Origin of the sequence: Lentibacillus sp. Marseille-P4043 (assembly GCF_900258515.1) — a bacterium.
In the GTDB taxonomy this organism is placed as follows: domain Bacteria; phylum Bacillota; class Bacilli; order Bacillales; family Amphibacillaceae; genus Lentibacillus_C.
The window spans coordinates 3408499-3806579 of sequence record NZ_LT984884.1 but is presented as its reverse complement, the minus strand read 5'-3'; the positions used below and the strand labels follow the sequence as shown (position 1 = coordinate 3806579).

Sequence of the window (398081 nt, the reverse complement as noted above, 5' to 3'; positions counted from 1 at the left end):
AAACCGTCTGTAAACCCAAGCCGTTCCAACATTCGCCCAATAATAACACTGACAATGACAGCAATCCCCACTTCACTCGTTAAGAAAGTATCGACAACAACTGGCTTTACCTCTTTGATAATGGTATCGAATAGTTGTGAAAGTGAGTCTGGAGCAAAGAATAGCAGGGCAAGTGAAATGACAACGATCGAAACACCAATCACTTCAAAAAGAGTCCACTTCGACCTGTTTTTTGGGACTTTTTGTTCATTCTCCATATGCTTACCTCCAGGCGTTTTTACTATAGGCTATGGCGGAGAGGGGGGATGTGTGTATGGGGGGATGGAAATGGTAATTTAGAAGGATAGGGGCAATATTCGAAATTGTGCTACCATGGAAATTGGGAAAACTTTATATGAGGGGGCTATGCAATGTCCACAGAAATTAAGATCGTGCAAAATCCAATAAAACAGGCTGTTACTAATTTGCAAAGCGCTACACAAGATTTTGAATCATCATTTACTGATAAGATAGAAGGGGAAAATCATCTGGATCTCCTGGAGCAGCTAAATCAATTAAATCGTACGTATTCATCCCTGATCAAGTTTTATCAGTCCTTATTGCTTGAACATATAAATGCAACCGAAAATTCTGTTGAAACGTTAATAGAAACCGATCAATCGATAGGGGAGTATCTAACCTTTTACAAGTAGGATTCAGGGAGGCGCGGAATGAAAAGTTTAGAGGTATCCAGTTTAAACAAAGGAATTGATGAAACATTACACGAAATTGAAAATGTACGAAGTCATGTAACGGAAGTTCAAAAAGGTGTCCGCGGGATTATTGATCTGGACAGTTATTTAAAAGGGAAAACAGGGGAATCCATTCGCTCATTTTTTGAAACGATTCATGGTCCTTTTTTGATATACTTATACCAATCTTTGATTCATTACACCCAAGCGTTGGAAAAACTTCAACAAGCTGTATATTCCTATGAACCGAATGAAAATGGCTTGGTACGTGAGGATTTTATGGATAATGATGTTCAGAATGGCTTGGATAAAGCGGAGAAGGTAACTGCAGCATTAGTTGAAGAAGCAAATGGGATAATTGCCAGCGTTTCGGATCTTGTATCTATACCCAATGTTGATATGGAAGAGTTTGGATCAGCTGTACAAAAGGGAAAAAGTAAGGTGAAAAATCATATCGAACAGCTGTATGACCTGGATAGCCAACAGACTAAATCGTTAAGCAAAGTGGGAGAAGATCTTGAGTTAATGAATCAATACATAAGCGAGATGGCACGCACTTTTTCCCAAGATTATTCGATCATATCGTTTAATGAATTAACAGCATTGAAGTTAACAACTCTCCCAACTATTTTAAAAGATGTATATGGTGAACCTGTTCCAGAAGAAAAAGAAGCGGATAGTTTATGGGACAATATAATAGAGGGTACTGCCACGTTTGCCAAAGGAGCAGGCAACACGATTAAAGGGACAGCTATTGGTGTTTATGATGTAGGGGCAGACACGTTAGGTGGTCTTTATGATACGGTAACAAATCCAATAAATACGTTAGAGTCAATGGGGCATATGGTGGCACATCCCATAAAAACTTCTAAATACATAGGAAATGCCATAGAAGAATCCTATGAGCGGGATATGGTCAATGGTAATGCAGAAAGTCGCGCACACTGGGTAACGTATTCATTGGGAACGATTGTAACATCAGTGGTTGGGACAAAAGGCGCTGGAATGGTTACAAAAGGTGCCGGAACTGCTACAAAGGCCGGAGTGGCGGGTGTGAAAAAAACTGGCGGGAAGATAAAGAATATAGACCTGTCAGACTTATTGCCTTATACGCCGCAATATCAGGTAGTGGCCGGTGGAGCCAAGGTACCTTATAATGTGGTGGATGGGAATTATTTGAAAGATCAATTGATATGGAAAATGAAGGTCTTTGTAGGTAACCCCCGAATAAGATTACCTAGAACCAATGGTAAATGGCAGGGAGAGCCAGGAAACGGAAAATGGTTTACCGAAAATGCCGATGCTCTAAAAGTTACAAAAGGTGAACCAGTAGAATTTAAAAATAATAGACCTGATTTTTCTCCATGGTCAAAAGGGCAACTTAAATTTAAAGAAGGTCAACTTAACGGTTCGGCTAGTGATTTTAAATTGGTCTATAAAAAAATTATGAAGGCAAAAGGTTTTAGCAGTTTAAGCCAAGCCAAAAACTGGCTGAGGGAAAAAGGTTTAACTCCTCACCATGTAGATTCTAATAATATACAATTGATACCTACAAAGTTACATAGGAATGTACCACATATAGGATCAGCGTCGGACTTAAGAGGAGGTTACTAATTTGGGTAAGAATTGTAGTTCAATAATAATAAATGTTTTAACAAAATTAGGTGTCAATCAACCTGCTATTTCTTTTAAAAACTTAAGAAGGGAGCATTTAAAAGCTCTAGAAAAAAAGTATAACATCGTAATTCCGAAAGAGTATAAGGAGTTTCTGGAGAGTTATGATGAAACTTTTTTTGAAAAGGAAATAATATATAAACCGATAGAGCCGTCACCAGTAATGACAAAGGAAGGCAAACAATATTTTGATGGTTTTTATGGACTAATGAGTGAAAATAATATTAATCAACAAATAGAGAGTTATGAAAATCGTATCCCGGGTAATTTAGTCCCTATTGGCGAGTGCCCAGCTGGGAATTTAATCTGCATTGGTGTTAATGAACCGGTCTTCGGTAAAATTTATTTTTGGAATCATGAAAATGAACTTGAAGCTAAATTAATGATTGGAGAGAAAGCAGATATAGAAAATATTGATTCATACTGGGACAATGTATATCTTATTTCTGAATCATTTGTGGACTTTCTTAATAATTTGGAAATAGAGGATGAATTTGAAAACGAGGATGTTGATGTGGAGGAAGTAGATTTATGGTTAGATGATGACCTAATGGACGATTAACGTTCTGGGGAAAATCTGTTTGCGGAAATAAAGATGGGAATTGAAAGGGTCAGTCCCCCACTGTGCTAAAGTGTTAGCGTGGTTGGGGACTGATCCTTTATCTTAATTAGCCCCAGTACGAATGTTGCAAAAGACTGTGGTGATTGGATCATCGTTGCTACAGCAATTTTTTGTTCTGATTTTGTTGCCTTTGCTTTCACAAGAATAGGCCCGGCAATTTTTCCAGCAGCATTGATGTCACCAAGGATATTATAGGCACTTGGAATAATGACGGACGGATTGATCTTAAACAAGCGCATAACGGGTACAAAGATCCGGATCAAACCGTCTGTAAACCCAAGCCGTTCCAACATTCGCCCAATAATAACACTGACAATGACAGCAATCCCCACTTCACTCGTTAAGAAAGTATCGACAACAACTGGCTTTACCTCTTTGATAATGGTATCGAATAATTGTGAAAGTGAGTCTGGAGCAAAGAATAGCAGGGCAAGTGAAATGACAATGATCGAAACCCCAATCACTTCAAAAAGATTCCACCTCGACCTGTTTTTTGGGACTTTTTGTTCATTCTTCATAAGCTTACCTCCAGGCGTTTTTACTATAGGCTATGGCGGAGAGGGGGGATGTGTGTGTGATGACGTTAACTATTTGTATAAGGGAGCAGTTGGTGAAGTAATTATTACAATAATCTGTTGGCGGTAAATATTATAAAAAAATTCCACTATTAACAATAGTGTATATACATAAGGGTTTATATGGTAGAATAGACTCATTATAATAGGTTGATTTGTTTTCTAAGATAATGTTGCCAAATCATATGCATGAATTAATAAAGGGGGAAATTATATGTCAACATATAGGGATAAATGGTGGTATTCTACTATTATAATTTGCATACTCTCGTTATTTAGTATATTAATTATTCCTGCAATACTCGCAAGTATATTATTAACTATTCAAATGAAAAATAGGAAGAATTTTTATGGAAGTTTAAAAGAGGATGAACTTTTAAATATGCCAATTAAAGACAAAGAGGAAAAAGTTGTTGAACTTAATAACAAAATAGATGTAGCCAATAAAGAGATTGAAGATAAGACTATACTGTTAAACGATAAAGAGAAATTTATTCAAGGTATAAAAGATGAAACGGAAGCATCAATGAAATCAGAACGTAATACAATCATCGAAAAGGCAAAAAAAGAAGCAGAACAAGTTATTAAAGAAGCAAATGAAAATTTACAATCTGTTGTTGAAAAAACGACGGAGTATAAGAATAGCATTGATGATTTATCTGAGGAATATGATCGATTATTAAAAGAGGTAAACAGATATAAAAATCAGGCTAGGAAATTCAAATCTGAAGTTATAGGGTTAAAAAAATTCAATGAGCGTTTTCCACATACTGTTAATTTTACTGATGTTGAAAATCAAATTGATAAATTGAATGATGAACTTTCTGAGGATGCTCTTCTTGGTACAGTGATTCGACTGCATTTACATTCAGATAACTCGAAGGAATTACGAAAACTTTCTAAAGCAACAAATAAAGAAATACAAAATGTACTTGGAAGATATGAAGACAGATATACTACGAAAGCAAACAAAACGATATATAATTTAATGATTATTGGTTTGCAGGCAGAAATGCAACTATTACTATTTCAACTGAAATACAATAAACTGGATGAATCCATTCAGTCTGTTAAAGATATCATAACAAAATATTTGGCAATCTGTGGTAACGGAAATCAATCTATTTTACCAACTATAACTAAATTTTTAACGGAGATTGAACCATTGTACGTGGAATTAATTAATATTGAATATAAATATTATGTGTACAGGGAACGTGAAAAGGAAGAGCAAAAATTAATTAAGGAGCAAATGAGACAAGAGGCACAAGAGAAAAAACAACTTGCCGCAGAAGAAAAAAAGTTAGAAAAAGAAGAGCAAAAATTCCAAGTAGAAATGACTAGAAACAGGCAGTTATTGGCTGAAGAAACAGATGAAGAAAAGATTAATCAACTAGAGAAGAGACTGAAAGAACTTGAAGGCCAAATGAAAAATATAAATGAAAAGAAGGAAGAAATTGCGAGTCTTACGCTAGGTAAAGCTGGATATGTTTATGTAATTTCAAATTTGGGTTCTTTCGGAGAAAATATGTTTAAAATCGGAATGACTAGAAGAATGGTTCCACAGGATAGGGTAGATGAATTAGGAAGTGCATCTGTGCCTTTTAAGTTTGATGTACATGCGATGATATTTAGTGATGATGCTGTAGGATTAGAACAAAGACTTCATAATGAGTTAAATGATCAGAGAGTTAACAAAGTGAATTATCGTAAAGAATTTTTCAAAACTGATATTAGTAGTTTACGTGAGATAGTAGAAGAAATAGATCCTACAGTTGAATTTGTAAAGACAATGTTAGCGGAAGAGTTTAATCAAACCATGGCGATTGAAGATTCCGTTGTTGCCTAAATAAATCTTGAAATAATGCTGTTAATAACAGTTTAATGTTCCTTAGGTACAAAAAGGAATACCGTTTTATAGTAACACAAGATCAACTAGATACTTATGAATGAGGGGGAATTGAAAATGACTATATTAGATGACCTTATTAAAGAAAATGAGTTTCCTATAGCATTTATTGGATCTGGAATATCTAAAAGGTTTTTACACAATTTTCCTAACTGGCATAATTTGTTAGCGGAATTCTGGGGCGAAACAGGGTTAACTAATTTCTATGGGTATTACAATAATTTAAAAGATAAATTAAAGACTGAAAACCCAAAGTACGATGAACGGGAGTTGGCTCACTATGCTAATGTGAGAATTGGAAAGGTACTTGAAACTGAATTTAACCAGGCATTTAATTCAGAAAGTATAAAAATTAATCGGTTTAGTCCAAAAGATGCTTATGAGACAAAGATGTCCCCATTTAAGGTAGCGATTGCAAGGCGATTTGGTAATTACAAGTTTAAGGAACATATGAAAAATGAGTATAATTCATTTAAAAAAATGTTAGTAAAAACCCAAATTATACTAACTACCAACTACGACGACTTCATAGAAAATTCCTATAATGAGGAAAGTGAATATAACATCAAAAAATACATTGGTCAAAACGGCTTTTTCGGGGAGACTATTGGTTATGCTGAGTTGTACAAACTTCATGGCTGTATAAAAAGTCCTAATGATATTATTATAACAGAAAGAGATTACGAGTATTTTGAAGAGAATTCTGTATTAATAAGTGCAAAAATTATTTCCATGATGATGCATTCACCGATTATTTTCCTTGGTTATTCACTAACGGATGTCAATGTGAGAAAAATAATTAAAGATGTAACAAGATCATTATCATCCGAGGAAATGAATATTTTAGAAAGGAAATTAATACTAGTTGAATGGGAAGAAGGTCAACAGAGATTAGTAGAAGAAGTTGTTAATGACAAGGATTTGGGTTGTAAACTAAGGGTTATAAAAACTGATAATTTCAAAGCGGTATTTGAAAAAATTAAAAGTATTAATCAAGGGATAGCACCGACCGAAGTGAGAAAGTATCAACATGTCATTAAGAAGCTTATAATTGACAGTGGAAAGAAAGGGACATTAAATTCTGTTTTAATATCACCAGAAGAAATAGAAAAACTAGAAGCTAACATGCAAGATAGAAATATTGCGGTGGCAGTGGGAGACCAAAAGTATATTTTTCAAATGCCGAATATTATTCAATACTCATTAGATTATATTTCAGATAAAGATGAGGTTAGTACTGAAGTAAGACTTAAGTTTGCTGCAAATCAGGGTGGAAACGACAGATTTCCCGTGCACAAGATTTTAGATGAAAAAGTGATAAGCAAAAGTTCATTACACCCTACAGAAAAGGAAAAGCTGATAAGGCGAGCGGATAAATATTCCGATTTTAGCTTTCATTATAGTAAAATAAATAAAAGCTCTATATTTTCACCGATCTAAGTAGATGTTGAATCCATAAGTAATACAGATGAGAAAAAGCAAAAGATGTTTGAGACATTGTCTTTTCACATTAAGGAATTAAATTTAAATGAATTAAAAAATTTATTGGTTAAAGAACTGGAGGAATTAGAAGCAAGAGGGGAAATTAGAATAATGACTGAGTTAAGAAGGTTGTTATTACTATACGATATCATAAAAAACAAAGGAAGCAATCCCTAACCACGGTGTGTGATTGCGATTACTTCCCTGCTTTATCTAAGTAGAATTCTACATTATATTCTTATGTAAGTCAAATATCTTTATGCTATTAATGAGATTATAATTTAACAATAAAGGGATTTAACAACCACGATATGGGAAATTTCTAAAGAGGGAGCAGAGAAAAGAATGTTTTTAATAATGCAAATGGGGAAGAACCATGATCGATCCAAGAACTGAAAGGCCGCCATGTTGGTACATGAAGCGGTCACAATAGACCAAACCCCGTCAAGAGGGTAGGGCAGCTAGAGAAATAATCCCTCACATACCGGCTAAAGTGCATGAGGGGATTATTTTTTTATGACGACCAAAGTTTGGACCTGTTAAGTTTGCAAAAAATCGTTAAGTTGAATGGCGTATTAATAATGTTACGATTAGACGCAATACTTCTGGTAAATACTTCATTCTACTGGAACAAGCAACGAATATTATTAGATAATTGTTTTATGTAATAGTGGGATGGTGAGGAAAGTGCGAAGAGTGGATGTAGTATATGGGCTTATTTGTGAGCAAAAAAACGTTCTAATGGTTAATAATCATGGTGGTAGCTGGTCTCTTCCTGGTGGAGCAGTTGAAAAAGGGGAAACGTTAGAACAGGCAGTTATTCGTGAGGTTAAAGAAGAGACAGGTTTAAAAGTAGAAGTTGAAAACATTGTTTCGGTTAACGAAGCCTTTTTTAAGGAAAGGGGCCATCACGCTTTGTTTATAACATTCAAAGCGAAAATAATTAATGGAACTCCCTCAATTTAAGATGAAAATGAAATATCAGAAATAAAATGGGTGGATTATCAAACAGCGAATAAATTAATGCCTTATAACCCCAGTGGTGTAGAAGGTTTGCTTGAGTCTTCCTCTCCTTACACTTTTCAGGGTTAAAAATAACTTCCCTAATGTTCGCTATCGGGGGTGCCATTCTTGAATGAGAATGGCACCCGTGTTATATAAGGGCCAAACTGCTGAATAAAACTTTTTGGACTAATCCAGTAGGTGTAGTCAAAGGATGCTTTCAGCTTTTAAAAGAGAGGGCACGGTCTTATTTTTTATCCTGCTTCTTATCCAAGATGGATCTTAGTTCTTTAATTTCTTCTTCAGAGAGGTCTTCATCCTGAATGAATTGAACGAGCATCGATTTTAAGGTGCCATCATAAAATCGTTTTACAAAGGAGTCTGTTTTGGCACGTTGGCATTCGTCTTGGGAATAAAGCGGATAGAATGTATAAACTCTCTGATTCTTATGGACGCCGACGACTTCTTTTTTAGTGAGCCGGTCCAATAGGGTACGCACGGTTTTCGGCTTCCAATTCGTTTGTGCCTGCAAGGATGAAATGATATCGCTTGCTGTTTGCGGTGCTTTTTCCCAGAGCACCTTTAAAACTTCCCATTCCGATTCCGAAATAGCGGGTATTTTATTCGTCACGTGAATCCCTGCCTTTATTTTTAATAGATGCCTTTATTGTGTAAAATGGATTTCGTAATTTCGGCAGCTTTACTGCCACTGGTATGATGGTTGTTTTCGATATTGGTTGCGAAGAAATACGTGTTGTTTTCCGTTTCTACATATCCAATGAACCAGCCATTCACATTTTTCCCGTTGACCGTTCCAGTGCCGGTTTTGCCATAGAGTGTTGCACTGTCTTTCGTCTCCAGTTTGATGGCATCTTTTACGAATTGAATGTTCTTCCCATTGAATCCAAATTGGTTTGTATAAAAGTCTTTGAGTGTCTGCACTTGTTCAATCGGTGAAATTTTCAAGGAAGATTCGAGCCAATAGTCTTCGATTCCACCCGATAGATTCTGATTACCATACTGTATTTTATCAAGGTAAGATTCAATGTTTTTCATCTGTACCTTTTTGTCCAGCTGCTGGAAGTACCAGGTTACGGAATTTTCCATTGCAGTAAATAAATTTTGATTCTGGTTCCAACTTTGATAAGGATATGAGTTCCCATTCCACTTCAAGGAATTGTCATTTCGTGTGATGATATCGGACTCCAATGCAAATAATGCACTGTAAATTTTGTACGTGGAATTCGGTGAAACCCGTAATGTGCTCTTGTCTTTATTATAGATATTGTATTGCTTCTCCTGTAAATCGTACAGCACAAAGCTGCCTTCATATTCATTGAAAAATGCGCTTAAATCCTCATACACTGTCTGCTTATTGTCAAAATCAATCCGGTCATCACCATAAGGCATTGCAGAAACAACTGGTATCTGACTTATAACAACTCCAGCAAGAAGTATAAAAATCAGGATACTTTTCAGTTTTACCAGCTTTGTTTCAAATGTAAAAGCTGCAATATGTTCAATCCGTTTTTTTAATTGCTTTTTTGAACTAGCGAGCTGGTTAGTCATTGTGAAATTCCTTGGAAGATAGGATTTATCTGCAAACATAATAATCGTGTGTCCGTATGCTGCATGCTGGTTTTGATCCAATGTATTTAGGACAGCACTGTCACACGCAATTTCCCGGTCCAATCGCATTTTCTTGAACGCCATCCAGATCAATGGATTGAACCAGTATAAAGTCTGGAATAGGACTATCAGATAATTTGTGGCAATGTCTTTATATTTATAGTGATGTAATTCATGCAGCAAAATGTATTTTATTTCATCCATAGACAGCCACGTTTCAGCATGACGTGGCAGGATTACATAGGTTTTAAATATCCCGAACGTTAATGGGGATTTGATTAGTTGTGATTCCGCCAACACCAGTGGATCCGATACATTCAGTCGTTGTTTGCACTGTTCGAATAATGATAGAATCTTGTTATTCGTTACCAGGCTTGTGGACTTCTTTATTTGTCGCAGTTTTATCCAGGCGTGAATGACCAAAGCAATCATCACGAGCATGCCTGCAATCCATATGCTGATTAAAACATGATTTAAAAACGTCAAATCAATCCGGTTAACAGATGTTGAAAAATCGTGCAGCCAATTTCCATTTTCTGTTAGGTTTTCGGTTATGGTGCTGGATGGTGACTGCTGATTACTGTTTTGGCTCCCATTCCACGTGAACTTACCCCTGAAGTTTAATAATTGCGTTGGGAGATAGGGTAGTAGTAAAGCAATTAGTAACAGGAACCAGAGATTATATTTCCATTTGGATGACAACTGGTTCTTAAAAATCTTTCGGATTAGCATGATAACGATGACCATAATAGAAGATATGAACAAGCTAAGAGCCAGATGGAGGGCAGACATTTTTTCATCTCCTTAACAGCGAAGTTATTTACTTAAAATACCTTAATTTTACGACTGCGTCAATTATGCATTTTTATATGAACATGGTGTATGAGGAAGATAATTCCCATAGCATGGAAAAAAATAAAGAATAACATAATTTTGAAATGAGTCTATGTATATAGGTGAAAACATAGTGATTTTATCAACGATATGGTAGGGAAAATTGGGATCACAATTTACATTTACTCGGAAAAGGAATGCCGTTACAAAGGGCCAAATAAAATTTGTGAGAATAAATGGGGGTGTGAAGGATCACACGTGAGTTCTGACCGACATGTGTGATCCCAGATTTTTTTATTTTAAAGTGTTCAGTGTGATTTTGGCAGCCTTCGCAACCAGCGCATCGTCATATTCGGCATTCTTTGTATCGCGCCGGGACATAACTACAATGACGATTGGTTCTCTGTTTGGCGGCCAAACAACGGCAATGTCATTTCTTGTTCCGTAGCTTCCCGCTCCGCTTTTGTCTCCAACTATCCATCCCTCTGGTACGCCTGCACGTATCAGTCGATCTCCTGTTGCATTTCCTTTCATCCAGTCGATAAGCACTTCACGCTTATCATCTGGAAGAAAGTCATCAAGGGCAACTTTCTTCAGACTGGTTGCCATAGCTCTTGGTGTGCTGGTATCACGCTTATTCCCCGGCATGAATTCATTCAATTCGACTTCATATCGTTCGGGTTGGGTAACGTCATCATCAATGTCACGTAAGGCTTGCTTAAATTTATCAGGCCCCCCGATTGCCTCAAGTAGGAGGTTCCCCGCGGTGTTGTCACTTTTCTGTATGGCCGCTTCACTTATTTCCAACAGTGTCATACCGGTATTCACATGTTTCTCGGTAACCGGAGAATAGGTAACTAAATCATCCTTGGTGTATGTAACGACTTTTTCAAGATTTTTTATGTCGTTTTGCTTCAGCAGGATTGCTGCAGCCAAAACTTTGAAGGTGGATGAATAGGCAAAACGTTCATCCGATTGATATTCGACGGTTTGATTCGATCCTGTATCAATTGCATAGACACCGACTCGAGTATCAAACTCATTTTCAAGCTGTGCAAATTTTTCGTCCTTATTAATCGTTTGCCCTGACTCGTTCTCCTTGTCGGATGATTCATCGGTCTTACTACTGCCCGTATTTACGCATGCGGTAAGTGTTGTAAGTAGCAGCAATGTTATGGACAGTGTAAACAAACCTATGCTGATTTTGTATGGATTTGCTTTTTTCACAATGATACCTTCTTTCTATTAGATTGAAATGCCTATACTTGGTTTACTTCGTTTTCCAACCGTTATTTGTAAGCATTTTATACCTTCTAATTTACTCATTGGACTACAAGTGTAATACAATATTACGTTTGTAGTCAAATGAAGTCAAGCGGAAATTAAAATGAGTCTGAGACAACGAGATATGAAGCTGAAATGTAAGAGCAGAGTTTTATTGGTTACACTGCTAGATTGATGATTTCCCTAACTCCAGAAATGGTTGACATACATTGATTACAAATGTAGTATAATATTACACTTGTAATCTAGGTAATTGCCTTTCTGGAAGAGGTAAGATCTGATGTATTGTTTGTAAAGGAGTTGAAAAGCTTGAAACGAATTTGGATAGGCATAATCATGGCTATATTTCTTGCTGTTATGGCAGGTTGTTCAGATAAGATAAAACCAGAGGATACTTTTAAAGCATATCTTTCTAGTTGGGAGGACATGGATTTTGAAAAAATGTTTCAGCATCTATCACAGCAATCTAAAAAGGAAATCACTAAAAAGGAATTTGTGGAGCGATATAAGGATATCTACAAAGGAATTGAAATCAAGAACTTACAGGTGGATGGAATATTCAATAATAAAGACGAAGAGAATTTGAAAGACGATTCTGTTGCCTTCAAATACCATGTAAAAATGGAAACGATGGCGGGACCTATTGAATTTACTCATCAGGCAACTTTAGTTAAGGAAAAAAATGAATCTAACAAGGAATGGTTCGTGGAATGGGAACCAGCGCTTATTTTTCCTTCTCTAGAAAAAGGGGAAACAATCGGGGCAGAAACATTAGAAGCGTCGCGAGGGGAAATCAGTGATAGAAACGGAAGCGGGCTTGCGATTAACGCCAAAGCCAACGTTATTGGAGTCGTACCAGGTAAATTTGACAATGAAACTGAAGAATCTAAGGAAAAGTTATCTGATTTATTGGGAATAACGATTGATGAAATAAACAAGAAGTTAAATGCCTCATGGGTGAACCCAGATTCATTTGTTCCGCTTGCCACATTGCCGCTGGGTGAAAAAAACCTTAAGCCTTTTTTTGAAATTCCAGGTGTGGCAGCTCAGGAAAAAATTGTTCGTACATATCCTTTTGGGGTTTCGGCAGCTCACTTAACCGGATATGTACGTGAAATCACCGCAGAACAACTTGTGGAGTTGGAAGAAAAAGGATATTCTTCAGGAGATATCGTTGGCAAAACTGGATTGGAGAAGATTTTTGAGAAAAGGCTAAGAGGGGAAAATGGTGGTCATATTTATATTAAGAAAACAAATGGAAGTTTTAAGGAGACGTTGGCAAAAACGGAGCCTATTCCAGGAGAAGACGTGCAGCTAACAATTGATGCCAATCTTCAGCAAGAAATATATGATCAGTTGAAAGGAGATGCTGGGACTGCTGCAGCTGTAGATCCAAAAACGGGAGCGGTTTTATCTTTAGTCAGTTCACCTTCATATGATCCAAATGCTTTCATAAGAGGGCTTTCTGATGAACAATGGAAGGAATGGAGCGATAATCCCGAAGAACCTTTTTTAAATCGCTTTATCAATCGCTACGCACCAGGTTCAGTATTTAAGACGATCACAGCAGTTGTAGGATTAAAATCAGGTGTAACGGATCCGGGTGAAACCAGACATATCGAGGGGCTTCGCTGGTCAAAAGATAAGTCATGGGGCGACTACTATGTTACACGCGTTCATGATAAAACTTCCGTGAATTTGCGAGATGCATTTGTTTATTCTGACAACATTTATTTTGCGCAAGAAGCACTCGAAATGGGAAAAGACACCTTTTTAACAGAAGCAAAGGCATTCGGATTTGAAGAAGAACTTCCTATTCCATTTTCTATTGAACCCTCCATACTTTCAAATAATGGGATAGGTAGTGAAGCACAGCTGGCTGACTCTGCCTATGGTCAGGGAGAGGTTATGATGAGTGCCCTTCATCTTGCATTAGCTTACACACCGTTTGTGAATGAAGGTGATTTGTTATCCCCTTACCTATTGAAGGAAGAAGGAGAACGAACCGTATGGAAGGAAAATTTAATGGAATCGAAAAACTCAGAATTAATTCAGGAAGATTTAATCCAGGTTGTTGAGGATCCTAATGGTACGGCCCACAGTGCTTATATCTCTGGCATGACCATTGCAGGCAAGTCTGGTACAGCCGAAATAAAAAAAGATAAAGACGACAAAAACGGGACAGAAAATGGCTGGTTTGTTGGATTTGATACAGAAGATAATGAATTGCTGCTAGCAATGATGATTGAAGATGTGAAACAGCGTGGCGGCAGCGGCTATGTCGTTCCGAAAGCAAGAAACGTTTTTGCATCGTTGCAGTAGGAGACTGTTAACGAAAAGGTATTGGGATGCTTCGGCACACATATTTGAAAACCAATGGTACTTATTTGCATAACTGGCTTGAATTTATGAGAGAAATTTTTAGAAAGAAAGATTTTAATGAATTCTTGGAACACGATTTTCAGAACGTTTAGATTTAAAAAAAATGCATTTGTATTCATTCTCTCATGTGTCACACTTGTAACTTGTTCAGAGGATAATGCTCATTCTGCTCAACCTGAACAAAAAGACCAAGAAACCGCAAATACAAATGCCTTTGCCAAACCCGAGAATAAGCTTGATGCTAGACTTGGTGTCTTTACAATGGACACTGGTACAAACCAATCCGTAACGTATCAGATGAGCGTTTTGCATATTCCGGAAATTTGATCAGCAAAATGCTTTTTAAGTGTAGGCGTTATATAATCCCTGCTGTAATTAGACGGGGATTATATGACGCTTACTTTTTAAAGAGTTTATGCCTGAATTTTTCCCTATTCTTATTATTTATGGTATATTCATGAATAATAGGGAATGAACAAGCAATCGGTCAATTGAACCACGAAAAGCTGATAAGGTGTAAATATCCCTTATCAGGCCTTTTGTTTATATTCGTATTCAAGCCAACTCAAACCGTTCCATAATATCAAATTCCGTTCCTTGGTACTCACTAATTCCCATGTTCCATATCCATCTATTTCTACCTTTCCGCCCCTTTGTTCTGATTGTATCAAATGATAAGATTTTCCGTAATCCAGTTGTGACCAGTAGTTCACGCTACTTAGGAACTTCCTGATACTAGATCCATTAAAATCCATACTATAACTTCATTTTAATCCATATTATCAATAGCCTCTTGAAAGGAGTCTTTCAAATATTCATCAAAAGTTAAATATCTTTTTAATTCTTGTTTGCTTATATCATCCCACCGTACTACAGAGTCGTCCATTGTGTTTAGAACGAAGAGATTCGCCGCTTATCATTTGGTGACTTTTTAAACAACTTCTTAAATGGATTATATTTTGTTTGTTTTATTTATATTGATCGGTTTGCTACTTGGAACGACGAAACAAGAAAAGAGATGGATTGGTTGGGGCGGGGCACTATTGGTAGTTGTTTTTAAAATTGTTAGCGAGATCATTAAGTTCCAGTCTGGTTTTTTTTGAAACTCGTAGTGTGGCAGCCAGTGAGGCAGTTGGAACATGGGTTTCTCCTTGTTTTTTTTAGGCCTTTATCTACTTGGAATGATTAATTATCGCCTCCTTAAAACAGCCTTAAAAAGAAAAACATGGAAAAGATGGGTGCTCATTCTGGTGGTATGTATCTATAAACAAGACTTTGGTATATGTTCGTATCTCCTAGATAAACTAACATAAGGAAAAGCTTATTAGTTTTTTTAGTGAAAGGGGGACATCGTGTTTTCTTTTCGTGGTGATGCACATAAAACATATTTGACATTAAAGCGACAAAAAGACATCCATACTAACAAAATACTTAAAGAAACTGCTGAAATTAAATCCTTTTATAAATCCCTTGATAGCGAAATTCTCAAATTAGTCTATTATCGAATGGTTAAAGAACAAAGCGGAACCGGTATAATTCCCATATTTGTCACTGCAATTCCTTGGCTATTGTTTTTGTTTTCAAATACTATTCAAGACTTTTTGTTTCGTAACAACAATCTAATTTGGATAGGTTTTGTTTCGCTATATCTTATAATCCTAACTGGAAGTGCCATCCTACATTTTAAAGAAAAGGCATGGTCCGCACTTCACATTGAAATTATCACGGACGTTTTAAATGAAAGGGACTAAAGCAAGTAACTCAACTTTCGCACCGATAAAATAAGATCAAACAGTTAGCTGAGGAAACTTTGAACGTCTCTAATAAGTGCCTTGACAACTCTGTTAAACCTAAAGACTGTTAAGATTGAGACTGCGATTACTCGCTTTATTGAAAACATTTGNTTTCGCACAGATAAAATAAGATCAAACAGTTAGCTGAGGAAACTTTGAACGTCTCTAATAAGTGCCTTGACAACTCTGTTAAACCTAAAGACTGTTAAGATTGAGACTGCGATTACTCGCTTTATTGAAAACATTTGTTGATTTATATACAAAATACGAGAGCAACGGGGTCAGACCCTCCTTTACGCAGAGTATATGTTGACCTCCAAGTGCGTGCTTTGAAAATTTAGTATTATCATTAAATAGATGGGCAATTCATGTTAAAGAAACTGACTTGTGAATTGGTTTTGATATTTATTACTGGTAAGGGGGTGAAAATGTTATGATTAAGAATGATTATTTCGGAAGGGCTTCCTAAAATATTGTGTAATAAATCTAATTATATTTTCACCTTTTATGAAAAAAGAACACTTGTTTGTTAGTCTGGGTTTTGATATAATATAAATAGAAATACTCCTCGGTAAGTCCTCATATAATTTAAAGGAAGTGTTGATATGACACTGGTAGAACTGCCGATTTAAAAAACCACTAATTACACTACAGTTACTCAAGTAATGGAAGATCGAAATGAATACACCAAGCGAAAACAGGAAATTAATAGATCAAAATTACTTAAACGCATTCCACTAGAACAACTAATGGATTTAAAAGTTGATTACGCCTTCAAACAACTATTTGGAAATGAAAAGAATAAGGATATTACTGTTGTATTTTTGAATGCAATTTTGCAGAAAACAGGTAGGAATCAAATCAAGGATATCTCATTTATGAATACGGAATTCAGCGGGGAATATGTTGATGATAAACAGTCAAGACTGGATCTGCTAGTTGTTACAACTGCCGATGAAAAGATCAATGTAGAAATCCAATTTACAAATAAATATGATATGATTAAACGTTCCATCTATTACTGGTCCAAGGCATATTTAAGCTCACAGAAAAAGGGAATGGGTTATACAGAATTGCGACCGGTAATTTCAATCAATATTCTTAACTTTGATCTTTTTAGTCAAACAGAACGTTTCCATACTTCCTATCATTTATATGAAGATGAAGACCAGTTCAAACTGACGAATGTGATGGAATTTCATTTTATTGAGATGAGCAAGTTAATAAAGGATTGGAAAGATGATAAACTTGATCCATGGAATGATGCGTTGGTAAGATGGCTTTTGCTGCTTGGCATGGTCGATTCTAGAAACGGTAAAATCTATGATGATATTTATAAGGAATTGGAGGAGATGGCCTTGAAAGATGAGTCACTAAGGGAAGCCTTTCATAACTGGGAAGGGCTGAGCATGGAACAGGAACAAAGGCTTGTTTATGAATCCCGATTGAAACAAATTATGGATGAGGAAGCAGCCCAACGAGAAGCTGAATTGCGAGTACAACACGCCGAACAAAAGGCTGAGCAAAAGGCAAAGGAAGCTGAGCAAAAGGCTGAGCAAAAGGCTGAGCAAAAGGCAAAAGAAGCTGAGCAAAAGACAAAGGAAACCATTGCCCATCGACTTTTAGAAAAAGGACTGGAAATTGAATTAGTTTCTGATTCTACCGGCTTGCTCAAGAATAAAGTTATTGACATCCAGCGTGGTATGCAAAAATAAGTTGGTTTACTCTCGCTAAATTTGAATATTGGAAGAATAATTTTAAAGTGCGTGTTCAAAAAGTTGCCAAATTAGAAGCAGGAAGGTCGAGGTGGCGTAGTCTTGAGGACCGGGTTTGCACACGAGGTGCTGACTTCTATGTTGGCTATTGACGTGGGGCGGGCTCAATAGAAGTTCCTTTATAGCCAACGAAGAGATTCGCCGCTTATCATTTGGTGACTTTTTAAACAGCTTCTTAAATGGACTATATTCTGTTTGTTTTATTTGCATTGGTCGGTTGGTGTATGTTGATTGGAACGACGAAACAAGAAAAGAAATGGATTGGCGGAATCAGAGCGCTACTTGCTGTTGTTTTTATAATGGTTAGCCAGATTATTAAGTTCCAGTCTGGTTTTTTTGAAACTCGTAGTGTGGCAGTCAGTGAGATAGTTGGAACATGGGTTGCTCCTTATTTTATTATTTTAGGCCTTTATCTACTTGGAATGATTAATTATCGCCTCATTAAGACCGCCTTAGGAAGAAAAATATGGGAAAGGTGGGGGCTCATTCTATTTGATATTCTGCTCAGCCTTGTTTACCTCTGGTTCGGCTCGACTGCTTTATTTGTTGTGGCTTTCACCTATTTTCCGTTCGCACCATATCAGTAGGGTGGGGGGATTATTAGTCAAAAAAAGCTTTTGATTGGGTGTATATCTATTGTTAACCTAAACATATTTTTGGTATATGTTTGTATTCCCTAGATAAACTAACGCATAGTGAGTAAAGAAGACTTTATTAGGTTTTTCAGTGAAAGGGGGACATCATGTTTTCTTTTCGTGGGGATGCACATAAAACATATCTAACATTAAAGCGACAAAAAGATATCCATACTAACAAAATACTTAAAGAAACTGCTGAAATTAAATCCTTCTATAAATCCCTTGATAGCGAAGTTCTCAAATTAGTCTATTATCGAATGATTAAGGAACAAAGCGGGACCGGTATAATTCCTATATTTGTCACCGCAATTCCCTGGCTATTGTTTTTGTTTTCAAATAGTATTCAGGACTTTTTGTTTCGAAACAACAATCTAATTTGGATAGGTTTTGTTTCGCTATATCTTATAATCCTAACTGGCAGTGCCATCTTACATTTTAAAGAAAAGGCATGGTCCGCACTTCACATTGAAATTATCACGGACGTTTTAAATGAAAGGGACTAAAGCAAGTAACTCAACTTTCGCACAGATAAAATAAGATCAAACAGTTAGCTGAGGAAACTTTGAACGTCTCTAATAAGTGCCTTGACAACTCTGTTAAACCTAAAGACTGTTAAGATTGAGACTGCGATTACTCGCTTTATTGAAAACATTTGTTGATTTATATACAAAATGCGAGAGCAACGGGGTCAGACCCTCCTTTACGAAACAAAAAAGGGTAATCGAAATAACGTTTTCCGCGCTATTTCCCGATTACCCATCTTTTTTGCATTGACAACAAGCAGCTGGTGGTTCACTGTAATTTGTTCTTCATGCCAAATACCGGCACACAGAGACTTCACCAGGCACTTATTATTTATTTCTCTACTCCATTAAGTCTTCAATGGAATCAATATCCATGTAAGCAGGAACAACAAGACCATTCCGTGTACCAGTCAGGTTAACTCCTAAATCTTCAAAATCTCCTTTATACTTTTCATAGTAAGCGGTATGTGTGGATGGCAACCACGCACCTACCATAGCATCTGCACTTCCATCAGCAACACTGGCAAACATTGGACCTGGTTCTACTTGAATTAATTCCACGTTATAATCTAATTTATTATCCAATACGTATTTTACAACATTTGAACTGGCAATTACATCAGCCCAGGCAACATACGGCACCTTCACTTTTGCTCCATTGCCAGGCTCTGCTCCTTCAATCCAAGAATTAACCAATTCCTCGTTATTTTCAACCCATTCTTTTGCTGCTTCTTGTTCTTCCATACCATTTTCAATTTTCAGCATTACCTCTTGCAGGTGATCCGGATCCCAATTGAATTGGTCAAAGAACGTATATGCGCCAGGCAAATCCTCCTTTAAACCTTTCCGTACGAGTGTGTTTATATCCTCTTTCCCGCCAAAAGCACCTTTTGGATCGTCCAGCATCTTTAAATCATACTTAAAAAACTTCCAGTGTGGAATCCAACCAGTTACGATGATTGGCTCTTCATTTTCAATTGCACTTCCTAATTCCGCTGTCATTGCGGCACCAGAGCTTTCTTGAACTTCCCATTTGTCATCGAGACCATATTCTGGTAGTACTGTATTGATTGTCATCTCCATAAGCCCAGCTCCTGGATCAATTCCTACAATCGTATAATCAAGCTTTTCACCAATAGACGCACTAGCATCATCTGTGTCCGTATTTCCTCCACATGCTGTTAAGCCTATTAATAAAATTAAAGCTGTTGTAATTCCTAAAAGTTTTTTTAACATTTAGTATCCCCCTTGATGATTTCTTGTACAATTTCCCCAAATTGAATATTTTGATTACATAGTAAAGTTTTTCATATTATAACGACAATCTCAAAGTCCAAAATCAATCACATTCTATATTAAATTTGTATAATGATAATATCTTACCAATATAATATGGTATATTCTTAGAATCACACTGTTTTACTTTATTTTACTTTCAATAAACTTTTCGCTTTTGTTGTTATAATACTCAAAAAGCTTGGGTTATTAGGTGGTTCAATTTTAGGTTGTTATCTGGTTCAAATTTCGATTACCATATACACAGGTATTTGAAATAATAGCCATTAAGTTTATCAGAGTTAATGAAGTGGAAGGAGAATTTTAATTGAATAAGAAAAAAGCTGCTTGGGGAGTAGGAGAATTTATTGTACTCATTTTACTTTTTGTTTCTATAATGACGTGGTTTTATCCTTTTTCCCACTTCAGTGCCCATAAAAGTTATACCTACAAGCCAGGTAAAGTTTTATATAATGATGATCAAACTTATAAAGACATCCTGAATGAATTTAAAGAATCCTATGAAAAAGAGTTGGATAACGAATTTGAAAATACAAATAATGGCATCGATTTAACCATAGATCGAACTCGATACATTCTTCCTATTTTTGAGCAGGATTGGTTAATCGGTACAGACCCAGTATCGATGGATAAAAATAAATTGGATAAAATGCTTGTTGATGTGAAACAGACTACAGATAGCTTGTTGGATCTTGTAGCAAATGAAGATTATACGAGTCAGGAAAAAGGTTACTTAATTAACAGTATAAAGAATTTTCTAAGATTGGAAGAAAGCATTACGCGGTTAAAAGAAGAAAAGTATTTTTCAAGAAATGAATTAAGCAATTTATTTGGTAATCTTCGTAACCATTTTAGAAGCAACTTTGATTTATTTGTTACTTTTTATGAAAGATCACACTAATGTGATATCGTTCAACAAAGGAGCGCACATCTTGAATAAGAATCATTCCTGGATCGGGCCAGATTGTTTAACAGGGTGTTGATTTTAGTGAGGTAACAGTTTTTAGAATGATTATTCGAGGAGGGACAACCATGATCAAACGTAAGCGTATCACAATTATAACCATCATTGCTATCGTCGCTCTTGGAGCATCTTTCTTTTTCATCAGTTTGTTGGGCGACGATACAAATGATAAACAGGCAGACCAGCAATCAAAGAAACCATTACCAGATAATGAAAATAAAGATGACGTGGAGTTAGAACCATCTCTAGACAACATATTCGATTCAGCCAAGCAAGGAAAAGTCATGGACAGTCATATCGTTGTTGGTGATACGACTGCCGATGATGTGCAGGAAGCTTGGGGGGAACCGGATGAGAAGAGTGAAACAGATGTTGGTCTTTTTTTGAACTATCCATCACGTGACATCGATGTCGGTATTACAGATGATATTGTGTCCGATATGCGTTCATCGCAGGAAATATTTACGTCGGTCGATTTAGATACGCTTAAATCATATGAAAAACCCGATGATACGCGTTACTACCAAGACGAAGATTATGATCAAATCATCCTTGTCTATGAACTTTCTGGCGGCTATGACTTGAAATGGGTTTTTCCGAAACCTGCCAGTGATTCAGATAACCCTAAGGTCGATCATATATCGCTATCGAAGGAAATAAGCAAAGGTGTTGAAAATGAAGAGGAAAGCAATGATTCTGGTGATAAAGAAGTCGACGGGATGAGCCTTGATGAAAAAATCGGGCAAATGATTTTCAGCGGGGTTAATGGTACGGAAATGACTGCCGAAACTAGAAAAGTCATCGAAAGGTATCATGTTGGAGGTATTATTTTATTTGGTAATAACATCGAAAGTATAACCCAAACGGTGAACTTTTTAAATGATATGAAAGCTGTGAATGCTGACAACAACCCTACCCCGTTATTGCTGGGGGTTGATGAAGAAGGCGGCAGTGTGACACGAATGCCTGATGGGGTGAAAAGCTTGCCCACGAGCCGTTCGATAGGGGAACTGAACGATCCTGAGGTGGCTTTCAATGTTGGTAGCATTCTCGGTGAGCAGATGCAAGCACTCGGTTTCAATTTGGACTTCGCACCTGTCCTTGATATTAACAGCAATGCAGATAATCCTGTTATCGGCGATCGTTCGTTTGGTGACAACCCGGATATTGTCACTGGGCTGGGTATTCAGACGATGAAAGGGATCCAAAATGAAGGAATTATTTCTGTCATGAAACATTTTCCTGGGCACGGGGATACCGGGGTAGATTCCCACTTGGAGCTTCCAAAGGTCGATAAAAGTTATGCGAAGCTGTCCAAACTGGAGCTTATACCATTCAAGAAGGCCATTTCAAATGGTGCCGATGTCAGTATGATTGCACATATTCTGTTGCCAAAAATAGATAAAAATTATCCTGCATCTATGTCCAAAGGGGTGATCACAGGTATTTTGCGAGAGAAATATGATTTTGATGGTGTCGTCATTACCGATGACTTGACGATGGGGGCGATCACGGATCATTATAATGTTGCCGATGCGGCGATCCAGACAGTAAAAGCGGGCGGAGATCTATTGCTCGTTGCACATGATCCCGATTTGATTGCTACTGTATTTGATGAATTGAAAGCGGCTGTTGAGAGTGGAGAAATAAGCGAAGACAGGATTGATAAGAGTGTGGAACGCATCACGGATTTAAAAGCAAAATACCAACTGTCAGATGAAAAGACGCCAGTACCTAATTTCCAATCGATCAATGAGAGAGTGGAAGCAATTATACAGAAAGTGTCTTGATCATCGCTATATAAAGAGAAGGAGTATTTAAGCATTTACAATGAATCGTGAAAGCCTTCAATACTACTAACTAGTCGAGATTGCTCATTTAAGAAAAGGGTAGCTAATGTGGAATAACGATAAACAACTTTGTTACCACTAAACTTAGTGTGATCCTACTTGTGGTTGTGAAAAGTGAAGAACTATTTTTTGATGAAGCCGCATTTTTTATCGGAAGAATGCGGCTTCACTTCGTTAAAAGTAAACAATTTTATTTTATGTGGAAATCCAAAATGAAAGCAAAAAATATACAGAACAAGGTCATACTAAATATAAATAAACTGAAAGGGGATAACGAGGATGGCGAAGGATAAAAACTGACATTCACGAGTAATCAGTTAGCAAGAGATGCCTAATTACGGATCTATTGTAAAGATAGTACAGAATGTCATTCCCCATTCTCCCCCCCTAGACCTGTCCAGGGCAAACGTCAATTCTGTACATAATGAGACGATTTCGCTACAATGAAACCAAAATGATAGATGAATAAGCGAGTGGTTCCATGTTCAAGATTATGTTAATTGAAGATGATACAAGCCTGTTTCAAGAAATAAAAGAGCGGCTTGCCAGTTGGGATTATGATGTGTTTGGTGTGAGAGATTTTAACGATATCATGCAAGATTTTACAAGTTTAAAACCAGATTTGGTCATTATTGATATTCAATTGCCGAAATACGATGGATTCCATTGGTGCCGGATGATTCGGATGAATTCCAATGTTCCTATTGTCTTCTTATCGTCACGCGATCACCCGACCGATATGGTTATGTCTATGCAGCTTGGTGCGGATGATTATGTACAGAAGCCGTTTCACTTTGATGTCTTGATTGCGAAAATACAAGCGATCCTCCGGCGTGTCTATGATTACAACACGGAGCAAGTCGAATTGCGCACATGGAATAGCGCAACGGTTGATTATGCCAAAAATACGATTGCCAATGAAAAAGGAACCATTGAGCTTACGAAAAATGAAATGTACATCCTGAAAGTTTTAATCGAACGTAAAAACGAGATCGTCAGCCGTGAAGAAATCATCCAGAGTCTTTGGGATGATGAGCGGTTCATTGGTGATAACACCCTAACCGTTAATGTGAACCGGTTGCGTAAACGATTGGGAGAACTGGGATTAGGCCGTTTTATCGCGACGAAAGTTGGGCAAGGCTATCAGGCGAAGGAGGTGGCCCATCCCAATGATTAAAAAGTACTTAATGGAGCGATGCAGCTGGATAATCTTGTTTATCGGATTACAACTGCTTACACTTTTTATCGCTGTAATCGACCCATCCATCACCATCCGTCCTGTCTTATATATTGTCTTTTTATCGACTATTATTCTAATTATATTTGCCGTCGTCCGCTATCAAAAGGAAACAGCATTTTACAAAAGCCTGCAAGCATGGGATAGCGATTACGATTTAACGGATATCAATAGGGCGAGGAGTCCGTTCGAAAAAATGGTTAAAGAACGACTCGAGAAGCAAACGACTAAGTATAAAAATGAGCTTTCACAACACAATATAAATTTGGAACAAGAAAGAGATGAACTTTTATCGTGGGTACATGAAGTGAAAACACCACTAACTGCGATGCAACTCATGATTGATCGCGTAGAAGATAATAAGATCAAACAGCAATTAAAGTACGAATGGCTGCGAACGTACTTGCTTCTCGACCAGCAGCTGCATCAAAAGCGCATTCCTTTTATGGAAAACGACTTATACATCGAACATACCAGCTTGGAAGCCCTGATTTTTCAAGAAATAAAAGCATTGCAGTACTGGTGTATACGCAAAGGAATAGGATTTGACGTTTCTTTACAAGAGGAGGAGGTGTTAACGGATGCCAAATGGCTCGCCTTCATCATTCGGCAACTGTTAACCAACGCTATTAAATATACGGAAAGTGCCGATATTTCGGTCACCAGCTACCAGGATCAGCAGCATACAAAGCTCATCATCGAGGATCACGGGAGGGGCATTAACGCCAAAGACTTGCCACGCATTTTTGATCGCGGCTTTACCTCTACTACTGCCCACCAGGACACAGCCTCCTCTGGTATGGGACTCTATTTGGTTAAGAATGCGATAAAGCCATTACATATCAAGATCGATGTCCAATCCATCGTTGGAGAAGGTACAACATTTACGTTAACATTCCCTAACAAAAATAAATTTGTTGCGATTACTGGCATGTGACAAGATTGTCACATGCCAGTATCATTTGTTCGGTGAATCGAAGGAAAAATGGATGGGGTACGCTTATGATGGAGAGAGTTCAAAGGAGTGAAGAAACATGATGTTACAAGCAACGAAAATTCATAAAAGCTTTGGAAACAAATTTAATAAACAGGAAGTCTTAAAAGGGATCGATGTTAACGTCGAAAAAGGCGAGTTCGTCAGTATCATGGGGGCATCCGGTTCAGGAAAAACAACTCTGCTTAATGTGCTTTCTTCCATTGACCGGGTAAGCCAGGGAACGATCGTCATCCAAGGACAGGAATTAACATCGATGAAAGATAAACAACTTGCTACATTCCGCAAACATCATTTAGGGTTTATCTTTCAAGAATATAACTTGCTTGATACACTGACTGTCAAAGAAAATATATTGCTGCCACTATCGGTTAATCACGTGTCAAAAAAAGAGGCAAACCGGGCGTTTCAAGCAGTTGCGGATGAACTCGGTATTAGTGATATGCAAAATAAGTACCCAAATGAGCTTTCAGGCGGGCAAAAACAGCGGACATCAGCAGCTCGTGCATTCATCCATCAGCCAAGCATTATTTTTGCGGATGAACCGACCGGTGCCCTTGACTCGAAGTCCGCATCCGATTTATTAAATAAACTGAACAACTTAAATCAAACACGAGATGCAACGATTGTCATGGTCACCCACGATCCAGTTGCTGCCAGCTATTCGGGACGCGTTATTTTTATCAAAGATGGGCAAATGTATACTCAACTAAATAAAGGCGAAGAAACGAGACAAGCATTTTTAAAAGACATTATGAAAACACAAGGTGTCCTGGGCGGTGTGCATGATGAGCATTAATCACCTGATCTTGCAGAGTCTGAAGAAAAATATCCGGAATTACTATCTGTATGTGTTCGCCCTAGTCTTTAGTGTGGCGCTTTACTTTGCATTTGTCACGCTGCAGTTTGATCCGGCAATGGACGCTAGGGCGAATACCGTAAAAGGATCAGCAGGAATTCGTGCCGGGGCGGTATTACTAATCGCCATTGTTGCTGTGTTTCTATTATATGCCAACACGTTGTTTATTAAAAGAAGAAGCAAGGAGATTGGCCTATTCCAGCTTATTGGCATGACCAAGGGCAAGATTTTCCGTATTTTGAGTATTGAAAACTTCGCGCTTTATGTTGGCTCCTTAGCTATAGGGATTTTTCTTGGCTTTGCCGCATCCAAGCTGATTAAAATGATTTTTTTCAAAATAACAGATATCGATCAGGTTGCGGCGCTGAACTTCTCTGCTAAAGCCATGTGGCAAACAATCGTAGTCTTTCTGATTATTTATTTGTTTATTATGATCATGAACTTTCTATTTATTCGCAGACAGAGCGTTCTTTCTCTGTTTCAAGCACGGTCCAAGACGGAGAATCGTGTCCAAAAACTGTCGGTTATACAGATACTGGTCGGAATATTTGGCATTGGGCTCATTGCTGCCGGATATTATTTATCCACGAAATTATTCAGTGGAGATATCAGTGGGGATATGCTGCTTTTTGTAATGCTGGCCATCTTGGGTTCCGTTATTATTGGTACCTACTTGTTTTTTAAAGGATCGGTCAGTTTTATCCTGCAGCTTATTCGTCAAACGAAAGCCGGTTACTTATCCATTAATAACGTGCTATCCCTGTCGTCCATCATGTTCCGCATGAGGTCTAACGCTGTATTGTTGACAGTCATTACAACCGTTTCTGCTTTGGCGATTGGGTTATTATCTCTAACCTATATCTCCTATTATTCAACGGAAAAGTTGGCACAGCAGATAGTCCCAAATGACTTTTTCATTACAAATGCAAGTGATGCAGAGGACTTTATGAAAAAACTGGATGAGGAACAAATTGATTATGAGCAGAGTCAAATTGATTTAATAACCATTCGTGCTGACATAACTAAAGCTTTGAAATCCATTCCAAGTAATTTCAATGGTAAGCTCACGGATAGCAGGATGGTGGTCATCAGTGATCAATCAACAGAGGATATTAGCGTTTCGCCCGATGAGGCTGTCCTCACCGGGGTTAGAGGTATCCTAACACAGTCCATTTCCTTTAAAGATAAAGGCGATATTGCCCTATCCAATCAGGAAAATACCGTTAATGTGCAGTATTCGGAGCTTCAAGATAGATTCATTGTGTCAAGTATTTTATCATTCGGGTTTCCGGTTGCAATCGTGAATGATAACGACTATCAACAGTTGGCAAAAAATTTGGATCCGGACATTCAAGGAGGTTTAGGCTCCGAGTATATCGGGATTGACATTGTCGATAACGATCAGCTAAATCAGGCAAATAACATTTTTCAGGACTGGTATGACGAGGAGGGAAATCCAGCATACAGTTACTTGGAGAGCGTCAGCCAACAGAAACAAGCAAAGGGTCTTACTATGTTCATTGTTGGCTTTCTGGGGTTAACCTTCTTAATCACGTCGGGGTGTATTCTTTATTTTAAACAAATGGATGAGAGTGAAGAAGAAAAATCCACCTACACGATTTTACGCAAGCTTGGCTTTACACAAGGAGATTTATTACGTGGTATTCAAATCAAGCAGCTCTTTAACTTTGGAATCCCATTAGTACTTGGGCTGTTGCACAGTTACTTTGCTGTTAAATCCGGATGGTTTATGTTTGGTACAGAAATGTTGACGCCGATGGTTATCGTTATGCTGTTGTATACCTTCTTGTACTCGATCTTCGGTATTCTGTCGGTGCTTTATTATAAACGGATTATTAGGGATGCATTGTAGGAAGCAAAACAAGGTCAGCCTCCACAAATTTCGTGCGGAGGCTGACCTTGTTCATGTTCGAGTTTCATTTATCCTATTTTCAACCGGTTAGTTCTGAGCAAAAGAAGTCTTTCACATAATCAATCCATCTTTCATTGTAACAATATGATCAGCATAAGGAAGCATTTCTTCATCATGGGTTACCATCAATGTTGTAATGTTCAACGTCTTTGTTAGCTTTTGAATCAGTGTCATAACATCCCTTGATTTTGTTGAGTCTAGGCTAGCTGTTGGTTCATCCGCAAACAGCATTTTCGGCTTGTGAATAATAGCGCGAGAGATAGCTACTCGCTGTTTTTCTCCTCCTGATAATGAAGCAGGATACGCATCTTTTCGGTGATCCATGCCTACTAATTTAAGAACTTTTTCAATTTCCGCTTTTTGTTGCCGCTTTTTCATTTTAGTGCCTGAAACATCGAGCATCAGCATCAGTTGCTCTTCCACTGTAAGAAAAGGGACAAGGTGAGAAGATTGAAAGATGAAACCGAACTGTGTTGCGCGGATTTTTCGAATTTCCTCTTGCCCCATACTTGTCATATTTTGATCTTCAAAAAGGATTTGCCCATTTGATGCACGTTGAAGGCCTGCAGCTATTGTAAGGAGTGTGCTTTTACCTGATCCGGATGCACCTACCAATGCTGTTATTTCACCTTCATGAAGGGAAAGATTAATCCCATTTAATACTGATTCTTTTATTTCCCCATTTGTAAATGTTTTTTTGACTTCATCAATCGTAAAAGCTGTCATTTAAACCTCTCCTTGCTGGATCGCCTGTAGTGGTTCGACCTTTTTAATTTGGATACCGGATAGTGTAGCTCCAATAAAACCAATAATCACGAAAATAATCGCCAGTTGCGTTGTTGTCTCTATTGTTAAATTAAATGGCATTCCATCTGGTGCGAACATGGTGAAGCCTTGACTTAGTGCAACAGACAGTGCGAGTGCCATAGCGGTAATGAATAACATTTGTGACCACATCATCCTAAATAGGGAGCCTGTTTTGACACCAATTGCTTTCAAAATTCCATATAAGCCGATTTTTTGCACGTTCATCATATAAAAGAATACCGCAAACAACATTCCGCTAATGACGACTAGGAACCAAACAATCATATTGAGTGACATCTGTTCTGCGCTGTAACTCGGAATCGTGTTAAGAAAGTCCTTGTTTGAAAATGATTGTAATCCTGAAATGTCTTGTGCTTTTTCCATTCCAGGGATGAATACCATTTGCATCTCATGTACGTGAAACATTTCTTGATAGTTTTTCATATTGATATATGCAACAGGTGCATGGCCGAATTTCTTTTGATCGACAAATCCCTGCACTTTAAAATCACCGTTTAATTGCTTGCTTGTGACTGTATCACCGACTTTTATACCTTTATCTTTCAATGAACCATCGAGTACGATTTCACCTTCTTCAACATTTTCGAATAACTTTGAATCAGTCGAGGTGGCAAAAGCAACACTATGTTGTTTGTCATCTGCATCGTTCACGAACCCCATTTGGATGGAAAATGCTACAGCATCATTTTCCTCATCTATAATTCTATTTTGTGTGCTCTCATCTATTTTAGAAAGGTTGTATGTTTCATCAGCATCCTCGTTCATATAAAATTGACCATCTGGCAAATCTTTAATTAACGCTGCATTATCGTGGGACAAGCCATTCGCCAATCCAGATATGATAAATGTTAATAAACTAACCAAAAAAACGATTGATCCTAAAATCATAAATCGTGCTTTGTTCTTCTTCATTTCTTTCCATGCAAGCTTCATCGTTCATGCCTCCATCTTTATGTTATAACTGGATTATATTCCTGTTTCATGAATGGAGTATGAACGAATCATTACAAATTTGAACACAAAATATACCACTGCAGTTAGCCTCGAAAAACTCCGTAATTACCCAGGCCATTTATAGAAATTTCCTATTTAAAATAGGGGATAAGAATTCGAAAAAATAATGTAGCATTCTACCACAAATAATAACAAGTCGTGTTAATATAGAGTAGACATACCTTTTTACTAAACATTTGAATTATAAAGAAAGGATGGGATCGAATGAAACACGCAGGCATTATCGGAGGTTTAGGGCCAGAATCTACGGTTGATTACTATCAATCATTTATAAAAAAATATCAGGAAAAAGTGAACAGTAAGCAGGAGCTGCCGGAGTTGTTCATTAATAGCATTAATATGTATAACATTTTCCGTTTCATTTCGGAGGGGAATTTGGATGGTCTCGTTGATTATGTTGGAGAAGCTGCGCAAAAATTGGAATCCATTGGCGCTGATTTCGTTATTATTTCTGCCAATACCCCACATATCGTATTTGATCAGGTGCGGAAAAAGGTAGCTGTTCCTATGATCAGTATTGTGGAGGCAACATATGACAAGGCGAATGAACTAGGACTGAAGCGATTGGGTCTTTTAGGGACGAAATTTACGATGGAACATGATTTTTTCAAAAAGCCTTTTCTGACAGGAGAAAAGGAAATTGTCGTGCCGGAAGAAGATGTACAGCAATATTTGCATCAAAAAATTGTGGATGAATTAGAAAATGGCATTGTTGATCCGCAAACCAAAAAAGAGTTTCTTAAGATAGTTCAGGACACGGCCGAGAAGGAAAATTTGGATGGCCTCATTTTGGGATGTACGGAACTGCCGATGATTATAAAAGAAGATGATACAGATCTAGCATTGTTGAACACGACTGAAATCCATGTTGACAAGATGATTGAGGAGCTTTTTAAGGAATAGCCTTCACGCCCATGAAGTGAGGGGTTTCCTTGCGAGGTGCAAAATCCTAATTCACATAGGAAAACATAGGGCATTCCATTTTCACAATACCATTCGTACTATAAATACCATTTAACAAGGCTTAGAGAAATTTTTATCTCTAAGCTTTGTTTTCCTGGTTCAACTAAAGCACCCTATTCTGGAATAATAAATTTGCCTTGTTAAATTAATTAAATTTCTAGATTTAATTTAATTGAAACTAATCACTAAGTGCTAATTCAGCCATTTAGCCAACTCTTCTAATAAAAGGTTAGTTATTTATTCTATTGCTTTGTCGTCACCAAAGATATGAATTTGTTTTAAGATCCTATCATTTTGTCTCGAATCATAATCGATAGTGTAGACTTTTCCTTTTTCAATTAAATTCCATACCATAGGCTCTTTTACTAATATTTTAATTTCATAAATTTCATCAGATGAATTGGGAGGAGCTGTTATAATAAAAGCCTCTTGAGTGTCTTTAGAGTATCCCTTTTCCAAAACTGTAATAACTGCTGTTGTTGTTGAAGCTGATGAAAGTATGTAAATTAAAATAACTGCTATTACAATTATCACAAAAGCTGACAAGGAAAATAATGCCTTTTTATTTCGTATAATACTGTTTATATCTAATTTTTCCACCATGACCTCCCATATAAATATGTGCATCTTCAATTTGCTAATCCCGCGGAGTTCTTTTCCACTCTTTTCCACTCACCTTGCACTTAACGAACTAAGAGCTTATTCAAGGTAAGCTATCTGTTTATTATCTAACAAATCTAAGTTTTATGGACCAAAAATCAAAGTTCCCCGAAAGTGATAAATGAAAGGGAAGAACAAAATAACAATTACTAAATTACCATAAAAACCAATCTTTCCTATAATTTTTTGGGTTCTTCGCCAAAATCCATGGATGAAATTGGTGATAAATCCAAATAAATAAAAAACATCCGTAACCTTAAAATTTCACGTCAAAAGGAAACCGTAAACATTAAGAATGATAAATATAATCGTCCACAGCACTGCCAGTACCAAATATGTCCTTTCATGTTTCGATTTTGCATTTTTTTCTTTATCAAAAACCTTATTTACTTCTCCATATATATAAATTATAAAAACAGTGGGTATATATATTAATAATCTAGTAAGATGTGTTTGTTGTTGCATATTAAAGTATTCATAGTTCACTGTACTGGCATAGATTAGTATTAAATATAAAATAAAAATAATAATCCAATTAATCAGCCTTAATATAAATTTTTTACGTTTATAAAATTCAGTAACCTCCCCAGTTCTTGAAAACAACCTTGATATGACAATAAATCATTTAGTATGTTATTTTTTATTGTTTACACCCTGAAGTAGCTGTTAACGTTGAATTGAGTACTTTTCACACATCCAGCAATGCACCTACTGCTCCGACATACGCACCTTTGTCTAAAAAAATCGGGTTAAAATCCATTATATCTCGGAAACTGTTTATCAGTTCTTTTAGCGGTTGATTACCATTCAACATGCTTCCGGTGAATACAACGGTTTCCAGTTGGTGTGCAGTTGTAGCTTGTGTGGCAAGTAGCACCAACGTCTCGCCGATCATTCTAACTAGACTTGCTATATGATCTGCTGTCGATGCGTTTTCATTTGAATTGGCCTTGCCGAAGTTACTTGCCGTTAGATCACCTAAAAGCGGGGAGGGGCTTGGCGCATAAATGTCCTTAATTAATAAGTCACTATGCTGACTGTATCCTTGTGCAGCCAATTCAATTAATTGGTTAAAGGTGTCTTTTCCGGAAATAAGTTTTCCCAACCCCATGAACGTACCACCACCAATTCCAGTCCCTAGCAGGCGTTCAAAAGAGTCCGGGGTGACATGGAAAATCGAAGTTCCTGTTCCGATATGTACCTGGATAAATTGATCAGGAGCTTTCTGTTGTTCTTCCTTCGCTAACAGATAGCGGGTTCCCTTAATAGTCGCTTGAAATTCATCGATCACCTGGATGCTCTGTTTGGCGATTGATTGTAAATAAGCGCTTTTCCCGCCAGTCAGTTTGAGGGTGGCTTCTGGGAATAACATCTGCAGCCAATTCAAGCACGCGGTAATTTCCTCGATTGGATACGTTTTTGTATGCAATTTTCCTTTTTCCTCGTAACTAATTTTCACAAGTGATCCACCCGCATCGACTCCAATTGTATTCAATGATAAACACCGACCTTTCGAGAGGTAAAGTTGTGGATTATTATTTCATATTAGCCCATTGCCTTTGATTAAAAAGGTTTCATAGATAATCATTTTATAAAAATATTTTAACAATTAACACCGAGGGTTTCAACGGGAAGAATTCATTTACGGGTGAGGAATTAACTCCCTGCGAATGGCCAGAAGCAATTGGTTGGGTACCAGACTGTGGTGGTGGCAGTTGCGGAAGCGAAAGTGCGTAAAGAGGCAACATTATAAAATCTCGGCTAGTTGTATGTTAAACGTAATGGTGTTAAAATTTTGTGATATGGAAACATTTTTGAAGGGGACATTTTAATGGCTACAGTTATTTTTCGTGATGCTGATAACGCTATGAAAGAAATTAATATAAAAAAGGGCCACACAATTTTACGCGCTGCTATGCAAGGCAGGTTTCCATTAAGGCATAAGTGCGGTGGTCAAGCGTCATGTACAACATGTAAAGTGTACATAAAAAATCAAGAAGGTGTTAATCAGGTACGAGATATTGAGGAAAAACGTCTCGGATTTGACAAGATTCAGGAAGGCATGCGGCTTAGTTGCCAAACAAAGGTATATGGAATAGCAACTGTGGAAGTCCCGGAAGATCCGTATAAGGCCCGGATTCGACAATTATTAAATCAGTCAAAAAATGAATTTGGTTTTTAAAATTCCGCTTAGAAAGTTAATCATACGATCATCGTGAATGGATACTGTGTTCAATATAGAGCATGTATCCTTTTTTAATTGACTGAAAGTAGCTTACGCAGATGTTTGCAAAAGTTATTGTAGATGACCATGATAACAATGTTCACTTTGCTTATTGTTAAAAAGCATTTCCTTATAAAGGGGAATGCTTTTTATCTTGTCTAAAATTTAAAAGATAATCCTGTAACAATAATAACATAAATAAAATCAATAATTATTTATTGTAAAACAATAAATATCGTGTTAAAATCAAATCATAATATATTGGTGAGGTGCTTTTTATGAAACGAGGATCAACACTTTTCTTAAAAATAGCTGTTATTCTTATTGGAATACCGATTCTTGCTTTGTGCATATTTGTAGTACCTGAGATAGCGAATTATGCCCAAGAATTGTATCCAGATATTGCTTCTATAAACTATCTTGTTTTAATCGTTATGTATGGGGCGGCAATACCGTTTTATATTGCCCTGTATCAAGCTTTTAAACTTTTAAGCTATATTGATAAGAACAAAGCTTTCTCAGATTTATCTGTAGGAGCGTTAAAGAAGATAAAATACTGTGCAATCACAATTAGTATTTTATATGTGGTAGGCATGCCGCTTTTTTATCTTTTGGCAGAGAGAGACGACGCGCCAGGCATCATCGTAATCGGAATGGTTATTATTTTTGCTTCCATGGTGATTGCGGTCTTTGCTGCAGTTCTTCAAAGGCTTTTAAAAGAGGCAATAGATATCAAATCAGAAAATGATTTAACGGTCTGAGGTGAAAAGAATGGCGATTATAATCAATATTGATGTGATGCTGGCTAAAAGGAAAATGAGCGTTACCGAACTTTCGGAGCGGGTTGGAATAACAATGGCTAACCTTTCTGTATTGAAAAATGGCAAGGCAAAGGCGATTCGATTATCAACTTTAGAGGCGATTTGTAAAGCGTTGGAATGTCAGCCTGGAGATCTTTTAGAATACCGAAGTGATGAAGATACCTAAAATTAATAGAGTGGAAATACCCTTTACGAAAAAAACTGCACAGGAGAGGAGATACCTCATGAATTTAACCATTCAAAATAATTATCAGAAAAAAACTTTGAAGGCACAAATCATGAGAGCAGTAAAACAGCTTGTTCGCTTTGGGTGGGAGCAGGCTTTATCATGTTTGTTTCCTGTCGTTATTTTTGTCTCTTTGGCCTTAACAAAGTTCATATCACTTCCTCTTCTGCCACGGTATGACTGGCTGCTCATCATTTTCCTTCTAATGCAGGTCTGGATGGTGCGATCTGGGCTTGAAACACGGGATGAACTAAAGGTGATCACATTGTTCCACCTTATCGGACTTGCGCTTGAACTTTTCAAGGTACATATGGGCTCATGGTCTTATCCGGGGGAGGGATATACCAAAGTTTTCGGCGTACCTTTGTATAGCGGCTTCATGTATGCAAGTGTAGCAAGTTATCTGTGCCAGGCATGGAGGCGATTAAAGGTTGAACTGGTAAAATGGCCACCGTTTTTGGCAGTTGTCCCTCTTGCAGCTGCGATTTATTTGAATTTTTTTACCCACCATTATTGGATTGACGTCCGTTGGTGGTTGTTCGGGCTTGTTATTATCGTTTTTTGGCAATCATGGGTAACTTATGAGGTAAATGGAAAGCGTTACCGTATGCCACTCGCATTTTCTTTTGTGCTTATCGGATTTTTTATCTGGATAGCTGAAAATATCGCAACGTTCTTTGGGGCTTGGGAGTATCCATACCAAACCAAGGCATGGAGTCTCGTTCATCTAGGAAAGGTGAGTTCATGGCTCTTATTAGTGATTGTTAGCTTTCTTATTGTAGCAACGTTAAAGCAGGTTAAGGGAAAAGATCCCACAGATTCTCCTAGCGAATAACATTCAATTCCAAATAGGAAAAATAGCAAAACGGCATGTCCATTATAACGTTAAGAGGTGACTGCTGTATTCGGAAAGTTCGGGGAGTGAAGGTATTATCCAAAAAGATAATACCTTCTAAATGATCGTTTTCTCATGCATGTTTACGTTTCTGTACAACGTTGGCAGTGTTTTTTTGTCGGCAGCATCTCGCTTGTTTTTTTCAAAAAAATCCATGACTTCTTCCGGGCTCAAGCCGGAATTCCTTGCTTCTCGTATTAATTCCACCCACTCCGGGTCAAAACTTTGATTGTTTAGATAACCCATTTTCCCCCTCCATGTACAATTTGTAATTTAGGCATATCGGCCGTCATTACGTGATTGTGCTGCTCTACGTCTCCTTTTCATAAAGAGTACTTTCTATCTGAATATTCTATAACGCATTATAACACGCTGACCGTTACACCATCATTACACATCATTACACACAGCAGTAGCTATAGCTAAAATAAAAGCGCTGTTCCCTTTACGGAAACAGCGCTGTCGAAAGTTAAAATATCTGGTTGTCTCAAGTTCAAAGCACACCACTTCTCAAGCCATCCGACCTTCTAAACGATCCAGACGTTCCTGCAGTGTATATGCATCATTATGGTATTTTAGAGCAATTTTTAGGTAATGGACCGCATTTTGTACATCGTTTTGTTTTTCATACAGATCAACGAGAAAAAGCGCCATGTCAGCCCATTCATTTTCTATCCCTGTACGTTGGTCAAGAAACCAGTCTTCAAAAAATCCCGGAATGATATTTTCCTTTTCCTCGCGCAATAATCGTTTATACTCGTCTGTTTTCTCTGTGATCGATTCCAGGCGATGGGCCATTTTGACAGCTTTCCGATAATGAAGCAGATCTGATTGTACTTTTGCTTGCAGAAAAACATGCTCTCGTTCCGTCACCAGTAAGTGCGTCTTTTTTTCGGTAGTGTTTACTGTCAATAATTGTTTTAAATGATGCAATGACACTCTCAACCTGTTCTTCGCCGTTTCCAAATCCACTTCAGGCCAGAATACATCGCAAAGCTCCTCGCGTGTCGTGGATGGTTGCAAAACGAGATACGCGAGAAGTTGTTTTGCTTTTCGTTGTCCCCATCCTTTAAGAATTCTTTCTCCATTAATATGGGCATTGAATCCGTTCATCATATTGACCTGTAGATTATTTACAGGTGAGGCAGAATTCTGCGTTTTTTGAAGGATGCCTCTAATTTCTGTATACATCTCTGCTGTCAAACTTTCCTGGTAGTTATCGTCGTATGTATTCGTCCACTTGTCCTGATCGTTTTTTTGAATAAAGTTGTGGATCCATTGTGTCATGACCTGTGGTTGATCCATCTGAATCATGAACGAGGCATCTGGAACGGTATAGTGTCGGGCATTGGTGTTGAAATTCAAACTGGCACTGCTCAATTCGGGTGGGAACATTGCATCTTCCGCACCGGACAACAGTAGAATGGGTACTGTAATTTGACGCAACCGCTCGATTCCAGATTTAAGGTTGTCGATATGAAATATGTCAAAGTAAACAGCGGGTGATACTTTCTTAAAGGCATTCATCAAGATGTATTTCTTTTCTTCTGTGGGGAGGTGGAATGCATTATTTTTTAATTGTTCACCGAGATTTATCATTGTTTGTTGCCCTATTACAGCTTTTTTGCGTTCGTCTGTCACTTTATTGCCGAGATTTTTTGGGTAATGCAATGGGACACTCATCAATACAAGTGATTTTAAGCCCGGTGCTTTTTCCGATGCCAAATAGACACCCGAAAATCCGCCCAATCCGTGACCGATAATGTGATACGACTTAATGTCTAGTTCGGTAAGGAGCAGTAACAGATCATCACGCAGCAAATTCATTGTTCCCACACCACTTCCTGCATCACTTGCTCCGTGGCCACGGAGATCATACCGCATGATGTGATAGTTCTTGCGCAAGTATGGTACCGCATAATCCCACGAGTAAATATCCAGTCCCAGCCCGTGGATCAAAATGACTGTATCTTCTGCATCGGGTTTGTCTGATTCCATCCACTCATAATGAATGGTTAATAAGTCATGTTTTATGCTAGCCAAAATAATCACCCTCATTATTTTTATTCTTTTTTTATATCTGGGTTGTTCTATGTTTATGCGCTATAAATGTAGGATTTCTAATTGATGTGGAATCGGTTCAGTGGAACGAACGTTGTGACATTATGTGGGAAAATTCTATCGCTTATGAACCATGATCTATTATCTATATTTTTTCACAAATAAATCTGAGTTGTCAAATAATAGATTGATAGGAAGTATTGCATCAATGCCAATATTTCCACATGAAGGGAAACCGCGCATAATTCAATAACATGGGTAAACACCGTAGATAGATATGAAAAATTTTAATGACTACCTTATTGATCTTTCTAGGAGGCGATAAATTAGGAAAATACTTAGTGATTTAGCAAACTATCTATTATGCGATTTCGGTAATAATTAAAATAAAATAACTACCCCAGCGTTGGAGTAGTTATTTTATTAATTAAACAGCCACCAGCACGAGCGAGGGTAGAAAGTATAACTATCAGTGATGGAATCGTTTAAAATTCTTCATAAGTAGCTGGATCCTGATCGTTTGTCCGGCCATCCGGATGCGTTAATTCTGAAATAGCGCCCATTTCGGTTTCATTTAAAGCAAAATCAAAAATGGATATATTTTCAAGCTGGCGTTTAGGGGAAGCAGATTTCGGGATTGAAATTGCTCCAAGCTGATAATGCCAACGTAAAATAATTTGGGAAATCGTCTTATGATGATGATTGGCTATCTTGTTAATTGTTTCATTTTGGAAAACTGTATTTGCTTTGGCTAATGGACTCCAGGATTCTGTTTTAACGTTATGTTCATGGTGCCATTTTCTTTGTTGCTCTTGGTTGAAAAATGGATGTAGTTCTATTTGATTGATGCTTGGAATAACACCGGTTTCCTTTTCTAATCGCTCCATATGTTCAGGGAGAAAATTACAGACACCAATAGAGCGAATTAATCCCCATTTTTTAGCATCGATCAATGCTTGCCAGGCATCGACATAGTTATCCTGCTTCGGGTTAGGCCAATGAATAAGGTACAAGTCATAATAATGAAGGCCAGCGCGAAATAAGGACTCTTGAATGGCAGTAATCGCTTTATCATAGGATTGATATCGCCCTGGTAATTTGGATGTAATTTTTAAATTTTCCCTTGGAACAGAACTGCGCCGAACCGCTTCCCCTACAGTTCCCTCATTTTCATAATTGTAGGCAGTATCAATTAGCCGGTAACCTAAGTCAATTGCACTATTAATAGCATTAGCTCCTGCATTTCCATTAAGTCGGTATGTACCTAAACCTATAACAGGTAACGTAACACCATCATTTAGTGTGATTTCTGGAATTTCTGTATGCATAAATGATCGCTCCTCTCTTGATTATCACTAGCGTTGCATAAATTTTTTGAAAAGTCAAAGCAGAATCAAAGGTGGCTCTGTCCATTTGGTGAAATGATACAATTGATTGATTCTGCTGTAACTGAAAAGGAACATACTTTACAAATGATAGCGTTTTCGGGGTGAAAATGAGTGGGAGATGGGACGTAGGGACGGCTTGAGCCGAACTATTGTCCCATCTTATGCTTCTCTCCGTAGCAAGAGAGCTGCAATTATTCATTTTCTTGGGAATCCTTGTTAAACTGTTTTCGGAAACTTAGTGCAATGATAATCATTAACAGGGACATAACAGCGACAAATAAATAGATTGGCTGGTATGCTGCATGCGCAGCCTCGCTAAATGCGTCATGTAAGGCTTCTCTGACTTCTGGTACTGGTATTTGGTTGATTTTTGATTCGATGTTGCTATATCCGCCAGATTGGATTTGCTTCATAGCTTCATCCGGAATGTTGCTTGCATCAATATGGTGTTCACTTAAATTTTTTGGAATCAAGGTCCCAAGTTTGCTAAATCCTTGCTGAATAAAGCTTGCGAATATAGTAGGTGCAATGGTGAGCCCTATTTGCCGTGCTACAGACAATGTACCAATGGCTGTTCCTTTTTGGGCACCTGCCGCATTAGACGTCAAGACGGTTAGTGGCGCACCTAGTACGAACCCAAATCCAATTCCGGCGATGACGGTGAATAAAATAAATGTCAGTTTTGTATCTGTGAAAAATGCCAGCCCGCCGAATCCGATAAACGAAACGATTCCGGCAAAGATAATGGTATTGACTGGGCCTCTTTTATCGACAAAATAACCACCTCCGCTAGCCCCGATTCCGGAAGCGAGTGCCAATGGTGTCATCCAATAACCTGATTTAGCAGCGGAAATGTTGAGTATTTGCTCTGCAAAAGACGGGATAAAAATGACCGAGCCAATGAATGTACCTGACATCAGTGCCATAATCATGGTCATTGAATAAGTTGGCTTGCGCAGCATGGAGTATGGCAAAATAGGATCCACATTTCCTTGCTCCCGCTTTTTTTCCAGTAGCAACAGGATGGAAAAGATGGCCACACCAAGGAGCAAAAGGCCAAGTACACCCCAACCGAGAAAACTGTCCAGCAGGTTTCCGGTTCCCAAATTATTCACAGCAAACATAACACTCAGAATGGATAAGGATAAAAGGGTAATCCCAAGAAAGTCAATTTTGGACATAACCGTTTCTTTGGTTTCTTGCAATGAGGTCCATCCAAATACTAGTAGGATAATCCCAATTGGCACGTTAATAAGAAACAGCCAATGCCAGCTTCCGGTCCAGTCGATCAGGAAACTGCCGATATTTGGCCCAATGACCGAAGCAATTCCATTCATTGCCCCCAATAACCCTAGCATGCTTCCTTGGCGATTTTTGACAAAAGTGCTGATAACATGTGAACTGGCAATGATAAAAATCCCGCCACCACCAAATGATTGGAATAACCGTGAAGCTAGAAAGAAAGTATAGTTCGGACTTAGTGCCACTCCTAGTGAACCAATAGTGAAGATTGCGATCTCAATAAGAAATAATTTTTTTCGGCCGAATCGGTCAGCAAGTTTTCCTACAATTGGAGTAGTAACAGCTAAACCAAGTGTATACAAGGTTATCCCCCATGAACCAATTGTTGCCGATACATGAAAGGATGAATTAATGGTAGTCAAAGCAGCACTGATGATGCCGTTGTCGAGTGCTGCCATGAAAACACCAATTAGCAGGATAATAAAGGATAAATTTATTTTGGTTTGATCATTATTCATTTTGGTTATCTCCCCTTGTAAAAAACTCACAGTAGGTTTAAGTATAACAAAACTGGTTGAAAAAATAATGTAGCATGTCATAAATGTTTTAGCTGAGATCCAGGGTTCATGCAGATTTGAACGGTTCATCTTGTTTAGCAACGTTCAAATTTCATTCCATGCATATAATCGGTAGTTCTTCAAAACATAATGACAATAAGACGATGCAGGAGGACGACCGATGCGTTTTATCGAATTGATAAAAAAAGGAAATGTTTCTTCAGGACTCGCGGCAATTGGTAATGCAGTTATTGCCGCAGCAAAATTAATCGTTGCAGTTATCAGTGGTAATGGAACGATGTTTGCGACAGGTATGCATTCATTGGCGGATACGGTTAACCAGGCATTTGTCTTTTTTGGCAGTGTACTGGCAGAGATGAAGCCATCAAAACGATTTCCAACTGGTTTTGGGCGAGTTATTAATATCTTTTGCATGGTTGCAGTTATCGTTGTAACGGTAATGGCATATGAAACGATCAAATCTGGCTGGGAATCATTCCGTCATCCGGAAGCGACTGGTGATTTTTGGCTTAATTTAATTGTTCTTATTGGCGCTATTATTATTGATGGTCTCGTTTTTATTAAGTCGATGAAAGAAATATCCCGTGAATCAGGTAGCGATCAAAGTGGTAATTTGTTTATTTCAGCTTTTAAAAGTGCTTCCAAGGCGGCACCGGCCACAAGACTTGTATTTTATGAAGATTTGGTTGCGACAACTGGTTCAGCGCTTGCTATCATCGGGATTGTACTTGGACAGTATTTCGATATTTTGAAAGCGGATGGAATCATTTCGATGTTAATTGGCGTGCTGATGCTTTTCGTTGCTTATCGAGTTGGTTATGACAATATGGTTGGCTTGATTGGGGTATCTGCCCCTGCTGAAGTCGAAAAGAAAATTGCAGAAGTATTATTAGAAAATGAATCAGTCGTTGACATTTATAAAATGCGGGTACTACAAGAAGGGCGATCCTATCATGTTGAAACAACGGTTGAGTTAAAGAAAGGACTCTCGCTTGCGGAAGCAGACGATATCAAGTTCGATTTAACAGACAAGTTGCTCCGATCGCCGGAAGTTGCCGACGTTGTATTAGGGATTATTGAAGATAATGAACAGAAGTCCTGGCAGCAGTAGACCCTAAGCGTGCACCCGGTCCAAGGATACGTGAACTCGGGCGGAAAAGTCGCCGGAAGAAAGCGGAAAGTCGCCGGACGAAAGCGAACCACAATAAGAATAAAATCTGAGGTACCAACGCAGGCTAATAATAACGAATGAAAGGGAGCCAAAATTTATGGATCTAGATGTAATATGGAAAGCTGTTCTTATTGTAATTGTTGGGACATTTCTGTTGCGCATTGGTGGCAGAAAGTCCATTTCACAAATGACATTGCCACAAACGGTGATTATGATTGCGATTGGATCATTGCTTATTCAACCTGTGTCAGGTAAAAATATTTGGGTTACGTTCGCTGTTGGTGGCATACTCGTGTTGACATTGATTGGCTTTGAGTATGCTCAATTAAAATTTGATGGTGCTGAAAAACTTGTTACCGGTAATGCAAAAGTTGTGATTAATAATGGAACGTTAAACGAAAATAATTTACGTAAATTGCGATTAACGGTTGATCAATTAGAAATAAAATTACGGCAAAAAAATGTGACGAAAATCAGTGATGTGAAATGGGCGACATTGGAACCAAATGGCCAAATAGGTTTCACACTAAAACAGGAAGCACAGCCAGTTACGAAAAAGGAATTCCAAAAATTAACGACAGACATGCAAACATTGCAGCAAACGATAAATCAACTTGTTGCGAATCCTCCTTTGTATAGTCCGCCATCAAGTAATTCAAATAAGGAAGGCTTATTTACCGAAGTGGAAACCAATCAACACGAAAATCCACCACCAAAACATTTACAATAGCATTATTAAATCCTCTGAACGACCCGAGATTAACGAGACTCGGGTTTTTTGCTGTCCTAAAAATACCAGTTAAAAAACACTGTAATTCTACACCTAGTCAAAATTGTACAAAAATCAAAGGAAATAAAAGCATTCATAAATAGACCGCGCTTACATCGGGTTTTGTGATCATTTCCACGTGTGGTATGATTCAATGGTTATTAACGGTACAAGCTTTTTGGAAAGCTTAATATAATAAAGGAAGAGGTAGAGAATTGAAGGTAGAAACATTAAAAAAAGAATGGTTTGGTAATATCAAAGGGGATATCCTTGCTGGAATGGTTGTGGCACTTGCGCTAATTCCTGAGGCAATTGCTTTTTCTATTATCGCTGGAGTGGATCCGATGGTTGGGCTCTATGCGTCATTCTGTATCGCTGTAGTAATCTCCATTACAGGTGGACGACAGGGAATGATTTCAGCGGCAACAGGGTCGACGGCATTATTAATGGTAACGCTTATTGCGGAACACGGCTTGCAATATTTGTTAGCGGCGACGATCTTAACAGGAATTATTCAAATTTTATTTGGCGTATTTAAGCTTGCTCGTGTCATGAAATTTGTACCGCGCTCCGTAATGGTTGGATTTGTTAATGCATTGGCGATCATGATTTTTATGGCGCAATTGGAGCATTTTGTTGGAGAAACATGGATCATGTATGCACTTGTTGGATTAACTTTAGCTATTATCTATTTATTTCCTAAGATAACAAAGGCAGTTCCATCCACACTTGTAGCTATTGTTATTGTCACTACGATCGCTATTTTTGGCAATATCGATACAAAAACGGTAGGGGATTTAGGGAATCTCACACAGCAATTGCCTGTTTTTTTACTTCCATCGATCCCATTAACATTTGAAACATTCATGATTATCTTTCCGTACTCATTAGCAATTGCTATTGTTGGTTTGCTGGAAACATTATTAACTGCCAACATTGTTGATGATATGACGGACACAGAAAGTAATAAAGATAAAGAAAGCCGTGGACAAGGTATTGCAAATATCGTTTCCGGATTTTTTGGCGGGATGGCTGGTTGTGCAATGATTGGACAATCTGTTATCAATATTAAATCAGGTGGACGGGGCAGATTATCCACATTTGTTGCCGGTGTGTTTTTGATGTTTTTGATCATTGTATTGGGTAGTTTGGTTGTACAGATTCCGATGGCAGCTTTAGTAGGCGTCATGTTCATGGTGTCGATTGGAACTTTTGATTGGACGTCATTGAAAAGCCTGCATAAAATTCCTAAAACGGATGCTGGTGTTATGGTTACAACGGTTGTTATCGTTTTGGTTACAGACAATTTATCAATCGGTGTTCTTGCTGGTGTGTTATTAAGTGCAATCTTTTTTGCAGCCAAAATTTCCAAAGTAAAGGTTACGGATGAGCTTAATGGAACGAAACGTGTTTATCATGTACAAGGACAGCTATTCTTTGCATCGGTAAATGATTTACCAAAAAAATTCAACTACACAGACACCGTCCAGGAAGTAGAAATTGATCTAGCCCATGCCCATCTATGGGATGACTCAGCAATTGAGGCACTAGATAAAATCGAGATGAAATTTGAACAACATCATATCCGAGTTGAATATACCGGATTAAATGAAGAAAGCAAACAATTGAAAAACCGAATCGGCGGACTATCGAAAGCATCCGGACACTAAAATAGGTGGGACATGGGGACAGGTTAGTTGTCCCAGGCGCCATCCCCGTCAAATGGGATTTTCGGGGTGGGACAACTAACCTGTCCCCATGTCCCGGAAAGTAAATGAGGTGAGCATTTGTTTAAACGGATTGTGTTGGCAACGGATGGATCGGAACATTCTATTCGTTCAACCAAATATGCGATTGAGCTTGCGGAAAAATTTAGTGGCTCGATTGAGGTTGTCTATGTTATTGATGGGCAAACGGCCAAGGCTGATGTATTGCATAGTGGTGATAAATTTAAAATCGAACAAAAAAGGCGGGAGAAAATGAAACCCGTTGTTGACTTGCTGGAAGATGCGAAAATAACGTATAAGGTTCATCTGTTACATGGAGAGCCTGGACCGGAAATTGTGAACTTCGCCAATGGAAACGATTCTGACTGTGTTATCATTGGCAGCCGTGGATTAAATAATTTGCAAACGTTCATTTTGGGAAGTGTTAGTCATAAGGTAGCGAAACGGGTAGATTGTCCAGTGTTGATCGTTAAATAGAATGAAAAACTCGCATATTTATTGAAAATTTTAGAGGTGCAAACAATAAAATAGTATACCAATAAACACGTTATTTCACACTGAAATAGCGTGTTTATTTTTACCGTTATTTCAAGGTTTGTACTGATTTTAAATGTTGATTGAAAAACGAATTGATAAGCAATTTTACAGAATTAAAGTGATTACTGTTACATTTTGAAAATTGCCCGAATTAAGGTGCGATTAATTGCTAATTTTAATAATTATATAAAATTCACCACTAGCGTTGCATTAATTAAATTTAATAACAAAAAATATTGGCAATGTTCAATTTTTGGCTGTATAGACAACAAAAAATCCTTTATAATGAATAGGTCAGGTGGTTTTCCTGTCCAAATCCAATATAAAGGACCAACAATATGGACAAGAATACACCAAAATCAGCATTTGGTAAATGGTTTGCACCTATAAATACTAAAAATCTTTTTAATCAAGTTAAAAACTTAAAACAAGATAGCTATACTAAAAAACTAACGACTGAAGCCTACATTAAACTGATGCTTTATGCACAAGTACATGAAACGGAAGGGCTCCAAGCATTAAGTGACGCTTTATTGGATGCAGACTTTCAGGAAGCTGTTGGTTTTGAATCGATTAGCGCATCACAGCTTTCTCGCAAGAATAAAGAAATTGATCCATCCATACTAGCGACCCTGTTTTCCGATCTTGTGCAGCAGATACGTGGATATCACAATAAGGCCTACAAGAATTTGCCATAATTATCGATTCTAGCACCTTGCCTCTTAACCTAACCAATTATAAGTGGGCCAAGTTCCGTAAAACAAAGGCTGGTGTGAAACTACATTTACGACTCGTTTTCATGGATAAAGATACAGTCTATCCTGAGAAAGCTGAGATCACAGTGGCGAAAGAACATGATCGTAATCAGCTTGAAGTTCTCGTTGATGACAAGGAAGCCATGTACGTCTTTGATCGCGGCTATGTGGATTACGAACGATTTGACAGGATGACAGACGAAGGATACTTCTTTGCATCCAGAATAAAGAAAAATGCCGTCATTCGTGAAGTATGTTCCTTTTCCGTTCCAGCTGAATCATCGGTTCTATCTGACAGAATGGTTTACATAGGATCCACACAAAATCGGTGCGAAAACGTATTTCGTCTTCTTGAAGTGATGGATACGAAGGGAAACATCCTTCGATTAATCACGAATCGATTTGACTTGGAACCACAAGAAATTATTGATATTTATCGATCACGCTGGGCAATCGAATTATTTTTCAAATGGTTAAAGCAGCACGTGGAAATCAAACATTTTTACGGAATGAGTGAAACAGCGTTACAAAATCAAATCTATATTGCGCTCATCACCTATTGTTTGCATGTGCTCATCCAACTGGAAACGAAAAGTAAAAAATCACTGCTTCGAATTACTCGTTGGTTAAAGGCCGCGTTATGGAAACCAGCTTACATTTGGCTACATCGTTTTGAAAACAAGACAGTACCGTAATAAATGATATTGTCGTAGGTTGTATTAATTTGTATTAATTTGTATTAATTGTATAATTTTACCAGATGGACAGAGCCACCTTTAATTGGACTTTAACTTTTTGGCAAAAATTACAGAAATAATGTTTACAGAACATTCCGACTAGTTTTATGCAACGCTAGTGAAAATTCATATGATAATTGTGTTAAACTAAATATAGAGAATGTGTATTCGAAAATTTTCAAAACAATTTAGGTTGTATACTTTTTTGGGGCGGGTAGTTATCTACTGCTTTCTTGGAACGGTAGAAGCCTCCTTCACAGTCAATCCCTAAACATAAAAATAAAAAACCACTAAAAGTGGTTTTTTAGTCTCGCATTGCTCCTGCCTCGCGGGAAGTCATTGCACCTTGTCCTTCCCTTATATCTTTCTGAATTTCTCGTTTTACTTTTTCAGCATCAGTTTTGGCAAATCCTGGTTTCGTATTAGAATTCAAATTCCGTTTAGCTTGTTGATCCTTTACCATACAAGTCCTCCTTCATTTTCGTTTAGCAATCAACCCTATTATTTGCAAAAAAATATGCGATATACCCCGTGGATTTGAGCGAATTTCACTTAAGGAGGAGGATTTTCTAAATAAGGCAGTGCACCTTGTTCCGCTATTGTTTAATTTTTAGGAGGTGTTAACATGGGCATAGACAAAGAAACACCTGAAGAAAGAAGAGAGAGACTAAGGCAACAAGAGTTGAAAAACAACCCAACTGGCAATTCGAATGATTCGCTAAATAGGGATGTTAATGGAAGCCTTGTTGACTTGGTAGGTGGTTTAGGTTGGAAAGGTACAGGAATACTTATTCTTGTACTCATATTCGGGTTTATCATTTATGCCGTTTTCTTTCGATAATGAGTATTAGTGTGAAGCAAGGAAATAATTTACAGAGAACAACAATTAGGAGTAGCTAACAAGGGCAAGTGCTTTTCTAATTTGCGATGATGCCATATAATTGGTATAAAGAATAAGGATATAAATTTTCAATGTGATAGGAGAGTTACCATGGAAAGCACACTTATATTTGGACACAAAAACCCAGATACAGACACAATTACTGCAGCACTTGCTTATGCCCATTTGAAAAATGAATTAGGATTTCAAGCAGAGCCTGTTCGCTTAGGTGCGGTTAATAAAGAGACACAATATGCATTGGATTATTTTCATGTAAAAGAACCACGTTTAATTGAAACGGTTCCGGAAAATAGTGATGTGATTTTGGTTGATCATAATGAATTTCAGCAGAGTGTTGATAATATTAAAGATGCACGAATCACTGAAGTTATCGACCATCACCGTGTGGCAAATTTTGAAACAAAAGAACCATTATATTTCCGCGTAGAACCTGTTGGCTGTACAGCGACAATTTTAAAAAAAATGTACGAAGAAAATAACGTTTCGATTACCAAAGAAATTGCTGGATTACTTGTATCAGCAATTATTTCCGATTCATTACTATTGAAATCACCAACATGCACACAACAAGACGTTGACGCGGCTCGCGAATTAGCTGAAGTTGCTGGTGTTGATCTTGATAAATATGGGTTGGATATGTTGCAGGCTGGAGCTGATCTAGGCGACAAAACAATGGCCGAACTTATTTCCATGGATGCGAAGGAATTTGACATGAATGGATCAAAAGTAGAAATTGCACAAGTGAATGCGGTGGATACAAGCACAATTCTTTCCCACCAAGCAGAATTGGAAGAGGAAATTAACAAAACGATTGAAAGCAAGAACTTGGATTTATTCTTGTTCGTTGTAACTGACATTATTAACAACGATTCAGATGCATTAGCACTTGGTAAAGCCAAGGAAAATGTTGAAAAAGCATTTGACGTGAAATTGGAAAATAATCGCGCCCTATTAAAAGGTGTCGTATCACGGAAGAAGCAGATTGTTACGAATTTGACGGAAACATTTTAATGAACAATAGTTTCCTCTCGGCTAAAGGCTGGGAGGAATTTTTTTGACCTTTTTCAATCCCTATTGCACATAAAATTCCGCTCAAAACGAACGTTACACATAACGGGAAAATATGCTTGGATTGTACACTTAAACAAAAACTTTCGTAAATTGCCGAATCATGATGTAGAGCGCCAATCAATGGACTGGACAGTTATTCTGGGCCTGGTGAATCGACTAGACGTTTGTGGGATCTTTATTGCCCGTGGAAAGTAGTAGTTGTAGCTATTATTATCATAGGTTTGTTAAAATATAAATGATTATGATGAAAAGGGTGATCGTGATGATTAATAAGGTCGGAAAAATTACTGTATATGTAGAAGACCAAGAACAAGCAAAAGAGTTCTGGTTAAATAAACTAGGTTTTGTTTTAAAACTTGAACAACCGATGGGTCCCAATGCATCTTGGATAGAAGTAGGACCTAGTGATGACGAATTTACTACTCTAGTTCTTTATTCTAAGTCAGCAATGGAACAGCATGAACCCTCTAAGGTTGCGCATCCTACCATGCTTTTCAGCACAACTGATATTGAATCGGCTTATGAGAAAATGAAGCAAAATGAAGTAAAAGTAGATGAAATGTCAAAAATGCCGTTTGGTACCATGTTCAAATTTTATGATCAAGATGGAAATGAATATTTATTAAGGGAAGATAAATAAATTTGACGGAGACATTTTAATGAATCAAAAATCCCTCTTGGCTTATAGCGGAGAGGGATTTTTTTGGCTCATTTTAAACAACCCTCTTGCGCATAGAATTCTTCGTTATAGAAAAACTAACGTTACACTAATTTCTACTAACGGGAAATATGGGAAGGGGTATAACATGAAACAAGTAACTGCTGTTTTTTGGATTACATTTGCTCTTACATTGATCCTATCCTTTTGGGGCATCATTGCTCCGGTCAATTTTGAAGATATATCAAGCTCGATTATGAATTATATATCCGTTCACTTTGGCTGGTATTATTTATTGATTGTATCATTGTTCGTCGTATTTTGTTTGTACTTAATATTTAGTCCTTATGGTAAAATCAGACTTGGAAAGCAGGACGATCGACCGGAATTTAGCTATCCAACATGGTTCTCTATGTTATTTAGCGCTGGAATGGGGATTGGGCTTGTCTTTTACGGGGTTGCTTCACCTGTCTCCCACTATATAGAAACTCCTCCAACAGCAGAACCTGGTACTAGGGAGGCACTGGAGGATTCGTTGCGGATTACGTTTTTTCACTACGGTATTCATGCCTGGGCGATATATGCCGTGACTGCCTTAGTATTAGCCTATTTTATCTTCCGCCATGGCAAGCCTGGATTAATTAGTGCTGCACTTGGGCCGATTTTTGGTGAAAAGATGGATGGACCATGGGGGAAGTTAGTCGATGTTATCGCAGTATTTGCGACGATTGTTGGTGTCGCAACAACCCTTGGATTTGGTGCGACACAAATCAATGGCGGTTTTACCTATTTATTTGGGGTAGATGATGACTTTTGGGTTCAGCTCGTAATTATTTTGGTTGTGACAGTATTATTTATGCTGTCAGCCTACACAGGTCTAAGCAAGGGGATCAAATATTTAAGTAACGCTAATATGATATTAGCTGGTATTTTGTTCATTGCTGCACTAGTTCTTGGGCCTACCATGTATATTCTAAACTCATTTACCGATACGATCGGGTCGTACATTCAAAAAATACCTTCCGAAAGCTTTCGTATATCACCAAATAGTGTTGAAGAACGGCAGTGGGTAATGGACTGGACGGTTTTCTTCTGGGCCTGGTGGATCGCTTGGGCTCCGTTTGTTGGAATTTTTATTGCTCGCGTATCAAAAGGTCGGACCATTCGTGAATTTTTGTCAGGTGTTCTAATCGTTCCATCTGTAATTGGTTTCTTATGGTTTTCAGCATTTGGGATATCAGGGATTGAGGAGCAAAATAATGGAGCAGATATTGCCGGTTTGCCAGATGAACAGGCGCTTTTCGGTTTATTTGATCAATTTCCAATAAGTATGATCTTATCCATTTTAGGTATCCTGCTTATTAGCACGTTTTTTATTACTTCAGCAGATTCCGCGACTTTTGTTTTGGGGATGCAGACCACAAATGGCTCGTTATCTCCATCGACACCTGTTAAATTCGTATGGGGAATTGCACAATCGACAATAGCCGCAGTGCTTTTATATACCGGTGGCTTGCAGGCCTTGCAAAATGCGTTGATTTCAGCAGCATTGCCATTTTCATTTATCATGTTGCTGATGGTTTTCTCTTTTTATAAAGCGTTGAAAAATGAAAAACAAGGGAAGAAGTTGTAGTAAGACAGATTAATGAAAGAAAAATACACTAGACAAAAAGTGCGCTCATTTTTTCAGGGTTTATTTTTGAAAAGCAAAATCATTAACACAGGTGAAACGCAGAAGAAATCGTATCGTTTTTGTAATCAAATTAACCAAATAACTCGTAGATTAAAAAGGATTAGAGATAAAATTCTCTAGTCCTTTTGATTTAACTTCTTATTGAATGAACGCACTCGTCAGCATTTACGAGTAAGTGCCAACGGGAGTTTTGTTCCCTATCTAATATGGGAAGAATCTTCACATTGACAAGAAAACCGTCTAGACGGTACAATAAATAGTAATTAACACCAATTAATCGAATAAGGAGTGATATCTAATGGAATCAAAAGCCGATGTTAAGCGTCGTCTTATTTTAGATACGACAAAGCAAATTATACTTGAAAATGGTTTTAATTCATTGACATTGGATGCCGTAGCTAAAAAAGCTAACATTAGCAAAGGAGGATTATTGTATCACTTTTCAAATAAAGAATCGTTAATAAAAGGATTGGCACAATATATTTTTGAACAATTTTGTTTAAATTTTTACAAATATGCTGAAAACGATTCTGATGATTCTGATGAGAAAGGTAAATGGTCTCGTGCATTAATTGAAGCCTCAAAATTTGATTTAGAACATTATAAAGAGTTAAATGTCGGCATTTTTGCAACTTCTTATTTAGAACCTGAAATAGCTAAAACTATATCTGATGGTTATAAAACTACTTTAAAAAAGTTAGAAGATGATGGGATAAATCCAATAACGGCGACTATCATCAGATTAGCGTTAGATGGACTCTATTACTCACAAACATTGAATGTAGCTCCGTTAGAAGAAAAAAGGGTAAATGAAGTAATTCAACAATTATTGGAAATGTCAAAAAGTGAAGAGCGATTATGAATGCTTATATACTATTAGCAATATCGATTGTGAGTGAAGTGTTTGGCAGTTCAATGCTTAAAGCGACAAATGGTTTTAAAAAAATCATACCTTCTCTTGGAGTAATCGTTGGGTACGGAATAGCTTTCTATGGCTTATCTTTATCATTAAAAATGCTGCACCTTGGAGTGGCTTATGCTATTTGGGCAGGATTAGGAACGGCACTAACAGCATTAGTTGGAGTTACAATATATAAAGAGAATTTTAATGGCAAAAAGCTGTTTGGGTTAGTTTTAATTATAGGTGGAGTAATTTTTCTTAATATTGATGGAGTACATTAATTCCAAAGAAGGAGGGAGGAAAATGAGGGGTTATCTTTATTTAATAATTTCAATTATTGGAGAGGTTTTTGCTACTGCAATGCTCAAAAAGTCAGAGGGATTTACCGTATTATTTCCAGCTGTTGGTGTAGTTGCTGGTTATGCACTTGCGTTTTATTGTTTATCATTGTGTCTTAATACAATTCCGTTAAGTTTAGCTTATGCCATTTGGGCTGGGTTAGGAACAGCGCTAACTGCTTTAATAAGTGTAGTTGTATGGGGAGAAGTTTTTAGTACCTTCAAGATATTGGGAGTCATATTAATTATAGGTGGAGTTGTATTATTGAACGCCTCTAAAAATAGAGAAACAGTGAAAGAACCTTTAGGCTAAGGTTCTTTCATTATTCGTCCTTAATAATAAAATATTTCAATCATGAGCTTTTGTTCTTCGCTTTTTCCATCTTATGCAACGTGTGCTTTGTTCCCCATTCATGCATGGCCTCCAAAATAGGTTCTAGGCCCTTTCCATATTCTGTAATGGAGTATTCTACTTTGGGGGGAACCTGTGGATAAACAACGCGTTCGATAATATCTTCTTCTTCTAATTCTCGTAATTGCTTTGTTAACATCTTCTGCGTGATTCCGGGCATGCTACGCTTAAGTTCACTAAAACGTTTGGTGCCTTCTTGCAATAAGTGTAATAAAATAATCGGTTTCCATTTACCAACTAAAATACTTAATGCATCTTCTACGCGGCATTCTTCTGGTATTTTTTCCATTATATCCCCATCTCCACCTAAGTATCTTTTTGTATACTATACCACTTTTAAGTGCGTACTATTACTTTTAATTAATATAAACTATAATAACATTGTATGGTGTAAATGAGAAGGTGGAGTAAACATAGAAGCTTTTAAATGAAATAAATAAGAGTTAATAATTATAATAACAAAGAAAGGCGAGATATAAATGGAAAACTATCGTATTGATCCAAGCAAAGGTCTTGAGTTTGGCCTTTATACCCTAGGAGATCACTTACCAAACCCGTTAACAGGAGAGCGGATTTCTGCAGAGCAGCGCATTCATGAAATCATTGAATTAGCAAAACTAGCGGAGCAGGCAGGGATTGACTTTTTTAGTGTAGGTGAAAGTCATCAAGAGTATTTTGCTACGCAGGCACATGCTGTTGTGCTTGCGGCAATTGCTCAGGCGACAGAGAAAATAAAAATAGCAAGTTCTTCCACAATTATTAGTACATCTGATCCAGTGCGTGTGTATGAAAATTTTGCCACGCTTGATTTAATTTCAGGAGGGCGCGCGGAGATTATTGCGGGCCGAGCTTCGAGAATTGGATTATTTGATTTATTAGGATATAATATTCGTGATTATGAAGCGTTGTATGAAGAAAAATTTGATCTATTACGGCAGATTAATGAAGAGGAAGTTGTCAATTGGAGTGGACAATTCCGAGCGCCATTAAACAATGCAAGGGTTCTTCCACGTCCAAAAAATGGCTCATTGCCGATATGGCGTGCTGTTGGTGGAACGCCTGCAAGTGCTATTAAAGCGGGCTATGCTGGTGTTGGAATGTTTATGGCTCATTTAGGTGGACCAGCTACTGTTTTCAAGCGAACGATTGATGCTTATCGAGATGCTGCGCGAAGCCGGGGGTTTGATCCGGCTGAACTACCGGTCGCAACAGCAGGATTTTTCTACGCAGCAGAAACGTCACAACAGGCTTTACAAGACTTATATCCCCACATTAATGAAGGGATGAAGCGAACAAACGGACAAGGCTTTTCAAAACAACTCTTTGCCCAGGGTGTGGACCCACATAGTATCATGAATATCGGTAGTCCACAGGAAATCATTGAAAAAATTCTCTATCAGCATGAATTATTTGGCCATCAACGCTATATCGCACAAATGGACTTCGGTGGCATGCCATTTGACAAACTAAGAAAAAATATCGAATTTATCGGCACAGAAATCTTACCAGCAATCAAAAAATATACCGCAAAATAGGGACATGGGGACAGGTTAGTTGTCCCGCTGAGTCCCACAGCAAAACTAGGGGGAAGCGAAAAATGAAGGTTGTCGGATTATCCGGTTCAATAGTTGGCTCAAAAACAAGAACGGCAATGAACTACACCGTTAAAGTTCTCAACGAAAAATATCCAGAGACACAAGTTACCTTAATTGATTTAGCTGAATATGATATTCAGTTTAGTGATGGGCGCAATTATCTGGAATATGAAGGTGACACAAAGTATGTCGCGCAAACGATTATGGAGGCAGATGCAATCATTATTGGGACCCCAATCTTTCAGGCTTCCATACCAGCTACATTGAAAAACATATTTGATTTACTTCCGGAAAATGCATTTCGTGATAAAGTAGTCAGTATGCTTGTGACAGCAGGCTCATCGAAACATTATTTAATTGCCGAGCAACAATTAAAACCGATTATATCCTATATGAAGGCACAAATGGTTCAAACGTATGTTTTTATTGAAGAAAAGGATTTTTATCAAAAAGAAATTACCAATGATGATGTATTATTCCGGGTCAATCGGTTGGTTGAAGATACAGTTGTATTAGCGGAGACATTTACGAAAATACGTGAGGCGAAAGAAGCGGAATATGGTTTTTAAAAATAGTAGTTAAAAAGAAGAGCAAATCATCCAGTGATTTGCTCTTCTTTTTGTGTCCAACAAAAAAAGCTCTCCCCAATGGGAAGAGCTTTTTTGAAAAAAGTTACTTACGCTTTAACAACGTTAGCAGCTTGTGGTCCACGGTTACCTTCTTCGATATCGAATGTAACTGATTGACCTTCTTCTAGTGTTTTGAATCCTTCACCTTGAATTGCAGAGAAGTGTACGAATACGTCGTCTCCACCTTCAACTTCGATGAAACCGAAACCTTTGTCTGCGTTAAACCATTTTACTGTACCGTTATTCATTCTTTTTTCCTCCAAGTGCGTAATAGCACGTTATTACTATTCTTGCTCTTTCATATTCAAGGTGATATAGCCTTAATCATATTCCGAACATCAATAGTTGACTATAGTATACCACGTTTGCATAGAAAGATACAAGTAAGTTTCAAATTAAATTGTAAAATGTTTTCAAAAGCTGTTTTATATATTGTTGCTACTGCCCCGCAGCCCGTATACACTACGCTTTCCGGGGGCGGCTGGAGAGCCTCCTCGTGCTAACGCACTGCGGGGTCTCACCTATGCCTCTCTTCCCCCAGGAGTCTACGTGTATACGGGCTGCTTGTGAAGAATATAAATTAATTTAACTTTATTTCTTCAAAAACAATATCATTTAAAAACAGTCTTTTCAATGGACCATTCACTTTAAATACCGTGATTGGATTAGGCGTAATGAGTTTAAAATGACGATCAGAGTCGCGCCCATATCTGCTACAATTGCAATCCATAATGTTAACCAGCCTGGAATGGTTAATAGTAAAGCTACTAATTTCAAACCAAATGCAAGGCCGATATTTTGCTTGATGATGCGTAATGTTTTTCTGCTTAAGTCAATGGTGTATGGTAATTTGTCTAAATCGTCACCCATTAATGCGATATCAGCGGTTTCAAGGGCTGTATCTGTACCCGCTCCACCCATTGCGATACCAATAGATGCGGTAGTTAGGGCAGGGGCATCATTCACACCATCCCCAATCATCGCAACACTCTTATAACGTTGCTTAAGGTCGCGGATAACAGTTAATTTGTCCTCAGGCATTAGATTTGTATTGATATCCGTAATGCCGATCGACCTGCCAATCGCTTCACCTGTTGCTTGATTATCACCTGTAAGCATGACCGATTGCTTCACGCCAATACGATGTAGCTGTTCGACAACTTGCTGACTCTCTACCCGAATTTGATCGGCAATCCCTATATACCCTACTATTTCTTCATTGTTAGCAAGTAACACGACAGTATTTCCGTCTGTTTGGAGTTGTTTGATTTGCTCGGAAAGATCAACAGTCAAAGCGGGATGATCTTCGAAAAGAGACGGACTACCAATCTTAAATTCAATTCCGTCAATCGTGGCAGTGGCCCCTTTGCCGGTGATTGACTTAAAATTTTCAGCAGTTATTTTTTTGCTTGCTCGTTTTTTATATGCCTTCGTAATTGCTGAAGCCAATGGATGTTGTGAAAATTGTTCGATAGCCGCGGCGTATGAAATTAATTTTTCTTCCGTGTTTCCAGCTAACGGCATGATCGTTGTGACCTCTGGCGTTCCTTTTGTTAGTGTTCCGGTTTTATCAAAGGCCATAACTTGCAGATGGGCAGCTTCTTCTAAATGAACACCACCTTTTATTAACACACCATTCCGTGCTGCATTTCCAATTGCTGTTACAATAGCGACTGGTGTTGATATTACCAGTGCACACGGACAGCCAACTACAAGTACAGCCAAGCCTTGATAGACCCATGTCGACCAAGCGGCTCCGAAAAAAATTGGAGGCGCAACTGCTACGAGCAAAGCGATAAGCATGATAGCGGGTGTATAATATTTGGCGAAGCGGTCAACAAACTTTTGCGAAGGTGCTTTTTCCGCCTGCGCATCTTCCACTAAATGGATGATTTTAGCAATGGTCGTATCCTCTGCGCGTTTTGTTACACGAACCTCCAACGAGCCTTCCATATTTAGGGTGCCGGCAAACACTTCGTCACCACGTGTTTTGTATAGAGGAATCGACTCACCAGTAATCGATGATTGGTTAATGGAAGATGCGCCACTAATAACTTTACCGTCCATCGCAATTTTATTCCCTGGTTTGACAAGCATGATATCACCAATGACAATATCTTCTATCGGAATGCTGATAAACGCGTTATCTCGTTTGATGAATGCTTCGGATGGTGCAAGCGTCATTAAAGATGAAATCGATTGGCGTGCTTTATCCATCGAATAATCTTCAAGTGCCTCACTTAGTGCAAATAGAAAAACGACAACAGCACCTTCTGCCCATTCTCCAATCAGAACAGCACCAATAATGGCAATGGTCATGAGGGTTTTCATATCAAATTCCAGATGGAGCAAATTTCGAACGCCTTCTTTGAAAAGAACCGTTCCGCCAACAATAATCGCAATTACGAAACTGGCAATCGTTACGTAATGTGTTTCACCAAACTGAAAATGAAGGGTGGATCCGATTATAATGAAAAGCAGCGATAAAAAGATCGGAATGTTTTCGCGCTTTTTCCAGAAGGGGGTGTGTTCATTCGGTGGTCGTTCCGATTCTTGATATACTTTAATCCCATCAAATGCCCCTGCTTCTTCAAGCTGCTCAACTGTTGCCTGCCCTGTAACCTTAAGCTTGGATGCTCCGAAATTTAAATCCACACCTTCAACCGTCGAAATCTGCTGCACATTTTTTTCAAATTTCGCCGCACAATTCGTACAGGATAATCCCTGTAAACGATACGTACTTTCTTCGCTCATGTCATGACCCCTCCTCTGCGTGCGTTAGAGCGATGTTCACAAGCTGATGAATGTGTTCATCTGCCAAAGCATAAAAAATGCGTTTTCCTTCACGTCTAATTGTGGCTATGTTCATCTTCTTAAGTGTTCGCAGATGATGGGATGCAGTAGCATTGCTCGATCCAATGATATTTGCCACATCACAAACACACAGTTCCTTCTCAAGTGTTAGTGCATAGGCAATTTTAAGTCTTGTCGGATCTGATAAAGCTTTGAAAATAAATGCCACACCATTCACCCGCTGGATTTGGGGTTGTATTTTTTGAACAACTTCTTCGTTATAGCATTCAACGTCACACATATCTGACTGGACTCGATTTACTTGCTCATTCATTTTTTCACCTCATTCAAATGATTGTTTGAATGTTTCTTTATATGTAGCTTAGCGAGTTTTTGTGTGGGTGTCAATGGATTTTGATTATCATATCGTCTATTGAAAAAGGATTGGAAAGTTGTTTGGGAGTTTGGCATACAAAAAATGGCTATTGTGTTGGTTTGCTTATTATTTAGCGGGATGGTCGTTATGATGACTGCGATTGATTCACTTGAAGCTGCATTCGCCAAAGAAGTATTGTACTTATCAGATAGTGTCTATGGCTTTTTGGTCAGCATAGCTGGTGCTGGAATTATAGTTGGTGCTATTTGTACGATGATTTTTGCAAAAAATTAGCAATACTTTTCCTATTTGCATAGGCTCTGTTTTTGTATCGATTGGGTATATGGTTTATGCCTTTTCCACCAACTTTATGATGGCGGCAGTTGGATCTTTTATCCTTTCCTTTTCGCTCGCACTTGCAAATACAGGCTTTTTTACATTTTACCAACATAACATTCCAACCGATGTAATGAGGAGGATTGGAAGTATGATCGGATTAATCGAAGCGATGTTTATTATCGTGGCAACCACTATTTTTGGAATCGGTGCTCAGCTGGCATCGATTCGAATAATGGTGGAACTTGGGGCGTTTGTCATGTTAATCGTTTCGGGCGTGTTATTGTTTTAAGTCAAAAAAGGCGCTCGTTAGTAATCATGTTTCATGTTGAAGGTGAATTGGTGTTTTGTGTCGAAGTATAGAGGTAAGCATATAGAGCAGGTAGGAGGCGGAAGATGATTGATTATAGGATAAGACCTAAAAAGAATTTCACAGATAAAATTGGTGAACTTGTTTCGATGCGAAAACATCGACCGGAAACGCGGAAACATCAACCCGAAATCGAAAACATCGACCCGAGCGCGGGAATATCAGCCCGAAATCGAAAACATCGACCGGAAACGCGGGAACATCGCCCCGAGTGCGGGAACATCAGCCCGAAATCGAGAACATCGACCGGAAACGCGGAAACATCAACTCGAAATCGATAACATGAACACAAGAGTAGGGTATAAAATCTAGAAAAATATAAAACTTGCAGTAGGGAAGAGGTATAACATGGAATTTATTATCAAACCCATGAGCGAAAAGCGTGCGAAAGAAATTTTAAAATGGAAATATGTAAAGCCTTATGATTTCTATAATAATGACTTAAATGATGAATCATTACAGGAGTTTCTTGAAAACCCATATTTTGCGGTAGTGGACCAGGACGATGAGCTATTTGGATTCTTCTGTGTCGGCGAGTCGGCACAGGTACCCATTGGGAATCAAGTTGGTGCATACAACGAGGATATGATAGACATTGGTTTTGGGATGAAACCCAATTTAACTGGGCAGGGAAATGGGTTTGAGTTTTGTTCGTTAATTTTTCGATGCGTACAGGAGAACTATGATAAGAAGGATTTACGCTTAACTGTAGCAACTTTTAATAAGCGAGCAATCCATCTTTATGGGAAACTAGGATTTGTTAAAAAGATGGCTTTCGATACGGATTCAGCTGAGTTTATAACGATGGTTAAGTAAGGGAAAGAATGAAAGATAAGTATGTAAAATGATTTTGTGGAACGAACATAAGAAAATGAAAAATCAAAATAACTTTTGAATGATATAATTGGAAAACAATTAATCGAAAATACATGAAAGGGAAGATATATCATGACCAAACATAAGATCTATACAATGAGTTTCGCAAGCGTCTATCCCCATTATGTTAAAAAAGCGGAGAAAAAAGGGCGTACGAAAACAGAAGTCGATGAAATCATCCGCTGGTTGACAGGATATAGCCAGGAAGAGTTAGAAGCGCAACTAGAAAAACAGACAGACTTTGAGACTTTCTTTGCGGAGGCTCCCCAGCTGAATTCTTCACGGACATTGATAAAAGGTGTGGTCTGCGGTGTCCGAGTGGAAGACATTGAAGAACCAACGATGCAGGAAATTCGCTATTTGGATAAGCTGATCGATGAGTTGGCAAAGGGAAAAGCAATGGAGAAGATTTTGCGTAAATAATAATTAAAAAATTCAAGTGTTGTTCAATCTTCCGTAATCGGGCACAACTTCAGAGTTACTAAATTTATTTTCTGCAAAGGATTTTGAATAGTGGGTACTGAAAATATAATTTGGCTCCCAGTTGTAAGAGAAAAGCTTCTACAGTTTAGAAGCCATTATCTACCTACCATAGTAAACATAGAAAAAGAGAATCGAACAAAACAAGCTTGAAATACATCTAAAATACGTGATAATATTATAAAATCAGTGTGTGGAGATATTGGTCTTGCTTATTGACCAAAAATATATGTCGCATGATACGTCTACCATCTGAAATACTTTAAATGGAGATGATGGGCATGTATGAGGAAACAAGACTACCTCGAAACGGTAAAGAATTTGTACTGTTCTTAGCTATTGTTTCAATACTTTCGGTGAATATTATCGCACCTATTATTATGGGATTTGAATTTGGATTTCGCAAAGAAGTTTATTTTGAGACATTGCAAGTCATTCCGTTTGTATGGATTAGTGTGATTCTATTGGTAACGCTCGTTGCTAATCCGATTGTTAATAAATTGGTACCAAAGTTCGTTAAATCTACGGACGGATTTAATGCACGGGTATTATTCACAATATTGTTTAGTGTAACGATTTTGTCCATTTTACTAACGGTTATCGGGTCTTGGATTGGCATGGGAGAGATTAGTTTAGAGCCGATTCAAACGTTCTTTTATGCTTGGCCTCGTAATTTTTTTATCGCATTCTGGGTTGAAACTCTGATTGCACAGCCAGTAGCAAGATTTGCAATGAAAAAATTACATGCGAGTCAAGCAAGTAAAGCAGTAAATGCGTAATACTCAGTCCGACTGATATCCACAAAATAATATGGCAAATAAAAAAGCAGATTGAGAATTTTAGTTCTTAATCTGCTTTTTTGCGTGTGATTTATTTTCCTACATCAAGCCTTTTTACGAAACAGGCTAATCAATGCCAATAATAGGGCCAATACGGAAATCACGATTGGAATCCAGTTCGTATTGGAGTCTGATGCACTTTCATTATCATTATCTGTTTGGGAATCCTCTGTAGCTGCTGAATCATTTTCCTCATGAGGAGCCGCTTCATCACCACTTGTAATGGTTGTGACCGAAGCAGGTTCATCGGCATCTGGTGGGCCTGTCCATTCGACAACGGAGCCATCCTCATATGTTTGGAATGCCTTCCAGCTGACTTCACCGGGTTCACTTGGATTTGCTCCAATAAATGAAAACTCGATAAATTCGTTTGGTTTGACCCCACCTGCAGTTGCTGTCCATGTAACGGATGTGATGCGCTCGTCGTCATCTTTTTTCAATTGATAGTTCCAATTGTTTACAGGCATAACGGAAACCAAATTCACACCATCTGGAACCTGCAATTCGACTTTCGTTGTGTTAATGTCTTTTTCAACTGGGATCCGAACCGAATATTTTTCGTAAGCATTTGTCGTACTCTCGGATGGATTTACTGTCACGTGAGCCTCGGCAATTGGGGCCATCACAAACATTCCGATGGCAAAAAGTGCGAGGAACGTGCCTAATCTTTTTTTCATAAAAATACTCTCCATTTCTTAAAAAAGTTAATCATTACCTCCACCACTAATAAATAGGCTGTCTTCCCATTCACTTTTCACACCATTAGGATAAGTAGCATGAATCACTAACTTCCAGCTTCCGATCATGGTGAATGGCAATGTCACCTGGTAACTCTCCTGCTTAACTTGTTTTGCTTCGAATGGGCCTGAGCTCATTCCGTGGTCTGGCATGGCCATGTCAACAGCTATATGCTCTGGTTCTTTTCCATCGATTAAAGGAAGTTGAATATTCATCTCTTGTTCACCGCGGCGTAAATTCGCAATGTTAATCTCCGTTTCTCCCTGTTCCGATGATAATGTTGCGGTATATGACTTAATTGGGATTGGGTATGCTGATTGACTCATCCACACACCAAAAACGATAATAATTAGCCCAATTATCCATTCTACCCGGATAAGTCGTGGGGTAGAAAATGATTTCCGCTTCCGCCACTTTAACGTTTGGAAAAGGGCAATACCCAACATTAGGACGGTTAAAAGAATTTTTACGAGCAATAACGTACTCCAGCTATCCCACTGGTTGACAACCGCTGTCCAACTTGATTGTAAAAAGACCATGATTACACCAGTTGCAACAACAAGTCCTGATGCAATCATCACCTTTGGAACAAAAAATGAACGAAAAGGTGGCAGTGAATCATCATTTGCCTGTTTTTTCCTAAATAAAAGAAACAGAATGAAATATCCCAGCGCTCCCAGCCATAATGCAATCGCAAACTGATGCAAGATGCGTGGAATCAACGCGATAAATGGATGCTGCATTCCCCATACATGTCCACCAAACGATGGGATGGCGGCTAGTATGAGCCACATGATCAAGTACCATGCTCGTACCATTCCCGGTATAAAAAGGAGGATTAGGAAAAGCAGCTGTGCAAACAACATCAACACAAATGGAAAATGAAGCAGCAAGTCCCATCTGCCGTTTAGGATGGTTGGAAGCAATCCAGGCGGGAGGGTAGATGCATATGCAATGAACTCCCCGATCGTTCCAACAATTAAAATGCTTCCCGTAATGAAACGTCCTCGTGCAAGCAGTGTCCCTAGACTTGGAAAATTCCGCTTTTCGGCTGACCAGGCAAACCAATATAGACCAGCAATCAAAAGGATGAAACCTTCAACAATCGCACGGGCTATGATTAAGATGGTAGTCGCGTTGTCATTGGTGCCGACCGATGCGGTTCCTCCCTCTGTAGCCTTGCCAACCGCAAAATGGTAGGATCCATCAACAGGGTGACCATCCAGGGAAACAACATTCCATTGTACGGTATATGTACCTTGATCCAGTTCAGGCAGTGGGATCTGTAAAGCTTTTGACCTTTCCTTTTGCCCTTCTGGATTTTTCGTAAGTATCGGTCGACCATCCCAATCATAAATCGTTACCGTTGCTAGATCATGATCAATTGGTTCATTGAATTGCAACTTTAGGGACGATGGGGATGTATCGACTAATTGGCCTTTTCCTGGAACACTCTCCAACAAACTAGAATGCGCCTCAACAACTGGTATAAAGGAAAATAGAAAGATGAAACTAATTATTGCTAAAGAGAGATTTCTCCAGCGGATTGGATTTTTACCATACTGTTTCTTACACACATGATCCATCATCGATCCTTCATTACCTTTCTTATTGTACGTATTGGATAGCTTTATTATGATACAAAATCACAAATCATAACACAATCTAACTTGGATTATAGCATATGATGATCAACAATCAACGAATAAAATGTGATGATTTTGTGATTTTTTGTTATTCTGAGTAATGATTAACATCCCTTAATGATTGCAGCTATGTTCTTCGTGTCCATTCATTTTTCGAAACAAATTATCCATTGCTTCTTTAAACGAATAAACATTTCCACCAAATCCCTTGACGAATTTGTCTGCGTGATCTTTACTTTCGAATGTAAGAACTTGCGGTTGGCAGCACCCAACTTGGATGGAAGTGTCCATGACATACCATGCTAACGGCGCGCTTAAGGTCGTTTGTCTGAAAAAATCGTACGTAATGGCTTGCATCACCTTGTCACCTAACTGACGATGACGAAGCAGTCCACAATGGGAGCAGCAAGCTATCTCAATTTTATTGTTTGGTAAAATAAGTCGGTATGCTAATCGCTCATGGATAGCTCGACTGCAGAATACACATTCATCTAATGTACCTTGTTTATCGGAATGGTCGTGGGCGAGGGTAACACCACCAAACGTTTTAATAACACTTCCTTCTTCAATTAGTGGTTTGAGATCCCGATGAATGGTCATCTCGGAAACGCCAATGTCCTTGCTTAAATCGACTATTTTGATACTATGTTTTTCTTGAACTAGCTGTCTTATTCGGTTTTGTCGTTCTATTGGTAGCATATGTTTCGCTCCTTCTATGATCATCATTGATTACTTTCAACAAATTTAAACACCCTCTAACATTAGTGTATCTGTTTCGGAACAAGTTCTCAATGGGTGTACAAGCTGATAGGGGAAGTGTAGCTTGATCATTGCCTTTCATTTTGATGTTAAAAGTGAAATGTTTTAACATCAACAGTGAATTTATTTAGTATCGCTTCATCCACTTCATACCCAATTCCTGGTGCATGAGGAACCTTGATAATACCATTTTCAACCGTCACTTCTGGTTGAATGATATCTTGTTCCCAATAGTTAGAGGAGCCTGCTGTATCGCCGGGTAATGTGAAGCCTGCGAGCGTTGTCAAGGCTATGTTATGGGCACGTCCAACACCAGCTTCAAGCATACCGCCACACCAGACTGCGACTTCATGATTCAAACAGTAATCGTGAATTAGTTTAGCCTCCGTAAGTCCACCAACGCGGCCAATTTTTAGATTAATAACTTTACAGCTGCTCAACTGGACCGCCTTTCTCGCATCAGCAAACGAGTTGATGCTCTCATCTAAACAAATGGGCGTTTTCAACTCTGCCTGAAGTTTGGCATGATCGACAATATCATCGTGTCCTAATGGCTGTTCAATCATCATTAAATCTAGCTCATCCAATTGTTTAAGATGCTCAACGTCTTCTAGCGTATAAGCGGAATTTGCGTCTGCCATAATCGGTAAATTTGGAAAGTGGGCACGGACTTCGCGTAGCACATCAATATCATGGCCTGGTTTTATTTTTAACTTTATCCGTTTATAGCCTTCTTTGAGTCGACGATCAATCGTCCGTAATAGATCCTTTGTCGTGGGTTGAATGCCAATGCTGATCCCCACATCAATTTCCGATTTTGTTCCACCTAATGCTTGAGCCAGTGGAATATTTTTGCGTTTTGCATACAAATCCCAGATGGCACCCTCAACAGTCGATTTCGCCATGTTATTTTTTCGGATGGATGAAAAAAGTTCGGACACTTCATCAGGGTGATAGATCGCATTTTTCTGTAGAATCGGGATTAAAAAATCTTCTATCATATGTTGATTCGTTTTTACCGTTTCTTCTGTATACCAAGGGCTGGTAAATGCGACAGACTCACCAAACCCGCGATTGCCATCATCGTCCATAACTTCAATAATGAAAAATTCTTTGTCCTGAAGTGTCCCAAAGCTTGTTCGAAAGGGATTTTTCAGCCGCATGTTTAACTTATGTAACGTTATTTGCTTAATTGGAATTGTCATTTTTTTACCTCCATTCGTCACGCTAGAAAGGTAGGGAGTAGTTAGAGAATCCCCTGAATATCACTAGCGTTGCATTAATTAAATTTAATAATAAAAAATATTGGCAATGTTCAATTTTTTGGCTGTATAGACAACAAAAAATCCTTTATAATGAATAGGTCAGGTGGTTTTCCTGTCCAAATCCAATATAAAGGACCAACAATATGGACAAGAATACACCAAAATCAGCATTTGGTAAATGGATTGCACCTATAAATACTAAAAATCTTTTTAATCAAGTTAAAAACTTAAATCAAGATAGCTATACCAAAAAACTTACGACTGAAGCCTACATTAAACTGATGCTCTATGCACAAGTACATGAAACGGAAGGGCTCCAAGCATTAAGTGACGCTTTATTGGATGCAGATTTTCAGAAAGCTGTTGGTTTTGAATCAATTAGCGCATCACAGCTTTCCCGAAAGAATAAAGAAATCGACCCATCCATACTAGCGACCCTGTTTTCCGATCTTGTGCAGCAGATACGTGGATATCACAATAAGGCCTACAAGAATTTGCCATTAAAAATTATCGATTCTAGCACCTTGCCTCTTAACCTAACCAATTATAAGTGGGCAAAGTTCCGTAAAACAAAGGCTGGTGTGAAACTACATTTACGACTCGTTTTCATGGATAAAGATACAGTCTATCCTGAGAAAGCTGAGATCACAGTGGCGAAAGAACATGATCGTAATCAGCTTGAAGTTCTCGTTGATGACAAGGAAGCCATGTACGTCTTTGATCGCGGCTATGTGGATTACGAACGATTTGACAGGATGACAGACGAAGGATACTTCTTTGCATCCAGAATTAAGAAAAATGCCGTCATTCGTGAAGTATGTTCCTTTTCCGTTCCAGCTGAATCATCGGTTCTATCTGACAGAATGGTTTTCATAGGATCCACACAAAATCGGTGCGAAAACGTATTTCGTCTTCTTGAAGTGATGGATACGAAGGGAAACATCCTTCGATTAATCACGAATCGATTTGACTTGGAACCACAAGAAATTAGTGATATTTATCGATCACGCTGGGCAATCGAATTATTTTTCAAATGGTTAAAGCAGCACGTGGAAATCAAACATTTTTACGGAATGAGTGAAACAGCATTACAAAATCAAATCTATATTGCGCTCATCACTTATTGTTTGCATGTGCTCATCCAACTGGAAACGAAAAGCAAAAAGTCACTGCTTCGAATTACTCGTTGGTTAAAGGCCGCGTTATGGAAACCAGCTTACATTTGGCTACATCGATTTGAAAATAAGACAGTACCGTAATAAATGATATTGTCGTAGGTTGTATTAATTTGTATTAATTGTATAATTTTACCAGATGGACAGAGCCACCTTTAATTGGACTTTGACTTTTTGGCAAAAATTACAGAAATAATGTTTACAGAACATTCCGACTAGTTTTATGCAACGCTAGTGCCTGAATATATACTTTATCATAGATGTGTTTATAGTTTCCGATATATATTTCTTTTTGGATTTCAGTGTTTCCTGGTGTTAACTGGCGGGGGGATTCAACGTTTAAGGGATTCTCATGCTTAATGGTTGGATTAGATGGAAAGAGGAACCATCGAATTGACGATTCCCTGTTGTTTAGGTAATGGACCAATAGTTTACGTGAAATTAATTCACGTAAACTATACTCATATTCGTAGAGCATCCAATAATTAAAGTTAAGCTTTTCACCAGGTGATCCGTTCTCAAATTAACGTTTTAGCTGTCTGTGCATAATTTAGACTCTTAACGAACCACGGAACCCTCTGGCACCATAGTAAGATTCCGCACCATTGTGATACACGAAGACGTGCCCGAAGCGATAATCGCAAAAAAGAGCGCCGCCGAGTTCTCTAATATCAGAAGGTGTTTGCACCCAGCTCGACGTTTTCCTATCGAAATTTTCAAGTTCCTGCAACGATCGATATTGTTCTTCCGTTAAAAGTTCAATACCCATGGCAGTTGCCATATCAATCGCGTTATTTTCTGGTTTATGTTTTTTCCTTGATTCCAGCGCTTTACGGTCATAACAAACACTTCTGCGACCTTTGGGACTTTCCGCTGAACAATCATAAAAAATGTATTCGTCCTCACTTTTATCATGTTTGACAACATCTGGTTCACCGCCAGTTCTTTCCATTTCATGGAGCGACCACAGTTTTTCAGCATTAGCATCTAGCTTTGCTTGGACTTTAGCCCATTCAAGATCTTTATGACGGTTCATGTTTTTCTCAAAACGGTCTTTCAATGCTTTGAGTAATTCTTCACGTTCTTCTAGTGACAACTCCTTTTTGTTGCTAACTGCATTTTTCTTTGTCATGTTTGTTTCCTCCTTTTGTTTTTACTCATAACTCAACTTTCGCAGCGTGAAATGGACAAATAAGCCTTGATAGAATGAGGAAGGATGGAGATTAACTGCTCAAGTTGACTTGGATTAATCACATTTAATCAATCTGTGACTGCTAGACTCTTTTCTATAAGTACGCGCATTTGCCGCCGTCCGGGATCGATCCGGGTGGATGCTTTCCGCGGGCACGGCCTCAGCCTCCTTGCCCCGGCGAGGGGTATGTCGACGTTGTCCGCAAAGGACGGTTTTAGTCGACCCTCCTTTTCCTGCGGGGTCTTCGGACACGTGCTGGGGCTGCGCTAACTCGCCCCACCGAAAACCATTGTTCCCGCAGGAGTCACCACCCTCCACTCACCCGGACTAGTGAAGCGGTAGAATGTGGCTTGGTAGAACACATACTACTACAGTTAATGGTAGTAAATGCAAAACCAGTGGAGGAAATACGCGGAGACTAGGTGAGACCCCGCAGTGCGACGAGCAAAACTTCCACCGAGTCAGCTTCGAGTTGCGAGGAGTGATACTTCACCGAATTACTTGCAACTCAGGCGAGCACCCAGCACGAGGAGGCTCAGCAGCCGCCCACGGAAAGCGTAGTGTATTTCCGGAACGGCGAGGGAGCAATTTCTTAGTTACTTCGCATTTTATTTCTTTTATATACAAAACCACAAACGCTTTCGATGGGACGAGTAATCGCAGTCCTAATCTTTTAGAAAACAATCTTTATGTTTACCAAGGTTGTAAGGCAATTATTAGAAACGTTTCAAGTTTGCCTCAGCTAACTGTTGATCTTATTTTATTGGTGCGAAAGTTGAGTCATAAGTATATTTTATAGTAAATCGTTTTCTGAAACTAATTAGAAGAAATCATGATCGTAAGCATTCCTGTAGTAAGCTAATTCCAATTTTGAAAAAATAGAGCTTTTCGGTAAGATTACTTTAAGTTAATTGACTTTTTAGCTGTCTTTTCTTCTTTTTCCTATTTTATTGCTTATCAGTACAAAAAAAAGCATGATTAACCCCCCCGATATCCCCCCCGCCATGAATACTAACCACTGTTCCCAATCAAATTCATCACCCCAAAGCCCTTTTAAAACAGTCACTATTGAAGCACCTAGTAAAATTCCAAGCAGCGTTAAAAATACCGTTTTGTAGCTTAGTTTCACTAAATTCACATCCTATTTAAAGAAATATACTTCACACCACTATCTGTTCGGATTGCTGAATAAAGATGAATCTGGGTTCTTCACTAAAATTGCCGGTTAGCTAAAGTTTCCATAGGCATGTAATTCTCTATTAAAATAAAGAGGGACAATTACTATAAAGTGCGTGTTTTATCCCCATCAATTATCTTAATATGAACATTAGATGATGTCCCTCCATTAATATGGTTAGGAACTTCTGATAAATCAAGTAATTTCTTTAAATGAATAGATTTTTTATGATTTGATTCGATCGTAATACGATATGGACCAGCTAAGTTCATAAGTGCCCCCATTCGTACATCATCTTCCATGAAGGAATCCAAAAATTCTAATTCAAATGACACAGCTTCATTGCTCCGATTATGTAATATAAGATTGCATTCACCATTCAATAAGTCTTCGCCCGCGTCCTCAAAATCGCACTCGCCATTGCTATCATATGAAATAGCTGTTATGCCACTTGCTAACGTTTCTTGATACATTGTAATTAAAAAGTTCGGTAATAATGAATATACGATTATAACTATTACTATAGTTCGAACGTGGTATTTCTTCATGCCAATGACAAGTAAAATCATAGCAATGATAAACAAAATGGACCCAATTATACCAAGAAGAATATATCCATCTTGATTGCGAATTGGAAATGACATGAATATAGTGTTTGCTTCTAACATTACATTACTTGGAAACGGGAAAAACAAACACATACATATACTTAAAATAACTACTGAACTAATAAGTGCTACTTTACTTCTTATCATTTTATCCCCCCTCTCTTTGTATATTTAACTGCCCATTTTCACTAAGGAAGGAGTATTTTGGTACTTTTCTTCACCATTTTTCTTCAAAAATACTGGCATTTTTAGCACTATGCTTCCCCATAGTTACGGTACATCTTTTCACAATCTCAATACTAATTTTAACAAATATTCAATAATGTTAATATAAGATTACTGAGTATATTTAGCTTAAATAGGAAATTCGCATTAAATTCACATCCACTACAATAAATAATTCAGTGCTGCGAATTTACTTAAGAATCTGCGTTAGCTTAGTCAATAGTCAAAGACCCCAAGTCAAAAAGTAAAGACAAATAAAAGGTTTTTTGGATTTCACATCGAATAGTTATTAATATCCACAGGTGATTGGAGGTCCTTTTTTGTTACTTTACTTTTGATCATATATCATCCTTCTAATCATTTAAACCAAATGAGGAGTTGCTATTTGATGATGTACAAGATTTCGATCGAGGGTATTTCTGCTGATATGGTAGAGGGTTTTTTTGTAGACTGGCCAAATCCGCCAAACCAGCAAACCCATTTAAAATTATTAAAGAAAAGCAGTAAGGTTGTTATTGCAATTGATGATAGATCGAATCAAGTGGTTGGATTTATTAGCGCAGTAAGTGATGGTGTTCTGTCTGCTTACATTCCATTCCTCGAAGTTTTACCAAAATACAAGAATAGGGGAATTGGTAAGGAATTAGTAAACCGGATACTACAAGAACTTGATGACATATACATGGTTGATTTGTGCTGTGATGACGATTTAGTTCCCTATTATGAAAATTTCGGAATGCAAAGGTCAAATGGCATGATTTTTAGGAACTATAAAAAGCAATCGGGACGCTAAAACAAAAACGCCTGGAATTGTCTGGGCGTTTTTGTGAACTAGGAGGGACTCAAAGTGGGAAAAGTTGTTGGATTTGAATTAAGCAGTCAGGAACCAGAAAATTCAAAAGAGATAATCTACAGATGTTGAAATTAAACGAGCAACATGTTAATGCGGGAAAAGTGTACGATAAGGGAGGTTTCCACATGAAAGTTCGGCTCACCGACTTTGACGAAAACTGGGCGCGAATGTTTCAGCATGAGGCTCAATTTCTGAAATCAATATTTGGCGATGAAATAATCAAATTTGAACATTTTGGAAGCACGTCTGGCATGAAGGCAAAACCTGTCATCGATATGATGTGTGTTGTAAAAAACATCAAGAAGATTGATTCGTTCAACAACAGAATGGATGCTCTCAGATATGATATTGCTGGAGAATGGGGAATTGAAGGTAGAAGGTTATTTCGAAAGGGCGGGGACAATAGAACACATCACATTCATTTTTATCAGTTCGATAACCCACAAATTGAACGGCATTTAGTATTTCGAGATTATCTGCGTTCCCATCCAGAAGAGGTAGCTAAGTATAGTCATTTTAAAGAAGGGCTGGCGCAGCGGTTTGAAAATACAAGTGAGTATAGCCTGGCAAAAAAAGAGTTTGTGAGGGAAATGGAGCAGCGGGCACTGCGTTGGTTTGCAGTTTGAATAATCAAGAACTTTCCCAATCCCCATTCATAACCATTTCATACATATAGGCATATGATCTACTATACCTTCAAGAAAGGTGGAATGAGATTGTATTATTCATATGTACCTTCATTTAGAGAACAGCAACCTCGAGTGATGACGGTTACTGGGACTGCAGCTATTTCAGTCGAGCCGGATATTGTGATGATCGAGTTGGAAGTTGTCACCCAAAACGAGTCGCTTACCATGGCACAACAGGAAAATGCACAAAAGATAAATCAAGTCATGCAAGCATTATTACAGTTCGGGATTCCGCGAGAAAACATTCAAACAGCTACGTACAATATTTATCCAAGGTACGATTACGTGGATGGAAAACAAGTTTTTCGAGGGTATGAAGTTACTCATGCGCTTACGGTTAAAATGGATGAGGGTGGACAGGTGGGGAAAATTATCGATGCAGCTGTACAAAATGGGGTGAATCGCGTATCAGCAATCGAGTTTACGGTAGCTGATAAACAACACTATTACCAACAAGCGTTGAGTGCTGCGTTGAGGGATGCAACTGCTAAAGCTCAAACAATCGCAGAAACGATGGAGCTGAACCTTGATGCTAAGCCACTTAAAATTGTAGAAGAAATGAACGAATCACCAGCCACACATAAGGCATTTGCTACAATGGAAGAAAATACATCTACTACAATCGAGCCAGGACAAATAAAAATCATGGCTAATGTACGAACGAAATTTCAATTTTTTGCGTAAAAGCTTGTGGGATAGTGGGGTATGACTTCCATACAACTGTCTAAATTGACTTATTTTTCATCCTATTTTAAGATGGGTCTTATATCTTGCTAGAGTGAAAGAAGGTCAATTATGATTCAAGCTATTCGCTGGCCCTTTTTTGTCGTAGGGGTTATTTTTTTTAGTTTGGGAATTTCCACCACAATCAATGTGCAGCATTTGGGCATCCACCCTTGGGATGTGCTAAATGTGGGGTTGTTTGAAATGTTTGGTTTCTCCATTGGAACATGGAATATCATTTGTGGAATGACATTAATTGTTGTGTCGTGGATACTCGATAAGAGCTATATCAAGATCGGCACATTTTTAAATGCCTTTTTAGTAGGGTCATGTGTGGATTTCTTTTTGTGGTTAGATATACTGCCACATGCAACACATACGTGGCTGGATATTCTGATTATTATTGTTGGAATTATAATCATGGGTGTCGGCGGTGGGATCTATAATGCAGCTGGGGTCGGTTCTGGTCCGCGTGACGGATTTATGCTGTCGATTTCCGATAAGCTTGGAGCACCAATTAGAAGGGTGCGAATAATTACGGAGACCGGTGTGCTCGTAATTGGGTTGCTTCTAGGCGGCCCTGTGTTTATTTTTACATTTATCTTCACCTTCGTCCAAAGTCCAATTTTTCAGTATTCCTTTTTAAAATGTAAAAAGTTTATTGAGCGGATAGAAGCAAGCAAACTGGAAAAACGGGTGAGAGATTCGTCTATTGCGAAATGATATGATTTAAGGTACCCATAAATTTGAATATTCAATATCGAAACCGAATACAATGATAAAGATTAAATCCGGTAATGTAAGAACCTTTGAAGGAATGGAGGACTTACGATTGAAGGATATAACCGCCATACTTGTTCATTATTCCGATAAGACTGTATTGCAAAAGGCGTTAACCTCTCTGAAAAATGTGAATGCCAGACTGGAATCCGTAATTGTTTTCCAGGAACAAGGAAGATTATTAGAGGGCCAGTACGATTTTGCTGGCCAGCTTCAATTTATTACGGTTAAGAATAATTATCTAGGAAATACATTGAATGCCACTATCTCTCGTCTAGCTAGTCTTTACGTGTTACTGCTGCAAGAAGCAGATTACCTTTCTCCCTCGATAAGCGCTGAATCCCTTCAGTTGCCCGATGAAAAAACGATGTTAGGAACGTTTTATCGTAATCGTAACATAACCCTCCAACGTCCATTATTCCTACGTACATCATTTCTCAAGCAGGAGCAGTTTTTATCCAGCCACCAACTGCCATTTAAAGAGGCGCTGTTTCCCGCTAGATTTGCGAATGTGGAGAATTCCGTTTTCAAGGACGGTCTTCTGAAACAAGCAAGAAAAAATAGTTCGACTAACACAGTGGAAAGGCAAGCATTTATACAAAAATACCAACTGGAAAAAATTAAACCGGATCATCCATCGATTTCGATTATAATAGCCAATTACAATATGGGTGAATATGTAGAAAATGCTATTGCCTCATGTTTATTGCAAAACGAACAGCCTGATCAAATTTTAATTATGGATGATGGCTCAACTGATGGTTCCCATGACCAATTAAAACGATGGAGTGATGGGGAACAAGTGACTGTATTTAGTAAAGCAAATGAGGGAAAAGCAAAGGCACTAAATGATTTATTACCACATGTGACATCCGACTTTATCTTAGAATTAGACGCGGATGATTGGCTTGATCCAGATGCCATTTCTCTGATCAAGCAGTATTTATCAGATCTTCCTAAGGATATTTCGGTACTATACGGCAACCTAAGAAGATGGAAACAGCTTTCGGCAGAGGCAGACGTTCTTTTTAAAGGCGTTTCCCAAGGAGTGGCTGTCAACGGTTTGGAAGACTTGCTAACGTATCGTTTTCCACTCGGACCAAGAATATATCGAACATCTATTTTAAAAAAAGAAGGCGGATTTCCGGTAGTTTCCTTTGAAAATGGAAGACTATATGAGGATGTAAGCGTGTTAAGCCAATTAATAAAGCGCTCCTCATTTTGTTATCGTGATTTTACGGTATATAATATCCGAGAACACCGTGAAAGCATTACAAAAATGAACCAATCGAAATGGCAGGAATTTTTAAAAATGCTGCGTTCGGATTAACCTTGGAAGCCGCGCAGAATTAGGCCGGAGTCGCGCACTCAGGCCAAAAAGTCGCGCACTCGGGCCGGAAAGTCGCGCACTCAGGCCGGAAAGTCGCGCACCCGGGCCGGAAAGTCGCGCACCCGGGCCGGAAAGTCGCGCACTCGGGCCGGAAAGTCGCGCACCCGGGCCGGAAAGTCACGCACTCTGGCCGTAAAGTCGCGCACCCGGGCCAGAAAGTCGCGCACTCGGGTCGGAAAGTCGCGCACTCGGGCCAGGAAGTCACGCACTCTGGCCGGAAAGTCACGCACTCGGGCCGGAAAGTCGCGCACTCTGGCCGGAAAGTCGCGCACTCGGGCCAGAAAGTCGCGCACCCGGGCCAAAAAGTCGCGCACCCGGGCCAAAAAGTCGCGCACCCGGGCCGGAAAGTCGCGCACTCTGGCCGTAAAGTCGCGCACCCGGGCCAGGAAGTCGCGCACTCAGGTCGGAAAGTCGCGCACCCGGGCCAGGAAGTCGCGCACTCAGGTCGGAAAGTCGCGCACCCGGGCCAAAAAGTCGCGCACCCGGGTCGTAAAGTCGCGCACCCGGGCCGTAAAGTCGCGCACCCGGGCCAAAAAGTCGCGCACCCGGGCCAAAAAGTCGCGCACCCGGGCCGTAAAGTCGCGCACTCGGGCCGTAAAGTCGCGCACCCGGGCCAAAAAGTCGCGCACCCGGGCCAAAAAGTCGCGCACCCGGGCCAGAAAGTCGCGCACTCGGGTCGGAAAGTCGCCGGACGAAAGCGGGAAGTCGCCGGACGAAAGCGGAAAGTCGCCGGACAACAACCCAAAGCGGCTGCTACCCTTGGCCGATGCGCACCCCGGCCAAAGTCACGCGCCCTGAACCGCCTCCCCACGGAGCATTAATCATTCCCCTCTACAAAACGATTCACTGTTGAAATGATATAGTCTTGGTCATGAAGAGATAGCATAGGGGAGATGGGGAGTGCCATGATGCGTTTGGCTGTTCGCTCGGCAATTGGAAAGTCGCCTTCTTGATAGTGAAGATATTGCAAGGCTTTCTGCAGATGCAAGGGGACAGGATAATAAATGGCTGAGGCGATTCCGTTATTTTTTAACTTCGCTGTGAGTTTGTCCCTTTCTTCCAGTTCTATACAATATTGGTGAAACGTGTGCTCCCGGTTTTCTGAGACTGGGGGCAATTTGATGTGATCATTGTTGTTCAGATTCTCCGTATATCTTTTAGCAATCTCTTTTCGTTTGTGCAAAAAGATGTCTAAATAATACAGTTTAACTAGTAAAATAGCTGCTTGAAATTCATCTAGTCTACTATTCATACCGATTGTTGCATGCTGATAGGTTGCGCTACTTCCATGGTTGTGGAGTGAATGGATTTTTTCATACAATTCTCGTTCATTTGTCACGATTAGCCCGGCGTCCCCGAATGCGCCGAGGTTTTTGGATGGAAAGAAAGAGAAACAGCCAATGTCGCCAATTGCTCCGACTCTTTTTCCATCATATTCAGATCCAATTGCTTGGCAGGCATCTTCTATGACACGTAATTTATGTGCCTTTGCGATAGCCATGATTTCTTTCATGTTGGCAACTTGCCCGAATAAGTGTACAACAATGATTGCTTTCGTATTTTTCGTTATAGCTGCCTCAATTTTGGATGGATCGATATTGTACGTTTCTTCGTCAATATCAACAAAAACTGGTTTGGCGCCAACTTGTGCAATTACTTCGGCGGTTGCAAAAAAAGTAAATGGTGTTGTGATTACTTCATCTCCAGGCCCAATGTTCAATGCCATTAGTGATAATTGCAACGCATCTGTCCCATTAGCAGTCCCAAGGCCATAAGTGGCATCCACGTATTGGGCAACTAACTTTTCAAGCTGCTTTCCTTTTTCCCCTAAAATGTATTCCCCACTATCTAAAACTTCGGTCACCATCTCAACAACGGGTTTTCTGATTAACGCTAATTCTGCTGTTAAATCGACCATTGGTATTTGTTTCTTGTTATTTGTCATGTTCGTCTAACGGCCTCCTTTTGTTGGTTTGATTTCCGATACTTTGATAGTTTATGCCTAATTTGGTTATCGTGTTTTGATCTAATTTATTCCTTCCATCCAACACAAGCTCACATGTGCGAAAATGGCTGAAATCAATCGTACGATATTCCTGGTGGAAAGCCTGAAGAATAACGATATCTAATTCAGCAACAAACGGATCATCCAGTGACAATGGGATAACGCCATATCCAGCGATTTCCTGATTGGTAAACAATGGATCATTGACATATAGATTTGCCTGTTTCTTCTTAAGTTGGTCAATGAGTAATAAGGTTGTTGATTTTGTTGGCTCCTTGACGTTTTCTCGATAGGATAATCCTAAAATAAGAACGTTTTTACCTTCTAAAGATCCGATTTCTTTTTCAATTCTTGTAAGTGAATGGTTTGCCATGTTGTCATTGATTTTTCGTGATAATGGGGTAATACCCTGGTCCAATCCCTTATTAATGAAAAAATAAGGATAAATGGGGATACAATGGCCCCCTACGCCAATACCAGGTGAATGGATATGCGAGTATGGTTGACTATTACTTGCTGGGATTATTTCAGACATGTTAACACCTTGCTCATCTGCAAATTGAGCAAGTTCATTTGCGAGTGCGATATTCACATCACGATACACACACTCGGCGACCTTAGCGAATTCAGCAGTTTCCAATGAGCTTACTTCGATTAGCTGGCAGTCCAAAGCCTTTTTATAAAAATTTGATGCCAGCTCAAGGCTTTTTTCATTGAGTCCGCCAACAACCTTTGGATAAGTTTGTAAATCCTGGATAATCCGGTTTGAATAAACGCGTTCAGGGCTATAGGCAAGATAAAAGTCTGTTCCCAATTGCAAACCAGAGATTTCCGCTATTTTCTTTCCAAACCTATTTTTCGTATCTCCTGGAGGGAGCGTCGTTTCAAAAATGACCAATGAATTTTTTTTAATTCCCTTTGCTATTTCCTGAACAGCCAAATCAATAAATTGGTAATCGATGTTGTTTTGTTCATCGACCAATACTGGAACAATCACAACGATTACATTTGCCTGGGCAACAGCTTTTGTCGTATTGGTTGTCGCCGATAATGTATGATTCTGTTGGGCATTTGCAACCAGTTCTTCTAATCCCGGCTCATTGTCTATATGGGAGCTGCCTTGGTTTACGGAATCTACAACATCATTACTAATATCTGCTCCAAATACGTTATAGTCATTGTTAGCAAATACTGCAGCTAGTGTCAGTCCTATTTTCCCAAGACCAACAACAGCTACATTCGACGATGATTGGTTTTGGTCTATTGTCATATTTCAACCTCATTTCTGTCAGAGTAACAAATTTATTAACAGTTTATGTGGTTGAAAATGAATTGATTGGACTGTTTTGTTAGGTTCACGATCTTTACATCAACAACATGATTATCAATTTAATCGATTGTAAACAGCGAACAATTTTTTCTCCATTTGTTCCCAGCTGAAATGCGTTTCCATGATGTTACGTGCGTTCTTACTCATTTCAAAAATTTGCTTGCGGTTGGAGTGGAGCTGAATGAGTGCTTGAACATAATCTGTTGCTTGGGCCTGTCGTCTTTTTACGATATACCCGCATTGATAGGCCTCAATAAAACGTTCCATATCGTTGCATTGATTGACTAATATGGGGATGCCATTATTTAAATAGCTAAAAAACTTGTTTGGCATCGCATACCGATTATTCAGGGAATGTTCCGCATCTAAATCGATCCAGCCGATATCAACGTCCTGCATTGCTTTGGGGATGGCATCATAACTTTGCCAACCGGTAAATTCCACTTTATCTACTAGTTGGGAAGGGATAGGGAGGCTTTGCTGTTTGCTAGATTTTTTTACACCGCCAATAATTCGGACTTTCAGGTCAAAGGTGTTGTTGCACAGCTTCACGATATCCATCAATTTTCTAAAACTTCCTCGCTTCGAATCAATGACACCTTCGAATGCAATAGTTAGATCACGTTTCCTGCCTTGACCTGGTTTATAGTTAGGTGCTAATGGTGGGGAATTATAGATAACATCGATTGGCAACCTAGGATTTATCGTGTGGTGCCGTGATTTAATCGATTCGGATACCGTGATCACACTATCTGTTTCATCTAGCATCGAGGCAAGCATTTCATTTTTTAGCTTTTTTGTATTTCGCGATTCTCTTATAAGTGGGTCTGGCTCTAGTTCGTGGCTGTCATAAATTAATTTACACGCTTTTCCTTTTGTCGTTAAAGCACGCTTAACTCCGATTCCAGAATAAAGGGAGAAAAACTCGTGCGCGTGGTAAATATCTGCCTGTTGTTCAATTCCTAATTTGGCTAAAGGATCGGTAAAACGAGTATGATCACCAGAATGAAGGTTATAATGAAGATTTTTAATTTGATTTTCAGGGTACATCTGTTCATATGTAACAATTTTGATACCCTCATGAAAAAATGCCGGAGCTCGAAATTGGTCACGAAAAATACTGCCGTCCACATCAAACAAGTACCCATTTTTTCTCGGAACAATCATCGTTACTTGATAACCCTGCGTGCTGAGACTTTTTGCTTCCTTTCTAAAAATACGTGCATCTAAAAAGGGATGTTCGGTTATGAGAAAACAAACATTTTTGCTCATCACTATTCCTCCAACATAGGCTTGTGAAAGTTGTTATTCTTCTGTGTTCCTGCTCATTCTATCCTATTTGTATTTTTGTGTAATATGTTTAGAACCTGATTATAGGTGTGGTCATTTGGTATAAGACACAAATAACCAGTGACGAATACAATGGATTATACGATCCTTGGAAGGGGAGAACGATGAAAATTTTAACAGTTATTGGAGCACGGCCACAGTTTATCAAGGCGTGTATGCTGTCTGACCATTTAAAGTCGGATTCAACATTGGAAGAAATTATGGTCCACACCGGGCAGCACTATGATGAAAATATGTCCGAGGTCTTCTTTAAACAATTGAAACTGCCGAAACCAGATTATTATTTAGGGGTAGGGTCTGGTTCACATGGACAACAGACAGGTAAAATGCTGATAGAGTTAGAGAAAGTTATGATCGACGTCAAACCGAACTTGGTATTGGTGTACGGCGATACGAACTCAACGCTTGCTGGGGGATTGGCCGCTTCTAAGCTTCATATTCCAGTGGCCCATGTGGAGTCCGGATTGCGCAGTTTTAATAAGAATATGCCAGAAGAAATCAATCGGGTGATAACAGATCATCTTGCGGATTGGTTATTTTGTCCTTCACATACTGCTGTTGAAAATTTGAAAAGGGAAGGGATCAAAAAGGGTGTCTATCGAACGGGGGATATTATGTATGATGCCGTTCTGCGCTTTAAACATCATGCACTGCAACAATCGACCATAATAGAAGCATTATCACTTACCGAAGTGGATTATTATCTTGCAACGATTCATCGGGCCGAAAATACGGATAGTCCCGAACGGTTAAAATCGATTTTGAACGCTTTTCAGCAATTAGATATGGAGGTTATTCTTCCACTACACCCTAGAACCGAACGGAAAATAAACCAATTCGGGTTAACCGAATTCATTTCGTCTTCGCCTATAAAAATTGTGGAGCCATTACACTATTTTGATATGTTAGCTGTTGCATCACAGGCAAAAGCTATCTTAACAGATTCAGGTGGGGTGCAGAAAGAGGCCTACATGTTGCAGGTTCCTTGTATGACATTACGGGATGAAACAGAATGGGTGGAAACGATACGATCTGGCTGGAATCACTTGGTGGGTGCTGATTCGCAGTTGATCGTTGATACGGTGAAGTCGTTCCAAGTCCCTAAACAATATCCACAGCTTTTTGGAGATGGAAATACATCGAAAACAATAATAGACATCCTCAAGAAAAGTAAATAACGAAAGGATGAGAACTACTCACCTCTTTCGCTAGAGCTTTCTATAAATATCAACATACTGATTGATCACCTTTTGGGTACGGTGATAATTATAGACATATGTCCTTCCACGTACCCCGAGATTCTTCCATTGATTTGGGTGGTTGATTAAATCTCGCAAAACCGTTGTAATTGTATCCGGATTCGCATGAACAATAGGTAGTTCTTTCGGATATTTAGCTTTTAGATCCTCTCTGATATAGCAGATAACCGGCTTCCCCAAAGCCATTGCCTCTGAGCTCAAATAACCGTATGAACCAATTTGTAGCTGATCAATCACGATATCTGCAGCAGCTAAAAGGTTCATTGTTTCTTGGTGATTCATCCCTTCAATTAACTTGAAATCAAACGAAAGACCAGAATCTTTTAGCTGGTTAACGGCTTCGATAATGGATTCTGTCCCTTTTAGATTTCGCTTTGTCGGAGCGTGAACAACAAGGGGAGCAGTGTTGTTCATTGGTGGATATTGTGGCTTAAATTGATTGAGATCAATTGCGTGTGGTATAACATGGACATATTTATAGGAATCCGAAATATACCCTGCTAATTCATAATCCTGTACGATCGCATGATCAATATACTTCGATAAAATAGATAAATTATTGGTTATCTTTTCCTCTGTCCATTCCGGTTTTACCCGCACATAAGGATTGTTTTTTTGGGCAACCGAAAGAAGTCGAACATCAGAACCGTGATGGTGGACAACCATTTTCTTTCCAGCTCGTTTTAAAATTTCCAAGTCCTTCTTATCGGGAAAAAATGTTTCACCAAAATGAAAATGAAAGATGTCATACGCTTGGATTGATTTTTGCAGGAACTGATTTATTTTAGCACGTCTGGTTGTTTGTGGTAGCAAATTTAAGTTTAAACATAAATCTGGTTTGAAGTTAAACGGGTGCTCATCAAAGTGACAAGATGTAGATTGGATCCCTTTTAATTGTAATCCCTTTGACAATTCAATCATGGGAGAACCATAAGAAATATGCAATACTCTCAAATGTATCTGTCCTTTCATTACGTTATTTGTGGATCGTCGTATAAGTGCGTGTTCGAAAGGGAGGAATAACCCGGATAGAAACGTTTCGCCTACGATAGTATCTAGGCTAAGAAACTATCGTAAAAGAAAGATAGGCATAAAATAGGTTTGAATCACAATCACTATCTCCACCCTTTATTATTTTCTTCATAATCACTCAACTTTCGCACCAATAAAATATGATCAAACAGTTAGCTGAGGCAAACTTTGAACGTCTCTAATAATTGCCTTGACAACTCTGGTAAACCTAAAGACTGTTAAGATTGAGGCTACGATTACTCGCCCTATTGAAAACATTTGTTGATTTATATACAAAATGTGTAATAACTAAAAAATTGCTCCTTCGCCGTTCCGGAAATACACTACGCTTTCCGGGGGCGGCTGCTGAGCCTCCTCGTGCTAACGCACTGCGGGGTCTCACCTAGGCCTTTCCTCCCCCAGGAGTCTCCGCGTATTTCCTCCACTGGTTTTGCATTTACTACCATTAACTGTAGTAGTATGTGTTCTACCAAGTCGCATTCTACCGCTTCACTAGTCCGGGTGAGTGGAGGGTGGTGACTCCTGCGGGAACAATGGTTTTCGGTGGGGCGAGTTAGCGCAGCCCCAGCACGTGTCCGAAGACCCCGCAGAGTGGTTGGAAAAGGAGGGTCGACTAAAACCGTCCTTTGCGGACAACGTCGACATACCCCTCGCCGGGGCAAGGAGGCTGAGGCCGTGCCCGCGGAAAGCATCCACCCGGAACGATCCCGGACGGTGGGAAATGCGTGTACTTATAGAAAAGAGTCCAGCAGTCAAAACTTGTTTAAATGTGATTAATCCAAAGTCAACTTGAGTAGTGAATATCCATCCTTCCACATTTTATCAAGGCTTATTTGTCTATTTCACGCTGCGAAAGTTGAGATAATTAGTATTAACGTATTAACAACATTGCTCGATTGTTCATACAAATATAAATAAATGTGTGTTGATAGAAACGGGGGAGGTGTTCTGTCAGAGAAATGTAGATTATCAACTAGTTAGCCGAATTTATCTCTAGTTGGCAATTTTTTGTACAGGAAGCGGGGATGCAAGATTTTAGGAGGAGTAAAGAATGGATTTAAATTTAAAAGGGAAAAAGGTATTAATTACTGGGGGCTCAAGGGGGATTGGTAAAGGGATCGCCAAAGCTTTTCTTGATGAAGGGGCACATGTTGGAATTGCAGCTAGAAATAATAAAGAACTATTACGTGCAAAAAAAGAGCTAGACGTACAAATCTATCAAAGTGATCTTTCAAAATATGAAAATAGAGAGCAGTTAATAAGTGAATTTATCTATGATTTTAATAGGATTGATGTACTCGTGAATAATATGGGTGCTAGTCATGGAAATAGAGTTCTAGATACAACTCCAAATGTATTTACAGAAGCGATGGAATTAAATTACATTGCTGCGGTTCATTTATGTCAGTTATCGAGTAAGCACATGATAGATAATGAGAAAGGGGTTATTATTAATATTTCCTCCATCTATGGAAAAGAGGCTGGAGGGCTACCTTCCTATAATGCATCAAAAGCAGCTTTAATCAGTTTTACAAAAGCGTTCAGTTCTGAAGTAATCCAACACAATATTCGTGTAGTTGGAATTGCACCAGGAGCTATTTATCATCCGAATGAAGTATGGAAACACAGGCTGGAACAGGACTCCAATTTCCTTAAAAATTATGCCCGCGATAAAATACCAGCAGGAAGACTTGGGAAAACGGAGGAGATTGGGAATGTTGCCGTATTTTTGGCTTCCGATAAAGCCTCCTGGATTGTTGGCTCAACGATAACTGTAGACGGCGGACAATCTCGATTGAATTTTTAGGCTTGTTTCTAAAAGCTTGGGACTGCGATTCCTCGCCCAATCGAAGACATTTGTTGCTTTTTACACAATAGATATATAATGCGACACAGTGAAATTTCCTTTTGTAACAATGATGATACAATGTCTGAATTCCGCTCCGGCAGAATACTTCGCTTTCCGCGGGCACGGCTTCAGCCTCCTCACGGAAAACCGCCGCTGCGGGGTCTTCAGACTCGTGCTGTTCCCGCAGGAGTCTACGTATTCTGCCTCCGCTGGTAGTAGTGCTCTGATTATCGACAAGGGAAAAGCCATGGATTCTAACGTTACACAAGACTTTTTCACCCTTGAACAGAAATTCACTCAAGCNCAATGTCTGAATTCCGCTCCGGCAGAATACTTCGCTTTCCGCGGGCACGGCTTCAGCCTCCTCACGGAAAACCGCCGCTGCGGGGTCTTCAGACTCGTGCTGTTCCCGCAGGAGTCTACGTATTCTGCCTCCGCTGGTAGAGAACTTTTGATTATAGCGTGGTTATTGCCCATTTGAATCGACGTTTAGAAAAGTTTTTATCATTTGAACAGAAAACTATTCTAAGCTGCGGAAAAATGCGAGACTCCAATGGGAAAAGGAACAGTCTGAAGACCCCGCAGCGAGCGTTCTTTGCGAGCGAGGAGGCTGAAGCGTTCCCCATGGAAAGCGAGTATTTTTCCGCAGCGCTGGATTAGCACTCTCTTTTATAGGATGAGTGGAAGTCACGTAAAAAGTTATGTCGCATTTTATATCAACTACGAAATGAAAAAGCAACAATCATACGAAAAGGGCCTTAAATAAACATTTAGAAAGGAATGGACAAAGATTGAAACGACAATCAATTAAGAATAGCACCATTTTAGTTGTTGGAGGTGCCGGTTTTATTGGTAGTCATTTGGTAGATCAGCTAATAACAGAGGGTGCAAACCAAGTTATCATTATGGATAATCTATTTATCGGAACAAAAGATAACTTAAATCATGCATTAAATAAGGGAGCAATCCTCCATGTAGATAATGCTGAGAATCAAGAGGCACTTACCTACATCATCGAAAAATATGAGATTGACATTGTCTTTAACTGCGCAACCAAACCGCTAAACTATTCCTTCATGAACCCTGCCAATGCTTTTTTGACAAATGTACTTGTCTTAAAAAATTTATTGGAACTTCAACGAAAAAATGCTTTTCAAACATTATGTCATTTTTCATCATCAGAGGCCTATGGTTCAGCTCAATACCAACCTATGGATGAAGGACATCCCCTTATCCCATTGACAACATATGCAGCAGGGAAAGCCTCGGCAGATTTGATGCTGCAGTCTTATGTAAGAATGTTTGATTTAGATGCTTTTATTGTTCGGCCTTTTAATAACTATGGACCGAGGCAAAATTTTGAAGGAGAGATGGCAGGGGTCATTCCACTTACCATTAAAAAAATCTTAGAAGGAACTGCCCCAGAGATCCATGGGGATGGTCAACAAACAAGAGATTATATTTATGTACAGGATACGGCTAATATCGTATTAAAAGTATTTTCCGTTATCCCTCCTGGTGAATGTGTAAACGTTACGACAGACCAGCAGACATCCATTAAAACAGTAGTGGAAACGGTCGTTGATAGTATGAAATATAAGGGAACTATTCTTAAAAAGCCTGCTCGAAAGGCAGATGTTCAAAGTCATCGAGGATCAGTGGGAAAACTTGTTGATATGGTTGGTCAGATGCAAAAGACACCTTTTAAGGATGGGATAATGCGTACGGTGAATTGGGTGAAAGAGACAAAACAGAACGATGGCCATTAATTACGAAAAAATGTAAACACACGTAAAAATGAGGTGAGTTAAATCTCACCTCATTTTTACGTGTGTTTTTACTTAAATAAAATTAAATGACCTTATTTGACGTTCCCTTTTAAATATCCTTTCCATCGTAGTAAAGCTTCGTCCAGTTTCGGGTCTTTCTCGATTGAATTCAACGCAGCCAGCAAATGAATATGCCCGATATGATATCCCCACGTTGCTACATTCGGAAATCCACCATCTGTTGTATAATGGGTTAGGTCATATGCTGTACGGTTTCCTAAATCATATAGCGGGAGCATTCGTTTTAGTGAAATGATTCCCTCATCATATAACCATTTTATTTCTTTATCATTTGTAGCTTTATATAAATCATATAGTCCAATTAAGGCAAACATAAAGCCGTTTAAAATATAGCTGGGGGGATCTGTAGGGCATTCCTCGTAAAATAAAAATCTATTTTCAAATTTAGCCTGCACCCCGTTATTAGCTGATGGTGTTTTAAAAAGTGTTTTGGCTCTCAGGGCACAACTGTTATATTTCGTATTCTTTGTTAAAAAGTATGCTCGTGATAAAACTGACATCGCATTCCCTAAACCTATAGCCGAATACCATGGAGCTTTTAGTTTATCTAACCTATTTGGATAAAAGTCATGATCAAAGCTATATGCCCAGCCACCACGGTAATCTTGGTTATTTACAAACCAATTGGCTACCTTTAAAAATTTACCTTTACTAACGGTATCATTATTTTTTAGATATAGACTATAATGTTGCAAGCCATATTGAGCAATAGTAGACGGGTTAAAATATTGACCATGGGGATAAATTGTTTTTGGTATTCCATCAGGCGTGAATGTTACATTCCAGTTTTCAACTCTATTTTTGTCATAATGTAAATAATTCCCTTTATGATCATAGTTTTTAATCTCGGATACTCTTGCATTAGTCACATTAATTTTTAACGTTTCCTCTTTTTCATTCCATTGTTTACTAATGTTGTATCCTTTTTCTATTAGAGAAAGCGGGACAAGCCATTCGTCTCCAATCTTTTTTCCTGCAGCTTCAAATTGATCGTGCATTACTACTTTAATAGTATTCATTGATTTTGATTCCAAAAAACTCACCTCTTTAATATTGCTGTTTACTAAAATTGCTGTTTTTTTCACGATAGATATAAACTGCGACACAATGAAATTTCCTTTCGTAACAATGATGATGCAATGTCTGAATTCCGCTCCGGCAGAATACTTCGCTTTCCGCGGGCACGGCTTCAGCCTCCTCACGGAAAACCGCCGCTGCGGGGTCTTCAGACTCGTGCTGTTCCCGCAGGAGTCTACGTATTCTGCCTCCGCTGGTAGTAGTGCTCTGATTATCGACAAGGGAAAAGCCATGGATTCTAACGTTACACAAGACTTTTTCACCCTTGAACAGAAATTCACTCAAGCAATAGCTGAATGTAATGAGTTTTAAATCACAATACTAGTGGAGGAAATACAAGTAGACTCCTGCGGGAAAAGCAACAGCTGAAGACCCCGCAGGACAAGGAAAGCTTCGGCAGCATTACATCGCACGCATAAAATCGAACTGTATTTTCAAGGAGTCTACGTATTCTGACTCCACTAGTAGAAGTTCCCTAATTTTTGTGTAGATATAGCATGTATATCAAGTAATAGCACCTACTAGCGAAGGGAAAACTCGGAGACTGCGGGAACAATGGTTTTCGGTGGGGCGAGTTAGCGCAGCCCCAGCACGTGTCTGAAGACTTCGAAGCGGCGGTTTTCCGCTTCGGAGGCTGAAGCCGTGCCCGCGGAAAGCGTAGTGTTTTCCCGTAGCGGTTGTCAAAACTCCGAACTTGATTTCTAGTTATTGCACATAATATAGCAACTACGAAATTTAAAAGTAACAAGCATTATGAATAGGGCCTTATATGAAAAGGTTAAAAATCTGTCTCTAATTGATTTCATGTGAGAAGTTGATCATAAACATGGAATAATCGATTCTCCATCTTTTCCCATGAGTACAAGCTTTCCATTATACTACGGCCATTCTGACTCATTTGTTTTAATTTGCCTTTATCTTCCTGAAGATGTAGCAATGCTTCTGCATAATCTTGAGCCGTTGCATTCGTCTTTTCGACAACAAAGCCACATTGATGTTTACGAATAAAGCTTTCCATTTCATGACATTTGTTTACTAATACTGGTATACCGTTGTTCAGATAGCTAAAGAATTTATTTGGTAAGGCATATTTTCGATTAAGGGAGTGTTCAACATTTTCAAGATCAATCCAGCCAATATCAACATCATTTAAATAGTCTGGAAGATGTTGATAATCAACCCATCCGGTTAGTTGTATATTATCCTGTAGATGATTTGGTATTGAAAATGAACTACCAAATCGACTTCCGCCAATAACTTTGAATTGAAAATCAGTTTTTTTGGCGCATATTTCTGTAATGCCGATAATCTTTTCTTTCATTCCTTTTTTATCATCAAAATTTCCTTCATAACCAATCGTTACATTATTTGAATGATATTCTTTAGGTAGATAATTTTTAGCAAGCGGGGGTGAATTATAAATCACTTCGATAGGCAAATTCGGTTTATGTGCTAAATACCATGATTTAATGGAATCGGAAACAGTGATGACATAGTCTACTTCGTCAAGCATGTAAAGAAGCTTTTGTTGCAGACTCTTTCTCGTTTCTTCAGGATATTTTGTGTCTAAAGGATCAGGGGTCAATTCATGGCTATCGTAAATTAATTTAACATGTTTTCCTTTTCGCTTCTTCATTAACCTTTTTATACCAATTCCAGCGAAAAGAGAGAGGTACTCATGTGTGTGGTAGATATCGGCGTCTTGCTGGATGGCGAGTTGGGTTAAATGGTTGTTAAAACCTTGAGTCTCCCATATTTCTTCATTGCTTAAGACTTTATTTAAGTGGTTTTTGCAGCTTTCCCAGTTGTACGTGACAATTTTTATTCCATCATAGGTGAAAACTTTATTTCTAAAACTCTTTGTAAAAGGGGTACCATCAATATCGAACAAATGTCCATTCCTTCTTGGAACAATCATCGTAACGTTGTACCCCTTTTTTTGCAGGCTTTTTGCTTCTTTCTTGAAAATTCTCGCGTCCATAAATGGATGATATGCTACAACCATGCAAACTTTTTTTGGCACAGTAATCCTACCTTTCTCTGATAATATTCCTGTCAAGTCAGTTTCTTCGCTGGAACCCCAGCTGCAACAATATCATCATCCATATTTTTGGTGACAACAGCACCTGCACCGATAACGGTATTGGACCCGATTACAATTCCTGGCAATAATGATGCGTTATTACCAACTTTAACTCCTGTTTTAAGGTAAGGGCCTTTTAACGAATATTGTTTTGCTCCCATGTATTTATCGTTAGACATGGATACACAAGGACCGATAAAAACATCGTCTTCCAGTGTCGTGTCTCCTGTTACATAGGCCTGCGTTTGAATGGTACAAGATTTTCCTATTATCGTATTTAATTCGACAATAGCTGCTCTTCCAACCACTGACTCCTTACCGATCGAAACATTTTCTCTAATACTTGCGTGATCCCCAATAAATACATTATTTTCGATATTCGTACCGGCGTAGATGGATACTAAATGACCGATCTTAACCTCGGAGTCAATGATGAGTTGTGTATTTATCTTGGACGACTTGCGCATTCGCTTGTTGACGGCTGGTTTGACTCCTAAAACACAACTACAGCCAATTGTGACGTTATCACCAATGCGGGTGCCTGCCAAAATTGTTGTATGATGCCCAATCACAACATTTTCTCCTATGGTTACATTTTCTTCAATCACGACATGATTACCCAGTTGTACGCTTTCTGGAATGTCAGACAAGTAAAAACCTCCTTTCCTCTCATTGTTGGAGTATGCTTTCGATTCTTTTAACGAGTTGCTCGGTTCGGATTTTTGCGGAATGCGTTTGCCGGATAAATTGGTATCCCTGCTCGGCAATTTGTTTACGTTCTGTTTCATTCGCTACGTAATAGGCTGCTTTTTCCATGAAATCATCTTCATCAATCGGTACAAAATGATAGCCAGGTATAAATCCGAGATCCTCTAATTCAGGAAACGTTGGAGCGAGTAGTAGGGATTTACAAGCAAGTATCTCAAAATATTTTATGACTGGATAATAAAATACGGATGGACAGGTGAACACGATTTTCGCCCGATTTAACTCTATTGCATATTTTTGACCAATAAAATGTTGATCCTTATCTATTCTGCTAACATTCTGGTAACCTGGATGCCTATGATAAGTGAAATTCGGATTTCCTTCATATGCTTCTACTATTTTTTGCCGTAATGGATAAATATCATTAACCGCTCCCATCATTAATAAGTCGATATCTTTTTTCATACCATAGTCGCGATAAATTTCCGTCTGAACAAAGTGTGGAAACCATTCCATCTTGTTAATGAATTCTGGATATAGTTCGATAAATTTATCCCGTGTAACCGTGAACAAATGAGCAATGTTATGTTTGGTTACATAGTTCCTTCTAAGCTTTACAAGGCGATGAACATCATTCACAAAGAGACCAGTGGGAATACCAGTGCGGGATAGGCCGTTCATCAATGGTTTCATTTGCCTGCCAATATCATTTAACAGTAAGATAAAATCCGGTCTAACGGGGAGTTGATTTAATATATAATCCATATGACCCGGATTCCTCCACATCGTCAAGTTCACTGTCTTGGCAAGTTCCTGTTCCAAGTAATGGTACATCTTATGTAATTGTTCTGACGTGTCTTCGGCTATAAATAATACATTTAACATACTTCCATCACCTTCCTTTATATAGTCTAGTATTTTAGCCCTGGAGAAGGTATAAAATTTTGGATCAAATATGTTTCTCAGACGGGACGGGCCACATCTAGCTTCAGCGCCCAGCGAGACTTCCCTCACCTCCGTATGATAAGTCAACATCGGTTCGCTTATGCTCACCGTGTTTCCTTTATTTCCTACGGCTCAGTCCAGTCCGTACGTCGCTAACGGGCGCTTCCGCTTTTGATATCCCCCGTAACAAAAGCCAATTTTATTTTTTTCGTTATGGTAGTCTATCTCATCTAACTGCTTGTGCATAGGATATCAATGAGCAGTTATATAGAGTGAGGAGATATTTTATGAAAGTAGGCGTAATTGGAACAGGTAATATGGGAGAAAATCATGTGCGAACATATTTATCGTTACATGATCATTGCCAGCTTGTCGGTATATACGATAATGACGAAAAGAAAGGGCACCAAGTTGCTGAAAGGTATAAGGTGAAGCAATTTCAATCGATCCGTGATTTGCTGCAATCCGTCGATGCCGTCAGTGTTGCTGTACCGACAGAATTTCATTATGATATCGGTTTAACTTGCATTAAACACAACGTCCACATGTTAATGGAAAAACCAATTACGAGTACAGTTGCTCAGGCTAAAGATTTAGACCAAAAAGCCACTGAAGCAGGCGTTAAACTCCAAGTGGGGCATATTGAACTTTTCAATCCTTTCATTCAAGTTCTTGCAAAAGAGTTGGAAGGCGAGTCTATTATAGGAATTGATTTTCAACGATTGAACCCATATGACGAGAGAATGGAAAAGGTTGATGTTGTGAAGGATTTAATGATTCATGATCTTTATATTTTACATGAGCTTCTTCATGATAAAATTGTGACATTCTACGCACTTGGAAATGTATTGGAGAATACCCCAAAACATGCTGTTGTCATCACCAAACTTTCACAGGGCGTTACAGCACAGTTGACGGCAAGTTTTAAAGCAAAGAAAAAAATGAGAACGATAAAAATTTTAACGGAAAATGCTTTTATGGAAGCGAATATTCTTGATGGAGAAATGAAACTGACACGTGCGATGAAAGAGAATGCTAACAATTATCCGGTAACGGTAACGCAAACGATTCGAGTTGATAATTCCATACAGCCATTAACCATCCAGCTGTTGGACTTTATAAATTGTATTCAGCTAGATACAAATCCTTTCGTTTCAGCTAAAGATGGAATGAAAACTTTAATGATTACCAATGAAATTAGTGAGGTTATTAATAAGTTGTAACCTTTTTGCAATAGTAAGTAGCCTAGTAGTAAATGTATGTCAAATCACTAAATTTTATTTCAGAAATTCCATTGTCTATTCACTTGCTAAAAAATCCTTATGCTGCCTGAGATATCCTCGGGCAGCATTTTTGTGTGCTTTAGCAAGGAATCGTAAAAGATAGTTATTGTTTTAGACAAAAAATAAAGACCATTCCAAATTGGAGATGGTCTTGTCAAGTTTTGTTTTTTATACTATTTAGCAACGCTCATTTTCAATTTGTCTTCTAATCGAAGTGATGGGCAATGAGACTTCATCATGTTTTATACCGTTTATATGATCCCAGGAAGGAAATGGGGTTGTGTGTGGTAACCTATCATTACAAGATGTCTAGTCTTACAACTAATGCAATCAATACTTGTAATAGTAGTTGGGCATTTACTGCGATGTCTGTATCTCTTGTTGTTACGTTTACACCGCGGGAATTTTCAATATACGTGTGTTGTTTATTCACCTGGCTAGATTTTAATTTAGCATATAGATCCTGTGTGATAGCATCTCCGGTACTACTATCTGCTATTGATATACTAATAACTAAGGCAATTGCAGCTTGAAGTGCAACCTGAATGTTCAATGCGGCTTGGGTGTCGGTTGATGATACGTCCACATCACATGAATCTTTTATAACAATGGATTCAATAGAGCTTTGAAGGTTATTTACCTGTGATGATTGATCCTGTGTAACATCCGTATCAGCATTCGTGTTCTCGCACATAGGGTGATCCATCGTTGGGTCTAGTGCATTCCATTTGTGATGATGCTCTGGTCTATGACAGGACTCATGATGGTGGTGGCTTGCTTCTGACTGTTGACAGTGATTACATGAATGATTATCACAGTGATTATCGCAGTGACTATCACAATGACTATGACAGTTATTATCACATAGATCTACTTTACCTCTACGAGCATGAGCTCTTTCTCTTGCTAGTAAAAAATTTTTTTGGTGATTATACATTACCATTATCTCTCCTCCTTCTTGCCGTTTACTTTATGTTATGTATTAGGTTTCAAAGAGTAAGGGTGATTGTCTTATCATAGAAACCTATTTTTATAAGAAGGGGAGATAGGCATAGGTTAGCCCGGATTATCTGTTTAATCCGGGCTAGTGTTACTATATTTATAGATATAGGCTTAGTGTTGTGGCAAATCTGGTACCATGCAATAGACTATTGATCGATATTTACGCATTATCTTCTTTTTCTTCTTTCTTTTCACGCGATAAATCCTCAACACTTTTCCTTAAGTTATCAACCATTTTTTTAATTTGTTCTTTTTCCTTAGGGTCAATTTTACTTGGTTCTAATGTCGCCCCGTGTTTTTTTAATGTCGATTCTATAAGCATATCAATAATCGGTTTCGATGCTTTATTTTCATTACTCATTTATTCCACCTCCAGAGCTTATTTTTATATAGTATATTCGTATGAAAAACGATCGTGTTAGCTAATAGTCTAGTTTTGCCGATACTGGTTGTATGTGTTAATGGCAAGACATTCAAAAGGTGTGTCGCTTTTTTCGAATTGGCTGCTTTTGTGGCAACGGCTTCGTGACCAACGTCGTGTTGGCCTGAGGAGGCTCTCCAGCCGACCTAAGGATGCCTGAAGTGTATACAACTGCGGGCAGAATACAACATTAGGGCAAACCTAGTTATCTATCTATATGTATAGGATATTGGTGGAATTAGCTAGGATTGGATGGTAAATGCCCTTACAGAAGGATGGAATAAGAATAAGGTAAATAGAGATAGATATTATATTAACAGAAAGGATGGATACAGTTGGCACTCACAGATCGTCAGACAAATCTATTGAGGTATCTTAACCAATTGTCACAAAATATTGCTTCAAGTAGTGGGGTAAGTAATGATTTTTCACTTGATTTACCAGGATTAGATGTCGACTTCAATATCGGCGTAGGAAATGGCGATACAGATGGTGGAACAGAAACACCTCCGCCAACCACGCCAGGTACACCTAATACACTTCGTGACGTATTATTAGATTTGGTTAATGAAACAGTACAAGTGACGACCCCGTTTGGTATGGTAACTGGAACATTAATTGCTGTAAGAGATGACTATATCGCAATTATTGAAACCACTGGAGATCAAGTATTGGTCCGTATGGAAAAAGTCGAATTTGTTAGTGAAATATAAGAGGAGGGATTTAGATGTTTGCAGATACTTTTGCTGCAGAACTAGCGACAAGAATTGGTTCACGTGTTGAGGTAGCTACAGATAATAATTTAATAGAAGGCATTCTCTCAACGGTTACAGATGAATTGGTGTTAGTCCTTGATGTTAGCAGTGGTTATGGAGAAAATACGAAACTATATACGTCAGTAGATGCGATTGATTTTATCCGTTTTACTGCAGCAGCGTAGAATAATTCGTTGAATCTATAGCAAATCAAAACAGCACTTCCGTTTTGGAAGTGCTGTTCTTTTATGATTCCTCAGTTTTTGTCCGGTATTTTCTTTTCGAAATTAATGTTTGAAAAACTAAGAATAGCCCACTTACGGCCCAATACAATGGCAAAGCGGCAGGGAAATTAAATGAGACAATAAAAATCATAATTGGCGAAATAAAACTAAATAGCGCCATTTGCTTTTTCTGGTTTGGATCCATTCCGATTCGTGAAACCAGCGCCTGTAATAAATAGATAGCTGCAGCGATAAATGGCAGAATCATATCGGTTTGCCCTAAGTTAAACCAGAGAAAGTTGTGTGTTGCGATTTCCGGAGTTCGCCGGATTGCATAGTAAAGTCCGATAAAAATTGGAACTTGAATGATCATTGGTAGACAGCCTAGAGAGGCCATTGGATTCATCTGATGTTTTTGATAAAGTTCCATCGTTTCCTGCTGCATTTTCATTTGTGATTCTTTATCTTTTTTGTCCTTATACTTTTCTTTAATTGCATCCATTTCCGGCTTCATGACGTTCATTTTCTCACGCATTTGATTGCTGCTTTTCATTTGCTTCAGCATGAAAGGCATCAATATAAGCCGAACAAGCAACGTAATAACAATAATTGATACGCCAAAATTGTCATTTAACAACGAAGCGAGCCCTTTAATTAACAGGGAAAAAGGATAAACGAAATAATGATCGAAAAAGCCAGGTGAATCGGCACTGATTGGATCACCATTTGCACCTTGGCATCCGGTTAAAGCGATTAATAAGATGAAACCGATAAAGCTATATTTTGTAAGGATTGTGAATACAGATTTTCTTTCCATTGTTGTCCTCCTCGTAGTATCTTAATTGTCGTTGATAACGAGAAGGAATGGCTGTCTGTATCATCATCCGGGGCTTCTATCCGTTTTGTTTTTGTGGTAATCCAGTTTTGAATTTCCATGTTTATTCCAAGTTCTTCTTGCATTGGAAGTAAACGAAATTCAATCGCATGCCATTGTCTGGTAAACATTTCATTGTTCTGATGGATGTGATGTAAGTTTATCGAAATGCCACGATATGCACATATCATGGATAAAGCTATGCTTAGATACAAGTAAAGCGGCGAAACATCCCCTGTCAATTGACCTAGCAATTCCAGCATCTGTATTCACCTCCTTTTATTCGATGAATTTAGTGATAACACTTATACGAATCAAAGCCGTATTTGGTTTCAAGTTTTTGTTTAGTTGTCCACTATAATTATAAAATATTTTTGGCTTAATTAACACACTTTCCATATATCGTCATTTATTTCGTCTACAATAAGAAAAGGTCTTCATGTTGTGGGGCACAGCTTGCTGGAGCTGGAAAGTTGTTTTTAACATCGACCCGAATCCGAGAACATCAACCCGAACGAGGAAACATCGACCCGAATCCGAGAACATCGACCCGAACGAGGGAACATCAACCCGAATCCGAGAACATCAACCCGAATTCGAGAACATCAACCCGAATCCGAAAACATCGACCCGAACGAGGGAACATCAACCCGAACGAGGGAACATCAACCCGAATCCGAGAAACATCAACCCGAACGAGGAAACATCGACCCGAACGAGGGAACATCAACCCGAATCCGAGAACATCGACCCGAACGAGGAAACATCGACCCGAACGAGGGAACATCAACCCGAATCCGAGAAACATCAACCCGAATCGAGAATATCAACCCGAACGAGGTAGCATCGACCCGATCAAGATTCTGGTGGGAGAGCAACTTCTTACTTGCATCGCATTATATATCAACTACCAAATCACATAGCAACAAACATTACGAAAAACCGACTAGATTTCGCGCTAAATGTACGGTTGTCTTGAGGAAATCACCAATACGAATGAGGCTGCATGCACATAGAATAAAGTATAAATCGAAACAAGGCTTGTGGAAGATTTATTACAACCCATGAAACCTCCTGGGGAAAGCCAGCTGACCACTGGCTTTCTTTCTTTTAGGGTTGAGTGATATAGTGTAGATAATTAGTAGAAGAAGGAGCCAGTAGATATGAAAATAGCTTTATCATTCAGTGGTGGGAAAGATAGCAGTCTAGCATTATATCGATTGCAACAACAAGGTCATGATGTTTCCTGTCTGATTACAACGATATGGCAGGAAAAACATGAAACAGTCGCGCATGGGGAGAAGCTTGATCGAATTGAAAAGCAGGCTGAACGGATCGGGATTCCCGTTCATTTTATCAAAACAGACTTTACGGAATATACACAGGATTTTGTTCATACGCTACAAGATTTAAAAATGACCTATGAGATTGATAGCGTGGCATTTGGTGACATATACTTAGAAGGGCATCGTGAGTGGGGAGAGCAGGTTGCAGAAAAAGCTGGCGTAGCGCCGATTTACCCGTTGTGGACGGATCAACATAAGGTATTGGATTTATTAAGAGAATTTGTCGCTTCAAAGTTTCAGGCACGGGTTATCAAGGTAGATAATACAAAACTTCCGGAAAGCTGGATAGGCCGACTTGTAGATGAGTCGTTTATTACGGATATTAGCAAGAAGGATGTTTGTCCGCTGGGGGAATCGGGAGAATATCATACAACAGTGTTTGGCGGGCCAATATTTAACGATCCGGTTTGAAAATTATAATTCTTCTTGAAAACGGTATCGTAATGTAGTACCTTATACATGTAAGATCAAAACTAAATAGATTTTGTGGGGGGACCAGTTGAGCTGGTTGAGATTGTATCCGTTAGATACTGACCCTTGGAACCTGATCTGGCTGAAACCAGCGTAGGGAACATCATGTTAAAAGAAAAGGCGAATTTATCTAAAAGAAAAGGTAAATCTTTCTTTTTTTGCATGCACCCCAGGTTTAAAAATGGTGGTGTTTTTTTATTGTCATTTTTACTCTTTTATGCCGGTCATTTTCCTAAACAAAAATTACATACACGATGGAGGTTAGGAAATGAAGAAGCTTTTAATGTTACTTATGCTCACTACCGTTCTTGTGGCATGTAACGGCAACAACGAGTCCAAAAGTGCGGATCAAGATGAGGACACTAAGCAGAAAATAAAGTTCGTCTTGGACTGGACACCAAACACGAATCATACTGGCATTTATGTTGCACAGAAAAAGGGATACTTTAATGACGAGGGACTGGATGTGGAAATTATGATGCCGGGAGAAGTTGGAGCTGATCAGCTTGTCGCGTCAGGTAAGGCCGATTTTGGTGTGGGTGCGCAGGAAAGTATTACGGAAGCACGTGTACAAGGTGTTCCGATCGTTTCCATTGCAGCAGTGATTCAGCATAATACATCTGGTTTTGCCTCACCTAAAGAAAAAGATATCACATCACCGAAAGATTTTGCCGGGAAGACGTATGGTGGTTGGGGTGCGCCAGTTGAGAAGGCTGTTCTTACATCCCTTATGAACCAAGAGAATGCTTCTGCCGATGATGTGGATATTGTCAATATGGGAAACACTGACTTCTTTACGGCAGTGAAACGCGATATTGACTTTGCTTGGATTTATTATGGCTGGACTGGTGTAGAAGCTGAACTGCGCGGTGAGGAGTTAAACATGTTGTACCTAACTGACTACTCGAAAAAACTTGATTATTATACACCTGTTCTTACGACGAATGAACAAACAATTGAGGAAAATCCGGAAACGGTTAAGAAGTTTTTAGCGGCTGTTTCGAAAGGATATAGATTTGCTATCGATAACCCTGACGAAGCGGCTGCTATATTGATAGACGCAGTTCCCGATCTTGATGTGGAACTGGTACAGGCGAGTCAAGAGTGGCTCTCACCAAAATACCAGGATGATGCCGATCGTTGGGGCGAACAGAAACTAGAAGTCTGGGAGAATTATGCAAATTGGATGTACGATAACAATCTATTAGACACACGACTAGATAGCGAAAAAGCTTTTACGAATGAATTTCTACCAAAATAGGAGGTTATTTAAATGGCAAATGCGTTAGTGAGTGTACAAATTATACCAAAGACAAAAAATGGGGAGGATACGATTCCATATGTAGATGCTGCAATAGAAGTTATTGCTCAATCAGGCGTGAAATATGAGGTGAACCCGCTCGAGACAACAATGGAAGGCGATTTGCCGGTGCTTCTATCAATTATCGAAAAAATGAATACAAGGATGACTGAACGCGGGTGTGAAAGTATTATTTCGCAGGTAAAAGTGTTTCATAAACCAGATGGGGCTTCAATGTATGAACTGACGGAGAAATATCGCTAATGAAAGGGATCATTGAAAAAGGATGGAAACCGCTTGTGGTTATCCTCCTTTTGTTCAGTGCATGGGAGCTTTCCAGTATACTATTTGATATACCGGATTGGCTCCTTCCCGCACCATCACAAATTGTTCAAACAGGAATAGAAGGCTGGCCGATGTATCAACATCATTTAGTCTCAACCATTACATTATCGGTTGTTGGTCTTTTGATCGGTGTAAGCGTTGGGATTCTTGTTGCTATTTGTCTGCACCTTGTTTCATTTATACGCGAAGCATTTTTTCCATTGATGATCCTATCACAAAACATCCCGATTATTGTGCTTGCACCGCTCCTCGTTATTTGGTTTGGATTTGGGGTGTTGCCTAAGATAATCGTGATCACATTGGTTTGTTTCTTTCCAGTTGCTGTTGCAGCATTGGATGGGTTTCGGCAAACGGATCGTGATTTGCTTCATTATGCACAAATGGCCGGAGCAAATAAGAGACAGATTTTCACCAAATTGGAAATCCCCAGTGCGTTACCGTCCTTATTTTCCGGGTTAAAAATTTCGGCAACTTATAGTGTAATGGGAGCGGTTATTTCCGAATGGCTTGGTGCGAATGAGGGAATCGGCGTCTATATGACATTGGCCTCATCATCATTTCGGACCGATCGCGTTTTTGTTGCGATATTTTTTGTTATGATTTTGAGTCTCTTGTTCTTTTCGCTGATCGCTTTTCTAGAAAAAAGAATTCTTAGTTGGAAATCAGAGGGGAATTGAGATGGGAAAACTGAAAATCGACAACTTAACAAAATCGTATAACCAAAATGTGATACTAAACGATATATCATTTACCGTACATGAGGGGGAATTTGTTTCCATTTTAGGGCCATCTGGTAGCGGAAAGAGTACATTATTCCATGTTATAGGTGGGATACGTTTTCCTGATTCGGGTACGATTTATTTAGATGATAAGCAGATAAATGGGACAAAAGGGGCTATTAGTTATACACCCCAATCACCGTCATTGCTCCCTTGGCGAAGCATATTGAAAAATGTATTGCTTGGTGCTGAACTAGCTGGGGGAGGAAGTGAAGTGGATGCAATGCGAATGATCGAACGTGCTGGACTAAAGGGGTACGAGCATGCATATCCACACGAACTTTCCGGGGGAATGCAGCAGCGTGCAGCTTTTATCCGCAGCTTGCTAAGTCCACAATCGATTATTTGTTTAGATGAACCATTTTCGGCATTAGACGAGTTCACCCGATTGGAAATGCAAAAGTGGCTATTATCGATTTGGGAGGAAGACAAACGCTCTATTTTGTTTGTAACACATAGTATTGAGGAAGCCATTTATCTTTCTGATCGAGTAATTGTGTTAACTGATAAACCTGCAACAGTGAAAAAAGAAATTTCTATCCCTTTTTCACGTCCTAGGAAAGAAGACATCCTTTTGTCAGAGGAATTTTTGCATTGGAAAAAATTAATCTATCGGGAACTAGGTGAATAATGTGGAGAGTCAGGTTATCGATGCACACATACATTTGGATATGTACGGTGTACCAGATCGAAATAGGTTGTTAAAGGAACTGAAGCACCATCATGTTGCTGCATTAATTGCTGTATCATGTCACTTACAATCCGCCGAAATGAATCTAGAATTTTCCCGGATTGATAAAAGGATTAAACCGGCATTTGGCTACCATCCGGAACAAGAATTACCATCTGATTTAATGTTGGATGAAATCATAGCATTCATGCAGAGAAATCAGGAGGAGATGGTTGCTGTTGGCGAAGTTGGATTGCCATATTATTCACGGCAGAAAAACCCCAATCTTCAAGTAGACCTTTATCTGGAGATCCTGGAATTGTTTATTCAGCAAGCTGTGACGTTAGATAAGCCAATTGTTTTGCATGCTGTGTATGATGATGCGCCACTTGTCTGTGATTTATTGGAAAAGCATTCAGTGAAAAAGGCTCATTTTCACTGGTTTAAAGGTGATTATAAAACAATTGAGCGTATGCAGCAAAATGGTTATTACATTTCCATTACGCCAGATGTATTGTATGAACGGGAAATCCAGCAGCTTGTTAAACACTACCCTTTATCAAACATGATGGTAGAGACGGATGGGCCTTGGCGGTTTAAGGGGCCTTTCATGGGTGAAAAAACACATCCAAAAATGATTCATCAATCCGTCGCTAAAATTGCGGAGTTGAAGGGATTGAATGTAGAGGAAGTTTATTGTCGTTTATATGAAAATACGAGTCAGTTTTATTGTGTGTGAATAGCTGGAAAAATCCTCTGTCAAACAAGAAGTGGCTGTAACAGTGGATCAGCAATTTATTACTGCTAAAGGACCGGCCTATGTGGAGTTTGCCGTTCAGGTGATTAATGCTTTAGGGCTTTTTGAATCTGGCGAAGAGGAAGAAACGCTCGCCTATTTTAAAAATCAGGCTTGACCTGAAAAAGAGTTGTATGATTAATAGGCTCATACAACTCTTTTCACATTACTTTTCCAAAAACGTACTTGGCATCACAACTGCGACAACTTCTCCTTTGGCACAAACTTTTCCCTCAGCAAAAACTTCCGTATGTACCTTCCATTTCTTTGGATGGACTTCTTCAATTGTTCCAACTGCTTTTAACGGTGTGCCGTGTGGTGTTGGTTTGATGAAGTCGACGTGTAGTGAGCCTGTTACGAATCGTGGTGGCTCCACACCGTCACCTGGTTCATGTCCGTTTTTCCGGTGCAGTGCAAGGGAAGCTGAACCGGTTCCATGGCAGTCAATTAGGGAGGCGATTAAGCCGCCGTAGACAAAGCCGGGTAATGCTGTATGTTCTGGACGTGGTGTATAAATTGTGACGGTATTTTCCCCATCCCACCCGGTTCGGAAGTGGTAGCCATCTTCATTCAATCTTCCACAGCCATAACACCATGAGAAGTCTTCTGGATATTCATCTTGGACTGCTTTTTCTACTGTATCTGTCATTATTACTCCCCCTTTTCAGAATATTATATCATAAAATATTCCGGTGAAATAGGTTGCTGTCTTATACAACTGAAAGGCATCTATCATAGGTTAGTAGTGTACCTATCAAGGAAAGGGGCTTTTTATATGAGACATCAACATGGACCACACTGCGGGTGCCCTAAACAAATTGTGCATCCGGTAAAGCATAATTGTGTTCATCATTGCACAGAGAGTGTGGTAGAACACGTTCATCCTTCTCATACGACTGTTATGAATCATCATTTAGTAAAGAATAAGCATGTATTTCCACATTCTACGTCAGTGCAAAATACAGAGGATTGTGTAGATGAATATGGTGGGTCATTTAATTATCCACCACAAGCTTCGATGGGATTTGGACCAGGAAACCAAGTTGCAGGCGCGATGTCCCCGGGTAATTTCGGAATGGAGCAAGGAAATAACCAAGTTGCAGGTGCAATGAACCACGGCAATCCTGGCATGGGACACTGTGGTCAACCACCAATGGGAATGAATAACTGGAAACAACCGAATAAATGGTGTTAATCTTAAAAGGAGTTGGCATTCGATATTGCCAACTCCTTTTTACAATTCGAGGCTGAACGACGTAGCCATGTTCGGCCACAGGTGGATTTGTTTGGAAAGAGAGGCAATATTAATGAAAGTTTTAACTGTAACAGGGTATAAACCAATGGAATTAAATATATTTAAAGAAGATGATCATCGGATATCGTTTATAAAAGCGGCAATTAAAAAACGGTTAATATCATTTATTGAAGAAGGGCTGGAATGGGTTCTGCTCTCGGGTCAAATGGGTGTTGAAATGTGGACAGGGCAGGTTGTTCTAGATTTAAAAGAAACGTATGATATTAAACTAGCCCTCATTCCTCCATTTGAAAATCAAGAAACCCGTTGGCCAGAGCCAATACAACAGGCATACCAAGAACTTACTTTGACCGCAGATTTTTATAAACCTCTTTACGTTGGTGATTATAAAGGAGCTTTTCAATTCAAGGCAAAAAATAAATGGCTTATTGATAAAAGTGATGGATGTCTCATTTTAATGGATGAGGAGTTTCCTGGGAGCGGACGTTTTTTTCATCAAGAAACAGCGGGTATGGAACACTATCCTGTCTACTTGATCACCCCAGCTGATTTGGACGATGTCGTTGAAGAACTAAGAATGGCGGATCCAGATTATTGGACGTAACATGTTAATTGAAACCTTGTTGTTAGGCTCCTGGCGTGTAGATGCTGAAGTTTACAATTGGCACGGACTGAATCCGACTGGGTCGAATTATTAGCACTCAGGTCAGTTGAACAAAACAATGATATAGAAAAAGGCCGTTACATTTCGTTAACAGCCTTTTCGTGCTTTTTACCATAAATAATCCAGCATTTCATTTTTAAATAAATTGGTATCGATCTTACATTTGTCTGACTCAATTGCATATTGCCAACCGTAAAGCAATGCATCCTCTGGTCCTTGGGGATTATATTCTGGAGCGTTTTCTTTTGTGGTGATTTTTTCTTGTGGATATGCGGTCCAAATAACTGTATTTTCCCGCATTTTCGACTCTGTAGCATTATAAGCCTTCACAATGGCACTTCCTTCATCAAAAACCCCATATAATCCAGGTTCATAGGCGGATTCGGTAAGTGTATCAGACCAACCTTGCATAAATGCGGAATCGACGGGGAATTTCGGTTCGATATCACCGAAAATAGCCACACCATCCGGAATTTCGAGTTTTTGAGCTAATTCGATTGCGTGCTTTGCTTCATCAACGCCGTGATCATAGCCAGTAGCATCTGTAAAATGGTTGTATATAACGAGGATCCGTACATCTTTTTCATGTAAAAATTCAGCCTCATCTGCACTTAAACCTGTTGAAACATCTTCCTTATCGCCTATATATCTACCCCAAACTCCAGGCTGACCAAAGTTATCTTTCACACATTGATAAACGTCTTTACCAGCGCTGCTTGCGGAATCGATGCCCCAATAAATTTTTTTCCCATCGTCTGAATCAGAATTGGAATCGGTTGGCTCGGTATCAAAAATAAACACATTTAAAATGATTGGAATGGCTATAACGAAAGCTAATCCAAGGATCAAATAAATTAGTTGTTTGTTTAGCAACGTATTAAAAACCCTCCTTTCGTACCTATTGCAGTATATTGAAAGAAGGTTTGGCCTGTGTAGGCGAGATGGTGCGATAGAACATGACATCTGAAAATCAACATTAATAACGTTGCATTCGCTACTTAGCTAAAGCAAGTGTATAATGAGTGGAAGAATGTTAAAAAATACAACAAAATTCGTGTTTATTCGTGGTTGAATTTGGTATGATAAGGAAAGCTTTTGTTATTTTGTGCAAAAGAAGTATAATGGGTTAGGGCTTTTTTACAAAATGGAGGGTTAAACGTGTTTAATAAAAAACCAGACAAGTTTTCACTTTACCTAGTCGACTTTGCCAAGCATTTAAACGAAGCGGTGGACTATTTTGTTCATTATAAGGTAAAAGATACAGAAACACTAAAGGAATTTGCTAGTAACATCAAGCGGCGTGAATCAGAGGCAGATGATAAGGTACATGAGATCATTAAAGATTTAAATCAGGCTTTTATTACGCCAATTGAGCGGGAGGATATCCTCCAGTTAACCATGAATCTAGATGATATTATGGATGGCATGGAAGAATTCTCCGCTACAATGGACATTTATCATATTTTATCTTCAGATGATTATATGGACCAATTTACCGACTACATATTGAAATGCTCGCAAGAAATTTTAATTTCCACAGAATTAATTGCCAACAATCAATTGAAAGAAGTGGAACCACACGCAATAAAAATTAAAGACTACGAAAGTAACTGTGACGATCTCTATCGTGAATCCCTAAGAAGTCTATTTCAATTAGAAAAAGATCCAATTAAAGTAATCCAATACAAAGAGATTTATGAAATATTGGAAGAAATTGCTGACTATTGTCAAAACGTAGCAAGTACACTGCAAAGTATCATAATGAAAAATGCTTAAAGAGGGATTTAAATGGACTTTCTATTTGTAATTGTAATTCTAATTGTCGTTTTTGCACTTATTTTTGATTTTATCAATGGATTTCATGATACGGCCAATGCGATAGCCACATCTGTATCCACAAAAGCGTTGACACCTAGAAGGGCAATCATTTTAGCGGCAGTGATGAACTTTTTGGGGGCGTTGACTTTTACTGGGGTTGCTCAAACGATCACAAGTGAAATCACAAACCCGTTTGATTTGGAAAATGGGACAACGGTCATTTTAGCGGCATTGATTGCGGCGATTGTCTGGAATTTGGTTACTTGGTATGCAGGAATTCCAAGTAGTTCCTCACATGCTATCATTGGTGCAATAACTGGTGCAGTAATTGTATCAGCAGGGTATTCCGCTATTCGCTTTCACGGATTCATATCGATTCTTGAAGGGCTGTTCTTTTCTCCGGTTCTAGCTTTTGTTATCGGTTTTATTTTGTATAGTATTATTAAAGTGATTTTTAAGAATAGCAACTTAGCAAAAACGAACCGGCGCTTTCGCATGGTGCAAGTTCTTACAGCAGCCGTACAGTCTTATGCTCATGGTACCAATGATGCGCAAAAGTCAATGGGGATCATAACTATGGCGCTAATAGTTGGCGGAATGCATACAACTACCGATATTCCATTTTGGGTACAAGTATCCTGTGCCACCGCAATGGCACTTGGAACCTCGGTTGGCGGATGGCGGATCATTAAAACGGTCGGCGGGAAGATTATGAAGATCCGTCCGGTTAATGGTGTTTCTGCTGATTTAACTGGCGCGGCTGTTATTTTTGGAGCCACGTTAATTCATTTACCGGTTAGCACGACCCACGTTATTTCTTCTAGTATTTTGGGTGTTGGGGCATCCCATCGTGTAAAAGGAGTGAACTGGGGCGTTGCAAAGCGAATGATTGTCACGTGGGTTATCACACTACCAATAACCGCAGCGCTTGGCGGGGTTATTTATTATATTTTGGAGCTGTTTTTATAACATACAAAAACGTTTGGTTATAGCATCATAACCAAACGTTTTTGTTTAAGTATAAGAAAAACTTCAGCACTTGCTATGAAGGACGAGGGCGAATGCCAGTGCCTTTCTAACAAATTTACCGGAAAACATGAAGTTAATCATCTTTCAATGCTTGATTGGCAAGCATTTGAATTACCATGTCATCCATTGGTGGATTATGAAGTCCTGCTCTGACATCGCGGTAATATTGCTCAAACCGATTACTTTTAGCGAGGCCTTTTCCACCGGCGATCCGCATTGCCAAGTCTACCACTTCACTGGCAATATTTGTTGTAACTGTCTTGACAGCAGCTAGTTCGGTACCAAGTGAATCTCGTTCTTCTGGATTTTCATCCCACTTTTCAGCAATATGATACATGAAATGGCGTGCTTGCATTAGTTTCAAATCCATTTCGCCGATTTTTTGTTTCACATGTGGCACTTCTGAAATCGTTGTGTCTAAGCTGTTCGGCTGATAACTTTTGGCAAAAGCGATCGCCTCATTACGTGCTGCAATCGCAATTCCTGAATAACAAGCAGGAATATGCAATAACCAGCCTTTTGGTGAAGGTTTTTTAGGGCCGCTAGTCAGTTCTACTAATAAATCATCGGTTACCTTAACATCTGTAAAGATAACATCATCACTACCTGTTCCCCGCATTCCAAGTGTATCCCATGTATGTTCAACACGTACTCCAGAGGTTTCTTTACTAATTAAAAACCAGCCAACCGCTTCTTGATCTTCAACGTAAGTGGAGACAATATAATAATCCAAAACATCAGCCATGGTAGCAAAAGACTTTCTGCCATTGACAATGTAATGATTACCATCACGAACAGCACGGGTCTCCGGAACACCGCCACGAGTTGGACTACCGGTTGCAGGTTCAGTCGCAACCCGATTCAGTACTTTTTTATTTTCGCCGATTTCTTTTGCGATCATCGCAAATTTGTCTTGAGACCATACATTCTGTTCGCTTAACTCCATGACAATTCCCATATGCCAGCCAATAGATAAAGCCGTTGAACCGTCGCCAGCTGCAAGTCTTTCTTGTAGGAGAATCAATTCGTAAAGTGATATTTCCTGCCCACCATATTCTTTTGGAAGCGGTAGCGATACGTAATTTTCCCGTTTTAAATCGTTTAGGTTTTCTAATGGAAATGTAGCATTTTTTTCCGCCTCAGGGACTCGCTGCTTTACTTGCTTTGCAATTTTATCTGCTTTGGCAAATAAATCCTGTTGCCGCTTGTTTTTTAGAAAAGGTTTAAATAAATCTGACACAATTTTTCACCTCTTATTAAAATTAGTTACATTATAAAGCATAGTGAATTTATCGGAATTAGTCCAATTAAACAATATTGCGTTGGTGGTTTTCCGTTGGCTCATTTGTTAATATCTATAGTGGAGAGGAGCAATGTGTATGCGGCTGATTCGTGCTGGAATTCATTTTTATTGTGTTGGTATTATAATTTTAACGCTTGGTATTGCGTTAACGATCCAATCTACATTAGGTGCTTCCCCGTTTGACTCGTTACTTGTCGGCTTACACCATACGTTCGGTTTAACGGTTGGCAGTTGGGAAATTGTTGTAGGATTAACCATGGTTATTGGTAATGCATTAGCAGAAAAAAGAAGGCCAGAATACCTCGCCTTAGTAACATCATTAGTTACCGGAGTAGGTATCGACTCTTGGTTGTTTGGTCTAGGAGAGTTGGTTGATCCTAGCACATGGGTTGGTCAGTCGATTTGTTTAGTGTTAGGTATTATTTTTATTGGAATGGGTGTCGCAGCTTATTTGCAATCAAATTTTGCTCCGAATCCAATGGACCGTTCCATGCTTGTTGTATCAAGAATGACGGGCTGGAATGTTACATACTCACGCGCATTAATTAGTATTGTTCTAGTAATTTTAGCTTATTTTTTCGATGGAGCTATTGGCATCGGAACATTAATTAATGCATTGTTTTCGGGAGTGATTATTAGCTTCTTTTTACCATATGTCAAGACAATCAAAAAGGCGATTCATAAGCAAGGAGAACATCTTGCTTCTTAACAGGTTTCACGAATAGATCTTACATATCTCCAAAAACTAATCCTATCGATGAAAAGGAGGAGAATGTAATGAGTGGAAAACCAAAAGGACCGAAACAGCAGGAACAACCGAATTTGCCGAAAAGCCCGAAACAACCATATGGCGAACCGCTTGATGGTTCCCACAAAGTAAAAAACCGTAACCACTCACGGCAAAAAAACGACGCAAACCACGACATGTAAGGGACAAGGGGACAGCACCTTGTCCCTGTTGTTTTGGGATATGGGGGTCCCATGACACAGTTTGAGCAACATATTTCTATTTAAGTTGGTGTGGTATATGTTGTATTATTAGAATATAATGAATAGTTGTGGTGTAACCGTTATAATAAAAGAAATGGAGGTGTTCCTTTGTTTGCAATGGGAGCATTTATAAATTTACTACTATACATAATTGGTTTATTTGTTCTCTATCTCATTATTCAAGCTGCTGTTAGAAATGGGATTGATAATTCTAAGGTTGGGAAGATCATTAGGGAAAAATATCGTAATTACGATGGTGATGATAATAATGATGACATAAAACCGTTCATGGGTGATGATTTAGACAAGGATTATTGATGGGGGGAGAATTACGTGAACTTCAACGAATTCGGCGTCATCTTATTTGTTGAACGATACGAAGCAAGTGTGGAATTTTATCGTGATGTATTGATGTTGGAAGTTAGAAGTCAAAAGGATATCCTGACTACCTTTAACATTCCAAACGGCTATTTAATGGTTGAGAAGGGCGGAGTTGGTTCTGAAAAAGAGAAGGAACGAAACGAAAATCCAGTCGTGCTAAGATTCAATGTTGACTCACTGGAAACTGAAGTTGCTACACTTGAAAAAAATGGTGTAAATTTTGTACATAAACAGCTTGCATTTGATTGGGGAACCATTGCAGTAATTTTAGATCCTGATGGAAATCGGATTGAATTGGGAGAGATAAACTAAAATAGCGGATCATACTTAAATAGATTGGAGAGGGATCATGGACGTAATAACAAGTGATGGTGTTAGTTTATATGTTGAAAAAGGCGGCCAAGGAAAAAGTTTGCACAATTGAATCTGGTCATCATCCTTATACAGAAAATCCAGTTGAATTTAAAAGAGCTGTTGAAGAGTTTGTTGAATGATAACCAAAAAGATCATGATTGACGTAACAGGAACAGATTGAAGATACAAAACCGATTACGATACCATACCATTACATTCCCTGGTAATGATAATAAAGAGGCGTTACTTGCCAATGCCTTAATAAAATACCTGTAAGTAGGTGATAGGTTGCATAAAGATGATGGTTTCCAGAAGAATACAAACAAACAGGAAAACGAAATAGATGAACGATTAGCATATACGGATCACTTATCGTCCATCATTCGACAGGCTGAAAAAGATGGACAGTTTGATGATTTGCCCGGTAAAGGGAAACCGCTAAAACTGGATAATAATTATTTCAGCAGTACATACAAACAATTCAACAAGACATTAAAGGATAATCATGTGCTTCCAAAGTGGGTTGAATTAAGTAAGGAAATTGATGCACTTAAAGAAAAACTAAATAAAGAGGAAGGTAAACAATCACGTAAATTAGTGAAGGAAATCAACAAAAAAATTAAAGCGTATAATTATGCTTGTCCACCATCATTACAGAAAAACAAGATGAAATGGCCAGACGATTAAGGGGGAACGTAAATGGAAATTTTCACATTCTCCAAAGAATCTGGTAATAGGATTACAAAATTTAATTCAGATTTTATTATGAATCAGATTTTACAAACGGAGGCCCCGGTAATGATAGAATGCATGCACCTAGATGAAAATGGTGTGATCGGCTATCATCAAGCTGTTGTAGCACAATTATTACTCGTGTTAGATGGGGAAGGTGAGGTTTGTGGTGAAAGCGGGGAGTTTGTTAAAGTACATAAGGGTCACGCCATCTTTTGGTCAGAAGGGGAATGGCATGAAACAGTGGCAGGACAAGGGTTAACAGCGATTGTTATTCAGGGAAAAGAATTAAAGCCTGGTTTATTAATGAAAAAGAATTGAGCGGAATGAGAAGAATTCATGATCGCCTTTTTGGTCAGTGTTACTATGCTTATCTGTATTACTCTTAGGATATGACTATACTTTTGGTAAATATAGTCATAAGTTTTAATTCCCATTCTGTTCATAATAAAAATGAAGCTGTTTAACGAATGGAGGAATCTTTCATGCCGAAAAAGCGAAACAAGGTTGATCCTAAAGACAGTAGCAAAATCGCCGAGAAAAATTATGACCCATCCTATTATCAGGGAAAAACACAATTTGAAAAAGGAATTGCTGAAACACATGAACAAGCCTCTGATGATTATGTGGAAGGAACAATTGACCAGAAGTTAGATTAATGATGAGGGGGGGATCTGTTTAGGTTCTCCCTCTTTTTAATGTCATAAATTTTTTAAAGAATAGCACTCTCTGGGGGATTGACCATAGACTATATTGTGTATTCAAAGCTTTGACTTAATGAAGGGTCTGGAACTAATTATTTTTTAAAAATTCAGTAATAAATTAGCTAATAACATTTAAATCCATAAAAAGGAATTAATCATCATAACGTAATTGTACAGATCGTCAACAACTGGAGGGGAAAATATGGCCGTTGTAAAGGCTACAGAAAAGGATATCGACCTTTTAGCACGATTGCTTAGGGCAGAAGCTGAGGGGGAAGGAAAGCTCGGAATGTTGCTCGTTGGCAATGTTGGAATAAACCGAGTAAGAGTAAATTGTTCTGATTTTACACAGGTACGAACCATCCCGGAAATGGTTTATCAACCACATGCATTTGAAGCTGTCACGCATGGGTATTTCTACCAACGACCACGAGAAAGCGAAAGACGTTTAGCTCGCAAAGTGATCAATGGAAAAAGGTATTGGCCTGCTAAATACAGCTTATGGTACTTTAGGCCACCAGGCGATTGCCCAACTACTTGGTATGGTCAGCCCCTAGTGGATAGGTATAAGCTTCACTGTTTTTATGAACCAACAGGAGAAGAATGTGAAGGCGTTTATAGCACATTTTAAGCTGGGACATGGGGATAAGTTATTTGTCCCAAGTTATACAAGAGGATTTACAACAATGTTAATAAAGAAGTGACTGTTAGTAAGATAAAACAGTCACTTCTTTATTATGATTAAAAATCCTGAATTCGCACCCTATGCTAGACAAGCTGTAAAGTATTGATGATGTATTCAGCAACTTCCTCTTCATCAAAATCATCAGTCATTACCCTTGAGTGATGATCAGCATATGTATTTTTACGTTCATAAAATAAGGATTTAATTTCTTCCATAGTCTTACCTTGCAAAACCGGGCGGCTATCCACTAACATACCTAGTCGGGTTTTCCACGAATCCCAAGTAATGTCCAAGTGGAAGACGATGCAGTTTGCAAGACATGTATCTCTTATTTCCTTTTGCATGAACGCACCGCCACCTAACGAGATAACTTTATTTTTTTGCGTTGAATAAGAAATAACGGTTTCTTTTTCCTTTTCCCGAAATGCTTTTTCACCGATTGTATTAAAAATCTCTGTTGTTGGTATTTGGTAATCCTTTTCAATTTCTTCATCGATATCGACAAAAGTACGGGTTAGTTTTCTGGCGAGCAATTTGCCGACAGTTGTTTTTCCTACTCCCATAAAACCTACCAAAGCGATACTTTTTTCCATGAGCGGGATTTTATTATTTTTCATTTAGAAGCACCCTTTGAAAATATAATAGTTTTGTTGATTATAATACATGGTGATGATTCTGTCCAAAGTTGTTTAAAAGGTTGGATAGGGTGTAAATTATCTTGCATTATTTAATTGAAAGAACTTTGACAATGCCACATCCCAATTAACACCTTTTCCATTATGAACTGCATGCAATAATTCATGAAACCCAGGCTGTAATCCATAAAAATTTTTAACCCTATCATATAACGATTCTACAGATTCTGAGCCATTATAATAGGACAAAACATTTCTCGTGAAAGTTGGACCAATATCCCAATAGAATCCCGCAAAATCAAAGGCTGGATCACCAATTTGTGCATCGGTAAAGTCAATAATTCCGTTAATTATTCCTTTTTGGTTGTCATAGATAATGTTTGATGAACTAAGATCCCCATGTATAATAGATTTTTGAAATGATTGTTTCGAATATATATTCAGAAATTCCGAAAAAGTTTCACGGATGTCTTGCCGCTGTATTTTGTTTAAAAAGGGGAAGACGTCCTTTTTTACAGATGTATAAAGATCTTTCCAGTAATCATAGCTATGAACTGACAGGAAATTATCCCCCTGTGTTTTAACAAGATGTAACTCACTTAAAAATTCTCCCAATATTTTAGCGTTTTTAGCCCTGTTTTGCAGGTTACTCGGTCCGTAGTCTTTCAAGGAAGTACCACGTATATACTTATAATATACACATTTCAATTGGTTGCTATCATCATATAGAATTTTATAATTGGGAACTGCAACAACTGGGTTACCCTTATTTAATTCGTTCAATAGCTTTGCCTCGCCTTGAACACTCCTAGCAATGTTGTTGTTCCTCGGAAAACGAAAAACAATATTCTGATTAATAATGATAATGTCGTTGTCCCATCCGGTTTGATTGAGCTGTATATGATTTATTTTTAATTCCGGCAGCGCACATTTTATGAAGTTAATCATTTCTTTTTCGGTCATTACGATAATCCCCCCCGCACAGATTTATTTCAGATTCTACCATATTAGAGGATAATTAACTTGTTAAATAGAATGTTATTAAATGGAGGTGCATCATGGAAATTCGTAAACTAAGATCAAATGAAACACCACCAATGGACTTATTACTTTTGGCTGATCCATCACGGAAAATGATAGAGGAATATCTAACGAGTGGGCATTGTTATGTAGCTATTATGGAAAAGGTAATGATGGGAGTTTATGTAACGACCGAAACAAATCCTGAGACAGTTGAAATAGCTAATATAGCAGTTATGTATGGAAAGCAAGGTAGGGGTATTGGGAAAAAGCTGGTCAAACACGCGATAAACAATGCAAGAACACGCGGTTTTACAAAAATAGAAATAGGAACCGGAAATTCAAGCATTGGCCAGCTTGCACTTTACCAAAAATGCGGCTTTAGGATTGTAGGAATTTTAAAGGACTTTTTCACAAAAAACTATCCGGAGAAAATAATTGAAAATGGTATTGTTTGCAGGGACATGATTCGGCTAGAAATGGATTTGCGGGCGGTAAAGTAAGGGGGAATAGAATGGGAATGGAAAAGTGGTTTGGTTCTGCTGGTGTTTGTGTAAATGATAAAGGTCAAATACTTATGGTGAAACAGGGGAGTCCCAGTAAAAAAAAGCTTTGGTCAATCCCATCTGGTGGTAAAAAATCAAATGAATCATTTGAAGCGTGTTGCATCAGAGAAATAAAATAAGAAGAAACAGGTTATGATGTAAGTGTAGTTAGACCATTGTTCGTCAAAGAAAGCACTGCGTTTGGTTCTTTGGTCGAAGTACATTATTTCTAGGTTAAACATGAAGGTGGTGAAGCGATTATTCAAGATCCGGACAACCAAATCCATGCCATTGAATGGAAATCATTTGATGAAGTAAACGAATTGGAACTTTCTTTTCCCGAGGATAAAAATTTTCTGCTTGATTTTATAAAGTTAAATACTTTTAGCAAAAAATAGTAGATTTACTAGGAAATAAAGTCAGTTAAGCTAGAAACGGAGTGCTAAGTATGAGAGTTTTACTAGAGTTATTACGCATCATTTTCATCTTCGCTTTACTCGGTGGAGTGGCGTGGTTGATTGTAGGTAAAGTCTATGCAATAAATCCCGAAACACAAAAATACCAGTGGATTGGTGCCATTGGAATTTATACATTATTATTTGTTTTATACCGACATAGATTACAATTTTCTGGCTGGTATAAGGGGAAGGGAAGACAAAAGTTATCTAAAAAAGCTTCTCTAACGTTAATTTGTTTGTCTGTATTGTTGCTAGCTATGCCGATTATGATAGGCTTTTTTCAGGCGTAAAAAAAGTAAGTTGATCGAGAAATACTAGAAAAGGTATTATTCGTATGTGAAGCGGGGATGTTACATTTAGTAATTTTCCCGCAACTTTATTAACACATTAAATTATTTGATAATTCTAAATCACTTATGTATTATTATAAGTAAAAAGTCGGAGGTTTGATCAAATTATGGCAACAATTAAGGATTTTATGGAGTTGGATATTCGAATCGGTACCGTGATCAAAGCAGAACCATTTCCGGAGGCACGGAAACCTGCGATAAAATTAGAAATCGACTTTGGTGAACTTGGGATGAAACAATCATCTGCCCAAATTACAGAAAGGTATGAACCTAGTCAATTGATTGGTCGCCAGGTGGTTGGAGTAGTTAATTTTCCACCAATGCGAATTGCGGGTTTTAAATCAGAAGTGCTGGTTATTGGTGGCGTACCAGGTGAAGGCGATGTTGTACTTTTGCGACCGGATGAGCATGTTGAAAACGGTACGCATGTGTCGTAAATAGATAATTTAATTACAAATAAACATAAAACAGTTGGAGAGGGGAACAAACCATTATGTCTAATTTTGGTAATGATGTGCAATTTAGTGTGTATCAAACAATGCAAAATCCTAATCCGAATAGACTTCCAGTAGTTTATGAGGAATGGGAGAAGAGCGCCCGTGAAGCATTGGATGATGGCCCGTTTTATTATGTAGCTGGTGGTGCTGGTGGAGAGAGAACAATGAAGGCGAATCTCCAGGCGTTTGATCGCTGGAAGATTGTTCCGAGAATGTTGCGGAATGTAGAAGATCGTGATTTGACTGTAGAATTATTCGGTAAAACATATAATTTCCCTGTTTTACATGCACCAATCGGAGTCCAGTCGATCATTCATGAGGAAGGGGATTTAGGTTCAGCACGAGCATGTGCCAAAATGGGCGTTCCGTTCATTGCAAGTTCTGCATCTACAGCACCAATGGAGAAAATTGCTGAAGTGATGGGAGATGCGCCACGCTGGTTTCAGTTGTATTGGAGTAAGGATCCGGATGTTACAGCAAGTTTCCTAAAGCGAGCAGAAGCTTCGGGATATTCGGCAATTGTAGTGACATTGGATACGCCAATGATGGCATGGCGTGAATATGATTTGAAAAACGTATATTTACCTTTTTTAATCGGAGAAGGCGTTGGAAATTATCTGACCGATCCAGCCTTTTGTGCCAAACTTGAGAAATCACCAAAAGAAGATCCAACTGCTGCTATTATGCACTGGACACAAGTATTTGGAAATGCGAGTTTAACATGGGACGACATAGCCTTTTTACGAAAACATACGAAACTGCCGATTTTGGTAAAAGGAATTCTGCATCCTGATGATGCCAAACTAGCGATTAATCATGGTGTTGATGGCATTATCGTGTCCAATCATGGTGGTCGTCAAGTGGATGGGGCTCTTGGCGCTTTGGAGGCACTTCCACTTGTAAAAGAAGTTGTTCAAGATCAAATTCCCGTACTAATGGACAGCGGTATTCGTCGTGGATCAGATATCATCAAAGCACTGGCACTTGGGGCTAAAGCCGTACTTGTTGGACGTCCGTGTATGTATGGATTGGCAACTGCGGGCGAAAAGGGTGTTAAAGAAGTTTTGCAAAATATGGTCGCTGATCTAGACATAACGATGGCATTAGCTGGAGAACGGTCTGTACGCAACCTTAGCAAATCAATGCTTACAGATACGAAATAACATAACTTGGTACTATATAAGGAGAGGTTTGCTGTGGAATATGATGTCATTGTAGTAGGAGCTGGACTTGCTGGATTAGTCGCAACCGCGGAAATAGCGGATGGCGGTAAAAAAGTATTGCTACTGGATCAAGAGCCCGAAAGTTCACTAGGCGGACAGGCATGGTGGTCATTTGGTGGATTATTTCTTGTTGATTCACCTGAACAGCGCCGGATGGGGATAAAGGATTCAAAAGATTTGGCATGGCAGGATTGGCTTGGAACAGCCGGTTTCGATCGAGAAGCTGACGAAGATTATTGGGGACGAAAATGGGCGGAAGCGTATGTGGATTTTGCTGCCGGAGAAAAACGCGCCTGGTTACATGAAATGGGAGTGCGTATTTTTCCAGTAGTTGGCTGGGCTGAACGAGGTGGTTATCTTGCTGAAGGACACGGAAATTCTGTGCCCCGGTTTCACATTGTTTGGGGAACAGGTCCCGGAATTGTAGCCCCATTTGAACGGCGTGTCCGAAAACACATAGATAACGGGCTTGTTACATATAAACCAAGGCATCGTGTCGATCATTTGCTTAAGCATAATGGTGTCATTGTTGGTGTGAGTGGCTCTGTTCTCGAACCAAGTACAGTTGCTCGTGGAGAAAAAAGCTCCAGAAAAGTGGTAGATGATTTCGAACATCAAGCACAAGCGGTTGTTGTTACCAGTGGTGGCATTGGGGCAGACCTAGACTTAGTCCGACAAAATTGGCCAAAGCGACTTGGGGAACCACCAAAACAGATGATTTCTGGCGTACCTGCACATGTTGACGGGCGCATGCTATCGATAACAGAAGCTGCTGGTGGACGAATTGTTAACCGTGATCGCATGTGGCACTATACAGAGGGCATAAAAAATTGGAATCCTGTTTGGCCTAACCACGGCATTCGTATACTTCCTGGACCATCATCCATTTGGCTTGATGCAGAAGGGAATCGTTTTCCTGCACCTAATTTTCCGGGTTTTGATACATTAGGAACACTCGAAGCTATTCAAAAGACCGGGTACGATTATTCATGGTTCATTTTGACACAAAAAATAATTGAGCGTGAATTTGCTCTTTCCGGATCTGAGCAAAATCCTGATTTAACTGGGAAAAGTATTAAACAAGTACTTGGTAGAGCATTGCCAGGTGCATCATCCCCTGTACAGGCGTTTATGGATAAGGGTGAAGATTTTGTTGTAGCCGACAATATCGACAACCTTGTTATCGGGATGAATAAATTAATTGGAAAGAAACGATTGAAGGCTGAGCATGTCGAGCGGCAAATCCAGGCGCGTGATAGGGAGATTGATAATGCCTTTACAAAAGATCTACAAGTAACAGCAATGCGTGGTGCGCGGAACTACCTTGGTGATAAATTAATCCGCGTTGCAGCTCCGCACAAAATTTTAGATCGGAAAAACGGTCCGCTTATTGCTGTTCGCCTAAATATTTTAAGCCGTAAAACATTAGGAGGATTACAAACAGATTTATCTGGTAGAGTATTGAATAATGCAGGTGTAGCGATACCCGGGCTCTATGCGGCTGGAGAGGTTTCTGGATTCGGCGGTGGCGGTGTTCACGGATACCGTTCGTTAGAGGGGACGTTTGTTGGTGGTTGCCTATTTACTGGGCGAGAAACAGGTAGGGCTATAGTGAAAGAATTGGATTAATTTGCGTCTCACTACCCCTTACCAATATACGTTTATTTTTTCCATTTTGAGGGACGATAACTACAATGAAGTTTTCACCCGAAATGGAGGAGATTAGCAATCGGACGCTTAATCAGAAGACTAATTAAATATGGACCAATCGTCTATCCTATTGTTCGAAAATTTATTGGTAGACGGAGAAGTAAGAAAAATTACGATCAATCGAAATAACATTAATGAAACTGGTTTGATTGTTAAATCAGTTTCATTTTTTGAGGCACTTTCAAATCAATTTTGTTTATAAATGCTAGTGTTGTCAAAGGAGATAACATTCCACCAAATAGCACCTGATTAACTTTTCGCAATCTTACTTCTTTTATATTTTTTGCAAGCGTATACATTTCTGTGATAGTAGTGTATAGGCTTGTTTTGCTGTTTTTTCTATTTTATGGGTTCGCTTGAATGTCGCTCTGATGAATGTTAACTTGTATAACCGTTGACGGTTTTTTTGCTTTTGCTTATTCGTATGTAGCTTGAGATTGATAGATTAGAAGCTGTATAACCTTCAAAAAAGCAAACAAAAAACTAGAAGGAGCGATTTGGTGGAGTTTGGAGTTTTTATTTCGCTAGGTATTTATATGCTTGGCATGCTATTAATTGGATACTGGTCCTACCGAAAAACATCTAATTTATCGGATTATATGTTAGGCGGACGTGGATTAGGACCAGCAGTAACAGCTTTATCAGCAGGTGCATCTGACATGAGTGGTTGGATGGTTATGGCACTTCCTGGTGCAATGTATGCAACGGGGTTTGCCAGTGCATGGCTTGCGATTGGGCTGACAGTAGGTGCGTATGTGAATTATCTTGTGTTGGCACCTAGATTAAGAACGTATACAGAAGTTGCGAATGATTCGATTACGATCCCTGATTTTTTAGAGAATAGATTTCATGACAAATCTAATATGCTAAGACTTGTCTCCGGTATTGTTATTTTGATCTTTTTTGCTTTATATGCATCAGCCGGAATGGTCTCAGGTGGTAAACTATTTGAAAGTGCATTTGGTTTGGATTATAAAATTGGCCTATTTTTAACTGTTGCTGTTATTGTGGCCTATACGTTATTCGGCGGCTTCCTAGCAGTTAGTATGACAGATTTTGTGCAAGGTATTATTATGTTTCTTGCGTTAATTTTGGTTCCAATTGTTGCACTGACAGACGTTGGTGGAACACAGGAAGCATGGGATCATATTCAACGCATTGATCCTTCGCTACTTGATTTCTTCAAGGGCACTTCTGTTCTTGGTATTCTATCATTTTTAGCTTGGGGTCTTGGTTATTTTGGACAACCCCATATTATTGTACGGTTTATGGCAATCAGTTCGGTTAAAGAATTGAAGACAGCGCGCCGTATCGGAATTGGTTGGATGGCTATCTCGATCATTGGTGCAATGGCAGTTGGTCTAATAGGTGTGGCATACTTTGCTGATCATCCTGGACAACTCGGCGACCCTGAAACAGTTCTGATTGTATTTGCAAATGTATTATTCAATCCGTATATAACTGGATTTATTTTAGCAGCAGTCCTCGCTGCGATTATGAGTACCGTATCCTCACAACTACTTGTTACTTCAAGTGCGGTTACGGAGGATTTCTACCGGACATTTTTCCGGAAAAAAGCATCTGACAAAGAGCTAGTTTTAATCGGTCGGTTGGCTGTATTAGTTGTTGCGGTTATCAGTTTGATTCTCGCTTATACGCCGAATGATACAATTCTAGGTCTTGTCGGTAACGCTTGGGCAGGATTTGGTGCAGCGTTTGGACCTGTTGTACTATTAAGCCTTTATTGGAAACGCATGACCAAATGGGGTGCACTTGCCGGAATGATTGCTGGTGGTTTGACAGTTATCATTTGGCTATCTATTCCAGGTTTATCTGATTTCCTTTATGAAATTATACCTGGATTCATTATCAGTTTAATTGCTGTCCTCGTAGTTAGTAAAATGACAACTAATCCGGAAAAAGAAGTACAACAACAATTTGAACAAATGGAACAAAAATTGACCGAAGAAGAATAAACGTTTTGAACGCGTCACTATCTATAAAAATAGATGGTGACGTTTTTTTCGCAGTTGATAGAAACTGCGCAGTAATGAAGTTCTCTTTGGTGACGCATTCAAATTCATGCGCAACCTAATTACGAGGGTTAAAAATGATGGGTGGGTAAATGCAATACATTGGTTAAGGTTCAATATTTTTTTCGCAAAATATCAAAGAAAAAATAGAAATTAATTCTATTTTTGTTCGTTCTAGTTTATCATTATATAATAGTAGAAATTATTTTAACGTTGATAGCCATAAAAGGAAGGTAATATATGTCGGAAGAAAACATTACGAGACTCAAATTAGATGACAAAGAATTTATACTTATTGGAACTGCCCATGTTTCCAAAAACAGTGCGGAACAGGTGAAAGAAGTTGTCGATTCCGAAAACCCGGACGCTATTTGTATTGAGTTGGATGAGCAACGGTATCAATCAATTGTGGAAGAAAATAAATGGCGAGATACAGATATTTTTAAAGTCATTAAAGAGAAGAAAGCCACTTTACTGTTAATGAACCTTGCCATATCCTCTTTTCAAAATCGCATGGCAAAACAATTTGATATTAATCCCGGACAGGAAATGATTCAGGGGATTAAGTCAGCAGAAGAAACAGGTGCAGATCTTGTCTTGGCTGATCGAAATATCCAAACAACATTTTCCAGAATATGGGGTGGGATTGGGCTTAAAGGGAAAGCTACCCTGCTCATGCAAATCATCGGTAGTATTTTCAGCAAAGAAAGTATTACAGAAGAAGAACTGGAAAAGATGAAAAATCAGGATACAATTAATACGATTCTGAATGAGTTTACGGAGAGCTTTCCTAAATTAAAAACACCTTTGATTGATGAACGTGATCAATATTTAGCGCAAAAAATCAAGGATGCCCCTGGTAAAAAGATAGTCGCGGTGCTTGGTGCTGCTCACGTTCCTGGGATAACAAAAGAGATAAAAAAGGATCATGACCTGAAACGCCTAACTGAAATTCCGCCAAAATCCAAGGTTCCTAAAATAATTGGCTGGTCGATCCCTATCCTAATTATTGCACTAATTGCCTATACGTTTATCTCCAATCCATCTGCTGGATATCAACAGACACTCAGTTGGATATTATGGAATGGTTCGTTTTCAGCACTTGGCGTATTAATTGCTTTAGGACATCCATTAACCATCCTTACTGCCTTTGTTGCGGCACCAATCTCATCGTTAAATCCGCTCATCGCTGCTGGCTGGTTTGCGGGCATCGTCCAGGCCTATATTCGCCGGCCAAGTGTGCGCGACTTCGAGAAACTTTCGGAGGATGTTTTTAGTATAAAAGGATTTTGGCACAATAACGTCACACGTATTCTTCTGATTGTTGTCCTGGCCAATTTAGGCAGCTCACTGGGGACCTTTATTGGTGGAGCAGACGTTATCCGGTTATTTTTTGAAAATATTTAGTCAATGTTTGGATGATATTGGACAATTTATGAGAAAAGAAGAGGAAAAGATGCTCTGTTAACACATAACAGAGCATCTTTTCTTAATTTCCTAATCATTGGATCGTTACATGCAGTTTCATATACCAGAATCAGGAACCTCAAAACTATAAGCATTAACCTTTCATTTTTTATAGAAAAATTTTATAATAATTTTAAACAGTTTTTATATTAGGTGTTTATCTTAATGGATTGAGGTAGATGTCGATATGTAGGAAAGTTTCCCTAGTTGCCGGGATACTTAAATATAAATAGCTTGAAAGTGAAAATTTGATAAGGAGTGTTTTCTAGTGGAAGATCTTTATCCTTCAAGAAAAAATAGCCAACCGGAGATTTTGGAAAGGAAGGATCCTGTGATACACACAGATCGATCCAAAGATAATCAAGCTCCAATTTCAAACGAACAGCTTGATTCCTATCAAAAAAATGGGTTTTTGCAGATTAAGAATTTCTTCTCTGAGAAGGAAGTATCGGACATGCAGAAGGCCATTTTTGAGTTACAGGATTCAAACAAGGATGTAACTTCGAACAAGGTTATCCGTGAGCCGGAAAGTGATGACATCCGTTCTATTTTTCATGTACATCAAGATGACAACTACTTTAAAAAGGTTGCAAATGATAGACGAATACTTGACATAGTAAATCATCTTCTGGGAAGCGACGTGTATATACATCAATCACGTATTAATTATAAACCTGGATTCAAAGGAAAAGAATTTGATTGGCATTCCGATTTTGAGACGTGGCATGTGGAGGACGGCATGCCACGGATGAGGGCTGTCAGTTTATCAATAGCTTTATCGGATAATTATACATTCAACGGCCCATTAATGCTTATTCCGGGGTCCCAAAACTACTATGTCAGTTGTGTAGGGGAAACACCAGAGAATAATTATAAGGAATCGTTGAAAAAACAAAAGCTTGGGGTACCAGATCAAGCTAGCTTGCGCTGGCTTGCTGAGCAAGGTGGCGGAATAGCAGTACCAACTGGACAAGCCGGTTCAATTACGTTATTTGAGAGTAATACGATGCACGGTTCAACCAGTAATATGACACCATATCCACGTAACAATTTGTTCATGGTGTACAACAGTGTTGAAAATCGTTTAGTAGAACCGTTCTCAGGCGGCAAAAAACGTCCTGAGTACATCGCAGTACGCGAAGGTTCTCGAATGTTAAGCGGCGTTAGATAAATAAAAAAAGGTGGGGAACTTTCCTAAATACTATAAAATTCCTGGCCTAGATTTAGCTGTCTCAAAAGGGAAATGATTTTGGGACGGCTTTTTGTATAATAGATCGATTTATTTGACTTCTTAAGGATTAGCAAAAAATTCTATTGCTTAAGGGAAATATTAATTCTGTTATAGTCTGCAACAACTAACAAAAAAACAGACATCCTCAAAAGATGTCTGTTTGTACTAATGTGTTACCGCTGATTTGAAATTCGCCGACTTTTTAACATAAAAACTTGTTCCTAAAATAACAAGCAATAATAATACTTGTGGTAAGAGCGTTTCAATTGTTGGATACAGACCGATAAATTCAATGAATGGTAAATGCTGTATATAATGTACTGGTGCGATATTTGCGACCTGTAGCGCGTGAACACTGACCCCGAGCATTTTGAAGGCCAGAAAGTATATTAACCATGTTGCTACAAAGAAGAATGGACGTAATGGAATTTTTGCACTGTAACGGATAATCGCAAATCCAAGTACTAGCAGAAGGACAAAAGCGATTCCAATTCCTAATACTAATTGGCTTATGTCCATAGATGGTGCCATTCCAGCGTAAAAGATAATCGTTTCAGCGCCTTCACGGAAGATAGACAAGAAACTAAGGACTGCCATGGAAAATAGACTTCCTTTAGCGGCGGCATTACTCATAGTCTGTTTAATATAGTGATTCCAATGACTAACATTCGTCTTTTTATGAAGCCATGCGCCGACCGTGAGCATCATGACAACTGCGACAAGGCCGATGATTCCCTCAAGATATTCCCGACTCGCTGCAGCTGTCATATTTGAAAAGAAGATGTTAATGCATACAGCAAGTCCGGCACTTGCAAGGAGTCCGACAAACGCGCCGCTCCATATCCATCCTTGTTTCTTTTCATTATTTGTTTTCTTTAGGAATGCAATCAGACCTGCAATAATTAAGATTGCTTCTAGTCCTTCTCGTAACAAAATAAGCATGGCATCAACAAAGGAATATTCCGTTTCCCCGGCGATCAGTTTTAAGCGATCACCTAGGTCGGTAATGATTGCATTTGCTTTTGTGGTGTCTTTCTTCTCCGATTGCAACAGACTGATTGCTTTAGGGACATTATTTTCTATTTCACTGTATAATTTTGGATCTCTAGTTCGTACTGAGCCTTCAACAACTGGCCAGATAAGTAACATTTTATTAAGATGCTCTGAAGCTTTTTCTGGATTATTCGCTTCTATAGATTGTGCTGCATTATTCAGTAGCTGAACAGCATCGTCTAGCGAGTGATTGTCCTCCGTAGCCTTTTTCGTCACTTTTCCATCTACAAAATTTTGGATAGCAGTCCGTAAATCTTGGATGCTAGTTAGTGCCTTTTGTTTATCTGGTGGAGTTTGTGACAAGGAAATTCGTAAAAAGGCCAGTTGTGTTTCGATTTCACCATATGCTGTAACACTTTGGTTACGAACAATAATTTCCTTTGACGTCCAATTTGTGAAAAATTGTTGATATGATGTGCTTGCCTGATCAAAATTTCCTGCATTAACTTTTTCTGCGACATCATCAATAAGCGGTAAGAGCTGACTAACTTTTTTTCTTTCTTGGGCTTGATCAACTGGATTTAATTCTTTATCGTATTTTGCCAAGGATTTTGATAAGCTTGATAATAGTTTCTTGATTTGTGTGGAATTTTTATCAGGTGTGTTTATAGCATCCATTACTTTGTCAAGATTAGTAGTTACTTGGTTAGCTGATTCACTGTCCGTTTCATTCATTTGGTTCCATAAGTTTTGGAAAGCTGTAATATTATCTTTTACCGACATCCATTCTTCATCACGCGCATGCATCATGCCATCGCCAATTTCAATATATAATTCGTCAAAATTCACTTTATCGTTTGCGGCGAATACAGTAACATTCGAAAACATGCTAAAAAGGATTGCCATACTGATTAAAAACGCACCCTTTTTGGCTTTATGCATAAACTTTCAACTCCTAGTTAGGAAGGTGGAGAGCCATTAACCGAACAATGTATCTCCAATAAATCCTCCTTTTTTAACCCCTGGTAAACAAGCAAAAACAGCACTTCCCCGGTGGACAATGTATTCGTTTAATTCGTCAATTTGTGCTAGACGCTGCTGAATCGGTACAAATTGTTTACTTGGATTTCGTTGATAACACATAAATAGCAATCCGGCATCAAACGATCCAGTTTGAATGTCCATGCCGTCTGAGTATGAGTAAGACCTGCGGAAAAGTTCTTCTTTACCTTTGCCATGTGCACGACGGATATGGGCCGTATCGGGAATATAATATTGTCCATTTTCATCTTTCTTGTCGAAATCAACTGGCTCAAATTCCTGACTTTGGCCAAGTGGTGCACCGGTTTTTCGATCGCGTCCAAATGTTTCTTCCTGTCCTTTTAATGTAGTTCGGTCCCAAACCTCAATAAACATTTGAATTCTTCTTACTACAAGGTATGATCCATTCGTCAGCCAATTTGGCCCGTCATCTTGCTGAACCCATACATTCTTATTAAGCTCTTGTTTATTTTTGACATCAGGGTTTACTGTTCCATCTTTAAATCCAAATAAATTTCGTGGTGTTTCTTGTTTTTTATTTGCTTTTTTCGTACGTTGAAAGCCTTCCTGTGCCCAGCGAAGGACTGCCTTTCCACGGGCGATTCGTACCAGGTTTCGTACGGCATGGAAAGCAACTTGTGCATCATCACTGCAGGCTTGAATGCATAAATCGCCGCCAGACCACTTTTTTTCAAGAGCATCAAGCGAAAACTTTGGTAAGGCCTTTAATTCAGCAGGCTTTTTATGTTGTATTCCAAAACGTCCTTTTCCATTCTTGGTAAAAAGTGTTGGACCGACCCCAAATGTTATCGTTAAGTTAGACATGGATAGCCCAACGGTTTCACCTGTATCAACGGGCGGTAATAAGTCATTTGTAGCTGCATCGTCAACGGGATCCCCTTTTGTCATTGCTGCACTTGCTTTAGTCCAGTCCTTTAATAGAGTAATAAGTTCAGCCCGATCAGATGTCTTAACATCAAGTGATGCAAAATATACATTATCTTGCATTTCAGTTGTTATGCCAGCCTGGTGTTCTCCATAAAAGGGGATCCCATTCTCGTGACTATTATTTTTCTCAGCTGATGCCGGCAGTACATCGCTAAGTGTTAAGATACCTCCTAATCCGGATGCACCGATAAATGCACCGACACTACCAATACCTGCTGTTTTTAATAATTTTCTTCTGGTAAATCGCTTTTCCATTAAATCTGGAATTTCATTATCTTTTTTTTCGTTGGTCATTGTTATCCCTCCAAAACGACTCCTAACTGTGAGAGTGGTTCAGCCAGTTCGTTAATAGATTGGCTTAATTCTTTGACTTGTTCCTCAGTCAATTCTGTATAAAGGATATAACCATCGCCTTTTTTGTATTGATCAAGCAACTCATAAAGGCCAGCAAATTGAGTGCTGATTTTGTCAGCTAGTTCCTGATTGGTATCTTCAAGGGCAGGCTGAAACAGGTTGAATATCTTTTCAGCACCTTGGACATTTGCTACGAAATCGTACAAGTCTGTATGCGAATAACGATCCTCTTCACCTGTTACTTTTGATGTAGATACTTCGTTTAAAAGATCAACTGAACCAGTAATTAGCAATTCCGGTGTAACATCAACTGTTTCAACCTTTGCGCGTAAAAGATGTACATCTTTAATAAGTTGTTCCGCATATTGTTCATAGCCTTTTGTTGTGTTTTCTTCCCAAAGGCCTTTTTCAATCCGGTGATAGCCACCCCATTCTTCTATTGGGACGTCACCTTCACGTGCATCAATTTTCGGATCTAAATCAGCAAAAACCTCAGCAATTGGTTCTGAACTTTCATAATACATACGAGCTGGGGCATAGAGTTTTTTGGCCTTCTCCATATCTCCATCAATAACAGCATTAGCAAAGGCTTCGGTTTTTTCGACAAATGTATCTATTTGATTAATTGCATATGTACGATAGTCGGCTGAAACATCAGCCAATTTAGGATTGACAGCAATGGATGCCTCTGTCTGATCTGTTGTTTCTTTCTTCTCTGCAGAACTGTCTTCATCCGCCTGCCCACAGCCAAATAGTAAACTAGTAGATAAAAGAAATACTGCAGGTAGTTTAAAATAATTCATTTATTAAACACTCCTTATTTTGAGGGATTTTATTGATAACAATTATCATTCTCATTTATTATATAGTAATTGAGAACAATTATCAATTATTTTTTGAGAATATTTTCAGCTATTTTACAAATGTATAGGCAATGTTTAGAACTAAAAAATTATCAAGGGGGCAAGTCGCAAAAAAGGCCATCCAATAATGGATGACCTTCTGCGCCTAATTATTTTCACATTTTTGGATACGATCATGACATGAATCGAGTTTTGGGGTAATTTCTCATCAACCTTTAAGTCCGGTTATTTTTGGATCATTTACATTACTTCCAGTTTTACGGATTTCCTATATATACACCATTTTCGGCGCCATTTTTCCAAAACGGAAATAATTAGACTTACCCTATTACTCTTTCATGTTTTTGGGTTAGACTGTTCAACGATCCTCATGTTTCCATACTGTCTCTTCACCACTAATTGGACAGACTGGAAAATCCTCATTTTCGTTAAACGTTACTCTTTTACCAGACTGGCAAATGTATTCTCCTTTTACAGGAACACCTTGACCAGTACGATATTCTCGATGTTGTTCGTCCATTTGTCTGCCTCCGTTTTTATCTTATGAAGCAAAATAACATGCTTTTTTAGTCTGCTAAAATAATGAAAGAATATACATTAAAAAACGCGGTTAGAAATCGAAGTCGCGCACTCGGGCCAAAAAGTCGCGCACTCGGGCCAGGAAGTCGCGCACTCGGGCCAAAAAGTCGCGCACTCGGGCCAGGAAGTCGCGCACTCGGGCCAAAAAGTCGCGCACTCGGGCCAGGAAGTCGCGCACTCGGGCCAAAAAGTCGCGCACTCGGGTCAAAAAGTCGCGCACTCGGGCCAAGAAGTCGCGCACTCGGGCCAAAAAGTCGCGCACTCGGGCCAGGAAGTCGCGCACTCGGGCCAGGAAGTCGCGCACTCGGGCCAGGAAGTCGCGCACTCGGACCAAGAAGCCGCGCACTCGGGCCCACCCAAAACACCGCACTAAAACACATGCCATATTCAGCCATACAGCTGAATTATAATCGATACGACTTGATTTATTAATGCTTATAATCAAATGGTACCGTTTTCTCTTACTAAATGAACCATATACGCATTATTTTGGCTTACCCCCTTGAAACATTGTGCACAGATGTTATCCTACATAGTGTTGCAAACGAACGGGAGAAATTACATCTGGAGGAGATTCACATGTTAAAACAGAAAACAATTGCATTTTTGGGTGCAGGTTCGATGGCAGAAGCAATGATTTCTGGGATGATCCAAACGGAAAAAGCACCAGCTGATCAAATTATCGTAACAAATAAATGCAATCATGAACGTTTAAATACAATTGAAAATAAATATGGAGTCCGGACAGTTCCGCTTGCTGAATTGCCCCATGCGGAAATTGACTACTTTATTTTGGCAATGAAGCCTAAAGGTGCCGAGGAAACACTAGCTGCAATTAAGGACATCATTAGTGTCGATCAAGTGGTTATTTCCGTGTTAGCTGGAATTTCAACTTCTTATATGGAAGAGAGACTAAACGTTGGGCAAGAAGTAATCCGCGTTATGCCGAATACGTCAAGTATGATTCAAGAATCCGCTACAGCAATGTCACCAGGAAATCATACAAACGAAAATAATGTAAACAACGTGAAAAAACTACTTGAATGTATGGGAAAAGTGTACATTATCGATGAGGATCAAATGGATATTTTTACTGGTTTAGCGGGAAGCGGACCAGCATATTTCTATTACCTAATGGAGCAAATGGAGAACATCGGAAAGGTAAGTGGAATGGATGGGGAGCAGGCACGAAATATTGCTGCTCAAACGCTTTATGGTGCTGCAAAAATGATCATAGAGCGTCAAGAATCCCCAGCGGACCTACGGAAAAAAGTTACATCACCAAATGGTACGACTGCAGCCGGATTGGAAGCCCTTGAGAAATACCACGGAGGAGAAGCTATTTCACAGGCAGTCAGTCATGCTGCGAATCGATCAAAGGAAATTAGCAAAGAACTTGATCGAGTATTGGTTACTTCTTAAGTATAACTTAACTGTATAACCAGAATACGATCACTTATTTTGCCTTGTTACACGTTTTAGCGTGTGACAAGGCAATTTTTAATTGGGGAAAATTTATTGAGGAAACGTCTTCTAGGCTTTTTTAATGTTTTTTTAAAAAATGAAACATAAATATGGTTTCATGGGTCTTATAAGTACTTGGCAAGGAGGATTTAGATGAAGGATTATCGCGATTATCCAACTCAATTAAATAAAGATCAACTTTATGCAGCTGATAAAGAAATAATAATCAGCGATCTAATGGCAGCTCATTCAAAAAAGGTATATTTACTTGCCTACTCTTATGTAAAAGACCACGGAATAGCTGAAGATGTCGCTCAGGAAGTTTTTATCAAATGCTATCGACACCTAGATAAGTACCGGGGTGAGGCATCCATTACTTCTTGGATTTATCGAATAACGGTGAACACATCAAAAGACTTTTTAAGGAAAAACAAGTTTATGAATTTTATCGACCTACGTCACTTTTTTGATGGTTTTATGAGCAGTGAAAGCTCCGAGGAAACGTATTTAAAACAAAATAGAAAAGAAGAAATGTTACAGACCATTTTCAAGCTGCCCATAAAATATCGGGAAATTTTGGTTTTATATTATTTCCATGAGCAAAAGATTGATGAAATTGCAAACTCCCTTAAAATCAACGCCAACACAGTGAGAACCAGGTTGGTCAGGGGCAGGGACAAACTAAAACAAAAGTTCTACTTTGTTGAAAGGAAGTGATTATTCATGGATGAAAAATTTAAGAAAATGAAGGATTATTATAACAATAACTATTTTAAACAGGAAACTGCTGAACGAATAAAAAAGGGTGTTTTTAACGAAATACGAAATAAAAAAGCAAATTCCCCTGTTGGTAAAAAGTTGATGTACTTCAGTTCAGCTATTGTACTGCTATTTGGAGTATTAATTGGCGCAGCATTTGTTTCGCCTTCTGTTGCCAAAGTCTTAGCACAAATTCCGGTTTTAAACAGTCTTTTTGAGAAAGATTCTTCATCTTCTTTGGGCAGTTCCATAATAGATACACTAGAAGAATTGGATTATAATATTGGCGGTTCATTTCTAGATGTTCGGGAAAAAACAATTGGCGTAAGTATAAAAGGCTCTGAAAGTTATTTTAATGAAGTGAAAGGAGATGTCGAGCAAGAAATAGAAGGCATATTACATGAAAAAGGATTGGATGCCTATCATGTAGAAGTAGGGCGTGAAAAAGAAAATGTTTCTGTTGAAAATGAGATTTCCGATGAACAAAGGAAAAAAATTGAAGGGTATATGAAAAAAAGCAAAAATCTCGAAAACGCTATTTTGAATGAATTGGATAAACAAAATTATGATATTATTTCTGCACATGTAAGAATCAATAAGATAGAGAAGTTTATCCCGCTGGAAATCCCAGTATCTGAAACTAGGGTTGAGGAAATCAAACAGATTGTGAACAATATCGTGGAAAAGAAGAATTTAGGCGATTTCAAAATTAAAATATATAAAATTGATCCAGAGAAAGAAGAAGCTGATAGGAGATGGACCCCGGTTATTACTACGATTACGGAGGGGCTAATTGGAATGGAAGGGTTAAAAGTGGAAGGCGTAGGATATTCCTTCTATCCATCTCCGCTAACCCTTTCAATACGGACATCGATTGATTCATCAGATTCAAATGCAAAGGAACTTGGAAATGAAATTGAGCGCACAGTTCGTCAATTTATTGAGTCTAATGAAGTAGCAGAAATCGTGAAAGATGATCCATATAAAATTAACGTTTATAACAAAGATAAAGAAAAAATAAACTAGGATACTGCAAATAAGCCACTATAAAAAGGCTAAACCAAATCAGGGTTAGCCTTTTTATAGTGGAAAAATCTTTTAGAAATCGAACGAATATTGTCTTCAGCATTCCCTAACCCATTTCTGATAAAGCTCAATTGCAGAAAGGTTCGCATTCGTATCTTCCACAATTAACTTAGTAAGCGGAATCGTCACTTCTTCATCGACTCGTTTACAAACCAGCTTAATTCCATCTATTTCATCCACATTCATTTCCTGATCTAATCCCATGCATGTAACCTCAGCTTTTCCGTGAAATGCTGTAAATGGGAACGTTAATTCATCACGTAAATAATCATAAAATGTTAATAACCGTTCTTCATTTACCTCAAGGGAGTTAGATTGTCCATAATAATTTTTCAAAATCGTTGTAGTAGGTTCCCCTAATATTCGGGCCACCTGTATTTTCCAATCGCTCATACCATTTGCCTCCAGCGTGCTTTTGTTCAGTAACAGTATAAAAGGTATCTGAAAACGTGTCTATCCATTAGCACTGAAAATAACAAAGCTAAGTTGTTTTCAGAATAGCGTATAAAGTGCTAAAATAGCTTTAAATGTGAGAAGTGGTGGCGTGCTTAAAAGCTACATTTAAAAATTTTATTTACGAGGTGGCTAATATGAAACTAGTAAGCTATAAATTTAAAAATCAACCTGGTACATATCGAATTGGATGTGTAATTGACGGGAAAGTAGCTGATTTGCAGGAAGGTTTTCGTGCTTTGTTGGCTTCCAAGCAAGATAAGGATTCCATTCACTCAATTGAGCATCTTCTTCCTGCCGATCCAGGCGTATTTTTCTCGATGGGGGAACGTGCAATAGAATGGGCAAAGGAAGCCTACGATTATATTGTTTATCATACCAATGAGACCTTTATGTTTGAAATGGCGGAAGTAAGTTTACGTACACCAATGTCAACACCTTCCAAGATAATTTGCGTTGGCAAAAACTATGCAGAGCATGCTGCGGAGATGAAAAGTGATATCCCTGATTATCCTGTGCTATTTGCCAAGTTCAGTAATGCCTTAATTGGGCCAGAAGATAATATTGAAAAATCGCCATCTACCAATAAGTTGGATTATGAAGTAGAATTAGCGGTGATTATCGGAAAAGAAGCATCACACGTGAATAAAGCGAACGCACTTAACTATATTGCTGGATATTCAATTGGCAATGATATTTCCGCTCGTGATTTGCAGAAAAGAACACCTCAATGGCTTCAGGGAAAAACATTGGATCGCAGTACACCTGTTGGACCGTGGGTAGTTACAAAAGATGAAATTGGAGATCCGAACAATTTATCTATTTGTTCTTATGTGAATGGGGAAAAACGCCAAGATTCAAATACGAGTCATTTTATTTTTGATGTCCCTTACTTGATCGAATTTATTTCCGGTTTAATTACCTTAAAACCAGGGGATATTATCTTAACTGGTACCCCGAATGGAGTAGGCTTTGCGATGGATCCACCACAATTTTTACGTGACGGAGATAGGGTTAAGCTGGAAATAGAGGAAATCGGGGAACTTGAAAATAAGGTAGTTGAACCCCCGCTAGGCAGTGATTTTTAACTGAGACCAACCGATTGAAATGATGTAAATACATGAATCCCTGAAAAAATGAGTCTTTTTCAGGGATTCAATAGGTCGTGAAACCTTCACTTAACGAACCACAATTGTTTTATTGTCTTGCACAATAATGCGGTCTTCAAGATGCCATTTTACAGCGCGTGTGAGAACACGTCGCTCGATTTTATGACCGGTTTTCTTTAGTTACTGCCATTTTTCCTAAACATCCTCTACAGATATACTAAATAGCTATTATATCCGATTTTGCTGCAACATGTCATGTATATAAAATGAAAAATCGTGCGACTTCATTGTATTATGCTCGGGAAAAGATACGACTGTGGTTGCTGGAAAGAAAAGACAGCCTATGAATGGACTCTTTTTAACGGACTGCTGTTTGTAATGCTTGGTCTAGATCTTTGATTAAATCATCTACCTGTTCAACCCCAACGGAGAATCGCAATAATCGATCACAGATTCCACGACGGGTGCGTTCTTCGACTGGAATGTCTGCGTGAGTTTGGGTGGCAGGGTAGGTAATAAAGCTCTCTACTCCGCCAAGACTTTCCGCAAACGTAATCAACTGAAGGCTTTTCAAGAATGGGTCGATCCAGTTACTTTCTTTTAGGCGAAAAGAAAGCATGCCACCTTGTCCAGGGTATAATACATCCGTAACAGTTGGTTCAGTTGATAAATGGTTCGCTATTCGTTTTGCGTTTTCTTCATGTCTATCCATTCGTAAAGCAAGTGTTTTCAATCCCCTAATCAATAACCATGAATCAAAAGGGGAAAGAACGGCACCGGAACTGTTATGATAGTTGGATAGTTTGTCACAGATCATATCGTCGTCTTCTGCAACAACCAATCCTGCTAGCACATCATTGTGTCCGCCAATGTATTTTGTAGCGCTATGAATAACGATATCTGCCCCGAGCTCCAGGGGGCGCTGACGATAAGGAGTTAAAAAGGTATTGTCCACAATAAGTATTAAGTTATATGTATGAGCAAGTGTCGCGTATTGTTTGATATCGATCTCCTGCATCAATGGATTTGTTGGTGTTTCAATGAATAATGCTTTCGTTTTATTTGTAATCAATTTCTTTGTTTCATTGACATCTTTAAACTCCGAATAAATTGTTTGTATATCATAAACATCCGAATAATGTGCAAGTAAGCGGTATGTCCCACCGTATATATCCTCTGTAACGATTAATTCATCACCTGTTTGAAACAGGGAAAGGACTAATTGAATGGCAGCCATTCCCGAACTACAGGCATATCCACGGCTGCCCGCCTCCAAGTTTGCAATCCCTTCTTCTAAAATAGTTCTAGTTGGATTTTTTGTACGTGTGTAATCATAACCAGTAGACCTGCCAAGTCCTTGATGTTGGTATGCCGTTGATAAATAGATTGGTGGATTTACCGCCCCAGTAGCTTGATCACTATTATTTCCCAATTGTACGAGTTGGGTATCTAAGCTTCGACCTGTCATGTTATTGGCTCCTTTCTTATGAGGCCGTCATAAAATGAAGGCCCCTCTAACATGAGGAATAGAGAGGCCAACTAAAACTTTTATTTGTATTTATTCCCAGATTTCTTTCGCCACATCAACGATAAATTTTAACTTAATCCACTGTTCTTCTTCCGTTAGTTTATTCCCGTGATGTGTCGATGCAAAGCCACATTGTGTGCTTAAACCTAGTTGTTCAAGTGGCACATACTGTGATGCTTCTTGAACACGTGCCTTAATCGCTTCTTTATCTTCCAATTCTCCGTTTTTTGATGTTACAACGCCCAAGATGACGTGCGCTCCACCAGTTGGAATATATTCTAATGGTTTGAAGTCACCTGATCGTTCATCATCATATTCCAGGAAAAATCCATCTACCTTTTCCTTTGCTAATAATGTTGGTGCGATCAAATCGTAGCTTCCTTCAAACGCCCAGGTAGATTGGTAGTTTCCTCGACATAAGTGTGTGGTTACAACTAAATCTTCTGGCTTGTTTTCCAGAACACCATTCGCAACACGTAATGCTAGGTCAATTAGATAGTCTCTTGAATATTTTCCATTATTGAATGGTATTTCAGGTGAAGAAAGTCCAGCAATGTAAACATCATCTAATTGTATATAGCGTGCACCTGCATCATAAAATACTTTTAATGCGTCTTGATATGTTTGAATAATATCGTTTGCGTATTCTTCAATGTCCGGATAAATTGCCGGATTATGGATGCCACTGTTAAATAATTGGTTCGGACTTGGGATGGCTATCTTTGTAACAGCACGACCATCGACAATTTCATTCAATTCAATGAAGTCTTGGATAAATGGATGGTCTGGGTTGAAGGAAACCTTTCCTATGTTTCGTACATCATATTTTTCTGTTTCCAACCCTTCAAATTTGTATCCGTGATCAGGTACATAACCTTCAATTCCATTTAAATGTTCTAAAAAGTCCAAGTGGAACCATGTACGTCTAAACTCACCATCGGTTACTGCTTCTAGGCCAATTTCGATTTGCTTGTCAACAATTCGTTTGATTTCTTGCGTTTCGACCTCGCGTAATTGTTCTGCTGTTATGTTCCCTTCCTTGAATTCCTTTCTGGCTTTGTGTAAGTTCTCTGGACGTAATAGGCTTCCGACTTGATCTGCTCTGAACGGAGCTTTTGTTAATGTAATAGACATATAAATTCCTCTTTTCATTTAATTTTGGTATTGTCGCAATTTGGTTATCTAACACAATAGCTATGGAAGTATTGCAAATGATCGTATTGGAAATCCGGATGCTTTTTTTGCCTTTGGTACAATATTAAAAATGACAGCTCCTTTTGCAGGCAGTTTATCTAAATTCGTTAATAGTTCAACTTGGAATGTGTCTTGATCTAGAACATAATATTCTGCTATAAGAGCACCATTTTTTTGGAAGTCAATAGCTGCATCCGTATCAAATGTTTCATGACCAATCGCTTTTATTTTTCGTTCTTCATATAGGAATTTCAAAGCTTCCAGGGACCATCCGGGCGCATGGTTATTACCGTCAACATCTTTATTGTCAAATGCCTCTTGATCAGGCCAGCGCTTGCTCCAATCTGTACGCAAGGCGATAAAAGTATGGGGATCTATTTTTCCATGCTCTTCTTCAAATGTTAAAATATCATTAACTGTTAATGTAAAATCATTGTTTTCAGCAGCTTCCCTGGATTTATCAATGACAACGAGTGGTAAAACAAATTCCTTTAAATCTAATTCATCTAAGTACCTTGTATTGCGGACAAAGTGAATCGGTGCATCCAGGTGTGTACCATACTGTCCAGGAAATGTGAAGCTTTGTGCGAAAAAACCATCATCATGATCAAATAGTGTTTCGAATTTTGCTGCTTCAAATGCTGAAAAGTGTGGTGAATTTGGACCAAAAGCATGTGTCAAATCTACCCACTCTTTTTCTTTTACTAATTGTATTGCTTTTACTAATTCATTTGCCAAAAGATCACCTCATTTTTGTTGCTTTAGAAATTCAGCCATATTTTCCGATCAGGCTTTTAAACGATAGCTCAAATTATGCTGCTTTAATGTCTCGTCTTTTCCAAACAAGAAATGTTTCTCCATATTGGGTGAGTATGTTGAATTAATCGTTTCTACACCTACTGCTTCAGCCACTGCTCGCAACATTGCTGGTGATGCACCACAACACAAGCCAATATAATTTATACCAATATCTTTCGCCTCTTTAGCCCATTCCGCCAATTCATAACGGTTATGATATAGTGGATCTAATGCGGTTGGAAAAGTGGTCTCCAAAGGCAAATGACAGCTGCATCCTCCATCAGGCAAGTTAAAGAAAGTTGGGTTTTCTTCTGTTGTACGGTATGGGATCGGCAAGCCGCCAACATAACCACCTACATTTTTTCTTATTTCCGCAAGATATGGTTGCATCGTATTGGGACCACGGAAACAATTCATGCCAACGACCAGGGCACCTTTCTCAGAGAGAACTTTACATGACTCATCGACAGTGTAGCCATCTCTTAAAATATTTTCTCCCATTAGTCCTAGGGTGATGACTGCTGGAAGTTCTTGTTTAAGGATCTCCTCTAATGCGATGAGTGCTTCTTCATGGTAATAAAAAGTCTCCCCGTTAATGAAATCGACTCCTTCTTCCTTGCACCACTTAACCATTTCAGCAAATATATCTCTTACCTTTGCCTTCGATTCAGGGTCTTTTGGATCAAAGATATTCGTATTTGAAATATTTCCAGCTACTAGTGCTTCTTCTTTCGGATGCTCACTTGCAACCTCTTTAGCTATGCGGATAGCATTTCTATTTAAAGGCTCTAATAAATCCTCTTTACCAATAATGCGCATTTTTTCTCTGTGTGCATTATATGTAAAAGCCAACACAACATCTGAGCCGGCATTCATATAATCCTTGTATGCTTGTTTAAGTGCCTGAGGATTATCTAAAGCCACCTCAGGGACAAAGGATCCGGCTTGCAAATATCCTCTTCGTTCCAATTCAAATAAATATCCCTCACCAGCAATTACTGTTCCTTCTTTGAGTCGTTCTTCTAAACTACGCTTCATTCATGTTCCTCCTCTTTTTGGTTTGTGGTAGGCTTTTACTACGTGTTCAAAAATAAAAACCCTCTTCTTTAGAAAAGAAGAGGGTCTCACGCGATAGTGGTTGCTCTTCTTATCTTCAAGCTTTACGCTTCTGGAATTAGCACAGTACAATTGTCTGTTGCTGAGGTTTCAACGGGCCAGTCCCTCCACCTCTCTGGATAAGAAAAATTACTATTTAATTAAGTTATTGATAAATACTTTACCGCCTTTGTTTTGAAATGTCAACAAAATAATATAACTTTTTTGAAAAATAAAATACCGCAATGAAATTATTAACATGTGAAATAATAATTCCGTTGATATACGAGCGCGTTTTTTTGCACAGTGTTAGAAATGAATTATAATGGGAGATAAATACTTATTATTTGAGGCTCGATTTCATTTAAAATTAACTCGGGTAATGGGGTCATAAATAGAAAGGTGTTTTAGCTTGGAACAGGAACAGTACAAACCAGCAGGATTTTGGATAAGATTTTTGGCGAATATGGTGGATGGGGTATTTACACTCGTAATCGCACTAATTATTGCCATGTTAGTGAATGATCACGTCTTTTTCAATTATAGTTTAGAAAATACTTCTCGATCAGAAGATGCAGCAAACCTCATTTATTTTGTTATATTTGTCATTATTTTTACTGGAAGTAAGTTTCGCGGCTCGCCAGGGAAAATGGTGTGCAAAATTCAAGTGTTAAACAAAGATATGACGCAAATTAGCTTGTTGAAATCGCTAGGAAGAGGATTCGCGTATGTTATTTCCGCAATTCCTTTAATGATCGGTTATATGATGGCCGGATGGAACGAGGAAAAGAAGGCATTGCATGATATTATATGTGGTACGAGAGTTGTTTATCGAAAAAATTAGTGCATGAAAGAGGTTATTCAAAAGGCACCAAATGATAAGCGGCGAATTTCTTCCTTGGCGAAAGAGGATATATTGTTTGAACACGCACTTAGAAAGGGGGAGCAAAGTTATGCAATTCACTTCCATTGATTTTGAAACGGCAAATGCGAAACGTCATAGTCCATGTGCAATTGGTATCGTTGTGGCAAATGAACACGAAATTGTGGATGAATTTTACAGTTTAATTAATCCGCTCGTTGAATTTAGTTCATTTAACATTGCCGTTCATGGGATCACACCCAGCGATATTGCAGATGCACCAACATTTTCAGAAGTTTGGCCGACGTTACATAGCTACCTAGCTGGTAATCTAGTTATTGCGCATAATGCCAGTTTTGATATGAGTGTAATCAGGAATACACTTGATTACTTTCAGATAGCTTATCCAGAAATGGACTATCTTTGTACAGCGAATATTTCCAAAAAAGTTTGGCCAGATTTAATGAACCACAAACTAAACACAGTGGCTACACATCATGGAATAGCATTTGAACACCATCATGCATTGGAGGATGCACGTGTAGCAGCATATGTTTTTCAACATGCGATGAGACACTATGATGGAGGTGTTGATACGTTGCTTAACAATTGCAATATGAGAAAAGGTAGGATATTTGATCATGGGTATACAACACCAAAAATGAAAAAGGCCACCAGAAGGCAACGAATTTATTTATGAAAAAAAAGTACTAGACGTGTGACTTGTATCACATCTAAATGAAAAAATTCCCACTACACTTAAAGTAGGAGGGGATTTTTTATGCTATTCACGACGAAGTTAAAACAGAACGATCACATAACCCCATTAAAAGACAGTGATATTTCAATTAATGATGTTGAATCTACAAGGGAGCTATTAAAGTTATGTCAGCTTTCAGAAAAAGATTTAAATGCCTTGGCGAAAATTGATGACATAATGGAGGAACATGCATCAACCATTGCCGAGCGGCATTACAACATGATTATGATGATTCCGGAGATCAAGGAAATTTTTAATGATAATACAACTTTTAAAGCATACACAACGTTAATCACAAAGTATTTCCAACAGTTGACAAAGCCAAAACTTGATGCTGATTATATTGAATATCGTAAAAAAATTGGCCGAATACATAGCCGTATCCATTTGACAGATGAATGGTATATCGGGTCGTATGTTCGTGTGTATGAATATTTGTTTCCATTAATTGTTGCCAGATTTCATTCCAAACCAAATGAGCTTGCAGATGTTTTGGTTGCATTAAATAGAATTATAACGTTTGATTCGTTGATCGTTTTAAATGCATATCAAGAAGCGAATGATTTTTACATGGTGGAAAACATCAATAAAGTGATGGAAAGTGTGATCGGGGCGGATAAAGTTAGTGGTTTGCTTCATGATGTTGACGCAACTGTAACGGAAACGTCAAGTATCAGTGATGCCGCCAGCGAACTTAGTGATTCTGTCCAACAAGTTGCCGATAATGCGACAACCGTATCGGGTAATACTGTGAAAATGATCGAAGAGTCACAAAAGGGTCATGACATTATTCAACAGACACTAACTGGTTTTACAAAAATGGCGGATGATTTTACTCAAATGCAGAATAAGATCAGTCATTTGATAAATGATGTGAAAGAGATTACCAATATTGTAGAGTTGATTCAAAATATTGCCGATGAAACGAATTTGTTGGCACTTAACGCCTCGATTGAAGCAGCCCGCGCTGGTGATAGTGGACGTGGCTTTTCTGTTGTAGCCAATGAGGTTCGCGGATTAGCCGAACAGACGAAACAATCGGTTAACCAAATAAGTAAGACGATTCAAGGCATTCAATTTGATTCTGGTGATGTTGGCAATACTGTGGAAGAAATGTCTGCCTCTTTATCCAAGCAAGTAGAACAAGCTAATAATGCGATTGCAATGATGGAAAAAATGATGGAAAAAATCGAGGAAGTGGGTGATTCAACGAGCAGTATTGCAGCCATTGCCCAAGAACAATCGGCGGCAACACAGGATATTACCGATCGGATTTTTGTCATTCACGATCATACCGAAAAGATAAAAGACAAAACAAACACAACCGGAAATTCCATTTATCAAGCAAGTCGGGAAGTCGATGAGCTTAGGAAAGAAGTTATCAGTGTCATTCCAGAATTAACCTCTGGACAGCTTTTGCGTGTCGTCCAAACGGAGCATCGTTTATGGAATTGGTGGTTATACAACAGGTTGCTTGGATACCATACGGAGCAACGTGAGAAAACCAGTTTAGCTGATTGTCGTTTAGGAAAATGGATGGAACAAATGAAACAAGAAAATCAGCCGATCACAACATTGGCAGCGTTCAAGGCACTGGAAAAACCACACCATGATGTGCATCGTAAAATGGAGGAAATTTACCGGTTAATAGAACACGGACAGATTGATGAGGCTGATCAGGAAATGGCCGAATTTAAATTATTGTCCAACCAGGTTATCGAAGCGGTAAAAGCATTACAGGGAGAAGTTAGTGTATAAAACAATAGGAACGGTCCAGTCATGATTGGGCCGTTCTTATTGTCCCCGTATTCTTTTTTTGTTTGTCTTTGAATGTAATTTCCAGCTCCACCTATAGAAATGAGCAGTTAAATAGCACACGTTTTATTTGTAGTGCATTTCTAAAGCCATATGTGCATTTTTTAGGTCATTTTTCAGTAGCTTTTCCAGATTATACGCTGGATAGAGTCCTTTATCATACATATAAGAAAAGATTTTTGCATGCGCTTGGATTGCCTTTTGTAAATGTTTTGTTAATGTTTCTCGTAACACCGGTGTAGCAGTCTCAGTTATTGCTGCTGCATACGCTTTTACAGCAGTTTTAGATAAAATTAACAAATCCCCAGCGTAGAAACCCTTGCCTAAATTTCGAGCTTCTGATTCTTCCTCATCATCCCGAGGTGCCAATGAATAAAATTGTATTAACTCCTTGATGTTATTTTCATAATCTTTAATGCATTGGACATAAAGGTTGTGGAGCATATCATCCTTCACGTCCCCTACAGAATTTTTTAATTTCATTAAACCAATCGATTGAAAAGCTACAAGTTCATGTATTTCCAATGTTTCATGCCAGGCAAGGTGCTTAGGTTCGTTCTTACGTGATGATTCCATAATAAAAATGTCCTCCTTTATACTAGTCAATTTCACTATATTCAAGGCACTTTAAATAGGAACCGGAAAAGAATTTTTTGGGCGAATGTCATATGGATGAACAAAAATTTTAGGAAGGAATACAAATGTATGGATCTTAACTGTTAGGGGGATGGAGATGCCATATGATTATGGGGTACCGGAAATTTACGAATTTGATGCAAAGGGTAATCTGAATCATCTGTACCATGATATTCAGTTTGTTTTAAAAGTTCCAGTTGTTAATTTTATTTTTAGAACGTTGGCCCTTTATGAAACGTTTTTAAGTATTGCTTGGGGCCAAGTACGTCCCAATATGCTGACAAACGAGATGGAAGCAGCAGCGAGACAGCTTAGGTACCCAAATTTAACTGTTGATGTGCCAAAAATAAATTGGAATTATGTATATGATTTATCAACAATTGAACGGATCAAGCGGGTTATTTTTACATTCAATTATGTCAATCCAAAACTGTTATTGATAGCTTGTTCCTGGGCGGAGAGTTTGAGTAATCGACCGATACGGGGCAGTCAGAATTATAGTGAATTGAATAAACCTGGAGTAATAGAAGGGTTACCGAAAATTCATCTCGTAAATCTGAACGATACAGATTTTTATGTGCAACGTCTACTCGCAGATATTATGAAAACACATCATGCATATGATGCGGCAAGTGATTATCGTGCGCTAGCAAATTATCCGGAATTTTTGTCGGAAAGCTGGAAAGGTCTGAAGCCATATGTTGGGTCAAACGAATACAACTTGCAAAAAGCGAATCTGAAAACAGAGGCGATTGAACTTGTCCATGATCGAATGGCATTTCCGGTTACAGTAAATCCGGATTCATTACATCGAATATATAATTCCGAGGACATAGCTGGGATTATGGCGATTGTTTCCATGTTTCAAAACCTCCTTCCTTCTCTAATTATTGAAGGGGAATATTTTAGGCGAATGATAGATTAAGCATCATCATTCATTTGTATCTTATGTTACGATAAGAATAGGATTTTTGACTATTCGCTAAAATGAAGGGGATGTAACTTTTGAAACTATTCGAAGAACTGCAGCAATTATTAGCGCCTGATCGGGTGACAAACAATGAAACGATTTTAGAACAGCATAGCAAGGATGAATCCTATCATACACCACATTTACCGGAAATCGTTGTGTTCCCGGAAAACGCAGATGAAGTCAGTCAAGTTATCAAACTAGCAAACAAGCATGATACAGCTGTTGTACCGTTTGGGTTTGGTTCAAGTTTGGAAGGCAATGCGATCCCGTATGATGCAGGAATCGTACTAGATTTTTCGATGATGAACAAAGTGCTTGAGATAAGAGAGGATGATTTTCTTGTCAAGGTACAGCCTGGTGTTACTCGCTCACAACTAGACAAAGAACTTAAAAAGTATGGCTTATTTTTCTCGGTCGATCCTGGAGCTGATGCTACACTTGGTGGGATGGCCGCAACGAATGCAAGTGGAACGACTGCGGTCAGATATGGTATCATGCGGGATCAAGTTCGTGACTTGGAAGTTGTTCTTGCTGATGGTTCCATTATTCATACAGGTAATTTAGCTGCAAAGTCATCCTCAGGTTATCATTTGAACGGTCTTTTCGTCGGTTCGGAAGGGACGTTAGGCTGTTTTACCGAATTAACGTTAAAGGTTTATGGAATTCCTGAACATGTCATGGCTGCAAGGGCTTCTTTTGCCAGTGTTGATAATGCAGTTGAAGCGGTGATTGCCATTTTACAAGCTGGTATTCCGGTAGCAAGAGTCGAACTTGCCGATGAGCAATCAATCAAGCAAATGAATCTTTTTAGTGACACGAATTATAAAGAAGTACCTACATTATTTTTAGAGTTTCATGGGAATGAAGCGGGACTTAACCAAGATGTGGAATTCACCAAAGAGATTGTATATGATCGTAACTGTCAGGATATAGAATTTGAAACGGATACTGCGGGCAGAAATCGTCTCTGGGAAGCTCGCCATAATGTAGCATATGCTTATATTCATGGTCATCCAGGAAAGAAACAGATGGTAACGGACGTCTGTCTACCAATCTCTGAGTTAGCGGGTGCGATAAAAGACGCTAGAATTGCAGTTGAACAATCAGGGCTTGAAGGTGGAATCGTCGGTCATGTTGGTGACGGTAACTATCATATCCTTTTGATGGTTGATGTGAATGATCCAAAAGATATTGAAAAAGCAACTGCTGTAAATGAACACATCGTTGATTATGCCCTTGCTAGAGGTGGCACATGTACTGGTGAACATGGCGTTGGTGTCGGTAAGCAAAAATATCAGCAAAAGGAACATGGCCAATCACTTGATGTCATGCGGAAAATTAAACAAGCGTTAGATCCAGCCGGTGTGTTCAATCCGAATAAAGTTATCGGGACTCGTCCTCCTGTCCGCTAACTGTGGGTTTGTAATAAAATTGTATCGTTTATAAAAAAGATGTATCGTTTTCCCCTTTGGATATGCTTGTCCAAAGGGGCTTTCATGGTAAAAATACATAAGGTATTATTTCTTTAAAGGGTCAGATGATTGAAAACACTTGGTAGTTGATAATAAGAGATTGTGAACGAATGTACTTAAAGTAAAGTGGCAGATTTCTTCAAGAAAGGATTGAGATAAGTATTATATGAAAAAAGGTATAGTTTATTTTTTAATAGTGTTTATTATGTTAACAGGATGTTCAATCACAAGTGAAAAAGATAAGGAACAAAGAATAACAGTTAGTGCAGTTTCAATTGGAGCTGTTGAACCTGAACAATCAAATTTTGACAAACAAAAATTGACATATGAAATTACAGTTGCAAATGAAGATGATATAAGTATTGTTCATACTGTTAATGTAATCCCATCAATGGATATAAAAGAAAGACTTATTGAAATTAAAAAACAAGGTATAAAATATAATGAAGATACTATTGAAATTAACGGAGAAATTATCATTGATTCAAAGGGACTTACAAAGGAAGAAATTGCAAACCTTGCACACATAAAAGGATTACAATTTATTGGAGATAACAATAAAGAGTACCTATTAGTTAATAATTTGGCTGAATAAAATATCATTAAATCTTATTGTCACAACTGGTGCTTTTCTTAAAGAAGGAGTATCCTTTTTGTTGAATTTTATAGAAAGAAGGGGTGCTAAAATGAAGAAAAAGATTAATATTTGGTCATTTGTTTGTTCAATAATTTGTGTTTTCTTTTTTTGTAATTTCTTTTTCTGGTCCAATTGATTATTCCAGGTGCACACCCCATAAATTTGGTCTTATATATTACGTAAATAACTTTCTTTTTAGGAGTATTAGGTTTTTCGGGGATTGAAGGTTGGAAAGGAATAGCAAGGAGTATAGCCACTATAATACTGACTTTGACATTATCAGCTTTTTTGACTTTCATTATTTTCTTTGGGAATTTAATAAGCTAACTGGTGCAATAGTGGAAAAGGTACTGCATTCCTGCTGCCACTACAGGTGTAGGTTGGTCAAACATTGAAACGTTTCTCTAGATAAGGCAGACAGTTTAACATTTTGGTGGAAATAGAAAAATAGAATAGTCCATAGATGTTCAGCAAGTTAGTGGATAGAAAAGGGGGACATTAAATGAAAATACGATATACAGAGGAACTTTTAAAAGATGTTATTCAACAGCAGATATTCCCTGATGCACCAGAAGAAATTTCAGCGTTTTCTCTGGATCATCTAGTAATAGGTTACTTAAAAAAAGCAAACGGTGAGAAATCTCATGTGAGTTGCGTCCTTGATGTAGATAAGCATGGAATATTAGCTATATTAATGGACGGTTTTCGTGCAGATAAAGCCAAAGGATATCAGCATTTTAAATTTGCCGATATGCAGGGAATCAAAATCAAGAAGGGGATGCTTAACTACTTCATTACTTTACAGTTTACGGATGGGGCAAATTATGTTTTTCAGGTAACGAAACGAAGTATGAAGCACCTCCCAAATCAAAATCGAAACATGGAATATATTACTTCCGTCCTTAACGAACAAAATTTACATGAAATGAAAAGTACCATTTATAAGAAAAAAGTCATGGAGAATAAAATAATTTCTTCAATATACATAGTAACACTAATCCTTTTTGAGATAATAGCGGTGAATCTTTCCCTGGATTACGCTCCCAATAATATTTTTTTGATGATAATCATCGTTATTTCAGCTGCGATTATTCATTTTATCCTGTGCATGATAGCTGCACTGTTTCTTGATATGCAAAAAGATAAACATTTTGCCAAAGAATATAACCAAATCATCAAGGCATATCAGGAAACGAATAATGCAGAAGTATTTTTAAATGAGCTGACGAGTATGAAAAATCCGCCTAAAGAGATACAGTCAGCAAATGCATATTATTTTAGTATGTCAACTGCATTGTATAAAAATAATAGAATAGAAGAAGCCTTATCCTATTTAGATGAAATTCAAACAACAGACAGAGATCTTCAAAAGACTGTTGAAGAGCAAAGAAAATGGATGAAAGATGAAGAGATTAGTAATATTCACAAATAATATAAAGCAAGAGTCCCCACAAAATATAGTTCATGTCTAAAGTGACGGGGAAACAGATCACAAATACGCATAAAGTATTTTCGCTTATCCATACTATACGTAAATACGAAATGAATAGGTGAAGATATGGATTTATTAAGAGAATTGACGCAAGCACAAAGCGCATCAGGTTACGAAAATGAAGTCCGCCAGATTATGCAACAAGAATTGGAGCAAATAAGCAATGACATCTTGTATGATCATACAGGAAGCATCTATGGGAAAAGGGAAGGAAATCCATCTGGACCGAGTATCATGCTTGCCGGTCACATGGATGAAGTTGCTTTTATGGTAAAAGGAATTAATCAGAACGGATACCTTCGTTTCACCCCGCTTGGAGGCTGGTGGGATCAGGTAATGCTGGCACAACGTGTATCGGTAATTACGAAAAAGAAGAAGTTTACCGGCGTAATAGGTTCAAAGCCACCACATTTACTGCAGCCCGAAGAAAGAAAAAAGGTATTTCCAATGAGAGAAATGTACATTGATATTGGCGCACACAGTAAAGAGCAGGTTGAAAAGTGGGGCATCCGAGTTGGGGATCCCATTGTACCAATTTGTCCGTATGAAATGATGCATGATAATGATACGGTTTTATCAAAGGCACTTGATAACCGAATTGGCTGCTATATGGCTGTTGAAGCCGCGAAACAACTAAGTAGAACAGACCATCCGAATACCGTTTATGCGGGTGCGAATGTACAGGAAGAAGTTGGATTACGCGGGGCTGAAACCTCACCATATGCTGTGGAACCGGACGTTGCAATTGTACTTGATGTCGGTGTTGCGCAAGATACTCCTGGCACAAGCAGTGATGATGTTGATCACCCAGAATTACGCAAGGGACCACTTGTGACTTTTCTGGATGCCTCAATGATACCGAATATTCGTTTCCGCGATTTAGTGGTTAATACGGCAGAAAAAAATAACATCCCTTATCAAATTGAGGTAATGACTGGTGGCGGAACAGATGCCGGGAAAATACATATGTACAAACAAGGCGTTCCCACCATTGTTATCGGAGTTCCAATACGCTATATGCATAGTCATGTATCACTCGCTAGCAAACAAGATATTGAAAACGGCGTAAAGCTGCTCGTTGAGGTTATTAAACAGTTAAATTCAGACACGTATGCATCACTAATAAATTATAAATGAATCAACAAAAACCTGGTTCTGATGAGGAGCCAGGTTTTTTGTATAACATTTTCGGAATCAACAGCATGAACGCCGGAGCGAGCGCATGAAACATCAGCGGGAGAGTAGAAACATCAGCCCGAGGGCAGGAACATCGGCCCGAAAGCAGAAACATCGGCGCGAAAGCAGGAACATCGGCGCGAAAACATGGAACATCAGCCCGAAAGCAGCAACATCGGCGCGAAAACATGAAACATCGGCCCGAGAGTGGAAACATCAACGATTAAGTCTATATAATTGTGTAAAAAGGATAAACAAAAAAGGTCATATTAATTCCTTATGATACAATGTTTTCAACCACGATAAACAAGGTAGGAGGAATTAATAATGACCCAGTTACAGTTTAACCTAGACNCAACGATTAAGTCTATATAATTGTGTAAAAAGGATAAACAAAAAAGGTCATATTAATTCCTTATGATACAATGTTTTCAACCACGATAAACAAGGTAGGAGGAATTAATAATGACCCAGTTACAGTTTAACCTAGACTTTGAAAAAATAAAACAGGAAGTCTTTCAATCTGATTTAAATGATGTTGTAAAATCATCTATCGTTCTATTATTTAATGAGTACATGGAGATGGAAAGAAACCAATATATGAAGAGCGCCCCATATAAACGGGAGGAGGATCGAAAGGATTACAGAAACGGTTACTATGAAAGGGATTTGGTTCTTAATATAGGAAAGGTAAAATTAAAAGTTCCACGTACTCGCAGCGGGGAATTTTCAACGTAGCTATTTGAAAAATATAAGCGTTGTGATAAAGCCTTTTGCTTTCCATGTTGGAAATGGTAATCAACGGTGTCTCTACCCGTAAAGTTACGAAAGTCGTCGAGCAGCTTTGCGGAGAAAAGGTATCTAAATCGATGGTATCCGGGCTAACCAAGAAGCTGGATCCTATTGTTAAGGAATGGGCTCAAAGACCTCTAAATCAACAATATTATAACTATATTTATGTCGACGCGATGTGCATTAAAGTTCGTGAATATCACAGGGTGGTTTCCAAGGCCGTTTATATTGCTTTAGGAGTTAATAGCCAGGACAAAAGAGAAATTTTAGGATTTAAGGTAGCTAACACTGAATCTAAAGAAACCTGGAGTGTGTTTTTTAAATATTTGAAATCACGAGGACTCCAAGCACCAAAATTAGTTATATCTGATGCTCACGAAGGCTTAAAGGCAGCAATTACGGAAAGTTTCCTAAATACAAGCTGGCAACGTTGCACAGTACACTTTTTACGGAACATCATTAAAGAAATGCCTAAGAAAGGATCAAAAGAGGCACGTGATCATCTAAAGGAAATTTTCAAAGCACCTACAGCTAAAATCTCAAGAATGTTAAAAAATGAATTCATCGAGAAATACGAAGACGATAACAAGTATGAAAAGGCCATTAAAACGTTAGATGAGGGCTATGAAGATGCCGCTCAATTTTATACAGAGGATAAAGACACCCACGTCCATATACGAACTACAAATGTTCTGGAAAGACTAAATTCTGAAGTGAGAAGAAGAGAAAGTGTCATCCGAATATTCCCTAATATAGACTCTGCATTCCGTTTAATTGATGCAGTACTCATGGATTGCGATGAAGCAATGGATCCCGGTGAAAAAAGATTCTTTTATCGTGATGAAGATTAAGGCTGCTGTGTGGCAAAACGATAAGAAGTGTAAATCGGGAAAAATTCGTAAGGTTGGCAGATGAAAAAGTGGGGGATTTTGGCGCGAAAATTTTATTTGGTTGGGAAGGGGTACCCCTTCCCAACCAAATAAAATTAAACTATAAACCATAAATAGTTGAAATATTGTATCAAGGGATTTACACAATATTTAGGACTTGACTACATCAACCCGAAAGCAGCAACATCGGCGCGAAAACATGAAACATCAGCCCGAGAGCAGGAACATCAGCCCGAAAGCAGCAACATCGGCGCGAAAACATGAAACATCGGCCCGAGAGCAGGAACATCAGCCCGAAAGCAGCAACATCGGCGCGAAAACATGAAACATCGGCGCGAAAACATGAAACATCGGCTCGAGAGCAGGAACATCAGCCCGAAAGCAGCAACATCGGCGCGAAAACATGAAACATCTGCCCGAGAGCGGAAACATCAACCCGAATCGCAGGAACATCAGCCGGAGAACGGAAACATCAACCCGAAAACAGCAACATCAACCCGCGCACGATCCTCAAAAAATATTCCCAACTTTTAAAAGACAATTTATTCATTAGGTAAGAACACTTGCCAAGTACAGTTATCTGAAATAAAATAAAAGATGGAAAATTCAGTTCAAACAGTCAGCAAAATCATTTAAGGGGTGGGGACATGAATTCAAAAGTAAATGATGAGCTCACAAGTCTGTTGCAACGTGCGAGAAGGAACACATTGGGAGATCTGTTGGCAAGAACGCGGGATCGGACACCGGAAAAGCTTGCGATTAAATATGAGGATGAGCATTTGACGTATGCGGAATTGGATGATCTGGTAAATCAAACAGCACGGGCCTTTTTACAAAAAGGGATGCAAAAAGGGGAAATGATTACGGTTATGTCCAAAAACAGTTTGGACTTCGTTGTCGTCAATTTTGCTTTAGCGCGTATTGGAGCAGTCATGATTCCGATTAATTACATGCTGACGGAAGAGGACATTCAATATATTGTTGAACATGCCGAAGTAACTGGATTCATTGCATCGGCGGAATATGCCCCTGTACTAGACAAGGCATCGGGTAGGGCAAACATTGCTCATCGCTATTTAATGGATTTACCAGCTGCGTATGTGCCGATAAATGAACTTTCTTCTTGGCAGCTATTGTCAGCCATCCGGGATGGAATGCCAACGGATTTTGTTGATGCCGATATTACAGATGATACACTGGCTCACGTGCTATACACAAGTGGAACAGAATCCCGACCAAAAGGGGTGATGTTGTCACATAAATCGTTAGTGAGTGAATATGTCAGCTGTATTGTTGATGGAAAAATGGAAGCACGAGATATTGCCATCCATGCCCTGCCACTCTATCATAGTGCACAACTCCATGTGTTTTTAGGACCGAGTGTGTATGTAGGTTCTAGTGGAATTGTTCTTGGTGCAGCTAGCCCAGAACTTATTTTGCAAACGATTGAAGAAGAAGGAGCAACACAGCTGTTTGCACCGCCGACTGTCTGGATTGCACTTTTGCGGCATCCTGATTTTGAAAAACGTGATCTGTCGACGTTGGAGAAATGTTATTATGGTGCGGCAATTATGCCCCGGGAAATTTTAAAAGAATTGGCTGAACGCTTGCCAAATGCCCGTTTCTGGAATTTTTACGGTCAAACAGAAGTAGCGCCGCTTGCGACAGCTCTGCAGCCGGAAGATCAACTCCGCAAATTGGGTTCAGCCGGAACTGCTTCGTTAAATGTGCAAACGAAAATTGTTGACGAGAACGATAAGGAAGTAGCTCGTGGCGAGATCGGTGAAATTGTCCATCGCACCCCACACGCGATGAAAGGCTATTTACATGACCCTGAGAAAACTACTGAAGCCTTTCGTGGTGGATGGTTCCATAGTGGTGATCTCGGTGTGATGGATGAAGATGGTTATGTAACGATAATTGACCGAAAAAAAGATATGATTAATACTGGCGGCGTGAATGTTTCCAGTCGAGAAGTGGAAGAAATGATTTATCAATTGGAAGGAGTATCCGAGGTCGCTGTAGTAGGTATACCTGATGCTTACTGGATTGAGGCTGTTACAGCAATAATTGTGCCAAAAGCAGGGGCAAACCTGACAAAAGAAACAGTCCTGGAATTTTGTAAAGCCAATCTATCTACATTTAAAGCACCAAAGTATGTAGATTTTGCAGAAACCTTACCAAAAAATCCAAGTGGTAAAGTGTTGAAACGGTCATTGAGAGATCAGTATGACGGTCTTGGATCAAAATAATTAAAAAGATGGTTTAAAACAAGATGCTTAACGGTTTTATTTCAGGAGAATTAAATTACCTATTTAAATACACGTTATTTCACATTCGAAATAGCGTGTGTTTAATTTTCAGTAAGCCTATATAAAATAAATTGAATATTTGTGTTAAAATTAATATACAGATTTTTAAGATATGCTTAAGAAGGGAATGGAATAGCTTTTTTAGGAATTCATGAAACGAACAGAACAAAAGGGTGAATAATCGTGAGGAAGAAAATTGATGAATATCAAATTCATGAAAAACACTACGAAGAAATTTACAAACAAGTAAAAAACGATCCGTATGCACAAGCTTTAGGAATTGAGTTAACAAAATTTGCGGCCGGGTTTGCAGAAGCAATGCTAGAAGTGAAGAGTCATATGGTGAATGCATATGGAACTGTTCATGGAGCAGTTATATATGCTTTAGCAGATCATGCTTTTTCAGCAGCCTGTAATGCTTATGGAAAAACTTCAGTAGGACTCTCGACAACAATCCAGTTTATCGAAGCAGCTAAACCAGGCGATAAAATAGTTGCCTGTGCAACAGAAATAAGACGAAATTTCCGTACTGGCTTTTATAGAATTGACATACTTCATAAGGATAATCTTATAGCAACCATGGACGCAGTATCTTACCGAAAGGATCGTTATTTTGTTGAAATTGATAGAGAAGATTAAGTAGTGCAACAACTATTAATGAAGGATATCCTTATTCAATTAACGGAGGTTCAATATGGAATACCGGGCAATCCCATAAGAAAGCTCCGTCCTGTGATATAATAAGTAAATAAGTATACAAATGGAGGAGATTTGCATGAGTCTTCCCGAGGAAAAGAAAGTAAGTGTCGAAACCTTTTATAAAATGCGAGAAGAGACAGATCACTTATTGGAATTTGCTGATGGAATTGTTTTTATGTCACCATCTCCTTCAACGCGTCATCAACAGGTTTCCACCAGGCTACTGGCAAAATTGTTTAATTTTCTTGACGGCGGAAAATGCCAAGTTTTCGGTGCCCCTTATGATATTCATCTGTATAGGGATGACCTAGACGATACGAAAATATTCATACCGGATTTATCCGTTATTTGTGATGTTGAAGGACTGGAAGAAAATAGGTTTGTCGGCGTGCCTAAAATGATTGCTGAAATTCTTAGTCCATCTAACCAAAGTCATGATCTTGTAACAAAAATGGAAGCTTATATGAAATACGGTGTGAAAGAATATTGGGTAGTCAACCCGATGCTAAATGCGATTCAAGTATATGCTTTAACGGATGAACAAGTTTATCAACAAGTAGACATATTGAAGGGTAAAGGTGTAATTCAATCTACTGTATTGAAAGGGTTTCAGGTTGATTTGGAAGAAATTTTTCAATAATTTTCAGGATAACTAAAAGACATCAAAAGGCAAATCTTATCAAGGGGAGATAGGCACTTATGGAAGGTAATCCCTCAAATGCTTGGCAAAAGCTGATGAGGGATTAATATTGCTTTTTATGAGTAGTTTAATCATCAATATGTAAATAAGGTTTTAATTTTTGTAGTTCATGTTCCGGTAATGCCGCTTCTATCATGGGAAAGAGAACACGCTCTTCTTTTCTAATGTGTGTATCTAAAAGCTCGCCAAGGTTATTCATTAAGGAAACGAGATTATCTTCATATGTAAGGATTTGATGTACATGTGATCGAATGGTTACATGTTCCAATAACATTTCGGTTATTTCAGGCTGCTCAATAGATGTATATTGTACATAGACAGGTAGCAGAATCTCCTCTTCATCCCGAAAATGCTGGTTACCATCCTTTTCCCAAAAACGCTCAAGCTCACTTTTCAATTCATTCTCAGTCAACTCACTTTTTTCTGTTCCGATTCGTTTTAATTTTAATGCTAAAACTAATGCATGATGATGGTGGTGTGAAAGTGGGTATAACGATTCGTGCCGCTTAATCCCTTTATTGCGTTTAGCCATAATCTTACCTCTCCTAAAAAAGTTATTACTGATTCTAGTATACATTTTCCACCAATATAAAACACCTCCATGAACTTTGAATGGCGCATGGATTTGTAATTAATAATAAACGCTAAGTGCTGCAAGGTGTACAAACGGGTATAGCGGAATAAAGGTAACCGCTTTATGACACATGTTTAGTGCAAAGTAAAAGTCGAGAGTATTGCAAGGGGATTAAGCCGTTGCGACTTTATACGGAGAAGTGAGTATGATACCATGATCAACTTAGCCAAGCCTTATTACAGCTGGCTTCTTGGCTAATCACTCATGCTCACAGAGGCTCCGTGTCAAGTTGCAACATTCTCGATTTGTGATTGCAATTTTCTAAGAACTCGCATTGCAAAATACAACACATAAGCTATATAATGCGTAATAGTGAATATTACAAGGACTTCAATTGTTCTAATTAACAGAGGTGCTTGAATACGCTCCACCAGAATACTTCGCTGATAAGAATTTTCTGGATTGTGAGTAGTTGTTAATGATTTTAATATTAAGTGGTTTTCTTCTCCCACGGACAGAAAATCGGACTTAGGCTTGGGGGAAATGCGAGACTCCTGGAGCGACCGAGCATAGGTCGTAATATATAGCGGGTGGGATTCCCGTCGAGAAAGAATTAGCCATTCACTCGTAGCGAGTCTTGGAGGGCAGGTGGTAACGCACTGCCTTTAAGCGTAGACAGCAAGGTGGAGCAGCCGTCAAGGCTAAGAATCTAATGGAGTGAAAGTCTCCTGTCATCAATTAACCGGTTCGGATGACTAGCATATCCAATGCGTGGGGAGGTAACAAACTACGTTCTGCTTGGAAGTAAAAGTCACGGCAGCCTATTCTACACAGAGAGGATAAGGTTGGGATAGTCAGCGTGACAAGCAAACACAGAGGCTGGAAGGCTTTAACGAATACTGCAGTCCCGAAATCTACGCCCCTCAATGAAGCTATCCGAGGGATATTTGCTTAGCGTCGACCTTTGCCTAGTGGGGGAAGACCGATGTCTTACAGGAAGTAACGGTTAAAAGCACTGTAAGAGCAGCCGGGGCATGGGTTCCTGCATCTGTGGAAAGATTCTTAGAGATAACGACGGGAAGGTCCTACTTCTAATTGATATGGTACTAATCAATGAAGACTTGTCATATAAGAGGCACAATAGAAATTGACAAGATGATTTAGGACTGGCGCATGAGGACGTAGTAGCTATGAGGAAAGGGTAATTCCTTTCTAAGAGTAAGTAAATTACACTTCTATCAGGGTAACACCTATGATAGAGCGAAGGACCTCTGGGCACTTGGATTGCAAGGACAACAAGACTCGGAGCTTGTAATGAACTCCAGGCTAGTATAAAAGTAAACCATTAATTGATGGGGGAATATGTGTACCTACATTTAATCCTGCGGTTAATTGGGAAGGCTTGTATATGATTTATCCAAGGTCAGAACCGGACTCGGGAAAACCGACCGTCCGGGATCGCAGGGGGGCTACTGGAAACGTAATTCTAATGAATGTGCGCGCCAGTTTTCTACCCGACAATGGGCCGTAAGCCAAGCGGTTGAAGGGATTGAGCTTCGAAATTCGTGTTAAATGGGAAGGCTGATGTGTTCAGGAGCCCAGAAGGCAATATTGTTATTCTCGTTAACGGCAAGAGAATAATGACTTCCCCGGAGTCGATGACCTTGGCACGTTACACATTGATATATTACGGCAACTCGGGAGATCCTTTAGGTCCCTCTAGTAAAATGAGAAGGGTAATGACGAACAAGCGATAATAAAGTGAGGGCTGTCAAATGCTTAAAGGAAGTCGGATAGCAGCATAGTACCAATGAAGTCGGGTAACGCTGATGGAGGGAAGGCTCGCTACCTGTCACCGCCCTTGAAAGGGAAACATTAACTGCACACAGAGGTGGATATGTAATGGAAACGAAACTAACAAGGATAGCAGAATTAGCGAAAGCAGATCATGATATGGTTTTCACTTCTCTGGCACATCTACTTAACAAGGATTATCTCAAACAATGCCATCGTGAACTTCCAAGTGGTAAAGCAACAGGTATAAACGGTATCACCAAGGAGGACTATGGTAAAGACCTTAACGAAAACATTGAAGGTTTAGTGGAACGTCTCAAAAAGAAGGCTTATCGACCAGTCCCGGTCAAACGGACTTATATCAATAAGCCAGGAACAAAGAAGAAAAGACCATTAGGCATTCCCGACCACGAGGATAAAGTTGTACAACGGGGGTTAGCGAAAATTCTTAACGCTATCTATGAGAATGATTTTCTCGACTCCTCTTTTGGCTTTCGACCATCTAGAAGCTGTCATGATGCACTGAAGATACTTAATATGTATATCGAGAAGCGTAAAACAAATTACGTTGTCGATGCCGATATTAAGGGTTTCTTTGATAATGTTGACCATGAATGGATGATGAAATTCCTCAAGCATCGTATCAACGACCCAAGCCTTCTAAGAATTATCGCGAGATTTCTAAAAGGCGGATACATGGAGGAAGGTAAATACTTTGATATAGACAAAGGAACACCTCAAGGGGGTGTCATTTCACCTATTCTAGCTAATGTGTATCTGCACTATGTCTTAGACTTATGGTTTGAGAAGGCGGTTAGAAAGAAATGTAAAGGTCAAGCTTATATGGTTCGATATGCAGACGACTTTGTGTGTTGCTTTCAATACAAAAGTGATGCCGAAGCCTTCTATTCAGCTCTTATCAAACGACTGCAAAAGTTTAATCTTGAAGTTGCAAAGGATAAAACGAAAATCATTACCTTTGGACGGTTCGTTGAAAAAGATGGGCAAGGCAAACCACCAACATTCGACTTCTTGGGCTTTACTCACTACTGTAGCAAAAGCCAGAAAGGGAAGTTTCGTGTTAAACGAAAAAGCAATCGAAAGAAAGTAAATAACAAGCTAAAGAACCATAAGGAATGGCTCAAAACTCATCGAAACATGGATATTAAAGTCATCATGGATAGATTAAAACGGTCACTCAATGGTTATTACAATTACTATTGTATCACGGACAATTTACTAGCTGTGGAAAACTTTCTTGATCGTGTTAAGCAGATATTGTTTAAGTGGATGAACCGAAGAAGTCAACGGAAATCTTTTAGCTGGGATAAATTTATCTTATTTCTTAGAAGATATCCGTTACCTAGACCAAAGATTAAAGTGAACATATATGAACTAAAGAAAGACATTAACTATATTCTGTGAAAGATGGTAGGAAGAGCCGTGTGCAATAATACTGCACGCACGGTTCTGTGAGGAGTTGAGGAGCACGCCCGCCAAGTGGGCGTCGCTCCCGCTTACTCGACTGGGAAAGGAACTGTCTGAAGACCCCGCAGTGAGCGGTTTTTGCTCGCGAGGAGGCTGAAGCGTTCCCCACGGAAAGCGTGTATTTCCCCCAAGCCGCGATTTCCACTCATCTTGTAAAGAATGAGAGGAAGTCACATAAAAGTTACTGCGCATTTTATATCAACTGCGAAATAAAAAGCAACAAACATTACGAAAATATCCTTAGAATATAAACCTAACAAATTTGCAACACTAATCACAGGAGGTGTTTTCAATGAGTGAAAAAGAAAATAATTGGAAGAAGCGTAGACCGGATTCTAGTGTTAATCCACAGGGTCTAACGGAGGATGAAGCAAATCAAAGGCCAAAATCGCAACTGGAACAACGGGCTAAAAAGCGAAACACAAAAATTTAATACTGCAATTTTCGCTAAGAAGGTGATTCAAATCGATCATACATTAGATTACTTACGTGAATCGTTATCAAACTATATTGAAAATGATCTATGTCAACAAATTTATGAAAAAGTGGAATCAAGGAATTATAGTAGCGAAGAAGAGTTTGTGCGTGATTTGGATGATGATGAAATGTCCTATTTAAATGCGATGTTGGAAAGGGAAATAAATTACGCAAAAAATGTCCAAAATGATAGCAGGGTAAAGGAACTGAATGAGGTCTATGAATTGTTAGTACTTTAATACATCAATGACCCAAACGTGTTTTTTAATAAAATGGGTAAAAATACCATTGAAATATCCTGCATGAAGATGTACTATATAAATACAAGCTACGATGTTCGTAATCATAATAAGTTTTAACCTCTAATGTGATAATAGGGAGTTTTAGATCGGAGCTCTAATGTCGGGCCGCCCTGAGCGGAAGACAGGAAGGTTTCTGCAAACACCCACTTTGTGAAGTGGTGGTTTAAAACTTTTTATATAACAATTACGGCACTTGTGGCTGTTAACTACAACTATGACAGACCAGTTTCTTATTAGGAACTGGTCTTTTTACATACAAAACATCCATGAACATAATCTTTTAAACATGAAAGGAAAAACTTCTCAAAAAAGAAGAGATCAAGCCATTACTAGGCGTGATCTCCTTTTCAATTAAGCTGTTTTCAATGTGATTCCAATACTCTCTAGTTTTCTTTTTGACTCTTCACTTGCAGGTCGATAGCCTTTTTCAATAAGTTCTTTTATGTAGATTTTGTTATAAATGAATGAAAAAATGATGGAAATAATCCATGTACCCATACCTGCTGTTATAATTGCGACGGCTACTGCAGCAACGAACATAATGGCAGCCCATTTTAAATCTCCTCTAAATAATGCAGGGAAAAAACCAAAAAAGAATGTAGTCCAACTAAAACCAACTTTAACCTCTTTAAATAATCCAATTTCATTTTCCAGACTTGCCTTCATTAATTTCACCTCCTAAAAATCAACTTTAACCTGTAACATCAATTGAGCATATTACATGTATAGTTCAATTATACTATATTTTTTATATTTAGTTAACACATACCGCCAATATATTTACCGAACTATAGGAAAAGTCGTATAAGTAAAACTTTACATAGTTGATCGTAAAAGAGTATTATACATTCCTTCTTCATAACGATAAGATAAAACATAGAAGAGGAGGAAGTTATATGTCGTTTCAAATTGATAAAATTGACCATGTACAGCTTGCAGCACCAATTGGCGGGGAAGACCATGCGAGAACGTTTTTCCAAGGATTGTTGGGCTTTCAGGAAGTAGCCAAACCGAAGTCATTACAAAAACGTGGAGGAGTTTGGTTCCAACTAGGTTCCATCCACTTACACATTGGCGTTGAAAAAGATTTTCGACCTGCTGAGAAAGCACATCCAGCATTTCAGGTTGAGGATATTGAGGCGTTGAAAACGTATTTGCGTATGTGTAATGTGACATTTACGGAGGATGAAAACCTTCCAAAAGCGAATCGGTTCTACCTTTATGATCCATTTGGGAATCGGTTGGAATTTTTGGAATGGCTGGATTAATAACCTCCTAGAAACGAAAAGACGAACATTACGTTAGTCCTTTCGTTTCCATCTAGAGGCCTATTTTAATTATTTCCTGATACTTTCACGTGACTAAGTTCCTTTTTTCGTTGTCCTATTGCAGATACAACACTATGTAAAATCATTCCTACAACCACTAGTGCCATCCCGGTAAATGAGATTGGGCTTGGCAGTGGTGCATTCAAGATGAGTAACTCTCCAAATAAGGCAAAAACAACTTCACCAGATTGTGTCGCTTCAACAGCAGCTAGTTTTTGATTATCATGGTTGACCAGTTCCGTTGCATAGAAAAATAGTACCGTAGCGATGATTCCAGAAGACACTGCCACAATAAACGTTTGTAAAATTTGGCTTGAGCTCGGTAGTCCTTGGGTAGCCAACCCATAGATCGATAACACAATCCAAAATGGCATGCTTGCAATTGTCATACCAAAAATCCGTTGAAATGTATTTAAATCACCGTTTACGACCTGCATCATTTTCCGATTGCCAAGTGGATAACTAAACGCAGAAACGATTAAAGGGATGACACACAGTATAACGCTTGTTATCGAGACAGAAGATGCGTGTTCCATCTGCATAATAAAGACTCCTGCTAGTATAACCAGTGAAATGAAGACACTCTGAATTGGAATGCGCTGTTTTTTCTTTTTACTTAAAAATGGTACAAGCAAAGACCCGGCGATGATTGTGATTTGAAATGTTGCCGCAACAAGCCAACCTGGGCCATAAATGGTTGCAAATGTAAGTGGTGCATAAAACAGTCCAAACCCAACCGTGCTCCAAATGGTCCATGCGACAGGCTGCTTTTTTATGTGCGCGATAACAGGTTTTATATTTTTTTGATATCCAACGATGATGAACAGCATTGGCAACATAAATAGAAAGCGAAGTGATGCACTCCATGCCCAGCTTCCGCCCTCCAATTCCATTGATCGATTTAGGATAAATGTTACGGAAAAAAATAAGGCCGCCAAGATACCAATTCCTGTTGCTTTCATTGTCTCCCTCCAAATCCTTGTAAGTATGTTTATCAATAATCATATCAGAAAGGGAATTAAAATAGTTTAAATTTTACATAAAAATTACGATGACAATCATATATTTATATTCAATTATTAAATTTGAAAGGGGGGTGGAACATGGGTGTCAAATTAATAAAGGCTGTTTTCTAAAGGATAGTTGTTTATGACACATAAGCTATATAATGCGCAATAACTTTTATGTGACTTTCTTCCATTCTTTATAAGACGAGTGCTAAACCGGCGCTGCGGAAAAATACTCGCTTTCCATGGGGAACGCTTCAGCCTCCTCACTCNGTTGTTTATGACACATAAGCTATATAATGCGCAATAACTTTTATGTGACTTTCTTCCATTCTTTATAAGACGAGTGCTAAACCGGCGCTGCGGAAAAATACTCGCTTTCCATGGGGAACGCTTCAGCCTCCTCACTCGCAAAGAACACTCGTTGCGGGGTCTTCAGACTGTTCCTTTTCCCATTGGAGTCTCGCATTTTTCCGCAGCTTAGAATAGCTTTCTGTTCAAGGGGTAAAAAATCGTGTAATGCAAATTCCATGGCTTTCCTCTTTTGATAATTAAAACACTACTACCAGCGGAGGCAGAATACTCCGCTAGTAGTAGTTCCCTGATTTTTGTGTAGATATAGCATGTGTATCAAGTAATAGCACCTACTAGCGAAGGGAAAACACGGAGACTCCTGCGGGAACAGCACGTGTCTGAAGACTTCGAAGCGGCGGTTTTCCGCTTCGGAGGCTGAAGCCGTGCCCGCGGAAAGCGTAGTGTTTTTCCCGTAGCGGTTGTCAAAGCTCCGTACTTGATTTCTAGTTATTGCACATAATCCTTCATATACGAAGTTAAAAGCAACAAAGTTTATGAAAACAGCCTTAATAAAAATTTCGGTTGTGTATTTTATGATTGGGATTTCTTTTTGGTTATATATGTCCGCTATGCATGTGTTTTCCATGACAATCGTACATGTTTTACTTGGTTGGATGTCACTTGGTATTGCTGAGACTTTTTATGTAATTTTTCCTCAACTTGCCGAAACAACTGCAGCAAAGGGCCATTTTTGGCTGCATAATATTGGTCTGCCGGTTATGATGATTAGTATTGCTTTGGCAATTTTAGGCGCAGGGTCAGTATTTTTCCCAATTGCTACGATTGGAGGGGCGCTTACGGTTATTGGAATCTTTTGTACTTTGTACTGCGGAATTTAGGTAGTGTAGCTGGTAGATAGGGACGATAATGAGTAATGGAATAGTGTGTAATGGAGGGGTTTTTGCTGTGGCAGAAATCCTTTTCATGTTTTTGGGGGTCATTAATATCTGCTATAATTGGGTTCGGAACTGAATGAAGAAAGGGTGGAAGCTTGCGGAAATTTTTATTGATCGTTGGTGTCTTTTGCTTATTAGTGGGATGTAGTCCGGAAAAAGAGTATTACATGTCTATGACTGGTGATAGTGACAACTGGCGAATCGAGAATTACCAAATTGAAATAACGTCAGATTCGTTTAAAGCTGGGAACGGAAAATTATTCATGAAGGGGACCGACGAATATAAGACTGATTCTTTTTCAATCGAAGCCCATGCTATCATGAATAATGAGGATAAAGTAATTAGTCAGTTTAGCTCATCGGCTTATACGGGTGATGGGATGAATATCGCGGGAAAGCAGGATACTGGAGCGATCGATAGTGGTGCTTACTTAAATGAAGATGGGGATCCGATCACACTGGATGACATTAATAATGTATATGTCATGGTTGAATGGTGGGATCAGGACAAAGAGAAGGATATGGAGGAACGTATTGATTTGTATGATGCAGCAGATCGTATTGGTGAGTAACGATCAAAAGAGGAAAGATTAGCAACGGATTTTAATTACTATTTTCCTCTCTGATCCAAATGTTTATCTATAAACCACAAAAGATCTGGTTAACGGCATTACGCTTTTGCTTTTTTATTTCTAAACCAAAGAAAAAGTTTTGTAAACCAATATGCAATAAACGAAACTGCAACATCAATAAAGAACAGATAAGTTAAATTCATCCCCTTATTTACTTTTAAGAGATCAACCGCCAAACTGAACGAACCAAAACCATATGCAAACACAAGTGCTCCAATAATCGCAACTACATAAAAATTTTTTTTGTAGTTCATGCAATATTGATACAATAGCATGAACGTTATAGGCAATAAAACAGCTGCTATGTTAACACCAGTAGGAATAATGTAAGTAAGGCTATGTGGATAAACAAAATAGTTAGCCGATGATAAACTACTACCTATATTTATCCATAATACGTGAATGGTATAACCGAAGAAACAAATTTCGAATAATCGTTTCCTATCGATCACGAAATATAAAATTAAAAGCGGAATTATGACACTTGCAATATTGAACCAAAAGTACCATGTATCAACGCCTGAAAATGCATGCCAATATTCACTTATTAGTTTTTGAAGTTGGTCCTTTTGTTCGTAGATTTTGTCATACAGTTGTTCTTCGCTCATCGTATAATCCTCCCGAACCAATATTACTATGTCATGTAGTATTCGTTTTAGCTTTCCTATTTATACGCTGATTAAAAACGAGCTTAGATTGCCTCTAAGCTCGTAATTTGATATATCTATTTTCTCTTTTTTCGGCTAGTATTACTTTATTTTAATCACAATTTTTCCTTTTGCGTGATGTGACTCGCTAAGTTCATGGGCAAGCCGCAATCCATCCTGGTTAAATGGGAAGGTGTGTCCAATATTTGCTTTAACTATTCCTGTTTCTAAAAGTTGACCGAGTTCGGCGAGTTGCTTGCCATCTGGCTCTAACCAGAGAAAGCCTGCTGTTATCCCTTTCGATGCAGCCAAATTATCATCTGGTGGTTGAGCAATCGACACTAATTTCCCGCCTTTTTTTAAGACGGCAAAGCTCTTTTCTTGAATGGCTCCTCCCATGGTGTCGACAACAATATCGTAATCTTTGAGAATCTCTTCAAAATTTTCTTCCTTGTAATTAATAAATTTATCCACACCGAGTTCGTTTAGAAATGCTTCGTTTTTTCCGCTTGCTGTTGACGCTACATATGCTCCGAAATGTTTGGCAATTTGAATCGCAAAACTGCCAACACCGCCTGAACCTGCATGAATGAGTACCTTGTCGCCCGCTTTTATTTTAGAAAAGTCGACAAGACATTGCCAGGCGGTTAATCCAGCCAGTGGAACGACTGCTGCTTCTTCAAAACTGATATTTTCCGGGATTTTTGCTAATAAATTCTCATCGACTGCTGTGTATTCCGCATATGTTCCATTGGGTGTTGTAGCAGGTCTTGCGAATACTCGATCACCGACATGGAAATTGGTAACATCAGAGCCGATTTCCTGGATAATTCCAGCAGCATCCCAACCTAAAATGATCGGAAACGCAAATGGTTCCCTTTCTTTTAAATATCCCTCGCGCAATTTCCAGTCGATTGGGTTGATTGAGGTGGCATATAATTCGATTCGCACTTGATTCGGCTTCATATCTGGCATCGGTACATCCCGCTCGATTAAATTATTTGCTGATCCATATTGGTCGATTACAATCGCTCTCATTAAAAAACCTTCCTTCTGCGTTTAATGTCGAAAAAAAGGGTATAACTTAATTAGAAGAAAACATATCATATATTTTCCCGTATTTCATTTTTCTAATCTTGTGTAGTATGCTGTCCTTTAGATGAGGTGATGAGATGCAGGAAAAGTTGAGATCGCTTCCGCCTATAGTAGCGGAGAATGCAAAAGTGCTTATTTTGGGGTCGATGCCAAGTAGAATGTCATTGGAAAAACAAGCATATTACGGAAATCCACACAATCATTTTTGGGGCATTTTATATGCGTTATTCAATCAAGAGCCATGTGAAACTTACGATGAAAAAATAGCGTTTATCAAACAACATCAGATAGCTTTATGGGATACGATCGGTACGTGTTTTCGTGAAGGAAGTTTGGATTCAAAGATTACGGGTGAAGAACCGAATGATATTATTGGCTTGTTGAAGGAGCAGCCAACTATTCGACTGATCGCCTGCAATGGAACAAAATCATTCCAGACGTTCTTGAAATATTTTAAAGGTGTAAATTTTGCTGCCATTGATGTGATCAAATTACCGTCAACAAGTCCTATTCCAGGGCGTTATACGAAATCGTTTGCTGGTAAAGTAGAAGAATGGAGAAGCATTTTAGCCTATTTATAATGGATAGTTTAAGAATTTTGATTTATCGATGTTTTCGTACGTGATTTGTAGTATAATAAGCATAGATAGAAATCATTAGATTAACAGAATGAGAAATTAAAATATAGATATAATTGCTCAAATTTGATCGGTTTTATTTTTTAGTTGTTTTTTTAGAAAGATCAGAATAGAATAAAAAGGTGAGTCGCAAGCGGCAACTTGCGACTCAGACAGTTATCTGCAGAGTGCAGCGACTTTGTTATAGGGATCTAAAAAAAGTAATTTTCCCAGTTAACGCCATCGACAGGGTGATTACTTTTTTTCTCGGCTGTTGACAATTAACACTACAAGAGTTGAGAACATAAACATCAACTCTATTGCTTTTTCAATTGGAATCAATTGCTTCAGCCCCTTTCCTAGGGGATAAAAGCCGCCGATTAAAGAAGCTTCCCTATGCAGCTTCAGTGAAGCCCGCCCTGCATTACCTGTCCTCACCATTATACAATAAAATAACTGGAAAAGGTTGTAATTATTAGAAAATGGTACAATATTCATAGAAATCCATATATTTGTTTTAAAGCCCGTCTTTGTGCTCATTCATCAGTTTATTTCCATACTGCAGTTTGTCCATCCACAATCGTTTCCTGCCTGAATATAGGTTTGATCGTATCTATTAATTTGGAACAATTATCAAGTTAATTTTTAAAAAATTCACTTGATTTTTAAAACGTTTTTCCGTATACTAATTTTAAATTTAAGCAATATAATCTTTTCTAAAAACGTTGATGAGGGAAAGTAGGATTTGTTATTTTGTCCAGAGAGCTTCGGTAGCTGAGAAGAAGTGAAAATTCGAATCTGAACAATGGCCTCTGAGTTTCGTGCTGAACATATCATTTCTTGGATATTAGTAAGTTCCGACGGGATTTGGTACTCGTTATCGATGCCAAAGTATAAAAGTTTTTCGTCTTTTGTACTTATAGAGATTGTATGTGTGAGCATGCAATGAAATAAGGTGGTACCACGTTATGATAAACCACGTCCTTATCATTTAGTTGATGAGGGCGTTTTTTAATGAACAAAAGGAGGAAAACAACATGAATAAAAATATAGTTTTTCAAACAGACTTTGGTACAAGTGATGGTGCGGTCTCTGCTATGTATGGCGTAGCGATTTCAGTTGACCCGGCACTTCGAATTTTTGATTTAACCCACGATATTCCGCAATTTAACATATGGGAAGGATCCTATCGTCTGTATCAAACGATCTCTTATTGGCCTGAGGAAACTGTATTTGTATCGGTTGTCGATCCTGGCGTCGGGTCAGATCGGTTAAGTATCGTCGTGAAAACGGCTGACAATCAATATGTTGTGACACCTGATAATGGAACATTAACACATATTAAGAAAAACATAGGAATTGTAGAGGCTAGGGTTATTGATGAAAAAGTGAACCGATTACCAAGGTCTGGTGAGTCGTATACATTTCATGGGCGCGATGTTTACGCATATACAGGGGCACGACTCGCCGCGAATGTGATTTCTTTTGCTGAAGTGGGCCCGGTTATTGATGTGGAGGATATCATTGAATTGACGATTACCGAACCAAGTGTCAATCAAGGAGTAATTACCGGTACTATTGATATTCTCGATGTGCGGTTTGGAAACATTTGGACGAACATTTCCCGTGAGCTTTTCCAACAGGCAGGGATCGAATATGGGGATTCATTAGAAGTTACCATTGCAAATCATCTGAAGCAAGTTTACAAAAATAGGATGACGTTTGGTCGTTCATTTGCTGATAGCCGCCTTGGTGAACCATTACTTTACGTAAATTCGTTAGACAAGCTGGGCGTCGCTATTAACCAGGGTTCATTTGCCAAAGCGTATCATATCGAAACAGGCGCTAATTGGAAAATAACGATCCGTAGGGCTGTTGAAAGTTAACTATAAATTGCTTTCATATTAAGGTCTGGCTACTTGATCTGTGGCTGAAGGAAGGTGTAATCAGGCGTGAGAGATTTTTTGTTGCGTTTTGTGATTTTTTGTTTGCTGTGGGGTTTGATGATTTATCAGGAAAGTGAAAAAGTTCCTATCAGTATTTTGTTATTTACCGTTGCAGCAGGAATTTACTTTTTCTTATCGATGAAGAAAGGGCAATTTGTTTTATATTTGAGTTTATCTGGCGTTATTATTCTTCATGATTTTCTCATAGTAAACGAAAATACATATAGTTTTTTGCTGCTTCTATTTTTAGCGATCATTTCTTCATTCGGTCTAAGAGAAAAGCAATTTATTATCTATTTGGTTATTAATCTAGGATTATCCTTAATTATGAATGCTGTACATATGGATGAATTTGTTGAAATGGTAGGCATTATTGGTTTCTTTTATTTTTTAGTCTGGTCGTTAAACCGTATGGCACAAATAAGAAATGAGCAAAAGGAAATTTACGAGCAACTTTTAGGGGAGTATCGACAACTAAAGCGGATGAATTTAGTTGCGGAAAACGATGCGCGTTTAGAAGAACGGACGAAAATAGCACGTGATATTCATGATTCAGTTGGGCATCGTCTGACAGCATTAATCATGAAACTGGAAATATTGGCCATTCAAAATGATGATGCAAATTATATTGAATTAAAACAAATGGCACAGGAGAGTTTAGAGGAAACCCGGCAGGCAGTAAAAACACTGCAAACAGAAGAAAATGAGGGAATTGCAACTGTTGTGCATTTAATTCGTAAATTAGAAGCGGAAAGTCATATTCTGGTGCAATTTACCATGAAGCAAGGAGTGTTGTCGGCATCACTCTCTAATGAGAAAAGTGTTGCTTTATACCGTGCGATCCAAGAGGCGTTGACAAATGCGATGCGCCATGCACAATCGCGTGAAGTACATATTGTTTTAGGAAGATCTGCAGACGGAGCAATTTCTTTTGAAGTGAAGAATCCAGTTTTTACAGCTCGAGCTTTTACTTTTGGGTTTGGACTCACAAATATGCAGAAAAGAATTGGAAATGTTGGCGGAAAACTGGACATATACCAAACTGAAACTCAATTTGTTGTGAATGGACGGATTCCAATCGAGTAAGGAGAGGGTAGTGTGCTACGGGTATTATTAGTTGAAGATCAAGCAATCGTTCGACAAGGTTTAAAAGTTATTTTGGAGCAAGATGATGAGATTATGGTGACACACGAAGCAGAAAATGGACAAGAAGCACTAGCTATTTTAGAAAAACACATGATAGATTTTGTCATGATGGATGTAAGGATGCCTGTCATGAACGGTATCGAAGCAACAAGGCGAATAAAAGCTCAGTGGCCGGAAGTGAAAATATTGATTTTAACAACGTTTAATGATGATGAATATGCCGTACATGCGTTAAAGGAAGGTGCAAATGGATTTCTGTTAAAAACATCTGAATCTGGGAAATTAATTGACGCTGTACATAGTTGTATAAAAGGTGGATTGACAATTCATGATGAGGTGGCGGCAAAAGTAATGCCCCGCTTACTGCACCGGACTATGTCTACTGAAAATGATTTTAACCTTTCACCACGTGAATTATCAATCACCAAACTAATAGGGGAAGGAATGACGAATAAGGAAATTGCTGAAAGGTTATATTTGTCGATTGGAACGGTAAAGAATCATTTAACGCAGATTTTACAAAAAACCGGTATGCGCGATCGTACACAACTAGCAATTTATGCTGTGAAACATGATATTAATGAACCATAAAAACTTTCTGCCTAGGTGGAAAGTTTTTTACCATTTTAGAAGTAGTGACAATCCCAAGACTGAAGTCAATATACAAATCCTATCAAAAATGACTTAAGTCACTATCGTAATTAAAATCTGATGACTTCCGTTAGTAGTGCACCAAAATAAAACATCGTAAACTAGCGATATAGGAGGAGAGACAAATGCTTGAATTAGTAAATATGTCTAAAAGGTTCAAACAATTTTATGCTGTAAAGAATTTAAATATGTTTATTGAAAGAGGGGAAATTGTTGGTCTGCTTGGGCCAAATGGGGCAGGAAAATCAACAGCAATTTCCATGCTGTCATCACTTATCGAACCAACAACCGGTGATGTACGACTGAATAACAAGAGTGTTGTTAAAAATCCGGTCCCACTAAGAGAAGTCATTGGGATTGTTCCCCAGGAGATCGCATTATATAACGATCTAACAGCTGAAGAGAATTTGCAGTTCTTTGGTAGAATTTATCGGTTAAAAGGTGATGAACGGAAACAGAAAATAGATGAAGTGTTAAAACAGATTGGATTAACGGAGAAACGAAAAGAAGTTGTCAAAAAATTTTCTGGCGGGATGAAACGACGTTTGAATATTGGTGTAGCATTATTACATGATCCGGAGTTAATTATCATGGATGAACCAACCGTAGGGATTGATCCGCAATCGAGAAATTATATTTTAGAAACAGTTAAGCGGCTAAATAAGGAAAAACAAATGACGGTTTTGTACACAAGTCATTACATGGAAGAAGTTGAGTTTCTCTGTGATCGTATATACATCATGGATAGGGGGAATTTAATTGCTTCTGGGACGAAGGAAGAAATTAAACGAATACTTTCCTCTGAAAAAACGATTGTCATTAAAACAGGTCAATTAAATGATGAATTTCTTAACACTTTAAAGCAGGAACCAACCATTCGTAGGGTTATGGCAGAAGAGAAGATGGTTAAAGTGATAGTGCCTAAGGAAGTTAACATTTTCCGTACAGTTTTAAAGGTTGCAGAAAGTACGGGGATTGAATTAAATTCTGTTGATAGTAAAACGGCTACACTGGAAGATGTTTTTCTGCATCTGACAGGCAGAGCGCTAAGGGATTAGGGGTGAGGGGGGAAATGATTTGGTCAATTATAAAGAAACAGGGGTTAATTCTGCTTCGAAATCCGCAGCAACTTCTCCTCTTAATTGGACTTCCGATTATTTTAATTGCTATTTTAGGTGCTTCACTGAGTAGTTTTATGAATGGGGAGTCCGTATCCATTGATGCAAAAATCGCCTTAATTGAGCAAGGAGACAGTCATAAGCAAGTCAAACAATTTCTTTATGAAATAGAGCAAAGTTCGTTGCCTGAAGAACAAATCAGTCAAATTAGGCAACGTGCTGAACAGGTTAATCCGGTTCAATCACTAAAAGACGTTTTTGAAAGTGAGGAACTACGTGATGTCATCCAAATAAAAACAGCTAAATCGTCAGAAAAGGAGGAGATCCTCCATGACGATTCCTATGCAGCGGTAATCGAGGTACCCGATAATTTTACCTATGATACGTTACATTCTATTTTTGGGGGAGAGGATGTTAACAGTACACTGGAAGTTTATCAAAATGAAGGGAATACGATTGGTTCAAATGCTGTTAAAAATATTATCCAGCAATATCAAGAGCAATTAACGTTACTTACTTTTGCTGGGAAAAACGGCGTAAATCCGGAAACATTGCAAGTAGACGCAAAAATAATCAAAGGTGAGACGGCGACTTTACATCAGAAAGAAGCAATTTCATCAAAAGAATACTATGCAGTTGGAATGGCAGTAATGAATGTGCTCTATCTCGCTTCAACAATTGGCTCATTTGCCTTTTTAGAAAGAAAAAAGCATGTGTTTAACCGAATTATTCTTGCCGGGGTCTCTAGGTGGACATATTTTATAGGGATATTTATTTCTGGCGTTATTTTTAGTTTCGTCCATTTAGTAATCATTTTCGGATTTTGTTGGTTATTTTACGATGTTGTTTGGTCCAATGTTGCAGGTTTTATCCTTATAACATTAAGTCTCGCGTTTGCGGTTGGTGGATTATCAGTTCTACTTACGGCGATAAGTTTTCGCATGAAGTCAGAGGTTATTACAAATTTTTTCTCGAATATTCTTGTTGCGGTTTTTGCCTTTTTAGGGGGCAGTTTTTTTCCAATCGGTGATTTATCAAAAACCATTCAATTTCTTGGTAACCTCACGCCAAACGGTGCAAGTATGACGGCATATTTAAGTATTTTGCATGGGGATGAGGTTGCTGTGATACTTCATTATCTTTTATTTCTGGTCTTTTTTGCTATTGCCTTCATTGTAATTGCGGTACTTAGTTTTCCGAAAAGGGGGCAAACGGTATGATCGGGATCATGCTAGCAAAAATAAAACGTTTTATTCGAGAACCTTGGACATTTATTATTATGACAATTATGACAATTGGATTTGCTTCTATTATAGGTTATAGTAATTCGGATTCAATTACAATTCCTGTATATAGTGTTGACGACCATATTCGCGAATCTATTGTTGGTGATATTTTGACTGATTCGGATGCGCTATCATTTAAATGGATGTCAGAAGATGATACCGCTGAAATGATCTCAAGCGGAAAGGCAGAGGTAGGAGTTGAACTGCTGAAAAATGATTTTCGTGTCCTGGTTGGTGTTGAATCTCCCACGGTTGAACTAGTAAGGCAAACTGTAGAATCTGCTTACACGAAAAAAATACAGTATCAGCAATTATCGGAGTCAACAGATGTAAGAGATATACAATCAGTCATCAAGGATCCGGTTTTCACAATAGAAACTACATCATTTCGTGGGTCAGATGCAAATATTAACGACAATACACTTCAGCCATTGTTTGGATTTACGTTGTTTTTCGTTATTTACACCATCGCCTATAATGTTTTTCATATATTAGAAGAAAAGACTGATGGAATATGGGATCGGGTTATTTTATCCCCTGTGAAAAAGTGGGAAATGTATGTTGCTAACTTCCTGTACAGCTTTATTACTGGTTATTTACAAGTAGTTATTACATTCTCTGTCTTCCGTTATTGGATTGGGGTAGACTTCAATGGGAATTTTGCCGAGGCTTTACTCCTGTTAATACCGTACGTATTTGCCATTGTAGCGTTAGCTATTTTGATTACAGGATTCGTTAAAACAGTACAGCAGTTTAATGCGGCCATTCCGATCATTGCTGTTAGTATGGCAATGATTGGTGGTGCTTACTGGCCATTAGAAATTGTTCAATCCGAATTTATGCTAACCTTGGCAAAGTTTGTTCCGATCACATATGGGATGGAAGTTTTAAATGGTGTGGCTGTTTACGGTTATTCAATGAGTGAGTTGCTTTATCCCATCAGCATCTTACTCTTGATGGGTGTAATAATGACAGGAATTGGCATTCATCTGATGGAGAAGCGGCATATATAAATATCAATGGGTTAATCACAGCATTTGTGGTTAACCTATTTTTTTGTGAATAGCGATGTTGGCATCTAAAGTTATGAAAAACAAGGATTAGGGAAGGATTTAACTAAGATGAAACATAGATGAGTATATTTACAAGGACGGTATGTATGAAAAACATCTTCAATATTTTCAAAACAGACGTAAAGAATATCGGAACAAATTGGGTCGCTGCTATCCTAATCGGTGGTTTGATTATCCTGCCGTCACTGTATGCGTGGTTTAATATTAAAGCCTCATGGGATCCTTATAGCCAGACAGATCAAATTCCGATTGGCGTCGTGAATGAAGATGTGGGTGCAAATCTTCGTGATCAGGAAATTCATGTTGGGGATGATTTGGTCGAAACGTTAAAGAAGAACAATGATATGGATTGGCAGTTTGTCAGCCACAATCAGGCAATGGAAAAATTAGAGTATGGGGAGTATTTCGCTGTCATTGTTATCCCGAAGAATTTTTCCGAAAAACTAAGTAGTGTTATTAGCGATAACCCCGAAAGAGCTACTGTTGATTATTATGTAAATGAAAAAACAAACGCAATTGCTCCTAAGATCACGGAAAAAGGTGCTAGTGTCATTGTTGAGCAAATTAGCAGTAAGTTTATTTCCACAGTTAATGGGGTTATTTTTGATTTGTTTAATGAAATTGGGATTGAATTGGAAAGTGATCTCCCGGATATTAAACGATTTGAAAATTACGTTTTTAAAATAGAAGAAAAACTGCCAGAAATTCATCAAACATTAAAGGAATCAATGACGGATGCTACAAATGCGCAAGAGATGATAGATAAGGCACAAGGGTTAATTCCGGATGCCAAACAAGTGACAAATAGTGGCTTGCAAACCATTGATGATACAACTGCATTTCTAAAAAAAGCCGAAGATCGATTGAATAACATGGCGCCAAAGATTAAAAAGGATTTAGCAAAGGTGCGAAATATAGCTACTGAGGCGAACAATTTCATTAGCAAAGCCCAATCAACCACGATTGATTTTAACGGTGGCAAAGAAATCAGTGATCAATTAAATGGAAAAGTGAATGAAGCGCTTCAGCGAATTAGTACAGTTGAAAAGGCATTGCAGCAATTGAAGGCACAGAATGACAATAGGCAAAATCAACGAAATAAGCAAAGTGATGATGAGGAACAAACTGGCGGGAATTTACAAGATCTAAACGAGCAGCAACAGCCAAATGATCAACTAGATGAAGCGCTACAACGATTGGAAATCTTAAAGTCAGGTTTGCTGGAAGCACAAAGTAATATTGATAAAATAAATTCTTTTATTGAGAATAAAAAGCAGGAAGTAGACAGTGTTATTGCTGATTTACAGAATATAACAGCAACAACAGCTAAAAACATCGATGCTTTTGTGAAGGAGTACCATGACACAATTGAGCCAACTGTTTTACAAGAAGTAGATAAGGCTAAAGATACGTTATCAGATGCGAAAGGAATTTTAACTAAGATTCAGTCGACAATACCTGAAGTCGAAGGGATATTGAATCGAACGGAAAATAATTTAGGCGAAGGTAAAGAAGTGCTCAACGATGTGCTTGGTGAATTTCCTTACGTGAATGAAAAAGTTAACCAACTAGCAACCCATATTCGTGATATTCAAGGTGAAACTGATATAAATGAGATCATCCAGTTATTGCAAAACGATCCACAAGCAGAGCGAGGATTTTTTGCTGAACCGGTCCAACTCAACGAAAATAAACTCTTCCCAATTCCGAATTATGGATCTGGAATGACACCATTTTATACGGTATTAGCGATTTGGGTTGGTGCGTTGTTATTGATTTCGCTATTAGCAGTCAGTGTTAGGAATGATGAGACGTATACACCGCGGCAAATTTACGTTGGCCGATTTTTAACCTTTATTTGCATTGGAATCGTGCAAACGTTAATTGTTACTTTAGGTGATATTTTCCTAATCGATGTTTATATTCGGGCACCAATTTGGTTTGTGTTGTTCGGCTTATTTATTGGAGTTGTATTCATGTTAATCGTCTATACATTCGTTTCTGTGTTTGGTGATGTTGGTAAGGCAATGGCGATTGTGTTGCTTGTATTGCAAATAGCTGGCTCAGGTGGAACATATCCAGTTGTTCTATTACCTGAGTTCTTCCAAGCAATTAATCCATACTTGCCATTCACATATGCGATTGATCTAATGCGCGAAGCTGTTGGCGGGATTGTCTGGGAGCGAGCTTATCGAGATATTTTCTTCTTAGCAATATTTGGTGTCATTGCATTATTACTAGGCACTTTCTTAAAAGGACCAATTAATCGAAAGGGAAAGACACTAATGAAAAAATCAAAGGAATCGGGATTATTTCATTAATAAAATGAATGCTGTATAGTAAGGATAGGAAGTAAATTCCATAATATGAATATTGTAGACTGTGGACGAAAGAATTTGATAAGTGATAAAAAAGGAGAGATTTTTTTGCAACCAAATGATCAAGCTCGCGAAACGATATTGACGGAAGTAAATGGGATTTCGGATGAGAATTTGAATAAGAAACCGGATGAAAAAAGCTGGTCAATTAAACAAGTGCTTGAGCATTTGTTTTTAATGGAAGGTGCAATTGTGAAAACGATTGCGGATCAATTGGAAAATGGGGAGGATGTCGATACGGACCAAAAACCAATTGAAGCAACCGTTGATCGCAGTAAAAAAGTTGAGGCACCTGATTTTGCCGACCCGTCTGCAGATTACGCAACACTTGATGAAATGAAATTAAAACTGGAGGCATCCCATCAAGGACTAATTCAATTGGTGGAAAAAGCTGATGTGGATAAGCTCGAACGTAAAGCCTTTCCACATCCAGTATTCGGACAAATGAGTTTAAAACAATGGATTCCGTTTATTGGATGGCATGAGAAGAGACATATATTGCAAATCCAGGAAGTGAAAGAAGCACTTGGTTTAACCTGATTTCCTGGAGTAGCATCTGGTGGCTATGACCAATTGATGATGGACTAAATAGATAGTTACATACAAAAAGCGGGCAGTAAATTGCCTGCTTTTTGTTATGAAACACAATTTTGTAAAGAAGTACCAGCGCTTATTTTTCATTGTTGCCTTGATTCTCCTGTATAATAGAATTATAGCTTTTTAGAAAGGAGTGCGAATGTGAAGGGAAAAAAATGGCCAAAAATTAGTATAGGAATTATTATCATTCTATTTATTATAGATGCAGTTGCCGGCTTCTTTTTTTATAACCTGGCAATTGATCGCAATCAAAAGGACTTTTTACAGGACAATACTGACCTTGAAGTTTCCGCTGAGGCGATGGACGTTTTCATGAAAGGTGATTGGCGCAATTGGGTCAGTAACCAGCAATTTGAAGAGGTGGAAATGACTTCTTATGACGGACTGGCGCTTAATGGTTATTTTTTACCAGCAAAAGAGCCTACAAATAAGACCGTTATTTTAGCGCATGGTTATCTTGGAAGTGGGAAAGACATGGGTTTATACGGTCAATATTATTATGAAAAACTTGGCTACAATCTGTTGATGCCTGATGCTCGCGGTCACGGTCAAAGTGAGGGTGACTATATTGGGTTTGGCTGGCATGACCGCTTAGATTATGTGGATTGGATTAATTTGATGGTTGATAAACTTGGTCCGGATACGGAAATTGTACTTCATGGCGTGTCAATGGGCGCGGCTACTGTACTGATGACAAGCGGCGAAAAATTACCTGCCAATGTGAAGGCGATCGTCTCCGATAGTGCATATACAAGTGTGAAGGATATGTTTGCCTATCAAATGAAGCGCATGTATCATCTCCCATCATTCCCGATTTTACCGACAGTGAGTCTCGTTACTGACATGAGGGCCGGTTATTCATTATCGGAAGCATCCGCCTTGGATCAGGTGAAGAAAGCGGAAGTACCAATCTTGTATGTCCATGGAAATGCGGATACATTCGTACCAACTAGAATGTCAAAAGAACTCTATGAAAATACCAAAAGTGAAGCCGAAATCATGACCGTTGATGGAGCCGGACATGGGGAATCATTCGTTGTAGATCAAGATCGATATAAAGAAAAACTCAGCTCGTTTTTGGAGCGATATGTGAAGGAATAAGCAGTCATTGGACTGCTTATTTTTTTGTGTTGACTGGGGGAGTGGGAATATCGGTGCGTGTGCGGAAACATCGGCCGGAATGCGCAGGAACATTGAACAGGGCGCGAGAACATCAGCCCGAGAGCGGGAACATCGACCGGAATGCGAGAACATCGACCCTAGAGCGGGAACATCGACCCGAGCACGGAAACATCAGCCTGAAATCGGAAACATCAACCCGAGTGTGAGAACATCAGCCCGAAATCGGAAACATCGACCGGAATGCGAAAACATCAACCCGAACGCGAGAACATCAGCCCGAACGCGAGAACATCAGCCCGAACGCGAGAACATCAGCCCGAACGCGAGAACATCGACCCGAAATCGGAAACATCAGCCCGAAATCGGAAACATCAACCCGAGAACGGAAACATCAGCCCGAAATCGGAAACATCAGCCCGAGCACGGAAACATCAGCCCGAAATCGGAAACATCGACCGGAACGCGAGAACATCAGCCCGAGAGCGGGAACATCGACCGGAATGCGAGAACATCAGCCCGAAAGCGAAAACATCAACCCGAACGCGAGAACATCGACCGGAAAGCGAAAACATCAACCAGAGAGCGGGAACATCAACCCGAAATCGGAAACATCGACCCGAGTGTGAGAACATCAGCCCGAAATCGGAAACATCGACCGGAATGCGAGAACATCAGCCCGAAAGCGAAAACATCAACCCGAACGCGAGAACATCAGCCCGAAAGCGAGAACATCAGCCCGAGAACGGAAACATCAACCCGAAAGCGAGAACATCAGCCCGAAATCGGAAACATCGACCGGAAAGCGAAAACATCAACCCGAGCGCAAGAACATCAACCCGAGCACTATAAAAAAAGTTGATACTCTAATAGAGAGCATCAACTTTTCCCCAGCCTATAAATATTCCTCAAACCACCTGCAAATATGTTGCAAGCGTGCCATTCGCATTTCCGGCTTACCGCTTCTGCTCAGTTCATGATTTGAACCTGGGAAGCGGACAAATTCTACTTCTTTTTTCAGATGTTTTAACGTTACATATAACTGCTCACCTTGTTCGATCGGGCAACGAAGATCTTGTTCACCGTGCACAATCAGTAATGGGGTTTCTACATTCTCCACATACTTTAATGGAGAGAAATCCCATAGTTTGGCTGGATCGTCCATTAAATTTTGGCCGAGTTCCCATTTTGTAAAGAAGTACCCAATATCACTGACCCCATAAAAACTAAGCCAGTTACTGATCGAACGCTGGGTAACTGCTGCTTTGAAGCGATTCGTATGACTAACGATCCAGTTCGTCATGAAGCCACCATAACTGCCACCGGTTACGCCGAGACGATCCGTATCAATAAAGGTATAGTTTTCCAGAGCGTAATCAACCGCTGCCATTAAATCAGTATAATCTTTCCCGCCGTAATCTGACCGGCACGCGTTAACAAATTCCTGTCCATAGCCATGACTACCCCTTGGATTGGTATACAGGACAATATATCCTTTTGCTGCAAGTAATTGCAATTCATGGAAAAAGGTTTGCCCATACATGGCATGTGGGCCCCCGTGAATTTCTAGTACAAATGGATATTTTTTATCTTCCTTAAATCCATATGGATGTAGAAGCCACCCTTGAATTTCCCAACCATCTTCAGCAGTAACTGTGATCGTTTCTGGTTCAGCCAATACTACTTCTTCTAAAAGTTCAGCATTAGCATTTGTTAATCGTGTCATTTTCGCATCTTTCAATTGATAAAAATTGCACGGATTTGTTGGTGTGCTGATACCTAAAATAAATTTACCTGTCTTATTGTCATAGGAAAACCCGAAAACATGATTGTTATCTTTATAAAGCACTTCAATGTTGCTGTTTAAATCAGCTTGGTAGAGCCCTGTTGCGCCATGATCTGTTCCAATAAAAAATAGTTTTTCCTCATTTTCTGACCATACAGGCCCTTCTTGAGATTGCCCCATTCTCGTATCACCGATCATCGCATCCCCAAGTTGCATGTCAAGAGATGAACTTAAACATGTTCTATCTTTCGTTGCAACATCTATCACATATAGCTCGTTCAATGTTGCACCACTGTATTCATATTCATGACCGAAACAAGCAATTTTATTACCGCTTGGCGAAAAGCTGGCATTGCCATATGCTCCGTTTCCGTCCGTTAATTTTGTTATTTCCTTGGTCGTTATGTCTAATGTGAACAGGTCATTCGTTAAGGAATAATCTGCATCGTCATCAAGATTAGCAGAAAATAGTATAAGACTTCCATCAGGAGAAACATCTTCAAAGCCATGATCGGCGTCGCTTGATGTCAGCTGAGTAAAGGTTTCCTTTTCCACATCAAAGAGTACCAATTGCGCTTTTTTACTGTCATGAAATCCCTTCGCATCGGATTTGTGATCAAGTCGGTCAATCACAATTGGTTTGCTAGCCTTTTTTTCTTCCTCCTCTTTACGTTCTTCTTTGGATTGCTCGGCTTGATCTCGTACATTGTCATCCTTATTCAATTCGGCAGTGAAAATAATCGACTTTCCATCTTTGGACCATTCAGGATTAACGGCACCGTATTTGAAAAAAGTTAGTTGACGTGCTTCACCACCGTGTGTTGGAACAAGCCAAAGCTGAGGGATACCGCTTCTTGTAGACTGGTAAACTAGCTTTTTTCCATCAGGAGAAAAACGCGGATGGCTACTTTTAGCATCATTAAATGTCCATTGCAGTGGTTGTTTATCCGTTATTTTTTGAGAGAAGAGTTGTGATTGATACTCGTTTTCGTCATTGACTGTTGTGGAGACAAATGCGTATGTTTCCCCATTAGGTGCAATTTGTGGGTCACTGTATACTGCGATTTTTGTTAGATCTTCTACTGTTAAAGCACGTTTTGAATTTGCCATGAAACAAGTCCTCCCAATTTGAGTGATAACATTCTGAACTTTTATTTAGTTTAATCTATTTCGAATGGCGAATCAAATGGAAAGATCGTAAAATGGAACATCATTTGATACTGACCCATCCAAAATAAAAAAATCCCCTTATAACCATAAGGGAATTTCACGTTCGTTAATTTGTTTGTTCCACTTTTTTCGTTTCGATATTAGCATCTATCACATATGCTTCTTGTAGCTGCTGGGTGATTTTTCCTGGCTTACCATCTGCGACAGGCTTATCATCAACGGTGACGATTGGCATAATTTCTGACGTACTGCTCGATAAAAATAGCTCATCGGCTGTTTCAATGTCGGTAACAGAAAACCCATCTTCATTGAATGGAATACCAAGCCGGTTGGCAAATTGTTCCACACGAATACGTACACAGCCATGCAAAATATTTCGTGTTGCCGGATGGGTGAAAATTTCTCCGTTTTTAACAAGATAGACGTTTGAAGAGCTGCATTCTGTTACAAATCCATCCCGATTAAGAATAGCCTCATAACAGCCGTGTTCTTTTGCCTCTTGTTTAGCCATCACATTCGGTAACAAGTTAAGACTTTTAATATAGCAATTTTCCCAACGAACATCGCGCTGTGTAATCGCTCCAACTCCATTTTCTAAAAACTCCAGATTACGTGGTAAGGCTTTTACATATACGTATGCATTCGCCGCTACCCCAACCGGAAAAGTATGCTCTCTTGGGGCAGATCCGCGGGTAACTTGAAGGTATACCTTTGCATCTGTCTGAACATCGTTTTTTGTCAATAATGTGTTTAATAGTGTTTTAAGCTCTTCCTTTTCGAATGGCAGCTGTATTTTTACAGCCTCTGCTGAGCGAAATAATCGACTTACATGTTCCTCAAGCAAGTAATATTCACCATGGTAAATACGGATGACCTCGTATATACCATCGCCAAATTGTAACCCACGTTCTTCAAACGGATACTGTAACGAATCACGGTGGGCAAATTTTGTTTGCGATAAAATAATCGGATAGATAGACATTTCTGTTAACGCCTCCTATAAAAGCTTAAACCTATTCTATATCTTTCTATGTGACTTGTAAATGAAGGAAAATGCGCTTTTATTCTGTAAATCGTGATAAATATCACAGTTTTTGTTTTGTTAGATCAATATAATGGGTATTAATAAGGTAAGTATCTAATATATTTACGGTAAATGGAGCTGGCGGTTGGATTTTTTATACTCCTATAAATTTTTGAAAAAGGATTGTGATGATGATGGAACCTTTGTTGCTACGGCTCGAAACCAATGATTATAATATGCTAATTGCTGATTCAGAACGGTTACGTGTTAAAAAAGGAGAGCTTATTTTTAGCGAAGGTAGTTTAGCTGAGAACTTATATTTTATTAGCAAAGGTGAAATTCGTATTTTTAAAGATTTGGGTGAGAATAAGAAATTAACTATTTTTACTCGGAGTGAACAGGACGGATTCGGTGAGATCGGCATTTTTAGTGGAAATAAATATTCGAATACAGCTCAGGCTACAAAGAATAGTGAATTGTTTATCATTAAAAAAGCAGAATTGGAAAAACTTCTTGGTCAGAATGGGGGATTAGGATTGCAATTCACTAGATGGGTTGCGGAGTCCTTAGAGGAAAGCAAAGCGAGAATTCGCGATTTTATAGCATTTGGATCAGAAGGCGCCGTGGCATCCATGTTTGTTCGGTATTCGAATATGTATGGAATTGTAACACCAAAGGGGATTCGAATTACAGAACCAATCATGATCCGGGACATTAGTAATTATATTGGGATTTCCAGAGAAACGGTGAGCAGGATTGTGAATAAATGGAAAGCTCAAGGGATTTTAACAAATGATAATAAATACTTTTTAATAAAAGATATAAATTACTTCAAAAAATTGCTGGCATGCGAAAAATGCGGTGTGGAAAATTGCGTCATGTAAGGGTTCCTTTAAATGGGATCCCTTTTTTATGTAATAATGACTAAAAATCGACAAATTTCCCTTGATTATAAGTGATCAAATTGCTATAATAAAAAATACGTTACAAAAACGCATAATGCACGTGAATAAAACTTAATAATTAATTAACACCAAAATGCGGGTGTAGTTTAGTGGTAAAACCTCAGCCACGAGGAAAACATCCACCGAATAAGCTACGAGTTGCCCCGAAGCACAAAACACCCTTGAATAAACTAGAAGATGTAGGGGCATATGCACGTGAATAAAACTTAATAATTAATTAACACCAAATGCGGGTGTAGTTTAGTGGTAAAACCTCAGCCACGAGGGAAACATCCACCGAATAAGCTACGAGTTGCCCCGAAGCACAAAACACCCCTGAATAAACTAGAAGATGTAGGGGCATATGCACGTGAATAAAACTTAATAATTAATTAACACCAAATGCGGGTGTAGTTTAGTGGTAAAACCTCAGCCACGAGGGAAACATCCACCGAATAAGCTACGAGTTGCCCCGAAGCACAAAACACCATTGAATAAACTAGAAGATGTAGGGGCATATGCACGTGAATAAAACTAAATAATTAATTAACACCAAATGCGGGTGTAGTTTAGTGGTAAAACCTCAGCCTTCCAAGCTGATGATGAGGGTTCGATTCCCTTCACCCGCTCCATACATACGTCATAACGCAGTGTTTCGTAAAAGCAGAATTACGAAGCGTTGCGTTTTTAATTTAATTACGGATTTTTTAATATTGAAATTGAATTTTTAGTTTGGACAATAATATTGGGAGGCTTTTCCTATGTCATACACAGATGATAGCTTAGCATTGCACACAGATTTGTATCAAATTAATATGGCCGAAACGTATTGGGCTGACAATATGCATAATCGAAAGGCAGTATTTGATTTGTATTTTAGAAAAATGCCGTTTGAAAGTGGTTTTGCAGTATTTGCTGGATTGGAAAGAATAATTGATTATATCAACAATTTTCGATTTAGTGCTTCAGATTTATCCTATTTAAAGGAAGAATTAGGATATGGTGATGATTTCATCGACTACTTAAAAGGAATTAGCTTTAACGGTACGATCAAGTCTGTATGTGAAGGGGAAATTGTGTTTGGCAATGAACCCCTCTTACGTGTGGAAGCCACTTTAGCTGAAGCGCAGTTGATGGAAACAGCCTTACTCAATATTGTGAACTACCAAACATTGATTGCAACTAAAGCAGCAAGGATTAAACATATTGTCGGTGATCAGCTTTTAATGGAATTTGGAACAAGAAGGGCACAAGAAATGGATGCGGCCATTTGGGGTACTAGGGCGGCATTCATCGGCGGATTTGATGCAACAAGTAATGTTAGGGCAGGGAAACTATTTCATATTCCGGTATCAGGCACACATGCGCATTCCATGATTCAAGCCTATAGAGACGAATATACGGCATTTAAAAAATACGCAGAAAGGCATCGTGATTGTGTATTCCTGGTTGATACGTATGACACATTGAAATCTGGTGTCCCCAACGCAATAAAAGTAGCACAAGAATTGGGTGATCAGATAAATTTCTTAGGTGTTCGTTTGGATAGCGGTGATATGGCATATTTATCAAAAGAGGCTCGAAAAATGCTAGATGCTGCAGGTTTTAATGAAGCAAAAATATACGCGTCCAATAATTTAGATGAGTCGACCATTTTAAGTTTACAAAGTCAAGGTGCAAAAATAGATGTTTGGGGAGTTGGAACCAAACTCATCACAGCTTATGATCAACCAGCATTAGGAGCTGTATATAAGCTGGTTTCCATAGAAGATGAAAATGGGAACATGCAAGATACGATTAAAATATCTGGAAATCCAGAAAAGGTTACAACACCTAGTATGAAGAAACTTTATCGGATCATAAATACAATAAATAATAATGCTGAAGGAGACTATATTACATTAGAAAATGAGCAGCCAAATGATGAAGATAGACTAAAAATGTTTCACCCTGTACACACTTACATAAGTAAATTTGTTACAAATTTCAACGCGATTAATTTGCATCATGATGTATTTGTAGACGGTAGTTTAACCTATAAAAGTCCGAACCTGAATAATATGCAAGCATATGCAAAAGAGCAACTAAACCTGTTCTGGGAGGAATACAAACGCACCATTAATCCGGAAGAATATGCTGTTGATTTGAGTCAGAAGACGTGGGACAACAAAATGAACAACATTAGAGAGGTTAGGGAAAAAGTCGGAAAGATGGGAAAGTATCAATAAGGTATCCGCAATTCTAACAGTGGGGGATGTTAGATTCCCCACTGAACATTACTTCAAACGAAAAATGAATATCCACGACATCGTTACACCACATTAAACACTACAATTACACTTGAATTACAGGCTACACGGATAGTATTCTAGAGAAAGAAACTATAAGAGGTTGTTCAAAAGGTCCGGTAAAAATGACACATCGTTAAGGGAGATTTTTGCTAAAAGCGGTCCTTATTATCCTCCTTTTTGAACACATACTATAATAAGTTGAGGGATTTGTGTGAAGAATTTATTACAACAATTACATCAATTAGATGGTAAAAGTTATAAAGGATATAAAAGTGTCCAAGGGCACTACACATATGACAATTTTACGTTATATATAGATTATGTACAGGGGGATCCGTTTGCCGCACCATCAAAAATCCGCGTAGTGGTTCCAACGCAGAAACGTTCCATAAAAAATGAATGGCTGGAAAATTACCATCGTAAAATAGCTGCAGCAGATAGGATTGCCCGATCTGTAGGGAAGGCGGTTAATGGTAGTAAATTCCAGGTAAAAGGTTCAGGAAAAAGTGGTGCGGTTATTTTTGACACGCCAGGGCAGGAAGTATTAGAAAGAAGTGCGGTTCAAATCACTTCCTCGAGTATAACAGTGTGTTTGTCGGTTGGTTTACCGGCAAACGGAAGACGAATTAATGGCCGGGAAGCAGAGAAATTGTTTGGTCAGGTCATTCCAGCTATTATCAAAAATTCGGTGTTTACGATTACTGATCAGGAAATAGAAGCGGCAGTCCAATTAGCCGATCAGCAAGAAGCCATTCGACATGAGATGAGTAAACAAGATTGGATTGCTTTTATTGCGAACGGATCTATTTTACCAAGAGAAAGTGGTGTCAGTAACCGTCCGTTGAAGCAGGCAATTCCTTTTCAAAGCCCAAGTGAAAATGAGGTAGAAATCAGCCTTCCACATCAGCCGGGACCGATAAAAGGGTTGGCGATAAAAAAAGGAATTACATTAATTGTTGGTGGAGGATACCACGGAAAAAGTACTGTTTTAAAGGCGATTGAACGTGGCGTTTACCCGCATACAAAAGGGGATGGACGTGAATTTGTTTTAACAAATCCCGATGCGGTAAAAATCCGTGCAGAGGATGGACGACAGATTACCGGTGTCAATATTTCGCCGTTTATTTCAAATTTGCCGCATAAGCAGGATACACAATTTTTTACAACGGAAAATGCAAGCGGTAGTACGTCACAGGCGGCAAATGTCATGGAGGCGTTGGAAATAGGCGCAACGACATTACTGATTGATGAAGATACAAGTGCAACAAATTTTATGATTCGGGACTATCGGATGCAGCAGCTCGTGAAAAAGGCACAGGAACCAATCACACCATTTATTGATAAAGTGAAACAAATGCGCGATCAACTGGACGTCTCAACGATTCTGGTTATGGGCGGATCTGGTGATTATTTTGCTGTAGCTGATGAAGTGATTATGATGGATGAATATGTTCCAAAAAATGTAACGAATCAAGCACAATCGATCATGGAGGAATACCCGGTTGAACGGGACTCAGCCACAAACGAGTATTTTGGCAAGATCACGAATCGGACACTAAAGCAAAATAGCTTGCAAACGCAAAAAGGTAAGCGCGCAAAGACACAGGCAAAAGGGTTAACAAAAATTATTATGGGTAGATCCGATATTTCATTTGAACAGACAGAACAATTGGTGGATGCTTCACAAACGCGCATGATTGCCGAGATCATTCAGTATTTGGATCGAACCAATGGATTACAGCGCCCAACATCTTTAAAAGATTTACTGGAAACAATCGACAAGCAAATGGATCAGAATGGTCTAGCATCGTTTGCAGCTTTTCAAAATCAGCATCCAGGAGACATTGCCAGACCACGAAAATATGAAATTGCAGCTGTTTTGAACCGAATCCGCTCATTACATGTATTGCAAATAGACTAATGTTAGAAGGAAGCGGGATCAATGAACACAGAACAATTGAAAGAAGAAATCATTGCGTATAGTAAAGAAATCGGGATTGATAAAATCGGTTTTGCCACTGCCGATGTTTTTGGTGAATTAAAAGAACGCTTAAAACGCCAACAATCATTAAGCTATCAATCTGGTTTCGAAAAGGGATCGATTGAAGAGCGGACAGAGCCAGAACGTTTATTACCAGAAGCGCAGTCCATTCTCTCGATCGCGATTGCTTATCCATCGCGCATAAAAAATGCACCAAAGGGCACGAAGCAGGACCGTCGGGGGATTTTTTGCCGTGCTTCATGGGGAACGGATTACCATGTTGTTTTACGGGATCGTTTGGAAAAACTCGCGGCCTTTATTCAAGAAAAAGTTCCCGATGCTGTTAATAAAGTGATGGTGGATACAGGTGAATTGTCTGATCGTGCTGTTGCAGAGCGAGCTGGCATCGGTTTTAGCGGGAAAAACTGTGCCATTATCACGCCGGAGTTTGGTTCCTATGTGTACCTTGGGGAATTGATTACCAATATTCCTTTTACACCAGATTCACCAGTCGAGGATAGTTGTGGGGATTGCCGAAAATGTCTCGATGCCTGTCCAACAGGTGCGCTTGTTCAAGGTGGACAATTAAATGCCCAACGTTGCCTATCCTTTTTAACACAAACAAAAGGATTTTTAGCCGACGAATTTCGTGTTGAATTAGGGAACCGCGTTTATGGTTGTGACACCTGTCAGCAAGTATGCCCACGTAATAAAAAAATGGATTTCCATCTTCACGAAGAACTTGAACCAGAGCCAGAAGTTGCCAAGCCAAAGCTCAAACCAATACTAAGAATTTCGAATCGAGAATTCAAAGAAACATATGGACATATTGCCGGTTCTTGGCGTGGCAAAAAACCGCTGCAACGGAATGCGATTGTCGCACTTGCCCATTTCAAGGATGAAACGGCTGTAGATGAACTGGTCGCTGTGATGCAAAATGATCCGCGCCCAGTAATTCGCGGAACTGCCGCATGGTCACTTGGGAAAATCGGCACGGAGGCAGCGATTACAGCCATAAAAGAAGCGATGAACAAGGAATCTGATGATCAAGTTTTATTTGAAATGGAAAAAGGCTTGGGTTTTCAGGGAGAACTTTCGGCTAGGGAATAGTAAGGCGTAACAGTATTAAGTGAAAATGCAAAATGTATACAGACTCGAGGCATAATAGCAACAATTATGTTGAAAACAGCCTTTATAAATTGTTGATTGAGTTCCAAATACCAACGAAAAAGAGTTGATTTTAAAAAGTAAGAAGGGGAAAAGCATGGAGGAAACGAGGCTTTATTTTGACGAAATGGAAACGCCCGTAGGTCCATTGTTAATCATTAGTGACGGGGAAAAAATTGTCCGGATTGATTATGGACGTATGGCAGATTTAGAGGCACAAATGAACAAATGGAGTAAACGTTATTTTGATAATCCTGTTTTTGAAAACAAACCAGAAAAAGTAGAGCATGTAAAAAAAGAGCTTCAAGCTTATTTTAAAGATGGAAGCAAAAAGTTTTCGTTTGCCTTCACGTTTCACGGAACACCTTTTCAGACAAAAGTATGGCAGGCATTATGTGATACCATCCCATACGGCGAGACAAAGACGTACAAAGATATAGCAGAAGCAATTGACAACCCCAAAGCAGTACGGGCCGTTGGTGGGGCAGTCAATAAAAATCCATTTTCAATTGTCGTTCCATGTCATCGTGTAATTGGAGCAAATGGTAAAATGGTTGGGTATAATGGCGGCCTTGATAAAAAAGAATATTTATTAGCACATGAACAAGATGTAAACCTTTTTTAATTTGGATTGGGTGTAGATGCGGAAACATCGGTGCAAGCGTGGGACTGAGCGCGAGAACATCAGCGCGAAACGAGAAACATCAGCCCGAGAACAGAAACATCGGCGCGAGGACGGAAACATCGTCCCGAAACGAGAAACATCGGCGCGAGGGCGGAAACATCGTCCCGAAACGAGAAACATCGGCGCGAGAGCGGGAAACATCGGCGCGAGGGCGGAAACATCGTCCCGAAACGAGAAACATCAGCCCGAGAACAGAAACATCGGCGCGAGAGCAGAAACATCGTCCCGAGGGCGGAAACATCGTCCCGAAACGAGAAACATCGGCGCGAGGGCGGAAACATCGTCCCGAAACGAGAAACATCGGCTCGAGAACGGAAACATCGACCCGAAATGAGAAACATCGGCGCGAGGGCGGAAACATCGGCGCGAGAGCGGAAACATCGTCCCGAAATGAGAAACATCGGCGCGAGGGCGGAAACATCGGCGCGAAATGAGAAACATCGGCGCGAGAGCGGAAACATCGGCCCGAGAACGGAAACATCGGCGCGAAATGAGAAACATCGGCGCGAAACGAGAAACATCGGCGCGAGAGCGGAAACANCGCACGAGGAGAGAACCAGCGTCACGAGAGCAACAGCAGCAGAGAGAAACAAGAACCACCGGCACGAGAACAGAAACACCAGCGCGAAGGCGGAAACATCGGCGCGAGATGAGAAACATCGGCGCGAGAGAGGAAACATCAGCCCGAGAACGGAAACATCGGCGCGAAATGAGAAACATCGGCGCGAAACGAGAAACATCGGCGCGAGAGCGGAAACATCAGCCCGAGAACGGAAACATCGGCGCGAAATGAGAAACATCGGCGCGAGAGCAGAAACATCGTCCCGAAACGAGAAACATCAGCCCGAGAACAGAAACATCGGCGCGAGGGCGGAAACATCAGCCCGAGAACGGAAACATCGGCGCGAAACGAGAAACATCAGCCCGAGAACAGAAACATCGTCCCAAATCCAAATTCATCCCACCGCACAGAAAATTTATAATTTGGACAAGCCTCCTTTCCATATAAATGTAATGGAGGGGATTTTTTATGGAAAAATTGGCAGAGTGGTGGCTGGATTTTCTTCAATCAGATCGGAATAACGAGAAGTGGTGGGAACAAAAGAAATTATTATGTAAGGAACGTGGTGTAGAGATAAGCAGGATTCAGGGGAAAGGGCATATTTTCCAAAAATTGCGTTATGATCACAGATCGACTTATCAGTATTTACTCCATTTATCCTTTTTAATGAAACAAGATGATTTCTTTTATCGAGAGGAGCAAGTACTACCGCTCCAATTTCGTTTAAACCACGATTATGAAATCGAACATTTGCAGATGGAACGGCAGCCGGAATCAGCTGAAAAAAGTGTTTCAATGCCAACAGAAGACGAGCGGAATTTGGAGGAATACCGGTTTTCATATGACAGACTTGCTGTGGTAAAGTATGCGGAGCGTTGGTGGAACAGTTATAATCCTGCCTATCGTACGTTTAATGTTGATTGTACGAATTATGTGTCTCAATGTCTTTATGCAGGTGGGGCTCCAATGTGGGGGGCGCCTGATCGGGGACGTGGTTGGTGGTATCAAAACGGAAATGATAATTGGAGTTATAGCTGGTCGGTAGCACATTCCTTGCGTTGGTATTTAAGTGGTTCAACACAAGGTTTAAAAGGAAAGGAATTGCAAACAGCAGATGAACTTATGCCAGGTGACGTGATTTGCTATGATTTTGAGGGAGATGGTAGATGGAATCATAATACGATTGTTGTCGCTAAGGATGCCAATGGAATGCCACTTGTCAATGCACATACATCCAACAGCCGCAATCGCTATTGGTCATACGAGGATTCGACCGCATGGACACCGAAGATAAACTATAAATTTTTTCGAATTGGCGAGTAGTGGTATAATAATCTTCGTATTTAACTAGGTAAGGAGAATGATAGGTGAGTTTACATGTTGTTTTATATCAACCAGAAATTCCGGCAAATACGGGAAATATTGCACGAACATGCTTAGCTACAGGTGCGACGCTTCATTTGATTCATCCACTAGGGTTCTCTACTGATGATAAAATGGTACGTCGGGCAGGGCTCGATTATTGGAAGCATGTTGACATTCGGGAATACGATTCAATTGAAGAATTATACGCAACATATCCGAATGGTAATTTCTACTATATAGAAAACTTTGGAACCAAGTATTACACGGATTATGATTATAGCAATACGGAAGAGGAATTATTCTTTGTGTTTGGCAGGGAAACGAATGGGATTCCGAAAAGTTTGTTAGAAGGAAAAGAAGATAGGTGTTTACGCATTCATATGACAGATAAGGTAAGATCGCTGAATTTATCCAATACAGCAGCAATTATTGTGTATGAAGCATTAAGACAGCAAGGATTTGCCAATCTAAAATAAAAAGTTGCTCCGTTTAACTTAAAGGCGGAGCAACTTCTTTTAAATTTATTGTTTCGTTGGTTTTCCTGGTTTTGCTTCGTAACCGGATGTGAAGAAAGATACGATGAATGTAACGATAACACCCATTAATAATGCCATTTTCATGTGTGTTGCCTCCTTTTATAGCTATGTAACAAGAATATATCATTTAGTATGTCCTCATTATACCGAAAAAAAATCCGAATGTGAACTATAAGTTAATAAAGTTGAAAAGGCGTCACATTGTCAAGTGCAGCAGATTGTGAAAACCTCCCATTTAAAGTTAATTTTCACACCCCCTTCTCTGCTAAAATAAGGGTGCGTATTTTCTGTATTTTACGAATTCAAAAACCTAGCTCTTTTCCTGTCAAAAAGGGCACTTATTATGTTGTTTATCGTTATAAAATAGGGTATATTAGTTGATGAAGTCATTCGTCAGTTCTATAATGGATACGGAATGTGAAACTACCGTTATAAAAACGGAGAAAGTTAACTGCTAATGGGGGTATAAGACGTGGCACAGAATGAAGAATCGAGTGTTAGCTTCTGGGAAGAATTTTATGGTCCTAACATGGGGTATATTGAAGAACAATATGACTTATACAAAGAGGATCCAGATGCAATTGATTCATCTTTAAAAGAACTTTTTGATCAATATGGAGCCCCCAACTGGAAGCACCAAACTAATGGTGCAGCAATGGAGTCAGTGGCACCATCAACTTCTATAAATGATGTAAAAAAACTAACCTCAGCGATGAAACTTGTTGAGGCTATTCGTCGTTATGGGCATTTGGAAGCTGATATTTATCCAGTTGGACGAGATAAAAACCGTAAATCAGAACTCGTTGATCCAAAATCATATGGATTAACAACTGAAGATTTGAAAAGTATCCCTGCATCATGGCTGTGGGAAGAAGCGCCAAATGGTGTGGATAACGGGTATGATGTGATTGAACAATTGAAAAAATATTACTCTGGAACAATTACGTTTGAATATGATCATGTGAACAATGATGATGAACGTAAATGGTTGCTAGAGCGAATTGAATCAGGAAATGTTTATTTATCATTAACTGACGAAGAAAAGAAACAATTACTGGAACGTCTTGCCCATGTAGAAGGTTTTGAAGGATTTTTACAAAAAACATTTGTCGGACAGAAACGTTTTTCAATTGAAGGCTTAGAAGTAATGGTTCCAATGTTGGACCAAATTGTGAAACATGCTACAGCTGAAAAAATTGAACATATTATGATGGGAATGGCTCATCGCGGCAGGTTGAGTGTATTGTCACATATTCTTGGAAAACCATACGATAAAATCTTTTCTGAATTTCACCATTCACCGGATAAAGAATTAATACCATCAGAAGGTTCAACGGGAATTAATTATGGTTGGACTGGGGATGTGAAGTATCACTTTGGGGCATCAACAGAAGTCAAGGATAGCGATGAAGCGTCTACACATATTACGCTTGCACACAATCCATCACATTTGGAGTTTGTTAATCCAGTTGTCCAAGGTTTTACTCGAGCAGCACAAGATAATCGTTCGGAAAAAGGCTATCCAGAACAAGATATAAACAAAGCGTTTAGTGTTTTGATTCATGGCGATGCTGCATTTATTGGTGAAGGTGTTGTTTCTGAATCATTAAACTTAAGTGGATTACCTGGTTATCAAACGGGTGGAACACTTCATTTAATAGCAAACAACCTTGTTGGATATACAACAGATCAAAAAGATGGTCGTTCCACACGATATGCTAGTGATTTAGCGAAAGGGTTTGAAATTCCAATCATTCACGTTAATGCGGATGACCCAATTGCATGTGTTTCAGCAATGAATCTAGCGTATGAATATCGTAAAACGTTCCATAAAGATTTCTTAATCGATTTAGTTGGTTACCGTCGTTATGGTCATAATGAAATGGATGAACCAAGAACAACACAACCACAGTTATATCAGGACATTGATAACCATCCAACAGCAGCACATGTTTTCGCTGATGTATTAAAGGAAAAAGGTGTCATTGAAGAGGACGGCCTTACGAAAATTACCGAGCAAGTCGAAAAAGGCTTACGTGATATTTACGACAGTATGAAGGAAAATGATACTGGCGAGGCTGAGGCAAAAGGGATGCCAAAAGCATTAACAAATAACATTGATCAATTTGAAACAGCTGTACCTTTAGATCAATTAAAAACATTAAACAAAGGATTGTTAAAACGGCCAGAAGGATTCACTGGATTTAAAAAGCTGGAAAAAATCTTGAAACGTCGTGAAAATGTTTTAGAAGAAGGTAACAAAGCCGACTGGGGTGCTGGAGAGGCGTTGACATATGCCTCCATTTTACAAGATGGTATTCCAATTCGCTTAACTGGTCAGGATTCAGAGCGTGGAACATTTGCACACCGTCATGTTGTATTACATGATGTAAAAACACGTGATTCTTATTGCCTAATGCATGGATTAGATGAGGCTGATGCTTCTTTTGATATTCGTAACAGCCCACTTTCTGAAGCAGGTGTATTAGGATATGAATACGGGTATAGTGTACAATCACCAAACACATTAGTTATATGGGAAGCACAATTTGGTGACTTTGCTAATGCTGCACAGGTAATTTTTGACCAGTTTATTGCTGCTGCCCGAGCTAAATGGGGCGAGAAATCAAATATGGTTATGCTATTACCTCATGGCTATGAAGGCCAAGGTCCAGAGCACTCGAGTGCAAGACTGGAACGTTATTTACAATTGGCTGCAGAAAATAACTGGATTGTAGCAAATGTAACGTCATCTGCACAATTCTTCCATTTGCTGCGCCGTCAAGCAGCAATGCGTGGACGTGAGGAAGCTAGACCACTTGTGTTAATGACACCAAAAAGCTTGTTACGTAATCAACGCGTAGCATCAGAGGCAAAAGAATTTACAGAAGGAAAATTCTTACCATTACGTTCACAACCGAACCTAAAAGTAAGCAAAAAGAATGCAAAACGTTTACTAATTGGAAGCGGAAAAGTAATGGTTGATATAGAAGAGGCAATCGATAAATCAGAAGAAAACCTTGACTGGTTACGTGCATTAAGACTGGAACAAATTTATCCATTCCCTAAGGATCAACTGGCAAAAGAACTTAAAGACTTGCCAAATCTTGAGGAAATTGTTTGGGTTCAAGAAGAGCCGAAAAATATGGGAGCATGGAACTTTGTTGATGATTATTTACGTGATTTGTTAAAAGAAGGTCAAACACTTCGTTATATTGGTCGTCCTAATCGTTCAGCCCCTGCAGTTGGTGAGCCGAATGTGCATAAAACAGAACAAAATCAAATCATCCGTGAAGCAATAAACGAATAAAGGAGGAGATTCCAGTGAAAGAAATAAAGATTCCAGAACTTGCTGAATCAATCACAGAAGGTACTATCGCTGAATGGTTAGTAAAAAAAGGTGACAAAATCGAAAAAGGTGACCCTGTCGTTGAACTGGAAACAGACAAAGTAAACGTTGAGGTAAACTCTGATTATGCTGGTGTTCTTGTTGAGATTGTCGCTGAAGAAGATACTGACGTTGAAGTTGGCGATGTCATCGCAAAACTAGACGAGAATGGGGAAGCTGGCGGCGATGCATCAGCATCAGCTGAAAAAGAAGAGCCAAAAGCAGAAGAAAAAGAAGCACCAAAAGAGGAACCGAAAAAAGAAGCAGCGAAAGAAGAACCACAAGAAGCACCAAAAGAAGACAATAAAACGGATGTTATCGCTTCTCCTGCAGCTAGAAAACGCGCACGTGAATTAAACATTGATCTAAGTCAAGTTAGCACGCGCGACCCATTAGGACGTGTACGCCCAGAAGATGTAGAAGCTGCAGCAAAAGGTGGTAACGACCAAAAACAAACAAAACAGGCTAAAAAAGAAGCACCAAAGAACTCCGAGAAAACTGAATTCGACAAGCCTGTTGAGCGCGTAAAAATGACTCGTCGTCGCCAAACAATCGCGAAAAATCTTGTTAATGTACAACAAGAATCAGCAATGTTAACAACGTTTAATGAAGTAGACATGACAGCTGTTATGAATCTACGTAGTCAACGTAAAGAAAATTTCATTAAGAAACATGATGTAAAGCTTGGATTCATGTCATTCTTTACAAAAGCAGTAGTTGGCGCTCTAAAAGAATTTCCATTATTAAATGCTGAAATTCAAGGCAATGAACTTGTCGTGAAAAAATTCTATGACATTGGAATTGCTGTTTCAACGGATGATGGATTAGTCGTACCAGTTGTTCGTGATGCAGACCGCTTAGACTTTGCTGGCATCGAGCGTGAAATTGGCAACTTAGGTCAAAAAGCACAGAATAAAGAGCTGGCATTGAAAGATCTTCAAGGCGGTACGTTCACAATTACAAATGGTGGTACATTTGGATCCATGATGTCTACACCTATCTTAAACGCACCACAAGTCGGTATCCTTGGTATGCATAACATTGTTAAGCGCCCAATGGTAATGCCGGATGATACAATTGAAGTTCGCCCAATGATGTATCTAGCAGTATCATATGACCACCGTATTGTTGACGGAAAAGAAGCGGTTCAATTCTTAGTACGTATTAAACAATTGCTAGAAGATCCATATGATTTATTGTTAGAAGGATAATGAAAAAATATATTAGCCTTGCCTTGATGGAAATCGATCATGGCAAGGCTTTTTATTTTGGGATAATTTCTGGCTGGTTTTACGTGGACTTATGGAAGGATGTTACTTAGATGCAACTTTTTTTAGGAGACAAGGTGTATAAAATTGGGGTTCTATTTTGTGCTTGGACATGATGAGCCACGTCCAGCTCCAGCACTAAAGCGTTAGCGAGACTTCCCTCACCTCCGTACGATAAGTCAACATCGGTTCGCTTACTCTCACCGTGTTTCCTTTATCTCCTACGGCTCAGTCCAGTCCGTACGTCGCTTAACGGGCGCTTCCGCTTTTGTTAATAATAACTTTATATCCGCTTGCATTTCAGAAACTGTTTCTTTGAGGGTTTCTACCTTAGGTTTAATTTCTGTATTTTTTACTGTCTGCTCTTTAATTGATTGGATATCATCGTGTACTGACTTTATATTTTTGAAGGCCATTTCATAATTTGTTTTAATAAATTTATGATTCATTTCACTGAATTCATAATGATCTTTGATTTCTTTATGAACCTTGTCAAATTCTTCATGAATATTATCGAATTTATTATAAACACTACCAAATTCTTCATGAATATTATCGAATTTATTATAAACATTATCAAATTCTTCATGAATATTATCGAATTTATTATAAACATTATCAAATTCTTCATGAATATTATCGAATTTATTATAAACATTACCAAATTCGTTATGAACCTTGTCGAATTCGCTCTTTACCGTGTCCTTGAATGAATTAAAATTGCTTTCTAGCGTATCAAATCTTCCCCCAAGCGTATTAAACCTTTCTTCAAACGTATCAAATCTCCCCTCAAGAACATCAAATCTTTTATTTAATTTATTGATTTCGGTCAATACTATTTTTAAGTCTCCGTTCATTTATTTGCACCTCCTTTTTTGAGATTTATTTAATTATAGCATGTTCGCAAAATTTGTCACGAAGGTAAATTTCAATTTTTCCTAAAGGCACACTTCTTAACATCAAATTATCTTCTAGTAAAAATGGCGATTTAATCATATGTGTTCCATGGAAAACAGGAATTTACTATAAAAATTCCGGCATTCTATTGCAAAACAAACTAAAAACGAATATTATATTAAATGTTGATTAATATTATTCGGAAAGCAAGGTGGTATGATGGAAAAACTATTTAAGTTAAAACAAAACAATACAAATATCCGAACAGAAATAGTAGGTGGGGTAACTACTTTTCTGACGATGGTTTATATTATTATTGTCAATCCGGCAATTCTTTCTGCAGCAGGGGTTCCATTTGATCAAGTGTTTATGGCAACAATCATCTCAGCAGTTGTTGGTACATTGTGTATGGCCTTATTTGCTAATTATCCGATTGCAATTGCACCAGGAATGGGATTAAATGCCTATTTTGCCAGTGTAGTCGGTATGCAAGGATTGTCTTATCAAACGGTTTTTGGAACTGTATTTTTGGCAGGTATTATCTTTATGTTATTAAGTTTTACAACGTTGCGGGAAACATTGATTGAAGCAATTCCTGCATCTTTAAAATTCGGTATAACGTCTGGAATTGGTTTGTTTATTGCATTTTTAGGCTTAAAGATGTCTGGAATTGTTGTTCCAAATGATGTGAATATGGTTGGCATTGGTGATTTACATGCACCGGTAACGTTATTGACGATTGTCGGTTTGTTTATTACATTAATTTTGATGGTGTGGAATGTGAAAGGTGCATTGTTTATTGGAATGATCATAACTGGCGTGATTGGTTTTTTTACCGGACAATTAGAGTTTGATGGATTTACTTCGGCACCACCAACCCCGGTGTTTTTTGACATGGACATAACTGGTGTATTCAGTAATGGTCTTTACACGGTTGTGTTTGCCTTTTTATTGGTGACGATTTTTGATACAACAGGTACATTAATTGGCGTTGCCGAGCAGGCAGGGTATATGAAAAATGGTAAGCTACCTCGTGCAAAATCAGCACTTATGGCTGATGCAACGGCTACAACAGTCGGTTCTTTGTTTGGGACGAGTCCTTCAACTGCATATGTAGAATCAACATCTGGTGTAGCCGCTGGTGGGAGAACCGGATTAACATCTGTTGTCGTAGCAATCTTATTTATTATTTCTATTTTCTTCACACCAATTATTGGCGCGATCTCAGACTTACCAGCGATTACCGCACCGGTATTGATTATAGTTGGCTGCTTCATGATGGAGGGGCTTGCACGTATCGATTGGAAAACATTTGATGATGCCTTCCCAGCCTTCGCGATTATTTTAACTATGCCGTTAACGTCAAGTATTGCAACTGGGATTTCAATTGGCTTTATCACATATCCGTTACTTAAATTGGTAACAGGAAAAGGGAAAGATGTTCACTGGATTTTATATGTATTCGGAGTAATATTTGTCCTGCAAATGATTTTCTTTCCAGCACATTAATATACAAGTAATGATCAAAAGTCTCGGCAAACGGTTGCTGGGGCTTTTTGTATTCTCACTATTAAAACGTTATTAGATTGGGAACAAATAAATAGAAGAGAAAAAATTGGTTCGATAATTACCTTGCAAGACGTCTGACAACCTGTTAAAATCGTTATTGGATTCGCGAAAATTGTAAGCATTTACAATTACTTGTCGTAAAAATAAAAAGGGAGGCTTCATCCGTGGATATTCTTCTAGGGTTTGTTGCAATCATTATTGTCCTCGGACTAGCATTTTTGATGTCTAATGATAAAAAAAATATCAATTACAAGGGCATCGTTGTTATGTTGGTTGCACAATTTTTAATAACCTGGTTCATGTTTACAACCGAAATCGGACAAAAAATTATTAATGGTATCTCGTCTGTTTTCAATAAATTAATTGAATTCGGTACAGAAGGTGTTAACTTCGTTGTCGGGGGAATTGCCGTTAATGAAGGTGGCAGCGTCTTCTTCTTTAATGTGCTATTACTTATTATCTTTTTCTCAACGCTTTTATCTGTATTGACGTATTTAAAAATTTTGCCGTTTATCATCAAATATCTTGGCGGATTTTTATCAAAACTTACTGGTCTACCAAAAGTGGAATCTTTCAATGCCGTAAATAGTATCTTTTTCGGTCAATCCGAAGCATTGCTTGCAATTAAGACACAGTTTCACCACTTGGAAAAAAATCGCTTATACATTGTCAGCGCTTCTGCGATGGGATCTGTTTCTGCTTCGATTGTAGGCTCATACCTACAAATTTTGCCGCCTGAATATGTTTTAGTCGCATTGCCGTTGAACATGTTTAGTGCAGTGATGATTTCCTCTGTGATTGCACCTGTCAATGTACCAAAGGCAGAAGATCATGTAGATGTAAAAGATGTATCACAGGATAAAAGTATTTTTGAAGCAATGGGAAATGGTGCACTTGATGGTGGGAAAATTGCCTTGACTGTTGCTGCCATGCTTGTTGCGTTCATTGCATCACTCGAGCTGGTAAACTGGATCATTCAGTCCGTGTTCGCAGGTGTAACATTACAACAAATCCTCGGATATATCATTGCACCAATTGGTATCTTGATGGGAATATCACCTGGTGAAGTAATCGAAGCTGGTGGGATTATGGGGACAAAAATTGTCACAAACGAGTTCGTTGCCATGCTTGAATTCCAAAATATCCTTGGAGGTATGTCAGAAAAAACAGTTGGGATTGTATCGGTATTCTTAACGAGTTTTGCCAACTTTTCATCAATCGGAATTATCGCCGGAACGGTACAAGCAATTGATAGTAAAAAGGCCGTACAAGTATCCGGATTTGGCATGAAATTGCTTGTCGGTGCAACACTTGCATCAATCCTATCTGCTACAGTAGCTGGAATTTTTATATGATTAATAAAGACCGCCACGTTTCCATGGCGGTCTTTTATGTTTAATAGTGTAAAGTATGCTTTATGCGAGCCTTCTCTTTGCATTACGCATATGCTTTTTCTGGATATACATAAGCCTGCCAACTAGGGCAATTGCTCCACAGCTTAATCCGATAATAATACCGACCCAATATCCAAATGGTTCCAATGCAGTATAATTGGCAAGTAGCCAGCCGCTAGGTAAACCAATCACCCAGTACGAGACTAAAGAAATAACTAGTGTAATATTAACATCTTTGTATCCTCTTAATGCACCTTGGATGGGCGCCCCAAAGGCATCTGCAAGTTGGTAAAAAATCGCATAGTAAATGAAATGTGTCGTCAACTCAATCACTTTAGGATCGGAATTATACATGGCCGCAACCGTGTCATTGAAAATATATAATACTAGACCGGAAAATGTTGCGATAAACAATCCACCACTAATTCCAATATAGCCATACGTTCGTGCCTCAGCAAATCGCTTGCCACCGACCTCAAAGCCGATTGCGATCGTCAATGCCATCCCGACACTTAACGGAATCATATATAATAAGGAAGCAAAATTCATTGCAGCTTGGTGAGCGGCAATCGTACTAGTGTTATAGACACTCATCAATAACGTTACCGCAGAAAATATACTCGTTTCAAAAAAGATTGAAAAACCGATGGGAATGCCGATTTTCAGTTGTTCCCACCACGCTTTTAATGAAGGACCAACCCAGTTTGAAAATATTTGAAAGCCACGGAATGGTTGAATTTTGTAGATGACGATTAAAGCAAACAAGCAAACCAACCAATAGGTAATCGCTGTGGCAATCCCGGCGCCGATCCCGCCAAACGCCGGCATACCAAATTTTCCAAAGATAAACATATAGTTGAACAAAATATTTAATGGCAACGATGTTAAAATGATCAACATCGACATGCGTGTCTGTCCTAGTGCATCAATAAAACAGCGTAATGTGTTAAAGATGAATAATGGAATAATACCAGCGGCAAGGAAAATAAGATAATATTTTGCAACGTGTCTGACTTCTGTTTCAAGGTCCATCATTTGTAAAATGGGGTTAAGCAGTAATGCACCAACAGCTACGACTAATACTGCTAACGCTGTCGCCAAATAAATTCCCTGTTGCACTTTTTTTGGTACTTCATTGTCAGCCTTTGCACCAACTAATTGCGCGATGATCGGCGTGATAGCCAGTAAGATGCCGTTGATCCCAGTGAAAATAGGTACCCAAAGGCTCGAACCGATAGCAACACCGGCCAAATCCTCTGCACCAGCTTGGCCGGACATAACGGTATCGAAAAAGTTCATCAAATACATACTAACCTGTGTAATAAGAATAGGCACCAAAATGATGGTGAAAAGCTTTAATTTTTCTTTTAATGTTGTTGTTTCATGCATAATACTCTTCCTTTTTTTGTCGTTTTCCATTAGGATAGAGATGGATTTTAATTTATCATCCGTTATCTCAAACAATGCTCCAAAAGCAATTATACCTTTTTAAAGATAGAAAGGAAGTACAATTTATGAAAAAGAAACGAATCCTTTTTACTGGTGGCGGAACTGCAGGACACGTTATCGTAAACCTAGCATTGATTCCGGCATTTCAGGAAGAAGGATGGGAAATTGATTATATCGGATCTAAGCGTGGGATTGAACGAAAACTAATTGAGCAGTTGGATCATGTAACCTATTACCCAATATCAACCGGGAAACTACGCCGGTATATATCAAAGGAAAATATCAAGGATCCATTTAAAGTTATAAAAGGAACCATGCAGGCTTGGCGGATTATTGGAAAACGTAAACCTTCGATCATTTTTTCAAAGGGGGGATTTGTTTCGGTTCCTGTTATTATGGCGGCAAAACTAAGACGTGTTCCGGCAGTTATACATGAATCAGATTTCACCCCAGGACTTGCGAATAAGCTGGCCATTCCGTTTGCGAAAAAGGTCCTGGCAACTTTTCCGGAAACAATGAAGTTTTTACCTGAACAAAAAGCGGAATATGTTGGAGCTGTGATCCGTGATGAACTATTTCAAGGCGAACGAGGAAAGGGCTTGACGTTATGCGGATTCACTCGGGAAAAACCGGTATTATTAATCATGGGTGGAAGCGGTGGCTCGGAAAAAATAAACGCAACCGTTCGCACTAGTTTAGATGATTTGTTACCAGCGTTCCAAATTGCTCATATTTGCGGAAATGGAAAAATAGATACGACAATTGATCGTGAAGGCTATAAACAATTCGAATATGTGAATGAGGAATTAAAAGATCTCTTTGCTGCGACTGATTTTGTTTTGTCACGAGCAGGTTCCAATGCCATTTATGAGTTTTTGGCATTACAGAAACCAATGCTGCTCATCCCGTTATCCAGACAAGCAAGCAGAGGCGATCAGATTATCAACGCCAATTCCTTTAAAGAAAAACAGTATGCCCGCGTGCTAGAAGAAGAAAATGTAACGGAAGAACGGTTAGTGCAGGAAATTAACCAATTGAAAGAACAAGCACCAATCATGATCGATCATATGAAAAAGTATCAAAGTGAAAAGGCGAAAGAACGCGTTATAGAAATCATTAAAGAAACAGGAAAATAAATACTCCCCTTTGCTAGATCCAAGCAAAGGGGAGTTTTCTATATAACAGAATTATTATTTTTTAAATGGCCACCAATTTGCCTTACCAAAGATTCGTACCATAACCGGAACGAATAATGGTAGCATGACGAATGCGTATAGAAACAATCCCGTCAGTACAACTGTTGCAATTTGCAAGAGTGATAAAACACCTGAAGGAAGCATTGCGCCAAATGTACCGCCTAAAATAACTGCGGCCGAAATAATAACGGTTCCCATGTTTTTCATCGCCGATAATAGTGCTTCTTTAATGTTACCATTTTTATATTCGTTGAAGCGGTCCATTAAGAAGATACTATAGTCGATTCCCAGTGCCATGAGCATGACAAAGGAGAAGAATGGAATGGCCCATGTTAGCCCGTCATAGCCAAGTAGTTGCACGAAAATAAGTTCAGCAACACCCATCGACGTGAAGTAAGTCAGGATTAGTGACCCAATTAAATAGAGTGGCATCACTAATGAGCGTAACAAAATGACCAAGACAATGAAGATCCCGGCAATCATAAGAAATACTGTACGGGAGTAATCAGCATCAGAAATGTTTTGTAAATCATTGTTCGTGCTGCTTATACCGCCTAGTTTAGGATCACTGTCTGCGAAGATGGTATCCTGTTTTGCTTTGTCTGTCGTATCTTTTATTTTATCAACCATATTGATTGCTTCGGTTGAGTATGGGTTATGCGATAATACGACATCAAATTTAGTAATTGTTTTGTCGTCAGAAAGATATGGTTCTGTTCCTGCCATAAAGTCTTCATTTTCCAGTGCTTCTTCTGGAATAATGACAACAGGATTACTTGAGTCGGTATCAAATTGATCTAGATGATTCTGTACCTCAGTTAGTCCATCATTGATTTGTTTCAATCCATCTGAACTATCATCTAGTCCACCTGAAAGTTGATCTAACTGATCTTGCATATCGGCAAAAGCAGTTTTTAATTCTTCCTGCCCGCCATAAATTTGTGACAAACCATCTTGTAAGCTTGGTATGTTGTTTACAACTTCACCTTGCCCATTAGCAGCTTGGTTTAATCCGGATTGAAGTTGCTCAACACCAGCTATTAACTCGCCAATTCCAGATGATAATTTTTCCTGACCTGCAATCGAGTCACTCAATCCTTGGTTTAACGTATTGAACTGTTCGTTAACCGTTTGTAGTTGTGTTTGCGCGCCTTGCAAATCTTTTAATTTATTTTGTAATTGGGTAATTCCATCAATGGCGCCTTCTGTATATTTAATTGCGGTACCTAATTGTGTCTGCTGCTCTTTATTTAGGTCTGGCTGCGATTTTTGCAATGCTGTTAGTTGCTGTAATGAACCTTGCATTGCACTTTTAAGCTCGTCAATACCTTGAGCGTCCACTTCTTGCCCGCCTACACCTGATAGTCCATCAGCAATTGCCTGATAACCTTTCAATAACTTTTTATTTCCTGTAATGGTCTGATCCAAGTTATCTTTAATGGTTTGTAGGTTGGATTTTATTTCACCTGCACCTTGAGAGCCAGACTGAATCCCATTTTGAATTTTCGTCAAGGCATTGCTAATGTCGCCAATACCATTATTGGCATCTTGTGTGCCTTGCATTAATTGGTCAACGCCGGTTTGGGCTTCCTTAAGTTGTGGTGCTGATTTTTTTAATTCTGAAGCGGCTTCCTGCAATCCTTCCTGAATTTTTGTAATACCTTCCGTGCTTTGGTCGATACCATCTGCTAGCATACCTGTTTGGTTTTTAGCTAAAAAGTCATCAATAACTGTACCAGCTGGTCGTGTTGCACTACGAACTTGTTCAACGCCGTCCATTTTGGCAAGTTCCTCAGAAATATCTTCAATTGCCTGGTAATCTTCCGTAGATTCAACCGGTTCATCTGTTTCAAGTACGACAGATGTAGGCATTGTTTGACCTGGTCCAAAACTGTCAGCAACCCAGTTAAACCCTTTTACAGATCCGTACTCATCGCCAATTTCTTCAAGGGAGTTATAGGATTTATTACCATCATAGGTTAGTAAAAATGGCAAAGTAATGACGGCCACAATAACTAAAGCTACGACAGGTCTGCCCCAAGCAAACTTTCCAGCGGTTCCCCAAATGCGGCTTTCCTTATGGGCAACATTTTTATCAAATGGCCAAAACAATTTTTTCCCTAAAACAACTAAGAAAAATGGAACTAATGTTGCTAACGCAATCAGTACGACTGCTACACCAACCGCAACCGCAACGGCTGATTGATAAAGGGAAAATGTCGATAACCCAATTGTTGAGAAACCAATCAATACAGCAATACCAGCAAAGAAGATTGTTTTTCCACCTGATTTGTAGGTTTTCGCGACGGCTTCTTTAATGGAATCATGATTTGCAATTTCTTCTTTAAATCTGCTAATTAATAATATACAGTAGTCTGTTCCAATACCAAACATGACCGCGACCATGAAAATCTGTGTGAAGGTCGATAATGGAAAACCAGCTGTGTCAGCTAAAATGGAGACAATCCCTTGTGCTGCAAGATAACTGATACCGACAGTTAGTAATGGAATGAATGGTGCAACAAATGATTTGAACACGACAAATAAAATAATTAGGATTAACCCAACAGTGATAAACTCTGTCTTTTTCAAACCTTCTTCTGAGTTATCCAAGATGTCTTGTTGAATGAGTTGTTCACCGGTTAAATAGTGCTCAACGTCAATATTTTCTACTGTGTCATAGATCTTTTCGCGAGATGTGTTAATTTCCTCATTTTCTAGAGAAAGCTCAAATGGAACCATGATCGTTTTTCCGTCTTCCGCTACGGTTTGATCTTCAATTGCCGGATCTTCCGTGAAATCAAGAATATCGGAAATACCAAGCTCTTCTTTATTTTCCTTTAATTCATTGATGGCTTGTGAAACTTGCTTTTTATCAGCCTTATCCAATCCATCGTCATCATGAAAAACAAGTACAGAACTTGCTGTGTTTTTTCCTTCATCAGCTGACATATCTTCAATTAATGCTTGTGCTTCCTGAGAGGTGTAGCCCTCAGGGACAGTTATTTGTCCTTTTTCCTGCACTAAATCCTGGAGATTTGGTGCAAAAATAAATAATGATGCTGCCACTGCTAGCCAAAGTACAGCAATGAGCCAGCGAAATTTTATAATGTGTTTCAATCTGTGAACCCCTTTCTATTCATTGTCCATCACGTTTGCTAACTTTTCCAGGGAATGGATAAATGTTAGTATTTCTTGATCATCAAAATGTGCTAAATGAGCACCAATTGCGTCATATACCTCATTTTCTGTATAGTCTACAAGACCCGCCCCTTTTGATGTTACATGCAAATAAACATTTCTACGGTCTTTCTCATCCCGAACCCGTTCAATTAATCCTTTATCAAACAACCGGTTAATTTGGGCGGTAACAGCACTTTTTCCGATACCAAAACTATGAGCAATTTCGGTTGATGTACATTTCTCATGGTTTTGTATGTACTGCAGCGTAGAAAATTGATCTGTTGTAATATCAGAATGAACTTTTTCTTTTATAATAATGTTGATATTCCGATAAATCGTGTTCATTGCATTTTGATGCCGATTTATTAGGTCTTTTAATTCCATGTGCAAAACGTTCACCTCCGTTTGAAAAAAGTTCAAAAGGTGAATAGTTCACTTAATGAACCATTATAGTTTACCAACTTTAGTTTAGTAACGCAAGCCGTTAAAACTTGTGTCACAAAAATGACGGATTTGTTTCGTGTTAAGGATAATAGCCTTCAAATAAAAAGCACATACATATCTTTAAAGTTACATAATGGAAGTTATATTGAGTATTTGTAGTAATATAGCTAATAAACAATGCTATCCATATTTAAGCTTGTTTTATCGACAATAATTCCATATTTTCGGTATTTAACGCATTTGTCCAAAAAAAATATTTGCGATACCATTAATAATGTTGTCAAGCTAATTACCTTTAATTGATTTTGCTACCATCTTTTCGTTAAATGTTAAATGCTACATAGGATCCTCCTTTTTGAGCCAAGTACAGAAAAGTTTATTTTCCATTAAATAGGTAAAATATTGTCTATTAACATCATTAATTTTCCAATAACTGATTCTATTGGAATTATTCATTTTTTATTAGAAAAAAAAAGAAAGGGGAAAGAAAATGAAGAAATTTGTCTTGTTATTGTTTACTGCTATGTTAATAGTGGTACTTTCTGCCTGTGGTGAGACAGAAGCAGATGGGGAAATTGATAAAATAGTTCTAGCTGATGCTGGCTGGGATAGTATTCGAGTTCATAATAGCATTGCCCAAAAAATTATTGAAGAGGGTTATGGCATTGATACTGAGGTAACAAGTGGATCTACAGCAGCAACCTTTCAAGGATTAACAGAAGGGGATATCAATGTCTACATGGAGGTATGGACTGACAATATTAAAGAAATATACAATGAAGCACTTGATGAAGGGGATATTGAAAAGGTATCCGTAAACTTTGATGATAACGTGCAAGGTTTATACGTACCGACATATGTTATCGAAGGGGATGACGAGCGTGGTATTGAACCAATGGCACCTGACTTAAAGACAGTTGAGGATTTAAAAAAATATCCAGAATTGTTTGCCGATCCAGCTGAACCGGATAAAGGTCGTTTAATTAATGCGCCAAGTGGTTGGGCTGTTGAGAAAGCAATTACCGAAAAAATGGATGCCTATGGTTTAAATGATACATTTGTAAACTTTAAGCCAGGTTCAGATGCAGCAATTGTAACATCGTTAACGGATGCAATTAATGCAGGAGATGCATGGGTGGGATATTACTGGTCACCTACTGCAGTAACAGCAAAATATGACCTGACATTATTGGAAGAACCAGAATACGATAAAGAGATTTATGATGAAACAAAAGCAACTGCATTTCCACCGAATGATGTTGTTGTGGCCGTTTATAAAGATTTGCCTGATAAAGCACCTGAATTGGTCGACTTTCTAAGTAATTATGAAACTAGTAGTGCATTAACAGAAGAGGCACTTAACTACATGGAAGAAAACGGTGCATCACCAGAAGAAGCAGCAATGTGGTGGATGGAAAAGCATGAGGATATTTGGACAGGTTGGGTTCCTGAGGATATAGCAAAAAAAGTGAAGGAATCCATGTAATCAAATCAAGCAGCCGGTCTTAATGGTTGGCTGCTTTTCTAATTAATTATAAAGTGAGGTGACAGGGCTGTTTTAACGGACAGTCTGCCTATGGGAAACTTTCCGGATATAACAACGAAATTAGGAGATTACGTAGAGGGAATAGTAGACTTTTTAGATACAACTTTAGAAAGTGTATTTGATTTTATTTATATCATATCTTCACAATTTATTAATGGAATTGAAGCATTTTTACTATGGATGCCTTGGTGGACATTCATTCTAGTAATCTTTTTACTAGGTTGGTATTTTAAATCATTATTTTCAGGTGTCTTATATGGTCTGTTTGTGTTTTTAATTGGGACATTTAGTTTATGGGGAGATATGATGACCACCATTGCGATCGTGATGACAGCGGTAATTATCTCTCTCTTGATTGGGATTCCTGCTGGTGTGTGGATGGCATTTAGTAAAGGATTTTCAACAGTCATGCGACCAATTCTGGATGCCATGCAGACAATGCCAAGTTTTGTTTATTTAATTCCAGCAATTTTCTTCTTTGGTTTAGGAAACATTTCCGCTATTTTCGCAACATTAATATATGCATTGCCACCTGTTATTAGACTAACTGAACTGGCTATTCGTGGCGTGGATAAAGAAGTGATTGAATCAGCGGAATCATTTGGATCATCAAAATGGCAGATGCTGCGTAAAATTCAATTACCACAAGCGCTGCCAACGATTATGGCCGGAGTGAATCAAACAACAATGATGGCACTTGCAATGGTTGTAATTGCTTCAATGGTTGGTGCCCAAGGGTTAGGGGAGCAGGTCTTAGTCTCGATTAACCGAATTGATATCTCCCTAGGTTTTGAAGCTGGTATTAGTATTGTATTTTTAGCAATCATTATTGACCGTGTATCTAGTGGGATTGCTGATAAACTCCAAAGGCATAGGAGGGTAAACGAATGACAGCGAAAATAAAAATAGAACACGTTTCAAAAATTTTTGGGCCAAAACCGAAATCGGTTCTGCCAAAAGTTAAAGAAGGTATGTCGAAACAGGAAATTCTTGCAAATACAGGACATACAGTTGGTGTATATGATGCATCATTGGAAATTAAACAAGGGGAAATTTTCGTCATCATGGGTTTGTCGGGTAGTGGCAAATCTACCCTTATCCGTTGCTTTAATTTGTTAAACAAACCGACTGATGGATCCATCCTCATTGATGGTGAAGATATTGTTAAACATAACAGTTCAAAGCTTAAAAAAGTTCGTCAAGAAAAAATAGCAATGGTGTTCCAACATTTCGGCCTATTTAATCATCGAACAATCTTGGCAAATGTAGAATATGGATTAGAAATTCGCAACGTATCAAAAGAAGAACGTCGGGAAATTGCTAGAAAAAATATTGAAAATGTTGGTTTAAAAGGATATGAGGATAAATATCCAGACCAATTATCTGGTGGAATGCAGCAACGAGTTGGATTGGCCAGAGCTTTAGCGAATGATCCAGATATTCTATTAATGGATGAGCCTTTCAGTGCCTTAGATCCATTAATTCGTCGGGAAATGCAGTTAGAACTACTTGATATTCAAGAGCGTTTACAAAAGACAATTATTTTTATTACGCACGATGTAAATGAAGCTTTCAAACTCGGTGATCGAGTAGCAGTAATGAAAGATGGCCGTGTTATTCAAACTGGCACGCCTGAGGAAATTATTGAAAGACCAGCAAACGATTATATTTCCGATTTTATTAAAGATATTGATCGTTCAAAAGTATTTCAAGCAGAACATGTCATGATAAAACCGAATGCTTTAGTGTCCATGAAAGATGGCCTAAATGTAGCGGTTAAAGAAATGGAGAAACATAACATATCGAGTGTCTTTGTTGTAGATAGGCAGCGACATGTCAAAGGAATTGTCACGATTGATGATGCAATTACCGGTATCAAGGAAAAGAAATCATTACAAGATGTCATGCTTACGGATATTACAATTGTTCAGAAAGATGAATATGTAAATGATCTGATCGCAAAAACATTAGAATCTAAATTTCCCTTAGCAGTTGTGAATGAAGATAACAAATTAATTGGTTTTATTTTACGTGTGCATGTATTATCAGGGCTTGTGGCTGATGATGTCGATGAAAGTGACGAGTATATTGGATAAAAGTTTAACGTGGGCTTCCTAATTAGGAGCCCGCGCTTTTTATAATGGAAGAGTAGTCCTGTATACGTTAAACTTGGAATCAAAGGAGTTGTAAAAGATGAATCCTAACACTACAAAGAGGCTAAATAATGGAAAGCAAATCCCGCAATTAGGTCTAGGGGTTTATAAAGTACCAGCTGAACAGGTATATGAAACGGTTAAAAATGCCCTTGAGCTTGGCTATCGGCACATCGACACAGCTAGTTTTTACGGCAATGAAGAAGGTGTAGGCAAGGCCATCAAGGATTCAGGGATACCGAGAGAAGAAATTTTTGTGACCACGAAGGTTTGGAATGATGACCATGGATTTGAGCGTGCCCAAGAGGCGTTTGCAAAAAGTTTGAACAGACTTGGATTAGAATATGTTGACCTTTACCTCATTCATTGGCCGGTTCCTACTATTTTTCCGGAGACATGGAAAGCGTTAGAAAAGGTATACAAAGATGGAGCGGCAAAAGCAATTGGTGTGAGCAATTTTCTCGATCACCATTTACAAGAACTAGCCCGCACCCAAGAAGTGCAACCAGCAGTCGACCAAATTGAATTACACCCGAAATTAGTTGAGACACGTACAATCAACTATTGTCACGAAAAGGGAATCGCTATTGAATCATGGTCCCCTTTGGGAAGAGCAACGTACTTGGATGATCCACTACTCGTTAAACTCGGTGAAAAATATAAAAAGTCGCCAGCACAGATTATCATTCGTTGGCACTTGCAGCGTGATTTTGTGGTTATTCCAAAATCCACAAATAGTGAACGGCAAAGAGAAAACATAACAGTATTTGACTTTCACCTTGATGAGCGGGATATGAAATTATTGGATCAAATGGATGAGGGGATGCGTGTTGGTTCACATCCTAACAATGTTTCTATACAAAAATGAAGGAAATTGGCAATCACCCAATTTCCTTTCCATATGCCGTAACAAGCCCGCAATCTTACGGTACCATCCCATGGCGGAGAATTTTTACATTGACCTTAAAGTCTACATCAATGGTAGGAAATTTATCGCGCCATTCTGATCTTTTTAGCTTTCCATCCGATTTGTTTGCTTTATAAATGGTACCATAGCCAAAAGGATCGGCATTTAGTGTTTGTAATTCTTTCAAGAGTTTTTCATACTCATGTTTGACCACCTTTTCAATTTCCTTTTCCATCTGCTTTATAGCTTCCTGACTTTTCACACTGATTGATTCTGTCATTTCCATTAAGCTTACTTCTAATTTGACTTCTGTTTGGAATTTCAAGTTTTGTACATCGGTCATTTTTGTTTTGTTTTTGCCATTAAGAACAGTCAACAACGTATAAAATTGACGATTATCCAGTTCGTCTTTGTTCATATTGTAGGCATATTTTGCAAATGGTTTTAACGGAAGGGGGATCTCAATAAAAAGATCTTTGATGGTTTGATTATACATCGTAATGTAAAAGGCTTTTTTCATCGGTATGTTTCCAACTTGCTTATCATCTCGAAAGATTGCCAGGGATGATAAAACGGGCTTGCCATCTTTTACCCCTAGACTTGGCAAGACAGGATCCCTTCCTCTATCAAAATAGAAGTGCACAAAATCATGTAAGTTAATTCTTGGAATAACATTCACTTTAATATTTTTTTGGACCAGGTCATGTAAATAACGACCAGTATTTGGAATGCCACTTTTTTCCCCTGACATAATAACTTCTTTTGCTGTCGTATCACTTACAGCTAAGCTCATAGTGTCTGATACTCTAGCATCTCGGTTTAATGTATCTAAATAGGGCATTATTCCTTTTTTCGCGGCTTCTGTTCCGTATATTTCCAAATCAATTGCTCCCGGTGTCAGTTGGAATCTTGTATGGTAACTAGCGTGTTGACGGGCATTTTTAATTGTATTCCCTTTTCCGAAAACGATCTTAGAGACTTCCTGTTTCTTGGAATCAAATTTAAAAATAACTATGGTTGTGTCCAATTGGTTATCCTCGATGAGATCGACTCCACGTGTATTAATAATTCCAAGATCCTCAATTGTTTTCGTTTGGACACACCCTGTGAGCAAAATCGCCAACAAGAGAAGGATTCCTCCTTTTCTTTGCATCACTTTTCCTCCTTTCCTTTCTGTCTAGTACGCCAACGTTTCTTAATGATCACGAGCGGAAGAAGGAAAAATGGGTAAATATAAACAATCCAGAAACCAATTTTTGAAATTCTATCTGTTAACTCAATTATCCAATAGTGATACGAAATGAATCCGGTTAAAACGAATAGAATAAAGGATGTTATGTATAAAGTGACTTTCTGGGGAATTTTGTACAATCGTTTCAATCCATATGTTATACCCCACATTAATAAAATCATATTTGGCAATGTTACCATCATCCATTCAGCAATCACAATATAATCCATCCGTTTGATAAATGGAAAGGTGACGATCTTGTATAGAGATAAAGACGACCATTCCAAGTCTTCTAATTGTTGTGGACTGTAAAAGCCGATTGCGACTACCGTATAAATAAAAACCAATGCTGCTGACCATGAGGCACCTAGATAAACAGGTAATTTAGCTTGCTTCTTGTTTTGAACAAATGGATAGATGAAAAAGAGTATTTCAAAACCGGCAAATGTATAAGATGTAGTCTTGGATCCATTTAATAATTCAACAATGGATGCATCAAATAAAGGCTGAAAATGGGTGAAATCCATATGTGTTGCTGGTTCATAGATCAGGAATGTTAGCCAATGAGCGAGAAAAAAGAATAGAAACGCAACCCCGATAATGGTGCGTATGCCTCCAAGTACACTATAAATGGCCAATAATAGTAGAAGGAAACCCAAAATTAATGGACTAATATCTGGAAAAATAAATATTTGGATTACTTCAATATAGGTAACTAATATGGAAAATAATGCAACCGCAAAATAAAGAATATAGATGGTACCAAGTGTTTTGCCAAGCCATTTTCCGAATACATCTACCTGGATACCCAAAATATCTGCATTTTCATAACTGTTCAGGATACGAAACATGACAAATAAGACGGCGCAGATAAAAATAAAAGCAAGCAGAATAGAAATCCAGGAATCTTGGCGTGCTTCCTTAAAAATATACATTGGAGCCCCCATAATCCCGACACCTACTTGAATTGATACGATTACAAAAAACAAATAGAAGGCCCGAATGCGCAGGTTTGATTTTACGTTAACATTAATATCCATCCTGTCACCTACTCGTCAATATCATGTCTTCGTTTTGCTTCACCCCTTCTATAACGGAGTAAATCTTTCGGTCTAAATGAGAAAAAGCGCTTATTTTCATATTGCAATGGTGCGCGAAACAAAGCTTTATTTAAATCAGCCCAGCGAAACGGATACACAGGGGAAAGATAGGGTCTACCTAACGAGTTAATTCGTAATAAGTGAATGATGAGAAAAATGAGTCCAAACATAATCCCGATCAGTCCCAGCACTCCCGCTAAAAGCATCATTGGAAAGCGAATAACACGAATCGATGTCCCCATCAAGTATCCTGGAACGGTAAACGAAGATAAAGCACTTAATGCGACAACTATGATTAAAATACTACTTGTTAATCCTGCTTCAACAACTGCTTGCCCGATGATAACCCCGCCAACGATACCAATTGTTTGGCCGATTTTTGTCGGCAGCCGTGCTCCTGCTTCTCGAAGTAATTCAATTAAAAATTCTAGAATTAAAGCTTCAATTATTGGTGGAAAAGGCACGATAGCCCTGGATTGGCCAAGTGTAATTAATTCGGCTGTCGGGATAATCTCGTAATGATAGGTAGCTGCTGCAACATATAATGGCGTTAAAATGACCGCAAGAAACATAGAAATAAAACGCATAATCCGTAAAAATGAACCTGCTTGCCAGCGCATATACATATCTTCTGTTGATTCAAAGAAACTAAAAAATGTAGTTGGTGCGATGAATCCTGTTGGACTATTTTCCGTTAACACACCAATTCGTCCTTGCCTGACTGCATAACTGAAGCGATCGGGCAATTCCGTCGAATAATATTGCGGAAAAATACTAGTTGATGAATCATCTAAGTATTGTTGTAATACCGTACTATCCTCAAGTTCATCGATATCCAAATCTTGAAGCCGTTGTCGCATTGTATTAACGTCTACCTCATTCGCCACGGACTTGACATAAACAATTCGAACTTCACGTGGATACCGCTTGCCAACCATTATTTTTTCTAAAACAAGATCGGTTGACCGAATACTCCACCGGACGACATTTAAATTGGTAATAAGTGATTCGGTAAACGCTATTTGCGGTCCGAGTACTACAGTTTCATTTTCCGCCTTTGACAGTTGCCGATGCTGTTTTTTAAGCAATATATATGAAACAATCTCTTCTTCATTCTCTACATAAATAAAAACTTCACCAATCAAAAGTTTTTCTAGGATATCTTCGAGTGCAACGGTGGTTTTACCAGTACCTAAAGGAATTTCATTCAAGATGGATGAACTTGTCCATTCATGCTTGCTGCTTAGGAGAGGGTCCAATAAAAAATCCTCGACTTTGTCCGAATCGGCTTGATATGAAATAAAGAACACTGCAATTTTTTTGCCTTGATGTTCGTAAATCGAAAAAATTAGGTCCTCATTATTTTCAAACTTACTCTGCATAATTTGTTTTAATTTATCTACTTTTAAAGGGAAAATGCTATTAGGCTGTTTTTTGCGCCGACGATTTATTTTCATACGTTCCTCCTGGTGAAACTACTTACTATGTATTAGTATGTGAGAAATTCGATAAATTATAATAAAAACAATGTACCTCAATCGAAAAGTCGCGCATCCCGGCCGAAAAGTCGCGCACCCCGGCCGAAAAGTCGCGCATCCCGGCCGAAAAGTCGCGCACCTCGAACACGAAATTCACAGCATCGAACAGTTCAGTTTTTATTCATACCCAAAAACAACAATCTTATATAAAACAGTCTAAGCAAAAAAACTGCCACCAATTTAATCTGGTGACAGTTTGTAATATATGATAAATTAGCCTTTTGTTACAACGTCTAGTTTCCCGGTTCCGGGATCAATTACTAATCCGTGTACTTTTATGTGTTTAGGGAGAAGTGGATGGTTTCGTACAATGGTTACACTGTGTTGAACGGATTCTTCTACGGAATCAAATCCACGGAATTCATCATGTAAGTCGATTCCAGCATGCTCAAGCGTTTGTAATGTTTCTTTTTCTATACCATGCTCGATCATTTTGTTAGTTAAAACATCCGTATCGACATGTGACATCCCACAATCACGGTGCCCAATTACGGTTACTTCTTCCGCCTGCAGTTCATAGATAGCGACTAGAATACCCTTCATAATGCTATCGAATGGATCGCGAATAATAGCTCCAGCGTTTTTAAGCATTTTGACATCGCCATTTTGAATATTTAATGCTCTTGGAAGTAACTCTACCAGGCGTGTATCCATGCAAGTTAAGATAACCATCCGTTTATTTGGAAGATTATCCGTTTGGAAGGCTTCGTATTCCTTTCCTTCGACAAATTGTTTGTTGTACGTCAACATTTCTTCTAATTGCAAGTCTACTCATCTCCTCATCCAGTATGTAAAAAACCTACTATTCAATAATAGCAGGTTTTTTAATAGTAAAGAAGTATAAATTTTAGCTCTAATTGTTCCCATGGAGGAATAGTTACGTCCAGAACCAGTGCCCAGCCTATTGATGTGAAAGGTCACGGCTTTTCCAGAAACGGGTCGATTCAATACGTGATTTAAAGTAAATAGCAATTTGTCCAACGAGTGCAATTAAGACAACCCACGCCCAAAATGACATAAACACTTCTTGGAACTGATAAAGTTTTTCATTGATTGGATAAAACGGATTTTTGTGCATGACCAATGAAAAAGTATAGAACATACCGAATGTAAAGTTCCGTGACCATTGGGTAACATTATAGGTGAAAATTCCTTTGTTCCACCCATATAATTTGACCCTGATAACGGCTCGTATGACCTCGACAATTTCAACAATAATTAGTAAGGCGAAAACAACAAGCCAGAAAACAGTTATGAAAACAGGTGTAAACGTATTGGTTGTCACAATTGCCAGACCAGTAATGGAAAGCGCACCATGAATAATGCAATTTGTATTTGCCCAATCGTCAGCTATTGTCCAGTCGTTTTGTCTAATATAACGGTTACCAATTAAAATGATGCCAGCTAAATAAAATGTAAAACCTAAAATAATAATTGCTTCTGAAAAATAAACTGGAAACTGAAAAAAAACATTGTTTAACAAAATAATAATGGATTGTGTACCAACAGTAGACAGTAAAATAGCCCCATGTACAGGATAGTTTTTATGTTCACCTAATAATTGTTTGAAATTGTAAAAGCAATTCAATAGAAAAAATAGAAATAAAAACGTATTAAGAATCCCCATTGCCTGTGTAATTAGCCGAATATCAGGGAAGTAACGGACAAATACATTACACAAAACGGAAACCCCTGCAATCCATGTTCCTATCACAAATGAATTTACTGGATGTTTGATAAACGAAATTAAAAAGTCACGATGAAAGAATTGTACAGATAGCGATTTATAAATAAAAATCCATACCACAAGTAAAATAAATGCTAAATATTTACCCAATTGCACATCTAACAGTGGAAACGCCTCTACTGCACCAATCAGAAAAATCCCATTTGCCATAATGATTGCCCCGCTAGCAGGCTCAATTTTTTTGTAAGGTCCATTTAAAAGCATATATACCACGTCCAATCTATTTCCCTCTATTACTTAAAAAATAGCATGGGAAACCATTACTAGCTGTGAAAAAAATCACATTAAAACACTCATCAGAAAATAGCTATATGAATTATACCATTTTGGACACATTTATGGATTAATTTTGAAGAAGAAACTGTAATTACTGTGTAGGCTAGAAGGTTGGATCGACCTTTCAAAGTAAATAAAAGATTGCACCTTGCCTTCCAATCGATTGGTTCTTTTTGCACATGCTTTTAAGGGTAAAGCTTATGTTTAACTGTCAATAGTACTATTTTTTAAAAATTCACACAACCGTATTGTTAAATTTTTCCGAAAGATGTATACTATACGTAACAAAGGCATAAGGGGTGATGGAATGGGGAAATTTTTGAGAAATTGTCGATTGTGTCAGAGGCCAATGGAATCCAGCCCGTTTATGATGTGTGCTACATGCCTAAAAGATAGCGACAAAGTCAGAAATTTCAGTGTCAAACACCCATATGTTTCAGTAGAAGAGATTGCCCAGGAAACACAAGTATCATTTGCTAAAGTGAACAACATGGTGAAGTTAGGGCTTAATAAAAAAGATGTGAAAACAGTCAAATAAAAAGAGGCAGTTCCATTGGTCGATCCCTTGGAACTGCTTCTTTAATTACTTTTTCGCTAATTCATTAACCCCTTCTACACCTGAAGCAAGTTGGTTATCGACAATTTTAGCATCATCAATGTGCTGGGTAATCGCTTGTTTGATTGTCTCGAATGATTCATTTGTTTCGTCAATATAATGAACCATTTCCATTGTTAGTTCATTTTGGTTGTTCATGTTTGCTAGTACATCTTGGGTATTTGATTTTACTGTTTCGACAATGGTGGCCATTTCTTTTAACCTATCAACTGTTTTCTTGTTCATCTCCGTGGAAGATTGCAACGTTTTCTGGTTTTCATATGTATCTTGTTCCGCTTCTTGAATCTTTTGCTGAATAGTTGTGGTTACTTCGTCAATGTGTGACGTGCTCTCAGCCGTATTTTCGGCAAGTTTACGAACTTCAGCCGCAACTACGGCGAATCCCTTGCCATGTTCACCAGCACGTGCTGCTTCGATTGAGGCATTTAATGCCAACAAGTTTGTTTGATTGGCAATATCACTTATAACTTGCACAATTTCTTTAATGGTATTGGAGTGTTCGCCTAATTCTTGCATACTTCCTGCTGTTTTTGTCATTTGTGTTTCCAGGCTGTCCATTAAGCGCTTGTTATTCCCCATAATATCTTGGTATTCTTCTGTTTGCTTTGCTAGTGAATCGGAGGATTGTACCAATGTCTGTCCCTTATCAACTAATTGGTTTGAATGTTCACTTGATTTTTTCCCAAGTGATTGAATTTCCTCAAAATGCTGTTTGATTTGTACAATAAGATCTTCTAAATCATGGTGCTGTGCGTTAACATGCTCATGTTGCTGAATTGTACTTGTTAAATTTTCCTCAAATTGCTGTAAGAATCGATTGTTTTCTTCGATGATCACTGCCTTTTCCTGCTTTAATTGGTTAATTTGTTCATTAGCCTCGTTTAATTGTTCTTGTAATTGGGATGGTTTATTCTTCGTGCCTAACAAATTCATTCCTCCTGTTAACTAGGACAATCGATATGATTGTGCCTGCTCCATTATGTTATCTATCTTTATTTTCGGTTAAATAGGCCTATATTTGAAGAAAAAACCGAAAAAAAGATTGACTTTAAATTTTGCTAATACTATAATTATTAGGAATCAAAAAATGGAAGGAGGTCACGACAATGGAAAACAAACTGCAACTACTACGTCAACGTCAACAAACGAACCAAAATTTCATATGTTGTGTGACCTTCACAAATAACAGAAACGAATTGTAGTTATACATATTCTTTATCTTGTTTTGCGAAAGGTCACATATGTCTGTGGCCTTTTTGTTATTTAAGGGGGAAAGGTGCCCCTAATTATGAAAGCATACGTCATAGGCGTGTGCTTTTTTATTGAACAAAAACGTATGGGAGAGGGAGAAAAATGTAAAAGGTCAACAATTAAGTGAAAATAAGTATTGGATTTTTAAACAAAGCAGGTGAGGGAATTGTTTCAGGTTTTTAAGAAGTTAGATTGGTTTTTTAAACATTATTGGAAGCGGTATGTATTTGCGATTGTTGCTTTAATTATTGCTAGTGCTATTGGATTGATTCCACCTAAATTAGTTGGGTTTGCTATTGATAAAATCCAGATTGAAACATTGACTGCAAAATTATTGGTGATGATTGTAGCGGGATATCTTTTATTAACATTTGTTCATTATGCGATTTCATTTTTATGGGACTTCACCTTGTTTAGTGGTGCTGCAATTTTGGAACGTTGGACCAGGAGCAAATTAATGGATCATTTTTTAACGATGACGCCAACTTTTTTTGGGAAATATCGAACAGGTGATTTGATGGCCCGAGCTACCAATGATCTGCGGTCGATTCAACTAACGGCTGGTTTTGGTGTTCTAACACTTGTTGATTCAAGCATCTTCATGCTGATGATTGTCGCAATGATGGGGTTTACCATTAGTTGGAAATTAACACTTGCTGCCTTGATCCCATTGCCAATTATGGCAGCAGTTATGAATAAATATGGTTCAGCTATCCATGCTCGTTTCATGAAGGCACAAGCGGCTTTTGGTGAAATGAACAATGACGTATTAGAGTCCATTCGTGGTGTTCGAGTTATTCGTGCCTTTGTTCAAGAAAGACAGGAAGAAGGGCGCTTTCAGGCGATGACAGAAGATGTCTATCAAAAAAATATTGACGTAGCGAAAATTGATGCATTGTTTGAACCAACGATGAAAATTCTTGTTGGTCTATCTTATACAATTGGACTTGGATATGGGGCATTATTAGTCTTTCAAAATTGGATAACACTTGGCGATTTGGTTACATTCAATGTTTACCTTGGAATGTTAATTTGGCCGATGTTTGCTGTTGGGGAATTAATTAATATTTTACAGCGTGGGAATGCGTCGTTGGATCGCGTTAACGAAACATTGGATTATGAAGCAGACGTAAAAAATACAGAAAATCCGAAACAGGTCTCAACGGTTGAGTCAATTTCGTTTGTGGATGTTTCCTTTTCCTATCCTTTCACAGAAACAAGGCAGCTACAGAACATCAATCTGGAAGTGAAGCAAGGGCAAACAATTGGGATTGTGGGAAAGACCGGGGCAGGAAAGACGACTTTATTTAAACTCATGCTCCGCCAATATCCAGGTCTAATTGGCAAAATCAACGTATCAAATTCTGATTTGCAAGCCATTAGTTTGGAACAGATTCGTTCCTGGATTGGCTATGTACCACAGGATCAAATGATGTTTTCCAAAACAATTCGAGAAAATATTCAGTTTGGTAAATCAGATGCAACAGATGAAGAAATATACCGTGTGTTAGATTTAGCGCATTTTCTGGATGATATAAAACAACTGCCAAACGGACTTGATACAGAGGTAGGAGAAAGTGGTGTGACCTTATCTGGAGGACAGAAGCAGCGTGTTGCATTAGCAAGAGCATTTATTAAAAATCCACAAATTTTGATCTTGGATGATTCCATGTCAGCAGTTGATGGAAAAACCGAGGCAAAAATTATGGAGCATTTGCGAAATGAGCGCAGCGGAAAAACAACCTTTATCGCGGCACACAGAATGTCAGCAGTTACACATGCGGATCACATTATTGTGCTCGAGAATGGGCAAATTGTTGAAGAAGGTACACATGAGGAATTAATGCTGCGTGATGGTTGGTATAAACAACAATATCAATTACAGCAGTTAGCAGATGAGGAGGTCTCCTAATGAAGCAATCGACAGAAAAACGATTAGTAAATTATGCATTACAGTTTAAGAAGGGCATTTTGATTGGTTTGGTTTGTCTGGTCGTTGCTACTGCACTTGAATTAGCGGGTCCTTTAATTGCAAAAACCGTTATTGACGACCACATTCTTGGGGTAGAAGGCAATTGGCAGGAAGTTGAGTCGGATAATGATAAATATACCGTTTCCTATGGGGATCATTTTTACAAACGGGCAGATCGCACGACGGAAAAAGATCAAACAGAAGGTATGGCAACCGTTTTGCAAGTTGGGCATGATTATTATTTTGTCACGGAAGAAGTTCCGCTATCTGGTAAGCGAAGTGTCAGTGGAGACACCATCTCGATTGAGCAGGCGAACGAGACATTATCGTTTACAGGAAAAAAGCTTTCGTTATCAGAAATATATCCATTTTTCAAGCCTGAACAAGGACCGATTATTTTCTTGCTTGGGTTGTATATGGTGCTACTCGTTATCGCAGGTTTTTTTCAATTTTTTCAGACCTTTTTATTACAAAAGGCGTCCAACCAAATTGTGAAAAAAATGCGCAACGATATTTTTGCACACACGCAACGAATTCCGATTGATTACTATGTTGATCAACCAGCAGGAAAAATCGTGGCTCGTATTACGAATGATACAGAAGCAATCCGTGACTTGTATGAACGGGTGTTATCGATTGTTGTAACGAGTATTATTTACATGGCGGGTATTTTTATTGCCCTGTTTATTTTAGATGTGAAACTAGCAGCTATTAGTTTGCTGCTTATCCCACTGATTATTGGCTGGATGAAGGTATATAAGCATTTTGGAACGAAATATAATAAAGTAATCCGTTCTACAGTGAGTGAAATAAACGGCAATATTAATGAAGCAATTCAAGGCATGCCGATTATTCAAGCCTTTCGTCGCGAGAAAAAAACAAAGGAAGAATTCGAGGTGTTAAACGAACGTAATTTCAAGTACCATCGTAAACTTGTTAAACTAAGTGCGCTTACATCGTATAACCTTGTAACCGTATTTCGTAATTTAGCGTTTGTTGGATTCATTTGGTACTTCGGATCAGCTTCATTAGAACCAGGTAGCATCATCTCGATTGGTGTTTTATATGCGTTTGTCGATTATTTAAACCGTCTATTTGAACCAATTGAGGATATTATCAACCAGCTACCATTGATTGAACAGGCGCGAGTAGCTGGGGGGCGTGTCTTTGAGTTAATCGATCATGATGGTGAAGAGGTAAAGAATAATAAAATTAAGAAATATCGCGGCAACATTCGTTTTGATCACGTCTCATTTGCTTATAATGATGTGGATTATGTCATTCATGATATGTCCTTTCAGGTTGATGCAGGTCAAACAGCGGCCTTTGTAGGTCATACGGGATCAGGAAAAAGCTCGATTATGAATTTATTATTTCGCTTCTATGATCCTCAAAAAGGGGAAATTACCATAGATGGTCAGAAAACAAGCGAATGGTCACGCCAGCAGGTTAGAAGCTATATGGGAATTGTACTGCAGGATCCGTTCTTATTTTCCGGTACAATCATTTCAAATGTAACGATGAATGATCCGAATATTACCCGGGAAATGGCGATTGATGCGTTACGTGCTGTAGGTGCGGATCGATTTATTGAAAAGCTACCTGGAAAATATGATGAAAAGGTGACAGAGGGTGGTACGACATTTTCATTAGGTGAAAGACAGTTGCTTTCGTTTGCACGGGCATTGGCATTTGATCCAGCTATTTTAATTCTCGATGAAGCAACAGCGAATATCGATACGGAAACAGAGAACATCATTCAACAAGCGCTGGAGGTATTAAAAAAAGGTCGTACAACACTCGTTATTGCCCACCGTTTGTCAACAATCCAGCAAGCGGATGCGATTTTCGTGCTGGAACATGGTAAAATAGTAGAAGAGGGAAATCATGATGAACTAATCAGACAGAACGGCTTATACCATCAAATGTATCAAATGCAGCAGGGGAAAGCACGAGAGGCTGTGTAATACGAGGTGACGTATGAATCATAGGGAACAGAATGACCGTGATGGGCTTGACGATGATTTGTATGAAGAAATAGAGGAAGATGAGCTACTCGAGCTAGTTGAAAAAGAGCGGGTAAAGGCTTTGAAACGCGCACAGGAAGAAAAGAACGCGAAACCAAAACACCCATTTCCAAAGTGGGCGTTTTGGTTGATTGCGTTTGTTATGGTCTTCAATGTTGTAGCCTTACTACCAAAAACATTTTCTATCCCAGCCATTGACTTTTTGCTGACATCAGCTAAACTATCAACCCAAGACAATATAAGTGACTACAAACAGTCAATTGTTGTGGTGGAAACAGGTGAGAGCAAAGGAACAGGTTTTGCCATTTCTGCTGATGGAACCATACTGACAAATCATCATGTTATTGAAGGCGAAGAGTCTGTTACGGTAACATTTCCGGACGATGGCTTTTTTAAAGCAGAAGTTGTAGCTGATTACCCAGATGTTGATTTAGCAGTTTTACAAACAGATGGAAAAGATTTGCCGCATCTAGACCTTGCTCAAGAGACAACCTTTAAGCCGAATGAATCCATCTATTTTATTGGGAATCCGCTTCGCTTTCATGGCATCGCCAACAAGGGTACAATTATTGGTTATACGCAACTAGATGATTGGGATGAGCAAGTAGTGATGATGAAGGCACCGGTTTATCGCGGGAACAGTGGCAGTCCAGTTATAAATGAACAGGGCAACGTAATCGGAGTTGTGTTTGCTACGCTTGACGACAAAACACACGGAAAAGTCGGATTATTTATCCCGATTGATTATTTTTATGAAGCCGACGAATGAGATGGATAATGTCCATCTCATTTTGTTTTGGAGAACAATATGTAAATTTAGGACAGCAATGTTAAGCGCTATACCACTGCAATCAATATTTAAACAAACTGTAAATATTCTGTGATAGCAAGGTTTACACGCTTGCGTTAGGATTAATTATATTGGCTTATAGAGGTTGTTCAAAAAGGAGGATAAAATTACCGGACTTTTTGAAGACACACTTATAACAGTCAATGCTAAAAGTCAATTCAAATTGATGAGTAAGCTAATCAGAAAAAGAATGATAATAATAAATAATAAATTCAACTTTTGCAGCGTGAAATGGATAAATAAGCCTTGATAGAATGAGGAAGGATGGAGATTCACTGCTCAAGTTGACTTTAGATTAATCGCATTTGATATAAAATGTGACATAACTTAAAATCTTGTTCGGTTCTCTTCGGCCGCTCTGGAAAAACACTACGCTTTCCGCGGGCTCGCGCTGAGCCTCCTCGCTAGCAAAGAACGCTCACTGCGGGGTCTCATCGTCTTCGCTTTCCCGCAGGAGTCTTCGTGTTTTTCCTTCGCTGGTATTACATTTACTACAATTAACTGTAGTAGTATGTGTTCCATAAAGTCGCATTCTACCACTTTACTAGTCCGGGTGAGTGGAGGGTGGTGACTCCTGCGGGAACAATGGTTTTCGGTGGGGCGAGTTAGCGCAGCCCCAGCACGTGTCCGAAGACCCCGCAGAGTGGTTTGAAAAGGAAGGTCGACTAAAACCGTCCTTTGCGGACAACGTCGACATACCCCTCGCCGGGGCAAGGAGGCTGAGGCCGTGCCCGCGGAAAGCATCCACCCGGAGCGACCCCGGACGGCGGGAAATGTACGTACTTATAGAAAAGAGCCCAGCAGTTACGTCGCATTTTATTTCTATTGTATAAAAACAACAAATGTTTTCGATGGGACGAGTAATCGCAGTCCCAATCTTTTAGTAAACAGCCTTTATGTTTACCAAGGTTGTCAAGGCAATTATTAGAAACGTTCCAAGTTTGCCTTAGTAAACTATATGATCTTATTTTATTGGTGCGAAAGTTGTGTAATAAAAAATAATAGAGATGGTGGATACATCATGTTAAATAGAAGAAAAATAAATGCGAAATACGTTACAGATACACCCAAAAAGTTGACAAATAAATCGTATTTTATAGTGGCTGGGGGTGTTTTTGGTTGATTCAAAACCAGTCATTAAAAGAAAAATCCCTTGAAGAAATGATCGTTTCCATTCAGCAAGGGGACAAAGTCGCGCAAAATTATCTTTTAAAAACGTACCAGCCTTTTATAGCTAAATGTGTTTCGGAAGTTTGTAAACGGTATATTGATCCGAAAAAGGATGATGAATTTAGTATTGGTCTTGCAGCGTTTAATGAAGCTATTATGACGTATTCGGCAGACAGGGGAAGTTCTTTCTTATCGTTTGCTAAACTTGTCGTCAAGCGTAAAGTAATTGATTATATTCGTTTTATGCAAAAAACGCCAGTGTCCGCTTCTTTAGATGAAAACTATGATGAGGAGCAGATGGAGAACGCAAGCGAAATTGTTGCAGTAAAAGAAATATATCAACAACAACAGGAAGCCTGGTTTCGTCGCGAGGAAATTGCTGAGTTCAAAGAAAAGTTGTCGGAGTATAAATTAACCCTAACAGAATTAACAGAGGTCTCTCCAAAACATAGAGACGCCAGGGATTCTGCAGTTCGTACGGCAAGAATCCTATACCATGATCCCGAATTGAAAGCTTTTGTTGAACGAAAGAAAAAACTCCCAATCAAAGATCTAATGAAAAAAGTTGATGTTAGTAAAAAAACACTGGAACGAAATCGAAAATACATTTTAGCAATTTTCATCGTATTGAATGAAGATTTCATTTATCTAAAGGATTATTTGAAGGGGGTGGGTAATTGAAAAAAGGGATAGTGATGGAAAAACATCGTAAATATACAATTGTCATGACGGAAAATGGTCTGTTTTCAAAGGTGAAACCAGTAAGAGATGCTGTTATAGGAGCAGAGGTTTCGTGTGAATTAATGAATGAGAACAAACGCTATTTATTTATTTTTCGTCCTAAACAGAAAGTGAAAAATTCTCTTCGTGTGGTTGCGATGGCTTGTTTATTGTTGCTATTTGTATTGCCATTTTATTTTATTTCAGGCAGCAATAAAACATATGCCTATGTAAATATTGATATCAATCCAAATGTGGAATTGGAAATTGATGATCGGTTGCATGTTCAAGCAATTAAACCACTCAATGACGATGCGTCGTTAATTATTGATAAGTTACCGAAATATAAAAATCAACCACTGGAAAAAGTAGTAACGTCTATTATCGACAACAGTGAAAAGTCTGGATTAATTAAAAATGGAAAAAACGCGATTGTTGGGGTTAGCTACGTTAACAACAGCGACATTTCCATTTTGGATACATTAGATCGTTACTTTACGAGTCATAAAGCGGACTGGAATATTGCCACTTTTTTAGTGCCGAAAGCAGTAAGAAAAACAGCTGAAGAGCAAAATAAGTCGATGAATGAATTAATGGCTAAAGAACTAGACGAAGAAGATTCCCAACATCCCGAAACAGATGAAAAGTTAAACAATACGGAAAGAGCAATGATTAATTCCTTTTATAATAATAAAGAGCAAAAGCAGCATGACCTAGAACAAAAAACGGAAGCGAATGAACCAAAGACAACGAATGAAGGTAGTCAAAAAATTCAGCATCCCAATGACTCAAAAACTAAAAATGGCAATGTACATTCGCACAATGAGCAAAAAATAAAAACGAATCAACACCGCAATAAAGGTAAGTCATCTAATCATCGAGCTGAACCAAAACATAAACCACATAACGGAAATAATGGAAATCATGGGAATAGCGGAAATCGTGGAAATCACAGAAACAACGGAGATCATGGGAACAACGGAAATCACGGAAATCGCGGAAATAATGAAAATCATAGCAATAATAGTAAACACAAAGGAAATGATAACCAGGGAAATAAACACAAACATAATAACAATCACAATCGGGACAATCACAGAAAGCAAAAACATAACGAAGGTCATCGACCAAACCATAACCATGGAAATGAAAATGGAAGAGGCCATCAAAAGTAAGGGAATACACCTTATTAGGTGTATTCCCGATTGTTAAACTTCCATTACGGCAGCTGGTATATGGTTCATGGCATGATCAATGTAGTAAAGCAATTCATCATGCAACTCTAGAATTTTTGTTTGGTCAAGTGAATAATGGTAAGCATACAAAAAGTTTTGGATTTTTTTCGAGAGCATATCATCGTTTGTTCGTACCATCAACACTAATAAATCATCCCATTGGCCCCACAATGAGTAAAATAATGCTTTATCATAATCTGGAATATCCATTCATTTGCCCTCCTTAAAATTAAAGGATTATTTATAGCTTCTCCGACTTTTATTTATATTGTCTAAAAGAAAAATGGTGTGTTTTCCAAATTCCGGTTTGCAGAATAAATTAGATGTACTGATACATACTAAAAGCAAATTGGTAAGGAGGAAGATAGTAATGAAATGGAAACTATTGAGTGTTGGCTTGGCTACCGTGTTTACTCTTGTTGGCTGTCAAGGAAATGACACGAATGATGATAATCAGCCAAATGACAATGGAGATAATAATGTAGAAAATACCCGTTATAATAATACAGCAGACAATCAAGATAACGGGCAAACGTTACGAAATGCGGAAAATGCTGATCGAGACCGTGGGGATATGGACCGCAATCGCGATAATAACCGTGACAATAATAACAATCGGTATGAAGTAGCTGATAAAGCAGCTGACAAAATAACAGACCAGATTGATGTAATTGACAATGCATATGTTTTGACGACAGATAACAATGCATATGTTGCTGCAGGGTTAGACAATAACGGTGATAACGACATGAATAACCGTGCTGACAACAATGGTAACGATAATGGTATTAATCAAAATGGCGTTAATAACAATGGAAATAATGACAATGGTGATGAATTGACAGACGATGTAAAACGAAAAATTACCGATATTGTCAAATCCGTTGATGGAGATATTGACAATGTTTACGTCTCAACCAACCCCGATTTCCTTGACCTAGCAAATAATTACGCAGATGATGCAGATAATGGTGAACCTGTAGAAGGATTCTTTGATCAAATTGGCAATATGATTGAACGCGTATTTCCACAAGACAATAAATAAATTTCGAAGGGGTATCTCAAAACGAGATGCTCCTTTATTTTTTCTGTAACATGTGCTATTGTTATACATATAATTCATACTAATCATAGTAATTTACTATGTTTTAATAATCATAAGGGTTGTGTGCATAATGGGACGCGAATTTATTGATTTATTTGAAGGATGGGCAGAGACCTATGATGATAGTGTGAAAGGACTTGATCCTGAATATCAAGCAGTTTTTGCCCATTATGATACAATATTAGATGAAGTTGTAACCCATTCCAATGGAACTGTGCTGGAATTTGGGGTCGGGACAGGTAACTTATCGGAGAAGTTAATGAAAGCTGGTAACCAAGTTATTGGAATTGAACCATCACAGGCAATGCGCGATTTAGCAAAACAAAAATTACCAAAACTGCAGTTGCAGGATGGCGATTTCATTGATTTTCCACCTTTAGCAGCACATGTCGAGACAATAGTCAGCAGTTATGCCTTTCATCATTTGACAGACACTGAAAAAAGAACAGCTGTAGAACAATTTGATAAGATACTTACGAAAAATGGAAAAGTTGTTTTTGCCGATACGATGTTTGAGACAGAAGCAGTAAAGGAACAGATGATAGCAGACGCTGTTAAAGAGGGCTATTATGAGTTAGCGGAAGACCTGAAACGAGAATATTATCCAACCATAGATGTATTAAAACAGATTTTTGTAGAAAATAATTTTGCGATAACATGTAAACAAATGAATGATTTTGTTTGGCTAATCATAGCTGAAAAATAAGGAAAAGGGAGCGTTTTTAATATGACAAAGAAAATGAATGTAGAAAGTTTTAATTTGGATCACACAAAAGTTAAAGCACCATATGTAAGGTTAGTGGGAGTTACAGAAGGCGGAAATGGCGATAAAGTATATAAATATGATATTCGTTTCAAACAGCCAAACAAAGAACATATGGAAATGCCCGGTTTGCATTCCATTGAACATTTAATGGCAGAAAATATTCGTAATCACATGGATAACGTTTTGGATATTGGTCCAATGGGTTGCCAAACAGGATTTTATTTACAGATTTTAAACAATGATAACTATGATGAAGTATTAGATACATTGGAAAGAACGCTTCAAGATGTGCTAGAGGCAAACGAAGTACCCGCGTGTAATGAGGTGCAATGTGGATGGGCCGCCAGTCATAGCCTAGAAGGTGCCAAGGAAATAGCCAACGAAATGTTAGCTCATCGCGATGAATGGCAACAAGTTTTTGCAGAATAAGAGGCGAGAATTATGGCGATATATCATTCAATCAAGGAACTAATTGGCGAGACACCATTGTTGGAGCTAACGAAATTCCCGCTACCTAAAGGGGTACGCTTATATGCAAAGCTTGAATTTTATAATCCAGGTGGAAGCGTTAAGGATCGACTTGGTCAAGAATTAGTCCATGATGCATTGGCAACTGGTGCACTAACAGAAGGTGGTACCATCATTGAGCCTACTGCTGGTAATACAGGAATTGGATTGGCACTCGCTGCACTAGATAAAAATCTTTCGGTCATTTTTTGTGTGCCGGAACACTTCAGCCAAGAAAAACAAATGATCATGCAAGCGCTAGGTGCGAAAATCGTTCATACACCAAGAGATGCTGGGATGGTAGGGGCGATCGAAAAAACCGAGCAATTATTGACGGAAATTCCAAATAGTTTCTCCCCTAAACAATTCGCCAATTCAGCAAATCCCAGAACGTATTATCAAACACTTGGTCCGGAAATTTGGAATGATTTAAATGGTGAAGTGGATGTGTTTGTTGCTGGTGCTGGGTCAGGTGGAACGTTTATGGGGACGACGAGATATTTGAAAGAAGAAAATCCCCGAGTTAGAGCCGCAATTGTGGAACCAGAGGGATCGATCATTTCCGGTGGTGAGCCTGGACCACATGAGACGGAAGGAATTGGCATGGAATTTTTACCAGAGTTTATTGATAAATCTTATATAGATGCTATTTATACTGTTTCAGATAAAAATGCATTTGAAATGGTGGAGGAACTTGCTAAAAAAGAAGGATTACTTGTTGGAAGCTCATCTGGATCGGCAATGTATGCGGCTTTACAAGAAGCCAAAAAGGCCAAGGCTGGTACAACAATTGTTACTGTTTTTCCAGATGGAAGTGACCGATACTTAAGTAAAAATATCTATCCTGCTGTTGAGTAGGGATGGATGTGAATATGAAGGAGAATGGGTATGCGCGCAAAAACAAAAATGATTCATGGCGGAATAACTGGTGATGAACAAACAGGTGCGGTTTCGGTACCGATTTATCAAGTGAGTACTTATAAACAAGATTCGGTAGGAAACCATCGTGGGTATGAATACTCCCGAACCGGCAACCCAACACGACACGCATTAGAGACGGTTATTGCTAATTTGGAAAATGGGGAAGCGGGGTTTGCATTTGGCTCCGGTATGGCGGCAATCAGCTCTGTGATGATGTTACTTGATGCAGACGATCACATTTTAATGACCGATGATGTGTATGGTGGAACGTATCGGTTAATGACAAGTGTCTTAAATCGATTCCATTTGGATCACTCATATGTCGATACGAGTTATCCAGATAAAGTGGAAGCGGCAATTAAAGATAACACCAAAGCATTATATGTGGAGACACCAACAAACCCATTATTGAAAATAACCGATATTCAAAAGATGGCAGAGATCGCCAAGAAGCATGATTTGTTGTTAATTGTCGATAACACGTTTGCGACGCCATATTGGCAGCAACCATTAGACCTTGGTGCAGATATTGTCTTGCATAGTGCAACAAAGTATATTGGGGGCCATAGTGATGTCGTGGCCGGGCTTGTTGTGGTTAATTCCACAGATTTAGCTGAACGACTTCATTTCATCCAAAATTCAGTTGGTGGCGTGCTAGGACCACAAGATTCTTGGTTACTAATGCGAGGAATTAAAACACTTGCATTGCGAATGGAAGCAATTGAAGCAAATACGAAGGATATTGTCGCGTTTTTACAAGGGCATGAAAAGGTGTCAACAATTTATTACCCAGGCCTAGCGGATCATCGAGGACATGATATTGCTACGAAACAAGCAACAGGTTTCGGCGGGATGATATCCTTTGACGTTGGTAATGGAGAACGGGCTGAACAAGTGTTAGAACGTACGAATTATTTTACACTAGCGGAAAGTCTCGGTGCGGTAGAAAGCCTAATCTCCTTACCGGCAAAAATGACCCACGCATCGATTCCTGCTGACAGAAGAGCTGAACTTGGAATCACCGATGGATTAATCCGCGTTTCTGTTGGGATTGAAGATAGTGCCGATTTAATTGAAGACTTGCAGAACGCATTGAAATAAAGCAGAGGATGGCCTAGTATTGGGCCATCCTTCTTTTGTATGCTCTCAGGGATGATACTATCAGCCCGAGAGCAGAAACATCAGCCCGAGAGCAGAAACATCAGCCCGAGAGCAGAAACATCAGCCCGAGAGCAGAAACATCAGCGCGAGAGCAGAAACATCGGCGCGAGAGCAGAAACATCAGCCGCGCGAGAGCAGAAACATCAGCCCGAGAGCAGAAACATCAGCCCGAGAGCAGAAACATCAGCCCGAGAGCAGAAACATCGGCGCGAGAGCAGAAACATCGGCGCGAGAGCAGAAACATCAGCCCGAGAGCAGAAACATCAGCCCGAGAGCAGAAACATCGGCGCGAGAGCAGAAACATCGGCGCGAGAGCAGAAACATCGGCGCGAGAGCAGAAACATCGGCGCGAGAGCAGGAATATCGACCGGAGAGCCAAAACATCAGCCCGAGAGCAGAAACATCAACCGGGGAGCCAAAACATCGTTCAACTAGTTACTCTGCTTGTGGTGTGCTAAAATAAATATAAACGAATAGGAGGAATTGTACATGAGCGAAAAAGTAATTAACTACCTGACAGAAAATCGTGATTCATTATTAGAAAAGTTAAATCAGTTTTTGTCGATTCCAAGTGTCAGCACGGATAGTGTACATAAAAAAGATATTAAAGAAGCAGCAAATTTTTTAGAAACATATTTACATGATATTGGTTTTGATAAAGTGGAACAGCAGGAAACGGGAGGGCATCCATTAGTATTTGCCGAATATAATCAGGCAGGGTCTGACGCTCCAACGGTATTGTTTTACGGCCATTACGATGTACAGCCGGTTGATCCGATTGACCAATGGAAAAGTGATCCGTTTAAACCAGAAGTACGTGATGGTCGACTTTATGCGCGTGGTTCCAGCGATGACAAAGGCCAGGTATTTATGCATCTTGCGGTGTTCGAAGCATATATGAAAACAGAGGGAAAACTACCTGTTAATGTCAAAGTTTGTATTGAGGGTGAAGAAGAAATTGGCAGTGAAAATTTATATGAAATTCTTCATGACAAAAAAGAATTATTTAATGCCGATTTTGCTGTTATTTCTGATTCAGGTATGATTGCCGAGAATCAGCCGACAATACTTTATGGTTTGAAAGGGTTTACTGGTATTGAAATTACTGTATCAGGACCTGATCACGACTTACACTCCGGTATGTATGGTGGAGCGGTACGAAATCCGATCATGGCATTGAATCATATTTTAGCATCTATGAAAAATGAAGAGGAAGTCATTACGGTCGATGGCTTTTATGATGATGTTGAACCTTTAACAGATGAAGAACGCGAATTAATAAAACAGGTACAAGGGGAGGATTACAAAGCATCAACTGGTGCACCCCAAACCGTATCGGAAAAAGGGTATACAGCAAAAGAACATACAATGGCACGCCCTACTTTTGAAATTAATGGAATTTACGGTGGCTATCAAGGAGAAGGAACGAAGACGATCATCCCGTCATCAGCAACTGCAAAAATTACCTGCCGTCTTGTACCTGGACAAAATCCAGAAAAAATTCAAAGCTTGCTTGAGGAGCACATTCAAAAGAATGCACCATCAGGCGTTACGGTAGAAGTGAAAAAAGAAAAACTATCAGCTAAAGCGTACAAAGTTGAGCCAAATCATCCACTGATTGAAAAGGCGGCAACGAGCTATACGAAGGCTTTTGGAAAAGAAACCGTTTATGTCAGAATGGGTGGATCAATTCCAGTCGTCGAATGGATCGAAGCAATATATGACATCCCAATCGTACTTTTAGGGTTTGGTACACCAGACGACCGTTTGCATTCACCAAATGAGAGCTTTCCATTAGACAGCTTTGATAAAGGGCTGGAAACATTGGCGCATTATTGGGATGAGGTTCATACAAAATAAAAACGCAAGCCGTTGGGCGCTGAAGTCGGACGCGGCTTTTCCCGCCCGGGTTCAAAGTAGTGCCAAATTTTATACTTTCATATCTTTAAATTAAATAATTTATTCCCCGGCCAATTCTGGGGGATAAATTCATTGCGATTGTCTAACTATTTTTAAGATTGAATCAAGGTCAGTGTTTTGAGGAGTTTTTTTGTGAAGAACACGAATTTGTTAGCAGTTTATCTTATTTTGGTCATAATTTTTCTTATGTCCTGTGAAGCGAAAGCTGTAGAACCGAAGCCCGCAAGCAATTTTGCCGAAAATGTTAGCAAATTGGCTAAAAAGAATAAGATTGAACTGCCAAAGAAAATATCGAAAATGGACCCTTTGGACGTGTCATTAATCAATCAAATGGATTCACCGCGTTTATACAATGGCTGTGAAGTTAGTAGTCTAGCAATGATTTTAAATTACAATGGCTATGAAACTACGAAAAATGAACTTGCAAAAGAAATCGCGCGGGTCCCATTAACCTATGAAAATGGATTAAAAGGAAATCCAAATGATGGGTTTGTTGGCGATATGGAAAATGGCCCGGGGTTATCCGTATATCATGGTCCAGTAGTTGACATTGCAAAAGAATATGCAGGCAAAAAGGCAGTCGATCTAACAGGCGAACCGATTGAAACAATCCTAGATCATGTAGCCCAAGGTATTCCTGTTTGGACAATCACAACTGCAAATTTTGTGCCAGTCAATGATTTTAAAACGTGGGAAACACATTCAGGCATCATAAACATTACGTACAGTGTACATAGTGTCGTTATTACGGGATATGATGAAAAGTCCATATACATAAACAATCCCTACGGACAAAAGAATCAAAAAGTAAACAGGGAAAACTTTGAACAGGCATGGAAGCAAATGGGGAGTCAAGCCGTTGTGATTAAAAACTAAGTCAGGCCGTTCTGTTCATAATAAAGTGGTAGTATCGTCAAATGGGGGGATAAGAATGAAATTTGCAGTAATTACTGGCGTGTCAAGAGGACTTGGTGAAGCGGTTGCTAGGTTATTTATAGAATTAGGAATAAATGTAATTGGTATTTCCCGCAGTAAAAATGAACAATTAGCAGCGTATGCAAAACAACAGAATGTAATGTTTTCCCATTATACATGTGACTTGGCTGACATGGAAAAAATAGAGGAAACCATCGATAATATTGGTAACCTAATTGTTGCAAATGATCCATCAACTGTCTATTTAGTAAACAATGCAGCTGTCGTTGAACCAATTGACCAATCAGTAAATATTCAGAATTCTGATCTCAAGTATCATATTCAAATCAATACGTTGGCACCAATGGTAATCATGAATTCATTTTTAAAAATGGCAAACGAACAAGGGATACATTTTGTTGGAGCAACCATCACATCTGGTGCAGCGGAAAGACCAGTCTACGGTTGGAGTGCATACTGCAGCACCAAAGCCAGCATAAATATGTATACACAAACGGTAGCGCTTGAGCAGAACGAATTACAAACTGATAGTAAAGTAATCGCATTTAGTCCTGGAATTATGGATACACAAATGCAAGAGAAAATTCGCTTAACGTCAGCAGAGAACTTTGCCGAAGTTGATAAATTTAATGGGTATAAGCGGAATAATTTATTGAAGGATACGGAAATGGTTGGTGGTGTACTTGTTGATATTTTGACCGATGAAGAAAATATTCAAAGCGGCAATATATATCATGTCAATGATTATATTTAGTAATAAAAATCCCTATGCCTTTTGAGAGACACAGGGATTTTTCAGGTAATGGAATAATTATATAAGAAAAACGATGGCTTATCAGATAAGGAAATCGCGTGATAAGCCATGTTTTTTCATCAATGGTGATGGTGAATGGGCAATGGACTAATCAAAAAACTGGACGTTATCTTGCAATTTGATTGGATTTGAATGGAGAAGTGGGTTGTTAAAAAATAATGCTTTTATTTTAGTAAACTCCTCCTCCTACAAATCCACCTGCTCCAACAATAATCAACAGGATGAACAACACAACGATTAACGCAAAGCCGCCACCGTAGCCTCCGCCATAGCTCATTAACGAACACCTCCTTACTGATTGACTTTTTCATGGATGATTGGTTCTACCACCAACCACCACCGAATCCGCCACCATAACCTGTGCCGAATCCACCGTAGCCACCGCCGAATCCGCCGCCATAACCAGCGCCGTATCCACCGTAGCCACCTCCAACACCATAGCCGCCAGTAGTGAAGCCACTAGCACCTACAATGATCAAGAGGATGAACAATACGACAATTAGTGCAAAACCACTGCCGCCTCCAACATTTTCACTCAATTACTTCACCTCCCTTTTATTAACAATGTATGTAATTAAAAAAGACATGGAAGGGCTAAACAAGAATTGGGCTTGGAAAATTAAATGTGGGCATTTTTAAAATGATTATCTTGAAGCATGGACTGTTTTTTTTGAGCCCGCAGTTTTTATTCGTACATAAAGGCAATAAACACGCATAATATAAATTGATTCATCTAGGATTATTTTATCGGGAATTTGTGTTAAACTTTAGGGTGCATAAAAATATAGTAAAAATAATCTTGTTATAGATCGAAAGGAAGAAAGTTATGATAACACGAAAAAGTAAACGCGAAGTCGAAATGATGCAAAAGGCAGGAGATTTATTAATTGAATGTCATAAAGAAATTGCCAAATTAGTTAAACCAGGTGTTACAACGATGGAGATTGATGCATTTGTCGAGAAATTTTTGGCTGACAATGGTGCAACTCCAGAACAAAAAGGCTTTGAAGGCTATCCATATGCAATCTGTGCATCGGTAAACGATGAAATTTGCCACGGATTTCCGAATGATGAAAAGTTAGTGGAAGGGGACATTGTGACTGTTGATATTGTCGTTAACCTTAATGGTGGATTAGCAGACTCAGCTTGGACGTTTCCAGTAGGTAACATCGATAAAGTGGGACAGAAACTGTTAGATGTAACAAAGACAGCCCTATATAAAGGGATTGAACAAGCACAAGTTGGAAGTCGAATCGGTGATATTGGGCATGCTATTCAAACGTACGCTGAAGGAGAAGGTTTTTCTGTTGTACGAGATTTTACTGGACATGGAATTGGACCGACGATTCATGAAGATCCACACATCCCGCATTTTGGTCTGCCAAACAAAGGAGTACGCCTAAAAGAAGGAATGGTTATCACGATCGAGCCAATGATTAATGAAGGGGATTGGCATAGTAAAATGGATGATAATGGTTGGACGGCAAGAACGGTCGATGGCGGTCGCTCTGCTCAATATGAACATACCATTGTGATTACAAAAGATGGCCCATTAATTACGACGGAACAAGATGCGTAATAAAGAAATGACAGAACAAGGGGAACAACACCACGAGCAGACCTCAATGTAAAATCAAATAGAGGGGGACTAAAATGCGAGTTGTTTCGATTTGTCCAAGTAATACAGAAATCGTTGCCTATTTAGAAAAGACAGATCTATTAGTAGGCGTAGATAACTTTTCAGACTGGCCGGTAGAAGTTCAACAGTTACCAAAAGTAGGGCCTGACCTGTCAATTGATATGAAAAAGGTTGCAGAATTAAAACCTGACCTCGTGTTGGCGTCATTAAGTGTTCCAGGTATGGAAAAAAATATCGAAGCACTTGATGAATATGAGCTTCCTTACATTATTTTAAATCCTAATTCCCTTGAAGAAATAGCAGATGATATTCAAACGGTCGGAGAAGCATTGAACTGTACAAAACTTGGCCATGAAAAGGCGGATAGTTTTCGTAATGAAATTGCAGCTTTTAAAGAGAAAGCGCAATATAGGGAGGAAAATCCTCGTCTTTATTGGGAATGGTGGCCAAAGCCCGTGTTTACACCTGGGAGAGTCAATTGGCTGACTGAAATCAGCAAGCTTGCTGGTGCTCGTAATATTTTTGATACAGAAGATGAAGCTAGTGTTCAAACCAACTGGGAGGACGTAAAAAAGCGGGATCCAGAACACATTTGTATGGTCTGGGTTGGTGTAAAAGAGGAAAAAATGCGTCCAGAGCTAGTAACAAAACGCCCTGGCTGGGAAAATATGAAAGCTATTCAAACTGGTAATATTCATGTGTTAGAGGAATCCTTATATTGCCGTCCTTCCCCACGGTTGTTAGAGGGGTTGCGTAAATTAGCGGAAATCGTATGAAACAAGCTGACTTGGGCCGTTATGGCCTAGTCAGCTTGTTTCAATTTCTTGCCTCCGAAAAGGATGGTGATGATCGGGCTTATAAGACAAAAGAAAGCAAACGGTAAATAGGTTAATACCGAAACCCCCAAAACATCTGCAATAAATACACCGCAAACACTCCAAGGAACGAGCGGATTTATCACGGTTCCGGCATCCTCCAATGTTCGTGACAACACCTTGTTAGGAAGACCGGCTTTATGGTAAATACCTTTATATGTCTCCCCTGTCAACATAATGGATAAATATTGTTCACCAATTAAAACATTTACCCCTATTGCCGTTGCCGCTGTAGAAATAATGACGGTCCGAACCTTCTTCAGTTTTTCCTTAAATGCGTTTAAAATCGATGGAACGATTCCCGTAACAAATAGCAATCCGCCAAAACCTAATGCCAGAATAACGAGCGAGACGGTGAATAGCATGCTATTTATTCCGCCCCTTGTCAATAAGTCATTAACCGGTTGAAAATCAGTATTTGCCGAATATCCACTAAACCAAATCGTCCATATTTCTGACCAGGATAATTGGCTTGTAAAACTTGCTAGCAATGTTGCCAATGAACTACTTAATGCAAGTGCGATGAATGCAGGTGTTCTAAAAATAGTACAGATAACTAACACGATTAGCGGCAGCCAGGAGGTCCAATGGATTAAGTCAGTTGCAGCCAAAGCATCTTGATAGGCTGCGACTTTTTGAAGTGGGACCGTCCCGTTTGGTGATAAAAATACAAAGATAATAAATGTAATTATAAATGCTGGAATCGTCGTTAAGCTCATATGTTTAATATGATCAAATAAATCCACCTGGACAATGGTTGATGCCAAATTGGTTGTGTCGGACAATGGCGACATTTTATCACCGAAAAATGCACCAGAGACAATGGCACCTGCAGTAATTGCCATTGAAGCATCAAGGGCATTTGCCATCCCAATAAAGGCGACTCCGATCGTTGCTGTTGTCGTTAATGAGCTACCAAGTGAGACTCCTACAATCGCTGTAATTGCAAAGACAATAGCATAAAACCATGTCCCACCGATGAAGCTAAACCCTGTATTGATTAGGGTAGGAATGGTCCCACTCATCATCCAACTGCTAATTAACACACCAATTAATAAAAATAGAAAAATGGCAGCCATTCCAGACTTGGCTCCAGCGATCATTCCTTCTTCAAGTGTTTTAAATGGAATGTGATTAACCAATCCATAGGCAACAAGCAAGAAAATTCCGAGTATAATCGGTACATGTGGTTCAGATCCCAATCCAATGATGAAATAACTAATGAGTCCGATGATAACGATAAAGAAAAAAATCGACTCGCTGACTTTTGGATTATGCTTTGGGTTGATTGGAAACATTGATTTTTCCTCCTTGTTGTTCGTTGATTTTTATATAGTGTTTTTTGCGGGGCCGATAGCAACAAAAATAAAAAAGCTTCATCCCAAAATAGGGACGAAGCTTTTCTCCGCGGTACCACCCTGATTGATGATTTGAAACCATCCTCTTCTATCAAAAAGATCCGTTCTTAACTTGAATGTGTAATTCAAACCAATCCTGCCAGGGTTTCCAGCCACCACCCAGTCTCTATTGCTGCTTAGAATGATTTTACTTCGCATTCACGGATAATCCTATTCAAATTAGAAATATTAATTTTGAATATACATCGTTGTTGTACAATCTGTCAATATGTATTTCTCCAGATTAAATACTTTTTAAAATTCAAAATATCAGTTATAATAGGCTAAATTTTCAAATCAAGGGGATACGAAACATGGCAACGAATGCGCTTAAGAAAAATGAAGCATCACCTTCCATACAAATGGTTAAAAGAGGTGTAATGGTTGGGTTTCCAATTATGGTGGGATATTTACCAATTGCGATTACTTATGGTGTTTTAGCAAAACAGTCTGGAATGTCTCTAACTGAGTTAACGTTAATGAGTGTGCTCGTATTTGCTGGTGCAAGTCAGTTTATGGGAGCTAATATGATTGCGGTTGGTGCAGGGGCAATTGAAATAATTGTCGCAACTTTTGTCCTTAATTTTCGTCATTTTGTTATGAGTTTGTCCTTTATGAATCGCTTACGGGGGATTGGACGAAGCTGGAAAGTTCCTTTATCATTAGGGTTGACAGATGAAACGTTTGCAGTGTCATCGTTACATACGAAAGAAGCCAAAGAGGAAAAAGGAGCACTTTTTTATACAGCATTAATTTTAACGGCTTATTTTTCATGGGTTTTTGGTTCTTTTTTAGGTGGCATTCTCGGCGAAGTAATTCCCGAAAAACTTAGCCAAAGCATGGGAATTGCATTATACGCTATGTTTATCGGGTTGTTGATTCCATCTGTAAAAAAGGAACTAAAAGTAGGATTAATTGCTATTATTGCGATGCTTATTAATACATTATTTGGACTATTTATGAGTGAGGGCTGGGCAATTGTGTTTGGAACAGTTTTAGGCGGCTTAAGTGGAATTTATTTACTGAAGGGGGAGGACCAATCATGATTGTTGCGATTATTATCGGCATGTCACTTGTAACAATGATTCCTAGATTAGTCCCAGCATATATTGTCGATAAAATCCATTTTCCGGAATGGGCTAATCGGTGGTTAAATGCGATTCCATATGCTGCATTAGGTGCGCTAATTTTCCCCGGAATTATGTCTGTAAAGGCCGGAGAGCCACATGTGGGTATTATTGGCGGGATTGTTGCAATTATTTTAGCGTATATCGGTTTGAATGTTTTTTTGGTCGTTATTGGTGCAATTGTTACGGTGTTTCTATTTGCTATTATATAAAGCCCTTTTCGTTTCGTAATGTCTATTGCTTTTTTATAGACAAAAAAATGTATAAATGTAATAAGTGTTATGCCACCGTTGCCTTCCACGAAAGGTGACAGCTTTCCGCGGGCACGGCTTCAGCCTCCTCGGAAAAAACCCACTTCCTGCGGGGTCTTCAGACACGTGCTTTTCCCGCAGGAGTCAGTCACCTTTCGTTCCAGGCAACTAGTGTAGTACTTTATAATAGTGAATGCTTTATCAGTCATACGTAAATAGTTTTAAAACGAAGTAAGAAAAGTCATATGTTAACTGCACATACTTTAGGTACCATTAAGAAGGGTATATATAGTACTGAAAAGAGTTTGTTGCTGAAAAAAATTATGACCGCTTATGCTAGCAACTTGAATATACGTAGACTCCAGTGGGAAGTAAGAGATCGGGGAGACCCCGGAGGACGACAGAAAAGGTAGGTCGACTAAAATCGCCCTCTGCGGGCAACGTCGACATACCCCTCGCCGGGGCAAGGAGGCTCGACACTCGCCCACGGAAAGCGAAGTATATTCAAGTTGCGGTATTTCGACAACCTACTTCTATAAAAAAATTGAATCTTTTCAGTAGGTTCGTAAGGATATTTTTTTGTCAAAAACATTATCTTAGGTGGCTGTAAGTACAATCGTAAACTAAGTGAATTCCCTTTTTAAAGGTGCGAAAGTTGAGTATTGTGTAAAACAACAACAATCCTTTAGAAAAGAGCATTATATAAAAAATAGCTAAATAAGCGCCTCTTAGTAAAGTAGTCATGTAATCATTTATAATAAGAAAATAGATTTTACGGGGAATGGCAGGGGGATGGTACAATGTATTCAATTAGGAGAGCTGTTTTCGCTGATGCAGAGGCAATAGCGAATATTCATGTGCGCAGCTGGAAAAATACGTACACCGACTTGGTGGATGAGAAGGATTTATCGAATATTACATATGAGAATCGGAAAACGTTATGGGAAACAGTTTTACGAATGCAAAAAAAAGAGCAGTGTACATTTGTCATTTCGAATGATGTCGACGTTATCGGTTTTGTTTCTGGCGGACCCGAACGGACAAAACGATTTCAATATGATAGTGAGATTTATACAATTTATTTGCTGCCAGGATATCAACGAAAAGGGTTAGGTGCGAAATTGTTAAGAGTTTTTGCCGAAGAAATGAAAGAACATGGGTATGAATCGCTGCTTGTGTGGGTGTTAACTCAGAATCCGTCAAGCAGGTTTTATGAACGATATCGCGCAAAGCCAGTTGGAGAAGAGGAAACGACAATCGGGGAAGGAACGTATCAGGAGACAGCATATGGATGGGAAAGTATTGATGAATTGTTGGCAACATGGAAATAAAACAGTTATATTGGCACTTATATGAATAACCGCGCGTTTTCTTCGAAGGAAGAGAACGCGCGGTTATTTGTGTTGCTTTGGATATGGTTCGATATGAATATGGGCATATGAAATGTTATGTGTTTCAGCCAGAAAACGTTCAATACGCTCCGTTATGTCATGACTTTCTTTTACATTAAGGGTTGGGTCAACAAGAATAGTAATTTCAATAAACGTTTGATTTCCGTGAATACGGCCTTTGACATCATAAACCTCTTTGACCTCGTCTACTTTGGCGATGCTTGCTTTTATTTTTGTTAGCAGCTTTTCATCGAAACCATCTGTTAACGTGTGTGTGGAGTCTTTAAAAATATCCCAGGCTGTTTTACAGATGATAACACCAACAATAAACCCTGCCAGCGGGTCTAACCAGAATAAACCGATTTGTGCACCAATGATGCCAATGAATGCTCCAATACTAACAAGTGCATCAGATCGATTATCTTGTGCAGCGGCGTGAAGAGAAGTGCTTTGTACCTTTTTTGCAAGCGCAGCATTGTAACGGTAAACGAAAAACATCACAGCTGCAGCGCCTATTGCTGTCCAAGCTGTCAGCATGTCTGGCTGAACAGTGTGCCCCGTAATCATTTTTTTGCATGTGTCATAGAGAACCTGTAAACCGACTGACATCATGATAAAAGCTGCAAATAATGAAGCAATGGTTTCAGCCCGATAATGTCCATAGTGATGGTCTTCATCGGGAGGTTTTCTTGATATTTTTAAACCGATAAGAACCGCAATTGAGGCAACCACGTCTGTTGAGTTATTTAATCCGTCTGCGCGTAACGCTTCGGAATTACCTATTTGGGCAACAACTAATTTTGTGATTGCTAAAAAAATATAAGCAAAGATGCTGATCCAAGCACCTTTTTCACCTTTTTTTAGATTATCTGGTTGATTCATGGAATTGCCGCCTCCAAAACGCTTTTCATATTAGCTTATTTAGTCTACCAAAGTAGAGCATGGTGGGTCTAGAGAAACATTCAAGCGTATGGTTATATGTATTTACAAGCGTAAAGTAAGTTTCGTTAGGTAAAATTTAATATGAAGTTTTTTAAAAAATTGGTGCTTTTTCATTGAAATTATTCACAAAATTTAGGATAATAGAAAAAAGGAACAAGGGGGTATGTTCCATGAAAAAGCAAAAATTAATTTACCGGTATTATCGGTATGAAGGTGATATGCTACACGCAAAACGAGAAATTCCATACGAGTTAAAGCTATCATCCCGATTGTTGTTAGATGAGTTATGTTTTAGTTGGAATAAAGCACGCCTGGAAGATGCTATAAATAATGCGATTGATGAAGGAAACAAAGAAGCATTTTTAAAATGGAGCGAAGCATATAGGCACTATATTTGGGAATAGGTTAATCTAGATTTAAAATTTGGCTTCACCCATATTAGGTGAAGCCTTTTCAACAAGTGGAAATAGTACTTTTTAATCAGGACAATATACATGGAGGAAATAAATGTATGCAGGATAATAATCGGATTATTCATCAGCAAAATCGAATTTTATTTTACATTTTATTGTTTTCACTTTTCCTAGGTACAGGTGCAGAAATTATCGTTGGGGCACCAAAGGAAAACCTATTGGCACTTGGAATCGGCGGGGCCATTAGTATAGCAGCTATCGGTTTATTACATTTAAAAAAAGTTTATCCAATGGTAATTCCATATTTAGCGATCATAAGTTTGTCAAGTATTGCTTTTATGATCATTTTAAGCTCTGACTATGTTACCAATATGCTGTTTGCATTCTATGTGCTAGCTGTAGCAGCTATTTCACTTTCTCTCACTGTTTTAGTAACAGGTGGAATATTAGGTCTTTCAGTACTAACCTACTTTGTAATGGCAAAGGGCGAAATGATTGGTTTTGATTTGCGCGCTACTGCGATCACGATCGTTTTTTTATTTTAGTATTTGTAGTGTTAGTAATACAAGTAAGGATAGCTAGGAGATTGTTAGTTGATGTTCGGACCGCATTGGATGAAAGTGAAAAACAGTCTGAGGAAAAGACAAACCGAGCTAAATTAATACAGGACGGGACGCAAAATGTAAGGAAACAAATGAATATCATTGATCACGATAGTAATTTGAATGCTCAATCGATGGACGAGATGCGGTTGGCGTTTCAGGAAATCACGAAGGCAAGTCAATCCCAAGCGGACACAGCAACAACGATTTCGACAACTACAGAGGGGACAAATAACCGATTAGAAAAAATGATTGCATCTTTTGAAAAAAGTACCCAAGATGGTGAGGAATTGAAAATGTTGTCGTCAAAAGGGCAGCATTCAGTTGAACAGTTAACGGTAACATTGGATGGCTTCCAGCAATCATTTGAGCTGCTAAGAAAAAATATGGATCAATTAGTGAAACGTATAGATGAAAATAATACATATACAGGAAAAATCCAAGATATCGCCGAACAAACGAATTTACTTGCACTAAATGCAAGCATTGAGGCGGCAAGGGCAGGAGAGTTTGGCAAGGGATTTGCTGTTGTGGCCGGTGAAGTTCGTAAGCTTGCTGAAGTGTCACAGAAAACAGCCAAGCAAATAAGTCAAAACCAAGCATCAATTGAAACTGATGTCCAAGAAGCACGCCAAGAAGTGGACGAACAAAAAGTGCAATTGCAACAAAGTGTTGGCAATGCGAAAGAAGCAAAAGAGAACTTTGCTAGTATTACAAATCAATTGGCAAACTTTATTAGTTATCTTGGTTACTTAAAAAAACAAGCAAATGAAATTCAGACATCTTCTGAAACAATAGATAATTCAGTGGATCATTTGGCTTCCGTAATTGAGGAGACAACTGCGACCATCGAGGAGTTAGAAGCGATGGTAGATGAACAAGTGAATCGGATGACAAAATTATCATTAGCAATTGAAGAAACAAATCAGGTAGCAGCTGCAATTGAAAGCGTTGATTAGGCATTCGTTATGCGGTAAATAAATCTTTTCATCCGTTTTACAACAGCAAAATGAATTTGTTAATTACAATTTTAAGAAAATTCTCCCGCACCCCCTAACAATTTGATATGCTTGAGTAACAATGGGGGTGTTTGATCAATTATGAAAAACAAGAAAAGGATACGTAGCTGGATGCTTTATGACTTTGGTAATTCAGCATTTGCTACTACAATCATGGCAGCTGTTTTACCGGTATTTTATTATGATGTCGCGGCGGTCAACCTTGATGAATCATTGGCAACGAGTTATTGGGGGTATTCTCAATCAATTGCTGTATTAATTGTTGCGATTCTCGCTCCTTTTTTAGGGGCAATAAGTGATTTCTCGGCAGCCAAGAAAAAGTTTTTACGATTTTTTGCATACATGGGGATTCTCGCAAGTATTTTACTAGCGTTTGTTGGTGAAGGGGACTATCTTTTTGCTTCAATCCTATTAATCGTTGGGACAATTGGCTTCTCCAGTGCGAATATTTTTTATGATGCCTTTTTGCCGGAAATAGCTGAAGAAGATGAAATTGACAAAATTTCATCGAACGGCTTTGCTTTTGGTTATATTGGCGGAGGTATTTTACTAGCAATCAATATTTTAATGACTTTAAAATATCAATGGTTTGGATTACCAAATGTAACGGTCGCCAGCCAAGTATCATTTGCTACTGTTGGCGTTTGGTGGTTTATTTTTTCAATACCGTTATTTAAAAATATTCAAGAGGAGAAAAAGACAACAGCGGTTAAACGAGATCGCTCCTATATTGCGATTGGATTTCAACGCGTGACATCTACATTTAGGGAAATTAAGCAGTATAAGCAATTATTGATTTTTTTAGTGGCTTTTTGGTTGTATAATGACGGGATTTCCACAATTATCAAAATGGCAACGATTTATGGGCGGGATATTGGAATTGATTCAAATTCCTTAATTGTCGCATTATTGATTACACAGTTTGTCGGTATCCCATGCACATTTTTCTTTGGGTGGTTAGCAAAAAAAATAACTGCTAAAAAAGCTTTATTGGTAACGCTTTATGTTTATATTGGTATTGTAGTTTTAGGCTATTTCATGTCGTCAGCGTTGCATTTTTATTTATTAGCAATTTGTGTTGGGGTTGTTCAAGGTGGGGCGCAATCACTTAGCCGATCAATTTATGGACGGATGGTTCCGGAAAATAAACATGCAGAATTTTTTGGTTTCTACGGAATATCATCAAAATTCGCTGCGATTTTCGGTCCGTTTTTATTTGCGCTGGTCGGTCAACTTACTGGTTCAAGCAGGCTAGGAATTATCTCACTTGTTTTCTTTTTTATTGTCGGCATTCTTTTATTACGATTTGTTGATATCGACAAAGGTGTAAAAGAGGCGAATCAAGCATAACTCCTAAACATAACGGGCAGATAAGTGTGTTCTGCCCGTATGTTTACACGATTGGTTCACTATACTTATTTTGTAGGTTCAGTGATAATGGTTTACCTGTATCATAGGAGATATCACTAATTAAATCAGTAATCTTTTGTTCCGTTTTCATATCGTGATTTTGCCAATAGTGAAGCACCAACGTCATAATTTCCAAAGCCTCTGCACGTCCTTGTTCATAGAGATCAATAAAGGTCTTCGTACAAGGATCATTTGTTGCCGGATGATACCATGTCGTTTCGTTTAAATTCAAATAATCCACCTGATCTTTAATTGGCTGATGTGAATATGCTGAGATCAGTGGCTTAAGTAATGCATTCTTCCAGCCATGTGGATCAGCTAGTAATTTCAGTGCCAATTTCATATCACGATACGATTTTTGAATATACGCATTATCTTCTCGAGCAATCTGTGGGTAATGCGCTTTTATTGCCGTGTATAATAGATCAACAATGTCTTTATCCAATGAATGCCCCACATCAATTTCTTTATAAACAGGTGCTTTCCACGTTTTCATGTGATGGTATTTTTCCATCATCAACGTATCAATTAACACTTCAAGCCGTTGATGGTCATTCCCTTCATAACCAGCTCTATAATGTATATATGGGTGTGCATTTCTATCCAAAATGTGGTGAGTTACAAACCCGAAAACATAAGCTCTTACATGGTTATTGCTGTGTTTTGCCGCTGTAATTAAATCCATTAAAAAAGTGCCGCAATGTTTCGTGTGTAAAGCCATTCCAATATCGTGAACTGGCTCTTCCTTAATCCATGGCCAAAAATTATAATAAAAAAATGGATCAGGGCCTTGTGCACCTAATTTCATATAGGACTCATCACTGGAAAATGGGTTTGGATTTTTAATGGAATCCACGACATCTTCACAAAACAGCATATGTGTCCATATATTTGGCATACGAAACCTCCTTAAAATTATTGTCAAGCTTTCATCTTAGAAGACTTCTATATTGTGTATATGGTTTTTAAACTTATTTCCCTAATGGTCTTCCATTCGCTACTACTATAGTATAAAAGACATCACCACTAAATTGGTACAAAAAGTTTGGACAATTTTGTGTCGATAAAGGAAGGTTCCCATTTTTGTAACAAATAAATTGTTTTGCTTTCCATGCTATACTAAAATAGACAATAGGTAAAAAAATATAGCTACATAGGGAGGCACCAACATGGATTATCGTATTGAAAAAGATACACTTGGAGAAATTCAAGTACCTGCTGATAAATATTGGGGAGCACAAACACAACGTAGTAAACAAAACTTTCCTATTGGCGGCGAAAAAATGCCACAAGAAGTCGTTCGTGCGTTTGCGATCTTGAAAAAAAGTGCTGCCAAGGCAAATAGTGAATTGGGATTGATGGACAAGAAGAAAGCGGAAGCAATTGCTTATGCAGCGGACCAAATTGTTGCTGGGAAATTGGACGAGCATTTTCCGTTAGTTGTCTGGCAAACAGGAAGTGGTACTCAATCAAACATGAATGTGAATGAGGTCATTGCCCATGTAGGGAACAAGTGGTTAGATGAGCAAGGAAGTGAATTAACCCTTCACCCAAATGATGATGTGAACAAATCACAAAGCTCAAATGACACATATCCAACAGCGATGCACATTGCAGCTGTATTAAAACTTGAAGATGTTGTATTACCTGCATTAACTACACTAAAAGACACACTAAAAGTAAAAATGGATGCTTTTGAAGACATTGTAAAAATTGGCCGGACGCATTTGCAGGATGCCACGCCATTAACATTAGGACAAGAAATTAGCGGTTGGCATCGTATGCTTGAAAAAACGGAAAGCATGATCACAGAAAGCTTGCATCATTTAAAAGAGCTTGCTATTGGTGGAACCGCGGTTGGAACTGGCTTAAATACACATCCTGATTTTTCCGAAAAAGTTTGTGGCGCAATTAATGAAGTTACCGAGAAGAACTTCATTTCCGCACCAAATAAATTTCATGCATTAACAAGCCATGATGAAACCGTTCATGCGCATGGTGCATTAAAAGCACTAGCAGCGGATCTAATGAAAATTGCAAATGACGTACGCTGGTTAGCTAGTGGACCTCGTTGTGGAATTGGTGAACTTACCATACCGGCAAATGAACCAGGAAGTTCCATTATGCCAGGAAAAGTAAACCCTACCCAATGTGAAGCCGTTACAATGGTATCTGCACAAGTAATGGGAAATGATGCAACAATCGGTTTTGCAGCAAGCCAAGGGAATTTTGAATTAAATGTGTTCAAACCTGTCATTGCATACAACTTTTTACAATCAAGCCAATTGTTAGCAGATAGTATGCTTTCATTCGATGAACGTTGTGTAAAAGGGTTAGAGCCTAATCATGAACAAATCGAAAAATACTTAACAGATTCATTAATGCTTGTAACAGCATTAAATCCACATATCGGTTACGAAAATGCTGCTAAAATTGCAAAGCAAGCATTTCAAGATAATGCAACATTGAAAGAAACAGCTGTGAAACTTGGATTGTTAACCGAAGAACAATTTGATCAATATGTGAATCCAAAAGAAATGACACACCCTAAATAAAGCATCTTTTTAATTAAATTCATTTAGAAAGCAGACTAAAAAAGCTCATTCATATAGAATGAGCTTTTTTTTAATCTCTAAACTTCCTGTAATGAAGGTGTTTTGAGCCTGTAAGCACAATTTACCAGTGAAAAACTGTGATAAGTTTTGTAGATGTGCAGACAATATGTATTACAGGAGGTGATAGACATGGCTAACAACAACTCAAACAACTCAAACCAATTAGTTGTACCTGGCGTTGAACAAGCTCTTAACCAAATGAAAACTGAAATTGCACAAGAGTTTGGTGTTAACTTAGGAGCTGACACAACTTCCCGTGCTAACGGTTCCGTTGGTGGAGAAATCACAAAACGTCTTGTAGCAACTGCACAACAACAAATGCATGGACAACAACCACAATAAGGATGGCTTTAGTGGGTGAAAAACTCGCTAATCATTAGCATAGAGGGATGTCTCTGTAAAGACATCCCTCTATATTTTAATGGTAGTATTTACAAGGGTATTAAATTTATACATAATAATTTGCTGATTTTGAAAAACCTCCCCGTTCAGGTGGAGGTTTTTTACATCAACCCGAGAAGCAAAACGAAATCTAGCGGATTCGTTGTTCGGTTTCTGGATCAAAGAAATGTACTTTGTTCATATCAAATGCCAGATCGACTTTTTCACCACCATTAATGTCAGACCGGGAGTCAACGCGGGCAATAAAATCCTGGTCATTTACTTTTGAATACAGATAAGATTCAGCACCCATTAATTCAGCAACATCGATTTCAGCTGTTATTTTTGTTTCCGGTGTTGATTCAATAAACACAGGCTCATCATGGATATCTTCCGGACGGACACCCAAAATAACATCTTTATCAACATAGCCTTGTTCACGCAACAGCTTCATTTTTCCCTCTGGAACTTTAATCGCCAGATCGCCAAGCATAAATTGTCCATTTTTAAGTTTACCTGTCAGGAAGTTCATTGAAGGCGAGCCAATAAATCCGCCAACAAACATGTTTTCGGGACTGTCATATACATCTTTAGGTGCACCAACTTGCTGAATAACTCCGTCTTTCATAACAACAAGTCGCGTTGCCATTGTCATTGCTTCGGTTTGGTCATGGGTAACATAGATTGTTGTTGTTTGCAGGCGTTGGTGCAATTTTTGAATTTCGGCGCGCATTTGCACCCGTAATTTAGCATCTAAGTTTGATAATGGCTCATCCATTAAAAACACTTTTGCATCGCGGACAATTGCTCGACCCAATGCGACACGCTGACGTTGCCCACCAGAAAGTGCTTTTGGTTTTCGATCTAAATAAGCTTCAAGCCCTAAAATTTTAGCAGCATTGTCGACACGTTGCTTAATTTCATCTTTTTTAAATTTACGTAACTTTAAACCGAAAGCCATGTTGTCATAAACATTCATATGTGGATACAACGCATAGTTTTGGAAAACCATTGCAATGTCACGATCTTTCGGTGCGACGTCGTTCATTTTTTTAGCATCAATGTATAATTCTCCATCTGTGATTTCTTCAAGCCCGGCAATCATACGCAATGTAGTTGATTTCCCGCATCCTGATGGGCCAACAAAGACAATAAATTCCTTGTCCTGAATGTGCAAATTAAAATTATCTACGGCAATTGCCTTTTTGTCATATGATTTTTGAATATGTTCTAAACGTAATTCAGCCATTGTAACTCCCCCTCAAATTGTGTAAGCCTTTTCATACAACAATTGTATAAAATATAATCAAAAGGCGAAACGGTAAACATGCACAAAGATTTTCGATCCCTTTGTGCATGTTTGCTAGTCCCGATGTTTTTTGGAAAGTAATGCAAGTTGTACCGTCATCGCCTGTGGAAATTGCCGAACATCGATCCCGGTTTTTTCAATGAATTTATCGAGTCGGTATTGTAGGCTGTTCCGATGCATATACAATTCCTTGGCCGTGACGGAAATATTTAAATTGCATGCGATGAAAGCTTCGATTGTTTGTAGTAATTCATGGTCATCGAAAGTTTCTTTTAAAATCATTTCAGGGATGATGGTTAGCATTTTTGCTTCCACTTGATCAACAAATAGGTGTGGAATAGCATCACTGTATGGTAGTACCACTTTTTCGGTAAAATCAATCGCTGCTTGGGCACAACTTATTAATGTTTGGTAATATTTCTTTGCATCTGTTAAATGAGTTAGATAAGGTCCAACTAAAAAATTAATTTTGACATAAAGGTCACTCATTAATACATCGGCGATTTGGTCATAGGAAATCGCCTCTATTTGTTCTTCAATCATGATTCCGCTATGATCGTCTTTCCATAAAATGGGCACTTGCCTAGTGAAGATTTCATGAATTGCATCTCTGAAAGCAGAAGGATCAAGTTTGTTAGCTGGAAACGTAAAGTAAACAAACCGATAAGCCTCAATATTATGTAAGGTCATAGCACTTTCGTCTTGGTTAATTTGTTGCATCCATTGTTGTTCCTTTTTTGTTAATCGTGGCAAATTCACATTGTAAGGTGTTAAAAAGGCCGCCAGCAATGTAATATCTTTTTCTGTTAGTTCTGTTTGTCTAATTCCAATAACCTCGTTTTCCGGGGTTATAAACCACTTGTAGCAATCTTTTTCGTCCTGATTTTCAGGTGCTTGGGTACGCAATGACGGGAAGATGCTTTGTAATTTTTTTATCATAAATATATCCTCATTCATAAATTTACTATTATTATAACAATTTGTTCGTTAGTTGAAAAAGATTTACGAAGATAGAGCAATTTATCGAAATGGTATACATGATAGATTTCGTTTGTTATAGTTATTTTAGCGAAAAGTTGAAGGAGGAAATACAATGCCAAATATTTATGATAGTGCATATGACTTAGAAAAAGCGATTCGAGAAAGTGATGAATTCAAAAATTTGAAAGAAGCTTATGATGCCGTGATGAGCGACGAATCAGCAAAGCAAATGTTTGACAATTTCCGAGACACCCAAATGGAATTGCAAGAAAAACAAATGCAAGGACAGGACATATCCGAAGAAGAAGTTGAAAAAGCGCGTCAAGTTGTTGAGTTGGTTCAACAACATGAGGATATTTCCAAATTAATGGAACAAGAACAACGTCTAAACATGGTTATTAATGATGTTAGTCGGATTATCACCAAACCGCTTGAAGAGCTTTATGGCGATCCATCTCAACAAGAGGAACAATAATACATATGAAAGACTCGCAATTTGCGGGTCTTTTTTTGTGCTTTAAAAAAGCAGGAATTTGTCACATAAAAGGCGAATAGGAAGAAAGATAGGGAAATATAAAAAGGTGGGGTTATTGTGAGTACGGTTTTCCATGAACGTGTTAATCGAATTTCATATATTTATTTAAATCGTCCAGAGCGCTACAATGCATTGAACAAGGAAATGTTAGAAGAGTTGTTACAGATAGTAAAAGATGTGGAAAAGAACGATGATCAAATTGTTATCTTAGCGGGAAAAGGAAATGCCTTCTGTGCTGGTGGTGACATTTCGATGATGAAAGACTTTGCCAACAAGGAATTCTTTGATGATGTCATGAAAACAATTGAGGAAATTGTTTTGCGATTATATATGATGCCAAAAATAATTATTTCTGCATTGCAGGGTTCCGCAGTGGGGCTAGGATTGAGTCTGGCTTTGAATGCCGATTATGTCATTGCTCAGCGTGAATCACAGGTAGGTATGCTGTTTATCGGAATTGGACTTGCACCTGACGGGGGTGGGCATTTCTGGTTACAGGAACGACTTGGTACTCATAAAGCGAAACAGTTTACGTGGGGGCTGAAACAGGTGAATGGACCAGAAGCCAAAGCAATGGGCCTTGTCGATATCATTACTGAGGAGAGTGTTGTCGATCATGCAACAAGTCTAGGAAAAACACTGTTAACGACACCGCTAGTATCAATGATTAAAACAAAAATGATGTACCATTCTAGAAGTAAGGAAACATTACAATATTATTTGGAACAAGAGCAAAAGACACAATGGGAACTGCGAAACACAGATGATCATAAAGAAGGCGTACAAGCATTTCTGGAAAAAAGAAAGCCAGTATTTTCAGGAAAGTAAGTAGAGGTGAAAGAGGCTGCAATGGTGAAATCCCTTTGAAACAGCCTCTTTTGATAATTTTAGCGATGAAATAAAACTAATTTAGCTTCTGGTGAGACACATCGATGTGTATGTTCACTATAACCTTCATCATCCAACCTAGCTTGGCCTACTTTTTTTGCTTCATCATCATTTTCTGCTGTGAACGATTCATCAAGCAACTTTTCACCGGTTTTTTCAAATACTGTCAAACTATACGTACGCATTTTTCTGATACCTCCTGAAGTCACATTACATACAATATTCGATACAAATCACCAAAATCCTGCTAAGACGGAGAAATTTATAAAGTAATACTTCACAAAGGACCAAATATACAGTAAACTCTTTGTGAAGCAACTTGACTTAAAAAAAACAAAGTTAAGAAATGTTGAAACAATTAAGCGCACGAAACGTAACACTGTAATGGGAAGGGAGAGAGTAACTTGACATTAACATTAAAAAATGTAACAAAACGGTTTGGTAACCACACCGCAGTTGACCACCTGTCATTGGAAATCCCAGAAAAAGAAATGTACGGATTTCTAGGGGGAAATGGTGCGGGGAAAACAACCACATTCCGGATGATTCTTGGATTGTTAGACATTTCGGAAGGGGATATTTCCTGGAACGGCGAGTCAATTGGCTATAATAAAAGCCATCTAATCGGCTATTTACCGGAAGAAAGAGGTTTATACCCGAAGTTAAAAGTAAGGGATCAAATCATCTATCTTGGAAAATTACGCGGGATGACAAAAGATGAGGCAGTGACCGAATTAGCAGAATGGCTGGATCGATTTAAAGTACCAGAGTATATGGACAAAAAGGTTGAGGAATTATCAAAAGGGAATCAGCAAAAAATTCAATTTATCTCCGCGGTACTTCATAAGCCAAAGCTGCTTATTTTGGATGAGCCTTTTTCAGGGCTTGATCCAATAAATGTTGAAATGCTAAAAAAGGCTGTAGTGGAGCTAAAAGAACAAGGAACATCGATTGTTTTTTCGTCACATCGAATGGAACATGTTGAGGAATTATGTGAACATTTATGTATCCTTCATAAGGGAAAGCAGGTTGTTCAAGGGTCACTGCGGGAAATAAAACAGTCATTTGGTAAGAAAAATTTGATTGTGCATGCTGATTTTTCTCTAGAGTTTTTACAGAATCATCCCGGTGTTGTGCAATATAAGTCGATAATGGATGGGTGCGAACTGCAAATTGAAAATGAAGCGGTATCCCAAACCATCTTTGAAGCGTTGCAGGGGAAAGGATTCATACGAAAATTTGACCTTGAGGAACCATCTTTGAATGACATTTTCATTGAGAAAGTGGGTGCCTCATATGAATAAATTTTGGATTATATTATCTCATACGTATATGTCGAGGTTTAAAACAAAATCATTTTTAATCAGTACCATCATTTCCTTACTTTTTATTTTCGCAATTGCAAACTTCCAATCGATTATGGATATATTCTCTGATGATAGTGCTGATGAAATCGCTGTCTTAGATGAATCCGGTCAATTGTTTGAACCGTTAAAAGAGAGTACGGAAAATGCAAATGATGATATGAAGCTAGTTGCTTTTGATGGATCAGAGCAAGAAGCAAAAGATGCTGTTCAGGATGAAACGTATCAAGCACTAATCACGTTAACATTAAATGAAGATCAATTACCAGAAGCAACGTATTATGCGAATACGATTACAGAAACAGGCGAACAATCAACAATTGAACAGCAGTTGCAACAGTTGAAAATTTCTGTTGCAACACAACAAGCAGGGATTGACCAGGCGAAACTAGCAGAAATATATGCACCAGTTACGTTTGATACGGTTGCTTTGGATAAAAGTGCCAAAACAGGTGAGGAGCTTAGCCAGGCACGTGGAATTGTATATGTCATGTTATTTTTATTGTATATAACTGTAATGGTATATGGACAAATGATTGCCCAAGATGTAGCCACGGAAAAATCGTCTCGTGTAATGGAAATTTTAATTTCTAGTGTTTCTCCAGTAACGCAGATGTTCGCGAAAATTATTGGTATCGCATTATTGGGAATGACACAAATTATTTTAATTATCGGCGTAGGGTATGCGATGATCTCGGCTAAGCAGGATGAATTAACAGGAGGTATATTCTCCTACTTTGGGATTGAAGGAGCGTCTATATCCTTGTTCATTTATGCGATTGTATTTTTCGTGTTGGGATACTTGTTGTACGCGACGCTAGCTGCTATGCTTGGATCACTTGTGAGTAGAATAGAAGATGTGCAGCAATTGATGATGCCAATGATGTTTCTAATTGTTGCTGCCTTTATGATTGCAATGTATGGATTAAACGTACCTGATGCAAGTTTTGTTAAAATTAGTTCATACATTCCATTTTTCAGTCCAATGCTTATGTTTTTACGTGTCGGAATGTTAGATGTACCAGCATGGGAAGTGGCATTATCATTAGGCATATTAGTTGTAACCATTATTTTGTTTGCAATTATCGGCGCACGCGTATACAAAGGTGGCGTGCTAATGTACGGCAAGTCAAGTTCGTTGAAAGATTTTAAACGGGCAATTCAATTATCGAAAAAAGAATAATGTTTTTAAAAAAGGCCACGAGTTGTGGTCTTTTCTTTTGGCTTTTCTATTAAAATGCTGTTTTTGAGCTTTTGAATTGCAAAATAGCCTTCACTATCACATTAATAACAATATATATCGCAACGTTAGGAACATCTGATATATGTCTTCCCACCAAGGTTTCAGCCATTTTAATAATAAAAATCTCATGCAAATCCCACACAAAATAAGTCTATTTTCGTAATGTTTATTCCTTTTTATGTCGCAGTTGATATAAAATGCGACATAACTGCTGGGCTCTTTTCTATAAGTACGCGCATTTCCCACCGTCCGGGATCGCTCCGGGTGGATGCTTTCTGCGGGCACGGCCTCAGCCTCCTCGCGGAAAACCGCCGCTGCGGGGTCTTCAGACTCGTGCTGGGGCTGCGCTAACTCGCCCCACCGAAAACCATTGTTCCCGCAGGACAAGGAAGGCTACGTCAGCGATACATCTTCGTGAGAAAAAGGGCCTTTCTTTTTCGAGGAGTCACCACCCTTCACTCCCCCGGACTAGTAAAGTGGTAGGATGTAACTTGATAGAACACATACACCTATAATTACTGGTAGGAAATACAATATAAGTGGAGGAAATACACGGAGACTCCTGCGGGAAGAGAGGCCTAGGTGAGACCCCGGAAAGCGATAGCTTGAGGAGGCTCAGCAGCCGCCCGCGGAAAGCGTAGTGTATTTCCGGAACGGTGGGACAGCAATTTCTTAGTTACGTCGCATTTTCTATCTATTGTGTAAAAAAAACAATATTTTTTCAGAAACAGCAATTGATTAAAAGCTTGGTTCTATTCAGTAGGACCAAACTTTTCAAAATCCGAATCAGCAATAGTCAATTGTCCAAGTATTACTAATATATAATCCTAATTTTAATAAAAAAGAGAACGGATTAATGCTGAAAATAATCCTTCTTTAATTTTCTTCCAGAACGTGCATTCGTTTCAAACCTTTGATAGAATAGACGTAAAAGGTGGTGGAAGACAATGTCGAAGCAAATCTCTTTCCTGCATGCTGCTGATCTTCATTTAGATAGTCCGTTTAAAGGATTAGCCCGGATACCTGAGGAGATTTTTAAAGAAGTTCAGGAAAGTACATTTATTGCCCTGGATCGATTAGTAAATGTGGCAATTAATAAACAGGTTAACTTTGTTCTGCTTGTTGGTGATTTATTTGATAATGAAAAGCAAAGCTTAAAAGGGCAAATTCACCTCCGTGACGCATTTGAAAAATTAAAACGTCACCATATTTATGTCTATCTTTCTTATGGCAATCATGATTATCTAAATGGAAACCATTATCCAATTACATACCCAGAGAACGTATTTACCTTCCAACAGGAAACCATTCAACATTTTCTATATGAACAAAATGGAGAGACGCTAGCATCAATTTATGGATTTAGTTATGAAAATCGAGCCGTCCATGATAACAAAGCAATAGAGTTTCCGGAGTTAAATGATGCCATCCCATTTCATATTGCGATGTTACATGGGAGTTTGCAAAGTAATACAGAACATGATGTGTATGCACCGTTTCAACTGTCTGATTTAAGCAAACAACATTTTGATTATTGGGCATTAGGACATATACACAAGCGCGAAATTTTGTCGGTAAATCCACCAATTATCTACCCTGGTAATATTCAGGGGCGCAACCGTAAAGAATCGGGTGAAAAAGGTTGCTACCATGTAGTATTGAATGAAGTGGGAGCAGCAACAACATCGTTTATTCCATTACAGGCACTTTGTTTTGAAAACGTGTCTGTTGATATATCTGAATGTGATCAGCCCCATCAATTGGAGATTGCTATTCAACATGCACTCGTTGAACAATATCATAATTTGGGCCCGATCTTAGTCTCGCTAACGTTAACCAGTACGAACCCCGAACACCAACAATGGGAAACGGATGGAATTCTAACCGATATCGTTGAACTGCTAAATGAATCAGCCCGTCAGCAAACGAACTGGTTCTACATTTATACATGTATAATCAATATAACAACTTCTTTAGCAGATACAACGCTGGCAAAAGGTGAGCATTTTCTTGGCGAACTTGTACGACATGCGGAGGAAGCATCGATACAACCTTTTATGAAAGAATTGTATCAGCATAAACAAGCTCGCAAATATTTGCCAAGTCTTTCAGATGAAGAGCAGGAAACGATAAAAAACGAAGCACAACAATACCTTATGAGAGAGCTTTTGTATAACGGAGGTGAATAGGATGAAAATAATTCGGGCGACCATTGATGGTTTTGGAAAATGGTATGATACTTCGTTTGATTTTTCAACAAGCAAATTAACTTGTTTGTATGGGGAAAATGAATCGGGAAAATCAACACTACATACGTTTATCTTATTTATTTTATTTGGATTGCCGCCTAAAAAAAGAGCGTTTTATCGGCCTAAGACGGGTGCGAAAATGGGTGGCAGGCTTACCGTCATTGATGAGGAATTTGGGGAATATACAATCGAACGGTTTGATGAGAAACGAAATGGTGCTGCAGCTTGTTATACATCAGATGGTCGCTATTTTGATGAAGCTTGGTTGAAAGAACGGTTAAACGGCATGACGCAACAAACCTACCAATCCATTTATTCGTTTTCCGCGGCAGATTTAGCAGGTCTAAAAGAGATGGACGAGGAAGATCTGGGAGATGTCTTGCTTAGTATTGGTTTGACAGGGTCGAAAAATATTTATGCGATCGAGAGGCGTTTGGACACACAACTAGCCGATCTTTTTAAACCATATGGAAAAAAGCCAGTCATAAACCAGCAACTTGCAACGATTGACGATTTGTTTGCTTCTCTCGTTACGGATCAAAAAAATGAAGCAACTTATCAAGAGAAAAAAGAAGCAGAACATCGTTTAACAACGGAAATTCAATATATAAAAGACCATATACAGCAGGAGAAAATGGACCTATCTGCGAGTGAAAAACAGTTGCAAGCATTACCGCTTCTACATCAGAATCGACATTATGAACAGCAATTGGCTGAATATCCTACTTCCATTCCCTTTCCAGAAAACGGATTAAAGCGGATGCAAGTATTAAATGAACAGCTTTTACCAATGAAAAGTGAGCAGTCTGTATTAATTGGAAACCAAAAAAAATATCAAAAAAACCAGCAACAGTTGAAAGCTGATCAAGCAACAGGGGATGATTACAAACAAGCAAAAGAACTACTCGAACAGTCAACAACTTACATAGAGGCAAAAAAAGAGCTGGAGAAATGTTACGAAGACAAGAAAAAGGTAAGCATGCAAATAGAAGCAGCGTTAAACCAACTGAATGTGGGGATTACAATTGATGATCTAGCGGCAATAACGCTGCCGTTTCATATCGAAAGTACATGGAATCAGCTTGCCAATAATACAAACCAGTTCCGTTTAGAAGCGGATCAGCTGGAACAAGAGGAGCAAATAGCAGAGAAACAACGGAATGAATTAAAAAAAGAACAGGAAGAAATAGACTCGCAATTGTTGACGGACCAGCATGTTAGCGAATGTACTGAAATGGTTCGCCAATACAACCAATACACATATAGACAATCGATGCTGGACGATACCAAGCGAAAGCAGCAAAAATGGCAAAGGATAAAAAAACAAAAGGAAAAATCTAGCATTACCATGATGATCGCAAGTTTAGTTCTAGCAATCCTTTGTGGGGCAATTGGATGGTTGTTTTCAAACAACAGTTTATTTGGTATCACATTTATTTTTGTCGTAGCCGGGATTGGCCAATGGCTATGGGGGAAACGATCGATTCATGAGCTTGAGCAGATGCTCACAAGTGAGGAAGTGCCATCAGCAACACACCCAGTTATAACAAAAGCTCAATATGAGAAGGCCGAAAGTCTTCTGGCAATGCAAAAGGATAATGAAGCTGAATTAGAAAAGATCTATGATCAAATAAAGGAAAATGATGTCCAATTTATAAAACTAACTGAACGAAGAAATGTATTGGATATCAAAGAAGCGCGTCTACAGCAACAAATCAATGAACAATATGAAATCTATCCATTTTTGAAAGAAATCGACATCTCGTACTGGGCGCAATTCTATCACGCTTTACATGATGTACGTAAGCAATACGCGAAAACAGAAGAAATAGATCGGCAATGTTCGGCTCTGCATGAAAGTCAACAGGATTTTCAATCTGCTATGAATAGGTTTTTTCAGGAAAAAAATTGGGAATCGTCACATGAAATGAATGATCAACTGGATATACTTGAGACTTTCGTAAGTGATTACCAACATAAACGTGAATTGATTGAGCAATATGATGACTGGATAAGGGAAAATATAAAGACGCAGGAGTCGCTAAAACAAAAAATGCGTGTTTATGAAAAGAAACAGGAATCGCTATATGAAGCAGCCAATGTAACAACAGAGGAGGAGTTTTTTCAGCAGGCGACACAATGGGAAGGAAAGCAAGATGTTCTAGCAAAATTGGCTGATGTAAACAATCAGTTGGCAGTCTTTTTTTCACAAACAAAATGGGAAACTTTTAATAAAGAAGTCCAGGAACAAGAACTTGAAACCAAACGAGAGAAACATGCCATTTCCATAGAAGAATTGGAAGCAGATTTGGATGTCAAGCGCCAGCAGTTGGCCGACCTAAATGCTGATTTAGCAAATATGGAAATGTCTGAAACGTATTCCAAAACATTGCATCGGTTTAACATGGAGAAAGAACAGTTGGAGTCGATAACTCGCAATTGGGCAGTATTAAAAACAGCGAAAGAGTTGTTAAGGGAGACAAAACGGGACTATCAGGATAAATACGTGACCAGGGTGATGGAGAAGGCTTCAGATTACTTTGCCACCATCACAAATAATGCGTACAAACAAGTCCTAGCTCCAACCGGTAAACAATTGTTTCAAGTTGTCTCCGTAAATGATATCCACTACATGGTAAAAGAATTATCGCAAGGAACCATTGATCAATTGTATGTATCATTACGAATTGCAATAAGTGAGGTAATGAGTAAGAAACATCACCTACCATTTATTATGGATGATGTATTTGTCCATTTTGATGTATGTAGGACAGAAAGAATAATGGAAATAATAACGGAGATTGCTAAAAATCAGCAAGTTATTTTGTTTACATGTAAACAGGATCAAATCAAAACTGTTTATCAAACAGAAATAGTCCATTTAGAAAATACTGTTCGCATTTCTTGATAAATAATGATAAACTATTTCCAGATAATCGTTATTTTTATATGCTTTAAGAGGTTGTTCAAAAATCACCAAATAATAAGCGGTGAATCTCTTCGTTGGCTTGCTTTTCCCCTCCTCATGTACCTATTTATGTACACTCCGGGGCTCAAAGCTACGCCGCCTCGACCTTCTTGCTTCTAATTTGGCAACTTTTTGAACACGCACTTTAATGATTAATAACCAGGTGGAGGGAAATCCATTGTCAGAGGAACAGGTATCAAAGGATTGGGAAAAGTACGAGGGAACAATTGAAAAATTCATTCAGGTTATCGCCAAAAATATGAATTTGTATGGCATAACTTCATCGGTTGGACGGTTATATGGCGTGTTGTATTTTGCCGAGAAACCCTTGACGTTGGATGACATGCGAGAGGCTCTAAAAATGAGTAAAACAAGTATGTCAACAGGTGTTCGAGCACTTTCAGAGATGAAGATGGTAGAATCAACGTTTAAAAAGGGTATCCGCAAAGATTTATATCAAACAGAAGATGACTGGTATAAATCATTTACATCTTTGTTTGGTAACAGATGGCGGCAACATACGGAAACGAATATTGAAGAAGCGGATGAAGCAGTAGAAGAATTAGAAAAGATTTTACAGGCAACAAATGATGAGTCATTAAAAATAAAAATTAACGATGATATTGATCGGCTACGCTACGCACAAAATTATTATAAGTGGCTGATGAAGTTCATCCGGGTGATGGAAACAGGCGAAATTTTCAACTACATTCCAAAAAATAGTGAATAAATAATCTGGAAGGATTGACAGTAAAGCAAACGATTTTAGCAACTATTGCCTGGCGTCTGTTTGAAGTCAATCCTTTTTTACGTTAGGCTCATTTCGTAATGTTTGTTGCTTTTTAATTTCGTAGTTGATATAAACTGCAACGTAACTAAGAAATTGCTGTCCCACCGTTCCGGAAAGCATCCACCCGGAGCGATCCCGGACGGCGGCAAATGCGCGTACTTATAGAAAAGAGCCCAGCAGTTACGTCGCATTTTATATCTATTATGTAAAAAACAACTTTAGAAGCGACCTTACGTTAAGACATATAAAATTTTATAAGAAAAAATTCGGCACCTGCAATAGACGAGGCGAATCCCGATTTTTTTCTAGGGGGGAGGAAGAACGATGGCAAAAGGTATAGGATATTCGAATATAGGTGACTCGGTAGATGACTTTATGCTCATTAAAGATGCGACAAGGGGTGTTGCGAGTAATGGAAAGCCATTCCTCACACTAATTTTACGTGACGCTACAGGAGAAATTGAGGCAAAACTGTGGGATGTGTCAAAAGAGGATGAAACACTATATATACCGGAACAAATCATTAAATTAAATGGGGAAGTCAATCAATTCCGCGGGAAACCTCAATTGAAAATTATGGGGATTCGTATCGCGCAAGCAACGGATGGTGTGCAAATTTCCCAATTTGTTGAAAAGGCTCCTGTTGCAAAAAGTGAATTAATGGAGAAACTTACAGAGGCTGTCTTTGAGATGAAAAATCCAGCAATGCAGCGAATTGTACGAGCTTTTATCAAAAAATACCAGGAAGCATTGTTGACATATCCCGCAGCATCTAAAAACCATCATGAATATGTTTCAGGGTTAGCACATCATATCGTCAGTATGCTGGCACTAGCAAAAGAAGTGCATAAATTGTACCCAGATGTAAATAAAGATTTACTATACGCAGGGATTATTTTGCATGACTTGGGTAAATTGAAGGAATTATCTGGTGTCGTAACGACTAAATATACAATTGAGGGAAAATTACTTGGACATATTCCGATGATGGTTGAGGAAATTGGTCATGTTGCGAAAGAATTGCAAATTGAAGGGGAAGAAGTACTGATTTTGCAGCATCTTGTTTTAAGCCATCATGGCAAAGCAGAGTGGGGAAGTCCAAAACCACCACTTGTTCGAGAAGCAGAAATATTGCATCTCATTGATTTAATCGATGCCAAAATGAATATGCTAAATCGATCCCTATCGAAAGTTAAACCTGGTGAATTTACCGAGCGGTTATTTGCTATGGACAATCGCCAATTTTATAAACCTTTATTTGAAGACGAATAATTCCACTCCTTTGTACATATACATGTGGTAGATGATGGACAAGGGGGACAAGTAAATGATCGCTGGAGTGCCTTGGTGGGTATTTATGATAATTCTTTTTATCTTTTTGAGCGGATATATGGCCTTTCGAGCAATACGTGCCGAAAAAAAACTGGAACACCAATTTATTGAGCGTGAAGGAAATGTGTATATAGAACGAATGGAAGCAGAACGAAGAAATAAACAACAACGAAATATGTCTTAAAAAAAGGAGGCAGTGCATCGTAAGCACTTGCCTCCTTTGTTGTTCATTTATTTATCTTCTTTTTTCGAATCATCTTTTTGGTCGTCTGCAGTTTTGAAGAGACCTTCAAATTGTTCATCTTCTACTTTAATATCTGCGTCTTCAAGCAGACCAGAAATTTTATCTTGTGCTTTCTGTGGATCAATTTTTTGATTTAGAATGTCACGACGAATATCATCTTTCATATCTTTAAATTTGCCGATGTCTTCATCTTTATCACGCTTGTCCGTTACTTTAATGATATGATAACCGAATTGTGACTTAACAGGATCACTAATTTCACCTTTTTCTAAGCTGTATGCAGCATCTTCAAAGGCAGGGTCCATTTTACCAACTGAGAAGTAACCAAGGTCGCCGCCTTTTTCAGCAGTTGCCTTATCGGTTGAATATTCTTTTGCTAATTTAGCAAAATCTCCACCTTCATCAAGCTTTTTCTCGACTTTTTTAGCTGTCTTTTCATCTTCAACCAAAATGTGTTGTGCTTCTATTTCAGTTTTCATCCGTTCATATCGCTCTTTTATTTCATCATCACTAATTTTAATGTCTTCTGATACAGCAGCTTCTTGTAAGAGACTGAGGCGCAATTTATTACGGAAATCATCTTCATCTTTAATTCCTTGTTGCTGCAAGGCCATTTCGAATTGATCACCTAATTGATCTTTTGCTTTTTTTACTTCTTTATCTATTTCTTTATCTGACACGTCATATTTATCCTCTAAAACCTTTTCTGTTACCATCTGATTTAATACAGCATCACCGTATTCATCTTTTAAGGCTTGGTAAAACTCGTCTTTTGTTACATTGCCTGCATCTGTTTCAACGACAGCTTCCGAATCATCACCGTTTGAACAGGCAGATAAGCCAAGGACACCAGCTGAAAGTGTAAGTGCAATTGCTAGTTTTTTCATTAATCGAACACTCCTAATCTAATTGTTTCCATTGATTTTTAAAGCTAATGATAAATATACCACATTTTTGTCCAAAAAAAAAATAGTCCTGCAGTTCGATTTTTAAACTTTACTTACACACCAACCACATTTAATACTTTTACATAAGAAGAGATGAGTAAGACGATAATCATAATATTAATCATTCGAAAAACACGGGATTGTTTATGTTGGTTCATTTCCATCTTCAGGCAAAAACTGTTTGTTAATGAATTAAATATCAACAGAATAAATAATGCATAAACTGCAAAAGCAATAATCACATGAAAAACCTCCTAATAAGACATAGCATATGTTACGAAATATGTAATTATAGTATCATATTTATAACTGTATCAAAATATAGCCGCCCTGAACAGTGTGGATTGTCTATTTCCGAAACAAAAGAAGCGTTGTTTTAAGACTCATCTTTGGTACATAGTTGAAATGATATGCTTTATCAGAGAGAGGCTGTGCTCGAATTCTTTGTTGCTATGGACGCCGCCACCCGTATTACTTCGCGGCCCAAATAGTAACCATTTATGTGAAAAGTACCATTCCAAAAAACAGGACCTGCAATCACGTTGCAGATCCTGTTAATCTTGTGCTTTTACTAATATGACAAATCCATCATGTTCATTTTCGATAAATGATTTTTTGGGTGCTTTTGTAATATGAACAACGTATAAAAAATCAGTAAATGATATACCGATATGAAAGGCCGAAAATAATAAAATATAGACATAATAATCAACAAAGAAATAGCTAGCAACAATGCCTGGTATCGTAATAAAAAGAGTTGGTGCTAATGAAACAAATAAAGATAATGGCTTTGATAAATATGCAATTGGATGGTACGTTAATTTTGGTAACAACATTTTTTTTGATTTAATATTCATTTTTGTTCGTTTATTGGTTAGAATTAGTGGTAAAATATGCATAAACGAATGTATGATAGGCAGCATGATAAAAGCAATGCCGAATGGAATAATACCAGCCTCATTAACTTTTGTCGATCCATGGATAATGGATAATGGTACATAAAGGAAAATAAACGCCATTATACTGATCAAAAATGAAATAAAATAGATACGGGTTAATCCGAACTCTTTCTTCAAATTAATTGATTTCCAGCAGTTCATTTTTGACCCCTCCTTGCTTAACATTCGTGAACAAATCATCGTAAGTCCACGAAGAATAATAGTATGTTTTCACATAAAAAGCAATAGGTTTTTAACATAAATTTTTTCTTTTTTTTTCGGCTGATTTCACTCATTCATTTTCTGGTATAAAAAGGGGGAGAAATAGCGATTGAACAACTTAAAAAAAGACGATACGACAGCCTTTCATTTGCAGTTATTATCAAAGCTTATTGACATTAATCAATATCCCTTTATTAAATTGATCATAGAAAATAATATTACTTATCAGGAGTATCATGACCTTTTTCAATTATTAGATATATTGAATGAAAAATTTGCCTTACAAAAAGAGGAGGGATTTTTAGATTTCACTTCACTGCTGATCCATTTTGCTGGAATGCTTACAGAAAAGTTAGATCCTACTAAAACTATTTTTGCATTAAAAAAAGAAGGCTATTTTCCTTCTCTCATGAATGAATTTATTCGAATTGTGGAATGTGATGAATTATAGGGTGGAGTGTCCCAAAAGAGGGGAATTACGAGTAGAAACGGTTCCTTTTGGGACATGCTGTTTAATTAATTATGCTCAAGCGTTTCATAACTTAAACAAATTTGGTTTAGGTATCCTCATTTTTCATGTCCCTGAATGCTTTCTCAATTTGCTGATGGAATTCAATGATTAGAGTTAGTTGGTTTTCAATTGCAACGAGTTCTTTATTCCCTTGCTGGTCGGAATGTTGTGATTTCACTTTTTCAACCAATTCCTCCAATGAATCACGCTGATGGTTTGTGGCATCAATCCATTTCGTTATCGATGCGTTCATAAATGATTTAAATAAATGTGTATTTGCTTGATATAAATCTTTTCGTACCCCTTTTCTCCACACACGTGTAACAAGATTCAAGTCTAGTAAACTCCTAACACTTGTACTCATAGATGTTTTGCTTTTTCCTAATGACTCGCTCATTTCATCCAATGTCATGGGATGCTCTCTCAAATATAAAAAAGCGAACAGACGCGCTTCAGATGAAGATAAATCAAACATTTCGATTGTTTTGGCAAACTCACTGATGATTTTATTTGTGATTGCTTCATTTCGTTGTTCGAACATAAAATCCTCCTAAAAGCGTTGCTATATAAAAGGTTACAACAAAATGAAAAATATTGAAAACATGTAATTGGATAGAAAATTAGAGGAAATTGGAGTAATTAAAAGGAATCTCAATAAAAAGTACGTACAGAATAAACTGTACGAAAAAAATATACAAAATCAGCGGAATTTAATGTTTGAAATTAGAAAGGGTTTAGATATATAGTATTAAGAGTGGACGATGCGATGGCAGTTAAAATCCTATTTAGGCTGTTTCATGTTTCGATCTAATAGAAAAGTTTTAAGACTTTTGTCCTTTATTAAAGAAATAGCATTAATACAGTTCATTAGTTGGGGTTAAAATCTACTAAAGTTTTTAGCAAACAAACAACGGCTGTTTCCCTTATTCTTGCACTGAATAAAGTATAAAAATTTTGCGCTAAAAATTCTAAATGCAGCTAAAATTTTTACGGATTTAGTATAAGTTAAGCTAGGTAGTCACCATCGCCTAGAGGTTTGGATAGCTCGAGTTTACTTTAAAAACTACTTCTTCAAAGTAAAACTAGAATTATAGAATTTGTGAGGTGACAAAATGGGTAAAATTAAGGTTAATAACTTAACAAAGATTTTCGGGAAACGCCCGAAACAGGCCATCAAATACCTTGATCAAAATAAAACTAAAGATGAGATACTCAAGTTAACTGGAATGACTGTGGGCGTTAATCAGGCATCATTCGAGGTTAATGATGGCGAAGTTTTCGTTATTATGGGGTTGTCTGGAAGTGGTAAATCAACACTTGTTCGTATGCTTAATCGTTTAATCGAACCAACTTCAGGTGAGATTTGGCTTGGTGATGAAAACGTAGCGAGAATGAATAAAGACCAGCTACGAAATATGCGCAGAAAAAAGATGAGTATGGTTTTTCAGAATTTTGCTTTGCTTCCTCATAAGACGATTCTGCGAAATACCGAATACGGACTGGAGATTCAAGGGGTAAATAAAGAGGAACGCGAAAAAAATGCGCGTGAAGCACTTGAATTAGTAGGTTTGGGAGGTTATCTGGATAAATATCCGAATGAACTTTCCGGCGGTATGCAACAACGTGTCGGTTTGGCAAGAGCATTAGCAAATGATCCAGATATCTTATTAATGGATGAAGCATTTAGTGCACTTGATCCATTAATTCGTAAGGACATGCAAGATGAGTTAATGGATTTACAGCAATCAGTAAACAAAACAATCATCTTTATTACGCATGACTTGAATGAGGCATTACGTATCGGTGATCGGATTGCATTAATGAAAGACGGCTCCATCGTTCAGGTCGGTACAGCTGAAGAGATTTTGATGGATCCGGCCAACGATTATGTTGAACGCTTCGTTGAGGATGTTGACCTTTCAAAGGTACTTACAGCAGGACATATCATGAAGCGTGCCGAAAGTATAGCTGTTGATAAAGGTGCAAAGGTAGCACTAAAACTAATGAAAGATTATGGTGTTTCAACAATTTATGTTGTCGATAAGAAGAAGAAATTACTTGGCTATGTAACAGCAGATCAGGCAGCTATTGCCGCTAAAGAGAACAAGAGCTTAAAAGATGTTTTAACACCGGACATACCGACAGTGCAAAAGGATACATTATTAGCTGATATGTTTGAACCAATGTCTGATGACAAGGCCCCGCTATCCGTTTTAGATGACGAGGGAAGATTGGTCGGAATTGTTGTTCGAGGTTCTGTAATTGGTGCACTTGCTGGTAATGGTCAAGTGTTAAATGGAAATGGGGGTGAAGAAGTAAATGGATAATGAGGGTGCACTTTTTCCAAAACTTCCATTAGATGAATGGGTTCAATCATTAGTTGATTTTTTAACTACCTATTTAGCAGCCTTTTTTGACACAATTTCAGCAGTTGTTGAATTTATTACTGAGAATTCTGTTTGGCTGTTGGGACTTGTGCCAGCGATAGTGCTAATTGTACTAATTGCACTGCTTGCGTGGTGGATTGTAGACTGGAAACTCGGTCTATTTGCACTTATTGGTCTTGGTCTTATTAATAATCTGGGATATTGGACTGAAACGATTGAAACGTTATCACTAGTCGTTGTCTCGGTTGTGATTTCGATGATTATTGGGATTCCAATTGGTATTTGGATGTCGCAAAAATCAGCAGTTCAGTCGGTTATTACACCTATACTTGATTTTATGCAGACGATGCCTGCATTTGTCTACTTGATTCCGGCTGTTGTCTTCTTCAGCCTAGGTATGGTACCTGGGGTAATTGCAACAATTATCTTCTCCATGCCTCCGACAGTCAGGCTGGCAAACCTCGGTATCAGGCAGGTTGATGCAGAACTAATTGAAGCAGCAAACGCATTTGGTTCTACAACTGGACAAAGGTTGAAAAAGGTTCAGATACCGCTTGCTATGCCGACAATCATGGCCGGCATTAACCAAACGATTATGCTTTCATTATCGATGGTTGTAATCGCCTCAATGGTAGGGGCACCAGGTCTTGGAACAGTTGTATATAGAGCAGTAACACAGGTTGCAATCGGACCTGGCTTTGAGGGTGGACTTTCCCTAGTTATATTGGCAATGTTACTTGACCGTATTACACAAGGGGTAAACAAAAAGTAGTATGATTTAGGATATTAGTCCTATTGTATGGACTAAAATCCTTAATATATAATCATAAAAATTTTAGGAGGGACTATTTCTTATGTTTAAGAAGTTACGATTTTTAGGATTAACAGCAGCGCTTGTGCTGGCTATTACACTTGCAGCATGTGGTGGTGGAGATAGCGAAGAAAGCAGTGATGACGACAGCGGTAATACTGGTGGTAGTGACAACGGTGTGGAACTTGGTGAAAAAGAGCTTACAGTACCATATGTTGCGTGGGCAGGAGCTGTTGCACGTACTGAATTGATTGGCCAGGTACTTGAAGAAGTTGGTTATGATGTAGAACTTAAGCAAGTTGAAGCAGGCCCAATGTGGTCAAGTGTTGCTGATGGTTCAGCAGACTTTACGGCAGCAGCTTGGCTTCCAGCTACACACCAATCTTATTGGGAAAAGTATCAAGATGATTTAGTTAATGTTAATCAAGTTATTGATAAGGCACCATTAGCATTAACAGTTCCATCATATATGGAAGACGTTAACTCGATTGAAGATTTGAAGGGCAATGACGAACTTGGCGAATCAGTTGACTGGCAAATTGTAGGTATTGACCCTGGCGCAGGAATCATGCAAAACACCGAAAAGGCATTGAAAAATTATGGCCTAGATAAATGGGAGCTAACATCAAGTTCAGAAGCTGCTATGCTATCCGAATTGCAATCAAAAATGGAAAATGAAGAACCAATTATCGTACCACTTTGGAAGCCGCACTGGGCATTTGCTGAAATGGATCTGAAAATGCTAGAGGATCCTGATGAAATCTATGGTGGCGATGGAGACCACATTGATATTGTTGCCAACAAAGATTTTGAAGAAAAATCACCAGCAGCATACAAAGTATTAGAACAATTTTCTTCTGACTATGAACTATTAGACTCTCTAATGGGTCCAATCCATAATGGTGAAGAACCTGCAGACGTTATAAGTAAGTTTCTTGATGAAAATCAGGACCTTGTAGATGAGTGGACAAAAGGCGTAACTGAATAATAAGATAAAAAAAGCTGTCCTGTAAAATTCAGGACAGCTTTCTTGTTTATATTTAAAAGGTGCAAAAATATAGTCTTATTGAACCGGAACACGTTGGTATTTATTTAAGTTAAAACGTAGTACCTACTATGTGCTATGTAATTAAAAAACGGGTTATCTTAAAGTAGATAACCCGTTTTTACTGTTATTCAACAAATACGTTCATTTTTATTGCTTATTTTTGTATCGTGTTTCCACTTATTTTTAATATGTTTCTTGCTGATTTTGCATTTTATCCTCTAGGTCTTTTAAGCTGGACTCGATCTGTTCTAAGTATCGCTGAATATTTTCTTGATGTGGCCCAACTGATTCTTTCCAATCCTGGACTGAAACCATCATTTCTTTTGTTAACTCTTTAACTAATGTTGCACCCTCTTTTGAAGTAGAGGTAATTTGTTCTTTTAATCGCATTCCATCTCGTCTTAAATTAGCAATCATCTGTTTCCATTCAACACCTTGCTGTTTTGCACGGATTCGCAAATCTTTACCAGAGGAAGGTGTACTTAGTAGTGTAGCAGTAGCACTAACAACGCCTCCAACTACAAACCCTAATAATAATGACCTGCCATTAGCCATAACGTGATACTCCTTTCAATTAACTAGTTTAGAATATGTTTTCCTCTTTTCACCGGATTAGTAAACGTATGAATAGAGGTAATATGTGATGTATATATTCATTATAAAGGTTTTCTGAAAAAAAGTATAAGGAAAAAGGGAGATTGACCCAATTTTCCGGGGTCCTACAACTATTATCTATTCTTTGAGAGAAAAGATAATGTTTGGCTCTAGTTTGTTATCGGGCAGGACAAGCCACGTCCAGCTCCAGCGCCCAGCGCCTAGCGAGACTTCCCTCACCTCCGTACGATAAGTCAACATCGGTTCGAGTCTAAAGGAAGGCCGTCTAAAACCGGGCTTTGCGCCCAACGCCGGCATACCCCTTTTGCAGGGGCATGTTTCCTTTATCTCCTACGGTTCAGTCCAGTCCGTACGTCGCTTAACGGGCGCTTACGCTTTTGTTCGTAAAAAACCCTCTGACAGGCATGTGCCAGAGGATTATTAAAATTTAGTCTCGTATAAATTACGGAATAGTAATTAAATGTGTTCTTTTTAGGATTCGTTGGACAACTGGATAAATCACAATCATGACGATCGTGTTTACCACAGCAGTAGGCAAGACAATAGTTAAAAATAATGCCGTAAACGCGCCATCCATTAATCCAACAATGTAAAGTGCGGAACTTATGAAAATAGATCCACTAATAATGGTGCCAATTGCTGTTAAGATAGGGGCACTAATATTGCCGCTCATTTTATTTCTGATGAATAAGAACAAGCCAAAAAATAAAAGTGCTGTGATTGGTTTATCAATCATATTAGCTACTTGCCCACCTGGTACTAATGTTGTCAAAGCAGATAATATCCCCGTTACAATTGCTAATAGGACAACATATTTAGTCTTCGGAAATAACATAATTCCTAAAAACATCATTGTTAACAACATATCAGGCTTCATTCCGAATAAAATTGCTGGTACAACTGCGTGCAGTACTGCACCAATTCCTACAAGTAATGATAAAATAACTAAAACTCTCGTATTCACTTGTATCTCTCCTCTTCTCAGCTAATGCTAATTCACTTCCCAACTGTGCGCTCATCGCCAGTTGCAGAAACTTATTGTAATTATATCAAATAACATACTAAATAAAAAGCATCAATTTCAAATACAATTAAATTCCTTCATTAATTTCCTTAGCTATTTGTTGCAAGTCATCTGGTGTATAGGCGTCTTCATGTGTTGTCCAGCCCAAATTATAACCATCACCTTTTCCATAGCGTGGGATGATATGAATATGTAAGTGGAAAACGGATTGTTCAGCTGGTGCTTCATTGTTGTTCAATAGGTTCATCCCAATAGGCTGGTATACTTCTTTGATCGCATTGGCAATCTTCGGGATACGGGCAAATAATTCCTTAGCAACTTCGGGTGGTGTCTCATAAATGTTTTTTGTATGTGTTTTTGGTATAACTAATGTGTGACCTTTTGTTACTTGACTAATATCAAGAAAGGCATACACGTGATCGTCCTCATACACTTTTGCTGAGGGAATTTCTCCATTAATGATCTTACAAAAAATACAATCTTCATGTGGCATCATAAATTCCTCCTTCATTTCGTTTCTCTTATTGTATATAGGAATGGTCAAGTATGTAAAGTTTTCTGTCTTTTTACAAGAGGTTGTTCTAAAAGTCCACAAAAACAAACAGGACTAGCCCTTGGCGGGGCTAGCCTGTTTTTGAAGAACGAGGATATCGATATGATCTAACGTTGGGGACTTTAGTAATGTTGTTAATCGGCCGCTTGGCTTATAACTTGATTACAAAAACCTTTTTGTCAGCATCTCAAGGAAGTCCTTGGGATGAATTCTGGCAGAAGGGTTTTATTTCATTAGAATATCTTTCACCAACACCTCATTTTTGTGTTAATATACAAATTCATATTAGTGTTCCCATCACCAACACCTCATTTGTTTTCACACGAAAATTTTTTGTAGTGAACCATCCCCGTTCTTCAATAACTAGTTTGTGCCGGTATTAACTTTTTTATACACATCTATTTAAATTCTTTTTTTGTCGAATTTCCTTGCACAGTTTGTTTTGGCTTTAGCAATGATAAATGGTAAAATTTTAGATAGGCGATTGACGTCTGGCGCGGGCGGGATTTGCCATGCTTGCGCTTACTGATATAGGAGGAAGTTTCGTGAAACCTTTGCTGCATATTGATAACCTTCATGGTGGCTATACACATAAAAATGTACTGCATGGCATTTCATTTGATGTTTTTCCCAATGAGATCGTTGGATTAATCGGGTTAAATGGTGCCGGAAAGAGTACAACAATTAAACATATTATCGGCTTGATGCAGGCTAAAAAAGGGATGGTTTCGGTCAATGGAAAAACATTTGAAGAAAATCCGGAAGTTTATCGGAATCAAATGGCATACATACCTGAAATGCCGATATTATACGATGAATTAACATTGTACGAACATCTTCGCTTAACAGCAATGGCCTATGATATTCCGGAAGATTTGTTTGAAAAGAGATTGCAACCCCTCTTAAAGGAATTTCGTATGGAGAAAAAATTAAAATGGTTTCCGGTTCATTTTTCCAAAGGCATGCGGCAAAAAGTAATGATTATGTGCGCATTTTTAATTGAACCGCCACTATACATTGTTGATGAACCTTTTGTTGGCTTAGACCCACTAGGCATTCAGTCATATCTCCAATTAATGGATGAAATGAAGGCAAATGGTTCAGGTGTCTTAATGTCAACCCATATTTTAGCAACAGCGGAGCGCTATTGTGATCGATTTGTTATTTTACATGATGGCAAAATTCGGGCAATTGGGACACTTGCTGAATTGCGAACTGATTTTCAAATGCCTGATGCTACATTGGATGATTTATATGTTCAATTGACAAAGGAAGAAAGCCATGTTTGATTCCCATGCATTTTTTAAAAAACTGTTCTCAGCGCATTTAAAAGAGACAAGCCGTTACTTAAAATATATATTTAATGAACATTTAGCGGTTGCTATGCTGTTTTTTATATCTGCACTTGCTTATTATTACCAACAGTGGTTAGCCGATTTACCAGCAAATTTTCCGACAGCATGGATAATCGGCATTGTACTTGGCCTATTGGTAAGTTACAGTCCAGTTCGAACATTGCTGCAAGAGCCGGATTTAGTTTTCTTAATTGCGGCGGAACATAAGATGGGTGCTTATTTTCGCAATGCATTAATTTATAGCTTTGTCATCCAGCTGTACTTAATTTTGCTAACAGCAGCAGCGTTTGGACCACTTTATTTTGCATCATATCCAGAACGCAGTGGTCAGGTTTATTTAATTACAATTGCTGTGGTGCTAATTTTTGAAGTATGGAATCTTTTAGCAAATTGGTGGATGTTGAAAATTAGGGAACCAGGGATCAGACAGGTTGACACCTTGGCACGATTGCTGCTTAACTGTGCAGTATTTTATTTCTTCCTTCACGGCGATATGATCCTTGCGTCCATTGCAACAATTCTGTTTATCTGTGTATTTTTGTATGACTTACGCGTTTCTCGAAAACAAGCAGGTATTGTCTGGGATTTATTAGTGGAAAAGGACCGTAATCGGATGCAGTTTTTTTACCGGATTGCCAACATGTTTATAGATGTTCCACACTTGAAAAATCGGGTGAAGAAAAGGCATTGGCTTGTGTCGCTTGTTGATCGAGTTCCTTTTCAGCAAAAATCCACCTTTGATTATTTGTATCGCATCACGTTCATCCGTAGTGGTGATTATTTAGGAATGTATCTGCGTTTAATTGTAATTGGTGGACTTATCATTTATTTCGTGCCAAATGACTGGATGAAAATCATTTTTGCGTTATTATTTTTATATATGAGTAGTTTTCAGATGATGACATTGTATCAGCATCATCGGACGAATATTTGGCTTGATCTTTATCCGGTTTCTAAGCAGTACAGGCAACAAGCTGTTCTAAAATGGCTGTTTCAGCTAACATTTATTCAGACATTTATCTATGCTGGTATTTTCTTATTCTTTGCCGATTATCAAGGATTTGGAATCACATTAGTAGGGGGATTATTGTTTAATTACCTGTTTATTAACGGATATGTAAAACAGAAATTAACGTAGGCTGTTTTCGCGATGTTAGTTGCTATCCGCAGCTTGTATTAATGTAAAAAAGAGGTTATCTTAGGTATTTTCACCTGTGATAACCTCTTTTTAGTCTAACTTTGTCGCTGGTAGTTAAAATATACTTCGATTAATGTCTTCGCTGCAATTGGTAATGCCCGTTCATCAATATCAAACTTTGGATGATGATGTGGATATGGGTTGCTTTCTTTTTTAGCTCCGGTAAAGAAATAAGCACCGGGTCGTTCCTGCATATAATACGCGAAATCTTCGCCACCCATAACGGGTAACACATATTCACTTTGGTTAATTTCACTAATTTGTTTGCTTGCTTCAATAACGAATCCCGCTTCTTTTTCGTGATTCACTAATGGTGGGTAACCTTTTTCATAATTTAGTGTAAAAGAAGCATCATGTGCTACACAAACTCCTTTGGTAATCTTTTCTATTTCCGTAATAATTTGTTCCTGAATAACCGCATCAATGTGGCGAACTGTGCCGACCAACCTTGCCTTATCAGCGATGATATTAAAGGCACTACCTGCTTCAAATATACCAACTGTGACGACAGCAGTTCCCAAAGGATCTATTCGTCTTGAAACGATTTGTTGGAGCTGCGAAATAAGTTGTGTGCCAATTACGATCGCATCATTTGTTTCGTGTGGATAACCACCGTGTCCGCCTTTTCCTTGGATCGTTATTTCAAAGCGATCGGCACCAGCCATAAAGGTACTTTTAGATGTTTGCAGAACGCCAAGTGGTGTCGTTGCCCATAAGTGTGTACCGAAAACGGCGTCAACACCGTTTAGTGCTCCTGCTTCTATCATTGGTTTTGCCCCACCTGGTGCATATTCCTCAGCAAACTGGTGTAAAAAGATAATTGTACCAGGAATGTCTTGTTGAAAAGGTAGAACAGCCTTAGCAAGTGCTAATAATGTAGCTGTATGGCCATCATGTCCACATGCATGCATTACACCATCAACAGTTGATTTATAGGGTACATCATTTTCTTCTTGAATCGGTAGTGCATCGAAATCAGCTCTTAATGCAATTGTTTTACCGGGTTTGCCACCTTTTAATGTAGCAATAACACCATTGCCGCCAACGTTAGCTTGGTAAGGAATCCCTAATTCTTTATAAAAATTTGCTATGAATGTTGCAGTTTTTGTTTCTTGGAAGGATAACTCAGGATGTTGATGCAAATATCTTCGTGTCTCTACCATTTCCGGGTAAAGATCGTCAATTGCTTTATGTATTTTTTCTAACATGACCATAATTCCCCCAATATTTAGACTTGCTAATATTATAGCACTTTTTTGAAGCGAAAAAGCAAAGGAAAAAGGATAGCCTTGTAATAACAGCTATCCATAAAAGGGGAAAAGTATGTCTTAAGAAAATCTTGGATCAGCAAGTAAGCGTTCCACTTCTTCTTTATGATGTGTTTCATCAGCTATTAGATCCTCAAGTTTCACTACAAGTTCCGTATAACCTAGATCAGCAGCTTGTTGTTTACGCTGTTCATAGCGATCAATTGTGGCACTCTCTGCTTTTAATGTTGCTTCTAGCAAGGCCTTCACTTCAGTTGGCTGTTCAACTTCAGCAGATTTTGTTGTTGGTGTTCCGCCCAGTGCACTGATTTTTTCCGACAAGTATGCAGCATGTCCCATTTCATCGTTGATTTCACTTTCAAAGAATGGTTTTAGAGCAGACCGGTATAATCCTGATACGACTGATGCACTATACGTGTATTGTATTGCTGCACCATATTCATGTGATAAGTCTACATTTAATCCGTCAATCAGTTGTTTTAAATCCTCATTCATTATTTATCCCAACCTTACGTAAGTATTTTATTTATATAATGTGGATTCCCGAAATGACATAGTCTAAACATCTATTTTAAAGTATGATGGGAATTAGGAGGTTTCGGGTTATGTCCTATAAAAGACGCTATTTCTATCTTCTTCTATTCATGCTCTTGTTATTCACATCATTACTATGGGTAGTGAAAATTAAAAATGGTGTAGTCCCATTTGTTGATCAATGGACAAGGGATTTTGTGGAAGCATTAGATGAAACGAATTTATATTTTTTATTTCGTTGGCTGACAGAACTAGGATCAAGCAGTTTTCTGATGCCGTTCACCATATTTGCAGGTGCCCTATTATGGTGGATTTATCGTAATTGGTTTGTCTGTTTCATGTTTGTTGGCGGTATTCTGCTTAGCTACGTTATAAATATTGGCATAAAAGTAAGTGTTGCAAGAGAACGTCCACGTATTTTTGCAGCGGCTGATGCTGAAGGATATAGTTTTCCATCCGGACACGCGATGATTTCGATGGTGTGTTATGGGTTGTTGATTTATTTTATGACGCACAAACTGAAGACAGCAAAAACCGTTCTCATCATGCAAATTAGTGGAACTATTCTTATTTTCGCAATTGGAATTAGTCGCTACATGATCCGCGTACATTATTTGACTGATGTATTAGCAGGATTTGTATTTGGTTTTATTTTCTTATTTTTATGGATTAAGGTTTATGAATATGTACTAAGGCTCCGTTCTTGAATAACTCCGACTTGAGACGGAGATGAAATTAAACTATAGATCGTTATTCATTTTTATATGATGTGATAGGATAAAGATATTCCGGCTTAGGGTTAGATAACAACATTGGTTACGAAAAGATCAATAAAGGAGGGGTGTTATGTTTCGATATATATTGGCAGTTGGACTAATTATACTTGGTGCAGCTTTGGTTTTAGCAAATATCGGGATCATCGATTTTCAGATTAACGATTACTGGAATTTAATTATTCCGCTGATTTTACTTCTGCTTGGCTTGAAGTTGTTTATCGATGACTTCAAATATAAAGGAGGCAGCTGGATTTTTGGTTCTTTATTCGTTATCTTTGGCGGTCTCTTACTTTTAGGTGAATTAGCAATTATTGATTTTACATTTTCCGACATTATAAAGCTTTGGCCATTATTAATTATTTATATTGGTTACAGTATTATTAAGCCAAGAAGGAAACATAGGCCTCATGTTCACGTGAAAGATGATAAGAAAGAAACTTATAATAAGCGGACACATCGATTTTCAATTGGTGATTATGAATTTAAGAAACAAAATTGGAAAGTAGAACCAATGGATTTATGGAATGCGGCGGGAGATTATTATATTGACTTTTCCAAAGCGTTTATTCCTGAAAAAGAGATTCCGATTACCATCAACAGTTGGGCTGGTGATGTACAAATTTTGTTACCGGAACATGTCGCATTTCGTGTTGACGCATCAGTGAAAGCCGGGGAAATTAACATCCTTGACCAGACAGCTGATGGAATGAACCGCAGCATTTTGTATGAGTCAACGAATTATGAAACGGCAATCCGCAAGTTAGATATTAAGTTAAAGTTAAAAGCAGGATCCATCCGTGTTGATGTGGTGTAAAAGGGGGAGAAATCATGATTAAACGGCTTAGCAGCATACGCTTTAGTTATATTCGCTCCCATTTATATGGTTTATTTTTAACAACGGTTACACTTTTATCGTTATTATTGTCGATATATGTATTATTTGCACCAGCTTGGTTAAATGCAACAAGTATTTTTGTTTATGTATTATTGTACATTTTTTTAGGTATTATTATTTCCTTTTATGCCGGATTTAAATCTAGCAGTGATATAAAGGAACGTGTCGATTATCTATCTGTTTTGATTACGCAATTTGCTAACGGAAACTATAGTTCACGAATGATCTACTTTAATGAAGGAGACGAAATTACGAGAATCGCTAATGAACTGAATGCGTTAGGCGAAAAATTGCAAAACCAAGTAAAATCCTTGCAGCGAATGGCCGATGAAAAGGCAGATTTTGCAAAATCAGCACATAAAGCTGCAGTGATTGAAGAGCGTCAACGATTAGCACGCGACCTTCATGATGCTGTTAGCCAGCAATTATTTGCGCTGACGATGATGTCAGAAGCAGCGGTAAGGCAAATGGAGAAAAAGCCGGAAATTGCTAAAGAACAGATGCAGGAGGTAGCGACTGCAGCATTAAAAGCACAAACAGAAATGCGGGCATTATTGTTACACCTTCGTCCTGTACATTTATCAGGAGAAGCTCTTTCCACAGGTGTGAAAAAACTAATTAACGAGTTGAAGCAAAAAAGCACCATTGATTTCCGTCTGTTCATAGATGATGACCTGACATTATCCGAAACAACGGAAGAGCATGTGTTTCGAATTATTCAAGAATCAATCTCAAACATATTGCGACATGCGAATGCGACTGAGGTTACCTTACAGTTGAACAAGAGGGAAAATGAATTATTTTTGCATATCGGTGACAATGGCACTGGTTTTACTATTGAGCAGGATACGGATCGAAAGACGTCATACGGATTAAAAACCATGAAGGAACGTGCTGAGGAATTAGGTGGTACGTTTGTTGTACGGTCAAACGAGGGAGAAGGTACTTATATTGATATCCGTATTCCTTGTTAAGAAGGAGGAAGTAGTATGATTCGAGTAGTAGTTGTTGATGATCATGAAATTGTCCGTAAAGGAATTATCGCTTATTTACGAACAGATGATGCGCTTGAAGTGATCGGTGAGGCAGCAAGTGGGAATGAAGGGGCAAGGATCGTCTTGGAGGAAAAGCCGGATGTTGTCTTAATGGATTTAATCATGGAAAATGGTACGGGTATTGAAGCAACACAACAAATTATGGATGAATTACCTGATTGTAAGATTATTATTCTCACAAGCTATTATGACGATGAGCAGGTTTTCCCAGCGATTGAAGCAGGCGCATTCAGTTATATTTTAAAAACTTCGTCAGCCGAGGAGATTACAAAAGCAATCAAAAAGGCGGCCAAGGGTGAAACAGTGATCGAATCAAAAGTTGCCAGCAAGATGATGACAACTTTTCGTTCGGCAGCAAAAAAGCCTCACGAAGATCTGACAGATAGGGAATTGGAGGTACTTCTTTGTATCGGAAATGGAATGACCAATCAGGAAATTAGTGAAAAATTGTATATTGGTACGAAAACAGTCAAAACGCACGTCAGCAACATATTGGGAAAATTAGCTGTCAACGACCGCACACAGGCAGCAGTTTATGTGCATCGGAATAAGTTGATACGTTGAGTTTGAAAAATAATTAGAATAAAAAACGGCTGCACAGTTATATGTGAAGCCATTTTTGTTTTTTATTCATAACTATCAACTAGTTTTTATTAGGATCAATCATATGATAACTCGTAATAAATGGTTTATCTGCAAAAAATGCAGGTGGTTTTGTAGGCCCAGCTTGGTGCTGTTTTTTAAATGAATCGGAGTTTTTCCAGTTATTGAAGTCGTTCTCTGATGCCCATTGTGTTAAAACAACATATGTGTTTCCTTTTTTAGGCCTTAATAGACGAAATGCTTGGAAACCAGGCATTTTGTTAAGTTCACTTTGCCGCTGTTTAAAACGTTCCTCAAACATGGCAGTTCCATCATCAGTTACCGGAATATTGTTCATCACAATGAATCCGCTTTGTTTGACCTCTCCGTTAGTTTCGATAGCTTCATATTCCCTGCCGGCAGCAAAAACATCCTTCTGCTGTCCTTCGTAATAAGCAAGCGTACTTGAACCACTGGACATATAAAAGAAGTTGATCTTCGGATATTTTTCCTGTAGTTTTGTTAAAAAGTCATACGTTCCATTTGTCATATAAGCATTCATGTTACATTCTCCTCTCAAAAAATGTTTCGTCCACATTATACCCTTTACAATTGGTGATTAATCTCCTATATAATTATAATAATTATTATCTAATAGTAAGTATTATTACTTTCGGTTTGTTGAAATATGTCGTATACTATACAAAGCGATTGCGTGATGCAATCATTTTAGGGGTGAACTATGAACAGTAAGAATAACACGGTAATGAAACGGCTGAAAGCAATACCGAATCATATAAAGTGGCCAACTTTCATTGTTGGATTTATTTTATTTTTTGGATTACTTGGCTACCTAGTTATTTTATTCGGTGGAAGCCTAGTTGTCGATGAACAAGATTTGCTGTTGGATTCGACGACAACAATTGAGACACAAGAAGGGGAAGTTATAGCTTCATTATATCATGAAAACAGAAATTTGATAGCAATTGAAGATGTACCTGATCATGTGGAAAATGCGTTTATCGCTATCGAGGACAGAAGATTTTACGAGCATGCTGGTGTCGATTTTAAATCAGCATTTCGGGCTGTATTTAAAGATATTATCGCAATGAGTAAGGTTGAAGGTGCGAGCACGATAACCCAGCAAGTGTCCAAAAATTTGTTCTTATCCAATGACAAAACATGGATGCGTAAAACAAAAGAAGTCATGGCAGCAATATACTTAGAACGCAATTTTTCAAAAGAAAAAATACTGGAATTATATTTGAATCAAATGTATTTCGGTCGTGGTGTCTATGGAATTGAAACAGCATCACAATTGTTTTTTTCTAAACCAGCTACAGAGTTGTCTGTATCAGAAGGCGCACTTTTAGCTGGAATGGCAAAAGCGCCGAATGGTTATTCCCCGATTGACCATCCAGAAAAGGCATTAACACGAAGAAATATCGTATTAAAAGCAATGGATGATGCAGGTATGATGTCAACGAAGAAACGTGTTCAAGAGCAAGGGAAAACATTAGGCTTGAATGTGAAAAAACAAACAGAAAATCCGTCTGTTGACAGCTATGTTGACTTAGTAATGAAAGAAGCCGCAGAAGAGTATCAACTGTCAATCAATGAATTAAAGCGTGGTGGCTATCGAATTGTGGTGAATATGGACGAGGCAGTCCAACAAATTGCCTATGAACAATTTAAAAACGATGACTATTTCCCGGGAAATACGACAGGTGTACAAGGTGCTTTTGTCATGATGGATCAAAGTAATGGGGAAATTGTCGCAGCGATTGGTGGTAGGGATTATCAATTAGGAGAACTTAATCGCGTGACAGTTAAACGTCAACCCGGTTCCACAATGAAGCCAATTGCAGTATATGCACCGGCGATGATGAAAGGTAACTATCAACCATATTCCTTGATACCCGATCAAAAAATCGAACGTAACGGGTATACTGCAACGAATTATGATGATCAATATGATGGAGCGGTGTCGATATATGAAGCGCTTGTTGAATCAAAAAATGCTCCTGCTGTCTGGCTACTTGATCAAATTGGTATACCGTATGCAAAAGATTATTTGGAAAAAATGGATATTACGCTACCGGATGATGGTTTAGCTATTGCACTTGGTGGGTTGGAACAGGGTTTGACGCCACTTGATATGGTGAAAAGCTATCGCACCTTTGCACATGATGGAAAAATAATCGAAACGAATTCGATTGACCGAATTTACAATCAGGAAAATGATTTGATTTTTCAAGCAGAGCCTTCTGGAAAAACGGTATTTAACAGACAAGTTGCGTGGAATATAACTGAGATCTTACAGGAAACTGTTGCTAATGGAACGGCAAGTAAGGGTGAATATGCAAATGCGCTAGCCGGAAAGACTGGTTCGACGCAACACCCATATGTTGAAGGTAAAAATAAAGATGCTTGGTTTGTTGGGTATACACCACAATATGTTAGTGCATTATGGATGGGATATGATAAGTCAGATGCAAATCATTATCTAACTGGCGGTAGTGAATATCCCACAGAACTGACAAAAAAGATATTAAGCGAATTAGATAAGCAAGTATCATTACAAACAACTTTTAAGCAACCGGACAATGTGGAGGATGTACCAAGGCCAATTAATTTGCCAGAATCTATTACTGCTAAGGCAGATTATACGTTTGGTGGTCTTTCGCTTGTGAAAGGTAGATTATCGTGGTCTGATGCTGAGGACGACCGGGTTGTTTACCATATTTACCAGGAAAATGAGGAAGGGATTGATAAACGAATCGGAGTTGTGAAGGATGGGAATGAATTCATTATTGATAATATGTCCTTACTTCGATCCGAACGTTATTATGTGGTCCCATATGATCCGCTAACAAAAGTCGAAGGAAAAAAATCGAACACAGTTGAACTGACCTTATAATTGAGACAAATTAATGACAATTAACGTGCTTCGCTATACAGAAAGATTGGAAATCGCTATAGTAAATGCTAGATGTTCAATAAGTCACAATGTGTAATTGGAATAATTTCTGTCATTTACAAGCAAAAGATGTGAAAAGGATGAATAAAATGTCAAAACAAATGAATGACACGATAATTAGAGCATATCAAGGTGAAAAAACGGATTATACACCGGCCTGGTATATGCGGCAAGCTGGTAGGTCCCAAAAAGAATACCGTGAACTAAAGGAAAAATACTCGTTATTTGAAATTACCCATCAGCCTGAATTATGTGCCTATGTAACACGCCTGCCTGTCGAACATTATCATACAGATGCGGCTATCTTGTACAAAGACATCATGTCACCACTTCCAGCGATTGGTATCGATGTCGAGATAAAAAAGAACGTGGGACCAGTTATTCACAATCCAATCCGAAATTTTCAGGATGTCGAAAAATTGGGTGCGATCAACCCTGAAGCGGATGTGCCATATGTATTGGACACGATTCGTTTGCTTACGGAAGAACAACTAAGCGTCCCGTTAATTGGTTTTAGTGGTGCACCATTTACGCTAGCAAGCTACATGATTGAAGGTGGCCCATCAAAAAATTATAATAAGACGAAGGCATTTATGTATAAAAGCCCTGATGTTTGGTTTCCGCTGATGGATAAGTTGGCTGATATGATTATCGCGTATGTAAAAGCACAAATCCACGCAGGTGCAAGAGCGATTCAGATTTTTGATTCGTGGGTAGGTGCACTAAATGCAGCTGATTATCGAAAATATATCAAACCAGTGATGCAGCGGATTTTTACAGAGCTAAAACAGGAAAATGTCCCATTAATTTTATTTGGTGTAGGTGCAAGGCATTTGCTATTAGAGTGGAATGATTTGCCTGTTGATGTGATTGGATTAGATTGGCGAACATCCATTACAGAAGCAAGACAAATGGGAGTTACCAAGGTTTTACAAGGTAATTTGGATCCAGCAATATTGCTATCTGATTGGCAAACAATTGAAGAGCGCACAAAAGCAATTTTAGATGAAGGCAAGACTGCCAATGGCCATGTCTTTAACTTAGGTCATGGTGTAACACCAGATATTGAACCAGCAACACTGAAAAAGTTAACCAAACTTATTCAAACGTACTCACGTGTGTAACCAATATGGGATAGTTGGGATATAGATTAGGAAGGGTGTAGAAAATGGAAAGAAAGAAAATGGGATTACTAGTTATGGCATATGGAACACCGTACAAAGAAGAGGATATTGAACGATATTATACCGATATTCGTCACGGAAGAAAACCAACGGATGAAATGCTACAGGATTTAAAAGATCGGTATAAAGCAATTGGTGGTATTTCCCCATTAGCCAAAATCACCGAGGATCAAGCAAAGGCGCTGGAAACAAAATTAAATGAATCCCAGGAAGAATACGAGTTTCATGCATATATTGGATTGAAGCACATCGAACCATTTATTGAAGATGCAGTGGAACAAATGGCAAACGATGGAATAGAAGAAGCTGTATCACTTGTTTTAGCACCACATTATTCAACTTTTAGTGTTAAATCATATAACTCAAGAGCAAACGAAGCAGCTAAAAAATATGGCAAACCTAGTATTGTATCTGTGGAAAGTTGGTATGACGAACCTGCCTTTATCGACTTTTGGGCAATGCAAATTAATGCTGTTTATGACAAGATGCCAGCAGATCAAAAAGAAAATGCTGTTTTGGTTGTTTCTGCTCATAGCTTACCAGAGAAAATTTTACAAAATGGTGATCCATACCCAGATCAATTAAAAGAAACAGCTAAATTAATCTCAGAACGTACAGGGATAAATAATTATGAAATCGGCTGGCAAAGTGAAGGAAACACACCTGATCCTTGGCTTGGACCAGATGTTCAAGATCTAACAAGAGAACTTTACGAACAAAAAGGGTATCGTACTTTTGTTTACGCACCTGTAGGATTTATCGCCAATCATTTGGAAGTCTTATATGATAATGATTATGAGTGCAAAGTAGTCTGTGAAGAATTAGGTGCAAACTACTATCGTCCGGAAATGCCAAATGCGCATCCGAAATTTATCGATACACTAGCTAATGTTGTGAAGAAAAAAGTAAGAAGTGAAGCGGAATGAGCGATCGTAAACAAATCGTGATTGTCGGTGGCGGCATTACAGGGTTAACCGCGGCTTATTATTTGCAAAAAGAAATTGAAGCAAATAAATTACCATATGATGTGAAGTTAGTAGAAGCAAGTCATCGATTAGGTGGAAAAATTAAAACATATAGACGTGATGGCTTTACAATTGAACAAGGTCCAGACTCGTTTTTAGAACGAAAAAAACCTGCAGTAAAACTTGTTGAGAACCTGGGAATTAGTGATAAACTTGTACGAAATGGAACAGGTCAATCCTATATATTAATAGGGAATAAGCTTCATAAAATGCCAAGCGGTTTTAATATGGGGATCCCAACACAAATCCGTCCGTTTCTTCTATCTGGAATGTTTTCCTGGAAAGGGAAAATGCGTGCTAGCTTGGACTACACATTGCCAAAAGGGAAGGAACAAGGCGATCAATCACTTGGTCAATTTTTCCGGCACCGGTTTGGGAATGAGTTATTAGAGAATGTGATTGAACCACTATTATCAGGTATTTATGCTGGGGATATAGATGACATGAGTTTGATGGCAACATTCCCTAACTTTTATCAGCTGGAGCAACAGTATGGTAGCTTGATTAAAGGGTTACGGGAAACATCCCCTAAACCAACTAAGAAAAAGAAGAAAAAGCAAGGAATGTTTTTATCGTTTGATGGTGGATTTGAGACATTGATTGAAGAACTTCAATCACAGTTGGGCGATATCGTTTCACTGAATACGGCAGTGGATCATATTGAAAAGAAAGATCATGGCTATCACGTGTTGCTTAGCAATGGAGAAGTATGCAAAGCTGACGCTGTTGTAATGGCGACACCGCATTATACGGTACCAAAAATGTTTAGTCAATATGATTTCTTTAAGATATTTAATGATATCCCAGCAACCTCTGTCGCAAATGTCGCGTTAGCTTTTGATAAATCAGCAATTAAGAAAGATATTGATGGAACTGGATTCGTTGTATCGCGAAATAGCGACTTTCGAATTACTGCCTGTACATGGACACACAAAAAGTGGCCATCATCAACACCAGATGGAAAAGTTTTATTGCGCTGTTATGTTGGTAGACCGAACGATCAGTCAGTAGTAGATTTATCGGATGAGGAAATCGTTGATATTGTTCTAAATGATTTGAACAAAACAATGAATATAACGCAAGAACCTGAGTTCAGTGTTATTTCAAGATGGAAAAATGCAATGCCACAGTACACAGTAGGGCATAAAGAACGAATCGCTGAAATTCGTGATCAAGCGAACGAGCAATTGCCTGGAGTATTTTTAACTGGTAGCTCTTATGAAGGTATCGGTGTGCCTGATTGTATCGAACAAGGTGAAAAAGCAGTTGCAGATGTGTTAACATTTTTGAAATAAGAGGCAGCAGCACTTTTTAGGTGCTGCTGTTTTTTTATGTTGCCTGAGAGCAGGAACATCGGCGGGAGCGAGGAAACATCAACCCCACGGAGAAAACATCAACCCGAGAGCGGGAACATCAACCCGAGCAGAGAAACATCAACCCCAGGGAGAAAACATCGACCCCAGGGAGAAAACATCAACCCGAATGGAGAAACATCAGCCCGAGCGAGGAAACATCAACCCCAGGGAGAAAACATCGACCCCAGGGAGAAAACATCAACCCGAATGGAGAAACATCAGCCCGAGCAGGGAAACATCAACCCCAGGGAGAAAACATCAACCCGAGCGAGGAAACATCGACCCGAGCAGAGAAACATCGACCCCAGGGAGAAAACATCGACCCCAGGGAGAAAACATCAACCCGAATGGAGAAACATCAGCCCGAGCGAGGAAACATCAACCCGAGAGCGGGAACATCAACCCATGACCGAAGAACATCTTCCCCAAAAAAATCCCACCTAATAAAGGAAATCACCTTCATTAAATGGGACAACTTCATTTTACTACTCAGTCAAAACTTTTTTCTAATTCATCCACAAGATTTCCAACATATGCGACTGCATTTCTAATTGCATCGGGCTTAGACATATCGACACCAGCTTGTTTGATTAAATCAAGTGGTTTCATGGTTCCGCCTAATTTTAGAACGTTTAACCAGCGATCAACAGCAGGTTTTCCTTCCTCTTGAATCATCTGTGCCATTGCAGTAGAAACAGTTAACCCGGCTGAATAGGTGTATGGATACAGTCCCATGTAATAGTGTTGCTGGCGCATCCAAGTTAAGCCTGCACCTTCATCAACCTTAACTGTATCACCCCAAAAGTTTTCGATTGTTTCTTTCTTTTGTTGGCATAAAACACTTGCAGTTAATGGTGTGCCAGCTTCAGCAAGAGCATAAATGCGACGTTGAAACTCTCCTTCTAGTAAATGGGTAACAAAATTATGATAGTAGGTACCAAGTAGCTGGCTGATTACCCAACGTTTCATCCGTTTGTCATCTGACTTCTCGATTAAGTGATTGGCAAGTAGTAATTCATTCAAAGTTGATGGTGCTTCAACAAAATAAGTTGATGGGCGTGTATTAACGAGCGATTGGTTTTTCCCGGCAAGGTAAAAATGACCAGCATGTCCTAATTCATGTGCTAATATAAATGTGCCACGCATCATGTCTGTCCATGTTACTAAAATATATGGATGTACACCGTATGGACTTGAGCAAAATGCACCATTCGCTTTTCCAACGTTATCGGAACGATCGACCCAACGATCATTGATACCTTTTTTTATGATTTCGCTATATTCAGGACCCATGACTTTTAGTGCCTCAACAATTGTCGATGTAGCTTCTTCATAAGTTGTTTTTGGGTTAAATTCTGGATCTAGTGGTGCCTTTAAATCACAATAACGCATTTCTTCCAAACCAAGATCCTGTTGCTTTAATTTGGCGAATTTGCGCATATGTGGCGCTAATTCCTTTTGAATGACATCTAACTGGTTATGATACATTTCTTGGGTGACCTGTTGCCCGTGTAAAAGCATATCGGTCACTGATTCATATCCGCGTAACCGTGACATGGTTACTTGCCTTGTAACTTCGGTAGCATATGTTGCTGCATATGTATTTTTGTATTGATTCAACGTATTGGTGAATGATTGGTAGGCCTGCCTGCGAACACCCGTATCAGCGGTAAATTCATAACGATCTTCATAAAGTGCAGCCGACATTGGAAGTTCGTTTCCATCTTCATCCTGTATGGAGGCAAACTCCATATCGGATGATTTGCTGCGTTGATAAATCATATATGGTGCATCATGAACCTCGCTAAGAGCTGCTAAGGTTTCTTCAATTTCGGGTGCAAGGGTATATGGTTTTTTTTCTTGCAAATCCGTTAACTTTTTCTCAAATGTTTTCAGTTCTGTTTTTTCCTGCATAAATTGTTCAATTGTTGCTTTTGGTAACGTTAATAATTCGGAATCAAAAAATGATAATTCAGCGCCAATTGTTGCTAACATGGACGAAACTTTTGCGGAATTAGCTTGATTTTCCGGATTGGATCCATCAGCGCTTGCACGTAAGTTAGCATATGTTGCCACACGTATGATCCTTTTTTCCATGTTTTCAAGTGTTGTAAGTCCGTTAAACAATGTATCAGCATCGGTTCCTAATTTGCCCTTGTAGTTGGTAACGTTATGAATATCTGATTGGATAGCTGTTAATTCGTCTTCCCAAGTCTTTTCCGATGAAAATAAATCGCTTAAATCCCATGTCTGCTCAATCGAAACTTCAGATCGTTGCAATCTTTTTGCGCTAGTTGTTGTTGTCATATTCGTTTCCCCTTCCAATTCTATTATTTCGATACCCTAATTAATAGTATAATACAAAATTTGCATGAATGGTATGATTTTTCACATTTTAATGAAAGTATAAAATTCCATAGGACTAAAGTATAAGAATAAGCCTGTATCTGTTAAAGTCGAGGTAACTGCCGAGTTTTTATAAGAATTTAGTACAAAAAAATAAACAGCTAAATGGATAGCTGCTCAGTAGGAATGGTTATAATGTTATAGTACAGTGTGTCGTACACGATTTGTTTATTATTGCGATTATTTAATACTAGCGTGCTGGATGATCACATTCGTCACAGATGTTGCCATAGCAATCTGCCTTTTCGTTGATATCGCCACCACATTGTTGGCATTTCTTCTTTGGTAAGTTTTTATAAAATTCAACGATGTTTTCCATGTTCATCCTCCTTTGTATTAGTAACTGTATTGTATTATAACAGTATGCAGGCTGTCAATAGTGTGTTACAACAAATTTTAAATTGAGGTGTTTTTAATGAAATTAACTGTTTTAGGTTTTTGGGGTGGATACCCTGCAGCAAATGGTGCGACATCCGCTTATATGGTGGAAAAAGATGATTTTACATTATTAATTGATGCTGGAAGTGGTTCCTTAGCTAAACTGCAAAATTACAAAAATGTGATGGATCTTGATGCGGTGGTGTTATCCCATTATCATCATGATCATGTAGCAGATATTGGTGTGTTGCAATATGCATGGCTTGTCCAGTCGTATTTGCGTGAAGCAAAGGAGATTTTACCAATTTATGGGCATATGGAGGATCAGCAAGGATTTGCATCATTAACACATGAATGTACGGAAGGCATTGCTTATGATCCAAATAAAGAGCTTAAGGTAGGGCCGTTTTCCATTACATTTTTTAAAACAGACCACCCTGTTCCGTGTTATGGTATGCGAATCACGGATGGTGAAAATGTAATCGTTTATACCGCGGACACGACGTATAAAGAGGCATGGAGCGATTTTGCCAATGGTGCTGATTTGTTGATTACTGATTGTAACTTCTATGCCGATCAAGATGGTTCAAATGCTGGTCATATGAATAGCAAGGATGGGGCCACAATCGCCAATGAAGCTGGTGTTGGTGAACTGATGTTGAGCCATTTGCCACACTATGGAGATGTAACAGAATTAGTACGTGAAGCCAAACAATATTATAACGGTACCATCCAGTTGGCCGATGAAGGACTCGTTTGGAAAAAATAGCGCGTATCTATCTTTTGATTGCCCGTCAAAATTGGATTACAATAGATTTGGACAAATATTTGCGGGAGGGTTTAAGCAATGAAATTTATCGACAATAAAGGGATTACAGACGCAAGTATCAACTTGGCGTTAGAGGAATATATTTTGCAAAACTTCGGGGAAAAAGATACATATTTACTCTTTTATATTAATAGTCCATCAATTATCATTGGTCGAAACCAAAACACAGTTGAAGAAATCAACACCAATTATGTTGACGAAAATGGTATAAAAGTAGTTCGTCGCTTATCCGGCGGTGGAGCAGTTTACCATGATGAAGGGAATTTGAATTTCAGTTTTATTACAAAAGATGATGGGGATAGCTTCCAAAACTTTGCAAAATTTACGCAACCGGTAGTAGAAGCACTGAATAAGATTGGTGTTCCAGCAGAGTTAAAAGGGAGAAATGACCTTGCAGCTGATGGACGTAAAATTTCCGGTAACGCCATGTTCTCAACAAAGGGGCGCATGTTCAGCCATGGCACGTTAATGCTTGACTCAGAAATTGAAAATGTTGTTTCTGCATTAAATGTTAAGCAAGAAAAAATTGAGTCAAAAGGGATTAAATCGATTCGCAGTCGTGTTGCCAATATTTCTGAGTTTCTTGATGAAAAAATTACCATGGATGAATTTAAAGAGCTGATTCTAAGGTACATTTTTGATGTAGAAGATGTTAAAGATGTTCCTCGATATGAATTAACGGAAGAAGACTGGGAAAATGTTTATCAAATTTCCAAAGAACGTTATCAAAATTGGGATTGGAACTTTGGTAAATCACCATCATTTAACGTTCAAGCTTCACATAAATTTCCTGCTGGGCTGGTCGATATCCGTTTAGATGTCAAAAAGGGCATTATTGAGAACTGTAAAATTTATGGTGATTTCTTCGGTATCGGTGAGGTATCAGAAGTAGAAAAGAAATTAATCGGTGTTCGTCATGAACGGAAGGCGATCGAAGAAGCCTTAGCTGATGTTGATGTACCACACTATCTTGGAAAAATAACAAAAGAAGACTTTATTAATTTGCTGTATTAAGTTTACCAAAGGCCTGTCTTTCCGAATCGGGAGGACAGGCCTTTTCATGAACTTTTACCATCGACTGGGATCGCTTACACTTGAAAAAATGTTGTCTGTATTTTATAATTAATATGAATTTTATCGCATATAATGAATGATTACTCATTCATAGTTATTGAGGAGGCTTAAAAGTGAATTTAAGTGATCAATTGGCAATTACAGCAAAAAATCATCCAAAGAAAACGGCATTTGTATTTCAAGACAACAAAACAAGCTACCAGGAACTAGAGGGGGCGGTGGCAAAATTTGCTTCTCGTTTACATGAGTTAGGATATCGAAAAGGTGATCATATTGCGCTCGTAGTAGGCAACAGTCCATATTATGTTATTGGGTTGTATGGTGCACTTCGCCTTGGTGCTGTTGTTATTCCGATAAATCCGTTGTACACCCCACATGAACTATCCTATATTTTAAAAAACGGTGACGTGAAAGCGGTCATTACAATGGATGTATTACTGGACAAGTTTGCGGCAATAGCTGATAAATTACCAGATGTCACACATTACATATCTTGTGAAACGAACCCGGAGATAACGCTTGAAGGTAGCCCGCTGTCAACAAAATTGAAATCGTTTACACAATTAATTGAAGAAGGAAGCTTTGAATTCTCCGCACCAGAACTTGATGAGGACGATATGGCGATTGTATTATACACGTCTGGAACCACTGGAAAGCCTAAGGGTGCGATGTTGACCCATAAAAACCTCTATTCCAATGCAAAGGATGTAGCAGATTATTTAACGATTAATGGTGAGGATCGCGTTATTGCAGCATTACCAATGTTTCATGTCTTTTGTTTAACAGTTGCATTAAATGCACCGCTCATGAATGGTGGAACAGTAATTATTATGCCGAAATTTTCACCTCAAGAAGTGTTCCAAATTACGAAAGAGCATCAACCAACGATCTTTGCTGGTGTACCAACAATGTATAATTATTTGCTTCAAACCGCACAAGGAATGAAGGCCAAAGGAAGCAATGTAGATCTAGAAGGGATTCGTTTATGTATTTCCGGCGGTTCAGCAATGCCAGTTGCTTTATTAAAAGAATTTGAAAAAGAATTTAATGTTGTTGTTTCAGAAGGATACGGATTATCTGAAGCATCTCCAGTTACGTGTTTTAATCCATTAGATCAGCCAAGAAAGCCTGGGTCAATTGGGAAAAATATTATAAATGTTGAAAATAAGGTAGTTGATGAATTTGGCGAAGAAGTGGAAGTTGGGGAAGTTGGTGAGTTAGTTGTTCAAGGCCCTAACGTGATGAAAGGTTACTATAAAATGCCTGAAGAAACGGCTGTTACATTAAAGGATGGTTGGCTTTACACTGGGGATATGGCACGAATGGATGATGAGGGTTACTTTTACATCGTGGATCGTAAAAAAGACCTGATTTTAGTTGGTGGCTATAATGTTTATCCACGTGAAGTGGAGGAAGTATTGTACGAACATCCTAGTATTTCAGAAGTAGCCGTTGTTGGTATGCCAGATCCAGATTCAGGGGAAGCGGTTATCAGCTTTGTCGTAGCAAACGACCCTTCACTAACAGAAGAAGCACTACATGAGTTTTGCGAAAGTCACTTGGCAAAATATAAAGTTCCGACTAAAATAGTGTTTTTAGAGGAACTTCCGAAGAATACAACAGGAAAAATTTTACGAAAAAACCTTAGAGAAAAGGTCGAAATGTAAGAGAAGCGATGCTCTGGATATTGTTGTGCCAGAGCATCGTTATTTTACTAAGCCGTTTTTAATGCTGTTTTTTCTCAATAGATATAAATTGTGAAATAACAGCAACGTGATTTCCACTGCGGGCAGTCGCTTTCCGCGGGCACGGCTTCAGCCTCCTCGGAAGTAAAAACCGCTTCCTGCGGGGTCTTCAGATACGTGCTGTTCCCGCAGGAGTCGACTGCCCTCCGCTCCAATCACCTATCTTATTCGTATTTATATTCCATGAGTAATAGATGGTAGTCGAAAAGATAAAACAGTGGAGGAAATATGCGTAGACTCCAGCGGCCGCCCGCGGAAAGCGAAGTGTATTTCCGGAACGGCAATCCAGCAACCATCACAATCTGTGTCGTATTTTCTATCAACTACGAAATTTAAAAAGCAACAAACATTGCCTTTAACTAATACGAACTTGTGAACACTTTGTGAACTTTTTCGAAAATTAGCTTTTTTGGTACCTTTTTACTAGAAAATTTGCTAAATTAGTAAATAAGCCTCTTTCTTTTTCATTTAACATGGAAAGGATGTAAAAAATGATGAATAATTATTACGATGAACCTGCATACGAAATTACTCCTCTAACAATGGCGATTTTGGTCCAAAAGGGTGAAGCAGGGAAAGTTTCAACATGTATTTTAGAAGAACAAGAAGAAATATTTGCTGAACAAAGCCCTACAAAAATCGTTGATTACGCCTGTAAATTCTTTGGTGCTAGTCTAAAAGGCAGACAAGACGGAACTCGAGATATTTGTGGTATTACCCATAAAGCACCGATTGCTATTGATCCGGCTAGCGGCATGTATTTTTTTCCAACAACATCACCGTCAAGTCCTAAATGTTCATGGATTGCACATTCCCATATTGACCAAGTAAATAAAGCTTCGAATCAACATACAGAATTGTTGTTTAAAACAGGCAAAAAAGTTATTTTGGATATTTCATATGGTTCGGTATTGAATCAGGTACAACGAACAGCACAATTTCGCTATTTACTTGATAATCGGTTCAGGTATTTACGGAAGCATGCTGTTGATATCGTGGCAGAACCTTATGCATAAGTTCCTGAATAATTCCTTCAACTTTTTTACGAATTGCTGGATTAAAATAGTTTCGTTGCTCTTCACGACCTTGACAAACGAAAAGATAAGAAGAAAAGGAATCATTGTGGTTTAAGGTAACAATTGATATATTTTTTTTCGTCATCTCATTGCGTAATTTTCTTCGTTCATTTGTTGCTTCAGTAGTCATCTTCTCCAATAGTTTTAAGTAGGGCTCCTTAATTTTAAACGACCCCGTCTGGATATGCTGAACATCTTGTTGAATCACGATAATTGCCATTGACAGAAACAAAAAGCGCGAAGCAACCTCTAATTCTTCATCATTAAGATAGCGCAAAAAATCCCCTCCATAAGGAACAGTTGTTCTATTTATATTATATGATAAAATGAATTAAAAATACAATTTAAAAATAGCAAAGTTGTTAATAATGGAAAGAAAGAGGCAAAAACGTTGGATTTTGCTATGCATATTTCACTGTTTACATTAAAATAAAAGTATGTAAAGCTAAAAAACAGTAAAATTCATGCTCGTAATATGTGTGAGGGGATCTTAACTAAATGTATGTATTAAACATCAGCATAGCTAATTGGAGAATGATAATTGAAAATGATTTATTAGATGAATATATTGAACAACTTTTGAGTGATTATGAAAAATTGGGACCGCTACCAGGTATCTTGTTGCCTTTTCTTGAAGCTTTTTTGCCGTTTTTACCGTTAGTTGTCTTTGTTTTTGCAAATTCTGCTGCGTATGGTCTATTAGAAGGCTTTTTATTATCATGGTTAGGGTCCAGTCTAGGGGCAATTCTTGTTTTTATGATCGTTCGCAGGCTTGGTGATAAGCGGATATTTAAAGCAATACGAAAAAACAAACAGGTACATAAAGTAACTAAGTGGTTTGAAAAGCATGGGTTTGGACCATTATTTTTACTTATGTGTTTCCCGTTTTCACCCTCATCGGTCATTAACATTGTATCTGGATTATCAAAAATCAGCCTGCAGCAATTTGTCTTAGCTGTCATATTAGGAAAATCGGTGATGATATTTACGATGGCATATGTTGGTGTAAGTATCATGTCGTTTGCTGAGAACCCAGTCCGGACAATAGTCGTCGGGATATGTATTACATTGTTTTGGATACTGGGTAAATACATTGAAAAAAGGTTACAGCACAAAACCACTACCATAAAGGAATTTTCCAATAGCGATAATGATGATTAAATGATTTCCGAACAGGGTATGATGTAGAAAGAGAATAACCCTGGAGGAAACAAACATGAAAAAGTTTAATTATCGTAGAATTATTCCAGTTGTTTTCTTTGCTATCGTATTAGCGATTATTTTTCGAACTGTATTATTCGCTAGCTATGTTGTCGATGGTGAATCAATGGAACCAACACTTTACGATGGAAATTTATTAATGGTTAATAAGGTAATTTATGATTTGAAAGATGTTGATCGTTTTGATGTTATCGTGTTTCATGCTAACAAACAAGATGATTATGTGAAACGAGTAATTGGGCTACCTGGAGATAAGATAAAATATAAAAATGATAAGCTATACATTAACGGTGAATATGTTGAAGAGGATTTCCTTGATTCTTTTAAAGATGCTAGTGAAAAAAAGCCGTTTACAAAGGATTTCTCATTAATGGAAACAACCGGATCAAGCCAAGTCCCACACGATAAATTGTTCGTGATGGGAGATAACCGGGAGAATAGCCTAGACAGTCGAGCATTTGGTTTCATCTCGGTTGAACAACTTGTCGGAAAAGTAGACGTCAAATACTGGCCACTTTCCCAAGCAAGTTTCAGCCTTGGCAAATAGTGTCAAAAGCAAAAGTGCCCGGTTAGTGACAAGTTTAAAGCCTTAGCAAATAGCTATAATAAAACTCCTCTCTCTGATAAAATGAGAGAGGAGTTTTATTTTTGTCTAAAAAAGTAAATTCAGATAGATAGATGCATGTAAGGGGGATTTTACAGTGGGGATCCGTTTTGTACTGGGGAAAGCCGGTACAGGTAAAAGTGGCAGGATACTTGATGAAATCAAACAAAAGCTGATAGATGATCCACAAGGGTCACCAATTTTTTATGTTGTTCCCGATCAAATGACTTTTCAGCAGGAATATGCTTTGTTTCGTGATGAGAAGGTTCAAGGGAGTACGCGTGCCCATGTTGTGAGTTTTTCACGGCTTGCTTGGCGTGTTTTACAAGAAACTGGTGGAGGGACAAAACAGTTCATTAGTTCAGTCGGTGTTCAAATGATGCTTCGGAAAATCATTGAAGAAAAGACATCGGACTGGCGTGTCTTTCAAAAGGCGATGGAAAAGCAAGGGTTTCTCGATCAATTAGAAAAAATGATTACCGAGTTCAAACGATACAGCATTACCCCTGAAATATTAAGAATGGAAATGGAACAAATCAATCAATTTAGCCACAAACAACCAGGTGAAGTGGCGTTAACGAATAAACTAGAAGATTTAACATACCTCTATGAAAAATTAGTGATGTATCTGCAAGACAAATATATTGATAGTGAAGACCAACTACAATTATTGGCAGAAAAAGTGAAAGAAGCACCATCACTGAATGATGCAGAGATCTATTTTGATGGATTTCATCGCTTTACACCAAAAGAACTGTATGTTGTTGAAGCTTTGATGAAAAAGGCTAACCATGTAACGGTTTCCTTAACAGTTGACAATTCGGAAGATACGGCTGTTTCGGAATTGGATTTATTTTATCAGACAAAAGAGACACATCAATTATTACAAACGATTGCCCAAGAAAATCAAATTCCGCTTGAAGAATCGATTGTACTGGATCCAGCGAAGGGACGTTTTAAAGCAAGACCTCACTTCGCACATTTAGAAGCAAATTTCGATGTTCGTCCAGCCCCTGAATTTCAAGGTGATGTACCAATCCAAATTGCTGAGGCAGTCCATCCAAGGGCAGAAGTGGAGGGAGCTGCACAGGAAATTATTCGGTTGGTACGAGAAGAAAATTATCGTTTCCAAGATATAGCTGTTTTTATCAGACAGACGGACAGTTATCATGATCTGATTGAGACTATTTTTCGTGATTATGATATCCCAGTCTTTATTGATGAAAAACGCACCATGCTTAACCATTCACTAATTGAACTCATTCGATCAGCATTGGATATCGTGGAAGGGAATTGGCGTTATGATGCAATTTTTCGGGTGTTAAAAACTGGATTTATTCCATCATCTGACAAAACGTATCCATTAACAAATGATGCAATCGATGAATTGGAAAATTATGTTTTAGAATATGGGATCCGTTCAAGAAGCAAGTGGACAAGCGATAAGGATTGGGAATTTAGACGATTCCGCGGTTTTGATCAAGCTGCCCAAACAGATGCGGAAAAAGAAATCGAGCAACGAATAAATGCGTACCGTAAACAGGTTGTTCATGCGGTAGGGCCGTTTGATGAGCAAATTCGCCAAGTGAAGACGGTAAGGGAGATGTGTCAGGTTCTCTTTGAATGGTTGGAGAGACTTCAGGTACCACGGCGTTTGGAAAACCTTCGAGACCGTTTTGATGATACTGGACAAATTGAAAAAGGACGTGAGCAAGACCAGGTTTGGAACGCTGTTATCCAGCTATTTGATGAAATGGTGGAAATTGCTGGAGATGAGGCGATGTCATTAACAACGTTTCGTTCCACATTGGATGCAGGTTTTGATTCGCTGAAATTTGCTCATGTGCCGCCAAGTATTGATCATGTTATTGTCGGGACGATTGATCGATCGCGGATTAGCGGCATGAAATGTGCATTTTTACTCGGCGTTAATGATGGTGTTTGGCCGATGAAACCGTCGTCTGATGGAATGATCAATGAACGGGAACGTGAATTGCTGGCGGAGCACGGGTTGCAATTAGCGGATAGCAGTAAACGCCAGTTGCTTGATGACTGGTTTTACATGTACCTTGCTTTTACAGCGGTAAGTGATCAAATGTGGATAAGCTATCCATTAAGTGATGAAGAAGGAAAAGCTAAAATGCCGTCCCAGCTTATCAAACGTATAGAGGATTTATTCCCTGTCTGTTGTGAGCACTTGTTATTACAGGATCCAGATGAGTTAATCGAAGCAGATCGTTTTATTACCACACCGGTTAAAACTAGATCCGCATTAACAGCTCAACTTGCCCGTCAGCGAAAAGGCTACCCGGTGCAACCGATTTGGTGGCATGTGTTAAATTGGTATATTACTAATAACAAAAAACACAGGACAACTTATACCATTTTACAGAGTTTGTACTACCAAAATAGGCCGATTAATCTATCAGAGGAAACAACCGAAAAATTGTATCCTAAACAGGTAAAAGCAAGTGTTTCCAGGCTTGAAATGTATCATCGCTGTTCCTACCAGCATTTTGCTAAGTATAGTCTTGGGCTTGAAGAGCGAAAAACGTATAAATTGGATGCACCGGATATTGGCCAGCTTTTCCATGAAGCATTGAAAAAGATTACCGAATGGATCCAAGCAGAAGGCAAGGATTTTGCTAAGTTGAGTAAGACGGATACCGATAACTATGCACACAAGGCCGTTACTAATTTGGCGCCGATTTTACAGCACCAAATATTGCATAGCTCCAACCGCTATAAATACATCCAGCAAAAATTACAGGAAGTTATTGCAAGAGCTGCTTATGTATTAAGTGAGCAAGCAAGACAAAGTAGTTTTTCACCAGTTGGACTGGAGCTTGGCTTTGGTGAGAATCAAACACTCTCACCGATAACATTATCATTGCCAAACGGTTTTGAATTGATGTTGCGCGGGCGAATTGACCGAATTGATAAGGCGGTAGATCAGGAAAGTTTATTTTTACGAATTATTGATTATAAATCGAGTGCCAAGGGACTGAACCTTGTTGAAGTCTATTATGGGCTTGCACTACAAATGCTTGCCTATTTAGATGTGGTGTTATCCCAGTCAGAGCAATGGCTTGGTGCGAAGGCAACACCAGCAGGGGTACTATATTTTCACGTGCACAACCCAATGATTTCTGCAAAACAAAAGATGTCGGATCAAGATATTAATTATGAAATTTTTAAGAAATATAAAATGCAAGGATTACTTCTTTCCAATGAAGATGTCGTTAAACTAATGGATACATCACTTGATTCTGGGACAAGTCAAATCGTTCCTGCAGGAGTGAAGAAAAACGGTGGATTTTACAACAGTTCAAAGGTTGCGGATCAGGATACGTTCCAGGTTCTTCAAGGTCACATCCACCAGTTGATGGTAAACGCAGGGATTGATATGACTGCAGGCGGGGTGCATTTAAACCCTTATCAACATAAGCAAAATGTTGCATGTACATTTTGCCCGTTCCATTCCGTTTGTCAATTTGACCCAATTTTGGAGGAAAATAATTACCGGAAATTAACGGATTTAAAAGACGATGAAATAATTGAAAAGCTGCGTAAAGAGGAGGGGAAATAAATGGTTGACTGGACAAAGGAACAAGCAGAGGCAATTTACACCGATGGAAGTGATGTACTTGTTGCAGCAGCGGCAGGATCGGGAAAAACAGCTGTGCTTGTGGAACGGATTATTCAAAAGTTAATTAAACAGGACAATCCAGTTGATATCGATACATTACTCGTCGTTACCTTTACTAATGCAGCAGCACAAGAAATGCGCAATCGGGTAGGGCTTGCGTTGGAACAAGCGCTTGCTGAAAATCCAACATCTAATCATTTGAAAAAGCAATTATCCTTATTGCAACGTGCTTCGATTTCGACGTTACATTCCTTCTGCTTAGATGTCGTGAAACAATATGCATACTTGCTTGATATTGACCCAGGCTTTCGAATTGCCAATGATATGGAAGCAGATTTATTGAAGCAGGAAGTAATCGCTGACTTATTTGAAGAATGGTATGGCAAAGAAGGGGAAGAACAAGGACATTTCTTCGCTGTTGTCGATCGTTTTTCCAGTGATCGCAGTGATGTGGACGTGGAAAATCTGGTGCTTGATTTGTATACTTTTGCTGTGCAGAATCCATGGCCGGAAGTATGGCTTGATAGATTAGCTGATGTATATAATGTTCCCGAAAACTGGACAGAGGACGAATTACCATGGCTTGGGATCATCAAACGGGAAGTAAAGAGTCAATTGGCGGCAATGGAAGAAGAGATGGAGCTTGCTTTGAACCTTACACGTGAAAGTGACGGCCCATATCATTATGCAGATGCGATAGATGCGGACAAGGAAAATTTGCAAAACTTCATCGCACACCTTGATTCATGGAATGATCTTCAAGCATTCATGCAAGAGAGCTCATTTGTAAAATTATCGTCCAAAAAGGTAGATTGCAATGAAGAGAAAAAGGCAAAAGTCAAAGCATTGCGGGATAGCTATAAAAAACGCTGGAACGATATGAAGCAAAGCTGGTTTACAAGAGATTTGGCAAGTCACATTGAGGACATGCAAGAACTTGCACCAGTTATTAAGCAGTTAACCGAATTAGTCAAACAATTTAAAACACGGTTCACGAAACAAAAGCGCGAAAAGGCGATTGTCGACTTTTCCGACTTGGAACATTATTGCTTGCAGCTATTGATTGATGAGGCCTCAAGTGTTGATCAGCCAATCCCGTCCAGTGTTGCAAATCATTTGAAAAGTAACTTCACTGAATTATTAGTGGATGAATATCAGGATACGAACCTTGTGCAAGAGACCATTTTGACATTGATTAGTGATCAGGAGGGTCCTGGTAATATGTTCATGGTTGGTGATGTGAAACAAAGTATTTACCGTTTTCGCCATGCTGAGCCATCACTATTTATTGAAAAATATAAACGCTTTGCTACTGAAGAGGATCAAGCAAAACGAATTGACCTGGCAAGTAATTTTCGCAGCAGGGAACAAGTTTTAAGTGGTGCCAACTATATTTTTAGGCAAATTCTTGATGAGGATGTAGGGGAGATCGACTATGACAAAGATGCTGAGCTAATCTATGCAAATAACATGTATGAAACGCAAGATTTTCCTGATGCTGATCCGGAATTATTGATTATCGATCGTGAAGCACCGGAAGAAGAGACGTTGGGACAGGCTGATGAAGATGAAAATTATCAAGACTTGGAGAAAGCACAGTTAGAAGCGCGCGCATATGCCGAGAAAATCAAAGGCTGGATTGGTCAAAAAGATAGCCAGCCCCTACAAGTTGTTGATAAAGCAACACAAAGCCAACGCGATCTGCAATATCGTGACATTGTCATTTTACTAAGGTCGATGACGTGGGCGCCAACAATTACGGATGAGTTGAAAAAACAAGGAATTCCTGTTTATGCGGAATTATCTACAGGTTACTTTGAGGCAATTGAAGTAAAAATCATGCTAAGCCTACTGAAAATAATTGATAACCCAAGACAAGATATTCCGCTTGCATCTGTTCTGCGTTCCCCAATTGTTGGACTGAATGAAGAGGAATTAGCGTTGATCCGATTAGCAGACAAACGCCATACGTATTATGATGCACTGAAAAAGTTTTACAAGCGCGAAATGGGCGAAACAGCGGAAAAGGTTACGAACTTCCTTGAACAATTGGGGAGTTTTCGGGTTGCTTCCAGGCAAGGGGCCTTATCAGAATTAATCTGGCAAATTTATCGAGAAACTGGTTTTTATGATTTTGTTGGCGGTATGCCTGGTGGAAGGCAACGCCAAGCAAATTTAAGAGCATTATATGATCGAGCGCGCGGTTATGAAACAACCTCGTTTCGTGGGCTATTTCGCTTTTTACGGTTTATCGAACGAATGGAAGAGCGTGGAGAGGATCTTGGTGCAGCGCGAGCACTTAGTGAACAAGAAGACGTTGTTCGCATTATGACGATTCATAAAAGTAAAGGTCTTGAGTTTCCGATCGTTATTTTAGGTGCGATGGATAAACAGTTTAACTTGCAGGATTTAAAACAACGTTATTTGCTGCATAAAGACCTTGGATTTGCCAGTAAATATATTGATCCGATTAAGCGTATCACTTACCCAACGTTACTGTTCCATGCATTTCAAAAAGAAAAACTACGGGAACTTTTGGCGGAAGAAATGCGAGTTTTGTATGTTGCTTTAACAAGGGCCAAGGAAAAATTGGTGATGGTTGCAAATGTTGCATCATTTGAAAAGAAACAAGCGAAGTGGCAAAAGATTGTTGATCATGCTGGATGGATTTTACCAGCACATTTCAGAATGGAATCAAAAACCTATTTAGATTGGGTTGGTCCTGCGTTAATCCGTCATCAAAAAAATGACGTTTTACGAACGGAAGAGTTAAGTGACGCGATATTGGATGAAATTAAAGTTGACCCTTCTTCATGGAACGTTTCGGTTGTCCATGGCAGTGAATATGCTAATTTGGATGAAGTAACAACGGAAGCAGATGTGAAGTTAAGAGAAACGATCGTCAACTGGCAGCCATTAACATTAACGGATGACGATTTGGCAGAAACAGTTGATAATCGACTTTCTTATCAATATCCGTTCCAGCAAGCTCAAACGGCAAGGGCAAAGCAAACAGTGACTGAACTAAAACGACAGCGTGAATTAAAGGATGAATATAGCAGTGAACAGCTTGTCCAGACCTTTCAAGCGCCGATTGTGAAGCGACCGAAGTTTATGCAACAGGAGAAAACCATTTCAGCTGCTGAACGAGGAACAGCTATGCATACCGTTATGCAGCATCTTCCACTTACAAAGGCTTTAAGTGATGTTGAGCTAGAGGAATTTGTTGAGGTACTTGTCGAGAAAGAAATACTCACGAACGATGAGGCAGCGGTTATTGATTATCATGCAGTTGCACAGTTTTTCGCAACGGAAATTGGTCAGTATGTGCTTTCGGTATCCAATCATCATCGGGAAGTACCCTTTAGCCTCTCATTACCAGCTAGTACAGTATATGCATCATGGGCAAGTGAGACTGACGAGCAAGTGTTAGTACAAGGTGTTATTGACTGCATTATTCCAAAAGATGATGGCTGGATCATCATAGACTACAAGACAGATGCAATTGATGGCGATGTTACGGAACAAGTGAAAGAGAAACTTATGAAGCGGTATGCGACACAAATGAATCTGTACCGGCAAGCAATTGAAACCATTTGGCACCAGCCGGTAAAAGAAACGTATCTTTATTTCTTTGATAAGCAACTCGTTTTGGAGGTCCCACCTATTTCATAAAAAAGTTTTAACAGACCTGCCCCATTCATTGGAGCAGGTCTGTTTAGTTTTGGGAATATATATAAATGAGTCCTATCCCTTCAAACCATTAAGAAATCATACATGCGTTTACGGTTGATTAGGATTTGATATCGTTGGACTCCCTCCTGAATCTTGATCATTTGCATCGTTATCTAGCCAGCCGTTTTTAGTTGGGGCAAATACGGAAGAAGGATCACCAATTCCGATTGCATTCCCCTGACTTTTATTGTAAACCGTATTACCTGAAAAGGAAGTATCGCCAAAATTAACGGAGGAGTTCCCCGCTTGCGAGTCAATTTTAATCGGGCCAACCATAAAATGATCGTTCATTGTTTATCCTCCTAGCTGCACTCCCTATAGTGGCTTCCTCTTGGCCAGAATTGACTTTGTTCTCGGATTGTGATGATGAATCGTTTCCCTTACTTTCTTCATTCGTTTGTTTGTTTTCCATGATGGAGGCTGATGAGGAAGAATCTCCTATTGCACAATTGGTTCCTTGAGATTGATCTTCATATTTAGGATTTAGCTGTGTCATTTCCCCAATTGTAATTGATGCATTTCCGGTCATATTGGTAATTTTAATACTTCCGATCCGAATTAATGGATTGTTCATCATATTCTTTCCTTTAATTAAGATATACTTTAGCGTATGAGAAAGATCGATAGAAAGTGAACCAATGTGATTAAGTTGATCTTTTTGTCACCCTAAAGCAATAACTTATTCAACAATAATCACAAGGATTGGATTTCTAATTGTGACGGATTTGTTGCTATTTATAATCAGTATCCATAACGAGCAAACCCTATTAATCCAAGGGGTTATGCTCGTTTTTTTTGAAGGCTCTATTCGTAATGTTTGTTAAGTTTAATTGCGTAGTTGATATAGAATGCGACGTAATGAAATTTCTATTTTGTGACTTTTATTCCGGTTCTAATGATGATTGAGTGCTTAGATTTCGCTCCGGCAGAATACTTCGCTTTCCGCGGGCACGGCTTCAGCCTCCTCGCGGGAAACCGCCGCTGCGGGGTCTTCAGACACGTGCTTTTCCCGCAGGAGTCTACGTATTCTGCCTGCGCTGATAGGAAATTTCTGAATATAGAGTGGTTTGGTTATTGCCCATAAAATCAACGTTTAGAATAGTTCTTATCAGTTGAATAGAAAATTATTCTAAGCTGCGGGAAAATGCGAGACTCCTATGGGAAAAGGAACAGTCTGAAGACCCCGCAGGAAGTGGTTTTCTTCCGAGGAGGCTGAAGCGTTCCCCATGGAAAGCGAGTATTTTCCCGCAGCGCTGGATTAGCACTCATTTTAGATAGGACGAGAGAAAGTCACACTAAAGTTACGTCGTATTATATATCTGTTGTGTCAAAAACAACAATCTATTTGAAACAGCCTTTATGAAAAATCGTTTGTTCTGGTTAAATTGTTGAAAGCGATTGTAAGAAAAATCACAGTTGCTTGTGATTCATTTCACTTCTCCACATTATCTCCCAGATTATGATGTAAGTGTAATAGATAGTACGAAGCGAAGGAGGGGTGGAAATGGAAACGACCAAAACGAATCTTTCTGAAAAACAAACTGAAGACGAGAAATCATTACGAGGCACATTAATCTCAGTAGGCATTGTCGGAGCTGTTATCGTCATCATGTGGGTGGCAGTATTTTGGATATATATGGCTAGAGTATAGGAGGGAATGACATGCATCGATTTGAAGAAATCTGGCTTGCTTTAAGTGCCGGTATTTTAATATTATTTATGGTCGTCGTTGGGTATCAAACATTTGCACTTGAAATGGGGCCGCCGAGTGATAAAGATACAATTGATCCACAAAAGGTAGACCAAACTGCTCCATTTGACGAGCCAGGGATTAAGCAGATTGGCAAAAATGAATATGAAGTAGTCATGACGTTACAAGCATTCGGTTTTACCCCTGGAAATATTGAAGTCCCAGCTGGAGCAAAAATTAACTTTACCATGACTTCTAAGGATGTAACACATGGATTTCAAGTTGCTGGAACAAATATAAATGCAATGGTTATGCCAGGACATATTCAGAAAATAGCACATACATTTGATGAACCTGGCAGCTATTTAGTGCTATGTAATGAATATTGTGGAACAGGACATCAGTTAATGTCTACAACAATTACGGTGAAGTAAAGGAGGGAAACATAAATGGAACGAGCAGTAAAAACAACTATTCGCAAAGAAGCCCGAAAAGCTTTAGGTGTTAACCTTCAAGATGCCAAACTATCAAAGGCATATTTAACTGTATCATTTATCACGTTGCTCATTGGCGGTATTTTAGGATTATTGCAGGGGTTACAACGTGCAGGTTTGTTGGAATTGCCAGTATGGTTAAATTACTATCAAGTGTTAACAGCACACGGAATTTTATTAATCCTTATTTTTACAACTACTTTTACCATTGGTTATCTATACGCAGGACTTTCACACACACTCGGCGGACTCCTACCTAAGGTTCGGAAACTGGCCTGGATCGGATTTGGCTTGATGATGGTTGGAGTTGCATTAGTAATTATTACAATTTTAATGAATGAAGCATCTGTACTATATACATTTTATCCGCCATTAGCAGCTTCTCCCGTGTTTTATATCGGATTAGTGTTTGTTGTACTCGGGATTTGGTCTTGTTGTTTTGGTGCTTTCATCAATTATTTTCATTGGAGAAAACATCATCGCGGGGAAGTAACACCATTGTTAGCATTTTTTGCGATGGGGGTGTTTGTACTTTGGTTCTTCGGCAGTATCGGTGTCACAATTGAAGTGCTAACACTTATTCCTTGGTCTTTAGGGTGGAAAGAAACGATTAACGTTATGGTAAGTCGTACACTATTTTGGAGCTTCGGCCATACACTCGTAAACATTTGGTATATTGTAGCAACGTCTGCCTGGTATGTCGTTGTACCGAAAGTCATTGGCGGCCGTGTATTTAATGATAAATTAGCACGGGTTGTTGTAATTCTATTAGTCATTTTAAATATTCCTGGTGGATTCCATCATCAAATCATTGACCCAGGGATCTCGGAATCTATTAAATTTTTACATGTATTTATGAGTATTTCGATTGCGTTTCCTTCGCTCATGACTGCATTTGCGATGTTTGCGCTCTTTGAACGGACAGGAAGAAGATTAGGTGGAAAAGGGTTGCTTGGCTGGTTTAAGAAACTTCCATGGGGAGACGTACGTTTCTTAGCACCGATGATCGCAATGATCGCCTTTATTCCTGCAGGTGCTGGGGGAATTGTAAATACAAGTAATCAGATGAACCAGGTTATTCATAACACTATGTGGGTAGTTGGCCACTTTCATTTAACTGTTGGCACATCCGTTGTTTTAACTTTCTTTGGGATTTGTTATTGGTTAATCCCGTATTTATCAAAACGAGAATTAACATCAAAAATGAATAAACTAGGTATCGTGCAAACCATTATTTGGACTGTTGGGATGATCCTGATGTCTGGCTCTCAACATCTAGTCGGATTATTAGGTGATCCTAGACGAACTGCATATACGACATATGGCGACCATGGAACAGCACTAAGCTGGATACCATACGAATATGTAATGGGAATTGGAGCAACATTACTGCTTTTGGGTGTCATCATTCAAGTTTACGCTGTGTTCAACATGATGTTTTTTGCACCAAAAGGAAATACAGAATTTCCAATTGGTGAGGTGGAAGCTGATGCACAGCCAACTCCATTGTGGACAGAGCGGTGGGGGTTATGGATTGTATTAATGCTGATGGTTGTTGCAATGGCGTATGTTGTACCAATTGTTGATTTTATTGTCAATGCACCACCAGGATCACCACCAATTAAGACTTGGTAATACGAAGGGAGATATAAAGGGTCGGTGATTGGGAAGGGTATTTGCAAATTAGCAAGTTCCCTTTCCAATGCTTGCCTGCCGACATCTAGTCTCTAACTTCTGCTTAAGGAAGTGATGGTAATGATCGAAAATCGGCGTAATGCATTGGCTATAACAATCGTTATTATTTTTGGCAGTATCTTGTTTTATATTGGTACAGATGGATTTCACGCTTTTACTGCGGAAAGTGCTAGAACATATGAATTAATAAAAAACAAGCCGACATTTCCTAGTGTCACACTGCAAGATAGTAGAGAAAGGACCTATACATTTGATTCGTTTGCCGAGGGGAAATTTGTGTTTTTAACGTTTATGTATACGAGTTGTACAACCGTTTGTCCACAATTAGAGATGAATATGGCTAATGTTTATAAGATGATCCCGCAAAAATATATTGGAGAGGACATTGTATTTTTAAGCATTAGTTTTGATCCGGAGCGGGATAATCCAGAAACACTGACAAAGTATCGCACCTATTTCGGCAGTGATGGAGAAACGTGGCGAATGGCGAGGGTTAAGAATAAAACGGAGTTAGATACACTATTAAATAAATTGGGCGTTGTTGTGATCCCAGATGGAAATGGGAATTTCACCCATAATACAGCATTTTATTTGATCGGCAAGCAGGGACATTTGTTGGAAGTATTGGATTTCACTAAAACAGATGAAGCCGCGAACACAGTGAACAAAATACTAATTGAAGCGGGGGAATAATCAATGAAACAGGCTATGTATGGTTTATTGCTATATGTTTTCTTAATTCTTCCCCCGGTTGCGAATCTATTAGAATCAATTATGATCGTGCATATGCACATGCAAATACCGCTACTCGTTATTTCAGGTTTTTTGATGGCGCCATTCCTCCAACGAAAATTTCCGCACTTCTTCGGGAAATGGAACAGCAATGGAGTGGCGGGAATGCTCTTATTGATGATTGTCTGGAGTTATTGGATGATACCACGAGCAATGGATGAAGCAATTACAGTGCAGGCAGTGGAAATATTTAAATTTATTAGTTTACCATTTTTGGTGGGAGTTCCTCTCCGTGATAGTTGGAGTAGACTAGGGGGAATTGGAAAAGGCATTATCTATGTATATATCATGTTGGTTCTTATGGTAATGGCATGGTTGTATATCGGTTCGGATGACCAGATTTGTAACAACTATCTGGAGGTTGACCAAAAAACACTTGGTTGGGGGTCACTAGCAATGTCCGCCTGTATGATCATATATGGCATACAATTAATGGTTGTGGATCAATCACAATATAAATAACGGATCAGCCCCCTGCCACGCTAGCAGGGGGCTGATACCGTTTACGCGTTCGACGTTATTAGTTGATCATATGCGTCTTGGTCAAATGGGTTTGTAGAACTGTAGCCAGTATTTGTATTGATAAAGTCTCCAGTATTGAACGAACCCGAACCAGCACTGGTTTTTGAGGTGCTTTTTGGAGATAGGTAAAACGAATCTCCAAAATTGACAACCCCACCATCAATGCTGTTAACCTTTAAAGGACCTACTATCGATGGCATCCTAACACCTTCTCGAGATTTTTTTATTATATAGAATAAAGTATGAATGTCTTATGTGCTTTGTGCAGCATTCCTGTCTTCATCATGCAATATTCGGAAGTGTTTAATGCGTGCTTCAGTGGATATATTGCCAATACTTCCTACCTGAAAGATAGACGAGGTTTCTACACCAATAAAAGATGCATGATGCACATTGATATTGTTTGTGTGATGATTAATTTGCTGCTTAACGTGTTTACCATTTTTTGGCCATTTAACGGCTTGATTAAATAATCGATAGTTCGTAAATTCTACATCATCTTTTTTCGTAAATATAGCTCCCTCTTTTTGTACCGCTATCACATTTGATTTTGGTCCGGCAGTTGCTGTATCACCAATCGAAAAAATTGAACTAAATGACACGGAGTTCCCCTTAATATGTTTGACGCGTACATTCCTCTTTTCCATGCTGTCATCACCTTCTGAAACTATTATTTTATGGTGCTAATGGAACAACATTCCCGACAGTGAACGCTTCTGGTGGTGTATCGAAAAACGATGCCAGCATCATTTCGTCATTGTCACCGATCAAGAATACTGAGGAAGCTGTGATTGCATCAACTTCTACATTTCCGACATTTAATCCCCAGTTGTGAACTTCTAAATTCATTGATCTGCTCCTTTTTGTTCGTTATTTTGCATATAATTAACAAGTGATTGATAAATTTCGTTTTTAATTTGTTCCGTGATGTAAGCTGTTAATTGATCTTCTGAGTTTATGTTTTGATCCTTCGCTTCCTGTTCGTAAAAAGCAATTCGCTGAGGGAGTTGTTTTTCAATATCTTGTAGCATGATCGACTGAAAGCCTTCGTCCACAGGCTTTCGATATTGATTTGCTAAATCTTGGATTAATGCAGGACCTTCTTGGTTTATGTGTTGGCTTAGGTCTGATAATAACGACTGCTTCATTGGGGGCTGGAAATTGGCAGGATTTGTTTGATTGATTCCTAGATCATCAATGTTTGCTAAATCACTAGGTGACAACCCGATATGAAGTGTTCCTTCCAATCGTTCAATTTTTAATTGGTCAAAATTGTATTCGATTTTTTCGATTGTATTTTTATTTTTTTCTTTGGAAATCGTTTCTACCTGGTCCAATTTTGATTCCAATTCTTTTATTTTTTTACCTTGTTCCTGAATATGCTGGTGAAGGTCATAAAAGTAAGTAGTCCATTCGTTTCCATTCATAAAAAAATCCCCTCTCACGCTTGGTAAAAAAATCGGTTTGTATTTAGGTTAAGGCCTATGTTAGTTTATGTGAATGCTTAAAAATCGTGCTTTGTTTGGGAAAGTGGAATTAATGGGGTAGAACGTTTTCCTAGTGGTATAGCTTCTTCAGCTGGTTCCGTATATCCTCCGGTATTATGAATATCCGCTTGGGCCTGGATACTTCCAGTGCTGCCGATTTGCAAAACGGAAGAATTGGTTATGGAACCGATTTTGATCATATAAATGTTGATCGATTGATGGATCGTCATGTTCATGCTGCTCACTCCACTAATTAATCGACTGGTTGGTCAATGTGATCTTTATCGTAAACGTACGTATTAGAATCTGCTAATTTTATACGAATTCCGTCACCTGTATTAAAGGAACCTCCACCAGCATAAGTTTTTGCAGAACTTTCTGGGCACATCGAATACACGTCTCCAATATTTAGAATGCTTGAAGAGGATACCGTGATAACTTTGACCGCTCCCACTTGTGCTGGCATACTTATTCCTCCTTCTTTGTTTAGTTTATGTGATTTTCCTAAATTGTTGAAAGCAAGAAGGAAGTTTGGATGACGAGGGCGAATAATAGATTGAATACATATATTTTTGAAGTTATACGCTTAGAAGTTGATTTGCTCACGAGGGAAGGTGAGAATGGATGGACAATCGTGTGGAGCCAGTTAAAGAAACGCATCGCCTTATATGGATGGACGCGGCAAGGGGATTTGCGATTTTTGGTATTTTTATGGTGAATATTGGAGCATTTTCGGCACCATATTTTTTATATGGCGGCGCTGAGGACGCTTGGACGGAGCCTGTTGATCACTACACGCAAACGGTTATCGATATTTTTTTTCAAGCTAGTTTTTATACGCTATTTTCGTTTTTGTTTGGGTTCGGGTTTCAACTGTTGAAAGAACGGCTAACAGCAAAAGGAATTAACGTACATTCTTTTTTGTTTCGTAGGTTACTAATTTTAATCGGTTTCGGATTTATTCATGCTTTTTTCATTTGGCATGGCGATATTTTATTATCCTATGGAATCATTGGATTATTTTTATTAGCTTTTATCAACCGTTCGAATAAAACATTGCTAGTATGGTCCTGTCTTTTGCTGGGTGGAAGCGCATTTTTATATACACGGTTTTTATATGACTTCAGAGGGTATCTAGATTATTACGATGTCGCGGCGATCTATTTAGCCAAAGCCCACTATAGCAGTAGTGAGTTATCCGTTATTTTGGCCCAAAATGTGAATGACTGGTTTTATGCAAATGGCTTATTTTCGTATTTCCTATCGGTTACGTCATTACTGCCATTGTTTTTGCTTGGTATGTATATTGCTAGAAAACGCTGGCTCCATCAGCCAAGTGTAAAAATAAGTCTACTTAAAATTTTTTGGGTTGTAAGTTTAATGGTGTTTATCGCAATAAAAATGGGCCCATACCTTTATGGGAATCCAACCTGGTTTTCTTATGTTCAGGATAATATTGGTGGCACGGCATCGGCATTGTTTTATGTTGTCTCTATTGTTTTACTGGCGCAAACAAACATAGGATTAAAATGCATCAAACCATTTTCCTATGTTGGCAGAATGTCGTTGACAAATTATATTACGCAATCATTGATCAGTTTTGTTCTATTTTATGGGATTGGGTTTGGATTGTACGGTTCGGTTAATCCTAGTATTGGTGTTGTTATCGTCTTAGTTGTGTTCATCGGGCAAATTTTCCTTAGCAGATGGTGGTTTACTCATTTTCTGTTTGGGCCACTTGAGTGGGTGTGGCGGAGTCTGACATATGGGAAAAGACAGCCATTATGGAAAAGAAATGTTAAACAAATGTATTAAAGGAAATCAAAAACATTAAATCGAAATAAAAAAGCAATATATAAGATGGTAATAATGACAAAGAAGAAAATATTAATCTTGTCCTTCTTTGATTTAACAAAACTGATAATACCAATTAAATATGCCACCGAAATACAAATAGTATATATAATCGATGAGATATCTTGAATGAAACCTAGTAAAACCACAATAACACCAGTTATAATAGCAACGCCTATAGGTTTAGTTGCAGCAGACAAATTGATCATCTCCATCTTTATCAAATGTTTGGGATAAAAACGGCTTTCCATAATGGAAAGCCGTTTTTACTTACTTTATCTTTTAACAATTAGTTTATCCTCTTAAAACATCTTTAATATGTCCAATCGCCCAATCCAAATCTTCTTTTTCAATAATGAGTGGTGGGGCGAAACGGATAACATTTTCGTGTGTTTCTTTGCATAATAAACCTTTTTCTTTTAATGCCTCACAATATGGGCGGGCTGCTTCATTTAGCTCAACACCAATAAATAGTCCTTTTCCACGTACTTCTTTAATTGCAGGATTATCGATTTTTCGCAGTTCTTCCATCATGTAGTTTCCGAGCTCTAATGAACGGTCTGCCAAATGTTCTTCTTCGATAACTTCAAGTGAAGCAACAGAAACGGCACATGCTAATGGGTTGCCACCGAATGTAGATCCGTGTGAACCGGGGTTAAATACACCGAGAATGTCGCTGTTCGCAACAATGCATGAAATTGGCATAACGCCACCACCAAGGGCTTTACCTAAAATAAGAATATCTGGCGTAACATTTTCCCAGTCACAAGCGAACATTTTACCTGTACGGGCTAGTCCTGCCTGAATTTCATCGGCTATATACAATACATTGTTTGCTTTACAAAGATCGTACGCTTCTTTCAAAAATCCTTCAGGAGGAATAACAATACCAGCTTCTCCTTGGATTGGTTCAAACAAAAAGCCTGCTGTGTTTTCGTTGATTGCTGCTTTTAGTGCATCAATATCACCGTATGGGATGAGTTTAATACCTGGTAACATTGGACCAAATCCACGTTGATATTCCGCTTCTGATGACAAAGAAACCGCTGTCATTGTCCGGCCGTGGAAGTTTCCTTCACAAGCAATGATTTCCGCTTTGTTTTCGGCAACACCTTTAACATCATAAGCCCATCTTCTAGCAGCCTTTATTGCCGTTTCAACTGCTTCAGCGCCTGTGTTCATTGGTAGTGCATTTTCTTTGTTTGTTAGTTTGCAAATTTTTTCATACCATGGGCCTAACTGGTCATTGTGAAATGCCCGAGAAGTTAGTGTTACCCTGTCTGCTTGTTCCTTTAGTGCATCGACAATTTTTGGATGACGGTGCCCTTGGTTAACTGCAGAATAAGCACTTAACATATCCATGTAGCGGTTGCCTTCTGGATCCTCAACCCAGACACCATCTGCTTTTGTTATCACAACAGGGAGCGGGTGATAGTTCTTTGCACCATATTCCTGTGTTTGGTCGATAATTTGTTGACTAGATTGTGACATAGTAACCCTCCAAAGTTTGGAAAAATATTGTGCTCTTGCCTACGTATTTTTCCTATTTTTTATTTGTACTTTTTAATAAAAACGCAAATAAAGCACAATTCTTATTATAACAGTTTTCAGTATATTTTTCTCCCCTGTAAAAAATGTTCATATAAATTTCAAATGAATTTATAGGTCGGACATGATATGATAGTCTTATTGCAATGTATAGTTGGAAAACGATTTAGGAAATAATAGGAGGTACTTAAATGAATACACATTTACATGTAACAGCGTGGGCACTAGCATTTATTCTGTTTATTATTGTTGTTATTCTACATAAAACAGGTAAAGCAAAAGGTGCAAAAATTGTACAAATGATTCTTCGCTTGGATTATTTATTGATTCTATATTCAGGCGGATCATTACTTGCCAATTATTTTGGTGGAAGCTCGATGATGGGTGAGGCAATTTTTAAAGGACTTGCGGGTATTTGGGCAATCTTTGCAATGGAAATGATTAGCTTGAAATCAGGAAGAGAAGAGCCAACGAAAAGCTGGTGGATTCAACTTGTAATAGCTGTATTATTGACAATGATATTAGGCTTTGGCCGTCTGCCGGGCGGGTTTGCATAAAATAAAAAAAGGATCTGATCCTCTAAAAGGTCAGATCCCTTTTTTTATTTTGTAAGAGTATCTACTACTGCGTCAATGGTTTTCTCCGATGCAATTAGTCCTTTGTTCGTCCAATGACTTGGATCGTTCATCACATAGACTTGATTATTTTGGGCAGCAGGGGTGCTTTGCCATACACTACTATTTTTTAATGTATCGATTCCTTGTTCCCCTTCTTCAGCAAGTAAAAATACATGGTCTGCTTGAAGTTCAGATAACTTTTCTACTGAGATAGGGTTCCATTGTGCTGCATCAGCATTACCTAAGTTTTCAACCAATGCTGGTTGGTTGATCTCAAGTTGAGAATATACCACTTCGGCTATATGGCGGTCATGTTCGAATAGGTAAAATTGATCTCCCATGGTCCAAATAAGTGCAACGGTTTCATCGCCTATTGCTTCGTTTAATTTTTCTTTGGCATCGGAAACTTTTTGATCGTATTGCTTGAGAACCTCGTCAGCTTTGGCTTCTTTCCCAAGTAATTTTCCAAACGTTTCTATTTGTTTTCGCCAATCGTTGCTGACTTCTTCCGTCATAACATAAGTAGGTGCGATTTTTTGATAATCTTCATAGCTTCCATCATAACTGTCAAGATTACTTTCTAGTATAATTAAATCTGGGTTTTGTTCAAGCACTTGCTCTTGTGGAAGATTCCATTCAATTTTTGGCACATCTTTTAGATCAGCTTCTAAATAATTTTGGATGCTTTCTCCGATTGACCATTTGGTAACTGGTGTTATTCCTAAAGCTAAAAGGGCATCTTCATGGTAGGGGGCGATAACGTTTTCAATATCTCCCGGAATCGTTACTTCACCCATTTTACTGTCAAGGGTTATCTCTGTGTTACCGTCTGATTCTGAGTTGGATTCATCGGTTGATTTATCTGAATCATCATCATTGCCACATGCCGACATTACTATTGATAGGATGAAAATAACACTTATTGCCAGAATGCTTGACTTTGTTTTTGTAATCATATGTATTTCTCCTTTTTTAAAAAAGTTATGTTTCTAACGGTAATGATAATCATTTTCAATTGTAATGTCAATTATTTGTCAAATAGATTAAACAAATATCATTGCAGTGCAAGACGTTTACGATTATACTTTTAATTGATAATGATTCTTAACCGATTTATTTCGTACAATTGGTGAAGTCAGGGGAATAGGATGGTAACACTTATTAAAAAATCAAATCTATTAAAAAGTATTATCAATATTATTACATTAATCGCTTTAATTTTTTCAATTGGATTATCTGTTTCATATGGGGCTGTCGACATTAATCTTTCGACTGTTTGGCAAGCGGTTTTTCATTTCAATACGAACATCACAGAACATCAGGTTATTCAGGAACTGCGTTTGCCGCGTGCTATAAGTGCGGCATTAGTTGGGGCGTTTCTAGCAGTATCAGGTGCGATCATGCAAGGATTGACACGTAATCCCCTAGCATCTCCATCAATCATGGGGGTAACGGATGGTGCGGCATTTACCCTTGTTGTTATGCTCGCATTTTTTCCAAGTGCTGGTAACTTGGGATTTACGGTCGCATCCTTTGTTGGTGCAGGAATTGCAGTCGTACTCGTCTTCATGGTTGGGTCCTTTTCGACAAGCGGATTAACACCTGTTAAATTAGCATTGGCAGGTGTAGCGATAGGCACGCTGCTCAGTTCTATTTCTTCTGTCATTTCCCTCCATTTTCAACTTGAGAAACAAATGAGTTTTTGGTTTGCTGGAGGATTGGCTGGAACAGATTGGACATCCGTTATGATTCTGCTTATTTCTGGTGGGGTAGGTCTGTTTTTTGCGTTGGCCATTTCGAGATCGATCACATTACTTAGCTTAGGTGAAGATGTTTCAACTGGTTTGGGGCAAAACAACCTTGTCACAAAGATTATTGGTATTGTAGCCGTGTTGGTGTTGACCGGTGCAGCTGTATCAATTGCAGGAACAGTTGCATTTGTTGGCTTAATTATTCCCCATATAACTAGATTTATTATGGGCACAGATTACCGCTGGATCATACCATCATCAGCATTATTTGGAGCACTTTTGCTTGTTTTATCTGACGTGACCGCACGTTTGGTTAACGCCCCATTTGAGACACCAGTAGGGGCTATAACATCACTTATTGGTGTTCCATTCTTTTTATATTTGGCACGTGGCAATGGAGGGGCTAAATCATGACATCAGAGAAATCGATAAAACGAAAAAGCTTCCAAGCTGTAATGGTGCTGTTAGTCTTGCTAATCATTGCGATGTTTTTTGTTAGTTTAAGCACAGGTGTCATTCAAATAGCACCACTTGATGTAATAAAAACGCTTGTTGGTAACGGTACAGAAAGGCAGGAATTGGTTCTATTTGATTTCCGTTTACCCGGGATTGTTTTAGCCCTATTGATTGGTGCGGGTCTTGCTGTATCAGGTGTCATTTTACAAGGTGTAACCCAAAATGAACTTGCTGATCCTGGTATATTGGGAATTAATACGGGTGCAGGTCTTGCGGTTGTGTTATTTATCTACTTTTTCCAGGACACGATAAATATGGAAAGCTCAATCTCAGCGTTTATCATGCCATTATTTGCTCTTGTTGGTGCGGTTTTTGCAGCATTTCTAATTTATACGTTGTCATGGAAAGACGGCGTCAACCCTGTACGGTTAATTTTAGTAGGAATTGGAGTTAACGCCGCGTTTAGTGCAGCATTAATCATTTTTCAATTAAAAATGGATCCACAAGATTTTCGCCAGGCAACGGTTTGGCTTGCTGGTGATATTTGGAATGCAAATTGGAGTTTTGTGTATGCTCTGTTACCTTGGATTTTAATTTTGATTCCTTTCACATTACATAAAGCCTACAGTTTGAACGTACTGAATTTGGGTGATGACATTGCAGCGGGCCTCGGATCAAAAGTAGAGCATGAACGGCGAATCCTGTTACTGCTTGCCGTAGCGCTTGCTGGAGCCTGTGTCGCTGCTGGAGGAGGGATTGCCTTTCTTGGTTTGGTTGTCCCACACATTGCAAGACGAATTGTTGGTCCAACACATCAACGGATTATACCTGTTTCAACGTTGATTGGCGCATTATTACTGATGGCAGCGGATGTAATTGGGAAAAATGTTCTTACACCTACTGAAATTCCAGTCGGTGTTGTTGTTGCTATTCTTAGCACACCCTATTTCGTGTATTTGTTGATGAAGACAAAGTAGAACTAGCGGCGGGAAAGAAAGCAACAAAACAGCCTTAAAAATAGTATTGTTTGGTATTAAACCAGGACAAGTTAGTAAGGAGGGTTTACCATAAATAAACAACTAGAGCTTTATGATGTAACAATTATCGGTGGAGGACCTGTTGGCCTATTTACCGCATTTTATAGTGGTATGCGGGAGATGAAAACAAAAATAATTGAATACCTTCCGTTTCTTGGTGGAAAGGTACCTTATTTTTACCCAGAAAAGATCATTCGTGATATCGGTGGGATTGCTAAAATAACTGGAGAAGATTTGACAACCCAATTAGTTGAACAAGCAAAAACGTTTGATCCAACAGTCGTTCTTGGGCAACAAGTAACAACATTAAAAAAAATGAAAGACGGCAATTTCATCGTACGCACACATAATGGGGAAGAACACTATACTCGGACGATCATCTTAGCAACCGGATTTGGAATGTTAAAAACAATGAAGCTGGACTTACCTGAAGCACCCAATTATGAACAAGGGAACCTACACTACTTTGTACGTGAACTTAACAAGTTTCGTGGAAAAAAAGTTGTGCTGTCCGGTGGTGGAAATACGGCAATTGATTGGGCAAATGAGTTGGAACCAATTGCTGATGAAGTATCCCTGATTTACCGGAAAGACATATTTTCTGGGATGGAAAGCAATGTATCACAAATGAAAAATTCAACAGTTAAACTTTATACCCCTTACAAAATAGTCAACCTGATTGGGGACGGCAAAACAGTTTCAGAAATAATTGTCGAACACATAGAAACGGGTGAGCAGCGGACGATACCACTTGATGATCTTATCGTTAATCATGGATTCGAGATTGATTTAGGTGCTATTGCAGCGTGGGGGTGCGACATGGCTGACGGAACAATGAAAGTGGATAGCACGATGCAAACGTCGATTCCAGGAATTTTTGCTGTTGGCGATATTGCCAATTACCCAAATAAACTGCATTTAATTGCTGGTGGATTTAATGAAGGACCGATTGCAGTAAATAGAGCGAAACAGCATATTGCACCAAATGAGGAACTAGAGGCACTGTTTTCAACGAATATGGATACGTTTAACAATTAGGCTGTATCCCTAATAGAGGGGTACAGCCGTTATTTTTTACACATTTTGCTTGTTTACGGTGCTGGATTCCCACTTAATTAACCTTTATTTTATGAAGTATTTTCAACAATACAATGGAGATCGTTGACTATTGATTGAAATAGGTAATAATAGTACTAGGCAACTACTATTTTGGAGGAAAAATTGTATGAAAAAGTTATTATCAGTTATATTTATTATCCCTCTCTTGATCAGTGGGATTAACCCGATACATGCGGAAGAGAAGGAATCCATCAATGAGGAAATGATCTATTCTATTTTTGTTGACCGTTTTAACAATGGGGATCAACAACTTGGTGATCAGGTAAACGTTGATGATCCGGAGGCATATCATGGCGGGGACATTGAAGGGATTACAAATAAACTAGACTACATTAAAGAGTTAGGTTTTACAACGATTTCCTTATCCTCTATTATGAAAAATGCACCCGATGGATATCACGGTTACTGGATTGAGGATTTCTTTAAAGTAGAGGAGCAGTTTGGAACGTTGGATGATTTAAAGAAGTTGGTAAAGGAAGCACACAAACGGGATATGAAAGTTATGCTTGAATTTGTGCCGAATTATGCTGCGCCGTCACATCCTTTCGCAGACGATCCCGATAAAACAATCCCAACAACAGTCACAGATACATTGTGGTTAGATCAAGCAGTAACATTGAATGTGAAAAATTCGGAAGTGAGGGACATGCTATTTAAGGCTGCAGACTACTGGCTTGAAGAAGCAAATATTGACGGCTATAATGTGCATGCAATTGAACAAACGCCAGTCTCATTTTTAACGGAATTCGTTGATCATGTAAAGAGCGTCAAACCGGATATCTATTTAACCGGCAGCGTTCTAAAGGAAGACGATGTAACAGATAACTATTTACATACAGGCATTCCATTGATCGAAAATTCCACAATGCAAGCAACGTTAGCAAATGTTCTAACAGAAATTGGTACACCACCTGAGAAAATTTATCAAGTGTGGGAAGAGTCTGGTAAACGAACAGGCTTATTGTCGATTGACGATAAGTTTACCGAGCGCTTTACTAGAAAAATCGTTGAAAACGGGCAAAACCCTCTAACGACTTGGAAACTGGCGCTCGTTTATATGTATACAACACCTGGCGTGCCGGTAGTCTATCAGGGATCCGCTATTCCAATGGATGGCGAAACACACGCAGAGGTACAGCAATTAGTCCAATTTAATAATAAAGATCAAGATTTACAAAACTATTTTAATAAAATCGCGACCATTCGCTCACAATTTCCTGCATTAGCTTATGGTGAATTTGAATTTGTAGGATCATCCGGGGCAATGAGTGTATTTAAACGTTTTGACGAAGACACGACGATATTTATTGCCATTAATAATGATACAGGAACGAAATCTATTACAACCACAGCTGTACCTGAAGGCATGCAGTTGACTGGTTTACTAGGTGATAATATTGTTCGCGCAGATGAAAATGGTGAGTACCAGATTGGAATTGACCGTGAATCAGTAGAGATATATGTAGCAGAACCAGATAAGGGTTTAAACTGGCCATTCATTCTAATGGTTGTTGGTATTTTTGTAGTATTTATCCTTGGAATCGTCTATTTAAGTGTAAAACAAAGAAAAAGAAGCCATTAAATTTTGGCTTCTTTTTCTTTAGAATGGAACTTACAAAGCATATTCATGTGATGATTTTGCACCTTTATCATGCAAAATATGAAAGATTTCTTGATAAGAAGTGATGTCAATTTCTCCAGCGATATATTTCTTTTGATAAAAGTCCAATAGCTGATTGATCGATCCGTAAGCTTGTTTGCGATCCTGTTCATAGGTTTTAATCAGTTCATTCAACTGCATAGACACTCTCCTTCACCTATTTTTAAAAACAACTTGTCCTAATAATCATTGGTTCTAAAAATATATGATGGGGCGGATCATTTTATGCATCATGATGTTTTTTTTGAAATATAGTAGAGGCCCAAATAACTAAAATGCCTAGAAATAACAGGACGCTTGCACCCAACAACCCCTGTGAAATATACGGCATCGTGCCAAATCCACACCAGCGAGCTAACCCATCTCCAAATAAAAAGAATTCATTTAGCAGAAAGCCAATAAAGAAGAACAGCAGCCCTGCTTGTGTGATTTTATTTCGGATGTTGATAATATTGTTTAATTGAAATTGCGTCAATATAAAAACACTGACAAAACCTAATAATGTAAAATGCAAGTAGCCAATAATAATACTTCTCGTTTCATAGACAAGATTTGCCATTATTGGTGAAATTAGCCCAAGCTCCATTGTGCTTTTTACAACCAACAAGAAAAATGTTATCCAAAGGCATATGATGGTGCCCTCATGGAACTTTTTGTATAAATGCACCCAGATTCCTTTAAAGGCAATAATGACACAAATGACACCGATCCATTGACCAATGCTACCAATTGTCGCAAGGACATTACTATAACTTCCTAAATCAACCCAAAGAATCGATAAGAAATACCCTGGGAATAAGGAGAGAAAATAAAACCAGAATCCAGCTTGTAACATGGAATGATTAAATGGAATTCGTTTACGATGCAATAAGAAAATAAATGCACCGATTAAAAATAAATAAAGCCAACCATTGTATTGAAAATGCAAATAAAAGTATATGGCCATATCAAATATCTGGCTATTCCTCAACCCGTTTGCAGCAATAAATCCAAGTGAAAAAGGACCAATTGATGAGATGATTAATGCAAATAAGGATCCCTTGATAAATAATACTCCTGTTTTAGAAAGATCCTTACATGATTGAATATGCCGATAAATAAAAATAGCCGCCCAATACTCTGTAAGTATGTGCAGGCTGGACATAATAATCGAATACAATCCATAACCCTGGTAAAGGAATGCAATAAACATTAAAAAAGATGTTATAAAAAGTGTGATGGTTAGGCAAATTGCTTGTTTCTTCTGCCTAATAGATTTCCAAAAAAGCGTTAAAAATATAATAAGTATCCCTAAAAATGCCCAACCTAATATGGCTAAATGGGAATGCCCATGCATAACATTTGTATATGCTAGGCCCATCTTTGGATAAAGCGGAAAGAATCGCATCCATAACCCTGATAAAGCCGTTAATAAAAATAAAAGAAATGTAAAGTGAACAAAGAGTCGTGGCATTCCGCTCTCGCCTCCTGTAAGTTAACTCCTTCTATCATCCTAGAATAGGCAGGAAGTTGCAATAGTTATCCGCTTAATGTCAAAAAAATATAACATATTTATGTCGAATTTAGAAATTATTAGGTGGAGGGGGAGTGGCTTTTTTACAAAATCTTTTAAAAAAGTAGAGGCCGCCCAAACGGACAGCCTCTGATTAAACGGGTTATTTATCGTTTTCATTCAAGAAGAACAATGCGATTGTACCTGGTCCGGAGTGTGCCCCAATGACAGATCCGACCATCTCAATAATGACATCTTTCGGATTGAACTTCTGTTTAATCATGTCGGCCAGCTTTTCAGCCCTTTCTAAATCATCCCCATGACTAATACCAATGACTTGATTTTCTAAGTCTGTACCACGTTTCTCCATAATTTCGATGATCCGTCCAAGTAATTTTTTGGATCCTCGAATTTTTTCGAGAGGAATTAATTTACCGTCATCTACATGTAGGATTGGTTTGATTTTTAATAAGGAACCAACGAACGCAGCTGTTTTGCTGACCCGACCGCCGCGGTAAAGGTATTCTAGATCATCCACAGTAAAAATATGTTCCATATGTGCTGCGACATATTCGCCAGTTGCTAAAATTTCCTCTGTGCTTGCCCCATTTTTTGCTAATTGTGCTGCTCGTAGTACAACTAGACCATAACCAATTGATGCGCATTTTGTATCGATAACATGGATGGGTGCATCGGGATTTTCCTCTTTAATCTCTTGTTCGATCATCTTTGCTGCTTGATATGTACCAGATAATTCAGAGGAGAATGCAAAATAAATTAAGGGTTGATTTGCTTCTGTATACGATGTAAAAATTGTTTTAAAGGATTGTGGAGAAACTTGTGATGTTTTTGGGCTTTTTCCCTGACGCATGGCATCATAAATAGTTTTTGGCGAAATTTCTTTTCCATCTTTGTATTCTTTTTCGTTTAATTGAACGGTTAATGATACCATTTCAATGTCAAATTCGTTATAATATTGTTCTGATAGATCACATGCTGAATCGGCAAGAATCTTAACATTCATTTCTATCACCTGCATTCTATAATAAACTTTTCTTTCTTTTAGTTTATAGCTATCATGGTGGTTAGTCAAAGTATATTTCTTTATTATTTTAAAAATGGAATAATAGCCAACAGCTTAAGAGGGAGGTACTTATGTTTTTATTTGAGGCTAAACGTATTTTAATTGTTATTTTTGGTTCTTTGTTAGGGGCAATATCACTAAATTTCTTTCTCATTGGCGCAAATGTTTATGCCAGCGGGTTCACTGGGGCTGCGCAGCTTATATCAAGTGTGTTTAATGACTTTCTTGGTATAGGAATCAGTACTGGTGTGTTACTGTTTTTACTAAATATTCCAGTTGCCATTTTAGGGTGGATCAAAGTTGGGAAGGGCTTTACCATTTATAGTGCTATTTCGGTTGTTTTTACGACGCTATTCCTTGAGATACTACCGGTTATTCATTTATCAGAAGATATCATTTTGAACGCAGTATTTGGCGGTGTCATCGCAGGGGTGGGTGTCGGGATTACCTTGAAATTAGGTGCGTCAACAGGTGGTATGGATATTGTTGCAATGGTACTTTCGCGCATGAAGGATAGACCAATTGGAACTTATTTCCTCTTGTTAAATGCTATCATTATTGCGTTGGCTGGCGTACTCTATGAACCGGAAAATGCGCTTTACACAATGGTGACGCTCTATGTAACGACACGAGTGATCGATGCTATTCATACCCGCCATGAAAAAATTACAGCGATGGTCATCACCCGAAAAGCGGATGAACTGCACCGGGCAATTCACAATAAAATGGTGCGGGGAATTACCATTTTACCTGCAAAAGGTGCTTATACAAATGAAGATAAAAATATGCTTTATCTTGTCATAACGCGTTATGAATTATATGATTTGGAAAAAATCATTTCGGAAATTGATCCGAACGCATTTACAAATATTGTTCAGACAACAGGTATTTTCGGATTCTTTAGACGAGATAATTAACGATAGGTTAGGGGAAATGAACGATGAAAAAATACGTATTTCTTTTTGTTGCAACGTTTCTATTGGCAGGATGTAGTGGTCAGGATGAGCAGGAAACGAAACCAGAACCAAAAGCTGACAATGAAGTAACTACAACAGATGAGGAAGCCGTTTCAGTACAATTTAATAATATCGATATAACGACACCAGATGGAAAAATCCTTGTGAAAGGAAATGCAACAGCAAGCAATGATGTGTTTTATTTCACGTTAAAATATGGAGAAGAAGTTGTTGTCGATGAAACAAAAGTGAAGTTGGATACAGATGAAAGCGGCTGGGGGACCTTCGAGCTGGAAATCGAACAACCCAAAGATGCCGAAACAAAGGAAGAAATCCCACTATTTACGTTTTATGTGAAAAATGAAGCGGGAGAAATGGTTAATCCAAATTATATACCAGTTGATGTTGTGGAAAAATAAAAGACAGCCTTGTGCTGTCTTTTAACATGTGCTATTTAATTCGAGTAACCGTGTTTTTCAAATACGTTTTCTACTTTTGGCTGGAGGTCGTCCCATTCAGCGTCAAATTGTTTATTGACGGTAATGAAATTTTGGTAACCGAATACGTTATCAACGCCTTCCAATTCCATTAAATCATTAAGTATTGCATGTTCACTTGTATCCCCAGGCATGACAGAAATGCTAGCAGTTCCTTCAAAAATTAATTTATCAGTTGAAAATTTTAATGCGTTTGGGTTTGGTGTAGCTTCAGCTCGTAATCCCATTTTGCAATCCCTCCTAAATTTACCTACTTATATACATATTAGCAGAAATGGTTCTGGTAAGAAAGGAATTACAATTAAAATCCCCCGCCATATTGACGGGGGAACAGCTTAGCATAGCGATACTGTTTCATCGTTGTTAATGAATTAGTTATTGACTATGTCAAGCTTATTTAAAAGATAAGAAAATAAAATTTTGGCTACGATTTGTTCTTGACAGGATGAGCCACGTCCAGCTCCAGCGCCCAGCGACTAGCGAGACTTCCCTCTCCTCCGTACGATAAGTCAACATCGGTTCGCTTCCGCTTACCGTGTTTCCTTTATCTCCTACGGCTCAGTCCAGCCCGTACGTCGCTTAACGGGCGCTTGCGCTTTTGTTCTTTGTTTGACGGAGGTTAACTCAGTTGGTTTTTTTGTTTTAGTGTTTGCTCAAGCTGTTGCAAATGCTGCTGCTCTTCTGCGGTAGAATTTGAATATGCTTGTTGGATAGCATTTTGTGCAGCTTGTTTATCTTGAGCACTTGGATTACCTTGAGCATTGGTTAAGCGATTTACAGCGGATTTTGCTTGTTGAAAAAAATTATTTTCCAATTAAAACCCTCCTACTGTATGATTGTCGGCTTCTTCTTGTTTCCGTTCCACATCTGAAAAACGCGATCTGTAAGGAAATCGTTCAGCGTGTTTTTTTACTGAATCAGAACCCTGTTGAGTAAATCGTTTTGACTTGCTTCGCTTCCCCATGATGATTCCTCCCAACAAAATAAGTGAACGTGATTTACGTTCATTTATAGTATGGATGGATCCCTTTTAAATATTGAAGGTAAATGCCGGTAAAATTAGATAGCTTTTACTTCAAGGTGTAAGTAATTTTCCAAAAATGTACCAATACCATCTTGCTCATTTGTATCTGTCACATGATTTGCAAGTGATTTTAGTTCATCAATCGCATTTCCCATCGCAACACCAACACCCGCATATTCAATCATTTCAAAATCATTGTCTTCATCACCGAATGCAATAATTTGATCTTGAGGGATATTATAATAATTCGCAACCTTTTGCAGGCCAATTGCTTTGTTCATGCCTTTTTTTACAATTTCAATTATATTCCATGGTGCGCCCCATTTGCGGTGTTCAATTAATTCTGCGTGGTAGTCATCTAAATGCTTTCTTAATTCCTGAATGTGGTCCTTCTTTGGATGAATTAGTAATGAAGTTGGATCATCTTTCAATTCATTTTTTAAACTCCCAATGGTAAATGGTGGATCATTTTGGGTTGTATGAAATATTTCCAGAATTTCTTCATCATATTTATCAAGATAAATATTGTCCTGTACTTCGGCCAAAATATTGTTTACGCCAATTTGATAACTGGCATCAACAATTTTAAGTGCCGTTCTTTTTGACATTGGATTGTGTAAAGCATCCCATTTATCATCGTATGGATGATGGATAAGTGCACCATTAAAATTGACCATCGGGGTATTCAACCCAAGTTCATTGTAATAATTAATGCTTGCTCTGTGTGGTCTTCCTGTTGAAATGACAACAACATGACCTTCTTCGATTGCTTTTACTACTGTTTGTTTTGTACGTGGACTGATTTCTTTTTTGTCTGTCAATAGCGTACCATCTAAATCCAGAGCAATTAAATGCCGTTTATTTTCCATCGAATTCACCTCGTATTCCCCTTAAGTGTATAAGCGAATCTCAAGAAAGTAAAGGGGAAGATGATAGATGTGTGAAATGTTCAATTAGGACCTCAAAAAACAATAGAGATGTCCTTTATACAGACAGAAGGTGTTATTACTTCATCTATTGCCCAAAAAATGAAAGCAATGGTCGGTTTTAGAAACATTGCCGTTCATGATTATCAAGAAATTAACCTAACTATTTTACAAAAAATACTGGATGATCATTTAGAAGACTTTTCAAAGTATACCCAAGCTATTATACAGTATTAGTTGCAAAAAGCTGGGAATTAATACTATGATAAATTATACATTATTTTTTACGAGAGGATCTTTTAACATGATTGGGATTTATCATAAAGAATTTAAGACAATTCCGGCATTAGTTGTCGTTGATTCAGAAAAAGAGAAAAAGGCGTTACCTGTTGTTACATATTTCCATGGTTTCACAAGTGCAAAGGAACATAATTTGCCATTGGCTTATTTGTTAGCTGAGAAAGGATATCGTGTTGTATTACCAGACAGCGAATACCATGGCGAGCGTGAAATCGAGATTTCAACAATAAAAAAGCAGATCTCATTTTGGGACATCGTCATGCGAAATGTAAAGGAATTAAAAGAAATCAGGGATGTACTTGATCAGGAAGGGCTTTTGTTAGATGGACGCATTGGGATTGCAGGAACAAGCATGGGCGGGATAACTACTTCGGCTGCATTAACCCAGTATCCGTGGATAAAAGCGGCTGCAGTTTTAATGGGTTCACCAAAGATCACTACTTATGCCAAAACATTGGTGAACAGTTTTAAGCGCATGGGAAATTTACCGGTAACAGATGAAGAGATTGATCAATTATATGAAGAAATTAAGGCGTATGATTTATCTGAGCAACCGGAGAAACTTGCTGGCCGACCATTATTATTTTGGCATGGGGAAAATGATTCTGTTGTTCCGTTCGATCATTCCTACACATTCTATGACGACATAAAACATCAGTATACCAATCAAGAAAATATTTGTTTTCTTAAGGAGGCAAATCGCGATCACAAGGTGAGCCGCTATGCGATCTTAGAAACAGTAAAATGGTTTGATAAACATTTGTAAAGCGGTCAAAGTGTGAGGTAAATCATTTTAAAATACCGGAAAATATGTTTAAATATAAGTATGAAATAGTTAGGGAGGTATAGGCATGGAGGAAGCGTTACAAGATAATATACTAGGCGCACTTGAAAACGTTATTGACCCTGAACTAGGCATTGATATTGTCAATCTTGGTCTTATTTATGGTGTGGACTTGGATGATGCTGGTCTTTGCACCGTTACGATGACACTTACAGCTATGGGCTGTCCACTTTCAGCACATATCGAAGCTGACATAAAACGTGCACTTTCAGATATTCCAGAAATAAAAGAAATAGATGTTAACATCGTATGGAATCCACCTTGGGGCAAAGATAAAATGTCACGTTATGCTAAAATCGCGTTAGGTATTCCAGATTGATCAAGATTTTTTAATGAGGTTGATTCATTGTAATGGATCGGCCTTTTTTAGTTTTTTTAAAATGAGGGAAACACATGAAAATATGCCAAATTGTCGGTTATAAAAATTCCGGTAAAACAACGGTTATGAACGAGCTTATTCGTTATTTTTCCAATCAAAATAAAAAAGTTGGTTCATTTAAACATCATGGACATGGTGGGGAGCCAGACGTGGTGAAGACAACCGATAGCCACCAACACTATACTGCAGGTTCCTACATGAGTGGTGTGCAAGGGGAAACAACAACACAATTGATCTTTAGCAATATTAAAATAGAAGAAGTTTTCCGTTTATATGAACGAATGGCGATTGATATTTTATTTATAGAAGGATTTAAAACAGCTGACTTCCCTAAAATTGTTTTAGTAAAAGGAAAAGAAGATGAATCGCTATTAAACGAGCTTTCCAATATAATCGCAGTAGGTTCATGGGATGAGAACTTACTGGAAAATGTGAAATATCCAATATTCCCAATTACCAAAATGGAATCATATTTAAACCAACTAGCTGAATACATACTAGACTGAAGGTGTAAGGATGGAAAGAAACTTTTGGATTACCGATCAACCAATCCAGTTAAATGATTGTATCACCAAAGTTGTTCGTGCTGAGGCCGGGGCAATTAATACCTTTATTGGAACCGTTCGTGAGTTTACGAAAGGCAAGCGAACGTTATATTTAGAGTACCAGGCGTATGTTGCAATGGCAGAGAAGAAGCTTGCGCAAATTGGTGCAGAAATTGACGAAAAATGGCCTGATGCTAAAACGGCTATCGTACATCGAATTGGTCGATTGGAAATATCGGATATCGCTGTCGCAATCGCTGTCTCAACCCCACATCGAAATGATTCCTTTGAAGCAAGCAGGTATGCAATTGAACGAATCAAAGAAATTGTGCCGATTTGGAAAAAAGAACATTGGGAAGATGGGACAAAGTGGATGGGTGATCAGAAAGAACAGATATCTTATCAAGACAGATTGCCTAGTGAGGAGGAAATGCGCAATGATTGATGTATTATTTTTTGCCGAGTTGCAGGAAGTGGTTGGCAAGGAGAAAATCTCTGTTGAAGCCAATATCACTACAGTGAAAGAGCTGAAGGAGAAGCTGTTAAAAACTTATGAACTTGATACAATCGACAATGCAATGGTTGCCATTAATGAGGAATATGCAACAGAGGATGCCAAGATTTCCAGTGGTGATGTGGTGGCGTTTATTCCACCGGTAAGTGGCGGCTGATTTTGACGGGAAGGATGGAAACCAGATGGATATCAGAACGTTGAATGTTGCTGATGCACAATCGTACAGAAGTTTACGCGTAGAGGCTTTATTAGACAGTCCGGAGGCATTTGTGACCACATATGAAGAGGAAATGAGTAAGAAAGATCCTATTCATGAAACAGCCACTAAACTTAAACATAAAAATAGTATTCATTTTGGGGCATTTAAAAAGGAAAAACTTGTAGGTACTGTAACATTGCAACTTGAAACGTTCAAGAAAACGAAACATAAAGCACATCTATTAGCTATGTACGTATCACCCGATGCCCGTGGTATGGGAATCGGCAGGGCTCTATTGACGGAAACCATTAACAAAGCTAAAGAATTAGGAATAGAACAATTGCAATTAACGGTTGTCTCGAATAATGAAGCCGCAAAGACCCTTTATACGCAATGTGGATTTACAGTCTATGGGGTTGAAAAAGAGGCTTTGAAAATAAATGATTTATATGTTGATGAAGTTGATATGGTTTTGTTTTTAAATGAAATATAAAACAGCAATAGAGAGTGTTTCATGAACTAATTGGGTTTTCATAAACACTCTCTTTTAACAGCCTAACCTTTTATCATCTAAAGCCAAGCATTTCTTTTGCTTTATCGCTCATTTTATCAGGTGACCAGGCGGGTTCCCACACCAGATTAACGTCGATTTCGCCGACACCTTCAATTTGACTGACACGATATTTTACACCTTTAGCAATACTGTCATGCATGGGACAGCCTGGAGTTGTAAGTGTCATGTTTATCTTGACATTATCATCGTCATCTAAAACAATACCGTAAATTAGTCCCAAGTCCATAATATTAACACCAAGTTCCGGATCAATAACTTCAAATAATGATGCACCAACTTTTGTTAAAAGTGACATAATAATAATCTCCTTTCATCAATTAAACGAGCAGAACACGGATAATTGACAGTGTGTAAAATAGTGATGTTACGGTGAGTAGACTTTGAAAAATGAGTACAATTACACCAATTTGTAATAACCCACCGATTAGCAGTCCGACTACACTAATGATAAATAGGATAAATAAGACAACCGCTAATTTTTCATTAATCATCTCTTTTAGTGTTGGGACTTCCTCTTTACCGATCCTATCTGAGTATTTGTGTGTCCACCAAAGGAATGGGACAATTTTATACAGATACCCTAAAATACTGAAAATGATCCAGCCCATCACATAAAGGAAAATTAACCAACTCCAAATCAATTGGTCGTTTACACCAAAAAGAAATAAGATAAAGGCTGCTACATGGATACCCAATCCGATATGAATGGCCAAAATTGAAAACGAAAATGGGCGATCCAATTTCTTCTTGATTCGCTTTGCCAGGATTTCTCGAATATCAAGGAAAAAGAAGCTAAATCCAGCTAGCAGTAATAACCAACCTAACCCAGTTATAAGTGAATTTTCAATCCAAAATGATCCGATCAAAACGATTAATCCAACAATATAGGTGAAAAATGCAGGTTTAGCCCATTTCATGGAAAATCCATGCGACAAACTGAACATTGGGACAAGTTTATAAGAAAATCCAAAAATCAACAGTGTAAACCATCCCGCCACACCTAGAACAATGTGTGAATGTAAGATCGTGTTATAGCTACCAACCCCTCCAAAGGCAATATTCCACGCTAGCAAAAATCCAGCAGCAATTGTTAAAAAGAAACATATAATTGCACCAGAAACAAAAAGGGTCATCATATTTTTCTTCTGCTGTTTATCAATTGTTTTTGTCATTTGGATGATAAACATGATAATGCCGATAATGGCGAGGATTCCTCCGTAAATTGCACTATCCGGCTTTACTCCAAGTAGTATTGCAAACATCGTTATCCCAACGGCAGTAAAAATAAATTGTATATAGCCAAATGTTTGATTCCAAATCGGTGTTAAGAAGGCGACAGGAACAAGTTGGTACATAGCTCCCATCGCAATCATGACGGCATATCCTAACAGAAGAAAATGCGCTCCCATCCAAATATCCGGAATCCGGAAATGCCCCGCTAATAATAGGTCATTATGGAATAAAAGAATAACTTGTGCGGCAACTAAGGCTACCAATGCATACAGAATAAAAGCGAGCGGTAGTTTTATATTAGTGTCTGATTTCATGCTCATACCGGGCATCATACGTTAATCACCAGTCTTTGTTATCGTAATTTTGAAGCTTCCATCATCTAGGGCTTCTGTTTCATGCAGATAGCCGCGATCGTTCAATTCTTCATATAAAAACATGGGACGACGGTCATTTATAATGGATAAGGATTGTCCGCTTTTCATTTTGTCCAACGCTTTTAATGTGCGCATCATTGGTTGTGGTGGTTCTAGCCCGCGATTATCAATAATCATTTTTCCTTTGCCTCCTTTTTGGTATAGGTAACTTTAAAATGCTTTTTCTCCACTTTTTCCACTTCATGTTCAAAGCCTCTTCGCTTTAAAACTGCATGCAATGGAACTGGATTAAATGGCGCATGTAAAATAAAAGATTGTCCTTTCTGCAATTGCTTTACCGTTCCCATGATTTTATCAAAAGGTTCTTTCTTCAAACGCAAATCTTCCCGAACGTCTAATTCGATAACCTCATTTGTATCCACTAAAAATCACCTCATTCAAATTTACAGAAACTGCTTCTGTTTGCCTCTATTTTTATGATAATCATTTTCAATTAGAAAAGTAGTGATTTGTGTCACAGTAATAGCAGCAGGGGGAGGGGAAGCAATACATGAAGCATTATAGGGAGTAGTTGGATAGAAAATCTTTCAACTAACAAAAAAACAAGGCACCCCGAAGATAATCCGAGGTACCTTGTTCATGTTAAAACAATTCATCTTCCAACTTGTTAGCTTGCAGAATAAAATAACCACCTTTATCTGTCGTTATTAATTGTTGTTTTTTCAATTGTGTTAGTGTGCGACTAACTGTTTCTCGGCTGGATCCGATCATATTGGCAAGTTCCCGGTTCGTAAAATGTGTATTTATCCGTGTCTGATTGTCCTTTATCTCTTTTCCGTAATGTCGGGCAAGACGCAATAAGAGCATAATTATTTGCTCATATGTATTATGCAAAATTTTTTCTTCTAATCTATTTTGTAAATCAACAATTTTGTCACCAAGAACTCGGAATAATTTTATACAAATTTCCGGATGCGTAATGAGAAAGTCTTCAAAGGAGTGAATTGGAATATAGATCAGAATAGCATCCTCCAGTACTTCTGCATGTGCCGGATAACTATCTTTTCGGAAAAAGCCCTGATGTGGAAACATATCATCCGGCTGAAGAACATTGACGATTTGCTCCTTCCCATGGAAATCTGTCTTATATATTTTGACTTTTCCCTGGCGAATAAAATAGACATTTGTTAATGGGTCGCCCTGCATGAAAATGTGTGTCCCGTGTCGATACATACGTGATTTCGCTAGATCCACAATAGGCTCCATCTCATATTCGGTTAAATCTTTGAACAATGGGACTTTTTGCAGAAGCTCTCGGACGGATTGGCTGTTCATGATTATTCTCCTTTCCATTGGTAAATCGTTAGTACAAAAGGCTTACTAACATGATTCATCTTCATTCTATCACGTTCTAGCGAATTATATGTGAACAGAATATGATAGCGTGATAAAAATCATAGTTGAAGGGTGTTTATCCTCACAACGTATGAATCGGCAAGACTTTATGATAGAGATGATCCAGAAAATACGGTAAAAAACAGGAGGTAACAAAATGGAATACACAACAAAAATTTATGCGCCAGATATTGATCCAAGACACCGCCACCCGAAGATTTTTGAAGTATTTGATAGTCTAAAGTCAGGTGAATATATGGAGCTTTCCAATGATCATAATCCAAAACCACTACACTATCAGTTAATGATTGAACGAGGGGAAGACACCTTTACATGGGAATACACGGAAGAAGGACCATCACTTTGGCGGGTAGCAATCGGGAAAAAATGATTTTTATTTATGAAAGACTTCTGAGCTATTCAGGAGTCTTTTAAACGGAGTAAAGACGTATACATGTGAATATCATCACATCCCGCGCAGTTGAAAGATAGTATTGTAATAGTGCTAAGTTATCGTATAAGGAGATGGTACCATGTATTCACAAGATTATAATGAAAACCCCTTTATTGTCATATGGGAATTAACACGTGCTTGTGCATTAAAGTGTTTACATTGTCGTGCTGAAGCTCAATATCATCGGCATCCAGGAGAACTAACATTGGATGAAGGGAGAAAACTAATCGATGATATCTATGAAATGAATAATCCAATGCTTGTCTTTACTGGTGGGGATCCATTAGAACGTCCGGATGTTTTTGAAATTGCGGAATACGCTGTAAAAAAAGGTGTTCGAGTATCAATGACACCATCCGCAACCCCTAGTGTGACAAAAGAAGCGATGCGGAAGGCGAAAGATGTTGGGTTAGCACGTTGGGCCTTTAGTATTGATGGGCACTGTGCGGAAGTTCATGATCATTTTCGTGGCACATCCGGTTCGTTCGATTTAACAATGAATGCCATCCGTTATTTGCATGAATTGGAGATGCCATTGCAAATTAATACTGTTATTTCACGTTACAACGTTGATTATCTAGACAAGCTTGCGGAAATGGTTGAACGGTTAGGTTGTGTGCTTTGGAGTGTATTTTTCCTTGTTCCAACAGGACGTGGAAAGGAATCGGATATGATCTCGCCAGCAGAACATGAGCGAACACTAAGATGGTTGTACAACTTATCTAAACGTGTATCTTTTGATATTAAGACAACAGCGGCACAGCATTACCGTCGAGTCGTTATCCAAGGTAAAATGCGTGAACATAAAGGGCGAAGCGATGTCGACCAGATTTTTTATGAGGATGCATTAATGACTGGAAAAACCGGGCAAATTGATGGTCTAGGTCGCGCACCAAAAGGGGTAAATGACGGGAATGGATTTGTGTTCATTTCCCATACTGGTGACGTGTACCCGAGTGGTTTGTTACCTATAAAAGCTGGCAATGTTAGAACAACACCATTGGCAACGATTTACCGGGAATCGGAGATATTTAAAAATCTACGGAATCCTGATAACTATAAAGGAAAATGCGGAGTCTGTGAATTCCGCTTTGTTTGCGGAGGTTCAAGGTCCAGAGCATATAGTGTTACAGGGGATTATATGGAATCAGAACCATATTGTGTATATATTCCGAAAGTGATGCGTGGAAGAAGAAAAGTGAAAAAGTAATGTAAAGAAGCTTCTAGGATATCACTAGAAGCTTTGTGATTTTATGAACTTGTTAATGGATGCTGCACAATACGACCGGACAGTTTTCACAGTTTATCTCGTCCTTTAAATATTGTAAGTTATGAATAATAATGTGTCCTTTTTCCATTGAAATAATGGTACTTCGCTTCAGCTCATTTAACAATCGGTTAACACTTTCACGGGATGTCCCACAAAAATTAGCCAGTTCCTGATTTGTTAATACCATATCAATATAAATACTGCCGTTATCTTGTTTCTTGCCATAACTATTAGACAGTCGAATTAATGTGGAAAATAGCGCTCCTTTTTTTCCGTTTAGAACAAGATCACGAAACCTTGTTTGATCACGACGGAAAGCCTGATTCATTACTTTCATGAATTCAATTGCAAGGCTGCCGTTATTTACCAATTCATTTTCTAGATGGGATTTTTTTATAACAGCGACTTCACCGTCTGCTAATACTTTCGCATTCAATATATATTTTACATCATCGTATAATGAAAGTTCTCCAACAATATCACCTTTGTCGCAAATCCGCAGTGTGAGCTCTCGTCCATCAGGTGATAGCTTACCAATTTGGATTGTTCCCGATTGGATAATGTATAACTCCTCAGCGCTTTCCCCCTCAGAAAATAAAAAGCTACCTTTTTTGATTGGCTTAATGTAGTCAACAGAATCTAAAAGTCCTTTTAATTCATCAGATATGTTTGGCTTGATGTATGTGTTCTTCATGCTTGAAACCCACCTTTTTAAGGGATAATTGCACATATACCTTCATTTAAGTATATCGGTATAGAATGGTCAAGAAAAAAGCAGTAGTTTGAAACCCACTGCTTAGAAATCTTCTTTTTAAAGAAATATAATAACAAGTATCCCAACAATAAAGCAATAAAAGGCGAAGTATTTTAAATTGCCTTGCCTCATAATATTGATAAACCATTTTAATGCAAAATAGGATGCGATAATTGATGCCATAAAGGCTAATAGATACGGTATCATTAATGCGTCAAAGTTGTTGTCATTCACAATGTCGCCAACAGACATAACAGTTATGCCGAGACTTACCGGGATATATAGCAGGAACGAAAATCGTAATGCAGTTTCTTGTTTCATTCCAAGGAGCATTGCTGCGACAATAGTTGCACCAGACCGGCTAATCCCAGGAACCAAGGCAACAGATTGTGCTAGTCCAACAATGACAGCGTCTTTTACCGTTAAATCGCCATCGTTTTTATTACCACGCAAATTGCGAATGATCCAAAGTGCAACACCTGTGATAAGCAATGTTATACCAACAACAGCAACAGTACTTAGTTTACTGCTAATGTAATCTTCTAACAACAGCCCGATAATACCGGTTGGAATCGTTGCAACAACCAGATACATAACAAATTGGAAATCTTTTTTTGCTGCTGCATCTCTGGTGAAAATAAACCGAAAGAAATGATCAATTAAACGAATAATATCTTTCCGATAAACGACCAACACGGCAATAAGCGAACCAAAGTTTACAAGTATTTCAAAGGAAAGCCCCTTGATCTCTAAGCCAAACAATTCCCGTAAAATTACTAAATGACCACTTGATGATATCGGGATTGGTTCGGTGATTCCTTGAAAAAGGCCTAATACTGTGTACTTAATTAGTAACCAAAATTCTGTAATGCCATCCATGAAAATGCCTCCTATAATATTGTATTTTTCTACGTATTGCTTTTTGATTTAAGTCACCATCTTATAGGCTAATGAATAGTCTAGTTGGTGAGGAGGTTGAAGAAAATGAAAAACAATTATCATCATATATACGAATTATGCAAGGAACATATGCATTCTTACGTGCTTGCTGAGATGGTTGATGGTACTAAAGTTGACGGTATTGTAACTGGGTTGGACGATGAGTACGTTTATTTAGCACTTCCGTTAGAACAGCATGAACAACATACACAGCCAAACATGCCAAACTATCATGAACGGCAATTCGGTTATGGGTACCAGGGATATGGGTATCCAGGCGGTTATGGTCCTGGGTATGGTGCCGGATATGGTCCTGGATACGGCCGTCCAAGGCGATTTAGACGCCTTGTATTACCTTTGGCAGCATTAACCGCGTTAAGTATATTGCCATGGTATTAGGCAAAACGGTTTAAATAGTATCTTTCATACGAAAACCCTTGCCATTTCCTTGTTGGCAAGGGTTTATGTGTAAAGCTAGCAGATTAGCTGTATTCGTGTTCCTCTTTTTCACCTTTTAATATGCCTTCTCCCAAGAGTAGAATAGCTACTGTGAAAATAACTGCAAGGATAAGTGCATGAATGAAATTGAAAGGAGCGCTAGCCATACTAGTTAAGATATAAGAAATAACACAACTAATTAACAATGCCCAAACAAACGTCCAAATAAACCGCATTTGTAACACCTCATTTTTTACATTCTTCATTAATATTACCAAATTGATTCAAAAAATAAAAGTATTTCTTTTACATATAGAATAATATAGTAGTAAATCGTAGGAAGGATGATGGTAATGTCATTATTTGTCACAAATTGTTTTCAATGGATTGGTTTCCATATTGTAAATTATTTAATTGAACATGATTTCAAAGTGGATGGTTTTGACGAAATTGAAACAAGTAAACAAGAGAATTTATCGATGCTCGTTGGGCGCAATGATTTATTTTCGTTGGTAACACCAGAAACTGTTCAGAAGAAGGCATATGACATGTTGATCATAAATGGTTCACATGAGTCACAATCAGCTGTACAGGCAGACAGAACTATTCATCTTTGCTGGGGTCTCCCAGATAAAAAACTTCCGTCGCGAACAACAATTATCAAACTACCATTGCTTTTTGGTGAATGGATGCCGATGAATGAAAAGGGAATGTATGCTCAAAATAAATTTATACCTTTTGACTCTGCTGATTTTTTAGACAATGGTGTTTATATTGAAGACTTTATCAACTGCTTGGCGCAATTAATTCAAACGAATCACTTCCCTTCATTCATTGAAATAAAATCAGCGAACAATAAGACAAGGGCAGAAAAAGAACTGGAAAAAGCTATCTATCCGCGTGACGTAAGCCCTATAGAGGAGAATGTAAAAAAGGTGCTAGAACATTACGATAGGTTTCATGACTTGTACGAATCGTAACAGCTAAAGTAAGAAAGTAAAAAATTTGGCTCTAATTTGCTTTCGGCATGATGAACTGCGTCCAGCTCCAGCGCCCAGCGACTAGCGAGACTTCCCTCACCTCCGTACGATAAGTCAACATCGTTTCGCATTCGCTCACCGTGTTTCCTTTATCTCCTACGGCTCAGTCCAGTCCGTACGTTGCTAACCGGGCGCTTGCGCTTTTGTTCTGTAATATAAATGTAATGATGGATAATATTTACGATAGATAGGATTAACGATACAATTAATATAGTGGAAAAATAGTCCCACCAATGTTCATGGATAGGAGTGCACATGTTGAAAAAACTATTCATCTTAGTCCTAATCGGCATCATTGTTCTATTGCCAGGTTGCAATCATTATTTTGATGAAGGTAAAATTCAGCGCGTAGGCATGTTGGTAGAAACCTCGATCCATGATCAATCATGGGGGAAAAAAGGGTACAAGGGCCTATTGGCAATTCGTGATGAATTTGATGTTGATGTTTATTTTAAAGAAGGCGTTAAGACAGAACAAGATGTCATTAATGCTGTGGATGAGCTTGTCCAAAAAGGAGTAAATCTGATTTTTGGCCATAGCAGCACATACGGTAAATATTTTGTTGATATATCCGAGTCATATCCCGATGTCCAATTTGTCTATTTTAATGGTGGATATTACGCGGAAAATGTAACAAGTTTAAATTTTAATGCGAATGCGATGGGGTATTTTAGCGGAATGGTTGCTGGTCGAATGACAAAAACAAACCATGTCGGAATCGTTGCAGCATATGAATGGCAGCCAGAGGTGGAAGGTTTTTATGAAGGGGTAAAATATCAAAACCCCGATGCAGAAGTACATGTGGACTATGTTAATGATTGGAACGATGAAAAAAATGCATTGGACAGTTATGAGAAAATGTATAATGAGGATGTTGATGTCGTCTATCCAGCTGGGGATGCATTTAGTGCTCAAATGATTAAGCAAGCAAGCAATGATGGAATCTATGCGATTGGTTACGTTTCCGATCAATCACAAATTGATGAACATGCAGTCCTAACAAGTACGGTTCAACATGTTGATATGTTATATGAGTTAATAGCTGAAAAATTTAATAATGGTAAACTTGCTGGGGAAATTTTAACGTTTGATCTTCAAGATGATGTCATTACATTAGGTAAATTTAGTCCTGAAGTGCCAGAGGAATTTCAAGAAAAAGTTGAGGAAGATATCGAGAACTATAAGGAAACTGGATTGCTACCGAATGAACAAGGGTGAGCGTTTGTTGCTTCCTAAAAATGAAGCGTCCGTTTTTGTTTTCTCTTGCAACAGGGGAAAATATGCATTAAAATTAGTACCAAGTCATAACAATTGATATTAATAATAGTTCATAAGGGGATGGAAACATGAGTGTTGGTATACTAGGTACAGGTCATTACGTTCCAACCAAGGTCGTGACAAATAAGGATATGGAAAAAATCGTTGATACGAATGATGAATGGATTAGAACGAGGACGGGTATTGAAGAGCGACGAATAGCGGATGATGATACGGATACATCAGACATGGCTTATTTTGCTGCTGAAAATGCGCTTGAAGAGGCCAATGTGAAGGCAGAAGAGCTTGATTTGATATTGGTTGCAACGGTTACACCAGATTCACCTTTTCCATCTGTTGCATGTCGCTTACAAGATCGATTGGGTGCAACACAGGCTGCTGCAATGGATGTGAGTGCAGCGTGTTCCGGTTTTATGTATGGACTGATTACGGCAAAACAATTTATCGATACAAAAACATATAAGCATATTTTAGTAATTGGCGTTGAAAAACTGTCTAAGATTACGGATTGGGAAGACCGCAATACGTGTGTTCTTTTCGGTGATGGTGCCGGTGCTGCTGTAGTCGGCGAAGTTTCTGAAGGAAAAGGCATTTTATCATTTGAGTTGGGTGCTAATGGCTCTGGCGGCAAGTATTTATATCAAGATGAACATGATCACCTTATCCAAAATGGTCGTGAAGTCTTCAAGTTTGCTGTAAGACAAATGCCGAAATCTGCTGTAAACGTGATTGAAAAAATTGGTTACAATAAAGAAGATGTTGACTATCTAATTCCGCACCAAGCTAACATCCGTATCATGGACGCGGCCCGTGAAAAGTTAGGGATTTCCGAAGATAAAATGGCAACATCAATTAAAAGATATGGAAATAATTCCGCTGCCTCGATCCCAATTGCATTATCAGAAGCTGTTAAAAATGGCAACATAAAAGATAATGATTTACTTGTTTTAGTCGGCTTCGGTGGAGGCCTAACATGGGGTGCAGTAGCTTTACGTTGGGGAAAATAAAAGCAAAAGCGCAAAACGCCCTTACAGGTTAAGAGCGCGACGTCCTGGAAGTGCGATTATTCGTCCACAGAAAAACATTTGACGCAACACCTAAAGCGCTGGAGCTGGACGTGGTTATTGTGGTGAATAAGTTTTACTACAGCCTATTGCTTTATAATTTCCTGAACACTAAAAATCAATTATAATAGTTATTAGATAAGTAAAAGAGAATTAGGAGGAATTACCAAAATGGAGGAAAGAAGAGTTGTTATAACTGGATTAGGAGCCGTTTCTCCGTTAGGCAATGACGTTAAGTCAACATGGGATAACATTGTAGCTGGGAAGTCGGGCGTTGATTTTGTCACAAAAGTTAATAAAGACGATTTTCCTGCAAAAGTAGCTGCTGAGGTGAAAGATTTCGAGCCAACATCCTATATGGATAAAAAAGATGCAAGAAAGATGGATCCATTCACCCAATATGCTGTAGCAGCTGCGAAAATGGCGGTAGAAGATGCAAAACTTGAGATCAATGAAGATATTGCGAACCGTGTTGGTGTTTGGATCGGATCTGGAATTGGCGGTATGCAGACTTGGGAAGACCAACATAAGAAGTTTTTGGAAAAGGGTCCTCGACGGGTCAGTCCGTTTTTTGTACCGATGATGATCCCTGATATGGCTGCAGGTCAAGTCTCGATTCAACTAGGTGCAAAAGGAATTAATTCATGTTCAACAACTGCATGTGCTTCTGGTGCTAATTCCATTGGCGATGCGTTTAAGGTCATTCAACGCGGTGGAGCAGACTACATGATCGCAGGTGGCACAGAGGCACCGATTTCAAACATGGCTTTTGCCGGATTCTGTTCAGCGAAAGCATTGTCATTAAACGATGACCCACAATCAGCAAGCAGACCATTTGATAAAAATCGTGACGGATTTGTTATGGGCGAAGGTTCCGGTATTTTAATTCTTGAAACATTGGAATCAGCACAAAAACGTGGTGCACGTATTTATGGTGAAATTGTTGGCTATGGTGCAACAGGTGATGCTTACCATATTACAGCGCCAGCGCTTGATGGTGAAGGTGCAGCGAGAGCTATGCAACAAGCCTTGGATGATGCCAACTTATCTCCAGCAGATGTTGATTATATTAATGCACATGGTACGAGTACAGAGCTTAATGACAAGTATGAAACCGTAGCGATCAAAAGCGTATTCGGGGGCCATGCTGGTGATGTAGCTGTTTCATCAACGAAATCGATGACAGGTCACTTATTAGGTGCTGCAGGTGGAATTGAATCGGTTATTGCGGTGAAGTCGATTGAAGATAGTGTTATCCCAGCAACAACCAATTATGAAACATCAGATCCAGAATGTGATTTGGATTATGTCCCAAATAAAGCACGTAAACAGAATGTGGATGTTGTCATGAGTAATTCACTTGGTTTTGGTGGACATAATGTCGCTTTGATTTTTAAAAAATATGAATAAATAATTCGATGATAGAGGCTAACCAGTTATCTGGTTGGCCTTTTTTTATTGCCATGATGTTTGATATCTTCTATTAACACGATTTACTTAAAAATGGACGACCCTAATCATGTATTTAATCTTTACTGCATAAAATGAAATAAAAGAAGGACAGGCATGGGTGGGGTTGGACATGTTCTTTATATTTATCTTTTTATTAGGATTTGGATTAGCGGTTTCTGGCGGTGTTAGCATTATTGCCTATTCCAATTTTTTGCCAGCTGGATTAAGCTGGATAGATTACCTCATTTTTTTAACAGGAAGACCGGAGTGTTATTTTTTACCAGTAGGTTTTCTACTTATGGCCATTGCAATTTATCGATATCCAAACACACATTGAAATAAAAATCCCAGAATAATTTTCTAAACGGATGGTCATAATAAATGGTAAAGGTTAGTTGAAAAGCGAGGGTTGTTTATGTTGTATTTGCACGATGTGTGGGTGAATTGGTTTGAAGGAGAAGAAAATGGTTATAATGTGTGTTATTTTCATGAATGGCGTAAAGAAGATGGAATCGAGCTACTGGATCAGGTTCCATTGCTGTACATAAATGAAACACTTTACGATTATATTGAAAATGATATGCATGATTTGCCAAAGCCAATGCTTGATTGTATTTATAAACGTGCATATATTCGCAAAGGGCAAGAAAGAACTGTATTGGATTATGCTTGTATTGTTACCGATGGGTCGGATGTTATCGCCTTGGACACGATTGGTTATCAGATTCCCATCCGCAAAAGCAGATTAATCCCAAGGCAGGAGCAGCTAGTTTTTGATATGATTGAAAACACAAAAAAGCAATCATTTAAATTTGATGAAAATCTGTATCAGAAAGAGTATCATATGTTATCTATGCCGCCAGAATTGATTTATGGATTGACCAGACGTGAGCGACAACTAAAACAGTTACTCATGATGGCACTTGACCAACTACATACGGCAAATAATCTCGAAGAATTACGCTATTGGTTAACAGAATGGAATCCAAAAAAGTACCCGTTCATTCGTTATATGGACGAAGAAAAGGTTTGGCAAGCATTATACAATGGCGTGAAGTATGGGTGGAGCAATGCTCATGAGGAACTTTGTGGAAAATTGATTAAAGGCCAGCCATTCTTAGAAAAAATGTGGGAACTGGAGCAGAATCAGGAACAGCAAAATACTTCGAAGTTAAGGTAGCATATAAAAGCCCGGATTAGAATTTAATCCGGGCTTTGTTTATGCGTGCATATGTGTGGGCAACGGTGCCAGGGGGAGATTATCGTCCCAAGACCGAGAACATCGATCCGAGAACGAGACATCGACCCGAGACCGAGAACATCAACCCGGGGAACGTAAATATCGTCCCGAGACCAAGAACATCGACCCGAGAACGAGAACATCAACCCGGAGAACGAAAATATCGTCCCGAGACCAAGAACATCGGCGCGAAAGTGAGAACATCGACCCGAGACCGAGAACATCGGCGCGAAAGTGAGAACATCGACCCGAGACCGAAAACATCAACCCGGAGAACGAAAATATCGTCCCAAGACCGAGAACATCGACCCGAAAGCGAGAACATCGACCCGAGACCAAGAACATCGGCGTGAAAGTGAGAACATCGACCCGAGACCGAGAACATCAACCCGGGGAACGAAAATATCGTCCCGAGACCGAGAACATCGGCGCGAAAGTGAGAACATCAACCCGAAAGCGAGAATATCGACCCGGAGAACGAAAATATCGTCCCAAGACCGAGAACATCGGCGCGAAAGTGAGAACATCGACCCGAAAACGAGAACATCGACCCGAGACCGAGAACATCAACCCCGAAAGTGAGAACATCAACCCGAGACCAAGAACATCGGCGCGAAATCGTAAACATCGCCTTGACCGCGAAGGCATCAATTATTTCTTCTTCCGCTTCACGCGACCTAATCCCATTGCTTTCTTCGCTTTTGCTAAAGTTTTATTTGCTGTTAATGCTGCTTGGTCTGCGCCATTATCAAGTATATCATCCAATTCGTCTGCTTCGATTAATGCATTGTAGCGCTCTTGGATAGGTGCTAATACATCAATGACTGCTTGAGCTACATCCTGTTTAAATTCTCCGTATCCTTTACCTTGGTAATATGCTTCAAGGGCTTCAATTGATTCATTTCTGCAGCTTGCTAAAATCGTTAACAAGTTAGAGATGCCAGGCTTGTTTTCTTTATCGAATTTAACAATACCCTCTGAATCGGTCACAGCACTTTTTATTTTTTTCTCGATTTTCTTCGGTTCGTCTAACATTGAAATAAATGCTTTCTCATTTGCATCAGACTTACTCATTTTTTTCGTTGGTTCTTGTAAGGACATGATTCGCGCACCGACCTTTGGTACACTAATCTCCGGAATCGTAAAGATGTCATTATATTTGTTATTAAAGCGTTGCGCTAAATTTCGCGTTAATTCAAGGTGCTGTTTTTGATCTTCACCAACAGGAACTAAATTCGTATTGTACAATAAAATATCTGCAGCCATTAAAGGTGGGTATGTCAACAATGCGACAGATACCGCTTCTTTTCCATTTGCTTTGTCTTTAAATTGGGTCATTCGTTCTAATTCGCCGATATAACTGATTGATTGCATCATCCATGCCAATTCCGCATGTGCGGATACTTCAGACTGAATGAACAATGTAGACTTATTCGGATCGATTCCAGCTGCAAGGTACAAAGCTGCAAGGGAACGAATATTATTTCGTAATTTTAGTCTATCTTGCGGAACCGTTATTGCATGCTCATCAACGATACAAAAATAGCAATCATGATCTTCTTGTAGTTTTACGAATTGCTGCATTGCTCCTAAATAATTTCCAATTGTTAATGTTCCGCTTGGTTGAATTCCAGAAAATATGGTGTTCATATGATTCACTCCATCTATATTTTTATTTTTTAAAAAATCGCATTAAAAAAGCCCATTTATCCCATCGAAAAGGGACGAATGAACCGCGGTGCCACCCTGATTATCCTGCTTATGCAGAATCACTTTATTTTAAAATTTTTTAGCTCCAAAGTCCAATTCCAATATACCTTGATACTTGTTTTCACCGGCCACAAGTTCTCTTAAAATCAGTGGGTAATTGTACTACGCCTTTTTCATTGCTAAGGTATTGATTTTTTCTTATTATATATATCATTGTTGTAAAATGCAAGTTGAAAGTGTAGTTTGAGGTCGGATTGTCCACTGTGATAAATAGCAAACAATACATGTTGAAGTTGATACATCTGTTCTAAGTCCTGAAGAGTATGCTAAATTAATTTCCTAGGGACAAGAAGATGATCAAGCCCTCGACAGTTTTTCAGTTCATTACGAAAATAGAATATGAATAAATATTGCTTTTGCACCTGGTGTATTATGTTAACGGATGCAATCCTTTAATAAAAGATTCGTACCTGTATTATTATAGTGACAGGATTGTTTAAAGGTGCTGCTTAACCTATGTTTAATTATCTGGTGCTTATTGTGGAATACGAAGTTGAAGGATAAGGTGTATTTTATAAGCAAATAAAATATACTAGACCAGTACATCCAAAATCGTGTATAATCTTCAATATTATGGTACAACATTGGCAACCAAAAACTTAAGAGACAGCGAAATATTTAATACGGTTATGAATAAGGTGGCAGGAGTTGTTTTTATTGGTCTTGGTCTAAAATTAATGACAACTAAGCCATAATAAATTATTGTTTGAAACCTTTTTGTTAAACTCAGGTTTTATACTAACAAAAGGGTAATAGATTGTTCAGCAAGAGCGTGCTTTAGTTGAGAATATAATAAAAATAAAACACAAAACTGCTGGATGAGTTATTGAACCTATCCAAGCAGTTTCGCTTGTAAAATCGGAATGTAAAAAATTGTAAAAGTACAAATCACACACAATTAAAAATTCGATTAACCTCCCTCCATATCGGGATTAATAGTAGAGAGGAGAACTCAGGCATTGGCAAAACCTTCAAATAGAAACCAAGATTCAATTGGACAATTAACATTTGATAGTTATTTTGAAGAGAATATTGAATCTGAAAAAGATTCCAGAAAAATATCAGCATTGATACGTACAAAGCCATCTAATAATATATCTCGAAAATCGTTTCCTATTCAACTTGTTTTGGATTTTAATCGCTTTCTAGAATATATTGCGAACAGTCCTGTAAACTTGACTAAATTAAATGCGCATATTGCAAAAAAATATCTGCCAGAGATAAACGAGTGCTTATCCATAAAAGCGGAAAATGCTACAAAATCTTCGCAACAGGAATATTATCCATATATTCATTTTTTGTATTATCTCGCTTTAGGGGGAAGGTTAGTCGAAAAGGTTTCCCTCGATACGAATAAGCCCAAAATCCAAGTAACCGATCGGTGGAACTTATATCAATCATTAACGGATACAGAAAAATATTGCTTTTTATTAGAAAGCTTTTGGGTCGATACGAACTGGGCACATTTGCAAAATAAAAGGAATTGGGAAATTCATCATATGCTTCCAGAAATATTGAGGCAATTAAGAGACGAAAAATCTGCTAATCGTTTTCAATTAAATGATCAAGGTCTTTTAGCAAGATTTATTTATGATTGGCATTATTTTCTTCTGTATTTCGAGTGGTTTGGATTCTGGGTATGCGAAAAGGATCAGGAAAAAATCGATAAATACGGAAAAAAGAACTGTTATTTTGCCAAATCTATCACGTTAACAGAATTCGGCAAAAAAATGATTCCGATTTTAATGGAAAAGCGAAATGTTGAAAAATGGAATATCTCATTACGACGACAAAGAGGAGAGGTAAATCCTCAACCAGGTTCAGCAATGCCATTTATCTATAATTTAGACTCTATTAAAGAAGATAGGATAGATCGAAGCACTGAACCATTTTATCAAGCATTTGTGAAAGTTTTTAACAAGAGAGATTTGCAGCAAACATTACCAAGAATGGAAAAAGGCTTTGTAAAGGGTGTGTATACGTTTAAAGTATCTTTTGACAAAGGTATATGGCGGAAAGTTGTCTTATCAGCCAATCACACCATGGAGGATCTACATAGGGTGATTATAAAGTCATATCAATTTGATGATGACCACCTATACGGTTTCTTTATGGATGGAAGAAAGTGGTCCAATGAAAGCATTGTCGCACCAGGAGATTATGACGGCCATCCTACCGCAGATGAAGTCAACATTGGAACGCTTGGAATGCATTCAGGTCAACGGTTTCTGTACTTATATGATTATGGTGATGAATGGCAATTTACCATTACGGTTGAAGACATTTCAGGGGATGAACCTGAGCCAGAAACACCCTATCTTGTTGCATCGCTTGGGGAAGGTCCAGAACAATACTTTTGGTATTAGGAGAGAGCACAGTTCCCTGCTAGTACAAGGTCTTTATTGGTGTGATGTGCCACAAATGGTGCAAAAATGCCGTGGAAAAGTCGTTTATCAGTGTGATGAGGGCAAGTCCCCCTAAAGGCTTAATCATATATGGACTAGATTTTACCTGGTAAGATTAATATACTAAATAACTAGTCCATTAAAATGAGGGGGTTGTTTGTCAGTGGGGATTAAAAGAAATTTGGAGAAGGATTACCGTATGAATCACAATCTGCTATTAATAAATTGCAAAAAAAATAGTGAACGCTATAATTTGGATTATATTGAATAATAAAGGATGTAACGATGAGTAAGAAAAATATTGAACAAAGAATACGACGACATTCTATAGAATTGATAAAGGAAAAAGGCTATATTAGTCCAGTAGACCTTCTATTGAAAATGGATAGGCTGACACCGAAACAAGTAGAAGATTGGCGTTTTAAAAGAATATCCTATTTAGAACGGGTAACAGTTGGAAATCTAGCGAACTTAAATCATGCACTGAAAACATTAAAGAAATTTGCGGAAGAACAAAATCTAAAACCATCCATCACGGTCTATAAATCTTGGGGAAAGGGACCGAAAAAGCATTTACGTTTTTCTAAATCAGGTAATCCTTTTATGGAGGAATTGTATTCGACTCATTATGTACAAGCAAAAAGTAAAAAAACTTTCTAAAGGAGATACAAGCTATGAAAGTTGGAAGAAATAACCCTTGTCCGTGTGGAAGTGGAAAAAAATATAAAAAGTGTTGTGTTCATAAACAGGAAGTTGCTACCGGGAATCCAATATTACCTTTAAACTATCGATGGACAGAAGAAAAAGTAAACAAGCTGGATTCAGATGCTATTATGGACAATCTAACAAGTTTTGGTATTCCTATAACAGTTGATGATTTTAAGCGTGTAATAAGGAATGTTAGCTCGGTTGGAGAATTACTATTTAAATGGGAAAAATTATATCATTTAAATACTAACGATTCTATGATTGATTTTACCTTCTTGGCTATCAAAGTATTAGCTTCCAGGTTGGCACCTACACATCTGTTACTAGAACAGATAGATGATTTAATGCTGGAAGGGTACAATGATGAACAGTTAAATCATGAAGAACGAGCGGTCGAAAAATGGATGGAAGTATGGGAGAAAACACTGCTATGGTTAGGAGATACACAGTTAACTGATATTAGGGAATTGAATGATAGAACCCGTCCATTAATGAGCCAATTTTACAGCAACTGGGTTCAAGATTTTGAAATGGCTCTAGCAAATGCTGGTAGAAGTGATGTTAGGTACGCTACAATGAGAAAAGATTTTACAAATGATTTTCTGGAAAAATTTCCTGATTCTGATTCACTAATTATCCAAAATATGACTGTAGCTAAAGGAGAGTCATTATTTTATTTAGGGGGATATGAGGAATCTGAAGTTGTGTTTCAAGAGTATATCCAAAAAAATCCAGATAATTTTTGGCCCTATGTTCTTTGGGGGGATTTATATAATCCGGAAATGCAATCCAAAATGCCGAATAAGGAGCGTTCAATTTCTTTATACAAAAAAGCTATTAACAAGGCTTTGGATAAGTATGATCGAGAAGCTGTGGAAGAAAGATTGCATGAATTAACTAACGATTGATTATATTTTTATATTTAATGATGACAATAGTATACAAAAAGTGTGGATAGCCGCCTTGCTTTTTGTATACTTCTAAAAATTAGGAGCTTGGAAAATAAAGCTCCTAATTTTTAGAGATGTAATGATGAGCAAGAAAAAATCGAACAAAGAGTTTGACAACATCCATTCATAGGAGCAATATCAACCATTAGTTTTTCATTTACTAAAGTTTCGGCATACGCTATATTGGACGAGACATAGGCCGAGCTTTTCTACAAGGAATTTTGATAATACATATTTTTGCTGCAAAAGGGTAATTAAACTATCTAACTTTGCGCGCCATCTGCTAAATACGAAATAGTGTTTTGACCGATTGATACTTCCCGCGATCCAAATTTGCTGTGATTGCTTCCCGATAATCTTCCAAAGGATATTCATGTGTAACTAACTGTTCAAGCGGATAATCTGGATGCTGTTCAATTAGTTCAAAGAGTAGCTCCTGTGTTGAGGTTGTAATTCCTTCCCAAGTTTCTTTTTTTGAATACGCATGTGTGCCCAACACGGTCAGCTCGTTTGCCCAAACGAACGTCCAATCTAATTTTTTAATTTCACCTGCACAGCCTACCAGTGTCACCTTTCCGCGTTCACGTGCCATTCTTAGCGCATCATCTAGGCTCTCCTTACTGCCAATGCAATCATAAACAGCATCATAGCCCCCGACAAAAATATCTCTTCCAAGGGCAGGCTTATGTCTTGACGTTTCAGGCATTTTTAATAATGTATCCTCTAGTTCCTTCCGACTCGTTAATCCATTATTTGCGCCAAGTTTTAATCCCATCTCTCGCTGGTATTGAAGCAGGCTCAGTTGTGTAATGTGACAGTCGATCTCTAGCAGATGAATTGCTGCAATTACCGCGTAGGCAATCATGCCACCACCGATGACAAGAACGTGCTCACCACTCTTAGGTGGTTGACGAAGTACTGCGTGCAATCCAACGCTTAACGGTTCGGACATTGCGGCAACCTTATCGGATATTGTATCAGGAACTGGAATGGCCATGGATTCATGGACAACTAGTGATTCACTCCATCCACCTGGCAAATCTTTACAGAATCCAAGAATCATTCCTGGACCGAATGTATCTGTTCCACTTTTATACCGGCATAAGCTATGCAGTCCTTTTCTGCATGCAGGACAGGGACTTTTCAATCCGCGAACTTCACAGGTGATATAGGGGTCCAGTGTGATACGCTGCCCCACCTCTACCTCTGTGACATCGTTCCCAACTTCGGTCACAATGCCGACAACTTCATGCCCTAAAATAGATGGGAATGAATTAAAGGGGGTAATTGATGGTGACGTTTTATAGAAAATTGCTCCCATATCCGATCCACAAACCCCAGCATAAATTGGTTTTACTTTCAGCCAGCGTTCGTTTGGAAGTGTCGGCTCTTCCACATGGCTTAGTGATAATGCAGAAGGTTTCCCATAATACAGCGAAGGAAAGTGTTTGCCAAACGCTTTTGCTGCTAAATATTTTGGTATAGTAAAGTCGTAAACTATTCCTTTCATGTCTGACCGCCATCTTTTTTCGGTCTTTTTATGGTACCGATTGCTACTTTTTTATGCCTAAATGAAGGTTTTGGACCTATCAAAGGAAATTTTGGTGACCATTCAGAACTTGGGAAGACCTGAGGGAATTTTGGATTTTCCTTACTAGGGTCAGCCACTAATTTTTCCTGGACCATGGAATTGTATTGTCTAGCCGTTTCCTCAAGGGTGTTCCCATTGATGACAACATCGAATCCTGTTTTTTTCGCATATGATCTTAGAGCGCGGACGCCACTTTCCTCTGGTGCATAACATTCCGCCGCGATCCCGTTTTCACTCGATACCCAGATTCCTGTATCCGTATTAACTACCAAAGAATGATTGCCATGTGTGTGGCCCGGAGTAAACATCAGCATGGCACCCGGTCCTAAAAGCACATCCCCTTCTGTGAATATGATTCGATCCTCAGGTATATCCTCGAATTGCTCAGGTTGATACCAAATCGTTTGCAATGGGTGAAGATATGGCAATATATCCCACTCCTTTTTTTGCACGATCAATTTCGCATTAGGAAAATAGGGTTTGATTGGTTCACGTGGACTAAGATCAGCTTGTGGCTTAGTTGTACCAACCCATCGGCGTATATCCTGAGTGTGAAGATGATCATACGTAATAAAATCAATATCCTCAGGTTTAAGTCCTGCTTGTTCTAAATAACCTTCAACCGTTCCATGAAACTTGGAAACTACCTTTGTACTTAGAAACTCACCAAACTTTTCTACAGTTGATTTAAAATACGGTGTTCCCACACTCAATTCGGCTTCGGTTGGCTCATTTAACAGTGTCCAAGTACGGCCCTCAGCCTCCCATTGTACAATGAACATACGATTTTTAAACCATAGATACGGTGACAGACTTCGTTTCGCCCTCCACAACCCATATTCAATTTTCATGGAACTGTAACCAAGTCGAAAGAATAAAACGCTGCTACTTTACCGGTCTCTTTAAACCATTCCTTAAAACCTGGAACGGCCTCCTTAACTTTTTGTAACTGTCTGCCCGGATTAGGGTCATTATGAGCTTCCTCAAAATGTGGTATCCGTTGAAAAATGTCCTGCGTTTCAAGATTTTCTGTTTTCATTGATACCCCTCCTGATTTTACTGATCGATGTAGTTTGTGGTTAATAATCTATTCTGAAGTTTCTAATTATATTATACAAACTCATTTCTATAATGTATATTTAATTATAATGATAATTTGTTAAGTTTTACTAATAGTAAAGGGAGGGTGTCTATATGAATATCGAACAACTAAGATACATCGCGGAAGTCGCAAAATTGGGATCGCTTTCAGTGGCCCAGCAACTTCACATTACACAATCAGCTATAAGTCAGTCGATCACGAATCTAGAAGCTGAATTAGGTGTGAAAATTTTTAATCGCTCACGACTTGGGGCTACACCTACAGATATGGGCTATAAAATTATCAAGAAGGCTTTAGAAACATTGGAGAAACTGGAAGAAATAAAACTGGAAGCCGACATGAGTCTTAATTTGGTAGGTGGAAAATTAAGATTAGGAACAATTCCGAGTCCTTTGATGTACTTACCTAAGACGCTATCATCGTTTAAAGAAGATTATCCAAATATACAAATTGAGATTGCAGAAAAGGCATCACAAGCTATTATAGATGATATAAAACAAGATAGGCTTGATATTGGGCTAATTGGTTTGAGCAGAGAAGGGAAAGAAATGAGGGACGAAGACATTGTATTTGAAATTGTCTTACGTGGAAAAATGATAGCAGCTGCGAGCAAACAATCCCCGTTAGCCTTTACAAAATCAGTCACACCACAAGAAATTCGAAACTACTTGCTTGTTATCTACAATGATGATCGAATGTGGGAGTTTATCAACGATCTCACAACCCAATTCGGCGCTGCAGATATTTTGTTTTCGACCAATAATTTGGATGCTATTCGTAATGCTGTCATCGAAAATTTGGCAATCACAATAGCTCCCGATTATACGGTGAAAAACGATCCTTATGCTCGAACGGGAGAAATTGTACCAATCGAGATTGCTAATCTTGAACAAGATTATCCGGGAATGGCTTTGGTTTGGTCAAAAACAAAGAGTAGCACAGCCATTATTAGGAACTTTGTATCAAGGCTAACATCAGATATGATGGAACTTAGGAATCGTTCATAAGTAGCTTCACCTTGAAGTTTAAGAGAGCATTCCTAAGATTTACAAGCTATCATGAAAACGTGCCGGGATGATTTTCGGCAACATTTTTTCATATGCAGCCACTTGAAATGCTCAAGTAGATTTAGAGTTTATCAATTACTCGCTGTTCTTTACCAATTGTCTTTTTTTTCGTTGATAGCTGGAAAGGATGACTCCCCCCACGATAAAGACTGATCCTACCAATTCTATTCCTGTAACCGGCTTGGAAAGTAAAAGTAATCCGACAATCATGGCGACAAAAGGTTCTAAATTGGATAGAATTGATGCTTTTGAAGCGTCAACATGGCGAATGTTGTTATTCCAAATAAGGGTAGCTATTCCATGGACAATAACGGCTGTTCCAATTAGAAGAGCCCAATCAGGAATGGCGACACTTATTCGCATTGGACGGTCAATTATGAAAACAAAAGGGATTGAGACAATAAATCCGACAATATTTGAATAGAACGTAATGGAAAGTGGATCAACCCTTTGAGAGAGAACTCTAGTTATAATAATCATTATGGCGAATGTGATCATCGTTACTACAATCCATATTAGGCCTTTATCAATGTTTATAGAGGTTAAGTCTCCTTTTGTAACAACCAAATAAATTCCTATAATCGCAACGACAGAACCCAACAATGTACGTATCGTTATTTTTTCCTTCAAAAAAATTGCAGCTAAAAAGCCGGTTAAAATGGGCGTTGTTGCTAGAATTAATGCAGATGTTGTTGGATCAGCTGTTTGTAAACCAACAAAAAAAGACCATTGATTAACGAAAACACCAATAATTCCCAGAAACAATATTGCAAGTAAATCGTTCTTATTTAGTCGTTTTACATGCTTTTTAGAAAGCGCTATTCCAGTTAAAACAAATACAATAAAGAATAGTCTTAATGATGTTAACAGGGTTGGGGAAAAATCTTGAACTAATATCTTTCCAAATACAAAATTACTTCCCCAAACGACAACACAAACAGTAAGCCACAAATAAGCTTTTAACATATTTTTTACGCTCCTACATACAAAATGATTAATGGTAATCCAAATATAAAAGAAGCGGTTACTCTTCACCCGCTTCTTAACATAACTTCTATAACAATGTGCTCAAGATTATCTTTTATTTAAATTATCATCGCTAATGGTATAGGCTTTTTATATTATATATCAATTTTTTGAACTGTCAATGAGTTTGTGTAACATATCTTTGTTAACTTTTAACTTCCGCATCTGTGTATCGTTTTTTGCTTGTTTCCGTCGCCTTAGAAGTACTTAATCCAATCTTTGATCACAATTATTTGCCAATGGACAAGTTTCACATATCGGTTTCACCCTGCAAAATTGCTTCGCATGTTCCACTAAAAGTGCATGAAATTCATTATATAATTGTAAGTCGTCCGGAAAATCTTTCTCAATTTGCTGACGAAATCCATCGTAGGATGTCTGCATATCATATCCCATTCGATAAAAAATCCTTCTTGCATAAGCATCAGCAACAAATATGGGTTTATCAAATCCATAAAGTAGCATAACATCAGCGGTTTCCCGACCAATGCCGTTTATGTTTAGCAGTTCATTGCGCAATTCCCATCTATCTATCTTTTTAATTTTGTCAATGTCATAATGATAGTTTTTAAACCATCCAATAAATGCTTTTATACGCTTGGCTTTTATATTGAAAAATCCACTTGATCTGATAAGCTGCGCAAGCTCTTCTGCAGACAATTGATCAATTAATTCAGGATCCATATAAGGCTTTAGTTTTTGCAATGCCTTGTTAGCATTTCGCCAATTCGTATTTTGAACAAGTATGGAACCGATTAACATTTCAAAGTGTGTATCAGCAGGCCACCAGTTTTGTGGGCCATAATGGTTGAATAGCATGTCATAGGTTAATTGATAGTTGGATTGCATATTGTACCTCCACTTACTTCTGTATCAAAATTATTACAGTTTTACCCGTCCTAATTCAAGTAATCTATCTTTCATCGGAATCCTGACACGTTAATCTGCAACCTGCCAATTTCCCACTTTTATGAATCACACGGTGACAATGATCTGATTTTTTTATTTTTTTAAATTAGTTGAAAGAATATGCGTTAGGGGTCTCATATGCGACGTAAGGGCTGCAGAATATCTTATTCCAAATCAAAAGCAAAGCAAGATAACGAAAATATTTTAACTAAAACTGACGGCCTCAAGTTAAATTTACAATATTTTAACGATTAGTTTACAGTGAGTTAATGTTAATCAGTTATGATGAAATTGAGCTTGGTTAAACCAAGCTTGACACTATAAATTAAGGGGGAAATAGAATTGAAAAAATTAGCAGGATTGTCCGTACTTCTTATTTTAACTGCAGGATTACTTACAGCATGTGGTGCTGGAGAAGAAGAACAAGGAAGTAGCTCAAACTCAGATGAAAAAAGTGGTTCTATTGTAGTTTCTGGTTCTAGTGCAATGCAACCGTTAGTTGCCGCAGCCGCAGAAGAATTCATGGCACAAAATCCTAAAGCAGATGTAACAGTCAATGCTGGTGGATCTGGTACTGGATTAAGTGAAGTTTCTGAGGGGACGGTAGATATCGGTAACTCCGACGTCTTCGCTGAAGAAAAAGATGGGATACCTGCTGATGAGTTAGTAGATCACAAAGTGGCTGTGGTAGGTATGACTGCTGCAGTAAATCTAGAAGTAGGAATTAATAATCTTTCTAAAGAAGACTTGATTAAGGTATTCACTGGCGAGGTTACCAACTGGTCTGAAGTGGGTGGGAAAGATCAAGCTATTACATTAGTGAACCGTCCTGATTCATCAGGTACTCGTGCAACATTTGTTAACTATGCTTTAGATGGTGCAATACCCGCAGAAGGTATAACTGAAGATTCTTCCAATACAGTTAAGAAAATTATTAAAGAGACTCCTGGTGCAATTGGGTACTTGGCATTTTCCTATTTCACAGATGACTCAGTCGTTCCTCTATCTGTGGATGGCATAGAAGCAACAGATGAAAATGTTCAATCAGGTGAATTTCCCATTTGGGCTTACGAACATTCATATACGAAAGGCGAACCGACTGGCTTAGCAAAAGCATTCTTAGAGTATCTAATGAGTGATGACATACAAGATGGGTTACTTCCTGAACAAGGTTATATTGCTGCTACAAAAATGCAAGTGAAGCGTGATGCGGAAGGGAACCAAACTGATAAATAATACGCTAGGTAAAAAATATTTAACTCAAATTACGTAGGGTAAAATAACGAATTTACCCTACTACGATTTTTAGGGGTGAATTTCATGAAAATCACTACGACGGCTACTACAGCAAAAGAAAGGTTGTTAAAATCCAATAAAAAAAGATCACAGGGTGAGTTCAGAGGACGAATGCTAGTTAAGTTGTGTGCGCTTATTATGATAATTGCAACGATTGCTATTACTGCTTTCCTTACAATAAAAGGACTTCAATCTTTTATCGTAAATGGTGTGAATCCAATTGAATTTTTAACCAGTATGGATTGGAATCCCACCAGTAATGAAAATCCTCAATATGGTGCGCTGCCATTTGCTTTTGGCTCTCTCGCTGTAACATTTCTATCAGCCTTAGTTGCGGCGCCTTTGGGTATTGGGGGAGCCATTTTTATGACGGAAATCGCACCGTCTTGGGGGAAAAAGGTATTACAACCTGTTATCGAATTACTAGTAGGAATTCCATCTGTTGTCTATGGATTTATCGGTCTTACCGTGTTAGTACCACTTGTACGGAATACGTTTGAAGGCTCGCCGGCAGGTTTTAGCTTGTTAGCTGGAACAATTGTATTATCGGTTATGATATTGCCGACAATTACCACCATTGCTACAGATGCAATGGGGACATTACCGGGTAACTTGCGTGAAGGGTCTTATGCGCTAGGGGCAACACGATGGCAAACAATACGGAAGGTTTTAATTCCAGCGGCATTGCCATCATTATTAACAGCGGTTGTTTTGGGTATGTCCAGAGCATTTGGAGAAGCACTAGCAGTTCAAATGGTTATCGGAAATGTTCGTGATCTTCCGGCTTCATTACTAGACCCATCTGCAACACTAACTACCATTATTACGTTAAATATGGGTCATACCACATACGGTAGTGTAGAAAATAATACGTTGTGGTCGATGGGATTAATCTTATTAATTATTTCATTCCTATTTATTTTAATCATTCGTTACTTGTCATCTAGGAGGAAAATTTAATGAACAGCAAGGTAACAGACCGTATAGCTACAGGTGTTTTTATTTTATTAGCATCCATTATTGTAATCATACTAGCTGGATTATTTTCCTTTATTTTATTTAGAGGGGTCCCGGAAATTTCATGGGACTTTTTAACTTCTGCATCTAGTACCGTAAGTGCTGGAGGGGGAATACGTGATCAACTATTTAATTCCTTTTATGTTTTATTTGTCACCATGCTGATAACTGTTCCATTAGGTGTTTTTGGCGGAATTTATATGGCTGAATATGCGAAACAAGGTAGGGTAACAAACTTTATTCGTTCGTGCATTGAAATGCTTGCATCGCTTCCTTCCATTGTGGTTGGTATGTTTGGTTTACTTATATTCGTAAACACGATGGGGTGGGGTTATTCGATTGTTGTGGGAGCCTTGGCATTAACCATTTTTAATATTCCTGTTATGGTTCGCGTTACAGAAGATGCCATTCGGTCAGTTCCATCTGAGCAAAAGGAAGCAAGTCTGGCGCTAGGGATTACCCATTGGCATACAATCAAAACATTACTAATTCCAAGTGCCTTTCCAGGGATATTAACGGGGGCAATCCTTGCATCTGGCCGTGTTTTTGGAGAAGCCGCTGCATTGCTTTTTACGACAGGTTTATCGACCTCAAATTTAGATTACGGGAATTGGAATCCTTTTTCAGAAACTTCACCATTAAATCTCTTTCGGCCAGCAGAGACGTTGTCAGTGCATATATGGGCGGTAAACACAAATGGAATTATGCCAGATGTCGAAAAAATTGCAGACGGTTCATCAGCTGTTTTGGTTATTTCCGTGTTAATTTTTAATTTATTAGCCCGCTTGATAGGAAAACTCGTTCACAGAAAGGTTACAGCTAGCAAGTAAAAGGGTAGGTGTAAAAAGCTATGAAAAAATCAACAAGCATACAAGAAAAACCGAGGAAAAATCAAAATGAGGAAGATAAATTTGCAACGAAAGAAATCATTTTGAGTGTCAAAGATTTAAGCATTTTTTATGGAAATAATGAAGCAGTAAAAAAGGCATCATTTGACATTAAAAAAAACGCTGTAACAGCACTGATTGGTCCTTCAGGGTGTGGAAAATCAACCTTCCTTAGAAGTATCAATAGAATGAATGATTTGATTCCAATCTCTTACAATCAGGGAGAAATAATTTATGAAGATATTAATATTCTTGATGAAAATATTAATGTTATCGCACTAAGAAAAGAGATCGGAATGGTTTTTCAAAAGCCGAATCCATTTCCTAAGTCTATTTATAACAATATTACGCTCGCATTACGATTTTATGGAATTAAAGGCAAAAAAGAATTGGATAAAATAGTGGAAGAAAGTTTAAGAAAAGCAGCCCTTTGGGATGAAGTAAAAGACAGACTTCACGAAAGTGCTTTATCGCTATCTGGTGGTCAACAGCAAAGACTTTGTATTGCTAGAACACTTGCGATGGAACCAAATGTTTTATTATTAGATGAACCGGCATCAGCACTTGATCCAATTTCAAATGCAAAAGTTGAAGAATTAATCGCTGAGCTTAAAAACGATTATTCTATCGTAATCGTGACACATAATATGCAGCAAGCATCAAGAATATCGGATAAGACTGCCTTTTTCTTAAATGGGGAAGTCATTGAATACGATGACACGGAAACGATTTTCACCACCCCTGTCCAACAAAAAACTGAGGACTATATATCGGGCAGATTTGGCTAAGGAGGAAGAAAATGAGTGTTACATTAACAAAAACCAATACCGTTTTTGATGTGAAGGATCTGAACCTATGGTATGGAAGTTTTCATGCTCTTAAAAATTTAAAATTTTCCATGTCAAAAGGAGAGGTGACAGCAATAATCGGACCTTCCGGATGTGGTAAATCTACATTTATAAAGACACTTAATCTAATGGTTAATATGATTCCAACTGTAAAAATGGCTGGTGAAATAAACTATAACGGTTCGAATATTTTAAGTGGTAGAACTGATTTAGTCGAATTAAGAAAACAAATTGGAATGATTTTTCAGAAAGGTAACCCATTTCCACAGTCCATTTACGATAATGTTGCATACGGACCTCGAATTCATGGGGTTAAAAGTAAGAAAAAGCTTGACCAAATTGTTGAGTCATCCTTAAAAGACGTAGCCTTATGGGATGAAGTAAAGGATCGTCTTAATAGTAATGCAAGAGGATTATCAGGAGGCCAGCAACAGAGAGTATGTATTGCTCGGGCATTAGCCACCAAACCAGAAGTGATTTTAATGGATGAACCAACGTCGGCGTTAGATCCTATCTCTACTTTGAAAATAGAGGAATTAATCATGGAATTGAAGGATAAATATACCATTGTAATCGTAACGCATAACATGCAGCAAGCAGCACGAATATCTGACAAAACGGCATTCTTTTTGCACGGTGAGATTGTGGGATTTTCGGATACAAACACATTATTCTCTAAGCCAAATGATAGAAGAACAGAAGATTATATCACTGGTCGGTTTGGTTAAATAAAAGAAAAGAGGGATAAACGATATGGCTCCAAGAGAACAATTTGAAATGGAATTAAATAAAATGAAAGACAGGATTATTGAGCTTGCAAAGGGTGCTGAAAACTTATTAATGGAAGCTGTGGATGGCTTATATAATCAAGACGTAAAAAAGGCCAATCAAGTGGCGATAGATGATAAACGGCTAGATAAATTAGATAAAAAAATCAATGATGAAGCAATACTTCTGATTGCTAAGCAACAACCAGTAGCAACAGATTTGAGAAGATTGATTGTGGCTATCCGTATTTCATCTGATTTAGAACGGATGGCTGATAATGCAAAAAATATTGCCAAGGCAACGATACACCTTGGTGAAGATCATGGTATCGAAATTAACCCTGTATTAAATGAGATGAAAAAGAAAGCTATTGATATGATTGACTTAACAATCAAGGCTTATGAAAATGAGGATATTACGTTGGCACGGAAGTTAGCAAATATGGATGATTTAGTTGATAATATGTATGGCGAAGTGGTTAGAGAGATGTTAGAAGAAACAGCCGCTAATTCACGAAAAGTTCAGCATATTATGCAGGTGGCTTTTAGTGCAAGATATATTGAACGAATTGCTGATCATGCAACTAATGTTGGTGAAAGTATTATATATCTTGTTAAAGGTGAGTCCTTTGAGTTGAATTAATCTCTAAAGGATTGTCATCATCTTTCTACAGCTAACCCCCCAACAACAACAGGTTTTAAATTTTCTTGTCCGAAAAGGCTGGTAAGTATAGCCGTTGTTTGAAGCATCTTCTCGAATTTAGGTTTTCCCTTTAACTGATCAATTTTTGATTTAGCCTCATCAATCGAAATCATAGAACCACTTCCGTTTAGAAAGGTATTTTATTTTGCCTTCTTGTTCAGCCTTTTTCCAGCGTTCTTTACAGAGTTTATCGATAATCATTTGTTCTTCCTTATCTCTTTCGCGGGTACGCATCCGTTTTTCTGAACTGCGATTCCTAACAATTAACTGCTCTACTTCGGTTTTTTCTTCATCTATCCATTGGTTAAGATCTTTAATGTTTATTCTTTGCATTTCTCATCACCACTTGTTAAAGGTTACTTATAGTATACCATGTTTAATGTGAAAATAAGCCAGTTAATTCATGAAATATTTTGATAAAAATGGTCATTATAAATACTCAACTTTCGCACCAATAAAATAAGATCAACAGTTAGCTGAGGCAAACTTGAAACGTTTCTAATAATTGCCTTGACAACCTAGGTAAACATAAGGATTGTTTTCTAAAATATTGGGACTGCGATTACTCGTCCCACGAAAGCATTTGTGGTTTTGTATATAAAAGATATAAAATGCGAAGTAACTAAGAAATTGCTCCCTCGCCGTTCCGGAAATACACTACGCTTTCCGGGGGCGGCTGCTGAGCCTCCTCGTGCTAACGCACTGCGGGGTCTCACCTAGGCCTTTCCTCCCCCAGGAGTCTCCGCGTATTTCCTCCACTGGTTTTGCATTTACTACCATTAACTGTAGTAGTATGTTCTATCAAGTCACATCCTACCACTTCACTAGTCCGGGTGAGTGGAGGGTGGTGACTCCTGCGGGAATAGCACGTGTCCGAAGACCCCGCAGAGTGGTTTGAAAAGGAAGGTCGACTAAAACCGTCCTTTGCGGACAACGTCGACATACCCCTCGCCGGGGCAAGGAGGCTGAGGCCGTGCCCGCGGAAAGCATCCACCCGGAACGATCCCGGACGGCGTCAAATGCGCGTACTTATAGAAAAGAGTCTAGCAGTCACAGCTTGATTAAATGTGATTAATAATCCAAGTCAACTTGAGCAGTTAATCTCCATCCTTCCTCATTCTATCAAGGCTTATTTGTCCATTTCACACTGCGAAAGTTGAGTAAATATAAAAGAACGTGGAGAATAGCCACTCGCTTTTTCGTTAACTCTACAATAATGTACTCAAGAGTCCTTCAAGTATAAAATTGTTCTCTTCCAAATAATTTTACATCATTAACGTTTACGAACAAAATAAGTTGACAAAATACCTGTGTGGGTATATCATGTTGGCATGAAGGAACAAAGGCCTCAAGTTCTATAAAGTTATCTTTTACTTTCATACTAAACAAAGGAAAGGAGTGTCTTCGGATGGAATACGATGCCCAAATGAAAAACAGAATGAAACGGATAGAAGGGCAAGTTAGAGGATTGTTAAAAATGATGGAAGAAGAAAAGGAATGTCGGGATGTTGTGACCCAAATGTCTGCTGTGAGGAGTGCAATTGATCGCACTGCTGCATTAATTGTCAGTAAGAACCTAGAACAATGTATTCGCGAAGAAAAACAAGCTGGCGAAAGTTCTGAGGACCTCATCAAAGAAGCGGTTAATTTACTTGTTAGAAGCAGGTAAGCCTTGACAATCAATTTCTGCATCTTTAACCTTAAAAATAGGTTAAGCAAAAAAATTGCTAACCTTATTTTTTAAATATAATATATACCTATACGGGTATTCGTATAAAATAATTGGAGGGAACGATTATGAGGGAAATTACAGCAAAGGAATTGGCAAACAAATTAAATACAGGAAAGAGCGTAAACATTATCGATGTCCGAGAAGATGAAGAAGTGGCCCAAGGTAAAATCCCAGGTGCTCACCATATCCCATTAGGTCAACTCCCTGATCGTCTAGATGAAATTGATAAAAATCAACATTATTACATGGTATGTCGTTCAGGAGGAAGAAGTGGAAGGGCATCTGCATTTTTACATGATCAAGGTTATGACGTAACCAATATGGCGGGCGGCATGCTTGATTGGGAAGATGACGTAGAAAAATAGGGGGGAGTTTATATGGGTATTACAGTAAATGAAATAGTTGATGCAAAAGGATTAGCTTGTCCAATGCCAATTGTTCGAACAAAAAAAGCTATAACAAACTTGGAACCTGGTCAAGTTATGGAAGTCCAAGCAACCGATAAAGGATCGACCGCAGATATGAAGGCATGGGCAGAGAATACAGGACATCAATACCTTGGAACTGTTGAAGATGGTGATGTTTTAAAGCATTATTTGCGAAAAGCAAGTGATGAAGAAACAAAAGAAGAAACGAGACATGAAAGTGTTACTGATTTGGAAGAACTTCACAACAAAATAGAAGAAGGAACATCTATTTTCATTCTCGATGTTCGAGAACCAGCTGAATTTGTTTTTGGTCATATACCTAGCGCGGTAAATATACCCCTTGGGGAACTAGAAGACCGATTGAATGAAATTACCAAAGATAAGGAAATACATGTCATTTGCCGTACGGGGAATCGCAGTGATTTAGCTGCACAAAAGCTGACTAAAAAGGGCTTTAACAATGTAAAGAATGTTGTACCTGGAATGGCTAAATGGGATGGACCAACAGAAAGAAATTACTAAAAACTTAGGAGGAATTTTAAAATGGCAGACACAAAAGTAGCAATTATTGCAGCAAACGGAACATTATTCGACGCATATAAGGTATTTAACGTGGCGACTGCAGCAGCGGCGTCTGATGCTGAGGTGGGGATTTTCTTTACGTTTGAAGGGTTGAACTTGATTCACAAGGAAGGCCACAAAAACCTTCCACTACCAGAAGGGAAAGAACACTTTGCAAAAGGATTTGAACAAGCAAACGTCCCATCTATTGAGGAACTGGTAAGTATCGCTCAGGAATTGGGTATCAAATTAATGGGGTGTCAGATGACAATGGATGTGATGAATTTAGAAAAAGATGCATTCATTGATGGCATTGAAGTTGGCGGAGCTGCAACATTTATCGAATTCGCAAAAGATGCCAACATTACTTTATCATTTTAAGCAAGGAGGAGTCAGTTTTGTCTAAAACAATCACGGCTAAAACACTAGCGGAGCAACTTATTAGTGATGAAAAAACATTCATTTTAGATGTTCGGAATACCGGTGAATTTAATAACTGGAAAATAGAAGGTAAAAACGTAGAAACCATCAATGAACCGTATTTTAACTTATTGGATGGAATTGATCCAATTGCTGATAAGCTGGAAAAAGATCAGGAGATTATCGTTGTATGTGCAAAAGGCGGATCATCTGAAATGGTCGCTAATTTACTTGAAGAAACAGGCTTTACTCATGCATTTAGCTTGGAAGGTGGTATGAAGGCGTGGAGTGAGTATTTGCGACCTGTGAAAATTGCCGATTTGCATGATGGCGGAAGTCTCTTTCAATTTGTCAGATTGGGTAAGGGATGTCTATCATATTTTGTTGAATCAAACGGTGAAGCGGCGGTAATTGATGCAAGCCGTATGATTGATGTTTATGAAAAATTTGCCGATGAACATGGTGTGCAAATTAAACACGTTATGGATACACACTTACATGCTGATCATATATCTGGTGGACGGCAGCTTGCTGAGAGTGTAGGTGGTTCCTATCATCTACCACCTAAGGATGCAACAGAGGTAATGTTCGATTACACACCATTGGAAGAAGGAAATGATATTGTCGTCGGAAATACTTCTGTTCAAGTACAGCCAATCTATTCCCCGGGACACACCATTGGCAGTACGTCATTTATCATTGATGATACGTATTTATTATCCGGGGATATTTTGTTTGTGAGATCAATTGGTCGTCCTGACTTAGCAGGTCTGGCAGAAGATTGGGTAGAGGATCTCCGTGATACGCTCTATAGACGATATAAAAAACTTTCCGATGATTTAATTGTACTACCCGCCCATTATTCGTTTGTTGACGAACTTAGTGAAGGTGGCATGGTCCGGGCTCGTTTAGGGGATCTTTACCAACAAAACGAAGGACTTCAGGTAGACGATCCGAATGCATTTAGGAAAATGGTTACTGAAAATCTTCCACCACAACCAAATGAGTATGAAACAATTCGTAAAACAAACATGGGTAAGATGAACCCAGATTTGGAAGAGCAAAAAGAAATGGAATCTGGTCCTAACCGTTGTGCGGTTGAGGGATAATTTTTTCGATCTTTTATACCCTGGATGGTATTTATGAACGAGTTGGTAAACCAGTAATTTATTATAAATAACAGGGAGGCGTAAAGATGAACGCGGATAAGGTTTTAGATGCAAAAGGGATTGCATGTCCAATGCCAATTGTAAAAACAAAAAAGGCGATGGAATCAATTAACTCAGGTGAAATTTTAGAGGTTCATGCGACAGATAAAGGTGCGAAAAGTGACCTTACTGCATGGGCAAAATCTTTAGGGCATGAGCTTTTAAAAAATACAGAAGAAGATAGTGTGCTCAAATTTTGGATAAAAAAAGCATAATGGCGGACTCACCTACATGGGTCCCCTTTTTTAGGGGGATATATCATTGGATTATAGTATGATTTTTGTCATAACCATTTTTCTCATTGGTTTTGTCGGTTCCTTTATTTCTGGGATGGTAGGAATTGGCGGAGCTATTGTTAATTTTCCGATGTTGTTGTATATCCCGGCTGCTTTAGGAATAGCTAGTTTTAGCGCATATGAAGTTTCAGGCATTACCGCTATTCAAGTATTGTTTGCAACAATTGGTGGAGTTTTCGCATATAGAAAAGGCGGATTTTTAAACAAAACAATCATTGGTTATATGGGGATAAGTATTTTAGTTGGTAGTCTTGCAGGTGGATTTATCTCGTCATCTATGTCTGAAGCAGGCATCAATATTATATACGGAATATTAGCCTTGACTGCAGTTGTTATGATGTTCTTACCCAAAAAAGAAAGTGAAAAGGCGACTTTTGATAAGGCCGATTTCAATCAGTGGCTGGCAGCAATAATTGCTCTGATTGTCGGAATAGCAGCTGGTATTGTTGGTGCTGGAGGAGCATTTTTATTAGTTCCAATTATGTTGACAGTACTAAAAATACCAACAAGGATTACGATAGCATCATCATTGGCGATTACGTTTATTTCATCGATTGGCTCTGCAACAAGTAAAATATTGACAGATCAAGTATTGGTGATACCTGCAATTATTGTGATAGTTGCCAGTTTACTAGCTTCTCCATTAGGTGCGAAAGTAGGAAAAAAACTGAACACAAAATATCTACAATGGATTTTAGCAATACTGATCCTGGGAACAGCAATAAAAATCTGGATTGATATTTTTATTTAAATAGACCCTACTCTGTTACTTTTTAAATTTTGTAGTTATATAAAATGTGAAGTAACTTTAGTGTGAGTGTATTTCCGGAACGGCGGGAGAGCAACTTCTTTTTACGTCGCATTCTATATCTATTCTGTTAAAACAACAATCTAGAAAACAGCTTTTAATTAAGAAACGAAAAAGTGGTAGGAGGTGTAAAGTTGGGAATCATACAATGGGTAATCATTATTATTATAGCTGCTTTCCTTGTGAAGCAATTTTTGCCTATCAAAGGTGTATCACAAGTTACCGTACCAGAAGCAAAAGATAAGTTTCAAGACAAACATGTTCAATTTATCGATGTGCGGACACCAGGCGAATACAAGGCAAAACATCGCAAACCATTTAAAAATATCCCCTTGTCTGAATTGGCTAATAGATCAAAAGAATTGGATAAGAATAAAGAAGTAGTCGTAATTTGCCAAAGTGGAATGAGAAGTATGAAAGCAGCTAAGATCTTGAAAAAACAAGGATTTGAAAAGGTGACCAATGTAAAAGGTGGTATGGGTGCCTGGGTATAGGACAGGGGGAATAAGACATGGTCAAAAGTGTTACTCCAGATGAGCTTGCTAAACGACTAAAAGATGGGGAGAATGTTACGATAATAGATGTTAGGGAAAATAATGAAATAACCACTGGGAAAATACCTGGTGCAAAACAGATTCCGCTTGGACATCTTACAATACGTAAAGATGAGTTGGATAAAAACAAAACGTTTGTTGTTGTTTGTCAATCTGGAAACCGTAGTAAGGCTGCCTGTGGTATTCTAAGTGCGTTCGGTTACGACGTTGAAGATATGATTGGTGGCATGAATGATTGGAAAGGCAAATTAGAGAAAAAAGAAAGGGGCCACAAAAATGACGGATAAGCGCTTTAATCCTGAAAAGGCACAATCACTTATGAGAGAGGAACGCAGGGCTTTATTGCCACCAGAGGAAATTATCGAATATTTACATGTAAATGCAAATGATATAGTTGCCGACCTTGGGGCTGGTAATGGGTATTTTGCAATCCCACTAGCAAAGCATGCGGAATCGGTTTATGCCGTTGACATTGAGCCGAAAATGTTGGAAATGTTGAAGCAAAATGCAAACAAAGAAACAACGGATAACATTCATTATGTGGAAAGTGACTTGGACCATATTAAACTTGATGATAACTCCGTAAACAAAGTTATGATCGCTTTCGTCATGCATGAAGTTCCAGATGTCGATAGGACTCTTGGTGAAATAAAACGTATTTTAAAGCCAGGAGGACAGATGCTTTTACTTGATTGGGAAGCGGTCGAAACAGAATCAGGCCCTCCGTTACATCATCGAATTTCTTCCAGTGAAATGGCTAAAGTTTTTGAACGGAATAATTTTCAGGTGGAAGTCATCACATTGAATCCAGGAAATTATGCTATAAAAGCAATACCAAAATAAGCCCTTGTTGTTGGAAAATTTAATGAAAAAGGAGATACACTATCATGTTTCATTATACAGTTGAGACAACAAAAACAGTCGACGAAGCAATTGGGTCATTGGAAGAAAGCTTAAAAGAGGATAAGTTTGGTATTCTCTGGCATCTTGATATGAAGGATACATTACAGAAAAAGGGATTTGATTTTGAGCAACCTTATCATGTGTTAGAAGTGTGCAATCCACAGGCAGCAAATCACATTTTGTCACAGAATCAGCTTGTTGGTTATTTCTTACCTTGCAAAATTGTTGTATATCAAGATAATGGAAAAACGAAAATCGGTATGCCACGCCCGACAGCGTTAATCCAAATGGTCGAGGATGAATCCATTGTAGAATTTGCGCAAGATATTGAAAAAAGATTAAAAGCATGCATTGAAAAGTCAATTTAAATAAAGAGCAAATACGGATTGGGGATAGCACCTACTACATGAAGCGAGGAAAGCTTTTTGTACAGGGGTTGTCCCCAATCTTGTATTTGGATGTCTTAAAGTTGTCACATTTTCATATAGTTTGTTAGGATTTTCATCAAATTTTCATATTGGTGTTGTATTGTAATGGTGGATGGAAACGGGGGAACTGTCTATGGCGGTGGCTAGTAAATTAATGTCGATTGCAATTATTGTTCTAAGTGTAATTGTGGGACTTGTTTTCTATTATGTATTAAGTGATGAAACAAAGGTACGAAAAATGAAACAGCTGGAGGAATTTGCCTCACAACTTATTAATTTTGTGATCTTTATCTGGATTGGAAAAATCATATTGCATTTTTCTGTTTTTATAAAGGATCCATTAGCAATATTGGCTTATCCTAGTGGTTCACAAGGCTTTTACTTGGCTGTATTATTTAGTGGCTTCGTACTTGCTTATAAATCCAAACGGGGTCGAATTAATATGCTTGCATTTATCGCATCCTTTCTACCCGTATTTTTGGCAGCATCTTTTACATATGAGTTTATTCAACTGATTTGGAACAACAATACATATTCTTTTGGGTATATAGTTTTACTTACTATTCTCATGGTTTCCTACCTTCTCATCCGTGGACATGTAACAACTAGAACACTAATATGTTTGATATTAATTGGTTGGACCACTGGAATCCTAGTATTATCATTTATTCAACCATTCGTAACGGTGTTTGGTTATATCATGGCACCATGGTTTGTGGGAGTATTTTTTATCGTAAGTTTGTTTTTACTAATTAGAAAGAGGGATCGTAATGGGCGGAATTGAAGCAGATACAATGTTGATTGTTGGAATGTTTTTGGCAATAGGAGCTGGGGCATTATCTTTTTTGTCACCTTGCGTACTTCCTATTTTCCCGGCATATTTGTCATATATTACGGGGATAAGTGTAAAAGAATTGCAAGGAAATCAGAAAGCTAAAATCCGTGGTAAATTGTTAAGTCATTCTATTTTCTTCTTACTCGGAGTTTCATTGGTATTTATTAGCTTGGGTGCCGGTGCCTCATTTTTAGGTCGATGGATTCAGGATTTACTACTTGGTGATTCTGGTTTATTTATTCAACGTATCGCGGGGATTTTCATTATAGTTATGGGGCTATTTATTGGTGGTTGGCTTAATATTACCGCACTAATGAAAGAAAAGCGTTTTCACTATTCCAAAAAGCCGGCTGGGTATTTGGGTGCTTTTTTTGTTGGACTTGGTTTCGCTGCAGGCTGGACTCCATGTATCGGTCCGATTTTTGGGTCTATCTTACTTTTGGCTGCAAGTAACCCCACTCAAGGTATATTCTACACAGTTATGTATGTTATTGGTTTCGCATTACCATTTATTGTATTAACTTTCTTTCTTGGATCGACTAGATGGATTGTGCGGCACAGTCAGGTAATTATGAGAATTGGAGCAGTCATTATGATTATAATGGGGCTAGTTTTGTTCTTTGGTCAAATGCCACGAATCACAGAATTTCTACTTAACTTGGTGAAAGATACATGGTTATCAAAATTAGGATAGCAATGGAGGTCATTATCAATGAAAAAAGTTATCATTATTGTGGTTATAGTAGGAATGCTAGGATTCGCAACCTATGATTTTGTTATCTCGAGTGATAAAACAGGACAAGAAGAAAATGAAGATATCTCCGGGGGTATGATTACTTCTCCACTTAAAGATAATGGGGATGAGATCACAGAGTCTGATAGTGTGGGAATTGCGAAAGGTGAATTTGCACCCGATTTTGAATTAAAAACGCTTGAGGGAAATACAGTACGTTTATCTGATTACAAAGGCGAACAACGAGTCTTAGTTAATTTTTGGGCTACTTGGTGTCCGCCGTGTAGGGCTGAAATTCCCGATTTACAAAAACTTTATGATAAAAAGGATGTGGCTATTTTAGCGGTAAATTTGACTGGATCGGAAAAGAGTGAAGGGGATGTAAAGGATTTTGTAGAAGAATTTGGGATGACTTTCCCTGTGTTAAAGGATACAAATTCTGATGTTGCATCTACTTATCAAGTTCGAGCATACCCGACTTCCTATATGATTGATTCGAATGGTCGTATCCAATTTATTGCAATGGGTGCGATGAATTATGATCTTATGGTACAGGAATTGGAAAAAATAGAATGAATGAGAACCGGAAATTTAGTAGGCTATTCAACGCGATTTAATAGAGAAATTGTATAGGAAGGAGGGGCAATGATTGAAAAAAGCAATTTTTATTGTTGTTATTGCTGGTATGCTTGGTTGGGCTGTATACGATTTTGTGAAACAGCCAAATGATACATCAAATTCGTCTAAAAATGAGGAAATAGAAACAACTAATTCTGATAATAAGGTGGATAGCGATGTTGCTGCTGGTGAAGAAAGTGATAAAGCGGATGAAATTACTGTCGGTTTGGAAATAGGAAATGCTGCACCGGACTTCCAGCTTCAAACATTAGACGGTAGCACAGTAAAATTATCTGATTACAGGGGAAAACGTGTCATGGTTAACTTCTGGGCTACCTGGTGTCCGCCATGCCGCGCGGAAATGCCGGATCTGGAAAAATTCCACCAAAATAATGATGTTATTATTCTGGCGGTTAATTTGACGCAGACAGAGCAGAGCATGCAGGAAATAAAAGACTTCGTTCATGAGTTTGAGCTAACATTTCCAATTTTGTTGGATAAAAATATTGAAGTAGCAAATAGGTATGCCATTCGGCCAATTCCAACATCGTTTATGATTGATTCAAATGGAATTATTAGAAATAAGGCATTTGGTGCACTACATTATGAGATGATGGTTCAAGAGTTAGAGCAGATGAAATGAGGCGCCGTTTTACTTATAATGAAGTAGAGGTGTTGGAAATGAGGCAAACCATTTTAGTAGTGGAAGATGATAAAATGATCCGTGAGCTTGTCCATATTTATTTGAAAAAGGAAGGCTTCCATGTGGTAGAGGCTACTGATGGGGAAATGGCAAAGGATGTCTTTTTAACGTATCATCCATGTTTAATTATACTTGATTTAATGCTTCCAAAATTAAGTGGAGAAGATTTTTGTACATGGGTTAGGGAGCAGGAGCGTAATGAAGTATCCATTATTATGCTGTCTGCAAAAACAAGTACAACAGATAAAATTAACGGGTTGAAAATTGGTGCGGATGATTACGTGACAAAGCCATTTGAACCGGATGAATTAGTTGCACATGTTGAGGCTGTTTTGCGAAGAACAGGACAGTATTGTCAAAAGATTACCTATGGTGGATTATGTATAAAACCACGAAAAGGTGAGGTAATGTTGTTTGATAAGCAATTGAATTTGACAAAACATGAATTTAACCTACTTTACTATTTTATGGAGAACCCAAATGTAGTTATATCAAGAGAGAAACTTATTCAGCAACTTTATCCATACGCTGATAAAACGGTATTAGATCGTACAATTGATGCACATATTAAGAAGTTACGGAGAAAGATTGAGGATAATCCTGCTTCACCTAAACGTATTCATACAGTCCGTGGAATGGGGTATAAATTTGTCGATGAATAAACATAGAAAGACGTGGTTTCCCAAACAAATTTTATGGCGATTAACATTTACAAATATTATTATTATTGCTTCCTTTATTGCACTTAGTAGCTGGGCAATCTACAATACAGCTTGTTTTTTGGCAGATGGAATGGGGACGATGGATAGCCAAAAACAAGGTCAATTTGATGCAACACTCTTTCAATATTTGTGGGTATTTAGCATTTCAGCAATCGTAATTGGTAGCCTAATTCATTTTTATTTCACAAAGAAATTGATACACCCAATAAGGGAGCTAATTGAGTCTACGAAGCAAATGAAACAGGGCCAATATCCCAATCCACTTGTGGTTAATTCGGATGATGAGACAGGACAATTGATTAATCATTTCAATGATTTAGTTGAACAATTAAAAAACAATCAACAATACCGGCAAAAGCTTGTATCAGACTTGTCGCATGAACTACGAACCCCCTTGTCAAATTTAAATGGTTACCTCAATGCATTAAAAAGTGGAGTGATATCAGGTGACAAGCAACTATACCAATCACTTCATGAGGAGTTAAAAAGGCTGATCAGTTTGGTGGAACAATTTGAACAACTAAAAGAATGGGATTATTTATCTAAGCAAACATTTTCCCAAAAAGAGCCTTTGGATATGGTCATGTTGGTGGAGCAAACAGTTGAGATGTTTCACTGGTCATTGAGGAGTGCCGGAATCGAAGTAAAGGTTCAGACTAAGTCAGGTGTCGTAAATGTGTATGATGGAGGGATTCCACAAGTTATCAGTAATTTAATTGATAACGCTATTCGTTACTATCAGGGAATTGAACCAATTATAGTTACCGGTGAAAATTTAAGCACGGAATACAAGGTTTCCGTCTCAGGACCAGGTCAAATCATTCCATTATCAGAACAAAGTAGAATCTTTGAACGTTTTTATCGAGTTGATCCTTCTCGGGCACGTGATACAGGAGGAACAGGGTTGGGACTTGCTATTTCAAAGGAAATTGTCGACCACCATAATGGTCAAATTGGAATCAGATCCAACGGTACTTACCATACTTTTTGGTTTACCTTGCCATTGGTGTAATACGAATTAGCAATTGTTTTTGAGACGATTGAAGATAATTTACTTATTTCTATAAATGAAAAGGAACTCTCCGGCATATTGTATAATAGAGCCGGTTTTTTTATGATTAGGCAGGCTAGAATAATTTTTGTATACATGTTCTCAATAAAGAAGTGAATCACATAAAAAATTCGACAAAATAACTAAAAATCCGTTCAAATATTTAGCGCTTTCCTTTATACTAGATTCATAGACTGCAGGAAATAGGGGATTGATTATTATGTGGAGAGGACAATTAAAGAATATAACAGCTATCGGATTTCTCATTGTTGGGCTAAGTATCCCAACCATCAGTAGCGGAAAGGAAATACAAATTGCTCACTCACACGCAACGAATACGACAAATGTAGAACAAATTGACACAACGAAACATTTCAAACGATTTACATATAATTCAGGTTTGGATTTCACCTATCCTGATGCCGTTCGGGGTATCTATGTTACTGGGCCATCTGCTGGGGGAAGCCGCTTTGATTCACTGGTGAAATTAATTGATTCCACTGACTTGAACACAATGGTAATCGATATTAAAGAAGATCATGGGAATATCACATACAAACCAGAAAAAGGCTCACCATATGAAGATATTGCTAAAAATTATATTGATGAACCACGTAAAATGCTAGAAACTCTTGAGAAAAAAGGAATTTATCCAATTGCGAGGATTGTTGTTTTTAAAGATTCGGTTTTAGCAGAAAAACGCCCTGACTTATCCTTTAAAAAGAATGGTAAGGTTTGGACGAATGGAAAAGGGGAAGCTTTCGTTAACCCATTTAAAAAAGAAGTATGGGAATACAACGTAAACCTTGCAAAACAGGCTGCGGAATTAGGTTTTCAGGAAATTCAATTTGATTATGTCCGATTTCCTGAAGGGTTTGAACATTACGATGAGGAACTGGAATATAGCCAGGGTGAATATAAAAACGCGGACATAAAAAATGTTCAGCGCCGTGTTCAAGCTGTAACAGATTTTGTTTCATATGCAAAAGAAGAATTAGGGTATTACGATGTGAAAGTTGGCGTTGACATTTTTGGCTATTCCGCAACGATCCCGGAAGCACCGGGGATTGGACAAAATTTTTCAAAAATCGCTAACAATGTCGATGTTATTTCGTCGATGATTTATCCAAGTCACTGGACATCTTATTTTGGAATTGACTTCCCGGATAAACATCCATATAAATTGGTTACAGAATATGCGAAAGTGGAAAATAAAGTGCTTGGGAAGCTGGATAATCCGCCAATCTCAAGACCATGGATTCAAGACTTTGAAGCGCCATGGTTGTATGATGGTGCTCCCACCCAATATGGGAAAGCAGAAGTAGAGAAACAAATTAAAGCATTACAGGAAAATGGTATAAATGAATTTTTGATCTGGAATGCTGGGAATTCGTACACAGAAAATGTAGATTATACTCCATAAAAAACGAGGTCTGTCCTTCGGCGCGGGGGACAGACATCGTTTAAAATAATGTTCAGCGGGTAAACTAGACATGGTGCTTTTGCAAAAAGGCTATTAAAGCTTGGGACTGCGATTACTCGCCCATCGAAAAATTTGTTGTTTTTTACACAATGACCAAACGTCGTGTTGGCCTGAGGAGGCTCTCCAGCCGCCCCTGGAAAGCGTAGTTATATGGGCTGCGGGATAGAAAGCAACAAACAATGTGAAATGAGCCTTTTAAAATGTAAATTTAACAAATTGGGAAATTTTCGTTATAATAGAAAAGACGTAAAAAAAAGGAGTAGATCAATGAATTGGTATGAAAAGTTAAACGAGTACTTTCCAGTAGAAGAAATGAAATCCAAGGAGCATATGGAAATGCTGCTAAAGGAAAAAGGAGACGTATATTACAAGGATGAAGGTCCTTATCACGTTCTAATGTTCGCAGAGTTCGACAAATTTTTGTTTATTGATTATCTTTGGGTTTCAGCGAAATCAAGAGGTCAGGGAATTGGACATAAGTTGATTGAGAAACTTAAAGAGAAAAATAAACCAATTATTTTAGAAGTTGAACCTGTTGATTACGACGATTCTGATACTGAGAAAAGACTTCATTTTTATCAAAGAGAAGGATTTACCCACGCCCAGTCCATCGGTTATAATCGCCGATCACTTGCTACAAATGAAGAAACTCCAATGGAAATTTTATATTGGTCTCCAGATAACGAATCAGAAGAAATGATTTATGAAAAAATGAAAAAAATGTATGAAGACATTCATACGTATAAAGATGAAGAGATATATGGCAAAGCTTATCAACCGGTTGAGGAAGTGCTAAGCTATGATGAGGATCGAGAATCAGATAACATTTTTAATGGAATAAAAGAAAAAGCTTAGGGAGGTTCCCCTTGAGTTTTGCCTCAAGGGGTGACCTTCTAAATTCTAATTTTTTTCAAATAAGATGTTTAATTGAAAATAAACTAGGGTACCTTATACATAAATATAAACATTTCGTGAACATTTGAATTTTAGCTGATTTTTCTAGGAAATACCCTACCTTTTGCTTGACAATTGTAGTATACTTATACATATAGGTTATTTAAACTTATTTTAATCTGATAAGTTGTTCAAAAGTTTATGAAATGACCATACAATGAACAAAAGCGGAAGTAGCCGTTTAGCGATGTATGGACTGCGCCCACGCAATACGGGTGGTTCGGTGTTGCTGCGCAAAGTAGCGATTTTAACCGAACATTCCTACCGTAGGAGATAAAGGAAACACAGTGAGCTAGGAGCGAACTGATGTTGACTTATCGTACGGAGGCGGGGGTTGTCTACTAGTCGCTGGGTACTGGAGCTGGACGTGGCATTTTTAGGGTTCAGATATACGCTGGTTCGACTATAATAATTTCTTTAAATTTTAGAAATGAGGAGTGAAGTTTCATGGTAACACTTTATACCTCACCAAGTTGTACATCTTGCAGAAAAGCAAAAGCATGGCTAGAAAAACAGGAAATACCTTTTACGGAACGAAATATATTTTCTGAGCCATTATCATTGGATGAGATCAAAGAAATATTGCGAATGACAGAAGATGGAACGGATGAGATAATTTCAACACGCTCTAAAGTTTTTCAAAAATTAGATGTCAATATTGATCAATTGCCAATGAAGGATTTGTTCAAATTAATTCAACTAAATCCTGGATTGTTACGCAGACCAATTATTTTAGATGAAAAGCGTTTGCAAGTTGGGTATAATGAAGATGAAATTCGTCGGTTCTTACCACGAACAGTTCGCACGTTGCAACTGCATGAAGCTCAACGAATGGTAAACTAATCGGTCTATTCATGTAGAACGTTGATACAAAAATAAAAGCGCAGATCCTTTGTTGTCGATCTGCGCTTTTATTCTCTTATTTTCTAAAGGGTAGTGACAATTTAGGCTGAATCAGTTATCATATTTAATTAAATATTATAGGCATTTAAATTTTCAAAATCAGTTGTTCTGTCATACAATAATGATATAGATATAAACTAGGAATGAATGGTTAGGGTTATTTCGTAAAGGGTAAATAAATAGTAATGAAGTATCAGGTGAAGTTATCTCTTCCACCTAACTATTTAAAAATAGTTAAAGCTTTGTAGTTTAAAGTAACGAAAAACGCACATTGGACGTTTTTCTTTAGAAGGGAGAGAAATGAAATGGAAATAGAACGTATAAATGAGAATACGGTAAAATTTTATATTTCTTATATTGATATTGAGGATCGCGGATTTGAACGGGAAGAAATTTGGTATAATCGCGAACGTAGTGAACAATTATTTTGGCAAATGATGGATGAGGTGAATTATAAAGAGGATTTTAATGTTGACGGCCCATTGTGGATTCAAGTGCAGGCATTGGAAAAAGGCTTAGAAATCATTGTTACAAAAGCACAGATTTCCAAAAACGGCGATAATATTGAGCTTCCTGAAGAAGACGGGAAAACAATCGACTTATCCGTTGATGAAAAAATTGAAAATATCTTAGACGATAAATTTGGAAAAAGTAGTACGAATAATACTGCCAGAAAATCTGAAGAAGAATCTGATGATGGTAATTTATCATTGATTGTAAGCTTTCAGGATTTTGAGGATGTTATTCAGTTAAGTCATTATTTCCAAGACAGTTCTACAGGTATTGATGAAAATAGTTTATTCCACTATAAGGATACCTATTATCTATACATGGAATTTTCCCAAGATGAATTAGATGATGATAATCAAGAGGATATGATTAGCCAAGTGCTTGAATTCGGTTATGATTCGGATGTCACCATTCATTTTCTAGAGGAATATGGGAAAAAGGTGTTTGCAAATGACACATTTTCTCAAGTGAAAACTTATTTTCCAGCTCAACGATAAGGGTTAATTTCTAAGGTAGCATCTAGACACGTCACCATAAACAAAAATCAGAAGGCCTGCAAGCATAGTGTTGCAGGTTTTTTATTTTGTTTTTTTGCAGGAATTCACCTCTTTTTGTCGAATAAGGAATAAAGAGAGAGGTGATTTTGAACATATGCTGCAAGCTAAAACAAAGAATGGCAAATTTATCACACTTGCTTCATTATCAAAAAAAGAAATTGCATATCATAAAGCACATAAACAATTTTTCTGTCCGACATGTGACGAACGCGTAATTGTCAAGGCTGGTACGAAGATGATCCCCCATTTTGCCCATCGACAGAAGGTGAATTGCACTTCCTTGGAAGGTGGGGAAAGCGGTTATCATGAAAAAGGGAAATTCCTTCTGTACCAATGGTTCAAATATCAGCAACTTGATGTAAAGTTGGAAGCATTTTTGCCAGATATTAGACAACGGCCTGATCTGCTTGTAACGATAAATCGTAAACAAATAGCGATTGAGTTTCAGTGTGCTAGAATTGGTGCTGATGTTATACAAAAACGAACGGCAGGATACAAACAGGCTGGAGTCACCCCAATTTGGATCATTGGTGCGAATCAGTTTAAACGAAAAAATGCGTACAGCATGAAAGTAGATCAGTTTTTAAGGCAGCTTATGCACCAGTTTTCATCAGATTCCCCCCTATCTTTATACTTCTTCTGTCCAAACACAATGCAATTCACATTTTTCCAAGACATTCATGATACAACAACTCAGCAGGCGGTTGGAAAGCTATCGTTTCATTCACTCCATAATATAGTATTTACCGATCTTTTTCACCAGTATCGATTATCCAAGCAACAACTATATACAATATGGAGAAAGGAAAAGCAGCGATTCCGCTTACGACCAAGAAACCGTCTATATGGACGGGAGTTAGCTTGGCATCAATGGCTTTATTTAAAGAAGACACATGTGGAACACCTTCCATCGGTTATCTACTTGCCGGTTGCAGCACAATACCAAATGCGAGTACCATTATGGGATTGGCAAAGCCGCCTTTGCCTTGATCTACTGAATCCACTCCCAATAGGCGGACACATTTCACTTCAGACCTGCTATCATTTCCTAAGAAACCAGATGATTCCCCTATCCAATTTTCCGTTAATAAAAGCCGACAACAATCCAATTCAGCATTATCTCCTTTTGTTAGCACAATTGAACATCCTGAAACAAAAGTCTTCTCAACATTTTATTAAACAAACTAATTTCCAGTTTCATCAATCGATAGAAGCTGCATTAGAAGAAGATAAAAACATCATCAATCAACTAATTACTCAACTTTCGCAGCGTGAAATGGGCAAATAAGCCTTGATAGAATGAGGAAGGATGGAGATTCACTGCTCAAGTTGACTTGGATTAATCACATTTAATCAAGCTGTGACTGCTAGACTCTTTTCTATAAATACGCACATTTGCCGCCGTCCGGGATCGCTCCGGGTGGTTGCTTTCCGCGGGCACGGCCCATAGCCTCCTCGGAAGAAAACCACTTCCTGCGGGGTCTTCGGACACGTGCTGGGGCTGCGCTAACTCGCCCCACCGAAAACCATTGTTCCCGCAGGAGTCACCACCCTCCACTCACCCGGACTAGTGAAGCGGTAGAATGTGGCTTGGTAGAACACATACTACTACAGTTAATGGTAGTAAATGCAAAACCAGTGGAGGAAATACGCGGAGACTCCTGGGGGAGGAAAGGCCTAGGTGAGACCCCGCAGTGCGTTAGCACGAGGAGGCTCAGCAGCCGCCCCCGGAAAGCGTAGTGTATTTCCGGAACGGCGAGGGAGCAATTTCTTAGTTACTTCGCATTTTATATCTTTTATATACAAAACCACAAATGCTTTCGATGGGACGAGTAATCGCAGTCCCAATCTTTTAGAAAACAATCTTTATGTTTACCTAGGTTGTCAAGGCAATATTAGAAACGTTTCAAGTTTGCCTCAGCTAACTATTGATCTTATGTTATTGGTGCGAAAGTTGAGCGAATAACAAACAATTCAATCAAAATACAAGCATGATTTAGGGTAAATTCGTTATACTAAATAAATAGAGGAAAATGTAGGTTTTCTATCGAAAGTGTAATGTGAGGATTATAAAGGAGGAAGTGTAATTGGCTAAAGGAACAAAAGAACTACCAAAAAGAAGTGAAATACCTGAAGAACGCAAATGGAAATTGGAAGATATTTTTGCAACGGATGATGTCTGGGAAGAGGAATTACAGCATTTAAAAAATGACATTCCAAAAGTGGAGGAATATAAAGGGAAACTTTCCGAATCGGCACAAAACTTGTATGATTTATTGAAATTGCAAGATGATTTGTCAATGCGTCTTGGTAAGTTATTTACATACGCACATATGCGCTATGATGAGGACACAACGAACTCTTTCTATCAAGAAATCAATGCAAAAGCAGAAAATGTGTTAACAATAGCATCTAGTTCGATGAGTTTTATTGTTCCCGAAATTCTTGCGATGGATGAAGCAACATTGAAAGGATTTCTAAAAGAAAAGAAAGAATTGCAAGAGTATCAACATACGTTAGATGAAATTACGCGGCAACGTCCACATATATTAAGTCAACAAGAAGAGGCTTTGCTTGCTGAAGCATCTGAGCCAATGGATAGTGCTTCCCAAACATTTGGCATGCTGAATAATGCTGATTTAACGTTTCCAAGTATTACGAATGAAAAAGGTGAAGAAGTTGATCTTACACATGGCCGTTTCATCGGATTTCTGGAATCGAAAGACCGTCGTGTACGTGAGGAAGCTTTTAAAAAGATGTATGAAACATACGGAAAATATAAGCATACATTTGCTTCAACGTTGGCTGGTACGGTGAAAAAGGATAACTTTTATGCAAAAGTCCGTCATTATGATTCAGCAAGACAAGCTGCACTTGATAGTAATAAAATCGATGAACAGGTATATGATAATTTGATTGAAGCTGTAAATGAAAAATTACCATTGTTGCACCGTTATGCAGCACTGCGGAAAAAAGTACTCGATCTTGATGAACTGCATATGTATGACATGTATACTCCGCTTGTTAAAGATGTTGATATGGAAATCCCATACGAACAAGCACAGGAATATGTGTTAAAAGGATTAGCGCCACTAGGTGAGGAGTATGTTTCGATTTTAAAAGAAGGCTATGAAAATCGTTGGATTGATGTAGAGGAAAATAAAGGAAAGCGCAGTGGAGCATATTCATCTGGTGCTTATGGAACACATCCATATATTTTATTAAATTGGCAGGACAACGTAAACGATTTGTTCACGTTGGCACATGAATTAGGACACTCTGTTCATAGCTATTACACAAGAAAAGCGCAGCCATTTCGTTATGGAAACTATTCCATTTTCGTTGCAGAAGTCGCGTCGACATGTAATGAAGCATTATTAAATGACTACATGTTAAAGCATTCTGATGATGAACAGCAAAAATTGTATTTGTTAAATCATTTTCTTGAAGGCTTCCGTGGTACATTATTCCGTCAGACGATGTTTGCTGAGTTTGAACATGATATCCATGTACGTATGCAAAATGGGGAAGCATTGACAGCTGATAAATTAACCGAGATTTATTATGCGTTAAATAAGAAATATTTCGGTGATGATGTTGTTTCTGATGAAGAAATTGGGCTTGAATGGGCACGGATTCCACATTTTTATATGGATTATTACGTCTATCAATATGCAACAGGCTATTCTGCTGCAACTGCATTAGCTAATCAGATTCTCTCTGGTGATGAGGGAGCGGTCGATCGTTATATCAACAAGTTTCTAAAGGCAGGCAGCAGTGACTATCCAATTGAAGTATTGAAACATGCGGGAGTAGACATGACATCAAAACAACCAATTTTAGATGCCTTAAATGTCTTTGAAGAAAAATTGAACGAAATGGAAAAGTTATTGTTAGGATAAATCAAAAAGCCGCCTCACATTAGTGAAGCGGCTTTTTGATTGCAAAATCTGGATTATTTGGAGGTTTATTGCTCATTTATTGGATGAAACACATACAACCCGTTTTTACCGTTCTACATGATTATCGCATTCCTCGGAATACACGTTTGTGGGTAAACGTAAAAATGGTCAAATAAATTGATATAAATAATAATGGCAAAGAAATAAAAAGAGGGATTAACTTCATTAGACCAAGAATCGTAAGGAAAAAGGAAACAATCGTCATAATCAAAAATAAAAATGGGAGAATATCATGCACCGAAAGCCCTCCAATCAACAAATGTGTTAATAAATCATATGTGAATAAAAGTAGACTTAGAAGGATAAGTTTATAGAAAGTGTGACAGTTCTGTGAAACAATGAACAAACTTATTGAATAACAATGTTATTATTGCTATAGTATAAATGTAAAATAAATAACAAACAAAACCCCTTTGTTTGACCATGAACTTTCTCCCATCCCCCTTTGTTATATACAAAGTGATGAGAAGAAAAGGATGTACGCTGCCCCGTATGTCCTTTTCTTTTTTGTGTTTTAGGAGTTAATTAAAAGGTCATCAAATAATAAATGAAAAGAAATAAAAAAATCCTTCTTTATTTCTTTTCGTCAACCTCTGATTGTGGTAAGGTATTATATGTTACTTTTTCGGAAGGAAGAATATAGGGAATATTTCTAACAGTAAGCCTGCTACAAATTCATAAAAAGGGCTTACTGGGAAACGATAAGGTTATCAATTTTTAAATAGAAAGAAGGAAGATTATGGCTAATAGTCAAGCTCCAGCACAATCTGGAGAAATCAACAAAATCCCAATAATGATTGTCTTAATTTCGGGGGCCTTTGTTGCTATTTTGAATCAGACACTTTTAGCGACAGCTCTGCCGCATATAATGAGCGATTTAGATTTGGATGCAAACGTTGCACAATGGCTGCAGTCCATTTTTATGCTTGTTAATGGCATCATGATTCCGATTACAGCGTTTTTAATTGGACGTTTTACCACTAGAGGTCTATTTCTTACCGCAATGGGTGTGTTTGCTTTAGGTACTGCAATTTGTTCCATTGCACCAACTTTTTCTCTATTGATGGTGGGACGAATTCTTCAAGCTGCCGGTGCAGGTATTATTATGCCATTGATGCAAACCATTTTATTCCTCATCTTTCCAATTGAAAAACGAGGAACAGCGATGGGAATGTTTGGGTTAGTAATTGCTTTTGCTCCGGCAATAGGCCCAACATTATCAGGTTGGATGGTTGAACAATTTCCATGGAGAAGTTTATTTTATATCATTTTGCCAATCATTATCATCGATATTATTGTTGCTTATTTTATGCTCAAAAACATTACCGATCAGACATTTCCGAAGCTTGACATTTTATCCATTATCTTATCCACTTTAGGATTTGGCGGTTTGCTATATGGATTTAGTACAGCAGGAAATAGTGGATGGGGCAGTTCACAGGTCGTTATTTCTATGATTATTGGCGCATTAGCGCTGACATGGTTTATCCTAAGACAGATGAAACTGGAACAACCAATCTTAGAATTCAGGGTATTTAAAAATAAAATATTCACATTAACAACGATTCTTGGTATGGTCGTATTTATTGCCATGATCGGTGCAGCGGTTGTTTTACCATTACTTATGCAAAATATGCTCGGGTTTACTGCATTCGAATCCGGCTTAGCTCTGTTACCAGGTGCGGCTTTAATGGGAGTAATGAACCCAATTACCGGGAGATTATTTGATAAGTTTGGTGCAAAATGGCTTGCAATTATCGGATTAACGATTGTTGTTGTTACAACGTTCATGTTTGCTGACATGACGAAGGATACAACATTTACGTATATAGCAACGGTTAATGCGATCCGAATGTTTGGTATTTCTATGGTCATGATGCCTGTTACAACAGCTGGATTGAATCAATTGCCAACAGACTTAATTCCACATGGTACAGCAATGAACAACACCATGAGACAGGTAGCTGGAGCGGTTGGAACAGCATTACTTGTAACTGTTATGACAAATAGTGCAATACCTGAAGAAGGTGTTCAAGGATTTGTACATGGCGTAAACGTATCATTTATCGTTGCAGGTGTATTCGCAGTTATCGCACTCGTATTGGCATTCTTTATTAAAAACTCCCGGCCAGGTGTTGGGGATACGAACAAAATTAAATCTAAGGCAAGTAATCGGCCAGTTTCGGAGTGATAGCTTAATGAATCGTGCTGTAAAGTTTCCTTAATAGGGAGTTTTATTGCACGATTTTTTTGCATGTACTTTTAAAATTACATTATTTGTTTAACTTCACCATGGAATAAATCAATAAATCGATGGGCGCTTTTTGATAGGTAACGATCCTTCAACCATATAACGGAAGACTGGGATACAATATTCGCATCTTCAATCTGTAATACATTTATTCCGGACTGATGAAGGTTAGAAATGGCCGATTTAGGTATAACAGTTGCGCCGATTTCTTCCGTGACAAGTTCCAATATCATATCGGCATCAGGGCATTCGCAAATAACATTTGGCTTTAGACCATGGTTTTTAAATTGATCGATGATGATCTCATACTGTCCCACACCACTAATTCGAAGTAATAGTAATAGCGGCGTTTTTGCTAATTCTTTCATGGAGATAGTCATTTTAGAATTTTCGTTAACCCAACTTTCTGGTAATACAGCGACGTAATTTTCATCCGGTAAAGAAATCGAGGAAAACGCTCTCATTTCCAACGGCAAACGTACAACTGCGAGATCGATATTCCGGCTATATAATTGTTCGGCTAAACGGAATGAATCGCCCTCTCTTAATTCAAAGGTAACATTCGGATACTGCTTGCGAAATTTACTTATTCGTTCTGGGATGAAAGAAAAACATGATTTCACACAGCCGATCGACAGCCTTCCTTTAATTCCTTTTCCTGTTTCTTTTACCTCCACGACAGCTTCATTTAGAGAATGGAAGAGGGTTTCCGCTTTTTTATATAAAACGATTCCCGCTTCAGTTAATTCCATTTTTCTTCCATTGCGTTCAAGTAATGTTACGCCTAATTCATCCTCAAGCATTTTTAACGTTTGACTTAAAGGTGGTTGAGCCATATGAAGTTTTTTTGCAGCACGAGTTATTTGTCCCTCAGAAGCAATTGTGTGAAAATAGCGCAATTGTCTCATGTCCATTCCATTTTCCCCCTGCTTTATATTTTTAACATATACTTTGCCAAGTAAATAGATATTTCACATATTGTAAACCATTATGATAACCTTTTCAATAGTGAATATAGCGAAAACTCTGAATCGTGAATTGATTATTTATACTGGGGAGCAGAAACATCGACCCGAGAACAGAAACATCAACCCGAGAATAGGTGCTATTTATTTTGGGAGGTGAGGTCTTTAACTAAAATTATTATTTTATGTAAGGCTGTTATATAGATTGTAGCTTACGAAGAAACGGGTCGCGGAGCAGAAAGCAACAATTTATGCGAAAACAGCCTTGTATTAAGAATCAAGAAAAAAATAAGTTAGGAGGAATTGAATCATGCTTGGGATGGAAGATGGAATTATTACACTTTCCTGGATTGCTACGATTTTATCAGCAGTTGGCTGCGTCATATTTGGGGTTGTGTTTTGGAATTACGAAGGAGATGGAAAGGAATGAACTTAGCCGTATTTATTCCATTGCTTGTTGTTTACTTTTTGATTATGTCAGGTTTAGCTTATTATGGATATCGAAAAACAGTTACAGAGGCAGATTACTTGGTAGCTGGTGGGAACATAAACCCTGTTGTCATGGCACTTTCCTATGGTGCCACGTTTATCAGTACGTCTTCACTGATTGGTTTTGGAGGCGTATCTTCGTCATATGGTTTTAGTTTGCTGTGGCTGGCGTTTTTGAATATTGTATTAGGGGTCTTTGTGGCCTTTGCGATTTTCGGCACCCGAATACGGCGGCTTTCAAGGAAGTTAAATGTGTTTACATTCCCATCTTTATTAGGGGAACGTTATCAGTCTAATTTTATTACTATTTTTTCCGGGGTGATGATCTTTATTTTCATGCCGGCATATACGAGTATCGTTCTCGTTGGTGGGGGACGTTTTTTGGAAGAAGCGTTAGGGGTTAACTTCCATGTAGCCCTTTTTCTCATTGCTGCCGTTGTGAGTGCATATGTGCTAAGTGGTGGACTAAAGGCTGTTATGTATACGGATGCTTTTGCTGGATTAGTTATGCTAGTGATGATGGCTATTTTTCTCTTTATAACATATCAGGCTGTCGGTGGTGTTACGGCTGGACATAGTGCTCTGACAGCGATGAAAGATCTTGTGCCGGAGGATTTGGTAGCACAAGGGCACCAAGGTTGGACATCAATGCCAGAATTTGGATCACCATTATGGTGGACACTTGTCAGTACATTGATAATGGGAGTGGGTATCGGTGTGTTGGCCCAACCGCAATTGGCAATGAGGGCTATGACTGTTAAAGATGATCGTTCTTTATACCGTTCCGTGTTAATTGGTGGGGTATTTATATTTTTTATGACTGGTGCAATATACATGATTGGACCGCTTAGTAATGTCTACTTCTCGAATACAGAAGGTGCGCTTTCTATGAGTGTGGCAGGTGGTAATCCAGACACGGTTGTTCCTATTTTAATTGGTCAGATGATGCCAGATTGGTTTGTTTATTTATTTACACTGACTGCGGTTTCTGCAGTATTGTCAACGGTAAGTTCTCTCATTCATGTACAAGCATCTTCTTTTAGTGAAGATATTTTGAAAAAAATGGGGATTACATCGATCTTTGGAAAGAAGGCAGGACTAGCAAGATTAGGCGTTATTATTGGAATGGTTGCAGCGGTATTACTTGCGTATGTGTTACCTGGTGGTGTCATTGCGCAGGCAACGGCATTCTGGTTTGGAATTTGTGCGGCTGGTTTCTTGCCGGTATTAATCGGGGCACTCTTTTGGAGAAAGGGGACAAGAACTGGCGCTAATGCAAGTGTTGTAGTCGGTTTTGTGATCAGTATTATTGGCTTTGTATTTTTCCATGAAAAAGAGGCGGCTGCTTTTGGTATTTCCAACGCATTATTCGGAAAAACAGCATTAGCTGGATTTCCCATGACACATATTGATCCATTATTTTATGCTTTACCACTATCTGCTGCAGTTTTTATTGTCGTTAGTTTAATGACTAAAGATAAACATGCTAACAAGACAGGTGCGGATACATTGAAAAAGGAAGTAATTTCTAAATAATTGGGAAAAGTATATATTTTTCATATACGAATGAAATTAATTAGATATTTTTAATATACTCACTGTCATGATAGTATTTAAATATAAGGAAAAATTCAAATAATTTAAAAAGGAGCGAAAATAGATATGCCTAACCTTGAAGAAACGAAGCAACGATTGCGCGGTATCTCCATTTGTCCTGTTATTACACCATTTAATGAAAACGGTTCCATCGACTTTGAATCGCTTGAAAACTTAATTGACTGGCAAATTAAAAGTGGCAGCCATGCTATTTCGGTAACAGGAACAAGTGGTGAGCCGAGTTCTTTAACCGTAGATGAACGTGTAAAGGTAATGGAAACAGCGATGAAAGCAATTGATGGGAGAGTTCCGTTTTTACCAGGAACCGGTACAACAAACCACGATGAAACGATGTACTTAACAAAAAAAGCAGTTGAGATCGGTGCGGATGCTGCGTTAGTAATTGTTCCATATTACAACAAACCAAATCAAGGAGCACTATATAAACACTACAAAACAGTTGCCGATTCTGTAGATCTTCCAATTATCGTCTATAACATTCCTGGAAGAACAGCGGTTAACCTTGAAGTAGAAACGTTAGCAAGGTTAAGCAAAGATTGTCCGAATATTATTGGGGTTAAGGAATCAAATAAAGATTTTGAACATGTTAACCGTGTATTACTTCATTGTGGCAGGGACTTCCTTCTATATTCTGGTATTGAATTACTATGTTACCCGATGCTTGCTATCGGTGGTGCGGGTTCCATTAGTGCTACTGCAAATGTTGCGCCGGCTAAAGTTGCAGAAATGCACAATGCGTGGAACGAAGGAGACATTAAACGCGCCCAGGATTTACATTTTGAATTAATGCCACTTAACGATGTGTTATTTAAGGACACAAATCCAGCACCAGCAAAAGCTGCATTAGGTATGCTTGGAAAAATCAATCCAACATTAAGAATGCCAATGGATGTACCTTCGAAAGAACTTCAAGCGGAAATTAAGAATGTTTTACAAGATTACGCTGATGTAAAGGAAACGGTTCAACATTAATACTAGGAAACGTACAAAACATTAAAAGGAGTGAGCGATTCGTATGACGCAAAAGCAACTTGACAAACAACAAATGGTAACTGATTTAGATGTAAAAGATATTCAATTGTATGTAAATGGTAAATTTGTGGATGCAGAATCAAGTAAAACATTTGAAAATTTAAATCCGTTTACGAATGAAGTAATCAATCAAATTGCTGAAGGCGATCAAGCAGATATTGATAAGGCGGTTACTGCGGCAGATAAAGCATTCAAGGGACCATGGGGGAAAATGAAGGTTTCCGAGCGCTTAGAATTTATCAACAAAATAGCGGATGTTATTGATGAACATGTGGAAGAAATTGCTCCACTTGAGTCGTATGATACAGGCCTTCCGATCAGTCAGACGAAAAAAATGGTTGCTCGTGCCGCGAAAAACTTTCGCTTTTATGCGGAGATGGTATCAAGCAGAATGGTTGGTGAAGCTTACCAGGTGGATGACGAGTTCATTAATTACACAATCCACAAACCAATTGGGGTTGCCGGATTAATTACACCATGGAATGCACCATTTATGCTGGAAACATGGAAAATTGCTCCTGCATTGGCAACAGGCAATACGGTTGTTTTAAAACCAGCGGAATGGTCACCGCTGACAGCGAATAAACTTGCGGAGTTAATTGATTCAGTTGGCCTTCCTGAAGGGGTTTTCAATGTCGTACACGGATTTGGCGAAACTGCGGGTGCATCCCTTGTTGCCAATCCTGATGTCAAATTAATTTCGTTTACAGGCGAGACGAAAACAGGTTCAGAAATTACCAAGAATGGTGCAGATACTTTAAAACGGTATTCAATGGAACTAGGTGGTAAATCACCAATTATTGTTTTTGATGATGCAGATTTTGAGCGAGCACTTGATGCTTGTACATGGGGGATTTTCTCTTTTAATGGGGAACGCTGCACAGCAAATTCACGTTTATTCTTACATGAAAGTATTTATGATGAATTTGTTGAAAGATTGAAAGAACGAGTGGATAACATTGTCGTCGGCGATCCATTAGATGAGGAAACACAGGTTGGGCCACTTATTCATCCAACACATTTTAACAATGTAAAACGTTATTTGGAAATAGCAAAGGAAGAAGGGGCAGATATTGTTAGCGGAAATGTACCAGCGTCAATGAAGCAAGGTAATTTTGTAGCCCCAACCATGATCTTAAATGTTACGAATGATAAAACAGTTGCCCAAGAGGAAGTATTTGGTCCGGTTCTTACTGTAATGAAATTTAAGGAAGAGGAAGAAGTTATTGCGTTGGCGAATGATGTGGAATACGGTCTAGCCGGATATGTATGGACGAAAGATATTCAGCGTGGACACCGGGTAGCACAGGCAGTTGATTCGGGAATGTTGTGGATTAACTCACAAAATGTTCGTGATTTACGTATTCCGTTTGGTGGTTCCAAATCAAGTGGTATTGGCAGAGAAGGTGGTCACTATGCATTTGATTTTTACACAGAACATCAAGTTATTCATGTTGCACTGAAGGATCACCATATTCCACAATTCGGAAAGAAGAAAAATTAATTCATATTCATAACAAGGAGGAAAAACAATGCCAGCAAAAACAGGGAAAGAATATATTGAACGTCTAAAAAAAGCAAATAATAATGTGTATATTCATGGGGAACGAGTAGATGATGTGACGGAACATGCAGCATTTAAAAATGTTATTCAATCAATGGCAAAACTGTATGACCTTCAATATGAAAGGCCAGAAAAAATGCTTTATACGAATCCAACTACCGGTAATAAAGTTGGTAAAACATTTATGGTTCCGAAAACGATCGACGATTTAATTGAACGTCGTGAAGCAATAATGGAATGGCAACATTTTACAAATGGATTAATGGGACGTTCGCCTGACTATCTTAATGCTGATGTAATGGCAATGGGAGAAGCTAGTGAATTTTTTGCAGAAGGCGACCCGATGTTTGCTGAAAACGCTAAGAAATATGCAGAGTATGCACGCGAGAATGATATTAGTTTAACCCATACACTTATCCATCCACAGGTGAACCGTGCTAAAATCCAAGCGGAACAAAAGGATGCGAACGTTGCACTTCATCTTGTAAAGAAAACGGATGAAGGCATCATTGTCGATGGAATCAGGTTATTAGCAACACAAGGTGGAATTACAGATGAGATTCTTGTATTCCCATCTACTGTTAAAAAGTCAGGTGAGCTTGATGATCCATATTCACTTGCGTTTGCCCTGCCAAATAACACACCAGGCTTGAAGTATTTATCACGTGAATCATTCGATTATGGAAAAAACAAATTTGATCATCCTTTAAGTGCAACGTTTGAAGAAGGGGACACGATAGTAGCGTTTGATAATGTCCTCGTGCCTTGGGATCGCGTTTTTGTTTGTGAAAATTCATCTATTTGTAATCGGGCATTTGGCGAAACGAATGCTGTATCCCATATGTCTCATCAAGTAATTTCCAAAGGGGTAGCGAAAACGGAATTCCTGCTTGGTGTCGTACTGACACTAATGGATTCGATTGGCATCGATGGTTTTCAACATGTCAAAGATAAGGGAACCGAGATCATGTTGACACTAGAAACAATGAAATCGCATCTATACAGGGCAGAACATAATGCAAAAATTGATAAATGGGGTATGATGACACCGGATTTTGCTGCATTAGACGCTGCTAGAAATTGGTATCCGCGTGTATATCCGCGTATGGCGGAAATTGTACGTATTCTTGGGGCATCTGGTTTGATGGGTATTCCGACATATGCTGACTTTTCAAATGACGAAATTGGCCCAATTCTTCACCGGGCAATGCAAGGTAAAAATGTGGAAGGATATGAACGTGTACAAATATTCCGCTTAGCTTGGGACTTAACGATGAGCGCCTTTGGAAATCGGCAAACCCATTATGAATATTATTTCTTTGGAGATCCAATCAAAATGGGAATGGCTTATTTTGATAACTATGACAAAGATCCATATAAAGAACGTGTGAAGGAATTCCTTGATAGTTTAAATGTTTCGAAGCCAGGTCTAGTAAAGGCGTAAGGGGGGAGAATATGACTGGAAAATTTAACATTATCCGTACAGCCCGAGCAATTGTTAGGGTGACAGATTTAAATGCTGCCAGAGACTTTTATGTTAATGGGTTAGGATTTATTGAGACTGAATCTGATGATCAATATATCTATTTAAGAGGGTTAGAGGAACGGGGACATCATAGCTATGTGCTGAAAAAGGCAGATCAGCCAGGTGTCGAGGTCATCAGTTATAAAGTAGAGCAAGAAGAAGATTTAGATAAACTTGCGGCTTACTTTGAGGGAAAGAGAATACAGACAAAATGGTTTGAAAACGGAAGTCAACATGCAATTGGGCGTTCTTTAAGGGTTCAAGATATTTCAGGCATTCCAATTGAATTCTTTTGCAGCATGGATACAGTTGAACGAATGCTGCAGCGTTATGATCAATATAGAGGGTCTAGGATGCAGCGAATTGATCACTTTAATTGTATGGTACCAAATGTGCAAAAAGCATACGACTTTTATGTTAACGAACTTGGTTACGCTTGTTCGGAATATACGACAACAAAAAATGATGATATTTGGGCTGCATGGTTACACCGTAAACCGGCTGTCCATGATATCGCCTTTATGAATGGTAAAGGCCCACGTTTGCATCATGTAGGATTCTGGCTTAGTGATCCAATGAGCGTTATTCACACGTGTGATGTCCTTGCTTCACTTGGATATGCAAGCAGTATTGAGCGAGGTCCTGGACGTCATGGGTTGTCAAATGCCTTTTTCCTATATTTACGTGATCCTGATGGAAACCGTGTTGAATTGTATACTGGTGATTATTTTACAGGGGATTCTGATTTTGAGCCTATACGATGGGATTTGGACGATCCGCAACGAGCAACATTCTGGGGACATGAACCACCTGAAAGTTGGTTTAATGAGGCAATGCAATTTGTTGATTTAAACAGAGGGCAGCCTGTTTCCGTTAGTGAAGCAAATTTAGAACAGAGAAAACCTGACTTCATTGTGTGATTTATAACAGCTTTGAAAAAAATACGGAAGGGAGAAGTAGAATGGAAGTATATTATGTAACACACCCGATCGGACAAATAAATAGTGACGAACAGGTCCTGGCAATTGGATTTTTTGATGGCGTACATCTAGGACATCAACAATTGTTGAATCGTGCAAAACAGATAGCGGAGAAAAAAGGTATTGTATTTTCGGCAATGACGTTTAGTCCGCATCCTGATGAAGTCATTAAAGGGGACAAAAACAGGGAATATCTAACACCATTACCACAAAAGGTTGAGAAAATGGCTGAACTTGGAGTGGAAAAATTATTTGTTGTTACATTTAATAAGTCATTCGCTTCCCTTCCTCCAATTGATTTTATAACGAATTATATTAGAGCCACAAATACGAAACATGTTGTCGTCGGCTTTGACTTTACATTTGGGTTCAAAGCCCAAGGTGACACACACTTCCTAAAAAAAGAAGCGAAAAAGGGGGAATTTGGTTTAAGTATTATTCCTAAACAAACATTTCATGGCCAAAAAATTAGCTCCACACGTATAAGGGAATTGCTGAGTGAAGGAAATATTGAAATGGTTCCATATTATTTAGGAATGAATTATACCTTGAAAGGCGCAATAATCCAGCAAAAAAGAGCTGGTGTGTTAGCTGTACAAATCCATGATAATGGTATGTTGCCAAAGCCGGGAAAATATGAAGTAAAACTATCGAATGGCAAAAAAACGATCAATGGCGTATTTTACCGAAATTCATATACTGATAACAGAATATTTGTGAATGAACCATTTGATTGTAGTGCAAAGGACATTTCAATAAAATTTTTAAACAGCATATCGGCAGCAACTACTGTTTCATCTTAAAAAAATAAAGGGAAAGGAGCATGATAAATGATGGATGATCGCGTTTTCCGGAATGCAATGGGGAAGTTTGCCACTGGGGTGACTGTCATTACAACGAAAGCAGGAAGTGAAATTCGGGGGATGACTGCCAATGCTTTCATGTCTGTTTCGATGGATCCAAAGCTAATCTCTATTTCCATAGATAACAATGCACATATGCTTGAAAAGATTAAGCAGGCTGGCAAATTCGCTGTTAATATTCTTTCTGATCAACAGCAAAATATTTCCATGCATTTCGCAGGTCAGAAAAAAGAGGAAGAAGACATCGATTTTGAATTAATCCGTGATGTACCTGTTGTGAATGGATCATTGGCTTCAATTGTTTGTGATCTAGACCGATCCTTTGTCGTTGGAGACCACACCCTATTTATCGGCAGAGTGATTGAACTAGATTTGAAAGATGGCCACCCACTAACATTTTATTCCGGGAAGTATGGGTGCTATCAAGCAGAAGAATACGCGTAAGGTAGTTTTATAACTTTGATTTTGTCTGTTTTCTAAAAAGTTGTTGTTTTTTACACAATAGATATAGAGTGCAATGTAAGTAGTGTTCAAAATTGCCGCTACGGAAAATACACTACGCGGACCTTAGGGCAACGCTTCAGCTTCCTCGGAAGAAAAGCACTTCCTTGAAAAAGGAAAATTGCTTTTTCTGCGTGCGATGTAACGCTGCCGAAGCTTTCCTTGTCCTGCGGGATCTTCAGCCGTTGCTTTTCCCGCAGGAGTTTATGTGTTTTTCCTCCGCTGGTGTTGTGCTTCTTTATAATATTATTACAATTATTTTGATGCTTGATTACAGGGAAATATTAAAGCATATGCATATATTTCCTCGCAAGCAGCCCGTATACACGTAGACTCCTGGGGGAAGAGAGGCATCGGTGAGACCCCGCAGTGCGTTAGCACGAGGAGGCTCTCCAGCCGCCCCCGGAAAGCGAAGTGTATACGGGCTGCGGGGCAGATAGCAACACACAATGCTAAAATAATAGCTTTAAGGCCAGTAAACAACTGGTCTGTTTTTCTGACTAGAGTTTAAGGGAGGAGTGGTAGCATGAGCAAGGTGAAATTGAAGATGCGCGGTGTACAGCAATTAAATGAAGGAACAGTGAATTTCAACGATCAGACAGTAAAAATAAACGGATCTGAATATAAGGTGGACGAACTTCCGGTTGATGTACCACTATCCGGAACCATTTATGGAACGCTATTAAACTATCAAGGTGTCTATGAAGCATTGGAGAGTTCTATGAATAAAGACCCTTACAAAAAACCCCCAAAAGCACCTATTTTATATATTAAACCAACAAACACACAAATTAGTGCGGAGGCAGCAATCCCTATGCCTAATCATGTTTCCGAATTGGAAATGGGAGCGGCTTTGGGCATTGTTATTAGTAAACAAGCATCAAAAGTAAAGGAAGAAGAAGCCTTGGATTATGTATTTGGTTATACGATAGTTAATGATGTAAGCATCCCGCATGACAGTGTTTACCGACCTGCCATCAAGGAAAAAGCCCGTGATGGGTTTTGCCCTGTAGGTCCATGGATTATGGAACGGGATGCGATCGAAAATCCTGATGAATTGGCCATAAGTGTTTCAATTAATGGCGAATTGAAACAAGAAAATAACACAAAAAATTTGATTCGGTCAGTTAGGAAATTACTTGCCGATGTTACCTCATTTATGACACTTTATGCGGGAGATACGCTTATGGTTGGTGTTCCGGAACATGCCCCGTTAGCAAAAGAAAATGATCATGTTCAAATTGAGATTGCAGGTATTGGTACATTGAAAAATACAATTCATAAAGAGGAAGATGTGTTGGGAGGGATTGTTAGATGAAGCATGCACGTGTTGTATATAAAGGATCACTTCAACATGCGATTGAAAAAGATGGGAAACTAACATTACCCGATGGTAGAGTGGTTAGCGAAAATGAAGTGGAATGGCTGTCACCGGTAATTCCGAATACTATTTTCACGTTAGGGTTGAATTATGAGGACCATGCAAAAGAATTATCTTTTAGCGCACCAAAGGAACCATTAGTGTTTTTGAAAGGACCTAATACATTGATCGGACATCGAGGACAGACTTACCGCCCGAGTGATGTAACATTTATGCACTATGAATGTGAATTGGCAGTGGTAATGAATGGACCATGTAAACATGTGAAGAAAGAAGATGCTTATGATTACGTTGCAGGGTACACAATTGCAAATGATTACGTTATTCGTGATTATCTAGAAAATTACTATCGACCGAACTTGCGAGCGAAAAACCGTGATACATGCACACCGATCGGCCCTTGGTTGGTAGATGCGAAAGATATTAAGAACCCAATGAATCTAACATTGCGTACATATGTTAATGGGGAAAAAACACAGGAGGGAACAACAGCGGATATGATTTTGGGTGTTCCTGAACTGATTGAATACCTTAGTAGCTTTATGACGTTAAACGCTGGGGATATTATTTTAACAGGTACACCTAAGGGCCCTGTAGATACCAAAGTCGGTGATGAAGTGATCACGGAAATTGAGGGTGTTGGCAGTCTTGTCAATACAATTATAGGTGATGATGCTTTTACCAATTGATTAGAAAGCGTAAAATGTAAGAGAGGGGAAAAATCATATGCCACATTTTTATATTGAATACACGGATAATATTAAGTCAGAGGCAGACGTACCAGGTTTACTTCAAAAAATGAATCGTGTGTTTCTTTCCCATCAGCAAATTATCCCAGTTGGGGGGCTTAGGATCAGGGCAATCGAATTAACTGATTATCTGATAGCCGATGGATCGGATGATGATGCATTTGTTCATGCGACACTTAAACTTGGAAAAGGTCGTTCAGAAGCAGATAAAACCGCACTTTGTGATGACCTTTTTAATGAAATGGAGCGTCACTTCCAAGAAATGTTCGAGGAACGTTATTTAGCATTATCAATGGAATTATATGAATTTAGTAATCCCACATACAAGAAAAACAATATTCATACACGTTTTAACAACTAGCTTTCGTGTAATAGAATAGTAGAGTGAAAAATTGATTACTTTAGGGGTGTGTACATTGCAAAAAGACTATAAAATGTATATAAATGGCAAATGGGTTGGAGAAGAATTAGAACAAATCGATGTTTATAATCCTGCGACAGATGACGTAATCGCAACAATACCAAAGGGCGGGGAGAATGAAGCGAGACAAGCGGTAGATGCAGCAAGTACTGTATTTCCTGAATGGTCACATAAAACAGCAGAAGAACGCTCTAAACTATTAACCAAGTGGCATCAACTGATCGATGAAGAAAAAGAAACAATTGGTAAAATAATGACATTAGAACAAGGAAAGCCGTTGAAAGAGGCGGTTGGTGAGGTGAATTATGCCAATGGTTTCATCTCTTGGTATGCGGAAGAAGGGAAAAGAGTATATGGCGAAACGATTCCTGCTTCACAGCAAAACAAGCGAATTTTCGTCCATAAGCAGCCAGTTGGTGTAATTGCGGCAATTACACCATGGAATTTCCCTGCTGCAATGATTACCAGAAAAGTTGCACCTGCACTTGCAGCTGGATGTACCGTTGTTATTAAGCCAGCTACACAGACACCTTTAACTGCCTTTAAATTAGTGGAATTAGCGGAAAAAGCAGGTTTTCCAAAAGGAGTAATTAATATTATTACGGGTAGCTCCAGTAAAATCGGCAAAACATGGTCAGATGATAGTCGCGTAAGAAAGGTAACATTTACGGGATCTACAGAAGTTGGTAAATTGCTTATGCGTGATGCAGCAGATACAGTGAAAAAAATATCGCTCGAGCTTGGTGGGCATGCACCATTCATTGTGATGGATGATGCGGATTTAAATAAAGCTGTAGCTGGTGTTATCGCATCTAAATTCCGTAATGCTGGACAAACTTGTATTTGTACAAATCGTGTATATGTACATACGTCCATTGAGCAGGCTTTTACAGAGAAACTTTCCAAAGCGGTTTCTAAACTTAAGATAGGGGACGGTTTGGAAGAAGGTACAGATATTGGCCCACTGATCGATAAATCAGCACTTGAAAAAGTTACCGCACATGTGGAAGATGCGGTTGAACAAGGTGCACAAATAAAACAAGGTGGGAATCAGTACGATACGGAACATGGCAATTATTATAAGCCGACTATTGTTATGAATGCAAATGATGACATGCTTTGTATGAATGAAGAAACATTTGGACCATTGATGCCAATCGCTTCCTTTACAGATGAACAAGAAGTAATTCAACGAGCAAACAATACGCCATTTGGATTGGCTGCATATGTATTTACGGAAAATATAGGAAAGGCACTTCGAATTAGTGAGGCATTGGAATATGGTATTATTGGACTGAATGATGGAGGCCCTTCAACACCGCAAGCACCATTTGGTGGATTTAAAGAAAGTGGTTTGGGTAGAGAAGGCGGCCATCAAGGAATTGAGGAATTTTTAGAAACAAAATATGTATCGCTAGCGTTTTAATGCAAGATCTTCTGCTATGAGTGAGAATGAACCCGAATAGGAACGTTTTTGGAACGTTTCTATTCGGGTTTTATTTTGCGTTTTATTTTGCTAATTCTTTAAATTTCTATATAATAGACAATTATCCATAATAATATAATTCATCTGGAGGTCATTATGAGTCGTATTGTTAAACCTGAATCTCTCCATTTGCAAGCCTACAATATTATAAAAAAAGGAATTTTGGAGGGAGATTATCAACCTTCTGAACGTGTGGTAGAGGCTAGGATGGCTGACAAACTTGGTATTAGTAGGGGGCCAGTTCGTGAAGCACTTCGTATGCTTATACAAGATGGATTGCTTAATTATAATGATGGCTTTGTTCGCGTTTATCAGCCAACTGTTCAAGATGTTGTGGAGATTTTTCAGTGCCGTGAGAGTTTAGAAACATTAGCGATCAGCTTGGCAATTAAGCATATTTCTGATGAAGAGCAAAAGCAATTGGCGACAAATTTAAAAGAAACAAGCCAAGCGTTTGCAAATGATAAAAGTATGGAATTGGGAAAATTGGACCAGCAATTTCACGATATTATCATTACAGCATCAAAGAATAAACAGTTAATGGAATTATTGGACGTCATCAGGACGAAGATTCATTATATGCGCACAAGCATGGTGAACGGAGACTTTTACCCGTCTTTTGTTGAGGAGCATGAACGGATTTATCAGATCTTGTTAGAGGGAAACGAGGAAGAAGCTGCAACAATAATGAAAAAGCATATTAATAAAGGCTTGGAAGGTGTATTAATGCATATTGATACAAAATAAAATAGGAAGGATTTTCTTCAGTCCCTAGTCCGATATATTGGATTGGGGACTATTTTCGTATTTCAATTTGGTTAACTGTTAACTGTTGACTAAATAAAAAGAATATTGTAACATACAGATATATTTAAATATTTTAATTTTTTATGAGCTATCATATCCGCACTAGCTCGTAAATCATTTCAACGGATATTATGAAAGCGGATACAAACGGTTGGAAACTACATAATCATTAACATGCTTTTGACGAAATCTAGTAATTTTGAAAGGATGGATAATCAAATGAAAGAAGGGTTGAAGGTCGGTGATTCAGCGACTCTAACTGCCGTAGTGACAAATGAAATGGTTGCACAATTTGATGGTGAAATCGTGCATCCAGCGTATTCGACGGTATCTATGGTATACCACATGGAATGGGCTTCAAGAAAACTTTTATTGCCATTTTTGGAGGATCATGAAGAAGGAATGGGATCTGCTGTGACAGTCAAACATATTGCACCTTCTGGATTAGGTACGAAAATTAGTGTAACAGCAACTGTCACTGATTTTACTAAAAGCGAAATTGTGACAGATGTTTGTGTGGAAAATGAGCAAGGTTTAATTGGAAAAGGGGAAGTTAAACAGGCCATACTTCCTAAAAAAATAATTGAAGCAAAACTTGGGACATATGAAACTGCAAATTCTGAAGGATAATATTACTGATATTAAGGGAGGAAATTTGAAATGAAACAATTGGAAAAGAACAGGACAATGGAACTCGATACGTTTCAAAAAATAGCTGAACATGAACAGGTGATGTTTTGTAACGATCCTAAAACAGGCTTACAAGCAATTATCGCAATTCATGATACAACACTTGGCCCCGCTTTAGGTGGAACACGGATGTATCCATATGCAACTGTTGATGATGCGCTTGAAGATGTACTCCGATTGTCAGCAGGAATGACCTCCAAATGTGCTGCTGCTGATGTCGATTTTGGTGGAGGAAAAGCGGTAATTATAGGCGATCCAAAAAAAGATAAGTCTCCGGCTATGTTTCGGGCATTTGGACAATTTGTAGATTCATTGAATGGAAGATTTTATACGGGAACAGATATGGGAACCACAATGGATGACTTTGTGCATGCGTTAAAGGAAACGAATTTCGTTAATGGAGTGCCTGAAGCTTTTGGTGGCAGTGGTGATTCATCAGTACCGACTGCGCAGGGTGTTATATACGGCTTAGAAGCGACCAATCAATATTTGTATGGAAATGATAGTTTAGCAGAGAAAACGTATGCTGTTCAGGGATTAGGAAAGGTCGGATTTAAGGTTTCTGAGCATTTGTTAAAATCAGGTGCAAATTTATATGTAACAGACATTAATACGGCATCAATTGAAGCAATCAATGAAAAAGCTAAGGAAATGGGATCAATTGTAAACGTAGTGGACAGTGAGGATATTTATAATGTTGATGCAGATGTATTTGTACCATGTGCAATGGGCGGTGTGATTAATGATCAAACAATTTCGCAGTTAAAAGTAAAAGCTGTCGTAGGTTCAGCAAACAATCAATTACAGGCAGATAGTCATGCACAAGACCTTCTAGATAGAGGAATTTTATTTGCGCCAGACTATATTGTGAACGCGGGTGGTCTAATACAGGTTGCAGATGAACTTTATGGTCCCAATCATGAGCGTGTTTTACTAAAAACAAAGGCAATCTATGATTCACTGTTGGAAATCTATGAACAAGCAAATCTGGATTGTGTGACAACAGTTGAGGCGGCAAATCAAAAATGCCAGAAACGATTAACAGAAGAACAGAACCGGAATAATTTCTTTGTGCGTACCCGCAGACCGAAGTGGAATATCAAAGAGTAAAGCTAAAAATACAAAAGGTGGGATTGAATGAAGGAGATGTATCCTCTTTTTCAAATTGTTGACCAGACAGGGGAAATCGTTACGAAAGAATATCGTTCGGAGTTGACCGAGGAAAAAGCGAAACAACTGTACTATCACATGATGCGTATTCGAACGTACGATCAAAAAGGAGTTGCTTTGCAGCGTCAGGGTCGCATTGGAACCTATGTGCCATTTACAGGCCAGGAAGCATCTCAAGTTGGAAGCGCTCTAGCATTAATGGAGAATGATTGGATGTTTCCAACATATCGAGATCATGGTGCAACACTAACATTTGGTGCCGATCTGGACCGAATGTTGCTTCATTGGAATGGACGGATTGAGGGTTGTTTGCCGTCAAAAGAAAAACACATATTACCAGCATCCATTCCGATTGCGACACATATCCCTCATGCAGCAGGGGCTGCAATGGCAGAAACGTATAAAGGAACAACGAATGCAGCAATTGCCTATTTTGGTGATGGTGCAACATCAGAAGGAGATTTTCATGAGGGGCTTAATATTGCTAGTGTATTTAAAGCGCCAGTTGTTTTTTTAAACCAGAACAATGGCTTTGCGATATCACTTCCTGTTGAAAAACAAATGAACTCGGAAACAATTGCACAAAAGGCACAAGGGTACGGTATCCCTGGTATTCGGGTTGATGGGATGGATGTTTTCGCTGTTCATGTAGCTGTGAAAGAAGCACTTGAACGAGCACGACGCGGGGATGGTCCTACATTAATTGAAGCTGTTACATGGCGGTTTGGTGCACATACAACAGCGGATGACCCATCCAAATATCGCGACCAAGACAAATTAAATGATATGCGGGATGAAATAGATCCCGTTTTACGTATGGATCGGTTTATGAAAAATAATGACATGTGGGATGCGGAATGGGCTTCCGGAATCAATCAAGCTATTCAAACAGAATTGGATGAGGCAATTGAAAAAATGGAGTCTTACAACAAGCCAAAGATTGCCGACATGTTTGATTACGTATTTGAAAAACCTACATGGACAATCGAAAAACAAAAGAACAGCCTTTTGGCATTAGGGGGGAACAAATAACGATGGTAATGTCTTTAGAAAAGCAGCGAAGTCAACAGAAAATCGAGACAAATTCCTTTACCTTGATACAAGCCATTAATGATGGATTAGATGTGATGCTAGCAGAGGATAACCACACACTTTTATTAGGGGAAGATATCGGAAAAAATGGTGGCGTGTTTCGGGCAACGGATGGCTTGCAGGAAAAGTATGGTGAAAATCGCGTGGTTGACACACCATTAAGTGAGGCTGGATTTGTTGGCGCTGCAGTAGGAATGGCGATGAATGGATTAAGGCCAGTTGTGGAAATACAATTTCTTGGGTTTATTTATCCCGCCTATGAACAAATTGCGACACATGTAACGCGGACTCGGACTCGTACACTTGGACATTATCATTTGCCAATGGTAATTCGAGCCCCATATGGTGCGGGGGTTCGCTCACCAGAAATCCATTCAGACAGTGTGGAAGCGATTTTTACACATATGCCTGGAATTAAAGTTGTATGTCCGTCAACACCACATGATGCAAAAGGGTTACTGATCGCAGCTATTGAGGATCCAGACCCGGTATTATTTTTAGAACCAATGCGTCTGTATCGGGGGCAACGTGGGGATGTACCAAAAGAAAAATATCATGTGGAGATTGGAAAAGGAAAACTAGTTGAAGCGGGGGAGGATGTAACAATTCTTGCCTGGGGTGCGATGATGCCGATTGCATTGACTTCTGCAGAGCAAATGAAGCAACATAATATTACATGTGATGTCATTGATCTAAGGACTTTGTATCCGCTCGATAAGGACATCATTGCAGAATCAGTACAAAAGACGGGAAGAGTTGTTATTGTGCATGAGGCCCATGAAACGGGTGGGGTTGGCAGTGAAATTACTTCGATCATTAATGACACATCTTTTCTTTACCTAAGAGCGCCGATTCAGCGGGTAACAGGCTTCGATGTTCCGGTTCCATTATTTTCATTGGAAAATGATTATTTGCCGACACCTGATCGTGTAATAGATGCTATTCAAAAGGTTGTAAATTTTTAGGAGGTGCAATCATGGTTCAAGTAAAATTTAGTGATATTGGGGAAGGAATGAATGAGGGAGAAATTCTCCATTACTTTGTTAATGAGGGTGATGAAGTTAAGGTTGATCAGCCACTTGTTGAATTGCAAACAGATAAAATGGTCGCGGAAATTCCCTCACCAGCTGCAGGCAAAATTAAAACAATTCATTTTGAAACAGGAAATGTGATAACGGTTGGTACGGTACTTATCGAAATTGATAACGGTCAAGACGGGTCACAACCCCAAGCCCCTAAGATAGAAAATCATCAGGAAACAGAGAAAATAACAATACCACAACAACAGGAGTTCTCCAATCGAACAAAACGAATTTTGGCGGCACCATATACGAGAAAAATTGCACGAGATCTTGGGATTGATATTGAACAAATACACGGGACAGGACCCGCCGGCCGTGTGACTGACGCAGATGTCTATCAATTTACCAAAAGTGATACGCCGCCTCTTGAAACAGAAGCGAAAGTTCCAGATCATGCGTCTAGCCTTAGCACAGATCAACCAGCAGCAGATACAATCCCATTTAGTGGAATACGAAAACAAATTGCAGCGAAAATGACACATTCTTTAACTACCATTCCACATGTAACGCATTTTGAGGAGGCTGATTTAACGAATGTACTTGAATTTCGCAATGAACTTAAAGAAGATGGTGTGAACATATCTGTTGCAGCTTTTTTCATTAAGGCAATTGTCATTACGTTAAAAGAGCATCGTATTTTTAATGCAAGGTTGGATGAAGAGAATGAAGTTATTCGATTGGCAACGGATTACAATATTGGGCTTGCAACAAATACTGATTCTGGATTAATGGTTCCTGTACTTCAGCAAGCTGATAAAAAGTCATTACAAACAATTAACAAAGAGATGAAGGCATTGACAAAGAAGGCACAGGATGGAAAATTAACCCCTAAGGATATGAAAAATGGCACATTCACAATCAGTAATGTTGGGCCACTTGGCGGTGTTGGCGCAACACCAATTATTAATCATCCGGAGACAGGAATTATTGCCTTTCATAAAACGAAAAAAACACCTGTTGTAATGGAAAATGATGAAATTGCAGTTCGTTCCATCATGACTATGTCGCTCTCATTTGATCATAGGGTTGCAGATGGTGCATTGGCTATTTCATTTACGAACCGGTTTACAGAGTTAATTGAAGATCCGAAAAAGTTATTATTGGAGTTGGTTTAATTGGTAGTTGGAGAATTTGCAGAACAACGTGAACTGATCATTATTGGTGGTGGACCTGGTGGATACAATGCCGCTATTCGTGCAGCGCAATTAGGTGTTCAAGTGACGTTAATTGAAAAAGCGGAACTTGGGGGGGTTTGTTTAAATAAAGGCTGTATCCCATCTAAAGTTCACACCCATGCAGCCAAACAACTTGCCTCGATCTCGAATTTCAAATCATTGGGAATTTCCACTGGTGAGGCAAGCTTTGATTATGATCAGTTAACAAAATATAGGGAAAAAACAGTCACCCAACTAAGAAAAGGGGTGGAGGCGTTATGTACTCAAAATCAGATTGAAGTTGTTAAAGGAACGGCAAATTTCTTAGCTGAAAATCGAATCGGGGTTGAAATTGGTCATCGTTTTGAAATGTTTGAGTTTAAGCATGCGATTATCGCAACAGGGAGCAGCTCTGACATTCCGGAACGTTTTCAGAATCATAAGGATCGCCTTTTAGTTGCCGACACCGTTTACAATCATAACGAAATGCCAGAGGAGCTAATTGTCTGTGGCCGGGATGCGATTTCATTAGAAGTTGCATTTAGCTTTCATCAATTAGGTGCCAACGTATCCATTGTCTTAGACGGAGAAACTGATTTTCCATTTGACGGTACCATAAACAGGGAACTGAAGCGCATACTGAAAAAAGAAAAAATAAATGTATACCGAGGATATACGATTGATAAGCTAACACCTTCTGAACAAATTGTAGAGATCAGTCTGTCAAAGGATGGAAAAGCAAAAGATATATCCGGAACACATGTGTATGTTGAAACGAAGCAACAGCCAATGATTGATTCATTAGGAGCAGAGCGGATTGGTATTCGTATAACGAACGATGGCTATATCGATATAGACAGTCAAATGCGGTCAACAGTAAAGCATATTTTTGCGGTTGGTGATGTGACAGCAGGAACACCATCTGCCTTAAAAGCGATTAAGCAAGGAAAAGTAGCAGCGGAGATAATAGCAGGATTACAGAGTGAAGCTGATTTTACTTTCATACCAACTGTTGTTCATAGTACGCCACCAATTGCCTCAGTTGGACTGACAGAAACGGAAGCTATCGAACAGGGCTATAACGTAAAAACAAGTCAATTCTCGCATAGTGGCAACAGCTATGCAATGATTGCCAATGAAAAAAACGGGGTTACAAAGCTAATTAAGGATGTTGATACAGATTTACTATTAGGGTATCATGCGATTGGTGCTGGCGCTATTGAATTAGTAAATACGGGTGTAACAGCACTCGAAATGGTCGGTCGTGATGAAGATTTGCGTTTTCCGATGTATCCACATCCAAGTTTTAATGAAACAATTCTAGAAGCAGTAGAAGGGTTGACGGAAAGCGCTATCCACATACCGCCGAGAAAGAAAAAAGAAACAACGTTATAAAAAAATACACTGATTGTTTTCGGAAGGGAATATCAATAAGTATTTGCGATCCTCTCTTGATAAGAGGGGGTCTATTTTTCGTGTATTTATTGCAATCACATCTACTGCGGAAGTATTTTTATCAATAAATAAGGTCAACATTCCTTTTCTTTTCTAAATAGGACTGTTGACCGTCATTTTGAATTAAAATTTTTGGAATGCTTGCTAATAGAAATTCACCGCAATAATAGCACCGATAAATACAATTAGGGGTATATACCACAAATTGTCTGTGAATTCCCGTTTAGCTGTATTGCCTTTACCTTTCATATCAAATACCCCCTAAGCTAATTTTTGCACTTAGATTTTCAACGTTTTTTAGTCTAACTTTTTTATCTGGATTTAGCAACCATTTTTATAAAAATTTTTTTGTGACTTTGTTTACATGCGGGAGAGCAGAAACATCGGCGCGAGAGTAGAAACATCGTCTCGAGAGCAGAAACATCGTCCCGAGAGCGGAAACATCAGCGCGAAAGCAGAAACATCAGCGCGAGAGCAGAAACATCGTCCCGAGAGAGGAAACATCGGCGCGAGAGTAGAAACATCAACCCGAGAGAGGAAACATCGTCCCGAGAGAGGAAACATCGTCCCGAGAGAGGAAACATCGGCGCGAGAGCAGAAACATCGTCCCGAGAGAGGAAACATCGTCGCGAGAGCAGAAACATCGCCCCGAGAGCGGAAACATCGCCCCGAGAGCAGAAACATCGGCCCGAGAGCAGAAACATCGCCTCGAGACAGGAAACATCATCACGAGAGCAAAAACAGCGCCCAGAGGCACGAATCAGCATCGCGAAAGCAG

The 398081-nt window shown here is 38.5% G+C and carries 410 protein-coding genes, 1 tRNA gene, 1 other RNA gene, 7 pseudogenes, 2 riboswitches and 2 other annotated features; of the genes and pseudogenes, 285 read left to right on the top strand and 134 right to left on the bottom strand.

Annotated elements, in window-relative coordinates:
* Window positions 1–257: pseudogene (locus tag C8270_RS20180) on the bottom strand (hypothetical protein); the annotation flags it as partial.
* Window positions 258–410: 153 nt separating this feature from the next.
* Between C8270_RS20180 and C8270_RS18935 the strand changes: the two are divergent.
* Genes C8270_RS18935 through C8270_RS18925 form a run of 3 tightly spaced genes read left to right on the top strand, consistent with a single transcriptional unit; the run spans window position 411 to window position 2967 of the window.
* Window positions 411–692 carry a YwqI/YxiC family protein gene (locus C8270_RS18935; protein WP_106498331.1) on the top strand — a complete coding sequence of 94 codons (282 nt, stop codon included), beginning with the start codon at window positions 411–413 and terminating at the stop codon, window positions 690–692.
* Window positions 693–710: 18 nt separating this feature from the next.
* Complete coding sequence (locus tag C8270_RS18930; protein ID WP_106498330.1) at window positions 711–2345, top strand: T7SS effector LXG polymorphic toxin; 1635 nt, start codon at window positions 711–713, stop codon at window positions 2343–2345.
* A 1-nt stretch (window position 2346) separates the two neighbouring features.
* Complete coding sequence (locus C8270_RS18925) at window positions 2347–2967, top strand: SMI1/KNR4 family protein (protein WP_106498329.1); 621 nt, start codon at window positions 2347–2349, stop codon at window positions 2965–2967.
* 65 nt (window positions 2968–3032) lie between these two features.
* On the opposite strand, the gene C8270_RS20335 is transcribed toward C8270_RS18925, so the two are convergent.
* Window positions 3033–3545, bottom strand: a complete 513-nt coding sequence (locus tag C8270_RS20335; protein ID WP_199794702.1) for a hypothetical protein — start codon at window positions 3543–3545, stop codon at window positions 3033–3035.
* Between the two features lie 271 nt (window positions 3546–3816).
* Between C8270_RS20335 and C8270_RS18915 the strand changes: the two genes are divergently transcribed.
* The 3 genes and pseudogenes from C8270_RS18915 (at window position 3817) to C8270_RS18905 (ending at window position 8085) form a co-directional block, all read left to right on the top strand.
* A complete protein-coding gene (locus C8270_RS18915; protein ID WP_234028599.1) occupies window positions 3817–5451 on the top strand; it encodes a GIY-YIG nuclease family protein in 1635 nt (544 codons plus the stop codon).
* 117 nt (window positions 5452–5568) lie between these two features.
* A complete protein-coding gene (locus tag C8270_RS18910; protein WP_234028598.1) occupies window positions 5569–6951 on the top strand; it encodes an SIR2 family protein in 1383 nt (460 codons plus the stop codon).
* 729 nt (window positions 6952–7680) lie between these two features.
* A pseudogene (locus C8270_RS18905) lies at window positions 7681–8085 on the top strand (NUDIX hydrolase).
* A 157-nt stretch (window positions 8086–8242) separates the two neighbouring features.
* Here the strand turns inward: C8270_RS18905 and blaI are convergent.
* The 3 genes from blaI to bla all read right to left on the bottom strand — a co-directional run bounded on the left by blaI (window position 8243) and on the right by bla (window position 11691).
* The gene (gene blaI, locus C8270_RS18900; protein WP_106498328.1) at window positions 8243–8626 is read right to left on the bottom strand and encodes a penicillinase repressor BlaI; all 384 of its coding nucleotides are present in this window, start codon (window positions 8624–8626) and stop codon (window positions 8243–8245) included.
* Between the two features lie 20 nt (window positions 8627–8646).
* On the bottom strand, window positions 8647–10416 hold the full coding sequence (locus C8270_RS18895; protein ID WP_106498327.1) for a BlaR1 family beta-lactam sensor/signal transducer: 1770 nt from the start codon (window positions 10414–10416) through the stop codon (window positions 8647–8649).
* A gap of 336 nt (window positions 10417–10752) precedes the next feature.
* Window positions 10753–11691 carry a class A beta-lactamase gene (bla, locus tag C8270_RS18890; RefSeq protein WP_442785834.1) on the bottom strand — a complete coding sequence of 313 codons (939 nt, stop codon included), beginning with the start codon at window positions 11689–11691 and terminating at the stop codon, window positions 10753–10755.
* A 360-nt stretch (window positions 11692–12051) separates the two neighbouring features.
* On the opposite strand from bla, the gene C8270_RS18885 reads away from it, so the two are divergent.
* The 7 genes from C8270_RS18885 to C8270_RS18850 all read left to right on the top strand — a co-directional run bounded on the left by C8270_RS18885 (window position 12052) and on the right by C8270_RS18850 (window position 18833).
* A complete protein-coding gene (locus C8270_RS18885; RefSeq protein WP_106498325.1) occupies window positions 12052–14064 on the top strand; it encodes a penicillin-binding transpeptidase domain-containing protein in 2013 nt (670 codons plus the stop codon).
* 117 nt (window positions 14065–14181) lie between these two features.
* On the top strand, window positions 14182–14451 hold the full coding sequence (locus C8270_RS18880; RefSeq protein ID WP_106498324.1) for a hypothetical protein: 270 nt from the start codon (window positions 14182–14184) through the stop codon (window positions 14449–14451).
* A 620-nt stretch (window positions 14452–15071) separates the two neighbouring features.
* Window positions 15072–15227 (top strand): hypothetical protein, encoded by a 156-nt coding sequence (locus C8270_RS20175; protein WP_158701786.1) that lies wholly within the window; start codon window positions 15072–15074, stop codon window positions 15225–15227.
* A gap of 249 nt (window positions 15228–15476) precedes the next feature.
* On the top strand, window positions 15477–15875 hold the full coding sequence (locus C8270_RS18865) for a hypothetical protein (RefSeq protein ID WP_106498322.1): 399 nt from the start codon (window positions 15477–15479) through the stop codon (window positions 15873–15875).
* 707 nt (window positions 15876–16582) lie between these two features.
* Window positions 16583–17632 (top strand): Rpn family recombination-promoting nuclease/putative transposase, encoded by a 1050-nt coding sequence (locus tag C8270_RS18860; protein WP_106498321.1) that lies wholly within the window; start codon window positions 16583–16585, stop codon window positions 17630–17632.
* Between the two features lie 239 nt (window positions 17633–17871).
* The gene (locus C8270_RS18855) at window positions 17872–18279 is read left to right on the top strand and encodes a hypothetical protein (protein WP_106498320.1); all 408 of its coding nucleotides are present in this window, start codon (window positions 17872–17874) and stop codon (window positions 18277–18279) included.
* Between the two features lie 155 nt (window positions 18280–18434).
* The gene (locus C8270_RS18850) at window positions 18435–18833 is read left to right on the top strand and encodes a hypothetical protein (protein ID WP_106498319.1); all 399 of its coding nucleotides are present in this window, start codon (window positions 18435–18437) and stop codon (window positions 18831–18833) included.
* Between the two features lie 360 nt (window positions 18834–19193).
* On the opposite strand, the gene C8270_RS18845 is transcribed toward C8270_RS18850, so the two are convergent.
* Window positions 19194–20090, bottom strand: a complete 897-nt coding sequence (locus C8270_RS18845; protein ID WP_106498318.1) for a glycine betaine ABC transporter substrate-binding protein — start codon at window positions 20088–20090, stop codon at window positions 19194–19196.
* A gap of 367 nt (window positions 20091–20457) precedes the next feature.
* Between C8270_RS18845 and C8270_RS18840 the strand changes: the two genes are divergently transcribed.
* From C8270_RS18840 to C8270_RS18810, 6 genes are all read left to right on the top strand, one after another.
* Window positions 20458–21051, top strand: coding sequence for a hypothetical protein (locus C8270_RS18840; RefSeq protein ID WP_106498317.1), 594 nt, complete (start codon window positions 20458–20460; stop codon window positions 21049–21051).
* Window positions 21052–21182: 131 nt separating this feature from the next.
* The gene (gene nagZ, locus C8270_RS18835) at window positions 21183–22904 is read left to right on the top strand and encodes a beta-N-acetylhexosaminidase (protein WP_106498316.1); all 1722 of its coding nucleotides are present in this window, start codon (window positions 21183–21185) and stop codon (window positions 22902–22904) included.
* A gap of 541 nt (window positions 22905–23445) precedes the next feature.
* Window positions 23446–24141 carry a response regulator transcription factor gene (locus tag C8270_RS18825; RefSeq protein WP_106498314.1) on the top strand — a complete coding sequence of 232 codons (696 nt, stop codon included), beginning with the start codon at window positions 23446–23448 and terminating at the stop codon, window positions 24139–24141.
* Window positions 24134–25138 (top strand): sensor histidine kinase, encoded by a 1005-nt coding sequence (locus C8270_RS18820; protein ID WP_106498313.1) that lies wholly within the window; start codon window positions 24134–24136, stop codon window positions 25136–25138. Before C8270_RS18825 ends, C8270_RS18820 begins: the two co-directional genes overlap by 8 nt.
* A gap of 97 nt (window positions 25139–25235) precedes the next feature.
* On the top strand, window positions 25236–25994 hold the full coding sequence (locus C8270_RS18815; RefSeq protein WP_106498312.1) for an ABC transporter ATP-binding protein: 759 nt from the start codon (window positions 25236–25238) through the stop codon (window positions 25992–25994).
* A complete protein-coding gene (locus C8270_RS18810; RefSeq protein ID WP_106498311.1) occupies window positions 25984–27927 on the top strand; it encodes an FtsX-like permease family protein in 1944 nt (647 codons plus the stop codon). Before C8270_RS18815 ends, C8270_RS18810 begins: the two co-directional genes overlap by 11 nt.
* Window positions 27928–28038: 111 nt before the next feature.
* On the opposite strand, the gene C8270_RS18805 is transcribed toward C8270_RS18810, so the two are convergent.
* On the bottom strand, window positions 28039–28713 hold the full coding sequence (locus C8270_RS18805) for an ABC transporter ATP-binding protein (RefSeq protein ID WP_106498310.1): 675 nt from the start codon (window positions 28711–28713) through the stop codon (window positions 28039–28041).
* A complete protein-coding gene (locus C8270_RS18800; protein WP_106498309.1) occupies window positions 28714–29748 on the bottom strand; it encodes an FtsX-like permease family protein in 1035 nt (344 codons plus the stop codon). It abuts the gene before it with no gap.
* Between the two features lie 285 nt (window positions 29749–30033).
* Here C8270_RS18800 and C8270_RS18795 point away from each other — a divergent pair, with 285 nt between their 5' ends.
* Window positions 30034–30732: an aspartate/glutamate racemase family protein gene (locus C8270_RS18795; protein ID WP_106498308.1), complete on the top strand. Its 699-nt coding sequence runs from the start codon at window positions 30034–30036 to the stop codon at window positions 30730–30732.
* 297 nt (window positions 30733–31029) lie between these two features.
* Here the strand turns inward: C8270_RS18795 and C8270_RS18790 are convergent, their stop codons facing one another.
* Together C8270_RS18790 and coaW are read right to left on the bottom strand one after the other, a co-directional pair.
* Complete coding sequence (locus tag C8270_RS18790) at window positions 31030–31392, bottom strand: hypothetical protein (RefSeq protein WP_106498307.1); 363 nt, start codon at window positions 31390–31392, stop codon at window positions 31030–31032.
* Window positions 31393–32140: 748 nt separating this feature from the next.
* Complete coding sequence (gene coaW / locus C8270_RS18780; protein WP_106498305.1) at window positions 32141–32947, bottom strand: type II pantothenate kinase; 807 nt, start codon at window positions 32945–32947, stop codon at window positions 32141–32143.
* 336 nt (window positions 32948–33283) lie between these two features.
* On the opposite strand from coaW, the gene C8270_RS18775 reads away from it, so the two are divergent.
* From C8270_RS18775 to C8270_RS18760, 4 genes are all read left to right on the top strand, one after another.
* The gene (locus tag C8270_RS18775) at window positions 33284–33634 is read left to right on the top strand and encodes a 2Fe-2S iron-sulfur cluster-binding protein (RefSeq protein ID WP_106498304.1); all 351 of its coding nucleotides are present in this window, start codon (window positions 33284–33286) and stop codon (window positions 33632–33634) included.
* A 320-nt stretch (window positions 33635–33954) separates the two neighbouring features.
* Window positions 33955–34437 (top strand): DUF2975 domain-containing protein, encoded by a 483-nt coding sequence (locus C8270_RS18770; RefSeq protein ID WP_106498303.1) that lies wholly within the window; start codon window positions 33955–33957, stop codon window positions 34435–34437.
* Window positions 34438–34447: 10 nt separating this feature from the next.
* Window positions 34448–34663 carry a helix-turn-helix domain-containing protein gene (locus C8270_RS18765; RefSeq protein ID WP_106498302.1) on the top strand — a complete coding sequence of 72 codons (216 nt, stop codon included), beginning with the start codon at window positions 34448–34450 and terminating at the stop codon, window positions 34661–34663.
* Window positions 34664–34775: 112 nt separating this feature from the next.
* On the top strand, window positions 34776–35558 hold the full coding sequence (locus C8270_RS18760) for a DUF817 domain-containing protein (protein ID WP_106498601.1): 783 nt from the start codon (window positions 34776–34778) through the stop codon (window positions 35556–35558).
* A 117-nt stretch (window positions 35559–35675) separates the two neighbouring features.
* On the opposite strand, the gene C8270_RS18755 is transcribed toward C8270_RS18760, so the two are convergent.
* The 4 genes from C8270_RS18755 to C8270_RS18735 all read right to left on the bottom strand — a co-directional run bounded on the left by C8270_RS18755 (window position 35676) and on the right by C8270_RS18735 (window position 40827).
* Window positions 35676–35864, bottom strand: coding sequence for an anti-repressor SinI family protein (locus C8270_RS18755; RefSeq protein ID WP_106498301.1), 189 nt, complete (start codon window positions 35862–35864; stop codon window positions 35676–35678).
* Window positions 35865–36128: 264 nt separating this feature from the next.
* Window positions 36129–37661, bottom strand: coding sequence for an alpha/beta hydrolase (locus C8270_RS18750; RefSeq protein ID WP_158701785.1), 1533 nt, complete (start codon window positions 37659–37661; stop codon window positions 36129–36131).
* A 503-nt stretch (window positions 37662–38164) separates the two neighbouring features.
* A complete protein-coding gene (locus C8270_RS18745) occupies window positions 38165–39007 on the bottom strand; it encodes an aldo/keto reductase (protein WP_106498299.1) in 843 nt (280 codons plus the stop codon).
* Window positions 39008–39258: 251 nt separating this feature from the next.
* Entirely contained in the window at window positions 39259–40827 is a 1569-nt protein-coding gene (locus tag C8270_RS18735; protein ID WP_106498297.1) for an MFS transporter, read from the bottom strand.
* A gap of 220 nt (window positions 40828–41047) precedes the next feature.
* Between C8270_RS18735 and C8270_RS18730 the strand changes: the two genes are divergently transcribed.
* From C8270_RS18730 to C8270_RS18710, 5 genes and pseudogenes are all read left to right on the top strand, one after another.
* Window positions 41048–41998 (top strand): cation diffusion facilitator family transporter, encoded by a 951-nt coding sequence (locus C8270_RS18730; RefSeq protein ID WP_106498296.1) that lies wholly within the window; start codon window positions 41048–41050, stop codon window positions 41996–41998.
* Window positions 41999–42155: 157 nt separating this feature from the next.
* Complete coding sequence (locus C8270_RS18725; RefSeq protein WP_106498295.1) at window positions 42156–42788, top strand: DUF421 domain-containing protein; 633 nt, start codon at window positions 42156–42158, stop codon at window positions 42786–42788.
* A 254-nt stretch (window positions 42789–43042) separates the two neighbouring features.
* Window positions 43043–44497, top strand: coding sequence for a SulP family inorganic anion transporter (locus C8270_RS18720; RefSeq protein ID WP_106498294.1), 1455 nt, complete (start codon window positions 43043–43045; stop codon window positions 44495–44497).
* Window positions 44498–44614: 117 nt separating this feature from the next.
* Window positions 44615–45031: a universal stress protein gene (locus tag C8270_RS18715; protein ID WP_106498293.1), complete on the top strand. Its 417-nt coding sequence runs from the start codon at window positions 44615–44617 to the stop codon at window positions 45029–45031.
* A 398-nt stretch (window positions 45032–45429) separates the two neighbouring features.
* Window positions 45430–46541: pseudogene (locus C8270_RS18710) on the top strand (IS4 family transposase).
* 346 nt (window positions 46542–46887) lie between these two features.
* On the opposite strand, the gene C8270_RS20330 reads toward C8270_RS18710, so the two are convergent.
* The gene (locus C8270_RS20330; protein ID WP_199794701.1) at window positions 46888–47046 is read right to left on the bottom strand and encodes a hypothetical protein; all 159 of its coding nucleotides are present in this window, start codon (window positions 47044–47046) and stop codon (window positions 46888–46890) included.
* Window positions 47047–47208: 162 nt separating this feature from the next.
* Here C8270_RS20330 and C8270_RS18705 point away from each other — a divergent pair, with 162 nt between their 5' ends.
* The 7 genes from C8270_RS18705 to C8270_RS18675 all read left to right on the top strand — a co-directional run bounded on the left by C8270_RS18705 (window position 47209) and on the right by C8270_RS18675 (window position 52458).
* Window positions 47209–47424, top strand: a complete 216-nt coding sequence (locus C8270_RS18705; protein ID WP_106498292.1) for a DUF6366 family protein — start codon at window positions 47209–47211, stop codon at window positions 47422–47424.
* Between the two features lie 150 nt (window positions 47425–47574).
* Window positions 47575–48495 (top strand): manganese-dependent inorganic pyrophosphatase, encoded by a 921-nt coding sequence (locus tag C8270_RS18700; protein WP_106498291.1) that lies wholly within the window; start codon window positions 47575–47577, stop codon window positions 48493–48495.
* Window positions 48496–48817: 322 nt separating this feature from the next.
* Window positions 48818–49195 carry a VOC family protein gene (locus C8270_RS18695; RefSeq protein WP_106498290.1) on the top strand — a complete coding sequence of 126 codons (378 nt, stop codon included), beginning with the start codon at window positions 48818–48820 and terminating at the stop codon, window positions 49193–49195.
* Window positions 49196–49361: 166 nt separating this feature from the next.
* Window positions 49362–50846: a glycine betaine uptake BCCT transporter gene (locus tag C8270_RS18690; RefSeq protein ID WP_106498289.1), complete on the top strand. Its 1485-nt coding sequence runs from the start codon at window positions 49362–49364 to the stop codon at window positions 50844–50846.
* Between the two features lie 358 nt (window positions 50847–51204).
* Window positions 51205–51768, top strand: a complete 564-nt coding sequence (locus tag C8270_RS18685; RefSeq protein WP_106498288.1) for a TetR/AcrR family transcriptional regulator — start codon at window positions 51205–51207, stop codon at window positions 51766–51768.
* Complete coding sequence (locus C8270_RS18680) at window positions 51765–52088, top strand: DMT family transporter (RefSeq protein ID WP_106498287.1); 324 nt, start codon at window positions 51765–51767, stop codon at window positions 52086–52088. The genes C8270_RS18685 and C8270_RS18680 overlap by 4 nt, the downstream gene beginning before the upstream one ends.
* Window positions 52089–52110: 22 nt before the next feature.
* Complete coding sequence (locus C8270_RS18675) at window positions 52111–52458, top strand: DMT family transporter (RefSeq protein WP_106498286.1); 348 nt, start codon at window positions 52111–52113, stop codon at window positions 52456–52458.
* Between the two features lie 40 nt (window positions 52459–52498).
* Here C8270_RS18675 and C8270_RS18670 read toward each other — a convergent pair whose 3' ends face one another.
* On the bottom strand, window positions 52499–52846 hold the full coding sequence (locus C8270_RS18670; protein ID WP_106498285.1) for a winged helix-turn-helix transcriptional regulator: 348 nt from the start codon (window positions 52844–52846) through the stop codon (window positions 52499–52501).
* A gap of 190 nt (window positions 52847–53036) precedes the next feature.
* On the opposite strand from C8270_RS18670, the gene C8270_RS18665 reads away from it, so the two are divergent.
* Both C8270_RS18665 and C8270_RS18660 read left to right on the top strand, forming a co-directional pair.
* Window positions 53037–54092 carry an LLM class flavin-dependent oxidoreductase gene (locus C8270_RS18665; RefSeq protein ID WP_106498284.1) on the top strand — a complete coding sequence of 352 codons (1056 nt, stop codon included), beginning with the start codon at window positions 53037–53039 and terminating at the stop codon, window positions 54090–54092.
* Window positions 54093–54154: 62 nt separating this feature from the next.
* A complete protein-coding gene (locus C8270_RS18660; protein WP_106498283.1) occupies window positions 54155–54721 on the top strand; it encodes an NADPH-dependent FMN reductase in 567 nt (188 codons plus the stop codon).
* 107 nt (window positions 54722–54828) lie between these two features.
* Here C8270_RS18660 and C8270_RS18655 read toward each other — a convergent pair whose 3' ends face one another.
* The 3 genes from C8270_RS18655 to C8270_RS18645 form a co-directional block, all read right to left on the bottom strand.
* Window positions 54829–55029, bottom strand: a complete 201-nt coding sequence (locus C8270_RS18655) for a cold-shock protein (protein ID WP_106498282.1) — start codon at window positions 55027–55029, stop codon at window positions 54829–54831.
* A gap of 394 nt (window positions 55030–55423) precedes the next feature.
* Window positions 55424–57535, bottom strand: a complete 2112-nt coding sequence (locus C8270_RS18650; protein ID WP_106498281.1) for a heavy metal translocating P-type ATPase — start codon at window positions 57533–57535, stop codon at window positions 55424–55426.
* 1 nt (window position 57536) lies between these two features.
* Complete coding sequence (locus tag C8270_RS18645; protein ID WP_106498280.1) at window positions 57537–57908, bottom strand: ArsR/SmtB family transcription factor; 372 nt, start codon at window positions 57906–57908, stop codon at window positions 57537–57539.
* A 99-nt stretch (window positions 57909–58007) separates the two neighbouring features.
* On the opposite strand from C8270_RS18645, the gene C8270_RS18640 reads away from it, so the two are divergent.
* The 6 genes from C8270_RS18640 (at window position 58008) to C8270_RS18620 (ending at window position 60791) form a co-directional block, all read left to right on the top strand.
* Window positions 58008–58244: a hypothetical protein gene (locus C8270_RS18640; RefSeq protein WP_106498279.1), complete on the top strand. Its 237-nt coding sequence runs from the start codon at window positions 58008–58010 to the stop codon at window positions 58242–58244.
* Window positions 58245–58323: 79 nt separating this feature from the next.
* A complete protein-coding gene (locus C8270_RS20170; protein ID WP_158701784.1) occupies window positions 58324–58578 on the top strand; it encodes a hypothetical protein in 255 nt (84 codons plus the stop codon).
* A gap of 104 nt (window positions 58579–58682) precedes the next feature.
* Entirely contained in the window at window positions 58683–58937 is a 255-nt protein-coding gene (locus C8270_RS18635; RefSeq protein ID WP_106498278.1) for a hypothetical protein, read from the top strand.
* Window positions 58938–59025: 88 nt separating this feature from the next.
* Entirely contained in the window at window positions 59026–59472 is a 447-nt protein-coding gene (locus C8270_RS18630) for a GNAT family N-acetyltransferase (RefSeq protein WP_325034793.1), read from the top strand.
* A 132-nt stretch (window positions 59473–59604) separates the two neighbouring features.
* Entirely contained in the window at window positions 59605–59955 is a 351-nt protein-coding gene (locus C8270_RS18625) for a DUF2200 domain-containing protein (protein ID WP_106498276.1), read from the top strand.
* 323 nt (window positions 59956–60278) lie between these two features.
* Window positions 60279–60791 carry a hypothetical protein gene (locus C8270_RS18620; protein WP_325034792.1) on the top strand — a complete coding sequence of 171 codons (513 nt, stop codon included), beginning with the start codon at window positions 60279–60281 and terminating at the stop codon, window positions 60789–60791.
* Between the two features lie 104 nt (window positions 60792–60895).
* Here C8270_RS18620 and C8270_RS18615 read toward each other — a convergent pair whose 3' ends face one another.
* The 4 genes from C8270_RS18615 to menC form a co-directional block, all read right to left on the bottom strand.
* Window positions 60896–61528 (bottom strand): YcnI family copper-binding membrane protein, encoded by a 633-nt coding sequence (locus C8270_RS18615; RefSeq protein WP_106498274.1) that lies wholly within the window; start codon window positions 61526–61528, stop codon window positions 60896–60898.
* Window positions 61529–61555: 27 nt separating this feature from the next.
* Window positions 61556–63175, bottom strand: a complete 1620-nt coding sequence (locus tag C8270_RS18610; RefSeq protein ID WP_158701783.1) for a copper resistance CopC/CopD family protein — start codon at window positions 63173–63175, stop codon at window positions 61556–61558.
* Window positions 63176–63349: 174 nt separating this feature from the next.
* The gene (locus C8270_RS18605) at window positions 63350–63961 is read right to left on the bottom strand and encodes a DeoR family transcriptional regulator (RefSeq protein WP_234028597.1); all 612 of its coding nucleotides are present in this window, start codon (window positions 63959–63961) and stop codon (window positions 63350–63352) included.
* A 122-nt stretch (window positions 63962–64083) separates the two neighbouring features.
* Complete coding sequence (gene menC / locus C8270_RS18600; RefSeq protein ID WP_199794700.1) at window positions 64084–65199, bottom strand: o-succinylbenzoate synthase; 1116 nt, start codon at window positions 65197–65199, stop codon at window positions 64084–64086.
* Between the two features lie 203 nt (window positions 65200–65402).
* Between menC and C8270_RS18595 the strand changes: the two genes are divergently transcribed.
* A complete protein-coding gene (locus C8270_RS18595) occupies window positions 65403–66518 on the top strand; it encodes an IS4 family transposase (protein ID WP_106498271.1) in 1116 nt (371 codons plus the stop codon).
* Window positions 66519–66984: 466 nt separating this feature from the next.
* On the opposite strand, the gene C8270_RS18590 is transcribed toward C8270_RS18595, so the two are convergent.
* The 3 genes from C8270_RS18590 to C8270_RS18580 form a co-directional block, all read right to left on the bottom strand.
* Window positions 66985–67566, bottom strand: coding sequence for a DUF4256 domain-containing protein (locus C8270_RS18590; protein ID WP_106498270.1), 582 nt, complete (start codon window positions 67564–67566; stop codon window positions 66985–66987).
* Between the two features lie 979 nt (window positions 67567–68545).
* Window positions 68546–68755: a hypothetical protein gene (locus tag C8270_RS18585; protein ID WP_106498269.1), complete on the bottom strand. Its 210-nt coding sequence runs from the start codon at window positions 68753–68755 to the stop codon at window positions 68546–68548.
* A 152-nt stretch (window positions 68756–68907) separates the two neighbouring features.
* The gene (locus C8270_RS18580) at window positions 68908–69558 is read right to left on the bottom strand and encodes a hypothetical protein (protein WP_106498268.1); all 651 of its coding nucleotides are present in this window, start codon (window positions 69556–69558) and stop codon (window positions 68908–68910) included.
* A gap of 466 nt (window positions 69559–70024) precedes the next feature.
* Here C8270_RS18580 and C8270_RS18575 point away from each other — a divergent pair, with 466 nt between their 5' ends.
* From C8270_RS18575 to C8270_RS18555, 5 genes are all read left to right on the top strand, one after another.
* On the top strand, window positions 70025–70429 hold the full coding sequence (locus C8270_RS18575; protein ID WP_106498267.1) for a GNAT family N-acetyltransferase: 405 nt from the start codon (window positions 70025–70027) through the stop codon (window positions 70427–70429).
* Between the two features lie 185 nt (window positions 70430–70614).
* The gene (locus tag C8270_RS18570; protein ID WP_106498599.1) at window positions 70615–71115 is read left to right on the top strand and encodes a GrpB family protein; all 501 of its coding nucleotides are present in this window, start codon (window positions 70615–70617) and stop codon (window positions 71113–71115) included.
* Window positions 71116–71205: 90 nt separating this feature from the next.
* The gene (locus C8270_RS18565; protein ID WP_158701782.1) at window positions 71206–71862 is read left to right on the top strand and encodes an SIMPL domain-containing protein; all 657 of its coding nucleotides are present in this window, start codon (window positions 71206–71208) and stop codon (window positions 71860–71862) included.
* A 111-nt stretch (window positions 71863–71973) separates the two neighbouring features.
* Window positions 71974–72624 (top strand): YczE/YyaS/YitT family protein, encoded by a 651-nt coding sequence (locus C8270_RS18560; RefSeq protein WP_106498265.1) that lies wholly within the window; start codon window positions 71974–71976, stop codon window positions 72622–72624.
* 109 nt (window positions 72625–72733) lie between these two features.
* Window positions 72734–74011, top strand: coding sequence for a glycosyltransferase family 2 protein (locus C8270_RS18555; protein ID WP_106498264.1), 1278 nt, complete (start codon window positions 72734–72736; stop codon window positions 74009–74011).
* Window positions 74012–74091: 80 nt separating this feature from the next.
* Here the strand turns inward: C8270_RS18555 and C8270_RS20165 are convergent, their stop codons facing one another.
* The 5 genes from C8270_RS20165 to C8270_RS18540 all read right to left on the bottom strand — a co-directional run bounded on the left by C8270_RS20165 (window position 74092) and on the right by C8270_RS18540 (window position 78678).
* Window positions 74092–74469 carry a hypothetical protein gene (locus C8270_RS20165; RefSeq protein WP_158701781.1) on the bottom strand — a complete coding sequence of 126 codons (378 nt, stop codon included), beginning with the start codon at window positions 74467–74469 and terminating at the stop codon, window positions 74092–74094.
* 42 nt (window positions 74470–74511) lie between these two features.
* A complete protein-coding gene (locus C8270_RS20160) occupies window positions 74512–74811 on the bottom strand; it encodes a hypothetical protein (protein WP_158701780.1) in 300 nt (99 codons plus the stop codon).
* Window positions 74812–74888: 77 nt separating this feature from the next.
* Window positions 74889–76016, bottom strand: a complete 1128-nt coding sequence (locus C8270_RS18550) for a DegT/DnrJ/EryC1/StrS family aminotransferase (RefSeq protein WP_106498263.1) — start codon at window positions 76014–76016, stop codon at window positions 74889–74891.
* The gene (locus C8270_RS18545; RefSeq protein ID WP_106498262.1) at window positions 76006–77346 is read right to left on the bottom strand and encodes a nucleotide sugar dehydrogenase; all 1341 of its coding nucleotides are present in this window, start codon (window positions 77344–77346) and stop codon (window positions 76006–76008) included. The genes C8270_RS18550 and C8270_RS18545 overlap by 11 nt, the downstream gene beginning before the upstream one ends.
* Window positions 77347–77460: 114 nt before the next feature.
* Window positions 77461–78678 (bottom strand): glycosyltransferase, encoded by a 1218-nt coding sequence (locus C8270_RS18540; protein WP_106498261.1) that lies wholly within the window; start codon window positions 78676–78678, stop codon window positions 77461–77463.
* Between the two features lie 182 nt (window positions 78679–78860).
* On the opposite strand from C8270_RS18540, the gene wecB reads away from it, so the two are divergent.
* A complete protein-coding gene (gene wecB / locus C8270_RS18535; protein WP_106498260.1) occupies window positions 78861–79934 on the top strand; it encodes a non-hydrolyzing UDP-N-acetylglucosamine 2-epimerase in 1074 nt (357 codons plus the stop codon).
* Between the two features lie 30 nt (window positions 79935–79964).
* On the opposite strand, the gene C8270_RS18530 is transcribed toward wecB, so the two are convergent.
* The gene (locus C8270_RS18530) at window positions 79965–80987 is read right to left on the bottom strand and encodes a glycosyltransferase family 4 protein (RefSeq protein ID WP_234028596.1); all 1023 of its coding nucleotides are present in this window, start codon (window positions 80985–80987) and stop codon (window positions 79965–79967) included.
* 1111 nt (window positions 80988–82098) lie between these two features.
* On the opposite strand from C8270_RS18530, the gene C8270_RS18525 reads away from it, so the two are divergent.
* Together C8270_RS18525 and C8270_RS18515 are read left to right on the top strand one after the other, a co-directional pair.
* Window positions 82099–82854 carry an SDR family NAD(P)-dependent oxidoreductase gene (locus C8270_RS18525; RefSeq protein ID WP_106498258.1) on the top strand — a complete coding sequence of 252 codons (756 nt, stop codon included), beginning with the start codon at window positions 82099–82101 and terminating at the stop codon, window positions 82852–82854.
* An 833-nt stretch (window positions 82855–83687) separates the two neighbouring features.
* A complete protein-coding gene (locus tag C8270_RS18515) occupies window positions 83688–84665 on the top strand; it encodes a dTDP-glucose 4,6-dehydratase (RefSeq protein ID WP_106498256.1) in 978 nt (325 codons plus the stop codon).
* A gap of 92 nt (window positions 84666–84757) precedes the next feature.
* Here C8270_RS18515 and C8270_RS18510 read toward each other — a convergent pair whose 3' ends face one another.
* Window positions 84758–85765, bottom strand: a complete 1008-nt coding sequence (locus C8270_RS18510; protein ID WP_158701779.1) for a D-glucuronyl C5-epimerase family protein — start codon at window positions 85763–85765, stop codon at window positions 84758–84760.
* Between the two features lie 88 nt (window positions 85766–85853).
* On the opposite strand from C8270_RS18510, the gene C8270_RS20155 reads away from it, so the two are divergent.
* Window positions 85854–86135 carry a hypothetical protein gene (locus C8270_RS20155; RefSeq protein WP_158701778.1) on the top strand — a complete coding sequence of 94 codons (282 nt, stop codon included), beginning with the start codon at window positions 85854–85856 and terminating at the stop codon, window positions 86133–86135.
* Window positions 86136–86625: 490 nt separating this feature from the next.
* On the opposite strand, the gene C8270_RS18505 is transcribed toward C8270_RS20155, so the two are convergent.
* The 3 genes from C8270_RS18505 to C8270_RS18495 are packed head-to-tail and all read right to left on the bottom strand — an operon-like array spanning window position 86626 to window position 89499.
* The gene (locus C8270_RS18505) at window positions 86626–87846 is read right to left on the bottom strand and encodes a glycosyltransferase family 4 protein (protein WP_234028595.1); all 1221 of its coding nucleotides are present in this window, start codon (window positions 87844–87846) and stop codon (window positions 86626–86628) included.
* Window positions 87847–87878: 32 nt separating this feature from the next.
* On the bottom strand, window positions 87879–88556 hold the full coding sequence (locus C8270_RS18500; RefSeq protein WP_106498254.1) for an acyltransferase: 678 nt from the start codon (window positions 88554–88556) through the stop codon (window positions 87879–87881).
* Between the two features lie 19 nt (window positions 88557–88575).
* Window positions 88576–89499, bottom strand: coding sequence for a glycosyltransferase family protein (locus tag C8270_RS18495; RefSeq protein ID WP_106498253.1), 924 nt, complete (start codon window positions 89497–89499; stop codon window positions 88576–88578).
* Between the two features lie 347 nt (window positions 89500–89846).
* Here C8270_RS18495 and C8270_RS18490 point away from each other — a divergent pair, with 347 nt between their 5' ends.
* Window positions 89847–90782 carry a Gfo/Idh/MocA family protein gene (locus tag C8270_RS18490; RefSeq protein WP_106498252.1) on the top strand — a complete coding sequence of 312 codons (936 nt, stop codon included), beginning with the start codon at window positions 89847–89849 and terminating at the stop codon, window positions 90780–90782.
* A 358-nt stretch (window positions 90783–91140) separates the two neighbouring features.
* On the opposite strand, the gene C8270_RS18485 is transcribed toward C8270_RS18490, so the two are convergent.
* Together C8270_RS18485 and C8270_RS18480 are read right to left on the bottom strand one after the other, a co-directional pair.
* A complete protein-coding gene (locus C8270_RS18485; protein ID WP_106498597.1) occupies window positions 91141–91548 on the bottom strand; it encodes a spore coat protein in 408 nt (135 codons plus the stop codon).
* A gap of 456 nt (window positions 91549–92004) precedes the next feature.
* Entirely contained in the window at window positions 92005–92205 is a 201-nt protein-coding gene (locus tag C8270_RS18480; protein WP_106498251.1) for a hypothetical protein, read from the bottom strand.
* 395 nt (window positions 92206–92600) lie between these two features.
* On the opposite strand from C8270_RS18480, the gene C8270_RS18475 reads away from it, so the two are divergent.
* Both C8270_RS18475 and C8270_RS18470 read left to right on the top strand, forming a co-directional pair.
* On the top strand, window positions 92601–92978 hold the full coding sequence (locus tag C8270_RS18475; RefSeq protein ID WP_106498250.1) for a DUF2642 domain-containing protein: 378 nt from the start codon (window positions 92601–92603) through the stop codon (window positions 92976–92978).
* 14 nt (window positions 92979–92992) lie between these two features.
* Window positions 92993–93205 (top strand): hypothetical protein, encoded by a 213-nt coding sequence (locus C8270_RS18470; RefSeq protein ID WP_106498249.1) that lies wholly within the window; start codon window positions 92993–92995, stop codon window positions 93203–93205.
* Between the two features lie 61 nt (window positions 93206–93266).
* On the opposite strand, the gene yidC is transcribed toward C8270_RS18470, so the two are convergent.
* Both yidC and C8270_RS20150 read right to left on the bottom strand, forming a co-directional pair.
* Window positions 93267–94061 (bottom strand): membrane protein insertase YidC, encoded by a 795-nt coding sequence (gene yidC, locus C8270_RS18465; RefSeq protein ID WP_106498248.1) that lies wholly within the window; start codon window positions 94059–94061, stop codon window positions 93267–93269.
* Window positions 93998–94381 carry a hypothetical protein gene (locus tag C8270_RS20150; RefSeq protein WP_158701776.1) on the bottom strand — a complete coding sequence of 128 codons (384 nt, stop codon included), beginning with the start codon at window positions 94379–94381 and terminating at the stop codon, window positions 93998–94000. Before C8270_RS20150 ends, yidC begins: the two co-directional genes overlap by 64 nt.
* A gap of 210 nt (window positions 94382–94591) precedes the next feature.
* Here C8270_RS20150 and C8270_RS20145 point away from each other — a divergent pair, with 210 nt between their 5' ends.
* The 8 genes from C8270_RS20145 to C8270_RS20705 all read left to right on the top strand — a co-directional run bounded on the left by C8270_RS20145 (window position 94592) and on the right by C8270_RS20705 (window position 99943).
* Window positions 94592–95041: a hypothetical protein gene (locus C8270_RS20145; RefSeq protein ID WP_158701775.1), complete on the top strand. Its 450-nt coding sequence runs from the start codon at window positions 94592–94594 to the stop codon at window positions 95039–95041.
* 240 nt (window positions 95042–95281) lie between these two features.
* Window positions 95282–95875, top strand: coding sequence for a diphthine--ammonia ligase (locus tag C8270_RS18460; RefSeq protein ID WP_106498247.1), 594 nt, complete (start codon window positions 95282–95284; stop codon window positions 95873–95875).
* 67 nt (window positions 95876–95942) lie between these two features.
* A riboswitch (TPP riboswitch) is annotated at window positions 95943–96052 on the top strand.
* A gap of 151 nt (window positions 96053–96203) precedes the next feature.
* Entirely contained in the window at window positions 96204–97196 is a 993-nt protein-coding gene (locus C8270_RS18455) for an ABC transporter substrate-binding protein (RefSeq protein WP_106498246.1), read from the top strand.
* 12 nt (window positions 97197–97208) lie between these two features.
* The gene (locus tag C8270_RS18450) at window positions 97209–97499 is read left to right on the top strand and encodes a thiamine-binding protein (RefSeq protein WP_106498245.1); all 291 of its coding nucleotides are present in this window, start codon (window positions 97209–97211) and stop codon (window positions 97497–97499) included.
* Window positions 97499–98257, top strand: a complete 759-nt coding sequence (locus tag C8270_RS18445; protein WP_106498244.1) for an ABC transporter permease — start codon at window positions 97499–97501, stop codon at window positions 98255–98257. The genes C8270_RS18450 and C8270_RS18445 overlap by 1 nt, the downstream gene beginning before the upstream one ends.
* A gap of 1 nt (window position 98258) precedes the next feature.
* The gene (locus tag C8270_RS18440; protein WP_106498243.1) at window positions 98259–98990 is read left to right on the top strand and encodes an ABC transporter ATP-binding protein; all 732 of its coding nucleotides are present in this window, start codon (window positions 98259–98261) and stop codon (window positions 98988–98990) included.
* A complete protein-coding gene (locus C8270_RS18435) occupies window positions 98983–99768 on the top strand; it encodes a TatD family hydrolase (protein WP_267894852.1) in 786 nt (261 codons plus the stop codon). The genes C8270_RS18440 and C8270_RS18435 overlap by 8 nt, the downstream gene beginning before the upstream one ends.
* Before the next feature lie 43 nt (window positions 99769–99811).
* On the top strand, window positions 99812–99943 hold the full coding sequence (locus C8270_RS20705; protein ID WP_267894851.1) for a hypothetical protein: 132 nt from the start codon (window positions 99812–99814) through the stop codon (window positions 99941–99943).
* A 48-nt stretch (window positions 99944–99991) separates the two neighbouring features.
* Here C8270_RS20705 and C8270_RS18430 read toward each other — a convergent pair whose 3' ends face one another.
* Complete coding sequence (locus C8270_RS18430; protein WP_106498241.1) at window positions 99992–100474, bottom strand: PaaI family thioesterase; 483 nt, start codon at window positions 100472–100474, stop codon at window positions 99992–99994.
* A gap of 126 nt (window positions 100475–100600) precedes the next feature.
* Here C8270_RS18430 and C8270_RS18425 point away from each other — a divergent pair, with 126 nt between their 5' ends.
* On the top strand, window positions 100601–101020 hold the full coding sequence (locus tag C8270_RS18425; RefSeq protein ID WP_106498240.1) for a spore coat protein: 420 nt from the start codon (window positions 100601–100603) through the stop codon (window positions 101018–101020).
* Between the two features lie 112 nt (window positions 101021–101132).
* Window positions 101133–101684: an SLOG family protein gene (locus C8270_RS18420; protein ID WP_106498596.1), complete on the top strand. Its 552-nt coding sequence runs from the start codon at window positions 101133–101135 to the stop codon at window positions 101682–101684.
* A 168-nt stretch (window positions 101685–101852) separates the two neighbouring features.
* Here C8270_RS18420 and C8270_RS18415 read toward each other — a convergent pair whose 3' ends face one another.
* Window positions 101853–102617: a glycoside hydrolase domain-containing protein gene (locus C8270_RS18415; RefSeq protein WP_234028594.1), complete on the bottom strand. Its 765-nt coding sequence runs from the start codon at window positions 102615–102617 to the stop codon at window positions 101853–101855.
* Between the two features lie 285 nt (window positions 102618–102902).
* Here C8270_RS18415 and C8270_RS18410 point away from each other — a divergent pair, with 285 nt between their 5' ends.
* Together C8270_RS18410 and C8270_RS18405 are read left to right on the top strand one after the other, a co-directional pair.
* A complete protein-coding gene (locus C8270_RS18410) occupies window positions 102903–103520 on the top strand; it encodes a DUF47 domain-containing protein (protein ID WP_106498238.1) in 618 nt (205 codons plus the stop codon).
* 12 nt (window positions 103521–103532) lie between these two features.
* Entirely contained in the window at window positions 103533–104531 is a 999-nt protein-coding gene (locus tag C8270_RS18405) for an inorganic phosphate transporter (RefSeq protein ID WP_106498237.1), read from the top strand.
* A 133-nt stretch (window positions 104532–104664) separates the two neighbouring features.
* On the opposite strand, the gene C8270_RS18400 is transcribed toward C8270_RS18405, so the two are convergent.
* A complete protein-coding gene (locus tag C8270_RS18400) occupies window positions 104665–105831 on the bottom strand; it encodes an acyl-CoA dehydrogenase family protein (protein WP_106498236.1) in 1167 nt (388 codons plus the stop codon).
* A gap of 139 nt (window positions 105832–105970) precedes the next feature.
* Here C8270_RS18400 and C8270_RS18395 point away from each other — a divergent pair, with 139 nt between their 5' ends.
* From C8270_RS18395 to C8270_RS18360, 9 genes are all read left to right on the top strand, one after another.
* A complete protein-coding gene (locus C8270_RS18395) occupies window positions 105971–106603 on the top strand; it encodes a YczE/YyaS/YitT family protein (protein WP_234028593.1) in 633 nt (210 codons plus the stop codon).
* A gap of 68 nt (window positions 106604–106671) precedes the next feature.
* The gene (locus tag C8270_RS18390; protein ID WP_106498234.1) at window positions 106672–106824 is read left to right on the top strand and encodes a small acid-soluble spore protein P; all 153 of its coding nucleotides are present in this window, start codon (window positions 106672–106674) and stop codon (window positions 106822–106824) included.
* Window positions 106825–106992: 168 nt separating this feature from the next.
* Window positions 106993–107202, top strand: coding sequence for a hypothetical protein (locus tag C8270_RS18385; RefSeq protein ID WP_442785815.1), 210 nt, complete (start codon window positions 106993–106995; stop codon window positions 107200–107202).
* Window positions 107203–107217: 15 nt separating this feature from the next.
* On the top strand, window positions 107218–107577 hold the full coding sequence (locus tag C8270_RS18380; RefSeq protein ID WP_106498233.1) for a VOC family protein: 360 nt from the start codon (window positions 107218–107220) through the stop codon (window positions 107575–107577).
* A 53-nt stretch (window positions 107578–107630) separates the two neighbouring features.
* Window positions 107631–107759: a hypothetical protein gene (locus tag C8270_RS20700; protein WP_267894850.1), complete on the top strand. Its 129-nt coding sequence runs from the start codon at window positions 107631–107633 to the stop codon at window positions 107757–107759.
* Window positions 107760–107907: 148 nt separating this feature from the next.
* On the top strand, window positions 107908–108306 hold the full coding sequence (locus tag C8270_RS18375; RefSeq protein ID WP_106498232.1) for a J-domain-containing protein: 399 nt from the start codon (window positions 107908–107910) through the stop codon (window positions 108304–108306).
* A 12-nt stretch (window positions 108307–108318) separates the two neighbouring features.
* The gene (locus tag C8270_RS18370) at window positions 108319–108672 is read left to right on the top strand and encodes a cupin (protein WP_106498231.1); all 354 of its coding nucleotides are present in this window, start codon (window positions 108319–108321) and stop codon (window positions 108670–108672) included.
* Between the two features lie 164 nt (window positions 108673–108836).
* The gene (locus tag C8270_RS18365) at window positions 108837–109010 is read left to right on the top strand and encodes a YozQ family protein (protein ID WP_106498230.1); all 174 of its coding nucleotides are present in this window, start codon (window positions 108837–108839) and stop codon (window positions 109008–109010) included.
* A gap of 247 nt (window positions 109011–109257) precedes the next feature.
* Window positions 109258–109686, top strand: a complete 429-nt coding sequence (locus C8270_RS18360; protein ID WP_106498229.1) for a cell wall hydrolase — start codon at window positions 109258–109260, stop codon at window positions 109684–109686.
* A gap of 137 nt (window positions 109687–109823) precedes the next feature.
* Here C8270_RS18360 and C8270_RS18355 read toward each other — a convergent pair whose 3' ends face one another.
* Window positions 109824–110357, bottom strand: a complete 534-nt coding sequence (locus C8270_RS18355; RefSeq protein WP_106498228.1) for a shikimate kinase — start codon at window positions 110355–110357, stop codon at window positions 109824–109826.
* Window positions 110358–110453: 96 nt separating this feature from the next.
* On the bottom strand, window positions 110454–111338 hold the full coding sequence (locus C8270_RS18350; RefSeq protein ID WP_106498227.1) for an aminoglycoside phosphotransferase family protein: 885 nt from the start codon (window positions 111336–111338) through the stop codon (window positions 110454–110456).
* Between the two features lie 95 nt (window positions 111339–111433).
* Here C8270_RS18350 and C8270_RS18345 point away from each other — a divergent pair, with 95 nt between their 5' ends.
* The 9 genes and pseudogenes from C8270_RS18345 to thpD all read left to right on the top strand — a co-directional run bounded on the left by C8270_RS18345 (window position 111434) and on the right by thpD (window position 120849).
* Window positions 111434–111898 carry a GNAT family N-acetyltransferase gene (locus C8270_RS18345; RefSeq protein ID WP_106498226.1) on the top strand — a complete coding sequence of 155 codons (465 nt, stop codon included), beginning with the start codon at window positions 111434–111436 and terminating at the stop codon, window positions 111896–111898.
* Between the two features lie 17 nt (window positions 111899–111915).
* Window positions 111916–112338: pseudogene (locus C8270_RS18340) on the top strand (NUDIX hydrolase).
* 50 nt (window positions 112339–112388) lie between these two features.
* The gene (locus tag C8270_RS18335) at window positions 112389–112688 is read left to right on the top strand and encodes a hypothetical protein (RefSeq protein ID WP_106498225.1); all 300 of its coding nucleotides are present in this window, start codon (window positions 112389–112391) and stop codon (window positions 112686–112688) included.
* A 167-nt stretch (window positions 112689–112855) separates the two neighbouring features.
* Window positions 112856–113185 (top strand): chaperone CsaA, encoded by a 330-nt coding sequence (gene csaA, locus C8270_RS18330; RefSeq protein WP_106498224.1) that lies wholly within the window; start codon window positions 112856–112858, stop codon window positions 113183–113185.
* 56 nt (window positions 113186–113241) lie between these two features.
* Window positions 113242–114408, top strand: coding sequence for a lactate 2-monooxygenase (locus C8270_RS18325; protein WP_106498223.1), 1167 nt, complete (start codon window positions 113242–113244; stop codon window positions 114406–114408).
* A 33-nt stretch (window positions 114409–114441) separates the two neighbouring features.
* A complete protein-coding gene (locus tag C8270_RS18320) occupies window positions 114442–116097 on the top strand; it encodes an FAD-binding dehydrogenase (protein WP_106498222.1) in 1656 nt (551 codons plus the stop codon).
* Between the two features lie 581 nt (window positions 116098–116678).
* A complete protein-coding gene (gene putP, locus C8270_RS18315) occupies window positions 116679–118154 on the top strand; it encodes a sodium/proline symporter PutP (RefSeq protein WP_158701774.1) in 1476 nt (491 codons plus the stop codon).
* Between the two features lie 297 nt (window positions 118155–118451).
* Window positions 118452–119618, top strand: a complete 1167-nt coding sequence (locus tag C8270_RS18310; RefSeq protein ID WP_106498220.1) for a TraB/GumN family protein — start codon at window positions 118452–118454, stop codon at window positions 119616–119618.
* A 328-nt stretch (window positions 119619–119946) separates the two neighbouring features.
* Entirely contained in the window at window positions 119947–120849 is a 903-nt protein-coding gene (thpD, locus tag C8270_RS18305; protein WP_106498219.1) for an ectoine hydroxylase, read from the top strand.
* Between the two features lie 225 nt (window positions 120850–121074).
* On the opposite strand, the gene C8270_RS18300 is transcribed toward thpD, so the two are convergent.
* The 5 genes from C8270_RS18300 to C8270_RS20140 form a co-directional block, all read right to left on the bottom strand.
* Complete coding sequence (locus C8270_RS18300; protein ID WP_106498218.1) at window positions 121075–122844, bottom strand: FTR1 family iron permease; 1770 nt, start codon at window positions 122842–122844, stop codon at window positions 121075–121077.
* A 36-nt stretch (window positions 122845–122880) separates the two neighbouring features.
* Window positions 122881–124185, bottom strand: a complete 1305-nt coding sequence (gene efeB / locus C8270_RS18295) for an iron uptake transporter deferrochelatase/peroxidase subunit (protein WP_106498217.1) — start codon at window positions 124183–124185, stop codon at window positions 122881–122883.
* Between the two features lie 2 nt (window positions 124186–124187).
* Window positions 124188–125048 (bottom strand): iron uptake system protein EfeO, encoded by an 861-nt coding sequence (gene efeO / locus C8270_RS18290; RefSeq protein WP_106498216.1) that lies wholly within the window; start codon window positions 125046–125048, stop codon window positions 124188–124190.
* A gap of 418 nt (window positions 125049–125466) precedes the next feature.
* Window positions 125467–125628: a hypothetical protein gene (locus tag C8270_RS20325; RefSeq protein WP_199794699.1), complete on the bottom strand. Its 162-nt coding sequence runs from the start codon at window positions 125626–125628 to the stop codon at window positions 125467–125469.
* Between the two features lie 90 nt (window positions 125629–125718).
* The gene (locus C8270_RS20140; protein ID WP_158701773.1) at window positions 125719–126132 is read right to left on the bottom strand and encodes a hypothetical protein; all 414 of its coding nucleotides are present in this window, start codon (window positions 126130–126132) and stop codon (window positions 125719–125721) included.
* A gap of 134 nt (window positions 126133–126266) precedes the next feature.
* Here C8270_RS20140 and proC point away from each other — a divergent pair, with 134 nt between their 5' ends.
* The 3 genes from proC (at window position 126267) to C8270_RS18275 (ending at window position 128936) form a co-directional block, all read left to right on the top strand.
* Window positions 126267–127109 (top strand): pyrroline-5-carboxylate reductase, encoded by an 843-nt coding sequence (gene proC / locus C8270_RS18285; protein ID WP_106498215.1) that lies wholly within the window; start codon window positions 126267–126269, stop codon window positions 127107–127109.
* A 195-nt stretch (window positions 127110–127304) separates the two neighbouring features.
* Window positions 127305–127868, top strand: a complete 564-nt coding sequence (locus tag C8270_RS18280; protein ID WP_106498214.1) for a sigma-70 family RNA polymerase sigma factor — start codon at window positions 127305–127307, stop codon at window positions 127866–127868.
* A 6-nt stretch (window positions 127869–127874) separates the two neighbouring features.
* Window positions 127875–128936, top strand: a complete 1062-nt coding sequence (locus tag C8270_RS18275) for a DUF4030 domain-containing protein (RefSeq protein ID WP_106498213.1) — start codon at window positions 127875–127877, stop codon at window positions 128934–128936.
* A 96-nt stretch (window positions 128937–129032) separates the two neighbouring features.
* Here the strand turns inward: C8270_RS18275 and C8270_RS18270 are convergent, their stop codons facing one another.
* Window positions 129033–129389 (bottom strand): calcium-binding protein, encoded by a 357-nt coding sequence (locus C8270_RS18270; protein ID WP_106498212.1) that lies wholly within the window; start codon window positions 129387–129389, stop codon window positions 129033–129035.
* 197 nt (window positions 129390–129586) lie between these two features.
* Between C8270_RS18270 and C8270_RS18265 the strand changes: the two genes are divergently transcribed.
* Window positions 129587–130537 carry a fumarylacetoacetate hydrolase family protein gene (locus tag C8270_RS18265; RefSeq protein WP_106498211.1) on the top strand — a complete coding sequence of 317 codons (951 nt, stop codon included), beginning with the start codon at window positions 129587–129589 and terminating at the stop codon, window positions 130535–130537.
* Window positions 130538–130627: 90 nt separating this feature from the next.
* Here C8270_RS18265 and C8270_RS20515 read toward each other — a convergent pair.
* The 5 genes and pseudogenes from C8270_RS20515 to C8270_RS18240 form a co-directional block, all read right to left on the bottom strand.
* Window positions 130628–130738, bottom strand: a pseudogene (locus C8270_RS20515) (formyltetrahydrofolate deformylase); the annotation flags it as partial.
* A gap of 178 nt (window positions 130739–130916) precedes the next feature.
* A complete protein-coding gene (locus tag C8270_RS18255) occupies window positions 130917–132026 on the bottom strand; it encodes a methionine biosynthesis PLP-dependent protein (RefSeq protein ID WP_106498210.1) in 1110 nt (369 codons plus the stop codon).
* 90 nt (window positions 132027–132116) lie between these two features.
* Entirely contained in the window at window positions 132117–133220 is a 1104-nt protein-coding gene (locus C8270_RS18250) for a 5-methyltetrahydropteroyltriglutamate--homocysteine S-methyltransferase (protein ID WP_106498209.1), read from the bottom strand.
* 60 nt (window positions 133221–133280) lie between these two features.
* Entirely contained in the window at window positions 133281–134018 is a 738-nt protein-coding gene (locus C8270_RS18245; RefSeq protein ID WP_106498208.1) for a cyclase family protein, read from the bottom strand.
* A gap of 48 nt (window positions 134019–134066) precedes the next feature.
* Window positions 134067–135116 (bottom strand): homocysteine S-methyltransferase family protein, encoded by a 1050-nt coding sequence (locus C8270_RS18240; protein WP_106498207.1) that lies wholly within the window; start codon window positions 135114–135116, stop codon window positions 134067–134069.
* A 106-nt stretch (window positions 135117–135222) separates the two neighbouring features.
* Window positions 135223–135320: riboswitch (SAM riboswitch) on the bottom strand.
* A 265-nt stretch (window positions 135321–135585) separates the two neighbouring features.
* On the opposite strand from C8270_RS18240, the gene C8270_RS18235 reads away from it, so the two are divergent.
* The 3 genes from C8270_RS18235 to C8270_RS18225 all read left to right on the top strand — a co-directional run bounded on the left by C8270_RS18235 (window position 135586) and on the right by C8270_RS18225 (window position 138553).
* Window positions 135586–136017 carry an RDD family protein gene (locus C8270_RS18235; protein ID WP_234028592.1) on the top strand — a complete coding sequence of 144 codons (432 nt, stop codon included), beginning with the start codon at window positions 135586–135588 and terminating at the stop codon, window positions 136015–136017.
* A gap of 109 nt (window positions 136018–136126) precedes the next feature.
* Window positions 136127–136735, top strand: a complete 609-nt coding sequence (locus C8270_RS18230; protein WP_106498206.1) for a 3'-5' exonuclease — start codon at window positions 136127–136129, stop codon at window positions 136733–136735.
* Between the two features lie 81 nt (window positions 136736–136816).
* Window positions 136817–138553 (top strand): methyl-accepting chemotaxis protein, encoded by a 1737-nt coding sequence (locus C8270_RS18225; protein WP_106498205.1) that lies wholly within the window; start codon window positions 136817–136819, stop codon window positions 138551–138553.
* A 123-nt stretch (window positions 138554–138676) separates the two neighbouring features.
* Here C8270_RS18225 and C8270_RS18220 read toward each other — a convergent pair whose 3' ends face one another.
* Complete coding sequence (locus C8270_RS18220; protein ID WP_106498204.1) at window positions 138677–139186, bottom strand: spore coat protein; 510 nt, start codon at window positions 139184–139186, stop codon at window positions 138677–138679.
* A gap of 157 nt (window positions 139187–139343) precedes the next feature.
* Between C8270_RS18220 and C8270_RS18215 the strand changes: the two genes are divergently transcribed.
* The 12 genes and pseudogenes from C8270_RS18215 to C8270_RS18170 all read left to right on the top strand — a co-directional run bounded on the left by C8270_RS18215 (window position 139344) and on the right by C8270_RS18170 (window position 150329).
* On the top strand, window positions 139344–140171 hold the full coding sequence (locus C8270_RS18215) for a halocarboxylic acid dehydrogenase DehI family protein (protein ID WP_106498203.1): 828 nt from the start codon (window positions 139344–139346) through the stop codon (window positions 140169–140171).
* An 80-nt stretch (window positions 140172–140251) separates the two neighbouring features.
* Entirely contained in the window at window positions 140252–141631 is a 1380-nt protein-coding gene (locus C8270_RS18210; protein ID WP_106498202.1) for an FAD-binding oxidoreductase, read from the top strand.
* Window positions 141632–141857: 226 nt separating this feature from the next.
* Window positions 141858–142286, top strand: coding sequence for a hypothetical protein (locus C8270_RS18205; RefSeq protein WP_106498201.1), 429 nt, complete (start codon window positions 141858–141860; stop codon window positions 142284–142286).
* A 544-nt stretch (window positions 142287–142830) separates the two neighbouring features.
* Window positions 142831–143760, top strand: coding sequence for a hypothetical protein (locus C8270_RS18195; RefSeq protein WP_106498199.1), 930 nt, complete (start codon window positions 142831–142833; stop codon window positions 143758–143760).
* A gap of 126 nt (window positions 143761–143886) precedes the next feature.
* Window positions 143887–144957: a M42 family metallopeptidase gene (locus tag C8270_RS18190; protein WP_106498198.1), complete on the top strand. Its 1071-nt coding sequence runs from the start codon at window positions 143887–143889 to the stop codon at window positions 144955–144957.
* An 85-nt stretch (window positions 144958–145042) separates the two neighbouring features.
* On the top strand, window positions 145043–145279 hold the full coding sequence (locus C8270_RS20135; RefSeq protein ID WP_158701772.1) for a hypothetical protein: 237 nt from the start codon (window positions 145043–145045) through the stop codon (window positions 145277–145279).
* A gap of 182 nt (window positions 145280–145461) precedes the next feature.
* Window positions 145462–146639 (top strand): annotated as a pseudogene (locus tag C8270_RS18185) (IS256 family transposase).
* A gap of 196 nt (window positions 146640–146835) precedes the next feature.
* Window positions 146836–147003, top strand: a complete 168-nt coding sequence (locus C8270_RS20130) for a hypothetical protein (RefSeq protein WP_158701771.1) — start codon at window positions 146836–146838, stop codon at window positions 147001–147003.
* On the top strand, window positions 147000–147212 hold the full coding sequence (locus C8270_RS20125; protein ID WP_158701770.1) for a hypothetical protein: 213 nt from the start codon (window positions 147000–147002) through the stop codon (window positions 147210–147212). The genes C8270_RS20130 and C8270_RS20125 overlap by 4 nt, the downstream gene beginning before the upstream one ends.
* A 113-nt stretch (window positions 147213–147325) precedes the next feature.
* Window positions 147326–148930, top strand: coding sequence for an acyl-CoA synthetase (locus C8270_RS18180; RefSeq protein ID WP_106498197.1), 1605 nt, complete (start codon window positions 147326–147328; stop codon window positions 148928–148930).
* Window positions 148931–149173: 243 nt separating this feature from the next.
* The gene (locus C8270_RS18175; RefSeq protein ID WP_106498196.1) at window positions 149174–149629 is read left to right on the top strand and encodes a PaaI family thioesterase; all 456 of its coding nucleotides are present in this window, start codon (window positions 149174–149176) and stop codon (window positions 149627–149629) included.
* Window positions 149630–149765: 136 nt separating this feature from the next.
* Entirely contained in the window at window positions 149766–150329 is a 564-nt protein-coding gene (locus C8270_RS18170; RefSeq protein ID WP_106498195.1) for a Uma2 family endonuclease, read from the top strand.
* 127 nt (window positions 150330–150456) lie between these two features.
* On the opposite strand, the gene C8270_RS18165 is transcribed toward C8270_RS18170, so the two are convergent.
* Window positions 150457–150921, bottom strand: coding sequence for a hemerythrin domain-containing protein (locus C8270_RS18165; protein WP_234028591.1), 465 nt, complete (start codon window positions 150919–150921; stop codon window positions 150457–150459).
* A 1944-nt stretch (window positions 150922–152865) separates the two neighbouring features.
* On the opposite strand from C8270_RS18165, the gene ltrA reads away from it, so the two are divergent.
* The 4 genes from ltrA to ssrS all read left to right on the top strand — a co-directional run bounded on the left by ltrA (window position 152866) and on the right by ssrS (window position 155230).
* Window positions 152866–154182, top strand: coding sequence for a group II intron reverse transcriptase/maturase (ltrA, locus tag C8270_RS18160; RefSeq protein WP_106498194.1), 1317 nt, complete (start codon window positions 152866–152868; stop codon window positions 154180–154182).
* 355 nt (window positions 154183–154537) lie between these two features.
* The gene (gene sspL, locus C8270_RS18155) at window positions 154538–154678 is read left to right on the top strand and encodes a small, acid-soluble spore protein L (protein WP_106498193.1); all 141 of its coding nucleotides are present in this window, start codon (window positions 154538–154540) and stop codon (window positions 154676–154678) included.
* Window positions 154679–154709: 31 nt separating this feature from the next.
* Window positions 154710–154961, top strand: a complete 252-nt coding sequence (locus C8270_RS18150) for a sporulation protein (protein WP_106498592.1) — start codon at window positions 154710–154712, stop codon at window positions 154959–154961.
* A gap of 83 nt (window positions 154962–155044) precedes the next feature.
* Window positions 155045–155230, top strand: a non-coding RNA gene (gene ssrS, locus C8270_RS18145) — 6S RNA.
* 145 nt (window positions 155231–155375) lie between these two features.
* Here the strand turns inward: ssrS and C8270_RS18140 are convergent.
* Window positions 155376–155690 carry a hypothetical protein gene (locus tag C8270_RS18140; protein ID WP_106498192.1) on the bottom strand — a complete coding sequence of 105 codons (315 nt, stop codon included), beginning with the start codon at window positions 155688–155690 and terminating at the stop codon, window positions 155376–155378.
* A gap of 230 nt (window positions 155691–155920) precedes the next feature.
* On the opposite strand from C8270_RS18140, the gene C8270_RS18135 reads away from it, so the two are divergent.
* Window positions 155921–156292: a VOC family protein gene (locus C8270_RS18135; protein ID WP_106498191.1), complete on the top strand. Its 372-nt coding sequence runs from the start codon at window positions 155921–155923 to the stop codon at window positions 156290–156292.
* Between the two features lie 65 nt (window positions 156293–156357).
* On the opposite strand, the gene C8270_RS18130 is transcribed toward C8270_RS18135, so the two are convergent.
* Both C8270_RS18130 and C8270_RS18125 read right to left on the bottom strand, forming a co-directional pair.
* A complete protein-coding gene (locus C8270_RS18130) occupies window positions 156358–157314 on the bottom strand; it encodes a DMT family transporter (protein ID WP_106498190.1) in 957 nt (318 codons plus the stop codon).
* A gap of 394 nt (window positions 157315–157708) precedes the next feature.
* Window positions 157709–157891, bottom strand: coding sequence for a hypothetical protein (locus C8270_RS18125; RefSeq protein ID WP_106498189.1), 183 nt, complete (start codon window positions 157889–157891; stop codon window positions 157709–157711).
* 406 nt (window positions 157892–158297) lie between these two features.
* Between C8270_RS18125 and C8270_RS18120 the strand changes: the two genes are divergently transcribed.
* Window positions 158298–158552: a hypothetical protein gene (locus tag C8270_RS18120; RefSeq protein WP_234028590.1), complete on the top strand. Its 255-nt coding sequence runs from the start codon at window positions 158298–158300 to the stop codon at window positions 158550–158552.
* 152 nt (window positions 158553–158704) lie between these two features.
* Window positions 158705–159181 (top strand): hypothetical protein, encoded by a 477-nt coding sequence (locus C8270_RS18115; RefSeq protein ID WP_158701769.1) that lies wholly within the window; start codon window positions 158705–158707, stop codon window positions 159179–159181.
* A 98-nt stretch (window positions 159182–159279) separates the two neighbouring features.
* Here C8270_RS18115 and C8270_RS18110 read toward each other — a convergent pair whose 3' ends face one another.
* Both C8270_RS18110 and C8270_RS18105 read right to left on the bottom strand, forming a co-directional pair.
* Window positions 159280–159849 (bottom strand): hypothetical protein, encoded by a 570-nt coding sequence (locus C8270_RS18110; RefSeq protein WP_106498186.1) that lies wholly within the window; start codon window positions 159847–159849, stop codon window positions 159280–159282.
* A 141-nt stretch (window positions 159850–159990) separates the two neighbouring features.
* On the bottom strand, window positions 159991–160926 hold the full coding sequence (locus C8270_RS18105; protein ID WP_106498185.1) for an NADP-dependent oxidoreductase: 936 nt from the start codon (window positions 160924–160926) through the stop codon (window positions 159991–159993).
* Window positions 160927–161060: 134 nt separating this feature from the next.
* Here C8270_RS18105 and C8270_RS18100 point away from each other — a divergent pair, with 134 nt between their 5' ends.
* Window positions 161061–161564, top strand: coding sequence for a DNA-deoxyinosine glycosylase (locus C8270_RS18100; RefSeq protein WP_106498184.1), 504 nt, complete (start codon window positions 161061–161063; stop codon window positions 161562–161564).
* A gap of 291 nt (window positions 161565–161855) precedes the next feature.
* Here the strand turns inward: C8270_RS18100 and C8270_RS18095 are convergent, their stop codons facing one another.
* On the bottom strand, window positions 161856–162098 hold the full coding sequence (locus C8270_RS18095; RefSeq protein WP_158701768.1) for a hypothetical protein: 243 nt from the start codon (window positions 162096–162098) through the stop codon (window positions 161856–161858).
* A 218-nt stretch (window positions 162099–162316) separates the two neighbouring features.
* Window positions 162317–162589 (top strand) — a binding site (T-box leader).
* 48 nt (window positions 162590–162637) lie between these two features.
* On the opposite strand from C8270_RS18095, the gene C8270_RS18090 reads away from it, so the two are divergent.
* The 10 genes from C8270_RS18090 (at window position 162638) to C8270_RS18045 (ending at window position 173776) form a co-directional block, all read left to right on the top strand.
* Window positions 162638–163486 (top strand): SAM hydrolase/SAM-dependent halogenase family protein, encoded by an 849-nt coding sequence (locus C8270_RS18090; RefSeq protein WP_106498182.1) that lies wholly within the window; start codon window positions 162638–162640, stop codon window positions 163484–163486.
* A gap of 117 nt (window positions 163487–163603) precedes the next feature.
* The gene (locus C8270_RS18085; protein WP_234028659.1) at window positions 163604–164632 is read left to right on the top strand and encodes a sensor histidine kinase; all 1029 of its coding nucleotides are present in this window, start codon (window positions 163604–163606) and stop codon (window positions 164630–164632) included.
* 12 nt (window positions 164633–164644) lie between these two features.
* The gene (locus C8270_RS18080; protein ID WP_106498180.1) at window positions 164645–165283 is read left to right on the top strand and encodes a response regulator transcription factor; all 639 of its coding nucleotides are present in this window, start codon (window positions 164645–164647) and stop codon (window positions 165281–165283) included.
* Between the two features lie 185 nt (window positions 165284–165468).
* The gene (locus C8270_RS18075; RefSeq protein WP_106498179.1) at window positions 165469–166401 is read left to right on the top strand and encodes an ABC transporter ATP-binding protein; all 933 of its coding nucleotides are present in this window, start codon (window positions 165469–165471) and stop codon (window positions 166399–166401) included.
* A gap of 14 nt (window positions 166402–166415) precedes the next feature.
* Window positions 166416–167681: an ABC transporter permease gene (locus tag C8270_RS18070; protein WP_106498178.1), complete on the top strand. Its 1266-nt coding sequence runs from the start codon at window positions 166416–166418 to the stop codon at window positions 167679–167681.
* A complete protein-coding gene (locus tag C8270_RS18065) occupies window positions 167678–168760 on the top strand; it encodes an ABC transporter permease (RefSeq protein ID WP_106498177.1) in 1083 nt (360 codons plus the stop codon). The genes C8270_RS18070 and C8270_RS18065 overlap by 4 nt, the downstream gene beginning before the upstream one ends.
* A 146-nt stretch (window positions 168761–168906) precedes the next feature.
* Entirely contained in the window at window positions 168907–171141 is a 2235-nt protein-coding gene (locus tag C8270_RS18060; protein ID WP_199794698.1) for a YhgE/Pip domain-containing protein, read from the top strand.
* A gap of 105 nt (window positions 171142–171246) precedes the next feature.
* Complete coding sequence (locus tag C8270_RS18055; protein ID WP_106498590.1) at window positions 171247–171738, top strand: DinB family protein; 492 nt, start codon at window positions 171247–171249, stop codon at window positions 171736–171738.
* Window positions 171739–171936: 198 nt separating this feature from the next.
* Window positions 171937–172896: an alpha/beta hydrolase gene (locus C8270_RS18050; RefSeq protein ID WP_106498176.1), complete on the top strand. Its 960-nt coding sequence runs from the start codon at window positions 171937–171939 to the stop codon at window positions 172894–172896.
* A 7-nt stretch (window positions 172897–172903) separates the two neighbouring features.
* Window positions 172904–173776 carry a hypothetical protein gene (locus tag C8270_RS18045; RefSeq protein ID WP_106498175.1) on the top strand — a complete coding sequence of 291 codons (873 nt, stop codon included), beginning with the start codon at window positions 172904–172906 and terminating at the stop codon, window positions 173774–173776.
* A 33-nt stretch (window positions 173777–173809) separates the two neighbouring features.
* Here the strand turns inward: C8270_RS18045 and C8270_RS18040 are convergent, their stop codons facing one another.
* Both C8270_RS18040 and dat read right to left on the bottom strand, forming a co-directional pair.
* The gene (locus C8270_RS18040) at window positions 173810–175810 is read right to left on the bottom strand and encodes a S9 family peptidase (RefSeq protein ID WP_106498174.1); all 2001 of its coding nucleotides are present in this window, start codon (window positions 175808–175810) and stop codon (window positions 173810–173812) included.
* Window positions 175811–175976: 166 nt separating this feature from the next.
* Window positions 175977–176852 carry a D-amino-acid transaminase gene (dat, locus tag C8270_RS18035; protein ID WP_106498173.1) on the bottom strand — a complete coding sequence of 292 codons (876 nt, stop codon included), beginning with the start codon at window positions 176850–176852 and terminating at the stop codon, window positions 175977–175979.
* Between the two features lie 236 nt (window positions 176853–177088).
* Between dat and C8270_RS18030 the strand changes: the two genes are divergently transcribed.
* The 11 genes and pseudogenes from C8270_RS18030 (at window position 177089) to odhB (ending at window position 191024) form a co-directional block, all read left to right on the top strand.
* Complete coding sequence (locus C8270_RS18030) at window positions 177089–177778, top strand: Crp/Fnr family transcriptional regulator (RefSeq protein ID WP_106498589.1); 690 nt, start codon at window positions 177089–177091, stop codon at window positions 177776–177778.
* 618 nt (window positions 177779–178396) lie between these two features.
* Window positions 178397–178470: transfer RNA gene (locus C8270_RS18025), tRNA-Gly, on the top strand.
* A 129-nt stretch (window positions 178471–178599) separates the two neighbouring features.
* Entirely contained in the window at window positions 178600–180066 is a 1467-nt protein-coding gene (locus C8270_RS18020; protein WP_106498172.1) for a nicotinate phosphoribosyltransferase, read from the top strand.
* 274 nt (window positions 180067–180340) lie between these two features.
* Window positions 180341–182050, top strand: a complete 1710-nt coding sequence (locus C8270_RS18015) for an ABC-ATPase domain-containing protein (RefSeq protein ID WP_106498171.1) — start codon at window positions 180341–180343, stop codon at window positions 182048–182050.
* A gap of 21 nt (window positions 182051–182071) precedes the next feature.
* A complete protein-coding gene (queG, locus tag C8270_RS18010; protein WP_106498170.1) occupies window positions 182072–183220 on the top strand; it encodes a tRNA epoxyqueuosine(34) reductase QueG in 1149 nt (382 codons plus the stop codon).
* Between the two features lie 154 nt (window positions 183221–183374).
* Window positions 183375–183902, top strand: coding sequence for a methylated-DNA--[protein]-cysteine S-methyltransferase (locus C8270_RS18005; RefSeq protein WP_106498169.1), 528 nt, complete (start codon window positions 183375–183377; stop codon window positions 183900–183902).
* 38 nt (window positions 183903–183940) lie between these two features.
* A complete protein-coding gene (locus tag C8270_RS18000; RefSeq protein WP_158701767.1) occupies window positions 183941–184396 on the top strand; it encodes a hypothetical protein in 456 nt (151 codons plus the stop codon).
* Between the two features lie 596 nt (window positions 184397–184992).
* Window positions 184993–185847 (top strand): amidase domain-containing protein, encoded by an 855-nt coding sequence (locus C8270_RS17990; protein WP_106498166.1) that lies wholly within the window; start codon window positions 184993–184995, stop codon window positions 185845–185847.
* A 44-nt stretch (window positions 185848–185891) separates the two neighbouring features.
* Window positions 185892–186365, top strand: a complete 474-nt coding sequence (gene trmL / locus C8270_RS17985) for a tRNA (uridine(34)/cytosine(34)/5-carboxymethylaminomethyluridine(34)-2'-O)-methyltransferase TrmL (protein WP_106498165.1) — start codon at window positions 185892–185894, stop codon at window positions 186363–186365.
* A 532-nt stretch (window positions 186366–186897) separates the two neighbouring features.
* Window positions 186898–189781 (top strand): annotated as a pseudogene (locus tag C8270_RS17980) (2-oxoglutarate dehydrogenase E1 component).
* On the top strand, window positions 189750–191024 hold the full coding sequence (gene odhB / locus C8270_RS17975; protein ID WP_106498164.1) for a 2-oxoglutarate dehydrogenase complex dihydrolipoyllysine-residue succinyltransferase: 1275 nt from the start codon (window positions 189750–189752) through the stop codon (window positions 191022–191024). Before C8270_RS17980 ends, odhB begins: the two are co-directional and overlap by 32 nt.
* Before the next feature lie 278 nt (window positions 191025–191302).
* Here the strand turns inward: odhB and C8270_RS17970 are convergent, their stop codons facing one another.
* Window positions 191303–191938 carry a hypothetical protein gene (locus C8270_RS17970; RefSeq protein WP_106498163.1) on the bottom strand — a complete coding sequence of 212 codons (636 nt, stop codon included), beginning with the start codon at window positions 191936–191938 and terminating at the stop codon, window positions 191303–191305.
* Between the two features lie 256 nt (window positions 191939–192194).
* Between C8270_RS17970 and C8270_RS17965 the strand changes: the two genes are divergently transcribed.
* Both C8270_RS17965 and C8270_RS17960 read left to right on the top strand, forming a co-directional pair.
* Window positions 192195–193487, top strand: coding sequence for an NCS2 family permease (locus tag C8270_RS17965; protein ID WP_106498162.1), 1293 nt, complete (start codon window positions 192195–192197; stop codon window positions 193485–193487).
* Window positions 193488–193711: 224 nt separating this feature from the next.
* A complete protein-coding gene (locus C8270_RS17960; protein WP_106498161.1) occupies window positions 193712–194902 on the top strand; it encodes a NupC/NupG family nucleoside CNT transporter in 1191 nt (396 codons plus the stop codon).
* A gap of 60 nt (window positions 194903–194962) precedes the next feature.
* On the opposite strand, the gene C8270_RS17955 is transcribed toward C8270_RS17960, so the two are convergent.
* Window positions 194963–196330, bottom strand: coding sequence for an MATE family efflux transporter (locus tag C8270_RS17955; RefSeq protein ID WP_106498160.1), 1368 nt, complete (start codon window positions 196328–196330; stop codon window positions 194963–194965).
* 125 nt (window positions 196331–196455) lie between these two features.
* Between C8270_RS17955 and C8270_RS17950 the strand changes: the two genes are divergently transcribed.
* Complete coding sequence (locus tag C8270_RS17950) at window positions 196456–197526, top strand: undecaprenyldiphospho-muramoylpentapeptide beta-N-acetylglucosaminyltransferase (RefSeq protein WP_106498159.1); 1071 nt, start codon at window positions 196456–196458, stop codon at window positions 197524–197526.
* 54 nt (window positions 197527–197580) lie between these two features.
* Here the strand turns inward: C8270_RS17950 and C8270_RS17945 are convergent, their stop codons facing one another.
* Window positions 197581–200706, bottom strand: a complete 3126-nt coding sequence (locus C8270_RS17945; RefSeq protein ID WP_106498158.1) for an MMPL family transporter — start codon at window positions 200704–200706, stop codon at window positions 197581–197583.
* Window positions 200707–200721: 15 nt separating this feature from the next.
* Complete coding sequence (locus tag C8270_RS17940) at window positions 200722–201153, bottom strand: MarR family winged helix-turn-helix transcriptional regulator (protein ID WP_106498588.1); 432 nt, start codon at window positions 201151–201153, stop codon at window positions 200722–200724.
* 550 nt (window positions 201154–201703) lie between these two features.
* On the opposite strand from C8270_RS17940, the gene C8270_RS17935 reads away from it, so the two are divergent.
* The 4 genes from C8270_RS17935 (at window position 201704) to C8270_RS17920 (ending at window position 205780) form a co-directional block, all read left to right on the top strand.
* Window positions 201704–202699 carry an ABC transporter substrate-binding protein gene (locus tag C8270_RS17935; protein ID WP_106498157.1) on the top strand — a complete coding sequence of 332 codons (996 nt, stop codon included), beginning with the start codon at window positions 201704–201706 and terminating at the stop codon, window positions 202697–202699.
* A 90-nt stretch (window positions 202700–202789) separates the two neighbouring features.
* Window positions 202790–203650: an ABC transporter permease gene (locus tag C8270_RS17930; RefSeq protein ID WP_106498156.1), complete on the top strand. Its 861-nt coding sequence runs from the start codon at window positions 202790–202792 to the stop codon at window positions 203648–203650.
* Complete coding sequence (locus tag C8270_RS17925) at window positions 203647–204855, top strand: quaternary amine ABC transporter ATP-binding protein (protein ID WP_106498155.1); 1209 nt, start codon at window positions 203647–203649, stop codon at window positions 204853–204855. Before C8270_RS17930 ends, C8270_RS17925 begins: the two co-directional genes overlap by 4 nt.
* Window positions 204856–204952: 97 nt before the next feature.
* Window positions 204953–205780, top strand: a complete 828-nt coding sequence (locus C8270_RS17920; protein WP_106498154.1) for an aldo/keto reductase — start codon at window positions 204953–204955, stop codon at window positions 205778–205780.
* A 55-nt stretch (window positions 205781–205835) separates the two neighbouring features.
* On the opposite strand, the gene C8270_RS17915 is transcribed toward C8270_RS17920, so the two are convergent.
* The 6 genes from C8270_RS17915 to C8270_RS17895 all read right to left on the bottom strand — a co-directional run bounded on the left by C8270_RS17915 (window position 205836) and on the right by C8270_RS17895 (window position 211654).
* Entirely contained in the window at window positions 205836–206972 is a 1137-nt protein-coding gene (locus C8270_RS17915; RefSeq protein WP_106498153.1) for a Ger(x)C family spore germination protein, read from the bottom strand.
* Window positions 206972–208090 carry a GerAB/ArcD/ProY family transporter gene (locus C8270_RS17910; RefSeq protein WP_106498152.1) on the bottom strand — a complete coding sequence of 373 codons (1119 nt, stop codon included), beginning with the start codon at window positions 208088–208090 and terminating at the stop codon, window positions 206972–206974. The genes C8270_RS17915 and C8270_RS17910 overlap by 1 nt, the downstream gene beginning before the upstream one ends.
* A gap of 8 nt (window positions 208091–208098) precedes the next feature.
* Complete coding sequence (locus C8270_RS17905) at window positions 208099–209607, bottom strand: spore germination protein (protein WP_106498151.1); 1509 nt, start codon at window positions 209605–209607, stop codon at window positions 208099–208101.
* A 25-nt stretch (window positions 209608–209632) separates the two neighbouring features.
* Complete coding sequence (locus C8270_RS20120; RefSeq protein WP_158701766.1) at window positions 209633–209785, bottom strand: hypothetical protein; 153 nt, start codon at window positions 209783–209785, stop codon at window positions 209633–209635.
* Between the two features lie 116 nt (window positions 209786–209901).
* Window positions 209902–210438 (bottom strand): beta-class carbonic anhydrase, encoded by a 537-nt coding sequence (locus tag C8270_RS17900; RefSeq protein ID WP_106498587.1) that lies wholly within the window; start codon window positions 210436–210438, stop codon window positions 209902–209904.
* A gap of 151 nt (window positions 210439–210589) precedes the next feature.
* Window positions 210590–211654: a hypothetical protein gene (locus tag C8270_RS17895; protein WP_106498150.1), complete on the bottom strand. Its 1065-nt coding sequence runs from the start codon at window positions 211652–211654 to the stop codon at window positions 210590–210592.
* A gap of 364 nt (window positions 211655–212018) precedes the next feature.
* On the opposite strand from C8270_RS17895, the gene C8270_RS17890 reads away from it, so the two are divergent.
* Entirely contained in the window at window positions 212019–212249 is a 231-nt protein-coding gene (locus tag C8270_RS17890; RefSeq protein WP_106498149.1) for a hypothetical protein, read from the top strand.
* Between the two features lie 45 nt (window positions 212250–212294).
* Here the strand turns inward: C8270_RS17890 and C8270_RS20780 are convergent, their stop codons facing one another.
* A complete protein-coding gene (locus tag C8270_RS20780) occupies window positions 212295–213254 on the bottom strand; it encodes a methyl-accepting chemotaxis protein (protein ID WP_325034791.1) in 960 nt (319 codons plus the stop codon).
* A gap of 490 nt (window positions 213255–213744) precedes the next feature.
* On the opposite strand from C8270_RS20780, the gene C8270_RS17880 reads away from it, so the two are divergent.
* The 5 genes from C8270_RS17880 (at window position 213745) to C8270_RS17860 (ending at window position 221492) form a co-directional block, all read left to right on the top strand.
* Window positions 213745–215490 carry an ABC transporter ATP-binding protein gene (locus C8270_RS17880; RefSeq protein WP_106498147.1) on the top strand — a complete coding sequence of 582 codons (1746 nt, stop codon included), beginning with the start codon at window positions 213745–213747 and terminating at the stop codon, window positions 215488–215490.
* Window positions 215490–217517 (top strand): ABC transporter ATP-binding protein, encoded by a 2028-nt coding sequence (locus C8270_RS17875; protein ID WP_106498146.1) that lies wholly within the window; start codon window positions 215490–215492, stop codon window positions 217515–217517. Before C8270_RS17880 ends, C8270_RS17875 begins: the two co-directional genes overlap by 1 nt.
* A gap of 13 nt (window positions 217518–217530) precedes the next feature.
* The gene (locus C8270_RS17870) at window positions 217531–218346 is read left to right on the top strand and encodes a S1C family serine protease (protein ID WP_106498145.1); all 816 of its coding nucleotides are present in this window, start codon (window positions 217531–217533) and stop codon (window positions 218344–218346) included.
* Window positions 218347–219546: 1200 nt separating this feature from the next.
* Window positions 219547–220278: an RNA polymerase sigma factor SigI gene (gene sigI, locus C8270_RS17865; protein ID WP_106498144.1), complete on the top strand. Its 732-nt coding sequence runs from the start codon at window positions 219547–219549 to the stop codon at window positions 220276–220278.
* Window positions 220275–221492 carry an anti-sigma factor domain-containing protein gene (locus C8270_RS17860; protein WP_106498143.1) on the top strand — a complete coding sequence of 406 codons (1218 nt, stop codon included), beginning with the start codon at window positions 220275–220277 and terminating at the stop codon, window positions 221490–221492. The genes sigI and C8270_RS17860 overlap by 4 nt, the downstream gene beginning before the upstream one ends.
* 33 nt (window positions 221493–221525) lie before the next feature.
* On the opposite strand, the gene C8270_RS17855 is transcribed toward C8270_RS17860, so the two are convergent.
* On the bottom strand, window positions 221526–221762 hold the full coding sequence (locus C8270_RS17855) for a YhdB family protein (protein ID WP_106498142.1): 237 nt from the start codon (window positions 221760–221762) through the stop codon (window positions 221526–221528).
* A gap of 160 nt (window positions 221763–221922) precedes the next feature.
* Here C8270_RS17855 and C8270_RS17850 point away from each other — a divergent pair, with 160 nt between their 5' ends.
* The 9 genes from C8270_RS17850 to C8270_RS17810 all read left to right on the top strand — a co-directional run bounded on the left by C8270_RS17850 (window position 221923) and on the right by C8270_RS17810 (window position 229622).
* Window positions 221923–222597, top strand: coding sequence for a YhcN/YlaJ family sporulation lipoprotein (locus tag C8270_RS17850; RefSeq protein WP_106498141.1), 675 nt, complete (start codon window positions 221923–221925; stop codon window positions 222595–222597).
* Window positions 222598–222727: 130 nt separating this feature from the next.
* On the top strand, window positions 222728–223363 hold the full coding sequence (locus tag C8270_RS17845) for a class I SAM-dependent DNA methyltransferase (protein WP_106498140.1): 636 nt from the start codon (window positions 222728–222730) through the stop codon (window positions 223361–223363).
* A gap of 21 nt (window positions 223364–223384) precedes the next feature.
* Complete coding sequence (locus C8270_RS17840) at window positions 223385–223852, top strand: S-ribosylhomocysteine lyase (RefSeq protein WP_106498139.1); 468 nt, start codon at window positions 223385–223387, stop codon at window positions 223850–223852.
* Between the two features lie 12 nt (window positions 223853–223864).
* Window positions 223865–224788, top strand: coding sequence for a PLP-dependent cysteine synthase family protein (locus tag C8270_RS17835; RefSeq protein WP_106498138.1), 924 nt, complete (start codon window positions 223865–223867; stop codon window positions 224786–224788).
* 30 nt (window positions 224789–224818) lie between these two features.
* The gene (locus tag C8270_RS17830; RefSeq protein ID WP_106498137.1) at window positions 224819–225952 is read left to right on the top strand and encodes a bifunctional cystathionine gamma-lyase/homocysteine desulfhydrase; all 1134 of its coding nucleotides are present in this window, start codon (window positions 224819–224821) and stop codon (window positions 225950–225952) included.
* Between the two features lie 51 nt (window positions 225953–226003).
* Entirely contained in the window at window positions 226004–226447 is a 444-nt protein-coding gene (locus C8270_RS17825; protein WP_158701765.1) for a hypothetical protein, read from the top strand.
* A gap of 54 nt (window positions 226448–226501) precedes the next feature.
* Window positions 226502–227872 (top strand): dipeptidase, encoded by a 1371-nt coding sequence (locus C8270_RS17820; RefSeq protein ID WP_106498135.1) that lies wholly within the window; start codon window positions 226502–226504, stop codon window positions 227870–227872.
* Window positions 227873–228064: 192 nt separating this feature from the next.
* Complete coding sequence (locus C8270_RS17815; RefSeq protein WP_442785814.1) at window positions 228065–228808, top strand: C39 family peptidase; 744 nt, start codon at window positions 228065–228067, stop codon at window positions 228806–228808.
* A gap of 55 nt (window positions 228809–228863) precedes the next feature.
* The gene (locus tag C8270_RS17810; RefSeq protein WP_106498134.1) at window positions 228864–229622 is read left to right on the top strand and encodes a (S)-benzoin forming benzil reductase; all 759 of its coding nucleotides are present in this window, start codon (window positions 228864–228866) and stop codon (window positions 229620–229622) included.
* Window positions 229623–229851: 229 nt separating this feature from the next.
* On the opposite strand, the gene C8270_RS17805 is transcribed toward C8270_RS17810, so the two are convergent.
* Together C8270_RS17805 and C8270_RS17800 are read right to left on the bottom strand one after the other, a co-directional pair.
* On the bottom strand, window positions 229852–229959 hold the full coding sequence (locus C8270_RS17805) for a YjcZ family sporulation protein (RefSeq protein ID WP_106498133.1): 108 nt from the start codon (window positions 229957–229959) through the stop codon (window positions 229852–229854).
* Window positions 229960–230005: 46 nt separating this feature from the next.
* A complete protein-coding gene (locus C8270_RS17800) occupies window positions 230006–230221 on the bottom strand; it encodes a YjcZ family sporulation protein (protein ID WP_106498132.1) in 216 nt (71 codons plus the stop codon).
* A 287-nt stretch (window positions 230222–230508) separates the two neighbouring features.
* On the opposite strand from C8270_RS17800, the gene map reads away from it, so the two are divergent.
* Window positions 230509–231261 carry a type I methionyl aminopeptidase gene (gene map, locus C8270_RS17795; protein WP_106498131.1) on the top strand — a complete coding sequence of 251 codons (753 nt, stop codon included), beginning with the start codon at window positions 230509–230511 and terminating at the stop codon, window positions 231259–231261.
* A gap of 74 nt (window positions 231262–231335) precedes the next feature.
* Window positions 231336–232097 carry a cobalamin-binding protein gene (locus C8270_RS17790; protein WP_106498130.1) on the top strand — a complete coding sequence of 254 codons (762 nt, stop codon included), beginning with the start codon at window positions 231336–231338 and terminating at the stop codon, window positions 232095–232097.
* Window positions 232098–232123: 26 nt separating this feature from the next.
* On the opposite strand, the gene nhaC is transcribed toward C8270_RS17790, so the two are convergent.
* Window positions 232124–233494, bottom strand: a complete 1371-nt coding sequence (gene nhaC / locus C8270_RS17785) for a Na+/H+ antiporter NhaC (protein ID WP_106498129.1) — start codon at window positions 233492–233494, stop codon at window positions 232124–232126.
* A gap of 413 nt (window positions 233495–233907) precedes the next feature.
* On the opposite strand from nhaC, the gene C8270_RS17775 reads away from it, so the two are divergent.
* The 3 genes from C8270_RS17775 to C8270_RS17765 all read left to right on the top strand — a co-directional run bounded on the left by C8270_RS17775 (window position 233908) and on the right by C8270_RS17765 (window position 236302).
* A complete protein-coding gene (locus tag C8270_RS17775; RefSeq protein ID WP_106498127.1) occupies window positions 233908–234639 on the top strand; it encodes an AzlC family ABC transporter permease in 732 nt (243 codons plus the stop codon).
* Complete coding sequence (locus C8270_RS17770) at window positions 234636–234932, top strand: AzlD domain-containing protein (RefSeq protein WP_106498126.1); 297 nt, start codon at window positions 234636–234638, stop codon at window positions 234930–234932. The genes C8270_RS17775 and C8270_RS17770 overlap by 4 nt, the downstream gene beginning before the upstream one ends.
* Before the next feature lie 839 nt (window positions 234933–235771).
* The gene (locus C8270_RS17765; protein WP_106498125.1) at window positions 235772–236302 is read left to right on the top strand and encodes a GNAT family N-acetyltransferase; all 531 of its coding nucleotides are present in this window, start codon (window positions 235772–235774) and stop codon (window positions 236300–236302) included.
* Between the two features lie 63 nt (window positions 236303–236365).
* On the opposite strand, the gene C8270_RS17760 is transcribed toward C8270_RS17765, so the two are convergent.
* Window positions 236366–237244: a cation diffusion facilitator family transporter gene (locus tag C8270_RS17760; RefSeq protein WP_106498124.1), complete on the bottom strand. Its 879-nt coding sequence runs from the start codon at window positions 237242–237244 to the stop codon at window positions 236366–236368.
* Between the two features lie 230 nt (window positions 237245–237474).
* On the opposite strand from C8270_RS17760, the gene C8270_RS17755 reads away from it, so the two are divergent.
* The 4 genes from C8270_RS17755 (at window position 237475) to C8270_RS17740 (ending at window position 240688) form a co-directional block, all read left to right on the top strand.
* Window positions 237475–237708 carry an IDEAL domain-containing protein gene (locus C8270_RS17755; RefSeq protein WP_106498123.1) on the top strand — a complete coding sequence of 78 codons (234 nt, stop codon included), beginning with the start codon at window positions 237475–237477 and terminating at the stop codon, window positions 237706–237708.
* Between the two features lie 107 nt (window positions 237709–237815).
* Window positions 237816–238262, top strand: a complete 447-nt coding sequence (locus C8270_RS17750) for a hypothetical protein (RefSeq protein WP_106498122.1) — start codon at window positions 237816–237818, stop codon at window positions 238260–238262.
* Between the two features lie 41 nt (window positions 238263–238303).
* Complete coding sequence (locus tag C8270_RS17745; protein ID WP_106498121.1) at window positions 238304–239278, top strand: methyl-accepting chemotaxis protein; 975 nt, start codon at window positions 238304–238306, stop codon at window positions 239276–239278.
* Window positions 239279–239419: 141 nt separating this feature from the next.
* Complete coding sequence (locus C8270_RS17740; protein ID WP_106498120.1) at window positions 239420–240688, top strand: MFS transporter; 1269 nt, start codon at window positions 239420–239422, stop codon at window positions 240686–240688.
* A 43-nt stretch (window positions 240689–240731) separates the two neighbouring features.
* Here C8270_RS17740 and C8270_RS17735 read toward each other — a convergent pair whose 3' ends face one another.
* The gene (locus C8270_RS17735; protein ID WP_106498119.1) at window positions 240732–241646 is read right to left on the bottom strand and encodes a zinc dependent phospholipase C family protein; all 915 of its coding nucleotides are present in this window, start codon (window positions 241644–241646) and stop codon (window positions 240732–240734) included.
* 271 nt (window positions 241647–241917) lie between these two features.
* Here C8270_RS17735 and fumC point away from each other — a divergent pair, with 271 nt between their 5' ends.
* A complete protein-coding gene (fumC, locus tag C8270_RS17730; RefSeq protein WP_106498118.1) occupies window positions 241918–243303 on the top strand; it encodes a class II fumarate hydratase in 1386 nt (461 codons plus the stop codon).
* A gap of 189 nt (window positions 243304–243492) precedes the next feature.
* The gene (locus C8270_RS17725; protein WP_106498117.1) at window positions 243493–243705 is read left to right on the top strand and encodes an alpha/beta-type small acid-soluble spore protein; all 213 of its coding nucleotides are present in this window, start codon (window positions 243493–243495) and stop codon (window positions 243703–243705) included.
* A 190-nt stretch (window positions 243706–243895) separates the two neighbouring features.
* On the opposite strand, the gene C8270_RS17720 is transcribed toward C8270_RS17725, so the two are convergent.
* Complete coding sequence (locus tag C8270_RS17720; RefSeq protein ID WP_106498116.1) at window positions 243896–244993, bottom strand: ABC transporter ATP-binding protein; 1098 nt, start codon at window positions 244991–244993, stop codon at window positions 243896–243898.
* 114 nt (window positions 244994–245107) lie between these two features.
* On the bottom strand, window positions 245108–245992 hold the full coding sequence (locus tag C8270_RS17715) for a PucR family transcriptional regulator (protein WP_158701764.1): 885 nt from the start codon (window positions 245990–245992) through the stop codon (window positions 245108–245110).
* 154 nt (window positions 245993–246146) lie between these two features.
* On the opposite strand from C8270_RS17715, the gene C8270_RS17710 reads away from it, so the two are divergent.
* The gene (locus tag C8270_RS17710) at window positions 246147–246509 is read left to right on the top strand and encodes a YlbF family regulator (RefSeq protein ID WP_106498114.1); all 363 of its coding nucleotides are present in this window, start codon (window positions 246147–246149) and stop codon (window positions 246507–246509) included.
* 117 nt (window positions 246510–246626) lie between these two features.
* Window positions 246627–247397 carry an enoyl-CoA hydratase gene (locus tag C8270_RS17705; protein ID WP_106498113.1) on the top strand — a complete coding sequence of 257 codons (771 nt, stop codon included), beginning with the start codon at window positions 246627–246629 and terminating at the stop codon, window positions 247395–247397.
* A 59-nt stretch (window positions 247398–247456) separates the two neighbouring features.
* On the opposite strand, the gene C8270_RS17700 is transcribed toward C8270_RS17705, so the two are convergent.
* Window positions 247457–247642: a YhzD family protein gene (locus tag C8270_RS17700; protein ID WP_106498112.1), complete on the bottom strand. Its 186-nt coding sequence runs from the start codon at window positions 247640–247642 to the stop codon at window positions 247457–247459.
* Window positions 247643–247861: 219 nt separating this feature from the next.
* Between C8270_RS17700 and C8270_RS17695 the strand changes: the two genes are divergently transcribed.
* The 7 genes from C8270_RS17695 (at window position 247862) to C8270_RS17660 (ending at window position 257587) form a co-directional block, all read left to right on the top strand.
* Entirely contained in the window at window positions 247862–248761 is a 900-nt protein-coding gene (locus C8270_RS17695; RefSeq protein WP_106498111.1) for an ABC transporter ATP-binding protein, read from the top strand.
* The gene (locus C8270_RS17690; RefSeq protein WP_106498110.1) at window positions 248754–250004 is read left to right on the top strand and encodes an ABC transporter permease; all 1251 of its coding nucleotides are present in this window, start codon (window positions 248754–248756) and stop codon (window positions 250002–250004) included. Before C8270_RS17695 ends, C8270_RS17690 begins: the two co-directional genes overlap by 8 nt.
* Window positions 250005–251011: 1007 nt before the next feature.
* Window positions 251012–252253 (top strand): metallophosphoesterase family protein, encoded by a 1242-nt coding sequence (locus C8270_RS17680; RefSeq protein ID WP_106498108.1) that lies wholly within the window; start codon window positions 251012–251014, stop codon window positions 252251–252253.
* A gap of 1 nt (window position 252254) precedes the next feature.
* A complete protein-coding gene (locus C8270_RS17675; RefSeq protein ID WP_106498107.1) occupies window positions 252255–255221 on the top strand; it encodes an ATP-binding protein in 2967 nt (988 codons plus the stop codon).
* A 208-nt stretch (window positions 255222–255429) separates the two neighbouring features.
* Window positions 255430–256011: a GbsR/MarR family transcriptional regulator gene (locus tag C8270_RS17670; protein ID WP_234028589.1), complete on the top strand. Its 582-nt coding sequence runs from the start codon at window positions 255430–255432 to the stop codon at window positions 256009–256011.
* A 384-nt stretch (window positions 256012–256395) separates the two neighbouring features.
* Window positions 256396–257343 carry a 3'-5' exoribonuclease YhaM gene (gene yhaM, locus C8270_RS17665; protein WP_106498105.1) on the top strand — a complete coding sequence of 316 codons (948 nt, stop codon included), beginning with the start codon at window positions 256396–256398 and terminating at the stop codon, window positions 257341–257343.
* Between the two features lie 55 nt (window positions 257344–257398).
* Window positions 257399–257587 (top strand): sporulation YhaL family protein, encoded by a 189-nt coding sequence (locus C8270_RS17660; protein WP_106498104.1) that lies wholly within the window; start codon window positions 257399–257401, stop codon window positions 257585–257587.
* Window positions 257588–257634: 47 nt separating this feature from the next.
* On the opposite strand, the gene C8270_RS17655 is transcribed toward C8270_RS17660, so the two are convergent.
* From C8270_RS17655 to C8270_RS17645, 3 genes are all read right to left on the bottom strand, one after another.
* Window positions 257635–258534, bottom strand: a complete 900-nt coding sequence (locus C8270_RS17655; protein ID WP_106498103.1) for a peptidylprolyl isomerase — start codon at window positions 258532–258534, stop codon at window positions 257635–257637.
* A gap of 113 nt (window positions 258535–258647) precedes the next feature.
* Complete coding sequence (locus C8270_RS17650; protein ID WP_106498102.1) at window positions 258648–258836, bottom strand: hypothetical protein; 189 nt, start codon at window positions 258834–258836, stop codon at window positions 258648–258650.
* A 312-nt stretch (window positions 258837–259148) separates the two neighbouring features.
* Window positions 259149–259694 carry a DUF3267 domain-containing protein gene (locus C8270_RS17645; protein WP_106498101.1) on the bottom strand — a complete coding sequence of 182 codons (546 nt, stop codon included), beginning with the start codon at window positions 259692–259694 and terminating at the stop codon, window positions 259149–259151.
* Between the two features lie 169 nt (window positions 259695–259863).
* Between C8270_RS17645 and C8270_RS17640 the strand changes: the two genes are divergently transcribed.
* Entirely contained in the window at window positions 259864–260205 is a 342-nt protein-coding gene (locus tag C8270_RS17640; RefSeq protein ID WP_106498100.1) for a DUF1878 family protein, read from the top strand.
* A 106-nt stretch (window positions 260206–260311) separates the two neighbouring features.
* Here the strand turns inward: C8270_RS17640 and C8270_RS17635 are convergent, their stop codons facing one another.
* Entirely contained in the window at window positions 260312–260806 is a 495-nt protein-coding gene (locus C8270_RS17635) for a GbsR/MarR family transcriptional regulator (RefSeq protein WP_106498099.1), read from the bottom strand.
* A gap of 571 nt (window positions 260807–261377) precedes the next feature.
* Between C8270_RS17635 and C8270_RS17630 the strand changes: the two genes are divergently transcribed.
* The 3 genes from C8270_RS17630 to C8270_RS17620 all read left to right on the top strand — a co-directional run bounded on the left by C8270_RS17630 (window position 261378) and on the right by C8270_RS17620 (window position 264451).
* The gene (locus C8270_RS17630) at window positions 261378–262592 is read left to right on the top strand and encodes a quaternary amine ABC transporter ATP-binding protein (RefSeq protein ID WP_106498098.1); all 1215 of its coding nucleotides are present in this window, start codon (window positions 261378–261380) and stop codon (window positions 262590–262592) included.
* Entirely contained in the window at window positions 262585–263424 is an 840-nt protein-coding gene (locus tag C8270_RS17625) for an ABC transporter permease (RefSeq protein WP_106498097.1), read from the top strand. The genes C8270_RS17630 and C8270_RS17625 overlap by 8 nt, the downstream gene beginning before the upstream one ends.
* 82 nt (window positions 263425–263506) lie before the next feature.
* Entirely contained in the window at window positions 263507–264451 is a 945-nt protein-coding gene (locus C8270_RS17620) for a glycine betaine ABC transporter substrate-binding protein (RefSeq protein WP_106498096.1), read from the top strand.
* Window positions 264452–264694: 243 nt separating this feature from the next.
* On the opposite strand, the gene C8270_RS17615 is transcribed toward C8270_RS17620, so the two are convergent.
* The 3 genes from C8270_RS17615 to C8270_RS17605 all read right to left on the bottom strand — a co-directional run bounded on the left by C8270_RS17615 (window position 264695) and on the right by C8270_RS17605 (window position 266646).
* The gene (locus C8270_RS17615) at window positions 264695–265066 is read right to left on the bottom strand and encodes a YtxH domain-containing protein (protein ID WP_106498095.1); all 372 of its coding nucleotides are present in this window, start codon (window positions 265064–265066) and stop codon (window positions 264695–264697) included.
* 502 nt (window positions 265067–265568) lie between these two features.
* Window positions 265569–266090, bottom strand: coding sequence for a tryptophan transporter (locus C8270_RS17610; protein WP_106498094.1), 522 nt, complete (start codon window positions 266088–266090; stop codon window positions 265569–265571).
* 127 nt (window positions 266091–266217) lie between these two features.
* Entirely contained in the window at window positions 266218–266646 is a 429-nt protein-coding gene (locus tag C8270_RS17605) for an HIT family protein (RefSeq protein ID WP_267894870.1), read from the bottom strand.
* Window positions 266647–267248: 602 nt separating this feature from the next.
* On the opposite strand from C8270_RS17605, the gene C8270_RS17600 reads away from it, so the two are divergent.
* Window positions 267249–267992, top strand: coding sequence for an ABC transporter ATP-binding protein (locus tag C8270_RS17600; RefSeq protein WP_106498092.1), 744 nt, complete (start codon window positions 267249–267251; stop codon window positions 267990–267992).
* The gene (locus C8270_RS17595) at window positions 267985–269196 is read left to right on the top strand and encodes an ABC transporter permease (protein WP_106498091.1); all 1212 of its coding nucleotides are present in this window, start codon (window positions 267985–267987) and stop codon (window positions 269194–269196) included. The genes C8270_RS17600 and C8270_RS17595 overlap by 8 nt, the downstream gene beginning before the upstream one ends.
* Before the next feature lie 95 nt (window positions 269197–269291).
* Here C8270_RS17595 and C8270_RS17590 read toward each other — a convergent pair whose 3' ends face one another.
* Window positions 269292–270464 carry a M20 family metallopeptidase gene (locus C8270_RS17590; RefSeq protein ID WP_106498090.1) on the bottom strand — a complete coding sequence of 391 codons (1173 nt, stop codon included), beginning with the start codon at window positions 270462–270464 and terminating at the stop codon, window positions 269292–269294.
* Window positions 270465–270584: 120 nt separating this feature from the next.
* Window positions 270585–271019, bottom strand: coding sequence for a ferritin-like domain-containing protein (locus tag C8270_RS17585; protein ID WP_106498089.1), 435 nt, complete (start codon window positions 271017–271019; stop codon window positions 270585–270587).
* Window positions 271020–271129: 110 nt separating this feature from the next.
* Between C8270_RS17585 and C8270_RS17580 the strand changes: the two genes are divergently transcribed.
* The 4 genes from C8270_RS17580 (at window position 271130) to C8270_RS17565 (ending at window position 274348) form a co-directional block, all read left to right on the top strand.
* Window positions 271130–271765, top strand: a complete 636-nt coding sequence (locus tag C8270_RS17580; RefSeq protein ID WP_106498088.1) for a phosphatase PAP2 family protein — start codon at window positions 271130–271132, stop codon at window positions 271763–271765.
* A 139-nt stretch (window positions 271766–271904) separates the two neighbouring features.
* Window positions 271905–272648 (top strand): cell wall-active antibiotics response protein LiaF, encoded by a 744-nt coding sequence (liaF, locus tag C8270_RS17575; RefSeq protein ID WP_106498087.1) that lies wholly within the window; start codon window positions 271905–271907, stop codon window positions 272646–272648.
* A gap of 14 nt (window positions 272649–272662) precedes the next feature.
* On the top strand, window positions 272663–273703 hold the full coding sequence (locus C8270_RS17570) for a sensor histidine kinase (RefSeq protein WP_106498086.1): 1041 nt from the start codon (window positions 272663–272665) through the stop codon (window positions 273701–273703).
* A 15-nt stretch (window positions 273704–273718) separates the two neighbouring features.
* Window positions 273719–274348, top strand: a complete 630-nt coding sequence (locus C8270_RS17565; RefSeq protein WP_106498085.1) for a response regulator — start codon at window positions 273719–273721, stop codon at window positions 274346–274348.
* Between the two features lie 79 nt (window positions 274349–274427).
* Here C8270_RS17565 and C8270_RS17560 read toward each other — a convergent pair whose 3' ends face one another.
* Entirely contained in the window at window positions 274428–274928 is a 501-nt protein-coding gene (locus C8270_RS17560; RefSeq protein ID WP_106498084.1) for an antibiotic biosynthesis monooxygenase family protein, read from the bottom strand.
* A gap of 180 nt (window positions 274929–275108) precedes the next feature.
* On the opposite strand from C8270_RS17560, the gene C8270_RS17555 reads away from it, so the two are divergent.
* From C8270_RS17555 to C8270_RS17535, 5 genes are all read left to right on the top strand, one after another.
* Entirely contained in the window at window positions 275109–277286 is a 2178-nt protein-coding gene (locus C8270_RS17555; protein WP_234028588.1) for a transglycosylase domain-containing protein, read from the top strand.
* Between the two features lie 149 nt (window positions 277287–277435).
* Window positions 277436–278470: a uroporphyrinogen decarboxylase gene (gene hemE / locus C8270_RS17550; protein ID WP_106498083.1), complete on the top strand. Its 1035-nt coding sequence runs from the start codon at window positions 277436–277438 to the stop codon at window positions 278468–278470.
* Window positions 278471–278514: 44 nt separating this feature from the next.
* Complete coding sequence (gene hemH / locus C8270_RS17545) at window positions 278515–279456, top strand: ferrochelatase (protein ID WP_106498082.1); 942 nt, start codon at window positions 278515–278517, stop codon at window positions 279454–279456.
* Window positions 279453–280850, top strand: coding sequence for a protoporphyrinogen oxidase (hemY, locus tag C8270_RS17540; protein ID WP_106498081.1), 1398 nt, complete (start codon window positions 279453–279455; stop codon window positions 280848–280850). Before hemH ends, hemY begins: the two co-directional genes overlap by 4 nt.
* Before the next feature lie 39 nt (window positions 280851–280889).
* On the top strand, window positions 280890–281354 hold the full coding sequence (locus C8270_RS17535; RefSeq protein WP_158701763.1) for a hypothetical protein: 465 nt from the start codon (window positions 280890–280892) through the stop codon (window positions 281352–281354).
* A gap of 45 nt (window positions 281355–281399) precedes the next feature.
* On the opposite strand, the gene pepF (C8270_RS17530) is transcribed toward C8270_RS17535, so the two are convergent.
* Both pepF (C8270_RS17530) and yhfH read right to left on the bottom strand, forming a co-directional pair.
* Window positions 281400–283217 (bottom strand): oligoendopeptidase F, encoded by a 1818-nt coding sequence (pepF, locus tag C8270_RS17530; RefSeq protein WP_106498079.1) that lies wholly within the window; start codon window positions 283215–283217, stop codon window positions 281400–281402.
* Between the two features lie 289 nt (window positions 283218–283506).
* Window positions 283507–283635, bottom strand: a complete 129-nt coding sequence (yhfH, locus tag C8270_RS17525) for a protein YhfH (protein WP_106498078.1) — start codon at window positions 283633–283635, stop codon at window positions 283507–283509.
* 96 nt (window positions 283636–283731) lie between these two features.
* Between yhfH and C8270_RS17520 the strand changes: the two genes are divergently transcribed.
* From C8270_RS17520 to C8270_RS17505, 4 genes are all read left to right on the top strand, one after another.
* On the top strand, window positions 283732–284463 hold the full coding sequence (locus C8270_RS17520; protein ID WP_106498077.1) for an MBL fold metallo-hydrolase: 732 nt from the start codon (window positions 283732–283734) through the stop codon (window positions 284461–284463).
* Between the two features lie 78 nt (window positions 284464–284541).
* Window positions 284542–285537, top strand: coding sequence for a lipoate--protein ligase (locus tag C8270_RS17515; RefSeq protein WP_106498076.1), 996 nt, complete (start codon window positions 284542–284544; stop codon window positions 285535–285537).
* A gap of 173 nt (window positions 285538–285710) precedes the next feature.
* On the top strand, window positions 285711–287264 hold the full coding sequence (locus C8270_RS17510) for a fatty acid--CoA ligase family protein (protein WP_106498075.1): 1554 nt from the start codon (window positions 285711–285713) through the stop codon (window positions 287262–287264).
* A gap of 572 nt (window positions 287265–287836) precedes the next feature.
* Window positions 287837–288358 (top strand): competence protein ComK, encoded by a 522-nt coding sequence (locus C8270_RS17505; RefSeq protein ID WP_234028587.1) that lies wholly within the window; start codon window positions 287837–287839, stop codon window positions 288356–288358.
* On the opposite strand, the gene C8270_RS17500 is transcribed toward C8270_RS17505, so the two are convergent.
* Window positions 288306–288695 carry a hypothetical protein gene (locus C8270_RS17500; protein WP_106498073.1) on the bottom strand — a complete coding sequence of 130 codons (390 nt, stop codon included), beginning with the start codon at window positions 288693–288695 and terminating at the stop codon, window positions 288306–288308. The genes C8270_RS17505 and C8270_RS17500 overlap by 53 nt on opposite strands.
* Before the next feature lie 221 nt (window positions 288696–288916).
* Between C8270_RS17500 and C8270_RS17495 the strand changes: the two genes are divergently transcribed.
* The 4 genes from C8270_RS17495 to addA all read left to right on the top strand — a co-directional run bounded on the left by C8270_RS17495 (window position 288917) and on the right by addA (window position 297567).
* Window positions 288917–289579, top strand: coding sequence for a TVP38/TMEM64 family protein (locus tag C8270_RS17495; RefSeq protein ID WP_106498072.1), 663 nt, complete (start codon window positions 288917–288919; stop codon window positions 289577–289579).
* Between the two features lie 55 nt (window positions 289580–289634).
* Window positions 289635–290186 carry a signal peptidase I gene (gene lepB / locus C8270_RS17490; protein ID WP_106498071.1) on the top strand — a complete coding sequence of 184 codons (552 nt, stop codon included), beginning with the start codon at window positions 289635–289637 and terminating at the stop codon, window positions 290184–290186.
* 154 nt (window positions 290187–290340) lie between these two features.
* Window positions 290341–293832, top strand: a complete 3492-nt coding sequence (addB, locus tag C8270_RS17485; protein ID WP_106498070.1) for a helicase-exonuclease AddAB subunit AddB — start codon at window positions 290341–290343, stop codon at window positions 293830–293832.
* The gene (addA, locus tag C8270_RS17480) at window positions 293833–297567 is read left to right on the top strand and encodes a helicase-exonuclease AddAB subunit AddA (RefSeq protein ID WP_106498069.1); all 3735 of its coding nucleotides are present in this window, start codon (window positions 293833–293835) and stop codon (window positions 297565–297567) included.
* A 108-nt stretch (window positions 297568–297675) separates the two neighbouring features.
* Here addA and C8270_RS17475 read toward each other — a convergent pair whose 3' ends face one another.
* Window positions 297676–297918 carry a spore germination protein gene (locus tag C8270_RS17475; RefSeq protein WP_106498068.1) on the bottom strand — a complete coding sequence of 81 codons (243 nt, stop codon included), beginning with the start codon at window positions 297916–297918 and terminating at the stop codon, window positions 297676–297678.
* Window positions 297887–298201: a spore germination protein gene (locus C8270_RS17470; protein ID WP_158701762.1), complete on the bottom strand. Its 315-nt coding sequence runs from the start codon at window positions 298199–298201 to the stop codon at window positions 297887–297889. Before C8270_RS17470 ends, C8270_RS17475 begins: the two co-directional genes overlap by 32 nt.
* A 930-nt stretch (window positions 298202–299131) precedes the next feature.
* On the opposite strand from C8270_RS17470, the gene C8270_RS17465 reads away from it, so the two are divergent.
* The 5 genes from C8270_RS17465 (at window position 299132) to C8270_RS17445 (ending at window position 302760) form a co-directional block, all read left to right on the top strand.
* On the top strand, window positions 299132–299278 hold the full coding sequence (locus C8270_RS17465; RefSeq protein ID WP_106498066.1) for a cytochrome c oxidase subunit 2A: 147 nt from the start codon (window positions 299132–299134) through the stop codon (window positions 299276–299278).
* An 11-nt stretch (window positions 299279–299289) separates the two neighbouring features.
* Window positions 299290–299751 carry a cytochrome c oxidase subunit II gene (locus C8270_RS17460; RefSeq protein WP_106498065.1) on the top strand — a complete coding sequence of 154 codons (462 nt, stop codon included), beginning with the start codon at window positions 299290–299292 and terminating at the stop codon, window positions 299749–299751.
* Window positions 299752–299766: 15 nt separating this feature from the next.
* Entirely contained in the window at window positions 299767–301446 is a 1680-nt protein-coding gene (locus C8270_RS17455; RefSeq protein WP_106498064.1) for a cbb3-type cytochrome c oxidase subunit I, read from the top strand.
* Window positions 301447–301566: 120 nt separating this feature from the next.
* Window positions 301567–302199, top strand: a complete 633-nt coding sequence (locus tag C8270_RS17450; protein ID WP_106498063.1) for an SCO family protein — start codon at window positions 301567–301569, stop codon at window positions 302197–302199.
* Window positions 302200–302202: 3 nt separating this feature from the next.
* Window positions 302203–302760: a hypothetical protein gene (locus tag C8270_RS17445; RefSeq protein ID WP_106498062.1), complete on the top strand. Its 558-nt coding sequence runs from the start codon at window positions 302203–302205 to the stop codon at window positions 302758–302760.
* 41 nt (window positions 302761–302801) lie between these two features.
* Here the strand turns inward: C8270_RS17445 and C8270_RS17440 are convergent, their stop codons facing one another.
* The 6 genes from C8270_RS17440 to C8270_RS17415 all read right to left on the bottom strand — a co-directional run bounded on the left by C8270_RS17440 (window position 302802) and on the right by C8270_RS17415 (window position 304773).
* The gene (locus C8270_RS17440) at window positions 302802–303020 is read right to left on the bottom strand and encodes a spore germination protein (RefSeq protein ID WP_106498061.1); all 219 of its coding nucleotides are present in this window, start codon (window positions 303018–303020) and stop codon (window positions 302802–302804) included.
* 51 nt (window positions 303021–303071) lie between these two features.
* A complete protein-coding gene (locus C8270_RS17435) occupies window positions 303072–303467 on the bottom strand; it encodes a spore germination protein GerPE (protein WP_106498060.1) in 396 nt (131 codons plus the stop codon).
* A 28-nt stretch (window positions 303468–303495) separates the two neighbouring features.
* Window positions 303496–303669: a spore gernimation protein GerPD gene (locus C8270_RS17430; protein ID WP_106498059.1), complete on the bottom strand. Its 174-nt coding sequence runs from the start codon at window positions 303667–303669 to the stop codon at window positions 303496–303498.
* Complete coding sequence (gene gerPC / locus C8270_RS17425; protein WP_106498058.1) at window positions 303666–304247, bottom strand: spore germination protein GerPC; 582 nt, start codon at window positions 304245–304247, stop codon at window positions 303666–303668. The genes C8270_RS17430 and gerPC overlap by 4 nt, the downstream gene beginning before the upstream one ends.
* A gap of 77 nt (window positions 304248–304324) precedes the next feature.
* Window positions 304325–304543 (bottom strand): spore germination protein GerPB, encoded by a 219-nt coding sequence (locus C8270_RS17420; RefSeq protein ID WP_106498057.1) that lies wholly within the window; start codon window positions 304541–304543, stop codon window positions 304325–304327.
* Window positions 304544–304560: 17 nt separating this feature from the next.
* Window positions 304561–304773, bottom strand: coding sequence for a spore germination protein (locus tag C8270_RS17415; protein ID WP_106498056.1), 213 nt, complete (start codon window positions 304771–304773; stop codon window positions 304561–304563).
* A gap of 158 nt (window positions 304774–304931) precedes the next feature.
* Between C8270_RS17415 and C8270_RS17410 the strand changes: the two genes are divergently transcribed.
* Window positions 304932–306122: a DUF418 domain-containing protein gene (locus C8270_RS17410; RefSeq protein ID WP_106498055.1), complete on the top strand. Its 1191-nt coding sequence runs from the start codon at window positions 304932–304934 to the stop codon at window positions 306120–306122.
* On the opposite strand, the gene C8270_RS17405 is transcribed toward C8270_RS17410, so the two are convergent.
* Together C8270_RS17405 and C8270_RS17400 are read right to left on the bottom strand one after the other, a co-directional pair.
* A complete protein-coding gene (locus tag C8270_RS17405) occupies window positions 306119–306385 on the bottom strand; it encodes a hypothetical protein (protein WP_158701761.1) in 267 nt (88 codons plus the stop codon). The genes C8270_RS17410 and C8270_RS17405 overlap by 4 nt on opposite strands.
* Before the next feature lie 70 nt (window positions 306386–306455).
* Window positions 306456–307652 (bottom strand): ornithine--oxo-acid transaminase, encoded by a 1197-nt coding sequence (locus C8270_RS17400; RefSeq protein ID WP_106498053.1) that lies wholly within the window; start codon window positions 307650–307652, stop codon window positions 306456–306458.
* 248 nt (window positions 307653–307900) lie between these two features.
* On the opposite strand from C8270_RS17400, the gene C8270_RS17395 reads away from it, so the two are divergent.
* A complete protein-coding gene (locus tag C8270_RS17395; protein ID WP_106498052.1) occupies window positions 307901–308266 on the top strand; it encodes a YisL family protein in 366 nt (121 codons plus the stop codon).
* A 44-nt stretch (window positions 308267–308310) separates the two neighbouring features.
* Here the strand turns inward: C8270_RS17395 and C8270_RS17390 are convergent, their stop codons facing one another.
* Window positions 308311–309282 carry an ABC transporter substrate-binding protein gene (locus C8270_RS17390; RefSeq protein ID WP_106498051.1) on the bottom strand — a complete coding sequence of 324 codons (972 nt, stop codon included), beginning with the start codon at window positions 309280–309282 and terminating at the stop codon, window positions 308311–308313.
* Window positions 309283–309474: 192 nt separating this feature from the next.
* On the opposite strand from C8270_RS17390, the gene C8270_RS17385 reads away from it, so the two are divergent.
* The 4 genes from C8270_RS17385 to C8270_RS17370 all read left to right on the top strand — a co-directional run bounded on the left by C8270_RS17385 (window position 309475) and on the right by C8270_RS17370 (window position 314271).
* On the top strand, window positions 309475–310491 hold the full coding sequence (locus tag C8270_RS17385) for a FecCD family ABC transporter permease (protein ID WP_106498050.1): 1017 nt from the start codon (window positions 309475–309477) through the stop codon (window positions 310489–310491).
* Window positions 310488–311510 (top strand): FecCD family ABC transporter permease, encoded by a 1023-nt coding sequence (locus tag C8270_RS17380; protein WP_106498049.1) that lies wholly within the window; start codon window positions 310488–310490, stop codon window positions 311508–311510. Before C8270_RS17385 ends, C8270_RS17380 begins: the two co-directional genes overlap by 4 nt.
* A gap of 90 nt (window positions 311511–311600) precedes the next feature.
* On the top strand, window positions 311601–312608 hold the full coding sequence (locus tag C8270_RS17375; protein ID WP_106498048.1) for an NAD(P)/FAD-dependent oxidoreductase: 1008 nt from the start codon (window positions 311601–311603) through the stop codon (window positions 312606–312608).
* A 187-nt stretch (window positions 312609–312795) separates the two neighbouring features.
* The gene (locus tag C8270_RS17370) at window positions 312796–314271 is read left to right on the top strand and encodes an alpha-amylase family glycosyl hydrolase (RefSeq protein WP_106498047.1); all 1476 of its coding nucleotides are present in this window, start codon (window positions 312796–312798) and stop codon (window positions 314269–314271) included.
* Between the two features lie 30 nt (window positions 314272–314301).
* Here C8270_RS17370 and yppF read toward each other — a convergent pair whose 3' ends face one another.
* The 3 genes from yppF to C8270_RS17355 form a co-directional block, all read right to left on the bottom strand.
* Window positions 314302–314490: a YppF family protein gene (yppF, locus tag C8270_RS17365; protein ID WP_106498046.1), complete on the bottom strand. Its 189-nt coding sequence runs from the start codon at window positions 314488–314490 to the stop codon at window positions 314302–314304.
* Window positions 314491–314572: 82 nt separating this feature from the next.
* Window positions 314573–315802, bottom strand: a complete 1230-nt coding sequence (locus C8270_RS17360) for a hypothetical protein (RefSeq protein WP_106498045.1) — start codon at window positions 315800–315802, stop codon at window positions 314573–314575.
* Window positions 315803–316004: 202 nt separating this feature from the next.
* Window positions 316005–316865 (bottom strand): DegV family protein, encoded by an 861-nt coding sequence (locus C8270_RS17355; protein WP_106498044.1) that lies wholly within the window; start codon window positions 316863–316865, stop codon window positions 316005–316007.
* A gap of 131 nt (window positions 316866–316996) precedes the next feature.
* On the opposite strand from C8270_RS17355, the gene C8270_RS17350 reads away from it, so the two are divergent.
* A complete protein-coding gene (locus tag C8270_RS17350; protein ID WP_106498043.1) occupies window positions 316997–317842 on the top strand; it encodes a YitT family protein in 846 nt (281 codons plus the stop codon).
* Window positions 317843–317865: 23 nt separating this feature from the next.
* A complete protein-coding gene (locus C8270_RS17345) occupies window positions 317866–318300 on the top strand; it encodes a lipoprotein (protein ID WP_106498042.1) in 435 nt (144 codons plus the stop codon).
* 35 nt (window positions 318301–318335) lie between these two features.
* Here the strand turns inward: C8270_RS17345 and C8270_RS17340 are convergent, their stop codons facing one another.
* From C8270_RS17340 to C8270_RS17330, 4 genes are all read right to left on the bottom strand, one after another.
* Window positions 318336–318605 carry a NifU N-terminal domain-containing protein gene (locus C8270_RS17340; RefSeq protein ID WP_106498041.1) on the bottom strand — a complete coding sequence of 90 codons (270 nt, stop codon included), beginning with the start codon at window positions 318603–318605 and terminating at the stop codon, window positions 318336–318338.
* A gap of 392 nt (window positions 318606–318997) precedes the next feature.
* Window positions 318998–319192, bottom strand: a complete 195-nt coding sequence (locus tag C8270_RS17335) for a DUF3813 family protein (protein WP_106498040.1) — start codon at window positions 319190–319192, stop codon at window positions 318998–319000.
* Entirely contained in the window at window positions 319193–319342 is a 150-nt protein-coding gene (locus tag C8270_RS20320) for a hypothetical protein (protein WP_199794697.1), read from the bottom strand.
* A gap of 95 nt (window positions 319343–319437) precedes the next feature.
* Complete coding sequence (locus C8270_RS17330; protein ID WP_106498584.1) at window positions 319438–320271, bottom strand: Cof-type HAD-IIB family hydrolase; 834 nt, start codon at window positions 320269–320271, stop codon at window positions 319438–319440.
* A gap of 108 nt (window positions 320272–320379) precedes the next feature.
* Here C8270_RS17330 and hepT point away from each other — a divergent pair, with 108 nt between their 5' ends.
* The 7 genes from hepT to C8270_RS17295 all read left to right on the top strand — a co-directional run bounded on the left by hepT (window position 320380) and on the right by C8270_RS17295 (window position 323602).
* Window positions 320380–320565, top strand: coding sequence for a type VII toxin-antitoxin system HepT family RNase toxin (gene hepT / locus C8270_RS17325; RefSeq protein ID WP_106498039.1), 186 nt, complete (start codon window positions 320380–320382; stop codon window positions 320563–320565).
* 67 nt (window positions 320566–320632) lie between these two features.
* Window positions 320633–321394 carry an esterase gene (gene yjfP / locus C8270_RS17320; RefSeq protein ID WP_106498038.1) on the top strand — a complete coding sequence of 254 codons (762 nt, stop codon included), beginning with the start codon at window positions 320633–320635 and terminating at the stop codon, window positions 321392–321394.
* A gap of 85 nt (window positions 321395–321479) precedes the next feature.
* On the top strand, window positions 321480–321791 hold the full coding sequence (locus tag C8270_RS17315; RefSeq protein ID WP_106498037.1) for a metal-sulfur cluster assembly factor: 312 nt from the start codon (window positions 321480–321482) through the stop codon (window positions 321789–321791).
* A 74-nt stretch (window positions 321792–321865) separates the two neighbouring features.
* Window positions 321866–322357: a molybdopterin-guanine dinucleotide biosynthesis protein B gene (mobB, locus tag C8270_RS17310; protein ID WP_106498036.1), complete on the top strand. Its 492-nt coding sequence runs from the start codon at window positions 321866–321868 to the stop codon at window positions 322355–322357.
* Between the two features lie 10 nt (window positions 322358–322367).
* On the top strand, window positions 322368–322841 hold the full coding sequence (locus C8270_RS17305; protein ID WP_106498035.1) for a molybdenum cofactor biosynthesis protein MoaE: 474 nt from the start codon (window positions 322368–322370) through the stop codon (window positions 322839–322841).
* On the top strand, window positions 322834–323067 hold the full coding sequence (gene moaD / locus C8270_RS17300) for a molybdopterin converting factor subunit 1 (protein WP_106498034.1): 234 nt from the start codon (window positions 322834–322836) through the stop codon (window positions 323065–323067). Before C8270_RS17305 ends, moaD begins: the two co-directional genes overlap by 8 nt.
* A gap of 25 nt (window positions 323068–323092) precedes the next feature.
* Window positions 323093–323602, top strand: coding sequence for a GNAT family N-acetyltransferase (locus tag C8270_RS17295; RefSeq protein ID WP_106498033.1), 510 nt, complete (start codon window positions 323093–323095; stop codon window positions 323600–323602).
* A gap of 73 nt (window positions 323603–323675) precedes the next feature.
* Here C8270_RS17295 and C8270_RS17290 read toward each other — a convergent pair whose 3' ends face one another.
* The 5 genes from C8270_RS17290 to C8270_RS17270 form a co-directional block, all read right to left on the bottom strand.
* Complete coding sequence (locus C8270_RS17290; RefSeq protein ID WP_106498032.1) at window positions 323676–323978, bottom strand: metal-sulfur cluster assembly factor; 303 nt, start codon at window positions 323976–323978, stop codon at window positions 323676–323678.
* 22 nt (window positions 323979–324000) lie between these two features.
* On the bottom strand, window positions 324001–325236 hold the full coding sequence (locus C8270_RS17285) for a hypothetical protein (RefSeq protein WP_234028586.1): 1236 nt from the start codon (window positions 325234–325236) through the stop codon (window positions 324001–324003).
* 15 nt (window positions 325237–325251) lie between these two features.
* Complete coding sequence (locus C8270_RS17280; protein WP_106498030.1) at window positions 325252–325467, bottom strand: DUF2249 domain-containing protein; 216 nt, start codon at window positions 325465–325467, stop codon at window positions 325252–325254.
* Window positions 325464–325712 (bottom strand): DUF2249 domain-containing protein, encoded by a 249-nt coding sequence (locus C8270_RS17275; protein ID WP_106498029.1) that lies wholly within the window; start codon window positions 325710–325712, stop codon window positions 325464–325466. The genes C8270_RS17280 and C8270_RS17275 overlap by 4 nt, the downstream gene beginning before the upstream one ends.
* A 220-nt stretch (window positions 325713–325932) precedes the next feature.
* Window positions 325933–326625 (bottom strand): Crp/Fnr family transcriptional regulator, encoded by a 693-nt coding sequence (locus tag C8270_RS17270; RefSeq protein ID WP_106498028.1) that lies wholly within the window; start codon window positions 326623–326625, stop codon window positions 325933–325935.
* A 217-nt stretch (window positions 326626–326842) separates the two neighbouring features.
* Between C8270_RS17270 and C8270_RS17265 the strand changes: the two genes are divergently transcribed.
* Both C8270_RS17265 and C8270_RS17260 read left to right on the top strand, forming a co-directional pair.
* The gene (locus C8270_RS17265) at window positions 326843–327076 is read left to right on the top strand and encodes a DUF2249 domain-containing protein (protein ID WP_106498027.1); all 234 of its coding nucleotides are present in this window, start codon (window positions 326843–326845) and stop codon (window positions 327074–327076) included.
* A gap of 142 nt (window positions 327077–327218) precedes the next feature.
* Window positions 327219–328349: a TIGR04053 family radical SAM/SPASM domain-containing protein gene (locus C8270_RS17260; protein ID WP_106498026.1), complete on the top strand. Its 1131-nt coding sequence runs from the start codon at window positions 327219–327221 to the stop codon at window positions 328347–328349.
* Between the two features lie 52 nt (window positions 328350–328401).
* Here C8270_RS17260 and C8270_RS17255 read toward each other — a convergent pair whose 3' ends face one another.
* Window positions 328402–329103 (bottom strand): Crp/Fnr family transcriptional regulator, encoded by a 702-nt coding sequence (locus tag C8270_RS17255; protein WP_106498025.1) that lies wholly within the window; start codon window positions 329101–329103, stop codon window positions 328402–328404.
* Window positions 329104–329220: 117 nt separating this feature from the next.
* On the bottom strand, window positions 329221–330033 hold the full coding sequence (locus C8270_RS17250) for an undecaprenyl-diphosphate phosphatase (RefSeq protein WP_158701797.1): 813 nt from the start codon (window positions 330031–330033) through the stop codon (window positions 329221–329223).
* Window positions 330034–330147: 114 nt separating this feature from the next.
* On the opposite strand from C8270_RS17250, the gene C8270_RS17245 reads away from it, so the two are divergent.
* On the top strand, window positions 330148–330501 hold the full coding sequence (locus C8270_RS17245; protein WP_106498023.1) for a hypothetical protein: 354 nt from the start codon (window positions 330148–330150) through the stop codon (window positions 330499–330501).
* Window positions 330502–330584: 83 nt separating this feature from the next.
* On the opposite strand, the gene C8270_RS17240 is transcribed toward C8270_RS17245, so the two are convergent.
* Entirely contained in the window at window positions 330585–330806 is a 222-nt protein-coding gene (locus tag C8270_RS17240) for a YjzD family protein (RefSeq protein ID WP_234028585.1), read from the bottom strand.
* A gap of 87 nt (window positions 330807–330893) precedes the next feature.
* On the opposite strand from C8270_RS17240, the gene C8270_RS17235 reads away from it, so the two are divergent.
* The 8 genes from C8270_RS17235 to C8270_RS20110 all read left to right on the top strand — a co-directional run bounded on the left by C8270_RS17235 (window position 330894) and on the right by C8270_RS20110 (window position 337196).
* The gene (locus C8270_RS17235) at window positions 330894–331520 is read left to right on the top strand and encodes a hypothetical protein (RefSeq protein ID WP_106498021.1); all 627 of its coding nucleotides are present in this window, start codon (window positions 330894–330896) and stop codon (window positions 331518–331520) included.
* 315 nt (window positions 331521–331835) lie between these two features.
* A complete protein-coding gene (locus tag C8270_RS17230) occupies window positions 331836–332798 on the top strand; it encodes a BMP family ABC transporter substrate-binding protein (protein WP_106498020.1) in 963 nt (320 codons plus the stop codon).
* A 128-nt stretch (window positions 332799–332926) separates the two neighbouring features.
* A complete protein-coding gene (locus tag C8270_RS17225) occupies window positions 332927–333865 on the top strand; it encodes a beta-ketoacyl-ACP synthase III (RefSeq protein WP_106498019.1) in 939 nt (312 codons plus the stop codon).
* A gap of 228 nt (window positions 333866–334093) precedes the next feature.
* Entirely contained in the window at window positions 334094–335332 is a 1239-nt protein-coding gene (fabF, locus tag C8270_RS17220) for a beta-ketoacyl-ACP synthase II (protein WP_106498018.1), read from the top strand.
* 172 nt (window positions 335333–335504) lie between these two features.
* On the top strand, window positions 335505–335711 hold the full coding sequence (locus C8270_RS17215) for a hypothetical protein (RefSeq protein WP_106498017.1): 207 nt from the start codon (window positions 335505–335507) through the stop codon (window positions 335709–335711).
* Window positions 335712–335789: 78 nt separating this feature from the next.
* Entirely contained in the window at window positions 335790–336554 is a 765-nt protein-coding gene (locus C8270_RS17210) for a YjbA family protein (protein ID WP_106498016.1), read from the top strand.
* Window positions 336555–336609: 55 nt separating this feature from the next.
* Window positions 336610–336852 carry a hypothetical protein gene (locus tag C8270_RS20115; RefSeq protein WP_158701760.1) on the top strand — a complete coding sequence of 81 codons (243 nt, stop codon included), beginning with the start codon at window positions 336610–336612 and terminating at the stop codon, window positions 336850–336852.
* Window positions 336849–337196 (top strand): hypothetical protein, encoded by a 348-nt coding sequence (locus C8270_RS20110; protein ID WP_158701759.1) that lies wholly within the window; start codon window positions 336849–336851, stop codon window positions 337194–337196. The genes C8270_RS20115 and C8270_RS20110 overlap by 4 nt, the downstream gene beginning before the upstream one ends.
* A 69-nt stretch (window positions 337197–337265) precedes the next feature.
* On the opposite strand, the gene trpS is transcribed toward C8270_RS20110, so the two are convergent.
* Window positions 337266–338264, bottom strand: coding sequence for a tryptophan--tRNA ligase (trpS, locus tag C8270_RS17205; protein ID WP_106498015.1), 999 nt, complete (start codon window positions 338262–338264; stop codon window positions 337266–337268).
* 67 nt (window positions 338265–338331) lie between these two features.
* Window positions 338332–338510: a binding site (T-box leader), on the bottom strand.
* Between the two features lie 833 nt (window positions 338511–339343).
* Between trpS and C8270_RS17200 the strand changes: the two genes are divergently transcribed.
* The 3 genes from C8270_RS17200 to C8270_RS17190 all read left to right on the top strand — a co-directional run bounded on the left by C8270_RS17200 (window position 339344) and on the right by C8270_RS17190 (window position 342405).
* Complete coding sequence (locus C8270_RS17200; protein ID WP_106498014.1) at window positions 339344–340750, top strand: plasmid pRiA4b ORF-3 family protein; 1407 nt, start codon at window positions 339344–339346, stop codon at window positions 340748–340750.
* 324 nt (window positions 340751–341074) lie between these two features.
* Complete coding sequence (locus C8270_RS17195; protein WP_106498013.1) at window positions 341075–341449, top strand: hypothetical protein; 375 nt, start codon at window positions 341075–341077, stop codon at window positions 341447–341449.
* A 14-nt stretch (window positions 341450–341463) separates the two neighbouring features.
* The gene (locus C8270_RS17190; RefSeq protein ID WP_106498012.1) at window positions 341464–342405 is read left to right on the top strand and encodes an SEC-C metal-binding domain-containing protein; all 942 of its coding nucleotides are present in this window, start codon (window positions 341464–341466) and stop codon (window positions 342403–342405) included.
* Between the two features lie 325 nt (window positions 342406–342730).
* Here the strand turns inward: C8270_RS17190 and C8270_RS17185 are convergent, their stop codons facing one another.
* Genes C8270_RS17185 through C8270_RS17175 form a run of 3 tightly spaced genes read right to left on the bottom strand, consistent with a single transcriptional unit; the run spans window position 342731 to window position 345077 of the window.
* On the bottom strand, window positions 342731–343957 hold the full coding sequence (locus tag C8270_RS17185; RefSeq protein WP_106498011.1) for a zinc-dependent alcohol dehydrogenase: 1227 nt from the start codon (window positions 343955–343957) through the stop codon (window positions 342731–342733).
* The gene (locus C8270_RS17180) at window positions 343954–344889 is read right to left on the bottom strand and encodes a hypothetical protein (RefSeq protein ID WP_106498010.1); all 936 of its coding nucleotides are present in this window, start codon (window positions 344887–344889) and stop codon (window positions 343954–343956) included. Before C8270_RS17180 ends, C8270_RS17185 begins: the two co-directional genes overlap by 4 nt.
* A complete protein-coding gene (locus tag C8270_RS17175) occupies window positions 344886–345077 on the bottom strand; it encodes a hypothetical protein (protein WP_106498009.1) in 192 nt (63 codons plus the stop codon). The genes C8270_RS17180 and C8270_RS17175 overlap by 4 nt, the downstream gene beginning before the upstream one ends.
* 155 nt (window positions 345078–345232) lie before the next feature.
* Between C8270_RS17175 and C8270_RS17170 the strand changes: the two genes are divergently transcribed.
* Window positions 345233–346147 (top strand): LysR family transcriptional regulator, encoded by a 915-nt coding sequence (locus C8270_RS17170; protein ID WP_106498008.1) that lies wholly within the window; start codon window positions 345233–345235, stop codon window positions 346145–346147.
* 135 nt (window positions 346148–346282) lie between these two features.
* Here C8270_RS17170 and C8270_RS17165 read toward each other — a convergent pair whose 3' ends face one another.
* Both C8270_RS17165 and C8270_RS17160 read right to left on the bottom strand, forming a co-directional pair.
* Complete coding sequence (locus tag C8270_RS17165) at window positions 346283–347173, bottom strand: DMT family transporter (RefSeq protein ID WP_106498007.1); 891 nt, start codon at window positions 347171–347173, stop codon at window positions 346283–346285.
* Between the two features lie 267 nt (window positions 347174–347440).
* Window positions 347441–348082, bottom strand: coding sequence for an endonuclease III domain-containing protein (locus tag C8270_RS17160; RefSeq protein WP_106498006.1), 642 nt, complete (start codon window positions 348080–348082; stop codon window positions 347441–347443).
* Between the two features lie 402 nt (window positions 348083–348484).
* Between C8270_RS17160 and C8270_RS17155 the strand changes: the two genes are divergently transcribed.
* The 6 genes from C8270_RS17155 (at window position 348485) to phoU (ending at window position 353600) form a co-directional block, all read left to right on the top strand.
* Window positions 348485–349378 carry a phosphate ABC transporter substrate-binding protein gene (locus tag C8270_RS17155; RefSeq protein ID WP_106498005.1) on the top strand — a complete coding sequence of 298 codons (894 nt, stop codon included), beginning with the start codon at window positions 348485–348487 and terminating at the stop codon, window positions 349376–349378.
* Window positions 349379–349462: 84 nt separating this feature from the next.
* Window positions 349463–350398 (top strand): phosphate ABC transporter permease subunit PstC, encoded by a 936-nt coding sequence (gene pstC / locus C8270_RS17150; RefSeq protein WP_106498004.1) that lies wholly within the window; start codon window positions 349463–349465, stop codon window positions 350396–350398.
* Window positions 350398–351285, top strand: coding sequence for a phosphate ABC transporter permease PstA (pstA, locus tag C8270_RS17145; protein ID WP_106498003.1), 888 nt, complete (start codon window positions 350398–350400; stop codon window positions 351283–351285). Before pstC ends, pstA begins: the two co-directional genes overlap by 1 nt.
* A gap of 20 nt (window positions 351286–351305) precedes the next feature.
* Entirely contained in the window at window positions 351306–352130 is an 825-nt protein-coding gene (pstB, locus tag C8270_RS17140; RefSeq protein WP_106498002.1) for a phosphate ABC transporter ATP-binding protein PstB, read from the top strand.
* A gap of 11 nt (window positions 352131–352141) precedes the next feature.
* Window positions 352142–352918: a phosphate ABC transporter ATP-binding protein PstB gene (gene pstB / locus C8270_RS17135; RefSeq protein WP_106498001.1), complete on the top strand. Its 777-nt coding sequence runs from the start codon at window positions 352142–352144 to the stop codon at window positions 352916–352918.
* Window positions 352919–352943: 25 nt separating this feature from the next.
* Complete coding sequence (phoU, locus tag C8270_RS17130) at window positions 352944–353600, top strand: phosphate signaling complex protein PhoU (protein WP_106498000.1); 657 nt, start codon at window positions 352944–352946, stop codon at window positions 353598–353600.
* Between the two features lie 17 nt (window positions 353601–353617).
* Here phoU and C8270_RS20105 read toward each other — a convergent pair whose 3' ends face one another.
* A complete protein-coding gene (locus C8270_RS20105) occupies window positions 353618–353773 on the bottom strand; it encodes a hypothetical protein (protein ID WP_158701758.1) in 156 nt (51 codons plus the stop codon).
* On the bottom strand, window positions 353760–353993 hold the full coding sequence (locus C8270_RS17125; RefSeq protein ID WP_106497999.1) for a hypothetical protein: 234 nt from the start codon (window positions 353991–353993) through the stop codon (window positions 353760–353762). Before C8270_RS17125 ends, C8270_RS20105 begins: the two co-directional genes overlap by 14 nt.
* 1075 nt (window positions 353994–355068) lie before the next feature.
* Here C8270_RS17125 and C8270_RS17120 point away from each other — a divergent pair.
* The 24 genes from C8270_RS17120 to C8270_RS17005 all read left to right on the top strand — a co-directional run bounded on the left by C8270_RS17120 (window position 355069) and on the right by C8270_RS17005 (window position 376220).
* Entirely contained in the window at window positions 355069–355329 is a 261-nt protein-coding gene (locus tag C8270_RS17120) for a metal-sensitive transcriptional regulator (protein ID WP_106497998.1), read from the top strand.
* A 128-nt stretch (window positions 355330–355457) separates the two neighbouring features.
* Window positions 355458–355757 carry a rhodanese-like domain-containing protein gene (locus tag C8270_RS17115; RefSeq protein ID WP_106497997.1) on the top strand — a complete coding sequence of 100 codons (300 nt, stop codon included), beginning with the start codon at window positions 355458–355460 and terminating at the stop codon, window positions 355755–355757.
* 12 nt (window positions 355758–355769) lie between these two features.
* Window positions 355770–356342, top strand: coding sequence for a sulfurtransferase TusA family protein (locus C8270_RS17110; protein ID WP_106497996.1), 573 nt, complete (start codon window positions 355770–355772; stop codon window positions 356340–356342).
* Window positions 356343–356363: 21 nt separating this feature from the next.
* Window positions 356364–356762: a DsrE/DsrF/DrsH-like family protein gene (locus C8270_RS17105; RefSeq protein ID WP_106497995.1), complete on the top strand. Its 399-nt coding sequence runs from the start codon at window positions 356364–356366 to the stop codon at window positions 356760–356762.
* Between the two features lie 17 nt (window positions 356763–356779).
* Window positions 356780–357910, top strand: a complete 1131-nt coding sequence (locus C8270_RS17100; RefSeq protein ID WP_106497994.1) for an MBL fold metallo-hydrolase — start codon at window positions 356780–356782, stop codon at window positions 357908–357910.
* A gap of 86 nt (window positions 357911–357996) precedes the next feature.
* On the top strand, window positions 357997–358224 hold the full coding sequence (locus C8270_RS17095; protein ID WP_106497993.1) for a sulfurtransferase TusA family protein: 228 nt from the start codon (window positions 357997–357999) through the stop codon (window positions 358222–358224).
* A 58-nt stretch (window positions 358225–358282) separates the two neighbouring features.
* A complete protein-coding gene (locus tag C8270_RS17090; RefSeq protein ID WP_442785833.1) occupies window positions 358283–359056 on the top strand; it encodes a sulfite exporter TauE/SafE family protein in 774 nt (257 codons plus the stop codon).
* 191 nt (window positions 359057–359247) lie between these two features.
* Entirely contained in the window at window positions 359248–359607 is a 360-nt protein-coding gene (locus C8270_RS17085) for a rhodanese-like domain-containing protein (RefSeq protein WP_106497991.1), read from the top strand.
* A gap of 17 nt (window positions 359608–359624) precedes the next feature.
* A complete protein-coding gene (locus tag C8270_RS17080) occupies window positions 359625–359954 on the top strand; it encodes a rhodanese-like domain-containing protein (protein ID WP_106497990.1) in 330 nt (109 codons plus the stop codon).
* On the top strand, window positions 359944–360510 hold the full coding sequence (locus C8270_RS17075; protein WP_106497989.1) for a class I SAM-dependent methyltransferase: 567 nt from the start codon (window positions 359944–359946) through the stop codon (window positions 360508–360510). Before C8270_RS17080 ends, C8270_RS17075 begins: the two co-directional genes overlap by 11 nt.
* A 44-nt stretch (window positions 360511–360554) precedes the next feature.
* Window positions 360555–360938, top strand: coding sequence for a DUF302 domain-containing protein (locus tag C8270_RS17070; protein WP_106497988.1), 384 nt, complete (start codon window positions 360555–360557; stop codon window positions 360936–360938).
* A 193-nt stretch (window positions 360939–361131) separates the two neighbouring features.
* Window positions 361132–361782, top strand: coding sequence for a hypothetical protein (locus C8270_RS17065; protein WP_106497987.1), 651 nt, complete (start codon window positions 361132–361134; stop codon window positions 361780–361782).
* Entirely contained in the window at window positions 361769–362527 is a 759-nt protein-coding gene (locus tag C8270_RS17060; protein ID WP_106497986.1) for a cytochrome c biogenesis CcdA family protein, read from the top strand. Before C8270_RS17065 ends, C8270_RS17060 begins: the two co-directional genes overlap by 14 nt.
* Before the next feature lie 18 nt (window positions 362528–362545).
* Window positions 362546–363142 (top strand): TlpA family protein disulfide reductase, encoded by a 597-nt coding sequence (locus tag C8270_RS17055; protein ID WP_106497985.1) that lies wholly within the window; start codon window positions 362546–362548, stop codon window positions 363140–363142.
* A gap of 73 nt (window positions 363143–363215) precedes the next feature.
* On the top strand, window positions 363216–363827 hold the full coding sequence (locus C8270_RS17050; RefSeq protein WP_106497984.1) for a redoxin domain-containing protein: 612 nt from the start codon (window positions 363216–363218) through the stop codon (window positions 363825–363827).
* 38 nt (window positions 363828–363865) lie between these two features.
* Complete coding sequence (locus tag C8270_RS17045; protein WP_106497983.1) at window positions 363866–364549, top strand: response regulator transcription factor; 684 nt, start codon at window positions 363866–363868, stop codon at window positions 364547–364549.
* Window positions 364542–365621 (top strand): sensor histidine kinase, encoded by a 1080-nt coding sequence (locus C8270_RS17040; RefSeq protein ID WP_106497982.1) that lies wholly within the window; start codon window positions 364542–364544, stop codon window positions 365619–365621. Before C8270_RS17045 ends, C8270_RS17040 begins: the two co-directional genes overlap by 8 nt.
* Before the next feature lie 259 nt (window positions 365622–365880).
* Entirely contained in the window at window positions 365881–367083 is a 1203-nt protein-coding gene (locus C8270_RS17035; RefSeq protein ID WP_106497981.1) for a putative glycoside hydrolase, read from the top strand.
* A 327-nt stretch (window positions 367084–367410) separates the two neighbouring features.
* Window positions 367411–367998, top strand: coding sequence for a GNAT family N-acetyltransferase (locus C8270_RS17030; protein ID WP_106497980.1), 588 nt, complete (start codon window positions 367411–367413; stop codon window positions 367996–367998).
* A gap of 546 nt (window positions 367999–368544) precedes the next feature.
* A complete protein-coding gene (gene spxA / locus C8270_RS17025; protein ID WP_106497979.1) occupies window positions 368545–368940 on the top strand; it encodes a transcriptional regulator SpxA in 396 nt (131 codons plus the stop codon).
* A gap of 365 nt (window positions 368941–369305) precedes the next feature.
* On the top strand, window positions 369306–370007 hold the full coding sequence (gene mecA / locus C8270_RS17020; RefSeq protein ID WP_106497978.1) for an adaptor protein MecA: 702 nt from the start codon (window positions 369306–369308) through the stop codon (window positions 370005–370007).
* Between the two features lie 154 nt (window positions 370008–370161).
* Window positions 370162–371355 (top strand): competence protein CoiA, encoded by a 1194-nt coding sequence (locus C8270_RS17015; protein WP_106497977.1) that lies wholly within the window; start codon window positions 370162–370164, stop codon window positions 371353–371355.
* A 799-nt stretch (window positions 371356–372154) separates the two neighbouring features.
* Complete coding sequence (gene pepF / locus C8270_RS17010) at window positions 372155–373969, top strand: oligoendopeptidase F (RefSeq protein WP_106497976.1); 1815 nt, start codon at window positions 372155–372157, stop codon at window positions 373967–373969.
* A 799-nt stretch (window positions 373970–374768) separates the two neighbouring features.
* Window positions 374769–376220: a DHA2 family efflux MFS transporter permease subunit gene (locus C8270_RS17005; protein WP_106497975.1), complete on the top strand. Its 1452-nt coding sequence runs from the start codon at window positions 374769–374771 to the stop codon at window positions 376218–376220.
* Window positions 376221–376297: 77 nt separating this feature from the next.
* On the opposite strand, the gene C8270_RS17000 is transcribed toward C8270_RS17005, so the two are convergent.
* Window positions 376298–377194, bottom strand: coding sequence for a LysR family transcriptional regulator (locus C8270_RS17000; protein ID WP_106497974.1), 897 nt, complete (start codon window positions 377192–377194; stop codon window positions 376298–376300).
* A gap of 361 nt (window positions 377195–377555) precedes the next feature.
* On the opposite strand from C8270_RS17000, the gene C8270_RS20775 reads away from it, so the two are divergent.
* From C8270_RS20775 to C8270_RS20100, 20 genes are all read left to right on the top strand, one after another.
* On the top strand, window positions 377556–377675 hold the full coding sequence (locus tag C8270_RS20775) for a symporter small accessory protein (protein ID WP_325034790.1): 120 nt from the start codon (window positions 377556–377558) through the stop codon (window positions 377673–377675).
* Window positions 377672–379270: a sodium:solute symporter family protein gene (locus tag C8270_RS16995; RefSeq protein WP_106497973.1), complete on the top strand. Its 1599-nt coding sequence runs from the start codon at window positions 377672–377674 to the stop codon at window positions 379268–379270. Before C8270_RS20775 ends, C8270_RS16995 begins: the two co-directional genes overlap by 4 nt.
* Window positions 379271–379396: 126 nt before the next feature.
* Window positions 379397–380323 carry a 2,4-dihydroxyhept-2-ene-1,7-dioic acid aldolase gene (hpaI, locus tag C8270_RS16990; protein WP_106497972.1) on the top strand — a complete coding sequence of 309 codons (927 nt, stop codon included), beginning with the start codon at window positions 379397–379399 and terminating at the stop codon, window positions 380321–380323.
* A gap of 43 nt (window positions 380324–380366) precedes the next feature.
* A complete protein-coding gene (gene hpaE, locus C8270_RS16985) occupies window positions 380367–381887 on the top strand; it encodes a 5-carboxymethyl-2-hydroxymuconate semialdehyde dehydrogenase (RefSeq protein WP_199794696.1) in 1521 nt (506 codons plus the stop codon).
* Between the two features lie 28 nt (window positions 381888–381915).
* Entirely contained in the window at window positions 381916–383391 is a 1476-nt protein-coding gene (gene hpaB, locus C8270_RS16980) for a 4-hydroxyphenylacetate 3-monooxygenase, oxygenase component (RefSeq protein WP_106497971.1), read from the top strand.
* Window positions 383392–383402: 11 nt separating this feature from the next.
* Entirely contained in the window at window positions 383403–384392 is a 990-nt protein-coding gene (gene hpaD, locus C8270_RS16975; RefSeq protein WP_106497970.1) for a 3,4-dihydroxyphenylacetate 2,3-dioxygenase, read from the top strand.
* A 41-nt stretch (window positions 384393–384433) separates the two neighbouring features.
* Window positions 384434–385255: an FAD synthetase family protein gene (locus C8270_RS16970; RefSeq protein ID WP_106497969.1), complete on the top strand. Its 822-nt coding sequence runs from the start codon at window positions 384434–384436 to the stop codon at window positions 385253–385255.
* 30 nt (window positions 385256–385285) lie between these two features.
* Window positions 385286–385759, top strand: coding sequence for a flavin reductase family protein (locus C8270_RS16965; protein WP_106498582.1), 474 nt, complete (start codon window positions 385286–385288; stop codon window positions 385757–385759).
* A 583-nt stretch (window positions 385760–386342) separates the two neighbouring features.
* Entirely contained in the window at window positions 386343–387134 is a 792-nt protein-coding gene (locus tag C8270_RS16960; RefSeq protein WP_106497968.1) for a fumarylacetoacetate hydrolase family protein, read from the top strand.
* Window positions 387131–387886, top strand: coding sequence for a fumarylacetoacetate hydrolase family protein (locus tag C8270_RS16955; protein WP_106497967.1), 756 nt, complete (start codon window positions 387131–387133; stop codon window positions 387884–387886). Before C8270_RS16960 ends, C8270_RS16955 begins: the two co-directional genes overlap by 4 nt.
* Before the next feature lie 37 nt (window positions 387887–387923).
* Window positions 387924–388307: a 5-carboxymethyl-2-hydroxymuconate Delta-isomerase gene (locus tag C8270_RS16950; protein WP_106497966.1), complete on the top strand. Its 384-nt coding sequence runs from the start codon at window positions 387924–387926 to the stop codon at window positions 388305–388307.
* A 73-nt stretch (window positions 388308–388380) separates the two neighbouring features.
* A complete protein-coding gene (locus C8270_RS16945) occupies window positions 388381–389793 on the top strand; it encodes an NAD-dependent succinate-semialdehyde dehydrogenase (RefSeq protein WP_106498581.1) in 1413 nt (470 codons plus the stop codon).
* A gap of 156 nt (window positions 389794–389949) precedes the next feature.
* Window positions 389950–390600 (top strand): GntR family transcriptional regulator, encoded by a 651-nt coding sequence (locus C8270_RS16940; RefSeq protein WP_106497965.1) that lies wholly within the window; start codon window positions 389950–389952, stop codon window positions 390598–390600.
* Window positions 390601–390879: 279 nt separating this feature from the next.
* Window positions 390880–391290 (top strand): thioesterase family protein, encoded by a 411-nt coding sequence (locus C8270_RS16935; protein WP_106497964.1) that lies wholly within the window; start codon window positions 390880–390882, stop codon window positions 391288–391290.
* Window positions 391291–391320: 30 nt separating this feature from the next.
* Window positions 391321–392460 carry a Leu/Phe/Val dehydrogenase gene (locus tag C8270_RS16930; RefSeq protein WP_106497963.1) on the top strand — a complete coding sequence of 380 codons (1140 nt, stop codon included), beginning with the start codon at window positions 391321–391323 and terminating at the stop codon, window positions 392458–392460.
* Between the two features lie 27 nt (window positions 392461–392487).
* Window positions 392488–393552, top strand: a complete 1065-nt coding sequence (pdhA, locus tag C8270_RS16925; protein ID WP_106497962.1) for a pyruvate dehydrogenase (acetyl-transferring) E1 component subunit alpha — start codon at window positions 392488–392490, stop codon at window positions 393550–393552.
* A gap of 2 nt (window positions 393553–393554) precedes the next feature.
* A complete protein-coding gene (locus tag C8270_RS16920) occupies window positions 393555–394577 on the top strand; it encodes an alpha-ketoacid dehydrogenase subunit beta (protein WP_442785832.1) in 1023 nt (340 codons plus the stop codon).
* Between the two features lie 11 nt (window positions 394578–394588).
* Complete coding sequence (locus C8270_RS16915) at window positions 394589–395809, top strand: dihydrolipoamide acetyltransferase family protein (RefSeq protein ID WP_106497961.1); 1221 nt, start codon at window positions 394589–394591, stop codon at window positions 395807–395809.
* Window positions 395810–397243, top strand: a complete 1434-nt coding sequence (locus C8270_RS16910) for a dihydrolipoyl dehydrogenase family protein (protein WP_106497960.1) — start codon at window positions 395810–395812, stop codon at window positions 397241–397243.
* Between the two features lie 424 nt (window positions 397244–397667).
* Window positions 397668–398081: hypothetical protein (locus C8270_RS20100; protein WP_199794695.1), on the top strand; the 414-nt coding region annotated here is incomplete at its 3' end.

Bases quoted from the DNA above. Each gene is read 5' to 3' on its own strand.
- C8270_RS18935 (WP_106498331.1), top strand. From the start codon at position 411: ATGTCCACAGAAATTAAGATCGTGCAAAATCCAATAAAACAGGCTGTT.
- C8270_RS18930 (WP_106498330.1), top strand. From the start codon at position 711: ATGAAAAGTTTAGAGGTATCCAGTTTAAACAAAGGAATTGATGAAACA.
- C8270_RS20335 (WP_199794702.1), bottom strand. From the start codon at position 3,545: ATGAAGAATGAACAAAAAGTCCCAAAAAACAGGTCGAGGTGGAATCTT.
- C8270_RS18915 (WP_234028599.1), top strand. From the start codon at position 3,817: ATGTCAACATATAGGGATAAATGGTGGTATTCTACTATTATAATTTGC.
- C8270_RS18910 (WP_234028598.1), top strand. From the start codon at position 5,569: ATGACTATATTAGATGACCTTATTAAAGAAAATGAGTTTCCTATAGCA.
- C8270_RS18895 (WP_106498327.1), bottom strand. From the start codon at position 10,416: ATGTCTGCCCTCCATCTGGCTCTTAGCTTGTTCATATCTTCTATTATG.
- C8270_RS18880 (WP_106498324.1), top strand. From the start codon at position 14,182: ATGAATTCTTGGAACACGATTTTCAGAACGTTTAGATTTAAAAAAAAT.
- C8270_RS20175 (WP_158701786.1), top strand. From the start codon at position 15,072: ATGGATTATATTTTGTTTGTTTTATTTATATTGATCGGTTTGCTACTT.
- C8270_RS18860 (WP_106498321.1), top strand. From the start codon at position 16,583: ATGGAAGATCGAAATGAATACACCAAGCGAAAACAGGAAATTAATAGA.
- C8270_RS18855 (WP_106498320.1), top strand. From the start codon at position 17,872: ATGGACTATATTCTGTTTGTTTTATTTGCATTGGTCGGTTGGTGTATG.
- C8270_RS18850 (WP_106498319.1), top strand. From the start codon at position 18,435: ATGTTTTCTTTTCGTGGGGATGCACATAAAACATATCTAACATTAAAG.
- C8270_RS18845 (WP_106498318.1), bottom strand. From the start codon at position 20,090: ATGTTAAAAAAACTTTTAGGAATTACAACAGCTTTAATTTTATTAATA.
- nagZ (WP_106498316.1), top strand. From the start codon at position 21,183: ATGATCAAACGTAAGCGTATCACAATTATAACCATCATTGCTATCGTC.
- C8270_RS18825 (WP_106498314.1), top strand. From the start codon at position 23,446: ATGTTCAAGATTATGTTAATTGAAGATGATACAAGCCTGTTTCAAGAA.
- C8270_RS18820 (WP_106498313.1), top strand. From the start codon at position 24,134: ATGATTAAAAAGTACTTAATGGAGCGATGCAGCTGGATAATCTTGTTT.
- C8270_RS18815 (WP_106498312.1), top strand. From the start codon at position 25,236: ATGATGTTACAAGCAACGAAAATTCATAAAAGCTTTGGAAACAAATTT.
- C8270_RS18810 (WP_106498311.1), top strand. From the start codon at position 25,984: ATGAGCATTAATCACCTGATCTTGCAGAGTCTGAAGAAAAATATCCGG.
- C8270_RS18805 (WP_106498310.1), bottom strand. From the start codon at position 28,713: ATGACAGCTTTTACGATTGATGAAGTCAAAAAAACATTTACAAATGGG.
- C8270_RS18800 (WP_106498309.1), bottom strand. From the start codon at position 29,748: ATGAAGCTTGCATGGAAAGAAATGAAGAAGAACAAAGCACGATTTATG.
- C8270_RS18795 (WP_106498308.1), top strand. From the start codon at position 30,034: ATGAAACACGCAGGCATTATCGGAGGTTTAGGGCCAGAATCTACGGTT.
- C8270_RS18775 (WP_106498304.1), top strand. From the start codon at position 33,284: ATGGCTACAGTTATTTTTCGTGATGCTGATAACGCTATGAAAGAAATT.
- C8270_RS18770 (WP_106498303.1), top strand. From the start codon at position 33,955: ATGAAACGAGGATCAACACTTTTCTTAAAAATAGCTGTTATTCTTATT.
- C8270_RS18765 (WP_106498302.1), top strand. From the start codon at position 34,448: ATGGCGATTATAATCAATATTGATGTGATGCTGGCTAAAAGGAAAATG.
- C8270_RS18760 (WP_106498601.1), top strand. From the start codon at position 34,776: ATGAGAGCAGTAAAACAGCTTGTTCGCTTTGGGTGGGAGCAGGCTTTA.
- C8270_RS18755 (WP_106498301.1), bottom strand. From the start codon at position 35,864: ATGGGTTATCTAAACAATCAAAGTTTTGACCCGGAGTGGGTGGAATTA.
- C8270_RS18745 (WP_106498299.1), bottom strand. From the start codon at position 39,007: ATGCATACAGAAATTCCAGAAATCACACTAAATGATGGTGTTACGTTA.
- C8270_RS18735 (WP_106498297.1), bottom strand. From the start codon at position 40,827: ATGAATAATGATCAAACCAAAATAAATTTATCCTTTATTATCCTGCTA.
- C8270_RS18730 (WP_106498296.1), top strand. From the start codon at position 41,048: ATGCGTTTTATCGAATTGATAAAAAAAGGAAATGTTTCTTCAGGACTC.
- C8270_RS18725 (WP_106498295.1), top strand. From the start codon at position 42,156: ATGGATCTAGATGTAATATGGAAAGCTGTTCTTATTGTAATTGTTGGG.
- C8270_RS20330 (WP_199794701.1), bottom strand. From the start codon at position 47,046: ATGGTAAAGGATCAACAAGCTAAACGGAATTTGAATTCTAATACGAAA.
- C8270_RS18705 (WP_106498292.1), top strand. From the start codon at position 47,209: ATGGGCATAGACAAAGAAACACCTGAAGAAAGAAGAGAGAGACTAAGG.
- C8270_RS18700 (WP_106498291.1), top strand. From the start codon at position 47,575: ATGGAAAGCACACTTATATTTGGACACAAAAACCCAGATACAGACACA.
- C8270_RS18695 (WP_106498290.1), top strand. From the start codon at position 48,818: ATGATTAATAAGGTCGGAAAAATTACTGTATATGTAGAAGACCAAGAA.
- C8270_RS18690 (WP_106498289.1), top strand. From the start codon at position 49,362: ATGAAACAAGTAACTGCTGTTTTTTGGATTACATTTGCTCTTACATTG.
- C8270_RS18685 (WP_106498288.1), top strand. From the start codon at position 51,205: ATGGAATCAAAAGCCGATGTTAAGCGTCGTCTTATTTTAGATACGACA.
- C8270_RS18680 (WP_106498287.1), top strand. From the start codon at position 51,765: ATGAATGCTTATATACTATTAGCAATATCGATTGTGAGTGAAGTGTTT.
- C8270_RS18675 (WP_106498286.1), top strand. From the start codon at position 52,111: ATGAGGGGTTATCTTTATTTAATAATTTCAATTATTGGAGAGGTTTTT.
- C8270_RS18670 (WP_106498285.1), bottom strand. From the start codon at position 52,846: ATGGAAAAAATACCAGAAGAATGCCGCGTAGAAGATGCATTAAGTATT.
- C8270_RS18665 (WP_106498284.1), top strand. From the start codon at position 53,037: ATGGAAAACTATCGTATTGATCCAAGCAAAGGTCTTGAGTTTGGCCTT.
- C8270_RS18660 (WP_106498283.1), top strand. From the start codon at position 54,155: ATGAAGGTTGTCGGATTATCCGGTTCAATAGTTGGCTCAAAAACAAGA.
- C8270_RS18655 (WP_106498282.1), bottom strand. From the start codon at position 55,029: ATGAATAACGGTACAGTAAAATGGTTTAACGCAGACAAAGGTTTCGGT.
- C8270_RS18650 (WP_106498281.1), bottom strand. From the start codon at position 57,535: ATGAGCGAAGAAAGTACGTATCGTTTACAGGGATTATCCTGTACGAAT.
- C8270_RS18645 (WP_106498280.1), bottom strand. From the start codon at position 57,908: ATGAATGAGCAAGTAAATCGAGTCCAGTCAGATATGTGTGACGTTGAA.
- C8270_RS20170 (WP_158701784.1), top strand. From the start codon at position 58,324: ATGGCGGCAGTTGGATCTTTTATCCTTTCCTTTTCGCTCGCACTTGCA.
- C8270_RS18635 (WP_106498278.1), top strand. From the start codon at position 58,683: ATGATTGATTATAGGATAAGACCTAAAAAGAATTTCACAGATAAAATT.
- C8270_RS18630 (WP_325034793.1), top strand. From the start codon at position 59,026: ATGAGCGAAAAGCGTGCGAAAGAAATTTTAAAATGGAAATATGTAAAG.
- C8270_RS18625 (WP_106498276.1), top strand. From the start codon at position 59,605: ATGACCAAACATAAGATCTATACAATGAGTTTCGCAAGCGTCTATCCC.
- C8270_RS18620 (WP_325034792.1), top strand. From the start codon at position 60,279: ATGGAGATGATGGGCATGTATGAGGAAACAAGACTACCTCGAAACGGT.
- C8270_RS18615 (WP_106498274.1), bottom strand. From the start codon at position 61,528: ATGAAAAAAAGATTAGGCACGTTCCTCGCACTTTTTGCCATCGGAATG.
- C8270_RS18610 (WP_158701783.1), bottom strand. From the start codon at position 63,175: ATGGATCATGTGTGTAAGAAACAGTATGGTAAAAATCCAATCCGCTGG.
- C8270_RS18605 (WP_234028597.1), bottom strand. From the start codon at position 63,961: ATGATGATCATAGAAGGAGCGAAACATATGCTACCAATAGAACGACAA.
- menC (WP_199794700.1), bottom strand. From the start codon at position 65,199: ATGACAATTCCAATTAAGCAAATAACGTTACATAAGTTAAACATGCGG.
- C8270_RS18595 (WP_106498271.1), top strand. From the start codon at position 65,403: ATGGACAAGAATACACCAAAATCAGCATTTGGTAAATGGATTGCACCT.
- C8270_RS18590 (WP_106498270.1), bottom strand. From the start codon at position 67,566: ATGACAAAGAAAAATGCAGTTAGCAACAAAAAGGAGTTGTCACTAGAA.
- C8270_RS18580 (WP_106498268.1), bottom strand. From the start codon at position 69,558: ATGATAAGAAGTAAAGTAGCACTTATTAGTTCAGTAGTTATTTTAAGT.
- C8270_RS18575 (WP_106498267.1), top strand. From the start codon at position 70,025: ATGATGTACAAGATTTCGATCGAGGGTATTTCTGCTGATATGGTAGAG.
- C8270_RS18570 (WP_106498599.1), top strand. From the start codon at position 70,615: ATGAAAGTTCGGCTCACCGACTTTGACGAAAACTGGGCGCGAATGTTT.
- C8270_RS18560 (WP_106498265.1), top strand. From the start codon at position 71,974: ATGATTCAAGCTATTCGCTGGCCCTTTTTTGTCGTAGGGGTTATTTTT.
- C8270_RS18550 (WP_106498263.1), bottom strand. From the start codon at position 76,016: ATGACAAATAACAAGAAACAAATACCAATGGTCGATTTAACAGCAGAA.
- C8270_RS18545 (WP_106498262.1), bottom strand. From the start codon at position 77,346: ATGACAATAGACCAAAACCAATCATCGTCGAATGTAGCTGTTGTTGGT.
- C8270_RS18540 (WP_106498261.1), bottom strand. From the start codon at position 78,678: ATGAGCAAAAATGTTTGTTTTCTCATAACCGAACATCCCTTTTTAGAT.
- wecB (WP_106498260.1), top strand. From the start codon at position 78,861: ATGAAAATTTTAACAGTTATTGGAGCACGGCCACAGTTTATCAAGGCG.
- C8270_RS18530 (WP_234028596.1), bottom strand. From the start codon at position 80,987: ATGAAAGGACAGATACATTTGAGAGTATTGCATATTTCTTATGGTTCT.
- C8270_RS18525 (WP_106498258.1), top strand. From the start codon at position 82,099: ATGGATTTAAATTTAAAAGGGAAAAAGGTATTAATTACTGGGGGCTCA.
- C8270_RS18510 (WP_158701779.1), bottom strand. From the start codon at position 85,765: ATGAATACTATTAAAGTAGTAATGCACGATCAATTTGAAGCTGCAGGA.
- C8270_RS20155 (WP_158701778.1), top strand. From the start codon at position 85,854: ATGAAATTTCCTTTCGTAACAATGATGATGCAATGTCTGAATTCCGCT.
- C8270_RS18495 (WP_106498253.1), bottom strand. From the start codon at position 89,499: ATGTTAAATGTATTATTTATAGCCGAAGACACGTCAGAACAATTACAT.
- C8270_RS18490 (WP_106498252.1), top strand. From the start codon at position 89,847: ATGAAAGTAGGCGTAATTGGAACAGGTAATATGGGAGAAAATCATGTG.
- C8270_RS18485 (WP_106498597.1), bottom strand. From the start codon at position 91,548: ATGGATCACCCTATGTGCGAGAACACGAATGCTGATACGGATGTTACA.
- C8270_RS18480 (WP_106498251.1), bottom strand. From the start codon at position 92,205: ATGAGTAATGAAAATAAAGCATCGAAACCGATTATTGATATGCTTATA.
- C8270_RS18470 (WP_106498249.1), top strand. From the start codon at position 92,993: ATGTTTGCAGATACTTTTGCTGCAGAACTAGCGACAAGAATTGGTTCA.
- yidC (WP_106498248.1), bottom strand. From the start codon at position 94,061: ATGGAAAGAAAATCTGTATTCACAATCCTTACAAAATATAGCTTTATC.
- C8270_RS20150 (WP_158701776.1), bottom strand. From the start codon at position 94,381: ATGCTGGAATTGCTAGGTCAATTGACAGGGGATGTTTCGCCGCTTTAC.
- C8270_RS18460 (WP_106498247.1), top strand. From the start codon at position 95,282: ATGAAAATAGCTTTATCATTCAGTGGTGGGAAAGATAGCAGTCTAGCA.
- C8270_RS18455 (WP_106498246.1), top strand. From the start codon at position 96,204: ATGAAGAAGCTTTTAATGTTACTTATGCTCACTACCGTTCTTGTGGCA.
- C8270_RS18450 (WP_106498245.1), top strand. From the start codon at position 97,209: ATGGCAAATGCGTTAGTGAGTGTACAAATTATACCAAAGACAAAAAAT.
- C8270_RS18445 (WP_106498244.1), top strand. From the start codon at position 97,499: ATGAAAGGGATCATTGAAAAAGGATGGAAACCGCTTGTGGTTATCCTC.
- C8270_RS18440 (WP_106498243.1), top strand. From the start codon at position 98,259: ATGGGAAAACTGAAAATCGACAACTTAACAAAATCGTATAACCAAAAT.
- C8270_RS18430 (WP_106498241.1), bottom strand. From the start codon at position 100,474: ATGACAGATACAGTAGAAAAAGCAGTCCAAGATGAATATCCAGAAGAC.
- C8270_RS18425 (WP_106498240.1), top strand. From the start codon at position 100,601: ATGAGACATCAACATGGACCACACTGCGGGTGCCCTAAACAAATTGTG.
- C8270_RS18420 (WP_106498596.1), top strand. From the start codon at position 101,133: ATGAAAGTTTTAACTGTAACAGGGTATAAACCAATGGAATTAAATATA.
- C8270_RS18405 (WP_106498237.1), top strand. From the start codon at position 103,533: ATGGACTTTCTATTTGTAATTGTAATTCTAATTGTCGTTTTTGCACTT.
- C8270_RS18395 (WP_234028593.1), top strand. From the start codon at position 105,971: ATGCGGCTGATTCGTGCTGGAATTCATTTTTATTGTGTTGGTATTATA.
- C8270_RS18390 (WP_106498234.1), top strand. From the start codon at position 106,672: ATGAGTGGAAAACCAAAAGGACCGAAACAGCAGGAACAACCGAATTTG.
- C8270_RS18370 (WP_106498231.1), top strand. From the start codon at position 108,319: ATGGAAATTTTCACATTCTCCAAAGAATCTGGTAATAGGATTACAAAA.
- C8270_RS18365 (WP_106498230.1), top strand. From the start codon at position 108,837: ATGCCGAAAAAGCGAAACAAGGTTGATCCTAAAGACAGTAGCAAAATC.
- C8270_RS18360 (WP_106498229.1), top strand. From the start codon at position 109,258: ATGGCCGTTGTAAAGGCTACAGAAAAGGATATCGACCTTTTAGCACGA.
- C8270_RS18355 (WP_106498228.1), bottom strand. From the start codon at position 110,357: ATGAAAAATAATAAAATCCCGCTCATGGAAAAAAGTATCGCTTTGGTA.
- C8270_RS18350 (WP_106498227.1), bottom strand. From the start codon at position 111,338: ATGACCGAAAAAGAAATGATTAACTTCATAAAATGTGCGCTGCCGGAA.
- C8270_RS18345 (WP_106498226.1), top strand. From the start codon at position 111,434: ATGGAAATTCGTAAACTAAGATCAAATGAAACACCACCAATGGACTTA.
- C8270_RS18335 (WP_106498225.1), top strand. From the start codon at position 112,389: ATGAGAGTTTTACTAGAGTTATTACGCATCATTTTCATCTTCGCTTTA.
- csaA (WP_106498224.1), top strand. From the start codon at position 112,856: ATGGCAACAATTAAGGATTTTATGGAGTTGGATATTCGAATCGGTACC.
- C8270_RS18325 (WP_106498223.1), top strand. From the start codon at position 113,242: ATGTCTAATTTTGGTAATGATGTGCAATTTAGTGTGTATCAAACAATG.
- C8270_RS18310 (WP_106498220.1), top strand. From the start codon at position 118,452: ATGTCGGAAGAAAACATTACGAGACTCAAATTAGATGACAAAGAATTT.
- C8270_RS18300 (WP_106498218.1), bottom strand. From the start codon at position 122,844: ATGCATAAAGCCAAAAAGGGTGCGTTTTTAATCAGTATGGCAATCCTT.
- efeB (WP_106498217.1), bottom strand. From the start codon at position 124,185: ATGACCAACGAAAAAAAAGATAATGAAATTCCAGATTTAATGGAAAAG.
- efeO (WP_106498216.1), bottom strand. From the start codon at position 125,048: ATGAATTATTTTAAACTACCTGCAGTATTTCTTTTATCTACTAGTTTA.
- C8270_RS20325 (WP_199794699.1), bottom strand. From the start codon at position 125,628: ATGGACGAACAACATCGAGAATATCGTACTGGTCAAGGTGTTCCTGTA.
- proC (WP_106498215.1), top strand. From the start codon at position 126,267: ATGTTAAAACAGAAAACAATTGCATTTTTGGGTGCAGGTTCGATGGCA.
- C8270_RS18280 (WP_106498214.1), top strand. From the start codon at position 127,305: ATGAAGGATTATCGCGATTATCCAACTCAATTAAATAAAGATCAACTT.
- C8270_RS18275 (WP_106498213.1), top strand. From the start codon at position 127,875: ATGGATGAAAAATTTAAGAAAATGAAGGATTATTATAACAATAACTAT.
- C8270_RS18270 (WP_106498212.1), bottom strand. From the start codon at position 129,389: ATGAGCGATTGGAAAATACAGGTGGCCCGAATATTAGGGGAACCTACT.
- C8270_RS18265 (WP_106498211.1), top strand. From the start codon at position 129,587: ATGAAACTAGTAAGCTATAAATTTAAAAATCAACCTGGTACATATCGA.
- C8270_RS18255 (WP_106498210.1), bottom strand. From the start codon at position 132,026: ATGACAGGTCGAAGCTTAGATACCCAACTCGTACAATTGGGAAATAAT.
- C8270_RS18250 (WP_106498209.1), bottom strand. From the start codon at position 133,220: ATGTCTATTACATTAACAAAAGCTCCGTTCAGAGCAGATCAAGTCGGA.
- C8270_RS18240 (WP_106498207.1), bottom strand. From the start codon at position 135,116: ATGAAGCGTAGTTTAGAAGAACGACTCAAAGAAGGAACAGTAATTGCT.
- C8270_RS18230 (WP_106498206.1), top strand. From the start codon at position 136,127: ATGCAATTCACTTCCATTGATTTTGAAACGGCAAATGCGAAACGTCAT.
- C8270_RS18225 (WP_106498205.1), top strand. From the start codon at position 136,817: ATGCTATTCACGACGAAGTTAAAACAGAACGATCACATAACCCCATTA.
- C8270_RS18220 (WP_106498204.1), bottom strand. From the start codon at position 139,186: ATGGAATCATCACGTAAGAACGAACCTAAGCACCTTGCCTGGCATGAA.
- C8270_RS18215 (WP_106498203.1), top strand. From the start codon at position 139,344: ATGCCATATGATTATGGGGTACCGGAAATTTACGAATTTGATGCAAAG.
- C8270_RS18205 (WP_106498201.1), top strand. From the start codon at position 141,858: ATGAAAAAAGGTATAGTTTATTTTTTAATAGTGTTTATTATGTTAACA.
- C8270_RS18195 (WP_106498199.1), top strand. From the start codon at position 142,831: ATGAAAATACGATATACAGAGGAACTTTTAAAAGATGTTATTCAACAG.
- C8270_RS18190 (WP_106498198.1), top strand. From the start codon at position 143,887: ATGGATTTATTAAGAGAATTGACGCAAGCACAAAGCGCATCAGGTTAC.
- C8270_RS20135 (WP_158701772.1), top strand. From the start codon at position 145,043: ATGAAACATCAGCGGGAGAGTAGAAACATCAGCCCGAGGGCAGGAACA.
- C8270_RS20125 (WP_158701770.1), top strand. From the start codon at position 147,000: ATGAAACATCGGCGCGAAAACATGAAACATCGGCTCGAGAGCAGGAAC.
- C8270_RS18180 (WP_106498197.1), top strand. From the start codon at position 147,326: ATGAATTCAAAAGTAAATGATGAGCTCACAAGTCTGTTGCAACGTGCG.
- C8270_RS18170 (WP_106498195.1), top strand. From the start codon at position 149,766: ATGAGTCTTCCCGAGGAAAAGAAAGTAAGTGTCGAAACCTTTTATAAA.
- C8270_RS18165 (WP_234028591.1), bottom strand. From the start codon at position 150,921: ATGGCTAAACGCAATAAAGGGATTAAGCGGCACGAATCGTTATACCCA.
- ltrA (WP_106498194.1), top strand. From the start codon at position 152,866: ATGGAAACGAAACTAACAAGGATAGCAGAATTAGCGAAAGCAGATCAT.
- sspL (WP_106498193.1), top strand. From the start codon at position 154,538: ATGAGTGAAAAAGAAAATAATTGGAAGAAGCGTAGACCGGATTCTAGT.
- C8270_RS18140 (WP_106498192.1), bottom strand. From the start codon at position 155,690: ATGAAGGCAAGTCTGGAAAATGAAATTGGATTATTTAAAGAGGTTAAA.
- C8270_RS18135 (WP_106498191.1), top strand. From the start codon at position 155,921: ATGTCGTTTCAAATTGATAAAATTGACCATGTACAGCTTGCAGCACCA.
- C8270_RS18130 (WP_106498190.1), bottom strand. From the start codon at position 157,314: ATGAAAGCAACAGGAATTGGTATCTTGGCGGCCTTATTTTTTTCCGTA.
- C8270_RS18125 (WP_106498189.1), bottom strand. From the start codon at position 157,891: ATGGAATTTGCATTACACGATTTTTTACCCCTTGAACAGAAAGCTATT.
- C8270_RS18120 (WP_234028590.1), top strand. From the start codon at position 158,298: ATGACAATCGTACATGTTTTACTTGGTTGGATGTCACTTGGTATTGCT.
- C8270_RS18110 (WP_106498186.1), bottom strand. From the start codon at position 159,849: ATGAGCGAAGAACAACTGTATGACAAAATCTACGAACAAAAGGACCAA.
- C8270_RS18105 (WP_106498185.1), bottom strand. From the start codon at position 160,926: ATGAGAGCGATTGTAATCGACCAATATGGATCAGCAAATAATTTAATC.
- C8270_RS18100 (WP_106498184.1), top strand. From the start codon at position 161,061: ATGCAGGAAAAGTTGAGATCGCTTCCGCCTATAGTAGCGGAGAATGCA.
- C8270_RS18095 (WP_158701768.1), bottom strand. From the start codon at position 162,098: ATGAATATTGTACCATTTTCTAATAATTACAACCTTTTCCAGTTATTT.
- C8270_RS18090 (WP_106498182.1), top strand. From the start codon at position 162,638: ATGAATAAAAATATAGTTTTTCAAACAGACTTTGGTACAAGTGATGGT.
- C8270_RS18085 (WP_234028659.1), top strand. From the start codon at position 163,604: ATGATTTATCAGGAAAGTGAAAAAGTTCCTATCAGTATTTTGTTATTT.
- C8270_RS18075 (WP_106498179.1), top strand. From the start codon at position 165,469: ATGCTTGAATTAGTAAATATGTCTAAAAGGTTCAAACAATTTTATGCT.
- C8270_RS18070 (WP_106498178.1), top strand. From the start codon at position 166,416: ATGATTTGGTCAATTATAAAGAAACAGGGGTTAATTCTGCTTCGAAAT.
- C8270_RS18065 (WP_106498177.1), top strand. From the start codon at position 167,678: ATGATCGGGATCATGCTAGCAAAAATAAAACGTTTTATTCGAGAACCT.
- C8270_RS18060 (WP_199794698.1), top strand. From the start codon at position 168,907: ATGAAAAACATCTTCAATATTTTCAAAACAGACGTAAAGAATATCGGA.
- C8270_RS18040 (WP_106498174.1), bottom strand. From the start codon at position 175,810: ATGGCAAATTCAAAACGTGCTTTAACAGTAGAAGATCTAACAAAAATC.
- dat (WP_106498173.1), bottom strand. From the start codon at position 176,852: ATGTCTATCTATCCGATTATTTTATCGCAAACAAAATTTGCCCACCGT.
- C8270_RS18030 (WP_106498589.1), top strand. From the start codon at position 177,089: ATGGAACCTTTGTTGCTACGGCTCGAAACCAATGATTATAATATGCTA.
- C8270_RS18020 (WP_106498172.1), top strand. From the start codon at position 178,600: ATGTCATACACAGATGATAGCTTAGCATTGCACACAGATTTGTATCAA.
- queG (WP_106498170.1), top strand. From the start codon at position 182,072: ATGAACACAGAACAATTGAAAGAAGAAATCATTGCGTATAGTAAAGAA.
- C8270_RS18005 (WP_106498169.1), top strand. From the start codon at position 183,375: ATGGAGGAAACGAGGCTTTATTTTGACGAAATGGAAACGCCCGTAGGT.
- C8270_RS17990 (WP_106498166.1), top strand. From the start codon at position 184,993: ATGGAAAAATTGGCAGAGTGGTGGCTGGATTTTCTTCAATCAGATCGG.
- C8270_RS17970 (WP_106498163.1), bottom strand. From the start codon at position 191,938: ATGAACGGAGACTTAAAAATAGTATTGACCGAAATCAATAAATTAAAT.
- C8270_RS17965 (WP_106498162.1), top strand. From the start codon at position 192,195: ATGATGGAAAAACTATTTAAGTTAAAACAAAACAATACAAATATCCGA.
- C8270_RS17955 (WP_106498160.1), bottom strand. From the start codon at position 196,330: ATGCATGAAACAACAACATTAAAAGAAAAATTAAAGCTTTTCACCATC.
- C8270_RS17950 (WP_106498159.1), top strand. From the start codon at position 196,456: ATGAAAAAGAAACGAATCCTTTTTACTGGTGGCGGAACTGCAGGACAC.
- C8270_RS17940 (WP_106498588.1), bottom strand. From the start codon at position 201,153: ATGGAATTAAAAGACCTAATAAATCGGCATCAAAATGCAATGAACACG.
- C8270_RS17935 (WP_106498157.1), top strand. From the start codon at position 201,704: ATGAAGAAATTTGTCTTGTTATTGTTTACTGCTATGTTAATAGTGGTA.
- C8270_RS17930 (WP_106498156.1), top strand. From the start codon at position 202,790: ATGGGAAACTTTCCGGATATAACAACGAAATTAGGAGATTACGTAGAG.
- C8270_RS17925 (WP_106498155.1), top strand. From the start codon at position 203,647: ATGACAGCGAAAATAAAAATAGAACACGTTTCAAAAATTTTTGGGCCA.
- C8270_RS17920 (WP_106498154.1), top strand. From the start codon at position 204,953: ATGAATCCTAACACTACAAAGAGGCTAAATAATGGAAAGCAAATCCCG.
- C8270_RS17915 (WP_106498153.1), bottom strand. From the start codon at position 206,972: ATGCAAAGAAAAGGAGGAATCCTTCTCTTGTTGGCGATTTTGCTCACA.
- C8270_RS17910 (WP_106498152.1), bottom strand. From the start codon at position 208,090: ATGGATATTAATGTTAACGTAAAATCAAACCTGCGCATTCGGGCCTTC.
- C8270_RS17905 (WP_106498151.1), bottom strand. From the start codon at position 209,607: ATGAAAATAAATCGTCGGCGCAAAAAACAGCCTAATAGCATTTTCCCT.
- C8270_RS17900 (WP_106498587.1), bottom strand. From the start codon at position 210,438: ATGTTGACGTACAACAAACAATTTGTCGAAGGAAAGGAATACGAAGCC.
- C8270_RS17890 (WP_106498149.1), top strand. From the start codon at position 212,019: ATGGGGAAATTTTTGAGAAATTGTCGATTGTGTCAGAGGCCAATGGAA.
- C8270_RS17875 (WP_106498146.1), top strand. From the start codon at position 215,490: ATGAAGCAATCGACAGAAAAACGATTAGTAAATTATGCATTACAGTTT.
- C8270_RS17870 (WP_106498145.1), top strand. From the start codon at position 217,531: ATGAATCATAGGGAACAGAATGACCGTGATGGGCTTGACGATGATTTG.
- C8270_RS17855 (WP_106498142.1), bottom strand. From the start codon at position 221,762: ATGGATATTCCAGATTATGATAAAGCATTATTTTACTCATTGTGGGGC.
- C8270_RS17850 (WP_106498141.1), top strand. From the start codon at position 221,923: ATGAAATGGAAACTATTGAGTGTTGGCTTGGCTACCGTGTTTACTCTT.
- C8270_RS17845 (WP_106498140.1), top strand. From the start codon at position 222,728: ATGGGACGCGAATTTATTGATTTATTTGAAGGATGGGCAGAGACCTAT.
- C8270_RS17840 (WP_106498139.1), top strand. From the start codon at position 223,385: ATGACAAAGAAAATGAATGTAGAAAGTTTTAATTTGGATCACACAAAA.
- C8270_RS17835 (WP_106498138.1), top strand. From the start codon at position 223,865: ATGGCGATATATCATTCAATCAAGGAACTAATTGGCGAGACACCATTG.
- C8270_RS17830 (WP_106498137.1), top strand. From the start codon at position 224,819: ATGCGCGCAAAAACAAAAATGATTCATGGCGGAATAACTGGTGATGAA.
- C8270_RS17825 (WP_158701765.1), top strand. From the start codon at position 226,004: ATGATACTATCAGCCCGAGAGCAGAAACATCAGCCCGAGAGCAGAAAC.
- C8270_RS17820 (WP_106498135.1), top strand. From the start codon at position 226,502: ATGAGCGAAAAAGTAATTAACTACCTGACAGAAAATCGTGATTCATTA.
- C8270_RS17810 (WP_106498134.1), top strand. From the start codon at position 228,864: ATGAAATTTGCAGTAATTACTGGCGTGTCAAGAGGACTTGGTGAAGCG.
- C8270_RS17805 (WP_106498133.1), bottom strand. From the start codon at position 229,959: ATGAGCTATGGCGGAGGCTACGGTGGCGGCTTTGCGTTAATCGTTGTG.
- map (WP_106498131.1), top strand. From the start codon at position 230,509: ATGATAACACGAAAAAGTAAACGCGAAGTCGAAATGATGCAAAAGGCA.
- C8270_RS17790 (WP_106498130.1), top strand. From the start codon at position 231,336: ATGCGAGTTGTTTCGATTTGTCCAAGTAATACAGAAATCGTTGCCTAT.
- nhaC (WP_106498129.1), bottom strand. From the start codon at position 233,494: ATGTTTCCAATCAACCCAAAGCATAATCCAAAAGTCAGCGAGTCGATT.
- C8270_RS17775 (WP_106498127.1), top strand. From the start codon at position 233,908: ATGGCAACGAATGCGCTTAAGAAAAATGAAGCATCACCTTCCATACAA.
- C8270_RS17770 (WP_106498126.1), top strand. From the start codon at position 234,636: ATGATTGTTGCGATTATTATCGGCATGTCACTTGTAACAATGATTCCT.
- C8270_RS17765 (WP_106498125.1), top strand. From the start codon at position 235,772: ATGTATTCAATTAGGAGAGCTGTTTTCGCTGATGCAGAGGCAATAGCG.
- C8270_RS17760 (WP_106498124.1), bottom strand. From the start codon at position 237,244: ATGAATCAACCAGATAATCTAAAAAAAGGTGAAAAAGGTGCTTGGATC.
- C8270_RS17755 (WP_106498123.1), top strand. From the start codon at position 237,475: ATGAAAAAGCAAAAATTAATTTACCGGTATTATCGGTATGAAGGTGAT.
- C8270_RS17750 (WP_106498122.1), top strand. From the start codon at position 237,816: ATGCAGGATAATAATCGGATTATTCATCAGCAAAATCGAATTTTATTT.
- C8270_RS17740 (WP_106498120.1), top strand. From the start codon at position 239,420: ATGAAAAACAAGAAAAGGATACGTAGCTGGATGCTTTATGACTTTGGT.
- C8270_RS17735 (WP_106498119.1), bottom strand. From the start codon at position 241,646: ATGCCAAATATATGGACACATATGCTGTTTTGTGAAGATGTCGTGGAT.
- fumC (WP_106498118.1), top strand. From the start codon at position 241,918: ATGGATTATCGTATTGAAAAAGATACACTTGGAGAAATTCAAGTACCT.
- C8270_RS17725 (WP_106498117.1), top strand. From the start codon at position 243,493: ATGGCTAACAACAACTCAAACAACTCAAACCAATTAGTTGTACCTGGC.
- C8270_RS17720 (WP_106498116.1), bottom strand. From the start codon at position 244,993: ATGGCTGAATTACGTTTAGAACATATTCAAAAATCATATGACAAAAAG.
- C8270_RS17715 (WP_158701764.1), bottom strand. From the start codon at position 245,992: ATGATAAAAAAATTACAAAGCATCTTCCCGTCATTGCGTACCCAAGCA.
- C8270_RS17710 (WP_106498114.1), top strand. From the start codon at position 246,147: ATGCCAAATATTTATGATAGTGCATATGACTTAGAAAAAGCGATTCGA.
- C8270_RS17700 (WP_106498112.1), bottom strand. From the start codon at position 247,642: ATGCGTACGTATAGTTTGACAGTATTTGAAAAAACCGGTGAAAAGTTG.
- C8270_RS17690 (WP_106498110.1), top strand. From the start codon at position 248,754: ATGAATAAATTTTGGATTATATTATCTCATACGTATATGTCGAGGTTT.
- C8270_RS17680 (WP_106498108.1), top strand. From the start codon at position 251,012: ATGTCGAAGCAAATCTCTTTCCTGCATGCTGCTGATCTTCATTTAGAT.
- C8270_RS17675 (WP_106498107.1), top strand. From the start codon at position 252,255: ATGAAAATAATTCGGGCGACCATTGATGGTTTTGGAAAATGGTATGAT.
- C8270_RS17670 (WP_234028589.1), top strand. From the start codon at position 255,430: ATGATTAATAACCAGGTGGAGGGAAATCCATTGTCAGAGGAACAGGTA.
- yhaM (WP_106498105.1), top strand. From the start codon at position 256,396: ATGGCAAAAGGTATAGGATATTCGAATATAGGTGACTCGGTAGATGAC.
- C8270_RS17660 (WP_106498104.1), top strand. From the start codon at position 257,399: ATGATCGCTGGAGTGCCTTGGTGGGTATTTATGATAATTCTTTTTATC.
- C8270_RS17655 (WP_106498103.1), bottom strand. From the start codon at position 258,534: ATGAAAAAACTAGCAATTGCACTTACACTTTCAGCTGGTGTCCTTGGC.
- C8270_RS17645 (WP_106498101.1), bottom strand. From the start codon at position 259,694: ATGAACTGCTGGAAATCAATTAATTTGAAGAAAGAGTTCGGATTAACC.
- C8270_RS17635 (WP_106498099.1), bottom strand. From the start codon at position 260,806: ATGTTCGAACAACGAAATGAAGCAATCACAAATAAAATCATCAGTGAG.
- C8270_RS17630 (WP_106498098.1), top strand. From the start codon at position 261,378: ATGGGTAAAATTAAGGTTAATAACTTAACAAAGATTTTCGGGAAACGC.
- C8270_RS17625 (WP_106498097.1), top strand. From the start codon at position 262,585: ATGGATAATGAGGGTGCACTTTTTCCAAAACTTCCATTAGATGAATGG.
- C8270_RS17620 (WP_106498096.1), top strand. From the start codon at position 263,507: ATGTTTAAGAAGTTACGATTTTTAGGATTAACAGCAGCGCTTGTGCTG.
- C8270_RS17615 (WP_106498095.1), bottom strand. From the start codon at position 265,066: ATGGCTAATGGCAGGTCATTATTATTAGGGTTTGTAGTTGGAGGCGTT.
- C8270_RS17605 (WP_267894870.1), bottom strand. From the start codon at position 266,646: ATGATGCCACATGAAGATTGTATTTTTTGTAAGATCATTAATGGAGAA.
- C8270_RS17595 (WP_106498091.1), top strand. From the start codon at position 267,985: ATGTTTGATTCCCATGCATTTTTTAAAAAACTGTTCTCAGCGCATTTA.
- C8270_RS17590 (WP_106498090.1), bottom strand. From the start codon at position 270,464: ATGTTAGAAAAAATACATAAAGCAATTGACGATCTTTACCCGGAAATG.
- C8270_RS17585 (WP_106498089.1), bottom strand. From the start codon at position 271,019: ATGAATGAGGATTTAAAACAACTGATTGACGGATTAAATGTAGACTTA.
- C8270_RS17580 (WP_106498088.1), top strand. From the start codon at position 271,130: ATGTCCTATAAAAGACGCTATTTCTATCTTCTTCTATTCATGCTCTTG.
- liaF (WP_106498087.1), top strand. From the start codon at position 271,905: ATGTTTCGATATATATTGGCAGTTGGACTAATTATACTTGGTGCAGCT.
- C8270_RS17570 (WP_106498086.1), top strand. From the start codon at position 272,663: ATGATTAAACGGCTTAGCAGCATACGCTTTAGTTATATTCGCTCCCAT.
- C8270_RS17565 (WP_106498085.1), top strand. From the start codon at position 273,719: ATGATTCGAGTAGTAGTTGTTGATGATCATGAAATTGTCCGTAAAGGA.
- C8270_RS17560 (WP_106498084.1), bottom strand. From the start codon at position 274,928: ATGAATGCTTATATGACAAATGGAACGTATGACTTTTTAACAAAACTA.
- C8270_RS17555 (WP_234028588.1), top strand. From the start codon at position 275,109: ATGAACAGTAAGAATAACACGGTAATGAAACGGCTGAAAGCAATACCG.
- hemE (WP_106498083.1), top strand. From the start codon at position 277,436: ATGTCAAAACAAATGAATGACACGATAATTAGAGCATATCAAGGTGAA.
- hemH (WP_106498082.1), top strand. From the start codon at position 278,515: ATGGAAAGAAAGAAAATGGGATTACTAGTTATGGCATATGGAACACCG.
- hemY (WP_106498081.1), top strand. From the start codon at position 279,453: ATGAGCGATCGTAAACAAATCGTGATTGTCGGTGGCGGCATTACAGGG.
- pepF (WP_106498079.1), bottom strand. From the start codon at position 283,217: ATGACAACAACAACTAGCGCAAAAAGATTGCAACGATCTGAAGTTTCG.
- yhfH (WP_106498078.1), bottom strand. From the start codon at position 283,635: ATGGAAAACATCGTTGAATTTTATAAAAACTTACCAAAGAAGAAATGC.
- C8270_RS17520 (WP_106498077.1), top strand. From the start codon at position 283,732: ATGAAATTAACTGTTTTAGGTTTTTGGGGTGGATACCCTGCAGCAAAT.
- C8270_RS17515 (WP_106498076.1), top strand. From the start codon at position 284,542: ATGAAATTTATCGACAATAAAGGGATTACAGACGCAAGTATCAACTTG.
- C8270_RS17505 (WP_234028587.1), top strand. From the start codon at position 287,837: ATGAATAATTATTACGATGAACCTGCATACGAAATTACTCCTCTAACA.
- C8270_RS17495 (WP_106498072.1), top strand. From the start codon at position 288,917: ATGTATGTATTAAACATCAGCATAGCTAATTGGAGAATGATAATTGAA.
- lepB (WP_106498071.1), top strand. From the start codon at position 289,635: ATGAAAAAGTTTAATTATCGTAGAATTATTCCAGTTGTTTTCTTTGCT.
- addA (WP_106498069.1), top strand. From the start codon at position 293,833: ATGGTTGACTGGACAAAGGAACAAGCAGAGGCAATTTACACCGATGGA.
- C8270_RS17475 (WP_106498068.1), bottom strand. From the start codon at position 297,918: ATGAACGATCATTTTATGGTTGGCCCGATTAAAATTGACTCGCAAGCG.
- C8270_RS17470 (WP_158701762.1), bottom strand. From the start codon at position 298,201: ATGAACAATCCATTAATTCGGATCGGAAGTATTAAAATTACCAATATG.
- C8270_RS17465 (WP_106498066.1), top strand. From the start codon at position 299,132: ATGGAAACGACCAAAACGAATCTTTCTGAAAAACAAACTGAAGACGAG.
- C8270_RS17460 (WP_106498065.1), top strand. From the start codon at position 299,290: ATGCATCGATTTGAAGAAATCTGGCTTGCTTTAAGTGCCGGTATTTTA.
- C8270_RS17455 (WP_106498064.1), top strand. From the start codon at position 299,767: ATGGAACGAGCAGTAAAAACAACTATTCGCAAAGAAGCCCGAAAAGCT.
- C8270_RS17450 (WP_106498063.1), top strand. From the start codon at position 301,567: ATGATCGAAAATCGGCGTAATGCATTGGCTATAACAATCGTTATTATT.
- C8270_RS17445 (WP_106498062.1), top strand. From the start codon at position 302,203: ATGAAACAGGCTATGTATGGTTTATTGCTATATGTTTTCTTAATTCTT.
- C8270_RS17440 (WP_106498061.1), bottom strand. From the start codon at position 303,020: ATGCCATCGATAGTAGGTCCTTTAAAGGTTAACAGCATTGATGGTGGG.
- C8270_RS17435 (WP_106498060.1), bottom strand. From the start codon at position 303,467: ATGGAAAAGAGGAATGTACGCGTCAAACATATTAAGGGGAACTCCGTG.
- C8270_RS17430 (WP_106498059.1), bottom strand. From the start codon at position 303,669: ATGAATTTAGAAGTTCACAACTGGGGATTAAATGTCGGAAATGTAGAA.
- gerPC (WP_106498058.1), bottom strand. From the start codon at position 304,247: ATGAATGGAAACGAATGGACTACTTACTTTTATGACCTTCACCAGCAT.
- C8270_RS17420 (WP_106498057.1), bottom strand. From the start codon at position 304,543: ATGAACATGACGATCCATCAATCGATCAACATTTATATGATCAAAATC.
- C8270_RS17415 (WP_106498056.1), bottom strand. From the start codon at position 304,773: ATGCCAGCACAAGTGGGAGCGGTCAAAGTTATCACGGTATCCTCTTCA.
- C8270_RS17410 (WP_106498055.1), top strand. From the start codon at position 304,932: ATGGACAATCGTGTGGAGCCAGTTAAAGAAACGCATCGCCTTATATGG.
- C8270_RS17400 (WP_106498053.1), bottom strand. From the start codon at position 307,652: ATGTCACAATCTAGTCAACAAATTATCGACCAAACACAGGAATATGGT.
- C8270_RS17395 (WP_106498052.1), top strand. From the start codon at position 307,901: ATGAATACACATTTACATGTAACAGCGTGGGCACTAGCATTTATTCTG.
- C8270_RS17390 (WP_106498051.1), bottom strand. From the start codon at position 309,282: ATGATTACAAAAACAAAGTCAAGCATTCTGGCAATAAGTGTTATTTTC.
- C8270_RS17385 (WP_106498050.1), top strand. From the start codon at position 309,475: ATGGTAACACTTATTAAAAAATCAAATCTATTAAAAAGTATTATCAAT.
- C8270_RS17380 (WP_106498049.1), top strand. From the start codon at position 310,488: ATGACATCAGAGAAATCGATAAAACGAAAAAGCTTCCAAGCTGTAATG.
- C8270_RS17370 (WP_106498047.1), top strand. From the start codon at position 312,796: ATGAAAAAGTTATTATCAGTTATATTTATTATCCCTCTCTTGATCAGT.
- yppF (WP_106498046.1), bottom strand. From the start codon at position 314,490: ATGCAGTTGAATGAACTGATTAAAACCTATGAACAGGATCGCAAACAA.
- C8270_RS17360 (WP_106498045.1), bottom strand. From the start codon at position 315,802: ATGCCACGACTCTTTGTTCACTTTACATTTCTTTTATTTTTATTAACG.
- C8270_RS17355 (WP_106498044.1), bottom strand. From the start codon at position 316,865: ATGAATGTTAAGATTCTTGCCGATTCAGCATGTGATCTATCAGAACAA.
- C8270_RS17350 (WP_106498043.1), top strand. From the start codon at position 316,997: ATGTTTTTATTTGAGGCTAAACGTATTTTAATTGTTATTTTTGGTTCT.
- C8270_RS17345 (WP_106498042.1), top strand. From the start codon at position 317,866: ATGAAAAAATACGTATTTCTTTTTGTTGCAACGTTTCTATTGGCAGGA.
- C8270_RS17340 (WP_106498041.1), bottom strand. From the start codon at position 318,605: ATGGGATTACGAGCTGAAGCTACACCAAACCCAAACGCATTAAAATTT.
- C8270_RS20320 (WP_199794697.1), bottom strand. From the start codon at position 319,342: ATGGGGAAGCGAAGCAAGTCAAAACGATTTACTCAACAGGGTTCTGAT.
- C8270_RS17330 (WP_106498584.1), bottom strand. From the start codon at position 320,271: ATGGAAAATAAACGGCATTTAATTGCTCTGGATTTAGATGGTACGCTA.
- hepT (WP_106498039.1), top strand. From the start codon at position 320,380: ATGTCCTTTATACAGACAGAAGGTGTTATTACTTCATCTATTGCCCAA.
- yjfP (WP_106498038.1), top strand. From the start codon at position 320,633: ATGATTGGGATTTATCATAAAGAATTTAAGACAATTCCGGCATTAGTT.
- C8270_RS17315 (WP_106498037.1), top strand. From the start codon at position 321,480: ATGGAGGAAGCGTTACAAGATAATATACTAGGCGCACTTGAAAACGTT.
- mobB (WP_106498036.1), top strand. From the start codon at position 321,866: ATGAAAATATGCCAAATTGTCGGTTATAAAAATTCCGGTAAAACAACG.
- C8270_RS17305 (WP_106498035.1), top strand. From the start codon at position 322,368: ATGGAAAGAAACTTTTGGATTACCGATCAACCAATCCAGTTAAATGAT.
- moaD (WP_106498034.1), top strand. From the start codon at position 322,834: ATGATTGATGTATTATTTTTTGCCGAGTTGCAGGAAGTGGTTGGCAAG.
- C8270_RS17295 (WP_106498033.1), top strand. From the start codon at position 323,093: ATGGATATCAGAACGTTGAATGTTGCTGATGCACAATCGTACAGAAGT.
- C8270_RS17290 (WP_106498032.1), bottom strand. From the start codon at position 323,978: ATGTCACTTTTAACAAAAGTTGGTGCATCATTATTTGAAGTTATTGAT.
- C8270_RS17285 (WP_234028586.1), bottom strand. From the start codon at position 325,236: ATGAGCATGAAATCAGACACTAATATAAAACTACCGCTCGCTTTTATT.
- C8270_RS17280 (WP_106498030.1), bottom strand. From the start codon at position 325,467: ATGATTATTGATAATCGCGGGCTAGAACCACCACAACCAATGATGCGC.
- C8270_RS17270 (WP_106498028.1), bottom strand. From the start codon at position 326,625: ATGAACAGCCAATCCGTCCGAGAGCTTCTGCAAAAAGTCCCATTGTTC.
- C8270_RS17265 (WP_106498027.1), top strand. From the start codon at position 326,843: ATGGAATACACAACAAAAATTTATGCGCCAGATATTGATCCAAGACAC.
- C8270_RS17260 (WP_106498026.1), top strand. From the start codon at position 327,219: ATGTATTCACAAGATTATAATGAAAACCCCTTTATTGTCATATGGGAA.
- C8270_RS17255 (WP_106498025.1), bottom strand. From the start codon at position 329,103: ATGAAGAACACATACATCAAGCCAAACATATCTGATGAATTAAAAGGA.
- C8270_RS17245 (WP_106498023.1), top strand. From the start codon at position 330,148: ATGAAAAACAATTATCATCATATATACGAATTATGCAAGGAACATATG.
- C8270_RS17240 (WP_234028585.1), bottom strand. From the start codon at position 330,806: ATGAAGAATGTAAAAAATGAGGTGTTACAAATGCGGTTTATTTGGACG.
- C8270_RS17235 (WP_106498021.1), top strand. From the start codon at position 330,894: ATGTCATTATTTGTCACAAATTGTTTTCAATGGATTGGTTTCCATATT.
- C8270_RS17230 (WP_106498020.1), top strand. From the start codon at position 331,836: ATGTTGAAAAAACTATTCATCTTAGTCCTAATCGGCATCATTGTTCTA.
- C8270_RS17225 (WP_106498019.1), top strand. From the start codon at position 332,927: ATGAGTGTTGGTATACTAGGTACAGGTCATTACGTTCCAACCAAGGTC.
- fabF (WP_106498018.1), top strand. From the start codon at position 334,094: ATGGAGGAAAGAAGAGTTGTTATAACTGGATTAGGAGCCGTTTCTCCG.
- C8270_RS17215 (WP_106498017.1), top strand. From the start codon at position 335,505: ATGTTCTTTATATTTATCTTTTTATTAGGATTTGGATTAGCGGTTTCT.
- C8270_RS17210 (WP_106498016.1), top strand. From the start codon at position 335,790: ATGTTGTATTTGCACGATGTGTGGGTGAATTGGTTTGAAGGAGAAGAA.
- trpS (WP_106498015.1), bottom strand. From the start codon at position 338,264: ATGAACACCATATTTTCTGGAATTCAACCAAGCGGAACATTAACAATT.
- C8270_RS17195 (WP_106498013.1), top strand. From the start codon at position 341,075: ATGAGTAAGAAAAATATTGAACAAAGAATACGACGACATTCTATAGAA.
- C8270_RS17190 (WP_106498012.1), top strand. From the start codon at position 341,464: ATGAAAGTTGGAAGAAATAACCCTTGTCCGTGTGGAAGTGGAAAAAAA.
- C8270_RS17185 (WP_106498011.1), bottom strand. From the start codon at position 343,957: ATGAAAGGAATAGTTTACGACTTTACTATACCAAAATATTTAGCAGCA.
- C8270_RS17180 (WP_106498010.1), bottom strand. From the start codon at position 344,889: ATGAAAATTGAATATGGGTTGTGGAGGGCGAAACGAAGTCTGTCACCG.
- C8270_RS17175 (WP_106498009.1), bottom strand. From the start codon at position 345,077: ATGAAAACAGAAAATCTTGAAACGCAGGACATTTTTCAACGGATACCA.
- C8270_RS17170 (WP_106498008.1), top strand. From the start codon at position 345,233: ATGAATATCGAACAACTAAGATACATCGCGGAAGTCGCAAAATTGGGA.
- C8270_RS17165 (WP_106498007.1), bottom strand. From the start codon at position 347,173: ATGTTAAAAGCTTATTTGTGGCTTACTGTTTGTGTTGTCGTTTGGGGA.
- C8270_RS17160 (WP_106498006.1), bottom strand. From the start codon at position 348,082: ATGCAATCCAACTATCAATTAACCTATGACATGCTATTCAACCATTAT.
- pstC (WP_106498004.1), top strand. From the start codon at position 349,463: ATGAAAATCACTACGACGGCTACTACAGCAAAAGAAAGGTTGTTAAAA.
- pstA (WP_106498003.1), top strand. From the start codon at position 350,398: ATGAACAGCAAGGTAACAGACCGTATAGCTACAGGTGTTTTTATTTTA.
- pstB (WP_106498002.1), top strand. From the start codon at position 351,306: ATGAAAAAATCAACAAGCATACAAGAAAAACCGAGGAAAAATCAAAAT.
- pstB (WP_106498001.1), top strand. From the start codon at position 352,142: ATGAGTGTTACATTAACAAAAACCAATACCGTTTTTGATGTGAAGGAT.
- phoU (WP_106498000.1), top strand. From the start codon at position 352,944: ATGGCTCCAAGAGAACAATTTGAAATGGAATTAAATAAAATGAAAGAC.
- C8270_RS20105 (WP_158701758.1), bottom strand. From the start codon at position 353,773: ATGATTTCGATTGATGAGGCTAAATCAAAAATTGATCAGTTAAAGGGA.
- C8270_RS17125 (WP_106497999.1), bottom strand. From the start codon at position 353,993: ATGCAAAGAATAAACATTAAAGATCTTAACCAATGGATAGATGAAGAA.
- C8270_RS17120 (WP_106497998.1), top strand. From the start codon at position 355,069: ATGGAATACGATGCCCAAATGAAAAACAGAATGAAACGGATAGAAGGG.
- C8270_RS17115 (WP_106497997.1), top strand. From the start codon at position 355,458: ATGAGGGAAATTACAGCAAAGGAATTGGCAAACAAATTAAATACAGGA.
- C8270_RS17110 (WP_106497996.1), top strand. From the start codon at position 355,770: ATGGGTATTACAGTAAATGAAATAGTTGATGCAAAAGGATTAGCTTGT.
- C8270_RS17105 (WP_106497995.1), top strand. From the start codon at position 356,364: ATGGCAGACACAAAAGTAGCAATTATTGCAGCAAACGGAACATTATTC.
- C8270_RS17095 (WP_106497993.1), top strand. From the start codon at position 357,997: ATGAACGCGGATAAGGTTTTAGATGCAAAAGGGATTGCATGTCCAATG.
- C8270_RS17090 (WP_442785833.1), top strand. From the start codon at position 358,283: ATGATTTTTGTCATAACCATTTTTCTCATTGGTTTTGTCGGTTCCTTT.
- C8270_RS17080 (WP_106497990.1), top strand. From the start codon at position 359,625: ATGGTCAAAAGTGTTACTCCAGATGAGCTTGCTAAACGACTAAAAGAT.
- C8270_RS17075 (WP_106497989.1), top strand. From the start codon at position 359,944: ATGACGGATAAGCGCTTTAATCCTGAAAAGGCACAATCACTTATGAGA.
- C8270_RS17070 (WP_106497988.1), top strand. From the start codon at position 360,555: ATGTTTCATTATACAGTTGAGACAACAAAAACAGTCGACGAAGCAATT.
- C8270_RS17065 (WP_106497987.1), top strand. From the start codon at position 361,132: ATGGCGGTGGCTAGTAAATTAATGTCGATTGCAATTATTGTTCTAAGT.
- C8270_RS17060 (WP_106497986.1), top strand. From the start codon at position 361,769: ATGGGCGGAATTGAAGCAGATACAATGTTGATTGTTGGAATGTTTTTG.
- C8270_RS17055 (WP_106497985.1), top strand. From the start codon at position 362,546: ATGAAAAAAGTTATCATTATTGTGGTTATAGTAGGAATGCTAGGATTC.
- C8270_RS17045 (WP_106497983.1), top strand. From the start codon at position 363,866: ATGAGGCAAACCATTTTAGTAGTGGAAGATGATAAAATGATCCGTGAG.
- C8270_RS17040 (WP_106497982.1), top strand. From the start codon at position 364,542: ATGAATAAACATAGAAAGACGTGGTTTCCCAAACAAATTTTATGGCGA.
- C8270_RS17035 (WP_106497981.1), top strand. From the start codon at position 365,881: ATGTGGAGAGGACAATTAAAGAATATAACAGCTATCGGATTTCTCATT.
- C8270_RS17030 (WP_106497980.1), top strand. From the start codon at position 367,411: ATGAATTGGTATGAAAAGTTAAACGAGTACTTTCCAGTAGAAGAAATG.
- spxA (WP_106497979.1), top strand. From the start codon at position 368,545: ATGGTAACACTTTATACCTCACCAAGTTGTACATCTTGCAGAAAAGCA.
- mecA (WP_106497978.1), top strand. From the start codon at position 369,306: ATGGAAATAGAACGTATAAATGAGAATACGGTAAAATTTTATATTTCT.
- C8270_RS17015 (WP_106497977.1), top strand. From the start codon at position 370,162: ATGCTGCAAGCTAAAACAAAGAATGGCAAATTTATCACACTTGCTTCA.
- C8270_RS17005 (WP_106497975.1), top strand. From the start codon at position 374,769: ATGGCTAATAGTCAAGCTCCAGCACAATCTGGAGAAATCAACAAAATC.
- C8270_RS17000 (WP_106497974.1), bottom strand. From the start codon at position 377,194: ATGGACATGAGACAATTGCGCTATTTTCACACAATTGCTTCTGAGGGA.
- C8270_RS20775 (WP_325034790.1), top strand. From the start codon at position 377,556: ATGCTTGGGATGGAAGATGGAATTATTACACTTTCCTGGATTGCTACG.
- C8270_RS16995 (WP_106497973.1), top strand. From the start codon at position 377,672: ATGAACTTAGCCGTATTTATTCCATTGCTTGTTGTTTACTTTTTGATT.
- hpaI (WP_106497972.1), top strand. From the start codon at position 379,397: ATGCCTAACCTTGAAGAAACGAAGCAACGATTGCGCGGTATCTCCATT.
- hpaE (WP_199794696.1), top strand. From the start codon at position 380,367: ATGACGCAAAAGCAACTTGACAAACAACAAATGGTAACTGATTTAGAT.
- hpaB (WP_106497971.1), top strand. From the start codon at position 381,916: ATGCCAGCAAAAACAGGGAAAGAATATATTGAACGTCTAAAAAAAGCA.
- hpaD (WP_106497970.1), top strand. From the start codon at position 383,403: ATGACTGGAAAATTTAACATTATCCGTACAGCCCGAGCAATTGTTAGG.
- C8270_RS16970 (WP_106497969.1), top strand. From the start codon at position 384,434: ATGGAAGTATATTATGTAACACACCCGATCGGACAAATAAATAGTGAC.
- C8270_RS16965 (WP_106498582.1), top strand. From the start codon at position 385,286: ATGGATGATCGCGTTTTCCGGAATGCAATGGGGAAGTTTGCCACTGGG.
- C8270_RS16960 (WP_106497968.1), top strand. From the start codon at position 386,343: ATGAGCAAGGTGAAATTGAAGATGCGCGGTGTACAGCAATTAAATGAA.
- C8270_RS16955 (WP_106497967.1), top strand. From the start codon at position 387,131: ATGAAGCATGCACGTGTTGTATATAAAGGATCACTTCAACATGCGATT.
- C8270_RS16950 (WP_106497966.1), top strand. From the start codon at position 387,924: ATGCCACATTTTTATATTGAATACACGGATAATATTAAGTCAGAGGCA.
- C8270_RS16945 (WP_106498581.1), top strand. From the start codon at position 388,381: ATGTATATAAATGGCAAATGGGTTGGAGAAGAATTAGAACAAATCGAT.
- C8270_RS16940 (WP_106497965.1), top strand. From the start codon at position 389,950: ATGAGTCGTATTGTTAAACCTGAATCTCTCCATTTGCAAGCCTACAAT.
- C8270_RS16935 (WP_106497964.1), top strand. From the start codon at position 390,880: ATGAAAGAAGGGTTGAAGGTCGGTGATTCAGCGACTCTAACTGCCGTA.
- C8270_RS16930 (WP_106497963.1), top strand. From the start codon at position 391,321: ATGAAACAATTGGAAAAGAACAGGACAATGGAACTCGATACGTTTCAA.
- pdhA (WP_106497962.1), top strand. From the start codon at position 392,488: ATGAAGGAGATGTATCCTCTTTTTCAAATTGTTGACCAGACAGGGGAA.
- C8270_RS16920 (WP_442785832.1), top strand. From the start codon at position 393,555: ATGGTAATGTCTTTAGAAAAGCAGCGAAGTCAACAGAAAATCGAGACA.
- C8270_RS16915 (WP_106497961.1), top strand. From the start codon at position 394,589: ATGGTTCAAGTAAAATTTAGTGATATTGGGGAAGGAATGAATGAGGGA.